The sequence below is a fragment of the Streptomyces orinoci genome, assembly GCF_003121295.1.
GTDB classification, from domain to species: domain Bacteria; phylum Actinomycetota; class Actinomycetes; order Streptomycetales; family Streptomycetaceae; genus Streptomyces; species Streptomyces orinoci.
In genome coordinates, this window is sequence record NZ_PHNC01000031.1 from 899269 (window position 1) to 1349797 (window position 450529).

Here is a 450529-nt window from a genome sequence, read left to right on the forward strand (position 1 = left end):
ATCCTGCTCGACCCGACGCCCTCGGTCGCGGCCGCCCAGCGCCGTAAGCCCGATGAGCTGGCCTCCATTGTGCAGGACCTCACCACGCTGCTGGAGAACGTCACCCAGCAGCTGGAGCGGGGCCGCTACCCCGACAAGGCCCATGGCGCCAAGATCGCGGGCATGCTGCGCGCGGTGGCCGACCAGCTGGACGTCTGAGCGAAGGCCCGGCAAGAAGCGGGGCCCAGCTCAGGGAAGCCCAGGTCAAGGGAAGCCCAGGCTCAGGGGAACCTGAGCGCGTCCGGGCCGAGGGGCGGCACCAGCCCCTCGGCCGCGGCGCGGGTCAGCAGCCCGCGTACCGCCGCGTAGCCGGCCTCGCCCAGGCCCGCGGTGAACTCGGTGACATACAGCCCGATGTGCTGGTCGGCGACGGCCGGGTCCAGCTCCTGGGCGTGCCGGAGCACATACGGACGGCTGGCCTCCGGGTCGTCCCAGGCCATCCGCACCGAGGCACGGGCCGCCTCGGCCAGCCGGTGCAGCATCGGCGCGCCCAGCGAGCGCTTGGCGATGATCGCGCCCAGCGGGATGGGCAGCCCGGTGGTCTTCTCCCAGTGGTCGCCCATATCGGCCAGCTTGTGCAGGCCATAGTCCCGGTAGGTGAAGCGGGCCTCGTGGATGACCAGTCCGGCGTCCACCTTGCCGTCCCGTACCGCCGGCATGATCTCGTGGAACGGCAGCACCACCACCTGCCCGACCCCGCCCGGCACCTCGGCCGCCGCCCACAGCCGGAACAGCAGATAGGCGGTGGACCGCTCACTGGGCACCGCCACCGTCTTCCCGGCCAGTGCCGCCGCCTCGCCCGGTTCCCGGGTCAGCACCAGCGGCCCGCAGCCCCGGCCCAGCGCGCCGCCGCTGGGCAGCAGCGCATACTCGTCCAGCACCCAGGGCAGCACTGCGTAGGACACCTTGAGGACGTCCAGCTCGCCGCGCTCGGCCATGCCGTTGGTGATGTCGATGTCCGCGAGGGTGACATCCAGTTCCGGCGCCCCGGGCACCCGGCCATGCGCCCAGGCGTCGAAGACAAAGGTGTCATTGGGGCAGGGCGAGTAGGCGATCCGGATGCGCTCGCTCATGCGCTTGGCTCCTCTTCCTTGGCTTCCTCGCCGGAGGTGCCCGCTTCGGCGAACGCGGCCCCCTCGGCTTCTTCCGGGGACGCGGCTTCCCCGCCGGACCCGGCTTCCCCGGCTTCCGTCGCAGGCCCGGCTTCCCCGCCGGACGCGGCCCCCTCCGCTCCCGTCGCAGACATGGCCCCCTCGCCGGAGGCGCCCGCTTCGGCCGGTGCCGGCCACCGGGCCGCTCGCAGCGCTGCCGGGATGGTGCCGAAGGCGCCGGTCAGGGCGGCCAGGGCCGCGCCGATGCGCCAGGACGAACGGTCCCGCGGGCCGATGGCATTGGAGACCGCCCGCAGCTCCAGCACCGGCACCCCGTGCGCGGCGGCCGCCTCGGCGACCCCGAAGCCCTCCATGGCCTCGGCCAGCGCCGCGGGGTGACGGGCCGCCAGCTCGGCGGCGCGTTCGGCGGTGCCGGTGACCGTGGAGACCGTCAGTACGTCCCCGCGCAGCGCCCCGGTGGCCGCCGAGACCGCCGTCAGCAGCGGTTCCGGTGCCCGGTGCGCGTCCACCCCGAAACCCAGGGCGGTGACCGGCAGAAAGCCCTCGGCGGTCTGGGCGCCCAGGTCGGCGGCGACCAGCCGGTCGGCGAGCACCAGGGCGCCCAGCGGCGCCCGGGGCGCGAAGCCGCCGCCGATGCCCGCCGAGATCACCAGCCGGTAGGGCGTGCCGCCCAGCGCGGCGGCGGTCAGCGCGGTGGCGGTGGCTCCGGCCGCGGCGGCCGGGCCCACGCCCGCGGCCAGCACGTCGAGGACCACCCCGGCCGGACGCACCCGGTGCAGCTCGGCGCCGCCGGGCAGCGTCACCGGCCGGTACTCCGGTGCGGCGGCCGTGACCGCGTCCCGCTCGGCGGTGACGGCGGTGACGACCAGGACCCGCATCGTCAGGAGTTGTCCTCGATGGTGAAGTTCCAGAAGCCGTAGACCTTGCTGCCGTCGGCCTGGACCACGCTCAGCACCACCTTGTTGCCCTTGGCGCCCTGCAGCAGGCGGGCCGCGGGAACATTGCGGAAGGTCTTGGTGCCGGGGGTCACCACGCCCTGGCCGTTGGCGACGACCGTCCAGCCCTGGTCGGCGATCTTCTTGTCCACGCCGATGCGGATGGTGTCGTCCACCGACGCCTTGACGGTCTTGCCCTCCTCCTTCAGGCAGGAGGGAATGTCCTTCTTGTCGAGGGCATTGCCGTCGTCATAGCAGGCGGCTTCGCTGGTGACCGTGGTCGATCCGACGGTCAGCGTCGCCAGCGGAGTCGGCTTGTCGCAGGCGGAGAGGGCGACGAGCCCAAAGGTCACGGCCCCGACGGCGGCAGCGGCGCGACGGCGGCGGCCCCGGAAAAACGCAGCGGTCATGGGGGGCAGGCTATCTGGCCTGTCCAGTCACGCTACGCGCGGGTGCGGTGAGCCGCGCCGGGCGGCCGTCAGCAGGCCCCGGACGGCAGTAGCCACCCCCAGCGTCAGGAAGGCCGCCGCCACCGACATGCCCAGCACTCCGTTGAGCGGCAGCAGGATCCCGATGCCGCCGCCGACCACCCAGGCCATCTGCAGCGCCGTCTCCGATCGGGCGAAGGCGGAGGTACGGACCTCCTCCGGAACATCCCGCTGGATCAGCGAGTCCAGCGACTGCTTGCCCAGCGCCTGGGAGATACCGGCCACCGCCGCCACCAGCACCACAAAGAACCAGCCGTAGAGCACGGCGGTGGCGATGGTGGTGCCCAGGGTGACGATCAGCACCAGGGCGATGGTCTTCTCCGGCCCGCGCGAGCGCAGCAGCGCCCCTATGGCGGTGCCCAGCGCATTGCCGCCGCCCGCGGCCACCGCCGCCAGACCCAGCGAGAGGGCGGGGCTCAGCCCGTCCAGCGGATGCACCCGCAGCAGGAAGGCCAGGAAGAAGGTGAGGAAACCGGACAGCATCCGCAGCGCCGCGTTGGCCTGCAGCGCGTGCAGCACCGAGGGGCCGACATTGCGCAGCCCGGGCTTGCGGATCCGCTTGCCGCCGCGCGGCCGGTGCTCATGGGAGGTCATCCGGGCCCGGGTCTCACCCTTGGCCGAGTCCACCTTGTGCGGCAGCGACAGCGACAGATAGGTGCCGAAGGCGAACACCAGACAGGCCCCGTACAGCGGAAAGGGCGGCCCCAGCTGGTGCAGCAGCCCGCCCAGCGGGGCGGCCAGGCCGGTGGCCAGCAGACCGCCGAGGGTCACCCGGGAGTTCGCCTTCACCAGGGAGATCCGCGGGGGCAGCAGGCGGGGTACGACCGCCGAGCGCACCACCCCGTACGCCTTGGACGCCACCAGTACGCCCAGGGCGGCCGGATACAGCTCCAGGCCGCCGGTGGCCACCGCGCCGGACATGGTCAGCGCCAGCACCACCCGGGTCAGCATCGCCGAGGCCATGGCGGCCCGGCGGCCGTGCGGCACCCGGTCCAGCAGCGGGCCGATCACCGGGGCGAGCAGGGTGAACGGGGCCATGGTGACGGCCAGATAGAGCGCCACCCGGCCGCGCGCCTGGTCCGTGGGGACGGAGAAGAACACGGTGGAGGCCAGCGCGATGGTGATCAGCATGTCGCCGGCCGAGTTCACCGCGTGCAGCTCGATCAGCTTGGCCAGGCCCGACTCGCCCGCGCCATGGGCGTGGGTGGCCTTGCGGATGCCTCTGGCGGTGGCTGTCACGGGAATACGGACCACCCGGCCGACACTCCGACCGGTACGGCGGAGCGGGCCGCCACTGGCTGACCGGACTGACCAGGCTGACCGGAAGGCTCCCACCACGCCATACTGCCCCAACTCCGGGCGCGCACGGCACTCACGGCGCGTTCCCCCGGTCCCGGCGGGGGCGCAGGGGAGCGCCCGGAGGGTGCTTGACGAAACCCGGGTATGCCCCGGGTGGCCACCCGAGGTAGCGTGCCTCACGCGCCACCGGCGATCGTTCTTGGCCGCGCCCAGAGTCTCCATCCCGCAGAATGGACATGACCAGGTGCGCTCGGGGCCGATCGGGCGTGGACGTCGACGCGGTCCTGAGGTCCGCTCCGTCCGCCGACCCGGCCGCTCGGCTGGCGCACTCGTGAGACGGCGTGGAAGAGAGAATCGATTCTTGTGAGTGCTGCGATGCGAAGCCGTACCCCGGACCGCCTGTGCGCCGAGGCGGTTGAGATGGCCCGCGCGGCGGCCCTGGAGGCCGCGCTGCCCGGGCAGGTCGGTGAGCACGTCGGGGTGGTCGCCGACGGGGACCGGGTCGTCACGCACTACTTCGCCTGCCTCGACCCCGGTTACCGGGGCTGGCGCTGGGCCGTCACCGTCGCCCGCGCCGCCCGCGCCAAGGTGGTCACCCTGGACGAGACGGTTCTGCTGCCCGGCCCGGACGCGCTGCTGGCACCCGAGTGGGTGCCCTGGAGCGAGCGGCTGCGCCCCGGCGACATGGGCCCCGGCGACCTGCTGCCCACCAATGCGGACGATCTCCGGCTGGAGCCGGGCTGGACCGGCGAGGAGCAGCCGCCGCCCAACTCCGCGGTCTCCGAGGAGATGGCCGAGCTGGCCGAGGCCGAGGACGCGGATGTCTCGGCCGGCCCCCCGTCCGCCCAGCCGACCGCTCCGGCGCGCGGCTCCATCGCCTCGGTCGCCGAGGAACTGGGCATGCGCCGGGCGCGGGTGCTCTCCCGGTACGGGCTGCACACCGCGGCCGACCGCTGGGACGAGTCCCACGGCCCCAAGACTGCCATGGCCCAGGCGGCGCCCGCCTCCTGTGTCAGCTGTGGCTTCCTGATCCCCATCGGGGGCTCGCTCGGCCAGGCCTTCGGCATCTGCGGCAATGAGTTCGGCCCCGCCGACGGCCATGTGGTGTCCCTCTCCTACGGCTGCGGCGGCCACTCCGAGGCCGCGGTCATGCCCAAGCCGCCGCGGCCGGCTCCGCCGGTGATCGACGAGACGGTCGTGGACGTCCTCCCCTCCGAGGAACCCACCGAAGACGCCGACCTCGGCCACGCATAACGGCTTCGCCGGTTACCGGTACGCCCCATACGGGTCCACCGCGTGGGGCGCGAGCACCACCATGCCCCGCCGGGCCCCCTCAGGGGCGCGGGGAACTGCGCGACCGGCCACCCGCGGCCCGCGCCCGACCTGCGTCGTTCATGGGCAGGCGCCCTGCTCCTCGCCGGGAACCTCTCAGGGGCGCGGGGAACTGCGCGAGCAACCACCCGCGGCCTGCGGCCGACCTGCGTCGTTCATGGGCAGGCGCCCTGCTCCTCGCCGGGAACCACTCAGGGGCGCGGGGAACTGCGCGAGCAACCGCCCCCGGCCCGCGGCCGACCAGCGGCGCTCACCGGCAGGCGCCCTGCTCCTCGCCGGGATCCCTTCAGGGGCGCGGGGAACTGCGCGAGCAACCACCCGCGGCCCGCGGCCGACCAGCGGCGCTCACCGGCAGGCGCCCTGCCACCGCCGGGAACCGAAGAGCCGCATGGGGCACCCCCACCCGTAAACCCCCACCGCCAACCCGCGATACCTTCGGCACCGCACGCCGCCGACCGAAGAAGAGCGGCAGCAAGCAGAGGGAGACGACAACGTGAGCGGCAACCCGGCAGCCCAGGAAGACCCCTTCCGCACCGCCCGCCTCCGGCGCGGCGTCCTGGACGCCTGGGCCGCCTCACCCGCCCGCTTCCGCGAGGACGCCAACGCCGAGGAGGACCTCGCCCTCGGCGGCTACCGCGACCGCCTCGTGGTCGAGCTCGCCCAGAACGCCGCCGATGCGGCCGCCCGCGCCGCCGTCCCCGGCCGGCTCCGGCTGACCCTGCATCCGGCCACCCCGGACGGCCCCGCCGTACTCACCGCGGCCAACACCGGCGCCCCGCTGGACGCCGTCGGCGTGGAGTCGCTGTCCACTCTGCGAGCCTCGGCCAAGCGCGACGAGGACGACCAGGAAGCCGAGGGCGAAGGCGAACCCAAGCCCACAACCGTCGGCCGCTTCGGCGTAGGCTTCTCCGCCGTCCTGGCCGTCAGCGACGCCCCCGCCGTACTCAGCCGCACCGGCGGCGTCCGCTGGTCCCTCACCGAGGCCCGCGCCCTGGCCGAGGAAGCGGCCCGTCAAACGCCCGAGCTGGCCGAGGAGATCCACCGCCGCACCGGCCATGTCCCCCTGCTCCGGCTCCCGTTGCCCGCCGAGGGCATTGGCCCCGAGAGCATCGGCCCCGAGGGCATCGCCCCCACATACACCACCCCCGAGGGCTACGACACCGTGGTCGTCCTCCCCCTGCGCGACGGCGCCGCCGAGGACCTGGCCACCCGCCTGCTCACCGACATCGATGACGCCCTGCTGCTGGCGCTCCCCGGCCTGACCGAGGTCGTCATCGAGACCCCCGGCGCCGCCCCCCGCACCCTGACCCGCCGTCAGGAAAACGGCTGCGTCGTGATCGAGGACCGCGGCGTACCCACCCGCTGGCGAGTGCGCCGCGCCGGCGGCCGCCTGGACCCGGCGCTCCTCGCCGACCGCCCCGTGGAGGAGCGGCTGCGCCCCTCCTGGTCGCTGGCCTGGGCCGTCCCGGTGGGCGAGGACGGCGCACCGGTACGCCCCCGCACCGCACCCGTACTGCACGCTCCCACCCCCACCGATGAGCCGCTGGGCCTGCCCGCCCTGCTGATCGCCGGGTTCCCGCTGGAGCCCACCCGCCGCCACACCGCCCCCGGCCCGCTCACCGACTTCCTCACCGAGCGCGCCGCCGAGACCTACGCCGAACTGGTCGCCGAATGGCGCCCGTTGACCACCGCCACCATCGACCTGGTGCCCTCCCCGCTGGCGCAGAGCCCGCTGGACGCCGAGCTGCGCCGCCAGGTGCTGCGGCGGCTGCCCCGGGCGGCGTTCCTGCCCCCGGCGGCCCCCGTCCCGGACGAGGAACCCTTCGCCCTGCGCCCGGTGGAGGCCGAGCTGGTGGAGGGCGCGGGCGCCGAGACCGTGGCGGTACTCGGCGAGGTCTTCCACAGCCTGCTGCCGGCCGGCCTGGAGCGCCGCCCGGAGCTGAGGGCACTGGGCGTGGCCCGGGTACCGCTGGGCGAGGCCATCGACCGGCTGGCCGGGGTGGAGCGGGCCCCCTCCTGGTGGTGGCGGCTCTATGACAGCCTGGCCGGAGTGGACCAGGACCGCCTCACCGGCCTGCCGGTCCCGCTGGCCGAGGGCCGTACCGCCATCGGCCCCCGCCAGGTGCTGCTGCCGCCCGCCGATACGGCCGAGGCGGCCCGGCTGTCCCGGCTGGGCCTGAAGGTGGTCCACCCGGACGCCGCCCACCCGCTGCTGGAGAAGCTGGGCGCCACCCCCGCCGCCCCGCGCGCCATCCTCACCACCCCCCAGGTGCGGGCCGCGGTCGCCGGCTCCCTGGACGAGGGCGAGATCTGGGACGAGGACGCGCTCACCACCGACGAACTCATCGAGACCGTACTGACCCTGGTACGCGACGCCGCCCTCGCCCCCGGCGACGAACCCTGGCTGGCCGCCCTCGCCTTGCCCGACGAGGACGGCGAGCTCGCCCCGGCCGGCGAGCTGGTGCTGCCCGGCAGCCCCTTCGAGAGCGTCATCCGCCCCGGCGAACTGGCCGCCTGTGACGCGGAGTTGGCCGAACGCTGGGGTGAGCAGCCGCTCACCGCGGTCGGTGTGCTGGCCGACTTCGCGCTGGTACGCGCCACCGATGTGGTGCTGGACCCGGACGAACTGGAGCCCGCCGACGGCGACTTCCCCGCACCGGACGACGCGGGCCTGCTGGACGCGGTGGACGTCTGGTGCGAGGACGTCCTGGACCAGCTGCCCGACACGCCCGTACCGCCGGTGGCCACCGAGATCATCGCGGTGCGCGATCTGGACCTGGTCGATGACGACGCCTGGCCGCGGGCGCTCGCCCTGCTCTCCCGGCCCCCGCTGCGGGACGCCCTGACCACCCCGGTGCGGGTACTGCTGCCGGACGGCACCACCGAGTCCGTGCGCCCGTACACCGCCTGGTGGCTGCGCGGCCACCCGGTCCTGGACGGCCGCCGCCCCGCCGGGCTGCGCGCCGCGGGTGGCGATCCGCTGCTGGCGGGGCTGTACGAGCCGGTGGACGCGGCCGGTTTCGCCGACGAACAGGTGCTGCGGGCGCTGGGCGTACGCACCTCGGCGGCTGCCCTGCTGGACGAGCCGGGCGGCGCTGCCGAGCTCCTGTCCCGCCTCGCCGACCCCGCCCGTACCGTCGGCGCCGCCCAGCTCCACGCCCTCTACGGCCTGCTGGCCGGTCTGGACCCGGAGGAGGTCACCCTCCCGGATGAACTGCGGGCGGTGGTGGACGGCGAGGTCCGGGTGGCGGACGCGGCCGAGGCGCTGGTCGCGGACGCCCCGGACCTGCTGCCGCTGGCGTCCGGCCGCCCCCTGCTGCCGGTACGCCCCGAGCGGGCCGCCGCGCTGGCGGAACTGCTCCAGGTGAGGCGCCTGAGCGAGGCGGTCCCCGGTGAGGTGGCCCCCGGCGAGTACGAGGAGCGCCATGTCCCGGCCGAGCTGCGGGTGCTGCTGCCCGGCGCCCCCGAAACCTACCTGGAGCACGAGGAACTCCTCGTGGACGGCATGGAACTGGACTGGCGCCTGACCCCGGACGGCGTCCTGCACGCCGCCACCCTGGAGGGCCTGGCGGCCGGCCTGGCCTGGTCCTGCCACGCCTGGTCCCGCCGCTTCGAGGCGGCGGCCCTCCTGGAGGACCCCTCCCGCACCCCCGAATTGGCCCAATCCCGCTGGTTCGACTAACCAACCCGCCCCGCCAGGGGCGCGGGGAACCGCGCCCCTGCCCCGCACGGCCTGCGGCCGACCGGCGGGGGCGCCCCCTCAGGGGCGCGGGGAACTGCGCGACCAGCCACGGACAACCCGCACCCGAAGGAGAACCCCGCCTACCCTGGAAGGGCACCCACCCCCAAAAAACCAGGAGGCACCGGAAATGACCAGAAAGGTCGCCGACTGCCGCCGCTTCCCCAGCGAAACCAACTGCACCCTCACCATCGCCGGCGAGGAGGAGGAAGTCGTCCAGGCGGCCACCGAGCACGCCGTCTCGGTGCACAAGCACACCGACTCCCCGGAACTGCGCGAGCAGATCCGCAACACCCTGGAACTGGAGAAGACCAGCGACACCGCCTGAGCGGAGCGGAAAGCTCAAGCGGGGAACCGCCGCCCCACCCACCCCCAGACAAACTCCAGCAGAGCCGCGGCCACCACCGCGATCCCCACCGCGGCCCAAGGCAGCGTCGTACCCACCAGCTTCAGCGCGAAGAACTGCTGCAACCACGGCACTCCCAGCACCACCAAAAACCCGGCCCCCATGGCCAGCACCAGCGCCACCCGCCACCAGGTATAGGGCCGGGCGATGATCGCCAGCACCCAGAGGGAGATCAGGAACAGGGTCAGCGTGGCCGCGCTGGTCTCCGCCGCCAGCGCCCCCTCCTGCCCCGCGTAGTGGCTCCGTGCCAGCAGATACGCGGCGAAGGTGGCACCCCCCGCGATCACCCCGGCCGGCACCGCATAGCGCATCACCCGCCGGACGAAGTGCGGCCGGGCCCGCTCCTTGTTGGGCGCCAGCGCCAGGAAGAAGGCCGGCACCCCGATGGTCAGCGTGGACAGCAGCGTCAGATGCCGGGGCAGAAAGGGATAGGGCACCCGGGTGCACACCACCAGCACCGCCAGCAGCACCGAGTAGACCGTCTTGGTCAGAAACAGCGTCGCCACCCGGGTGATGTTGCCGATCACCCGCCGCCCCTCGGCCACCACCGACGGCAGCACCGCGAAGCTGTTGTCCAGCAGCACGATCTGGGCCACCGCCCGGGTCGCCTCGGAGCCGGCCCCCATGGCCACCCCGATGTCCGCGTCCTTCAGCGCCAGTACGTCATTGACTCCGTCCCCCGTCATGGCCACGGTGTGGCCCCGCGACTGCAAGGCGCCCACCATCTCCCGCTTCTGCTGCGGGGTTACCCGTCCGAAGACCGTCCCCCGGTCCAGCGCCTCGCCCATCTCCTCCCGTACCGCCGGGAGTCGGCGCGCATCCACGGTGGACCGCGCACCGGACAGGCCCAGTCTGGCCGCCACCGCCCCCACCGACACCGCGTTGTCCCCGGAGATGACCTTCGCGGCGACCTCCTGCTCCGCGAAGTAGCGCAGGGTGTCCGCCGCGTCCGGGCGCAGCCGCTGCTCCAGCACCACCAGCGCGGTGGGCCGTACCTCCTCGGCCACCCGGGGATCGTCCAGCTCCCGCTCGGTCCGGGCCAGCAACAGCACCCGCAGGCCACGGGCGTTGAGCTCCTCGGTCTGGCCCAGCGCCGGATCGTCCGCCGGCAGCAGCACATCGGGCGCGCCCAGCAGCCAGGTGCTGGGTTCGCCGTCCGGCCCGCGCAGCGCGGCCCCGCTGAACTTACGGGCCGAGGAGAAGGGCAGCGCCCGGGTGCACCGCCAGCCGCCCTGCCCATTGGGGTAGGCGTCGATGATGGCCTGGAGACTGGCGTTGGGCCGGGGATCGGCATCACCCAGCGCGCCCAGCACCTGGCGTACCTGGCGCTCCTCGGCCCGGACCAGCAGCCGCAGTTCGCTGACATCCATGCCGCCCTCGGTGAGGGTGCCGGTCTTGTCCAGGCAGACCACATCCACCCGGGCCAGCCCCTCGATCGCGGGCAACTCCTGTACCAGGCACTGCTTCCGGCCCAGCCGGATCACACCGATGGCGAAGGCCACCGAGGTGAGCAGCACCAGCCCCTCCGGCACCATGGGCACAATGCCCCCCACCATCCGGCGCACCGCCTCCCGCCAGTCGTGCCGCTGCACCACCAGCTGGCTGATGACCAGGCCGATGGCCGCGGGCAGCATCAGCCAGGTGACGTATTTGAGGATCTGGCTGATTCCGGTGCGCAGTTCGGAGTGGACCAGGGTGAACCGGGAGGCTTCCTCGGCCAGTTGGGCGGCGTAGGCCGCGCGCCCCACCTTGCCGGCGGTGTACGCGCCACCGCCCGCGACCACGAAGGACCCGGACATCACCCGGTCGCCGGGCTTCTTCAGCACCGGGTCGGCCTCGCCGGTGAGCAGGGACTCGTCGATCTCCAGCCCCTCGGACTCGGCGACCTCGCCGTCCACCACGCATTTGTCGCCGGGGCCCAGTTCGATCAGATCGTCCAGCACGATCTCGCCGGTGTGCACGGTCACGGCCTGCCCGTCCCGGCGCACGGTGGGCCTGGCCTCACCGATCACGGCCAGGGAGTCCAGGGTCTTCTTGGCCCGCAGCTCCTGGATGATGCCGATGGCGGTGTTGGCGACGATCACAAAGCCGAAGAGGCCGTCCTGGAGGGGCCCGACGATCAGGATGATCAGGAAGAGGACGCCGATGATGGCGTTGAACCGGGTGAAGACATTGGCCCGGACGATCTCCGCCAGCGAGCGCGAGGACCGTACGGGTACGTCATTGACCTCGCCCCTGGCCACCCGTTCGGCGACCTCGCGGGCGGTCAGCCCGCGGAGTGCGGGCGGCGCCGGACCACTCATGCCTCCGACGGTACGGGCGGTCAGCCCGCTTCACCTGCCGAAGGGGTGCTCCCGGCCGCCTGCCGGGCCGCCTGGTGCCGCTTGAGGGCGGCGTCCCGCTTGCGTACGTACCAGACGCCGATCAGGCCGAGCCCGCCGCCGGCCAGGCAGGTCCACAGCCACCACAGATGGCCGTGGTCGTCCAGCCAGCCGTAGAACGGCAGCTGGACCAGGAAGAGGACGAACCACAGCAGGGTGCCGCCGGTGATGGTGGCGACCACATTGCCTTCCAGGGGCTCAGGCGCCTCATGGGTGGGGGTCCACTTCGTCATGGCGGCCAGCCTAGTCCGTCCAGCCGGGCCGATCTTGAGCGGATCCCTGGCCCCATAGGGGTCTACGCGCGGAGATAGCAATTCGGCGCTTGTTTATTCATACTGAACCGGACCGGTTCTGACCGTTGTCTTTTGTTCGATACTCCAAAAGGTCTCCGTATGTCCTCCTCGGCCTCCGCCGCCGTCGAAGCCCAGCAACCGCCCCAGGAGCCCTCCGGCGGCCTGCTCGACCGGTACTTCCGGATCACCGAGCGGGGCTCCTCCATCGCCCGGGAGGTACGCGGGGGTCTGGCCACCTTCTTTGCGATGGCCTACATCATCGTGCTGAACCCGATCATCCTCGGGTCCGGTCACGACAAGTTCGGTCACCAGCTGAACAACGCCCAACTGGTCACCGCCACCGCCCTGATGGCCGGACTGAGCACCGTACTGATGGGCGCCATCGGCAATATCCCCATCGCCTGCGCGGCGGGCCTGGGCATCAACGCCGTGGTCTCGCTCCAGCTGGCCCCCAAGATGAGCTGGCCGGACGCCATGGGCATGGTGGTGCTCGCCGGCCTCGCCCTGATGATCCTGGTGGCCTCCGGCCTCCGCCAGCGGGTGATGGACGCCATCCCCAACGGCCTGCGCCGGGCCATCGCCATCGGCATCGGCATGTTCATCTCGCTGATCGGCCTGGTGGACTCCGGCTTCGTCAGCCGCAACCCGGACGCCGCGCACACCACCGTCCCGATGTCCCTGGGCCAGGGCGGCCAGCTGCACGGCTGGCCGGTGCTGGTCTTCGCCTTCGGGCTGGCGCTGACCTTCATCCTGCTGGTCCGCAAGACCTCCGGCGCCATCCTCATCGGCATCGTGGTGACCACCTTCCTGGCCATCCTGATCAATGAGATGGCGGTCATCCCCGACCTGAGCTGGGGCCTGAGCATCCCGCGCATCCCGGACAAGATCGTCGCCGCTCCCGACTTCGGCCTGATCGGAGACGTCAACCTCTTCGGCGGCTTCCATGAGGTCGGCTATCTCACCGGCTGCCTGTTTGTCTTCACCGTGCTGCTGTCCGGCTTCTTCGACGCGATGGGCACCATCATCGGCGTCGGCGAGGAGGCCGGGCTGACCAACGCCAATGGCCAGCTGCCCAATATGGGCAAGATCCTGATGATGGACGGGGTGGCCGTGGCGGCCGGCGGTCTGGGCTCGGCCTCCGCCAATACCTGCTTTGTGGAGTCCACCGCGGGCGTGGGCGAGGGCGCCCGCACCGGCCTGGCCAACATGATGACCGGTGGCCTCTTCCTGCTCGCCCTGATCTTCACCCCGCTGGCCACCGTGGTCCCCTCCCAGGCGGCCACCCCGGCGCTGCTGGTGGTGGGCTTCCTGATCATGGCGTCCAATGTCCGGGAGATCGACTGGAGCGACTTCACCATCGCCATCCCGGCGTTCCTGACCATCGTCACCATGCCGTTCACCTACTCGATCACCAATGGCATCGGCATCGGTGTACTGGCCTTCATCCTGCTGCGCATCGCCGACCGCCGGATCCGGGAGATCCCCTGGCTGCTGAATGTGGTCGGAGCCTGCTTCCTGGTCTACTTCATGCTCGACCCGATCGAGCAGCTGCTGGGCGCCAAGTAGGCGCCGCCACCCTTCGGACGGAATCCGTGCCGCCCCTGAGCCACCGGCGGCACCGGACGGACGGCAGGCAAACGGCCCCGTCGCTCCCTGTGTGGGGAGCGGCGGGGCCCGCTTCTGTGCGCCCCCGATATCGACTTTCCTTAGGCGAAGTAATGAGTTAATCTAATAAACATGCCGGACCTTTCCCGTGCCGCCGAAGACGCCGCCGCCGTGAACGCCCTGCGCTCGGGTGTGATGCGACTGTCCCGACGGCTCAAGCACCAGCGGGTGGACGAGTCGCTCAGCCCCGCCGAGATGTCGGTACTGGGCACCCTGGCCCGCTGTGGCTCCGCCACCCCGGGTGAACTGGCCCGTAAGGAGCATGTCCAGCCGCCGTCGATGACCCGCATCGTGGCGCTGCTGGAGACCAAGGGACTGGTCAGGCTGGAGCCGCACCCGGAGGACCGCCGCCAGAAGGTGGTGACCCAGACCGAGCGGGCCGAGGTCATGCTGGAAGAGAGCCGGCGCAAGCGCAATGCCTGGCTCGCCGAGCTGGCCGGAGGACTTGACGAGGACGAGTGGGCGACCCTGCGGGCCGCCGCACCCGTACTGGAGAAACTCGCGCACCTGTAACCGCAGTTGCCGCAGAAGGAGGCGAACCCACCTTGAGTTCGGGACCCGGAGCAGACTCCGCACCCGCACCGAACCACCCCAACGACGACGCACCCACCACCTCCCTGCCCCAACAGGCCGCCAAGGGAGGCATGTTCAGCTCGCTGCGAGTCCGCAACTACCGGCTCTTCTTCCTGGGCCAGGTCGTCTCCAACACGGGCACCTGGATGCAGCGCATCGCCCAGGACTGGCTGGTACTCCGCCTCACCGGCTCCTCCGCGGCCGTCGGTATCACCACGGCCCTGCAGTTCCTGCCCATGCTGCTGTTCGGGCTCTACGGCGGAGTGATCGCCGACCGCTGGCCCAAGCGGCGGCTGCTGCTGATCACCCAGACGGCCAGCGGCCTCACCGGCCTCGGCCTGGCGGTGCTCACCCTCTCCGGGCATGTCCAGGTCTGGCACGTCTATCTGACCGCCTTCGCGCTCGGTGTGGTCACCGTGGTGGACAACCCGGCCCGCCAGGTGTTCGTCTCCGAGATGGTCGGCCCCGCGGAGCTGCGCAACGCCGTCAGCCTCAACTCGGCCAACTTCCAGTCGGCCCGGCTGATCGGTCCCGCCGTCGCCGGTGTCCTGATCACCGCCGTCGGCAGCGGCGCGGCCTTCCTCCTCAACGGCCTGTCCTATCTGGCCCCCATCGCCGGCCTGTTGCTGATGCGCACCGGCGAACTGCACAAGCCCTCGGAGCGGACCCCGCGCGGCAAGGGCCAGTTGCGCGAGGGCCTGCGCCATGTCCGGGAGAAGCCGGACCTGATCTGGCCCATCGCGCTGGTCGGCTTCATCGGGATGTTCGGCTTCAACTTCCCCATCTGGCTCACGGCTTTCGTCAATGACGTCTTCCACGCCGGTGCCGGTACCTACGGCCTGCTCAACACCCTGATGGCCGCCGGTTCCCTGGCCGGCGCCCTGCTCGCCGCCCGCCGGGGCAGCTCGCGCCGCCGCCTGCTCTACGGGGCCGCGCTGCTCTTCGGCCTGCTGGAGATCACCGCCGCGCTGGCTCCCTCCTTCTGGGTGTTCGCGCTACTGCTCATCCCCATGGGCATCTGCGGCCTGACCATCAATGTCACCGCCAACTCCGGTGTCCAGCTGGCCGCGGACCCCGCCCTGCGCGGCCGGGTGATCAGCCTGTTCATGATGGTCTTCATGGGCGGCACCCCGGTGGGCGCCCCGCTGGTGGGCTGGGTAACCGACACCTACGGCGCCCGCATCGGCTTCCTCTCCGGCGGCCTGATCTCCGCCCTGGCGGCCATGGGCATCGGCCTGGCCCTGGCCCGCCATGTGGGCGTGCGCCCCAAGCTGGACCTGCGCCGCGGGCATGAGCACCTGGTGTTCGTCCCCCGCGACCGCACCGACCAACCGGAACCGGCGGTCGCCCCGGCGGCCTGACCCCCGCATCCACCGGGCCCGCCGGCACCTTCGGCGGGCCCTCGCCGTGGTCGGCCGTGCCACTCAGAGTCGGATTTCCGTGCGGAATGAGGGCTTCAAGTGAAGGGAAACCCGCCACACTTCGCCGTTCAACCAATGAACGGCCCGCCTCCGGCAGGTGATTGACTACGCCCCATGACGCAAGCGCGAGCTGAAGCCGGCACCGACGCCGACCGCATACCGCGGTCGGTCCCCGCCAGGGAGCCCCGCGCCGCACCGCCCCTCGACCCCGAACTCCGCGCCGCGCTCGCCGCGTTGGGGAACGGCCCCCGCAAGCCCCTCACCCCCGAGAACCTGGCGGACTTGCAGCGGCAGGACGCCGCCGCCCGGCCCCGGCCGTCCGTCCGGGAGCTCCAAGCCGGTGGGCGCTACGAGGTGACGGAACTGCGCACCCCGGACGTCACCCTGGTCAGCGCACGTCCCGCCGGGATCGCCGAGCCCCTGCCCCTGCTCTACTACATGCACGGCGGCGGAATGATCAGCGGCAACGCCTGGGCCGTACTGCCGCGGCTGCTGCGCGAATGGGCGGAACCGCTGAAGCTGGCCGTCATCTCCGTCGAGTACCGGCTGGCGCCGCAGGTGCGCTACCCGGAACCGCTGGAGGACTGCTACACCGGGCTCCGCTGGGCGGCCGCCCACGCGGAGGAACTGCGCATCGACCCGCACCGCGTCATCATCGGCGGCAAAAGCGCCGGCGGCGGACTCGCCGCGGCCCTCGCCCTGCTCACCCGCGACCGGGGCGGGCCCGCCCCGATCGGGCAACTGCTCATCTGCCCCATGCTCGACGACCGCGACAACACCCCCTCCACCCTCCAGATGGACGGCACCGACACCTTGGACCGGACGTCCAACGCCACCGCCTGGCAAGCCGTGTTGGGCGCCCGGTACGGGACCGCGGACGTGCCGCCCTACGCGGCCCCCGCCCGGGCCACCGATCTCACCCGGCTGCCCCCGGCCTATGTCGAGGCCGGCTCGGCCGAAATCCTCCGGGACGAGGGCGTGGCCTACGCCCAGGCCCTCTGGCAGGCCGGCGGCCAGGCCGAACTGCATGTCTGGCCCGGCGCCTGCCATGGCTTCGACACCTTCGCCCCCGGGGCCGCGCTCAGCCGGGACGCCCGTGAGGCCCGTACCCGCTGGCTGCGGCGCCTGCTCGGCCGGCCGGAGGGGAGTGGTGAGGTGGGTGCCTAGGCGGGCGGGGACGCGGCAGCCCGACGCCCTGGCGGCGGGTGTGCCCATGGCGTGGGCGAGCAGGCGGCGCCCACTCGGCGGGACACTGGCCCCATGCGCCTCTTTGTCGCAGTGATCCCGCCCTCGGCGGCGCTGGCCGAACTCGCCCGTGCCGCCGACCCGTTGCGCGGCCTGCCGCATGCGGACCGGCTGCGCTGGACGGACTCCGCCACCTGGCACTTCACCCTGGCCTTCCTCGGCGAGGTGGATGAGGAGCTCCTCCCCGAGCTGGCGGAACGGCTGGCACGGGCGGCGCACCGGCACCCGCCGCACCCGATCCGGCTGGCCGGTGGCGGGCGGTTCGGGGACCGGACGCTATGGGCGGGGGCCGAGGGGGAGCTGGAGACGCTGCGCGGGCTGGCCCGCTCGGCGGGGGCGGCGGCCCGCCGGGCCGGGGTGGCGGTGGACGAGTCCCGCCCCTTCCACGCCCACCTCACCCTCGCCAGGTCATCCGGCAGGACCCGGGTGAACCTGCGGCCCTTCGCCGAGGCCCTGGCCGCCTTCGGCGGTACGCCCTGGACCGTACGGCGCCTGGAGCTGGTGCGCAGCCATCCGCCCCGCTCCGGGCAGCCGGGCGAGCGCCCCCGCTATGAGACCGTCCGGGCCTGGGAGCTGGGACCCTGACCCGGGCGGTTACGCTCAAGGGGTGGACCCCAAGACCAGGAACCGGATCATGACCGGGGCGCTCGCCCTGATGCTCGTCGTTGTCGCCGTGGTGACGGCGGTCAGGTAGCCGCCCCGACGGCGGTCAGGTGACCGCCCTGACGGCGGCCGGATGACCGTCCCGACGGCCGCCGGATGAGCGTCCCGACCGCCGCCGGAGTGGCCGTCGCCCCCGCCCTCACCAGGCGAATGCCTCCGGTGTCTCGCCGGGCCCGGGGAACAGCTCCTCCAGCGAGGTCAGCAGCTGCTCCGGCAGCCGCAGCCCGACCGCCCGTACCGCCGACTGGAGCTGGGCGGTGGTGCGGGGGCCGACGATCGGCCCGGTCACCCCGGGGCGGGTGAGCAGCCAGGCCAGCGCCAGCTCACCGGGCTCCAGTCCGTATTTGTCCGCCAAGTCCTCATATGCCTGGATCTGGTCGCGGTTCTGGGCCTTGGCCAGCGCATCCGCCGACCGTCCGCCGCCCTCGTCCGACCGCCGGATGGCCCCGCCCAGCAGCCCGCCGGCCAGCGGCGAGTAGGGGAGCACCCCCAGACCGTAGGCCCGCGCCGCCGGGATGACCTCCATCTCGGCCCGCCGCTCCACCAGGTTGTACAGGCACTGCTCGCTCACCAGGCCGTAGGAGCCCAGCCGCCGCGCCGTCTCATTGGCCTGGGCCAGCTGCCAGCCGGCGTGGTTGGAGGCGCCCACGTAGAGCACCTTGCCCTGCCGCACCAGGACGTCCATGGCCTGCCAGATCTCCTCCCAGGGCGTCCGGCGGTCCACATGGTGGAACTGGTAGAGGTCGATGTGATCGGTGCCCAGGCGGCGCAGGCTGTCCTCCACGGACCGCCGGAGGTTCAGCGCGGACAGCCGGGCCGCGTTGGGCCACCAGCCGTCGTCCGGCGCCATCGAGCCATACCCCTTGGTGGCGATGACGACCTTCTCGCGGCGCCCGCCGCCCTTGCCGAACCAGCTGCCGATGATCCGCTCGGAACGGCCCTTGTTCTCGCCCCAGCCATAGACATTGGCGGTGTCGAAGAGATTGACGCCCGCATCCAGCGCGGCGTCCATGATCGCGTGACTCTCGGTCTCGTCCGTGCTCGGACCGAAGTTCATGGTGCCGAGGACGATCCGGCTGACCTTCAGTCCCGTACGGCCGAGTTGCGTGTACTCCATGGCCCCGTAGCCAACTGCGGCCGGCGTGATCGACTCAAGGGTGACCCTTTCGAGGGCGCGGCGTACGGGCGTGGGTCAGTCGCGGAGGAAGTCCTCGGTACTGAGGATGAGCTGGGCCGGGGTGTCCGAGAGATCGACCGGCAGCCCGAAGGCGACCGTCGTCTCGACGCGGTATTCGCCGTCCCTGGGCTGGGTGTGGAGGTGGCACCGCCTGGTGTACGGGTCGGCGATCAGGTAGGCGGGTACTCCGGCCATGGCGTAGATGGCCTTCTTCGGGCCGTAGTCGTTGGTGGCGGTCTCCTCGGCGATCACCTCGGCGATGAAATCGACGTCCTCCGCGCGGTAGCGCCCTCGTTCCGTCTTCACGGCCTTATCGCCGACCTTGACGACATCGGGACAGAGCCCGTTCAGATGGCCGGGACATTCGATGCGCACATCGGAGAGCAGGACGACGTCCCTGCCGAATCTGTCTTCCAGTGCGCAGAGGATCTGGAAGATGCACTGCCAGTGCTCGTCTCGTTGCTGGCACACAAAGATGTTCCCGCCGATGATCTCGACCCGGTAACCCTCCGGTACCGAGAGGGAGTTGAACAGATCATCGAGGGCGAGCTCATCGCCGGCATCGGCCGTCCCCGTGGCATCGGTCCGCGTGGCGGTCACCGTGGCGCTCCTCCCCGCTGCTCCACGGTCACGGGGCAGCCGCGCAGTACAACGATACGCACGGCACCGGGGGCACGTCGGGTCAATGCCCGTACGGCCCGCCCACCCCCCACCCCTGCCACATCGCGTCGGCGAACGCCCGGGCCAGCCGGTGTTCGCCGCGGGCGCTGGGGTGTGTGCCGTCGTAGGTGTCCATGGCCAGGTCCCAGTCCTCGGGGGCGGAGGCCAGCAGCAGTGGCGAGCCCGGCGTGTCCAGGTCGGCGACCGTCTTCGCCAGCAGTTCGTTGAAGCGGGCGCACTCCGCGCCGAACTCCGGCTCGTCACGGGCCCGTACGTTGTGGATCACGGGCAGCAGCACCGCCCGCACGGCGGGGTTCGCCTCCCGGGCCTCGGCGAAGAAGCGGCGGACATTGGCGGCGGTCTGCTCCGCGTTGGTGTAGAAGCCGAGGTCTATCAGGCCCAGGGAGACCAGCAGGGTGTCGGGGCGGTAGGTCCGCATCGCCTCCCCGATCAGGGGCGCCTGGTGGTACCAGCCGCGCCCCCATCCGGCCAGATGCGCCTGGGCCTTTTCCGGGAAGGCCGCTCCATAGTCCAGTGCGGTCGCGGCGTCCGTGGCCGGGTCATAGAGCTCGCGGTACGGGCCGACGATGCGGAACGGTCCGTCATGGGTGGCGCAGAGGTGCTGCCACATGCGGTAGCGCCAGGTGAGGTCACCGGCGCTGCCGATGGTCATGGAGTCGCCGACGAACATCAGGTGCATGGGCTGCATTCAAGCAGCCGCCCGACCCCGGCGGCCCGGCGCCCGGACCGCCGCCGGCCAGGCCGCCCGGCGGACCCGTCCGCGCGGTGGTCCACCAGTTGGAAAGCCCTGGTCGCAGGGGGCGACGCCGGGCGCGTCAAGAATGCGTTGGGGTACCCGGCCGGTCCCCTGGGGACCGTCCAACGTCGTGGCATGATCACGCCACCCGGCAGCAATCGCTGTCCGGCACAAGGTCGTTGAGTCCAGAAAGCGGCGTATCGGTATGTCCAAGAAGCGGGTAACCCGGGTCCTCGTCACGGCGGTCGCCGCCCCGGCCCTGGTGATGGGGGTCTCCACCACGGCGCATGCCGACGGCGATGTGACCTGGCGGAACGCGGCCACCCAGGGCTGTCTGCGGGCGTACACGCCCAACTACGACTACCACACGGTGGACACCAGCGCGGGCGCCAAGGTGCACTGCTGGTCCGACAACCACCAGACCACCAACTGGCATGACTCGCAAAGCGGCCTGCAGGACCCCAACGGCGCCTGGACCGAGCGCGAGAGCGGCAATGACGAGTGCCTGACCAGCTACTGGCCGGGCTCCAACGGCCTGGGCGCGGTCTATATCGAGAACTGCTCCAGCCCGGCCAACTACTACGAGCAGTGGTACGAGAAGTGGACCGGCGACGGCTTCAACCTGGTCAACCGGGAGACCGGCCTGTGCCTGGACAGCAACGCCCAGGGCGACGTCTACACCATGAAGTGCAACGGCGGCCGCTACCAGCTCTGGAAGTGAGCCATGGCAGTTGGGCCCGGGGCAACGCGCCCCGGGCCCAACTGCGCGTTCACAGCCGCTCGATGATGTAGTCCACACAGGCCGTCAGGGCCTCGACATCCGCTGGGTCGATGGCCGGGAACATCGCCACCCGCAGCTGGTTGCGGCCCAGCTTGCGGTAGGGCTCGGTGTCCACGACGCCATTGGCGCGCAGCGTGGCGGCGATGGCCGAGGCGTCGATCCCCGGGTCGAAGTCGATGGTGCCGATCACGGCCGACCGCTGGGCGGGGTCGGTGACAAAGGGGGTGGCGTACTTGGACGCCTCGGCCCAGCCGTAGAGCGCCCGGGCCGAGGTGGCCGTGCGGCGCACCGCCCAGTCCAGCCCGCCCTGGCCGTTCAGCCACTTCAGCTGCTCGTTGAGCAGGAACAGGGTGGACAGCGCCGGGGTGTTGTAGGTCTGGTTCTTCAGGGAGTTGTCGATCGCGGTGGGCAGCGAGAAGAACTCCGGGATGTGCCGGCCGGAGGCGTGCACCCGCTCGGCCCGCTCCAGGGCCGCCGGGGAGAACAGGCCGATCCACAGGCCGCCTTCGGAGGCGAAGGACTTCTGCGGGGCGAAGTAGTAGACATCCGTCTCCGCCACATCCACCGGCAGACCGCCCGCCCCGGAGGTGGCGTCCACCAGCACCAGCGCCCCGTCGTCCGCGCCCGGCACCCGCCGGATGGGCATGGCCACACCGGTGGAGGTCTCGTTGTGGGTGAGGGCGTAGACATCCACCCCCGCCTCGGCGCGCGGCTCGGGGTGGGTGCCCGGCTCGGCGGAGACGATGGACGGCTCCTCCAGCCAGGGCGCCTGCCGGGCCGCCTTGGCGAACTTCGAGGAGAACTCGCCGAAGGTCAGATGCTGTGAGCGGGACTCGATCAGGCCATGGGTGGCGATGTCCCAGAAGGCGGTGGAGCCGCCGTTGCCCAGCACCACCTGATAGCCCTCGGGGAGCGAGAACAGCTCGCGGATGCCTTCCCGTACCTCTCCCACCAGGTTCTTCACCGGGGACTGGCGGTGGGAGGTGCCGAGCAGAGAGATACCGGTGGCCGCCAGGGCGGCGAGCGCCTCCGGACGCACCTTGGACGGGCCCGCGCCGAAGCGACCGTCGGCGGGCTTGATGTCAGCGGGGATCTGGATATCAGCCACGGCCGAAGCGTAGACGCTGGCGCTGTCCTTGTAAGGCCGGTCCGCTGGTTGAGACGGACCGTTCCGCCATTGCCGGGTGCGCCCCATAGGGGCGCGGGGCTGCCGCACTTTGCGGCTCCGCCGCGTGGGCGCGACCAGCCACGGGCGGCCCGCAGCCGAGAACGAAACCGTATGCCGCGCGCCCCTATGGCGCCCCTGATGGGGTACCCGGTCCGGTAGGGCCGCCCATGGACGGGGCACGCTCCGGTCATGGCCGATCATGACGAACTGGCGGGAGCCCTGCGGGCGGCGGTCCGCGGCGAGGTGGACTTCTCCGCCACCGCCCGCGCGCTGACCACCATGGACGCCTCCAACTACCGCCGGATCCCCAGGGGAGTGGTGGCACCCAGGGACGCCGAGGACGTGGCCGCCGCACTGGCCGTCTGCCGGGAACACCGGGTGCCGGTGGTGCCCCGCGGCGGCGGCACCTCCACCGCCGGGCAGGCCACGGGGGAGGGGGTGGTGCTGGACTTCACCCGCCATATGAACCGGATCAAGTCCCTTGATCCGGCCACCCGCACCGCAGTGGTGGAACCCGGGACAGTCCTGGACGAACTCCGCGCCGCCGCGGCCGCCCATGGGCTGACCTTCGGGCCGGACCCCTCCACCCATGCCCGCTGCACCCTGGGCGGAATGATCGGCAACAACGCCTGTGGCGCCCACTCGGTGGCCTGGGGCACCACCGCCGACAACCTCCGCGAACTGCGGGTGCTCACCTACCGCGGAGAGCCCGCCCGGCTCGCCCGGGGCACGGACGGGCTGCCGGCCCGGCTGGCGGCGGGCATCGAAACCCTGGTCGCCGAGGAACTCGCCCTGCTGCGCACCGGATTCCGCCCCCTGCCCCGCCGGATCTCCGGGTACGCGCTGGACGCCCTGCTGCCCGAGCGGCGCACCGATGTGGCCCGGGCCTTCACCGGCAGCGAGGGCACCCTGGGTGTGCTGACCGAGGCCACCGTGCGCCTGGTGCGCCCGCCCGCCGCCCGGGCCCTGGCCGTCCTGGGCTACCCGGACGAGAGCACCGCCGCCGACGCCGCCCATCTGCTGCTGCCCCACGGCCCGTTGACCGTGGAGGGCATGGCCGCCGACCTGGTACCGGCCGGGCATGGGCTGCCGGACGGCGCCGCCTGGCTGTTCGTCGAGACGGGCGGGGAGAGCGCCGCGGAAGCCCGGGCCAAGGCCGGGGAACTGTGCCGGGCGAGCGAGGCGGTCGGCCGGGCTGTGATCACCGACCCCCGCCGGCAGCGGGCGTACTGGCGGATCCGGGAGGACGCGGCCGGCACCGCCACCCGGCTGCCGGACGGGGGCGAGGCATGGCCCGGCTGGGAGGACTGCGCGGTACCGCCCGCCCGACTGGGCGCCTATCTCAGGGAGTTCCGCGCCCTGCTGCGCCAGCATGGCCTACGGGGGGCGCCCTATGGCCACTTCGGTGAGGGATGTGTCCATATCCGTATCGACTTCGACCTGTTGAGTGCGGAAGGAGTGCGCCGCTACCGCGCCTTCTCCGCCCAACTGGCCGAACTGGTGGTGGCGCACGAGGGCTCGCTGTCCGGCGAGCACGGCGACGGACAGGCGCGCGCCGAGCTGCTGCCCAGAATGTACGGGACGGAGGCGGTACGGGCCTTCGAACGCTTCAAGGACCTCTGGGACCCCGACGGCGGGCTCAACCCCGGCATGCTGGTCCGCCCTTACCGGCTTGATGAGAACCTGCGCTTCTCCGCGCTGCCCCGCCGTCCCGTCCCGGTGGAGTTCTCCTACCCCGGGGACGGCGGCGACTTCTCGGCGGCGGTGCGCCGCTGTGTAGGGGTGGCCAAGTGCCGTGAGAAATCGCCGGGTTCGGACGGTCCGGGAACGCGAGTGATGTGCCCGTCCTACCGGGTCACCGGGGAGGAACGTCACTCCACCCGGGGACGGGCCCGGCTGCTGCACGAGATGCTGGCGGGCGAGGTGATCGGCGACGGCTGGCGCTCGGCGGAGGTCCACCAGGCGCTGGACCTCTGTCTGTCCTGCAAGGGGTGCCGCAGTGACTGTCCGGTGGGGGTGGACATGGCCACCTACAAGGCGGAGTTCCTGCACCACCACTACGCGGGGCGGCTGCGGCCCGCCGCCCACTACAGCATGGGCTGGCTGCCGCTGTGGCTCCGCGCGGCCGGGCGGGCCGCACCGCTGGCCAACTGGGCTGTCGGCAAACGTCCGTTGGCGTCCCTGCTCGCCAGAGCGGGGGGCCTCGCCCCCGAGCGGGAAATTCCGCGGCTGGCGGAGCAGACGTTCCGGGAGTGGTTCGCCGGGCGCGGAGCCCCGGCGGTGGCCGAGGTGCTGCTGTGGCCCGACACCTTCACCAACCACTTCACACCCGGCGTCGGCCGGGCGGCGGTACGGGTACTGGAAGCGGCCGGGCGCCCGCCGGTGCTGCCACCGGGGCCGGTCTGCTGCGGGCTGACCTGGGTGTCCACCGGCCAACTCGGCATGGCCCGGCGGGTGATGCGGCGCACCCTGGACCGGCTGGAGCCGGTGCTGGGCGGGCTCCCGGTGGTCGTTCTGGAGCCCAGCTGCGCCGCGGCGCTCCGTACCGACCTGCCGGAGCTGCTGCCGGACGATCCGCGGGCGCGGCGCCTGGCCGACTCCGTGCTGACCTTCGCCCAGGCGCTGGACGGCTGGACGCCGCCGGTGCTCGGCCGGCCGGTGGCCGGGCAGACCCACTGCCATCAGCATGCCGTCCTGGGCGACGCGGCCGAGCGCCGGCTACGTGCGGCGGCCGGGCTCAACGGAGAGCTGACCGGGGGCTGTTGCGGACTCGCGGGCAACTTCGGCTTCGAGCGCGGACATTACGGGGTGTCGGTGGCCTGTGCGGAGGAATCGTTGCTGCCGGCGGTTCGGGCGGCGCCGCGCGATGCGATTGTTCTGGCGGACGGGTTCTCTTGCCGTACGCAGCTTTGGCAGCTGCTGCGGGTACGCGCCCTCCACCTCGCCGAGGCCCTGGCGGGGCCCCATTAGGGACGCGGGGCTGCGACTGTATGCGGCTCCGCCGCGTGGGCGCGAGCAATTGGAGGCGGCCCGCAGCCGAAGACGAACCGGGGGTGCCCCGTCGCTTTCAAGGTGCGGGCCGCCGCTGGCTGGTCGCGCAGTTCCCCGCGCCCCTAACGGGGCGGGGCAGGCCGGAAGGAAGAGTGCGGCCCGCCCTGGGGAGCCGCTAGCGCCCCACCATCTCCTGGTAGCCGGGAATCTCGCGAGGATCCCGGGGACCCGGCCCCACATACCGGGCCGAAGGCCGGACCAACCGCCCCGTCCGCTTCTGCTCCAAAATGTGCGCACTCCACCCCGCAGTGCGAGCACAAGTGAACATGGAGGTGAACATATGCGCCGGCACCTCCGCGAAGTCCAGCACGATCGCCGCCCAGAACTCCACATTTGTGGCCAGCACCCGGTCCGGGCGCCGGTTGTGCAGCTCCTCCAGCGCCGCCTTCTCCAGCGCCTCCGCCACCTCGTAGCGCGGCGCGCCCAGTTCCCGGGCCGTCCGCCGCAGCACCCTGGCCCGCGGGTCCTCGGCACGGTAGACGCGGTGGCCGAAGCCCATCAGGCGCTCGCCCCGGTCCAGCGCCTGCTTGACGTAGGTGGTGGCGTCACCCGTGCGCTCGATCTCCTCGATCATGCCCAGCACCCGGGACGGCGCCCCGCCGTGCAGCGGCCCGGACATGGCACCCACCGCGCCGGAGAGCGCGGCCGCCACATCCGCGCCGGTGGAGGCGATCACCCGGGCGGTGAAGGTGGAGGCGTTCATGCCGTGCTCGGCGGCGGAGGTCCAGTACGCGTCCACGGCCTTGACATGGCGGGGGTCGGGCTCGCCCCGCCAGCGCTTCATAAAGCGCTCGACAATGGTCTCCGCCTTGTCGATCTCCCGCTGGGGCACCATCGGCAGGCCCTGGCCGCGCGCCGACTGGGCCACGTACGACAGCGCCATCACCGCGGCCCGCGCCAGGTTGTCCCGGGCGGTGGCCTCGTCGATGTCCAGCAGCGGCTTCAGACCCCAGACCGGCGCCAGCATGGCCAGGGCCGACTGGACATCCACCCGGATGTCACCCGAGTGCACCGGGATGGGGAAGGGCTCGGCCGGCGGCAGGCCGGGGTTGAAGGAGCCATCGACCAGCAGGCCCCAGACATTGCCGAAGGAGACCTGGCCCACCAAGTCCTCGATGTCAACGCCTCGGTAGCGGAGCGAACCGCCTTCCTTGTCTGGTTCGGCGATCTCCGTCTCGAACGCGACGACTCCTTCGAGTCCGGGTACGAAGTCGGACATCAGGCGGCTCCTCGTGATGTGTTCGACATGCGAATGCCGACCTGCCGGTGTCCCCGGCCGGTGGTCGGCGGATGTCTGCGTGTCTGCTGTTGCTGCGGCTGCTTGTGGCGGGCCGAACCGGCTACGCGGCTGTGGATCAGGCTCGCGGTCCGTATCGGTCTACCCGGTCATGCCCCGTCCGGGCGCACTTCACCCCGGCCCTTCACCCATCCTCAGTCAGGATGCCGGGCCGAGCCGGAAACCAGGGTCCTCGGCGTGGGCGGTCATCGCGCCCGCCCGGAGATTTTCCCGGGTGGGCGGGACCAGGGGGAAGGGTGATGTCCGGCACACCGGCCGTTTCGCCGCGGGGAGGGTTGAACGGCCCCGGCGGCGGGCAGGATGTTCCGGCCCTCCGCCCCCGTTGGTTCTGTTCGGACGGCCGCCATGTGCTGCAAGATGTGGCCGTGTCGTACGCCGAGGAGTTGGACCCCGCCGCGATGCGGGCGCATTACCGGTCCACGGGCCTGCATGAGGCCGAGCTGGCCGCCGATCCCTTTGAGCAGTTCGCCCGCTGGTTCGCCCAGGCGGTGGCGAGCGGGCTGCATGAGCCCAATGCGATGGTGGTCGCCACCGCGGACCCGGACGGACGGCCCGGCGCACGGATGGTGCTGCTCAAGGGATATGACGAGCGGGGCTTTGTCTTCTTCACCAACTACGGCTCCCGCAAGGGAGTTGAGATCACCCGCAACCCCTCGGTGGCGCTGGTCTTCCCCTGGCATCCGATTGCCCGTCAGATCGTGATCGAGGGACGGGCCGGACGGGTGGAGCCGGAGGAGACCGCCGCGTACTTCCACTCCCGGCCGCACGGCTCCCAGATCGGCGCCTGGGCCAGCGCCCAGTCCACGGTGGCCGCCTCCCGGGAGGAGATCGAGGAGTCCTACCGCCGCCTGGCCGCTCTGCACCCGGAGGGCTCCGAGGTCCCGGTGCCACCGGAATGGGGCGGCTTCCGGGTGGAGCCGGACCGAGTCGAGTTCTGGCAGGGCCGCGAAAACCGCCTCCACGACCGCCTCCGCTATGTACGCCGGCCCCATGGCTGGCACGTAGAACGCCTCTACCCATAAGGGTGCGCCCCGTCAGGGGCGCGGGGAACTGCGCGAACAGCCACCCACGGCCCGCGGCCGAACGCAGAACGATCCGTGGGCCTGGCCCGCCGCACACAGTGCGAACGGTGCCGAGCGGACGACTCGGCGGCCCACGGATCGGGTGACTGCTGGGGCGGTGACACTTTCGTGCTCCGCACGGGGCCGGCACAGCCGACCCTGCTGCGCTTTGCGCGACAACGGGCTGCGCTAGCCCGCAGTCACCTCACGCGTCCGGACTGAAATCATTGGCCGAACCACCTCCCTTCTCGTGTGCTCCACACCCTAGGAAGCGATCCCCGAGGGAACAACCGAATTTCCCGGGGCACCGATTTCACCGAAGCCGGTGTGGTTTCCGGCCGGGTCGAGTTGAATGACCCGTCGTGCAGCAGATGCAGGCGCGTCCCGCTGGGGGTATCTCGTGACCGCTCCACACCAGTCCGGCCCGGCCCGTCCTTCCACCGCCGACGCAGCCGAGAACAACCTCGCAGCCGAGAACAGCCACGCAGCGGAGAACAACGACGCGGCCGAGAACGAGGACCACGACCTGCTCGCCGCCCTGCTGGACGGCATGGACGCCGCACTGTGCGCCTTCGACGCGGAAGGCACCATCACCCACTGGAACCGCGAGGCCGAGCGGATACTGGGCTGGAGCGCCAGGGAGGCGGTCGGGCGCCGGGGCCTGGCCGGCTGGGCGGTGCGCGAGGCGGACGCCGAGGAGGTCACCGGCCGGCTGCTCGGTGCCATGCGGGCACCGGGCCGCCAGGTGGACGAGTTCGCGCTGCTGACCAAGGACGGCGGACGGGTCCTGGTCCGGGTGCAGACCTCCGCCGTCCCCGGCGCCGACGGCCACCCGGCCGGGGTCTACTGCGCGTTCAGCGAGGTGCACACCCAGATCGACCTGGAACGCTCGGTGGCGCTGAGCGAGGCGCTGTTCGGCGACGCCCCCTGGGGCGTGGTGCTGATCGACGCCGACCTGCGCCCCGCGCTGGCCAACACCACCGCCGCACGGGCACTGCGCACCACCCGTACCGCGCTGCTGGGACGGCCACTGGGCGATCTGCTGGAGCATGGCGCCGAGGACCTCGAAGGCGTGCTCCAGCATGTGCTGGCCGCCGGGGCGCCCCCGGCACCCGCCGAGCTGTGGGTGACGGTCCGCGGCGACTCCGGCAATGGCAACTCCGAGGCGCGCGGCGCCGGTTCGGGCGGCGAGCGCCGCTGCTGGCGCAGTGGCTTTATGCGGCTGTCCACCCCGCTGGTGGAGGAGCCGGTGCCGCTGGGAGTGGCCTGGCTGTTCCTCGACGTCACCAAGACCCGGCTGGCCGAGCAGGAGAGCGCCCGGCTGCGCTTCCGGGGCAGTCAGCTGCACCGTGCGGGCCGGGCGGTGGCCGAGTGCGAGGACCCGATGGAGGCGGCCGCGCTCTATCTGGACTTCGCTCTGGCCGGCTTCGCCGACCATGCGCTGATCGACCTGCTGCCGCAACCGGAGGCCGAGCCCACCCTGCCGGTGCGGCTGCTGCGGGCCGCGTCCGCACCCGCCGGGGCCGGGCCGTCACCGGCCGGCACGGCGCTGCCGGTGCCCTACGAGGAAGGGCACCCGGCGCTCCAGGCGGTGGAGCGCTGTGGCTCGGTCCGCGCGGTCACCGACCGCAGCCGGGACTGGGCGACGGTGCACCGCTGGCCGTCCGGCACCCAGCACGCGCTGGCCACCGCGCTGCGCAGCCGGGGGCGGACGGTCGGCGTGGTGACCTTTCTGCGCGGCCCGTCCCGACGGGCCTTCGACCGCTCGGACGCCACCTATGCGGAGGACATCGCCACCCGCGTCGCGGCCTCCATCGACCTGGCGACCCTGACGGCACACTGACCGCCCGCCGCCACCCCCGGCATCCCGGCATCCCGGCATCCCGGCATCCCGGCGGCCCGGCGTGCCGGTCGCCCCGCGCGAGCGCCGAGAGCCCCCACCCCGCTCAGCGCCGGAAGAAGATCCGGTCCCCGTACTCGCCCAGCACCCGGCCGTTCCACTCGTGGCCGCCGTCCACATTTCCGGAGCGCAGCATGGGTGGGTCGATGCCGCGGGCGGCCAGTTCGCCGGCCGCGGTGGCCACCACGGCCTGCATCAGGGCGCAGGTGACCACCGTGGAGGCGGGGGCGAAGGGGGCGGCGATGCCCTCCGCGGTGAGCTCCGCGTCGCCTACCGCGATCTTGCTGTCGATCACCAGGTCACAGTGGTCCTTGAGGAAAGTCCCCGAGGAATGGCGGGACTTGGTCTCCTCGGCGTAGGCGAGCGAGGTGACGCCGATGACCTTCAGCCCCAGGGCGCGGGCGTTGATGGCCATCTCCACCGGCAGCGAGTTCCGCCCGGACAGCGAGATGACGATCAGTACGTCGCCGGGGCGCGCCGGACTGGTGTCCAGCACCGCCCCGGCCAGCCCGTCCACCCGCTCCAGGGCGCTGCCCAGGGTGGCCGGGACCACGTCCACCCCGACCGTCCCGGGAACCGCCAGCAGATTCATCAGGGCCAGCCCGCCGGCCCGGTAGACCACGTCCTGGGCGGCGATCGAGGAGTGGCCGGCGCCGAAGACGAACAGCCGCCCGCCCTCCGCCACCGTGTCGGCGAGCATGGCGCCGGCGGCGGCGATATGTTCCGCCTCCTCGTCGCGGGCCCGCCGCAGCAGATCGACCGCGGCGTCGAAGAACCGCCCGGCCAGTTCGTTGGCGCTCATCGCAGGGGGCTCCCTCGCGGTCGATGGGGTCGATGGGTCTGGGGTGCCGGTCTCTGGTGGCGCCGATCACGGTGCGTTGTCCACCTGCGCCGTGTCAATACGGCGGCAGGGCCGTAGCGGCCACTCTTGTCGGTGCCATGCGTCAGAATTGGGGCAGGGCCAGCGCACGACTTATCGAGGGGCACGGCATGTCCGGACTGATCGACACCACGGAGATGTATCTCCGCACCATCCTTGAGCTGGAAGAAGAGGGTGTGGTCCCGATGCGCGCCCGCATCGCCGAGCGGCTCGACCAGAGCGGCCCGACGGTGAGCCAGACGGTGGCCCGCATGGAGCGCGACGGCCTGGTCACGGTGGCCGGGGACCGTCATCTGGAGCTGACCGAGGAGGGCCGGCGGCTGGCCACCCGGGTGATGCGCAAGCACCGGCTGGCCGAGTGCCTGCTGGTCGATGTGATCGGCCTGGAGTGGGAGCAGGTGCACGCCGAGGCCTGCCGCTGGGAGCATGTGATGAGCGAGGCGGTGGAGCGGCGGGTGCTGGAGCTGCTGCGCCACCCCACCGAGTCGCCCTATGGCAACCCCATCCCGGGCCTGGAGGAGCTGGGCGAGAAGCCGGAGCCCGACCCCTATGACGGCATGGTCAGCCTGAACGACCTGGAGCCCGGCAGCGAGGGCAAGACGGTGGTGGTGCGCCGCATCGGCGAGCCCATCCAGACCGACGCCCAGCTGATGTACTCGCTGCGCCGGGCCGGGGTGCAGCCGGGGGCCGTGGTCAGTGTGACGGAGTCGCCCGGTGGGGTGATGGTGGGCAGCAGTGGCGAGGCCGCCGAGCTGGCCTCCGATATCGCCTCGCATGTGTTTGTAGCCAAGCGCTGACCGGCGCTTTCACGGGATTCTCCGGTGCCATGAGGGGCCGGGCGGCCGGCTGCCGCCCGGCCCCTCCGGCTGTCCGGGGACGTCCCCGGCGAGGTGTGTGGTGTGGTCAACTGCCCTTGGCGTGGCCGGAGTCGGCGGAAAGGGCGCGCGCTTGGGCAGAGAGTGTCACGCTGGCGTCGTGGCATATGCGTGCGCGCCGCCGACCAGGGAGGGGCTCCGTGACAAGGGCTGACAAGAGCCCCGGTGCCCTGCCGGGCACCGGGGCTCCGCCTCCCCGTTTTCCCCCCACGGCGACCCGGGGCCCCGAGCTCCCAGGGTGCGCCTCGCGGACCTCTTTCCCCGAGCGGTCCGCGCCCAGGTCGATTACTCCCCTGGGCGCCGACCGCCAATCCTTGACCCCGGTCACTCGAACGAGGGGTGTTGCGCGCAACGGCCGACTCATTCGAAAGGGGGTTCCATAAGGTGGAGCTGTCCGGGGGTGAAGTGGGGGTGTCAGGAGTCATGGCGCGGCGAATCGAAGTCAGCGGAAGCGGTGGAGTCCGGCTGGCCGCCTGGGAGTTCACCGGCCGGGGCGGCCCGGTCGGCGGCAGTGTGCGGGCGGGGTCCGGCGGCGCGGGCGGGGTGCTGCTGTTGCACGGTCTGATGGGCCGGGCGGCGCACTGGGCGGAGACCGCCGGCTGGCTCTCCGCCCGTCACCGCACGGTGGCCCTGGACCAGCGCGGGCACGGCCGCAGTGACAAGCCGGTGGCCGGCCCCTATGCCAGTGAGGCTTATGTGGCCGACGCCCAGGCGGCCATCGAGCAGCTGGGGCTGGCCCCCGCGATCCTGGTCGGCCATGCCATGGGAGCCCTGACCGCCTGGCAGCTCGCCGCCCGGCGGCCGGATCTGGTGCGGGCGCTGGTGATCAGCGATATGCGGGCCTCCGCGCTGGGCGCCGCGACCCAGCGCCGCTGGGGGGAGTGGCTGCGGTCCTGGCCGGTGCCCTTCGCCACCCTGGCCGAGGTGCGCAAATGGTTCGGCCAGGACGATCCCATGCTGGAGCGCCCGGCTCCGGCGCGGGGCGATTTCTATGCCGAGGTGATGGCCGAGCGGGCGGATGGCTGGCGGCCGCTGTTCTTCCGCCGGCAGATCCTGCTCGCCCGGGAGTCCTACGCCCATGATGCGCACTGGGAGGACCTGGCCCGGGTGGAGTGCCCGGCACTGGTGGTGCGCGGGCTGGACGGGGAGCTGGGCCGGGCCGAGGCCCAGGAGATGGTGCGGGTGCTGCCCCGGGGGCGCTATGCGGAGGTGCCCGATGCCGGGCACTTCATCCACTACGACCAGCCGGCCGCCTGGCGGCGGGTGGCCGAGCCCTTTGTGGAGGCGGCCGCGGGAGCCCGTAAATAAATTCAACGCCCGTTGACATAACTGCCCGGGAGGTGTGCACTGGCAGTAGGGCGAGCGTGCTCGCCGGAGCGCTGGGAATCCCCGGAGGTTTGGTGTCATGACCACCGATCTGACCACTGGCCTGACCGCCGACACGGCCCTTGACGCGGATGTCGTCGTCATCGGAGCCGGCCCCACCGGGCTTCTGCTGGCCGGGGATCTGGCCGCGGCCGGGGTGTCCACTCTGCTGCTGGAGCGGCGCGGGGAGGAGTCCAACCTCACCCGGGCCTTCGCCGTCCACGCCCGCACCCTGGAGGTGCTGGACGCGCGGGGCCTGGCCGAGGAACTGCTGGCCACCGGCACCTTCCTCAATGAGCTGCGGATCCTCGGCGCCACCCGGCTGGACGTCGGCAGCCTGCCCACCCGCTTCCCGGGGGTGCTGATCACCCCGCAGTACGAGACCGAGCGGGTGCTGCAGCGGCGTGCCGAGCGGGCCGGGCTGGAGATCCGCCGGGGCACCCGCTGCACGGGGGTGCGCCAGGACGCGGAGGGCGTCCAGGTGTCCGTCGAGGGTCCGGACGGGGCCGGCCACACCCTGCGCGCCCGTTACGCGGTCGGCACCGACGGGGTGCACAGTGCCGTCCGGCAGGCCCTGGGCATCCCCTTCCCCGGCCACTCCATACTCAGCTCGGTGCTGCTGGCCGATGCCCGGCTGGCCACCGATCCCGGGGTGGCGCCCACCATCAAGGCGGGCCGCGAGGGCTTTGCCCTTATCGCGCCCTTCGGTGACGGGTGGTACCGCGTCATCGGCTGGCGCGCCGGCAGCGAACTGCCCAGCGATGCCCCGGCCGACTATGAGGACCTGCGCGACCTGGTGCGCTCGCTGTTCGGCACCGACTTCGGGATGGGCGAGCCCCGTTGGACCTCGCGCTTCCACAGTGACGAGCGGCAGGCGCCGCGGTATCGCGAGGGCCGGGTCTTCCTGGCCGGGGACGCCGCGCATGTCCACTCACCGGCCGGCGGTATGGGCATGAACACCGGCATCCAGGACGCCGCCAATCTGAGCTGGAAGCTGGCCGCGGTGCTGCAAGGGCGGGCCGGGGAAGGGTTGTTGGACAGCTACCAGACGGAGCGGCATCCGGTGGGGCGGCAGGTGCTGCGGGTGAGCGGTGCGATCATCCGGGCCGCGCTGGTCACCGCACCGCCGCTGCGGGTCGCGCGGGCGGTGGCGGGTGGTGCGCTGGGTCTGCTGCCGGGGGTCACCCGGCGGGCGGCGCTGACCATCAGCGGCCTGGACATCGCCTATCCCGCGCCGCCGGGCTCCCATCCGCTGACCGGGCGCCGGGCGCCCGATCTGCCGCTCGCGGAGCGGGAGTCGGGGCCGGTGCGGCTGTATGAGGCGCTGCGGGCGGGGGAGTATGTGCGGGTGCTGCCGCGGGGATCGTCGGCGGTTGGGGGTGACCCCGACGACGGCGTCGTCACGGTTACCCGGGCCGACGCGGTCGGTACGACGCTTCTGGTGCGGCCGGATGGGTATGTGGAGAGCGCTTCGGAGTGAGGGTGCGGCTTGTGGGCGGTTGCTCGCGCAGTTCCCCGCGCCCCTGAGCGGCTACCGGTTCGTTTCCGGGTGCGGGCCGTCCATGGCCGGTCGCGCAGTTCCCCGCGCCCCTGTGGGGCGCCCAACAGGGGCGGGGGGCCTCATGCCTTGGCGACTGCGGCGAGGACTTCCGGGAGGCGGCGGGCCAGGCGGGGGGCCGCGATGCGGAGGCCCGTCCAGGCCGCCAGCAGGCCGTAGCCGAAGCCCAGCGGCAGCAGCAGCGGCAGCCAGCCGTGGTGGCCCGAGGTGTGCAGCCACACGGTCAGCAGCACCAGCGGCACACACTGCGCCGAAGCCGCCAGCAGGCCGCCGAGCAGGCCCAGCCAGGCGATGGACGTCTGGCCGGGGCCGACGTTCTTGAAGGCGTTGCCCTGCGGCACCGCGTACGGCAGCAAGGCCGAGGTCACCGCCCCGGTGGCGAACATCGCGCCCAGCAAGGCCAGTCCAAGACCCAGCACCTCCGGCAAGGTGTCCCAGTGCCCGGTGAACGCGGTCAGCGCGGTCACCAGCAGCACCAGATAGGGCACCGCCGGCAGGGCGAAGGCCAGGGCGCGGCCGCGCAGTTCGAGGTAGGCGTCCCGGGGGCCGTTGATGGTCTGCATCACCAGCCAGAATGCCGAGCCGTCCGTCCCGAACAGGTTGTACATCTGTCCGCCGACCATGGCGACGGCCATAAACGCCCAGTAGGAGTTGCCGTTGTGCCGGGCCACATTGAGGAAGGGCACCAGGGCGCCGATGACCAGCTGACTGGTCCAGGTCATCCTGGTCTTGGGATCGCGCAGCACATAGCGCAGGCTGCGCAGCATCACCGCTCCCGTACGTCCCTGCGGCAACAGCCGTGCCAGTCCGGTGCTCACCCGCTTCCGCTCGGGCTCGGCGGCGGCCAGGGTGGAGGAGTCCGGCGACGTCAGCACCTTGGTCAGGCCGCGCTGCCACCACCACAGCAGCAGCGCCAGCACCGCGGCGGACAGGGCGAGTTGGGCCGCGGCAAGGCCGTATGAGCCCTGGCCGGTGGACCGTACCGCGTCCATCGCGGAGCCCGGCGGCACCCAGCGCAGCACCTTGGCAAAGGGTTCGAGCCTGGCCATTCCACCGGCGTTACTGAGCTTCTGCAGACCGTAGTTGGCCACCTGGATACCGACCGCGATCACCAGCCCGCTCAGCAGGGCCAGATCCCGGCCCTTGCGGCTGGACAGCAGCCGGACATTGGCGGTGGCCACCGCCCTGGCCAGGGCCACACAGGTCAGCAGGGTGAGCGCCACGGCCGGTACGCCCACCGCGAAGGCCGCGCCGCCATGGGCGGTGGCGATCACCGAACCGACCGCCAGCACCAGGGTGAACGCGGGCCCGATGCCGACCAGTGAGGCGGCCAGCAGGGACACGGTGAGCGGTCCGGGCCGCAGCGGCAGCATGGCCAGCCGGGTGGGGTCCATGGTCTCGTCCCCGCTGGGGAAGAACAGCGGGACGAATGCCCAGCCCACCGCGAGCACCACCGCCAGCAGCACGGTCAGCGCCGCCACATGGGGATGGCCGCGCAGCACGATCAGCCCCAGCAACTGCAGTGCCGCGTAAAGGGCGGTGAACACAATGGAGGTGATCCAGACGGCCTTGCGCTTGCTGGACTGCCGCAGGCCGTTGCGCAGCAGCGAAAGCTTCAGCCGGATGAAGACCGGGGTCAGGGAGGCGCCGGAAGCCTTGGTGGCGGAGGCGTTGGCGGTGGTGCTCATCGGACCCCGCCGCCCAGCCAGTCGAGGTTCTCGCCGGCCGCCTGCCCCTGGGCGCCCACCAGTTCCAGGAAGGCATCCTGCAAGGTGGCCGCCTCGCCGCGGACTTCCTCCAGCGTGCCCTGCGCCCGGATACGGCCGCCGGCCAGCACCGCCACCCAGGAGCACAGCGACTCCACCAGCTCCATCACATGGCTGGAGAAGACCACGGTGGCGCCGGAGGCGGTGTACTGCTGGAGCACCTTGCGGATGGACTGGGCCGAGACCGGGTCCACGCCCTCGAAGGGCTCGTCCAGGAAGAGGACTTCGGGGTTGTGCAGCAGCGCGGCCGCCAGCCCGATCTTCTTGCGCATTCCGGTGGAGTAGTCCACCACCAGCTTGTGCTGGGCGCCGGCCAGGCCCAGTACGTCCAGCAGCTGGGTGGCCCGGCGGTCCACCTGCTCACCGGGCAGCCCCCGCAGCTGCCCGGTGTAGGTGAGCAGTTCGCGCCCGGAGAGGCGCTCGAACAGGCGCAGCCCCTCGGGCAGTACCCCGATCCGGGACTTCACCGCGGCCGGGTCCCGCCAGACATCATGCCCGGCGATCTCCACCCGGCCGGAGTCGGGCCGCAGCAGCCCGGTGACCATGGAGAGCGTGGTGGTCTTGCCCGCGCCATTGGGGCCGACCAGCCCGATGAACCGGCCCGACGGTATCTCCAGATCGATTCCGGCGACCGCGACCTGCTCGCCGAACCGCTTCCACAGCCCCTCGATCCGCACGGCGGCGGATGTGCCGTCCCGTCCCACTGCCATCCCTCACTTCTGTGTTGCCCGGGGACGGCGACCCGCCCCCGTACAGCCAGACTAGGGCCGGGCGGGGGCGGGGACAGGTGACAAACGTCAGGGGTTGCGGGCGCCGGCCGGATCGCCGCCGCAGGCGTAGGCGAGGGCGCTCACCAGCTCCTCGGCGTCCGGCAGCCAGCGGTTGGCGGCGGTGGGCTGACGGGCCCACTGCACCGCGCCCCGGTTGCCCACCCGGCTGGGCGGGGCGACCACATAGTCCCCCTCGCCCCGGGCCACCAGGTCCAGCGAGGAGGGGCGCCAGCCGAGCTTGCGGACGGCGTCGGCCACCTTCAGGGCGCCGCCCGGGAGGACGAAGAACTGCATCCGGCGGAACGGGGTGCTGCTGATCGGCCCCAGTTCGATGCCCATCCGCTCCATCCGGGCCAGCGCCAGACAGCCGGCCGACTCCGAGACGTCCAGCGCGTCAAAGGTGCGGCCGGTGGGCAACAGCACCGAGGCAGACGGGTTCTTGGCCCACATCCGGCGGGCGCCGGCCGGGCTGCCGGTGGCCTGGGTGGCCCAGTCGGGGCGGGCGGGGTGAACTCCTGGCGCGGGGCAGTCGAGTTCGCCGCACGAGCAGCGTTCGCGGCCGTTGTCGGCCTCCAGCCAGGTACCGGCGACGACGTCCCAGTGCCGTTCGTCCGTGTACCGGACGGCGGCGTCGAGCACGCGCTCGCCGCGTTGTTGGGGGATGCGCGGCGCTCCTACTCCGATGGTCTCTTCCACGCTCATCACAACTCCCCCTGTCACCAGGGGTTACGGCTCAGGCTCGGGCTTATGACGCGCCCGGCGACACAGCACGTGGGGCGCACGGGTGCATGTACGGGGGCGCAGAGGCGGCTTCGCCCCTGTGCAGGGGTAGCCACCTTCGCGGCAGAAGCGGGCACAGCTCAGCGAGACATCAGCGAGATACCGGTAAGTCCCGTAAGTCCCGCATTCTCCGGACATCAGGGGGGAAAAGATCACAGAAGGCAGCGTTCCGGCTGTCCCAGCTTCTCGCTCCGTAGTTGGCAGTCTCAGGGGGTTACAGATGGCCGCACGGCCACTCGTGGCGCGGCAGCCGAATGAACGGCTGCAGGCGCTCATCCAGGAAGCCGGCTGTTCCAATGCCGGGTTGGCGCGCCGGGTCAATATGTGCGGCGCCGAGCACGGTCTCGATCTGCGCTATGACAAGACCTCCGTGGCCCGTTGGCTGCGGGGCCAGCAGCCGCGCGGACGGGCGCCGGCCGTGATCGCCGAGGCACTCGGCCGCAAGCTGGGGCGCAGCGTCACCATCGACGAGATCGGCATGGCCAATGGCAAGAACCTCGCCTCCGGCGTGGGCCTGCAGTTCTCCCCCACCGTGATGGGGGCCATCGAGCAGGTCTGCGAACTGTGGCGCAGTGACGTCGGCCGCCGGGACTTCCTCAGCGGCACCTCGGTGGCGGCCTCCGCGCTGGTGGAGCCCAGCCGGGACTGGCTGATCACCGGCGCGGACGCCCAAGTGGCGCGGAGCGCGGGCGCGCGGGTCGGGCCGTCGGATGTGGAGGCGGTGAAGTCCACCACCGCGGCGCTGGTGGAACTGGACCACCGCTATGGCAGCGGACATGTCCGCCCGGTGGTGGTGCACTACCTCAACAGCGTGGTCTCCGGGCTGCTGGCGGGCTCCTACCGGGAGGCGGTGGGCCGTGAACTCTTCGCCGCCGTCGCCAGGTTGACGGAGCTGGCCGGTTATATGGCCGTGGACACCGGGCAGCCGGGGCTGGCCCAGCGCTACTACATCCAGGCGCTGCGGCTGGCACAGGCGGCGGGCGACCGCGGCTACGGCGGTTATGTCCTGGCCGCCAGCATGAGCCACCTGGCCGCCTCGCTGGGCAACCCCCGGGAGATCGCCCAGCTGGCCAAGGCGGCACAGGAGGGGGCCCGGGGGCAGGTGCCGCCCCGGGTGGAGTCGATGTTCTACGCGGCCGAGGCGCGCGGCCATGCGCTGCTCGGGGACGCCCGCTCCTGCCAGACGGTGGCCGCCAAGGCCGTCACCAAACTCGAACAGGCCGAAGGGGAAGGGGAGTCGGGGGACGATCCGGTGTGGATCCGCCACTTCGACCGGGCTTATCTGGCCGACGAACTGGCGCACTGCCACCGGGATCTGGGCCAGCCGGAACCGGCGCGCCGGCACGCGGAGGAGGCACTGGCGGCCCATCCGCCGGGCCGGGTCCGCCGCCGGGCGATCGGAATGCTGCTGCTGGCCACGGCGCAGGTGCAGCAGCGCGAGGTGGAGGCCGCGTGCGCCACCGGCAGCCGGGCCGTGGAACTGCTGGGCACGCTGCGGTCCAACCGCGGCGCGGAGTATCTGGACGACTTCCGGCAACGCCTGGAGCCGTACCGGGACGAGCCGATGGTCCGGGAGTTCGGAGCACGGATGGAGTTGCAGGCGGCGTAGGGGGTGCGGCTGGGGGTGCGCGTGGTCGGTTCCGGGGCCGGTGCGGTGCTGCTTGGGCTTACGCGGCCGGTTGCGGGCGTCAGCGGGGTACGGCCGGGTGTGGGTGCCGGTCGCGGGGCCAGTGCGGTGTGGCTGGGGTGCGTGGCCGGTTGCGGGCGCCAGCGGGGTACGGGGCCGGGCATGCGTGGCCGGTCGTGGGGGCCAGCGGGTAGCGTGAGCCGCCGGTCGTAGTCCCGTACAGCAGCCTGAGGAGTCCCGGTGACGCAGAGCGGACAGGGGAATGAGTCGCGGCTCCCGGGTGAGCCCTGGGGGTCGCGGGCCCCGTTGCCGCCGGAGGTCCCGGCCGCATCCGCGCCGGGTGCGCCGGCACCACCGGCGGTGCCGCCCGCCCGTCCTCCCATACCGGGCGCCCCGGGGGCGACTTCCGGTGCGCCGGGCGCTTGGGTGCCGCCCGGGGGTGTGGGGGCGGGGGGTCCTTCCGCGCCGGGTGCGCCTGGTGCGGCGCCGGGCTGGGCCCCGCCCACGTCGGGCGGGGAGCCCGTTGCGACCCAATACCTGCCACCGGTGCCGAGCGCCCCGCCCGCCGGGGCGGCCTCCGGCGTGGATGCGGGTGCGGCGACGCAGTACTTGCCGCCGGTGCCGGGCGGTGGGCCCGGAGCTCAGGGTGCCGGGGGGCGGCATGCCGGTGCGGCGGCCCCTGGCGTGGATGCGGCTGCGGCCACGCAGTACTTGCCGCCGGTGCCGGGCGGTGGGCCCGGAGCTCAGGGTGCCGGGGGGCGGCATGCCGGTGCGGCGGCCCCTGGCGTGGATGCGGGTGCGGCGACGCAGTACCTTCCGCCGGTGCCCGGCGGGCAGTCGGTGATGTCCGCTCAGGGCGTGGATGCGAACGCCGCCGCCGCGACGCAGTACCTGCCGCCCGTGCCGGGCGGCGGGGCGAGGGCCGAGGACGCGACGCAGATGCTGCCCCCGCAGGGCGGGGGAGCGGCTGCCTCGTATGCGCCGCCCGTGGAGTTCGACGGACTGTTCCGCGCTGCGGAGCCCACCCAGCAGCTGCCGCCCGTGCCCCCGGGCGTGGGGCCCGTGCGCTCCGCGCCGGGGGAGCCCGCGCCGCGGCCCCGGCAGCGGAAGATGGTGCTGATCGGCGCCGGGGTGGCGGCCTGCGCCGCCGCGGGGCTGGGCGTGGGGGCGCTGCTCAGCGGTGGCGGGGGAGGCGGCAAGGCGGCCGCCGACACCCCGCAGAGCGTGGCCAGTACCGAGCCCGGCAGCAGCCCCTCCGCCACCGCCGGCAAGCCCGCCGATCCGGCACAGGCCCAGGCCCAGGCGCTGGACGCGCTGCTCAAGGACAGCGGCAACAGCCGGGATTCGGTCATCAAGGCCGTTGACGCGACCAGGAGTTGCAAGGATCTGGGCAAGTCCGCCGGAGATCTGCGCACCGCCGCCGGGCAGCGCAATGACCTGGTGAGCCGGCTGCAGAAGACGGCCATCGACAAGCTGCCCAACAACGATCAGCTGGCCGCCCAGCTGACCAAGGCGTGGCAGTCCTCCGCCGCCGCCGACAACAGCTATGCCTCCTGGGCCGACCACGCAGGCGGCAAGCACGGCTGTGTCAAGGGCCACGCCCGTCCCACCAAGGACGCGGCGGCCGGCGACCGGGCCAGCGGTGAGGCCACCGCCGCCAAGAAGAAGGCAGCGGACCTGTGGAATCCCATCGCCAAGAAGTACGGGCTGCCGCAGCGCCAGTGGACGCAGCTCTGACCCGGCCGTCAACGGAACGTACGATCGATTCCGTGCAAGGTTCGGAGAAGTCTTCCCGCCGCGGCCGCCGCTCGACCACCATGGACGGCATGCCGCTCAATGACATGCCATGGTGGCGCTGGCGAGCGAACGTGCGCTCCGCGCTGCACATGCTCTCGGACCCGGACTTCCAGCGGGAGTGCTGGCTCACCGGGCGCGAGGGCTATGGGGACGTGACCGACGCCGTTTACCGGCTGGTCGAGGACACCTGGCTGGACAACTGGTCGGCCGAGAAGTACGTCGGCACCGTCTTCCGGGACTCCGGCGAGGCGGCCCTGGTGGATGTGGCCGTGCTCCGGGTCCTGAAGATCATGCACCAGGTGGGGGCGGACGCCCCGGTCTCCGCCTTCCTGGAACACCACGGCTGGCCCGAGGCGGTACGTGCCGCCCGCGAGGCGCATCTGCGGCTGGCGGCGGGCGACGGGGACGACCCGGATGTGCCGCCGCGCTCGCTGCCGGTGCTCGCCATGCTCACCCAGGTCTGAGGCACAGGCTCGCCCAGGTCTGAGGCACACGCTCGCCCGGGTCCGAGGCACACGCTCACCCCGGGCCGAGGCACACGCTCACCCCGGGCCGAGGCCCGCCCGGTCCGGGACGGGGCGCGGATATGCGACGCTATTGGGCTATGAACGCCTCGCAGCCCGCCCCGGCCGACCAGTACGTCCTCACCCTCTCCTGCCCGGACAAGCAGGGCATCGTGCACGCGGTGTCCAGCTACCTGTTCATGACCGGCTGCAACATCGAGGACAGCCAGCAGTTCGGCGACCATGACACCGGGCTGTTCTTTATGCGGGTGCACTTCGGCGCCGAGGCCCCGGTGACGCTGGAGAAGCTGCGGGCCAGCTTCGCGGCCGTCGGGGACTCCTTCCAGATGGACTGGCAGATCCACCGGGCCGACGAGAAGATGCGGATCGTCCTGATGGTGTCCAAGTTCGGGCACTGCCTCAACGACCTGCTGTTCCGCGCCCGGATCGGCGCCCTGCCGGTGGAGATCGCGGCCGTGGTCTCCAACCACACCGACTTCGCCGAGCTGGTCGCCTCCTATGGCATCCCCTTCCACCACATCCCGGTGACCAAGGAGAACAAGCCGGAAGCCGAGGCCCGGCTGCTGGAGCTGGTCCGCGCGGAGAACGTGGAACTGGTGGTGCTGGCCCGCTATATGCAGGTGCTCTCCGACAACCTCTGCAAGGAGCTGTCCGGCCGGATCATCAACATCCACCACTCCTTCCTGCCGAGCTTCAAGGGCGCCAAGCCCTACCACCAGGCGCACGCCCGGGGCGTCAAGCTGATCGGTGCCACCGCGCACTATGTGACCGCCGACCTCGACGAGGGCCCGATCATCGAGCAGGAGGTCGAGCGGGTCGGTCACCAGGTGACCCCGGAGCAGCTGGTGGCGGTGGGCCGGGACGTGGAGTGCCAGGCGCTCGCCCGTGCCGTGAAGTGGCACAGCGAGCACCGGGTGCTCCTCAACGGCGGCCGCACCGTCGTTTTCGCCTGACCCTCGGGGCCCTTGGGGTCATTGGGGACCTTGAGACCCGTAGGGCCCTTACAGCCGGGACAGTGAGGCGGCCGCGAAGAGCACATCGCGGATCGCCTCCTGGTCACCGTCCTGCCCGGCGGCCGCTTCCTGTGGCGGTATCCGGCCGGCGGCCAGTCGGCAGAACTCCACGCTCTCCAGGGCCACATGGGCCACCTCCGCCTCGCGGGCACCGGTGGCCATGGGCGAGTCCAGGGCGATATACCAGTGGCCGCCGCCCCTGCCCTCGATCTCCAGGTGCAGTGAACGGCCCGGGGAGGCGGCCGAGCGCAGCGCATGCGGCGGCGGTGCCAGCCCGGCCCGGCGGCGCCGGTCGATCGCCCGGGGCAGCAGCCGGACGGCCAGATCGATCAGATGGTTGAGGTGGGACGGGGCCGGCGGCCCGTAGGGGTAGTCCACCGCCCCGGCGATGTCCTCGGCGTGCACCCAGCACTCAAAGGCCCGGTCCAGGAAGGCATCGCTCAGCGGCAGACTGAACCTGCCGTAATCGACGGGCAGTTGGGCGACGCGGTCGTCGGCGAAGGAGGCCGTACGGACCAGGGCCCGCCCCTGCTCGCGCCACTCCCGGCGCACCTCGGCGGCCGGGCGGCCGCCCTCGTCCGGGGCCTCGGCACGGGCGGTGGCGGCCGGATCGCGGGAGAGCGGGACGGACAGGCCCAGCGCCTCGGCGACCAGGCCGTCCACCGCGGTGAGATGACCGATGACGGTGGCCACGGTGGCGTCCCGGGTGGCCGGGCGCCGGCCGTCGAACCAGGCCAGCCGCACCGGAGCCTGCCAGTCCGCGGTGTCGATGTCCCTCAGCAGGGCGTCCAGCCGGGCGGTCTCCGCCTCGTATGGCACCGCCCAGGCGGGCACCGGGACCTTGGCCGGGCGGCGGGCCAGACAGTGCGCCAGCACCCGGGGGCGCAGCGCCGGATTGAGGTCCAGGCTGTCCTCGGGGTGCAGCAGCGCCACCGCGTCCCGCAGCCGCAGGGCCTCGTCCGCGCAGTCGGCACAGTCCGTCAGATGCGCCTCCACCGCGGCGGTCTCCTCGGCCGAGCAGGCGGCCAGGGCCCAGGCGCCCAGCAGGGACTTCAGCAGCTTGTGGGAGACCGGCCAGGACAGGCCGTCCTCGGCGGCGGGCCGGGGACCGGGGATGGCCGGGCTCATCGCCGGCTCCCGGCGTGGGCACCCGGCGGCGCCATGGCCCGGGCGGACCGGCGCGGCCCCTGGTGCGCGGTGGAGAGCAGTTGCAGTCCCAGCCGGAGCCGGCGGCGTGTCTCGTCCTCGGTGACGCCCAGGCTCGCGGCGGCCCGGGCGCAGTCCAGCCGGTGGAAGTAGGCCAGGTCCAGGGCCTCGCGCAGCGGGGCGGGCATGGAGCTGACGATGTAGTCGGCGCGGGCCGCGGCGGAGGCGGCACGGACCCTCTCCTCGAGCTCCCGAGACCCGGTCCGGCCCTCGCTCTCGTCATGGCTCTCCCCCTCGCTCGCGGCCAGGCGGAGCCGGGTGACCGCCTGCCGGTGGGTGAGCGAGGCAAGCCAGGAGCGTAAGGGGCCGTCCTTGGGGTCGTACTCCTCCGGGTGCTCCCAGAGGTGGCCGAAGACATCGCGGGTGACCCGGTCCGCGCCGTCCTCGTCGCCCAGCACCCGGTGGGCCAGGCCGTGCACCAGGGAGGCGAAGCGGTCGTAGAGCTCACCGAGGGCGGCGGCCTCGCCGTGCGCCAGCCGCTGCTGCATCCTGCGGTCCCAGCGCGGTGGTGCCTCGTTCGCCATCGTCATGTCGCCCCCTCGAAAGCCGTGCCGTGCCCGTGCGGTGCTGTGCGGTGCCATGCCGTGCCGTGCGTGCTCAGTCAGGTATCTCGCATGGATGTACGTCGTACTGATGCCCAAATGCACGTGAGCCCACTGTCACATGCTCATCGAATGTAGTGGGCCGGTCCGATGACGATCGCTCCTTCGGGGTGAAAACCGGCAACCACTGTCCGCTTCGCGGCGCCTGCTGCTAAGGCTATGTTCGATTTATTACGGTCTGGTCGATCACGGCGGATCGGACCTGGCCGAATGTGCCGATGTGTTATGCGCGTGTGACCGTATCCAGGGGAATCCTGGGGAAGGACCGCTTCAAGGCTGGGCATAGGCTCAGCGGCGGCCGGTCCATGTCAGTCGGCGATCTGATGCACACCACTTGGGTGTGCCGGGCGGCCTTACCGCGGAAGGGCTCATTCCGAAGACCCGGAGAACGACGAGTGAAAGGGCTCGGGCGCGTGGCATTGAAGGTGTCGGAGCACGAGCAGGGGAACTGGGCCGTGCTCCAGGTCTGCGGCGAGATGGATCTGGTGACCGCCCCCGCGGTGCGCCAGCATGTCCATGAGGCGGTGGCCGAGGGGCGGCGGAGCCTGGTGCTGGACCTGGCCGAAGTGCGGTTCTGCGACTCCAGCGGGGTGGGGGTGCTGATTGCCGCGCGGCGGCTGCTGCGGTCCTGCCAGGGGAGGCTGCGGCTGATCCTGCCCGCCCAGGGGGCGGTGGAGGGATCGCATGTCAACCGGGTGCTGGCGGCGCTGGGGGTGCGCCGGCTGTTCGAGGTCTACCCCGACTTGGCCAGCGCGACGGAGGAGGGCGCGGATCCCCTGTCCGCATAGCGGGGTGGGCACCCCGTCAGGGGCGCGGGGAACTGCGCGAGCAACCGAGGACGGCCCGCGGCCGGAGGCGGAACGCGCCCCGGCGCGGTGGGAAGCCGGAACCGGGTTTCCCTCTCCGCCCGCTATCGGGCAGAGTGCTGTTTATGCAGCTCAACGCCACGTTCCGGTTCCCTTGCGCCCTCGCCGTAACCGCTTGCGCCGTGCTGGTGACGGGTTGTGGAGGGAAAGCCGAGTCCGCCCGTCCCTCCGGCACCGGCAAGGTGACCGTCTCCTATGAGGAGCCCCGGGACGACGGCGCCGATGAGCGGCCCTTCCTGCGCAGGCACCGGCTGCCCGAACGGGTGGCGGACGACCTCAACCGCACCGTGCGCCTCCCCGAGCCCGTACAGATAGTCGGCCGCACCTGTAAAGGCGGCGACGACTACCCCGAATACGACGACGACCGGGGCCGTATCGTCCTCTGCTACGACTATGTGGACGAGATACGCGGCCAGTTCAAGGACGCCCGGGACAAAGACCCCGACGGGCGAACCGCCGGAGTGGTCACCGAGTCGCTCTACCACGAGGCCGCGCACGCCCTGGTGGACAAGCTCCAACTGCCCTTCACCGGACGGGAGGAGGACGTCGCCGACCAGTTCGCGGCCTACCGGATGATCCCGCACGGCGCCCAGGGCCGGGACGGCCTGCTGGCCGCCGCCGACAACTACGCCGCCTCCGCCGCGGGCGACGAGGACGGGGAGGAGTTCGATCCCTCCGACGAACACGCCCCGGACGCGGTACGCGCCGCCAACTACCGCTGCTATCTCTACGGTTCGCGCCCCAAGGAGGCCGACCGGCTGATCGACGGCACCCTGCTCACCGATGAACGGGCGCGCGGCTGCGGTGCGGAGTACCGGGCCCTGCGGCGCGGCTGGGACAAGCTGCTGGCCCCGTACGCGCGTTGAGGGGCAGCGCCGGTCAGCACGGCCCCAGGGTGGTGGTGCCGGGTGCCGCCCGGTGCCCCAGCCCGGTGCGGTAGGCGCCCAGCGCCGCCTCGATACGGCCGCCCCGCCGCAGCAGATCGCCCAGCAACCGGCAGAGATCGGCCAGATCGCCCGCCGCGCCGGTGCGCTCCAGCAGGGACAGCGCCGCGCAGTAGTGCTCCTCGGCCGCCTCGGTGTCGCCCCGCTCCTCCGCCATGATGCCCAGCAGCCGGTGCGCCCCGCCCGCATGCACCGCGCCCCGCTCATCGCCCAGCGCCGAGGGCGCCAGCAACGGGCGCAGCAGCTCCACCGCCTCGGCCGTCTTGCCGCGCCGCCGCAGCACATCCGCCAGTTCCACCTCCACCTGGCCGGTGAACAGCGCGGCCCGCTTGGCGGCCAGGATCTCGCGGGCGGTGCGCAACTCCCGTTCCGCGGTGGCCAGATTGCCCTCCTGGGCATGTACATAGCCGCGCATCCAGTGGCAGTGCGCCAGTTCGGTGCGGATGCTCAGCTGTTCATAGAGCTCCTGGGCCTTGGCCAGCGAGCGGTCGGCCTCGGCGATCCGGCCCTCGGCCACCAGCGTCCGGGCCACCGCCCGGTGGGTGCCGGCCACCAGGGCGGGCTCGTCCACCTCCGGGGCCAGCGCCAGCGCCAGCTGAGCGGCGTGCGCGGCCCTGGCGTACGCCCCCATGTCCATATAGGGGCCGATGGCCGCGGTGTGCAGCGCCAGCAGCACTCCCGGGTCGTGCGGCCCGGAGGCGGACAGTTCCTCGATGGCGGTCTGCAGCAGATGGCAGGCGTAGCGCAGCTCGCCCGCCAGCAGATGGGCGGTGGCCCGGCCGCGCAGGGCCGGCACCCGGTGTGCCAAGGGCTGTTCGGCGAGCAGGAGTTCGGCACCGGCGAAGTGGTCGCGGGCGGCGGCCAGTTCGCCGGTCTCCAGGGCGCAGTCGCCCAGCCCCTGCAGGGCGGCGGCCTGTTCGGCCACCAGATGGTGTTCGGCCGCTTCCCGGTGCAGATCGCGGAAGGCGGCCGCCGCGTCCTCGGCGGCGCCGGTGGTCAGGATCCGCCGGGCCAGGGCCAGGCGCGGTGCGAAGTCGGCCGGCCCGCGTGCCGGTATGTCATGGGTGCTGCTGTTCTCGGCCACGTCCACCCCTGGGTTGATGACGTCGCAGTCAAGCGGTGGGTTGCGCCCGCATGGGGTCATCTATGCCCAGACCAGGCGCATTTCGCTCCTGCCGCGCTCCCGCTCGCGCCGAGGTGGCTAACGGACCAGTTCGCGCTCCAGGGGCGTACGGAACCGGGGCGTGATGCGTACCGTACCGAGCCAGGAGGCCAGCCGTCGCGTTTCGGCTTCAATGGCGGCGGTGGCCTCGCGCCCCACATCCGCCAGCAGGCGCCACACCACTTCACCGTCGGCCCGCTGGGCCCAGCCGCCCACGATGCGGCCGTTCCACCAGACGGTGGGGCCGATATTGCCCGCGCGGTCGAAGAGGGCGGGCACATCCTCGGGGGAGAGGTACCAGTCACGGTTCCGCCAGCCCATGGCGGTCGGGTCCAGGGCGGGCAGCAGGGCCGCCCAGGGCTCCGGCTCGGTGACGTCCGCCAGATCCTCCGGCAGGACATAGCCGGTCCCGGCATCCGTCAACCCGGCCTGGACGGCGCCGAGATCGGCCAGGGCCCGGCGCGTGTCGCGGACCGTCCAGCCGGTCCACCACTTGAGGTCGGCCTCGGTCGCCGGGCCGAAGGCGGCCAGCCAGCGGCGGGCCAGCTCCGCCTTGGCCTCGCGCTCGGGGAGCTCCGGCAGCGGGGGGACCAGCGCCCAGGGGTAACTGCTGCTGGTCCAGGAGCCGCGGGGCCGGGCGCGGCGCAGCCGCCCGTCGGAGGCCAGCAGGCGTACGACCCGGCTGCCCACGCTCTGCCGGGACTGGTACGGCTTGCCGCGGGCCGTGACGATCTGCTCGCCCAACGCGGGGACCAGCCGGGTCAGTTCGGCGGTGGTGGCCTCGCCGCGGGCCGCTAGGACGGCCAGCACCTCGCGCTCCACGGTGGCGAGGCGTTGCTCGTCCCACTCCTCGCGGTGTTCGCTGTGCTCGCGCAGGAACTTCAGGAGTGTGCGGCGCTCCCGGGCGGCGATGGCGCGTCCGGTGGAGGACTCGACATACGGCGCGAGATCGAGGGTCACCGCGAACAGGGTGCGCCGCATGGAGAGCAGCTTCACCAGGGTTACGTCCTGGTAGAGGGCGCGCTCCACTTCCTGGGGCGAGGGGGTGGTGAGCCGGGCGCAGGCGGAGAGGTAGACGGTGGCGGCGTCGGTCGCGTGCAGCCCCACCAGGGCGTTGGCCACGGCTTCGACGGTGGCCGTACGGTGCGCCGGGGCCAGGAGATGACGTCGCCCCAGGCGGGCGCGGCGCTGGGCGTCGCTGATGCGGGCTGTGCTCATGGGGGTGACGGTAGGGGGCACTTAGGTCGGTCCCTGTCCTACATCGGCCGCGGCCGGTGCTCATGCGGTTCCCCGCGCCCCTGGGGGTTCCGGTTGTGGGCAGTCGTTCCGCAGGGCGATGGGGGCACCCCCGGCCGGAGGCTGGGGGAGGGTGGGCACAACCGGCCACCGGGGTGCACCCGGCGACGATGCGGCGTCTGCCGGCGGCCCTTGTTGTCCGGCCGCGGGCCGTGGGTGGTTGCTCGCGCAGTTCCCCGCGCCCCTGGAGGGGCGCGCCCCGGCGACGGGACGGCGTTTGCCGACAGCCCTTGCCGGTCGGCCGCGGGCCGTGGGTGGTTGCTCGTGCAGTTCCCCGCGCCCCTGGAGGGGGCGTACCCGGCGGGGGACGGGCGCCCCTGGTGGGGCGCCCGTGCGGCAAGATGGGCGCATGGGGAGCTTCGCCGCGGAGGGCGGCGCACAGGACGGCCCGGTCGCCGGACGCTACCGGCTCGGCCGCCGCATCGGACGGGGCGGCATGGGCACCGTCTGGCAGGCCACCGATGAACTCCTCGGCCGCGAGGTGGCGGTGAAGGAACTCCACACCGAGGACCGGGACCTCACCCTCCGCGAGGCCCGTACCGTGGCCCTGGTCAAGCACCCCAATGTGATGGTGCTGCATGACATCGTGGAGCAGGACGGCCGCCCCTGGATCGTCATGGAGCTGATCGACGGCCGTTCGCTCTCCGACCTGCTGGCGGCCCGGGGCCCGGTCGGCCCCCGGGAGGCGGCCCGTATCGGGGTGGCTCTGCTGGGCGCGCTGCGCGCCGCGCACGCCCGGGGCGTACTGCACCGGGACATCAAGCCCGCCAATGTCCTGATCGAATCCGGCACCGGCCGGGTGGTGCTCACCGACTTCGGCATTGCCCGGGTTCCGGGCGCCACCACACTCACCGGCACCGGGGCCTTTGTCGGGTCGCCGGAGTACACCGCGCCGGAGCGGATGTCCGGCGGCCAGGCCGGGCCGGAGTCCGACCTGTGGTCGCTGGGTGTGCTGCTGTGCGCCGCGCTCAGCGGGGAGTCCCCGTTCCACCGCGACTCCCTGGGCGGCATCCTGCACGCGGTGGTCTATGACGAGATCCGCCCGCCGGACTCGGCCGGTCCGCTGCTGCCGGTGGTACGCGGCCTGCTGGAGCGGGACCCGGCCCGCCGGATGGGCGCCGACGAGGCCGAGCGGCTGCTGAACGGCTATCTGGAGACCGGCCGTACGCCCGCCGCCTCGGTGCACTACACCCCGACCCAGCGCAGTGTGCCCACGCCCGTACCACCGGCCGCAACCGCGACGCCGCCCCCACCGCCCGGCAAACGTCCCTCCCGGGCCCGTACCGCGCTGCTGGCCGGGCTGGCCCTGATCGTCCTGGCCGGCGCGGGGGCGGCGGTGGCCGTCACCCTGCTGGAGCGGGAGGGCGGCGGCGCGGACGCCAAGTCCGCGCCGAGGAACGGGAGTTCGGCTGGGGCGACCGTATCCGCGAGCCAGTCCCCGCCGCAGGCCCCGGCCACCGCCACGGTGAACGCCCCGCCCGGCTTCCACGCCGTCCAGGACCCGGCCGGGTTCGCGCTGGCCGTGCCCGACGGCTGCACCCGCTCCTTTGAACCGCCCCGGGTCTTCTACTACTCGCCCGGCAAGGAGTTCCGGATCGGCATCCTCATCCAGGACCCGCAGGAGGGCGGCCCGGCCGGTGCCATGCGCAACTCCGCCACCCAGGCGCCGGACCGCTACCCCGGCTACCGCGACGGCAAGGTGGCCCGGAGCCGGCACCGCGGCGGTGACGCGGCCACCTGGGAGTTCACCTGGGACGGCTTCGAGAAGTCCGAGGGCCCCCGGCACACCTACGACCTCAGCTGGAACGAGGCGGACAAGATGTATGACATCTGGGTCTCCGGCCCCGAGGCCAAGTCGGCCGAGGCACAGCGCTACTTCCGGACCGCGCTGGACACCTTCGCCAGAATCCGGCCGTCCTCGGGCCGGTGAAGGGCAAAGGCCCGCCGGCCAAGAAGCTACCGGCGGGTACCCAAAACCGGGGGAGCACACTTACGCTCGCCCTCATGACTGCAGCGCACACGCGGCACCACCCCACCGGCGGCGGCAACCCGGTGGCCCCTCCGGCCGGACGTACGGCGGCCGATGTGGTCACCCCCGAGCTACTGGCGCGGCTGACCCGCGCCGTGACCGGCTCCGGCAGCACCGTGAGCCATGCGCCCTTCACCGGCAAGGTCCTGGCCGAACTGCCGGAGTCCACCCCGGAGGAGGTGGCCGGGGCCTTCACCCGCGCCCGTGCGGCGCAGCACCGCTGGGCCGCGGTGCCGGTACGTACCCGGGCCGCGGTTCTCCTCCGCTTCCACGACCTGCTGCTGCGGCGCCAGTCCGAGGTGCTGGACCTGATCCAGCTGGAGACCGGAAAGACCCGGCTGCACGCCCATGAGGAGGTACAGGCGGTGGCGATGGCCGCCCGCCACTACGGCCTGGCCGCCCCGGCCTACTTGCGGTCGCGCCGCCACACCGGCGTCCTCCCGCTGCTCACCAGGGTCACCGAACTGCGCCTGCCGCGCGGCGTGGTGGGACAGATCGCCCCCTGGAACTACCCGCTGGAACTCTCGGTGGGCGATGCCCTGCCCGCCTTCGCGGCCGGCAACGCGGTGGTGATGAAGCCGGACACGGAGACCGCCCTCAGCGCGCTGTGGGCCCGCGAACTCCTGGTGGAGGCAGGGCTCCCGGCAGATCTCTGGCAGGTGGTGCTGGGCGAGGGACCGGTGGTGGGGCCGGCCGTGGTCGCCCACGCCGACTATGTCACCTTCACCGGCTCCACCCGCACCGGCCGCGAGGTGGCCCAGGGCGCCGCCGCCCGGCTGGTGGGCTGCTCCCTCGAACTCGGCGGCAAGAACGCCATGTTGGTGCTGGACGACGCCGATGTGGACAAGGCGGCGGCCGGTGCGGTGCGCGCCTGCTTCTCCTCGGCCGGGCAGCTGTGCATCTCGGTGGAGCGGCTGTTCGTCCACTCCGCCGTCGCCGGACGGTTCCTGGAGCGGTTCACCGCCCGTACCAGGGCGATGCGGCTGGGCGTCTCGCTGGCCTATGGCGCCGACATGGGCTCACTGGCCTCGGAACGCCAACTCGACGCCGTGGTACGGCATGTGGAGGACGCGGTGGCCAAGGGCGCCACGGTCCTCACCGGCGGCCGCCCCCGACCGGACATCGGGCCGCTGTTCTATGAGCCGACCGTGCTGGACGGAGTCGGACCGGAGATGGCCGTCTACGCCGAGGAGACCTTCGGCCCGGTGGTGTCCGTCTACCGTTTCGACGACGAGGACGAGGCCGTGGAGCGCGCCAATGCCACCCCCTACGGCCTCAACTCCAGCGTCTGGACCCGTGACGCACGCCGCGGCCGGGCGGTGGCGGCCCGGCTGCGCACCGGCACCGTCAATGTCAACGAGGGCTATGCGGCGGCCTATGGCAGCGTCGGGGCGCCCATGGGCGGCATGGGCGACTCCGGCCTGGGCCGCCGCCATGGGTCCGAGGGCATCCTCAAGTTCACCGAGGCGCAGACCGTCGCCGAGCAGCGGGTGCTGCCGCTGGGCCCGGCCTTCGGCCTGGACGACCAGGCGTACGCCAAGCTGCTCACCGGCGGGCTGCGGGCGCTGAAGACCCTGCGGCTACGGTGAGGAGGGCACGGCGTGGAGCGGGTGGACGAGCTGGTGGGCGATCAGCCGGAAGAGCAGGCGGACGATCAGCCGGACCATGACCCGGACCATGACTACGACGTGATCGTGGTCGGTTCCGGTTTCGGCGGCGCGGTGGCCGCCCTGCGGCTGACCGAGAAGGGCTACCGGGTGGGGGTGCTGGAGGCGGGCCGCCGCTTCACCCCCGAGACCCTGCCCAGGAACTCCTGGGACCTGCGCAACTACCTCTGGGCGCCGAGGCTCGGCCTCTACGGCATCCAGCGCGTCCATCTGCTGGGCAAGGTGATGGTGCTGGCCGGGGCGGGCGTGGGCGGCGGCTCGCTCAACTACGCAAACACTCTCTATGTCCCGCCTGCGGCCTTCTTCGAGGATCCCCAGTGGGCCGGAATCACCGACTGGCAGCGCGAGTTGGCCCCGTACTACGCACAGGCCCGGCGGATGCTGGGCGTCCGGGCCAACCCCCACACCACCCCCTCCGATGTCCATCTCAAGGCGGCCGCCGAGCGGATGGGCATCGGGCACACCTTCCACACCGCGCCGGTGGGCGTCTTCTTCGGGGACGGGCAGGACGCCGACGGCACCGTACGGGCCCGGCCCGGCGAGGCGGCGGCCGACCCCTACTTCGGCGGCGCGGGGCCCGCCCGCCGCGCCTGCACCGAGTGCGGGGAGTGCATGACCGGCTGCCGGCACGGCGCCAAGAACACCCTCACCGAGAACTACCTCCACCTCGCCGAACGGGCCGGGGCGGTGATCCACCCGATGACCACGGTCATCGCGGTCGGCGAACACCCCGACGGCGGCCACCGGGTGGCCACCGTGCCCACCGACCGGCGGCGGGCCCGGCCGAAGGTGCTGCGCGCCGGACAGGTGGTGATCGCGGCCGGCACCTATGGCACCCAGACCCTGCTGCACACCATGCGGGACACCGGTACGCTGCCCCGCCTCTCCGCCCGGCTGGGCGAACTGACCCGTACCAACTCCGAGGCGCTGTGCGGCGCCCAGACCGACGACCGCCGCTACCGCCGGGCCCATGGCGAGCGGAAGGCCGACTTCACCCGGGGCGTGGCCATCACCTCCTCGGTGCACCCCAACCCCGACACCCATATCGAGCCGGTGCGTTACGGCAAGGGGTCCAACGCCATGGGCCTGCTGTCCGTCCTCCAGGTGCCGGTGGGCACCCCGGGCCGCCGGGCGGCGGCCTTCGCCGGACGCTGCGTACGCCACCCGCTGCTGCTGCTCCGCTCGCTGTCCAACCGCCGCTGGTCCGAACGCACCATCATCGTCCTGGTGATGCAGTCCCTGGACAACTCGCTGACCACCTACCGGCGCCGGAAGGGGCCGGGCAAGGGGCTGCTCACCGCCCGGCAGGGCCATGGCGCCCCCAACCCCGACCAGATCCCGGAGGCGGCCGAGGCGGCCGGCCAACTGGCCAAGGAGATCAACGGTTTCGCGGGCAGCAATGTCGGCGAACTGACCGGCACCCCGCTCACCGCCCACTTCCTGGGCGGCTGCCCGATCGGCGCGGACCGGGACAGCGGGGTGATCGACCCCTACCACCGGCTCTACGGCCATCCGGGGATCTCGGTGGTGGACGGGGCGGCGGTCTCCGCCAATCTGGGCGTCAACCCCTCGCTGACCATCACCGCCCAGGCGGAACGGGCGATGGCCCTCTGGCCCAACAAGGGCGACCCCGACCCCCGCCCGCCCCAGGGCGAGGACTACCGGCCGCTGGCCGCGGTACCCCCACGCCACCCCGCGGTCCCCGAAACCGCCTTCGCCGCCCTCCGGTTGCCTCTCCTGCCGGTACCGGAGGTGCCCCGAAGGGATGCCCCGTAGGGGCGGCGCTTCGGGGGCGCGGGGCGGCGGCTCCGTCGTGCCGCCGCTGTGTGGGCGCGACCGGCCGGGTGCGGGCCCGTACCCGGAGCGCGACGGAGCCTAGCGGTGCCCGCCCTCCGCCGTGCGCCGCCGCCGCGAAAACACCACCGCTCCAGCCCCAACAAGCACCGCCGCCCCACTAAGCGCCCCCAGCACCGGCATCGCCGAGGACGACCCGGTATGCGCCAGCTCCCCATTGGCGGGCAGCTTCGCCAACTCCCCCTGCGGCGCGGTCCTGTTGACCTCGTGCGCCGGCCTCACAGCGGGCTTCGCGGCCGGCTTCGCGTCCCCCCGCTCACTGCCCGCGGCCAGCACCTCGAACGGGTAGGACGCCCCCGGCGAGTACCCGCACCCATGCTCCGCGGTGCGGTAGTAGCCGATCTGGAAGGCCGCCCCCGACCCGGCGGGCGCCTTGGCATCCACCGCCAGCCGCAGCCGGGCGTCGGCATGACCCCCGGGCCGCAGCTCGCGTACCTCGGCGAAGTAACCGGCGCGGTAGCGGATGTCCTGCCACCGGCGGGCCTTGGGGTCGTACCACTGCAACCGCAGATGCCCGCTGGTCTCGGTGGCACCCCGGTAGGAGAAGACCTCCACATAGGCGGCCACCGACGGCAGTTGGGCGGTGGAGGTGTTGCTCACCCGGTAGGTGAACTCATGCCAGCCGGAGCCCGCCACCAACTGCCCCGGCAGCCCGTGCAGTTCGGTCCGGGCCAGCGGGGAGCCCACCGCGCAGCTGCCCGGAGTGGCCGCCGGACTGGACGAGGCCGTGCTGCTGGTCGTCGGGGGCGGCGCCGGTGCGGTGACGGTGGAGGAAGCCGTGGAGGTGGACTGGGACGTGTCCTGGGACGTGGACGCACTGGTCGGCGCCGTAGCCGTCCGAGTGGCCGTCGCATCAGGCGACTTGGGGTCCCCGGGAGCCGCCGCCTCCGGACCCGTGGTGGCCATGGCGCTCGGCGCCGTGGTCACCGACGGCGGCCCCGCCGCGAGCGCGGACGGCGCGGTCAGCAGCACGGCGGGGCCGGCGGCGGCAGTGGCGGCCACCGCCACCAGAGCACGGCGAAGCTTCATGGAGCCCTCTCCCGGGATGGTGCGGTTAGCACGTACATGACCAGTCGCCCGGGCGAAGGGTTGTACGGGCCCGCACCGACCCCGGGTGTGATTGATCTCACCCACCTGTGGGCCGGGGAAAGCGAAGGGCCCCGGGCCGTCTACGCGGGGGCGTGCGGACGGCCACGGGGCCCTTGAGTGCCGGCACCGAGGTTCAGGGCGGTTCGGTGCCGCGGAGCGGCGCCGGGGGGAGCGCCGCCGGCTGGGGAAGTGGTCGGACCAATGGCGGTGCTGTGAAAGGGACTTGGTGTTCCCTTTGCATCGTGGGGTATGGACCTGGCCGGGCGCAACCGTTCGGGCGGATACGGTCGGTTCCAGGCGTCCCCGGAACCGACCGCCCCTTGGGTGGCGACCGGGCTGCTGTCCCCTGCCGACCGGCCACCGTCACCGGAGCGAGGTCCCACGACACGCCCTTGGGGCGCGTCTCACACTCCGGTGGTTCCGCCCCGTCGATATCGGGCGCCCAGCTGAACAGGGGCGGAGGCCACGCGTGGAACTCTGGGATTTCCCCATGCCCCGGCGACGCCGGGTTCGGGGGGAGAGCCGCTCCTGGCTGGTGCGGCAACCCGTCCAACGAAGGCCGTCCCAAGCCGGTCACGCACCGTAGGAGTGATGGGCCGGGCGCCCGGTTACCCCCTATCCGGACCCCTCAGACCCGCCCCCGGCACAGCTCCAGCAGGGTCATCGCCAGCGCGGTACCACTGCGGCCCAGCTGCTCGCTGTAGTGGTTGAGCACCTCCATCTCCCGGGAGAAGCTGATCCGCCGCCCGCCGGAACCGATGCGCTCGCGCTGGATCGCCGAGGAGACGGCCATCCGCTCCTGGATCAGCCCGATGATGCGGCCGTCCAGCTCGTCGATCCGCTCCCGGGCGTCCCTGATCATGCCGGCCGCCTCGGCGGTACGGGCGCCGGTGTCCTTGACCGCTCCGGAGGGCAGCCCGGCAGGCGTTGCCGTGGGGGTTCCCGTGTGGATTTCCGTGTGCATCCGTGTCTCCTGGGGTTTCGGTCCCCGGGAACGGCCCTCGGCCCTCGTGGAGAACGACACAGCGCCCCGGGCCTTGGGCCGGCCCGGGGCGCTGTGTCGAAGTCGCTTGTCAGAGGTTCAAGCAGCACGACCATGGCAGCCGGACGGGCCGGTGCCATAGGTAAAGACGAAGGTCGTGTGCTGACGCATGGGGCTCAGTATGGCCCCATGGGTGGCTGGGGCACCAATCCGGGACGCTCCCCGGGGCCCCGGATTCGGATGGTGAGACAAAAGCAAACCCCCGCGCGCCGGTAGAATCGACAAATAGAGACCCCCATCCCCGATCCGCCGGAAGGCCGCCGAAGTGTCATCAGCGACTCCAGCCGCCGCCCACGACCACACCGCGGAGCCGGTGCTCGTTGTCGACTTCGGTGCGCAGTACGCCCAGCTCATCGCCCGTCGCGTCCGTGAGGCGCGGGTCTACAGCGAGATCGTTCCGTCCACCATGCCGGTGGCCGAGATGCTCGCCAAGAAGCCCAAGGCGATCATCCTCTCCGGCGGTCCCTCCTCGGTCTATGAGGAAGGCGCCCCGCGCCTGGACCGCGCCATCTTCGAGGCCGGGGTCCCGGTCTTCGGCATGTGCTACGGCTTCCAGCTGATGGCCACCGCCCTCGGCGGCACCGTGGACAACACCGGTGCCCGCGAGTACGGCCGTACCCAGCTGCATGTCAGCAAGCCCGGCTCCACCCTCTTCGAGGGCACCCCGGACGAGCAGTCGGTGTGGATGTCGCACGGCGACGCCTGCTCCGCCGCCCCCGAGGGCTTCACCGTCACCGCCTCCACCGACATGGTGCCGGTGGCCGCCTTCGAGAACGACGAGAAGAAGCTCTACGGCGTCCAGTACCACCCCGAGGTGATGCACTCCACCCACGGTCAGCTGGTGCTGGAGCACTTCCTCTACCGGGGCGCGGGCATCGAGCCCACCTGGACCACCGGCAATGTCATCGAGGACCAGATCGAGGCGATCCGCGCCCAGGTCGGCACCAAGCGCGCCATCTGCGGCCTGTCCGGCGGCGTGGACTCCGCGGTCGCCGCGGCACTGGTGCAGAAGGCCATCGGTTCCCAGCTGACCTGCGTCTATGTCGATCACGGCCTGATGCGCAAGGGCGAGACCGAGCAGGTCGAGAAGGACTTCGTGGCCGCCACCGGCGTTCAGCTGAAGGTGGTGGACGCCCAGGAGCAGTTCCTGGTGGCGCTCGCCGGGGTCAGCGACCCCGAGGAGAAGCGGAAGATCATCGGCCGGGAGTTCATCCGGGTCTTCGAGCAGGCCCAGGCCGAGATCATCGCCGAGGGCGACGAGACCGGCGAGCCCGTCGAGTTCCTGGTCCAGGGCACCCTCTACCCGGACGTCGTCGAATCCGGCGGCGGCACCGGCACCGCCAACATCAAGTCCCACCACAATGTGGGCGGCCTGCCGGAGGACCTGGAGTTCAAGCTGGTCGAGCCGCTGCGCCAGCTGTTCAAGGACGAGGTCCGGATGGTCGGCCAGGAGCTGGGCCTGCCCGAGGAGATCGTCCACCGCCAGCCCTTCCCCGGCCCCGGCCTGGGCATCCGCATCGTCGGCGAGGTCACCCGCGAGCGGCTGGACCTGCTGCGCGAGGCCGACGCCATCGCCCGCGAGGAACTGACCGCCGCCGGCCTGGACCGCGAGATCTGGCAGTGCCCCGTGGTGCTGCTGGCCGACGTCCGCTCGGTCGGCGTCCAGGGCGACGGCCGTACCTACGGCCACCCGGTGGTGCTGCGCCCGGTCTCCTCCGAGGACGCCATGACCGCCGACTGGTCGCGGCTGCCGTATGAGGTCCTGGCCCGGATCTCCACCCGCATCACCAATGAGGTGCGCGACGTCAACCGGGTGGTGCTGGATGTGACCAGCAAGCCCCCGGCGACGATCGAGTGGGAGTAACCCTCTGGGTCGCTCCTGACCGCGTTTGACCGATTCCGGCCGCGCCGTCTTCCGTCCCTCCGGACGGGGGCGGCGCGGTCGTCGTTTCAGCGCTCCTCCAGCGCCCGCCGCCAGACCGGGCTGTCCACATAGTGGTTGTCAAAGCGCTCCGAGCTCTCCCTGATCTCCTGGACGCTCGCCTCGCCCCGGTACACCCGCTCCAGCAGCCGGTAGTAGTCGAACCGGTGCAGCCCCGGAGTGAAGACCACCAGCAGCTCACCCTCCTCGCCGGGTGCCGGGGCGAAGGCGTGCGGCACGGTCGGCGGGACGGTCAGGAAGTCGCCCGGGCCCAGGGTGAGCACCTCGTCCCGCACCAGGAACCGCACCTTCCCGCCGAGCACCAGGAACATCTCGGTGGCCTGGGTGTGGAAGTGCGCGGGCGCGCCCGGCGAACCCTTTTTGAGCGTGGCCCGGTTGGCGGTGAGAGCCCCGCCGGTGGCGTCCGCGTCCGCGAGCAAGGTGATCAGGCTGGTGGCCCCATCCTGCAGAACCTCGGCTTCGGCGGCCCGCACCAGGACGGGGTGGTGGGCGGTGGTGTTCACGTTCACGGGGCTCCTTGGAGCTGGGTGCCGGTGGCTGACACCCATGAACCTACGGGTCCGAGAGACCCGCCTCATGGTGCATTTTCCGGCTGCTTTTTGAGGTCAATCCGGCCCATGCGGAAAGCCTGTTGCGCCCCGCGAGGGCGCTGCCCTACCGTGGAGCAACGAGACGAGACGTCTCGTCACCCCAAACTGTCTCGGAGGTGTTCCGCCATGGAGCGTGTGATCGAGCTGGACTCCGGCATCCGGCTGTGGACCGAATCGCGTGGCGACCCGTCCCGCCCCGCCCTCCTGCTGGTCATGGGCGCCGGAGCCTCCGGTCTCACCTGGCCGGAGGCGCTGGTGGACGCCCTGGCCGACCGGTACTTCGTGATCCGCTACGACCACCGGGACACCGGCCGCTCCACCTGGGCGTATGAACAGCGCCCATACCGCCTGGCCGAGCTGGCCGACGATGCCCTGGCGGTGCTGGACGCCCATGGCGTCCGGTGCGCCCATCTGGTCGGGATGTCCATGGGCGGGGTGCTGGTCCAGTTGCTGCTGGCCGACCGTCCGGAGCGGGTCACCCGGGCCACACTGTTCGGCACCTGCGCGCTCAGCGAGGCCCCGCTGGTGGAGCCGGACGGGACCAGGATTCCGGCGGCGGAGCTTCCGGGGCCGGACGCCCGGCTGCTGGAGTTCTGGGCCCGCCCCATGGCGGACCACGGCCCGGAGGCGGAGCTGGAGCGGCGGGTGGAGCACTGGCGACTGCTCAACGGTGACCAACTGCCCTTCCATGCCGAGGAGTTCCGCGCCCTGGAGCGCCGCATCATCCGGCACACCGGCCACCACCGGCCGTCCACCGCCCATGCCCTGGCCGACCAGTCCGGCCTGGTACGTACCGAGGCCCTGGCATGCAACACCGTGCCGGTAACGGTCGTGGAGGCCCCCGCCGACCCGGTCTGGCGCCCGGCCCACGCCCGTCACCTGGGGCAGGTGATCGCGGGGGCGCGAGTGGTGCGGGTGCCAGGGATGGGACATGCGATCAGCCGGGAGTGCGTGGGGGCGCTGACTGCGGCGATCTGCGGGTGAGCGGGATGTGGGCCGTCAATGGCTGGGGGTGTCGGTCGTTCGACGGGGATTTACCACAATCGCCTCAAGCTGAGCGTGCCCTTCCCTATCGACATCGATCTCACGGCGGTCAATAAGCGTCGGCCGTTCTAGGGCGAGTGCCGGGCGAATGGCGGTGCCCGGCCCTGGCCTTGGCACATACCCAGCGGTAGCTTCCGGTCCGTACGTAACTCGTGCGCAATCCGCACGTACTCCGCACGCACGGACCACCCGGAGGAGAGCCGCCGATGCCCGAGCAGCAAGCGCAGGCACAAGCGCAGGCGCAGGAAGCACCCAAGCCCCCCGCCCCCATCCCCACCGAAAAGCTCCGGTTTGCGCTGCCCCCGGAGCACAAGTCCGTCGCGGATGAACGGACTTACCGTAAACAGCGACTGGCGGCCGCCCTGCGGCTCTTCGGCCGGTTCGGCTTTGAAGAGGGGGTCGCGGGCCATATCACCGCCCGGGACCCGGAGTTCACCGACCACTTCTGGGTCAACCCCTTTGGGATGTCCTTCAAACACATCACGGTCAGCGATCTGATACTGGTGAACCACCAGGGCCAGGTCGTCGAGGGCCGCCACCATGTCAACCAGGCTGCGTTCGCGATCCATTCGCAGATACACCGGGCCCGGCCGGAGGTGGTGGCCGCCGCGCACAGCCACTCCACCTACGGCCGGGCGCTGTCCACGCTGGGGGAACTGCTGGAGCCGATCACCCAGGACGTCTGCGCCTTCTACGAGGACCATGCCCTCTTCGACGACTACACGGGTGTGGTGGTGGACGAGGAAGAAGGCCGCCGAATCGCCACCGCCCTCGGCCCGCACAAGGCTGTGATCCTGCGCAACCATGGTCTGCTGACCGTGGGCGACTCGGTGGACGCGGCTGCCTGGTGGTTTATCACCATGGAACGCTCCTGCCAGGTGCAACTGGCTGCCAAGGCAGCCGGAAAGCCGGTGCGGATCAGTCCCGCCAACGCCAAGCACACCCATGACCAGCTGGGCAATGACCTGGCGGCGTGGATCAACTACCAGCCGCTGTACCAGCAGATCATCCGCAGCGAGCCGGAACTGCTCGACTGAGCCGCCCGGCCCCGCGCCGCCCGCGCGATACGCGGGCTGACCCCCGCCCACCGGCGGGGGTCGAAGCCGCCAAGGGGGCCGAATGGCCATGGAATCGCACTCCATCGGCATCCCGCGCCCCCACCCCGGGTCCTGCACCGGATGAGTGACGGCGTTTTCCACAAACCCGCCGCCATCCACAGGGCTCAACGCCAGAGCCCGCCTTTCCGTATGGTCGAAGAACGACGAAGGGCCGGAAGCGGGTGACGAAGGGCGGTGGGCTGCATGGCATTCCTGAGGCGCGGGAACGCACGCGGGGACCTGGGAACGAGCGGCCCCGGCCGCCGGGCCGACCTCTCTGCCTACGCACTGCTCCCGCTGCGGGCCTTCCTCGGGGTGACCTTTGTCTACGCGGGCCTGGACAAGCTGACCGACTCCGCCTTCCTGGCGGCCGGCGGACCAGGTTCCATCGGCGAGTTGATGCATGGGGTACGGGACACCGCCGCCATCCCCGGCCTGGTGGACCTGGCCCTGAAGAGCCCGGTGGGTTTCGGTTACGCCATAGCCCTGGGCGAACTGGCCGTAGGACTGGGCACCTTGCTGGGCTTGTTCGCCCGAGTCGCGGCCCTCGGCGGGGCGTTGATCTCGCTCAGCCTCTGGCTGACCATGAGCTGGTCCGCCACCCCGTACTACTACGGCAACGACCTTGCCTATCTAATGGCTTGGCTGCCCCTGATCATCGCGGGTGCCCCCTTGCTCTCGCTCGACGCCATACGGCAAGGGCCCCGCCAAGGGCTCGGCCGCCGCAGGACCCTGTTCACCTAGCGCACGTCCTCCAGCGGCGCGGGGAACCACCCGACCAGCCGGCCAGCAACATTCCCCACAGCAACTCTCCACCCCCCGGCAGCCAGGGGCGAAGGAAGCGCTCGAGCAGTCAGCGCAGGCGCGCCTGTTCGCCCTCAGCCGGCTCCGCATCACGCGCCCGGTGCCGCCGCACGGCATAGGTGAGCGAGGAGACCAGGCCCGCCACACAGAAGCCGACACCCAGCAAGGGCAGGATCAGATAGGAGGGGAAGTGCCACCACCCGCGGGCCGCCGCGAGATACGCCACGAAGCCACCCAACAAAACGAGACCGACTACGAGTTTGCCGGGTTCGAAGTCATGACGTCGCACGAGTCACCTCCACCTGGCCGACACCCGTCTTGAGCCGCAGCTCCACCGTGCCCCGGGAGGCATGCCCGGCGGGCGGTCGCAGCGTCACATGCTTGTGCTGGGTGAACTGGATGTCGATGTCCTTGGGATCGGTGCCGGGCAACTGGATTGTGCCGATACCGGTCTCCACCCGCACATCCGCCGTGACGTCCTGGGGAAGGACCACCTTGAGCTTCCCGGCCCCGGCCTCCGCCCGGGTGCTGACCGTGGGCGCCGCCGGGCCCCCGGTCTTGGGCCAGGGCAGGCCGGTCAGATCCAGCACGCCTATGCCGCTGCCGATCTGATAGCCGGGCCTTATCTCGGCGGAACTGGTGGGCCGCCAAGTGGTCCTGGCCCAGTGGGCGGTGACCGTCTTGGGCAGTGCGGCGGCACCGGCCAGCAGCGCGGCGGTGAGCACCGCGGCGGTCACCGTGCCGCCGCCGGTGCGCCCATACCGGGAGCTGACCGCGAGGCCCAGGCCGAAGACACCGAGGGCGCAGGCCAGGCCGATCTCCAGGGTGGTGCCCAGCGGCCGTCCATGCCAGACCAGGTTGGTGGCGGCGCAGAAGGCGGCTATGGCCAGCAGGAAGGTCCAGCCGCCGAGTTGCCTTTCCTCGCCGCCGAGTTGGCTTTTGTCCCGGACCCGGGGTGAGCGCGGTGGGGCGGCCACGGGTGTGGTGTCGATGGGCCCGTCGTCCGGGCCCCAGAGATAGCCGGTGCCGGCCCGGCCCGTCCTCGGTATGCCATCCCTGGTGATCGGGTCGCGCCACCAGGAGGGGGCGCCGGGGGGCGGTGGTGCCAGCGTCTCCGGGGGAGCGTCCGGCTGGGTCTTGTGCGCCTTCTGTGCTCCGGGCACGGCCGTCATGGCCGCGCCGCCATCCGCTTCCCGGCGCCGGGAGGACCAGTAGGCCGCGCCTATGAGAGCGAAGGAGAGCATGAGCGAGAAGGACATCGCCCCGCTGTTGTTGATCATGGAGAGGAAGAGTCCACAGCCGACCAGCGCGCAGAGCACCGCGGTCAGTGCCGGGCCCTCCACCCGGCCGGACAGCAGCCGCCGGACCTCGTTCTCCTCCTCGCCTTCCAGCGGGATGAGCAGCCAGGCGAAGCCATACACGATCAGCCCGACGCCGCCGGTGACCGCCAGGACGCCCAGCACCACCCGAAAGATCACCGGATCCACGTCCACAAAGCGGCCCAGGCCACCGCACACGCCGGAGATCACCTTCTGGTCCCGGCTGCGCCGCAGCGGCGGCCGGGCGTCGCCCTGGTCGCCGGGGGGCGCCTCCGTGGGCTGCGCGTTCCGCGCGTCTTCGGTGGGGTGTGCGTCGGTCATAGGCACATGGTGTCAACCGGAACACCGGCGCGGCATCAGTGGTGACCCTGGCCGCTCCCTGAGATTGTCCCTGAGACCGCCCCCGCTAGGGTGGATGATCGAACATGTAGCTGAAAACCGGAGGGGTGCGGTGACTGAGTCTGTGTCCGGACAGCTGCTCGCCGGCCGTTACCGCCTCCTGGACCGGATCGGGCGCGGCGGCATGGGCACCGTCTGGCGCGCCGAGGACACCCTGCTGGCCCGTCAGGTGGCGGTAAAGCGCCTGCACGTCCCGCCCGGCCTGTCCGAGGAGGAGCTGGCCACCCTCTATGAGCGGACCCGCCGGGAGGCCAGCAGCGCGGCCCGGATCAGCCACCCCAATGTGGTGGTGGTGCACGACGTGGTCGAGGACGAGGGGCTGCCGTGCATCGTGATGGAGTATGTGCCCTCGCGCACCCTCGGTGACCTGCTGAAGTCCCGCACTCTCAGCCCCGAGGAGACGGCCCGGATCGGCCGCGGCATGATCGCCGCGCTGCGTGCGGCGCACGCCGCCGGGGTGCTGCACCGGGACGTCAAGCCGGGCAACGTCCTGCTCGGTGAGGACGGCCGGGTGGTGCTCACCGACTTCGGCATCGCCTACTCCGCGGGCAACTCCACCCTGACCAAAACCGGTGAGATGGTCGGCTCCATCGACTACATCGCCCCGGAACGGGTCAGGGGTGCCAAGCCCAGCCCGGCCGCCGACCTGTGGGCGCTGGGCGCCACGCTCTACCGGGCGCTGGAGGGCCGTACTCCGTTCCAGCGGGACACCCCGGTGGAGACGGCGTACGCCATAGCCGTGGACCCGGTGCAACCACCGGTCAACGCCGGGCCGTTGACCCGGCTGGTGGAGACGCTGCTGGCCAAGGACCCGGCGCTGCGGCCCCCGGCCGAGCTGGTGGAACAGATCCTCCGCGAGCCGGCGGCCGAGCCGCCGACGGTGCGGATGGCGAATTCGGCAACACAGGCGCCTCCGGCGACCGGCACTTCTGCCGTGACCGGCACCTCTGTCATCACCGGACCCTCCGCCGTCATCGGAACATCTCCCGTGACCGGGACATCCGCGCCGTCCCGGACCGCGCCGACCGCTCAGCTGTCTCCGGCGGCTGAGACCTCGCCGGTGGGCCGGACATTGCCGCCGGCCCAGGCGGCGCAGCCGGAGGCCGGGGCGGCGGCCGCCGCCTCCGCCGGCTCCCAACCGGCCGGGCCGAAGCCCGGCCGTGGCCGTGGCCGCACCGTCCTGTGGGCCTCCGCGGCGGTGGCCGGAGTGGCGCTGCTGGCATCGGCCGCCTATGTGCTGACCCCAGGCGACGGGCAGGGCAACGGCGCGGGGCCGGCAGCGAGCGCCCCGCCCGCAACCCGGTCCACCCCTTCGTCCGCTGCGCCGTCCTCGCCGCCCCCGGTGCCGCAGGGCTACCGGCTGGTGACGGAGCAGGGGATGGGCGTCGCCTTCCCGGTGCCCGAGGGCTGGACCCGCAAGCCGGTCAAGGCGGGGGTCAGATATGTGGACCCCACCGGCCTGGTCGCCGTCGAGGTCGATGTGCTGGACCTGGCCGGCCCGGACCACGTCCAGCACTGGAAGGACGTGGAGGAGCAGGCCAAGGCCGACCCGGACATGCAGCAGTACAAACGGGAGCGGCTGCAGCCGACGCTCTACCGCGGCCAGCCCGCCGCCGTCTGGGAGTTCAGCTGGCAGGGCCGGGCGCGCCGGTTCCGGGCCATTGACCTGGGCTTCGGGCGCGAGGGCGGCAACGAGTACGCGATCTATCTGTCGGCTCCGGACGCCCGCTGGGACCGCTACCGCCCGGCCTTCGACGCGGTGCGCGACGGCCTGCGCATCAACAGCCATTAGGGGTACGGGCCATGCCGGAACCCCGGGTCCGATCAGGGACGACCCCGATACCGCGGCGGCCCCCGCCATGTGACGATCGAGGCATGACCGGCGCAATGACGACGCAGCCCCGGGCAGGCGCCGCCTACGCGCCGCCCGCCACCACCGACCCGGCCCCCGTGCGCAAGCTCTACCGCAGCGCCGAGGGCCGGATGCTCGGTGGTGTGGCGCGCGGCCTCGCCGGGCACCTGGGGGTGCCCGTGTCCTGGGTGCGCCTGGTCTTCCTGGCGCTGTTGATGGCCCAGGGGATCGGCGCCCTGCTCTACGCGGTGTTCTGGTTCGTCGTCCCGCTGGGGGTCGGCGGGGTGGAGGTCCGCCCGGAGGAGGAGGTCACCGAGGACGGCCGCCGGCTCTTCGCCCGCAAGCCCGACCGGGGGCAGCTCTTCGCCCTGCTGGCGCTGATCGTGGGCGCCGCCATCCTGCTGGACCGGCTGCATCTGGGCAGGGCCAATGTCTATGTCTGGCCGCTGGTGCTGATAGGAGCGGGCGTCGCCCTGGTCTGGCGGCAGGCGGACAACGCCCGCCGGGCGCACTGGATGGAGGTCAGCCGCCGCAAGCGGGTGCTGCCGCTGGCCCGCGGCGCGGCGGGAGTGCTCCTGGTGGGGGCGGGCGTCACCGGCATAGTCGTGCTGCAGAGCTCGGCCCAGCACCTGGGCACCGTGCTCCAGGCCTCGCTGGCCGTGCTGGTCGGCATAGCCCTGCTGGCCGGGCCCTCGGTGGTGCGGATGACCCAGGACCTCTCCGCCGAGCGGACCATGCGCATCCGGGCCCAGGAGCGTGCCGAAGTAGCCGCCCACGTCCATGACTCCGTGCTGCACACCCTCACCCTGATCCAGCGCAATGCCGAGGACTCCCGGGAGGTGGCCCGGCTGGCCCGGGCCCAGGAGCGGGAGCTCCGCGCCTGGCTGTACAACCCCGAGGGCCGGGGCAAGGACGAGGCCGAGGAGCCGCAGACCCTGGCCGAGGCGGTCAGGGCGGCCGCCGCCGAGGTGGAGGATCACCATGGCGTCCCCATCGAGGTGGTGGTGGTCGGTGACTGCCCGCTGGACGAGAAGCTCGGCGCCCAGCAGCAGGCCGCCCGGGAGGCCATGGTCAACGCCGCCAAATACGGTGGCGGCGGGGGAGCCGTCCAGGTCTATGCCGAGGTCGAGGGCCGGACGGTCTTTATCTCCGTCCGTGACCGGGGGCCCGGCTTCGATGTGGACGCCGTTCCCGAGGACCGGATGGGCGTCCGCGAGTCGATCATCGGCAGAATGCAGCGCAACGGAGGCACGGCCCGGCTGCGGTCCGCGCCGGACGGGGGAACCGAAGTGGAGCTGGAGATGGAGAGGGCGGAGCAGGCGTGATGACGAATGGGCCTGAGGCAGCACCGGTGGAGCGCCGGGTACGGGTCGTGCTGGTGGACGACCACCGGATGTTCCGTACCGGGGTGCAGGCCGAGATAGGGGCCACCGACCGCACCGGTGTCGAGGTCGTCGGGGAGGCGGCCGACGTCGATCAGGCGGTCACCGTCATCACCGCCACCCGGCCCGAGGTGGTGCTGCTGGATGTCCACCTGCCCGGCGGCGGCGGAGTGGAGGTGCTGCGCCGCTGCGCGGCGCTCTCCGCGGCCGCCGAGTCGCCGGTCCGCTTCCTGGCGCTGTCCGTCTCCGACGCCGCCGAGGATGTCATCGGCGTGATCCGGGGCGGGGCCCGCGGCTATGTCACCAAGACCATCACCGGCACCGATCTGGTGGATGCGATCTTCCGGGTCAAGGACGGCGACGCCGTCTTCTCGCCCCGGCTGGCCGGCTTTGTCCTGGACGCCTTCGCCTCCACCGATGCCCCGCCGGTGGACGAGGATCTCGACCGCCTCACCCAGCGGGAGCGCGAGGTGCTGCGGCTGATCGCCCGGGGCTATGCCTACAAGGAGATCGCCAAGCAGCTCTTTATCTCCGTGAAGACCGTGGAGTCCCATGTCTCGGCGGTGCTGCGCAAGCTCCAGCTGTCCAACCGTCATGAGCTGACCCGCTGGGCCACCGCCCGCCGTCTGATCTGACCGGAGACGATCTTGACAGGCGATGGCTGATCGGTAGCCGCCCAAGGGAACCTCCCTGATCCTTTTGCCGTCTAGCTAGGCGAAAGTGCGGCTCTCGATCAGCAGGGCCACGGCCCGCCCTGGGCCGAGATCCGGAAACGCGAGTCCGAACGAGAGCCCATGAGTCTGACCGGGACGCCTTTTTTCCTGACCACGATCGTGCTCACCGTGGTGGCCCTGGTGCTGCCGCTGGCACTGTGGAGCAGAGTCGGCGGCCCCCCGCTCCTCAGACACCTCGTCCGCTTCCTGATGCTGATATTCGCTCAGGCCACGGCGATAGCCATGGTCTTTGTCGTGGTCAACAACGCCAATGGCCTCTACGACAACTGGGACGACCTGCTCGGCACCGGCAACCATGTCAATGCCGCCGCCAACCTGGGCAAGGACGGCACCGGCGGCAAGTCCCTGAAGGACCTGCCGAAGGTGAAGCAGAAGTTCAAGCCGGCCTCCGACTCGCGGATGGGCGCGGGCGTGCTGCAGACCCAGCTCAAGGGCCAGGTCTCCGGCGTCGAGGGCGAGGTCTACGTCTGGCTGCCCCCGCAGTACAACGACCCCGGGTTCCAGCACAAGAACTTCCCGGTGGTGGAGGTCCTGCCGGGCTTCCCCGGCTCCGCCAAGGCATGGTTCGGCAGCCTCAACGTCAACACCCAGGTCAAGCCCATGATGGAGCGGGGCGAGGTGGCGCCGTTCATCATCGTCGCGCCCCGTACCAATCTGCTGTCCAATGGCGCCGACACCGGCTGCGCCAACACCCCGGGCACGGTCAACGCCGACACCTGGCTGAGCTTTGACGTCCGCAAGATGGTGATGGACAACTTCCGGGTCGCCGGCAAGCCCGACGGCTGGGCCGTCGCCGGCTACTCGGCCGGTGCCCACTGCGCCGCCAAACTGGCCATCGCCCACCCCGACCGCTACCGGGCCGGCGTCAGCCTCTCCGGCTACAACGACCCCATCGGCGAGCCCCTCTCGCTGACCTCCAAGTCCCCGCAGCTGCGCGATGAGAACAACCCGCTGAAGATGCTGGGGCGCGCCAAGACCCCGCCGAAGATCTCGCTGTTCATTTCCGGCCAGGAGAACGACGGCTATCTGGCCGGCATGGCCATCAAGAAGGTGTCCAAGCCCCCGACGATGGTGCATGTGGAGAAGATCCCCGACGGCGCCGGCGGCCACCGCACCTCGGTGTGGAAGGAACAGGTCCCCGAGGTCTTCCGCTGGCTGACCCAGCAGGTCGCCTACTAGCGGCCCGCCGGGCAGCAGCCGGTCAGAACGGCCGGGAGGCGCCCGCGAAGGGCATCGAGTCCACCGGGGCGATCCGCACCGGGGCGCCCGGGTGCGGGGCGTGGATCATCTGGCCATTGCCCACATAGAGCCCCACATGGCTCACCCCCGAGTAGAAGAACACCAGGTCACCCGGGGCAAGCTGGCTGCGGGAAATCCGCTGCCCGGCGTTGATCTGGGTGTAGGTGGTACGCGGCAGCGACACCCCGGCCGCCTGCCAGGCCGCCTGGGTCAGCCCCGAGCAGTCGAAGGCCGAGGGCCCGGTGGCCCCCCATACATAGGGCTTGCCCAGCGCCGAGTAGGCGAAGGCCACCGCCTGCGCGGCCCGTGCCGAGGGGGCCTGCACCGGGATGCGCGGCGCCGAGCGGCTGGCCCGTACCTCTGCGGTGGCCGGCCCCCCGGCCGCGTCATCGCCCTCCACCGCGGCCCGGTCCCCGGCCGGCAGCCGGGACAGCAGCTCCTTGGCCGCCGCCAGCTTGGCCTCGATCTCGCGCTTGCGGGCGGTCAGCCCCTGCTGCTCCCGCCGCAGCTCGGCCAGTTTGGCCTCGGCCCCGGCCCGCACCTGGTTCACCTCCCGCAGCTCCTGACGCACCCGGGAGAGGGCCGTCGCCTGTTCGCCGCCCGCCCGGTCGGCCATGGACGCCTGGTCCAGGAACCGCTGCGGTGAGGAGGCGAACAGCAGCCGCACCGTGGCGGGGATCCCGCCGCTGCGGTACTGGGCCGCGGCGTAGGAGCCCAGGGCATCACGCGCCTGGTTGAGCCGCTCGGTCTTGCGGGCCGCCTCGTCCTGCAGCCGGTCCAGCGCGGCCCGGGCCCGGTCGGCCCGGTCCTTGAGCCCGTCGTACTGCTCGGTCGCCACCTCGGCCTGCCGGTAGGAGCGGGAGATCTCCGCCTTCAGCCGGTCCGGGCTCTGCTGGGGCGCGGCCTGGCCGCTGCCCTCGAAAGCGGTGGCGGTGGCGGCACCCGCCAGCGCGATGGTCGCCGCGGTACGGACGGTACCGCCGACGAACGGGTGCTGCTTGGGCTTTCGGTGCGACGCCACGGTGGCCGTCACTTCCTTCCGGTCCGGCAAGGGCTGACCGGCGGCGGCCCGTACGAGGGGGAGAGAGCGGGCCACCGCCGTCTGGGGCAGGACGCTAAACCGCGGGCAGGCGCGGTAACGCACATGACCGTTACTGGCCGAAATCGGTGGGGACTCGACTGGTGCTGGCCGGACATTTCGGATGCATGCGGAGTGAACTGGTCCGTGCTTGACCGAGCTGTTGATCTCGCCGCCCCTCGGACCGGGGGAGTGGTATGGGCGGGTTAGGGTCGATGGCCATGGACGTACTGATTCACGCCGTGGTCGGCCTGCACATCATCGGCATCGCGGCCCTGCTCGGCGGCTTCCTGACCCAGATGAAGGCGCTGGGACAGGGTGAGGGACGTATGGTTCCGGCCATGCTGCACGGCGCGCTGACCATGCTGGTCACCGGGGTCGCGCTGGTCGGCCTCAACCAGGCGCAGGGCGCCACCGTCAACACCGTCAAGATCGGCCTGAAGCTGGCGCTGCTGGTGGTGATCCTCGGCCTGGTCTACATCAAGCGGGACGAGGAGAAGGTGGCCTCCGCCGCCCTGGGCACCGTGGGCGCCCTCACCGCCACCAACATCTTCATCGCCGTGCTGTGGACCTGAGCACGCTCTGGCCGAACCCGGACCGACTGTCGGTGGGGCCGCCTAGACTCGGACAACGATGAGCAGCCTCTTTGACGACAGCTTCCTGGCGGACCTGGCCCCTTCCGAGGAGGAGCCCCCGCCGCCCTCGGAGGACGCGCACACCGAGCCGGTGCCGCACGACCTCTTCGAGGGCGCCTTCGACATGCCCGTTCCCCGGGAGGCGTACTACCGCGACGGCGCCCCGCGCCCCGTGGTGGACCCGGCCGCGCTGCTGGACGGGATGAACGAACAGCAGCGCGCCGCCGTCATGCACTCCGGCTCCCCGCTGCTCATCGTGGCCGGTGCCGGATCCGGCAAGACCCGGGTGCTCACCCACCGCATCGCCCACCTGCTGGCCACCCGGGGCGTGCACCCCGGCCAGATCCTGGCGATCACCTTCACCAACAAGGCCGCCGGGGAGATGAAGGAGCGCGTCGAGCAGCTCGTCGGCCCCCGGGCCAACGCGATGTGGGTGATGACCTTCCACAGCGCCTGTGTGCGGATCCTGCGCCGGGAGAGCAAGAAGCTGGGCTTCACCTCGTCCTTCTCGATCTACGACGCGGCCGACTCCAAGCGCCTGATGGCCCTGGTCTGCCGCGACCTGGACCTGGACCCCAAGAAGTTCCCGCCCAAGTCCTTCAGCGCCAAGATCTCCAACCTCAAGAACGAGCTGATAGACGAGGAGACCTTCGCCGCCCAGGCCGCCGACGGCTTCGAGAAGACCCTCGCCGAGGCCTATGCCATGTACCAGTCGAGGCTGCGCGAGGCCAACGCGCTGGACTTCGACGACATCATCATGACCACCGTCCATCTGCTGCAGGCATTCCCGGACGTGGCCGAGCACTACCGGCGCCGCTTCCGGCATGTCCTGGTGGACGAGTACCAGGACACCAACCACGCCCAGTACACCCTGGTCCGCGAGCTGGTGGGCACCGGCGAGGAGGCTGCCGAGCTGTGTGTGGTCGGTGACGCCGACCAGTCCATCTACGCCTTCCGCGGCGCCACCATCCGCAACATCCTCCAGTTCGAGGAGGACTACCCCAGCGCCACCACCATCCTGCTGGAGCAGAACTACCGCTCCACCCAGACCATCCTCAGCGCCGCCAACGCCGTCATCGAGCGCAACGAGAACCGCCGCCCCAAGAACCTGTGGACCGAGGCCGGGGCCGGCGCGTCCATCACCGGATACGTCGCCGACACCGAGCATGACGAGGCCCAGTTCGTCGCCGACGAGATCGACCGCCTCACCGACGCCGGTGACGCCAAGGCCGGGGATGTGGCGGTCTTCTACCGGACCAACGCCCAGTCCCGGGTCTTTGAAGAGATCTTCATCAGGGTCGGACTGCCCTACAAGGTCGTCGGCGGAGTGCGCTTCTACGAGCGCAAGGAGGTCCGGGACGTCCTGGCCTATCTGAGGGTGCTGGCCAACCCCGAGGACACCGTCCCGCTGCGCCGCATCCTCAATGTGCCCAAGCGCGGCATCGGCGAGCGCGCCGAAGCCATGATCGATGCGCTCTCGCTGCGCGAGAAGATCAGCTTCGCCCAGGCGCTGCGGCGGGTGGACGACGCCTATGGCATGGCCCCCCGCTCGGCCAACGCGGTCAAGCGTTTCAACGTGCTGATGGATGAGCTGCGCACCATCGTGGAGTCCGGCGCCGGTCCGGCCACCGTGCTGGAGGCGGTGCTGGAGCGCACCGGCTACCTCGCCGAACTCCAGGCCTCCACCGACCCGCAGGACGAGACCCGCATCGAGAACCTCCAGGAACTCGCCGCCGTGGCCCTGGAGTTCGAGCAGGAGCGCGGCGAGGAGGAGGGCGCGGGCACCCTGGCGGAGTTCCTGGAGAAGGTGGCCCTGGTCGCCGACTCCGACCAGATCCCGGACGATGACACGGAGGGCACTGGCGTCATCACCCTGATGACGCTGCACACCGCCAAGGGCCTGGAATTCCCGGTGGTCTTCCTGACCGGGATGGAGGACGGCGTCTTCCCGCATATGCGCGCCCTCGGCCAGACCAAGGAGCTGGAGGAGGAGCGGCGGCTGGCCTATGTGGGCATCACCCGGGCCCGGGAGCGGCTGTATCTCACCCGTTCCAGCATGCGCAGCGCCTGGGGCCAGCCCGCCTACAACCCGCCCTCGCGGTTCCTGGAGGAGATCCCCGACCGGTATGTGGAGTGGCGCCGCACCGGCTCCTCCACCCCCTCGGCCTCGGTGTCCGGCCTGGCCTCCGGTTCGTCCGCCTCGCGCGGCGGTACGTCCTCGCGCGGCCTCGGCGGGAGGTCCGGGCCAAGCGGCTTCGCCACCCGGCGGGCGCAGGACCGTCCGGTGGTCTCGCTGGCCATCGGCGACCGGGTCACCCATGACTCCTTCGGTCTGGGCACAGTGGTCGCCGTCAAGGGCAGCGGGGACAACGCCGAGGCCACCATTGACTTCGGCCAGGACAAGCCCAAGCGGCTGCTGCTGCGGTACGCGCCGGTCGAGAAGCTCTGATCCCGGGCGGGTACGGGAGTCTGCGCGCGGTCAGGTCGGGTCGAGGCCGTGGCCGCGCAGCCATGGCAGCGGGTCCACCGCCGATCCATTGGGCCGTACCTCGAAGTGCAGGTGCGGCCCGGTGGAGTTGCCGGAGTTGCCGGAGTAGGCGATGACGTCACCGGCCTTGACCTGCCCCGACCGCATCCGGGTGCTGCTGAGGTGGCAGTACCAGGTCTCGGTTCCGTCGGGGGCGGTCACTATGGCCATGTTTCCGTAGGCCACGTTGTACTGGGTGCGCACCGTGCCGTCGGTGGCGGCCATCACGGGGGTGCCATAGCTGACCGGGAAGTCGATGCCGGTGTGCACCGACATCCAGTTGACGCCGGCCTGGCCGAAGTAGGCGCTCAGGCCGTGCTGGGTGACCGGCAGGACGAACTTGGGCCGCTCGGCCTCCTTGCGGGCCGCCTCCTCCGCCCTGCGTTTACGTTCCTGCTCCTGCCGCGCCTTGAGGTCCAGGCGCTCCTGGGTGCGGCTGGCGCGGGTGGCGAAGTCGTCGGCGCCCTGGCTGAGCCCGGCGAGCTGGGTGTCCAGCTTGCTGTTGGCCGCGGAGAACTTCACCGGGGTGTCGGTGGCGGAGGCCTGGGTCTGTTTGGCGTCCGGCCCTCCGGTGGAGGCGACGGAGGCGGCCGCGATGCCGGCCACTCCCATTACGGCGACCGAGGGCACCGCCACGGTGAGCAGGGCCTTGCGGCGCGGCCGGTAACCGGCCTTGGCCTGGGCGCCCTTGCGGCGGCTGCGGCCGTGCGGCGGCTGTCCGGAGGGCGCGGCGGCCTGCCCGGTCACTTCCGGGGGGACGACCATCGCGGCCATGGTCTCGCAGTCGGCCATGGCCAGTGCTTCGGCCGGTGCCTCGGCCGGTGCCGGGGCCCAGGGCGCCGGGTCGGGCTGCGGCTCGGCCAGCGCGGTGACCAGCGTCGGGTCGTGCCGGGGTGCGGGGTCCGGTTCGTCCACGGTGGCGTAGGCGCTGGTGTCCCAGGTCTGGGTCTGCCCGGTGGCGCCGCCCCAGGTTTCGTCCGGCTGATGTCCCCAGCCGGCGCTCTCCCACTGGCCGCTGTCCTGCGGGTGCCCGGGGTAGCCGGTGGACTGCCAGTCCTGGAAGGTCTGCCGGCCATGGCCGCCGGTATCCCACTGGCCGGTGCCGTTCCACTGGCCGGAGGCGTCCGGGGAACTCCACTGCCACTGGCCGGAGTCCGCGGTCGCGGGCCACTGGTCCGGCTGCCGGCCGGAGTCCAGAGCGCTGAAGTCCCAGACCTGGGTGTGGCCGCTGCTGCCCCAGCCGCTGGTGGTGTCCCACTGCCCGGAGTCGCCGTATCCGGCGGGGGCGTAGGCGGTGGTCTGCTGCTCGTACGAGGCGTACTGCCCGTAGGGGCTCTGCCCGTAACCGGCATCGGGAGCGGGAACGGTCGGGCCGGGGCCCGCCGATGGGTGACGGTCGTTCACCACCACTTCCATTTCGCCTTGGGAGCAGGAGAAGTAGCGGCGACTGTACCCGGCGGTATGCGACGGCCACAATCTTCCGCACGTTTTGCAGTGCCGCCGCCTGGGCAATTGGCAGCCTTTCGGTGGACCCGGCCCAGGGGACTCGCTTTGACGTTCGAAAAAGGTTCGAAATTTATCGGGCGTGACGGATGGGATCGGCGGTTCGGAAAAGGTCTTTCGGGATCAGGCGACCGACACCGCCGCCGAGCTGTCCCCGAGTTCCTCCTCCGTGGTCAGGGCCTGTCGGATGCTCGCCACCACCGCCCAGTGCACCGGCAGCGCCAGATGCCCCACGCCGCTCACCCGTACGTTTCGCGACAGCAGGTCCGGGTGATCGAGGCGGGCGGATTCCGCCGGCACCATCACTTGGTCGAGTTCACTCCAGAAGCTGATGAAACGCGTGCCACAGCCGGGAGCCGGTCCGGCGAGTTCGGCTATCACCTCGGATTCCGGGCGCAGTTGTCTCACCAGCGGGTGCGCGGACATCAGCGGGGCCACCCGGGTGCCGCCATGCGGCGTGGCCAGAGTGACCAGGGTGCGGATACGGGCGTCCCCGCCCAGCCGCTGTATGTAGTAGCGGGCCACCAGACCGCCCAGGCTGTGCCCTATGACGTCGATGCGCGGGCTGCCCGTCCGGGCACACAGCTCCTCCACCCGGCGGCCGAAGAGCTCGGCGGCGGTCCGCAGATCGCGGGTGAGCGGCGAGTAGTTGAGGCATTCCACCAGGGGCCAGCCATGCCGCCGCAGCGAGCGCCGCAGCAGCACGAACACCGAACGGTTGTCGATGAACCCGTGCAGCAGCAGGACCGGAGGCCGGTCGCCGGGCCCGGCGGCGGGGGGCGGCACCGGCGGTGGCGGACGGCGCTCCTGGCGCACCCCCGTGGGATACAGCAGCAAGTGCGCCGTGAGGATCAGTAACTCCAGCACGGTGGAGCGGACCAGCGCCGGTGAGGGGCGCATGGTGGTGGAAACAGCGGGCAAGGCGCCCATGGCCGACCTCCCGAACGGCACACAGAGCGGGGCTCTGTCCCCCCGTGTGCCCTCATGGGCAGCTGTGCGCGGCCGTCGTACCACCGTGCCGTGCGGCTGTCGGCACGGTGGTACGAGGGCCTCGTCGCGGCTCCCCTGGCGCCCGCCCCGTGGTCCGGCGGTTCCGGGGCCGGCCCGGCTGCCTGAGGGCGCCGATGGGACGGCGGCCCGGGCGAGGCGCGGGGAAACGGGAGCGGTGCGTAGCGAACGTGGTGTCCCACGTGTGATTTCCCCCTCGGTATCCTCCGCGAAACGGCGGGTTGCGGGATGCTGGAGGCAACGTTCGTTAACGTCCCCGGCCCGCCGGGCGCGAGGAGGCTCGCGGCCGGTTGACGGCAGGCGCACATGGAGGCAGTGATGGGAGTGACCGGTCCGATCCGCGTGGTGGTGGCCAAGCCGGGGCTCGATGGACACGACCGCGGGGCGAAGGTCATCGCGCGTGCGCTGCGGGACGCCGGGATGGAGGTCATCTACACCGGCCTGCACCAGACGCCCGAGCAGATCGTGGACACCGCCATCCAGGAGGACGCCGACGCCATCGGCCTGTCCATCCTCTCCGGAGCGCACAACACCCTTTTCGCCAGGGTGATAGAGCTCCTCAAGGAGCGGGACGCGGAGGACATCAAGGTCTTCGGCGGCGGCATCATCCCCGAGGACGACATCGCCCCGCTCAAGCGACTGGGCGTGGCCGAGATCTTCACCCCCGGCGCCACCACGGCGTCCATCGTGGAGTGGGTCAACGCCAATATCCGCCAGGCCGCCGGGGCTTGACCACTCCATGAGCGCGGGCGGGCGCCCGGTGCCGGTCATGGCTCCAGCTCCGCCCGCATGACGGCCCGCAACCGCAGGGTGTCCACCAGTCGTTGGAACGCCTCGGTCCAGTAGTCGAAGGCGCCGGGCGAACTCCCGGTGTGCTCCGGCTGGTCCGGGGCGCCGACCAGGGCCTGCAGGCGGTCGGCCTGGTCCGGGTCCAGACAGCGCTCGGCCAGGCCCATCACCCCGCTGAAGCTCCAGGGATAACCGCCGGACTCCCGGGCGATGTCCAGGGCGTCGATCACGGCCCGGCCCAGTGGTCCGGCCCAGGGGACCTCGCACACGCCGATCATGCGGAAGGCGTCGGGCAGCCCATGGGTGGCGATGAACTGGGCCACCCACTCCGCCCGTTCGCCGCGCGGCAGCGCGGTCAGCAGCTTCGCCGGATCCCGCCAGGAGGACTCCCCGGGGCCGGGCGGCGCGGTGGCCGGGCCCAGCAGGGCCCTCGACCACTCGGTGTCCCGCTGCTGAACGGCGGCCCGGCACCAGGCCGCATGCAGCTCCTGCCGCCAGCCGTCGGCCACCGGCAGCGCCACCGCCCCGGCCGCACCGCTCACCCCGAGATGGGCGGGCCAGACGGACAGCGGGGCCGCCTCCACGATCTGCCCCAGCCACCAGGAGCGTTCCCCGCGCCCGGACGGCGGGTTGACCACCACCCCGTCCCGCTGCATGGCGGCATCGCACTCATGAGGTGCCTCCACCACGATCAACGGGCCCGCACCGCGCAGCCGGTCCCGGCTGACACAGGCACGGGCCCGCCGCGCCATCCGGGCCGCCAGGGCCGACTCCGGCAGGAGGGTCAGCAGCCGGGCCGCCAGCGCCCGTACATTGCGACTGCGGTCGGCCAGGGCGGCCTCCAGAAACGGCTCGTCGGCGGGGCGCAGCCCGTCATGGAACGAGTCCAGGAACATCAGCCGGTCCTCGGCGCGCTCGCTCGCCCAGGTGCCGGCCAGCAACTCCCGGGCGGCATCGGGGTTCTGGCGCCGGAGCGTGGCCAGGACGGCCGAGCGCTCCGCGAACAGCCCCTCCCGCCAGACGCGTTGCCGGTCGGCCGGGCCGCTGCCGGCCGGTTCGGCCGGGCGGGCGCGCAGGGCGAACTTCCACTGGGGGTTGAGTCGGGCCAGCCAGCGGGCCCGTTCACCGCCCAGCCGGAGCACCTCCTGGCGCAGATCGCTGCGGGCGCGGGCGGCGTCCAGCAGCTCCGGCAGCAGGGCGTCCGGCGCCCGGTAGCCGCGCAGATTGGCGGCGGCCAGCCACTGCGGCAGCAGTTCCACCAGGTCCGGCGCGCTGCCGCGCCGGCCGGTGGCGGGCCCCGCCCGGTCGGCCAGCAGCAGGGCCAGCCGCCGCCGGGCGGCCTCCGGCAGACAGGGGCGCGGATCCTCCGGAGCGGGCTCCGGCCGGGCCCGGGCGGCGGCCGGGAGCGCACCGGCCCGCCGCCGCACGGCGTGCAGGGCGGCCTCGTCCAGCAGGGCCAGCGCGGGGGCCTGACCGGGGCGCCCGGCGGGTGCGGCGCGCCGGTCGGTGCCCAGCAGGGCGGTGCTGAGCAGTTCGTCCCAGGTGGTGGTGTGCATGGGAATGCCTCCGCTTCGGTGGTGGGCGCGCGTCGGGCGGCGGACCGTGCACCGGGGACGTCGGTCCGAGGGGCGTGGGTTTGCAGGGCTGCCGGGGCATGGGGCCGTGGCGTGGGCGGAGCTGTGCCATGAGCCTCCGGTTCGTGGCACGCCTCGTTCACGGCGCTACTGGGGGGCTGCCTCGGCCCGTGCGGTCACAGCGGTACCGGCTCCGGGCCCCAGGTGGCCAGCGGGGTGAAGCCACGGTGGCCGTACTCGCCGAAGACCGTCACCGGCCGCCCGCCGGATATCGCCGCCAACCGCCACAGCCCGGCGCGCTCGGCGCACCGCGGGTCCACGGGCAGTGCCGAATCGCCCTGGGCGTCCGCCAGTTGCCAGCCCTGCGCCGGGTCCGGTATCGGGGTCACCGCTGCCAGCACCACCGGCCAGGACTCCAGCCAGGGATCCCCGCGGAGCGCCTCGCCATAGGCGCTGAGCGCGGCCGTGATGTCGCCGCCCGGCGGAGGCTGGGCACAGGGTGCCGGCGGCCCATGGCGGGCACCCAGGGTGGCGCGCAGCGGACTGGCCGAAGGGTGGAAGGCCAGCTCGGCGTCGAAGGCGGTGCCCACCGGCAGTGACAGCTCGGGGGCCCGTCCGCCCGCCCCGTAGGACAGCAGCAGGGCCATCCGGCCGGAGTCCCGGCCGTACAGCCAGATCCGGCGGGTCACCAACCGGCCGTCGTCGGCGTCGCGTTGGGCCAGGATCGCCCAGTGGTCGCGGACCGTGCTGCCCGAGGCGGAGAGGGTGGCGCCGTCCACCGGAATGCCGACCCTGGAGCGCACGGTGGCGGCAAGTGGCTCCGGCAGCCGGTCCAGCCGTAGAAAACCCTGGTTGAGGGTGTGCAGCAGGGCGCACTCGGCCAGCAGCCGTTCGGCCGCGTCGGCACCCGATCCGGCGATCGAGCCCAATTCCCGGGCGCGCGCCGCGAGTCCGGGGGCCTGGGCGTCGATCATCCGGGCGGCCGTCTCCTCCCACTGAACGGCGGACCACGCCCCGTCCGCCGCCAGACCGCCGCCCACCAGATCCGCCAGCCGCTCCTCCAACTCCCGGGCGCCATCGGCGATCCGCCGCATCCGGCGCTCCGCCCGGCGGCGGGCAGTCTCCCCGGCACCGGGGGCCGGCCCACCGGCGTGATCACCGGACTCGCCACCGGCCTCGTCCCGGCGCCGGGCCAGCCAGTCACCGGCCCAGTCCGGCGGTCCGGCGGCCGCGTCCGGTACCGAATCCCGGTCCGTGGACCACAGCAGCAACAGCCCCAGCGCATGCTTGCACGGAGACTTCCGGCTGGGACAACCGCAGTGGAATCCGGGGCCGTTGAGATCGACAACCGTCCGGTACGGAGTGCTGCCGCTGCCCGCGCAGTGGCCCCACACCGCGTCCCCCCATGCGCCCAGGCCCGACCACGGTCCCGGCGTGGCGAGCCGGCCGGCCGCCGCGCGTGATGCCTCGTCAGATGCCAGCGCGAGCACCTGGTCCGATGTCCAGCGTTCCCCCTGCCCAGTCATGTCACCGAAGTTAAGGCACCCCACTGACAATCGCCCTGACCTGCGGCTTCGTTGGCGCAAGGCCCATTGTCAGTGGTGTGGTGCAGGGTTGGAGACACATCCCGGAGCGCACGCACACCGAGGGGGAACCGTGACCGTGCCCGGCATCTCCGCCGAACCGCCCGAGGCCCTGCGGCCGCACGCCGAAGACGCCTTCGCCGAGGAGCTCAAGGCGCTCGCGGCCGCCGACGACCGCCCGCGGCCCGCCCGTTGGCGACTGTCGCCCTGGGCGGTGGCCACCTATCTGCTCGGCGGCGTGCTTCCCGACGGCAGCGTGATCACCCCCAAGTATGTGGGGCCGCGCCGCATCATCGAGGTGGCCGTCACCACGCTGGCCACCGACCGGGCGCTGCTGCTGCTCGGTGTCCCCGGCACCGCCAAGACCTGGGTGTCCGAGCATCTCGCCGCGGCCGTCAGCGGGGACTCCACGCTGCTGGTGCAGGGCACCGCGGGCACCGCCGAAGAGGCCGTCCGCTACGGCTGGAACTACGCCCGGCTGCTGGCCCACGGCCCCAGCCGGGAGGCGCTGGTGCCCAGCCCGGTGATGCGGGCCATGGCCGAGGGCATGACCGCCCGGGTCGAGGAACTCACCCGCATCCCCGCCGACGTCCAGGACAGCCTGATCACCGTGCTCTCCGAGAAGACCCTGCCGATTCCCGAACTCGGCGAGGAGGTCCAGGCGGTGCGCGGCTTCAATCTGATCGCCACCGCCAATGACCGCGACCGCGGTGTCAACGAGCTGTCCAGCGCCCTGCGCCGCAGATTCAACACGGTCGTCCTGCCGCTGCCGGGCACCCCGGAGCAGGAGGTCGAGATCGTCGCCCGCCGGGTGGACCAGATCGGCCGCTCGCTGGAACTGCCCCCCGCACCCGACGCAGTGGCCGAGATCCGGCGCGTGGTCACCGTCTTCCGTGAACTGCGCGAGGGGGTCACCGCCGATGGACGCACCAAGCTCAAGTCGCCCTCGGGCACGCTCTCCACGGCCGAGGCGATCTCCGTGATCACCGGTGGGCTGGCGCTGGCCGCGCACTTCGGCGATGGAGTGCTGCGTGCGGGCGATGTGGCGGCCGGAATCCTGGGCGCGGTGGTGCGCGATCCGGCGGCCGACCGGACGGTCTGGCAGGAGTATCTGGAGACCGTGGTCCGGGAGCGGGACGGCTGGCAGGACTTCTACCGCGCCTGCCGTGAGGTGTCCCGATGACCGTCGCCCTGCTGGGAGTACGCCACCACGGCCCGGGTTCGGCCCGGGCGGTGCGTGCCGCGCTCGACCAGTGCGCGCCCCGGGCCGTGCTGATCGAGGGCCCGCCGGAGGCGGATGCCATCGCGCACCTCGCGGCGGAGGAGGAGATGCGGCCGCCGGTGGCGCTCTTCGCCCATGCCGTGGACGACCCCGGCCATGCCGTCTGGTGGCCCTTCGCCGACTTCTCACCGGAATGGGTGGCCCTCCGCTGGGCACTGGCACATGGCGTCCCGGTCCGTTTTATCGACCTGCCGGCCGCGGTGACCCTGGGCCGGAACGAAGCGCTCCAACGGGCCGCCGCGGCCGACCCGTTGGGCCGCCTCGCCGAGGCGGCCGGATACGACGATCCCGAGCGCTGGTGGGAGGACGTCATCGAGCACCCGCCCGCCGCGGCTTCACCCGCCGACGCCCTCGCCCCCTTCCAGGCCGTGGCCGAGGCCATGGCAGTGCTGCGGGCCGATGAAGCCGGGGCGGAGCCGGGAGGCGGCACGGGCCATGGACGCGGTGCCTCGCATGGCATGGCGGCGGTGAGCGAGATGGCCTGGCACGGCCCGGATCGCCGGGTGAGCGGGACCATGACCACCGGCCGCGGGCCGGAGGGTCCGGCATCGGGGGGCGGTGGCGCCGATGAGCCGGTTCGCCCCGCGCCCGGCGGCATCGGTGCCGGCCGCGACGCGGGCCGCCCGGCGAGCGCAACGAGCGCAAGCGGCAAGTGCAACCTCCCGGCATCCGGAGGCCCGGCATCCGGAGCCGCCGGTCACGACACCATCCGCGAAGCCCATATGCGGCTCAAACTCCGCCAAGCCCAGCGCGAGTTCGGTGACCGGATCGCCGTGGTCTGCGGGGCCTGGCACGTTCCGGCGCTCTCCGTCCGGCGGACGGTCGCCGCCGACCGGCAGCTGCTCAAGGGGCCGGCCAAGGTCAAGACGGCCATCAGCTGGGTGCCCTGGACACACCGGCGGCTGTCCCGGCACAGCGGTTACGGGGCCGGAATCACCTCCCCCGGCTGGTACCGCCACCTCTTCCACGCCCCGGACCGGCCACTGGAACGGTGGATGACCACCGTCGCCCGGCTGCTGCGCGACGAAGGGCACCCGGTCTCCTCCGCGCATGTCATCGAGGCGGTCCGGCTGGCCGGCACCCTCGCCGCGCTGCGCGAGCGCCCACGGCCGGGGCTGGCCGAGACTCTCGACGCGGTATGCGCGGTGATGTGCGAGGGCTCGGAGGTGCCCCTGGCACTGGTCCGGGACCGGCTGGTCATCGGTGACACTCTCGGCGAGGTCCCCGAATCCGCACCCGCCGCACCCCTGCGCCGCGATCTGACCCGGCTGCAGCGCAGCCTGCGCCTCAAACCCGAAGCCGACCGCAGAGAGGCGGAGTTCGACCTCCGCAAGGACACCGACGCCGCCCGCAGCAGGCTGCTGCACCGACTGCGGCTGCTCGGCGTGGACTGGGGCACCCCAGTGCCCTCGCGCGGCGGGCTGGGCACCTTCCGGGAGAGCTGGCGGCTGTGCTGGCATCCGGAGCTGTCGGTGCGGGTGGCCGAGGCCGGCGTCTGGGGCACCACCGTGGAGACGGCGGCCACCGCCAAAGCCGCCACCGCGGCCGGCCGGGCGGTCTCCCTCGCCGAGATCACCACCCTGGCCGAACAGTGCCTGCTCGCCCAACTCCCCGACGCCCTGCCCACGGTGATGCGCGCCCTGGCCGACCGGGCCGCGCTGGACAGCGAGGTGGCACACCTGGCCCAGGCCCTGCCCGCCCTGGTGCGCTCGGTGCGCTATGGAGACGTCCGGCGCACCGACACCGGCGCCCTCGCCGAGGTGGCGGCGGGCATCGCCGAGCGGGTCTTCATCGGGCTGCCCGCCGCCTGCGCGGGCCTGGACCGGGACGCGGCCCAGGAGATGAGAGGCCACCTGGACGCCGTGCACCGCGCCACGGCACTGCTCGACCGGCCGGGCATGCGCCGGCGCTGGACGGATGTGCTGAGCGCCCTCGCCGAACGCGAGGGCCTGCCCGGGGAGATACGCGGCAGGGCATGCCGACTCCTCTTCGATGAAGGGGAGTTGGATGAGGAACGGGCGGCCCGGCTGATGGGCCTGGCGCTGTCGCCGGGCCGGGCACCGGCCGAAGCGGCCGCCTGGATCGAGGGGTTCGCCGGCGGCGGAGGCTCCGGCGGCATGCTGCTGGTGCACGACAAGCGCCTGCTGACGCTGATCGACACCTGGCTGACCGGAGTGACCGCCGAGGCATTCACCGATGTGCTGCCCCTGCTGCGCCGCACCTTCTCCGCCCATGAGCCGGGCGTACGGCGCACCCTGGGCCGGCTGGTCCGCAGTGGCCGGGCGGCCGCCGCCGACCCCAACGACCGCAATCCGGACGCCGGTTTGGACCCGGACCGGGCGGCCGCCGTCCTTCCCGTCATGCGCCTGCTGCTCGGGCTGGACACCCCGCAGCGCGCCGGCCAACCGGCGATACAAGGAACGGAGGCGTCATGACCAGCGGCAGCACCCCCCTTACTGATCCCGGAGCCGAGCGGCTGCGCCGCTGGCGGCTGGTCCTGGGCGCGGAGCAGGGAGCGGACGGCACCGGCTGCGCGCTCAGCGGCCATGACGCCGCCATGGACCGGACCCTGGAGGCGCTCTACGGTTCCCGCCCCGAGCGCAGCGAGGGCCGCTCGGCGGGCCTGGGCGGCTCGGCGCCCCAGGCCGCCCGCTGGCTGGGGGACATCCGCGCGTACTTCCCGACGTCCGTCGTTCAGGTGATGCAGCGCGACGCAATAGAGCGGCTCGGGCTGGCCGCACTGCTGCTGGAGCCGGAGCTGCTGGAGGCGGTCGAGCCCGATGTGCATCTGGTGGGCACCCTGCTGTCGCTGGGCAAGGCCATGCCCGAGGAGGCCCGGGAGGCCGCCCGGGTGGTGATCCGCAAGGTGGTCCAGGAGCTGGAGCGCCGCCTGGCCGGCCGTACCCGCGCCACCCTCGACGGCGCACTCGACCGGGCCGCCCGCCTCAGCCGCCCCCGGCACCGGGACATCGACTGGAACCGCACCATCCGCGCCAACCTCCACCACTATCTGCCGGAACACCGCACCGTGGTGCCCGAACGGCTGATCGGCTACGGCCGCGCCGCCCGGTCGGTGCGCAAGGAGGTGATCCTCTGCGTTGACCAGTCCGGCTCCATGGCCGCCTCGGTCGTCCATGCCTCCGTCTTCGGCGCGGTCCTGGCATCCATGCGTTCGCTGAGCACCCGCCTGGTGGTCTTCGACACCGCGGTGGCGGACCTCACCGAGCAGCTGGCCGACCCGGTGGAGGTGCTGTTCGGCATCCAGCTGGGCGGCGGCACGGACATCAACCGGGCGCTGGCCTACTGCCAGGCCCGGATCACCCGGCCCACCGAGACCGTGCTGGTGCTGATCAGCGATCTCTACGAGGGCGGGATACGGGAGGAGATGATCAAACGGGTGGCCGCCATGCGGGCGGCGGGGGTGCGCTGTGTGACCCTTCTCGCCCTGTCCGACGAAGGAGCGCCCGCCTACGACCGGGAGAACGCGGCGGCGCTCGCCGCGGCCGGCGCCCCCGCCTTCGCCTGCACCCCGGACCGTTTTCCGGAGGTGATGGCGGCCGCGCTGGAGGGCCGTCCGCTGCCCGTGGGCGAGCCCATACCCCCGGACGGCGCAGGTCAGCCGGGCTCCGTACGGGCTAAGTGAGCACGGTGCCTGTGAGCGTAATCACGGCCGGAGTGTGACCTGCGATTTAGGGTCGCCCGGTTCACGGGGATAACCTGCGAGACGGACATGCCGCGTCAACGGTGAACGTGTGCCGCCCTCGTTACAGATCGCGTCGTCACGCTGCCCGGCGGCACGCCCGCGCAGACAACGAACCGCGATATCCATGGAAAAGGGACGGACGCGCGTGGACCTGTTCGAGTACCAGGCGAGGGACCTCTTCGCCAAGCACGGTGTACCGGTGCTGGCCGGTGAAGTCATCGACACGCCTGAGGCGGCGCGCGAGGTGACCGAGCGTCTGGGCGGCAAGGCCGTCGTCAAGGCGCAGGTCAAGGTCGGCGGCCGTGGCAAGGCCGGCGGCGTGAAGCTGGCCGGCTCCCCGGACGAGGCGGTGGAGAAGGCCGGCCAGATCCTTGGCATGGACATCAAGGGCCACACGGTCCACAAGGTGATGCTGGCCCAGACCGCGGACATCAAGGAGGAGTACTACGTCTCCTACCTGCTGGACCGCACCAACCGCACCTTCCTGGCCATGGCCTCCGTCGAGGGCGGCATGGACATCGAGGAGGTCGCGGCCACCAAGCCCGAGGCCCTCGCCAAGGTGCCGGTGGACGCCAACGAGGGCGTGACCGAGGCCAAGGCCCGCGAGATCATCGAGGCCGCCAAGTTCCCGGCCGAGATCGCCGACGGCATGGTCGAGGTCCTGCAGAGCCTGTGGGTCACCTTCATCAAGGAGGACGCCCTCCTCGTCGAGGTCAACCCGCTGATCAAGAGCGGTGAGGGCAAGCTCATCGCGATCGACGGCAAGGTCTCCCTGGACGACAACGCCGACTTCCGCCAGCCCGAGCACGCGGCGCTGGAGGACAAGGCCGCGGCCAACCCGCTGGAGGCCGCCGCCAAGGCCAAGGGCCTGAACTACGTCAAGCTCGACGGTCAGGTCGGCATCATCGGCAACGGCGCGGGCCTGGTGATGAGCACCCTCGACGTGGTCGCCTACGCCGGTGAGAAGCACGCGGGCGTCAAGCCGGCCAACTTCCTCGACATCGGTGGCGGCGCCTCCGCCGAGGTCATGGCCAACGGCCTTGAGATCATCCTCGGCGACCCGGACGTCAAGTCCGTCTTCGTCAACGTCTTCGGTGGCATCACCGCCTGTGACGAGGTCGCCAAGGGCATCGTCCAGGCCCTGGAGCTGCTGAAGGACAAGGGCGAAGAGGTCACCAAGCCGCTGGTCGTGCGCCTCGACGGCAACAACGCGGAGCTGGGTCGCAAGATCCTGTCCGACGCCAACCACCCGCTTGTGCAGCGCGTGGACACCATGGACGGCGCGGCCGACAAGGCCGCCGAGCTGGCTGCGGCCGCGGCTAAGTAAGGGACGAGGACTCCACAACCATGGCTATCTTCCTCACCAAGGACAGCAAGGTCATCGTCCAGGGGATGACCGGTGCCACGGGCATGAAGCACACCCGGCTGATGCTGGGTGACGGCACCAACATCGTCGGCGGCGTCAACCCGCGCAAGGCCGGCACCGAGGTCGACTTCGACGGCACCGCCGTCCCCGTCTTCGGCTCGGTCGCCGAGGCGATGGAGAAGACCGGCGCCGACGTCACCGTGGTCTTCGTGCCGCCGGCCTTCGCCAAGGCCGCCGTCATCGAGGCGATCGACGCGGGCATCGGCCTGGCCGTCGTGATCACCGAGGGCATCGCGGTCCACGACTCGGCCGCCTTCTGGGCGTACGCCCAGTCCAAGGGCAACAAGACCCGCATCATCGGCCCCAACTGCCCCGGTCTGATCACCCCGGGCCAGTCCAACGCCGGCATCATCCCGGGCGACATCACCAAGCCCGGCCGCATCGGTCTGGTGTCGAAGTCCGGCACGCTGACCTACCAGATGATGTACGAGCTCCGTGACATCGGCTTCTCCTCGGCCGTGGGCATCGGTGGCGACCCGGTCATCGGCACCACCCACATCGACGCCCTGGCCGCCTTCGAGGCCGACCCGGAGACCGAGCTGATCGTGATGATCGGCGAGATCGGCGGCGACGCCGAGGAGCGGGCCGCGGACTTCATCAAGGCCAATGTCACCAAGCCGGTCGTCGGCTACGTGGCCGGTTTCACCGCGCCCGAGGGCAAGACCATGGGTCACGCCGGTGCGATCGTGTCCGGTTCCTCCGGCACCGCGCAGGCCAAGAAGGAGGCCCTGGAGGCGGCGGGTGTCAAGGTCGGCAAGACGCCGTCCGAGACCGCTCGCCTCGCCCGTGAGCTGCTGGGCGCCTGAGCCAGGCAGCCTCAACGGTCCCAAGGACATGGGCCCGCACTCCGCCCGGAGTGCGGGCCCATGCCCGTATCGGCTGTATGCCGTATGAGCCGCTGAACACGACACGACGGTCATTTGCCGCTACCCGCCCGAAAGGCGCGTTGTTGGCAGCATGGCCCTCGTGACCCAATTTGCCCAGGGTGACCATGCGTTCCCGATGCCCCCACGGTCGGCCGCCCGCGGCCCCTCCGCGGCGGGCACGGCCTTTTTCGGTGGAGCCCTCGCCGCCGGCCTGGGGCTGGGCGCCTTCGCCACGATGGTGCTGGCCCTGTGGATCGTCTCCCCGTACCCGGACAGCGGACCGAACGGGGCGCTGCATATCGCCACCGACATCTGGCTGCTGGCACACGGTGCCGAGCTGGTGCGCAGCGAGACCCCTTCCGGGGTGCCCGCGCCGATGGGGCTGACACCCCTGCTCTTCACGGTGCTGCCGTGCCTGCTGCTCTATCGCGCGGCCCGTCAGACGCCACTGATCACCCGGGCGACGGAGGAGGCCCCGGAGGCCGGGGAGACCGGAGAGACCGGAGAGACCGCGGAGGACGGCAGGACTCCGCACCAGGCCAAGGGCGAAGCCGGGTTCGCGGCCGGGGACTCGGCCGATGGGGCGGCTGGGGACGCGGCCGCGGAAGCGGCCCGGGCCGCAGCGGAGGAGGAGGCTCAGCTGGTCGCCCTCGGCCTGGAGGTCCTGGCCCTGACCGAGGACCCGCCCGTACCGCCGCTGCCGCCGCGCACCGCGTTCACTGCCCTGCTGGGCGGCTATCTGCTGGTGGGCATGGCGGCCGTGCTCTACGCCTCCTCCGGGCCGGTGTCCGTGGAGCCGCTGAGCGCACTGCTGTATCTGCCGCTGTCGGCCGCCGCGGCCTGTGGGGCCGGGGTGTGGGTGGCCGCCGGCTGCCCGGGCCGCCCGGTGCCGTCCGCCCTGCGCTGGATTCCCGCCCGGATGCGCGCCTGGTTCACCCGCCGCCGGCTGGTGGCAGTGGCCTGGGCCGGAGCCGCCGGCACGGCGGTGCTGCTGGCCGGCGGCGCCCTGCTGCTGACCATCTCGCTGGGCGTGCACGCGGGAGCCGCGCAGGAGACCGTCACCCAGCTGGCCGCCGGCTGGTCGGGGCGAGCGGCGGTGATCCTGCTGAGCGTGGCCCTGCTGCCCAACGCGGTGATCTGGGCCGCCGCCTACGCTCTGGGGCCCGGCTTCACGGTGGGGGCGGGCAGCGCGGTGGCGCCGCTGGCCCTGCCCTGGCTGGGCACGGCCGACCGGCCGGTGCTGCCCCGCTTCCCACTGCTGACGGCGCTGCCGGCCGAGGGCGCGGCGGGCCCGCTGATGCTGGCGGGCGGTGCGGCGCTGGCGGTCGGGGTGGGCGCGGCCATCGCCTGCGCCGCGGTGCCGCGGCGCCCGGCGGAGGCGGGATGGCGCGAGGTTGCCGCGATTGCCTTCCTCGCCGCCCTCTTCTGCGCCGCGCTGGCCACGCTGCTCGCCTACGCCTCGGGCGGCCCGCTGGGCCGGGGCACCCTGGCGGGCTTCGGCCCGCACTGGCAGTACATGGGCGCGGCGGTCCTGGCCTGGTCCCTCATGGGGGTGCCGGGCGCGCTGATCGTACGGTGGCGCCGCCGGGCCGTTCCGCGCGTGCAGGAGCCCGAGCCTGCGCAGGAGCATGAGCGCTCGGCACCGGAACCGGCGCCCGAGTCCGAGCTCGAGCCGGAGCCGCAGGTGGAGCTGGAGCCCGAGCGCAAGAAGAGGGGACGGGGCGGCTGGTGGCGCCGTGCCGGGATCCTCCTCGGTCTGGACCTGGCCGCCGAGATGCCCAAGCGGGCCGTACGCGCCTCCTGGTGGCACCAGCTGGCCGGCTGGCTGGGCTTCGCCACCGGCGCCACCAAGGCTTTTGGGGCCGACGAGGCCGCCGGGGCTGCTGAGACCGCCGAGTTCCACGAGTCCGCCAAGTCCGCTGAGGGTGCCGAGGTCGCCGAGGGCGGCGAGGCTGCTGCGGATGGCGGGCGCGCCGCGGACTCCGAGGCCGCCGTAGCGGACATCGGGACTGCCGAGGGGGTCACCACCGCCGGGGACACCTGGGCCGCTGGTGGCGCCAAGGCGGTCCAAGGCTCTGGTACGGCCAACGCCACTGAGATCATTGGGGACTTCGGGGTCGCGGAGGATACGGGCGCCCTCCAGGGAGCCGGGGACGACGCGAGTGCTGGGGCCATCCAGGGCATCGAAACCGTTGCGGGCTACGGGATGACCGAGGGGACGGGGGTGAATGCCGGGGCCGACGAGCGCATCGAAACCGCTGAGGGACCCAGGCTCCCCGAGGGTTCCGGTACGTCCGAGGATTTGAGAGCCGCCAACGAGGCCAGAGCCACTGGGCAGTCCGGGGCCGCCGACCGCAGCACGCCTGCGGATGCTTTTGGGACCGCTGGGGGCTACGAGCCCGGCGAGGGTGCCGGGGCTGCCGAGGGTGTCACGACCGCCGACGGCGTCGGAACCGTCAACGATGCCGCAGCCGCGCAGGACTTCGGGATCGCCGGGGATGCCGGGATCGCCGGGAGCGGCGGGGCCACTGGGGACTTTGGGGCTGCGCAGAGCCTTGGAGTCGCCGAGGCTGCGAGCACTGCTGAGGGACCCGGGACAGCCGAGGGCATGGGGGTCACGGAGCGCACGGAGATCACCGAGGGCGTCAGGGCTGCGGACGGTATGGGACCGGCCGAAGACCTCAGGGCTGCCTGGGAATATGGAACCGCCGCCAGGGGAGAGTGGGCCACCCGGGACTTGAGGGCTGCCGAGGGTGCCGAGGGCGGAGGGACCGCCGGTGACTTTGAGGCTTCTGACGGTGACAGGGCCGCTCGGGACTTCGGTTTGGACGAGGGTATCGGTGCTGTCGAGGGCGTCACGATCGCCGACGGCGCGGCAGCCGTCAAGGATGCCGGGACCGTCCAGGACTTCGGGACCGCCAGGAGCGGCCGGGCCGCCGAGGATTTCCGAGCCACCCAGTCCGCTGCGGTCGGCGAGGGCGTCGCCAGTGGCCCGGACTTCGGGTCCGTCGGGGACGTCGTGGGCGCCGAAGTCCCCGTGTCAGACGGGGGAGTTGGGATCGTCGAGGATTGTGGGCGCGCCGGGAGCCCGGAGGGTGTCAGGGCTGTGGATGATGTCGGGATCACCGGGGGCGGCGATTTCACCGAGGGCGCCGGGGGTGCCGGGGGCGTCGAGGCCACTGGGGAATTCGGGGCCCCCAACGCGGCCCGTACTGCGGCGAGTTCGGCGTCCGCCGAGGGCGTCAACGCCACCGGGGGCTTTGCCGCCGACCCGGTCTTCCGGATCACGGAGAGCGCCGGGACGGGCAGGGATGCCGGAACCGGCAGGGATGCGGGGATCGCCGGGGGCCCCGGGGCCAGTGAAGGCATCAGGACCGAAGACACCCTGGCCGTCGGTGGCTTCGGCGCCCCGGAGGGTGTGAGAAGGGCCGGGGGTGCTGGGGCCGGCGGTGGCATGGGGGCTGGTGAAGAGGTTTTGGTCGCGGGGGACTTCGGGATTCCGGAGGGTGTGAGAACGGCTGGGAACGCCGATGCGGCTGCGGATCTCGGTGCCATCCGGGGTCTCGGAGCCGCCGGAGCCGCCGGAGGCCCTCGGGACATGGAAGAGATCAGGTCACCCGGGGATGTGCGGAATGGCGGGGACATGAGGGACCCCGGAGGCATGAGCGCTCCCGGTGACGTCAGGACCACCGTGGGTGGCAGAGCCGCCCGGGCCGACGGGATCGCTCACCCGCCCTTCGTCGGTGCGGAGCGGGACGAGGCGCCGCAGCCGCTCTTCGGGGGCGCGTCCTCGGACGAGCCGGATCCCGAACCGGTACTGGGGCGAGAGCCGGAGCCGGGGCGGGAAGCGGAGCCGCGGCGGCATCGCGAGCCGCAGGATCCGGAGCCCGGGACCCCGCAAGCAGAGCCCGTCCACCCCCAGGAGCTGCTTGAACCGGAGACCTTGCCCGTGCAGCCGGTGGGCGGCGTGGTGCTGGGGGCCGACGCGCAGGCCGCGCCGCCGCGGCGGCGCAGGCGGCGCTGGTGGCAGCAGCCCAGGGCGGCGGGCAAGGCGCGGCACGCGGCCCGTAAGGCGTCCGGGAGGGCGGGGCGCCGGGCCCGGCACGCGGCCGCCGCCCCGGGCACCGCGGAGCAGGCCGAGCACCAGCACCCCGAGTGGCATGACTCCGGCGCCCGCCAGACCCGCTGGGCAGCCCTCAAGGACTCGGCCGGCGGGCTGATGGCCGACTTCGAGCCGAGTGAGCCGGACAATCCCCCCGAAGAAGGGTGAGGGGGCTCAGTCCTCGGCGTTCAGCAGCGGGCGCAGCTGCTTGGGCAGATGTGTCTGGCAGGACTGCCGGGAAGCCTGGGTCAGGGCGTCGTCCACACAGGTGTAGTAGTCGCGGTAGACCAGCTGGAAGCCATAGGTGGACAGCACGATGGCCAGCGCCAGGCCGCCCATCACCAGTCCGCTGACCGCCGCCGTCACCTGCGGCCGGACCCCGCCCGGCTGCGGGGCCGGGGCGCCCTTCTCCCGGGGCCTGCCCTTGGCGCGCAGCGAGCTGATGGCCCAGTACACGGAGAGCGCACCCAGCAGCAGTGCCACCTCCTCCAGGCTGAACAGGGCGAAGAAGAAGCCCCACAGTCCGGAGAGCAGAGCATAGCGCGCCCGCCGCTGGGCCGGGTCGCTGGGGTCCCAGCGCGGGCCGCCGGGGCCGCCCGAGGGGTTCTGCTCGCCGCCCGGCGGGCCGCCGAAGCCGCCGCCCTGCCGGCCCGGCTGGCGGCTGCTCCACTGGCTGCCCCAGGCCGGCGGCTGGTCCGGCCGGCCGCCCTCCTCAGGCCCGGGTCCAGAACCGGAACCGGAACCGGAGCCAGAACCGGAACCGGAGCCGGAACCAGAACCGGAACCCGCCCCCGGACCGCCCTCCGGCCGGCGCGGCTGCCACGGCCGGTCGGCCTGGCCCTGCGGCGGCGGCGCGAAGGGGTTGTCTTCTTCGCGCAGGGCTTCCTCGCGCAGGGCGCCGCCCTGGTACGGCGAGCGGGCGTCGGTCACGCGTCGGTCCGGCATGTGGAGTGCGTCTTCCCCTGATCGTCTGTGTCGCGTAGTCGCGGGTGCGGGTACGGATCATGCGTCGCGGGTCCGCGAGCCGCGTACCGCGTACTGCACCTCGAGCGTACGGCGACGCGCCCGGTTCGCCGGAGCCGTGCACGGAGCCGTGCGCACGGCTGTGATGCGCTGTGATGCATTGCCGCAGACGCTACCTGCCGCGGACGCCCCCGTCCCGCAGAGCCCCTGGCGGGTGCCGGTATCGTTGCCAGCGGTCGGCGGCTTCGTAAGGTCCCCCGTATCCGGGGGGCCTTCAGCCTTGTACGACCATACAAAACCGCAGCCGCACCGCCCGCGAGAAAGGGCCCCACCGTGGCCTCGCCGCCCCCCGCCCCCGCCCGACTGGTCGTGCTGGTCTCCGGCTCGGGTACGAACCTGCAGGCCCTGCTGGACGCCATGGCCGCCGATCCGGAGGGCTTCGGCGCCCGGGTGGTCGCGGTGGGCGCCGACCGCGCGGGCATCGCCGGCCTGGAGCGCGCCGAACGCGCCGGACTGCCCACCTTTGTCTGCCGGGTCCAGGACCACCCCACCCGCGAGGCCTGGGACGCGGCACTCGCCGAGGCGACCGCGGCATACGAGCCCGACCTGGTGGTCTCGGCCGGCTTTATGAAGATCGTGGGCAAGGAGTTCCTGGCCCGCTTCGGCGGACGCGTCATCAATACGCACCCCGCCCTGCTCCCCAGCTTCCCCGGCGCCCACGCGGTGCGCGACGCGCTCGCCTATGGCGTGAAGGTGACCGGGTGCACCGTCCACTTCGTGGACGACGGCGTCGATACCGGCCCGATCGCCGCCCAGGGCGTGGTCGAGATCCGGGACGAGGACGACGAAGCCGCTCTGCATGAGCGGATCAAGGAAGTCGAGCGACGGCTGCTCGTCGAGGTCGTGGGGCGTCTGGCCCGTCACGGCTACCGCATAGAGGGACGAAAGGTAACGATCCTGTGACCGCCGAAGCCATGAAGCGGCCCATCCGCCGGGCGTTGATCAGCGTCTATGACAAGACGGGCCTGGAGGAGCTGGCCCGTGGCCTGCACCAGGCGGGCGTGGAGCTCGTCTCGACCGGTTCGACGGCCGGGCGGATCGCGGCCGCCGGCGTCCCGGTCACCAAGGTCGAGGAGCTGACCGGCTTCCCCGAGTGCCTGGACGGCCGGGTGAAGACCCTGCACCCGAAGGTGCACGCCGGGATCCTGGCCGACCAGCGGCTGGACGCCCACCGGGCCCAGCTGGACGAACTGGGCGTGGCGCCCTTTGAGTTGGTGGTCGTCAATCTCTACCCGTTCCGGGAGACGGTGGCCTCGGGGGCCGCGCCCGACGAGTGTGTGGAGCAGATCGACATCGGCGGTCCGTCCATGGTCCGTGCCGCCGCCAAGAACCACCCCTCGGTGGCCGTGGTGGTCAACCCGGCCCGGTATACGGAGGTGTTGAAGGCGGTCGCCGACGGCGGCTTCGACCTGGCCCGCCGCAAGCGGCTGGCCGCCGAGGCGTTCCGGCACACCGCGGAGTACGACATCGCGGTGGCCAACTGGTTCGCAGCCTCCTACGCGGCCGATGAGAGCCCCTGGCCGGAGTTCATGGGCGTCGGCTACACCCGCAAGCAGGTGCTGCGGTACGGCGAGAACCCGCACCAGCCCGCCGCCCTCTACACCGACGGCACTGGCCAAGGGCTGGCCCATGCCGAGCAGTTGCACGGCAAGGAGATGTCGTACAACAACTTTGTGGACACCGAGGCGGCCCGCCGGGCGGCCTACGACCACCAGCAGCCCTGTGTCGCCATCATCAAGCACGCCAACCCCTGTGGAATCGCGGTCGGTTCGGATGTGGCCGAGGCCCACCGCAAGGCGCACGCCTGTGACTCGCTGTCCGCCTTCGGCGGTGTGATCGCGGTCAACCGGCCGGTGTCGGTGGCGATGGCCGAGCAGGTCGCCGAGATCTTCACCGAGGTCATCGTGGCCCCCGGCTACGAGGACGGCGCGGTGGAGGTGCTGGCCCGCAAGAAGAACATCCGGGTGCTGCGCTGCCCCGAGGCGCCCGCCGCGCACGGCGAGGCCCGCGCCATCGAGGGCGGGGCGCTCATCCAGGCCAAGGACCGTCTCCAGGCCGAGGGCGACGACCCGGCCAACTGGACGCTGGCCACCGGCGAACCGCTGGCCGCCGGGGAACTGGCCGAGCTGGCCTTCGCCTGGCGCGCCTGCCGCGCGGTGAAGTCCAACGCCATCCTGCTGGCCAAGGACGGTGCCACGGTCGGCGTCGGCATGGGCCAGGTCAACCGGGTGGACTCGGCGAAGCTGGCCGTCCAGCGCGCGGGCGAGGAGCGGGCGCGCGGCTCCTACGCCGCCTCCGACGCCTTCTTCCCCTTCCCGGACGGACTGGAGGTGCTGACCGCCGCGGGCGTCAAGGCCGTGGTGCAGCCGGGCGGTTCGGTGCGTGACGCGGAGGTGGTGGAGGCCGCCAAGGCGGCGGGCGTGACCATGTACCTTACCGGCACCCGGCACTTCTTCCACTGAGCTCCGCCGAGAGCCACTGCGAGCCACCGGGATTCCGCAAGATGACGAACGCCGCGGGCCGCGCCCCCGTCACCGAGGGCGCGGCCCGCGGCCGCCGCTCACTGCACGCGTATGGACAGCGTCCCGCACATCTTGTCGGCGAAGGTCTGGTTCTTGGCGTCCCACAGCGGCCAGAGGTAGCCGAGGTAGAGGAACCCATCGACGGCGTGGGCGAGGTAGCGCACAAAGGTCGGGCCGAAGCCGAGCGGCTGTCCGTCCCGTTCCCGGACCACGGCTATGCCCAGCGCCTTCTTGCCCAGCGTCTGCCCGGTCCGGCCCTGGCGGTAGCACATCCACAGGCCGAGGCCGAGCCAGGCCAGGAAGGCCACCAGCATCAGCCCGAAGCCCAGGACCTCCTGCCCCCGGTGCGGCCGGCAGAACCCCTGCTCGTACCCGTAGGAGTCGATGGGGCAGTCCTGCTGGCTCTTTCCGATCATCACCGCGCCGACGATGACGACGATCATCGGTATGACACTGCAGATCAGCGAGTCCAGCAGCACCGCCCCCACCCGGGACCACCAGCCGGCCAGCACCGGCTGCTGGTAGCCGTACGGGCTCTGCGGGTAGCCGGGATAGCCCGGGTACCCGGGGTACCCGCCGGGCGCGGGGTAGCCGTAGGCCGCCGGGGGCTGCTGCGGGGGCCCCGGATAGGGCTGCTGCGGCGGATAGGGCGGATACGAACCGGGCGGGTTCGGGTGGGTCACCTGGGTTCCTTCGACGATGGTCAGCAGGGTCAATGGGGACGTGCCGGGCCGCCCGGGGCTCCGCCCGCTACCGCGGGCCAAGGGCCGGCCATCGGGCCCGGCCCGCCACGACGGCGGCCCCGGCGCAGATCATCGTGGCACACCACCATTTCCGTTACGACTTCCGTTACGACCTTGATTGGTAGCAGCGGCCCCCGATCCTGGAGGATGACCCCATGACCGCCCAGATTCTCGATGGCAAGGCCACCGCGGCCGCGATCAAGTCCGAACTCACCCAGCGCGTCCAGGCGCTGAAGGCCAAGGGCATCACGCCCGGACTCGGCACCCTGCTGGTGGGCGACGACCCCGGCAGCACCTGGTACGTCAACGGCAAGCACCGGGACTGCGCCGAGGTCGGCATCAACTCGATCCGCCGCGAACTGCCCGCGACCGCCACCCAGGAGGAGATCGAGGCGGTCGTCCGGGAGCTCAATGACAACCCCGAGTGCACCGGCTATATCGTCCAACTCCCGCTGCCCAAGGGCATCGACACCAACCGGGTGCTGGAGCTGATGGACCCGGCCAAGGACGCCGACGGCCTGCACCCCATGAGCCTGGGCCGCCTGGTGCTCAATGAGACCGGCCCGCTGCCCTGCACCCCGGCCGGGATCATCGAACTGCTGCGCCGCCATGGTGTGGAGATCAACGGCGCCCATGTGGTGGTGGTCGGCCGGGGCATCACCGTGGGCCGCTCCATCGGGCTGCTGCTCACCCGCCGTTCGGAGAACGCCACGGTCACCCTCTGCCACACCGGCACCCGTGACCTCTCCGCCCATCTGCGCCAGGCCGACATCATCGTGGCCGCCGCCGGGGTGGGCCACCTGATCAAGCCCGAGGACGTCAAGCCCGGCGCGGCCGTGCTGGACGTCGGCGTCAGCCGGGACGGCGAGGGCAAGATCATGGGCGATGTGGACCCCGAGGTTGCCGCGGTGGCCGGCTGGCTGTCCCCCAACCCCGGTGGCGTCGGCCCCATGACCCGCGCCCAGCTGCTGGCCAATGTGGTCGAGGCCGCCGAGCGCGCCGCGGGAATGAGCGATGCCGGCTGAGCAGGGGAAGCGGCCGCTCCGCAAGTCACGTCGCTTCCCCCAGTTCACCCGGGACACCGCCCGTCCCGAGGGCGGCGGCCGGGCCGCCCCCGGCGGCGCTCCCGCCCCCGCCCGCCAATGGCCCCTCCTCTCGGTCCTGGGCCTGACCGGCCTGGGGCTGCTCCTGGTCGCCCTGGACGGTTTCAGGGTGGGCACCCTGCTGATCGGGGTGGCCATGATCGGCGGAGCGGTGCTGCGCTGGATGCTGCCCTCCGTCGGCATGCTGGCCGTACGCTCCCGCTTCACCGACATGGTCATCTACGGCGGCCTGGGGCTGGCCATCGTGCTGCTGGCCCTGATGGCCCAGCCGCACGCCTGGCTGAAGATCCCCTTCCTGGACGACGTGCTCCACTTCACCGTCTAGCCCTGCTCGGTGCCGGGTTTCCTTTGTCCTTGCGGCCCGTCCGGCAAAGGAAACCCGACATCGAACGGGCCCGGGCCCGGCCTGCTCCTGGCCTGAATTGGGCTGTGTGGTCCGCCGGTTGGAGAATGCTCGTCCGGGCCTCGTCATGATGTGCGGCAGGAGGCCACTGGGCTGTGGGGACATCGCATGCGTATGGGGTGGAACATGCGCCGTTGGAAGGGACTGCCCGCTTCACCGGACGAGCGGGTACGGCAACCGGCCGTGCGGCGGCGAGGGTTGCGCGGCACTGTCGGGCGGGGCACCTGGGCGGGCCGCCTGGAAGGTGCCGCGCCGGGGAGCACCGAGCGCCCCGTACCAGGGGAGTGCACCCTACTGGCCGGTGAGTTACGGGAGTTGCGGGAACGCTCCGGGCTGAGCCTGGCCGCGCTGGCCGGACGCACCCCCTACAGCAAGTCCTGCTGGGAGCGCTATCTCAACGGCAAGAAGCTGCCGCCCCGGCAGGCGGTGGACGCGCTGTGCGCGGTGACCGGCGAACCCCCCGGTCGGCTGCTGGCGATCCGGGAACTGGCCGAGCAGGCATGGAGCGTACGGGCCGCCCCGCCGCCGCCCGCCCCGGAACCGGATGGGCGCCACCGGGTCCGCCGGGCCTTTGTGCTCACCGGCACCGCGGTCGCCGCCGCGGCCCTGATCGTCACCCTGCTGCTCACCGCCGGGCGGCACGCCTCCAGCCCGGTGGAGACCGGCAGCCTGGCCGCGGGCTCCTACCCCCAGTCCTATGCGCCCGGCTGCCATGGCCAGGAGTGCGAGGGCGCGGACCCGGCGCGGATGGGCTGTGGTGCGCAGGGGCTGGTGGACACCCTGCTCAGCCACCAGGCGACCGGCGGCCGCCGGATCGAGATCCGCTATGCCGCCCGGTGCGGGGCGGTATGGGTGCGGGCCATCAGGCTTCGCCTGGGCGACCGGGTACAGCTGAGCCTGCCCGGCGCCCTCACCAAGGAGATCAGGGCGGCCGGCCGGCGGGACGCCGAGATCTACCGCTCCACCGCCATGACGGCGACCGACCGGCCCCGCGAGGTCCGGGTCTGTCTGCGGCCCGCCGAGGGCGCTCCGGAATGCTTCGCTCCGGAATAAGCCCGCCCCGTGTTCGGCGGCCGGTCCTCCACCCCCGTGGGAGAACCGGCCGTCGAACACGGTTTTCAGGATCATGAGCCGTCAATTCCGGATCAAGGTTCAGCCGCTCTCTGTGGCACATGGGTGACCATCCCGCGGCAATCCGCTCGATTGGTCTCAGGACCGTCGCCGTCTCGTACCAAAGTTCGTACCAAGGGGCTCATGGCCAGGGGCTCATGGCCGGAGGCTCGTACGGGGCGGGGGAGTGCACTCATCAAGGTGATCAATCCCAAACACCACCGTGCGCCGCCCGGTTGGGAACTGCCATGCTGAGTTGTGGCATCCCCTGGGTAGCAGGCTTCGAGACTTCGCGGGGGCGCTGCGGGCGGCACCGGGGAACAGCAGGTGGTACGCACCGGGACAAGGGGAGGGCAATGCCTCGTTGGAGGGCGCTACCGGACGATCTCGACCCTCAAGTGCGCGAATTCACCGAGCAGTTGCGCAGACTGGTGGAGCGCAGCGGCCTGGGCATCAGTGCGGTGGCGGACCGCACCGGGTACAGCAAGACCTCCTGGGAGCGCTATCTGGGGGGCAGACTGCTGCCGCCGCGCGGTGCGGTGGAGGCGCTGGCCGAGGTGACCGACACCAACGCCGCCCATCTGGGCACCCTCTGGGAGCTGGCCGAACGGGCCTGGAGCCGGGCCGAGCTACGGCATGACGTGACCATGGAGGCGGGCCGGGTCGCCGAGGCCAAGGCCGCGCTGGCCGCCGACGCCCCGGCGGAGGAACCGGCTCCGGTGCCCCAACCACGCCCTGAGCAGCGCAAGTTGGGGGCTCCGGCGGGTGCTGGGGTGGATGTGCGGGATGGTGGTGGGGTGGATGTGCGGGACAAGGCCATCCCGCTCAACGCCGAGCGCCGCCCGGCCGGGGCGCGCCGCCGTCCCGCCCTGCTGGCCGTGATCGGGGTGGTCGGCGCCGTACTGGTGGTGGTCGCCGCGGTGCTGCTGATCGGTGGCGGGAACGACGACCCCAAGCCCTCCGCCCCGCCCGCCGCGGCGCCCGGCACCACCCAGCCCGCCTCCGGACTGCCCGTCCGGGCCCGGTGCGACGGCGCCGCCTGCAATGGCAAGGACCCCGAGTCCATGGGCTGTGGCGGGCAGTATGCCGACACGGCCGGTTCGGCCACGGTGGGCACCTCCTATCTGGAGATCCGCTACAGCAAGTCCTGCGGTGCCGCCTGGGCCCGGATCACCCAGGGTGCTCCTGGCGACACCCTCAAGGTCACCGCCGCCTCCGTCACCGGGCACGGCCGGATACAGCGCGGCACCGACGGGCACACCACCATGGTCGCGGTGTCCGGGCCCGGCGAGGCCAGGGCCTGCGCGGTGCTCAGGTCCGGCCGTACCGGCTGCACCACCCCGCACACCGGTTCCACCGCACCACTGGCCTCCCCCCTGTCCTCCCCGCTGACCGGCGGCTGAGCGGGCCCGTGCGGGCGGGTGTTCCGGCGTCGTGAGGCGTCCCACACCGGGTCGGCGGTATGAGCTGTGCCCCGTCGGATAGCCTGACGCCGGATCTCACGCACACGGGATCCGCACCCATGGGCAGGGACACCCACCCCAGTTCGCAGCAGGAGATCGCCATGACCCGCACTCCCGTCAATGTCACCGTTACCGGCGCGGCCGGTCAGATCGGCTACGCGCTGCTCTTCCGCATCGCCTCCGGTCACCTCCTCGGCGCCGACGTGCCGGTCAAGCTGCGACTGCTGGAGATCCCCCAGGGTCTGAAGGCCGCCGAGGGCACGGCCATGGAGCTGGACGACTGCGCCTTCCCGCTGCTGCGCGGCATCGAGATCACCGATGACCCCAATGTGGCCTTCGACGGTGCCAATGTCGCCCTGCTGGTCGGCGCCCGCCCCCGCACCAAGGGCATGGAGCGCGGTGACCTGCTGGAGGCCAATGGCGGCATCTTCAAGCCGCAGGGCAAGGCCATCAACGACCATGCCGCGGACGACATCAAGGTCCTGGTGGTCGGCAACCCGGCCAACACCAACGCCCTGATCGCCCAGGCCGCGGCCCCGGACGTGCCGGCCGAGCGCTTCACCGCGATGACCCGCCTGGACCACAACCGCGCCATCTCCCAGCTGGCCAAGAAGACCGGTGTGGCCGTCTCCGAGATCCGCAAGCTGACGATCTGGGGCAACCACTCCGCCACCCAGTACCCGGACATCTTCCACGCCGAGGTGGCCGGCAAGAACGCGGCCGAGGTCGTCAACGACGAGCAGTGGCTGGCCGACACCTTCATTCCCACCGTCGCCAAGCGTGGTGCCGCCATCATCGAGGCCCGTGGCGCCTCCTCGGCCGCCTCCGCCGCGAACGCCGCCATCGACCACGTCCACACCTGGGTCAATGGCACCGCCGAGGGCGACTGGACCTCCATGGGCATCCCGTCGGACGGCTCCTACGGCGTCCCGGAGGGCCTGATCTCCTCGTTCCCGGTCGTCTGCAAGAACGGCACGTATGAGATCGTCCAGGGCCTGGAGATCAACGACTTCTCCCGTGCGCGGATCGACGCCTCCGTCAAGGAGCTGGAGGAGGAGCGGGCCGCGGTCCGTGAGCTCGGCCTGATCTGAGTCCCCTGAACTCCCAGGGCGGCCCCCGCGTGGGGCCGCCCTTTCCTTATGCCTGGCGTTATGCCCGGCTCCCGATCATCGGGCAGGCAGGCGTGCGGAGTTGGCGCCGGGGCTACCCGTAACTTGTAGCGGCCCGGGGCGACTTTGCCCGGCATCGCACCGGACAAGGCGCGAACCCGAAGGAACGGGACCCGGGCGCGTACTGAATCAAACGATGCCCTCGGCCGGGTTGGGGATCGTCAGCAAAGGTGCACCGTTCAGCGTGGTGCTCACCACCCCATCGGACAGCACCGTGACCGCCCCGCCGAGGAGGCTGGTATCGATATCCGCCTCGGCCGGCGCGGCCAGCGCCGCACTGCCCAGGCACAGCAGCAGCGTTGCGGCGGCCGTGGTCAGGAAACGGCGAGCGGGGGTCATTCGGACTCCTCGGAAATCGGCGGGGCGGGACGGCGAGAGGCATACCTGCCGCGGTGCCGCCGCATGCGCCGTACGCGCCCGTGCGCCACTGGGAGCGCCCGCGCGCCCGGAGCCGGAAGGTCCACAGCAAGCAGAGGCGCTTTGCTTCAAGTGCACTTGAGGGCTTTAGCGTGTGCGGCATGACGGTGATCGACGGCAACCCCGTGCAGGCCCCGCCCGTGGACGCCTGTGTGGCCGCCGGGGCGGACTATCCGCGCCCGGACGGGCAGGACAGCTACACCATCGGTGAGGTCGCGGAGTTCACCGGGCTGAGCGCGCCCACTCTGCGCTGGTACGAGCAGATCGGGCTCATGCCGCAGGTGGAGCGGTCACACAACGGCCAGCGCCGCTTTGGCAACCGGGACCTGGACTGGCTCAACTTTGTACGCCGGCTGCGGCTGACCGGGATGCCGGTCGCCGATATGGTCCGTTTCGCGGAGCTTGTCCGTCAGGGTGAGGTCACCTATGACGAACGGCGGGAAATCCTGGAGCGGACCCGCACCGAAGTCCTCACTCGTGTATTGGAGTTGCAGGACACGCTCGCCGTGCTGGAATCCAAAATCAACTTTTACGCGGCCGCCCACCGGGCGCCGGAAGGGGCCTGAGGCCATCATGAGCAATGTCATTGAGCCGGTCGAGCGGATGGCGAAGGTTGAACTGGGCGGTGGCGGGCCACTGGTGGGTGTTCAGGGCTTCGGTGCCATGGGCATCAGTGCCGCGTACGGAGCCACGGACGAGACGGCCGCCCGGGACACCCTGGAGGCCGCTGTGGAGGCGGGGGTCACCCTTATTGACACCGCCGATATGTATGGGGACGGGGCCAATGAGGAGTTTCTGGCGCCGTTTGTCGCCGCGCACCGGGAAGAGATCACCCTGGCGACGAAGTTCGGCTTCGACTACCGCACCCAGGGGCCGGGTTACCGGGCCATTCGCAATGAGCCCGCGTATATCAGGGCGGCGGTTGAGGCGAGTCTGCGCCGTTTGAAGGTTGAGGTCATCGACCTCTACTACATGCACCGCCGTGACCCGGCCGTGCCGCTCGCGGAGTCGGTGGGTGCCATGGCCGAACTGGTGCGGGAGGGCAAGGTCAAGTACCTCGGCCTGAGCGAGGTCACCGGTGCCGAGCTGCGTGAGGCGTATGCGGTGCACCCGATTGCCGCCGTGCAGTCGGAGTGGTCGGTCTTCAGCCGGGACGTCGAGCGCAGCGCGGTGGGCGCGGCCGCCGAACTCGGGGTCGCCTTCGTGCCCTACTCACCGCTCGGCCGGGGCTTTCTGACCGGTGCCTTCACCGATGCGAGCACCGACCTTGCCGCCGATGACTTCCGGCGGGTGTTCCCGCGCTTCAGCGGGGACAACGCCCGGGCGAACGCCGCCCTGCTGGCGCCCCTGCGCGAGATCGCGGCCGCCCGGGGCGCCACCATGGCGCAGATCGCCCTCGCCTGGCTGCAGCACCGTGCCCAGGTCCACGGCCTGACCGTGGTGCCGATTCCAGGAACCCGCAAGCGCGCCCGTCTGCTGGAGAACACCGCCGCCACCCGGATCGCGCTCACCGCCCAGGAGCTGGCGCTCCTGGAGCCGATCGCCGGGCGGGTGGCGGGAGAGCGTTACTCGGATATGTCCCTCACCTCCGTGGGCCGGGAGGCGTAGTCAGGCAGCCATCCGTACCGCCCGCCCGCTGACCCGTATCCGGGCGTCGTCCGGGTCGATGCGGACGGTGAGGTCGCTGGGCCGTCCCAGGTCCTCGCCCTGGCGGATGGTGAGGGTGGTCGCCGTCCGGATCAGGCCCAGGGTGCGCAGATATCCGCCGAAGGCGGCCGCGGCCGCGCCGGTGGCCGGGTCTTCCACGACTCCTCCTATGGGGAAGGGGTCCCGGGCGTGGAAGCGGTGCTCGGACTCGCGCCAGACCAGATGCACCGTGGTCCAGCCGGCCGCCCGCATCACGGCGCCCAGTGCGTCGAAGTCGTAGTGCAGATCGGCCAGTCGGGCGCGGGAGGCGGCGGCCAGTACCAGGTGGTCATTGCCGGCGAAGGCGATATGGGGCGGCAGGGCCGGGTCGAGGTCGGCCCGGTCCCAGTGCAGGGCGTCCAGGGCCGTCACCACCTCGTCGGGCGAGGCGGGGCGGGAGTGGGCGGGGACGCTGGTGAGGGTGGCGTGTACGGCGCCGTGGTCGTCGGTGGCCGTATCGACACGGATGTCGCCGGCCCGGGTGCCGAAGAGCAGCTCGCCGGGGCCGATGCGCTCGGCGAGGGCGACGGCGGTGGCGATGGTGGCATGGCCGCAGAAGTCCACTTCGGCGAGCGGGCTGAAGTAGCGGATGGTGAAGCGGCGTTGGGCGGTGTCGGCGGTGGTGAGGAAGGCGGTTTCGGAGTAACCGGTCTCGGCGGCGATGGCAAGCATGCGCTGTTCGTCCAGCGCTTGGGCGTCCAGGACGACACCGGCGGGGTTGCCGCCGGTGGGGGTGGTGGTGAAGGCGGCGTAGTGCAGGACTTCGGGGGTGCGAGCTTCGGGGGTGGGGTTCATGGGGGACAGCTTGCCGGGGCGGCGTTATCGTGACCAACGATGGTTGGTGATGGGGGCGATCGAGGATCTCGATAGGGTGCGGCGGCATGGACACCCGAGTGCTGCATACCTTCACCGCCCTTGCCCGAACCGGCAGTTTCACGGCCACCGCCGCCGAGCTGCATCTCGCGCAGTCCACGGTGACGGTGCAGATACGCGCCCTGGAGAAGGAGTTGGGGGCGCGGCTCTTCGACCGGATGCCCAGGGGCGCACTGCTCACCGAGGCGGGGCGGCGGCTGCTGGCGCACGCGGAGGATGTACTCGCGGCGGAGTCACGGCTGTTGGCGGCGGCGCGGGAGGACGGGCCGGTGGCGGGGCGGGTGGTGGTGGGGGCGGGGGAGACCTTGTGCTCGGCTCATCTGCCCTTTGTCATCGCCGCTTTGCGGAGTACGCACCCGGAGGTGGAGGTGCACCTGGAGCCCTGCGGTACGGCGGAGGCCGTGGAGGGGCTGCGGTCGGGGCGGCTGGACCTGGCGCTGCTGCTGGAGGAGCGGCCGGACTTCGCGGAGGTCCGGGTGCGGCGGGTGGGGGCCGAGCCGCTGGTGCTGTTGTGCGCCCCGGATCACCGGCTGGCCGGTGCGGGGCGGGTGGTGGACTGGGCGGAGCTGGCGCGGGAGAGCTTCTTCCTGCATGAGCAGGGCTGTTCCTATAGCGACCGGCTCGCCCGGGAGCTGCTCGCGGTGCCGGGTGCGCGGCCCCGGCTGACCCGGTTCGGCAGCATCGAGGCGGCTCGCGCTTGTGTGGCGGCGGGGCTGGGGCTGACCGTGCTGCCCCGGGCCAATGTGCGGGATGCGCTGCGGGAAGGGCGGTTGGCGGTGGTGGACGGGCCCGCGCTGGGCGAGGTGTCCGTCCACCTGGCCCACCACCGGCGACGGTTCCTCTCCCGGGCCGCGGGGGCGGTGGCGGGCGAGGTGGGGCGCCGCTTTGCGGAGTAGGTGGGGTGGGGTTGGGGGTGCGGGCCGGGTGTGGCTGGTCGCGCCCGCGCGGCGGAGCCGCATATGCGGCGGCCCCGCGCCCCTGATGGGCGCCCCCCGACCGCACCCCCTCAGCCCTTGGGCTGGGTGAAGCGGAGGCGGTTGCCGAAGGGGTCGCGGAGGCCGCAGTCCATGCCGTAGGGGCGCTCGGTGGGCTCCTCGGTGAACTCCACGCCCTGTTCCAGCAGGGTCTGGTAGGTCTTGCGGCAGTCGTCCGTGTGCAGGATGAGCCAGCCGCCCATGGCACCCTTGGTGACCAACTCGCGGACCTGCTCGGCCGTTTCCTCGGACATCGCCGGGGGGCCCGGCTTCTCCAGCAGGATCTGGCGCTCGGGGTGGCCGGGGACGCAGACGGTCAGCCAGCGCATAAAGCCCAGCTGGACGTCGGCGGCGACCTCCAGGCCGAGCTTGCCGACATAGAAGTCAAGGGCCTCGTCCTGGTCGAGGACGTAAATCTGGGACTGGGTGATGTTGGTGAACATGGTGGCAACGCTAGTGGCCGGGCGGCGCGGAAACTTATCCAAAACTGCTCGGTCAGTCGCTGGGCCGGGTCCAGGCCATGGTGAAGCAGGTGGGGACGGGCAGGCCCGCGGTCTCCTTGCGGTACGCCCTCGGTGACCGGCCGGTGATCGCGCTGAAGGTGCGGCTGAAGGTTCCCGGGCTGCCGAAGCCGACCTCGAAGCAGATGTCGGTGATGCTGTGGTCGGTCTCCCGCAGCAGGAACATCGCCCGCTCCACCCGGCGGCGTTGCAGATAGCGGTGCGGTGTCTCACCGAAGGTGGCCCGGAAGGTACGGGTGAAGTGCGCCTCGGAGACATGGGCGATCCGGGCCAGCGCCGGGATGTCCAGGGGCTGCGCATAGGCCCGGTCCATGGCGTCCCGGGCCCGCAGCATCAGGCGGTTGGTCACTTCGACGGCGCGGCTCACCACGCCATCTCATCATGGCCCCCGGCCCGGTGGGTCAGTGGCCGGTGGCCGCCCAGACGCCGGACGCGGCCGCATCGCGGGCGAAGTCCGCGAAGTCGCGCGGCGCACGGCCCAGTACGCGCCGCACTCCGTCCACAACCTGTGCGTTACGGCCGTCGGTGATCAGGGCGAGCAGGTCGGCGAATTCCGGCGGGAGCTGATTGTCGGCGAGGAAGGCGCGGAAGGACTCCTCGGGAATGGGGAGATAGCGGATGTCGCGGCCGGTGGCCCTGGAGAGTTCGGCGGTCACCTCGTGGAAGCCGAGCAGGCGCGGGCCGGAGAGTTCGTAGGTCTCGCCGATATGGCGGTCGTCGGTGAGTGCGGCCACCGCCACCTCGGCGATGTCCCCGGTGTCCACAAAGGCTTCGACGGCGTCGCCGGTGGGCAGGGCCAGTTCCCCGGCGCGGATGGCGTCCAGGAAGAAGCCCTCGCTGAAGTTCTGGTTGAACCAGCCGGCCCGCAGCACGGTCCAGTCGGCGCCGGAGTCCTGGAGGGCGCGTTCGCTCGCCTGCGCGCCCTCCTCGCCGCGGCCGGAGAGCAGCACCAGGCGCCGGGCACCCGAGGCGACGGCGGTCTCGGCGAAGGCGCCGATGGTTTCCCGGGCGCCCGGAAAGCCCAGGTCGGGCTGGTAGCTGACATAGACGGCGCGAACGCCGTCCAGCGCGGCCGGCCAGGTGGCCGGGGACTGCCAGTCGAAGGCGGGGGTCGCGGAGCGGGAGCCGATGCGGACGGCCAGGCCGCGGGCGGCCAGCTGCCGGGCCACCTTGCGGCCGGTCTTGCCGGTCCCGCCGAGGACGAGGATGGGCTGTTCGGTCATGGTCTCAGCGAATCGCGGAGTGGGTGGGGCGGCCCATGGTCCTCGCGCTCTCGCGCATATGCGGGCGTCTCGGCGGCGCGATTGCCGTAACCACCCCGTGACAGCGAGCGAGTTAAGTGATTCAGGTCACGTTTCGCGAAGAAAAGGGCATACGTTCCGCGCTTCTGGTTAGGCGCCGCCCGTTGTCGAGCGCCCGTTCGTCGATAACGGCAGAGCACACCACCGGAGGACAGAGGAATGACACGCCACGTCGAGACGATCCATATCGACGGTGTCTGGCGCGCCGCCGCGGCCGGTACGCGGCGGGAGGTGCTGGACCCCGCCGATGGCACGACCCTCGCCGTGGTCTCCGAAGGCGGTGCCGAGGACGCCGACGCGGCGATCGCCGCCGCCCGGCGCGCCTTTGACCAGGGGCCCTGGCCGCACACCCCGGTCGCCGAACGGGCCGCCCTGCTGCGGCGGGTGGCCGAGCTGCTCCAGCGCGACCGTGAGGAGATCGCGCTCACCGAGAGCCGGGACACCGGAAAGACCCTGGAAGAAGGGCGGGTTGACGTCGATGACGTCACCAATGCCTTCCGCTACTTCGCCGACCTGGTGGTCAATGAGGGCGGCGGCCGGGTGGTGGACGCCGGCAGTGACCAGGTGCACAGCGTCGTGGTGCATGAGCCGGTCGGCGTATGCGCCCTGATCACCCCATGGAACTATCCGCTGCTCCAGGCCAGTTGGAAGATCGCCCCGGCGCTGGCCGCGGGCAACACCTTTGTGATCAAGCCCAGCGAGATCACCCCGCTGTCCACCGCCCATCTGATCCGGCTGCTGGCCGAGGCCGGGCTCCCGGCCGGGGTGGCCAATATCGTCACCGGCCCCGGTGACCCGGTGGGCGCCCGGTTCGCCGAGCACCCCCAGGTGGATCTGGTCTCCTTCACCGGCGGACTGGCCAGCGGCACCAGGGTGATGCAGGCCGCCGCCCCCTCGGTGAAGAAGGTGGCCCTGGAACTGGGCGGCAAAAACCCCAATGTGGTCTTCGCCGATGCCTGCGCCACCGACGAGGACTTCGACACCGCCGTGGACCAGGCCCTCAACGCCGCGTTCATCCACAGCGGCCAGGTCTGCTCGGCCGGTTCCCGGCTGATCGTCGAGCAGTCGGTGCGTGAGCGCTTTGTCGCCGAACTCGCCCGCCGCGCCCAGAAGATCCGCCTGGGCCGGGGCACCGAGAAGGGCGTGGAGTGCGGCCCCCTGGTCTCCGCCGAGCAGCTGGCCAAGGTGGAGGGATATGTGGCTTCCGCCCTGCGGGAGGGCGCCGTACTGCGCTGCGGCGGCTCCCGGCCGGAACCGGCCGAAGAGCGGCCCGCCACCGGCTACTTCTATGAGCCCACCGTGCTGGACCGCTGCAACCGCGGGATGAAGGTGGTCCGGGAGGAGACCTTCGGCCCCATCCTCACCGTGGAGACCTTCCGCACCGAGGAGGAGGCGGTCGCCCTCGCCAATGACACCGAGTACGGGCTGGCGGGCGCCGTCTGGACCAAGGACGCGGGCCGTGCCCGCCGGGTCGCCGGGCGGCTGCGCCACGGCACCGTATGGATCAACGACTACCACCCCTACCTGCCCCAGGCGGAGTGGGGCGGCTTCGGCAAGTCCGGCATCGGACGCGAGCTGGGCCCCTCCGGTCTTGCCGAGTACCGGGAGGCCAAGCACATCTACCAGAACCTGGCGCCCCGTCCGGTGCGCTGGTTCGCCGGCTAGCGAACGCCCCCGGCCGGCCAACTCACGTCCGATCGTCCGATCCAGCACAGGAGAACCACCCATGTCCCCCGCAGTGGAAAAGATCGAGGCCGACTATGTCGTGGTCGGCGGCGGCACCGCAGGCTCGGTGATCGCCTCCCGGCTCACCGAGGACCCCGGAACCAGCGTCGTGGTCATCGAGGGCGGCCCCTCCGACATCGACCGCCCCGAGGTGCTGACGCTGCGCCGCTGGCTCGGCCTGCTCGGCGGTGAACTGGACTACGACTACCCCACCACCCCCCAGCCGCGCGGCAATTCGCATATCCGGCACAGCCGGGCCAGAGTGCTCGGCGGCTGCTCCTCGCACAACACCCTGATCTCCTTCAAGCCGCTGCCCGGCGACTGGAACGAGTGGGCCGAGGCCGGTGCCGAGGGCTGGGACGCCGAGTCCATGGACCCCTACTTCGGCCGGCTGCGCAACAACATCGTCCCGGTGGACGAGAAGGACCGCAACGCCATCGCCCGCGACTTTGTGGAGGCCGCCCAGCGGGCCGCCGATGTGCCCCGGGTGGAGGGCTTCAACAAGAAGCCCTTCCATGAGGGCGTCGGCTTCTTCGACCTGGCCTACCACCCGGAGAACAACAAGCGCTCCTCCGCCTCCGTCGCCTACCTCCACCCGCATATCGAGGCCGGCGACCGCCCCAACCTCCGCATCCTGCTGGAGACTTGGGTGCACAAGCTGGAGCTGGACGGCAACCGGGCCACCGGCGTCCGCGCCCGTGCCCAGGACGGCACCGAGCTGCTGGTCCGGGCCCGGCGCGAAGTGGTGCTCTGCGCGGGCGCGGTGGACACCCCCCGGCTGCTGCTGCACTCCGGCATCGGCCCCAAGGGCGATCTGACCGCCCTGGGCATCGAGGCCGTCCATGATCTGCCGGGCGTGGGCGAGAATCTGCTGGACCACCCGGAGTCGGTGATCGTCTGGGAGACCGAGGGCCCCATCCCGGAGAACTCGGCGATGGACTCCGACGCGGGCCTGTTCGTCCGCCGGGACCCGGCCTCCAACGGGCCGGATCTGATGTTCCACTTCTACCAGATCCCCTTCACCGACAACCCCGAGCGGCTGGGCTATCGGAAGCCCGAGCACGGGGTGTCGATGACCCCCAACATCCCCAAGCCGCGCAGCCGCGGCCGGCTCTACCTCACCAGCGCCGACCCCGCCGTCAAGCCCGCCCTGGACTTCCGCTACTTCACGGACGAGGCGGACTATGACGCCCGTACCCTGGTGGACGGCATCCGCCTGGCCCGGAAGATAGCCGCCACCGAGCCGCTGGCCGGCTGGCTCAAGCGCGAGGTGTGCCCGGGACCGGAGATCACCGGCGACGAGGAGCTCAGCGAGTACGCGCGCAAGGTCGCGCACACCGTCTACCACCCGGCGGGCACCTGCCGGATGGGCGCCGAGGACGATGAACTGGCCGTGGTGGACCCGCAGTTGCGGATACGCGGCCTGGAGGGTGTGCGGATAGCCGACGCCTCGGTCTTCCCGACCATGCCCGCGGTCAACCCGATGATCGGGGTGCTGATGGTGGGGGAGAAGTGCGCCGAACTGCTTGTCCGGCGCCCCGATGGGAAGGGGGACGCCAAGTGACCGCTTCCGGTAGTAGCACCGGCCGGCCCGTCTTCTCCGTACGCGACCTCTGGAAGGTCTTCGGCCCCAAGGCCGGACGCGTCCCCGGCAGCGAACTGGCCGACCTGGAACCCGAGGAACTGCGCAGCCGCACCGGCTGCACCGTCGCCGTCCGCGATATCTCCTTCGATGTCCGGCCCGGCGAGGTCTTTGTGGTGATGGGCCTGTCCGGCTCCGGCAAGTCCACCCTGGTGCGCTGCCTCACCCGGCTGATAGAGCCCACCAGCGGCACCATCGCCATCGATGGCGAGGACGTCTGCGCCATGGACAAGAACGCGCTGCGCGAGCTGCGCAGACACCGCGCCGCCATGGTCTTCCAGCACTTCGGCCTGCTGCCGCACCGCACCGTGCTGGACAATGTCGCCTACGGCCTGGAGATCCAGGGCATGGCCAAGGCCCAACGCCGCGCCAAGGCCGCCGAGATGGTGGACAAGGTGGGCCTGGGCGGGCTGGAACTGCGCCGCCCCACCCAGCTCTCCGGCGGCCAGCAGCAGCGCGTCGGCCTGGCCCGCGCCCTGGCCGCCGACCCCGAAGTGCTGCTGTTCGACGAGCCCTTCAGCGCCCTGGACCCGCTGATCCGCCGGGATATGCAGGACGAGGTGGTCCGGCTGCACCGGGACGAGGGCCGCACCATGGTCTTCATCACCCATGACCTCTCCGAGGCGCTGCGCGTCGGCGACCGGATCGCGCTGCTGCGCGGCGGCCGCCTGGTGCAGTGCGGCACCCCGGAGGAGATCGTCGGCTCCCCGGCCGACGACTATGTCCGCGACTTCGTCCGCGATGTACCGCGCGAGCAAGTGATCACCGTGCGCCGGGCCATGCGGCCGGCCGCCCGGGGCGAGGCGGACAGCGGCCCCGCGCTCGGCCCCGGCACCACCGTCGCCGACGCCATCGAGCTGGTCGCCCGGGACGGCGGCCCGGCCCGGGTGGTGGAGCGCGGCCGGTGTGTGGGCATGGTGGACTCCGAGTGCCTGCTGCGGGTGGTCGCCGGGCTGGACGGCCGGGAACGGATCGAGAAAGCCGCGGCATGAGCATCACCGGTACCACCACTTCCCCCGTGGCCGTCCTGCCGGCCGCCGCCGCCCGGCTGCTGCGCCGGCCCGCCGCCCGCAAGGTGCTGGCCGTGCTGCTGGCCGGGGCGCTGCTGGCTCCCGTCGCCAACTCCCTGTGGGGCAGCGGCAGTTGGCCGCACCAGCTGACCGTCTCGCTGACCGGTCCGCTGGGCCGGGCCAATGACTGGATCGTGGACAACCGCGACAGCCACTGGGTCTTCCTGTACTTCTTCGGCTATATCAGCGAGGCCATCATCGGCTCGGTCCGGGCCGTCTATCTGGTGCTGCTGGCCCTGGGCTGGGCCGGGGTCACCGCGGCGGCCGGACTGATCGCCTGGCGGGCCGCCGGGATGAAGGCCGCCGTCACGGCGCTGGTCTCCTTCTCGGTGTGCGGCCTGCTGGGCATGTGGGTGCCCACCATGCGCACCCTGGCCCTGATGATCGTCGCGGTGGCCGCGTCCATTGTGGTGGGCGCGCTGCTGGGACTGGCCGCCGGGCTCTCGGAGCGGGTGTTCCGCCTGCTGCGGCCGGTCCTGGACACCATGCAGGCACTGCCCGCCTTCGCCTATCTGCTGCCCGTGGTGCTGGTCTTCGGCATCGGTGTGGCCCCCGCGGTGCTGGCCACCGTGGTCTATGCCGCCCCGCCGATGGCGCGGCTCACCGCGCTGGGCCTGCGCTCCACGGACCGGGGCGTGCTGGAGGCGGTGGAGTCCCTGGGCGCCACCGGCACCCAGCGGCTGCTCACCGCCCGGCTCCCGCTGGCCCGCCGGCAGCTGCTGCTGGGCGTCAACCAGACCATCATGATGGCGCTGTCCATGGCCGTGATCGCCTCGGTGATCGGCGCGGACGGCCTGGGCGACCGCGTCTACCAGGCCCTGTCCACGGTGGATGTGGGCGCGGCCCTCGCCGCGGGCATCCCGATCGTGCTGCTGGCGGTCGTGCTGGACCGGATCACCGGTGGCGGCACCGGCCCCGGCCCGCGCCCCGCCCCGGGCCGCGCCCGGATCGCGGCCGGCTGGGCGCTGGCCGCCGCCGTGGTCGTCGGCTGTGCGCTGACCCGTACCCGGACCTGGCCCGACGGCTGGACCGTCACCATCGCGGCCCCGGTCAACCGGGCCAAGGACTGGATGGTGGACCACCTCTACAGCGGCATCCCCGGCATCGGCGGCACCGCCGACTGGGCCGCCCACTACACCGGCTGGGTCCTGGACCCGCTCCGGGACGGCCTCCAGGCCCTTCCCTGGTGGGCCGCCCTCCTCCTGGCCGCCCTCCTCGCCTGGCCCATCGGCACCTGGCGCACCACCCTCACCGCCGTGCTCTCCCTCGCCGCCATCGGCGTACTGGGCCGCTGGGACGCCGCCATGGACACCCTCTCCCAGGTGCTGGCCGCCGTGGCCGTCACCCTGCTGATCGGCTTTGCGGTGGCCGTCGCCGTCGCCCGCAGCACCCGGGTGGAACGGCTGCTGCGCCCGGTACTGGACGTCTTCCAGACCATGCCGCAGTTTGTCTACCTCATCCCGGTGGTCGCCCTGTTCGGCGTGGGCCGGGCCCCGGCCGCCGCCGCGGCCGTGGTCTATGCGCTGCCCGCCGTGATCCGCATCGCGGGCCAGGGGCTGCGCCGGGCCGACCCCTCGGCCATGGAGTCGTCCCGCTCGCTCGGCGCCACCAGCGGGCAGCAACTGCTGCACGTCCAGTTCCCGCTGGCCCGCGCGGAGTTGCTGCTGGCCGTCAACCAGGCCGTGGTGCTGGTGCTGTCCGTGGTCATCATCGGCGGCCTGGTCGGCGGCGGGGCCCTCGGCTACGACGTGGTCTTCGGCCTGGCCCAGGGCGACCTGGCCACCGGCCTGGTGGCCGGGGTGTCCATCGCCTGTCTGGGACTGATGCTGGACCGGGTCACCCAGCCGACGAAGGGAGCGCGCGATGCGTCCTCGTAAGACCCTGATCGCCGCCGCCGCGCTCGGCCTGCTGGCCGTCACCGGCTGCGGTGCCGCCGATATGACCAAGCAGGGCTCGCCCTACGCCAATGCCGCGGGCATCAAGAGCGTCACCCTCTCCGTGCAGTCCTGGGTGGGCGCCCGGGCCAACGCCGCGGTGGCGCAATACCTGTTGGAGCATGAACTCGGCTACCGGGTGGACACCGTGCAGGTGGACGAGGTGCCCGCCTGGGACGCGCTCAGCCAGGGCCGGGTGGACGCCATTCTGGAGGACTGGGGCCACCCCGACCAGGAAAAGCGCTATGTGACCGACAAGAAGACGGTGGTGGACGGCGGACAGCTGGGCGTCACCGGCCATATCGGCTGGTGGGTGCCCAAGTACTTCGCCGACGCCCACCCCGATGTCACCGACTGGAAGAACCTGAACAAATACGCCGGCCAACTGCACACCCCGGAAAGCGGCGGCAAGGGCCAGCTGCTGGACGGTTCGCCGTCCTATGTCACCCATGACAAGGCGCTGGTGAACAACCTCAAGCTGAACTACCAGGTGGTGTTCGCCGGTTCCGAGGCGGCCCAGATCACCCAGATCAAGCAGTTCGCCAAGGAGAAGCGGCCGTTCCTGACCTACTGGTACGAGCCGCAGTGGCTGTTCAACGAAGTGCCCATGGTGGAGGTGAAGTTGCCGCCCTACAACGCGGACTGCGACGCCAAGGGAACCAAGGACCCCTCCTCGGTGGACTGCGCCTATCCCACCACCCCCCTGAAGAAGTTCTTCAACGCCGGCTTCACCCGCAACGGCGGGGCGGCCGCCCGGTTCCTGAAGAAATTCCACTGGACCAAACAGGACCAGAACGAGGTCGCCCAGCTGATGGCCGAGGACAAGCTGTCCGCGGAGGAGGCGGCCAAGCGATGGGTTCACACACATCCGGAGGTGTGGAAAGCATGGTTGTGACGGCAACAGGTCGTCAGGACGCGAGTGATCCCTATGAAACCGTCGGGACCGCCGTGGTGCACGACATCTTCACCGAGACCGCGGCCCGGCTGGCCGGCCAGTACCTGGCCCTGGCCGACGCCACCCCCGACGAGACCGAGAGCGGCCGCCTGCGCGAGCGTGCCATGCGCCTGCTCACCCTCAAGCGCACGGTCCCGGCGGACGACCGGGCCCAGCTGATCGCCTATATCCGGCTGTGGCGGGGCGAGTTGGAGTCGCTCAAGGGGATGGCCCGGTAGCCGCGGACCGGCCCTGGCGTCAGGCTTCGCGCAGCTCCCGGGCGCTGTCGGCCAGGGCCGTCATGGACTTGTGGTGCTGGCCTCCGCCGAAGGTGACCCGGGTGGCGCCCAGTTGACCCAGTTCCCGGGGCGAGGGGCCGGTGGGCAGGGCGAGGGCGTTCACCGGGAGGGTGACCTCCGCCGCGAACCCGGCCAGCTGCTCCGCCGGGGCCAGGATCGGGTAGAGGCAGTCGGCACCGGCCTCGGTGTAGCGGCGGGCCCGGTCCAGGGCCTGGCCGGGGTCGGCCACCCCGTGCAGAAAGGTGTCCACCCGGGCGTTGATGAACAGCGCCTCGCCCGCCTCGGCCCGTACCGCCGCCAGGTAATCGGCCTGCTCCGCCGGGTCCTTGAGCCGCCCGGTGCGGTGGTCGCTGTCCTCCAGGTTGCAGCCCACGGCGCCGGTCTCCAGCAGCCGCTCCACCAGCTCCTTCGGCGGCAGGCCGTAGCCCGACTCCACATCCGCGGTGACCGGGACCGGTACGGCCCGGACGATACGGGCGATGGCGGCGAACATCTCGGCGGCCGGTGCCTCGCCGTCCTCGTACCCCAGCGCCGCCGAGACCCCCGCGCTCGGCGTGGCCAGGGCCGGGAAACCGGCCTCGGCGAAGACCCTGGCACTGGCCGCGTCCCAGGGGCCGGGCAGCACCAGCGGATCACCAGTGGCCCGGCCGTGATGCAGGGCGCGCAGCGTGGCGGCGGTCATCGCTGGTGTCCCGGGGGAGTGCGGAAGGCGACATTGAAGCGGTTCCAGAAGTTGATGACGCCGATCAGCGAGACCAGATGGGAGAGCTGGGTGGGGTCGAAGTGCTCGGCGGCGCGGGCATAGACCTCGTCGGGGACAAAGCCGTCGGTGAGCACGGTGACCGCCTCGGTGAGGGCGAGCGCGGCCCGCTCCGCCTCGGTGTAGATGCCGGTGGCCTCCTCCCAGGCGGCCAGCAGATGGATGCGCTCCTCGCGCTCGCCGCCCGCCAGCGCGTCCTTGATGTGCATATCGATGCAGTAGGCACAGTGGTTGAGCTGCGAGGCGCGGATCAGGATGAGTTCGACCAGGGCGGGGTCAAGGCCCTTCTTGGCGGCGCCGGTTGCGGCGTACATCGCCTGGTAGACCTCGGCGGGCAGCTTGCCCTGACGGGGCGACGACATGACGGACTTCTCACTTTCTCGGGTTCTGGGATTCCCCGGCGGGGTCAGTGCTTGACCGGGGCCGCCCGGTAGGTACCGGGGGTCATCCGGGTGGTGACGCCGATCCGGTTCCAGGCGTTGATGGCGACGATCACGCCGAGGACATGGGCGAGTTCGGTCTCCTCGAAGTGCTCGGCGGCGCGGGCCCAGACCTCGTCGGGGACAAAGCCGTCGGTGAGCACGGTGACCGCCTCGGTGAGGGCGAGCGCGGCCCGCTCCCGGTCGGTGTAATAACCGGCCGCCTCCTCCCAGGCGTTGAGCAGATGGACGCGCTCCGGCCGCTCACCGCCTGCCAGGGCGTCCTTGGTGTGCATATCGATGCAGAAGGCACAGCGATTGAGCTGCGAGGCACGAATCTTGATCAGCTCGACCAGGGTGGGATCCAGGTCCTTCTTGGCCGCGGCCTCGACGCCGGCCAGCGCCCGGTGGACCTCGGGGGCGAGCCGTGCGAAGTGCATCCGCGGGCCGTGTGCGTTCGTCATGGCACCGACGCTACGCCGCATCAGGCCCATCGGTATGGTCCATTCCCATGACGGATTCCTGGGCCACTTCGGCGGCGGTGGCGGGCGTTGACCTGCATCTGGACCTGACCGGTCCGGGCGGGGTGCGGGCTGCGCTGATCCGTGCCCTGCGGGAGGCGGTGCGCTCCGGGCGGCTGGCGGCCGGCACCCGGCTGCCCTCCTCCCGCTCGCTCGCCGCCGACCTGGGGCTGGCCCGTAACACCGTCGCCGACGCCTATGGCGACCTGGTCGCCGAGGGATGGCTGACCGCCCGGCAGGGCTCCGGCACCCGGGTCGCGCCCCGTCCGGCACCCCGCCCGGCGGGCCGGCGGCCCCGTCCGGCGCCGGCCGCCGCCGGGCCCGCATACGATCTGCGGCCCGGCTCCCCGGATGTGTCCGCCTTCCCCCGCGCCGCCTGGCTGGCCGCCGCCCGCCGGGCCCTGGGCGCCGCCCCCCACTCGGCCTTCGGCTATGGCAACGGGCAGGGGCGCCCCGAGCTGCGGGCCGCGCTCGCCGACTATCTGGCGCGGGCCCGCGGGGTACGGGCCGACCCGGAACGGATCGTGCTCTGCGGCGGCTTTATGCAGGGCCTGGCCCTGCTGGGCCGGGTGCTGCGGGCGCGCGGCATACGGGAGATCGGGATGGAGCGGTACGGGCTGTGGATGCACCACCGCACCCTGGAGCGGGAGGGGCTGGCGCCATACCCGCTGCCCCTGGACCAACACGGCGCGGTGGTCGGGGAGTTGGACGGCCGCCCGGGGCTGCGGGCGGTGCTGCTCAGCCCGGCCCACCAGTTCCCCACCGGGGTTCCGCTGCACCCCGGCCGACGGTCGGCGGTGGTGGAGTGGGCGTCCCGGACCGACGGGCTGATCCTGGAGGACGACTACGACGGGGAGTTCCGCTACGACCGGCAGCCGGTCGGCGCGCTCCAGGGGCTGGCGCCGGAGCAGGTCGTCTACTGCGGCACGGCCAGCAAGTCGCTGGCGCCCGCGCTGCGCATGGGCTGGCTGGTGCTGCCGGAACACCTGGTGGAGGAGGTGCTGGAGCTCAAGTGGACGGGGGAGTGGGGCGGCAGCGCGCTGGACCAGCTGACCCTGGCGGAGTTCCTCACCTCGGGGGCGTACGACCGGCATGTGCGCTCGATGCGGCTGCGCTACCGCAGGCGGCGGGACCAGCTGGTGGCGGCGCTGGCCGAGCGGGCGCCGCATATCGGGGTCACCGGGATCGCGGCCGGGCTCCATGTGGTGCTCCGGCTGCCACCGGGCACGGAGCAGGCCACCCTGCAGGCGGCGGCCTGGGAGGGGCTGGCGGTGGACGGGCTGGGGCGGTTCCGGTACGGCGGGGAGGGTGAGGGGGCTTTCGACGGGCTGATCGTGGCCTATGGGACGCCGCCGGAGCATGCGTTCTCGGGGGCGGTGGAGGCGTTGCTCCGTGCCTTGCCGGGCTCCGCCGGGGGGTGAGGGACGGCGGCCGACGGCCCGGCACAACGGTTGTCCTAGGCGTCCGTACTGTCCCAACAAGCCCTGTTCTGTGCTGAGATGGGTTCGCGAGAAGTTGATCAATGGGTGTTATTCTCGGCCGCCTTGGCGTGAAACATCCGCCATGCGATCGGGGGCGGCGGTGCGGGGGTATTCCATGCCGTCCGAATCCCCTCATACGGAGGGAATCTGCGTGAAGCAGAAGTTGGTCAAGACGCTTATGGCTGCCGTGGCAGTCCCGGTGCTGATGGCGGTGGCTTCGGCACCGGCCCAGGCGAACGGCTGGGTGACGTGGAAGAACGTCAAGACGGGTAACTACCTTCTTTACGACGGCAATGGCAACGTCAAGGGCGGCTGGGCCACGCCGGGGACGACCGACTGGCAGTACAACTGGTACGACTTCCAGAACAGTGACGGCAGCTACAACGAGGCCCCCGGCGGCGGCAACTGCCTGACGGGCTACTACCGCCAGGTGTACACCGAAAGCTGCAACGCCCGTCCCGACCAGACGAACTGGTGGCAGCGCTGGTACGAGATCTCGACCTCCTCGGGCTGGAAGCTGAAGAACCGTCAGACCGGTTACATCCTGGACGACGAGGGCCACGGCGGCATCTACGCCAACGTCAACGACGTCAACTCGTCCGAGAACCAGCGCTGGCGCTGATCCCGGGCAGCCGCGGGCGGCAGTCCCGCGGCCAATTGACCGGAAGGGCTTGTCGAATCGATTCGGCAGGCCCTGCCTCAGTCGCTCCGGCTCTCACTTGCCGCCCGCGAGGATCTTCCTGGCCGCTGCCGTATTCCGCTGCTGCCGCTGCCGCATCTCGTCCAGGTGCTGGGCCTGCTTCCGGCTGATCTGCTGCTGATAGGCGGCGTTGACCAGCGCGATGGTCTGCAAGTAACCCGTCTGACGCTTGCACTTGATGTCAGTGACGGCGACCTCGATCTCGGCGGGGGAGGGTGGCGGCAGGCTCGCTCCCTTCGGCGTGGGCAGGCCCCGGCCCAGAAGCGTCCGGTCGTGCCCGGGGGCCAGCGGATTCGGGTAGAGGAACCCGGAATCCTTCATGCAGGCACTCCACTTGGCTGTCACGGACCGGACCCGGCTGTCGCCCTGAGCGGCGGTGAGGGCCTCCGACCGGTACTGCTGGAGCAGCGTGAACATCGTTTCCGGACTCTTGCCGAGCAGCTTCTCGCGTGCTTCTCCCTCGCAGCCGAGCTTGCCCTTGCGGGGGTCGTCGAAGAACGCCTGGGCCACCGCCGGCGGAATATCGCCGTCGGCCTGCTGCCCGGCCCCGGGACTCGCCGATGGGGCGGGGGACGGAGCGGTGGCCGGGGACGGCTCCCGGTAGCCGGAGACCTTTACGGTTTTCAGGTCCATGACGCCGAAAATCACATAGGGAGCCGGCTGCTCAGGGCCTTTGTCCAGCTTCAGCGAGGCGGGCAGTTCCAGCCCCTTGGCGCGCATGCACTGCTGACCGAGCACCGTCTGGGCCTGGGCGAGCAGCGCCTCGTCCGCCGCCGAGTCATATGCGTCCAGCGGGAAGGTCATGGAACCGTCGGGCCGGATGGCGGCGCTGCCGCCCTTGAAGTCGAGCGGCTTGGACGGGTCTTCGTCAGCGCCCTTGGCCAGTGGCGGAATTGACGGTTCCGGTCCGGAGATGTCGGGCAGGGCGGCCGCCTTGCCGGGTTGTGAGCCTCCCGCGCTCCCGGAGCCGCCGCAACCCGCGATCGAAGTGACGGCCACCAGGACGGTGCTGGCCAGCCACAGTGGCTTGAATTGATTTATCGATCTCATTTGGACCGAGTGTGACAGAGGGCTGTCCACACCGGGCAATCGGACGCCGTCCAGGGGTACTTAGCCCGCATCCGCACCGGAGGCGCCCGGCGCTTCCCCGAAGCGGGCCAGGGCCAGTGCCCCCAGCACCGCCAAGGTGAAGCCCGCGATGGCCAGTGGGGCCAGGCCCTCGCGGGTGCGGTCGCCCAGCCAGGCGACGCCCACCAGCGCCGGGCCCACCGTCTCCCCGATCACCATCCCCGCCGTGGCGGCCGTCACCGAGCCGCGCTGCAAGGCGGAGGTGAGCAGCAGAAACGCCGCCCCGCCGCCCAACAGCAGGGCGTAGACAGCCGGGTTGGCCAGCAACTCGGCAGGAGAGAAGCCGTCGATCAGCCGGACCGCGACCTCCACCACACCGAAGCCCAGCCCCGCCCCCAGTCCCAGCACCGCCGCCCGGGCCCGCCCCGGCAGCCGGCCGCCCAGCGCGCCGATGCCCAGCACCGCGGCGGCCACCGCCAGCACCCCCAGGCGCAGGGCCTGGGAGCCGGTGCGGTGGCCCTCCGCGCCCGAGGCCAGGCCCAGCATGGCCAGGCCGCCGCAGACCACGGCCACCGCCGCCCACTCCACCCCGCGCAGCCGTACCTTGAGCACCTCGGCCGCCACCACCGCCGTCACCGCCAGGCTGGCGGCCAGCGCCGCGCCCACCGCGTAGATCGGCAGGGTGCGCAGGGCCACCAGCTCCAGCAGGAAGCCCAGGCCGTCCAGGGCCAGTCCGGCCAGATAGCGCCACTGGCGGGCCGCCCGTACCAGCAGCACCGGGTCCACCCCGGAGCCGCTGCCGGGGGCGGCGGCCCGGGCGGCCACGGCCTGGAGGACGGAGGCGGTGCCGAAGCAGACCGCGGAGCCGAGAGCGCAGAGCATGCCGAGGATCACGGCGCCGACTCTAGGCCCGGCGGCGTCCTCAGCGGAACGCGTGCACCAGGTGGCCGCTGGGCACCGGCTCGTCCGGCCAGCGGCCCAGACCCCGGCCCACCTCGGCGAAGTCGTCCCGCTCCAGCCGCCAGCCGCGTGCGGAGAACAGCGGCTCCGGGTCGTCGGTGCCGTAGTGCCAGGCGGCGCCCCGCTCGGCCATTGCGTCGAGCATGGGGCGGGAGGCCGGATCCCGCAGCAGTTCCCCGCTCACAAAGTCGGTCAGCAGATGGCTGCCGGGCGCGGACAGCGCGGTGACCCGGTCGAACAGCCGCAGTACATCGGCCTCATGGAGGTACTGGGTGAGCCCCTCGACCAGCCAGCAGGTGGGCTCCCCGGGCCGGAAACCGGCCGCGGTGAGGGCGGTGGGCCAGTCGGCGGCCAGGTCCACGGGGACGGCGACCCGGCGGCAGCGGGGCGCGGGCGCGTCCGCCAGCCGTTTCTCCTTGAGGGCGAGCAGCTCCGGCCGGTCGGCCTCGAAGACCGTGCTGCCGTCCGGGAAGGGCAGCCGGTAGGCGCGGGTGTCCATGCCCGCGGCCAGCAGGGCCAGTTGACGGGGGCCGCCCTCGGCGGTGGTGACGGCGGTGAGCAGATCGTCGAAGTAGCGGGTGCGCACCGCGATCGCGGGCACATCACCGAACTCCTCGATGAGCTCCCGCCCGGCGTCCCCGGCCAGCACGGCGGCCAGCGGATCGTCGAAGAGCCGGTCGGGGCGGGTGGATTCGCGGCCGCGCAGGGCGGCGGTGAGCAGGGCGGTGTCGGCCACGGGGTCGAGTCCGGGCATATCGGTGTTCCTTTCGTGCGGTGAGACCGAGGCCGCCAGGCTGCCCCAACTCCGGCCCTCGCGGCGGCAATCAGCGGCCCGGTGCGTAAAAGCGACACCCGGATACCGTTGTCCGGTGGAATCAGTCGCCCTGGACGCCCTGGACAGACAGTTGATACATGCCCTGCAGCTGGACGGCCGGGCCTCCTTCAGCCGGATCGCCGCCGTGCTGGACACCTCCGACCGCACGGTGGCCCGCCGCTATCAACGGCTGCGCGCCGCGGGCGCGTTGCGTGTGGTGGGGGTGCCGGACGCGCGCCGGCTGGGCATGCTGGAGTGGTTCGTCCGCATCCAGTGCGCCCCCCAGGCGGCGATCCCGGTGGCCGACGCGCTGGTGCGGCGGGCGGACACCTCCTGGGTGGGGCTGTCCTCCGGCGGCACCGAGATCACCTGTGTGATCCAGGCCCGGGAGGGCTCGATCGGCGGCAGCCTGCTGCTGCCCAAGCTGCCCCGTACCTCGCTGCTGACCTCGGTGACCGCCCAGTGCGGGCTGCGCCCGGTGGCCGGGGAGAAGGGCTGGTCCGGCCGTACCTCGGCCTTGTCGCCGGAACAGCGGGCGGCGCTGGCCCGGCCGGTGGACCCGTCCCGCGCCGTCCGGCTGACCGAGGCGGACGAGCGGCTGTTCGGGGTGCTGGCCACGGACGGCCGGGCCGCGGTGCCCGAGCTGGCCGCCGCCACCGGCTGGTCGCAGTCCTCGGTCCGGCGCCGGCTGGAGGAGCTGCGGCGGGCGGGGGCGCTCCGCCTGGATGTGGAGATCGACCCGGTGCTCTACGGCCGGGGCTTCGGGGCGATGCTCTGGCTCACCGTGCTGCCCGCCGAGCTGGACCGGGTGACCGGCGCGCTGGCCACCCACTCCGAAGTGGCCTACGCGGCCGTCACCACCGGCCGGAGCAATGTGGTGGCCGTGCTCGCCTGCCGGGACGCCGACGCCCTCTATGACTACCTGGCCATCAAGGTGGGCGCCCTGCCCGGTGTGCTGGGCGCCGAGACGGTCCCGGTCACCCGGCACATCAAGCGGGCGGGCACCGTGTCGGCGCCCGCCCGGTAGGGCCGGTCCGGCTCAGGAGGAGGCCAGCACCGCCCGCAGCTGGCTCAGCCCCCAGTCCAGGTCCTCCTTGCTGATCACCAGCGGGGGAGCGATCCGGATGGTGGAGCCATGGGTGTCCTTGACCAGGACGCCGCGCTCCATCAGCCGCTCGGAGATCTCCCGGCCGGTGCCCAGGCCGGGGTCGATGTCCACCCCGGCCCACAGCCCCCGGCCGCGTACCGCCCGCACCGCGCCCGCGGTGGCCAGCAGGCCCAGTTCCCGGTGCAGATGCTCGCCCAGTTCGGCGGCGCGCTCCTGGAACTCGCCGGAGCGCAGGATGGCGATCACCTCCAGGGCCACCGCGCAGGCCAGTGGGTTGCCGCCGAAGGTGGAGCCGTGCTCGCCGGGGCGGAAGACGCCCAGCACCTCGCGGGAGGCGACCACCGCGGAGACCGGCACCACGCCGCCGCCCAGCGCCTTGCCCAGGACATAGACATCCGGCACCACGTCCTCGTGCTCACAGGCGAAGGTCCTGCCGGTGCGGCCCAGGCCGGACTGGATCTCATCGGCGATGAACAGCACATTCCGCTCGGCGGTCAGCCGCCGTACCCCCGCCAGATAGCCGGGCGGCGGCACCAGCACCCCGGCCTCGCCCTGGATCGGCTCCAGCAGCACGGCCACCGTGTGCTCGTCGATCGCCGCCTCCAGGGCGGCCAGGTCGCCATAGGGAACGATCTCGAAGCCGGGGGTGTAGGGGCCGTAGTCGGCGCGCGCCTCCGGGTCCGTGGAGAAGCTGACGATGGTGGTGGTGCGGCCGTGGAAGTTGTTGTCGGCGACGATGATCTTCGCCTTGCCGTCCGGTACGCCCTTGACCCGGTAGCCCCATTTGCGCGCGGTCTTCACCGCCGTTTCCACCGCCTCCGCGCCGGTGTTCATCGGCAGCACCATCTCCTTGCCGCAGAGCGCGGCCAGTTCACTGCAGAACCGGGCGAAGCGGTCGTGATGGAAGGCGCGCGAGGTGAGCGTGACCCGGTCCAGCTGGGCCTTGGCGGCGTTGATCAAACGGGAGTTGCCATGGCCGAAGTTGAGCGCCGAGTACCCGGCGAGCATGTCGAGGTAGCGGCGCCCCTCGACATCGGTCATCCACGCCCCCTGAGCGCTGGCCACCACCACCGGCAGCGGATGGTAGTTGTGGGCACTGTGAGCCTCGGCGGCGGCGATGCTGCGTTCCGTGGATGCGGGTGGCGTAGCGGTCAACGTGCTCTCCGTTCAAGGTCGGCGCATGCTGTCTGACGCCTTTCTAACACCGGGAACCGGCCATGTGACCGGGCCGTCGGCAAGGAAGAGCCGCCGCACCTGAGAGAATGAGGGCATGGCTCTTGATCGTCCGCGCGCGCTCTCCGGTATCCAGCCCACGGCCGGCTCGTTCCACCTCGGCAACTACCTCGGTGCCGTCCGGCAGTATGTGGCGCTGCAGGAGAGCCATGACGCGTTCTACATGGTCGTGGACCTGCATGCGATCACCGTGCCGCAGGACCCGGCCGAGCTGCGGGCCAACACCCGCGTCGCCGCGGCCCAGCTGCTGGCCGCCGGCCTGGACCCGGACCGCTGCACCCTGTTCGTCCAGAGCCATGTGCCCGAGCATGCGCAGCTTGCCTGGGTGATGAACTGCCTCACCGGCTTCGGCGAGGCCTCCCGGATGACCCAGTTCAAGGACAAGGCGGCCCGGCAGGGCGCCGACCGCACCACGGTCGGCCTGTTCACCTATCCCATCCTCCAGGTCGCCGACATCCTGCTGTACCAGGCGAACGCGGTTCCGGTGGGTGAGGACCAGCGTCAGCATGTGGAACTCACCCGGGACCTGGCCGAGCGCTTCAACGCCCGCTTCGGTGACACCTTCGTCCTGCCCGCCGCGCATATCGTCCGCGAGACCGCCAAGATCTACGACCTCCAGGACCCCACGGCCAAGATGAGCAAGTCGGCCGCCTCGCCCAAGGGCCTGATCAATCTGCTGGACGAGCCCAAGGTCTCGGCCAAGAAGATCAAGAGCGCGGTCACCGACACCGACACCGTGATCCGCTTCGACCGCGAGCAGAAGCCGGGTGTCAGCAACCTGCTGACCATTTACTCCACCCTCACCGGCACCACAATCGCCGAACTGGAGCGGAACTACGAGGGCAAGGGCTACGGTGCGCTCAAGACCGACCTCGCCGAGGTCATGGTGGAGTGGGTGACCCCCTTCCGCACCCGCACCCAGGAGTACCTGGATGACCCGGAGACCCTGGACTCGATCCTGGCCAAGGGTGCCGAGAAGGCCCGCGCCGTGGCGGCCGAGACCCTGGCCCAGGCGTACGAGAAGGTGGGCTTCCTGCCCGCCAAGCACTGACGCCACGGCACTGACGCACGGACGCGCGCCGGGACGGCCGGGGACATCTGGCAGCGGCCCGGCGCAGCCGCCACACTGACCACGGGGACACAGGCGCACAGGAGGGAGAACTCGATGGGGACCGTGACGCTCGGCGTTTCGATCGCCGTCCCGGAGCCCTACGGAAGCTTCCTCCAGAAGCGCCGCGAGGGCTTCGGCGACCCGCATGCGCACGGCATCCCCACGCATATCACCCTGCTGCCGCCCACCGAGGTGGACGCCGCCGCGCTGCCGGAGGTGGAGGCGCACCTGGCCGAGGTGGCCGCGCTCGGCCGGCCCTTCCCGATGCGGCTGTCCGGCACCGGCACCTTCCGCCCGCTGTCCCCGGTGGTCTTTGTCAAGGTGGCCGAGGGCTCGGCGGACTGCGCCTGGCTGCAGAAGCGGGTACGGGACGCGGCCGGCCCGCTGGCCAGGGAGCTCCAGTTCCCGTACCACCCGCATGTCACCGTGGCCCATGGCATCTCCGAGGAGGCCATGGACCGCGCCTATGCCGAGCTGGCGGACTACGAGGCGGCCTGGACCATTGAGGGCTTCGCGCTCTATGAGCAGGGAGAGGACGGTATCTGGCGCCTCGAGCGCGACTTTCCCTTTGGGGCCGGGGTGAGCCCGGCGGCGCCGGTGGTACCCCGCCAGGCCGGAGCCTTCCCGCAGGCCCGCCGGGTGTGAACTGCCCCGGGGCAACCGGGGTAAGCGTCGGATCATGGACTGGCTCACTGGCCTCCCGCTGATCGGACCCCCGCTGGCCCGCCTGATGCGCACCCACGCCTGGCGCTCCTACGAGACCCTGATGCGGGTCAAATGGAACCGGCTGGCCGCCACCATCACCTTCACCAGCTTCCTCGCCCTGTTCCCGCTGCTCACCGTGGGTGCGGCCATTGGTGCGGCGCTGCTCAGCGCGGACCGGGTGCGCTCGCTGGAGGGCGATATCGCCAAACAGGTCCCGGGCCTGTCCAGCAGCCTGGACCTGGGCTCCTTTGTGGACAACGCGGGCACGGTGGGGGTGGTGGCCGGGGCGCTGCTGCTGTTCACCGGCGTGGGCTGGGTGAGCTCCCTGCGGGAGTGCCTGCGCGCCGTCTGGGAGCTGGAGGAGGACCCCGGCAACCCGGTGCTGCTCAAGCTCAAGGACGCGGCCGTGCTGGTGGGCCTGGGCTGTGTGCTGCTGCTGTCCCTGGCCTGCTCGGCCTTCGCCTCGGCCGGGGTGACCTGGGCCGCCCACCGGGCCGGGCTGCCCGGTCCCGTACTGTCCGTGGCCGGCGTCCTGGTGGCCGTGCTGGCCGACTTCCTGGTGATGCTCTATGTGCTCTCCCGGCTGCCCGGGGTGCTGCCGCCCCGGCGCCGCCTGCTGGTCGGGGCGCTGATCGGGGCGGTCGGCCTGGAGGTGCTCAAGCTGGTGCTCAGCGGCTATCTGGGCCATGTGGCCGCCAAGAGCATGTACGGCGCGTTCGGCACACCGGTCGCCCTGCTGCTGTGGATCAACTTCATGGCCCGGCTGACCCTTTACTGCGCGGCCTGGACGGCGACCAAAAGCGCACGGTCACCCGCGCCCCGTTAGGGGCGCGGGGCAGCGAATAGCTGCGGCTCCGCCGCGTGGGCGCGACAAGCCACCCACGACCCGGTGGACTCACGACCGCCGCAGCGGCCACTTCCGGTGCACCACATACGCCGCCGCACCCAGCGCGATCAGCGAACCCGCACCGACCCCGACGGCTGTCCACAGCCCGCCCCCGCCGCTCCCGGAGCCGGAGGCAGACGCCTGGGCCGCGTCCTGGCCCTTGCCGCCGTCCGCTCCCTTGTGCGCGTCGTTCAGCGGCGGCACCAGCAGGCCCACCGGCTTGACATGCCCGGCCGCCTCAAAGCCCCAGTCGAAGAGCCGGGCGGTCTCCTTGTAGACCTCATTCGGCTCCTTGGTCTCCGGGTTCATCACGGTGACCAGCAGCTTCTTGCCGTCGTGCTGGGCCACGCCGGTGAAGGTGTTGCCCGCGTTGGTGGTGGAGCCGTTCTTCACCCCGGCGATGCCCTTGTAGACCGGCACCCCATTGCCGGTCAGCAGCCGGTTGGTGTTCTGGATGCCGAAGGTCTCCCGCTTCTTGCCCTTCTTCTCCTCGCCCGGGAACTGGGCGGTGGCCGTGGAGCAGTATTCGCGGAAGTCCGCCTTCTGCAGGCCGGAGCGGGCGAAGAGGGTCAGGTCATAGGCGCTGGAGACCTGGCCGTCGGCGTCATAGCCGTCCGGGGTGACCACATGGGTGTCATTGGCCTGGAGCTGTTCGGCGTGTGCCTGCATGTCCTTCACGGTCTGCGCCACCCCTCCGTTCATGGCGGCCAGCACATGCACCGCGTCATTGCCCGAGCGGAGGAAGACCCCCAGCCACAGGTCCCGCACCGAGTAGGTGGAGTCCTCCTTGATGCCCACCTGGCTGCTGCCCTCGCCCATGCCCTCCAGGTCGGAGGAGGCCACCTTGTGCTCCTGGGTCTTGGGGAACTTGGGCAGCACCGTATCGGCGAAGAGCATCTTCAGGGTGGAGGCCGGAGGCAGCTTCCAGTGCGCGTTCTTGGCCGCCAGCACCTCGCCGGACTCCGCGTCCGCCACCAGCCAGGAGTCCCCGCTGAGCTCCTTGGGCAGCTCCGGCGCCCCGGGCAGCAGCTGCACCTGGGGGCCCGGCTTGCCCAGCAACTCGCCGCCCACCGTGGACATCTGGGCGGGCGGCTGCTTCGCCGGACGCCCCTTGCCGTCGGCCGGGGCATGCGGGTCATGGGTGGCCCTGGGATGCGGCGTCGCCAGGGCGGGGGCGGCCGTGGCCAGCGGAAGCAGCAGCAGGGCTGCGGCGGCCGCCAGCGCGGCGGTCCGCCGGACGGGAAGTGATGTGGGGTTCGGCACGCTGGTGAACGTACCTTCCCTTGCCTGCCCGGGCGTCCTGTCCGTGGCAGGTGAGTGAGCCGAGGACCCGATAGGACCAGTCGCCGGGACGGATCGCATACTGAAACCCATGGTGAATTCTTCCGGGGAGCCCGCCCCCCGAACCCCCGCTGTCCTCTCGCGCCCCGTGTCCTGGTTCCTGCTCGCCTTCGGGGTGTGGAGCTGGTTCATCTGGATCACTTTCGCAAAGAATCTCTGGAAGGACGGCAGTGGGCTGGCCTTCGACCACGCCGGCAACCCGACCGCCTACTTCTGGGTCCACCTGGCGCTCGCGATCACCTCGTTTCTTCTGGGGACGGCCGTCGGCCTCATCGGGTTGCGCGGTGTGCGGGCGTTGCGGCGTACCTCATAGCGCCTGACCGGCGCGCTGAGAGCGGTTCCCCGCCGGAGCCCCGTTGATGACTCCCCGCCAGAGAAGCCGATCACTTGGCCGATTCCCAGGACGTACGCCCGTTCGTGTGTTTACGGTGAGGCGCATCGATGGGCGGAGGGGGCACGGCGATGCAAGGGGTCGGGAAAAGGGGCCGGCTGAGAGCCGGTATGGCGGGCGCGGCCCTGATGGGGCTGCTGGCGGCGGGTACCGGGGGGTGCTCGCTGGTCTCGTCGGACGACAAGAGCGACAAGCCGGTGACGGTCGGCACCACCGACTCGATCACCAGCCTGGATCCCGCGGGCGCCTATGACGCCGGATCCTGGGCCCTGTTCAGCAACGTCTACCAGTCATTGATGACCTATGTCCCGGGCGGGACCACTCCGGTCCCGGACGCCGCCGAGGACTGCCGCTTCACCGACTCCGGCCTGCGGGTCTACAGCTGCCGGCTGCGCTCCGGCCTGACCTTCGGCAATGGCGATCCGCTGACCGCCAAGGATGTGAAGTTCTCCTTCGACCGGGTCAAGCGCATCAACTGGCGCACCGGGCCCGCCCCGATGCTGTCCACCCTGGAGTCGGTGCAGACCCAGGGCGAGGACCGGGTGGTCTTCCATCTGCGCACCCCGGACGCCACCTTCCCGTTCAAGGTGGCCTCCAACGCCGGTGCCATCGTGGACGGTTCGCGCTATCCGGCGGACCGCTTGCGCACCGGCGGCGAAGCGGACGGTTCCGGTCCGTACACCCTCAAGCGCTATCGGACCGGCTCGCTGGCCGAGTTGAAGCCCAATGGCAAGTACCACGGTGCGATCAAGAACGTCGGCGGGCCGGTGACCGTCAAGTACTTCACGGACTCGGCCAAGTTGAGCGATGCCTGGCGGCAGGGTGAGGTGGATGTGGCCTACCGGGACCTGCCGCCCGCCGAGATCGCCAAGCTGGCCCAGTCCACCGGGGACCAGCATGTGACGGAGAGCGCGGCTCCGCACATCCGGAACCTGGTCTTCAATCTCCGTAAGAACTCCCCCTTCGCCGAGGGGGCGGTACGGCAGGCCGTCGCCTCGGTGATCGACCGCTCGGCGCTGGCCAGGGACGTCCACCACCGCACCGTGGAGCCGCTCTACTCGGTGATCCCGCAGGGCGTCACCGGCCACACCACCGCCTTCTACGACCGCTATCCGCAGCCCGATCCGGACCGGGCCCGCCGGCTGCTGAAGGAGGCCGGGGTGAACACCCCGGTCCACTTCGTCCTGGCCTACTCCCAGGGCGGGGCCGCCAACCGGGACGAAGTGACCATGCTCAAAAAGCAGTTGGAGGCCACCGGGCTGTTCACGGTGGACGCCCGCTACGCCGACTGGAACGACTTCCAGGACGGCCTGGCCAAGGGCGGCTTCGACTCCTACCTGGTGAGCTGGCTGGGCGACTATCCGGACCCCGACACCTTCACCAGCCTGGTGAGCAGCGACAGCGCCATGCACTCCGGCTATGCCAGCCCCAAGGTGGACCGCCTGATCCGCGCGGCCCAGCAGAACCAGCACCGGGAGCAGAGCGCGGAGGAGTTCCGTACCATCCAGAAGATCATTGCCGAGGATGTACCGCTGCTGCCCCTGTGGCAGAAGAAGCAGTATGTGGTCACCAAGCAGTCGATCTCCGGCGGTCAGTATCTGACGGATGGTACGGGGCTATGGCGGCTGTGGCGCCTGGGGCGGATCTAGCGGGCGGTGGTACGGGAATAGGTGCTGACCACCGCCCCATTGGGGAAGGAACGCACCGACTTCAGGGTGAAGTCGGTGATCTGGAACCCGGCGCCGAACATCGGCATCCCGGAGCCCAGCACCACCGGATAGGTCTTGATCACCAACTCGTCTATCTCCTCGCGGAGTTCACCGGCCAGGCGGGAGCCGCCGCAGAGGTAGATGCCCAGGCCCTCCTCCCGCTTCAGCTCGCGCACCCGCTCGGCCGGCCCGCTGGAGATGATCTCCACCGCCGGGTCGGGGGACTCGGTGAGGGTGCGGGAGGCCACATACTGCCGCAGATGGGCATATGGACTGGTGATGCCCTCCTTCAGGGCCACCTCATAGCTGCGCCGGCCCTGGATGACGGTGTCAAAGCGCCGGTTGGGCAGCCCGTCCAGGCCGAGCGCCCGCCGGCCGTGACTGGCCAGGGTCTCCGGGTAGTCCGAGGCCAGCCACCGGAAGAACTCCTCGTCCGCATGACGGAGAAAGAACTGTGCGTCCCCATCCGGGGCCCCGATGAAGCCGTCGATGGAGGCGGCCATGAAGTAGGTGAGCTTGCGCAAAACGGTCCTCTCGCCGGGCGTGCGCGGCCTGACTGACTCGACCACTACGTATATAGTGCTTCAGGTGTAGTGGTTGCGCAAGACCCATCCCCAATTCAGCGAGGCGGAGTGAACATGGTCAGAAACCCGGAGCGCCGGACGGCACTGGTGGACGCCGCCATCGAGGTACTGGCGCGGGAGGGGGCGCGCGGGCTTACCTTCCGCGCGGTGGATGCGCAGGCCGGTGTCCCGGCCGGTACGGCCTCCAACTACTTCGCCAGCCGGGATGAGTTGTTCACCCAGGCGGGCCGCCGGATCAATGTCCGGATGACCCCCGACCCGGACCTGGTGGCCCAGGCCATGCGGCCCGAACCCTCGCGTGAACTGGTCACCGAGCTGATGCGCTGGCTGGTGCGCCGGATGACCGAGGAGCGCACCGGCTATCTGGCCTTCCTGGAGCTCCGCCTGGAGGCCACCCGCCGCCCCGCGCTCCAGGCCGAACTCAACCGCGCGGTACGCACGGAGTTCGAAGCGAGCGTGGACTTCCATCTGAGCTCGGGACTGCCCGGGGACGCGGACACCGTCAAGGTGCTCTATCTGGCGATGACGGGGCTGCTGTTGGAGCACTTCACGGTGCCGGAGGTTTTGTCCGGGACGGAGCTGGACGATTTGGTGGCGACCCTGGTCGAGCGGATCGTGCCCCGTTAGGGGCGCGGGGAACTGCGCGACCAGCCAGCCACGGTCCGCACTGGACAATGGCGCGTCTGCCGACGGATGTCGATTTTCAGGGTGCGGGCCGCCTTGGGCCGGTCGCGCAGTTCCCCGCGCCCCTGAGGAGGCGCCCCCTAAAGCCCCTTCCTCGCAAGGAAGTCGAGGACCAGCTTCCGCCACTCCTCAGGACGTTCCACCATCGGCAAGTGCCCCGTGGCCAGCTCCGCGTACTCCGCCCCCGGGATCCGGGACGCCAGGAAACGGGAGTTGTCCGGGGACACCAGGTTGTCCCGAGTTGCGGCAACGACCAGCGTGGGCACCGAAATCCCCGCCAGATCCCCCCTTGTGTCCGAGCGGAGAATCGCCCCGGCCTGCTCAAACGCCCCGGACGGAACATCGGCGGCCATCCCCGCGATGAGCTTGTCCAACTCTTCGGCGGGGAGCGCGTTCACATACTCCTCGCTGAACGCGCTGAGCAGATTGAACCGGGCGAAGTCGGTCAGATCGCCCTGGCTCAGCAGGCCGCGCCAGATGCCCAGCGCGGTGGTCACCCGGTTGTCCGGCGCGGCCAGCCCGGCCGCCAGCACCAGGCCGCGTACCCGCTCCGGGTAGCGGGCGGCGGTCTTCACCGCCACCAGGGTGCCAAGCGAGAAGCCGATCACCGTAAAGGTGTCCAGCCCGGCCTCGTCCGCCGCGGCCACGATGGAGTCGGCGAGGTCCTCCGCGGTGAAACCGTCCGCGGCGCGCGGGGTGGCGCCCGAGCCGGGGTAGTCCGGCCCGACCACCGTGTGGTGCTCGGCCAACGCCGGGATCAGCGAACCGTAGTTGGCCTCGATGCCGCCGCCCCCGCCATGGGCCAGCAGAATGCCGGGACCGGAGCCGTCAACGATGTGCGAAAGGGGAATCCGTGTCATGCCCCGCAGGTTGGCATCTGACATCAGTGTGAAGGTCAAGGTGAAGGTTTCGACCCGCCCGGAAAGGATCGCTTGATGCGCATCGGTGAACTGTCCCGGCGGACGGGAGTCAGCGCCCGTCTGCTGCGCTACTACGAGGAACAGGGCCTGCTGACCGCCGAGCGTGACTCCAATGGCTACCGCCGTTACTGCGCCCAGGCACCCGAAAGGGTGACCAGGATCCGGGAACTCCTGGCCGCCGGCCTGACCACCGAGGTCATCCGGGACCTGCTGCCCTGTGTCCAGGGCGGCCCCGGGCTTATCGGCTGCAGCCGTTCGGAGGGCATCCTCCAGCGGCAACTCGACCGGCTGGAGACGGAGATGGAGCAGATCCGGCGCCGCCGGGACGCCCTGCTGAAGGTGCGCGAGGTCTCCGAGGCACGGCGCCGCGCGGACCAGGAGCTGGCGAGGATGGCGCTACGGGCGTCATAGCCCGTGCCGCGCCAGGAAGTCCAGGGTCAGCTTCTGCCACTCGTCGGGCCGCTCCATCATCACCACATGTCCCGCCTCGATCTCGGTGTACTCGGCCCCCGGGATCCGGGCCGCCAGAAAGAGGGAGTTCTCCGGGGACACCAGGTTGTCCAGGGTGGCGCCGATGACCAGGGTGGGCACCGAGATCCCGGGCAGGTCGCCGGTGACATCGGCCTCGGCCACCGCGCCGGACTGCTCCGGCGCTCCGGCCGGGATGGCCCGCGCTATCAGCCCATAGAAGGTCTTCAGCTGGGACCGAGGCACCGAGTTGAAGAACTGCCGGCTGAAATAGGTCATGGCGACAAAGCGGGCGTAGGCCTTGCGGTCGCCCTCGGCCAGCAGTTTCCGGGAGAGGTCCAGGGAGGCCAGTACCCGGTTGTCCGGACCGGGCAGTCCGGCGGTGAGCACCAGGCCGCGCACCCGGTCCGGATGCCGGGCGGCGGCCCGGATGGCGACCAGGGTGCCCATGGAGTAGCCGAGCACAGTGAAGCGCTCCACACCGGCGGCGGTCGCCGATCCGACGATGGCGTCCGCCAGCCCGTCAATGGTCAGCGGCTCCTCGGAGCGCGGAGTCGCCCCGGAACCGGGGTAGTTGGGGGCGACCACGGTATGGCACCGGGCGAGCGTGGGAAGCAGGGCCAGGAAGTTGCTCTCGATGCTGGCCCCGGCGCCATGCGCCAGCAGCAGCCCGGGGCCGGAGCCGGTGACGGTGGTGGACAGAGGGATCCGTGTCATATCCGCAGATTCCCATGCGCGGGTCGGGCGCGGCTGGTGGCTGAGTGGTACCTCACACCTTCAACTCGGGCCCCGTCGGCCCGGTGAGCGCGGCCCGTCCCGCCCCGAGCGAATTTCCGGGAACTCGTGTTCCTCGCCATGAAAGGGATTCGTATGGTGAATTACCCGCGCCGGTCGGGGGAGTGCACGGAATGTGCGCGCGCCCTTGACGCGACTCCCCGGAACCGCGACGCTCATGCAACCTGAGGCAACCAGGTAACCCGGCAACCCCGCCAAACTTCGGCAGAGGAGTCGTTCCATGGCGCTACGGTTCTTCGGCAAGGACCCCCTCACCAATGGCGATGACTGCCCGACAGTCTGGGTGGATGAGACCAATGCCGATCTGGTGTTCCAGGGCTGGAAAGCGGACCACCGGACCGAGGCCGAGTGCCTGGCGGACGGCCATATCCCCGACAGCGAGGCGGTGATCCGCATTCCCGCCCGAATGGTTGAGCTGGTCAGGAGGGCCTGTGATGCCGCAGAAGAGCGTTCCCGGCTTCACTGAACTGATAACCGGCTGCCAGGGCACGGCCGTTCACCTGGAAATGCGTGACAACTACGCGGTCTCCGCCGAGGCGGAGGACTTCCGGGAATGGCGCAGAAACGGGCGCATCGGCCCCGGCTCCCTCAGCCGCCGCCGGCCATGGCTGGACCTGGTACGCGAGACCGTCGGCCGGGGCGTGGTGATGCGCCGAGCCCGCATAGTCTCCGAGCCGGTCACCGAGTACATACGCTACGAGCACGCCGGAACTCATCTGAATGTGGCGGCCGGTGAACAGGTCCGCTGGCTGCCGCGCCGGCTCACCAACGATCTCGTCCTCCCGGGAAACGACTTGTGGCTCTTTGACAACCGCCTGATCCGCTTCGGTCATTTCACCGGCGACGGTGCCTCCGCGGGGCATGAACTCTGCGACGACCCCGTGGTGGTCAAACAGTGCGCCACCGCCTTCGAGGCGATATGGGCGCGCGCCACGCCACACGAGATATTCACGGTCTGATCGCACCACCGGGAATGTCAGCCATGCCCAGCTACCAGTCCTCGGCTGTTCAGACCGCCCGTCGGGCGGTGGCGGACCGGCTCCGGGAGGTCCGGCTCGATGCCGGGCTCACCGGGCAGGAACTCGCCGTCCGCTGCGGCTGGAACAAGTCGAAGTCCTCGCGTATCGAGAACGCCCGTACCCCGCCGTCCGATTCGGACATCCACAAGTGGTGCGCCGCCTGCGATGCCTCGCCCCAGGCCGCGGATATCATCGCCGCCTCCCGCTCGGCGGAGTCGATGTACATCGAGTGGCGCCGTCTCCAGCGCACCGGGCTGCGCCGCCTCCAGGAGAGCCGCCGGCCGCTCTATGAGCGCACCAGGAATTTCCGGGGCTATGGCTCACATGTCATCCCCGGCCTGTTCCAGACCTTCGCCTATGCCCGCGCCCTGCTGATCTCGATCGGCCGTTTCCATGGCACTTCGGACGACGCCGAACAGGCGGCCGAAGCGCGCGTCGCCCGCTCCCGGCTGCTTTCCGAAGGCGGGCGCCGGTACGCGGTCCTGGTCGAGGAATCCGTGCTGCGATACCAGATCGGTGACTCGGTGGTGATGGCCGGGCAGCTGGGGCATCTGCTGTCGGTGATGTCACTGCCCTCGGTTTCCCTGGGCGTCATTCCCTTCGGCGCGGCCGAGCGGAGTATGTGGACGCTGGAGGCGTTCAGCATCTTCGACGAACAAAGGGTCCATGTCGAACTGCTCACCGCACAGATTACGGTCACCGCTCCCGGCGAAATAGCGCTCTACGCAAAGGCGTTCGCCGAACTGAGGGAACTGGCGGTGTACGGACCCGAAGCACGAACCCTCATCGTGGCCGCGATCGACGCACTGAGCTGAACCGGCATGCAACTCGGTAGAACTTCCTTGAGTAGCGGAGCGGTTGATTCCTAGCGTCGTCATATGGAGCGTTTCCGGGGGATTGGCGAAGCCCGGCAGGACATGGGGCTCGCCGCGCTGCGGCGCTCGGCCGCCGGCCTGGCGGCAGAGCTGCGGGACGCGCTGTCGGCTCATGGGCTCACGGTGCAGGTGATCGCCGAGCCGCCGATGTCGGGCCGGGCATATGTGTCGATCCTGGAACCGCTGATGGAGGAGGAGGTACGGGTCATCGCTGATGCGCTGCGGGAGTACCGGGGAAGTGGGCGTAACAGCCTCAGTGTTGGCGTCGCCGAGGCGAATGCGCGCAGTCGCCGCTATCTGGACTTCGCGGAACAGGCGGAACAGGGCGGCTGCGCGGAGTGCCGCCGCCTGAAGGAGCGCTTCTCGGCGGCGGTGCGCGGGGATGACGCGGAGGCGGCGGAGGGGTGGCGACTGATGCTGGGGAGGCACTTGCGGGAGCAGCACTGAGTTCTGCGCACACCTGCGCTTCCGGTGCGCCCGGGCCCTTCCGGGTGCGCCCGGTTGGCGTGGGCCGGGTTTCCGCACGGGGGGTGCGGGTTGGGCGGCGGTTTCCCGCCCAGTTGGGGCGCGTCATTTCCCGTGCGGGTTCGCTGTGGCTGGTCGCGCAGTTCCCCGCGCCCCTGGAGGGGCTGGCCGGAGAGCATCGGCAGGCCCCTATGGGGCCAGGCGGTTGTCGGCCAGGGCGCGGAGGAAGGCGCTCCAGGAAGCGCGGGGCGGGTTGAGCGTTTGCCCGCTCGGGCGCTTGCTGTCTCTTATCGGGACGGAGTCGGGTCGAGTGTCCGATACTTCGAGGCATTCCTCTGCGTTGGGATCGCTGTGAGTTGATTTGCGCCAGACGGCGCTGGTCAGGGCTTGCATGCGCTCAGTTCCTCTACGACCTGTTCAAGGAAGGGGATCGACTCCTGCGGTGCAAGCGCGGCGGCCTGGAGGAGGCCGTACTTATGGCAATGCCGGACCACAGATGCCTTGTCGGTGACGAGTTTCCCGAAGCTTCCACCTTCCAGGTAGACCACATCTGGGCCATGTTCAAAGGACATCAATGTCATGGATCCGCCCATCGCAGGGTGGCCCCCGGCCGCGAATGGGAGGATCTGCACTTCAATGTTGGGGGCTTTCGCGGCCTCGATGAGGCGCTCCAACTGCTCGCGCATCACCATTGGTGTACCGACTGCGCGTCGTACAACGGCCTCGTCGAGCACAACCCACAGGAGTGGCGGGTCCGGCCGGGTGAGGATGGTCTGGCGATTCATCCGGTAGGTCACCTGTTGTTCGATCTCGTCGGCGGTACACCATGGCTGTCCGACGAGGAACAACTCTCGGGCATAAGCCTCGGTTTGCAGTAGGCCGGGGATGCAGTGGGCCAAGTACTGGCGCATAACGGTGGACTTGGCCTGGTAGTCCCTCAGCCTCTCGGTGGGGAAGGGCTTCCGCCAATTGTTGACGGGCCCTTTCTCTACGTGCTCCCAGAGGTCATGCAGGTCACCGTCCGCGTCAAGCGCCTCGTCCAGCAGCTTGGAGACGTCCTCGGTCGGCACCTCGTTGCCCAGCTCGTACTGGGCGATCCGGCTGTGGGTCGTATGAACCCTGGAAGCGAGCTGCCGCTGAGTCCAGCCCACTCGCAGGCGCAGCTTCCGCAGCTTCACCCCGTACAAGCACGCCAGTGAGGCGCTCGGATCGAGCTTCACCGGTGCAGGCACCTTTGCCGCCCCCCATTTTCGCGTAGCGCAGCCGCAAACCCCTACCCCTGGTGAGCCTAGCCACACCCCCCGATGCTGGGTGCTGAAACGGGAGCGATCCAACCACCCGAGGTACCCACCCATGCCCCAGACCCAACCACCCCCCGACACCCACCAGTTGCGCCGAACCGCCGCCCGGCTGGCCGTCGAACTCCACGACGCCCTGCGAGCCCACGGCTTCGCCGTGCAAGTGGCGCCGGAGCCGCCCATGGACGGCCACGCCTACATCTCCCTCCTCGACCCCCTCCGCGAGGACGAGGCCAGGGTGCTCACCGACGCGCTGCGCGCCTACCGGGCCAGCCGCCGGGAAACGCTGAGCATCGGCGTGGCCCAGGCCAACGCCCGCAGCCGCAAGGGCGGTCTGGCATGAATGACCGGCCACCGCCCCCCTGCCCGGAGTGCCGGCGCATCAAGGCGCACTACTACGCCGCCGACAGGGCCGGCGACCGCCCCGCGGCCGAGGCATGGACCACGGCCATGGGCCGCCATCTGCGCCAGGCGCACTGACGCTTGGGCGCTCCGGGGCGGCAAACCCTTGTGAAGCCGGCCGCAGGGCAAAGGTTTCCCGCCCCGGAACGCCCCGTCACTCAGCCAGCGTATGCGCGACCAGCGCGTTGGCGTGGCCATGGCCCAGGCCGTGCTCCGACTTCAGCCAGCTGACCAGCTCCATGTGCTTGGTGAGCGGGGAGGAGCGGATGAGATCCTTCCACTCCGCTATCGGACGGCCGTACTTGCGCTCGATGGAGGGGAAGTAGCTGGCGGGACCCTTAACGGTTTCAGTCATGCGGGCAGTGTGTCACCACCCACTGACAACGCCGCCGGCCAGACGATCTCGTAGTAGCGCACCCGCTCGTCCTCGCCGGTCAGCCGCATGCCGGCCGCCGCCATCACTCGCTGGGAGGCGATGTTGTCCAGGTCGGCGTCGCCCTTGACGCGGGCGATGCCGTGCTGCCGGGCCAGGCGCAGGAGTTCGCGCAGCGCCTCGGTGGCGTACCCCTGGCCCCGGGCGCCGGGCACCAGGCCATAGCCGATGGTGACGGAGCGGTCGGGGCACGGCGGGCCGTGGAAACCCAGACCGCCGATCACCTGTCCGTCCGCCCGGCGGCGGATCTCATAGCCGCCGAAGGGCTGCGGATTCCCGGTAACCGCACAGTGGTTGAGGAAGTCGGTGGCCGCTTTCACGTCCCCGTCGCTGGGATAACCGGGCGCCCAGCGGTCGCCGGGAGCCGGGGTGCGCGTCACGACTCGTCTGGCCTCTTCGACGGTCATGGGGTGAAGTAGCAGCCGTTCGGTTATGAGGTCGCTCATATCAGCGATCACTAGCACGGGAGACGGGGTTTGGCCATGGGATTGCGGGTCCTTGACGACACCGAGGTACGGGCCCGGCTGGACGCCCGTACCGCGACGGAGGCGGTACGGCGGGCGTTGCTGGCGCACCATGCGGGCACCCTGGCCGCGCCCGCGCGGGTACGGGCCCCGCTGGGCGGCGGTGACCTGGTGGTCACCGCCGGACGGCTGCGCGAGCAGGGGCTGTTCGGGTTCCGGGCGTACGACACCCTGGTGGATGCCGAGCAGTTGGTGGCTGTCTGGGACGAGACGGGCCAACTGCGGCTGGTGGTGCACGGGGAGGAGCTGGGGCCGCGCCGTACCGGGGCGATCGGGGCGGTGGCGCTGGATGCGATGGCCCGGCCGGGGGCGCTGCGGCTGGGCTTGGTGGGGGCCGGAGTCCAGGCGTGGACGCAGTTGTGGGCGGTGAGCGCGGTGCGTGCGGTGACGGAGGTGGCGGTGTGGTCCCGCCGGAGGGAGCGGGCCGAGGGGTTCGCCCGGCGGGCGGGAGAGCAACTCGGGGTAACCGTAAGGGTGGTGGAGCGGGCCGAGCAGGCCGTGCGGGAGCGGGATGCGGTGATCGTTGCCACCAAGAGCACGACTCCGGTGGTGGCGAGCGAGTGGCTGGCGCCGGGGACGCACTTGTCCACGGTTGGCCCCAAGGGGCCGGAGGCGCATGAGGTGCCGGTGGAGTTGGTGGAGCGGGCGGAGGTTCTGGTCACCGACTCCCTGGCACAGGCGGCCGGTTCACTGTTCCCGGCGGGGCGGCTGGTGGAGTTGGGCGCGGTACTGGCGGGGGCGGCGCCTGGGCGTACCCATGCCGACCAGATCAGCGTGTTCTGCTCGGTTGGGCTGGCCGGGACGGAAGTGGCCGTGGCGGCGGCGCTGGTGGGGTAGGAGCGGGTGTTGTCCGGGCGCGGGTCGTGTCTGGCTGGCCGGGCCCGCGCGGCGGAGCGGTATATGTGGCGGCCCCGCGCAACTGACAGGGCCGTCGGGACGGGGCTGCGATTTCGGGTGCGGGTCGTGTGTGGCTGGTCGCGCAGTTCCCCGCGCCCCTGATGGGCGCCCGGCGCGAGCCGTATATGTGGCGGCCCCCGCCCTGATGGGCCCCTACTCGGTGCCCCCCGCTGCACCCCGGACATCCTGCTGGTGCGGGGTGATCACGCGGACGTTGAAGGTGGGTTCGGGTGCCGGGCGGTCCGCGCCGGCGGCGATTGCGGTGGCGGCCGGGGTGAGCAGCGCGGCGGCCAGCGCCGCGGTGGCGGCGGCACGAAGAGCGGTGCGGCGGCGGTCGTTTCGCATGCGAAGGCTCCTGGACGTACTCGGTCGGCTCCCGGTACACGGTAGACGCCGCGTTTGCCCGAGTGGTTCATTCCGTGTCACGAGCGTGTGACAAGGGCCGCGTTTAGTGTTCGTCAAGCATTCGGCTGCGTGGGGCGGGCAGGCTGAGGCCCGTTATCCGGAATCGGGCAATCTCCCTGGAAGGGAAGCCAGTTATGCGTATCGCTCGTATCGCCGTGGCCGCCGCCGTGACCATGGGCGTCGCCACCATGGCCGTGGCCCCCGCCTCCGCCGCCGTCGCCACGGCGCACAGCCCCCGCACGGCGGCCGTGGCGGCGAATCCCAAGACCATCAAGGCCGCCGAGTACAACCAGGCGCGGAGCATCCTGGCCAACGCCGGAAGCCAGACGGCGGCCAAGTCGCACCCGGTGCACGGGAAGAACGATGTGCCGGTCGGCTATGGCACCAGCCTGCTGGCCGCGGCGCGGGACGAGTTCCGGGCGCAGGACAAGAATCTGCCGGCCAAGGACAAGAAGTCCGATATGTCGATCGCGCACTACAACGCGATTCACAGCGCGGCCTCGACGATGCACATCGACCGCTGGTGACATTGACATAAGACAGCGGGCCCCGCCCCCGGGAAAACCGGGGGCGGGGCCCAGCTCACTGCCGTACGGCGGGGATCAGAAGCGCCGGGTGATCAGCGCCCGCTTGACCTCCTGGATCGCCTTGGTGACCTCGATGCCACGCGGGCAGGCGTCCGTGCAGTTGAAGGTGGTGCGGCAGCGCCAGACACCGTCCTTGTCGTTGAGGATCTCCAGCCGCTGCTCACCCGCCTCATCACGCGAGTCGAAGATGAAGCGGTGCGCGTTGACGATCGCCGCCGGGCCGAAGTACTGGCCGTCGTTCCAGAACACCGGGCACGAGGAGGTGCACGCGGCGCACAGGATGCACTTGGTGGTGTCGTCGAAGCGCTCGCGGTCCTCGGCGGACTGCAGGCGCTCGCGCGTCGGCTCGTTGCCCTTGGTGATCAGGAAGGGCATCACATCCCGGTAGGCCTGGAAGAACGGCTCCATGTCCACCACCAGGTCCTTGAGGACCGTGAGCCCCTTGATGGGCTCGATGGTGATCGGCTTCTCCGGGTTGATGTCCTTGATCAGGGTCTTGCAGGCAAGGCGGTTACGGCCGTTGATGCGCATGGCGTCGGAGCCGCAGATGCCGTGGGCGCAGGACCGGCGGAAGGTCAGCGAACCGTCCAGGTCCCACTTGATCTTGTGCAGGCCGTCGAGCACGCGCTCCTTGGGGTCGATCTCGACCTGGAAGTCCTGCCAGGTGGCCTCCGCGGAAACCTCCGGGTTGAACCGGCGGACCCGGAAGGTGACCGTGATGTAGGGGGAGGCCTTGCTCGCCGCCTCCACCTTGTCCTCGATCGCGGTGCTCATCAGTACTTACGCTCCATGGGCTGGTAGCGGGTCTGCACGACCGGCTTGTAGTCGAGGCGGACGGACTCCTTGCCGTCCGCATCGACCTCGCGGTACGCCATGGTGTGGCGCATAAAGTTGACGTCGTCGCGGTTGGGGTAGTCCTCGCGGTAGTGACCACCGCGCGACTCCTTGCGCGCCAGCGCGGAGACGGCCATCACCTCGGCCAGTTCGAGCAGGTTGCCCAGCTCGATGGCCTCCAGCAGGTCGGTGTTGAAGCGCTTGCCCTTGTCCTGGATGGACACGTTCTTGTAGCGCTCGCGCAGTTCGGCGATCTTCTCGACGGCCGTCTTGATGGTCTGCTCGGTGCGGAAGACCATGACATTGGCGTCCATGGTCTCCTGCAGCTCCCGGCGCAGCTCCGAAACCCGCTCGGTGCCGGTGGAGTTGCGCAGCCGCTCGACCTGCTCCATGACGAACTCGGCCGGGTTCTCCGGCAGTTCGACGAACTCGGCCTGCTGCGAGTAGTCCGCGGCGGCGATGCCCGCGCGGCGGCCGAAGACATTGATGTCCAGCAGCGAGTTGGTGCCCAGGCGGTTGGCGCCGTGGACGGAGACACAGGCCACCTCGCCCGCGGCGTAGAGGCCGGGGACGACGGTGTCGTTGTCGGCCAGCACCTCGCCCTGGACATTGGTGGGGATGCCGCCCATGGCGTAGTGCGCGGTGGGCTGGATCGGGATCGGGTCCGTGTAGGGCTCGATACCGAGGTAGGTGCGCGCGAACTCGGTGATGTCCGGCAGCTTGGCGTCCAGCTGCTCCGGCGGCAGGTGGGTGAGGTCCAGGTAGACGTGGTCGCCCTCGGGACCACAGCCGCGGCCCTCACGGATCTCGGTGTAGATGGAGCGCGAGACCACGTCACGGGAGGCGAGGTCCTTCATGACCGGCGCGTACTTCTCCATGAAGCGCTCGCCGTCCTTGTTGCGCAGGATGCCGCCCTCACCGCGGGCGCCCTCGGTGAGCAGGATGCCCATGCGCCAGATGCCCGTCGGGTGGAACTGGAAGAACTCCATGTCCTCCAGCGGCAGGCCGCGCCGGTAGCAGGCCGCCTGGCCGTCACCGGTGAGGGTGTGCGCGTTGGAGGTCACCTTGAAGAACTTGCCGGTGCCGCCGGAGGCGTAGATGACCGCCTTGGCCTGGAAGATGTGGATCTCGCCGGTGGCCAGCTCATAGGCGACCACACCGGCGGACTTCTTGACGCCGTCCACCTCGGTGATCAGCTGGTCGAGGACGTAGAACTCGTTGAAGAACTCCACACCCTCCTTGACGCAGTTCTGGTACAGCGTCTGCAGGATCATGTGGCCGGTGCGGTCCGCGGCGTAGCAGGACCGGCGGACCGGGGCCTCGCCGTGGTTGCGCGAGTGGCCGCCGAAGCGGCGCTGGTCGATGGTGCCGTCCTTGGTGCGGTTGAACGGCAGGCCCATCTTCTCGAGGTCCAGGACCGCGTCGATGGCCTCCTTCGCCAGGATCTCGGCGGCGTCCTGGTCAACCAGGTAGTCACCGCCCTTGACCGTGTCGAAGGTGTGCCACTCCCAGTTGTCCTCCTCGACATTGGCCAGGGCGGCGGCCATGCCGCCCTGTGCCGCGCCGGTGTGGGAGCGGGTCGGGTAGAGCTTGGTGAGCACCGCCGTGCGGCTGCGCTTGGTCGCCTCGATGGCCGCGCGCATGCCGGCGCCGCCGGCGCCGACGATGACGGTGTCGTACTTGTGGATCTTCATGTCGCGTCAGCCCCGGGCCTTAGGAAATGTTCGGGTCGAAGGTGAAGATGACCAGAGAGCCCAGCAGGACGGTGAACACCGTGGCCGTGTAGAGCAGCATCTTCAGCCAGAAGCGGGTGTTGGCGCGCTCGGCGTAGTCGTTGATGACCGTGCGCAGGCCGTTGGCGCCGTGCAGCATGGCCAGCCAGAGCATGATCAGGTCCCACGCCTGCCAGAACGGCGAGGCCCAGCGGCCGGCCACAAAAGCGAAGCCGATCTTGCTGACACCGCCGTCCAGCACCAGCTGGATCAGCAGGTGGCCCAGGACCAGGACGACCAGCACGATGCCGGACAGCCGCATGAACAGCCAGCCGTACATCTCGAAGTTGGTCCGGGTGGACTTGGGGGTCTTCTTGGTGCGCTTGCGCGGCGCCTCGATGACCGGGGCCGGGTTGTCGGCGTCGTACATTTCGACGTCCGCGGCTGCGGGGGTGGCTTCAGTGGACATGTCTCGCGTCAGCTCCCGAACAGCGTGCGCAGCGTGTGCTGGAGCACGGGGTAGAAGGCGCCGGCCATCAGCACGACCCAGATGCCGACAACGGACCACAGCATCTGCTTCTGGTAGCGCGGGCCCTTGGACCAGAAGTCCACGGCGATGACGCGCAGGCCGTTGAGCGCGTGGAAGAGGATGGCGGCGACGAGGCCGTACTCCATCACATTGACGACAGGTGTCTTGTACGTCGCCACGACCTTGTCGTACGCGTCCGGGGAGACGCGGACGAGGGCGGTGTCGAGGACGTGCACGAACAGGAAGAAGAAAATGAGGACGCCGGTGACTCGGTGAGCCACCCAGGACCACATGCCTTCCCGGCCGCGGTACAGCGTTCCAGCCGGCACGGAAAACCCTCCGGGAGCGGGATTTGGGGCCTGCCGGCTTCTCTGTCGGTCGGGCCCGGCCGGGTACGGTCCACCGGCCCTGGCCATCGTAGCGACGCCTTGTCGGTTCGGTCGCGCGGGGTGTGGCAGCTGTGATCAAACTGGCATGTACGGGTCGCTGCGGGGCGGGCGGATGGTCCGGCGGGTGCCAGGTCACATTCATCCCCATGGGTTAGGCGGAGGGCGGGCGTTGGAGGTAACGCCCTGAGAATGGCAATACCTTGCCCTGAAATGGGAGGTTTTGTCCGATGGGATTCACCCGCACTTCGGCCATTCGGGGAACCGTGGCCGCCGCCGCCCTGCTCACCACTCTCACCCTGATGGGCTGCCCCCGGGAGCAGACCGGTCACCGCGGCCAGGCCGACGGGCGCTCCGCCTCGGCCGTGGCGCCGGCCACCTCCGGGGCTGCCTCGTCCTCCTCCGCGTCCTCCTCGGCGGCCGATCCGGTGCCGGCCGGGCCGCCGCGTGTGGTCCCCTCGGTACGGTCCTTCACCGCGCACCCCGGGCCGGGCTGGCGGCCCGCGCGTACCGCCAGGGTGGTGGCCGACCCGGCCGGGCCGCTGGCCGCCGAGGCCCGTACCCTCGCCGCCGACCTGTCACTGGCCGCGGCCGTGCCCCCGGCCCGGCCCGGTGACCTGGAGCTGCTGCACCGTCAGGGGCAGCCGGCCGAGGGGTACGAGCTGGCGGTGCGCGGCGGGCGGGCGGTGATCACCGCCTCCGACCCGGCGGGCGCCTTCTACGGCGGCCGCACCGTGATCCAGGCGGTGCGCGGCGCGGGCGGGGTGCCGGAGGGGGTGCTGCGGGACGCGCCGGACCGGCCGCAGCGCGGGCTCAACCTGGACATCGCCCGCAAGCACTTCAGTGCCGAGTGGATCGAGGGGCGGCTGCGAGAGATGGCCGACCTCAAGCTCAACCAGCTGGCCCTGCACTTCTCGGACGACCAGGGCTTCCGTATCGAGAGCGAGAGCCACCCGGAGATCGTCTCGCCGCAGCATCTGACCAAGGCGGAGGTGCGGCGGATCGTTTCACTGGCCGGTGTGCTGCATATCACCGTGGTGCCGGAGATTGACTCGCCGGGGCATCTGGGGGCGGTCATCAACGCCCACCCGGATCTCCAGCTCAAGGACGCGCAGGGGGTGGCGTTCCGGGGCGCGGTGGACATCAGCCGGCCGGCGGCGGCGCGCATCGTGGACGATCTGACGCGGGAGTTCGCGCCGCTGTTCCCCGGTCCTTGGTGGCACCTGGGAGGTGACGAGTACCGGGCGCTGACCGTCAGCGACCCGCAGGCGTCCTTCCCCGGCCTGGCCGCGGCGGCCAGAGCGCGGTACGGGCCGCAGGCCCGGGTGCAGGACCTGGCCACCGGCTGGCTCTCGGACCGGGCGGCGGTGGCCCGTTCCCTGGGCAAGCGGCCCAAGGCCTGGAACGACGGCTTCTTCCGGGACGGGGTGGCGCCGCCCGACAAGGGCATCGAGGTCGAGTACTGGACCGGCAAGGAGCTGGGGGCGCGGGATCCGGCGGAGTACCTGGAGGAGGGGCGGACCGTGGTCAACCTCAATGACGAGTACCTCTATTACGTGCTGGGGGAGCCCAATGACTTCCGGTATCCGACCGGGGAGCGGATTTATCGGGAGTGGGGGGTGACGGTGTTGCGGGGGGATAGGGCGGTGTCCCTTCCCCCCGGTTCCGGGGCCGGATCTGCGTCCGGGTCCGCTTCGGGGGCTGCGGCCACCGGGCCGGACCGGGTGCCGGGCGGGCGGCTGGCGGTGTGGTGCGACCGGCCGGACGCGCAGACGCCGGAGCAGGTCGCGGCGGGGATCCGGTTGCCGCTTGCGGCTGTCGCCCAGCGGCTCTGGGACCCCCGGCCGCCGGAACTGGGGTGGGCGGAGTTCTCGGCGCTGGCGGGGCGGGTGGTGCGGCGGAGTTAGGGCGGGCGTGTTGTGTTCCGGGTGCGGGTTTGGCCCCCGCGCCCTTGGGGGGTTCCGGTTGTGGGCAGTCGTTCCGCAGGGCGGAACGGGTGGGCACAACCGGCCACCGGGGTGCACCCGGCGACGATGCGGCGTCTGCCGATGACCGTTGCCGTTCGGCCGCAGGCTGTGGGAGGGCTGGTCGCGCAGTTCCCCGCGCCCCTGGAAGGGGCGCGCACCCGGTGACGATGCGGCGTCTGCCGATGACCGTTGCCGTTCGGCCGCAGGCTGTGGGAGGGCTGGTCGCGCAGTTCCCCGCGCCCCTGGAAGGGGCGCGCACCCGGTGACGATGCGGCGTCTGCCGATGACCGTTGCCGGTCGGCCGCAGGCTGTGGGTGGCTGGTCGCGCAGTTCCCCGCGCCCCTGGAAGGGGCGCGCACCCGGTGACGATGCGGCGTCTGCCGGCGACCGTCGCCGTTCGGCCGCAGGCCGTGCGTGGCTGGGCGCGCAGTTCCCCGCGCCCCTGCGGGGGAGCCGGAATGCGCAGGTCAGGGGTGCGGGGGCACCGGAAAGGGGGGACAGCCGCTAGCCTCACCGCTGGAAACCCGTCCCGTGAACGAGGGCCCGATGAAGATCGAATTCCTGCTGCACAACGCGTACGGAATCGGCGGCACCATCCGCTCGACCGTCAACCTCGCCTCCGCCCTCGCCGACCGGCACGATGTGCGCATCGTCAGCGTCAACCGCCCCGTGGACCGGCCGGAGCTGGACATCGACCCGCGGGTCACCCTGACCCCGCTGGTGGACATGCGCGAGGGCACCGAGGGTGACGAGTACCACACCCCGCTGAACCAGAAGCCCAGCGCCCTCTTCCGGGACGAGCGGATCGACAACGGGCGGATGGCCGCCACCGCGCTCACCGACGAGCGGGTCGCCGCCCACCTCGCCGCCACCGACGCCGATGTGGTCATCGCCACCCGGCCCAAGCTCATCGGCTACCTCAGCGCCTATGGCAGCGACCGCTATCTGCGCCTGGGGCAGGAGCACCTCACCCATGAGGCCCATGTGACGGAGCTGCACCGGGTGATGGATCCGGCGATCGCCGCCCTGGACGCCTTCACCACCGTCTCCGAGGCCGACGCCGGGCACTACCGGCAGGCGCTGCCGGACGCGCGGGCGCGGATCCTGTCCATCCCCAACGCCGTCCCGGCGCCCGCCGCGGAGCCCTCGGACGGGACATCGAAGACCATCGTCTCGGCCGGCCGCCTGGTCGGGGTCAAGCGCTACGACCGGCTGATCGCCGCCTTCGCCAAGGTCGCCGCCGAGCGCCCGGAGTGGAGTCTGCGCATCTACGGCCGCGGTCCGGCCAAGGCCAAGCTGCGCAAGCAGATCGAGGAGCTCGGCCTCTATGAGCGGATCACCCTGATGGGCGCCCGCTCGCCGATCGAGACCGAGTGGTCCAAGGGCGCGGTCGCCGCCGTCGCCTCGGACGCCGAGTCCTTCGGCATGACCATCGTGGAGGCCATGCACGCCGGTCTGCCGGTGATCGCCACCGACTGCCCGCACGGCCCCCGCGAGATCATCACCGATGGCACCGACGGCATCCTGGTGCCGCTGGACGGCGGGGACGCCGTGGACGCCTACGCCCAGGCCCTGCTGAAGCTCACCGGCGACGCGGAACTGCGCTCCCGGCTGGGCGCGGCCGCCCGTACCGCCGCCCGGCGCTATGAGCCGGAGGCCATCGCCCGCCGCTATGAGCAGCTCTTCGAGGAGCTGCGCCCCGGCTGCACCACCGCCAAGCCCGCCAAGGGCGGCCTGCTGCGCGGCCTCTTCGGCGGACGGCGGCCGCAGAGCGCCGCCCCCGCCCCGCGCAAGGCCGCCGCCGTGGAACACCCCGAGGCCCGCTGTGCCGTGGCGGCCGACGGCTCGCTGCTGGTACGGCTGCGCGCCGCCCAGCTCACCGCCGAGGACACCCATCTGCTGCTGCGCCACCGGGGCAGCAAGGGCAAGGAGGCGGTCCGGGTGCCGCTGCCCGCCCAGCGGGGGGACACCTGGGTGGAGGCCCGGCTGGACCGGGGCGCGCACACCCTCGCCGAGGGGCGCTGGGACTGCTATGCCGAGCGCGCCGGGGACAAGACCCGCCGCCGGCTGACCGCCGGCCTGGTGGAACAGAAGGCCCTGCTGGGGCTGGCGCTGCCGGCCGGTGCGGTCACCGCCTGGGTGCCGTACGAGACCAGCGACGGCTATCTGGCGGTGCGCACCTGGCAGCGTGACCGGCACGCCGAGGCCGCCGAGGTGCGGGTCGGCGAGGACGGGGTGACGCTCACCGTCACCGCCCATGGCACCACCCTGGGCACCGGCGCCGAGCTGATCGCCCGGCTGCGCGGCGCCGACGGCGCGGTGGCCGACGTCCGGGCGCCGCTGGCGGACGGCACCGGCACCCTGCCGTACCAGCCGATGAGCACCCGGCGCGGCGAGGAGCAGGACCTGTGGGACCTGTACATCCGGCCGGCCGCCGGGGCGGCGCTGGTCCGGGTGGGCCGGCTGGGCGGCGACTTCGCCGACCGCAAGGGCATCGACACCTTCCCGGCCGCCACCCGGGGCGAGGTCCGGCTGCGGCCGTACTTCACCGTCACCAACGACCTGACCGTCTCGGTCAAGGACAGCGCCGGGGAGGACTGACCGGCGGGCGGCGAGGTGTGAGACGGATGACGGCCGGGACCGCCACCCCCCACAGGAGAGGCCACGGCCGCCATCCGCTGCGGACCCTGGCGGGGCACGCACTACGTACAGCGCCGGGCGGTCCGGATCCGTCACACCGGGCCGCCCGGCCGGGACCCGTCTGGACGCGGCGGGGGCCGGGCACGTAACGTGCGGGTCCGCACCAGGCTCTCCGGGGGTTAACCAGACGATGAATCCGTGCGGCAACTGCCGCGCCGCCGCCGTCGGTCCGGACGGGCGCTGTGCGGCGTGCGGCGCCCAGCAGCGACCGGCGGCCGCCGCGCCGCTCATGCCCACGGCTCCGCCCCCGGCGCCGCCCGTGGCCCCGGTACCCCCGATGTCTCCCATGCCCGCGTACCCGGCGGCCGGGCCGCACCCGGACACCGCCGCGCCATGGGGCGCCCCGCCACCGGACGGAATACCGCCCGACGGGATGCCGCTGCCCGGCGTGGACCAGCGCCGTGGCGTACGCACCGCGCTGGACGTTCTGCTGATCGTCAGCGTGCTGGGGCTGCTGCTGATGGCCGTGGCCCGCTTCCAGCAGTACGCCGTCATCGGGGAGATCCTGGACCAGGCCCCAAGGGTCGGCGACGCCACCGCGCGGCACGCCAAGAACGCGGACGACCTCTTCCGGACCACCAACCTCCTTTACCTGGTGGTCGCTGTGGCCACCGTGGTGCTCTGGGTCATCTGGTTCCGGCGTGCCCGGCTCAACGCCGAGATATTCGCGCCCGGTTCGCACCGGTTCGGCAGTGGCTGGGCGGTGGGTTCCTGGTTCACCCCGGTGGTCAACCTCTGGTTCCCCAAGCAGATGGCCAATGACATCTACCGGGCCAGCGCCCCCGGCGGGCCGCAGAGCGCCCCCAAGGGACTGCTCAACTCCTGGTGGACCGTGTTCCTTTGCGCCTCGGTGAGCAGCACCGTACTGAGCATGTTCTACAGCGCGCTGGACGCCCGGATGCGCTACGCCCACGACCACTATGTGCCGGAGGACTGGGAGCACGATCTGCGGCTGATGAGGGTCTTCAGCCTGCTGGACGCCTTCGCCCTGCTGCTCTACGCGGCCGCCGGGGTGCTGGCGCTGCTGGTGGTACGGCAGTTGACCGCCCTCCAGGAGCGGCGCGCCCAACTCCCCCCGTCCCTCCCGCCCTACGGCGCAGCCCCCTACGGCGCCCCGTACGGCAGTCCCTACGGCATGCCCTACGGGCCGGGCGGGGGCCCCGGCCCGCAGGGCCCCAACCCCTATGCCCATGGCCCCGGTTACTGAGTCAAGAGCTCCGCAAGTGGCACAAGACATGGACGCGCACGGGGATGACGCCGAGCTGACCGCCGCGATACAGGCGGCCCAGAACGGCGAGGAGACGGCCTTCCGTACCGTCTACCGGTCGGTGCACCCCCGCCTGCTCGGCTATGTGCGCACCCTGGTCGGCGACGGTGAGGCGGAGGACGTGGCCTCCGAAGCCTGGCTGCAGATAGCCCGGGACCTCCAGCGGTTCACCGGGGACGCGGACCGGTTCCGCGGCTGGGCGGCCCGGATCGCCCGCAACCGGGCGCTGGACCACATCCGGATGCGCGGCCGCCGCCCCGCCATCGGCGCCGACGACAGCGAACTGGCCACCCGCCCGGCCGACTCGGACACCGCCGATGCGGCCCTGGAGTCCCTGGGCACCGGACGGACCATGGCCCTGATCGCCCGGCTGCCCCAGGAACAGGCGGAGGCCGTGGTGCTGCGGGTGGTGGTCGGACTGGACGCGGGCAGCGCCGCCGAGGTGCTGGGCAAGCGGCCGGGCGCGGTACGCACCGCCGCCCACCGCGGCCTGCGCAGGCTGGCGGAGATGATGACCAAGGGAACCGGGAGGGCTGCCGCGGTGAGCACCGACACCATTCCGGTTCAGCGCGACGCCCGGGACCGGGCCACCCCCACCGGTGTGACGCGTTCGCCCGCGCGGACGCAGAAGGACATGTGATGGCGGACGACAATTCCACCTCGGTGGAGCGCGGCTGGCCGGACGAGGACAGTGCCGAACGGCTGCTCGCCGGTCAGCCCCTGGCACCCTGCCCCGCCTGTGATGGTGCCGACCGCGGCGGTGCGGCTTATGACGGTTCCGCCCTTGACGGTTCCGCCCGTGTCCGGTGCGGGTGCGTGGCCGGGGCCCTGGAGGCGGCCCTGACCGCGCTGCGCTCCCCGGCGCCCCTCCCCGACGGGCCGCTGCCCGGCGAGGAGGCCGCCCTGGCCGCCTTCCGCGCGGCACGTTCCGGACAGGCGGTATGCGAACTGCCGGAAACGGAACGGGCGATGAGCCAATCGCCGGCCGGCGAGCCGTCGGTGCCCGGACGTCCCGTAGGGGAACGCCCGGCCGGTCAGGGGCGGGCCGCCGAGGTCGCGCCCCTGGCGCCGGGCCGGCGGCCCCGGCTGCGCCGTCCGGCCCGGGTGGCCATGGTGGTGGCGGTGGCCGGATGCGCCCTCAGCGGGGTGGCGGTGGCCGCCGGAGTGGTCGATCTGCCCGCCGCCCTGGGCGGTTCCCGGCACAAGTCCCCGGCGGGCGTGGCCGTGGAGGAGCCCGACCAGACCTCGGCCGCCCCGGCCCCCCAGGAGTCCGGCGCCCACCCCGGGGGCACCCCCCACGGGACCGCGCGCCCGGACCGTCCGTCCCCCGGCCGGAACCGGCCGTCCACCGGCTCGTCCGGCACCCCCGGCGACCGGTCCGCCGGGCCGTCCGCCGGCCCCTCGGCGACCCCGCCCCGCCAGGACGGCCAGGACCAGCCCGCCCCGGACTCCCAGCCCACCCGGATCCCGCACGACTGGCTGGTCCGGGTGTGCCGGGACTACCTGGTGCCGGGCAATCTGCTGGGCAGGAACGACCCGGCCCTGCGCGCCCTGGAGCGCACCGCGGGCGGCACCGACCGGGTGCGCGGCTACTGCCAGGACCTGCTGCGTGGCGAGCCCTCCGGCGACCAGGGCTCGCAGGGCCAGAACTCCCAGGGGCAGGACTCCCAGGGGCAGAGCTCCCAGGGCCAGGACAACTCCGTCCTGCCCCGGGCCGGAGGCCTGCTGGGGCTGCCCGCGCAACAGGGTGTGACACATTCCGGCGGGTTGACGCTGTAGTACATGAGGCCGACTGGTCATCGGCCGAGCGAGAGCCGCCGCTCCCCCCTGCGGGCGGCTCCGCCCCACGGCGCGGGCAGGAACGACTCCCCCCCTCCTGCCCGCGCCGTCTGCTTTCCCGCCCGGCGGCCCATGGCCTGCGCGTCCCCTGACAGCCCACGGCGGCCGTCGCTACAGTCCGGTGGCCTGGACTGCGGCAGACGGGAGGCGCGAACCCATGACGCACAACCCTGATACGCCCCGGACCACCGAGTCCGGGTTCCCGGTCAAGCCCGTCTACGGGCCCGGGGACCTGGCTTGCTGGGACCCCGAGGAGCGGCTGGGCGAACCCGGCGGCTATCCCTTCACCCGCGGCGTCTACCCCACCATGTACACCGGCCGCCCCTGGACCATGCGCCAGTACGCGGGCTTCGGCACCGCCGCCGAGTCCAACGCCCGCTACCGGCAGCTGATCGCCCATGGCTCGCACGGGCTGTCGGTCGCCTTCGACCTGCCCACCCAGATGGGATACGACTCCGACGCCCCCCTGGCCCGGGGCGAGGTGGGCAAGGTGGGGGTGGCCATCGACTCCCTGGACGATATGCGGGTGCTCTTCCGGGACATCCCCCTGGACCGGGTGTCCACCTCGATGACCATCAACGCCCCCGCCGCCCTGTTGCTGCTGCTCTACCAGCTGGTCGGCGAGGAACAGGGCGTCAGCGCCCGGCAGTTGACCGGCACCATCCAGAACGATGTGCTCAAGGAGTACATCGCCAGGGGCACTTATATCTTCCCGCCCGGCCCCACCCTGCGGCTGACCGCCGATATCTTCCGCTACTGCCGCAGCGAGATCCCCCGCTGGAACACCATCTCCATCTCCGGCTACCACATGGCCGAGGCCGGGGCTTCGCCCGCCCAGGAGATCGCCTTCACCCTCTCCAATGGCATCGCCTATGTCCGCACCGCCCTGGCGGCCGGCATGGCGGTGGACGAACTGGCCCCCCGGCTCTCCTTCTTCTTCGTCTCCCGCACCACGCTCCTGGAAGAGGTCGCCAAGTTCCGTGCCGCGCGCCGCATCTGGGCCCGGGTGATGCGCGAGGAGTTCGGCGCCAAGGACCCCAAGTCACAGATGCTGCGCTTCCACACCCAGACCGCGGGCGTCCAGCTCACCGCCCAGCAGCCCGAGGTCAACCTGGTACGGGTGACGGTGCAGGCGCTGGCCGCGGTGCTGGGCGGCACCCAGTCGCTGCACACCAACTCCTATGACGAGGCCATCGCCCTGCCCACCGACAAGGCCGCCCGGCTGGCCCTGCGCACCCAGCAGGTGCTGGCCCAGGAGACCGATGTCACCGCCATCGTGGACCCCTTCGCCGGCTCCTATGCGGTGGAGTCGCTCACCGACGCCATGGAGGCCTCGGCGGTGGAGCTGATGAACCGGGTCGAGGACCTCGGCGGTGCGGTCGCGGCGATCGAACACGGCTTCCAGAAGGGCGAGATCGAGCGCAACGCGTACCGCATCGCCCAGGAAACGGACAGCGGAGAACGGGTGGTGGTGGGCGTCAACCGCTACCGGCTGGACGAGGAGGAGCCCTATCAGCCGCTGCGGGTGGACCCCGCCATCGAGGCCCGCCAGCAGCAGCGGCTGGCCGAACTGCGCGACCGGCGCGACGGCCGGGCGGTGCGCTCCGCGCTGGACGCCCTGCGCGAGGCGGCCTCCGGCACGGCGAATGTACTGCCCCCGATGAAGGAGGCCCTGCGCGCCCGGGCCACGGTGGGCGAGGTATGCGGCGCGCTCCGCGAGGTGTGGGGCTCCTATGAACCCACCGAGACCCTTTGAACCCACCGGGACCCTCTGACTTCCACCGAGAACCTTGGACTTCCGCCACCCCGTGACGGCGGTCTGCCCCGTTTGCGAAAATAACCGGATGTCGTCTTCGCCGCGCCGCGCCTGCCCCGTCTGCTCCCGGGAGATCGCCGTCGTCGGCGGCCGCTACGCCCGTCATGATCCGCCCGGCCGCCGCTCCGCCTTCTCCTATGAGCTGGTCTCCTGCCCCGGCTCCCGGCGCTCCGCGCCACTGCTGGCGACGGCCCCCCGGCTGTTCGACCCCGAGGAGCCGCCGATGGAAGGCCAGGGCCAGCTGTTCTGACCCCCTGTCCCCGCCCTCCCCGCTACCTCTTGCAGATCAGATCGTGGCCCGGACGCCGGCCCTCGGTCAGGAAGGCGGTGACCGCCGCGTCCCCACAGGCATTGCCATTGGCCAGATAGGCGCCGTGCCCGCCGGAGTCCACGCTCACCAGCCGGGCCCGCTTGCCGAACGCCTCCCGCATCCGCAGCGCATAGCGGTAAGGGGTCGCCGGATCACGGAGGTTCTGGACCATCAGCACATTGGCGGGGCCATGGCCATCGATGCGCACCGGCCGGTCCGCAGGCGCGTTCTTCCAGAAGGCACAGGGCGTGATGTTCGCCGGCATCCCATTGGTCAGCGGATACCGGACGCGGTCGGTGGCCACGGCCCGCGCGTAACCGGCGACCTCGCCCGGCCAGCGGGCGTCATTGCAGATGGTCGCCACCATCACGGCCGCCTCCTGGTCGGAGGCGGCGGGCGACGGCAGCGGCCTGCCCGCCTGCGCGGCCCGGATGGCATCCCCCAGGGCCTGGAAGGAGCCGTCCGAATACAGGCTCATCTGGAGCGTGTTGCGCAACTCATTGCCCTGGCCGCCGGGTTGCCGGTCCAGCCGCGCGGCCAGTGCCAGGAACATCGGCCGGACATCCTGCGGCCGCTTGGCCAGACCATGCGCGGCGGCCCACTTGGCGAAGTCGGGGAACCGGTCCTCCGCACCCTTGGCCATATGGGCCAGCCAGCCGCGCGCCACCAGGGCGGGGTCGGGGTCGTCATTGCTGTCCAGCACCCAGCGGTCGGTGTGCTGCGGATACTGCTGGGCGTACCAGGCCCCTACATAAGTCCCGTAGGAGCGGCCCCAGGCGGAGAGCTTGCGTTCGCCGAGCGCCTGCCGCAGTTGGTCGATGTCCCTTACCTCGTTGGCCGTGGACAGCGAGCGGAGCAGCGGGCCGCCGTTGCGGTCACAGGCCGCGGCGATGCGGCGGGAGCGGGCGACGTTCTCGCCGATGTCGCCGCCCGGCCCCGGCCAGCCGCGCAGCTTGGCCAGTTTCCGGTCGTCCGGGTCGAGTTGGCAGCTCGTCGGGGTGCTGCCGCCGACGCCGCGCGGGTCGAAGGCGACGATGTCATAAGCGCCCTTGGTCGCCGCCCGTACTCGCTCGCCCTCGGCGGCCAGCATCTGCTTCCCCGCGCCGCCGGGCCCTCCGGCGATCAGCAGCAGGGTGCCGCGCCGGGCTTCGGGGTGGTCGCTGCGCAGCCGGTAGACGGCGAGGCGGGTGTGCGGGCCGTCCGGTTCGCGGTAGTCGAGCGGTACGGACAGCTCCGCGCACTCCCGGCCCGGCGCGTCCGCGCACGTCTGCCAGCCAAGGGTGCCGTGCGGCTGCGCTTGCGCCGGCGCCGGAGCGGCGATGGCGGTCCCCGCCAGGACGGCGGAGCCGAGCGCCATGAGCAGGGCGCGTCTGCGCCGGGTGTTCCTGCGGTGCGGGTTGCCGAATGTCATGGGGTACAGGGTTGTTGATGTGCCGGGCGTGGTCCCATCCGGGCAGCTGGTGGGTGCGGATGGGGCTAACCCCCGGGCCCGGGGAGGGCCGCGCCTGCGGCGCGGTTTCCGCCGACCCGCCCGCCCGTTACCCGGCAAGTGGCTCCTGACGGTGCCGCGCTACTTCCATGGAATGGTGAGCCAAGGGCTCTGCGGATCGCTCATCAGCAGCCGGTGCGCTTCCAGTACGCCCTGGTACCAGTTGCCGAACTCCTCGTCGTCGAAGTGCAGACAGCGGCCGAGGATGTAGCCCGCGGAGAAGTCCGCCCAGGAGTGGTACTCGGTCTTGCTGACCGTTCCGGTCCGGACCACCGCCGACTCCGCCTCGGCCAGGTCGCAGAACCGGGCCCCCAGGCCCCAGCGGGCCATCTTGGAAGCCCGCCCGTAGTCCCAGGAGAGCACGGAGCGGACCTGTTTGCCCTCCGGCAGCAGGCCGTCGGCGCGGAAGCGGGACTCATAGCGTGCGATGCGTCCGATGAGCCGCTGAACCCGGCCCACTTCGGCGTCGATGTCCTTGCAGCGGGCGAATGTCCCGCCCTCCGCGGCATTGTGGCGGATCACGCGCCCGGTGGCCTCCCGCCAGTGCGCGAGTTCCACCGGGCCGCCGTACTCGCGAGCGAGCGCCCGGCGCACCCTCAGCACAAACTCCCAGGTACCGCCGCCCGAGTAATCGGCCCGCAGCAGCTTCTCCTGAGTGGAGAGCCATTCCTCACGGGTGGTGATTCCCCACCATTCCCGCAGGCGCTCCCGTTCCGAGGTGAAGCCGCAGCCGTGCCAGGCCATGTTGTTCCACAGCGAACCGTTCTGCACGCACAACAGCGCGCCGCAGGCCAGGCCGTGGGCGACCGGGCCGTCCACGGGCGCACCCACCCGCAGGGTGTTGAGGGTCATCCGGCGGTGCGTCGGCGTTCCCTGGAAGCGCTGCTGCCATACGGCCCGGTGGCCCGGGGAGGCGGGAAAGAACGCCTCGCACGGTGTACCGGGGTTGACCGCCAGCCAGGGAACCGTCGGATCGGGCCAGCGCTCGGCGACTTCGCTCAGCCGCCGACTGTAGTAGACCGGGTCGGCGGTGGGGGCGGGCAGCATGCCCGGGGTGTGGAAGACATAGCCGTGCCCCCTCACCTGGGGCAGCGGATAGGACCTCCAGCTGGGCCGGTCCGGAGCGGTCTCGGCGTTGCCCCGGGAGACCGCGAAATAGAGGTGGGTCCCGGCCAGAAGACGGAGGTAACCGTCCCAGTCCCCCCGCCACTTCGCCTCGTACAGCCCCCGCTCCACCTCGGTCGGCGCCTGCCAGGCGGGCGGGACGGCCGGTGGGGCCGGCGGTGCCGGCGGGGCGGCGATCGGCTCGGGCCGCTTCCAGATTGCCATGAGCGTGCACTGTACAGACAGCTGTCCAGCGGCAAGAGTCGGAGGGTATGCGACGGGGCGCCGGAGGAGGATCGCATGACAGGACTGACGGCCCAGGAAGCCGGCGGGGTGGCCCGCCTGGTGGCGGAGCTGGCCGAAGGCCGGGTCACCGCCCAGGAGTTGACCGAGCGTTCGCTGCGGCGCATCGAGGCCACCCAGGGCACCCTCAACGCCTTCCGCCGGATACGCGCCGAGGCCGCCCTGCGGGAGGCCGCGGAGGCCGACCGGCGGCTGGCGGCGGGGGAGCGGGCGCCGCTGCTGGGCGTGCCGGTGGCGGTGAAGGACGACATGGACGTGGCCGGCGAGCCCACCGGGTTCGGGTGCCCGGGGGAGTTCCCGCCCAAGCGGGCGGACAGTGAGGCGGTGCGCCGGCTGCGGGCCGCCGGAGCGGTGATCGTCGGCAAGACCAACACCCCCGAGGTGGGCCAGTGGCCGGTCACCGAGGGGCCCGCCTTCGGCGTCACCCGCAATCCCTGGAACCCGGCCCACTCGCCGGGCGGTTCCTCCGGCGGCGCCGCCGCGGCCGTGGCGGCGGGCCTGGTGCCGCTGGCGCTGGGATCGGACGGCGCCGGATCGGTGCGCATCCCCGCCGCCTGGACCCATCTGGTGGGGATCAAGCCACAGCGGGGGCGGATCTCCTGCTGGCCGGAGGCGGAGACCTTCCGCGGCATCGTCTGCTACGGCCCGCTGGCCCGTACCGTCGAGGACGCGGCGCTGCTGCTGGAGGCGGTCAGCGGAGCGCACCCCCGGGACCGGCACCGCCCGCCCGCCATCAGGGCGTTGGCCGCCGCACGCCGGGAACCCAGGCGGCTGCGTATCGCCCTGTCCTTCCGCCCCGCCTTCGCCGCCGTACGGCACCGGCTGGACCCGGGGGTGCGGGCGGCCGTGGAGCGCACCGCGGAGCGGCTGGCGGCGCTGGGCCATGAGGTGGTGGCGGAGGATCCGCGCTATGGACAGATCGGACTGGCCTTCCTGCCGCGGTCGATGACCGGCATCCGGGCCTGGTCCCGGCGGGTCCCCGACCGGTCCGCACTGGACGCCCGCACCCGGGGCAATGCCCTGGCCGGACTGGTGCTGGGCGGCGGGGTGCTGGCCGCCGCGCGGGCCGCCGAGGGGCCGCTGCGGCAGCGGGTGGGCGAGCTGTTCGGCCGGTTCGATGTGGTGCTGACGCCGACCACGGCGGTGCCCCCGCTGCGCACCGGGGCGCTGGAGGGGCTGTCCGGGCGGGCCACCAACTCCCTGATGAGCGCGGCCTGTCCCTATGCCTGGCCATGGAATGTGCTGGGCTGGCCGGCCATGAGCGTACCCGCCGGGTTCATCGACGGACTCCCGGTGGGCGCCCAGCTGCTCGGCCCGGCCGCCAGTGAGCCGCTGCTGATCTCACTGGCCGCCCAACTGGAGGCGGACCAGCGCTGGTTCGAGCGGTGGCCGCCCAACCGGCCGGAGTGACACGGCGGTTACGGCGCCAGGATGTCCAGCTCCGCCATCGCCCCGGTGGCGATCCGGCGGGTCAGCTCCTCGGCGCGGGCCGCGTCGTGTTCGCGTACCGCCTCGGCGACCCGGACATGCAGGGTGACGGCGGCGGGGTCCGGGTCGGCGAACATCACCTGGTGCCGGGTGCGCCCGGTGAGCACCGCCTCCACCACATCGCCGAGCCGGGCGAACATCTCATTGCCGGAGGCGCGCAGCACGGTGCGGTGGAAGGCGACGTCATGGCCCAGGTACGCCTCCAGCTGTCCGCCCCGCGAGGTGGCCACCATCCCCAGGGCGTGCTCGGTGAGTTCGGCGCACTGCGCGGGGGTGGCCTGCCGGGCGGCCAGCCCGGCCGCCACCGGTTCCACGGCCAGCCGCAGCACGGTCAGCGAACGCAGCTGGCGGGGACGGTCGCTGCCGGCCAGCCGCCAGCGGATGACCCGGGGGTCGTAGACGTTCCACTCCTCGGCGGGCAGCACGGTCACCCCGACCCGGCGGCGGGAGGCCACCAGGTGCATGGACTCCAGGACGCGTATCACCTCGCGGATCACGGTGCGGGACACCTCGAAGCGCTGCTCCAGCTCCTCGGTGCGCAGCACGCTCCCCGGGGGGTGCTCACCACTGGTGATCGCGGGTCCGAGGGATTCCAGCACGCGGGCGTGCGGCCCCTGCCCCTGGTTTTCCATGGCCTCAGCCTAAGGGGCGGCGGCCACGGCAATTAAGTATGACGTTTAAGTCACAGGGGCTTGAATAAGTCGTACCCAATGGGTTTCAGTGGGTCGGCGGGTCCGGCGTCGAGGGCGACGCCGGTGTCAGACAGCGAGGTATCCGATGAGCAGCCGTCCGGTCGTGGTGGTCATGGGCGTCGCCGGTACGGGCAAGACCACGGTCGGCCCGCTGGTGGCCGAGGCGCTGGGCGTGCCCTATGCCGAGGGCGACGACTTCCACCCCCCGGCCAATATCGCCAAGATGACGGCCGGCATCCCGCTGGACGACGCCGACCGGGCCCCCTGGCTGGACGCGGTGGGCGCCTGGGCACGCGGCCGTGGCGGCCGGGGTGGTGTGGTCAGCTGCTCCGCGCTCAAGCGCGCCTACCGCGACCGGCTGCGCGCCGCCGCCCCCGGCATTGTCTTTCTCCACCTCACCGGGGAACGGCAGTTGATCGCCGGCCGGATGGCGGCCCGGACCGGCCACTTTATGACCACCCGCCTGCTGGACTCCCAATTCGCCACCCTGGAACCGCTCCAGGCCGATGAAGCGGGCGTCGTCGTGGACATCACCCCCGAGGCCGCCGTCATCGCCGAACGGGCAGCCGCCGCCCTGCGCCGGCTGTAGGCCGCACCCCCCAACTCCCTTACCTAGGAAGCCCCGTGAGCACTCTCAGCGTCGAGATGCTGGCCGCGGCCCCCGCCGGACCGATCACTTCGGCAGGTCACGCACAGCTGGGCATCGCCGTACTCGTCGGCATAGCCGTCATCGTCCTTCTCATCACCCGCCTCAAACTGCATGCCTTCCTCTCCCTCACCATTGGCTCCCTGGTGCTCGGCGCGGTCGCCGGGGCGCCGCTGGACAAGGTGATCACCAGCTTCGGCAATGGCCTGGGTGCCACGGTGGCCGGAGTGGGGGTCCTGATAGCCCTTGGCTCCATCCTGGGCAAGCTGCTGGCCGACTCCGGCGGTGCCGACCAGATCGTGGACACCATCCTGGCCCGGACGGGCGGCCGTTCGATGCCCTGGGCCATGGTGCTGATCGCCGGGGTGATCGGGCTGCCGCTGTTCTTCGAGGTCGGGATCGTGCTGCTGATCCCGGTGGTGCTGCTGGTCGCCAAGCGCGGCGGCCACTCCCTGATGCGCATCGGCATCCCGGCCCTGGCCGGGCTGTCGGTGATGCACGGCCTGGTGCCGCCGCACCCCGGCCCGCTGGCGGCCATCGACGCCATCGGCGCCAACCTGGGGGTCACCCTGGCGCTGGGCGTGCTGGTCGCGGTGCCCACCGCCGTGATCGCCGGACCGCTGTTCTCCAGACTCGCCGCCCGCTGGGTGGATGTGCCCCCGCCCGAGCGGCTCACCCCCCAGCGCCCCTCCGAGGAACTCCGCCGGCGCCCCGGTTTTGGCGCCACGGTGGGCACGGTGCTGCTGCCGGTGGTGCTGATGCTGGTCAAGGCGCTGGTGGATGTGGTGGTGGACGACCCCCGGGACCGCCTCCAGCGGATCGCCGATGTCATCGGCTCCCCGCTGATCGCCCTGCTGGCCGCGGTGCTGCTGGCCATGTTCACCCTGGGCCGGGCGGCCGGCTTCGGCCGGGAACGGCTGACCGCCACGGTGGAGCGGGCCCTGATACCCATCGCCGGGATCCTGCTGATCGTCGGCGCGGGCGGCGGCTTCAAACAGACCCTGATCGACGTCGGCGTCGGCCGGATGATCCTGGACCTCTCCAAGGGCTGGTCCGTCTCCGCCCTGCTGCTGGCCTGGCTGATCGCGGTGGCCATCCGCCTGGCCACCGGCTCCGCCACGGTGGCCACCATCTCCGCCGCCGGCCTGGCCGCCCCCCTGGCGGCGGGCATGAGCACCACCCACACCGCCCTCCTGGTCCTCTCCGTGGGCGCCGGTTCGCTGTTCTTCAGCCATGTCAATGACGCGGGCTTCTGGATGGTGAAGGAGTACTTCGGCATGGATGTGGGGCAGACACTCAAGACCTGGTCACTGATGGAGACCGTGATCTCGGTGGTGGGCCTGGGCTTTGTGCTACTGCTCTCCCTGGTGCTGTAGCTGAGGCTGTAGCCGGTGCTGTAGCGGGGCCTGTAGCGGGGCCGCCCCATACCTCCCGGCGAGGTAGGCATCCACCTCCCCAAGGTCCTCCGTGGCCAGCCCCACATAGCCGTCCGGGCGTATCAGGAACAGGCCCGTCCCATAAGCCCGTTGCGCATGCCCGCCCCCGTCGTGGACATCGGCGTCGGCCCCTCCGATCCGTACCACCCGCACTTCGGTGGCGGATTTCCTTGGCGCATCGCCCTCGCCGGCCAAAGGAAATCCGACTCCGAGCGCGAGCAGGGTGAAGTGGGTGCCGCGGAAGAGGTCGAAGAGGCTGACCATGGTGCCGTCGGGGGACTTCAGGGGGGCGTCGGGGGCGCGGTCGCCTGCGCGCAGGGCGGTGGGCGGCAGGGCGGTGCGGGTCTCGTGGGTGAGCGGGCTGTCGGGGTAGCCGAGGTGCAACTGGTGGGTTTCGGTGCCCCGTTGCTCGGTCATCTTGCGGCCGGGGGCATCCCCCTGGTGCAGCCGGGTGCTCAGGCCCAGTACGTTGGCGGCCACCGGCAGCCGCTCGGCCTGGTAGGAGTCCAGGAGGGCGTCCGGGGCACCGTGCCGCAGTACCCGGTGCAGCTTCCAGCCGAGGTTGTAGGCGTCCTGGATACCGGTGTTGAGGCCCTGGGCGCCGGCGGGGGAGTGGATATGGGCGGCGTCCCCGGCCAGGAAGACCCGGCCGGTACGGAATTGCTCGGCCATGGCCGTCCTGGCCCGGAAGACCGAGGCCCAGTGGACGGTTCCGGCGTGCAGCCCGGTCCAGGAGTCCACCAGCCGCCGTACGGCCCCCGGATCCGTGTCGGGCTCGGCGCCGCCCAGGTCGGCGAAGAGCTGGAAGGCCGTGCCGGGCAGGGGGCACAGGGCCAGGGTGCCCTGCTCGAGGTGCCAGAGATGCCAGTTGTCCCGGTCCAGGCCGGTCACCTCCAGGTCGGCCACCATCATGGGGTTGGGGTCCACGGTGGAGCCGGTGAACGGAGTGCCGAGGGCGGTGCGTACGGTGCTGCGTCCGCCGTCGGCGGCGACCAGATATGCGGCGTGCGCCGTCTCCTCCGTGCCGGCGGCGGTGCGCAGCTGGGCCGTCACGCCCTGGGGGGTCTGGGTGAAGGTGGTGAGCCGGGTGCCGAACTCCACCTGGCCGCCGAGCTGTTGCAGGCGCCGGTGGAGTATTTCCTGGGTGCGCCACTGGGGCAGCAGCCAGGGCTCGGCATGGGGGACGTCGGGGGTGGGGCCGGGGCGGGTGATCATGTCCCACTGCCTGGCCTTGCGGCCGTTCTCCCAGGCGGCCATGGTCGGCAGGCGCATGCCCGCCTCATAGATCTCCTCGACGATCCCCAGGTCGTCGAAGAGCTCCAGGGTGCGGGGCTGGAGGCCCTTGCCCCGGGAGCCGGGGAACAGCCGGTCGCCGGCCTCCAGCAGCCGGAACTCCACGCCCCTGCGGGCCAGTTCGCAGCCCAGCATCAGGCCGGTGGGGCCGGCTCCCACGATCAGGACTTCGGATGCGGACATAAGGATTCCCCCTCCTTAACGGCGTTCAATTTAATGCCGTTAAGGAGGGTGTCCTGAACACCGTTAAACTGTCAAGGTGGGAAACCGACTGGACCGTGATCAGGTGGTGCGCACCGCGCTGGGGGTGCTCAACGAGGAGGGCCTGGAGGGGCTGACCCTGCGCCGCATCGCCAAGGAGCTCAATGTGCAGGCGCCGGCGCTGTACTGGCACTTCAAGCACAAGCGGGACCTGCTGGACGCGATGGCGACCGAGATGATGCGCGGGATGTTCGAGGGAGTCGCCGCCGCCGAAGCGGCGGACTGGCGCGAGGCGCTGGTGGAGACCCAGCGGGCGTTCCGCCGCAGTCTGCTGAGCTACCGCGACGGCGGGAAGGTGTTCAGCGGGACGCGGTTCACCGATACCAGTTATGCGCCGCCCATGGAGGCGCATCTGCGGCGGCTGGTCGATGGGGGGCTGCGGCCGCGGGCGGCATTCCGGGCGGCGTTCACGGCCAACTGCTACACGGTCGGGTATGTGATCGAGGAGCAGGCGATGGGGCCTGATCCGGGGCGGGGCGAGAGTGGCGGTCAGGGGTACGACCTTGAGGCCCGCGCCCGGCGGCTGGCGGACTATCCGCTGACCGCCGAGGCGGGGTTCGAGCTGTTCGGGGATCCCGAGGCGGGGTTCGAGGCGGGGTTGCGGGCGGTTGTCGCGGGCATCGAGGTCACGTTGGCGGCGCCCCTGACGGGGCGCCCCTAACCGTCAAGTGACCTACGCAGCAAGGGTGTCAGGCGCCGCTCCACGCATACATGGATCACCCAGGCCAGGGTCAGCATCAAGGCGAGGGTGAGCGCGAGGGTTCCATAGGCGGGGATGCCCAGGCGGCGGTGGAGGAGAGCGATCACCACCCAGCCCAGGTGTTCGTGGACCAGGTAGAAGGGGTAGGTCAGCGCGCCCGCCAGGGGCAGCCAACTCCAGTTCGCCCAGCGGGCCTTGCCCAGGGCGATGGCGGCGACCATCGCATAACCGGCGGCCAGCACCGCGATGATGGCGTACTGCGAGCGGTAGGAGAAGTAGTGCGGGCCCGGCGGATGCCATAGGCCCGCCACCGCATAGTGCTGCCCCACCAGAAAACTCATCAGCACAATGCCCCAGGACAGCGCGGAGTGCCCGAAGCGGTGCAGCAGATACAGGCCGATGCCGCCGATGAAGAAGGCGGAGTACTCCGGCATCACCACCACCCGCAGCAGCTCGATATGCGAGGCGGTGGTGATCACCGAGGCCAGGGTCCACACCGAGCAGAACATCACCACCCGCTGCCGGGTCGCCCCCGGCACCACCACGAACAGGGCGAACAGCACATAGAACCGCAGCTCCGCCCAGAGCGTCCAGCACACTCCCAGCACCCGCTGGGCGCCGGCCGGCTGTTGGAGCATGGTCAGGTTGACCAGGGTGTCGCTGGCCGAGACGGTCTTGTAGCCGGCCCAGGGCAGTGCGAAGACCACCGTCACCAGCGCGATGGCCACCCAGTAGGCGGGATAGAGCCGGGCGGCGCGGGAGGCGAAGAAGGACCGCAGGGAGCGGCCCCAGCCGCTCATGCAGATGACAAAGCCGCTGATGACGAAGAAGATCTCCACCCCCAGGCAGCCATAGGCGAAGGCCGGGGAGAGGTGCGGGAACTGGTGGCGGGGCGAGCCGCCCCAGGCGCGGCCGACCTCGCCGCCGCGTCCTCCGTAGTGGTAGAGCGCCACCATCAGGGCGGCGATCAGCCGCAGTCCGTCCAGGGCGTACAGCCGCCCGCCCGAGGAGCCGCGGCTGCGGACGGGCTCGGGGGCGGGGGCCGGCCGGGGAAGAGTGGGGGCCGTCAACGGGTCACCGGTGCTTTCCGGGTGAGCCGCCGGCGCAGGGCGCGTGCCCGGCGGGCCATCCGGCGCACGGCGGGGTTACGGGGCAGAAAGGCGAGCTGGGAGGGCAGGGCGCCGGGCAGCCCCAGCGCGGTGAGGCGGCGGCGCTTGAAGTAGCGCCGGGTACGGGCGTCCAGGTGCCCGGCGAGATAGCGCTCGGCGGCCGGGCGGAGGCCGGGGTGGAGCTGGGGCTGCATGGCATAACCCACGGCCTGGAACAGGGAGTTGAGCTCCTCGGAGGAGGTGGCGGGTGGCGGGGCGGGGTCGGCCAGGTCGGGGAGCAGGGCGTCCACCAGGGTCACCGGGACCCGGTTGCTGTTCTGGTACGGGGTGAGCCGCTCCAGCAGGAGCCCGGTGCCGGTACGGGCGGTGGGCAGGGCGTAGAGGCTTTGGGCGGTGATCAGGGCGGTGGAGAAACAGCCGGTCACCAGCGCCGGGCGCAGCCGCTGGAACACTACCTCGGCCAGCGCGGAGGTGTGCAGCACGGTGAGCTCCGCGCCCAGCCGCCGCGCCTCCTGCTCCAGCCGGCCCGACCAGTGGGCGGGGGCGGTGGGGTGCGGTTTGAACACCACCCGGCGGTGGCCCCGCGCCACGGCCCCGCGCAGCATCCGCAGATGCAGTTCTTCCTCCTCCCCGGGGGTGAGGATCTCCAGGGCGGCGAGGTACTGGCCGAGCAGGAGCGCCGACTCCTCGGGGGCGGGGGGCAGTTCGGTGGCGTCGGAGAGTTCGGCCAGCACCTTGGTGAAGACCTCGCCGGGGATGATCTCGGCGGGCACTCCGAACTCGGTGAGCAGCAGCGGCCGCAGCCCGGGCACCAGGTCCAGGTGGAGCAGCCGGTGGATCCGGGTGCCGATCAGCGGGTCCAGCTTGTTGCGGGTGGGGCCATAGCTCATCAGACCGTCGGCATAGACCTCCAGGGGCGCGTCCGGGAACAACTGGGCAATGGCCTGGGCGGGGTTGACCTGGATGGATTCCACGATCAGTGCCACCCGGTCGTCGCCCAGGCCCCACAGCAGCCGCAAATGGCGTTCCCACAGCGGGACATCGTCGGGGCGCGGGGCCCAGCCGCCGGGGTGGAAGGGGCTGATGGTCTCGTTCCAGGACAGCACCCCGTCGAAGCGGGTGCGCAGCCGCTCGAAGCCGGGGGCCCGGTCGGGGCCGGGGGTGGTCTCGGGTACGGCCGCGTTATTGGCGATCAGCAGCAGCCGCCGTCCGGCGGGGGCGAACAGTCCGGCGTCCAGGGCGGCGGCCAGGGTGGCCGCACCATAGAGGGTGGAGGCCAGGAAGATCTGGGTGGTGGGTGCCGGGCGCGGGGTCATCGGGCCGCCTCCGCCGGGACCGGGCGGCGGCGCAGCCGGCGCAGCCGGGCCGCGCGGTCGTCGTCCATGGAATTCAGGGCGTCCCTCAGCAATTCCGGGGGCAGTCGTTTTATGGCGGCCGCGCTCATCGAACGCAGGGTGCGGGCCACGGCCGGTTCGAACCGTTCGATGCCGCCCAGGTGATGGGAAATAATGGCGCAATAGGTCCGCACGGCTTTGGGCAGGAGTTCCCGGGCCTCGGGGTCCTGTGCGGTCTCCTCGATTACCTGGTCGAATGCGCGAATGAAATCGAGTTGGCGTACATCGCCGATCTGGGTGAGCGAGGAGGCCACTCCGCGCCGGTAGAAGACCCCGGGCAATCCGGCCACCGCGAATGAACGGGCCCGCCGGTGCAGCCGCCAGATCCAGGGCCGGTCCTCGGCGGTGCGCAGTCCGTCGGGGAAATGCAGCAGCCCTTGGTCGAGCAGCCGCCGGTGGTAGATCCCGGCCCAGGCGTAGGGGTAGTCCACGGAGGTGGAGCGGTGGGCGGGCAGTATGGCGCCGCGCGGGTCCAGCGGGGTCCAGCGCCGGCCCTGGGGCACCCGGTGCACGGTGCGGGTGCGGCCGGTGCACTGGATGTGGTCGGTGCGCAGGAAATCGACGTCCAAGTCCTCGATCGCGGCGAGGAGTTGGGGGTAGTAGCCGGGGGCCAGCCAGTCGTCGCCGTCCAGGAAGGCCAGATACTCGCCGCGGGCCGCGTCCAGGCCGGTGTTGCGGGCGGTGGCCAGTCCGCCGTTCTTCCGGTGCCGTATCAGCACCGCACCCGGCAGTTCCCCTTCCGCGCGCCGCAGGATCTCCGGCGTGTCATCGGTCGAACAATCGTCGACGAGAATGAATTCGAAGTCCTCGCGGGTGTTCGCCTGCAGGCTCCTCAGGGTGTCCGGTGCATAGGTCTGCACATTGAAGAACGGCACGATGACGGAGAGCTTGACCACTCGGGTGAGGTTAGGCGGCCGCCCGGCATTCGTTCTGACCGCCGCTGTAAGTGAAGGTGAACGAAGCGCGGCGGAATGATGAACCCGCCCTGCGCGTCAACCACTTCGCCGATCGTCGATGTGCTGTTTACCGGCTGTTGCGCTCGCGTTGGCCACCCAAACGGAATCAATTCCTATGGTCATGGATGTGCCATCACGTACCGAATCCCCGCCGGTGGTCGCGGTGCTCGCCGACTCCGATACGCGGTGGAAATGGGGAGCGCTGACCGCGCGCCGGCTGGTGCCCGGGGCCCGGCTGGACGGATATCTGCTGCGCGGCCGGGCCACCCCGACCGTCCGCCAGCTGTCCGAAGTGGGCGTGGCCGCCGAGGAGTTGCGCGAGGTGACCGGGGCGGAGTTTGTCCGCTCGGTGGATCCGGACCGGCACCGGGTGGTGGTGCTGGCCTGTGTGGGCGGCGCGGTGCAGGCGATGCTGCACGGTCTGGCGTGGCAGTGGTCAACCAGCGTGGCCCGTCCGGTGGTTGTCACCGGCTATGTGGGCGTGGTCTATGAAAAGCTGGCGGACGGACTGCTGTTGCGCCATGGGGCCGATGTGGTGCTGGCCAACTCCCGTGCCGACGCCGAGCGGTTCCGGGAGGTCTACGCCGGAGTGGGCGCCCCGGCGGGCAGCGTAACCGAATGCGCCCTGCCCTTCCTGGACGGCGCGCCCCGCGCGGGGGAGCGCAACGGCCCGTTCACCGTGGTGTTCGCCACCCAGCCCTCGGTGCCGGAGAAACGTGCCGACCGGCGCTATCTGCTGGAACGCGCGGTACGGCACGCCCGGCTGCACCCGGAACGGGAGGTGCTGGTCAAACTGCGCAGCAGGCCCGGTGAGCACACCACCCACCTGGAGGAGATCCCCTACCAGCGGCTGGCCGCCCGGCTGCCCGGTGAAGCGCCCGCCAACTTCCGTCTGGTGTACGGGCATATGGGCGAAGTGCTGGACCGTACCGATCTGCTGGTCACGGTGAGCTCCACGGCCGCGCTGGAGGCGCTGCACCGCTCGGTGCCCACCGCCGTCCTCACCGACCTGGGCATCCGGGAGGAGCTGGGCAACCACCACTTCCTGGGCTCGGGCTGCCTGACCTCCTGGGACCGGCTGGACGCCGGGCAGCTGCCCAAGGCGGAACCGGCCTGGGCCGCCCGCCAGGGCGTGGCGGGCGCCCGGCCCTATGAGCGGGCCTTCGACGCCGCGCGGGAGCGGGTCGAGGAGCTGATGGGGCAGCCCCAACTGCCGCCACTGGCGCCGTACTACACCCAGGAGACCGCACCCGGATACCTCCCGGGCATCCTGGCCCGCCATGGCTTCGCCCCGGACGGGCGGCCGCTGCCGGGCCGTGCGCCCCGGCCGCACGCCGAGAGCGCACTGCGCCGGGCCGCGCGGGAGGCGCTGCGGGAGGCGGCCAGGGGCGCCTACCGGCAGGGAGTGCAGCGGGTGGCCCCCGTCATCCGGCGGCTGGGGGAGCTGTGACCGCCCCGCCGCCATCCGTCCAACACGCCGGAGAAACCGGCCACTTCGAGGAGAGCGCCATGCCCGCCGTGCTGGCTGTCATCCCCGCCCGGGGCGGCTCCAAGGGCGTACCCGGCAAAAACCTCGCCCCGGTCGGCGGGGCCCCGCTGATCACCCGCGCGGTGCGGGAGTGCCGGGCCGCCCGGCTGGTCACCGAGGTGGTGGTGTCCACCGATGACGACGCGGTGGCCGAGGCGGCCCGTACCGCCGGGGCGCTGGTGGTACGGCGGCCTGCCCCCCTGGCGGGGGACACCGCCAGCAGCGAGGCGGCGGTGCTGCACGCCATGGATGCCTACCAGGGCATGCGCGGCGGCCCACTGGACGTGGTGCTGCTGGTCCAGTGCACCAGCCCCTTCCTCACCGCCGCGGATGTGGACGCGGTGGCCGCCGCCGTGACCGAGCGCGGCGCGGACAGCGCGCTGACCGTGGCGCCCTTCCATGGCTTCCTGTGGCGGGACGGCGCGTCGGCGGGGGACGGTGACGACGGCGCCCCCTCCGTACCCGGCGACCAGCCGCCGTACGGCGTCCGCGCCCGGGGCGTCAATCACGACAGCGCTCACCGCCCCCGCCGCCAGGACCGCCCGGAAGACCTGCTGGAGACCGGCGCCGCCTATGCCATGCGGGCGGACGGCTTCCGGGCCGCCGGGCACCGCTTCTTCGGCCGTACCGAGCTGGTGCGCACCGACCCGGCCCGGGTGCTGGAGATCGACGACCCGCACGACCTGGCCCGCGCCCGGGCGCTGGCCCCGCTGCTGGACACCCGGCGCCATCTGCCCACCAGGGACCAAGTGGACGCCGTGGTCCTGGACTTCGACGGCACCCAGACCGACGACCGGGTGCTGATCGACGCCGAGGGCCGGGAACTGGTGGCCGTCCACCGGGGCGACGGACTGGGCGTGGCCGCCCTGCGCCGGGCGGGGCTGGCGGTGCTGATCCTGTCCACCGAGACCAATGCGGTGGTCGCCGCCCGCGCCCGCAAGCTGAAGGTGCCGGTGGTGCATGGCACCGACCGCAAGGACCTGGCGCTCAAGCAGTGGTGCGAGGAGCGGGGCATCGACGCCCAGCGGGTGCTCTACCTCGGCAATGACGTCAATGACCTCCCTTGTCTGGACCTGGTGGGCTGGCCGGTGGCGGTGGCCGACGCCCGGGAGCCGGTGCGCCGGGCCGCCCGCCTGGTCACCCAGGCGCCCGGCGGCAGCGGAGCGGTACGCGAGATCGCCGGCTGGCTGCTGGGCCCGTCCCTGTGAGACCCCGACCCGAACCCCGCACCCCGGCTCCCGCACCGCAGCCCCCACACCCCACAACACCCCGGCAACCCCGGCCCCAATCAGCGAAGGAAGCCCAGATGCTCTCTGCACTCCCCGCCCGGCGCACCCGTCAGCTCGGTGACCGGCCGGTGGGCCCCGGCCTGCCGGTCTACATCACCGGTGAAATCGGCATCAACCACAATGGCGACCTGGACACCGCCCTGGCGCTCATCGACGCGGCGGTGGACGCCGGGTGCGATGCGGTGAAGTTCCAGAAGCGGACCCCCGAGGTCTGCACCCCGAGGGACCAATGGGGCCTGGAGCGGGAGACGCCCTGGGGGCGGATGACGTATATCGAGTACCGCCACCGGGTGGAGTTCGGCGAGGAGGAGTACCGCAGGATCGATACGCACTGCCGGGAGCGCGGCATCGCCTGGTTCGCCTCGCCCTGGGATGTGGAATCGGTGGCGTTCCTGGAGAAGTTCGAGGTGCCCGCGCACAAGGTGGCTTCCGCCTCGCTCACCGACGACGAGCTGCTGCGGGCGCTGCGGGCCACCGGCCGCACCATCGTGCTCTCCACCGGGATGTCCACCCCGCAGCAGATCCGGCACGCGGTGGAGGTGCTCGGCAGCGAGAACATCCTGCTGTGCCACGCCACTTCCACCTATCCGGCCAGGGCCGCCGAGCTCAATCTGCGGGTGATCAACACCCTCCAGGCCGAGTACCCCAATGTCCCCATCGGTTACTCCGGCCATGAGACGGGCCTGCAGACCACGCTGGCCGCGGTGGCGCTGGGCGCCTGCTTTGTGGAGCGGCACATCACCCTGGACCGCGCCATGTGGGGCTCCGACCAGGCCGCCTCCGTCGAACCGGGCGGTCTGCAACGGCTGGTGCGCGATATCCGGGTGGTGGAGGAGTCGCTGGGCGACGGGATCAAGCGGGTCTACGACAGCGAACTGGCCCCGATGCGCAAACTGCGCCGGGTGGCCGGGGTGGTGGCCGGTGAACTCGAACCCGCCGCGGTGTGACGGGCGAGACGGCGGTGACCGACACCCTGGCCTTTGTGGAGAGTCCGGTCCAGCTCCTCAACGTCCTTGAATGGGCGCACTCCGGGGCGCTGGCCCGGCCGCCGGGCCAGGGGACGCCGCTGTGCGGCCAGGTGCCCCGGCAGAAGGACGGACGGGAGCCGGAGGCCGGCGGACTGCTGGTGGTGGTGCTCGCCCCGCATGACCCGATGACCCGCGGCCAGCTGCGGCGGATGGCCGAACTGGCCCGGGAACAGGGGCACCGGCTGCGCTGGGAGGAGGCCCGCGGCGGGCCCGGCGCCCCGGTGCACACGGTGGGCACCCTGGCCGGACCGCTGCGCGCGGCCCGGCGGGTGGTGATCGGCGATCCCTTCTCCCGTTATGTTCAACTGCTGTTGACCATCACCCGGGCCCGGGAGCTGGTGGTGGTGGACGATGGCACCGCCACCATGGAGTTCGTCTCCCAACTGGCGCGCGGGGAACGGCTGATGCGCTGGCATCGCACCGGCGGCCTGGGGGCGCGGGACATAGTCTTCGCGCCGGTTTCTGCTTCCGCGCGCCGGATGCTCACCCCAAGTGGCCGTAGAGACATCCGTCTGTTCACCTCGATGCCGGTCCAGGCGCCGCCCGGAATCACCGTGGAAACCAATGACTTCGCCTGGACCAGGTCCGTCTTCGGCCCGCCCCGGCTGACCGGCGGCACCGATCTGGTGGGCACCTCGCTGGTGGAGACCGGTGTGGTGGACGGCGAACGCTATCTGGCGGCGGTGGCCGCCCTGGCCGACGGGCATGGCGCCACCCGGTACTTCGCACACCGCCGGGAGCGCACCGACAAGCTGCACGAGATAGCGTCCCGGATCGGTCTGGAGGTGGTACGGCCCGAACTGCCCCTGGAAATCGTGGCCCGGCGCGGCCCCATCGGCCGTACCGTGCTGAGCTTTCCGTCCACCGTGGTGCACACCCTGCCGCTGGCCCTGGCCGGCACCCCGGTCACCGTGGCGGTCTGCGGCATCGACCCCTCCTGGCTCACCGCTCACGCCTCGCCCCGCGCCGGGGACTTCCTCTCCGGCGTCACCACCAGCGCGGGGCGCGCGGTGCGCCGGCTGCCATATCTCCCCGCTCCGGCGCGCGGTTTGTGAGTGTGTCTCGCAAAGGTACGCCCGTAAATACGGGTCATACCCCCCGGACGGCCCATCCATGCGGCTGAACTTTTCGTGATCGGGAGGCAGTTGCCCCTCGCGTGGCTCTACTCTTCGCAGGGTGAACCATTTGATGCCCTGTGATACCGCGCCCGGCGCATCCGCCGGCCGACCCGGAAGCGACCGCACCGACGAGCTCACCGGACTGCTCCCGGCGGCCCTGGAGACGGAACTGATCGCGTTCCGGCGGGACTTGCATATGCACCCGGAGTTGGGGAACCGTGAGTTCCGTACCACCGCGGCGATCAGGGCGAGACTGGAGAAGGCGGGCCTGCGCCCGCGGGTGCTGAACTCCGGCACCGGGCTGATCTGTGACATCGGGCGGGCCCGGGCGAGCGCCACCCGCCGCCCGGTGCTGGCGTTCCGGGCGGACATCGACGCACTGCCCATCCCCGACACCAAGACCGTTCCCTACCGCTCCACCATTCCCAGGATGGCGCATGCCTGCGGCCATGACGTCCATACCACCGTGGTGCTGGGCACCGGGCTGGTGCTGGCCGCGCTCGCCGAGGAGGGCCGGCTGCCGCACCCGGTGCGGCTGATCTTCCAGCCCGCCGAGGAGGTGCTGCCCGGCGGCGCCCTGGGCGCCATCGACAGCGGGGCGCTGGAGGGCGTGGCCCGGATCGTGGCGGTGCACTGCGATCCCAAGGTGGAGGTGGGCCGGCTGGGGCTGCGCACCGGGGCGATCACCTCCGCCTGCGACAAGATCGAGGTGCTGCTGGACGGCCCCGGCGGGCACACCGCGCGCCCGCATCTGAGCACCGACCTGGTGACCGCCGCGGCCCGGGTGGCGCTGGATGTCCCGGCGCTGCTGGCCCGGCGGGTGGACACTCGCTCCGGGCTGGCCGTCACCTGGGGGCGGCTGGAGACCGGGCACGCGGCCAATGTCATCCCCCAGCACGCCGAACTCGCGGGCACCGTACGGTGCCTGGACCTGGCCGCCTGGCGGGACGCCCCTGACCTGGTGCACGCCGCGGTGGACGAGGTGGCCACCCTGCACCGCGCCAAGTCGCAGATCAACTACCTGCGCGGGGTACCGCCGGTGGTCAACCACCCGGAGATCGCCGGGCTGCTGGAGCGCGCCATGACCGCCCGGCGGGGCGCCCAGTCGGTGGAGGACACCGAGCAGAGCCTGGGCGGTGAGGACTTCTCCTGGTATCTGGAGCATGTCCCGGGGGCGATGGCCCGGCTGGGAGTGCGGCCGGTGGGCGACACCACCCGCCGGGATCTGCACTCCGGGGATTTCGATGTGGACGAAGGAGCGATCAAGGTCGGAGTGGAGCTGTTCACCGCGGCTGCGCTGCTGGATTGTCCGTAAATGTAGGTTTCTACAAAGCAAGGGCCGCTTGCGACGATCCGATAACGGCTTTGAAGCTCCCCTTTTCATCCCATCTACGCGCGTTACGATTCCCCGCGAACCAGCGCCAATGGAGGCGCTTCGAGTGAAGGGGCCCTCGTGCGCCGGGTATCCACGATCACCGCTGCGGCAGTTTCCACCGCCGCCCTCGCATTCTCTCTCACCGCCTGTGGTTCGTCCTCGACCGAGTCGAGCGGCGGCAAGGACAAGGGTGTTGGCCTTGCCTATGACGTCGGCGGCCGGGACGACCACTCCTTCAATGAGTCCGCCGCCCGCGGTATGGACAAGGCCAAGAAGGACCTGGGTGTCGGCGGCCGGGACATGACCGCCAAGAACGGCGAGACCGAGGCGGAGCGCGAACAGCGCCTGACCTCCCTCGCCGACGCCGGTTACAACCCCGTCATCGGCGTTGGATTTAACTACCAAAAGTCCATTGAGGCCGTGGCCAAGCAGTACCCGAAGACCACCTTCGCGGTGATCGACTCGGTGGCCGCCGGCTCCAATGTGGACAGCGTCACCTTCGGTGAGAACGAGGGCTCCTACCTGGCCGGCGTCGCCGCCGCGCTGAAGTCCAAGAACCACAAGGTCGGCTTCATCGGCGGTGTCAACAACGCGCTGATCCAGAAGTTCCAGGCGGGCTTCGAGCAGGGCGTCAAGGACACCGACTCCAAGGCCCAGATCACTTCGCAGTACCTGTACCCGAACAACGACAAGGGCTTCAACGACCCGGCGGCCGCCAAGGACAAGGCCAACGGCATGCTCGACTCGGGCGTTGACGTGATCTACACGGCGGCGGGCCTGTCCGGCAACGGCTCCATCGAGGCCGTCGCCGCCCGTAAGGACTGCTGGGCCATCGGCGTGGACTCCGACCAGTACCAGCAGGCCGGCCTGGAGAAGTACAAGGACCACATCCTCACCTCGGTGGTGAAGAACGTGGACGTGGCGGTCTACGACGTGATCAAGAGCGTCAAGGACGGCAAGCCGCTGTCCGGCCCGCACCAGTACCTGCTCAAGGACAACGGTGTTTCGCTGGCCACCTCGGGCGGCTTCATCGACGACATCAAGGACAAGCTCGACGCCGCGAAGAAGAAGATCGTGGACGGCGAGGTCAAGGTCCGGATCGCCCCGCAGCAGAGCTGATCCGCCGCTGAACCGAGTACGGGCCCGGCGGGAAGACTTCCGCCGGGCCCGTACGCAAGTGCCAATGCTACGCGCGTAGCGTCGAGTTGAGCCAGATAGCGTCAACCAGCCCAGCCGGAACGACCGGCCCGCCGCCCGGCGGACCGGCTCCACCCACCGCTCCCTTCCCCGAGGAGAGTGCGCCATCAAAGCGTCCACCAGTACCGCTCCCGCCGTCGAACTCGCCGGCATCACCAAGCGGTTCCCCGGCGTCGTGGCCAACCACGACATCCACCTCACGGTCCGCAAAGGCACCGTCCACGCCCTCTGTGGCGAGAACGGCGCCGGCAAGTCGACCCTGATGAAGATCCTTTACGGGATGCAGAAGCCCGATGAAGGAACGATCAAGCTCGACGGCGAGCAGGTCAGCCTGCACTCGCCCGCCGACGCCATCGCCCGCGGCATCGGCATGGTGCACCAGCACTTCATGCTCGCCGACAACCTCACCGTCCTGGAGAACGTCGTCCTCGGTGCCGAGAAGCTCTACGGCATCGGCAACAAGGCCCGCGCCAAGATCAAGGAGATCTCGGACGCCTACGGCCTGGGCGTGCGCCCGGACGTCCTGGTGGAGGACCTCGGCGTCGCCGACCGCCAGCGGGTGGAGATCCTCAAGGTCCTCTACCGGGGCGCCCGTACGCTGATCCTGGACGAGCCGACCGCGGTGCTGGTGCCGCAGGAGGTCGATGCGCTCTTCGACAACCTGCGCGAGCTGAAGTCCGAGGGCCTGACCGTCATCTTCATCTCCCACAAGCTGGGCGAGGTGCTCTCGGTCGCCGATGACATCACCGTCATCCGGCGCGGCACCACGGTGGGCACCGCGGTGCCCAGCGAGACCACCCCCAAGCAGCTGGCCGAGCTGATGGTCGGCGAGGAACTGCCCTCGCCGGAGACCCGCGAGTCCACCGTCACCGATGTGCCCATGCTCACCGTCGAGGGGCTGCGGCTGTCGGCCACCGACTCCGACGGCGCGGTGCGCACCGTGCTGGACGGCATCGAGTTCACCATCCACAAGGGCGAGGTGCTGGGCCTGGCCGGTGTGGAGGGCAACGGCCAGGCGGAACTGGTCGAGGCGATCATGGGCATGCGCGACCCGGACGCCGGCACCATCACCCTGGACGGCGCCGAGATCACCCACCTCGCCACCCGCAAGCGGCGCGAGGGCGGCATCGGCTACATCCCCGAGGACCGCCACCGGCACGGCCTGCTGCTGGAGGCCCCGCTGTGGGAGAACCGCATCCTGGGCCATGTCACCGAGGCGCCCAACTCCAAGGGCGGGCTGCTGGACAACAAGGCCGCCCGGGCCGACACCGAGCGCATTGTGCGTGAGTACGACGTGCGCACCCCCGGCATCGAGGTCACCGCGGCCTCGCTGTCCGGCGGCAACCAGCAGAAGCTGATCGTCGGCCGGGAGATGAGCCACCACCCCAAGCTGCTGATCGCCGCGCACCCCACCCGGGGCGTGGACGTCGGCGCCCAGGCGCAGATCTGGGACCAGATCCGCGAGGCCCGGCGCGAGGGCCTGGCGGTGCTGCTGATCTCCGCCGACCTGGACGAGCTGATCGGGCTCTCCGACACCCTGCGGGTGATGTTCCGCGGCCGCCTGGTCGCCGACGCGGACCCCGCCACCATCACCCCGGAGGAGTTGGGCTCGGCCATGACCGGCGCAGCCAGCGGCCACCTCGAACACCACGAGGAAGGGACCCCGCCCGGCGCGGACGAGGGCGAAGGGAAGAACTCGCCGGAAAGCGAGCCGGAGAGCTCGCCGAAGGCCGAGAAGGACCAGAAGAACTCGCCCAGGAACTCGCCGAAGAACTCGCCCAAGCGCGAGAAGAAGAGCTCCAAGAACCAGAAGAACAGCGGCAAGCGGGAAGGCGGTGACGAGAAGTGAAGAAGATCGACAAGAACAAGCTGATCCTCGGCCTCGCCGCACCCGTGCTGGCGATCGTCGCCGCCTTCATCATCACGTCGGCCATCATCGGGGCCACCGGCAAGGACCCGTTCCACGCCTACCAGGTGATGGTGGACTTCGGCTCCAAGGCCGACAGCCAGGTGTGGATCATCAACAAGGCCACGCCGTACTACCTCTCCGCGCTGGCGGTCGCCGTCGGCTTCCGGATGAACCTGTTCAACATCGGTGTGGACGGCCAGTACCGGATCGCGGCCTTCTTCGCCGCGGTGGTCGGCGGCTACTTCACGCTGGGCCCGGTGGCCATCCCGGTGATGATCATCGTGGCCATGGTGGTCGGCGCCATCTGGGCGGGCATCGCCGGTCTGCTGAAGACCACCCGCGGCGTCAGCGAAGTGATCAGCACCATCATGCTGAACTCCATCGGCGCCTCGCTGATCGGCTACTTCCTCCAGGACGGCCGGCTGGCGAAGAAGGAGGGCAACCTGATCCACACGCCCTACCTGCCCGGCTCCGCGCACTTCTTCGAGTTCCCCACCCAGACCAAGCCGATCTACGGCTTTGTGGTGATCGCGGTCATCGCGGGCGTGGCCTACTGGTTCCTGCTGGGCCGTACCCGCTTCGGCTTCGACCTGCGCACCGTGGGCCAGTCCGAGTCCGCCGCGCAGGCCAGCGGCGTCAGCGTCAAGCGCATGGTGATCACCTCGATGCTGATCTCCGGCGCCATGGCCGGCCTGGTCGGTATGCCCACCCTGCTCGGTGTCTCGTACAACTACGGCACCGACTTCCCCACCGGCATCGGCTTCACCGGCATCGCCATCGCGCTGCTGGGCCGTAACCACCCCATCGGCATGGCGCTGGGCGCCCTGCTCTGGGGATTCCTGGACCGTACCGGCACCCAGCTCGAGTTCGAGGGCTACGCCCAGGAGATCGTCGGCGTGATCCAGGGTGTGATCATCCTGTGCGTCGTCATCGCCTATGAGCTGGTGCGCCGCTATGGCCTGAAGATCCAGCAGCGCAAGGTCGGCGAGGAGCTCGCCGCCCAGGCGAGCAAGAGCGACAAGGCGGAGGCAGCCGCGTGAGTACGACCGTCACCTCCTCACTGGCCGACCGCCTGCGCGGGGCCAACAAGCCCGAAGGCCGCCGGCGGCTCTCCTACCCCGTCGTGATGCTGATACTGGCCGGCGGACTGATCCTGCTGGCCGCCCTGCGCGCCCTCACCGGCGCCAATGACCTGACCTCCTCCGGTCAGTACGGCTCCGCGCTGGCCGCCGCGGTGCCCATCGGACTGGCCGGTCTGGGCGGCCTGTGGGCCGAGCGCTCCGGCGTGGTCAACATCGGCCTCGAGGGCATGATGATGCTCGGCTCCTTCGGCGCCGGGTGGATGGGCTGGCAGCACGGCCCCTGGGTGGCCGCCCTGGCCGGTGTCATCGGCGGCGCGCTGGGCGGTCTGCTGCACGCCGTCGCCACCGTCACCTTCGGGGTGGACCACATCATCTCCGGTGTGGCCATGAACATCCTGGCCCTGGGTGTCACCCAGTACGCGGCCAAGACGCTCTTCGGCGGCCAGGGCAGCGCGGCCCTGGCCGCGGGCGGCAACGACAAGCAGTCGCCGCCGATGGCCGACATGTCCAACTTCTCCATCCCGGGCCTGGACGACTGGCTGCAGTCCCTGGAGAAGCACCACTGGTTCCTGGTCTCCGACGCTGCGGGCATCCTGCGGGGCTTCACCTCCCAGGTGTCCTGGCTGACGATCGTGGCCGCCGCGCTGTTCGTGGTCACCTTCTTTGTGCTCTGGCGCACCTCCTTCGGTCTGCGCCTGCGCTCCTGCGGTGAGAGCCCGGTGGCGGCCGAGTCCCTGGGTGTGAACGTCTACACCTACAAGTACGCGGCCGTGGTGGTCTCCGGCGCGCTGGCCGGTCTGGGCGGCGCCTTCCTGGCCATCGGCACGCATATGTACTCCGACGGCCAGACCGGCGGCCGCGGCTACATCGGTCTCGCCACCATGATCTCCGGCAACTGGCGGCCGGGCGGGGTGGCCATGAGCGCCGGGCTGTTCGGCTTTATGGACAGCCTCCAGCTGCGCTCCGGCGGCCCCACCGTGCACGCCCTGCTGCTGCTGGTCGCGGTGCTGCTGCTGGGCCTGGCCCTGTGGCGGTTCCGCGGTGGCAAGCTCAAGCCGGCCGTGGTCAGCGCGGTGATCGCGGCGCTGCTGATCGTCTGGTACGCGGCCAGCAAGTCCGTCCCGCTGGAGCTGGTGGAGTCCACGCCGTACCTGGTCACCCTGCTGGTGCTGGCCCTGTTCTCGCAACGGCTGCGGATGCCCAAGGCGGACGGCAAGCCCTACCGGAAGGGCCAGGGCAAGTGACTGTCTCCTTCGACTGGGAGAACCTGCGCGCGCAGGCCCGGGACGCCATGTCCCGGGCCTACGCCCCGTACTCCGGCTTCCCCGTCGGGGCCGCGGCCGTCGTGGACGACGGCCGGGTGGTCACCGGCTGCAATGTGGAGAACGCGGCCTATGGCGTCGCCCTGTGCGCCGAATGCGGCCTGATCTCCGCCCTGTTCTCCTCCGGCGGCGGCCGGCTCACCGCCTTCACCTGCTGCGACCGGCACGGCAACATCCTGATGCCGTGCGGCCGCTGCCGTCAGCTGCTCTGGGAGCACGGCGGGCCGGAGCTGGCGGTCGATACGGCCTCCGGCATCCGTCCGCTGGCGGAGCTGCTGCCGGATGCGTTTGGGCCCGCTGACCTGAATCGTTGAAGATGTCCTTAAGCGCCGGAGGGGCCGAGGCTCGGCCCCTCCGGGTCACTTTCCGACCCCGGGAAGCTCTGAGGACGCACGAACTTAAGGAAAATGTGCTGATGGACGCCATTTCCGTCATCCGCGCCAAGCGCGACCGCGGCCGTCTGACCGATGAGCAGATCGACTGGGTGATCGACGCCTACACCAAGGGCATCGTCGCCGACGAGCAGATGTCCGCCCTCGCCATGGCGATCCTGCTCAACGGCATGGACCGCGCGGAGATCGCCCGCTGGACGGCGGCGATGATCAAGTCCGGCGAGCGGATGGACTTCTCGTCCCTGCCCGTGCCGACCGCGGACAAGCACTCCACCGGTGGCGTCGGCGACAAGATCACCCTGCCGCTGGCACCGCTGGTCGCCGCCTGCGGCGCGGCCGTGCCGCAGCTGTCCGGCCGCGGCCTGGGCCACACCGGCGGCACCCTGGACAAGCTGGAGTCCATCCCCGGCTGGCGGGCGCTGCTGTCCAACGACGAGATGATGGACGTCCTGCGCAACGTGGGCTCCGTCATCTGCGCCGCTGGCGACGGTCTGGCCCCCGCCGACAAGAAGCTCTACGCGCTGCGCGACGTGACCGGCACCGTCGAGGCCATCCCGCTGATCGCCTCCTCCATCATGTCCAAGAAGATCGCCGAGGGCACCGGTTCGCTGGTGCTGGACGTCAAGGTCGGCTCCGGCGCGTTTATGAAGAACATCGAGGACGCGCGTGAGCTCGCCTCGACGATGGTCGGCCTGGGCACCGACCACGGCGTCAAGACCGTCGCCCTGCTCACCGACATGTCCACCCCGCTGGGCCTGACCGCGGGCAACGCCCTTGAGGTCCGTGAGTCGGTGGAGGTGCTGGCCGGCGGCGGCCCGGCCGATGTGGTCGAGCTGACCATCGCCCTGGCCCGGGAGATGCTGACCGCGGCCGGCCTGCCGGACGCCGACCCGGCCAAGGCCCTGGCGGACGGCTCCGCCATGGACCACTGGCGCCGCATGATCCTCGCCCAGGGCGGCGACCCCGACGCGGCCCTGCCGGTCGCCCGCGAACAGCACGTCGTCACCGCCTCCGCCTCCGGCGTCCTCACCAAGCTGGACGCCTATGCGGTGGGTGTCTCCGCCTGGCGCCTGGGCGCGGGCCGGGCGCGCAAGGAGGACCCGGTGCAGGCGGGCGCGGGCATCGAGATGCACGCCAAGCCGGGCGACTCCGTGGTGGCCGGCCAGCCGCTGCTGACCCTGCACACCGACACCCCGGAGAAGTTCGACTACGCGCTGGCCGCGCTGGAGGGCGGCGTGGAGATCTCCGCCGAGGGCACGGACTTCAAGCCGAACCCGATTGTGCTGGACCGGATCGCGTAGCGTTCCGGGCACGCACGGGGCCGGTCGGTTTCCGACTGGCCCCGTTGGCGTTTGCGGCGGGGTGCGGGTTGTCGCGCCCCTTATGGGGCGCTGCCCTCTTCTCCCACTGGCGTGAACGCCGGTTCCAGCGACCGCAGAAGGCCGATGAGGTCGTCCAGGCCGAGCCCGCAGTGGGCGGCGCGGTGTGCGGCCATCAGCAGCAGATGCGCGGTGATCTGCTGGTTCCATTCGCCATGGATCCACTCATGGACCTTCTCCACACCCGCGTCATTGAGCAACACACCATGTTTCCGGGCCACTTCGCCCGCCACCTCGGCGATGGCATGGAAGACGGTCGGCGCCTCGCGGGTGCCGGTGATGCCCGGGTAGTGGTCCCAGGTCCGGAACGAGAACTCGAAGCCGTCGGGCGGGTCGGCCGCCAGAGAGGCGAAGTAACTCGGCTCGCGCTTGGGCCACTTGTCGTGGATCAGCTCCACGGTGTATTCGGTCATGCGCTGATGGTGACAGGGAGGTCTGACAACGGGCCCTCAATGGGGTGAGTGGGGGGTGGTTGAGCGGCGGTCTCTCATTCCTCGTGCCAGATTCGGCGTTATGACCCGACAGGTTCGACTCACCGCCGCCATCACACATGAGGACCAGTGGTACGTGGCACGCTGCCTTGAAGTTGACGTGGCCAGTCAAGGGACCACCATCGAAGAAGCCCTGGCCAACCTCCGCGAAGCGCTGGAGCTCTACTTCGAAGACGAACCGGTACCTGCCGTCCATGACGTCATCACGGCGCCGGTCCAGGTTCAGGTCGCGTGAGCCCGGCACTGCCCAGGGGCTCTCCGGGGTGCAAGTCGCCAAGGCCCTGATCGTGACGGGTCCAAGCACATTTCCACTCGAGGCAGCCACGCCAAGTACCGCAAAGGCGAGCGGACGGTAATCGTCCCTCTGCACCCGGAACTGGCTCCCGGCATCCTGCGGGCCATTCTGCGTCAGGCCGAGTGGGACGTTGACACCCTTCTCGGCAACCTGTGACGGTGAAGGGGCCACCGCGCCACGGTGAGTGGCGTGATGGCCTCGGCGTGGCCGCAAGTAGCCTTCGAGCATGGGAGGTTGACTCCCGGCGGCCTCGGTACTCAGTCTCGTCCTCACCCCGGCGGGAGTGGTGAGCCGCCCGCTTGGGATGGGCGGCCTCTGAGGACATGGTCATGTGGCACGGGCTTTCATAGCTTGACGTGCCACCCGCCCCGGGCGAGGATCGTCCGCCCCTCGGCGTTGACCAGTACCCGGGCGCCGCGCACGGGTAGTTCGCCGTTGCTGAGCCAGTAGGCGCGTACCTCGTCGAGGATGTTCCACAGGCGCCGGGGTCCCCCCTGGTGGACGGTCGGCCGGCCGGCGCCGGTCGCTGTGGCGCGGGCCCATGATCCGTCGGGGTGCGCCATGATCGCGGTCCGCTGCTCGCCGTCCTGGCGGTAGCGGTGGACGATGCCGGGAGCGGTGACGCTGAGCATGGAGTCGAGGTCCCACGCCTGTTCAACGTCCACGACCGGGTACGGTCCCGTGGTGACGTCTTCGCCCTCTTGCTGCTCTGCGGTGTGGAGGAGGGCATTGAGACCGGGCGGATAGTCGTCACCGTGCCGGACCGGCATGAACCCTGCCCGGTCCCACTGCACTCGGCCCGTGGCGCCACCATCCGGGTTCTTCTCGGCGGTGACGAGGAGGGAGGTGCCGGCGATGGTTGTCACCAGCCGCCCACCAGGGCACAGGGCGTCGAGCCAGCTTGGCGGGATGGTGCGGACGGAGACCATGGACACGATGCGATCGACGGACCCCGCTTTGAGGGGCAGGGGCCCGGTCGCATCGACGGTCATGACGTGAGGTTGTAGGCCGGTGGCGTCGAGGCGGTCTCGTGCGGCCGCTACAAGGTAGGGGTCTACGTCCACGCTGGTCACCTGCTCGGGGTGGGCCAAGTAGCGGGCGGCGAGGGCGGTCCCGTAACCGGAGCCGGTGCCGATGTACAGCAGAGAGTCGGCGGGGTCGAGGCAGGCGTGCCGGTGCATGTTGATGACGAGGCTCGGCAGGGTGGCCGAGGATGTCGGCCGGCCCGTGGGGTGCTCGTCGGGTTTGGCGTGGTCGGCGTGCAGGGGGCCGACGCGGGTTACCAGGGACTTGTCGGCGTAGGTGGCCGGCAGCCATTCCTCGTCGTTCTGCGGGACGTGCAGGGCGTAGCCGTCGCCGTCCCGCTCCCACCATCGCGGGATGAAGATGTGCCGGGGTGTTGTGGCGACGAGGGGGTGCCATCGTGAGGAGCGGTGCGCGACGGCCTCGGCGAGCGCTTCGGCGTGGTGCTGCCAGTTCACGCGGTGGCCTCCAGAGTGGTTGGGACGGGGGGCGACGTTTCAAGTGGTGCCTAAAAGGCCGGGGTTGGGCCGAACTCCTCCTCGTATGCGGGGTCGCATGCTTCCGTGGAGGCCGGGTCGCAGTCGTTGGAGTCGTCCGGCGTGCACGCGGCGCGCGGCATGGGAATGGTCGTGGTGATCTCCGCCCATCGAGGGCTGTTGAGGATGTCGGCAAGGCACTGCTGCCGGACGTTACCGGCGTTGATGAACCGCGACAGGATGCAGCCGGATACGTTTCCGTCCGGATCGACGGATACGCGGTGGCGGAAGCAGTGCCCGCACAGGTCCCCGGTGGTGGGTCCGCCGGCGGTGGGGTCGGCGGCGCGCCCGATGGGGCGGGCCTTGTCGATATTGATCACGCGTACGCCGAGGGCGCGCAGTTCGGCCTCGGCTTCCTTGACGCGCTGTCCTTCGTGTACTTCGACGATGCCGACGCGGAGGGCGATACTGCGGTCGAGGGCGGCGATGATGTTGGCGCGGGTGCGGGCATGGCTGCCTTTGGCCTTGGTGATCTTCTCGTGGTCCTCGGCCTGGTCGGAGTAGTACGAGGTGGCGAGGCGAACGCCGGGGCGGGAGAGTGCGGCCCAGAGGGCGGGGCGGATGTGGGTGAGGTTGCTGTAGACCTCGACGGTCAGGCCGGCGTCGATGGCTTGGGCGATGTAGTGCGGGAGATGGGGCGAGAGGGTCGGTTCACCGCCGATCAGTTGGACGGTGGGGATGCCGAGGGCTGCCGTGTCGGCGATGACCTGCTGCCAGTCTTCACGGGTCATGGCGCCGGGGCCGGCCTTGGGTCCCGAACTGGTGCAGCAGTGAGCGCAGTTGAGCTGGCAGGTCCCGGTGATCTCCAGCTCCATGGAGCGGACGCCTACGGGGGCGGTGATCGGTTTGCCGGTCTCAGGGATGACGACGGTCATGCGTACTCCTCCTGCTTCCGGTGGTGCGCCTGGTGTGGCTGGGACCCGTCCCGCCCGCCATGTGCCTTCCTGTCATCGGTAGTTGGGGCGAGGGCTGTGCCCGTACGCTCGTGATGAGCGGGTCGGCCCGGGGTGTCTCAGACTCCGGGGCGGCTCGCTCGCCAGTGCAGATGGGGCCTTCGGCGGATGCTGGTGGTGCCCCACCAGACGGTCCCGGCTCGGGTGCCGGCCGCGAGGTGTTCGGCCATCTCGTCGTGGGTGTTTCCGGCGGCGGTGGGCTCGGCGGAGATGATCAGGCGGACGGGGCCGCCCTCGGCGATGTGCCGCTGCCACTCCTGGCGGGTGCCGGGGATGCAGAGCCGCCACCGCTCTCCGTAGTCGAGGGAGACGACACCTTGGTGCAGATGCAGTCTTGGGCCGACGTAGGGCGGTTCCGCGTAGGCGGGCGCGAGGCCGAGACAAGAGGCCAGGGCGCGCATGCCGGCGTCGATCCAGTCGAGCGTTTCGCCGGGTCGGCGCGGCGGGGTGTGGGTCATCAGGAGTTGGCCAATGGGCCCGTCGTCGCCGTAGTACATGCCGTATGAGTGCGTGATCTCTGCCAGGAAGGCGAGGCCCGGCGTGGTCTCGATGGCGGTCACTGCTTCTCCACTTCGGCCCACACGTACTTTCCCAAGGGCCTGGTGCCGGTGCCCCAGTTGGCGAGGGCTTCAACGATGTGGAGGCCGCGGCCCCGGCCGCGTTCGTCGCTGTCCGGTTTCAGCCGGGGGCGCCGGCGTGCGGTGTCGTGGACCTCGATGCGGGTCCGTTGGTCGTCGGAGTCGAGGACGACGAGCAGGGAGTCGCCGGGCTCCGTTCCGTATCTGACGGCGTTGGTCACCAGCTCAGAGACGACGAGGACGACGGCGAACTCGTGCTCGGGGTCGGCGATTGCGGCGGCGTTCTCGACGAACTCGCGGGCGTGGGCACGGGCGGCGGCGGGCGCCTCGGCGGTGCCGGCGAGGATGAGCTGCGTCGGGGGCACCGTCGGGGGTTGGCAGCAAGGCGTTTCGTTCCGTCTCGGGACTAACGTCACCATAGGTATCCCCTCGTAGACACACGCTGACCAGCGCGCGAAATTCGTCGCGCCGGGCGAGACAAGTTGAGGTGTCTCACCGTTGTTCAGCGGGACGAGCGAACCGTTGTTGATGGCATGGGCGCCAGCGTCTATGCGCACCGCGCATACGGGTATGCGCCCTGCGGGTATGGGGGCTCGTATATCCGTTCTTTGTTACTTACCGTGAGAGGGACAGGCACGGGTGAACTGGTCCGACAGCGCCTTACAGGCTGCGTCCGCACAAGGCGACTACGGCCGTGTGATCCAACTCGTCCGCGCTTCTGTGCGCATGACGCAAGGGCAACTCGGCCACGCCTGCGGCTTGTCTCAGTCAGCGATCTCCCGGCTGGAGAAGCGCGGCACAGGTGAGTACAATATGACGGCCCTTGCTCGGGCTGCGCACCATCTCGGCATCCCGCCCCGACTCGTTGGCCTTGCCGACACGGGCGCCGTGCCGGGTCAGCGCAGAGATGGAAACGATGACGTGAAACGCCGGAACTTCCTGGCGGACGTCGCTGTTGTGGCAGCGGCGCCAGCGATCAACGCAGTAACGCCCCCGCGCCCCGAATGGGACGGCGGGCAAGCCGCTGTGCTTCGTCTCGCCACAACCGCGTATCGGCGGATGGACGCCACCGTTTCAGCGCGGCACTTGGCGGACACCGTCGCAGGGCACTTGCGCCTCGTTCAGACGGTGGCCACTCAGGCCGCCGATCAAGCCGCGCGGAACCGCCTTGCCGCAGTCGGCAGCGAGGCCGCCAGCCTCGCAGGTTGGCTGAGCTGGGATATGGCCGATCAAGGCTCGGCGCGTACCTGGTATGGCGCTGCGATCAAGGCAGCGCGGCGCGCCGGTGATCCACTGCTGATCGCCTACCAGCAGGGCAGCCTCGCTCAGTTCGAGGTCGAGTACGGCAACTGCGCACAGGGAATCAGGTTGATCCGCTCGGCTCGGAGGCAACTGGGATCCTCCTGCCCACCGATCGCTGCCGCGTGGCTGTCCTCGCTGGAGGCTGTCGCGCATGCCACGGCCGGCGACGAGCGAGCCGCCGACCGAGCTCTTGCCACCAGCGCCGCCGAAGTCCACCAGGTGTCAGGAACGCAGGCACCTCCATGGCCTTGGGTGTTCACGTTCGACGAGCGCAAGGTCGCAGCCGCCCGCGTGACGTGCGGTGCCCGACTGGCGCGACCCAGATGGGTGCTTGCCTCCGTCGGGGACGCCGCATCCGCTCTGTCATCCAGCCACGAGAAGCAGAGGGCCCTACTGCAACTTGACGTGGCCAACGGCCACATGGCGGCAGGCAATTTGGACACCGCCTTCGCCTTGGCGACCCAAGCGCTCGACACCGGGCTAAAGCTACGCTCGGGGCGTGTGGCTGAGCGTGCTCGCGCCTTTCGGCGAGGTTACTCGTCCACCACACCACCATCGATAGTCCGTGACTTCGACAGCCGCCTGAACGACGCCTACCTGTAAGCGAGGGGCATACATGAGGATCGGCATTACCGGGCATCGAGGACTCTCCGAGGCAGTGGAGAAGGATGTCCGGCAAGCACTTCACGAGGTGATCGAGGCGTATCCGCCGGGCGGACTTACCGGGGTGAGCTGTATCGCTGACGGGCCCGACGCGTGGTTCGCCGAGGAAGTGCTTCGGTGCGGAGGCCGTATTGAGGTAGTAGTGCCGGCGGCCGAGTACCGCGAGGGCCTGCCCGCCTGGCACCACGAGTCCTATGACGGCCTGCTGCGGCGCGCATCAGACATCCACCACACGGGACTGACCCGGTCCGACGCTCAAGCGCACATGACCGGCAGCGAGCTACTCGTAGGGCTCGTGGACGAGCTCATTGCCGTATGGGATGGGCAGCCCGCACGCGGGTACGGCGGTACCGCCGACGTTGTGGCCTACGCCAACCGTACAGGGGTTGCAGTTCGGATTCTGTGGCCGGAGAACGCCACCCGAAGCTGATCCGAAGCCGCTGAACGACAAAAGCGCCCCTGCTCCGGCCGGAAGCCGGAAGACGACTACCGCGGCGCCAAACTCGGCGCCGTCCGGTCCCTGTCACCCCGCCGCCAGACGTACAGCGCGCGATCTTCGCCTACCTCCGGCACTTCGGGCTCGTCTTCGGCGCATTCGACTTCGCCCTCGCCCCCGCCGGCCAATGGACGTTCATCGAATGCAACCCCTCCGGGCAATGGGCATGGATGGAACCCCCCACGGGCCTACCCATGACCGCGGCCCTCGCTGATCTCCTGGAACGAGGCACCCATGACCACCGAACCTGATCTCAGCTCCACCGCAGCCAAGCTGCGGCACCAGCTCACGGCCCAGCTTGCCGCCGACGGCCGGCTGCGCAGTCCGGCATGGCGCGCCGCCGTCGAGACCGTCCCCCGCCACGAGTTCGTACTCTGCTTCTATCGCGAGACGGACGACCCCGGGCTGACGACGTGGACCCCCGTCACGGCCGACCTCGTCGGTGTCGAGGAATGGCTGCGGCAGGCGTACGCCGATGACACCCTCATCACGCAGTTCGACGGCCAAGAGATCGACTGGACCGACCCGAAGCCCATCAGAGGCGCGCACCCGACGTCGTCCTCGACCCTGCCGACTCTCGTCGTGCACATGCTGGAAGAACTCCGGCTGCACGACGGAATGACCGTGATGGAGATCGGCACCGGCACCGGCTACTCGGCCGCTCTCATGTGCCACCGCCTCGGCCCCGACCGGGTCACTTCCATCGAGACCGACCCCGATGTCGCCGCCCGCGCCCGCGACGCACTCAACCGCTGCGGCTACGCCCCGCGCCTCGTGGTCGGTGACGGACTCGTCGGCCACCCCGAGGGCGCCCATTATGACCGGACGATCGCCACCTGCGGCGTGCGCCACATCCCCCACACGTGGGTGCAGCAGACCCGTCCCGGCGGGCTCATTCTCGCCACCCTCCGCGGCTGGATGCGCTCGCTCGGCCTGGTCCGCCTCACCGTGGACCGCGAGGGCCGCGCCGAGGGCCGGTTCATCGACGGCGACCCGAGTTTTATGATCGCCCGACAGCAGGACGCGCCCAAGAGCCTCGGGATGATCCCCGCACCGGACGACGGTGCCTCGCGCAGCACCCCCTACGGGCCCGACATGCTCACCGCGGCAGGCAGCGGCTTCGTGGCACAGCTCGCCATGCCCAGCGCCCGCTTCTTCTCCATGCCGGCCGACGACGGCACGCCGTGCACGTACGTGCTCGACGGCCGGAACGAGTCCTTCGCTGTCCTCACACCCAAGAGCGACGACGAATGGAACGTCCGCCAGGGCGGCCCGGCTGCCCTCTGGGACCTGCTGGAAAACGCGCTCCACACCTGGCGCGCGGCCGGCTCCCCAAAACCGACGGAGTTCGGCGTCACTGTTGCGGCGGAGAGTCAGTGGGTGTGGCTCGGTACACCGGACGGCCCGAGCTGGCGCCTGCCGACTCCGGCACAGAGCACGGACGGCTCCGCGTAGCCAGACCGGACCAGAACCGGACCAGGAACCAAACGGCCGAGCCCCGTCCCGCTTGGCCCGGCTGTCCACGGGCTCCGCGAGCACGACCGGGCCCGCGTCCAACTCCCCGGCACAGCTGGCGGGTTCGGGGCCGGTCCGCTCATTCGCCGCAGCCTGGCCGACGGCGAGCCGGTCTGCCAGCGGGTGCCCGCACCCGCGGGCGCCCCGCTCGCGGAGCTGGTGCGGACGAGGGACGGCCGATGGGCCGGGCAAGCAGGAGCGTTCCGGAAGCGGTCACCGCGCAAGGGGCCGATTGAGCACGATGTCGCCCGCCATGGCGCGGACCTCCGCATGGGTGTGGCCGGGGTGCTCGGCGGCGAGGAAGTGACTGCCGATGGCGAGACTGAAGGCGAGCAGGCTGCGGGCCTCGATCTCGTCGGGGTCGTCGCAGAAGGTGCCGATCATCTCGCGCAGCAGGGCCATTCGTTCGTTGTCCACCCGGCGCAGACGCGCGGCGGCAACCTCGTCGCGCCGGGCCCAGTCGCGGATTGCGAGATCGAGCGGCAGCAAACGGTCGGCGGACAAGGTCAGTTGGCCGGCCAGCCGGATCTTCTCCCGTGGGTCGCCGTCGAGGTGCCCGACCCGTTCGAGGACCTCGTCGATGCTCTCGCGCTCCCAGGTGTCCAGCATCGCTTCCAGCAACGCGTTGCGGTCGGCGAAGTATCCGTAGAAGCCGCCCTTGGTGACCCCGAGCGCCTTGGCGAGGGCCTCGACCCGGACGGCGTCCACGCCTCCGGAGGCAAGTGCCCGGAGTCCCTCCTCGATCCAGGCCTCACGCGGTGTGCGCTTGGCGCCCATGATGTGTCTCCTCTCACGCCCCGCACCCTCTATACGGCACCGTATGGGCGGGCTAGCCTCGCTGTTGTACGCCACCGTATAACTGGTTCGGCAGGGAGATCCCATGGCCGTCGGCTTAGTTGCCTTTCACTGCGCCCAGCACGAGTACGCCGAGGGGGTGAGGCGATGAGGCTTCCGAACGCCACGCACACTTCGCGACCGTGGCGGATTCATGAACTCGCCCCCGATTTCCGGGTGGAGGACGTGTGGTCCTTCCGCACCCCCGGCGCCGGGCCGGATGACTTCCCCGTGATGCTCGCCGCGCTGGCGGCGGCCGGCGGGGCCGGCACCCAACCGCCCCTGGTCCGGCTGTTGTTCGCGGTGCGCTGGAAGCTCGGTGCGCTGTTCGGCTGGGACGCCCCCGAGACCGGGCTCGACAGCCGGGTCCGCTCGCTGTGCGACCGCCTGCCGGATGACCTGCGCGGGCCGGCGACCGGGACGACGACGCCGGACACCCCCTTCACCACCGTGTACGAGCTGCCGGCCGAGGCCGCCAAGGAGCTGGCGAACAGGACCGTCCACACCATCTGCCACCTCGGGTGGGTGCCGGCCGGCAACGGTGAGTACGAACTGCGGATGGCGGCCCTGGTCAAACCCAACGGCCTCTTCGGACGGCTCTATATGGCCGGCATCAAGCCGTTCCGCCACCTGATCGTCTACCCGGCGCTGACCCGCCAGTGGGAACGCGCCTGGCGCGACCGTGAGCGTCTGTGCGCCCGGCCGCAGCAGCCCTAAGCGTGGGCGGCTGCCCGCCCCGCGCGCCGCTCACGGAGCGCCTGCCGGGTCGCGTACAGGGTGATGGACGCGGCGGCGACCATGGCCGTCAGGCCCAGTACGACCGTGCCGGACCAGCCCCCCGCCCGGAAGGCCAGCGCGCCCGCCATGCCGCCCACCGAACTGCCCGTGTAGTACGCGGTCTGGTACAGCGCCGAAGCCTGGGCGCGCCCCGTCTGGGCCGTGCGGCTCACCGAGGACGAGGCCACCGCGTGGCCCGCGAAGAAGCCGGCCGTGATCAGCACCAGGCCGAGGAGGACGGAGAGCAGCGAGTCCGCCAGGGAGAGCAGCAGGCCGAAGGCCGTGGTGCCCATTGCGAGGTAGAGCGCCCCGCGCCGTCCCAGCCGGCCGACCAGCTTTCCGGCCGTGGCCGAGGAGGCGGTGCCCACCAGGTAGACCAGGAAGATGGAACCGACCACACCCTGGGGGAGGTTGAAGGGCTGTCCGGCCAGGCGGTAGCCGATCACCGTGTAGACCGCGCCGAAGACGGTCATAAACAGGGCGCCGATGGCGTAGAGCCGCAGCAGCAGGCCGTCCGACAGATGGCCGCGCAGGGTACGCCCCAGCTCGCGCGGCGCCAGTGAACCCGGGGTGAAATGACGGGCCTTGGGGATCAGCACCCGGAAGGCCACGGCGCACCCCACCGCCAGCGCGCCCACCGCCGCGAGCCCCGCGCGCCAGCCCCACGCCTGGGCCACCCAGCCGGCCAGAATCCGCCCCGACATGCCGCCGATGGCGTTTCCGGCGACAAACAGCCCGACCGCGCCCACCAGGGCCCTGGGCCGTACCTCCTCGGCGAGGTAGGCCATCGCCGAGGCCGGCACCCCGGCCAGCGCCGCGCCCTGCACCGCGCGCAGCGCGACCAGCCAGCCCAGGCCCGGGGCGAACGGGACCAGCAGCCCCACCAGTCCCGCCACACAGAGGGCCGCCGTCATCACCGCGCGCCGGCCGTAGCGCTCGGAGAGCGCGCTGAGCGGGACCACGGCGAGGGCGAGTCCGCCGGTGGCGGCGGAGACGGTCCAGGACGCCTGGTCGGGAGCCACGCCCAGGCCGCTGGAGATCGCGGGCAGCAGGGCCTGGGTGGAGTAGAGGAGCGCAAAGGTGGCGACTCCGGCGGCGAAGAGCGCGAAGCTCATCCGGCGGAAGCGCGGATCGCCGGGCGCCAGGCGGGAGTTGGGATCAGGGGACGGCGAGCTGGAGGCATCCGCGCGCACGCTGGCGGCGGATGCCCCGGTATCGGCAGGAGGCATGGCCAAACCGTATGCACGCTGCATTTGATGCGTCCAATGCACAAAGTGTCCATAATCCATCCCGTGGCGCATCAGCACAGCTCAGGAGGGTCCTTGTCACCGTTGGGCAACGAAGAAGACATCCCGGTTACATACGACATCCTTGCGGGGACGCCCGAAATCGCCCCGGGCTCCTGGGCGGCCACCCTCACTCCCAGGCTGGCCCAGTTTGTCGCCGCCGCCCGGCACGAGCATGTCACCCGGGCCGCGCAGCAACTGGCCATGCCGCAGTCCACGTTGAGCCGGTCGATGGCGCGGCTGGAGCAGGACCTGGGGGTGACGCTCTTCGCCCGCCGGGGCCGTACGGTCTCGCTCACCGCGGCGGGACGGGCGTTTCTGTCCTCGGTGGAACGGGCCCTCGCCGAGGTGGACCGGGCGGCGGAGTCGGTACGGGCGGACGCGGACCCGGCGGGCGGCAAGGTGGCCTTCGGCTTTCTGCACACCCTCGGCTCGGAGACGGTACCGGAACTCATCCGCGCCTTCCGGGTCGATCACCCCAGGGTGCGCTTCCAGTTGGTGCAGAACTATGGCGAGGCGATGCTGGAGCGGCTGCGCGCGGGGGAGTTGGACCTGTGCCTGACCTCGCCGGTGCCGGACGCGCCGGATCTGGTGGCGCGGCGGCTGGACGAGCAGAAGCTGCGGCTGGTGGTGCCGGAGGATCACCGGCTGGCGGCGCGCAAGCGGGTGCGGCTGGCGGAGGCCGCGTCGGAATGGTTTGTCACCCTGGAGCCGGGTTACGGACTGCGGCGGATCACCGACGCGGTGTGCGCGGCGGCCGGGTTCACGCCGAAGGTGGCCTTCGAGGGGGAGGAGGCGGAGACGCTGCGGGGGCTGGTGGCGGCGGGGCTGGGGGTCGCCCTGCTGCCGCCGCCCGCCGTGCCGCGCCCCGGAGTTGTGGAGTTGACGGTCACCGCGCCGCGGGCGGTGCGGGAGATCGGGGTCGCCTGGCGGGAGGGGCATCCGGATACGGCTCCGGTGGCGGCGTTCAAGCGGTTTCTGCTGGCGCGGCGGGGGCAGTTGCTGCGGGGGGCGGGGGAGTGAGCGCGGGTTCGTTTCCGCCTGCGGCGGGCTCACCCCGCCCGCGCGCCACCCGTGACCGTTGTCAGCCGAGTTGAGCTCTCCATCAGTGGCCGGTCGCCGTCGGCGGCTGCGGACGGGCGGATCAGTACCCCAGCGACGAACCGAACCCCGCGGCGAGCGGCATCCGCAAGCCCAGCGGCGGCGGTGCCGCCAGCGCGTCGGCCACCGGACGGGCGTAGGGATGCCCAAAGAGCGAACCCCGGACGAAGTCCACGGCCAGCGCCAGCACTTCACCGCGATGCTGGCGCAACGCATGCCCGTCCGAGTGCACTTCGAACCGGCACACCTGCCGGTTCACCTTCTTCGCCCGCTCCGCCAGCCGGTAGGACAGATCCGGATCCGTACGCTCGTCATTGGTGCCGTGCACCAGCAGCACCCGCCGCCCCGCCAGCTGCCGCACCGGATCCGGGTCCAGCACCGCCTCCGGCTCCGGCAGCCAAGGCGCCAGGGCCAGCACCGCGGCCACCGCCGGATGGCCCGCGGCCCGCAGCGCCGCCCGGCCGCCCAGGCCCGTACCGGCCAGGCACACCGGTACATCGCCATAGCGCCGCAGCACCTCGTCCAGCGCCCAGGCGGTGTCGCCCACCGGGTGCGCGGAGGTCCCGTTCCAGCCCCGGCAGCGGTAGCGCAGCACATGGACGGCCAGGCCGTCCGCCGCGCAGGCCCGGGCCAGCCGGCGGGCCAGCGGCCGCTGGGCGGCCAGCGAACGGGCCGTGGGGCGGCGGGTGCCGGCCTCCCGGCCCTCGGGCAGGAGCAGGGCCACCCCATGCACCCGGGCGGCGGCCCCCAGCGGCTTGCCCAGGCGGGGAGCCCGCTGCGGAACCGGCGGCGCGAACGCTTGCTGAGCCATGGCAGACAACGATGGCAGAAGGAGGCCCGGAGTCCACCCAGGCGATGGGTCACCGTTCCGTATCGTTCGGTGATATCTACGCGCGTAGGGCTTAGAGTGCCGAAATGACGAGCGAGAGCATCACTCAACCCACCCCCGAACAGATCCGCCGCGCCCCCAAGGTGCTGCTCCACGACCACCTCGACGGCGGCCTGCGCCCCGCCACCATTGTCGAGCTGGCCGACCGGGTCGGCTACGACAAGCTCCCCGAGACCGACCCCGACCGGCTGGGCGTCTGGTTCCGGGAGGCCGCGGACTCCGGCTCGCTGGAGCGCTACCTGGAGACCTTCTCCCACACCTGCGCCGTCATGCAGACCCGCGAGGCCCTGGTGCGGGTGGCCGCCGAGTGCGCCGAGGACCTCGCCGAGGACGGCGTGGTCTACGCCGAGGTGCGCTACGCCCCCGAGCAGCACCTGGAGGCCGGGCTCACCCTGGAAGAGGTCGTGGAGGCGGTGAACGAGGGCTTCCGCGAGGGCGAGCGCCGGGCCCACGCCAATGGCCACCGCATCCGGGTCGGCGCCCTGCTCACCGCGATGCGGCACGCCGCCCGCGCCCTGGAGATCGCCGAACTGGCCAACCGCTACCGGGACTCGGGCGTGGTCGGCTTCGACATCGCCGGCGCCGAGGCGGGCTTCCCTCCCACCCGCCACCTGGACGCCTTCGAATACCTCAAGCGCGAGAACAACCACTTCACCATTCACGCCGGTGAGGCATTCGGCCTGCCCTCCATCTGGCAGGCCCTCCAGTGGTGCGGCGCCGACCGGCTCGGCCACGGCGTGCGCATCAGCGACGACATCGAGATCGCCGAGGACGGCACCGTCCGGCTCGGCCGGCTGGCCTCCTATGTGCGCGACAAGCGCATTCCGCTGGAGATGTGCCCGACCTCCAATCTCCAGACGGGCGCGGCGAGTTCCTATGAGGAGCACCCGATCGGGCTGCTGCGCAAGCTGCATTTCCGGCTCACCGTGAACACCGATAATCGGCTGATGAGCGGCACCAGCATGAGCCGTGAATTCGAGCACCTGGTCAAGGCGTTCGGCTACACGCTGGACGACATGCAGTGGTTCACCGTCAACGCGATGAAGTCCGCCTTCATCCCATTCGATGAACGTCTGGCGATGATCAATGACGTGATCAAGCCGGGTTATGCGGAGTTGAAGTCCCAGTGGCTTTTCCGGCAGACGGCCACCGCACCGGTGGCGGGCAACGGCGCGGAGCAGGAACGGAACTGACCGCCGCATCGCGGCGAATACCGTGAAGACGGCCGGGACTCAAGAGAGTCCCGGCCGTGTCGTTGGCCCCGGCCCGTCGTTCTGGTGACTAGGTTGCAAAGCCGCGTGTAATGCCCGGACATTCCCCCCGTCACTGAGGACAGATTCCAAATGAAGCAGGGAACCATCAAGTCTTTCGGTATCGCCGCTCTCGGGGCCGTCATCGCCACCGGCGCGGCCGGCACCGCCTCGGCAGCGGGCCCGTTCGAGACGGCGGCCACCACGGCCCAGTCCGTGACGCGGTCCCTCCCCATCGAGGACGTCGCCCCCATGGTGCCGGGCGGCCCGGTGCTCTCCGCTGCCAACCGCGTCGTCGGCTCCTCGGCCTTCACCCAGGCGACCAAGGCCCTGGACAAGGCCACCACCAGCCAGGGACGTCATGTCCGCCGGGTCAGCAGCACCCGCCATGGTGTCCAGCAGACGCCCGCCGCGGAGACGGCCACCGAGGCCGCCCCGGCCGACGCTCCGGCCGCCGCCCCGGCCAAGAAGGCCGCCCCCAAGGACAGCAAGGGCAACGGCGGGCTGCTCAGCGCCCTGGGCAAGCTGCCGGTCGGCCTGCCCAAGAACGGCCTGTCCATGCCGATCGGCACCGGCGGGGGCCACTGACCTCACGCCGCCGAAGCCGTTAAACGCCGGACGGGCTCACCTCGGCCCGTCCGGCGTTTGACGTCCTCCGCAGCGTGCGCTCCCCGCGGACCTCGCCGGGCGCCTCACCGGCGGCGGGCAGCCCGCGGCGCAGCCGGCCGCGCACCGCCGGGACCACCGCCAGATACGCCAGCGTCACACCGGTCACATTCAGCAACAGCGCGTCCAGGTCCAGCACCTGGCCCACCACCCCGCTGCGCACCGCCTGCAATACCAGCGAGAGCATGGCGCTGGTGAAGACCGTACGGGCCAGCGAGCCCAGCGGGGAGACCTCGATCCGGCCGCCCGCCCACGGCAGCAGCACCCCCAGCGGCGCAAAGGGCAGCAGCCCCGCGCAGATGGCCCGCGCCGCCTGCCAGGGGCCCAGCGCCAGGTCGGCACGGAGCGTGGCGAAGGGCTCCATATGCGCGGCGGTCACCCAGGGTGCGGTGAGCGGACGCAGGGCCAGCCAGCCCACTGCGATCAGATGCGCCGCGAGGAGTACGCAGCCCACGACGCGGTAGCGGTATCGGAGGGCGGGCGTACCGCCATAACCATGACGCTGCACGCACCACAGGACGCGGCGCGCGGGGCGCGCGGTTCCGGCCGCGGGTACGCAGCGTCAGCGCCGGTGCAGGAGCCGGTCCCGGGACCGGCTCAGGGTGCCGGGGTGCCCCCGCCCTGCAGGGTCTCCGGATGGGCCCGGGTCTCCTCGGTGCACGGATAGCCACGGGGCGGCTCCGCGCCCGGACCGCCCAGCACCACCACCCGCTTGCCGCCGGTGGCGGCCGTCCCGGCGAAGGTGCACACCACCTGGGCCAGCGCCAGCGGCGAGAGCTCATCGGGCGGGGTGCTCAGCCGCAGGGCGTCGGCCGGATCACCCTGGCGCGGGCCGGTCACCGTCAGCCGCTGCGGCACATCGGTGGAGAACCCGGCCTCGTCCTCGGCGGGCGTGGGCTGCCGGCGCAGCTCGTCCAGCAACGCCTGGGCCAGCCCCGGCGCGTCCTGGCGGCCGGCCGTGGCCACCGCCCGGGTCACCGGCAACAGCTGGGAGGTGCACACCAGTTGGACCGGCATGCTCACCGTGCCGGCCGGCGGGGTGGCCGGTGCCTGGGGGTGTACCTGGCAGGTGGCGCGGGAGGGTGCGCCGCCCGCGTCCACCGGTACCGCGGTGCCCCGGATCCCGCACCCGGCCAGGGCGCACAGCGCCAGAGCCAGCAGCGCGCCACGCGCGGTGCGTCTCATCGTGCGCCCCCTTCCGGGGAGCCGGGCCCGGAGCCCGTCCCGCCGGGGTGCCCGGCATCGCCCTCCGGCCGGGCCGGCTCGCTGTCCCTGGGCAGGGTCAGGGTGAACACCGCACCGCCCTCTGGGGAGTTGGCCGCGGTGATCTCGCCACCATGGATATGGGCGTTCTCCAGCGCGATGGACAGCCCCAGCCCACTGCCCTCCGAACGCGGCCGGGAGGCACTGGCCTTGTAGAACCGGTCGAAGACATGCGGCAGGACATCCTCGGGAATGCCGGGGCCATGGTCGCGCACCTCGATCACCAGCAGCTCACCTTCGCCGTCGCGGGCCCGGGTGCGCACCGAGACCCGCACCGGGGAGCCGCCGTGCTTGAGCGCGTTGCCGATCAGATTGGCCAGGATGACATCCAGGCGGCGCGGGTCCAGGCGGGCCATGATGCCGCGCTCGGCGTCCAGTTCCACCGCGTCCAGCCAGGCGCGGGCGTCGATGCAGGCGGTCACCTGGTCGGCCACGTCCACATCGTCCAGCACCAGGCGGGCGGTGCCCGCGTCAAAGCGGGTGACCTCCATCAGGTTCTCCACCAGGTCGTTCAGCCGCCGGGTCTCGCTGCACACCAGCTGGACCGCGGGCGCGATCATCGGGTCCAGGGAATCGGCCTCGTCCTCCAGCACCTCGGTCACCGCGGTGATCGCGGTCAGCGGGGTGCGCAGCTCATGCGACATATCGGCGACAAAGCGGCGGCTGGCCGCCTCCCGGGCGCTGAGCTCCTCCACCCGCTTCTGCAGCGACTCGGCGGTCCGGTTGAACGTCCGGGAAAGATCGGCGAGTTCATCGGTGCCCGACACCTGAAGCCGGGTGTCCAGCTTGCCCTCGCCCAGCCGGCGCGCCGCCTCGCCCAGGCGCTGCACCGGCCGCAGCACGGTGGAGGCGGCCGCCTGGGCCAGCAGCGCCGAACCGATCAGGGCCAGGCCGGTGGCGATCCCCAGCGACCAGGCCAGGGAGTTGAGGTCGGCCCGCTCATTGTCCAGGGACTTGAGCAGATAGCCGGTGGGGCCGCCGCCGATCACCCTGGCGCCGCCCACCAGATAGGGCTTGCCGTCCAGGGTGATCCGCTGCCAGTACAGGTGGTACGGGTAGGGATTGGAATCGTCCACCCGGCGCTGCCGGTTGACCGCGGTGACCAGGGTCTGCGGCACCACCTTCAAGGTGAACAGATCACGGTCGGAGGGCGCCGCGCAGTCACCGCCGCCCTTGACCTTGCCGATCAGCAGCACCTCGTACTTCTGCGAGGTGGCCGCCATCCGGTCGGCGGCCTCCTGGAGTTCGGGGCAGGTCGGCGTCACGGGCAGCGAACCGGTGTTGTCCTGGAGGGACTTGCGGAAGTCGTCCAGGGCCGCGTTCTGGGTACGGGTGAGCACCGCGTCCCGGTTGAGCCAGTAGGCGATCGCCGAGGCCGAGACCGCGGCGGCCAGCGCCACCAGCGCGAAGACCAGCATCAGCCGTAGCCGCAGACTGATCCACCGCATGCTCAGCCGCATGACGTTCCTGGGCGCCCAGCCCCGTGCCCGACCGGGCTCTGCCATGGGTATCCGTACCAATCGCTCGCTACTGCGGGGTGTCCAGGCGGTAGCCGACCCCGCGGACCGTGCGGATCAGGGTAGGGGAGGACGGCACGTCCTCGACCTTCGCCCGCAGCCGCTGGACACAGGCGTCCACCAGGCGGGAGTCGCCGAGGTAGTCGTGCTCCCAGACCAGGCGCAGCAGCTGCTGGCGGGAGAGCGCCTGGCCGGGCCGCCGGCTGAGCTCCAGCAGCAGCCGCAGCTCGGTCGGGGTGAGCTGGAGGTCCTCCCCGTTCTTGGTGACCGTCATCGCGGAGCGGTCGATCACCAGGGAGCCGAAGGTCGCCGAGTCATTGGACTCCCGCTCGCCGCGGCGCAGCACGGCCCGGATCCGGGCGTCCAGCACCCGGCCCTGCACCGGCTTGACCACATAGTCGTCGGCCCCCGACTCCAGGCCCACCACCACATCGATGTCATCGCTGCGGGCGGTCAGCAGGATGATCGGCAGCTGGTCGGTGCGACGGATGCGGCGGCACACCTCGAAGCCGTCGATGCCCGGCAGCATCACATCCAGCACGATCAGATCCGGCCGCTGCTCACGCAGCATCTTCAGGCCGTCCTCACCCGTCGCCGCGGTCACCACACGGTGGCCCTGACGGGACAGGGAGAACTCGAGGGCCGTGCGGATGGCGTCGTCATCCTCGATCAGCAACAGGAAAGGCACGGTGGTCATTCTGGCCTACGACAGGCCGGTAGTTCGACTCGCCCGGCTCCGCCGGGTTCGTCACGGCCCCTGTTGCAGTGCTGTGACAGTCGGCGGACAGCGTGATGAAACTGGCCCGGCAGGCTTGGGTTCACCGGGCAGCACGAAGGTCCGGCACCACCGGACCTACTGGCTTCCATGACGGGGGGCGCGAGATGAACACGCTGCACAGCATCACCACTGGCGCGGTGCGCACGCGCCTGCACGACACCGGCCGCGGCGCACGGGGCAACGGCCGGGGCCGGGCACCGTATCTGGCCGCGATCGACGCGGAGGTCTATGCGCTTCCGGCCCCCGCCGCCGAGAAGTCCACGGAGCGCGACGACGCCCGCCGGGAAGCTCCTCTTTCCGCCTCACAGCGCGAGGCGGAGTTCACGGCGTATGTCCAGGAGCGGCGCGCCGCCCTCTACGCCACCGCCTACCACCTCACCGGCGACCGCTACGAGGCCGAGGACCTGCTGCAGAGCGCGCTGTTCTCCACCTACCGGGCGTGGGACCGGATCACCGACAAGGCGGCCGTCGGCGGCTATCTGCGCCGCACCATGACCAATCTGCACATCAGCGCCTGGCGCCGGCGCAAGCTCAACGAGTACCCGACCGAGGAACTGCCGGAGCAGCCGGGCGAGCAGGACGCGATGCGCGGCACCGAACTGCGCGCGGTGCTCTGGCAGGCGCTGGCCCGGCTGCCCGAACTGCAGCGCACCATGCTGGTGCTGCGCTACTACGAGGGCCGTACCGACCCGGAGATCGCGGAGATCCTGGACATCAGCGTGGGCACGGTCAAGAGCAGCATCTGGCGCTCGCTGCGCCGGCTGCGGGAGGACGAGGCCATCGGTTCCGGCCGGGGCGTCGAGGAGTCCTTCGGCGAGCTGGTGGCCTGAACGTCCCCCGGGGAACCGGGGGATACGGGGGAGCAGGGGGGAACGGGGGAGGAAAACGGGGGAACAGAGGGGGGAAAGGGAGCGGGCGGACAGCCGGGGGGTCTGTCCGCCCGCTCTCGTCATATCCGGGCTTCTGCCGTCATGTCCGGGCTTTCCCGGTCATGTTTGGTTTCTGCCGTTATGCCCGGGCTTCCTCGGGGTGTGGTGACCGTACGGCCGCCCGGCAGCGCCGCCCGGCCGCGGCGGCCGCGGCGATCCGGCCCATCGCCGCCTGCCCGTCGCAGGGGTGCGCCCCCAGCGCCACCTGGCGGGCCACAATGGCCCGTTCACCGCGCATCAGGCGCAGCCCGCGGCGCAGCAGATAGACCACCGGCTTGCGGCCCTCGCGCACATCGCGCAGAAAGCGGCGGCGGAAGGTGGTCGCCGGGCGGCCGCGCAGGCACAGCGCGTCGGCCAGCAGGTCCAGTTCCCGGCAGCGCTCGATGACATCGGCGGCGAAGATGCCCTCCGCGATGAACAGCCGGGTACGGCCGATGTCCAGGGTGCTGCGCCCGGTGATGGAGCTGGAGCCGATGTCATAGCGGGGCACCTCGGTGCGCGAGGTGCGGCACAGCTCCTCGATGGCCCGTACCGCCGCCGCGGCGTCCCAGGACAGCGGGGAGTCCCAGTCGGCGCCGCCGCCGTCCGGGAGTTGGGGCAGCGTGGGGTCGGTGCCCTCCTTGTAGAAGTCGTCCAGGTTGAGAACCGGAAGGCCGGTGCGGGCCGCCAGCGAGGACTTGCCGGAACCGGAGGGACCGGTCAGCAGGATCACCCGGGCAGGCGCGGCCGAGGAGGGCAGGAGGGAAGTCACGGAACACCAGTGTGACGCATTGACCCGCATGAGGGATCCCTCCGGGTCTGGGTGTGCGCGAGGTGTCACGGCTCAACTACGCTGCGTCGCTGAACGCTTCATCCCTTATCGGGAAATCCCCGGAACTCACCCTCGGCAGGTTGTCATGGCTCGTCATGCTCGCTCCCGTCGTTCCTCCCTGCGGCTGCCACGCTCCGTGGTACGCGCCGGACTGACCGCCTCCGCCGGGGCGACCCTGGTCGCCGCGGCCGCCGCCCAGGCCAGTGCCGCCGGGCCCGCGCACGCCTCGTTCGGGCGGACGGATGTGATGGCGGCGGTGGACGGGATGCACACCGCGCTCCAGAAGTCGGTGGCCGGACTCTCGCCCGTGATCAAGACCCTGCCGGTCAACCCGCTGGCGAAGACGCCGGTCGATCCGCTGAACAACCAGGCCCGCACCCAGGTCGCGGACTTCAAACCGGTGAGCACCTCGGCGGTCACCGGGCCGCTGTCGGTGGAGGGCGGCAAGGTGCAGAATCTGCCGGTGGCGGGCGGGGCGCTGGGCAAGCTGCTGCCGTAACGCGTCCGCGGTTCTCCGGCGATGGGTCACGGCCGGTCCGGCACCGCCGGACCGCACCGTGGTGGCCGGCCGCCGTGGTGACGGGCAGGGACCCGGGGGCTTCGCCCCCGGGTCCGAGCGGCCGGGCTCAGTACGACGAACCGCCGGCGCCCAGCGAACCCGTGGGGTGCCAGACGGTCTTGGTCTCCAGGAAGGCCGTCAGCCGGTCGGTGCCCGGCTCGGCGGAGAAGTCCACCGAGCGCGGACGGAAGACCCGCTTGAGGTTGTCCGCGGCGCCGATCTCCAGCTCCCGTGCCAACTCCGCGTCCGCACCGGCCAGATCGACCGCGTTGACGTCCTGGTGCGCGGCCAGCGGAACCGCCAGCTCCGCGGTCCGGCCGGAGAGCAGGTTGACCACACCGCCCGGCAGGTCCGAGGTGGCCAGCACCTCGCCCAGCGACAGCGCGGGCAGCGGGGCCCGCTCGGAGGCGATCACCACGGCGGTGTTACCGGTGGCGATCACCGGGGCGATCACCGAGACCAGGCCCAGGAAGGACGACTCCTGCGGGGCCAGCACGGCCACCACACCGGTGGGTTCGGGCGAGGAGACATTGAAGAACGGCCCCGCGACGGGGTTGGCGCCCCCGACGATCTGGGCGACCTTGTCGGTCCAGCCCGCGTACCAGACCCAGCGGTCGATGGCCGCGTCCACCTGCGCCGCCGCCTTGGCCTTGGACAGGCCCTCGGCGTCGGCCACCTCGGCGGTGAACTGATCCCGGCGCCCCTCCAGCATCTCCGCGACGCGGTAGAGGATCTGGCCCCGGTTGTAGGCCGTCGCACCCGACCAGGCGCCGAACGCCTTGCGCGCGGCGACCACCGCGTCCCGGGCGTCCTTGCGGGACGAAAGCGGGGCGTTGGCCAGCCAGTTGCCCTTTGAGTCCGTCACCTCGTACACCCGCCCGCTCTCGGACCGGGGGAACTTGCCCCCGACGAACAGCTTGTAGGTCTTGAGAACGCTCAAGCGATCAACAGTACTCATTTGCGCTCGCCCTCCGGGCTCGACGGGGCGAGGTACGCCTCCAGACCGTGGCGGCCGCCCTCGCGGCCGAAGCCCGACTCCTTGTAGCCGCCGAACGGCGAGGTCGGGTCGAACTTGTTGAACGTATTGGCCCAGACGACCCCGGCGCGCAGCTTGTCGGCCACGGCCAGCATCCGGGAGCCCTTCTCGGTCCAGATGCCCGCAGACAGGCCGTACTGCGAGTTATTGGCCTTGGCCACGGCCTCGGCCGGGGTACGGAAGGTCAGCACGGACAGCACCGGGCCGAAGATCTCCTCGCGGGCGATCCGGTGCGCCTGGGTGACGCCGGTGAACAGCGTGGGGGCGAACCAGTAGCCATGGGACGGGAGTTCACAGGCCGGGGCCCAGCGCTCGGCACCCTCGGCCTCGCCGCTGTCGGCCAGCGCGGTGATCCGGGCCAGCTGCTCGGCGGAGTTGATGGCACCGATGTCGGTGTTCTTGTCCAGCGGGTCGCCCACGCGCAGGGTGGACATCCGGCGCTTGAGGGCGTCCAGCAGCTCGTCCTGGATGGACTCCTGGACCAGCAGCCGGGAGCCCGCGCAGCAGACCTGGCCCTGGTTGAAGAAGATGCCGTTGACGATGCCCTCGACGGCCTGGTCGATGGGGGCATCGTCGAAGACGATATTGGCGCCCTTGCCGCCCAGCTCCAGGGTGAGCTTCTTGTCCGTACCGGCCACGGTACGGGCGATCTGCTTGCCGACGGCGGTGGAGCCGGTGAAGGCCACCTTGTCGATGCCCTCATGGGCGACCAGCGCGGCACCCGTGGAGCCGTCGCCGGTAAGGATGTTGACGACACCCTTGGGCAGGCCCGCCTGGCGGCAGATGTCCGCGAAGAACAGGGCGGACAGGGGGGTGGTCTCGGCGGGCTTGAGCACCACCGTGTTGCCCGCGGCCAGCGCCGGGGCGATCTTCCAGGCCAGCATCAGCAGCGGGAAGTTCCACGGGATGACCTGGCCCGCGACACCCAGCGGGCGGGGGTTGGGGCCGAAGCCGGCGTAGGAGAGCTTGTCGGCCCAGCCCGCGTAGTAGAAGAAGTGCGCGGCGACCAGGGGGAGATCGGCGTCGCGGGTCTCCCGGATCGGCTTGCCGTTGTCCAGGGTCTCCAGGACGGCCAGTTCGCGGGAACGCTCCTGGATGATGCGGGCGATACGGAAGAGGTACTTGGCGCGCTCGGAGCCGGGCAGCGTGGACCACTTCTCAAATGCCTTGCGGGCGGCCTTGACCGCAGCGTCCACATCCTCGGCGCTCGCCTGCGCCACCTCGGAGAGGACCTCCTCGGAGCTGGGCGAAACCGACTTGAAGACCTTGCCGTCGGAGGCTTCGCGGAACTCGCCGTCGATGAACAGCCCATAGGAGGAGGCGATTTCGACGACCGAGCGGGACTCGGGGGCCGGTGCGTATTCGAAGGCCATGGTCAGTCCACCGTCACATAGTCGGGACCGGAGTAGCGCCCGGTGCTCAGCTTCTGGCGCTGCATCAGCAGGTCGTTGAGGAGGCTGGAGGCGCCGAAGCGGAACCAGTGGTTATCCAGCCAGTCCTCGCCCACGGTCTCATTGACCAGCACCAGGAACTTGATGGCGTCCTTGGTGGTGCGGATGCCGCCGGCCGGCTTCACTCCGACCTGGACACCGGTGAGTTCGCGGAAGTCGCGGACCGCCTCCAGCATCAGCAGGGTGTTGGCCGGGGTGGCGTTCACCGCGACCTTGCCGGTGGAGGTCTTGATGAAGTCCGCGCCGGCCAGCATGCCGATCCAGGAGGCGCGGCGGATGTTGTCGTACGTGGACAGCTCGCCGGTCTCGAAGATGACCTTGAGGCGGGCGTTGCCGCAGACCTCCTTGACGGCCTTGATCTCCTCGAAGACCTCGAGGTAGCGGCCGGACAGGAAGGCGCCCCGGTCGATCACCATGTCGATCTCATGGGCGCCCGCGGCCACCGCGTCCTTGGTGTCGGCCAGCTTGACCGGCAGCGCGGCGCGGCCCGCGGGGAAGGCGGTGGCGACGGAGGCGACCTTGACGTCGGAGCCCTGCACGGCTTCGACGGCGGTGGCCACCATGTCGGGGTAGACACAGACCGCGGCGGTGCGGGGGGTGCCGCGGTCGGTCGGGTCCGGGTTGAGGGCCTTGCCGCACAGGGCCCGGACCTTGCCCGGGGTGTCCGCACCCTCCAGGGTGGTGAGGTCGATCATCGAGATGGCCAGATCGATGGCGTATGCCTTGGCCGTGGTCTTGATCGAACGGGTACCGAGCGTGGCTGCGCGGGCTTCGAGCCCGACCGGATCGACCCCCGGCAGTCCGTGCAGGAAGCGGCGCAGCGTGCCCTCGGAGGCGGTCACGTCCGCCATCGAGGCCAGTCGCTCCGCGGCGTCATTGCCGGAGGAGGGGACTTCCGTACGAGGGTGAATAGTCACCGGATGAGCATATCTACGCGCGTAGCAACTGTCATCAGGCGGAAAGCGGTTGTGACCGTTCCGTTTTGCTGGCGAACACCGGTGAGAGCTCTTGGCCTTGGGTGTTGCCGTACCGCAACCTCCGACCGGGGAACGGTCCGGCAGAATCGGGCGCATGACCACTCCCGAGGCACCGCAGTATGCCGACCGCTGCTACCGCTCCTCCGCCGGGATCGGCAGCGGGGTGCTGCTGCTGGCCCTGACCGCATGGCTGGGCGGTGACGCGCTGGTGCGCGGTACGGGCCGGACGCCGTGGCTGGCGCTGGCCGGGATGCTGCTGGTGGTGCCGGTGGTGATCGCGTTCACCCTGCGGCCCGCGGTGTGGGCCGGCGAGGACCGGCTGCTGGTGCGCAACCCCTTCCGCACCATCACTCTGCCCTGGGCCTCGGTGGACACGGTACGGGCCGGGTACTCCAGCGAGGTGCTGGCCGGGGGGCGGAAGTACCAGCTGTGGGCGATCCCGGTGTCGCTGCGGCAGCGCAAGCGGGCCGCGCGGCGGGTGACGCGGGATGTGGCGCAGGGGACGCCGGGGGCTGCCGCCGCGCCGGAGCCGGTGCGGGCCGCGGCGGACCAGGCCATCGCGGACCTCCGCGACCTGGCCGAACGCTGCGCGGGGCGGGAGTCGGCGCAGGGTGCGCCTGTTGTGCGCTGGGCCTATGAGTTGCTTGCCCCCGCTGGGGCGGGGGCGGTTTTGCTGGCGGTGCTGCTCGCGTTCGCGTAGCCGGGCACGGCTGAGGGTGCGCCCTCGGGGCGCTGGTATCGCTTCGGGGTGCGCCCTGAGGGGCGCGGGGAACTGCGCGACCAGGCGACGACGGCCCGCACGGGCACGGGAGCTCGGGCCGGCTGAGCCGTGGAGTCGGCTCCGCCGGGGCGGGGCGCCGTTGACCGCCGGGTCACATTCCGGGTGCGGGCCGTATGTGGCCGGTCGCGCAGTTCCCCGCGCCCCTGGGTGGGGTGCCCCATTAGGGGCGCGGGGAACTGCGCGAGCAATTGGGGGCGGCCCGCAGTCGAAATGAGTCCTGGCCCGGCTGGGCGCGCCGTTGGGCGCTGGGTCGCGTTGCGGCTGCGGGCCGTCTGTGGCTGGTCGCGCAGTTCCCCGCGCCCCTTACAGGGCGCCCCCGGCGAATCGTGCGGCCTCGCCGGGGTGAGCCCTGGTGCTGAGGGGCGGCCCCTCAGATGCCCGCGGCGCGGGAAAGGTCGGCCTTGATCGCCGAGAGCACCTCGGCCGCATGGGCACGCGCATCCCCCAGCCCGCTCGCCGAGGCGACCGGAACCACAACCTCCAGGTAGCACTTGAGCTTGGGCTCGGTACCGCTGGGCCGGACGATCACCCGGGCCCGGGAGACCGTACCCGCCTCATCCCCGGCCAGCTGGTAGCGCAGCCCGTCCGTCGGCGGCAGCGCCTCCGTGCCCTTGGCCAGGTCCTCCGCCGAGGAGACCCGCAGCCCGGCCAGCACCGCCGGCGGCTGCGAGCGCAGCCGCCGCATGGCGTCGGCGATCAGCGAGAGGTCCTGCACCCGCACCGACAGCTGGTCGGTGGCGTGCAGCCCATGCTCCACGGCCAGATCGTCCAGCAGGTCGGTCAGCGTACGGCCGGACTCCTTCAGCTCGGCCGTCAGCTCGGCGACCAGCAGGGCGGCGGTGATGCCGTCCTTGTCGCGGACGCCCTCCGGGTCCACGCAGTAGCCCAGCGCCTCCTCGTAGGCGTAGCGCAGCCCGTCCACCCGGGCCAGCCACTTGAAGCCGGTGAGGGTCTCGGTGTACGGCGTGCCGGTGGAGGCGGCCGCGATCCGGGACAGCAGCGAGGAGGAGACGATGGTGGTGGCGAAGGTGCCACCGGCCTTCTTGTGCACCAGGTGGGTGGCGAGCAGCGCGCCCACCTCGTCACCGCGCAGCATCCGCCAGCCCTCGGCGGTGTCCGGGGCGGGCACGGCGACCGCGCAGCGGTCCGCGTCCGGGTCGTTGGCGATGATGATGTCCACCGCCTCGCCGCGGGCGACGGCGTCCCGGGCCGTGGCGAAGGCCAGGTCCATCGCGCCCGGCTCCTCCGGGTTGGGGAAGGCGACGGTGGGGAAGTCCGGGTCCGGGTCGGCCTGCTGGGCGACCACCAGGGGCGCCGGGAAGCCGGCCCGTTCGAAGGCGGCGGTCAGCACGGTGCGGCCGACGCCGTGCATCGGCGTGTAGACCACCCGGGCGTCACGGGCGGAGCCATTGGTGAGGACGGCGTCGGTGCGCTCCAGGTAGGCCCCGACCACGGACTCGCGCAGGGTCTCCCAGCCGGTGTCCGGCCGGGGCACATCAGCGAGGCTGCCGATGGCCGCGATCTCGGCGGCGATGTCCGCGTCGGCGGGCGGCACGATCTGGGAGCCGTCGCCCAGGTAGACCTTGTAGCCGTTGTCCCGCGGCGGGTTGTGGCTGGCGGTGACCTCGACGCCGGCCACTGCGCCCAGGTGGCGGATGGCGAAGGCGAGCACCGGGGTGGGCAGCGGGCGGGGCAGCAGCGCGGCCTTCAGGCCGGCGCCCACCATCACTGCCGCGGTGTCCCGGGCGAAGTCGGCGCTCTTGTGGCGGGCGTCATAGCCGATGACCACCGTGCCACCGGCGTGGCCCTGCTTCTTGAGATAGGCGGCCAGCCCGGCCGCGGCCCGGATGACCACGGCGCGGTTCATCCGCATGGGGCCCGCGCCCAGCTCACCGCGCAGACCGGCGGTGCCGAACTGCAGGGTCCCGGCGAAACGGTTGGCCAGCTCGGACAGGTCGCCGGCCTCGATGAGCGCGGCGAGCTCGGCACGGGTCTCGGCGTCGGGGTCCTCGGCGAGCCAGGTCCGGGCCCGGTCGATGAGCTCTCGCTCCTGCTCCACGGTTCTCCTCCGGAGGTGGATATGAAGATGCGGGATCGTTGGGACGGGTGAAGGGGGCGGGGTTCGCACCCCGCCCCCTTCTACCCATCGGCGGCAGCCACCTGCCGTCAGAGCTTCGGCAGCACCTGCGCCAGCAGCGCACCCATGCGGGCGGCGGAGTCGCGGCCGGCCTGGAGCACCTCTTCGTGGTTGAGCGGCTCACCGGTCATGCCCGCGGCCAGGTTGGTGACCAGGGAGATGCCCAGCACCTCGGCGCCCGCCTCGCGGGCCGCGATGGCCTCCAGCGTGGTGGACATGCCGACCAGGTCGGCGCCCAGGGTGCGGGCCATCCGGACCTCGGCCGGGGTCTCGTAGTGCGGGCCGGGGAACTGCGCGTAGACGCCCTCCTCCAGGGAGGGGTCCACCTCCTTGCACAGGGTGCGCAGCCGCTGCGAGTACAGGTCGGTGAGATCGACGAAGTTGGCGCCGACGATCGGGGAGGTGGCGGTGAGGTTGAGGTGGTCGCTGATCAGCACCGGCTGGCCGGGGCGCATCCCGTCGCGCAGACCACCGCAGCCGTTGGTCAGCACCACGGTCTTGCAGCCGGCGGCGACCGAGGTACGCACCCCGTGCACCACGGCGGCCACGCCGCGGCCCTCGTAGTAGTGCGTACGGCCGAGGAAGACCAGCGCGCGCTTGTCGTTGACCTTGTACGAGCGGATGGTGCCCGCGTGGCCCGCGACCGCGGCCTTGGTGAAGCCCGGCAGCTCGGTGACCGGGAACTCGGCCTCGGGGGCGCCGAGCGCTTCGGTGGCGGGGACCCAGCCCGAGCCCATGACCAGGGCGACGTCGTGGGTCTCGGCGCCGGTCAGCTCGCGCAGGCGGGCGGCGGCCTGGTCGGCGGCGGCGTACGGGTCGGCCTGGATGTCCGGAGTAACTGATGCGTTCACGCGGACGAGGGTAACCGGTCATCGCCTACGCGCGTAGATGTCCCAGGTCACGGTCCAGCGACGGTCACCTCACGGATGGCGCCGAAGGGCCCGGACCAAAGTCCCCCGGTCAGCAGGGCCGCTTGCGCAGTTCCATCACATAGTCGTGCGGCGCTCCGGCCGACTCGGCGGCGTCGGCGATCTCACCCAGATAGCGGGCCGAGGGCAGCCCGCCCTCATAGCCGTTGAGCACATAGATCCAGGCCGGCTCCTCGCCGTCCAGGGTGTCCACCCGGACCTTCAGCCGCCGGTAGATGTCCAGGCCGACGCCCTCCCAGCGGTCCATGGACTCCTCGTCCATCGGGGCGATGTCGTACAGCGCCACAAAGACCTGGGCGCCGGGCTCCTCCACCACGGTGGCCAGCGCGCCCTCCCAGCCCATCTGCTCCCCGCCGAAGGTCAGCCGCCAGCCGTTGAGCCATCCGGTGCCGCGCAGCGGGGAGTGGGGGGCGCGGCGGGACATCAGCCGGGCGTCGAGGTTGCCGGCGTAGGCGGCGTAGAGCGACATGGTTCTGAGGGTACGGGAGTGAGGCGGGACCGCATTTGGGATGGCAGGCTCATGGGGAGGGCCCCGGAGGGAGTCGCTTTGATGGGTGCGGGACAATGGAGTACGTGACTCGGATCGTGATCATCGGTGGCGGACCCGGCGGCTATGAAGCGGCGCTCGTCGCCGCTCAGCTCGGCGCGGAGGTGACCGTCGTCGATTGCGACGGTCTGGGCGGGGCGTCGGTGCTCACCGACTGCGTGCCCTCGAAGACTCTTATCGCCACCGCCGAGGTGAAGACCAACTTCGACTCCTCGTATGAAGAGCTGGGGATCACGGTTGACGACGGCGAGGACGGCACCGTGGTCGGCGTGGACCTGGGCAAGGTCAACCGCCGGGTGAAGCGGCTGGCGCTGGCCCAGTCGCACGACATCACCGCCTCGGTGACCCGGGCCGGCGGCCGGGTGCTGCGCGGCCGGGGCCGGCTGGAGCCGCAGCAGTCCGCCGACGGCTCCCGCCGGGTGGTGGTACGGGCCGCGGACGGCACCGAGGAGACCCTGGTGGCGGACGCGGTGCTGATCGCCACCGGCGCCCACCCCCGGGAGATCCCGGACGCGCTGCCGGACGGCGAGCGCATCCTCAACTGGACCCAGGTCTACGACCTGGAGGAGCTCCCCCGGGAACTGATCGTGGTGGGCTCCGGTGTCACCGGCGCCGAGTTCGCCGGCGCGTACCAGGCGCTGGGCTCCGAGGTGACCCTGGTCTCCTCCCGGGACCGGGTGCTGCCGGGCGAGGACCCGGACGCGGCCGCGGTGCTGGAGGATGTCTTCCGCCGCCGCGGGATGAATGTGATGGCCCGTTCGCGGGCCCAGTCGGCCAAGCGGGTGGGCGACCGGGTGGAGGTCACCCTCGCCGATGGGCGGGTCATCTCCGGTACGCACTGTCTGATGGCCGTCGGCTCCATCCCCAACACGGCCGGGATCGGCCTGGAGGAGTCCGGCGTCCGGCTGACCGAGTCGGGTCATATCTGGACCGACAAGGTCTCGCGCACCAGTGCGCCGGGCGTGTACGCGGCCGGTGACTGCACCGGAGTGCTCGCACTGGCGTCCGTCGCCGCCATGCAGGGCCGAATTGCCATGTACCACTTCCTGGGTGATGCGGTGACCCCGCTCAATCTCAAGGCGGTATCCGCGAACGTGTTTACGGATCCGGAGATTGCCACGGTCGGTTATTCGCAGGCGGACGTGGACAACGGCCTGATTGACGCCCGGGTGGTCAAGCTCCCGCTGCTGCGCAATCCGCGGGCCAAGATGCAGGGCATTCGCGATGGATTCGTGAAGATGTTCTGCCGCCCCGGCACCGGCATCGTGGTGGGCGGCGTGGTGGTGGCACCGCGGGCCAGCGAGCTGATTCATCCCATCTCGATCGCGGTTGACAACAATCTGACAGTGGAACAGATCGCGAACGCGTTCACCGTGTACCCGTCCCTGTCCGGCTCGATCGCCGAAGTGGCACGGCAGTTGCACACCAGGAAGACCCAGCGGGAGTCCTGAGTTGCCAGGGAGCCGGATGAGGCGATCAACTTCCCGGCTCCCTATATCACTTACCGGCCTGCCCGGCGGGTGGCTTCCGTTAATTGCCGCAACCTGCTGAAAGCCGATGGTCGTTGGCGTTACTGTCGGTTTCGTGTTCGCTGCAGAACGTCGTCAATTGATCCTCGAAATGGTGCGGGCCAACGGGGCGGTATCGCTCCGGGAGCTCGCCCGCGTTGTCCAGACCTCCGAAGTGACCGTGCGGCGTGACGTACGGGCACTGGAAGCCGAAGGGCTGCTGGACCGCCGGCACGGTGGCGCGGTGCTCCCCGGCGGTTTCACCCGGGAGTCGGGCTTCCCGCAGAAATCCCATCTAGCCACCGCCGAGAAGACGGCCATCGCCGATCTCGCGGCGAGCTTCGTCGAAGAGGGCGAGGCCGTCGTGGTCGGCGCCGGCACCACCACCCAGGAGCTGGCCCGCCGCCTGGCGCGGGTGCCGGGCCTGACCGTGGTCACCAACTCCCTGCTCGTTGCCCAGGCCTTGGCGCACGCCAACCGGGTCGAGGTCGTGATGACCGGCGGCACGCTGCGGGGTTCCAACTATGCGCTGGTCGGCAGCGGGGCGGAGCAGTCGCTTCAGGGGCTGCGGGTGTCCCGGGCCTTCCTCTCCGGCAGCGGTCTGACCGCCGAACGGGGCCTGTCCACCTCCAATATGCTCTCCGCCAGCGTGGACCGGGCGCTGGTGCAGGCGGCGGCGGAAGTGGTGGTGCTGGCCGACCACACCAAGCTGGGCACCGACACCATGTTCCAGACGGTGCCCACCGATGTCATCACCAGACTGGTGACCGATGAGCCCCCCGCTCATGACGACCGCGCGGCGACGGAACTCCAGGCTCTCGCCGACCAGGGGGTGCACATTTCGGTGACCGGCTCCGGTCCGGGTGCCCCCGGTGCCTCCGGCGACGGCCGCCGCCGCGATATGCCTCCGCTGCCGGGGCAGCGGCGGACCCATCCGCTGGCCGCTGACGGCCGGCATGGTCCGCAGTACCCCGGCGGGCCGGGGCAGGGGGGTGCGCCTGGGGCGCAGCTGCGCGGTGCGCTTCCGGTGGGTGAGCAGGCGTCGGTACGGGTCGCCGATTTGGCCCCGCGGCGGAGATAAGGGTGCCCCCGTAAGGGGCGCGGGGAACTGCGCGAGCAAGCATTGGCCGCCCGCAGCCGATGACGAAACCCCGGGCCGGGGTTTCACTGTCGGGTGCGGGCCGCCATCGGCTGGTCGCGCAGTTCCCCGCGCCCCTTACGGGGCGCCCAGAAGGACCGTTACCCCTGGATGCCGCGCAGCGTCAGCTTCAGCAGGCGGTCGGCCAACTCCGGGTCCTCCGGGGACTGTTCGACCGCCAGCGAGATCGCATTGGTCAGCTGCATCAGATCGGCGATGTCCACATCGGGCCGCACCACACCCGCCTGCTGCGCCCGGGCCAGCAGCGTGCTGCCCGCCGCCCGCATGGGCGTGCTGCACCGGGACAGCGCGCTGGCCTCGTCGCTCTGTGCGGCCATCAGCGCCCTGGACAGCCCCCGGTAGGTGCTGGCGTGCGTCACGATGGCCCGTAGCCAGTCCACCAGCGCCCGGCAGGGCTCGGGTGCCGCCAGCAGCTCGCGGGAGCGGGCCAGCAGCTTGTCCACCTCGTCCTGGAAGACGGCGCTCATCAGCGCCGTGCGGTTGGGGAAGTGCCGGTACAGCGTTCCGATGCCGACCTCGGCCCGGCGGGCGATGTCCTCCAGGGAGGCATCGGTGCCATGCGCGGTGAAGGCCGTACGCGCCTCGCTGAGCAGCCGTTCGTAGTTGCGGCGTGCGTCCGCGCGCATGGGCCTTGGTGACGTCCGCGCCGTATCGGTCGTCATGTCCGTCCGTCCTCCCGCTCGCTCCCCCGCGAACCCAAGGATGCCATCAACGCGACGGGGCCCCTGGCCGTTACCGGACAGGGACCCCGCGGGACGAGCGCCGGGCGCGGATCAGTCCTTGATCTCGCAGATGACGGCGCCGGACGAGACCGAGCCGCCGACCTCGGCGGTGATGCCCTTCACGGTGCCCGCGCGGTGGGCGTTGATGGGCTGCTCCATCTTCATGGCCTCCAGGACCACGATCAGGTCGCCCGCGGCCACCTGCTGGCCCTCCTCCACGGCCACCTTGACGATGGTGCCCTGCATCGGGGAGGTCAGCGAGTCACCGGAGGCCGCGGCCCCGGCCTTCTTGGCGGCGCGGCGCTTGGGCTTGGCGCCACCGGCGGCCGCGGTACGGGCGATGGTCATGCCCAGCGAGGAGGGCAGCGAGACCTCCAGGCGCTTGCCGCCGACCTCCACCACCACCGTCTCCCGGCCGGGCAGTTCCTCGTCCTCCTCGGCCGCGGCGCCGGTGAAGGGCTGGATGGTGTTGTTGAACTCGGTTTCGATCCAGCGGGTGTGGATCCGGAAGGGCTCGGCGGTGAAGTCGGGGTCGGCGACCACGGCGCGGTGGAAGGGGATGGCGGTGGCCATGCCCTCGACCTCGAACTCGGCCAGGGCGCGGGCGGCGCGCTGCAGGGCCTGTTCCCGGGTGGCGCCGGTGACGATCAGCTTGGCCAGCAGGGAGTCCCAGGCCGGGCCGATGACCGAGCCGGACTCCACACCGGCGTCCAGGCGCACGCCCGGGCCGGTGGGCGGGCTGAACTTGGTGACGGTGCCGGGGGCGGGCAGGAAGTTGCGGCCCGGGTCCTCGCCGTTGATGCGGAACTCAAAGGAGTGACCGCGCGCCGGCGGGTCGTCGTAGCCGAGCTCCTCGCCGTCGGCGATGCGGAACATCTCCCGCACCAGGTCGATGCCGGTGACCTCCTCGGTGACCGGGTGCTCCACCTGAAGACGGGTGTTGACCTCCAGGAAGGAGATGGTGCCGTCCTGGCCGACCAGGAACTCCACGGTGCCCGCGCCGACATAGCCGGCCTCCTTGAGGATGGCCTTGGAGGCGCGGTACAGCTCGGCGTTCTGCTCCGCGGACAAAAACGGGGCCGGGGCCTCCTCCACCAGCTTCTGGTGGCGGCGCTGCAGGGAGCAGTCACGGGTGGAGACCACGACCACATTGCCGTGCTGGTCCGCCAGGCACTGGGTTTCCACATGCCGGGGACGGTCCAGGTAGCGCTCCACAAAGCACTCGCCGCGGCCGAAGGCGGCCACCGCCTCGCGCACCGCGGAGTCATACAGCTCCGGGACCTCTTCCATGGTGCGGGCGACCTTCAGGCCACGCCCGCCGCCGCCGAAGGCGGCCTTGATGGCGATCGGCAGCCCGTGCTGCTCGGCGAAGGCCACGACCTCCTCGGCACCGGACACCGGGTCGGGGGTACCCGCCACCAGCGGCGCGCCCGCGCGCTGGGCGATATGACGGGCCGCCACCTTGTCGCCGAGGTCGCGGATGGCCTGCGGCGGGGGGCCGATCCAGATCAGCCCGGCGTCCAGCACGGCCTGGGCGAACTCGGCGTTCTCGGACAGGAAGCCATAGCCGGGGTGGACAGCGTCGGCCCCCGACTCGGCCGCCGCGGCGAGCACCTTGGAGATATCGAGGTAGCTGGTCGCGGGGGTGTCACCGCCCAGCGCGTACGCCTCGTCTGCCACCCGGACATGCAATGCGTCACGGTCCGGGTCGGCGTAGACCGCCACACTGCCGATCCCGGCATCCCGGCACGCACGAGCGACGCGGACAGCGATTTCGCCACGGTTGGCGATGAGCACCTTGCGCACGATGGCTCCCTCCTTGAAACAAGGTGAGTTTAGGTACTGGCGACACCTTGTGCCGACCCGACTTCCGGGGTGACCTTGCCCACACGCTGCGTTAACCGGGGTCCGAGGGACGTCCCCCGGATGGATGAGTTCCCCGATCTCCCACGGTACGCCGGGTTTCCTGGTGTCCGGCTGGAGCGCCGATGTGGTCCGGATCTCGGGCGGCTCGCGTGAGTGGTGATGACATGGATTTGTGGGGTCCCTACGAATGGGTGACGCAAAGTTTGCGTCTGGTCCGGAGCCCGGACATCTCCCGAGGAAGGGTTACCCGCCAGTAGTGGAGGTCATCCCCCGGGTAACGGCGGACCGGGCGGCGCCCTGGAGTCCGTCCGCCGTCAACTTCCCGGCCGTCGCCGCCACTTGGCGCAGGGCCGCCAGTACCTCGCCGCGCCGCCGGGCCAGCTCGGCGGCGGGCAGGGCCACCGAGACCGCGGTGGCCGGGGTGCCGGCGGCGGGCACCGGCACCGCCAGACAGGCCACCCCGGCCGCGCACTCCTCGATCTCCATGGCCATTCCCTCCCGCCGCACCCGGCGCAGCTGGGCCTCCAGGCGTTCCGGCGAGGTGATGGTGCGCGGGGTGATGGCGGGCAGTCCGGCGGCGGCCAGATAGCGGTGCCGGGCGGCCCGGGGCAGCGCGGCCAGCAGCACCTTGCCATGGGCGGTGGCGTGCGCGGCCTCGTCCCGGCCGGGGGCGAAGCCGCCGGTGGCGGCGGGTCCGCTGCCGGTGGCGGCCAGGACCGCCACCGTGCCGTCCCGGTAGCCGCTGAGGTAGGCGTCCGTACCCACCGCCCGGCGCAGCTCCAGCAGCAGCTCCTGGACCTCGCCGCCGATGCGCATCTGCCGCTGGAAGGCGTGGTGCAGGGCGGGCACCCGGTAGCCCAGCACATAGCCGGCCGGGGTACGGGCCAGATGGCCGCGGGCGGTCAGGGCGCCCAGCAGCTCATAGGCGGTGGACAGCCCGCAGCCCAGCCGCCGGGCCAGGACCTTGGCGGGCACCGGCCCATCGGCCTCGGCGAGGACGTCCAGTACGTCCAGGGCCCGGTCCACGGACTGCGGCATAACGGGGTTCCCTCCCGGTTCGTACGCTTGCCTTTGCTGTCCCAAGAGTGTGCGAATTCCCGGGATTTATGGGGGAGTTAGGGGTTGGGGCGGGCTGTGGCGGAGTGACCGATATGCCATGACATCGTTGAAGATGTCATGATCAAGCGCATTGCTGTGGCCGCCGCTCTGGCCTCCGCCGCACTCTCCGTGACCTCCGCCGCCACCGCCTCCGCGGCACCCCTGCCGCTGCCCTCGGGCTCGGGGCAGGCGGCGGCCCCGGCCCCCGCTCCGGGCCACGCCCCGGCGGCGCAGTCCGCCCCGGCGGCTTCCGCGGGGCACAACAGTGCGCCGCCCCCCGGGATGCCCGCCAAGGGTCCCGCCACAAGCCTCTACCCGGGGGCCGTGGAGGAGCTGGGCAAGCTGCAGCAGCTCGATGAGCTCAAGCAGCTGAACCAGGTGAAGAAGGTCGGTCAGGTGACGCAGGTGACGAAGGCGCTGCCGCTTTAGGCGGGGTTTTCGGGTGCGGGATCCGGGTGGCTGGTCGCGCAGTTCCCCGCGCCCCTGATGGGGCCCGCCCTAGACCCAGAGGTCGGTGATGGCCACGTCCAGGCCCGCCAGCAGCTCGCGCAGCAGCGGCAGGGACAGGCCGATCACATTTCCCGGATCGCCCTCGATGCCCTTGATGAAGGGCGCCGAACGGCCGTCCAGGGTGAACGCTCCGGCGACATACAGCGGTTCGCCGGAGGCCACATAGGCGGCGATCTCGGCGTCGGTCGGCTCACCGAAGTGGACCGTTGTCGAGGCGGTGGCCGAGCCGCGGCGGCCGGTCTCGGTGTCGATCACACAGTGACCGGTCCGCAGCACCCCCGAGCGGCCGCGCATGGACTTCCAGCGCGCGGTCGCGTCCTCGGCGTCGGCGGGCTTGCCCAGCGCCCGGCCGTCCAGCTCCAGCACCGAGTCACAGCCGACCACCAGCGCCCCCGCCGACCGCGGCAGCGCCGCCACCGCGGCGGCCTTGGCCTCGGCCAGCACCAGCGCCAGCTCGCCGGGGGAGGGCGCGGTGAGCGCGTCCTCGTCCACCCCGCTCACTATCACCTCGGGCGCGAGCCCGGCCTGGCGCAGCAGGCCGAGCCGGGCGGGGGACTGGGAGGCGAGGACGAGACGGCGCTTGGCATTCATGACGGCCAGCCTACGGAACCCGCTACTTCTTCAGCACCGCCCGCATGACCTGCTTGGCGATCGGCCCGGCCAGCCCGCCGCCGGAGACGTGCGCACGGTCCACCCCCGAGCCCTCCGGGTCGATGAACACCGCGACCGCCACCGGGGAGCCGTCGTCCTGCTTGGCGTAGGAGACGAACCAGGCGTAGGGGATCTTCTCCAGGTTGGCGCCGTGCTGGGCGGTGCCGGTCTTGCCGCCCACCGTCACCCCGTCGATCAGCGCCGCCTTGCCGGTGCCCTCCTTGGCGGTGAACTCCATCATCCGCTGCACCTTGCGGGCGGTGTCCGGGGAGACGGCCTGGGACATCCGCTCGGGCTTGAACTCCTGCACCGTGGACAGGTCCGGTCCGCGCAGCTTGTCCACCAGGTGCGGCTTCATCAGCTTGCCGTCGTTGGCCAGGGCGGCGGTCATCATGGCCACCTGGAAGGGGGTGGCCGCCAGGCTGCCCTGGCCGATGCCGGTGAGGGCGGTCTGCGGCCGGTTGAGGTCCTTGGGGTAGACGCTCCCGGTGACCCGCACCGGCATGTCCACCTGCTGGTTGAAGCCGAACTTCTCGGCCGTCTCGCGCATCTTGTCCTTGCCCAGCTCGGCGGCGATCTTGGCGAAGACGTTGTTGCAGCTGTACTGCATGGCCACCTTGAGCGAGGCGTTGCGGCAGGGCGCGCTCTCGTTCTCGTTCTTCATCGGCGTCACCGTGTCCGGCAGGTTCCACGGGTACGGGGAGTCGGTGGGGGCGTCGATATCGGTGTAGAGCCCGTGGTCCAGGGCGGCCGCCGCGGTGAGGATCTTGAAGGTGGAGCCGGCCGGGTAGAGCTCCTTGATCGCTTTGTTGGACAGCGGCTTTCCGTCCTTGTCCGCCTCCAGCCGCTGCCAGGTCCGCTGGTCCTGCCTGCCCTCCCCGGCGATCGCCGAGGGGTCGTAGGAGGGGGTGGAGGCCAGCGCCAGGATCCGGCCGGTGGACGGCTCGATGGCCACCACCGCGCCCTTGTACTTCCCCAGCCCCTTGACCGCGGCCTGCTGGGCATTGGGGTCGATGGTGGTGACCACATCGCCGCCGCGCGGCTTGCGGCCGGTGAACAGGTCGGTGGTGCGCTGGAGGAAGAGGCGGTCGTCGGTGCCGCTGAGGAACTTGTCGTAGACGTACTCCAGCTGGTTGCTGCCGAAGGTCTGCGAGGAGAAGCCGGTGACGGGGGCGTAGCGGGCGCCGTCGGTGTAGCTGCGCTTGTACTTCAGGTCGCCGCCGGTGGTCGGTACGGAGCCGGTGACCGGTTCGCCGCCCACGATGATGTTGCCGCGCGGGTGGGCGTAGGCGTTGATCCGGACCCGTCTGTTCTTCTCATGGCCGGCCAGCTCGTCGGCCCGGCCGAACTGGAGCCAGGTGGCCTGGGCGAGCAGGGCGAGGACCAGGGTTCCGGCGAATATGGCGATATGGCGGACGGGCTTGTTCATGGCGTGACAGACTCCCCTGTTCGCGTCATTTCATGAGTGATGATGCGAATTGGGAATCACTTGGTTGCACTTTTGCCGAACCTGTGCGTTTTGGGTGCGCCGGTAGGGGCGCGGGGAACTGCGCGGGCAGGCATCGGCGGCCCGCAGCCGACGACGAAGCCCCGGCCTGGGGTTTCACTGTCGGATGCGGGCCGCCATCGGCTGTTCGCGCAGTTCCCCGCGCCCCTGACGGGGCGGGCTACGCGGGCCAGTAGGAGGTGCGCCAGGCGCGCGGGCCGGGCCGCGGCACCCGCTTGGTGCCGGTCAGCCGCGCCGGGTCGGCCCACTCCGCGCGTACCTCGGAACCCGGCGCGGCGGCGGCGCGGGCCGCCGCGCGGGCCTGGACCACCGCCAGTGCGGCGGCCAGCTCCTCGGGGGTCGGGTTGCCCCGTACGACCTTGATCACGTCAGCGTCCCTTCCGACGGCTTCGAGGGCTTCGACGGCTCGGCGGCTCGGCGGCCGATCCGTCAGAGCGGAATGTTCCCGTGCTTCTTCGGCGGCAAAGACTCCCGCTTCTCGCGCAGCGCCCGCAGCCCCCGCACAATGTGCCGCCGGGTGTCGGACGGCATGATCACCGCGTCCACATAGCCCCGGTCCGCCGCCGCGTACGGGTTCAGCAGCGCGTCCTCGTAGTCGGTGATCAGCCGGGCGCGCAACTCCTCGCGCTCCTCGTCCGATTCGACTGCCGCCAGGGAACGCCGGTGCAGGATGTTGACCGCCCCCTGGGCGCCCATCACCGCGATCTGGGCCGTGGGCCAGGCCAGGTTGAGGTCCGCGCCCAGGTGCTTGGAGCCCATCACGTCATACGCCCCGCCGAACGCCTTCCGCGTGATCACCGTGATCAGCGGCACGGTGGCCTCCGCATAGGCGTAGATCAGCTTGGCGCCGCGCCGGATGATGCCGCCGTACTCCTGGTCGGTGCCGGGCAGGAAGCCGGGAACGTCCACAAAGGTGAGCACCGGGATGTTGAAGGCATCACAGGTACGGACGAAACGGGCGGCCTTCTCCGAGGCGTTGATGTCCAGGCAACCGGCGAACTGCATCGGCTGGTTGGCCACCACACCCACCGGCCGGCCCTCCACCCGGCCGAAGCCGGTGATGATGTTCGGCGCGAACAGGGCCTGGGTCTCCAGGAATTCACCGTCGTCCAGCACATGCTCGATGGCGGTGTGCATGTCGTAGGGCTGGTTCGCGGAGTCCGGGATCAGTACGTCCAGCTCCCGGTCGGCCTCCGTCACCTCCAGCTCCGCCTCCTCCGGGAAGGCCGGCGGCTCGGAGAGGTTGTTGGACGGCAGATAGGACAGCAGCGCCTTGACGTAGTCGATGGCGTCCTTCTCGTCCGCCGCCATGTGATGGGCCACGCCCGAGGTGGTGTTGTGGGTACGCGCCCCGCCCAGTTCCTCGAAGCCCACATCCTCACCGGTGACCGTCTTGATCACATCCGGTCCGGTGATGAACATATGCGAGGTCTGATCCACCATCACCGTAAAGTCGGTGATCGCCGGGGAGTAGACCGCACCGCCCGCGCACGGGCCCACGATCAGCGAGATCTGCGGGATCACCCCGGAGCCGTGCACATTGCGGCGGAAGATCTCGGCGAACAGGCCCAGGGCGACCACGCCCTCCTGAATCCGGGCCCCGCCACCGTCGTTGATGCCGATCACCGGGCAGCCGGTCTTCAGCGCGAAGTCCATCACCTTGACGATCTTCTCGCCGTAGACCTCGCCCAGGGACCCGCCGAAGATGGTGAAGTCCTGCGAGTAGACACAGACCGTACGGCCGTCCACGGTGCCGTAACCGGTCACCACCCCGTCCCCGTAAGGGCGGTTGTGCTCGATGCCGAAGTTGGTGGAGCGGTGCCGCGCGAACTCGTCCAGTTCCACGAAGGAACCCTCGTCCAGCAGCAGCTCGATCCGCTCGCGCGCCGTCAACTTCCCCTTGGCGTGCTGCTTTTCCACCGCCCGGGCGGAACCGGCGTGGGTGGCCTCCTCGATCCGGCGCTGAAGATCCGCGAGCTTGCCCGCGGTGGTGTGGATATCGGTTCCGTCCGGGTTTCGCTCAGGCATCGGGCTGCGGCTCCTGCTCGTTCCTGGGGACGACATGGGAAGGCGATCTGGGAAAACGATCTGGGGCAACGGTGGCTACCGGTCCGTAGCGTATCGGCGCCACTGCGTTCCGGCAGTGCGTCGTTGGCCACATCCGCACCACTCCTAAGGTGGTCCCATGACGCCCCCCGACAGCTCCGCAAGCCGCTGGTCCGACCTGGACCGGCCACCCCTCGACGCCCCGGCGCTGCGCCGCGCGCTGCTGCGCCCCGGCGGGCTGTGGACCTCCCTGGAGGTGGTGGCCAACACCGGCTCCACCAACACCGATCTGGCCGCCGCCCGGGGCGAGGAGGGCGCGGTGCTGATCGCCGAGGAGCAGTCGGCCGGACGCGGCCGGCTGGACCGCAGCTGGACCGCTCCCGCCCGTTCCGGCCTGTTCTTCTCCGTCCGCCTCACCCCCGGCCCCGCCGTGCCCGCCGAACGCTGGGGCTGGTTGCCGCTGCTCGCCGGGGTGGCCACCGCCACCGCGCTGTCCCGCACCGCCGGCGTGGACACCGCCCTGAAGTGGCCCAATGACCTGCTGGTGCACATCGGCGGCGAGGAACGCAAGGCGGGCGGCATCCTCGCCGAACTCAGCGGCGACTCGGCGATCGTGGGCATCGGCCTCAATGTCTCGCTGCGCGCCGGTGAACTGCCCGTACCCACCGCCGGTTCACTGGCCCTGGCCGGGGCCCGGACGCTGGACCGCGACATCCTGCTGCGGTCCGTGCTCCGCTCGCTGGCCGAGTGGTACCAGCAGTGGCGGGCGGTGGGCGGCGACCCTGCCGCCTGCCGGCTCCAGGAGGCCTACGCGGCCGGCTGCGCCACCCTGGGCCGCCGGGTACGGGCCGAACTGCCCGGCGGGGACGAACTCACCGGCGAGGCGGTGGCCCTGGACGGGGACGGCCGGCTGGTGCTGGCCACCGACGAGGGGGCGCGGCGGCCGGTGGGCGCGGGCGACATCGTCCACCTGCGCCCGGCGGCAGAACCGCCGGGGCAGTCCGCGTCGCCGGAGCCGTCGGGGGAGTGAGCGGAGCCGTCCGCGTCGCCGGAGCCCTCCGCGTCGCCGGAGCCGTCCGGGGAGTGAGCGGAGCCGTCTGGAGAGTGAGCTAGGGCACACCTGCCGTATCGTTGTCCGCGGAAACTTCGCTAGCGGCGATCGGCAGGGCAGTGCGCACGGATCGGACAGGGGGCGGGCGGTGACCGCCGACGACGGAGGCGCCTCCCGCGCCGTTGGGGCCGAGGGGGTCGGCAGCGCCGGGGACCGGGATGTGACCGCGTCCCTGGGCGCGGACTACGGGGACGAGGCCGCCGAGGAGGGCGCCGACCCGCTGGCGCTGCGGCTGGAGGCGCTGATCCTGGGCGCCGAGCGGCGCTACACCCCCTTCCAGGCAGCCCGCGCGGCCGGGGTGTCCATGGATCTGGCCGCCCGCTTCTGGCGGGCCATGGGCTTCGCCGACATCGGCCAGGCCAAGGCGCTCACCGAGGCGGACGTGCTGGCGCTGCGGCGGCTGGCCGGCCTGGTGGAGGCGGGGCTGCTGAGCGAGCCGATGGCGGTGCAGGTGGCCCGGTCCACCGGCCAGACCACCGCCCGGCTGGCCGACTGGCAGATCGACTCCTTTCTGGAGGGCCTGACCGAGCCTCAGGAGCCGGGCATGACCCGGACCGAGATCACCTATCCGCTGGTCGAGCTGCTGCTGCCGGAGCTGGAGGAGTTCCTCATCTATGTCTGGCGGCGCCAGCTGGCCGCCGCCACCGGACGGGTGGTCCAGGCCCAGGACGACGCCGAGATGGTGGACCGGCGCCTGGCGGTGGGCTTCGCCGACCTGGTCGGCTTCACCCGGCTCACCCGGCGGCTGGAGGAGGAGGAACTCGGCGAGCTGGTCGAGGCCTTCGAGACCACCGCCGCGGACCTGGTGGCCGCGCACGGCGGCCGGCTCATCAAGACGCTGGGCGACGAGGTGCTGTTCTCCGCGGACGACGCGGGCACCGCGGCGGAGATCGGGCTGCGGCTGATCGAGACGCTCAGCCATGACGAGACCATGCCCGAGCTGCGGGTGGGCATCGCCTTCGGCACCGTCACCACCCGGATGGGAGATGTCTTCGGCACCACCGTCAATCTGGCCAGCCGGCTGACCTCGATAGCGCCCAAGGACGCGGTGCTGGTGGACGGGGCCTTCGCCGAGGAGCTGGCCCGCTCCGGGGACGCGCCCAAGTCGGAGGCCCAGGCGGCGGAGGAGGGGGCGCACCAGCCGCCCTACCGGTTTGCGCTCCAGCCGATGTGGCAGCGGCCGGTGCGGGGGCTGGGCGTGGTCGAGCCCTGGCTGCTCACCCGGCGGGAGGGCGGGGAGTAGGGCGGTCGCGTTCCCGGCCCCAGGAGTGCCCCTTGGGGGCTTACGCCCCCGACATGAACGAGGCATGATCACCCGCACCGACAACGCCGTGGGAAAGGGTGTGCACCGTCATGAGTGAACAGCGCTTCGGTGACCAGGTCGCCGTCCGCCGGCATGAGCACGTCGCCGAGCTCGTCCTGGACCGGCCCAAGGCCATGAACGCCGTCTCCACCGAGATGGCCCGCAATATCACCGAGGCCACCGCCGCCATCGCCCGGGACCCCGGGGTCCGCGCGGTGGTGCTCACCTCCACCCACCCCCGCGCCTTCTGTGTGGGGGCCGACCTCAAGGAGCGCAACTCCTTCACCGAGGCCGACCTGGCCCGCCAGCGCCCGTATGCCCGCGCCGCCTACGCCGGGGTGCTGGAACTGCCCGTCCCGGCCATCGCCGCGGTGCATGGCTTCGCCCTGGGCGGCGGGTTCGAACTCGCGCTGTCCTGCGATCTGATCGTGGCGGACCGTACGGCCGTGGTCGGCCTGCCCGAGGTCTCGGTGGGGGTGATCCCCGGCGGCGGCGGCACCCAGCTGCTGCCGCGCCGGGTGGGCGCCGCCCGCGCCGCCGAGCTGATCTTCACCGCCCGGCGGGTGGAGGCGGCCGAGGCCCGGGAGCTGGGGCTGGTGGATGTCCTGGTGCCGGAGGGCGAGGACGGTACGGAGGCACTGGCGCTGGCCCGGCGGATCGCCGCCAACTCCCCTGTGGGGCTGCGCGCCGCCAAGCGCGCCCTGCGCCTGGGCCACGGCCTGGACCTGCGCACCGGCCTGGATGTGGAGGACGCCGCCTGGCGCACGGTGGCCTTCTCCGGCGACCGCGCGGAGGGCGTGGCCGCCTTCAACGAAAAGCGCACGCCCGACTGGCCGGGGGAGTGACGGCGGGCCCGGGCCCGGACCGCCGGGGAGCTCGGCACCTCGTACGGCGGAACGAGCAGGACGTTCTTAGGCTGGAGTGCGGGAGCTGCGCTCAGTGACGGGATGTGAGGCTCGGGTGTCGGACGACCAGCGGCGTGACGATCGCCTGTGCGCGGTGGTGGGGGTGACCCAGGCGATGGCCGCCGCCCCGACGGCACTGGACGGCGTGGTGGCGGCGGCCGAGGGGGCGCTGCACGCGCTGGACGGCAGCTTTGCGTCGATCTCGGTCTGGGAGCGCGAGCACGGGCGGCTGCGGGTGCTGGTCAATGTCGGCGAACTCGCCGACGGTGAGGAGCGGTTCCCGGCCCGGGAGTGCTACCCGGTGCATGACTTCCCCGAGGTCGCCGAGTTCCCGCACGAGAAGTGGGCGGGCGCCCGGCCGCACGCCTGGGTGGAGACCGCCCGGGAGGCGGGCACCGGGCACCGGGCGGCCGCGCTGCGGCGGCGCGGCCGGGGCAGCTGTGTGATAGCGCCCATCGTGCTGCACGGCCGGGCCTGGGGCGAGCTGTATGTGGCCCGCCCGGCCGACGGGCCGGTCTTCGGTCGCACCGACGCGGACTTCGCCACCGTGCTGGCCGCCGTCACCGCCGCCGGGATAGCGCAGACCGAACGGCTGGAGGAGGTGCGCAGGCTGGCCTACACCGACCCGCTCACCGGCCTGGCCAACCGGCGGGCGGTGGACGCCCGGCTGGACGAGGCGGTGGAGCGGCACCTGGCGGACGGCACCGTGGTCGGGCTGGTGGTGTGCGACCTCAACGGGCTCAAGCGGGTCAACGACACCCTGGGGCACGCGGTGGGCGACCGGCTGCTGGAACGCTTCGGCTCGGTGCTCTCGCTGTGCGGGGCGCGGCTGCCGGGGACGCTGGCCGCGCGGCTGGGCGGGGACGAGTTCTGCCTGGTGAGCGTGGGGCCCTCGGCGGACGAACTGGTGCGGGTGGCGGAGGAACTCTGCCACCGGGCCGGGGAGTTGGAGCTGGGCGAGGGCGTGGCCTGCGGGGTGGCGTCCACCGGGGATCCCATTGGGCCGGTGGGCACCGCCCGGCGGCTGTTCCGCCTGGCCGACGCGGCGCAGTACCGCGCCAAGGCGGCCGGTTCCCGCAAGCCGGTGGTCGCCGGGCGCGAGGGCGGCCGTGCGGACCCGGTCGTCCGCCTCGCCGACCGCCCCCCGGCCCCACCCCGCGCGGAACGCCGCCGCTTCCGGGGGCGGCGCTAGCACGGGGGCCGCAGCGGGCATGAGGGGCGAACCCCGCGTTGTTGAAATGGGCACCCGGCCAGGTGGTGACAGACGCCAATTCAGTATCTAGGGTGCCTGAATATGGATATGCAGGTAATCGTCGGCCCCACCGGCACGACCGCCGAAGACGTCCTCGCCGTAGCCCGCGACAACGCCCGCGTCGTGGTGTCCCAGGACGCCCTGGACGCGGTCGCCGCCGCCCGCCGCACCATCGACGAACTGGCCGCCAAGCCCGACCCGGTCTACGGCGTCTCCACCGGCTTCGGCGCCCTCGCCGTCCGGCACATCAGCCCCGACCTGCGCACCCAGCTCCAGCGCAACATCGTCCGCTCGCATGCGGCCGGCATGGGTCCCCGGGTGGAGCGCGAGGTGGTCCGGGCGCTGATGTTCCTGCGCCTGAAGACCCTGGCCTCCGGCCACACCGGAGTCCGCCCGCTGGTCGTGGAGACCATGGCCGCCCTGCTGAACGCCGGCATCACCCCGGTCGTCCACGAGTACGGCTCCCTCGGCTGCTCCGGCGACCTCGCCCCGCTCTCCCACTGCGCCCTGACCCTGATGGGCGAGGGCGAGGCCGAAGGCCCCGACGGCACCGTGCGCCCCGCCGCCGAACTGCTCGCCGAACACGGCATCGAGCCGGTGGAACTCCGCGAGAAGGAGGGGCTCGCCCTCCTCAACGGCACCGACGGCATGCTCGGCATGCTGGTGATGGCCTGCGCCGACCTGGCCCGTCTGATCACCTCCGCGGACATCACCGCCGCCCTCTCCCTGGAGGCCCTGCTGGGCTCCGAGAAGGTGCTCGCCCCCGAGCTGCACGCCATCCGCCCGCACCCCGGCCAGGGCGCCAGCGCCGCCAATATGCTGCGGGTACTGGCCGGTTCCGGGCTGACGGGACACCACCAGGACGACGCCCCGCGCGTCCAGGACGCCTACTCCATCCGCTGCGCCCCGCAGGTGGCGGGTGCCGGCCGGGACACCCTGGCGCACGCCCGCCTGGTCGCCGACCGGGAACTGGCCTCGGCCGTGGACAACCCGGTGGTGCTGCCGGACGGCCGGGTGGAGTCCAATGGCAACTTCCATGGCGCCCCCGTCGCCTACGTCCTGGACTTCCTGGCCATCGCCGCCGCCGACCTGGCCTCCATCGCCGAGCGGCGCACCGACCGGCTGCTGGACAAGAACCGCTCGCACGGCCTGCCCGCCTTCCTGGCCGGTGACCCGGGCGTGGACTCCGGCCTGATGATCGCGCAGTACACCCAGGCCGCCCTGGTCAGCGAGATGAAGCGGCTGGCCGTCCCGGCCTCGGTGGACTCCATCCCGTCCTCGGCGATGCAGGAGGACCATGTCTCCATGGGCTGGTCGGCGGCGCGCAAGCTGCGTACCGCGCTGTCCGCGCTGACCAGGGTCATCGCGGTGGAGCTGGTCGCCGCCACGCGGGCGGTGGAACTGCGCACGGACCGTACGCCCGCGCCCGCCACGGCGGCGGTGCTGGCGGCGGTCCGCGCGGCGGGCGTCCAGGGGCCGGGCGAGGACCGCTTCCTCGCCCCCGACTTGGCGGCCGCCGAGGAGTTCGTCCGCACCGGCCGCCTGATCGCCGCCACGGAACCCATCACCGGCCCCCTCAACTGACTCCGGCCCGCCAGGCGCGCCCCGCCAGGGGCGCGGGGCTCCATTCGATGTGCGGCTCCGCCGCGTGGGCGTGACCAGCCACAACGAGCCCGCAGCCGAACGACGCTAGCGCGCGGCCGTACGCGACCTGCGGACCGCGCCGGTCACCAGCACCCCGCCCGTCGCGACAAACGCAACCCCGCCCACCAGATAGGGCGTGGTGTCCACACTGCCCGTGTCCGCCAGGTTCAACTTCGCGCCGTCGGCCGCCGTCTGCCGAGCCGTCGGCGCGACGTGCGGCCGGGCCGCCGGACGCGAACCCGGCGCCGAACCCGGAGCGGAAACCGAACCCGGAGCAGCGGACGGACGCGAACCCGGCACCGTATGCCCACCCGGCACCGCATGTGCACTGGGCACCAGCCACACCCCGCACAGCACCAGGGCCGCCGCAGCGGCGGTGAGCAGCGGACGGCGTGCGGTCACAGGACGAATCCCCTTCGCGGCGGCGGAGATTGAGGCCGTGACCACTCAGCGGTCCCGGCCGTCACGATGGTAATGACACACCCGCACCCCTGGGAAGCCGCGGACGGCAACCGCCCTCTCACCCACCCCCGCCGACCACCCCGGCTTGGGCCTGAAGACCCCAAGGGGCTTTACTGGGTGGTCTTCCCCACACTTTCGACAGGGGTGGAACGGGCGAATCGACCCACGCGTTCATTAAGCAATAACCGGGACGCATGGGCCCGACGGCTCGGTTCGGGGATTCGGGGTCCAGAGGCAATGGAGAAGCGTGTGATGACGGACGGCAAGCGCCGCAAGGGCCTGGTGGCCGCGGCCGCCGTGCTCGGTGGAGTGCTCACCCTCGCCGCCTGCAACGGCGGCGGCGACAAGAGCGACGGCAAGGACAAGTCGCAGAGCAGTGTGGACGCCGCTGCCGCCAAGGACGCCTCCCAGGCGCAGATCAAGATCGAGCCCAAGAGCGGTACCAACAACGCCGGTATCACGGCCGACGCCACTCAGGTGACCGTCAGTGACGGCGAGCTGACGTCCGTCAAGATGACGACGGACAAGGGCACCCCGGTCGAGGGTTCGATCTCGGCGGACAAGAAGTCCTGGAAGCCCAAGGCCAACCTGGAGCGCTCCGCCAAGTACAAGATCGCCGCCGAGGCGCAGGACGCCAAGGGCCGCAAGGCCTTCGCCAACTCCTCCTTCTCCACCGTCTCGCCGGACAACAGCTTTATCGGCTCCTTCACGCCGGAGGACGGTTCGACCGTCGGCGTGGGTATGCCGGTGTCCATCAACTTCGACAAGCCGATCAAGGACCGCAAGGCCGTCCAGTCGCATCTGACGGTCACCTCCAGCAGCGGCCAGCAGGTGGTCGGCCACTGGTTTGACGACCAGCGCCTGGACTTCCGTCCCAAGGACTACTGGAAGGCCAACTCCGAGGTCACCATGAAGATGGACCTAGACGGCGTGGAGGGCGCGCCGGGCATCAAGGGCGTCCAGAAGAAGACCGTCAACTTCAAGATCGGCTACTCCCAGGTCTCCACGGTGGACGCCAAGACCCACCAGATGACGGTGGTGCGTGACGGCAAGACCCTCAGGACCATCCCGATCTCGGCCGGCAGCCCCGAACACCCCACCTACAACGGCCAGATGGTGATCTCGGAGAAGTTCACCGAGACCCGGATGGACGGCACCACGGTCGGCTTCACCAAGTCGGACGGCAAGGGCGAGTACGACATCCCGGATGTCCCGCACGCCATGCGGCTGTCGAGCTCCGGCACCTTTATCCACGGCAACTACTGGGGCAGCGGCGTCTTCGGCAACGAGAACACCAGCCACGGCTGTGTGGGTCTGCAGGATGTGCGCGGCGCCGGTGACCCCGATATGCCGGCCGCCTGGTTCTTCAAGAACTCCCAGATCGGTGACGTGGTCATCGTGAAGAACTCCGACGACAAGACCATCGCCCCGGACAACGGCCTCAACGGCTGGAACATGGACTGGAGCGCGTGGGTCAAGGGCAGCGCGACCGGCTCCTGACCGGATGGACCGGATGACCGGATATACCGGGTAGAACCGACCCCTTCGCCGGGCGGCGGCCTCGACGGCCGCCGCCCGGTGGCGCTTCAGCCCCGCGCCTCCCGCCGCATGGGCCACAACCGGGGGCCACCGCCCGGCAGTTGCAGCTCCTTCTCCACCACAAAGCCGAAGTGCGCATAGAAGGGCAGATTGGACTCCGCCGAGGACTCCAGATAGGCGGGCAGCCCGGCCGCGTCCGCCTTGGCCAGCCCCGAGCGCAGCAGCGCGGCCCCATGGCCCTGCCCCTGGGCGGCCGGGTCGGTGCCCAGGGTGCCCAGATACCAGTGCGGCTCGGCCGGAGCGTGCTCGCCGATCAGGGCGACCAACTCATGCAGCCGCGGCGCCCGTTCACCCAGCAGCTGCCTGGCCCACTCCTCCGGCGGGGGATCGGTCGAATGCGCGCCCGGTGGCGCCCACAGGGCAGCGGCGAAGTCGGTGAACTCGCAGTGTCCGTACGGCCCGTAGAGCCACTCGGCCTGCAAGCCGAAGAACTCACCGAGGGCGGTGGGGCGGGTGGCGTCGTCCGGGAAGAGCCAGCGCATCACCGGGTCGTCATCGAAGGCCCGCGCCAGAATAGTGCGGATATGGGCGGTGTTGCCGGTGTCCACCGGTTGAGGTAAAGGCATGCGGCCAGCGTAGGTGCTGCGCCGGCTGGGGGGTGTTCGGCTGCGGGTGGTTGGGGGCTGGTCGCGCCCACGCGGCGGAGCCGCACATCGGTAATGCCCCGCGCCCCTGGATGCCCCCAGTGATGGGGCGTCTGCCGACTGCTCCTGCCGTTCGACTGCGGGTTGTGGGTGGTTGCTCGCGCAGTTCCCCGCGCCCCTGGGGGGCGCGGGAGAATGGGGGCGTACGCCGAGGAGAGAAGGACCGTGACCCAGCCCAGTGACGCCGCCGTACGGGACGCCGTACGTGCCCTGCGTACCGTCGCCCCGGACGCCGATGCCCTGGAGGACGCGGTCTATGCCGCCGCCTCCACCCTGGCCGCCACCCCCGGCGGCTGGCCGGACACCGCTTCAGCACTGTCCCGGGCCTTTGACGCCGCGCTGCGTCACGCCTGGGAGGGCGGCTGGCAGCCCGCCGATGTGGACCGGCTGGCCCGCCGCCGGCTGGACGCCGTGGCGGCCGAGCTGTGCAGGGCGGCCATCCGCGCCGAGGCCCGTCACTACACCGCCGCCACCCTGCCCCCGCGCTGGGCCGCCCAGCTGCGCGAACTCGGCGGCGGGCCGGTGGAAGCGGACCTGGACGCCCTGGCCCGGCGGCGGCGCCTGACCCGCTTCGAGACCGCGGCCCATGCCCTGACCGCCCTGCATCTGATCGACACCCTGCCGCGCATCGGCGCCATTGGACCGCTGCCCGGCGCGCCGGTGGCACCCGCCCGTCCGGCCTCGGTGCCGCCCAAGACGCTGTCCCGGATCAGGGCCCTGCTGGCCAAGGCCGAGTCCACCGACTACGCCGAGGAGGCCGAGGCGCTGTCCGCCAAGGCGCAAGAGCTGATGGCCCGTCACTGCCTGGACGAGGCCCTGCTGGCCGCCACCGCCGAGGGGCCGTCGCCGGGCGGTCCCGCCGCCTGCCGCATCGGTGTCGAGGGTCCCTATGAAGGGGCCAAGGCCCTGCTGCTGGACGCGGTGGCCACCGCCAACCACTGCCAGTCCGTCTGGTCCGGCGAGCATGGCTTCGCCACCCTGGTCGGCTTTGAATCCGACCTGGAACTCAGCGAGTTGATGTACACCTCACTGCTGGTCCAGGCCACCGCCGCGATGCGGGGTGCCGCTGACGCTCTCCCCCGAGCTCTCGGCTCCGCTCGAGCAGGGGGGACCCCCATCTCGCGCGGCCGCTCCCGCCGTACCCGCGACTTCCGGGAGTCCTTCCTGATCGCCTACGCCGGACGGATCGGCGACCGGCTGGCCGCCGCCGTCCGCGAGGTCACCGAGCGGGAGTCCCGCGCCGAGGCACTGCCGGTGCTGGCCGCCCGCGAGGTGGCGGTCGGCGAGGCCACCGGCCGGCTCTTCCCCAGAACCACCGCCCACCGCCTCAAGGGCCGGGACCCGGAGGGCTGGGCCAGCGGCGTCCGCGCCGCGGACCGGGCCCGGCTGCGCTGAACCCGGTGCGGGGCGGCGCGGATCCCGGTGCGGGCCTGCTGTGTTGGCCCCGGTGCCGGGTGGCGCTGCCGCCGGTGAGGGGCTGCGCTGAATCCGGTGCGCGGCGGGGCCGAACCCAGCGTCCGGCGGCGCTGAACCGGCGTTCGGCCGCACACCAACCGCCTCACTGTCCCGCGCCGGTGAACCGCTGCTCAGGAACGAGGGGTGTCCCGGCGGCTGGCCGCCAGATAGCCGATCAGCGCGAGGATGGGCAGCAGCAGCGCCAGGGTGACCGGGCCCGTACCCCAGCCCAGGCCGCCATGGGCGGCGGGGGCGCCCATCCAGTCGGCGAACGAGGCGCCCAGCGGGCGGGTGAGGATATACGCGGCCCAGAAGGCGGCCACCTCGTTCAGCCGGCCCAGGCCGCCGGCCAGCGCCGGCACCGCGATGGCGGCGGCGAACAGCAGACCGGAGGACAGATAGCCCAGCCGCAGGGTGCCCGCCGTGAGGTCACCGACGGCGGTGCCCAGGGCGAAGGTGGCCAGCACCGTCGCCCAGTAGTAGACCTCCCGGCGGCGGGTGCGAATGCTGTGGATGGACAGGCTCCGCTCGGAGGCGTTCCAGGCGAACAGCACGGCGGCCAGGATGGCGGAGAAGGCCACCGTGGAGACCGCGTACGGAATACCGGCCACCACATGGAAGACATCGGCGGCCATGGTGCCGAACACACTCACCATGACGATCGCCGACCAGTAGATCCAGGGCCGGTAGCGCTCCGCCCGGAACTGCAGGGTCAACAGGACCAGGAATCCGCCCAGTCCAAGGGCTCCGGCGGGGACGGGGCCCAGTACCCGGCCCAGATAATCCGAGGCGGTCTCGCCCATCCCGGTGGTGAGGATCTTCACGACCCAGAACAAGGCGGTGACTTCGGGCACTTTGCTCAGACCCGATACCGGCACCCGCCGGTGCGCGCTGCGCCGGCCCGGCGCGTCCCGCACCTCCACGGTGACCGTCCCGTCACCCGATATCCCCATGCCCGCTCCGTTCTTCCGGCGCATGACCCTGCGCCGCGACCGCCAATGACTACAGCACTGTAGACAGTGGCTTGTAGGCAGAAGATCAAGGGAACCTGGCCCACGGGCCCGGCCGGGCCCGCCCTCAGAGTCCGAGCACGCTCCCGTCCGCGGCCAGCGCCCGGAAGTGCGCCGCCGGATCGTCCACCAGTCGCCGCTCCTTGAGGTCCAACAGACCGCCCACGCTGTCCACTTGGGCCGCCAGCACCCCGTCCGCCCGGACAATCCGCTGCTCCACCCGGATCGTCTTGCCCTCCCCCCACAGGAACGCACAGCTCACCGTCACCTCGTCCCCCGCCCGCAGCTCCCGGTGAAAGCGCAGCGTGGTCTCCAGGTTCACCGGCCCCACCCCCCGCTCCAGCAAGGCGCTCTGCCGGATCCCGGCGGCCTGAAGCGCGGACCAGCGGGCGTGCTCGGCGTACTGCATATAGACGCTGGTGTTGAGGTGGCCCTGGGCGTCGGTCTCATAGCCGCGAACGGTGAGGGATACGGTGAAGGGAGTCGTCATGCGCTGATCAACGCCGGGGTCCGGGTGGGGAGTTCCCCCGGGGGCCTCCGGCGCCGGAGTGAGGATCACCAGAGTCCCCTCGCTGCCCGGCCGTACCGCGTGCACCGTCCCCGCCGGAATGGTGTAGATCTCGCCCGTCTCCAAGGTCACCGGCCGTCCCTGGACGGAGAGTTCCAGCCGTCCCTCCAGTACCAGCAGTGCCTCCGGTGCGGGATGGCTCTCCTCGGGGAGCGGGTGCTCGCTCATCCGCCCGACTTTGAGCTGGGTGTTGGATATCTGGGTCACGGGTACCGAGCGCCACGCCTCCGCCAGGGCGTGGGCGGTTTCCGTCAGGTTGGCCAGTGTCATGGCATGCCGCTCTCCGGTGACGGTGGCCGTCACCTGGTGGGGGATGGGATTGGGTGCGGTTGACGCTAGCCGGAGCGGAGGCGAGGTTGGCCGACCGATTGGCAAAGTCTGTTCGGGTCAGACCACTGTTCCAGAGTTGCGGGCTCTGTCGCCGAGTTCGCACCAGAACAGCTTGCCGCTGGCCCCCCGGCGGCCGGTGCCGATGGACCAGCTGCCCCAGTCGTCGGCGTAGCTCCGGACGATTCGCAGGCCGCGCCCGCAGGTGGCCAGGGGCTCCGGCGCGGTGGCGGGAGCGGAATGGTCGGGCGGTGCGTCGAAAGGCGGTGGAACCTTTGGGTTGGTGTCCCAGACCCCGATGCGCAGTCGGCAGTCCGCCAGTTCGCGCACCTGGACCTCAGTGGGGCCGTGTGAATAGCGATACGCATTGGCGACGAGCTCGCCGAGCAACAGTTCGGCGACGTCGGCCAGTTCGATCCAGGCGTGACTGCTGAGCACACCGCGCAGCGCGAGGCGGGCGATGCGAGCGGAACGGGGGTCATGCGGGAGAGTGAGCGTGTAGGACCAGGGGGTGTCCGGCGATACGGTTCCCATAGCGGGCTCCTTGGGGGCGGACGCGAGGCGTTGCGCTGCTCCGTCCCAGGAGGTGGTTGAGTGGCTTGGCTCACACCGTAGGCCCGCTGTTGGCCTATATTCCACTTGGTTGCGGGAAGAAGGGCCAACTCGCCTCTTGTGGGTGACGGTCGAGAAGTGAGGAGGCGCCGGTGGCCCCGGCCAACTGCCCAACTCTGCGTCAGCGACGGCTCGGTGCGGAGCTGCGCAAGCTCCGCGAGAAGGCGGGCCTCTCCACCACGGCGGCGGCCGCGCGGCTGGGCGTCAACCAGTCGCGGATCAGCAATATCGAAGCCGGCCGCTATGCGGTGGGGGCGGACCGGGTTCGGGCCATGGCCCGCAATTACACCTGCTCCGACCAGACGCTCATCGAGGCGCTGGCCGGACTGACGGGCGGCCGGACGCGCGGATGGTGGGAGGAGTACCGGGAGATACTCGGGGCGGGCCTGCTGGATCTGGCCGAGTTGGAGCATCACGCGCGAGCGCTGAGGATTTCCGGGGTCGTCCACCTCCCGGGGTTGTTGCAGACTGCCGATCACGCTCGCGCGGTCATCAGTGAGACGGTTCCGGCGCTGGAGCCGTACGAGATCGAGCACCGGATGTCCTTCCGTATCAAACGTCAGGCCGTTCTGCATGGGGACCGGCCCACTGCGCTGACGGTCGTGATGCATGAGGTGGCGTTGCGAATCGGGGTCGGTGGTGCTGCCGTTGCGCGCAAGCAGCTTCGGTACCTGATGGACATGAGCGAGCGTGAGAACATCACCATCCTTGTCATTCCGCTCGGCAGCGGGGCGCTTCCGAGTTCCGGTCAGCCCGTCGTCTATGCCCACGGCCCGGTCCCTCAACTCGATACTGTGGAACTGGACACCGATCACGGCTGTGAGTTTCTCGATGCCGAAGCTCAGTTGGTCCGCTATCGGACTGTGCTGGACCGTATGGAGTCGATTGCCCTGGATCCCCGTGCATCGCTTGAACTCATTCGCCGCGTAGCCAAGGAAACCTGAGAGGAGGGACGCGATGACCACCTGCGATTGGCAGAAATCCTCGTACAGTGCCGCAGGGGCGAACTGCGTGAACATTGCCGCGACTTCAGACGGTCTGTTGCTGCGCGAGAGCGACGACCCGAGCGCGGTGCTCGATCTGACGGGCGGCCAACTGCGCGCACTGATAAGAGCGATACGCAGGGGCACCGTCGGCTGACGCCCTCATGCGCGCCATCCGCCCGCACCCTACAGAGCGCCCCCGAACCTCACCCCCGCGGGCGCGCCCTTATGTGCATCCGCTCCCCCTGCCGTCCGAACAGGCTCAGCACCTCCACCGGTCCGGCGCCCGTGGAGCCGAACCAGTGCGGCAGCCGGGTGTCGAACTCGGCGACCTCGCCGGGGCCGAGGGTCAGATCGTGCTCGGCCAGCACCAGGCGCAGCCGCCCGGAGAGGACATAAAGCCACTCATAGCCCTCATGAGTGCAGGGATCCGGCCTGGACCGGGCGGCAGGGAGCACCATCTTGTAGGTCTGCAGCGGACCGGGCCGGGTGGTGAGCGGCAGGACGGTATTGCCGTTGACGGTCCGGGGCTTGAGGCGCACCCGGGGGTCACCGACCTCGGGGGCGCCGACCAGTTCGTCCAGCGGCACCTGGTGCGCCTGGGAGATGGGCAGCAGCAGCTCCAGGCTGGGGCGGCGCTGGCCGGACTCCAGCCGGGAGAGGGTGCTCTTGGAGATTCCGGTGGCCTCCGAGAGGGCCGCCAGCGTCACCCCGCGCCGGGTGCGCAGCCGCTTCAGGCGGGGGCCGACCTCATTGAGCGTCCGGCTGACGGCGGCGGCTCGTTCCTGATCGGCACCCTCTTGGCCGTCACGTTCCTGGCCGTCACGTTCCTGGTCGTCCATACGGCCATGGAAACGCCGCGTCCCGGAAATGGCAACAACGATTGCCGCAAGCGGACGGCTGCCCGCACCCTGCGGGCGGAGGTGTCCAAGATGAACGAGTACGCGTATGAGCATGAGTACGACGTGGTGGTGGCCGGCGCTGGGGCGGCGGGGCTGAACGCAGCGCTGGTGCTGGGGCGTTGCCGCCGCCGGGTGGCGGTGGTGGACGCCGGGCAGCCGCGCAACGCCCCGGCCGGGCAGCTGCACGGCTTCCTCTCCCGGGACGGGATGCCCCCGGCCGCCCTGCTGGCGGTCGGGCGGGAGGAAGTCGCCCGGTACGGCGTGGAGTTGATCCAAGGCCGGGTGGATCACGCGGAAGCCGCCGGGCGCGGATTCGCCGTACGCCTGGCGGGCGGGGCCGTGCTCGGCGCCCGCCGGCTGCTGGTGGCCACCGGGCTGCGGGACGGCCTGCCCCCGATACCCGGCGTCGGCGAACGCTGGGGCCAGGACGTCCTGCACTGCCCCTACTGCCATGCCTACGAGGTACGCGACCGGCCGCTGGGCGTGCTGGGCACCCACCCCGGGGCGGTGCACCAGGCCCTGCTGCTGCGGCAGTGGTCGGACGATGTGGTCCTCTTCCGGCACACCCTGCCGCTGGCCGGGCGGGACGGCGCCCGGCTGGCGGCGCGCGGGGTGCGGATCGCCGAGGGCGCGGTCAAACGCCTGGTGGTGGACGGTGCCCGGCTGCGCGGCGTGGAACTGGCCGATGGGCGGATGGTGCCGCGCGAGGCGGTGTTCGTACGGCCGGAGTTCACCCCGCAGGACGGCCCGCTGACCGCCCTGGGCTGCGCCCGCGACGCCGACGGCTGGGTGATCACGGACGGCGCGGGGCGGACGAGTGTGGCGGGGGTGTGGGTGGCGGGCAATGTCGCCGACCCCCGGGCCCAGGTGGTCACCGCGGCGGGGATGGGGTCGGCGGCGGCGATCGATCTCCACCAGGACTTGGTGGGGGAGGAGTTGGCCCTCTTGGCCCGCTAGGTCTGTTCGGGCGCGGGCCGTTGGCGGCGGCTCGCGCCCACGCGGCGGAGCTGCGTATCGAACGCCGCGTACCGAATGCGGCATATCGAATAGCGCCCCGCGCCCCGGAGAACGCCGAGCCGCCCACCGGGCGGCACCCGAGGGCGAGCCGGGCGGCACCCGAGAACGAACCGGGCCGCACCCGAGGACGAAGCGGCGTCTGCCGCAACCCCCGCCCCCCGGCCCCGGGTTGCGATGGCCGGCTGCGGGTCGGTCGGATGGGGCGCGCCCGGTTAGTCCACGGTGAGGACGACCTTCCCGGTCACCCGGCCCGTGTCACCCAGCGCATGCGCCTTGGCCGCCTCGGCCAGCGGGAACGCCGCCTCGATGACGGGCTTGAGCCGACCCTCGCTGACCAGGTCGGCGATGGCCCGCATGCCCTCCTGGTCGGCCTCCACGATCATCGGGCGGGACCGCACGCCCCGGGCGGCGGCCCGTTCCGCCAGGCCCTCCGGCATGGCGAGGACGGCGATGGAGACCAACTGGCCGCCGGGCTTGAGCACTTCCAGCGAACGGTCGGCGGTCTCGCCGCCCAGGGCGTCCAGCACCACATCCACCGGCTCGATCTCGGTGAAGTCCTGGCTGCGGTAGTCGATCAGCTCATCGGCGCCGAGCTCGCGCAGCACCGCATGCTTGGGCGCGCTGGCCGTACCGATCACATACGCCCCGAGCGCCTTGGCGATCTGCACCGCGAAATGGCCCACCCCGCCCGCCGCGGCATGGATCAGCACTCGCTGGCCGGGCCGCACACCGGCCGTGTCCACCAGCGCCTGCCAGGCGGTCAGCGCGGCCAGCGGCATTGCCCCCGCCTGGATGTGGTCCACATTCTCCGGCTTGCGCACCAGCGCACGGGCCGGGGCCACCACATACTCCGCGAAGGAGCCATGGCCGTGCGGGTAGGGCAGCATGCCGAAGACCTCGTCACCGGGCTGGTGCAGGGCGACCCCGATGCCCGTGCTCTCCACCACGCCGGAGACGTCCCAGCCCAGCACCCGCGGGAGGTGGTCGATAAAGCCGCCGAAGGTGCGGTGCTTCCAGTCGGTGGGGTTCAGGCCGGCCGCGCGGACCCGTACCAGCACCTCGGTGGGGCCGGGCACCGGCCGGTCGATCTCCACCTCCCGGAGCACCTCCGGGCCACCGTAGCTGTCCTGGCTGATTGCCTTCATCGTCGTCATGCCCACCAGCATTCCCGCAGCCGACCTGCGCTGACAGTGGCCCGGAGGTCATGATGTGAAAGAATCGGGCCATGCATCGGGTAGTGGTTCTCGCCGTGGACGGTGTCATCCCCTTTGAGCTCAGCCTGGCCTCCCGGCTCTTCGGGGCGGCCACCGACGCCGAGGAGCGGCCGCTGTACGAGGTCGTCACCTGCTCCGTGGACGGCGGGCCGGTACGTACCGCCGCCGACTTCTCCATCGCCGTGCCGTACGACGCCTCCGCGCTGGCCGGCGCGGACACCGTGGTGCTCCCGGCCGCCGAGGAGTTTCTCGCCATCACCGGCCGGGAGACGCTGCCCCGCCCCCTGGCCCGGGCACTGGACCGGATCCGCCCCGAGGCCAGGATCGTCGGGATCTGTGTGGCCACCTTCCCGCTGGCGGCCGCGGGCCTGCTGGACGGCAAGCCCGCCGCCACCCACTGGGCCCATGCCTCCCTCTTCCAGCGGCTCTACCCCCAGGTCGAGCTGAACCCCGAGGTGCTGTTCACCGACGGGGGCCGGGTGCTGACCTCGGCCGGCGCCGCCTCCGGCATCGACCTGCTGCTGCACCTGGTGCGGCTGGACCACGGCAGCCGGGTCGCCAACCAGGTGGCCCGCCGCTGTGTGGTCCCGCCACAGCGCGAGGGCGGCCAGGCGCAGTATGTGGAGAGCCCGGTGCCGCCGAGCACCGACAACGGCACCTCCGCCACCCGCGCCTGGGCACTGGAACGACTGGAGCAGCCCCTTCAGCTGGCCGACCTGGCCCGGCACGCGGGCATGAGCCGGCGCACCTTCACCCGCCGCTTCCGGGCCGAGGTGGGGCTGAGCCCTGGCGCGTGGCTGACCGCCCAACGGGTCGAACTGGCCCGTCAGTTGCTGGAGAGCACCGATCTGCCGGTCTCCCGGATCGCCGAACGTTCCGGCTTCGGGACCGATGCCACCCTGCGGCAGCGCCTGCATGCCGCGATCGGCGTCTCGCCGGGGGCGTACCGGCGTACGTTCCGTGCTTCCGGGGCGTAAAACCCTTCAGCCGAAGAGGGGCAGCCGCAAGGATTCCCGCCCCAGAAGGGCGCGTTCCGCGGCGGACGGCTCGGCCCGCCCCGTACCGACCAGGACATAGCGGACGTCCTCCCACTCCTCGCCGGTCGTACGTCCCAGCAGGCCGTCCAGGGTGTCGCGGACCGCGCGGAGGGAGGAGGGGGCGGGGCCCGGGCCGGGGTGGTGAGCGATGAGGTCCAGATGATGGACGGCCGCCTCAACGGCCAGGGTGGTCACCAGGTCATCAGCAGTGATCACATGCCCCTGGGTGCCCAGGAGTTCATCGCCGTCCAGGCGCTCCGCCTGGACCAGTACGGCACATGCCGTCTCCCGGTACAGCTCCGCCAGCGGGCGGATGTCCGACCAGACGCAGGCCATGATCCTGGTGTTGCGGCGATTGCGGGCCGCCTCCTCCGTACCCGGCCGCCAGTTGCCCCAGTACGACACCGCGTCCACGTCCGGCGGGCCCTCGGCCGGAGTGCCGAAGGCGACCAGGGCGCGCTGGGCGTCGCCCAGCAGATGGAACACCAGATCCCGGGCCGTCCAGCCCGCACAGCCGGTGGGCCGCCAGCCGGACTCGTCGTCCAGGGAACCGGTGAGGGCAAGCAGATCGGTGTAGGCGGTGCGGAGCAGGGCGAGCGCCTTGGTGTCCGTCATCCCGGCAGTATGGCCGCGCACTGGCGAACTCGGCGCCGCTGCCGCACCGTTGGATCATGCTTCGCACGACAACGGAACGCCAACGGCTGGAGTCCATCCAGCGCCATACCGACTCCTGCACCACCGCCGTGCTGGAGGGTCTGTCCCCGCAGCCCTCCTGGAACTGCCTGGAACTGGGCGCGGGCGCCGGTTCCATCGCCTACTGGCTCGCCCAACGCTGCCCGCGGGGCCGGGTGGTGGCCGCCGACCTCGACACCCGGCTGCTGGACCCGGACCGGGCCCCCAACCTGGTGGTGGAACAGACGGACCTCACCAAGCCGGACTACGCGCCCGGCCACTTCGACCTCATCCACGCCCGCTATCTCTTCTGCCACCTCCCGGCACGGGACGAACTTCTGGCCCGCGCGGCGGACTGGCTGGCCCCCGGCGGCTGGCTGGTCATCGAGGACCCGTACCAACTCCCGGCGGAGACTTCCCCCTTCCCGCCGGTGCGCCGCCTGATGGCCGCCTACGCCCGGCTGTACGACGCCCGGGGCGCCGACCTCACCTGGGCCCGGAGTCTGCCGGCGCTGCTGGCCCGCAATGGGCTGACGGAGGTGGACTACTCCGCCAACCCGGCCCGCATGGGCGCCGGCCCACAGGACCGCTGGGCCCCACTGATCCGCCAGGCGGCACCGGAGCTGCTGGCGCGGGGACTGGTCACCCAGGACGAACTCGACGCGTTCGAGGGGCTGCTGGCCGATCCGTCCTTCATCGACATTCCGCAGGTCACCATTGCGGCGTGGGGGCGACGGGCGGGGTAGCGCTCACGGTGGCCGTGGGCGGTATCCGTCGCAGATGCCCAGCGCCGCATGGGCCTCGTCCAGGATGCGGCCGATCCCCGAGGCGGCCTGACGGGCCTGGGCGGCATCGCCCGTCGCGGCCACCTCCTCCAACTCCCGCAGGCGCGCCGCAGCGTCGGGCTGACGCTGGATGTGGACATAGACCGACCACTGAGCGACGAAGCGCCGCAGAGGAGAGATGTCGGAGCCCTGCCGGGACTGGTCGGCGGCTTGATCGAGTTCTCGGGTGAAGGCCGGCAGAGCCGCTGGAGCGATCTGCCCGATGGCTTGCCGGAGTTCTGTCACTGTGGCGGGCGGCTGCGGGGTTGCTTCTCCCATGGACGGATCCTGACCCGGCGCCCGGCACCGGACGTTGACGGTCCGGCCGGAGCAGCGGGCTCGGCACTCCGCCTACGCCACCCCGATGGGGCAAGCCACCCCCGCGCCCCTCAGAGGCCAAATGTTCCGCGGCTGCTGGCCTTTGGACGCGGCACAGCACAGCCTGCTGTCCTTCACCGCGTTCCCTCATAACTCGAAGTCACCGCCAACTCACCGCATAACCTCAGCAAGAGATCTCCGGAGCTTCGGACTTGCTCGTCCAGGGCCGGCAGCGGCGTCGGTAGTAGGCGTAAGTCAGAGCAAGAACCATGGGCCCCCACAAGCCGAACAGTCCGCTGACCGTCACAGCCAACGCCCGCCACCAGCCGTTGTCGTACGGGGGATCAGTAAGGCCGGCGATACCGAACGTAGTGAACGTCCAATCTACGAGCAGCCCGGTAAGAACCAGCCCGGCAAGCGTCGCAGGCACGATCACTACGAAAGGAGCAAGACGCCTGCCGCCCAACACAGGGACCCAGTCAGGCAGAACCTCTCCCCACCACCGGACCAGTCCGAAACAGAGACATGGCCCGCGCAGCCCGTACCGGCTCCCCAGTCGTGCGCGATCTCCAGCGCACGCCGGGCACGCCAAAGACGGTACCCAGCAGCCGGGTTACAAGGCGAGGGCCGGCCGCTGAGATGTCCGGGCGCCGTCAGCAGTCAGCCGTCTGTGGGCACAACCCCGGTCAGCCAAAAGCGCGGCCCGGATCGCCGGAACGCTCCCCTTGTCATCGCCATGGTCCTCCAGGAGCGAGGGCGCTCCCTGGAGATCCTCCAGGTGGACGCGCAAGGCGTCAGCCAGATCCATGAGCATCTTGACGTTGTTCACGGGGATGCGGCCGGACTCCACGCGGTACACCCAGTCCTCGGTCCGGTGCAGCAGCTCGCCCAACTGCCGTTGGCTCAGCCTGCGTCGCCCGCGGTAGAACTGCACCCGTTTGCCGAACGCCTGGTGATCGGTCATGCCCCGCATCGTCTGCCTCCCCTGGCTGGTTACGCCGCTACGAGGACCACACGCCGCGCGCCAATGACAGGGAATCGACTGAGTAGGCTCATCCCATGCCGTAGATCGAGCACGAAAAGCGCATGGCCCGCCCCCTCCTGATCCCCCGCCTGGCACGGCGGGTCAGGCAGGCCGTCAGCGCTCGCAAGGAGGGACAACCGCGGTACCTCGAACACGGCGAACCGCCGGTTGCCCCGTAACTGGCCTTTCGGCACTGGGGCGTTCAGCCGCCCATCTTCGCCACGCCGATCGGGCAAGCGACCCCCGTCCCCCCGATCCCGCAGTACCCGGCCGGGTTCTTCGCCAAGTACTGCTGGTGGTAGCCCTCCGCGTAATAGAACGGCCCCGCCGGGGCGATCTCCGTGGTGATGTCGCCGTAGCCGGAGGTGCGCAGGACGGGCTGGTAGGAGTCGCGGGAGGCGAGGGCGGCGGCCTGTTGGGCGGGGGAGTGGGTGTAGATCGCAGAGCGGTACTGGGTGCCGTGGTCGTTGCCCTGGCGGAAGCCCTGGGTGGGGTCGTGGGACTCCCAGAAGGTGCGCAGCAGGACCTGGTAGGAGACCTTGGCGGGGTCGAAGACCACCCGGACCACCTCGGTGTGGCCGGTCAGGCCGCTGCAGACCTCTTCGTAGGTGGGGTGGGGGGTGTGGCCGCCCTGGTAGCCCACGGCGGTGGTCCAGACGCCGGGGAGCTGCCAGAAGATGCGCTCGGCGCCCCAGAAGCAGCCGAGGCCGAAGTCGGCGACGGCCAGGCCGTCGGGGTACGGGCCGGTCAGCGGGTTGCCCAGCACCGTGTGCCGCTCGGGGACGGCGAAGGCCGGTTCCGGGCGGCCGGGGAGGGCTTCGGCGGGGGTGGGAAGGGCCGGGTGGGGGCGGTAGGTCATGGGGCGCTCCTCGGGACGGGTGGCGGGTTCAACGGGTGGGGCGGGGAGGGAAATTCCCCGGGAGCGGGGGCTGGGGGCGGGGCTCGCCCGTCGGACGCGGCGTAACCGGACGTGCGGGGCAAGGCTGCGCGAATCGCGCAGCCGGCCCGTACGCACCGGGCAGCGCGCCCGCTAGGCCCGCGCCCGTTCCCACCCCGCCACCGCCTGGGCGCGGCACAGGACATAGGCGGTGACCGGCTCCGGGCCGCAGGTCCAGGGGAGGGCGCCGACATGGCCGTCCACCGCGCGGAACTGCTCCAGCGCCTCGCCGTAGCGCCCGGCCTGTACCAGGAACCAGGCCAGCAGGTGGCGGACCTGGGGCAGCTCGGGGTGGTCGGCGGGGGCGTGGTTGGCGGCGAACTGGGCGGCCTCGATGGCCTCGCTGATCACCACGCTCTGGAAGAGCGTCCGCACCAGGTTGGTGTCCGGAAGGTGGTCGAAGACCGCGAACAGCGGGAGCGCGGGCAGCAGGCTGCCCGGGGCGGCGCCGGCGGCGGCCCGCCGGGCGAAGGACTCGGCCTGTTCCTGGGAGCCGTGCCACCCCGCGCTCCAGTAGCGCAGCGCCACCAGGTGGGCGCCCATGTGCTGGGGCGCGCGGGCCAGCACCGTCTCCCACAGGGACTGGAACTCCGCCTCGTTCGCCCCCAGCCCGCGGGCGATGCCCAGCTCCACGATGTAGGGGACCGGGTCGCCGGGGGCCAGCAGGGCCGCCTCGGCGCAGACCGCCCGGGCCTCCTCCAGGATCATCCGGTAGTCCTGGGAGGAGGGATCGTGCAGGGCGCGGTTGAGCAGGAACTGGGCCTGGACCGCGGCGCCGCCGGCGTCCTTGGGCGCCACCACCCGCCAGTGGCGCAGCCACATGCCTCCGGTGCCGGGGGACTCCATCAGCTCCCGGGCCGCCGCCCCGGCCAGGGTGAGCACCCGGTGCCAGCGCAGCTCGGTGCCGGCGGGGGTGCGGGAGAGCAGCTCGGCGGCCGGCTTCCAGTCCTGGGTGCGGCGGGCCTCGGCGACGGCGGCCAGCAGCTCCGGATCGGGGCCGGGCAGCCGCTCGTCCAGCCGCTCGGCCGGCAGGAAGCCATGCGCTCCGGCCGGATCGACGGCCGCGCCGGCGCCCCGCAGCGCGTCCTGCCCGGCACGCCGGCGGCGCATCGCGGGCGTGACCACAAACCCGCAGATGATCACGATCGCGAGCAGGATGACCAGAAACTCCATGAGCTGTCCTGAGGGAGAACGAGGGGCGGGCGTCGATAGGACGAGGGCGGACGTCAGTAGGACGAGGGGGCGCGGGCAATCGTTCCTGGCGAGCGCGGGGCAGCGCGGGCGGCGGACGGGCCGTGGCCCGATCGTTCATGTCCCGGTAACAAGTGAACAGCCTCCTTCCGGGAAACCGGGACTACCCTCGGGACAATGAGCGACCAGCACTCCTTCGAAACCCTCGCCATCCACGCCGGGCAGGAACCGGACCCGCTGACCGGGGCCGTCGTTCCGCCCATCTACCAGGTGTCCACCTATAAGCAGGACGGCGTCGGCGGCCTGCGCGGCGGCTATGAGTACAGCCGCAGCGCCAACCCCACCCGTACCGCCCTGGAGGAGAACCTGGCCGCCCTGGAGGGCGGGCGCCGTGGTCTGGCCTTCGCCTCCGGCCTGGCGGCCGAGGACACCCTGCTGCGCACCCTGCTGACGCCGGGCGACCATGTGGTCATCCCCGACGACGCCTATGGCGGCACCTTCCGCCTGTTCGCCAAGGTGATCTCGCGCTGGGGCGTGGAGTGGTCGGTCGCCGACACCTCCGACCCGGCGGCCGTACGGGCCGCGCTGCGGCCCCGTACCAAGGCGGTCTGGGTGGAGACCCCCTCCAACCCGCTGCTGGGCATCACCGATATCGCCGCCGTGGCCGAGGTGGCGCACCAGGCGGGCGCCCGCCTGGTGGTGGACAACACCTTCGCCAGCCCCTACCTCCAGCAGCCGCTGTCGCTGGGCGCCGATGTGGTGGTGCACTCCACCACCAAGTACATGGGCGGGCACTCCGATGTGGTGGGCGGCGCCCTGATCACCGCGGACGCCGCGCTGGCCGAGGAGCTGGTCTACCACCAGAACGCCATGGGCGCGGTGGCCGGACCGTTCGACGCCTGGCTGACCCTGCGCGGCATCAAGACGCTGGCCGTGCGCATGGACCGGCACTGCGCCAACGCCGAGCGGGTGGCCGAGCTGCTGGTGGCCCACCCCAAGGTGACCGAGGTGTACTACCCGGGCCTGGAGAGCCACCCGCTGCACGAGGTCGCGGCCAAGCAGATGCGTGCCTTCGGCGGCATGGTCTCCTTCCGGGTGGCCGGCGGCGAGGAGGCGGCGGTGGAGGTCTGCAACCGCGCCGAGCTGTTCACCCTGGGTGAGTCGCTGGGCGGCGTGGAGTCGCTGATCGAGCACCCGGGCCGGATGACGCACGCCTCCACGGCCGGGTCCCCGCTGGAGGTCCCGGCGGACCTGGTGCGGCTGTCGGTGGGCATCGAGTCGGCGGACGACCTGCTGGCCGACCTCAAGCAGGCGCTGGGCTGAGAAGGTCAACGGGGTCTGAAGGGCCCGTCGGCAGGCGTTGGGCTGAGCGGGTCAACGGGGCCTGAAGGGCCCACCGGCAGGCGTTGACCCAAGAAGGCCAACGGGGGCCGAAGGGCCTCATCGGTCCCAGACCAGCGGTGGCGTCTGTGCCGGGGACGCCACCCAGGGCCGCACCAGCGCGGCCCAGACACAGAACGCGCAGACCGCCAGCGCCAGCAGCACCCAGCCGGCCGTACGCAGCCGCCGGCGCCGGCGCAGGATCCGGCGGCCGCGCCCGGCCGCCCTGGCGGTCAGGCCGGGCGGCAGGGCCGGACGCGAGGCGCCCAGCATCCGGCGCACCTCGTCCTGTTTACGGTCGTAGGAGCTCATGACACCGCCGCCGGAGGCCGGCTGCGCACGGCGGCCACCGCCCGGGCGCACAGGGCCCGTACCCGCTCCACCGGCAGGCCCAGGGCGGCCGCGGTCTGCTCCTCGGCGATCCCCTCATGCAACCGCAGTACCAGAACCAGCCGTTCCTGGGGGCTCAGCCGCCCCAGGATTCCGCCGGGGCGGCGGCGGTAACGCCGCGCGGAGCGGGCGAAGCGGAGGGCGAGCTCGGTGCGGGCGCGTTCATAGGGGTCCTCGCCGCGCAGCCGGTCCCAGCGGGCGTAGGTATCGGCCAGGGCCTCGGTGAGCAGCCGCTCGGCCGCGGCCGGATCCCCGGTCAGCAGCAGGGCAGTGTGCAGCAGCCGCCCGCCCGCGCCCCCGGCGAAGGCTTCGAACTCCCGGGCCCGGCGGCGCTCCCGGTCCGTCCGCCGCTGCTTCATCCCTCAAGGACAAAGCCGGTGGCCCGGCAGGGTCAAGAGGCGGGCGGTACCTGCGGCCCGGAGCCGTGCACCTCGGAGAGCGCGGAGTTGAAGCGGGTGAGCAGCGTGGTGAACACGGCCCGCTCCTCCTCGTCCCAGCCCTTGGTGCACAGGGCCATCAGCTCCCGGCGGGAGGCGCGCACCTCCTCCAGGCGGGCCTTGCCGCGCGGGGACAGCTGGAGCACCACCGCGCGTCCGTCCTCGGGGTGCGAGGTGCGCTTGACCAGGCCGGTGTCCACCAGCGGCGCCACCTGGCGGGTGACGGTGGACGAGTCGATGCCCATCCCCGCGGCGAGCGCCTTGACGCCCATCGGGCCTTCCATGTCGAGGCGGTTGAGCAGCAGGTAGGCGGCGCGGTCCATGGAGTTGGCGACGCGGCCGACACCGCCGAGGCGGGTCTGCTCGGCGCGGCGGGCGAAGACGGCGACCTGGTGCTGGAGCGTGTCGAGGACACCGGGTGCGACCTCTGCCGTCATGTCCGGAGGCGTGGGCATGGCTGGGGACTCACTTCATACGCGGCTGGAAAAGCTCGGGATTGGGGGACAGAGTACGCGGCCCGGGGCGCCCCCGGGTCCTCGCTCGGTAAACCCTCGGTATGCGGTGCATATGAGGTGCACACTGCCCCCGCGGGCCGCGCGGACTGCGAGACTGGGCACATGGCCGCACGCGTTGGCGACAAGGACGCCTCCGGCATCCCGGAGGACGATGTTCCGGTGACTCTCGAGGCGGTGCGCGGCGCCCAGAAGACGCTCTCCGGCGTCACCCGCACCACCGCCCTGGAGGGCAGCCGCCACCTGTCCCACCTGGTCGGCTCGCCGGTCCACCTCAAGTGCGAGAACCTGCAGCGCACCGGCTCCTTCAAGGTACGCGGCGCCTATGTGCGCATCGCCCACCTCTCGGCGGATGAGCGGGCCGCGGGCGTGGTCGCCGCCAGCGCGGGCAACCACGCCCAGGGAGTGGCGCTGGCCGCCTCGTTGCTGGGGGTGCGTTCCACCGTCTTCATGCCCCAGGGGGCGCCATTGCCCAAGATCGCCGCCACTCATGACTATGGAGCCGAGGTGCGGTTGCACGGGCAGGTGGTGGACGAGTCGCTGCGCGCCGCGCGGGAGTACGCCCGGCGCACCGGGGCGGTGTTCATCCACCCCTTCGACCACCCGGACATCGTGGCCGGACAGGGCACGGTGGGCCTGGAGATCCTGGAGCAGTGCCCGGAGGTACGCACCGTGGTGGTGGGCCTCGGCGGCGGCGGGCTGGCGGCCGGGATCGCGGTGGCGGTGAAGTCGCTGCGGCCGGATGTCCGGATCGTGGGCGTCCAGGCGGCGGGCGCCGCCTCCTACCCGCCCTCGCTGCGGGCCGGGCACCCGGTTGCGCTGGCCGCCCCGGTGACCATGGCGGACGGCATCCGGGTGGGACGGCCCGGCGAGGTGCCCTTCGCCATTGTGCGGCAGCTGGTGGACGAGGTGCGCACGGTCTCCGAGGACCAGCTCGCCGGTGCGCTGCTGCTCTGCCTGGAACGGGCCAAGCTGGTGGTGGAGCCCGCCGGGGCCAGCCCGGTGGCGGCGCTGCTGGCCGCGCCCGGCCGCTTCGAGGGGCCGGTGGTGGCGGTGCTCTCCGGCGGCAATGTGGATCCGCTGCTGATGCAGCGGGTACTGCGGCACGGCATGGCCGCGGCCGGCCGCTATCTCTCGCTGCGGCTGCGGCTGACCGACCGGCCGGGGGCGCTGGCGGCCCTGCTGGACGTACTGTCCGGCTCCGACGCCAATGTGATCGACATCAGCCATGTGCGCACCGATCCACGGCTGGCGCTGTCCGAGGCGGAGGTCGAACTGCACTTGGAAACCAAGGGACATGAGCACTGCGCGGCCCTGCGCGCGACCCTCCGCGAGGCGGGTTACCCGGTCCTTTCCTGAGAGAGCGTGCCCCGCCAGGGCCAGGGGCGCGGGGAACTGCGCGACCAGCCCAAGACGGCCGGCACCCGGAAAGCACAAAGCCCCCGGAGCGGCGCTCTCCGGGGGGCTCTGCTCAGCCGGCTGCGGCGACAGCTCAGCCGGCGTACGGCTTGGCGTCCAGAATGCGGACCTTGGCCTTGCGGCCGTTCGGCAGCTCGTACTCCGCGTCCTCACCGGTCTTCTTGCCGTTGACGCCGGTGCCGAGCGGCGACTGCGGGGAGTAGGTCTCGATGTCCGAGCTCGCGTACTCCCGGGAGGCGAGCAGGAAGGTGAGCGTGTCGTCCGGGTCGCCGTCGAAGGCGATGGTGACGACCATGCCGGGGGCCACCACGCCGGACTCGGCGGGGGCCTCGCCGACCTTCGCGTGCTCCAGCAGCTGCGTCAGCTGGCGCACACGGAGCTCCTGCTTGCCCTGCTCCTCCTTGGCCGCGTGGTACCCGCCGTTCTCGCGCAGGTCACCTTCTTCGCGAGCCGCCGCGATCTTGGCCGCGATCTCGGTGCGAGCGGGACCAGACAGGTAGTCCAGCTCGGCCTTGAGCTGGTCGTACGCCTCCTGAGTCAGCCAGGTGACGTTGTCGCTGGTCTGGGTCACAGGTGCTCCTCGTCGGTGCTGGGGGAAAAACTTGGGGTCACGGATACAAATGAACGCCCTACTCAGAAGGGTGCACCTCCATCGGCGGGCGAAACCACGAGCCTAACAATTGCGTCCGGAATGGGGGAAGAAGTCGCCGGGACCAACCCCGCAAGTTTTACGTCAACGCAGGTCAGAGCGTTGATCAAGAGTTGCTTGCGGTGCGGCAGCCCTCAAGATCGGTGGCCGCGGCCCAGGCCGTGGTACGCAGCGTGACCAACTGGGTGAAGTGGCTCCGGCCGCGCTCCAGGGGGACGTCCTTGCGGGCCACCTCATTGCCGTCCGAGCCCAGTGAGCGCAGGGTGCACACGCCCTCGGTGCTCTTGTCCTTGCGGATCTCCAGGACCGCCTGGACGCTGCTGTCGGAGACCGTCCTGGAGCGGATCAGCTGGCCGGTGACCTCCGGCGCAGTGAGATAGTGCACACCCGCCCAGCCCACACCGCCCGCCAGAGCGGTGCCCAGGACGATGGCCGCGATCTTCAGCTTGCGGTCGGCGCGCTGGTCCGCCGTACGGCCGTAGCGGCCCTCGGGCAGCGTCGGCGACTCCGCAGCCATGATCGTTCCTCCTCCGGGCCGATTTGTGAACGCGGAATGAATCGGGTCCCGCTTCGGTCACTATAGGAGGCGTCTGAAGAGACCAGTGACTGAGGATCGAGCCTTGACTGAGCAGCTGCGAATGATGGCCGTTCACGCCCACCCCGACGATGAGTCGAGCAAGGGCGCGGCCACGATGGCCAAGTACGTGTCCGAGGGGGTGGACGTGCTGGTCGCCACCTGCACGGGAGGGGAGCGCGGCTCCATCCTCAACCCCAAGCTCCAGGGTGACCCCTATATCGAGGAGCACATCCACGAGGTCCGGGCCAAGGAGATGGCCGAGGCCCGGGACATCCTGGGCGTCAAGCAGGAGTGGCTGGGCTTTGTGGACTCAGGGCTGCCCGAGGGCGACCCGCTGCCCCCGCTGCCCGAGGGCTGCTTCGCGCTGCAGGACGTCGAGGAGGCGGCCGGGCGGCTGGTGAAGCTGATCCGCGAGTTCCGCCCGCATGTGGTCACCACCTATGACGAGAACGGCGGCTACCCGCACCCCGACCACATCATGACCCACAAGATCTCCATGGTGGCCTTCGAGGCCGCCGGGGATCCCTCGCGCTACCCCGAGGCCGACGAGCCCTGGCAGCCGCTGAAGCTCTACTACAACCAGGGCTTCAACCGGCCGCGCACCCAGGCGCTGCACGAGGCGCTGCTGGCCCGCGGCCTGGAGTCCCCCTACGGCGAATGGCTGGAGCGCTGGGAGAAGATGGGCCGCGAGCGCACCCTGACCACCTTTGTCCCCTGCGGTGACTACTTCGAGATCCGCGACAAGGCGCTGATCGCGCACGCCACCCAGATCGACCCCGACGGCGGCTGGTTCCGGGTGCCGCTGGACCTCCAGCGCGAGGTCTGGCCCACCGAGGAGTACGAACTGGCCAAGTCTTTGGTGGGCACCTCCCTCCCCGAGGACGACCTCTTCGCGGGCATCCGCAACAATTGACCCCATGATGAGCGCGACTGCCACCCTCGCCGCCGGCCACCTGATGCCGCTCGCCAAGGACCTCGACCAGAACAAGGTCACCCCCGGCGTGCTCGGCTTCATTGTGTTCGCCGTGATCGGCGGGGCGGTCTGGCTGCTGATGAAGTCCATGAACAAGCACATGCAGCGGGTGAACTTCGAGGAAGCGGCGGAGGCGGCGGAGCCGGCTCCCCAGGAGACCGGCTCCGCCGCCAACAGCGGCAAGAACTGAGGCGACCCGCCTCAGCGCGGGAGCGCCGCCAGCACATCCCGCGCCCGGCGGCCCGGCACCATGCCGAGCCGCCATGCCTGCCAGCCCTCCTCCGGGTCCGCGCCGCGCTCCAGGATCAGCGAGTACGCCTCCGCGCACTGCTCCAGCGCCGGATCGGCCGCCCAGTCGGCCGCCGCCAGCTCCCGGCGCAGCGCCGCCAGCTCCTCCCCGGCCACCGCCGCGCCCACCACCGAACCGCCCGGCGAGGCGAACGGCAGCAGGGTGCAGCGCAGAAAACGCGCCCAGCTCTCCCCGCGCCGGTCACTCACCTCGGCGAACAGCCCGGACGCCGTGGCCAGCAGCTCCAGCGCCTGGTCCGCCTTGCCGTTGCCCGCGTCGATCACCGCCAGCTCCACACACGACCAGCCCTCGCCATGGGCCACCCCCACCCGCTGGAAGTCCAGCCGGGCGTCCTGGAGCAGCTGCCGGGCGAAGCCGCTGTTGCGCAGGCTTCCGGTCTGCGCCGCGCGCTGGTCCCGGGTGACCCGCGCCGAGTGGTGCCGGGCACAGGCCAGCCCGTAGACATCGCGCATCCGGCTGAACATATTGCGCGCCCGCTCCAACTCCCTCAGCGCGGCGGCCAGATCACCCTGGTCCTCCAGCGCCTGCCCCAGGTAGTACAGCGACCACGCCTCGCCCCGGGCGTCCTCCTGCTCCCGGTGCCGGGCCGCCGCCGTACGCAGCCCGTCCGCCGCCGCCGACGCCTCCCCGGTCAGCAGCCGCACCCGGGCCAGCATGGTCAGCGCCCAGGCCGCGCCACGGGCGTCCTGGGTACGGCCGTACAGCTCCAGCGCCTCGTTCAGCTCCTCCTCGGCCGGACCCGCCTGGCCCATCCGCAGCCGTACCTGCCCCAGCTGGAAATGCGCCCAGGCGTGGCCGTGCACGCTCTCGCTCTCCAGATGCAGCTCCAGCGCCACCGTCAGCAGCTCCAGCGCCTCCGCCAGCCGGCCGCGGTCGCGCTCCACCGCCGCCAGGGCGTGCATCGTCCACGCCCGGTCGCCGCCCAGCTCCGGAGCCGACTGCAACTCCAGTGCCTCACGCAGCTTCTGCGCCGCCTCCGGCAACTGCCCCTGGTGGTGCAGGGTGATGCCCAGATCCCGCAGCGCCCGCGCGGCCCCCGGCGTGTTCTGCGCGCTGAAGTAGAGATCCACCACCGAGGACAGCGTGGTACGGGACTTGTCCAGCTCACCCAACTGCCGTGCCGCCACACCGGTCCGCCACTGCACCGAGCGCATCAGCAGCCCCTTGTCGGTGTCCTGCGTCAACTCGCTGAGCTCGCCCAGCCGGTAGAGATCACCCCGCAGCAGGCAGTAGTCGCACAACGCCCCCAGCAGATGCAGCACCGCCGACTGGTCCACCCCCTCGGCATTGCGCAACGCCGCCGTGATGAAGCTCGATTCATCGTCCAGCCAGCGCAACGCCGCATCCAGCGAAGGGAATCCATGGGCGCCGCCCGCCCCCCTGGCGAACATATCGGCCCGGGTGGAGGTCTTGCCGTCCACCATGCGGATCACCGTATCGGCCAGCTCCGCATAGCTGCGGATCAGCCGCTCATGGGCGGCGCCCCGCTCCCCGGCCTCCTCCTCGTCCTGCAGCCGCGCACCGGCGAAGTCCCGTACGAGATCGTGCATCCGGTACCGCCCCGCGTGCACCGGCTCCAGCAGCCCGGCCCGCGCCAGCGCCGTCAGCTGCCGGGCCGCCTCCTTCTCCCCGGTGCCCAGCAGCGCCGCCGCCGCGGCCCCGCCCAGCGAGGCCCGTCCGGCCAGCGCCAGCCGCCGCAGCAGCCGCCGCGCCTCCTCGCCCTGGTCGATATAGCGCAGCCACAGGGCCCGTTGCACCGGATCCGGCTGCCCCGCCGCCCGCAGCTCACCGGCCAGCCCCCGGGCGCTGCGCGCCCCCAGCGAGGAACCCGCCACCCGCAGCGCCAGCGGCAGCCCGCCGCACAACTCCGTCACCGCGGCCACCGACTGCTCGTCATACGGCCCCGGATCCGGCTCCTCGGCCACCGCCCGCAACAGCTCCTCCGCACCCGCCGGGTCCAGCGGGCCCACCTCCAACTGGTGCACCCAGCCCGCCAGATCGGCCGGCAGCGTCAGCGGAGCCCGCGAGGTGACCAGCACCAGGGACTCCGAACGGTCCGGGACCAGCGCCCGCACCTGCTCCGCGTCCGAGGCGTCGTCCAGCACAATGACCACCGGCAGCCCGGTCAGATGCTGGTGGTAGACCTCCGAGAGCCGCTTGAGGTGCTGGTCCCGCGAGGAGCGCTCCCGGAACAGCAGCTGATCACGCGGCGCGCCCAGCCGGTTGAGCAGATGCAGCAGCGCGTCCCGGGTGGACAGCGGCGGCTCGCCCCGGCTCTCGCCGCGCAGATCCACCAGACAGGCGGCCCGGAACTGGTCGCGCAGCGCATGCGCCGCGCGCAGCGCCAGCGCCGAGCGCCCCACCCCCGGCGGGCCGTGCAGCACCACCACCACCGGACGGGTCTCGGTGCTGGCACGCGCCTGCTGCACCCACTGGGCGATCCGCGCCAGCTCCACCCGGCGGCCCGGGAACGGGCCCCGCTCATCCGGCAGTTCCTCGAAGGAACGGGCCAGCACACTGCGCTGCCGGGCGGCCGCGCTGCGGTCCCCGCCACGCAGCTGCACCCCCCGGGACGTACCCTCGCCATTCGGCCCGGCGCCGGTGCTCTTCTTCACCCGGGTGGCACCCTGCAGCATCCGCTGCCGGTCCAGAAACGGCCGCACCCCCCGCACCTCCACCGCCGTGAGCCACTCCAGACGCAGCTGCTCCGAACCGCCCGGCCGGCCGCGCAGCCCCGCCCGCCGCCGGCCCGCCGACATCGAGCCCGCCGTCAGCCTCAGCACCGCCGCCAGCGAACCGGCCGCCACCGCCGCCGCCCCCGCCGCCACGGCTGTGCCCCCCGAGGTACCCGCACCCAGATCCACCCCCAGCGCCGCGGCCGCCGCCACCACCGCGGCCAGCACCGGAGTGCCCAGCGCCGCCCCGGACAGCCCCGCCCCCACCGGCCGCGCCGCGGCCGCCTCCTCGTCCAGCGCGCGCAGATAGGCCGCGTACTCCCCGGCCGCCGGCGCCGCCAGCGTGTCGAGCTCCTCCCGCGCCCGGCGCAGCAGCGCGGCGGTATCCGTACGGCCGCCGCTGCGCCGCTCCTCCTCCTCGACCGCCCGCCTCAACAGGCTTTCCACATCCGCACGATGGCCCTGCCGCAATGCGGGCAGCGAGCTCTGCATGCCGTTCCCCCTAGACCAGCTGACGCCACGGACATACCAGTGTTCCGTGCCGGAGGCTTTTGCGGCAGCCCTGTGGGTAACTCATCCCGGCGCCCGGTTGCGCAAGGACGGGCACCATGCGGGACCGAGGGCGCCAACCCCCGTGTGCCCGGCCGGTGTTCACCGGCGTTGCCGGCGGTTGCGCACCAGACGGACGACATAGACGGGGGCGCCGATGACGGCGGCGATGATGAGGGCCCAGAACACGAAGTAGGCGGGGCCGGGGTGGGAGCTGGTGGTATTGGCGGCGGCCAGGACGGTGGCGAGCGGCTGGTGGTGCATCTTCTGCTCCTGGGGTGTCGGTGGGGCGGGGGGTCAGACGGCGCGCAGGCCGGGGCCGGGCTGCTGGGTCCGCTCCGGGGCGATGTCATGCATCAGGGCGATATAGCCGTCCTCGACGGTGGCACTGGCACTCTCCGCGTCCGGTGCCGGGGCGCCGGAACCGATCACCCGGTAGGTGGTGCCGGTGATGCCCGGGACGACATTGACCGTGGGCAGCGCCGGCGCCGGGGCGGTGGCCGGCCGGGTGACGTGCCACACCATGCCCTCGGCACGGGTGGCGAGGTCGCCGATGGCGCCCTGGAAGGCGATGTGCCCGCGCTCGATCACCACCACATTCGGGCAGGTCTGCACGATGTCATCGACGATATGGGTGGAGAGCAGCACCGTCCGGTCGCCGGCCAGCCTGGCGAGCAGGCTGCGGAACCGCAGCCGCTCCTCGGGGTCCAGTCCCACGGTCGGTTCGTCCACGATCAGCAGCCGGGGGTCGTTCAGGATGGCCTGGGCGATGCCCACGCGGCGCTTCATGCCGCCCGAGTAGCCCTTCACCTTCCGGTTGGCGACATCGCTGAGCGAGACCAGTTCGAGGACCTCCTGGACGCGGGCGCGGCGGGCGCGCCGGTCGGTGATGCCCTTGAGCAGCGCCATGTAGTCGAGGAACTGGGCGGCCGACAAGTCCGGGTACAGGCCGAGCTCTTGGGGGAGGTAGCCGATGGTGGCCTTCACCTCTCGGCGCCGGCTGCGCGACAGGAGCTCGGTGCCGTCCACCGCGACGGTGCCCGAGGCCGGCAGCAGCACCCCGGTCAGGACCCGCATAAAGGTGGTCTTGCCGGCTCCGTTGGGGCCGAGCAGACCGACCATGCCGACGGGCAGGCGCAGGCTGATGCCGTCGAGGGCGCGGACCTCGCCGCGCCGGAAGGTGACGGTCAGATCGTTGATGGTCACATTGGGCGCGGTCATGACGGGCTCCTCCTGGTGAGCACGAGCTGGGTAATCACAAGGGCGGCGAGCGCCATGAGCAGCAGGAAGGCGATGCTGAGGACGGCCTCGCCGCCGGTCGGGGTGATCCCCCGCTGCCTGGCGTCGAACAGGAAGCCGTGGAACCAGACACCGGACGGGTACTCGCCGTTGGCTTCGAAGGGCGTGCCGGCAGGGGTGGGGATCCCGAAGCGCGGGCCGACCATGTTGCCCCAGAACCAGTAGCCGAACAGACCGATCCGGTACAGCACGGGCCCGGTCAGGTACGGGACGGTGACCGAGCCGGCCACCACGAAGACCAGCCCGGGCAGGAGGATGACGGCGAACGCCGCGAGGCCGACCGGGATCACCCCGGCCCCGTGCTGGGCGGTCAGGTAGCCGAGCAGGCCCGCCCAGGCGACGGCGACCGGTGTGATGGTCGCTGCGCCGGCGCCGATGGCCTTGCCCCACAGGCGCGGGCCGACGCCGGTGGGCGTCGAGGTCAGGAGGTCGTTCAGCTCCAGCCGGGCCTCCCGCCGGACGCGGTCGGCGAGGACGGCGCCGACACCGATCGGGCACAGCATGATGAAGTTGCCCGCCCAGTCCGCGACCAGCGTGTCGTGGTCCGTGATGCTGCCGAGGTCCACCGGCAAGGGCGCTGCGCAGCGCAGCCCGATCAGCCCGAGCACGACCACCCAGACCGCCGGGCGGCGCACCTGCATCAGGTACTCGTAGCGGGCGGCCGCGACGGTCTTGGCCCACCAGCCGCCATGAGCCGTTGTCGGCGCGGCGGTTCGCCGAAGGACGGCGGTCATACGGCATCGCTCCCCACGAATCGTTCGGGACGCCCCAGCAGCAGGCCGGCCGCGATCACGGCGACGACGCCGACGGCGGGCAGGGCGATTCGGTTGACGGTCCACTGGTGCGCCGGGACCTTGGCGGCGACGCCCATGAACAAGTACTGCGCCCGCAGCACCGTGTTGTCCCGGATGGCGGGCCCCATCAGGTCCTGGGCCAGCCACAGGCCCCCGATCAGGCCGCTTGCTGCGGCCGGGCTGCGCAGGGCGATCGCGGTGAGCATCGCCAGCGCGACCAGCCAGAGCATCGGCGGGGCCCACACCAGGACGTAACCGCCCGTGCCCTGCCCCATGGGCCATGCGTTCAAGGCGCGGAACACCACGGCGTCCAACAGCGTGACCAGGGCCGCCGGCACCACCACCAGACCGGCACGCAGGAACAGCACCCGGCGGTAGACCGTGGTGGTCATCACCAGCTCGGCGCCGGAATCACGCCCCACGACCGAGCAGGCCGCCACGGCGGTGCCAAGCGGGGCGACGCCCGCCAGGACCGCGCCGGCGGCGAGGTCGAGGTGCTCCGCGCCGGCCCCGGTGGCATGCATGCCGATCACCAGGATCGCGCCGCCCAGCGTTGCCGCCAGTGCCGTCACCGGCGGGGCGATGCCGATGACCCGCAGCTCCAGACGGAGGCGGGCCCAGATGGACCGGTTCACGTCCACCTGCCGGCTTGTGCGGGCCCCGTGTCGCCACGGGGTGTGTCAAGGTCTCGATGCATGCCGTCAAGCCTGGTGATGCCGACGGGAGTTCGTACCGGCCAAAAGTACTGACCGGGTTGATCGGAGCGGTCCTTTTGGCCGGTACGGCGGCCCCCGACCGGTTCCGTAGCCTGAGCCCCGTGATGGTGATGGAACGGCCGGCCGCACTTGCCGCCGGACGAAGCAACCTTCTGCTGGGACTCGGCTTCGCGGCGGTGCTGGCAGCGACGGCCTACTGGCACGCCGCCCACACGGGCGGCCGGGGCTGGCTGCCCGACTGCGGCATCGGTGCCGTGGTGTGCGCCGCGGCGCTGCTCCGGGAGCGCGACCGGCCGGCCGCCGTGGCCGTCGGCCTGTCCGTCACCGCTGCCGGCGTCCTCGCCGCCGGCATGGGGTACCTGCCCAGTCAGCCCGGCCTTGCCGCGTCCCTGGCGCTGACGGTCCTCGCCGGCTCCGCGGTCCGGGGACTGCCGCCCTGGCAGGCGGCTGTGGTCGCCGCGGCCGGGCTCGCGGTCACGGCAACCGGCCGGCTCGTGACCACCTCACATGCCATCGGCACATTCCATATGGGCGTCCAGGGCTGGCTGGCCGGTCTCGGCGCGGGGCTCGTCCTGCGCCTCCTGGAGCATCGCCGCCGGACCGCCGTCGAGGCCGTCCGGCGAGACGAACGCCTGGCCCTGGCACGGGAGTTGCACGATGTCGTCGCCCACCATGTCTCCGGCATCGTGATGCACACCCATGCCGCCCAGATCATGCTCCGCAAGCAGCCCGACGCCCTCGGTGCCGCCCTGGCGGACATCGAACGCTCGGGCACCGACGCCATGGACGCCATGCGACGGGTGGTCGCCCTGCTCCGCGACGCGGAGGACGGCGCCGCCGTCACCGCGGGAACGGAGCAACTCATCGACCTGGTCCGCCGCTTCGAAGAACACGGACCGGCCGTCGATCTCCGGCTGCCCACCGGGACGCCGGACTGGCCACCCGTGGTCACCGCCACCGTGTACCGGATCGTCCAGGAGTCCCTGACCAATATCGCCCGCCATGCCCGCGGCTCCCGTGCGGCCACCGTCACCATCGCCCAGGACAGTACGGACATCACGGTCGAGATCGGCAACGATGCCCCGCCGCACCCCCCGGTCCGCACCTCCCCGCGTGGCGGCTACGGCCTGGTCGGCATGCGCGAACGCGTCGAGGCACTGGGCGGTACGCTCAGCGCCGGTCCGCGGCCCGGCACCGGCTGGTCGGTGCGGGCCACCCTGCCCCTGCAAGCCGGAGACCGCCGATGAGCATCAGCGTGCTGGTCGCCGACGACCAGGCCATGATCCGCACCAGCCTGCGCCTCATCCTGGAGGACGAACCCGACATCACCGTCGTCGCGGAAGCATGCGACGGCGCCGAGGCCATCGCCCTCGCCCGCCAACTGCGGCCCGACGTCTGCCTTATCGACATCCGCATGCCCCGCCTCGACGGCATCGACGTCACCCGCGCACTCGCCGGCCCGGGCGTCACCGACCCGCTCCGGGTCGTCATCGTCACCACCTTCGGACTCGACGACTATGTCCACGGCGCCCTCCAGGCCGGAGCCCTTGGATTCGTCCTCAAAGACGGCGACCCCACCCTGTTCACCGCCGCCGTGCGGGCCGCCAACGCCGGGGACGCCCTGATCGCCCCGTCGATCACCCGGCGCCTGCTCCGCAACCTCGCCCCCGTCAGAACCTCCCCGGCGCGCCGGCCCGACCCCCCGCTCACCGACCGGGAAACCGACGTCATCCGCGCCGTCGCCCGGGGCCGCACCAACCAGGAGATCGCCGCCGCCCTCTTCATCTCCGTCAGCACCGTGAAGGGCCACCTCGCCGCGATCCAGAACAAACTCCGAGCCCGCAACCGCAGCGAGATCACCGCCTGGGCCTGGGAATCCCACCTCATGCCGGGCAGCGCGGACCAACGGAACGGCAACCGATAGCGAGTGGGCTCCGCCATCGGGGCCGGGGTGCTGTGAGAGTCTGGACCGTATGAACCGGTTGGCTGGTGTGACCTCGCCTTATCTGCTTCAGCACGCTGACAACCCGGTGGACTGGTGGCCTTGGACGCCGGAGGCTTTCGAGGAAGCACGGCGCCGCGATGTGCCCATTCTGCTATCGGTCGGTTACGCGGCGTGCCACTGGTGCCATGTGATGGCGCACGAAAGCTTCGAGGACGAGGCCATGGCCGCCTACCTCAACGAGCACTTTGTCGCCGTGAAGGTGGACCGCGAGGAGCGGCCGGACATCGACGCCGTCTATATGGAGGCCGTCCAGGCCGCCACCGGCCAGGGCGGCTGGCCGATGACCGTCTTCCTCACCCCCAAGGCGGAGCCCTTCTACTTCGGCACCTACTTCCCGCCCGAGCCCCGGCACGGCATGCCCGGCTTCCGGCAGGTCCTGGAGGGCGTGGCAGCCGCCTGGCGGGACCGCCGCGATGAGGTGGGCGAGGTCGCGCAGCGCATTGTGCGCGACCTGGCCGGGCGCTCCCTGCGGATGACGGACGCCCGTCCGCCCTCCGCCGAGGAACTGCACCCGGCCCTGCTGGAACTCACCCGGGACTTCGACGCGGTGCACGGCGGCTTCGGCGGAGCGCCCAAGTTCCCGCCGTCCATGGTGCTGGAGTTTCTGCTGCGCCACCATGTGCGCACCGGGTCGGAAGCGGCCCTGGAGATGGCGCAGGCCACCTGTGAGGCCATGGCCAGGGGCGGCATCTACGACCAGCTGGGCGGCGGCTTCGCCCGCTACTCGGTGGACGCCCGGTGGACCGTTCCGCACTTCGAGAAGATGCTCTACGACAACGCCCTGCTGTGCCGCGTCTACGCCCATCTGTGGCGGGCCACCGGCTCGGTGATGGCCCGGCGGGTGGCGCTGGAGACGGCCGATTTCCTGGTCCGCGAACTGCGCACCGCCCAGGGCGGCTTCGCCTCGGCGCTGGACGCCGACAGCGACGACGGCAGCGGACACCACACCGAGGGCGCCTACTACGTATGGACACCGGACCAGTTGCGCCAGGCGCTGGGCGAGGCGGACGCCCAGGATGCCGCCGACTGGTTCGGGGTCACCGAGGAGGGCACCTTCGAGGGCGGCGCCTCGGTGCTGCAACTGCCCGACACCGAACGGCTGATGGACGCCACCAAGCTGGCCTCGGTACGCGACCGGCTGCTCCGGGCCCGCGATATGCGGCCCCGCCCCGGCCGGGACGACAAGGTGGTGGCCGCCTGGAACGGCCTGGCCATCGCGGCCCTGGCGGAGACCGGCGCCTACTTCGACCGCCCCGATCTGGTGCAGGCCGCGGTGGACGCCGCCGACCTGCTGGTGCGCGTCCATATGGACTTCCATGGGCGGCTGTTGCGCACCTCCCTGGACGGCACCGCCGGCGGCCACGCCGGGGTGCTGGAGGACTACGCGGATGTGGCCGAGGGCTTCCTGGCGCTCTCCCAGGTCACCGGCGAGGGCGTCTGGGTGGACTTCGCCGGGCTGCTGCTGAACACCGTCCTCACCCACTTCACCGATGCGGACGGGGCGTTGTACGACACCGCCGACGACGCCGAGACCCTTATCCGCCGCCCCCAGGACCCCACCGACAGCGCCACCCCCTCGGGCTGGACCGCGGCCGCCGGAGCGCTGCTGACCTACGCCGCCCTGACCGGCAGCGACCCGCACCGCGAGGCGGCCGAACAGGCGCTGGGCCTGGTACGCCAACTGGCCGGGAGGGCCCCGCGGTTCATCGGCTGGGGGCTGGCCGTGGCGGAGGCGCTGCTGGACGGGCCGCGCGAGGTGGCGGTGGTGGGCCCGCCCGAGGACCCGGCCACCCGGGAACTGCACCGCACCGCGCTGCTGTCCACCGCGCCGGGGCTGGTGGTGGCGGTGGGCGAACCGGGCCCGGCGGAGGACGCCGAGGTGCCGCTGCTGGCCGGACGCCCGCTGCTGGACGGCCGTCCGGCGGCGTATGTCTGCCGCCGCTTCACCTGCGCGGCGCCCACCTCCGACACCAAGGCCCTGGCCGCCCAACTCGGCCGCTGATGAACCCGCTTGAACTTGACGCGCCTGTCAAGTTCTAGCGTCTGGGGTGTCTTTGCGTGTCCGTCCGTACCACCGCAGGAGGCTTCCCATGAGCAGCTCTCTTCCCGCGACGCATCGCGAGGTCCATCTGACCGCCCGTCCCCAAGGGCCGCTGACCACCGAGGTGTTCGAGATTGCCGAGGTCCCGGTGCCCCGGCCCGGACCGGGACAACTGCTGGTCCGCAACCGCACCATGAGCGTGGCCGCCGTGATGCGCACCCTGATGGACGAGGGCAACGGCCTGCCCATGCCCTCCTATGAACTGGGGCAGCCGATGTGGGGCGAGGCGGTGGGCGAGGTGGTCGCCGCCAATGACGCGGCCGGCTTCGCCCCCGGCGACCTGGTGTCCACCCACGCCGGCTGGCGGGAGTACGCGGCGGTGGACGCGGCCCAGGCCACCCGCCTGGACCCCGGGGTGCTGCCGGACCCCGCGGCCCACCTCTCCCAGGGGCCGACCGCCTATATGGGCGTGGTGCGCGGCATCGAAGTACGGCCCGGGGACACGGTGTTCATCAGCGGCGCGGCCGGCGGCGTGGGCTCACTGGCCGGACAGATCGCCAAACGGCGCGGGGCCGACCGGGTGATCGGCAGCACCGGCTCCCAGGCCAAGGCCGAGGTGCTGCTGAAGGAGCTGGGCTATGACGCGGTGGTGCTGCGCGGCGCCGGCTCCTTTGCGGAGCAGCTGCGCGCGGCGGCACCCGACGGCATCGACGCCGTCTTCGACAATGTCGGCGGCGAGCAGCTTCAGGCCGCGCTGACGGTGGCCAACCGCCGGGCCAGGGTGGCCCTGATCGGCGCCCTGGCCTCACAGCTGGGCGTCTCCGAGACCCGGCTGGACACCCTCTCACTGGTCTCCCGCGGTATCTCGCTCAAGGCCATGGCGCTCTTCGACCACCTCGACCTCATCCCGGAGTGGAACGAGTTCTTCGGCCGGGGGCTGCGCGAGGGCACGCTGAGCTTCCCGCGCACCCGCCTCACAGGAATCTCCCAAGCCCCCCGTGCATTGTGCGAGTTGACCGAGGGGCGGCACATCGGCGCGGTCCTGGTGGATCTGTGACCCACGGAGGACGGGGTGCGCATCGGCGAGACGGCGGCGCTGGTGGGCGTCTCACCCAGGACCCTGCGCTACTACGAGCAGGAGGGGCTGATCCAGGCCCGGCGCACGCCCTCCGGGCACCGGGTCTACGGGCCGCGGGAGGTGCGGCGGATCAGGACGGTGTGCGCCCTGCTGGCCACCGGGCTGACCATCGGCGACCTCCGGGCCTTCGGTGACCTGCTGGACCGGGACCCGGACTGCCCGCTGCGCAACCCGGCGACCGGGGCGGTGGTGCGGCGCCGCATCGACGACCTGGACGCCCGTATCGAGCGCCTCACCGAGCTGCGGGAGCGGCTCGCCCGGTCCCTGGGCGAGCCGCCGAGGGTGCCGGGGCCGGTGAAGCCCTTCGCGCTGCCGCTACGGGAAAGGGCGTCCTGAGCGGCCGCCTCTTCAACGGGCCAGGCCACTCGGGACGCCGGCCGCTCAAAGTGCCAGATCGCCCAAAGCGCCAGGCCACCCAAAGTGCCAGGTGCTCAGGACGCGCTCAGAGCGCCAGGCCGGATTCCAGGACGTCCAGGGCCTGGCCGATCAGGGCCAGCGGGTCCTCGGTCTGGCCGCGGTCCACCCAGACCATCAGTGCCTCCTGCATCGCGGTGAGCACCGCCGCGACAAAGACCCGCACCCGCAGGTCGTCGGCGCCGCACCCGGTCCGCTCCGCGATGAGGTCGCGCAGGATCCGGCTGGACTCGCCCATGCCCTCACTGGAGCGGGCGCGCAGCGCGGGCACATCGCGGATCAGCCGCATCCGCATCCGCATCTCGGGGCTGTTGCTGCTGATCACCTGCTCCAGGCCGCCCAGCACCACCTCGCGGACGGCGGTCAGCGGGGCTTCACCGGCCGGGCGGGCCCGCAGCATGGACTGCAGCAGCGGGTCGTACTCGTCGGTGAGCACGATGTCTTCCTTGGTGGGGAAGTAGCGGAAGACGGTGCTGGGGGAGACATCGGCGGCCTCGGCGATCTGATCGACCGGTGTCGCGTCGTACCCCTGCTTCTCGAACAGGCGGTAGGCCGCGTCGCGGATCGCCTGCCGGGTCTGGATCTTCTTCCGTTCGCGCAGGCCCGGCCGGGGGCCGGGGTGCGCGCCGGGGGAGGGAGGTGCTGAGGCCATGAGCGAATTCTCAGGCATGCGCCGATTCGGTGACCACCTCGCGGTCATCCGTGCCGCCTTCCGGCCGGGGGTTGGGCAGGAAGGCCGCGACCAGGGCCAGGGCCGCCAGGGCGGTGATGCCGCAGATGACCAGGGCGAGGTCCATACCGTGCAGATAGGCCAGGTCGGCGGAGTGGGCCAGCGCCCGGTCGCCCAGCTTCGCGGCCACCGCGTGCGCCCCGATGACGGAGTCCTGGGCGGCCGAGGCGGCCGGGTGGGGGAGCCGGCCGGTGTCCAGGTGGGCGGTGTAGCTGCCGGCGATCACGCTGCCCAGGATGGCCAGCCCGATGGCGCCCGCCACCTGGCGGAGCGTCATCAGCAGGCCGGAGCCACTGCCCGCCCGGTCGCGGGGCAGGGCGCTCAGCCCGCCGGTCATGGCCGGCACCACGGCCATGCCGAAGCCCAGGCCGACCAGGGCGAGCCAGACGGCGGTGAAGCCATAGCCGTCATGGACCGAGGTGGTGCCGCCGGTGAACGCGGCCGCCGCCATGATGCCCAGCCCGGCGCAGATCACCGGGCGGGGGCCCCACCGGGTGAGCAGCGGACCAATGGCCCGGGAGGCCACCAGCATGCCCAGCGGCATGGGCATCATCCGCACTCCGGTGCCCAGGGCGTCATTGCCGAGGACGGTCTGCAGATAGGCGGGCAGCACAAACATCAGGCCGGTGAGGGTGAACATCACCAGGGAGGCGGCCACGGTGTTCCACAGAAAGCCGCGGTGCCGCAGCAGGGAGAGGTCCAGCATCGGCCTGGCCTGCCGGCTCTCCCACAGCACCAGGGCGGTGATCAGTACCACCGAGGCGGCCAGCATGCCCAGCACCACCGGTGAACTCCAGCCGCGGGCGGGGCCCTCGTTGACGCCGTAGACCAGGCTGCCCAGCCCGGTGACGGTGAGCACGGTGGTGAGGGCATCGACCCTGGGGGCAGAGGGGTCGGAGGTCTCCGGGAGCAGGGTGAGGCAGGCGACCATGGCGATGGCGATCAGCGGGACGTTGATCAGGAAGATCGAACCCCACCAGTAGTGGTTGAGCAGCAGGCCGCCCAGGATGGGGCCGAGCGGCAGGCCCAGCGCGGAGGCGGCGGAGACCAGCCCCATGGCCTTGGCCCGCTCCCCGGGGGCGAACAGGGTCGGCACCACGGACATGGTGAGCGGGAAGATCAGCCCGGCGCCCACGCCCATCACCGAGCGGGCGGCGATCACGGTGGCGGAGTCATCGGCCAGGGTGCCCAGCAGCGAGCCGGCCAGGAACACGGCCAGGCCCGTCACCAGCATCCGGCGGCGGCCGAAGCGGTCGCCGAGGAAGCCGGCCGGGAGCATCAGGGCGGCCAGGACGACCAGATAGGAGTCGCCTATCAGCTGCAAGGTGCTGCTGTCGGCGTGGAGTTCGCCGGCCATGGTGGGCAGGGCGACATTGAGGATGGTGCCGTCGAAACCGAGGGTGAGCATGCAGGCGACGATCGCGCCCAGTGCCCACCAGCGGCGGGGGTCGGGGCTGGGAGTGGTCACGGTCCCTCCGGTGGCAGGAGTCGGTGTCTTGTGACAGTAACTCGCAAAAGATTAAAGCTGTCAAACGACTTTGCCTGTCGCTGACGTTCTTGATGCCGTCCTGACTGTCAGTGGCGTGTGTAACGCTCTGTACGGGGCAGGCGACCGGTCAGTGAGACACAGGAGGGGGATCGGTGATGGGTGCAGCCGTGCTGAACGTGTCGGCCGTGCTGGTCGCGGCGCTGTGCGTGGGGGGATATCTGCTGGCCGGAGAGGCCGCCGTGCTGGCCGTGGTGCTGGCCGCGATCGGTGTCCTGGCATGGAAAGTGGCCGCGACCTCACGGCCACGGCCACTGCGGGGCGGGTCCCGGGCGCATCGGGCGCCCAGACCCTCTGTGTCGTCCTCAGTGGTGCGAATACGCCACCAGGGAGATGCCGACGTAGTGCACCGCAAAGGCGGCCAGCGTCAGCGAGTGGAAGACCTCATGGAAACCGAACCAGCGGGGTGAGGGATTGGGGCGCTTGATCCCGTAGATCACGCCGCCCGCGCTGTAGAGCAGACCGCCGACGATCACCAGGACCAGGACGGCGATGCCTCCCTTGCGCAGGAAGTCGGGGAGGAAGAACACCGCCGCCCAGCCCATGGCCACATAGCAGGGGATGTAGAGCCAGCGTGGCGCACCGAGCCAGAACACCCGGAAGGCGATGCCGGCCACCGCCGCGGCCCACACCGCCCACAGCAGCAACTGCCCGCGCCCGCCCGGGACCAGGAGCATGGTCAGCGGGGTATAGGTGCCGGCGATGATCAGGAAGATATTGGCGTGGTCGAGCCGGCGGAGCACCGCCGTGGTGCGCGGGCTCCAGTTGCCCCGGTGGTAGAGCGCGCTGACCCCGAACAGCAGACAGGCGCTCAGTACATAGACAGCACAGGCGATCCGGGCTCGGGTGCTGTCGGCCAGGGCGGTCAGAAAGACGCCGGATACCAGCACGGCCGGGAACATCCCGGCGTGCAACCAGCCGCGCAGCCGCGGCTTGAGCGGCGGTGCCTCATTCGCGGCACCGGCGGGAGTCGGGAGAGCGACGGGCGCTGCGTCGGGCGCGGAAGTCATGGGCTCATGCTAACTACGCCACCGTAGGTTACGGCGCGGTCTCACGTGGCGATGGTCACGGGGGTGCCCTCTGGACAGAAGCCCAAGGGAGTCGGATGATCAAATGAGTGCGGGCGGCACCGGATGAGCGGAAACGGGAAGCGTCTGGGTCGCAGCCCCCAAGGGGCGAATGTGCAGAAGCGGACTCCCGCCGTCGTTGAACGGCGGCGAAGAGCCGTTCCACCCTCAATAAGTGACGCCGGGACGGACATTGGCGCCCGGCGGGACGGAGCGATCGTGGCGCGCGCAATTGCGGCTCCCACCACCCTCACCAACCACCAGGGGCTGATCTCCTGGGTCGAAGAGATCGCCGCCCTCACTCAGCCGGACCGGGTCGTCTGGTGCGACGGCTCCGAGGCGGAGTACGAGCGCCTCTGCGAAGAACTGGTCGCCAAGGGCACCTTCAGAAAGCTCGACCCGGTCAAGCGCCCCAACTCCTACTACGCCGCCTCCGACCCCAGCGATGTGGCACGTGTGGAGGACCGCACCTTCATCTGCTCCGAGCGGGAGGAGGACGCCGGGCCGACCAACCACTGGAAGGCGCCGGCCGAGATGCGCGAGATCTTCGCGGGCGAGAACGGCATTTTCCGTGGCGCCATGCGGGGCCGCACCATGTATGTGGTGCCGTTCTGCATGGGGCCGCTGGGCTCGCCGCTGTCCGCGATGGGCGTGGAGATCACCGACTCCGCCTATGTCGCCGTCTCCATGCGCACCATGACCCGCATGGGCGCGGCCGTCCTCCAGGAGCTCGGCGAGAACGGCGACTTCGTCAAGGCCGTCCACACCCTCGGCGCCCCCCTGGAGCCCGGCCAGGCCGACGTCCCCTGGCCCTGCAACTCCACCAAGTACATCTCGCACTTCCCCGAGGGCCGGGAGATCTGGTCCTACGGCTCCGGCTACGGCGGCAACGCCCTGCTGGGCAAGAAGTGCTACGCCCTGCGCATCGCCTCGGTGATGGCCCGCGACGAGGGCTGGCTCGCCGAGCACATGCTGATCCTCAAGCTCACCCCGCCCCAGGGCGAGCCCAAGTACGTGGCCGCCGCCTTCCCCTCCGCCTGCGGCAAGACCAACCTGGCCATGCTGGAGCCCACCATCTCCGGCTGGACGGTGGAGACCATCGGCGACGACATCGCCTGGATGCGCTTCGGCGAGGACGGCCGCCTCTACGCCATCAACCCCGAGGCGGGCTTCTTCGGCGTCGCCCCCGGCACCGGTGAGCACACCAACGCCAATGCGATGAAGACCCTTTGGGGCAACGCGGTCTTCACCAATGTCGCCCTCACCGACGACGGCGATGTGTGGTGGGAGGGCATGACCGAGGAGCAGCCCGCCCATCTCACGGACTGGAAGGGCAACGACTGGACGCCGGCCGGCACTTCGCCCGCCGCGCACCCCAACGCCCGCTTCACCGTGCCCGCTTCACAGTGCCCGATCATCGCGCCCGAGTGGGAGGACCCCAAGGGCGTGCCCATCTCCGCCATCCTCTTCGGTGGCCGCCGTGCCTCCGCCGTGCCGCTGGTCACCGAGTCCTTCAGCTGGCAGCACGGCGTCTTCATCGGCGCCAACGTCGCCTCCGAGAAGACCGCCGCCGCCGAGGGCAAGGTGGGCGAGCTGCGCCGGGACCCCTTCGCCATGCTGCCGTTCTGCGGCTACAACATGGGCGACTACATGGGCCACTGGATCAGGATCGGCCAGGGCCGGGACCAGTCCAAGCTGCCCAAGATCTACTACGTCAACTGGTTCCGCAAGGATGCGGACGGCCGGTTCGTCTGGCCCGGCTTCGGCGAGAACAGCCGGGTGCTGAAGTGGATCGTGGAGCGCCTGGAGGGCAAGGCGGAGGGCGTCGAGACGCCCATCGGTGTGCTGCCGACGCGCGACTCGCTCGACCTGGACGGCCTGGACATCCCCGAGGCCGACCTGGAGCTGCTGCTCACGGTGGACCGGGAGGTCTGGCGCGAGGAGGCGGCGCTGGTGCCGGAGCACCTCAACACCTTCGGGGACCACACCCCGAAGGAGCTGTGGGACGAGTACCGGGCGCTGGTGCAGCGCCTGGGGTGATCCCCCCTGCGGGCCGGTGGGCGGGCACGCGCCCGCGGTGCGAACTCCGCCCACCCGCCCGCCGATTGCCCTCCGGACAGCGGGCGGGTGGGAAGCTGCACGCCGAAGGCGCGTGCCCGCCCGCCGGCCCGCTCACGGCGCGCCCGGATGTGCTGTCCCGGGAGATCGGTGCCGCCTCAGCGCCGGGTGGCGGCGCGTCGGCGGACGGTGTCCGGGAGGGTCCTGCTGCGTCAGGCGGCGAGCCGGCTGCAGGCGGACCGGGCGCGGGTCACCAACTGCTCTTGGTCACGCCGGGCAGCTCGCCCGCGTGGGCCATCTCGCGCACCCGGATGCGGGACAGGCCAAAGGCCCGCAGATGGCCACGGGGGCGCCCGTCCACGGCATCGCGGTTGCGCAGGCGGGTGGCGCTGGCGTCGCGGGGCTGCCGGCTCAGTTCCCGCTGGGCGGCGGCGCGTTCCTCGTCCGAAGACCCGGGAAACGAGATGACCGCCTTCAGCGCGGCGCGGCGCGCGGCGTAGCGGGCCACGACGAGGCGCCGCTGCTCATTCTTCGCGATCTTGCTCTTCTTCGCCATCAGACCTTCTCTCCCCGGGCGCGGATACGGGCCACTGCGGCCTCGATGCCGATCGTGTCCACGGTCTTGATGCCCTTGGCCGAGAGCGTGAGCCGGACATGACGGCCTTCGCTCGGCAGCCAGTAGCGCTTGCGCTGGATGTTGGGGTCGAAGCGGCGCTTGCTGCGCCGGTGCGAGTGGGAGATGTGATGGCCGAAGCCGGGCTGCCGGCCCGTGAGTTGGCAGTGGGCGGACATGGGGTTCCTCCTCCATTGGCGGCAATGGCAGCACACTAACGCTTAATGAAAATGAAAACCAATCTCCTGTATGGTGCTGTTCATGGCCAAGCACCGCCGTAACTTCCATGAGGAGCGCCGAGAGCCATGAAGCCCGGAATCCACCCCGCCTACCACCCGGTCGTCTTCCGTGACCGGGCCGCCGACTTCGCCTTCCTGACCCGCTCGACCGCCACCAGCGACAAGACCGTCGAGTGGGAGGACGGCAACACCTACCCGGTCATCGACGTCGAGATCTCCTCGGCGAGCCACCCCTTCTACACCGGCACCCAGCGCATCGTGGACACCGCGGGGCGGGTCGAGCGCTTCGAGCGGCGCTACGGGCGCTCACGGAGCAAGCGGTGAGCGGGGACCGGACGCCGCTGCCGGTCGCGATCGTCGCCGGATTGCATGCCGGCGCCCGCCGGGCCGCCGTCGAGGAGATCCTGCGCACGGTCCCCGGCTCGGTCGCCCTGCACCACGACCTGACGTCCGCCGTCCACAGCGCGGTGCACCGCACCGTACGTGATGCCGGCGGCCTGCTGGACAGCGGTGACGCACCCCTGGTGAACGACTGTGCGTGCTGCGCGCTGCGCGAGGACCTGGTCCCCGAACTGCTGCGGCTCGCCGGGGAGAACAGGTACCGGCTTGCCGTCGTGGAACTGTGGGACTCCGTCGAACCCCAGGCCATGGCCGGAGTCATCGCCGACGCGGGTGCACCGCTCGCGCTGACCGGGGTCGCCACCGTGACCGACCCGGCCCTTGTCCTGCCGTACCTGTCCAACGGCGATGACCTGGCCGACGCCGGGCTCGCCGCCGCCCCGACCGACCAGCGCACGGTCGCCGACACCTTCGCCCGGCAACTGGAGTACCCCACGGTCATCGCCCTCGGTGCGGACGGTTCGCACCCGCAGGACGTCGAGCCCGCCGACGACTCCGACCACGCGCTGCTCGCCCAGCTCACGCCGGGCGCCCGCAGGGTACGCGTGGACAGCGGTGCCCTGGGCGCGGTCCTGCTGGCGGGCTTCGATGTGGCGGCGGCCGCCGCCCGTGTGCACCCCGCGTGCGCGCTGCTGCCCCAGGAGGCCGACGAGCATGAGGTGAGCACCTTCGTCTGGCGGCGCGAACGGCCCTTCCACCCGCAGCGCCTCTATGCGGCGCTGGAGGACCTGACCTGCGCCGCCGCCCGCAGCCGTGGACGGTTCTGGCTGGCGGACCGCCCCGACACCCTTCTGTCGTGGGATGCCGCGGGCGGCGCGCTCTGCGTGGAGTCGGCCGGCCCCTGGCTGGCCGCCCTGCCCGACGCCGCCTGGGAGATGGTGCCCGCCGAACGCCGCCTCGCCGCCTCCCTGGACTGGCACCCCGAACACGGCGACCGCTGCCAGTACCTGACCTTCACCTCACCCGGCCTGGACCGCGACGGCCTGTCGGCCCTGCTCGACTCCTGCCTGCTCACCGATGACGAGTACGCGGCGGGCAGGGAGCGCTGGCAGCAACTCTCGCACGCCTTCGACGACTTGCTCGACCCCGTGACCTGAAGGAAAGGACCGATCTCACCATGCCCCGACCCACCAGCAAGCGGCGGCAGACCGTCAAGCGCCGGCGCGTGAACCCGCTGGACGCCGCCGGCATCACCTATGTCGATTACAAGGACACCGATCTGCTGCGGAAGTTCATCTCCGACCGCGGAAAGATCCGCAGCCGTCGGGTGACCCAGGTGACGCGTCAGCAGCAGCGGCGGATAGCGCAGGCCATCAAGAACGCACGCGAGATGGCGCTCCTGCCCTATAGCTCCCGGTAGCCGGAGCGACCGCCCGGCGTCCTGGGACACCACACCTAAACCGCCAGCCCCAGTGCCGCCGCGTGCGCGGCCAGCCGTCGCGCGGCCAGGGCTGCGCCCGCCTGGTCGCCGCGCTGGGTGGCGACCACCAGGGCCTGGCCGGCCAGCATATGGGCGCGCTGGTGCAGCCTGGCCGGGTCGCCCGCCCGCGACGGAGCCGCCCGCAGCGGCGCGTTGCCGCCCCGCAGCCGGGCCACCGCCGCCGCCAACTCACCTGCCGCCGCGTCCAGTTCCGGCGAAGCCGCCAGTGCCCGCAGCTCGTCCGTCACGGTCAGCAGCGCCGTGAGATGCCCGGCCAGCCGGATGTCCAGTTCCTCGGCGCGGGAGCGGTGCAGACCCCGCATGGCGCCACACTGTGCGGCCACCGCGTGCAGCGATGGCGTGCGGATCGGCTCGTACATGGATGGCCTCCTACTGCTCAGGAGGCCATCTTAACTTGGACAATGTCTAAACCTGCACATAATCTTCGAGGAAGGTGCCGATCCGGGTCACGGCATCCGCCAGATCCTTGGCATTGGGCAGGGTGACCAGCCGGAAGTGATCCGGCTCCGGCCAGTTGAAGCCCGTCCCATGGACCACCATGATCTTCTCGGCCCGGAGCAGGTCCAGCACCAACTGCCGGTCGTCCTTGATCGGATACACCTTGGGGTCCAGCCGCGGGAAGGCGTACAGCGCTCCCTTGGGCTTCACACAGGTCACCCCGGGGATCTGCGTCAGCAGCTCATAGGCCACATCGCGCTGCTCCAGCAGCCGGCCGCCCGGCAGCACCAGCTCATTGATCGACTGCTTGCCGCCCAGCGCGGTGGCCACCGCGTGCTGCGCCGGCATATTGGCGCACAGCCGCATATTGGCCAGCACCGTCAAGCCCTCGATATAGCTGTCGGCATGGGCCTTGGGCCCGCAGACGGCCAGCCAGCCGCTGCGGTAACCCGCCACCCGGTAGGCCTTGGACAGGCCATTGAAGGTCAGGGTCAGCAGATCCGGGGCGATGGCGGCGGTCGGGGTATGGGTCACCCCGTCATAGAGGATCTTGTCGTAGATCTCATCGGAACAGACGATCAGGTTGTGCCGCCGGGCGATCTCGGTCAGCCCGCGCACCATCTCCTCGTCATACACCGCACCCGTGGGGTTGTTGGGATTGATGATGACGAGCGCCTTGGTCCGGTCGGTGACCTTGGACTCGATGTCCGCCAGGTCCGGCATCCAGTCCGCCTGCTCGTCACAGCGGTAGTGCACGGCCCGGCCGCCCGCCAGTGCCACCGAGGCGGTCCACAGCGGATAGTCCGGTGCCGGGACCAGCACCTCGTCGCCATCGTCGAGCAGCGCCTGCATCGACATCTGGATCAGCTCCGAGACGCCGTTGCCGAGGTAGACGTCCTCCACCGAGAGCTCGATGCCCTTGGTCTCGTAGTGCTGCACCACCGCCCGCCGGGCGGCGAGCAGGCCCTTGGCGTCCCCATAGCCATGCGCGGAGCCGACATTGCGCAGCATGTCCTCGAGGATTTCCGGCGGGCACTCGAAACCGAAGGCTGCCGGGTTGCCGGTGTTCAGCTTGAGGATGCGGTGTCCCGCCGCCTCCAGCCGCATGGCCTCCTCCAGCACCGGGCCACGGATCTCGTAGCAGACGTTGGCGAGCTTCGTTGACTGGATCACCTGCATGACGGCCACCATACGGGGGCCGGCATCGGCATGCTCGCCCATTGACGGCCGTCCGACGGCCGCGATCCGGGGCAGGTCAGCGCACCGGCGTCCGCCGCACACTGCGGCCCGCCAGCACGCTTGTCCGACGGCCGTCTTCCATCACAAAGCGTCCGTCGATCAGCACGTAAGGAATGCCGGTAGGAAGCCGCTTCGGATCTTGGAATGTTGCGCCGGCGGCCACCGTCGCCGGATCGAAGAGCACCAGGTCCGCCCGCCATCCCTCGCGGATCACCCCCCGGTCGGGCAGCCTGAGCCGGGCGGCGGGACGGGACGTGAGATGCGCCACGCACTCCTCCAGCGACAGCACCCCCAGCTCACGGACGTAGCGGCCGAGGTAGTGCGGAAAGGTGCCATACGCCCGGGGGTGCGGCTTGGCGCCCTCCAGGATGCCGTCGCTGCCACCGGTGTGTGTGCGGTGCCGCATGATCATGCGGACGTTCTCCTCATGCCCCACATGCTGAAGGACGGCCGTCGCCAGCCGGTCCTCGATGAGCAGATGGCGTACGCACTCCCAGGGGCGCCGGCCGCGCTCGCGGGCCATGGCGCCGACGGTCCGGCCCACCCAGCCGGACAGGGCCGGGGCGCGCACCCCGGAGACCTCCACGGTGTCCCAGTCCACCGGCACCCCATGGCAGCCGTCCGCCCCCGACACCTCCAGTGCGTGCCGGATCCGTTCCGCCGTTCCCGGATCGCGCAGCCGCGCCAGCAGCGCCTGTGGCCCGCCCTCGGCGGCCCAACTCGGCAGCAGCGCGGCCAGGGTGGTGCTGCCGGGGGTGTAGGGATAGCTGTCCAGGGTTACGTCCACACCGGCCGCCAGGGCCCGGTCCAGCAACTCCAGCAGTTCCGGGGCGCGGCCCCGGTTCTCCGGGAAGTTCAGCGTGGCATGGGCGAGATGGAGCGCACAGCCCGACTCGCGCGCCAGCGCCAGCATCTCGCGGTACGCGCGGAGGGCGCCCGCGCCGTAGGAGCGGTGGTGCGGGCAGTAGTAGCCGCCGTAGTGCGCCACCACCCGGCACAGTTCGGCGAGTTCGGTGTCATCGGCGTACATGCCGGGCGGATAGGTGAGGCCGGAGGACATGCCGACCGCGCCCTCGCCCAGCCCCTGCGCCAAGAGCTCGCGCATGGTGGTGAGTTCGGCGGGGGTGGGCGGACGGTTGTCCCATCCGGTGACCAGCATGCGGAGGGTGCCTTGGGGGACGAGGTAGGCGGCGTTGACCGCGATGCCGCGGTCCAGGAAGTTGAGATATTCGCCTACGGTGCGCCAGTTGAAGTCGCTGGGGGCGCCGACGCCGTTCCAGCCGGCGATCTGGGTGCGTATGTCGCTGAGGGTGCGGTCGTTGACCGGTGCGTAGGACAGGCCGTCCTGGCCCAGGACTTCCAGGGTCACGCCCTGGGCGACCTTGGCCAGATGCTCCGGGTCGCGGAGCAGGGCGAGGTCGCTGTGTGCGTGCATATCGACAAAGCCGGGGGCCGCGGCCAGGCCATGGGCGTCGAGGGTGCGCCGCCCGGAGGGACGGGGGGTTCCCTCGCGGGCGATCCGGGCGATCCTGCCGTCGGAGAGGGCGAGGTCGGCGCGGTAGGAGGGCGCGCCGGTGCCGTCGATGAGCTGGACGTCGCGGAGCACGGTGTCCATGGGGCTCCCCGGTGAGCGGGTTCGCTTTGCGGGTTGTGGGTGGCTGGTCGCGCCCACGCGGCGGAGCCGCATATGTAGCTGCCCCGCGCCCCTGATGGGGCACCCGCGCCCCCGGAGGGCACCCGGAGGCGCTGGCCCCGCGCCTAGAAGAAAGTGCGGATGAATTCCGTGACCACGCCCTCCTCCGTCACCACCGGAATCAGCTGCCACTTCTCAAACGCCGTGCAGGGATGGGAGATTCCCAGTCCGACCCAGTCCCCGACCTCCGGCTCCGTCGCGTTCTCGGCCACCTGGACGAAGGCGTGCTGGTCGGCCAGGGCCGAGACGGTCAGGCCATGGGCCGGGCGCAGGGAGCCGTCCCGGGCGGAGCGGATGACCTGGACCGTGGGCAGGCCCAGGTCGTAGGGCGCGTCCCGCTTGCCCGCGTTGAGGAAGGCCAGGCCGGGCTCCGGGCGGGAGACCACCTGGGTCCACAGGCGGAACGCCGGGCGCAGCTCGCCCTGTTCCGGGTGGCGGTTAAAGGGGGTCTTGTTGCGGTACTGGCCGTCGTCGTGGGTCACATACGCCCCGGAGCGCAGCAGCTTCAGCACCGGAGCCGACAACTCGGGCAGTTCGCCGAAGACTTCGGCGACCGTGTCGAACCAGGCGCTGCCGCCCGCGCTCACCACGATCTCGTCCAGCCCCTGGAAACGGCCTTCGCGGTCGAAGGAGACGGCGAGCGAGACCAGCCGGTGCAGCCAGTGACGCACCGACTCCTGGTCCGCGCCCGGGATTTCGGCCTCGTAACCGGCCACCCCCACCAGCCGCAGGGTGGACACGTCGCGTACCGCGTCCGCGACCACCGCGCACTGCGCCTCGGTGCGGACACCGGTGCGTCCGCCCTCCGCGCCCAGTTCCACCACCACGTCCAGCGGGCGGCCCGCTCCCGCGTCGCGCAGCGCGGCGTCCATCAGCTCCACGCCGCGTACCGAGTCCACATAGGTGATGATCCGCAGCTCCGGGTCGGCGGCCAGTTCCCCGGCCAGCCAGCGCAGTGCCGCGGCGTCCACCACCTCATTGGCCAGGAAGATCCGCCGGATGCCGAAGGCGCGGTAGATGCGCGCCTGGGCGGGCGTGGCCGCGGTGATGCCCCACGCGCCGTGGGCCAGCTGGCGCTCGAAGAGCTGGGGCGCCATGGAGGTCTTGCCGTGCGGGGCGAAGGCCAGGTCCCGTTCGGTGGTCCAGCGTTCCAGCTGGGCCAGGTTGTGCGCCAGGGCCTCGGCGGAGAGCGTCAGTACGGGGGTGCCGAAGCCGCCGGTGAACAGTGACCGCCGCTCGGCCGCCAGCGCGCCGACGGTCAGGCCCTCCGCGTCCGGCGGCAGCCCCTTGAACCGGTTGCCGACCGGTTCCAGGGCGAGGCGGGCGACGGGGTGGTCGGCGGCGACGGTCATTTACCCTCCGGAGCGGTTCCATTGCATGATCTGCAACATTTGTGCGCAAAGCGCTCCGGGCTGTCTAACACCTGGCCGGGCGCCGGGTCAATGGTGGATTGACGCTGTGGCCAGGCGGTCTTCCATGGCGGCCGCGCCTGGCCGGCCGGTCGCCCGCCAGGTGCCGGACGGGGGTGCGGCTGGGCGTATCCGGCCAACTTGCGGACGGGCCAAGCCGGTTCATTGCGCCCAGTCCCAGGGGCCACAACAATGTACACGTCAAAACGGCTGCTCTTCCGTCCGGAGAGGACACACCCCCCATGAAGAGACCGCTCGTCGGCGTGCTCACCACCCTGCTGCTCGGCGGGGCCACCATCGCCGGTACCGCACCCGCCACGGCCGCCCCCCAGCCCCGGCACAAGGCCATCGACTTCGCCGGCACCGTCGCGCTCAGCAACTGTTCCGGCTCGCTGATCAGAATGCCCGACTCCGCGGACAATGACCCGGCACTGGTGATGACCAACGGCCACTGCCTGGAGACCGGCATGCCCGCCCCCGGCGAGGTCATCACCGACCAGCCGTCCACCCGCAGCTTCACCCTGCTGAACTCCAGTGGAGGCCGCGCCGGGACGCTGCGGGCCACCAAGGTGGCGTACTCCACCATGACCGACACCGACGTCACCCTCTACCAACTGGGCACCAGCTACGCCCAGATCAAGCAGCGCTATGGCATCAACGCGCTCACCCTGTCCGGGGACCACCCCACGGCCGGTACCGCGATCAAGGTGGTCTCCGGCTTCTGGAAGAAGATCTACTCCTGCAATGCCGACGGGTTCGTCTACCAGCTGCACGAGGGCGACTGGGTCTGGAAGGACTCGCTGCGCTACACCTCGACCTGCGATGTGGTCGGCGGCACCTCCGGGTCCCCGGTGGAGGACGCCGCCACCGGCAAGGTGATCGCCATCAACAACACCGGCAATGAGAACGGGGAGCAGTGCACCGAGAACAACCCCTGCGAGGTTGACGAGAACGGCAATGTCACGGTGCGGCAGGGGACCAACTACGCGGAGGAGACCTTTGAGATCACCCGGTGTGTGGCGCCGGGGAACCGGATCGATCTGAGCCTGCCGGATTGCACCCTGCCGAAACCGGCGGGCTCGGACGGCTGAGCGTGCCGCGTGCGCGTGCGTGCCGGGCTCTCCGGGTGGGGGACCGGCACGTCGCGTTTCCGGGTGCGGATTGTGGATGGTTGCTCGCGCAGTTCCCCGCGCCCCTGAGGGGCGCTCCCTACGGCAGCCCGTGGACGTGCGGCCCCACCGCCGAGGACCACCCGTTGCCCGCCGCCGCGTCCCAGTTGGTGGACCAGGTCATCGCGCCACGGATCCCCGGATAGGTGTGCGGCGGCTTGAAGGAGCCGCAGCCCGTACCGCCGGCCAGGCAGTCCAGGGCCCGGTTGACCACCGAGGGGTCCACATAGCCGCTGCCCGCCGCCCGGGACGAGGCCGGGACCCCGAGACCCACCTGGGAGGGGGACAGACCGCCTTCCAGCTGGACGCAGGCCAGCGCGGTGAGGAAGTCCACCGTGCCCTGGGCGTAGACATTGCCGTCGCAGCCGTTCATCGAACCACTGTTGTAGAACTGGGTGTTGACCACGGTCAGGATGTCCTTGATGTTGAGCGCGGTCCGGAAGTAGCCCGCCGAGGGCGACTGCATATCGATGGTCTGCGGCGCCATGGTGATCACCAGTCCGCTGCCGGCCTTGGCCGACAGTGAGCGCAGCGCCTGGGTCATATAGGTGGGGTTGAGGCCGTTCTCCAGGTCGATGTCCACCCCGTTGAAGCCATAGCGCTGCATCAGTGCGTAGACGCTGCTCGCGAAGTTCTCCGCCGAGGAGGCGTCGTTGACGCTCACCGAGCCCTTCTCGCCGCCCACCGAGAGGACCACCGACTTGCCCGCCGCCCGCTTGGCCGCGATGTCCGCCTTGAACCGGTCCTCGCCGTAGTGCAGTGCGGGGTCGAGGGTGAAGTCCACCGCGCCCGGTGTGCTGGTGGCGTCGGCGAAGGCGACGGCGATGATGTCATAGGCGTCGGGCACATCGGTGAGCTTCTGCACCGTGGCGCCGTTGTCGAAGTTCTGCCAGTAGCCGGTGAGCGCGTGCCTGGGCAGCGAGGGGCCGCCCCCGCCGGTGCCGGTGGTGGCCGTGACCGCGGCCGAAAGCGCCGACTCGCCCGCCGAGTTGGCGGCGGTCACCTGGAACCGGTACGCGGTGCCCGGGGCGAGGCCGGTGACGGTGGCCGAAGTCCCGTTGACCGACTGCACCTTGGCGCCGTCGCGGTAGACGGTGTAACCGGTCGCGCCGGGGACCGGGTTCCAGGAGAGGGCCACGGAGGAGGGGGTCACCGCCCCCACCGTCAGCCCGTCCGGCGCGGCCGGCACCTGGCCGCCGGGCGGGTTGGGGCCGCCGCCGGGGCCGGTCAGAGCCAGATCGTCGGCGAAATAGGCGGGCTGTCCGTACCAGCCGTGCAGATAGACGGTGACCGAGGTGGTGTCGGCACCGGTGGTGAAGGTGGTGTTCAGCTGCTGCCAGTCACCGGCGTTGGGCGTCCAGGTGGAGACGTCCGTGGTGCCGGTTCCGCCGGCGCCCAGGTAGACATAGGAGCCGCGCACCCAGGCGCTCAGCTGGTACTGGGAGTTGGGCTTGACGGCCACGGTCTGGGTGCACCGGGCGTCGTCCTGGCCGCCGGGAGTCGCCTTCAGGGCGCTCTGGCCGCCGTGTACGGGTGAACTCACGGTACTTCCGCTGTCGCCCGAACAGGTCCAATTGGCCAGCCCGTTCTCAAAGCCCGGATTGGCCAGCAGATTGCCGTCGGCCGCCCGCGCGGGGCCGCTGCCGAGGGCGCCGATGCCGCCGGCCGTGAGCAGTAGTGCCGTCAGTGTGCTGCCCAGGCGACGTCTGAGGCCCAGGGGACGTGGGGGATGCATCACTTACCTCCGGTGGAAGGGGAGTTGGTGGGGGGTCTCCCGTGGCGGTGAGAGTGGTCCAGACCAATTCATCTGTCAAGGGTTGCGGCAGGCTCCGTTGCCGGGGTACGGCCGCTGGGCAGGATGGGCGCACGGCCGATCCGGGGCCGTAGAGCCAATGTGACGGGAGTGATTCCACGGTGCCGATGGTGCGGTCAAAGGGCGTGATTCCCATGGTCCTTGTGGCGCTGGCGGTGGTCTGGCAATGCGTGCTGGTGGGGTACACCTACGCCCTCGCCGGGCATGCCGCGGACCGGGGGGCCAGGGCCCAGGCCACCGGGCGCGACTGCCGCGCCGCGGTACGGGCCGACCTGCCGGACGGCTGGCCCGCCCGTCCCTGGTGCGAACGGGACGGGGCGAGCTACAAGACAGTGGTGGTGCTCAAGGTGCCCCTGATGCTGCCGGGACATATCAACTGGCCCTGGCCGGTGCGCAGTTCGTATACCGTGACCCGCGACGACTGAAGGACGGTGCCGCCGGTCCTACTTCCTTGGCATATGCGGACAGTGGTGCCGGAGGGACTGTTCTCAGCCGCCGTATTGGTGGCTAAAGTGCTCAGGCGCGGGGGGTCTGCCGGCAGTCGTCCGCGACTGCCTCAGCCGCCCGTGGCCGGAGTGAAACGGGGAAGCCGACGTGCCGATTGCGATAGCCGTCACCAGCCCGGACCTGGTTCTCCCGCCGGGTGACGGGCCGACCCCCGCCGCCGCCGTGCTCCAGGGGCCCGACGACCAGCCACTGGACACCGCGGTCACCCAGACGGCCATCCTGCTCGACCAGTGCGGCTATCTGGTGGTCCTCTACCCGGACGCGCTGCCCGCCCCCTATGTCCGCCGGCTGCACACCGTACGCACGGTGCTGGAGAGCGAGCGGATCGCCCTGCTGCCCATCGCCCTGCCCCCGCTGGCCGTCGCCGTACTGGCCCGGCAGTTACGGCAGTTGTCGGTCTCCGACCTCAGCCCCGGGGTGCTCGCCTGCGCCGCCCGGCTGCTGGCCCACTACATCTACGCCGGAGCCCAACTGGCCAGCGTCGCCCGGCTGGACCGGGTACCGGTCTCCCTCGCCCCCCATCTGCGCTCCCTGCTGCCGGGCGCCGCCTTCGGCGTCCTGGTCAGCCCGGCCCCCTGCCTGATCCGCCTGGGCAAGGCCCGCCCGCCCGGCGGCCCCGCCTTCCCCACCCGGCTCACCGTGGCCCGTACCAAACCCCCTGCCAAGTCCCGTAGCAGCGGCGGCGACTGGGTGCTGGACACCCTGGCACCCCACTGGCGGGTGGAGGGAGTACAGGAGGTGTGCCCGCTGCCCGAGGACTCCGGGCGCTGGTGGGGCACCCGGCGGGCGGTGGAGTTCGCCGCCGCCATCCCCGACCCGTCCATCCTCTACCACCTGGTCGCCTCCGTCCGCAGAGAACGCTGCCGCTGGTGCGGCCTGGAACTCATCGGCGACCGCTGCGGATTCTGCGCTGCCCCCCATCTCCCGCCGGAGCACCAGCTGCCGCCCGCCGCCGCCCACCCGTTGACGAGGTAGTCGAACCAGCCATGAACTCACGCCAGCGCCGTGGTGTCATCCTGCTGCTTGTATCGGCCGTCTGCGCCATCGGCGCCTTCTCCGGCGTCCTCGCCGTGATCGACGACGCGGACTCCAAGGTGGGCCCCGAGATCACCGCCTATGAACTCAGCACCGACGTCCCCGCCTACCAGCCGCTGACCCAGGGCCAGTTCAAAAAGGTCTCCCTCCCCAGACGCTGGCTGCCGAAGACCGCGGTGACCGACCTGGCGGAGGTCAGCGGCAAGGTCGCGGTCAGCCGGCTGCGCCAGGGATCCCTGCTGCAGAGCGACATGGTGGCCGACCGCCCGGCCCTCCGGCCGGGACAGCAGGAGATCGCCATCATGATCGATGCCGCCACCGGAGTCGCCGGGAAGATCACCCCGGGCTCGTCCGTCAACATCTACGCCACCTTCCCCGCCGAAAGCGGCGGCCAGCCCCGGGCCCGCCTCATCGTCAGCGGCGCCAAGGTCATCGACGTCGGCAAGCTCACCGCCCTCCAGCCCAAACAGGGCGAGGCCGCAACCGCCAGGGAAGCGGTGCCCATCACCTTCGCCCTGGACACCCTGGACGCCCAACGCGTCGCCTACGCCGAGTCCTTCGCCACCCATGTCCGCCTGGCCCTGATCGCGCCCGGCGACCAGAGCCCGGCCCCGCCCGGCCAGCGCGACTACACCTTGAACGGCGACAAGTGAGGTGAGGGATGGCCACCAGAATCCTGCCCGCCGTCGGTGACCCGGAGACGGCCCGCTCGGTGACCGCGCTCCTCGGCCAGCTCCCGGACACCGAACCCGCCCAGCCGCTCGCCGACTCCACCACCCTGCTGGACACCCTGGCCCGGCTGGCCGCCGACTCGGTCACCGACCTGCCCGAGATCGTCCTGGTCCATGAACGCATCGGCCCGGTGCCCGCCCTGGAACTCGTCCGCGAGGTGGCCCTGCGCTTCCCCGCCACCGCCGTCATCCTGATGACCGCGGACACCAGCCCCGCGCTGTTCTCCGCCGCCATGGACGCCGGCGCCCGCGGCCTGGTCGGACTCCCGCTCTCCTACGACGAACTGGCCGCCCGCATCCGGGCCACCACCGACTGGGCCCGCGGGGTACGCCGCCATCTCGGCGCCGACGCCGAGCTCCCCGGCGGCCCCGGCGGCACCGTGGTCACCGTCACCGGCGCCAAGGGCGGCGTCGGCAGCACCGTCATCGCCGTACACGCCGCGCTGGCCGCCCGGGCCACCGGCCGCCCCGTCGCCCTGGTCGATCTGGACCTCCAGAGCGGGGACATCGCCTCCTATCTGGACGTCCAGTTCCGCCGCTCCGTCGCCGACCTGGCCGAGATCCACGACATCTCCCCCCGGGTCCTCCAGGACGTCCTCTTCAACCATGAGACCGGCCTGGGCCTGCTGCTCGCCCCCGCCGAAGGCGAACGGGGCGAGGAAGTGGGCGAACGCACCGCCCGCCAGATCATCACCGCACTGCGCGCCCGCCACCAGGTGGTGGTGATCGACTGCGGCACCCAGCTGACCGGCGCGGGCGCCGCCGCCATCGAACTGGCCGATGTGGCCGCCCTGGTGCTCACCCCCGATGTGGTCGCGGTACGCGCCGCCAAACGCATGGTGCGGATGTGGGAACGGCTGAAGGTCCGCAAACCCGAGGACACCGTGGCGGTGCTCAACCGGGCGGTGCGCGGCGCGGAGATCCAGCCACCGCTGATCGAGCGCATCACCGGCACCCGGGTGGCCCGTACCACCGTCCCGGCCCGCTTCAAGGACCTCCAGCCGGTGATCGACTCCGGCCGGCTGCACGACCTGGACGCCCGCGGCCCCGTCCGCCAGGCCATCTGGGGACTGGCCGGAGAACTCGGCCTGGTGACCGGCACCGCCACACCGGTCCCCGCCGGGCGCCGCCACCGGGGGAGGAGGAGTGGATGACAGCGGACGACCGGGGCCAGACCTCGGTGGAGTTCCTCGGCCTCCTGCCGCTGATCCTGCTGGTGCTGGCCATCCTCTGGGAATGCGTCCTGGCCGGCTACACCTACACCCTGGCCGGCGACGCGGCCGACCGGGGCGCCCGGCAGGGCGCGGCGGCCGAACCCGACGGCGACCAAGCGGCGTGCCGGCAGGCCGCGCTGGCCAAGCTGGGCGACGCGTGGCGGGCCGGAGCCCAGCCCCCGGACTGCCACCCGGACGGCCCGGACCTCTACCGCGCCAGAGTCACCCTGAAGGTCCCGGTGCTCTTCCCCGCCCTCGGGCAATTCCCGCTCACGGTCAGCGGGGAGGCATCGGCGGCCCGGGAGCCTGCGCCATGACCGGGCGGCGCATCCGGTTCCGGCGCGCCGCGGCCGTGGTGGCGGTTCTTGGCCGACGGCTGGGGCGCCCCATCAGGGGCGCGGGGCGGCTATTAGATATGCGGCTCCGCCGCGTGGGCGCGACCAGCCACATACGGCCCGCACATGACACGTGCCCGAGGGGCTGGGGCCGCTCACCGGAGGAACGGCACCGGGCGGTGGCACGCTCCAAGAGCCGTCGGACACCGCCTGGCCGCATCGGCCCCCGGCGGGCCCTGGCCGCGATCGGGCGCCGGATCCGTTCCCGGCGCGCCGCCGCCCTGATCCGGCACCGCGTCCGGTGCCAACAAGGCCAGACCACCGTGGAGTTCATCGGCATGCTGCCGGTGCTGCTGCTCATCGGGCTGGCCGCCATCCAGCTGGGCCTGGTGGCCTATGCCGCCGAACAGGCCGGCACCGGCGCCCGCGCCGCGGCCCGTGCCGCCGCCCGAGGGCAGGCGGGCGAGGACGCGGGACGGGCGGCCATGAGCGACTGGATGGCCCGGCGGGCCCGCATCGGGGTCGGGCGGAACGCCGACGAGGTCACCGCCACCGCCACCGTCACCATCCCCTCCGTCATCGGCATCGACCTGGGCGCCACCCTCTCCCGGTCGGTCACCATGCCCGACGAGAAACGGCCGGTGCTGCCATGAGCCTGCGCGCCCGCCTGAACACCCCCGAGACCGGCCGGGGAGCCCACGAGGAGAACCACCTGGTCGCCGCCTACCGGGCCAAACTGCTGGAGGAGATCGACCTCGCCGAGATGTCCCCGCTGGCCGCCACCGAGCGCCGGGTCCGCCTGGAGCGCGTGCTGGGGCACATCATCAGCCGCGAGGGCCCGGTCCTCTCCACCCATGAACGCTCCCAGCTCATCCGGCGGGTGGTGGACGAGGCCCTGGGACTGGGCATCCTGGAACCGCTGCTGGAGGACGCCTCCATCACCGAGATCATGGTCAACGGCCCGGACCAGGTCTTTGTGGAACGCGCCGGCCGGGTGGAACGGCTGCCGCTGCGCTTCGCCTCCGAGGAGCAGCTGATGCAGACCATCGAGCGGATCGTCTCCACCGTCAACCGGCGGGTGGACGAGTCCAACCCCATGGTGGACGCCCGGCTGCCCTCCGGGGAACGCGTCAATGTCATCATCCCGCCGCTCGCCCTCTCCGGCCCCACCCTCACCATCCGCCGCTTCCCCCGCGCCTACACCCTCAGCGAACTGATCAGCCTGGGCTCGCTGGACGAACAGATGCTGCTCCTGCTCTCCGCCCTGGTACGGGCCAAGTTCAACATCATCGTCTCCGGGGCCACCGGCGCCGGAAAGACCACCCTGCTCAACGCCCTCTCCGGCCTGATCCCCGAAGGCGAACGCATCATCACCATCGAGGACTCCGCCGAACTGCGCCTGCAACAGCAGCATGTGATCACCCTGGAGGCCCGCCCGCCCAATATCGAGGGCAAGGGCCAGATCACCATCCGCGACCTGGTGCGCAACTCCCTTCGTATGCGCCCCGACCGCATCGTGGTCGGCGAGGTGCGCGGCGGCGAGACCCTGGACATGCTCCAGGCCATGTCCACCGGCCACGACGGCTCGCTGGCCACCGTGCACGCCAACAGCGCCGAGGACGCCCTGATGCGGCTCCAGACCCTGGCCTCCATGTCCGAAGTGGACATCCCCTTCCCGGCGTTGAAGGACCAGATCAACAGCGCCGTGGACGTCATCGTCCAACTCGCCCGCAGCGCCGATGGATCCCGCCGGATCAGCGAGATCGCCATCCTGCACTCCCGCGGCCGCGAGGACTACAAGATCGCCACCGTCTGCCGCTTCCAGCCCTGGCCGCTGGGCTCCGACGGCGTGGTGCGCGGCGAGTTCGGCTACTACCCGCTGCCCCCGCGCGTCGCCGAACGCCTCCACCTCAAGAACGAACCCGTCCCCCCGGCCTTCGGCGTGGCCGCCACCGAGGAGCAACTCACCAGCCGCCAGGCCCGGTAGGGCCAACCCGCCAACCCGCCAACCCGCCAACCCGCCGGCCCGACCGTCCGACCGCCCGACCCGAGAGGAGCCCCCCACCCGCCATGACCGACACCGCCCTGCTGACGGTCGGCGCCACCGCGCTGTGCTGCCTGTGCGCCATCGCCGGTACGCACCTCTACGCCGCCGGCCGGGCCCAGCGCGCCGCCCTGGCCGCCCGGCTCGCCGACCCCGGCGGCACCCCCGGCCCCCGGCACCGCAGACCCTTCACCGGCCTGGACCGCAGACTGCGCCGCACCACCGCCGGCAAACGCATCGAACACCGCCTGGCCGCCACCGGACTCGACCTGACCCCCGGCGAGTTCCTCATCGGCATGCTCACCGCCGCCACCGCGCTCTGGCTGGCCGCCGCCCTGCTGCTGGCCCCCTTCTTCGGCCCGCTGGCCGCCCTCGCCGGCGTATGGGGCGCCTTCGCCTACCTCAACTGGCAACGCCAGAAACGCAATGAGCGCTTTATGAACCAACTCCCCGAACTCTCCCGGGTGGTGGCCAACGCCACCCAGGCCGGACTGGCCCTGCGCACCGCCCTGGCCATGGCCGCCGAGGAACTGGAGGACCCGGCCGGCGAGGAACTCTCCCGCGTCGCCGACCGGCTGGCCATCGGCCACACCCTGGACGACGCCCTGGACGAACTCGCCAAACGCCTGCCCTCCCGCGAGCTGGCCGTCCTGGTCACCACCTTGGTCCTCGCCAACAAGGCGGGCGGCACCCTGGTCAGCTCCCTGCGCAACCTCACCGTCACCCTGGAGGAACGCAAGGAGACCCGGCGCGAGGTCCGCACCCAGCTGGTACAGGTCACCGCCACCGCCTACCTGGTGCCCGCCATGGGCCTGGGCGCCCTGCTGCTGATGGACCGCATCTGGCCCGGCGCCCTGGACAAGATCACCGGCTCGGTGGTGGGCCAGACCGCCGTGCTCGTCTCCCTCGGCCTCTATGTCCTGGGCTTCTTCCTCATCCGCCGCCTGGGCAAGATCGACGTCTGAGGAGACCGCCATGGCACTCCTGCTCGCCCTCCTCCTGGCCCTGGCCACCGGCGGCGCCTGCTACGGGGCATACCTCTGCCGCTCCGAAGCCCGTCTCCCGCCCGACCTGGCCATCGCCCTGGAAGTAGGCGCCACCCGCACCGGCGCCGCCGGCTCACTGATCGACCGGCTCGGCATGCGCTACGCACCCCTGGTACTACGCCTGATGGGCCCCGCCCGGGTCAGCCGGGTACGCCGCCGCATCGACCGGGCGGGCAACCCCGGCGGCCTCACCCTGGACCGCTACGCCGCCCGCCGCTTCGTCTACGGCGTCACCGGCACGGTGGGCGCCCTGGTGATGCTCGCCGCCGGACAGTGGATCCTGGCCCCCCTGATGCTGGCCTTCGCCGCCTTCTGGGTCGAGGTCGGCATCTGGACCGCCGTCCGCGCCCGCCGCAACGCCATCGAACGCACCCTGCCCGACTTCCTGGACGTCCTGGCCGTGGTCGTCTCCGCCGGACTGGGCTTCCGCCAGGCCCTGGACCGCACCGCCGAGAAATACGCCGGCCCCTGGGCCGACGAACTGCGCATCACCCTGCGCCAGATGGACATGGGCGTCAGCCGCCGCCAGGCCTTTGACGACCTGCGCCGCCGCAATGACTCCGAACAGGTCGCCATGTTCGTCACCGCCCTCCAGCAGGGCGAGGAACTGGGCACACCCATCGTGGAAACCCTGATCGCCATCGCCAACGACATGCGGCGCACCGACGCCCAGAACGCCCGCCGCAAGGCCGCCAGGGCGGTGCCCAAGGCCACCACCATCGTCACCATGATCATGGTCCCGGCCACCCTGATCCTCATCGGAGCCACCATGTTCCTGGGCTCCGGACTGCTCGACTGAGACCGCCTGATGGAGACCGCTCGACCGCTACCGCTCGACCGCTACCGCTCGACCGCTACCGCTCGACCGCGACCACTCGACCGAGACCGCTCAATTCGCTACCGCTCACTGACCGGGAGGGCCCAGCTTGACGGAGGCCGGGGCGCTGCCCGCGCTCAGAATCCAGCTCAGCGCCCTGCAGGCGCTGTGCCGCCAAGTCTTCGGCTTCCGGCTGGCGATGATCGCCCTGGCCGCCCCCTTCGCCCTGCGGGCCGTCCCCCGGGGCTGGCCCACCGCCCTGATCGCCGGCGCCGTACTGTGCACCGTCACCGGCTCCTGCGTACTGATAAGGGACTGGGAACGCTTCGGCCCGCTGCTGCTGCGCCACCCCGCCCTGCTGGGCCTGGACACCCTCGCCGGGGCGCTGCTGCTGTTCGCCGCCGGACCCGAAAGCCCGCTGGCCTACGCCACCATGTGCACCCCGCTGCTCGCCGGGCTGGTCTACGGCTGGCGGGGCGCCGCCTTCTTCGCCGGGCTCACCCTCCTCAATGTGGCGCTCGCCTACCTCGGCGGCCACCATGGCCGGATCACCCTGGCCGGAGCCACCCTGCTGCCCGGCGTCTGTGTGCTGGCCGCGGCGGTCGGAGTCACCCTGCGCGGCCTGGTGCTGCGCTTCGGCGCGGCCAGCGAGGCCCTGCTGCAAACCCGCTCCCGGCTGGCGGTCAACGAGGCCGTGACGGCCGAACGAGCCCGGCTGGCCCGGGAGATGCACGACTCGGTGGCCAAGACCCTGCACGGCCTGGCCCTGGCCGCCGAGGGCCTGGCCCGCAGCACCGACCGGCTGGACCGGCAGCAGACCCGCGCCCAGGCCGAACTGGTGGCCCGTTCCGCCCGCCGCGCCGCCGCCGAGTCCCGCCGCCTGCTGGCCGGACTGCGCCAGGAATCCGGCATGGACGACGGCCCCCCGCTCGCCGACCGACTCGCCGGCTGCCTGGCCGACTTCACCCGCCGCACCGGCCTGCCCGTCACCTGCCACACCCCGCCGCCCGCCGCCCCGCCCGTACCCCGCCCCATCGCCGCCCATCTGCTGGCCATCGTGGCCGAGGCCCTGGAAAACGCCCACCGGCACGCCCTGGCCTCCCAGGTGGAGGTCACCCTCCAGGCCACCGAAGGACGGCTGCGCCTGACCGTCCACGACGACGGCCGCGGCCTGCCGCCCGGCCTCACCCTGGACGGCCTGCGGCGCACCCGGCACTTCGGCCTGCTGGGCATGGTGGAACGGGCCGCCCATATCGGTGCCCGCATTTGCATAGGCAAGGGCCGGACCGGTCAAGGGACCGCTCAACGGACCGCTCAAGGCGCCGGGGTACTCGGACAGGGCACCGGCCAAGGCACCGAGGTACGGCTGGAGTTGCCGCTGGCCGCCCTCGATCCGGCGGCACCGGCCGAACCCCCCGCTTCCGTCGCCCCCGACGACAACAGGAGGCCGCACCATGCCGCACCCCAACCCGCCCCCGCACCCAATGGCCGCGGATCCGGGCGGGCTTGAGAACCGCCCGCTCCGCGTCCTGGTGGTGGATGACAACCCCGTGGTCCGGGCCGGGCTGAGTGCCCTGCTGTCCGGCGGCGCCGGGCTGACCGTGGTGGCCGAGGCCGCCGACGGCCACCAGGCCGTACTGGCCGCCCGCCGCCACCGGCCCGATGTCACTTTGCTGGACGTACGGATGCCCCGGGCCGACGGCCTGTCCGTACTCCCGGCCCTGGCCGAGCTCACCGCCGTGCTGATGCTGACCTACAGCGAGGAGACCGAGACCGTGCACCGGGCGCTGCGGCTGGGCGCCGGGGGCTATCTGGTGCACGGGGAGTTCACCGCCGAGGAACTGATCACCGCCGTCCGCGATCTCCGGGCGGGCCGGGCCCACTTCACCGCCACTCCCGCCACCGCCTTGCTCGCGCATATGCGCGCATCCCTCAGCCCTTTGCGTAAGCAACTTGATCTGGCACAGTGCCAGTTGAGCCGAAGGGAGGTGGAGGTGATGGACCTCATCGCGTCCGGCATGACCAATACGCAGATCGCCGCCGCCTGCTTCATCAGCGAGAAGACGGTCAAGAACCACATCAACCGCATCTTCACCAAGCTGGGGGCGGACCACCGCAGCCAGGCCATCGCCCTATGGCTGGGCACCGCCCGGCGAGAGGTACGGCGGTGAACACGAGCCGAAGCGGAGGCGTCTCCCGCTGCCGGATCCGGCCCCCGCTTTGGGCCCTGGGGCCCAAGCCCGTGGCGCGCCCGGCCGCGTACCGTCGCCAAGTCAGCGGCGGGGCAGGCCCCATGCGACCGGGAGGGGACGGACGTGAACGACAGACTGCTCAGGGCGGCGGTCGGCACCCGGGTAAGGATGGCGTCCTGGCGGGACACCTGTGTCCGGCGGATGTTCCGGGAGGGCAGCACCCGGGGACAGACCGCGGCCGAATACATCGGCATGATCGTGGTAGTGGTCGCCATCATGGCGGCCGTCGCCGGCTTCACCGACATCGGCACCACCATCAAAAACAAAATCATCGCGGCCATCAACAAGATCGCCACCTGATGCCCGCCGCGGCCGCCCGGGGCGACCGCGAGGCAGGACAGGCCCTCCCCGTCTACCTCACCGTGGTGGCGGGCCTGCTCTTCCTCGCGTTCGCCTTTTTCGTGGTCGCCCAGGTGGCCGTGGCCCGCAACGGCGCCCAGTCGGCCGCCGACGCCGCCGCCCTGGCGGCCGCCCGCGACGCCCGCGACCAGCTGCGCACCCAGCTGGTCAACCAGCTGTCCACGCCCACCGGTTGGCCCGCCCTGATCCAGGGCACCGGCTATGTGGACCCCGGCGCCTGCCAGGCAGCCCGCAGCTTCGCCACCCGCAACCACTCCGACGCCCTGGCCGGAGACGAGGGCTGCCACCCAATCGCCGGGCCACGCATTGGATTTGGCGTCAAGGTGCGCTCACAGAAGGGCGTCAGCAGCGATCTGCTGCCGGTCAAGGACCAGCACACCGAAGCCAAGGCCACGGCCGTCGTCCAGCCCCGATGCGCCCTGCTGCCACCCCTTCCGGCCGCCGACGGTCATCTCCACCTCACCTGCTCCGGCGGCCGCACCTGGAACATCGACCCCCGCGCCCCCGTCATCCCCGCGAGCCTCCCCACCGCCGACGACCTGTACGCCGTACGCCTCACCGGCTGACCATGGCTCGCCCCGGCGCATAGCCCCAACCCTCCACCCATCCACCGAACCCGAAACCGACACCCAAGCCGCCGACGCGGCGCCCGAGAAATGAGCAACCGAGTAGAGGACGAGCGGTAATGAGACTCTGGCAGAGCCCCTGGCGGCATCACCTCGCGACGGCCGTCTCCACGGCCGCGGTGCTCGCCCTGACCGTGTCCGCCTGCGGCAGCGACGACAGCCACAAAAAGGCGGACGGCCCCGCCACCGGCCATAGCGCCCCCAAGTCCCAGACGGTACGGGCCGACAACGACAAACCGGTCACCAGCATCAAGGGACCCCAGGGCATAGTCCTCGACATCACCTCCGCCACCCGGGACGCCGGCGGCTTTGTCACCGTCAATGGCAACCTCAGAAACACCGGCAGCGAGGACTTCACCGAAACCCAGGCCTGGACCGGCCCCGAACTCGCCGTGATCCGCGGCGTCGGCGGCAGCTCCCTGGGCGGCGCCACCCTGGTGGACGAGAAGGAGAAGAAGCGCTACTACACCCTGCGGGACACCGAGAACCGCCCGCTGGCCAGCGCCGGACTCGCCATCGTCAATGCCAAGTCCGAGCAGCAGGTCTATATGCAGTTCCCCGCCCCGCCCAAGTCCACCACCCAGGTGGACATCCAGATCCCCACCTTCCAGTCGGCCGTCCTCAAGCTGACGGACGGGTGATCGTCTTGCCGCCCCTCCCCAGCCGCCTGCTGTCCTCTCTGTCCTCTGTCTCCTCTCTGTCCTTCCTCGCCCTCTTCGCGGCGCTCGCGGCCCCGTCCACCACCACCGCCTGGGCGGACGATGTGCCCTCGGCCCCATCCGTCTTCCAGGGCCATATCGACCCCCACGCCCCGGGGTTGAAGCTCCCGCCCGGCAAGTCGCTGGCCCCGCCCAAGGTCCTCGACCTCAAGACCGTCATCGGTGACGAAGGCGGCAAGGAACGTCGCGAGGACTCCCGCTCCGATGTGAAGTTCCAGCTCCAGGCCGAGGTCCTCTTCCCCAAGGACAGCTCCCGGCTCACCGACGACTCCCGGATCAGAGCCATCGCCGCCGAAATCACCCGCCAACGGGCCCACCAGGTCCAGATCTTCGGCTTCACCGACAACCTCGGCTCCCACCAGCACGGCCTGGAACTCTCCAAGGAACGCGCCGACTCCGTACAGAGGGAACTGGCCAAGTTCCTCGGGCCCGACGTCAGTTACCAGATCCGCGGCTATGCCGAGGACCAGCCGATAGCCGCCAATGACACGGAGGAGGGCCGCGCCAAAAACCGCCGCGTGGAGGTGACCTTCCCCCGCGCGGATTAGCGTCGTCCCGTCACGGGCGCGGGGCGGTCACACGATGCGGCACCGCCGCGTGGCGCGATCGGCCACCGGCGGCCCCACCCGAGACACGACGCACCGCTCCCGCACCGCCCGCACCCGGCCAAATCCCGCGCATACGCCTGCGCCCCCGCACCCCCCAAGTGCAGGATGGGACCAGTGAGGGAGACGGCGATGCCCAGGAGGACCATGTGTGGCGCGGCGGCAACCGGACGCATACGGCCGGCCTGACCGCCGCCGTGGCCGCCACGGCAGTCACCGCCCTGCTGATCGCCCCGGCCACCCCGGCCGCGGCCACCACGGCCGACCCCGCCACCACCACGGACACCGCCACCACCCCCCTGCCCGAATACCGCACCGCCCCCGGCGCCACCACCATCAGCGGTGCCCTCTCCGCCGGTGACGGCCCCCTGCTCAAACCCGGCGCTCACACCGACGCCCTCAGCCCCGGCGAGCGCAAGTTCTACACCGCCCGCCTCGACGCCACCTCCGACGCCTACCTCTCCGTCGTGCTCGCCCCCGCCCCCGGAACCACCCTCAAACCCGAGCGGATCCGGCTGTCACTCAACGCACCCGACGGCCGTGAATGCGACGCCGCCCAGGCCGCGTTCGCCGACGGCGACAGCGCTCACCCGCTGGCCCTCTACACCGTCCGCCGCCTCACCGCGGGCGCGGGCGCCTGCCGCCAGTCCGGCACCTACCGCGTCATCCTCGCCCGTACCGCGGACACCGCCGACCCCAAGGCCCCCGTCTTCCCCATTGAGCTGAAGTACATGGCCGAACCGGGCCTCAAGCCCGGCACCCGCTCCGACTCCCTCACCGCCCCGCCCACCTGGACCACCCAGCCCCCCACCACCCCCACCGATCCCCCCAGCCACCCCACCACCGGCGGCACCGGCTTCAATGACGCACCCCCGCTCGCCGACGGCACCTGGCACGACCGGCTCCAGCCCGGGGAAACCCGCTTCTACCGCATCCCCCTCAACTGGGGACAGCAGCTCTCCGCCACCGCCGAACTCCCCCAAACCCTCGCCCCTGCCGGCTTCTACGTCGCCAACGGCGTACGCCTCGCCCTCAACAACCCGGCCCGCGGCCCCGTAACGGAGTCCACCCAGGCATACCAGGGCAAGCCGCAAACCCTCACCCTGAACACCGCCCCCGTCGCCTACGCCAACCGGCTGCGCGACCCGGCCGACCCGGCCGCCGCCATGCGCGTCGCCGGCTGGTACTACCTCCAAGTCGGCCTGCACCACCGCCTGGACGAGGTCGCCACCGGGCCCGTACCCGTCACCCTGCGCATCACCATCACCGGCCGCCCCAAGCCCGCCCCCGCCTACACCGGCGACCCCATCACGGCCGGCTTCGACACCCGCGCCAACCCCAACGCCGCCCCACCCGGCACCGGCTCCCGCCCCCGACTGATCCTCGGCTACACCGGCATCGGCACCGGCACCGCCCTACTCCTCTGGCTGGGCACCTGGCGCCTCCTCGCCCGCCGCAGACACCTCACCTGACCACGTACGGCCACCGGCACCGCGCCCCCTCACAACAGGTGGTCCGCCTTCCCGGCCTTGATCTCCAGAATGAGGGCCCGCAGCGCCTCCCGGCTGTCGGTGAGACAGCGGTCCTCGGCCCCGGCTACGGCTATATAGGCGTTGCCGGTTGTGTCGGTGCCTATGCGGAAGCAGGCTTCCCCCTCGCCGCAGTAGGGCTCTTCCCAGGTGATGTCTCGCACAGCTGCCTCTTCAGAGTCGGTGGGCGATGTCCTGAGGGAGCCCGCGCCCCCGTCAGGCCGGGTGCTGCACCCACCCTCACAACAGGTGGTCCGCCTTGCCGGCCTTGATGTCGAGGATGAGGGCACGCAGCGCCTCCCGGCTGTCGGTGAGGTAGCGGTCCTCGGCCCCGGCTACGGCTATGTAGGCGTTGCCCGTTGTGTCGGTGCCTATGCGGAAGCAGGAGTTGCCTTCACCGCAGTAGGGGGCTTCCCAGTTGATGTCTCTCACAGCTGCCCTTTCACAGTCGGTGGGCGATGTCCCGGATGAAATCACGCGAATCCCTTGGATTCAGCGACAGCTTCTCCATCCAGTCCAAGTGCGCCCGGTACTTCGCCAGTTGTGCTGCTCCGTGCAGGAACTCCGGGCCGTGTGAGCTGTCCAGCTGCACGGTGTCCAGTTGCGGTGCCCCGGCTTCGGCGTAGAAGATCGCCTGCCCGGCGCCGGGAAAGGCACCTGCCTCCACGGGGAGGGCAAGCACCGTGATGTTGGGCCGTTCCGCCATCGACAGAACATGTTCAAGCTGCGCCCGTGCCACCTTCCGTCCGCCGAACCGCATACGCAGAGCGGCCTCATGAATGATGGCGACCAGCTCGGGCGCCGGGTCCGTCATCAGTATGCGCTGGCGCTCCATACGCAGTGCCATCCGCAACTCGGTGTCCTGCGAGGGCAGTCGGGGAAGCACGACCTCGAAGAGCGAGCGAGCGTGGTCCCGGGTCTGAAGCAGGCCGGGGATGTGCACTGACTGGGAGACCCGCATTCGGACGGAATTCGCCTCCAGTTCGGCGATATCCAGAAGGCCCGCGGGCAACCGGCCCCGGTACTTCTCCCACCAGCCCCGGGCCTGCGGCCGAGCCATATCGACGAGAGCGTTCGCATACCGGTCGTCCGAACAGTCGCAGTTGCAGACCCAGGTCCGTACCCGCTCCGGACTGATGGGGCGCAGCCCTGACTCAAAGTTGGAGATCTTGCCGCGGTCTACGCCCAGCAGCCCCGCGATGTGCTCCGGGCTGACACCGGCGGCGGTCCGTACCTTGCGCAGTTCTGCGCCGAGGCGGCGCTGCCGCTCGGTGGTCCATGTCCTCTGCGCCATCTGAGCCCCATTCCCGTGCCGTTGGGGGCAGTCTGCCGTGTTCGCTGGCGTTGATCCACGGCAGCTCGGGTCTCCCCGAGGGCGGGGTAAATCTACCCCTGATCCGCTACAGTCGGTACCGCACCGCTCACAGACTGCTGGAGCGGCTCCCGCAACGTGCACACCCACGCCTCCACACCGCACCACCCCCAACACCCCACCCCACACCCCCACCCGGAGCTGCCGTATGCCCGTCAGCCTCTGCCCCCTGGCCAACCCCCACGCCCTCCACGCCTACGAGCCCGCCGAACACCCCGCAAGCACCACCCGTACCGCCAACCCCACAGGTCTCGCCTACAGCTTCACCGTCCCGGGGGAACCCCGATCCGCCGCCCTGGCCCGCGCACAAGTCCGCACCGCACTCCGAGCCCACGGGCTCGCCGACGCCGAGGAGGCCGTACTCCAGACCACCGGCGAACTCGTCGCCTGCGCAAGCCTCTTCGAGCCCGGACAGAACCTCTACCTCTCCCTGCACTGGCGCGACCGCGCCATCCGCACCGTCCTATGGGACCCCCACCCCTCCCACGCCCACGACCGTGCTGCCCAAACCCTCTGCACCGCCCGCCGCAAGCGCATCCTGCTCCTGCTCGCCTGTGTGGTACGCGAATGCGGCGGCACCTGGGGCATCGACCGCCCCAGCCCCGGCAACGAGGGCACCAAGGTATGGGCCAACCTCCCCCACACCGGCGCCAAGTCCTACGCCGTACGCCGCTGCTGAGCTCCCCGGAGCTCCTCCAACACCCCCTTGATGGTGCGGATCATCAACCGAGGCCGGTAGAAGACGTCATCCCGGGTGAAGCGCAGACACCGGCGAATCCCGGCGCACCCCGCAAGCTGGTTGAACCGCGCCACGTCCGCCTGGTGGGCACGCCTGCTGCCATGCCAGGTAAACCCTTCGATCTCCAGCGCCAGCCCCTACGCCCGGAACAGGAAGTCCAGCCGCCGCACTTGCCCATTGGCAGTGGTCACCTCGACCTGCGACTCCGGATGCAGCCCGGCATCGTGCATATGCAACCGCGCCAACGACTCGGCGGGCGAGCCGCAGCGAGGGTCGGTCAGCGCCAGCGAACTCCGGGCTCGCCGGACAAGGGTGCGTGAGCCTCCCAGTGCGGCCTCAACCTGGGGGCGCAGCACCAGCCCCTGCAACAGTGCTGAATCCACCGCGACCACCGCCTCATTGCGCGGCAAGGCCCGTAACAGATCGCAGACCGTACGCACCGGCGTGGTCACCCGGACCCCTCCAACGGTGGTTACCTCATGCTCCCCCAGCTCCGCTCGATGAACCGCGGCCCCACCCGGACGCCGCTCCCGGCAGCCCCCGAGCACCGTGAACTCGACGGCATACGGCTCCAACATCTCAATGCCGTGCGCCGCGGCCGCCGTACTGTGGCTCCCCACCAACCCCGCACTCTGCAGCTGATAGGCCCTGGCCCGCATCTGAAGGTCCACCCTCACACCCGGCGCGGCCCAGGCGCCAAAGTGCAACCGCTGCCACCCCCAACGCCGCAGAGCCTGGGCGGCGTTCCTCTGCCCCATGCCCATGGCGACCATCTGTGAGGTCAACAGAACCCCACCCTGCGCCGCGGCCAGAACAGCCAGTGCTTCCCGGTCAACCCCCATGCCCCCACCACACCGCACCCCCCTCCCCGCGTCCACCCCTGTGGATAACCCCACCCCACGCCCTACTGAGTGCTCAGAGGTGGGAAACCTTTGGCGGGGCGCCGGAAAGGGCAAAGGAAATCCGCCTTTGAGAGGTAGGCGGTCAAGGGATGACCAAGACCCGGACCCCCCGGCGCACCCCCCAGCCCGCCATCGTGCCCGCGACGGACTCCAGGACGTGCCGGGCGCGGAGGCGGGGCGCGCCCAGGCGGCCGGGGGGCATGGTGCGGACGGCGAGTACGGTCAAGTCGCGGGAGAGGTAGGCGACATCGATGGGGAAGCGCATACCGAAGGTATGCACGCCGGCGGCCGGGGTGAGCAGGAGGGCGCCCTCAATGGTGTCCCGTCCCAGCAGGCCACGGGTGCGGGCGCGATAGGAGGAGGCGATCTCCAGGGGGAGGGGTGGGAAGTCCCCTGGTCCCACCTGGAGTTGGGCGGGGCCGTCGGGCCAGTGGGGCATGGGTGAACCTTTCTGCGCTGGGCGCGGGCGGGGCGAATCCGCCTTTCGGGTGGCCAAGTTATCCACAGAAGCCCGGACCTCCACAGGGCCCAGCAAAGAATCCCAGATCTCCCTAACCTCGGCTCATGACTTGGTTGTTGGCGGTACTCGCAGGGTTCTACGGCGCCGTTGCCGGGTGGCTGCTGCCGCGCGTGCGGTACCGGCTGGCTGTTGAGGAGGGGCAGTTCGGGTTAGGTGGGGTGGGGGGAGGGGCGGCCGTCACCGGGGCCCTTTGTGCGGGGCTCGCTCTCGCTACGGGCGCGCGGCCCGAGTTGGCGGTGTGGCTGTTGGCGGCGCCGGTGACCGTATTGCTGGCGGAGGTTGACCGTTCTGTGCGGCGGTTACCTGATCTGCTGACGCTGCCGCTTGCGTTGGCGGTCACCGGGCTGCTGGGGGTGGTGGCACTCATACCCGGCGCGGCCGGTTCCTGGCCGGGCGCGTTGCTCGGCGCGGCGGCCCTCGGGGGGTGGTACCTGCTGCTGTTCCTGATCCACCCACGAGGCATGGGGTTCGGCGATGTAAAGCTCGCGCTGGGGCTGGGCGGCGCCCTGGGGTGGTACGGCTGGGCGTGGTTGATCTTCGGCGGCTTCGCGGGGCTACTGGCGGGGGCGGCCTTTGGTCTCTGGCTGCTGCTGGTACGCAGGGCCGGACGGGGCACGACGCTGGCCTTCGGCCCGTTCATGATCGCGGGGGCGTGGTCCGGGGTATTGCTGGGCGCCTGGTCAATGCGGGGGTGAGGCGGCGGGGTGGGGCGGGGGCCGGGGAGGGAGGGGGAGGGGGGAGGGGGCGCCCCCCCGCGTCGTCGGGGCGGCCGAATCACGTGCATGCACCGTGACGAACAATGACGGACTGTGACCCTCACGGGATCGGGCTCGTCAAGGTGGCGATGACTTTATGCAACATTTTCGGAAGCCGGGCGGCCCGGCGGGGCGTTGCAGACCCAGGGGTCGGTTATGGCCCGGGAACCCAGTACTGGCGGGGTTTCCAGGGCGGGCAATTGATCACCAGGACGGCCAAAGCCAAGATCAGTAAGGCCGTTTCGGGTCAGCGTGGCAGCGGTTGTCACCCTTGTGCATGCACAGAGCACGGCCTCCGACCGGTTATGGTGGAAACCCCCCCTCGGGCCGGTCCGTATCCCCCCCACGGACCGGCCCGTTTTCTTTTCGGGGCCCTCACCCTCCGTAACAGCGCGCTCATCCGGTCCCGACCGGTCATCCGAGCGGTCATCGGTACGGGCGATAACGGCCAGGAACCGTTAAGAATCGCCGCGGCGGGCCCAGATGTTGACTCCCTCGGTGCTCACCGCGAAGGAATCGATCTCGGCGAGCTCTTCCTTGGTCAGCGCGGGGGAGTCCAGGGCGGCCACATTGGCCTCCAGCTGGCCGACGCTGGAGGCGCCGGTGAGGGCCGAGGTCATCCGCTCGTCGCGCAGCACCCACTTCAGGGCCAGCTGGGCCAGGCTCTGCCCGCGCCGGGCGGCGATCTCGTTCAGGCCGCGCAGGCGGCGTACCACGTCCTCGGTGAGCAGGCCGGGGTCCAGCGACTTGCCCTGGGCCGCCCGGGAGCCCTCCGGGACGCCCTGGAGGTATTTGTCGGTGAGCAGGCCCTGGGCCAGCGGGGCGAAGGAGATACAGCCCATGCCCTCGTCCTCCAGGGCGTCCAGCAGGCCGTCGTCCTCGGTCCAGCGGTTGATCATGGAGTAGGAGGGCTGGTGGATCAGCGCCGGTACACCCATCTCCCGCAGCAGGCGGGCGGCTTCCCGGGTCTGCTCGGCGTTGTAGGAGGACACCCCCGCGTACAGCGCCTTGCCCTGCTGGACGGCGGACGCCAGGGCGCCCATCGTCTCCTCCAGCGGGGTGTGCGGGTCGAAACGGTGTGAGTAGAAGATATCGACGTACTCGACACCCATTCGGGCCAGCGAGGCGTTCAGTGACGACAGGAGATACTTCCGCGAGCCCCACTCACCGTACGGTCCCGGATGCATCAGGTAGCCGGCCTTGGTGGAGAGCACCAGCTCATCGCGGTAGGGCCGGAAATCCTGGGCGAAGAGTTTGCCGAAGTTGAGCTCGGCGGAACCGGGCGGCGGGCCGTAGTTGTTGGCCAGATCGAAGTGCGTGACGCCCAGGTCGAAGGCCCGGCGCAGAATGGCCCGCTGGGACTCCAGAGTGCGGTCGTCCCCGAAGTTGTGCCACAGTCCAAGGGAGATGGCAGGCAGTTTGAGGCCGCTGCGCCCGGTACGCCGGTACTCCATGGAGTCGTAGCGGGTATCGGCCGCGCGGTAAAGCGAGGGATCGGTCATATGGCCACTGACTATCACGGGCCGGTGACAGCCCGAGTTGGGTCCTCGCGACACGCTGGCAGTAATGTGGCGCCCTCACGGGGCGACCGAACTGGCACTGGCATGGAGGGGCTGGAAAGACGTGAAGTTGCGCGACCTGGTGTACGGGCTCTACGCGCGCCGGGTGGAAGGCCGCCTCGACCACGCCCAGGTGCCCAAGCACATCGGTGTCATCCTCGACGGCAACCGCCGCTGGGCGCGGGCCGACGGGCGGACCACCGAGCAGGGGCACCAGGCCGGCGCCGACAAGATCCATGAGCTGCTGGGCTGGTGTGACGAGACCGATGTCGAGGTCGTCACCCTGTGGATGCTCTCCACCGACAATCTGGACCGCCCGCCCGCGGAACTGAAGCCGCTGCTGGGCATCATCGAGAACACGGTGCGCGGGCTGGCCGCCGACGGCCGCTGGCGGGTGCACCATGTGGGCACGCTCGATCTGCTGCCGCCCGAGACCCAACTGGTGCTCAAGGAGGCCGAACAGGCCACCCTGGGAGTGGACGGGATACTGGTGAATGTCGCCGTCGGTTACGGCGGACGGCAGGAAATCGCCGACGCGGTGCGGTCGCTGATCCTGGAAGCGGCCGACAACGGCACCTCCTTCGAGGAACTGGCCGAGATGGTCGATGTCGACCACATCACCAAGCACCTTTACACGCGCGGCCAGCCGGACCCGGACCTGATCATCCGCACCAGTGGGGAACAGCGGCTGTCGGGTTTCATGCTGTGGCAGAGCGCGCATTCCGAGTACTACTTCTGCGAGGTCTTCTGGCCCGCTTTCCGGAAGGTCGACTTCCTGCGCGCGCTGCGTGATTATGCGGCGCGGCACCGGCGTTACGGTTACTGAGCAGGCATCCTTTCCATACGGTCCGTCACTGCCCAACAGGCGTGAGTGCGCAGGGCATTTGCCCGTCTTGCACGCCGGGCGCCGCCGTCGGCGGACCGGTCGTTCACCTGCGCGTCGCATATGCCGTTGCATGGTCAAGCGGTTGGGCGGGAATATCCCCTCCAGGCCGGCGGTCGATCCCATGACCGTCGCTCTGCAAGCGGACGGCATGGGGCCGTTCGCCCGGGAGGCCCTTTGCACACGGACGACGACCGTGCGGTGGCGGAGCGGACCAGAGGTGCCGCGGCCGGCACGGACGAGAGGGGTCGTCGGATGGCCCCCCAAGGGGCGTGGACCCGGCCCTTTCCCCGCGACGATGTCGCGTCCAGACCTCTCCCCGAGGGGGTTCGTGCACCCTATGGTGACCAGCAAGAAGCGCCGTGAGATCGACCGGCGCACGTATGTCCTCGACACCAGCGTTCTGCTGGCGGACCCGGGGGCCATGGCCCGTTTCGAGGAGCATGAGGTGGTGCTCCCGGTGGTCGTGGTCACGGAGTTGGAGGCCAAGAGGCACCATCCGGAACTGGGGTATTTCGCCCGTAAGGCGCTGCGTTCACTGGACGAGTACCGGGTGCAGTACGGCCGGCTCGACGCCCCGATCCCGATCGGTGAGCTGGGGGGCAGCCTGAGGGTCGAGCTCAACCACTCCGACCCGGGCATACTCCCGGTGGGTTTCCGGGCGGGCGACAACGACTCGCGGATCCTGGCGGTCGCCCGCAACCTCCAGGCCGAGGGCTATGACGTCACCGTGGTCTCCAAGGACCTGCCGTTGCGCATCAAGGCATCCTCGGTGGGGCTGCTGGCCGAGGAGTACCGCGCCGAGTGGGCCATCACCGACTCGGGCTGGACGGGCATGGCGGAGCTGACCGTCGGTGCCGAGCAGGTGGACCAACTCTTCGCCGAGGAACGGGCATATCTCCCCGAGGCGGCCGAACTGCCGGTGCACACCGGGCTGGTGCTGCAGTCCGAGCGGGGCAAGGCGCTGGGTCGGGTCACGGCGGACGGCTCGGTGCGCCTGGTGCGCGGCGACCGGGAGGCGTTCGGCATCCATGGCCGCAGCGCGGAGCAGCGGGTGGCGCTGGATCTGCTGCTGGACCAGGAGGTGGGCATTGTCTCGCTGGGCGGCCGGGCGGGTACGGGCAAGTCGGCGCTGGCGCTGTGCGCCGGGCTGGAGGCGGTGCTGGAGCGACGGCAGCATCGCAAGGTGATGGTGTTCCGTCCGCTGTATGCCGTCGGCGGGCAGGAGTTGGGGTATCTGCCGGGCAGCGAGGCGGAGAAGATGAGCCCCTGGGCCCAGGCGGTCTTCGACACTCTGTCGGCGGTGACCACTGCCGAGGTGATCGAGGAGGTGGTGGGGCGCGGGATGCTGGAGGTGCTGCCGCTGACCCATATCCGGGGCCGTTCGCTGCATGACGCCTTTGTCATCGTCGATGAGGCGCAGTCGCTGGAACGCAATGTACTGCTGACCGTTTTGTCGCGGATCGGCGCCAACTCGCGGGTGGTGCTCACCCATGATGTGGCCCAGCGCGACAACCTGCGGGTCGGGCGCTACGACGGAGTGGTGGCGGTGGTGGAGAAGTTGAAGGGGCATCCCCTCTTCTCGCATGTGACCCTGACGCGTTCGGAGCGGTCGCCCATCGCGGCGCTGGTGACCGAGATGCTGGAGGACGGCCGCATCTAGCGCGGCATCGGGGCCGTACCCGGGCCCCATCTGGGGTCACTCCTGGGGCAGTTGAGGACGGTGCGCGGCAAAGCGAGGAAGCCTAGCCGCGCGCCGTTGTGTTGTGCCGGGCTTTCCGCAAATCCTGTCGCATAAACGGGATGTGACCTTTCCCACGCAACGAAGAATTGCTTCTTGGCGTGTCGTTCGGGCAGAGTCTGGGTCCTGTCAGGCCCCGCATACGGCGGTTGCCCCCCTGGGGGCGTGTGCCACCACCAACTGAACAGCGTCGCCGTATGCCGCCCGGGTACGGGCCAGAGTCTCCAGTGACCGGCCGGTTCCGCAGTGCGGGTCCGTCCAGCGGAGAACAGCGCCAGGGGCACGATTGCGCTCGCGAGGTCACCGATGCGGGCGATGCTGGAAGGAAACCGTGTGAGCCGGATCTCGGTCCGGGGATTCGCCGTGGCATCTGCCACTGCGGTCACCGCCGTTGGCGCCGTCGCAGGTGTCGCCTCGGGTAGTGAGCAGGGTGCGACCAACAAGGTCGAGGCCTCCGCGGCCGACACCACGGTCCTCGCGGACCTCCCCGCGGGTCACAACGCCCAGGTGCAGGCCGCTTCCCTGACGCAGCAGGCGGACACCCAGGCAGAGGTGGCTCAGTCCACGGCCAAGAAGGACGCCGAGGAGGCCGCGCGCAAGCAGGCCGCCAAGGACGCCACGGCCAAGAAGGAAGCCGCGGACGCCGCCAAGAAGAAGGAGGCGGAGGAGAAGGCCGCCAAGGAGCACCAGAGCGACGACAGTGTCGCCAGCCGCTCCGCCAGCCGCTCCAGCCTCGACTTCCCGGTCAAGGGCTCCTACTCGGTCGCCGACGTCCAGGCCATGGCCCGGCAGATAGTCCCCGGCGACCAGTTCCAGTGCTTCAGCAATATCGTGAACAACGAGAGCAGCTGGGACTACACGGCCACCAACGCCTCCTCCGGCGCCTATGGCCTGGTCCAGGCGCTGCCCGGTTCCAAGATGTCCTCGGTCGCCGATGACTGGCGCACCAACCCGGCCACCCAGATCAAGTGGGGCCTGAGCTACATGAACGACCGCTATGGCAGCCCCTGTGGCGCCTGGTCCTTCTGGCAGGCCAACCAGTGGTACTGAGCGGCGATTTGCCGTAGCCGAGCCCCCGGTCTTCGTCGGCCGGGGGCTTTGTCGTATGCCGGTGTGAAACCGATGGGACACCGGGTTTTCGTGGGGTCCGGGTAACGTCGGTGGGGATGACCACGGGGACCGAGCCTGGAATGCGGCTGCGCCGCGTGCGGGGGTAGAGGGAGAAATGTCCAGATTGCCACAATGGCTCGGCGATGTGGGGTCGGGTCTGACGCGGCTTGCCCAGCGGCTGGAGGAGCGCAAGGCGAAGACCGATGCCACGGGGGGGCTCGCGGGGCCCGTTCCCGCCCCCGTGCCGGTTCCGGCCCCGGTTACGACGCCGGCTCCCACGGCCGACGGGGCCGGGGCGGGCACCGTGCCGGGTGTGGGTGTGGGGCCGGACCCGGATGCCGGGTTCGGCTCTGATGCCGAGCGTGGTGCGGGTGCGGGTGCGGGTGCGGGTGCAGGTTCTGGTGCTGGTGTCGTGGCCGGGGCGGATGGCGAGTCCGCTGGCGGTGTTGTGGCCGGGGCGGAGGCGGTGCTCGCCGGGGACCCGGCAGCGGAGCCGGTGACCGCCGGGCCGGTCGTCGCCAAGCCGTCGGCGCTCCGGCCCGATCCGGTGGCCGCCGTTCCCTGGGGCGTGCGGGTGGCCGCCGAGGTGGCCTGGCGGTTCCTGGTGCTGGCCTTCACACTCTGGGTGCTGATGCAGGTGATCAGCGCGGTGCGGCTGGTGGTGATGTCCTTTGTGGCCGGCCTGCTGATCACCGCACTGCTGCAGCCCACCGTCGCCCGGCTGAAGGCCCGGGGCGTGCCCCGCGGGCTGGCCACGGCGCTGACCTTTATCTCCGGCTTTGTGGTGATGGGGCTGGTGGGCTGGTTTGTGGTCTGGCAGGTGATGGAGAACGCCGACGATCTCTCGCAGCAGATCCAGGACGGTCTGGCCAACCTCAAGGAATGGCTGCGCACCAGCCCGTTCCATGTCACCCAGGATCAGATCAACCACATCGCCGACAACCTCAGCAATGCCATCGGCTCCAACACCAGGGAGCTGACCTCGGCGGGGATAGAGGGTGTCCAGGTCATCTTCGAGGTGCTCACCGGCGTCCTGCTGGCGATGTTCTCCACCCTCTTCCTGCTCTATGACGGCCCCAGGATCTGGGGCTGGCTGCTGAAGCTGGTGCCCAGCGCCGCCCGGGAAGGGGTGGCCGGGGCCGGTCCGCGGGCCTGGGCCACGCTGACCGCGTATGTGCGCGGGACGGTGATAGTGGCCATGATCGACGCGGTGTGCATCGGGGTCGGGCTGTACTTCCTCAAGGTGCCGATGGCGGTGCCGCTGGCCGTGTTCATCTTCCTCTTCGCCTTTATCCCGCTGGTCGGCGCGGTGGCGTCCGGGGCGCTGGCGGTGGTGGTGGCCCTGGTCTCGCACGGGGTGTTCACCGCGACCATGGTGCTGATCGTGGTGCTGGCGGTGCAGCAGATCGAGGGCCATGTGCTCCAGCCGTTCATCCTGGGGCGGGCGGTGCGGGTGCATCCGCTGGCGGTGGTGCTGTCGGTCGCGGCGGGGGGGATGGTTGCCGGGATCGGGGGAGCGGTGGTGGCGGTTCCGCTGGTGGCGGTGACGAATACGGTGGTCGGGTATTTGCGGGCCTATGCGAAGGAAGGTTCCGCCTGAGGGGTCGCTGCCGGGGGCGGTGCTGTTGCCGGGTGCGGCTCCGTTCCCGCCTGCGGCTCCGTTCCCGCCTGCGGCGGGCTTCACCCCGCCCACGCGCCACCCGTGGACCTTGTCCGGGTGGGCTGGACTCGCCAGGGGGTGGTCACCCGCCGTCGGCGGCTGACGGCCGACGGGCGCCGACGGGGCTCAGCCCGCGAAGGAAAGCGCCACCCTGACGGGGGAGTAACGGGTGGTGCGTGGGTGGGGGACACCCGCCGAAGGCGGCAACGGCGCCGCACACGCCAAGGGGCCCGCTGACCGGAAAATCGGTCAACGGGCCCCTTCTGAACCAGCGCGGTAGCGTCCGCACTACGCGCCCAGCGCGGCCTCCGCGTCCAGGGTGGCGGCAACCGCCTGCAGGACGGCGGCGATCTTGAACGCCTCCTGGATCGTCTCGCGGCTCACCCCGGCCTTGCGGAGCACCTGCTCATGCGAGTCCAGGCACATGCCACAGCCGTTGATGGCCGAGACGGCCAGCGACCACAGCTCGAAGTCGACCTTCTCCACACCCGGGTTGCCGATGACGTTCATCCGCAGACCGGCACGCAGGGTGCCGTACTCCGGGTCCGACAGCAGGTGCCGGGTGCGGTAGTAGACGTTGTTCATCGCCATGATCGCGGCAGCGGCCTTGGCGGCGGTGTACGCCTCCGGGGAGAGGTTCGCCTTCGCCTCGGGCTCCAGCTCGCGCAGCACAATCGGCGAACGGGACGCGATCGCGCAGGCCAGCACGGTGCCCCAGAGCTGCTGCTGGGGCAGCTCCGAGTTGCCGATCACCGAACCGAGGTTCAGCTTCAGATCCTTGGCGTAGTCCGGTATGGCGGACTTCAGCTCGTCGAGGGCCATGGTGGATCAGCTCGCGAGCAGGGCGGCGGCGTCGAGGGTGTCCTCGCCCTTGTTCCAGTTGCAGGGGCACAGCTCGTCGGTCTGCAGGGCGTCGAGGACCCGCAGGACCTCCTTGGGGTTACGGCCGACGGAGCCGGCGGTCACCATGACGAACTGGATCTCGTTGTTGGGGTCCACGATGAAGACGGCACGCTGGGCGTAGCCGTCCTCGCCCTCGACGCCACAGGCCGCCATCAGCTCGTGCTTGGCGTCGGCCAGCATCGGGAAGGGCAGGTCACGCAGGTCGGCGTGGTCCTTGCGCCAGGCGTGGTGGACGAACTCCGAGTCGCCGGAGACACCGAGGATCTGGGCGTCACGGTCGGCGAACTCGTCGTTCAGCTTGCCGAACGCGGCGATCTCGGTCGGGCAGACGAAGGTGAAGTCCTTCGGCCAGAAGAACACCACGCGCCACTTGCCCTCGTAGGACTTGTGGTCGATCTGCTGGAACTCCTTGCCGGCCTCCAGCGAGACGCAGGCGGTCAGGTCGAACTCGGGGAACTTGTCACCGACAGTGAGCACGCGCTCTCCTTGAGACGAGGTTGTCCCACTCGCGGGACTTCCTGGGGTTGGACGGCTCCCACACTGCCACAGGAGGCATTGATAGCGGAAATAGCTATGCTGAGTGAACTTGATTGGAGTTGGTTATCGATGGTGTCACCCATAGGCTCCGGCCCCCAGCCCGCGTCCGCCGGCCGTGCCCGCCAGCCCAGTCTGGCCCAGCTCAGGGCGTTCGTCGCGGTGGCCGAGCATCTGCACTTCCGGGACGCGGCCGCCTCGATCTCCATGAGCCAGCCCGCGCTCTCCGGCGCGGTGGCCGCCCTGGAGGAGGCGCTCGACGTTCAGCTCTTCGAGCGTACGACGCGGAAGGTGCTGCTCAGCCCGGCGGGTGAGCGGCTGGCCACGCGGGCCCGTACGGTGCTGGAGGCGATGGGGGACTTCCTGGAGGAGGCCGAGGCGGCCCGCGCGCCCTTCACCGGAGTGCTGCGCCTGGGGGTGATCCCCACGGTGGCGCCCTATCTGCTGCCCACCGTGCTGCGCCTGGTCCATGACCGCTACCCGGCCCTGGACCTCCAGGTGTACGAGGAGCAGACCTCCTCGCTGCTGGACGGTCTCACCCATGGCCGGCTGGACCTGCTGCTGCTGGCGGTGCCGCTGGGGGTGCCGGGCGTCACCGAACTCCCGCTGTTCGACGAGGACTTTGTGCTGGTCATGCCCTGCGACCACTGGCTGGCCGGACGGGATGACATCCCGCGCAGCGCGCTGCGCGAGCTGGATCTGCTGCTGCTGGACGAGGGGCACTGTCTGCGCGACCAGACCCTGGACGTCTGCCGGGAGGCCGGACGGGCGCCGGGCACCCCGGAGACCACCAGCGCGGCCGGACTGTCCACCCTGGTGCAACTGGTGGGCGGCGGCATGGGGGTGACGCTGCTGCCGCGTACCGCGGTACGGGTGGAGACCGGCCGTAGCGACCGGCTGGCCACCGGCAGCTTCGCCGACCCGGCGCCCTCCCGGCGGATCGCCCTGGCGATGCGGTCGGGGGCGGCCCGGCAGGGGGAGTTCGAGGAGTTCGCGGAGGCGCTGCGGGGGGCGGTGGGCAAGTTGCCGGTGCGGGTGGTGCGTTGAGCGGCGAGGTCAGCCGCGGCGGCCGGCGCGCTTGAGGATTTCCGCCACGTCCAGGTCGATCTCCGCGCCGATGGAATCGGGGAGTTGGGCCCGCTCGCCCGGCTCATAGGTGCGGTGGTCGCGGTATTCGTTGGCGTATGGGTCGGTCAGGATGTGCAAGCGCTGTTTCTTGCGATCGACGATGACATAGACGGGGATCTTGGCGATCGCGTAGGCGGCGACCTTGGTTCGCAGGTCCTGGAGGTAGTTGGTCGAGGTGACTTCGAGCACCAAGCGGAAGACGGCCGGGTCGTAGAGGTTCTTCTCGATGTGATGGTCGTCGATGTCCGCGTCCACCACGGCAAGATCCGGGACGGCGAACTCATAGGGCCCGTCCGGGAGCCACAGGCCCACACCCTGAAGGACCTCGGTCTCCCCGGTGTGCGCTGCCAGGAAAGCGACGGTGAGGTCGGTCAACGACCTCGCATGGCGGCTGTCGGGCGGTGGTGTCACGACGATCTGTCCCCCCAGGACCTCGACGCGGTGGCCGGGAAGCTGCTCGGCGAGCTTCATGGCCTCCTCAAGCAGGTTCGGCTCGTCGTGATCGCAGGGGTACTCAACAGCTGCGGCGGACATGGTGTGCCTCCTGACGGCCGGTGTCGAGACCATCATGGTAGGGCGCGGCGCCCGCCTGCCGCCCGTGTGCGTACGTTCACTCGTAAGTGGGTTCGGGCCTGCCCGGCCCGCCATGGGGCCCGGTCCGCGGGGGCCGTCGCGGGCCGGGCCCGGGTCGTCATTCCGTCCGCAGCCCGTCCGGCCGCATCATCCGCAGCAGCGGCGGCAGGCTGAGCAGTGTGACCAGGGCGATCACCGCCGTGCCCGCGGCCGTCATGGGGGTGAAGGCCCACCAGTCGGTCACCGGGCGGCCGACCAGGCGGAGCATGGTCCAGCCCAGGGCGAGGCCGCCGGCCACCGCCACCGCCATGCCCAGCGCCACCGGGATAGCGGTCTGCCAGAGCACCGACCAGGCAAGGGTGCGGCGGCGGGTGCCAAAGGCGACCAGTACGGACAACAGGCGCTTCCGCTCCCGCAGTTGCTCCAGGGTGCCGATCAGCAGGCCGGCGCCGATCAGGGCCAGGGTGAGCACGGAGCCGATCAGCAAGGAGCGTTCGATGGCGGCGTAGTTCTTGTCCTTCCGTACGCCGCCCAGCCGCCAGATGCGCATGGTGGGGTCGATATGGGCGCCGGTGTTGCGCACCCGCTCGATGGCGTCGGCGTCCCCCGGCACGGTCTTGACCGCCACCTGCGTCTCCACGTCCGGGATGGCCGCGGTGTTGATGGCGGACGGGGTGACCAGGACGCCGTGGTGGTGTTCACCGGTGGGGTCGGGGCGGGCGGTGACCAGGTGTGCGCCCCTGGGGACGGTCCAGCGGTAGTCGGTCTTCCCGGTCCCGGCCGTGAAGGAGGAGACCGTCAGCTTGTCGCCGGGGCCGAGCTTGCCCCGGGTGCGGGGCTGGTCCGGGGAGTCGGCGACAAAGGAGTCGCCGTCCCGGCAGGAGGTGATGGTGGCCAGTGAGCGCAGGGTGCCGCAGTCGGCGATGACGATCTCGCCGGTGTAGTCGGCGCCCTCCTTGTTGGCGTACTGCCGGACGAAGCTGATCGCTCCCTGGACGCCGGGGGTGGCCCTGAACCGGCTGGTGATCTCCTGGAGCCGGGAAGCGGAGGCCAGCTGGGCGCTGCCCGCCATCTGGGAGTGGGTGGGGTTGCCGGCGTCCTTCTCATAGTCGCCGCGGGCCGCCGCGAACAGCATCTGGACGGCGATCGCGCCGGCCACCGCCACCGCGATGCCGCTCACCGCCCGGGCCGCCGGGCCACTGCTCAACTGGAGCCTGCGGACCGCCAGTTGCCAGGATGGCGAGCCGCCGCGGAACCGGGCGACCACGCTCTCCACCAGCCAGGGGAGCACCGCGGTGACGCCGATCAGCAGCAGCACCGCGCCCCCGCCCACCTGATAGGTGCTGACCGGGTCGCCGGCGTCGCCGGTCGCCTTGCCGAAGGCCGGCACCAGCAGGGCCAGGCCGGCGGCGGGGAACAGCAGGCGCCACCACAGCCGGCGCCGGGGCGGGCGGGCGCTCCTGATCACGCCCAGCGGCTCGATGGCGATGCCGCGCAGCGCGAACAGGGCGACCAGCACGGCACAGGCCGGCACCGCCAGCGCGATCAGGGCCACCAGCGGGAGGCCGGGACGGAGGTCGCCGGGGAAGACGCTGGCGTCCTGGATGGTGACCTGTGAGGCCAGTTCCCGCAGTCCCAGGAAGAGGGCGCTGCCCACGGCCAGTCCCAGCACCGAGGCGGCCAGTGCCTCACCGGCCGCCATCCGGCGGATCATGGACCGGTCACAGCCCATCAGCCGTAGCGCGGCCAGCCTGCGGTCCCGGCGTTCGCCGCCGAAGCGCACCGAGGTGGCGATGAACACCGCCACCGGCATCAGCAGCACCACGCCGACCATGATGGCCAGCACCATCAGCTCCGGAGTGAGCGGATCCCCGGGCTGTACTTCGCCGAAGTGGTCGGTGCGGGTGGCGGACCGGTCGTCGAGCCGGTCGCTTCCGGCGTAGAAATACAGCTCATTGGGACCGATCAGGCCCTGGTCGCCGATGGTGCCGATGACGCGGTCGGGGTAGCGCTCGCGTAGCAGCCTGCCCTCGGCGGAGTCCATCAGCCGGGCCATCGCGGGCGAGACCACCATCTCGCCGGGGCCGGGGAGGCTCTTCAGGCCGGGCGGTACGGGCGCCTGGGGGCCGTCCGGCCGCAGCAGCGCGCCATGCACCGGCTTGTCCCGGTACTCGTCGAAGACATGCCGCAGCAGCAGGGTCCGGCTGCCCGGGGCGGGTGTGGCGGACGGGGCGGACGGGGTCTCACCGGCCGCACGGGCGGCCTCCCGCTGGTGCCGGGCGTCCAGCATGTGCGGCACCGAGGCGGCGCCCATCAGCAGGGCCACGCCCAGGCCCACGCCCAGTGCGGTGAAGACGGCGCGCAGCCGGCTCTCGCGGCCACCGGTGACGGCGAAGCGGGCGCCCAGGAGGAGGTCGCGCAGCCAGGCGGCGGGGCCGGAGGGGCCGGTGGGGTGGGTGGTGTCCCGGTCGCCGCTCATACCGCACCGGCCATGTCGCGGGCCTTGCCGTCGCGGACCACGACCTCGCGGTCGGAGTAGGCAGCGACCCGGGCCTCATGGGTGACCAGCACCACGGCGGCGCGGGTGTCCCGGGCCGCGTCGGTCAGCAGCTGCATCACCCGCTCGCCATTGAGCGAGTCCAGGGCGCCGGTGGGCTCATCGGCGAAGATCACTCGCGGGGTGGTGACCAGCGCCCGGGCCACGGCCACCCGCTGGCCCTGGCCGCCGGAGACCTCGCCGGGCCGCTTGCCGCGTATGTCGGCGACCTCCAGCCGTTCCAGCCACTCCAGCGCCCGGCGCTCGGCCTCCTTGCGCTTGAGCCCGGCCAGCCGCAGCGGCAGGGCAGCGTTCTCCACGCAGGTCAGCTCGGGCACCAGCTGGCCGAACTGGAAGACAAAGCCGAACTCGCCGCGGCGCAGCGCGCTGCGTTCGGCGTCGGGCATCTCCGACAGCGGGCGGCCGTCGTAGGTGACGGTGCCGGAGTCGGGGCGGATGATGCCGGCCAGGCACTGCAGCAGCGTGGACTTGCCGGAACCGGAGGGTCCCATCACCGCGACGACCTCGCCGGCGTGGATGGAGAAGTCGGCGCCGTCCAGAGCGGGAGTGGGCCCGTAGGACTTGTGCAGGCCGGTGGCGGTCAGCAGGGAGCCGGCGGGTATCACCGCGTCACCTCCTTGGCCAGTGCGCCCAGCCGGGCGGCGGTCAGCTCCAGCCAGCGCAGGTCGGCTTCCAGGTGGAACAGGGCGTGATCGCAGATCAGCTGATCGGCCAGGTCGCCGGTGCGCTTGCGCTGGGTGAGTTCGCGCATCAGCCGCAGGTGCTCGGAGCGCTGGACGTCCAGCAGGGTGCCCGCGTCCCGGCCGGTCATCAGGGCGAGGACGACCTTGGTGTAGAGGGTGGACTGGAGGTAGGGCTCGGGCTTCTCGGGCTGGGCCAGCCAGTGGCCGACATCGGTGACCCCGGCATCGGTGATGGCGTAGCGCTTGCGGTCGGGGCCGCCGCCCTGCTCTATGCCGTCCACTTCGACCAGGCCGTTCTTCAGCAGCCGGGACATGGTCGAGTAGACCTGGCCGTAGTGCAGGGGGCGGTCGTGGCCGAAGCGCTCGTCAAAGGCCCGCTTGAGGTCGTAGCCGTGGCGCGGGCCGGATTCGAGGAGGGCGAGCAGGGTGTGTCCGATTGACATGCGGGCGACTATACATGGGGGGTATACGCGGGGTGTATAGCTGGGTATGGCTTCCCCCGCCGCCGCCCGGGGTGGGGGTGGTTTGGCTTTGGGTGGCGGCCGTGCGGCGTGCGGGGTTTTGTTTTGGGTGCGGGTTGTTTTGGGCTGGTCGCGCAGTTCCCCGCGCCCCGAAGGGGCGCCTGCGGCGCGTCGAAGGGCGGGGCGGGGCGAGTGGTTCGGGTGCGGGCTGCTTGTGGCTGCTCGCGCAGTTCCCCGCGCCCCTGATGGGGCGCCGTTACTCGGCCCGCGGTGGGCGGCCCCGGCCGCGCATGGTGCGTACCCCGCTGGGCAGCCGCCCGGCCTCGGCCAGCGCCTTGCGCAGCAGGAACTCGATCTGGGCGTTGGTGCTGCGCAGTTCCTCGCCCGCCCAGCGGGCCAGCGCGTCATGCACCAGTGGGTCCAGCCGCAGCAGCACCTGCTTGCGCTGCCGCGGCCGGTTGTCTCCGGGGAGGTCGTCGGTCACTGGTACAGGGTGCCGGTGTTGAGGACGGGCTGGGCGGCCCGGTCGCCGCACAGCACCACCATCAGGTTGCTGATCATGGCCGCCTTGCGCTCCTCGTCCAGTTCCACGATGCCCTGCTCGCTGATCCGGGCCAGGGCCTGCTCGACCATGCCCACCGCGCCCTCGACGATCAGCTGCCGGGCGGCCACCACGGCGCCCGCCTGCTGCCGCTGGAGCATGGCCGAGGCGATCTCCGGGGCGTAGGCGAGGTGGGTGAAGCGGCACTCGACGATCCGTACTCCGGCGGCCCGGACCCGTACGGCCAGCTCGGCGGCCAGCTTCTCGGTGATCTCCTCGGCGTTCCCGCGCAGCGAGAGGCTGCCGTCCTCGTGCCCGTCATAGGGGTACTCGATGGCGATATGCCGCACCGCCGTCTCGGTCTGGATGCCGACGAACTGCTCGAAGTCGTCCACCTCGAACAGCGCCTGTGCGGTGTCCGCGACCTGCCAGACCACCACCGCGGCCAGCTCGATGGGGTTGCCGTAGGCGTCGTTGACCTTCAGTACGGGCGTCTCATGGTTGCGCACCCGGGTGGAGATCCGGCGCCGGCTGGTGAAGGGGTTGACCCAGCGCAGGCCCTCGGTGCGGATGGTGCCGCGGTAGCGGCCGAAGAGCTGGACCACCCGGGCCTCGCCGGGGGCGATGGTGTTCAGCCCGCGCATGGCTATGAAGGAGGCGATGATCAGCACCACACCGCAGATGACCACCGCGGCGGCGGGACCGTGATGTCCGGCACTGCCGAGCGCCGCGCCGCCGACGATGGTGCCGATCCCCAGCAGCAGTCCGACCAGGCCCAGCAACAGGGCCAGTCCGCCGCCGATGTCCTTGGCCGGGATCTCCCGGGTTTCGGGCCTGACCGCCTGCTCAGCGGTTGTTTCGGACATGACGGGTCCCCCCTTGGCGATGTCTAGCAAAGTGATAGCACATTATCGCCCTGTACGGTTTCCCGCATCGCGCCGTACCCGGGCCCGCCCCCCGGGGTGCTGTATGTCACGTTTGGCAAACGCTTGATCGATGGGCCTTTCGTGACTGTTGCGGTGTTAGCTTCGTGAGCTGGTTCGGGGGCGGACAGACTGGAGCTACGGGAGAGATGGGTCGAGCGGAAGCACGACGGGCGCAGAAGGGCCGCGGCGCCCGCAGCGCAAGGGGTAAGAAGCCGAAGAAGACCGGCATACGCCGCTTCTTTACCTGGAAGAAGCTGCTCGCCTACTTCTTCGGCCTGATCCTGCTGGGGATGGGTGCCTTCGCGGCGCTGTACTTCTCTGTTGACGTACCCGCCAGCGGGAACAGCGCGGCGGTGGCACAGAGCAACGTCTACCGGTTGCCCAACGGCAAGGTCCTCGCACGGTCCGGCAAGTTCAACCGCGAGGAGGTGGCCTACGCGAAGATCCCGGCGAACATCAAGGACTCGGTGGTCGCCGCGGAGAACAAGAACTTCTGGACCGACCCCGGCATCGACTTCATGGGCACCAGCCGAGGCATTCTCTACACACTGATGGGCAAGGGCACCCAGGGTGGTTCCACCATCACCCAGCAGTATGTGAAGAACTACTACCTGGACCAGCGGCAGACCGTTCAGCGCAAGGTCAAAGAGCTGATCATTTCGCTGAAGCTGCAGCAGACCAAGTCCAAGGAAGACATCCTCGCCGGGTACCTGAACACCAGCTTCTTCGGCCGCAACTCCTACGGCATCCAGGCGGCCTCGCACGCCTACTTCAACAAGGAGCTCGACAAGCTCAGCATCGAGGAGTCCGCCTACCTCGCCGCACTGCTGCAGTCCCCGAGCTCGTACGACGTGGTGGTGGGCAGCCCGGCCGGCAAGGCGGCGGCCATCGCCCGCTGGAACTATGTGCTGGACAAGCTGGTCGAGATGCACAAGATCCCGGCCGACAAGCGCAAGACCATGCAGTTCCCCAAGGTCATCTACCCCAAGGCCGACCCCGGCCTGGATGGCCAGAAGGGCTACATAGTCGCCATGGCCCGAGACCAGGCCAGCCAGATCCTCAAGGCCCAGGGGCGCGACCTGGCCGCCGGTGGCTACACCATCACGGTCACCATCGACGACAAGAAGCAGAAGGCGCTGGAGAACGCGGTCAAGGCCCAGATGACCGACCAGCTGGAGCCCAAGACCCGCAAGGCCGACCGCAATGTGCAGGCCGGTGCCGTCTCGGTGGACCCCAGAAGCGGGCAGATCGCGGCGATCTACGGCGGCCCGGGAGAGACCGGGCCGACGCCGCACTGGATCAGCAACGCCACCCGCTCCGACTTCCAGCCCGGTTCGACCTTCAAGCCGCTGATCTACACCGCGGCGTTGAAGAACGGGTCCAAGACCCAGACCGGCCAGCCGATCAACGCCAACACCATCTACGACGGCACCAACCAGCGGCCGGTGGTCAACTCCAGCGGTGAGAAGGTCGGTTACGCCCCGGAGAACGAGAACCACATCAACTACGGTCCGGTGACCGTGCAGTCGGCGATGAACCAGTCGATCAACTCGGTCTTCGCGCAGATGGCGCAGGACGTCGGCCTGCATGACGTCAAGACGCTGGCCGGCGACATGGGCATGAACACCAAGGACCCGGACTTCGTGGAGAAGCCCGCCATGGCGCTGGGTTCCATGGGTGCCAGCCCGCTGGAGATGGCCGGGGTCTACGCCACGCTGGACGCTCATGGCAAGAAGGTCTCCCCGACCATCATCAAGTCGATCAACTGGAAGGGCACGGATGTAGACCTGCCCAAGGCGGTCGGCAGCAGCGAGCCCATCGACCGCAACACCGCCGACGGTGTCACCTCCCTCCTCCAGGGCGTGGTCAACGACGAAGAGGGCACCGGTAACGTGGTCAAGAGCGACCGCTACCAGGTGGCCGGTAAGACCGGTACCTCGGAGGAGGACCGCTCGGCCTGGTTCACCGGCTACACCCCGGACCTGGTGACCTCGGTCGGCCTGTTCGGTGAGTCCCCGGAGGGCAAGCACGTCTCGCTCTACGGCGTCGGCAGCGACGATCCCACCAAGCGTGTCAACGGTGGTGGCATGCCCGCCAAGATCTGGGACGCGTACACCTCGGCGGCGCTCGGCGACGACGCCACGCCCAAGTTCGACTTGGAGACCGAGGACGGGCCCGCCACGGCGACGCCCCCGCCGCCCACGGCCACCGCGCCGCCGAGCCACGTGGCGACCACGCCGCCGGCCTCCCACTCGCCGTCGCCGACGCACACCCAGCCGTCGGTGCCGCCGACCAACACCCACACCGCGTCGCCGTCGCACACTCCGCCGTCCCACCGGCCGTTGCCGACGCCGACGGATCCCACGGGAATCATCCAGGGCAATGACAACGGTGGCCCGGGCGGTGATCCGGGCACCAACAGCTTCTCCAGTAGGCAGTAGCGCGGCGCGGCCGCCGTCCCCCACAGCGGGGGACGGCGGCCGTCGTCGTTCTCAGCCTCCGTTGACCTGGGTGGCGATCCGGTCGCCCAGCGCCTTGTCGATATTGCGCCAGTACTGAAGCGCCCGTTCCAGTACCGGACGGCTCACGCCGTTGCGCAGGTGGCCGGAGACGTTGGACGCCAGCCGCTCCCGCGCCGCGTCGTCCAGTACCGAGCGGACCATGGTTCCCGCTTGCCCCCAGTCGTCATCGTCGCGGTGGAGCTTGTACGCCTCGCGGACCATCTCGCCGGAGGCCTCCCAGCCGGCGATTTCGCCGAAGCGGGTGGTGTCGGCGGCCGGGCCGCCATAGGAGTTGGGGGCGTACGGGCGGGCGGTGCGCGGGATGTCGTAGCGCATCGGGCCGTCCTTGGCGTATGAGTTGACCGGCGAGTGCGCCCGGTTGGGCGGCAGCTGGGCGTAGTTGGGGCCGATGCGGTAGCGGTGGCTGTCGGGGTACGAGAAGAGGCGGCCCAGGAGCATCTTGTCGGGGGAGGGGCCGATGCCGGGCACCAGGTTGGAGGGCTCGAAGGCGGACTGCTCGATATGGACGAAGAAGTCCTCCGGGTTGCGGTCCAGGGTCATCCGGCCGACCTTGATCAGCGGGTAGTCGCCATGCGGCCAGACCTTGGTGAGGTCAAAGGGGTTGAAGCGGTAGTCGGCCGCGTCCTCGAAGGGCATCAGCTGGACGTGCAGGGTCCAGGACGGGGCGTTGCCGCCCTTGATGGCCGTGAAGAGGTCCCTGCGGTGCAGGTCGGGGTCCTCACCGGCCAGCTGGTCGGCCTCGGCCTGGGTGAGGAACTCGATGCCCTGGTCGGTCTTGAAGTGGTACTTGACCCAGTGCTTCTCACCGGCGGCGTTGACCCACAGATAGGTGTGTGAGCCATAACCGTTCATATGGCGCCAGGTCCTGGGGATGCCGCGGTCGCCCATCAGCCAGGTGACCATGTGCGCGGACTCCGGGGAGAGGGTCCAGAAGTCCCACTGCATATCGTTGTCGCGCAGGCCGTTGTCCGGGCGGCGCTTCTGGGAGCGGATGAAGTCCTGGAACTTCTGCGGGTCGCGGACGAAGAAGACCGGGGTGTTGTTGCCCACCAGGTCGTAATTGCCCTGTTCGGTGTAGAACTTGACGGCGAAGCCACGGGGGTCGCGCCAGGTGTCGGGGGAGCCCTGTTCACCGGCCACGGTGGAGAAGCGGGCCAGGACCTCGGTGTGCTTGCCCGGCTGGAAGAGGGCGGCCTTGGTGAACTGGCTGACGTCATTGGTCACCTGGAAGCTGCCATAGGCGCCGCCGCCCTTGGCGTGGACCACCCGCTCGGGGACCCGTTCCCGGTTGAACTGGGCCATTTTCTCGATCAGATAGTGGTCCTGGAGCAGGATGGGGCCGGAGTCGCCGATGGTGAGCGAGTGTTCATCGCTTTCCACCGGAATGCCCACATTGTTGGTGGTGTAGCGGTCGTTCTGGGCCGAGCCGGTCATGGGACGCCTCCCGGAACGCGGTGAGAACGCTTGAGAGTGAGGACGTCTGCCGCCCTCCGCTCCGGCCCAGTGAACTCCCGCTGACAGCCCGTCGGCAACACCGCTAATGCGTCGGCGTGGGCAGGCCCAGTTCGAACCACACCACCTTTCCGGTGCTCAGCCGGGTGGCCCCCCAGCGCCGGGCCAGCTTGTTGACCAGGTAGAGGCCGCGGCCGCCCTCGTCCGAGGGGCGGGCCTGGCGCAGCCTGGGCAACTGCGGTACGTCGTCGCCTACTTCGCAGCGCAGGACATCGGTACGCAACAGCCGTAGCGTGATGGGACGTTCGGCATACCGCACCGCATTGGTGATCACCTCGCTGACCAGCAGCTCCACCGCGTCGGTGAGGTCCAGCAGGTCCCAGCGGGCCAGCGCCCGGCGGGCCAGGCGGCGGGCCTGTCCGGCGGTCTGCGGGCGCGGGTCCAGGAACCAGTAGGCGACATCGCTGGGGGCTATGCCCTCGAAGCGGGCGGCCAGCAGTGCGATGTCATCGTCCCGGTCGCCGGGGCCGAGCATGCCCAGCACCTCGTCACAAAGTGGCTCCAGTGGCGGCGGGTTGGGGCTGGTGAGCCGGGCGGTGTCGGTGAGGCGTTCACGGAGTTGCTCTATCCCCGTCCATACATCGCGGATACGGGACTCCACCAGGCCATCGGTGTAGAGGAGCAGGGTTGCGCCGGCCGGGGCGTCCAGTTCCACCGCCTCGAAGTCCACTCCGCCCACGCCGATGGGGGCGCCCGGCGGCACCCGCAGCACCTCGGCCCGGCCGCTGCGGTGCAGCATGATCGGCGGCGGATGACCGGCGTTGGCGACCACGATCCGGTGCGAGACCGGGTCGTAGACCGCGTAGAGGCAGGTGGCCATCCGGTCCGAACCCAGGCGCTGGGCCTGCTCGTCGAGGTGGTGCAGCACCTCGGCGGGTGGCAGGTCCAGCCCGGCCAGGGTCTGCGCGGTGGTGCGCAGCTGGCCCATGATGGCGGCGGAGGTCATGGAGTGGCCCATCACATCGCCGACCACCAGGGCTATGCGGTTGCCGGGCAGCGGGATGGCGTCGTACCAGTCGCCGCCCACCCGGGCCGTCTCGGCGGCCGGGAGGTAGCGGCTGGCCAGCCGGACGCCGGTGGGCTGGGGCAGCGAGTCGGGGAGCATGGTGCGCTGGAGCTCGTCGGCGATATAGACCTCGCGGCCGTAGAGCACCGCCTTGTCCACGCCCAGCGCGGTATGGGTGGCCAGCTGGGCGGCCACCAGCAGGTCGTCGCCCTCGAAGGCGGGCCGGTCCGGGCGGCGGATGAAGACCGCCGCGCCGATCACCCGGCGGCGGCCGCGCAGCGGGGCCAGGATGGTGCGCTGTCTGTCCGGTATGTGCCGTCCGGCGCCGAGCAGTTCGGGAAGGGCCGCCCGCGCGGCGGGGGAGTCACCGAAGACCGGGCGCACCCCGCGCAGCACTTCCGCGAGCGGCCCGCCTATCCGGACCTCGCAGCGTTCGGCGGCCTCCTCGGCCAGTTCCAGGCCCAGCGCGGCGTCCTCGGGCGGCGGGCTGCCTTCCAGCGGGCCGGGGAACCCGGCGGTCTCCAGGCCGCGGGCGTACTCCGGCAGCCGGTCGGTGCGGCGCAGCCGCAGCACCACCGGCCCCACCGGGCGCTCGTCGCCCACCGGCAGCGGGTCGCGCAGATAGACCAGGATGGCGTCGGCGAAGGTGGGCACGGTGGCCCGGCACAGGCCCAGCACGATCTCGTCCAGGTCGATGCCGCGGGCGATCCGGCGGGTGGCGGCGCCGACGAAGCGCAGGCGTTCGCCACCGGGGACGCTGGGCGCTCTTCCCGGGCCGTGCGGCCCATGACCGTCGATGCCGCCGCGGTCCGCGCCGTCTGCGCCGTCTGCGCCATCCGCGCCGTCGGTGCGGTCGGTGCCGTGATGGGCGGGGCCGTGAGCGTCTTCGGCGGAGGGAGCGCCGGCCCCGGAGAGAGCGTTGGCGTCCGAGGGGGCGTTGGTGCCGGAGGGAGTGCCGGTGCCGGAGGGGGCGTCGGCGGCCCCGGACTGGGGCGGGTCCCCGGGGTTGGGCGCGGCCCCCGCGTTGGGTACGGCCTCGGCGCGGGGCGCACCTCCGGCGTTGGGCGCACCTCCGGCGTTGGACGCGCCCCCGGCGCGGGGCGCGCTCTCCGTGGATGCCGTGGCCGTGGAGCGGGACTTCGCCGCCGTCCGGGGCGCGTCCGCGGGGGACTGCCGGGTGCCCGGCGCTGTGGGGCCGGGGCCGTCCTTGGCACCGCGGGTGCCATAGCGGCTGGTGCCGTGCGGGCGCGGGCCCTCGTCCCGTGCGTCGGGCGCGGAGCCGGCCGCGGGCTCGCCCGCGGGGGTCCGGGCGGCGCCCGGAACGTCATCGGGAACCCGGTCGCGCTCGGCGGGGTCCGCGGCGCCGGGTACGGGGGCGTGCCCGGGGCCGTTCACCACCGGCTGAGGGGCGCAGGCGCCCTCCCGGGGGCGCGCGGTCTGGTCGCCGGGACGGGGGTCGGGGCCGGCCGCCCCCAGGGGGTCGGTGCCGGGGGTACGGCGCTGCGCGGGCGTGCCCGGCGTCCGCCGGACACCGGCGGCGGGCCGCCCCCCATGGGCGTTGGGATGCTCCGTCACGCGTGGAATTCCATCCGTCGGGGCTCTGAGGCCCGGTCGCACAGGGCGCGCCGCGTCAGGCGGCGCGTCGCAGGTTGAGGAAGATCTGGATCTCGGGTGGGACGTCGGTGCTCGCCGGTGCGTACGCCGGCGAGCTCTCGCCGAGGATCTCGAAGCCCGCTTGGCGTACGACCTCGCGCAGGTCGTCCCGTAGATAGCCGGATACCCGGATGCTGTGGCCGAGGAACGGGATGGCGTAGTCGTCCACGTCCGCCTCGACCATGGACAGGGCCAACAGTCCGCCGGGGCGCAGCAGTTGGCGCAGCATGCGCAGGGCGTGCGGGATTTCCGCGCGGGGCAGCATCAGCAGGGAGAAGAAGGCGGCGATCCCGTCGAAGGTGCCCAGCCGGCCGTCCCTGAGGTCGGCCAGGTCGGCCAGGTGGAAGGTGGCCTCGGGTACATGGGCGCGGGCCAGTTCCAGCATGCCGGGGGAGAGATCGACGCCGGTCACCCGGTGTCCGGCCGCGGCCAGCTGGCGGGCGGTGGGCAGGCCGGTGCCGCAGCCCACGTCCAGCACCCGGGAGCCGGGGGGGAGCGACTCGGCGAGCCAGGCGCCGGCCGCCAGTTGGCCCTCCTTGTGCGGAAAGGCCTCGTCATAGCGGTCGCCGATGGCGTCGAAGGCCTCGGCCTGGCCGCTGCGGTCCAGTCCCGAGCGGGCGTAGTCGTCGTATTCCCGCAGGTCGTCACCGCTCACGGGTCCGCCCTTTCTGCGACTGCGATTCATGTGATCGAGCGTCACTTGCCGTGCCGGGATGGCGTGTACGTGTCTCGCGGAGGACGATCCTACGGTTGCCCGGTGGGGAGACGGCAAGCGTCCCAGTCCTCCGGGAGCTGGGGCACCGGCCAGGCGGGGTCGGGCCGCCACTGCTCCCAGCCGGAGGTGAAGGGCGCGCCCCAGGCCTCGATGTGCTCGGCCGCGGAGCGTCCGGCCGCCCGTACCCGCTCGGCCTGGGCGGCGGTGAGCAGGCCCACTTGCTGGGCGCGGGCGAACTCGTCCTCGTCCTTCCACTCCCAACTGCGGTCCGGGTGGACGGCGATGTCCAGGAAATGGTCCTCGGAGTCCACGCCGCGCTCCCAGCGGGTGAGGGGTTCCTCAAGGTTTACGTACCAGTTGCGGAACCGCCATTCCAGGTCCCAGAAGAGCCAGATGGACCAGGGCTCGCCGGGGCGGGCCAGCTTGAGCACGCCGGGGCCGAACCAGGAATCGACCGCGGTGGTACGGGGTTTGGTGTACCGGGTGGCCAGGGGTTCGCGGTAGAGCGGGGTGCCGTCGGCGAGCACGGGGCGGACGCAGCGGGTGCCGGGTGCCATCCAGGCGGCCAGCAGTTCGGGGGTGTCCCGCACCACGGTCATGGGCCGGCAGATGTGGATGCGGTCGGTGGCGTTGCCCCGGTAGCGCCAGAGGATCTGGTCGCCCGGGGACCAATGGGGCTGCTGGTGCTGGGTTGTGGGGTCGGCCGCCGTTTCCGCTGTCATGGAGGGATCTTAGGGGGTGGGTGCCGGGGGCCGCCGTGATGCGGTTCTCTTGGGCGGGGGTTGCGTTGGGTGGGGTGCGGGTGTGTTCTCGGGTGCGGGTTTGGTGTGGTTGATCGCGTCCACGCGGCGGAGCCGCATGATGGCGCGGCCCCGCGCCCCTGACGGGCGCCCCCGGTAGGGGCGCCCCCTGACCGAGCGCGCCCCTACGGTCGCGTCATCCGCAGTACGTCCAGCGCCTCGTCCAGTTGCCGCTCGGTGAGCAATCCGCGCTCGATATAGCCCGATTCAACGACCACCTGCCGGATGGTCTTGCGTTCGGCAAGCGACTTCTTGGCCACTTTGGCTGCCTCCTCATAGCCGAGGTAGCGGTTGAGCGGGGTCACCACGGAGGGGGAGGATTCCGCGTACTCCCGGCAGCGCTCGGCGTTGGCGGTGATGCCGTCCACCGTGCGGTCGGCCAGCAGCCGGGAGGCATTGGCCAGCAGCCGGATGGACTCCAGCAGGTTCTTGGCCATCACCGGCAGCATCACATTGAGTTCGAAGTTGCCGGCCGCCCCCGCGGTGGCCACCGTGACGTCATTGCCGGTCACCTGGGCGGCGACCATCAGCACCGCCTCCGGCACCACCGGGTTGACCTTCCCCGGCATGATCGACGAACCGGGCTGCAGATCGGGCAGGTTGATCTCGGCCAGGCCGGTGCGCGGTCCGGAGGACATCCAGCGCAGATCATTGGAGATCTTGGTGAGGCCGACCGCCAGGGTGCGCAGCTGGCCGCTGGTCTCCACCAGGGCGTCCCGGGCGCCCTGGGCCTCGAAGTGGTTGCGGGCCTCGGTCAGCGGCAGCCCGGTGGCGCGGGCCACTTCGGCGATCACGGCGGCGGCGAAACCGGGCGGGGTGTTGATGCCGGTGCCCACCGCCGTTCCGCCGAGCGGCAGTTCGGCCAGCCGGGGCAGGGCGGACTGCAACCGCTCGATGCCATAGCGGACTTGGGCCGCGTAGCCGCCGAACTCCTGGCCGAGGGTGACCGGTGTGGCGTCCATCAGGTGCGTCCGCCCGGACTTGACCACCTCGGCGAACTCCCCGGCCTTGCGTTCGAGGGCGGCGGCCAGATGGTCCAGGGCGGGGATCAGGTCCCCGGTGACCGCCGCGGTGGCGGCGATATGGATCGAGGAGGGGAAGACATCATTGGACGACTGGCTGGCGTTCACATGGTCGTTGGGGTGCACCGGCCGGCCGAGGCGTTCGGTGGCCAGGGTGGCGATGACCTCGTTGGCGTTCATATTGGACGAGGTTCCGGAGCCGGTCTGGAAGACGTCCACCGGGAAGTGGTCGTCCCAGCGCCCCTCGGCGACCTCGGCGGCGGCCGCGGTGATGGCCTCGGCCAGGTCCTGCTCCAGCACCCCCAGCCCCGCGTTGACCTTGGCCGCCGCGGCCTTGATCCGGGCCAGCGCCTCGATATGCGCCCGCTCCAGACGGGCCCCGCTGACCGGGAAGTTCTCCACCGCGCGCTGGGTCTGGGCCCGCCACTTGGCGTGGGCGGGGACCCGCACCTCGCCCATGGAGTCGTGCTCGGTCCGGTACTGCTCGCGCTCGTTCATCGTCATCCGCCTCCTGCCAGGCACAGCGTTTGTCCGGTTCCCCATGTTCCCCAAGGCCACTCTCAGCCAGTAAATACCGCGGGTAACAACTGAAATCGGGGAGGCTTTATGACACGCAGACCCACCCTGCGCTGTTCTCTCGCCGCCGTCGCGGCTTTCGCAGCCGTTTTCGGTGGATTGGCCGCAAACGGCCCCGCCGCCCACGCGGGAACGCACTCGCGGTTACGCGTCACCCCCCTCAGCCCGGAACTGGAGAGGATCCGGGCCGCGGAGTCCGTCAAGCTCTACGGCGACAGTGCGCAGCGTCCGCTCGCCGACCGTAAGACCTCGCTGATCTCGCTGGGTGACAGCGAGATCTCGGGGGAGGGGGTGGGTGTGTACGAGCCGGGCACCCATGGCCCGGACAACTGGTGCGACCGCTCACCGGACGCGGCCATCCACCGCACCGCCATACCGGCCGATGTGACCTACAACGTGGCCTGCTCCGGCGCGTACACCGGCAACATCCGCATCGGCGGCAGCAAGCAGTACCCCGATGAGCTGGTGCAGAGCGACAATCTGGCGATCAAGGCCCGCAACACCCGGGTCAAGCTGGTGCTGCTGGTGGCCGGGGCCAATGACGACCTGCAGTTCGGCCCGGTGATGACCGACTGTGTGACCCGCTTTGTCACCCTTCAGGGGCCCTGTGAGCCCAAGTACGCGCCGGACTGGCAGGCCAGGGTGAACGGGCTGGTGCCCAAGGTCGAGCAGACGGTCAGGGATCTGCGGACGGTGATGACCAATGCGGGCTATGCGAACGGCGATTACAAGCTGGTGGTGATGGGCTACCCCAGCCCCATCGGGCCGGATGTCGAGGACAACCCCGACTTCCCCGGCAAACTCCCGGGCGGGTGCATGGGTTACACCTCGGACGCGGCCTGGGGCCGCAATGCGGCGGTGCCCGCCTTTGAGCGCGGGATGCGCAAGGCGGCGCTGGAGGCCGGGGCGATCTATCTGGACAACTCCCGGCTGTTCCATGGCCATGAGGTGTGCATGGAGAACACCTGGGCGCGCGGGCTGTGGATCGACCTGTCCAACCCCATTCCGCCCAACGCCAATTCGGTGCGCCAGTCCTTCCACCCCAATGAGCGCGGGCATGCCGCCTTCGCGTCCTGTCTGAGCCAGCTGTACGCCTCGGACTACCGCGAGGCGGGGTGTGCGGACCCGGCGGGCAATGGGACGCCCGTACTGCGGAAGGGCGCCTGGGACGACGCCTTCCGGCCGCTGAGGAACGCCGCGACGGGCAGCTGTATGGACGCGTACGGGGCGAGCAGCGCCAATGGCACGGAGGTGGGCGGCTGGGACTGCACGGGCGTCCGTAACCAGGGCTGGTGGTACGACGCACGGGAGCAGTCGCTGCACAGCGAGTTGACGCACGCGCGGTGCCTGGATGTGCCGAATGGGTCCTATGAGGCCGGCGTGGGGCTGGAGTTGTGGAAGTGCCACGGCGGCACCAACCAGCGGTTCACCGTCTCCGGCGGCACCATCCGGCCCGTGGGCGCACCGCAGTTGTGCCTGACGCTGGGAGCGGCGAAGGACGCGGTGCGGCTGCAGAAGTGCGCGGGTACGGCCGCCCAGCGCTTCGCGTAACCGAGCTCACCGGTGGGCGGTTGCCCGCTGCCGTCGGCGGCATCGTCCGGCCGCGGGGCGGGGAACCGGCCACCGTGGCGCCGGGCGGTCGGGCGGGGAGCCGCCCCCCCCGGGGCACCCGCCCGCCGGGCGGGAAACCGCCCGCCATGGGCGCCCGCACCGGCGGCCGGGCGCCCCGCGGCGGTCAGCTGCCCGGTCGCACCGGGATCGAGGTGAACGTCGGTGCCGGAGCCGGGTCGGTGAAGAAGTCGTTGCCCTTGTCGTCCACCACCACAAACGCCGGGAAGTCCTCGACCTCGATCTTCCAGACGGCCTCCATGCCGAGTTCCGCGTACTCGACGACCTCCACCTTCTTGATGCAGTCCTGCGCCAGCCGGGCCGCCGGGCCGCCGATGGAGCCCAGGTAGAAGCCGCCGTGCGCGGCACAGGCGTCGGTGACCTGCTTGCTCCGGTTGCCCTTGGCCAGCATCACCTTGGAGCCGCCCGCCGCCTGGAACTGCTCGACGTAGGAGTCCATCCGGCCGGCCGTGGTCGGGCCGAACGACCCGGACGCGTAGCCCTCCGGCGTCTTGGCGGGACCGGCGTAGTAGACCGGGTGGTCGCGCAGATACTGCGGCATCTCCTCACCCGCGTCCAGCCGCTCCTTGATCTTCGCATGTGCGATGTCCCGCGCGACCACCAGCGGACCGGTCAGCGAAAGCCGGGTCTTCACCGGGTACTTGGTGAGCTCGGCCAGGATCTCGTCCATCGGCCGGTTGAGGTCGATGCGCACCACGTCTTCGTCGCCCAGGTGCTCATCGGTCGTGTCCGGCAGGAACCGGGCCGGGTCGGTCTCCAGCTGCTCCAGGAAGACGCCCTCGGCGGTGATCTTCGCGACGGCCTGGCGGTCGGCGGAGCAGGACACCGCGATGGCCACCGGGCAGGAGGCGCCATGCCGCGGCAGGCGCACCACGCGTACATCGTGGCAGAAGTACTTGCCGCCGAACTGGGCGCCGATGCCGATCTTCTGGGTGAGCTCGAAGACCTTCTCCTCCAGCTCCTTGTCCCGGAAGCCGTGGCCGAGTTCGGAGCCGGACTCCGGCAGTTCGTCCAGGTAATGCGCGGAGGCGTACTTGGCGGTCTTCAGCGCGTACTCGGCGGAGGTGCCGCCGACCACGATCGCCAGGTGGTACGGCGGGCAGGCGGCCGTACCCAGCGAACGGATCTTCTCCTCCAGGAACTTCATCATGGAGCCCTCGTTGAGGACCGCCTTGGTCTCCTGGTAGAGGAAGGACTTGTTGGCCGAGCCGCCGCCCTTGGCCATGAAGAGGAACTTGTAGGCGCCGCCGTCGGTGGCGTAGAGCTCGATCTGGGCCGGCAGGTTGGAGCCGGTGTTCTTCTCGTCCCACATGGTCAGCGGGGCCATCTGCGAGTAGCGCAGATTGAGCTTGGTGTAGGCGTCGAAGATGCCGCGGGAGAGGGCCTGTTCGTCGCCGCCCTCGGTAAGGACGTTCTGGCCGCGCTTGCCCATCACAATGGCGGTGCCGGTGTCCTGGCACATCGGGAGCACGCCGGCGGCCGCGATATTGGCGTTCTTCAGCAGGTCCAGGGCGACGAACTTGTCGTTGGGGCTGGCCTCGGGGTCGTCGATGATCTTCCGCAGCTGGGCCAGGTGGGCCGGGCGCAGATAGTGCTGGATGTCGTGGATCGCCTCTTCCGCGAGCTTGCGCAGCGCCTCCGGCTCGACCTTGAGGAAGGTGCGGCCGTCCGCCTCGAAGGTGGACACGCCCTCGGAGGTGACCAGTCGGTACGGGGTGTTGTCCTCGCCCAGGGGCAGCAGATCCGTATAGGCGAACTCAGACGGGGCAGACATTGCGGCGATTCCTCACTCGGCAGGCAGCTTGGCTGGCGTCCTCGACAGCGCCCTCCAGCGTAGGCCCGTCGCCCGGGACGTCGTCTGTGAGGTAGGGCTCAGTCCCTCGTAGGGGGCTCGGCCCCCGCCGGGCCTATCGCGATCTATCGCGTTTGGTTTACCCTGTGGGACGTGGACGAGTCAGCTCTGGACAAACAGGTGGCCAAGGTGCCGCTGACCAAGACCGCCCCGGCCGGGCCGGCGCTGCGCGCCTCCGACGCGGACCGCGACCGGATAGCGGAGATCCTGCGCGAGGCGCTGGCCGAGGGGCGGCTCACCGCCGAGGAACACGCGGAGCGGGTGGAGGGCGCCTACCGGGCGCGTACGCTCGCCGAGCTGGAACCGCTGGTGCACGACCTGCCCGCGGCGTACCGCCCGGCGGACGCCCCGGCGCCGGAGCGCCCGCCGGCGGACGGAGTGCGCCCGGAGGCGGGGGCGAATCTGATCGCGGTGTTCGGGGGCGCCGGGCGCAAGGGGCGCTGGCAGGTGCCGGCCCGGATCAACGCGGTCGCGATCTTCGGCGGGGTGGAGATCGATCTGACCGAGGCCACCTTCACCCAGCAGCATGTGGTCATCAACGTGGTGGCGCTGTTCGGCGGGGTGGACATCAAGTTCCCCGAGAATGTCTCGGTGCGCTGCACCGGTACGGGCATTTTCGGCGGCTTTGACGTGAGTACCCATGAGGCGCCGGATGCGCAGGCGCCGGTCATCACGGTGACGGGTTGCGCCATTTTCGGCGGGGTCGCCGCAAATCCCAAGCGGGGCAAGCGGGTTCGGAACCTGAACGACTAGCGCGCCCCGGCGCGGTGACGGGCGGTGTTCCGCTCATGGCAACGGTGTGAATAAGCACGCGCACAGCGGGTAAAGCTTGGTGCATCGTCTCTCGTACGGCTGCGGGTGCGAATGGCCGTGCAGGGTGAGACGGGCAAATGGTGACTCAAATCGGCCGAGCAAAGCCGTCGTCAGGAGTAGACCGTGCTGCTACCGCATCAGCCCCTGCAGGAAGCCGCCGTTCCGTCGCCGCGGATCGCTCCGCGGGATCAGGCAGGCCCCTGGCATTCGGAGGCGGTGTGCCGCCGGGATGAAGCCGGGCTCTTCTTCGCACCATCGAAGGAGCCGACGGCCGCGCGACTGTCCCGGGAAGAGGCGGCCAAGCGTGTCTGCGCCCGCTGCCCGGTGATGGTCGAGTGCCGGGAACACGCCCTGCTCCAGCCGGAGCCCTATGGGGTGTGGGGCGGGCTCACCGCCGCCGAGCGCCGGGTGGTGCTGGCCCGTCGGCGGCGACGGGACGCGGAGCTGCAGCGCTCCACCCGGATCGCCGCCGCCGGTTGAGGTGGTGTGCTGTTCAACGGGCCGGGCCCCGCCGCGAGTTGACGGCGGGGCCCGGCCCGTTGAACGGCGTACCTCGTCAGTTGGGGCGCTTTCTTCCTCGGCTGGGGACGTGCTTCGTCAGCCGGGGCGTGCTTCGTCAGCCGGGGCGTGCTTCGTCAGCTGGGGCGCTCGAAGTCGATGGCGCTGTAGGCGCGCAGCTTGGACAGCCGGTGGGTGGAGTCGATCTGCCGGATGGTGCCGGACTTGGAGCGCATCACCAGCGACTGGGTGGTGGCTGTCTCGGCGCGGTAGCGCACTCCGCGCAGCAGGTCGCCATCGGTGATTCCGGTGGCCACGAAGAACACGTTCTCACCCTTGACCAGGTCGTCGGTGCTCAGCACCCGGTCCAGGTCGTGCCCGGCGTCCAGGGCGCGCTGCCGCTCCTCGTCGTCGCGCGGCCAGAGCCGGGACTGGATGGTGCCGCCCAGGCACTTGATGGCGCAGGCCGCGATGATGCCCTCGGGGGTGCCGCCGATGCCCAGCAGCAGATCGACGCCGGTGCCCTCGCGGACGGCCATGATGGCGCCGGCCACATCGCCGTCGGAGATGAACTTGATCCGGGCGCCGGCCTCGCGGATCTCCTTGACGATGCCCTCGTGGCGGGGGCGGTCCAGCACCACCACGGTGACGTCCTCACAGGAGGAACGCTTCGCCTTGGCGATCCGGCGAATGTTCACTCCCACCGGGGCGGTGATGTCCACGAAGTCGGCCGCCTCCGGGCCGGTGACCAGCTTGTCCATGTAGAAGACCGCGGAGGGGTCGAACATGGAGCCGCGCTCGGCCACGGCCATCACCGAGACGGCGTTGGCCATGCCCTTGGCGGTGAGGGTGGTGCCGTCCACCGGGTCAACGGCCACATCGCACTCGGGGCCGGTGCCGTCGCCCACCCGCTCGCCGTTGTAGAGCATCGGGGCGTTGTCCTTCTCGCCCTCGCCGATGACCACCACACCGTTCATCGAGACGGTGCCGATCAGTGCGCGCATGGCCCGTACCGCCGCGCCGTCGGCCCCGTTCTTGTCCCCGCGGCCCACCCAGCGGCCCGAGGCCATGGCGCCGGCCTCGGTGACCCGGACCAGCTCCAGGGCCAGGTTGCGGTCGGGCGCTTCCGGGCTGACCTCCAACTGGGACGGGAGGTGATGATCGGTCATCGGGCGCACCTTTCTGGACGGCTACGGGCCGTGGGGCCCTCCCTGTCCCGGGTGGGCCAGGAGGGTGACGGTGTCCATGACTTTATCCGTTGATTGCGAGAATGAGCAGAGCGCCCTACGCATGAGCGGCGTCAAGGGCGGGCGGGGGCGCGAGGCCGTCCCGCCGTCAAGATCGGCCGGGCCATGGGGGACCATGGTGGGGTGGCAGGCAGGAACGGTAAGAACCAGACGGTCCGGAACATGGTGCTGTCGTTGGCGGTGGTGGTCCCCATGGCCGGGGTCAGCTACCTCTTCATCCCGCACGACAGCCGGGGCATGCAGCCCGCCCGGACCGTCGATTACCGGGTGGAACTGGACACGGCCCGGCGCGCGGCCCCCTATCCCGTGCTGGCGCCCGAGGGGCTCGGCGGCGACTGGCGGGCGACCTCGGTGACCTACCGGGTGGACCAGCGCACGGGCAAGGTATGGCACCTGGGGTTCCTGGACCCGGACACCGAGTATGTGCAGCTGGAGCAGAGCGACGGGCCGGCCGTCTCCTTCATCGACGACTCCACCCAGCACGCGGAGAAGACCGGGCGCACCCAGCGGGTGGGCGGCGCCGTCTGGCAGCGCTATGAGGGGCCCAGGTACAACGCGCTGGTGCGCCAGGAGCGCGGGGTGACCACGGTGGTGGCCGGGACCGCCTCCCAGGAGCGGCTTGCGCAGATGGCCGCCGCGCTCAGGCCCGGCGGGAAGAACCCGGGCTGAGTGCGGCGGCCATCGCTTGGGCCGGTGTCGCGTCAGATGACGGTGGCCGCCTGGTCGAAGGACAGGCGCGGGGCGCGGGGACGGTAGGCGTCCTCGCCCGGCTTGCCGACGTTGATCACCATCAGCGGGGTGTGCTCGTCGTCCAGGAACTCCTTGCGCAGGGCCTCGGCGTCAAAGCCGGTCATCGGGCCGGCCGCCAGACCGGCCGCGCGCAGGCCCAGGATGAGGTAGCCCGCCTGCAGCGCGCCATTGAGCAGGGCGGAGTTCTCGCGGACCGGGCGCTCGGCGAAGAAGACATCCTTGGCCTGCGGGAAGGCCGGGAAGAGCGTCGGCAGTTCCTGGTGGAACTCATTGTCGGTGGCCACGATCAGCGACAGCGGGGCGGTGCGGGTCTTGGCCTGGTTGCCCTCGGCCATGACCGACACCAGACGCTCGCGGGCCTCGGCGGAGCGGACCAGCACCAGGCGCAGCGGCGACTGGTTGAAGGCGGTCGGGGCCAGCTTGATCAGGTCGTAGACGGCCTGGATCTGCTCGTCGGTGACGGGCTCGTCGGTGAAGGTGTTGGCGGTGTGGGCCTCGCGGAAGAGGAGGTCCTGGGCGGCGGGGTCAAGGAAGAGGCTCATGGGCTCCACCATAGGCCAGAATTATGTGAAGCTTCAACTAAATCGGATGAGGCCCACCTCACCCCGCGCCGGACCCCTACCCTGGCGCCATGACCGACACCGAACAGACCACCGACGACCTCGGCGCCCTGGGCTATGAGCAGGCCCGGGACGAGCTGATCGAGGTGGTGCGCCGGCTGGAGACCGGCGGCACCACCCTGGAGGAGTCACTGGCCCTGTGGGAGCGCGGCGAGGCACTGGCCAAGGTCTGCCGGCACTGGCTGGAGGGCGCCCGCGCCCGACTGGACGCGGCGCTGGCGGAGGAACGGGAGTCGGAAGACGGGGACTGAGGAGTCCCCGGGGGCCCGGGTGCTCTTGTCCCGGGTGCTCTCGCTCCACCGCGACGACGAGCCGCCACCCTCCGCCCGGTCCGGCGACCGCGACGGTGACCGGCCGCCCCGGCCGGATGCGGCGACGACGCGGCGCCCGCGCCCATGACATCGCCCGCACCCTAGAGAGCGCCCGCACCCATCAGACGGAGAACCGCCTCAGCGGACCCGCACCGTGAACTCGCCCTCCGCGACCCGGGCGCGCAGGTCCTCCCCCTCCGCCACCTGCGCGGGGGCCCGTACCACCGCCCCGTCCGTACGCTGGAGCACCGCATAGCCGCGCCGCAGGGTGGCCGCCGGGGACAGCGCCACCACCCGGGCCAGGGTGTGCGCCAGCTCGGAGTCGGCCCGGTCCAGCAGGTGGCCCAGGGTGCGCCGGGCCCGCCCGGTGAGCGCGGAGATCTCCTCCTCGCGCTCGTCCACCATCCGCTGCGGACGCTCCACACAGGGCCGGGCCCGTACCGAGGCCAGGCCGCGCTCCTCGCGGTCCACCAGCGCGGTGACACAGCGCCGCGCCCGGTCGCGCAGCTGCCGCACCCGCAGCAGTTCCTCGCCCACGTCCGGCACCACCCGCTTGGCCGCGTCGGTGGGCGTGGAGGCACGCAGATCGGCCACCAGGTCCAGCAGCGGGCTGTCGGGCTCATGGCCGATCGCCGAGACCACCGGGGTGCCGCAGGCGGCCACCGTCCTGATCAGGCGCTCGTCGGAGAAGGGCAGCAGGTCCTCCACGCTGCCGCCGCCCCGGGCCACGATGATCACGTCCACCCCGGCCAGCGCGTCCAGCTCCCGCACCGCCTCGATCACCCGCGGCACCGCCTGCGCCCCCTGCACGGGGACATTGCGCACCTCGAAGCGGACGGCGGGCCAGCGGTGCCGGGCGTTTTCCAGCACATCCCGTTCGGCCGCCGAGGCGCGCCCGCAGACCAGGCCGATCAGCTGGGGAAGGAAGGGCAGCGGCCGCTTGCGCTCGGCGGCGAACAACCCCTCCGCGGCCAGCGACCGCTTCAGCTGCTCCAGCCGGGCCAGCAGCTCGCCCACCCCCACCGGGCGGATCTCGGTGGCCCGCAGCGAGAGTGAGCCCCGGGGCGCGTACCACTCGGGCTTGGCGTGCACCACCACTCGCGCGCCCTCCGAGACGACGTCCGCGACCTGGTCGAAGACGGCGCGGTAGCAGGTGACCGAGAGCGAGATGTCATGCGCCGGGTCGCGCAGCGTCAGGAACACCACCCCGGCTCCCGGGCGGCGCGAGAGCTGGGTGATCTGCCCCTCGACCCATACCGCGCCGAGCCGGTCGATCCAGCCGCCGATCAGCCGGGACACCTGGCCGACGGGGATCGGGGCCTCGGGGGACGTCTGGAGAGCCATGCGGTGAGCGTAGCGGTGGGCCGGGTGACGGTGGCGGCCCGTACGATGGAGCGCATGACCGCCAAGCCTGCCCGCAAGGTTCTGCTCGCCGCCCCCCGTGGCTACTGCGCGGGCGTGGACCGCGCCGTGATCGCCGTCGAGAAGGCCCTGGAGCAGTACGGCGCACCGGTGTATGTGCGCCATGAGATCGTCCACAACAAATATGTGGTCAAGACCCTGGAGAAAAAGGGCGCGATCTTTGTGGACGAGACCGCGGAGGTGCCCGAGGGCAACATCGTGATCTTCTCCGCGCACGGGGTGGCTCCGGTGGTCCACGAGGAGGCCAAGCGCGGCAAGCTGGCCACCATCGACGCCACCTGCCCGCTGGTCACCAAGGTCCACAAGGAGGCCGTCCGCTTCGCCAAGGAGGACTACGACATCCTCCTGATCGGCCATGAGGGCCATGAGGAGGTCATCGGCACCAGCGGCGAGGCGCCCGAGCACATCCAGCTGGTGGACGGTCCGGAGGACGTGGCCAATGTCGAGGTCCGCGACCCCGACAAGGTCGTCTGGCTGTCCCAGACCACCCTCTCCGTGGACGAGACCATGGAGACCGTGGACGCCCTCAAGGGCCGCTTCCCCAACCTCCTCTCGCCGCCCAGCGACGACATCTGCTACGCCACCCAGAACCGCCAGACCGCCGTCAAGCAGATGGGCGCCGAGGCCGACCTGGTGATCGTGGTCGGCTCCAAGAACTCCTCCAACTCGGTCCGGCTGGTCGAGGTCGCCCTCGGCGCCGGCGCCCGGGACGCCCACCTGGTGGACTACGCCGAGGAGATCGACGAGAGCTGGCTGGAGGGCGTGAGCACGGTCGGCGTCACCTCCGGCGCCTCCGTCCCGGAGATCCTGGTGCAGGGTGTGCTGGAGTGGCTGGCCCAGCGCGGCTTCGAGGACGTCGAGGTGGTCACCGCCGCCGAGGAGTCCATCACCTTCTCCCTCCCCAAGGAGCTGCGGCGCGACCTGCGCGCCGAGGCCGCCCAGGCGGCGGGTACGGCCGGGGAGTAACCGGAGCAGCCGGAGCCAGCGAAGCACCGGAGTAACCGCCACCGAGGGGTGCGGGCCGCCCGCGGCCCGTAGCGTGAATCCCATGGACGTATTCGGTGTGGACATCGGCGGCTCGGGCATCAAGGGCGCACCGGTGGACCTGACCCATGGCGAGCTGGCGGGGGAGCGCTTCAAGGTGCTCACCCCCCAGCCCTCGACGCCCGAGGCGGTCGCCGGGCGGGTCAAGGAGGTCGTGGACCACTTCGGCTGGAGCGGCCCGGTGGGCGTCACCTTCCCCGGAGTGGTGGTCCAGGGCACCACACGCACCGCCGCCAATGTGGACCGGCAGTGGATCGGCACCGACGCCGAGGCGCTGCTGGCCGGGCGGCTGGGGGTGCCGGTCACGGTGCTCAATGACGCGGACGCGGCCGGGCTGGCCGAGATCACCTATGGCGCCGGACGGGGCCGCAAGGGCACCGTGATCGTGCTGACCTTCGGCACCGGCATCGGCAGTGCGGTGTTCACCGGCGGCCGGCTGGTGCCCAATACCGAGCTGGGCCACCTGGAGCTGAACGGCCATGACGCGGAGACCCGCGCCTCCAGCCGGGCCAAGGAGGAGGGGGATCTCAGCTGGCCTCGCTGGGCGCGCCGGGTACAGCGCTATCTGGCCCATGTGGAGCGGCTGTTCTCCCCGGAGCTGTTCATCATCGGCGGCGGCGTCAGCCGCAAGGCGGACAAGTTCCTGCCGCTGATCGAGGGGATCAGCGCCGAGGTCGTGCCTGCGCAGCTGGAGAACACCGCGGGGATCGTGGGGGCCGCGATGGCCGCTTCCGCTGCGCGATCCGTGCCAGCTTCCGCTGTCTGATCCAGGCCAGCCGCCGCACCAGCGCCACCAGGGCGGCCAGCAGGGTGCCGCCGTAGAGCCAGCCGGCCTGCAGGGACAGAAAACTCACCAGCCCCATCAGCTGGCCGGCCAGACCGCGGGTCCCGTCGTCCACCGGGACGGCGCCCACCGCGAAGGCGATGGGGACGGCCACCGGGGCGGCCAGCCACTCGGCCGGCCTGATCATCAGCGCACAGGCGGCGCAGGCCAGCAGGAAGCACCCGCCATAGGCGGCGGGCGAGCCGGCCAGCAGGGCCGAGTCCAGTGCTCCGGTCACCAGCATGGCGCCGGTGGTGAGCAGCCCGCCGCCCAGCCCGGTCAGCCGGGCGGCGGACAGCCGCCGCAGCACCCTGGGCAGCCGGGGCGGGGTGCGTCCGCCGCCCATCCGGTAAACCGTTCCTGCGGAGCCCTGGCCCAGGGGGACGGCCGGGCGGGGCACCGGCGAGGGACGGCCGGGCCGGTGCGGGGTGCTGCGCGTACTGGGTCGCTCCACCCGACCAAAGTAGGTTGAGAACCGGGAGAAATCCGGCGTTGGACACGCCGGTCACATCACCTCGGCCATTCGTTCGGTGAGTCATTCGTACGGGGCAGGGTGCCGATGGCGCCCCGTAGACTGGTTGACCGGCCCGACCGCGGGCCGCGGACCCGCCTTACTACAGGAAGTCGTCACGTGTCGCTCACGATCGGAATCGTCGGTCTGCCCAACGTCGGCAAGTCGACGCTGTTCAATGCCCTGACCAAGAACGACGTGCTGGCGGCCAACTACCCGTTCGCCACCATCGAGCCCAACGTCGGCGTGGTGGGCGTCCCCGACCCCCGGCTGGCCCGGCTGGCGGAGATCTTCGGCTCGGCCAAGATCCTCCCCGCCACCGTGGACTTCGTGGACATCGCGGGCATTGTGCGCGGCGCTTCCGAGGGTGAGGGCCTGGGCAACAAGTTCCTCGCCAACATCCGCGAGTCGGATGCCATCTGCCAGGTCATCCGCGCCTTCAAGGACGAGAACGTGGTCCATGTGGACGGCAAGGTCTCGCCCAAGGACGACATCGAGACCATCAACACCGAGCTGATCCTGGCGGACCTGCAGACCATCGAGAAGGTGCTGCCCCGCCTGGTGAAGGAATCCCGCATCCAGAAGGACAAGGCCGCCAAGGTCAAGGCGGTCGAGGAGGCCAAGGCCATCCTGGAGGAGGGCAACACCCTCTTCTCCGCGGGCATCGTCCAGGGCACCGAGAAGCACGAGCCGCTGCACGACCTGCACCTGCTCACCACCAAGCCCTTCCTCTACGTCTTCAACGTGGACGAGGAGGAGCTCACCGACGAGGCCTTCAAGAACGAGCAGCGCGCCCTGGTCGCCCCCGCCGAGGCCATCTTCCTCAACGCCAAGCTGGAGGCCGACCTGGCCGAGCTGGACGACGAGGAGGCCCTGGAGCTGCTCCAGTCCGTCGGCCAGGAGGAGCCCGGCCTGGCCACCCTGGCCCGGGTCGGCTTCGACACCCTGGGCCTGCAGACCTACCTCACCGCCGGTCCCAAGGAGACCCGCGCCTGGACCATCAAGAAGGGCGCCACCGCCCCCGAGGCGGCCGGTGTGATCCACACCGACTTCCAGAAGGGCTTTATCAAGGCCGAGGTCATCTCCTTCGACGACCTGATCGCCACCGGCTCGGTCGCCGAGGCCCGCGCGGCGGGCAAGGCGCGCATGGAGGGCAAGGACTATGTGATGGCGGACGGGGACGTGGTGGAGTTCCGCTTCAACGTCTGACGCTGACCAACGGACAGACCAGAGGGGGCCGGTTCCTTCGGGAACCGGCCCCCTCTGCGAACTTCACCGTGAGTGCGGGGGCAACCCCATGCCGCCGATCGGTTCGCGGGTGCGCACCGTCGCCCCGCTGTCGGCCCGTCAACTCCCCCTTGGAACACGCCGGTTGGGCAGCCGTGCCGACTCCGGCAGCAGCTCGATGGCTGACCAGCCGTCAGGGGAAGGTCACCGCTTGCCGCTCCGCCGTGGGGGTGTCCGACCGGTGCGGCGCGCGTGGCGGATGTGACCGCCGAGACGGCGGATGCCGCCTGAGCGAGGGTGCCGCCGGGGCGCGGCCCGGCTCCCGTCCCAACCCCGCCCACACCCCGTTGAGCTGCAATTCACCACATCTGGTGAATCCATGGCCTTGAGTTGCGGTCGGCAACCGAGGGTTGCCAAGCTGTTGCGGACCGTCAACCTCTGGGAGTGACCGTGGCTTTCGGTGACCAGCCCGCCTACCTCCGTGTCGCCGGCGATCTCCGCCAGAAGATCGTCGCCGGTGAGCTGCCGCCGCACACCCGGCTTCCCTCCCAGGCCCGCATCCGTGAGCAGTACGGGGTCTCCGACACCGTCGCCCTGGAGGCCCGCAAGGTGCTGATGGCCGAGGGCCTGGTCGAGGGCCGTTCCGGCTCCGGCACCTATGTCCGGCCCCGGCCCGAGCGGCGCGCGGTGGTGCGTACTGGCTACCGCTCGGCGGGCGAGTCCTCGCCCTTCCGCCAGGAGCAGGCGGACGTCAAGGTCAAGGGCGCCTGGGAGGCGCGCAGCGAGCAGCGGGTGGCGGACGAGGCCGTCGCCGAGCGGCTGCGCATCGAGGTGGGCGCCCGGGTGATGCGCACCGAGTATCTGTACCGGGTGGCGGGGGAGCCGGCCATGCTCTCCACCTCCTGGGAGCCGCTGGCCCTCACCGGCCGGACGCCGGTGATGCTCCCCGAGGAGGGCCCGCTGGCCGGGCGCGGGGTGGTGGAGCGGATGGCCGCCATCGACCTGGTGGTGGACAACGTCGCCGAGGAGATCAGCGCCCGTCCCGGGCTGGCCCAGGAGACCCTGGCGCTGGGCGGGGTGCCCGGTCACTGGGTGCTGGTGGTCTCCCGGACGTACTTCGCCGGCGGCTGCCCGGTGGAGACGGCGGATGTGGTGATGCTCGCCGAACGGCACCGGATCGCTTATCACCTGCCGGTGAAGTAGCCGTTTCGGCACCGTTCCGGCAGCACGAACTTACCCGCGAGTCAGCTTAAAGGCACTGGAAAATCCCTTCCGTTTACCCCGGCCCATGGGAGGGATGTGTGGCCTGTGCACCAATGTGTCCGCATTTGCTGGTCGGCCACTCTCTGTTGCAAACCTCACATAGCCCGTCCTCAGGGCCTTTTGGCAGGACCAACTTGGCCAAATCGCTCGTACGATGGCGCGGTTTGTGTCCTGCCATGGGGGAGATCAGAGAGCAAAGGAGTACCGGGGCGTTGAGTACCGAACAGGGTTCCCACTCCCATTACCGCCGGACCCTCGGTCCGGTGGCCCTGACGGCCGTCGGCCTCGGGTCGATCATCGGATCCGGCTGGCTCTTCGGTGCCCAGCGGGCCGCCGGTATCGCCGGCCCGGCCGCGATCGTCGCCTGGGTGATCGGCGCCGTCGTCGCGCTGACCATCGCGCTGACCTACAGCGAGCTGGGCGCCATGTTCCCCAAGGCGGGCGGCATGGTGCGTTACGGCCAGTACTCGCACGGCTCGCTGGCCGGTTATCTGGCCGCCTGGGCCAACTGGATCGCCATCGTCTCGGTCATACCCGGCGAGGCGACCGCCTCCGTGCAGTACATGAGCTCCTGGAAGTGGGCCTGGGCCAAGGACCTCTACAACGGCAAGGAGCTCACCGGCAGCGGTGTGGCCCTCGCCAGCGTCCTGCTGGTCTTCTACTTCTTCCTCAACTGGTTCGCGATCACCCTGTTCGCCAAGACCAACAACGCGATCACCGTCTTCAAGGTCGTCGTCCCGGTGCTCACCGCCGGCGCCCTGATGTACGCGCACTTCGACACCCACAACATCCACACCGCCGGCGGCTTCACCCCCAACGGCTGGAGCGCGGTCTTCACGGCCGTCGCCACCTCGGGCATCGTCTGGGCGTACAACGGCTTCCAGTCCCCGCTGAACATGGCCGGTGAGGCCCGCAACCCGGGCAAGTCGCTGCCCAAGGCGGTCATCGGCTCCATCCTGATCGCGCTGGTCATCTACATCGCGCTCCAGGTCGCCTTCCTGATGGCCGTCCCCTCGCACGACCTGTCCGCCGGCTGGAAGGCGCTGACCTTCAAGTCCCCGCTGGCCGACCTGGCCACCGCCTGGGGCCTGAACTGGCTGGCCATGATCCTCTACGCGGACGCCTTCATCTCGCCCTCCGGCACCGGCATGATCTACGCCGCCACCACCTCGCGCATGATCCACGGTGTGCAGGAGAACGGCCACCTGCCCGGCGTCTTCGGCAAGGTGGACAAGAAGACCGGCGTTCCGCGCCCGGCCCTGGTGCTCAACCTGGTGGTCGCCTTCCTCTTCCTGGCCGTCTTCCGTGGCTGGGGCTCGCTGGCCGAGATCGTCTCGGTGGCCACCGTGATCTCCTACATCACCGGCCCGGTGGCCGTGATGTCGCTGCGCCGGATCGCCCCGGACCTCAAGCGCCCGGTCAAGCTGGTCGCCATGCCGGTGATCGCCCCGATCGCCATGGTCTTCGGCTCGCTGGTGCTCTACTGGGCCAAGTGGCCGCTGACCGGCAAGGTCATCCTGCTGATGGCGGCCGGCCTGCCGATCTGGGCCTTCTATGAGCTGCGCAAGCCCTGGGCCGAGCTCAAGCCGCACCTGAAGGCGGGCGCCTGGATGGTCGCCTACCTGTTCGTCATGTCGGCCGTCTCCTATGCGGGCAGCACCAAGTTCAACGGCCATGGCTACCTGGCCGAGGGCTGGGACATGCTGCTGGTGGCCGCGATCGGCCTGGCCTTCTACTACTGGGGTGTCAGCAGCGCCTGGCGCAACCCCACTCTGGTCCAGACCGAGAAGGAGATCCTGGCCGCCCAGGCGGCCGAGGAGGCGGTGGCGGACGCTCCGGTGGAGCCCGCCCAGACCCGCTGATCACCCTCAGGTGGCCGAATGCGCATCTCTTCGTGAAAACCCGTATCCGCTGCGTAAAGGTCGGGCGTACGCTCGGGCATATGCGGACTGCGGTTTCTTCACGAGGCGCTGACGGGTGTGCGCCGGTGCGGTCTGCGCCGGCGCACGCCGCTATGGTCACGACGACGGAAGGGCAGGGGCGATGACCGACAACGGGGCGGCCCTGCCCTGGCTGGTGATCCGCCAGGACGACAACGGCAACCGCTACCGCGTCGGCCGCTATGCCACCAGGACCGAGGCCGAGCGGGTGGCGGACCGCCTGGACGCCAAGGGTCACAAACAGCTCTACATCGTGGAGCGGGTGGGCCGGGCCTGAGTGCCCGGCCGGCACGCCGCGGCTGAGCCACGCGCGCCCCCGCCACCCGGCGGCAGCCGGGATACGCCGACCCCCATACCGGGTATGTGCTGATTATTCTCCCCAATTCGGTCAAGTGTGCCGATGGGATCACGGCAGGTGTGGGAAGTGATCGGCGTGAGCGACAGCACTGGGACTCTGGCCTCGGCCCCCGGATTCGCCGAGTGGACCTTCCCCGCGGAGGCCGGAGCCGTGCGCACCGCCCGTACGCTGGTGCGCGACACCTTGCACGAGTGGGGCATGTCCGCCCTGACCGATGTGACGGTGCTGCTGGTCAGCGAGCTCGTCACCAACTCCCTGCGCCACGCCGGCGCGCCCATCGGAGTGCGGATGTCCGCCCCCCGCGACGGGGCGCTGCTGGTGGAGGTCTCCGACCCGGTTTCCGAACCGCCCCGGGAACGCAGCGCCCATCCCGAGGACGAGGGCGGCCGCGGACTGCAACTGGTGGCACTGGCCTCGCGCCGCTGGGGTACGCGTCGAGGCGAGAGCGGAAAGACCGTGTGGTTCGAACTGGGCTTGCCGGGCCGGGAAGCAGGGGAGGACACATAGCGGGTTGAGACCGTGCTGTGATCGTGAAGTCCGTGTCCCAAGGACTCCCCGTGCTGGATACTCGGCCTTCTGATGCCGGTGCGAGCACTTCAGCCGGAGGGGACGGGCACGTGAGCGAACAGCAGGCGGGTACTGCGGCGGACGGGACCGAGGGCGCGGACGCCACCGTGATGTGGCAGAACAGCCCGCCCGGCTCCCTTTATGACTACATCCGTGTCGCCTCCTTCTCGCTGGACCCCGCCGGCCGGATCGAGCAGTGGAGCGAACGGGCCGCCGAGCTGTTCGGAATAGAGCCCGCCCAGGCCGTGGGCAGAGACCCGCGTGAGGTCTTCGCCGCCGCCCCGTCATCTCAGGGGGCGCCGCGGCGGATCCCCATTTCGGGGGAATTCCCGGAGGGCGACCGGCCGTGGACCGGGCTGGTCCCCTATCAGCGGGACGGGCAGCGGCAGGGCCTGGCCGAGATCTATGTAATGCCCAGTCAGAATGCCCATGGCGAAAGGGCCGCGCTCTGTGTGGCCGTCGATGTAAGGGCGATGCAGGGGATAGAGACCGACATCGCCGCCTCGGAAGCCGTTTTCGGCCAATCTCCGCTGGGCTTCTTCTTCTTCGGTACGGACCTGCGGCTGCTCCGGGTCAATGAGAGCTTTGCCCAGACCTTTGGCCGTCCCGCCGAGTGGCACCGGGGCCGTACCCCGCATGACTTCCTGCCGCGCACGGAGGCCGAGCGGCTGACCGCGGCCCTGCGGCAGGTCCTGGACAGCGGACGGCCGGTGGCCGATCTGCAACTGGTCGGCCCGGTCCCCGGGGAGAGCGAACGCCGCCGCTGGTCGGTCTCCCTCTACCGGCTGCACAGCGGCAGCGGCCGGCCGATCGGGGTGGCCGCCATCGCCACCGATGTCACCGGGCGGCGCCGCGCCGAGCGCGAGGCCGCCGGCGTACGGCGCAACCTGGCGCTGCTCAACGAGGCCGGCGCCCGCATCGGCACCTCGCTGGACCTGGAGACCACCGCCCGCGAGCTACTGGATGTGGCCGTGCCCCAGTTCTGCGACCTGGCCTCGGTCGATCTCTACCAGGGCCTGCTGGTCGGCGACGAGGCCCCGCCGGGGCTGGCCGACGGCAGCGCCGAGCTGCGCCGGGTGGCCTCCGCCAGCGCCGTCTCGGGCGCCCCCCGGGCCACCGACGACAAGCCCATCCAGGTCGGCGAGGTGCACCGCTACCCCTTCCACTCGCCCTGCGCCGGGGCGCTGCGCACCGCCCAGCCGCAGGCCATCCCCGGCCGGGAGAGCACCGAGACCTCCGAGCTGGGCGACTCGGTGCGCTCCACGCTGGCGGTGCCGATGGTGGCCCGGGACACCGTGGTGGGCCTGGTGCAGTTCACCCGCACCAAGGGCAGTGAGCCCTTCGGCGACCGGGACACCGCGCTGGCGGTGGAGCTGGCCTCGAGGGCGGCGGTGTGCATCGACAACGCCCGGCTCTACCGCCGGGAGCACGAGCGGGCGCTGATCCTCCAGCGCAGCCTGCTGCCCCCGGTTTCCCCGGAGGCGGCCGGGCTGGAGATCGCCTGCCGCTATCTGCCCGGGAACGCGGCCACCGAGGTGGGCGGCGACTGGTTCGATGTCATCGAGCTGCCGGGGCACCGTACCGCCCTGGTGGTGGGCGATGTGATGGGCCGCGGACTGCGGGCGGCGGTGGCCATGGGCGAACTGCGCACCGCGGTACGGACCCTGGCCATGCTGGACCTGGAACCGGCCGAGGTGCTCTCCCAGCTGGACGAGATCGCGCACGGCCTGGGGCGCCCCGGCGGCACCCAGTCCGCGCCGCGCGGGGTGCGCGGGAGCGTACGGCCCGCCGACCTCTCCGAGGTGTACCTGGCGACCTGTGTCTACGCGGTCTACGACCCGGTCACCCGGCGCTGTACGGTCGCCAATGCCGGGCATCTGCCGCCGGTGCTGGTCGAACAGGGCAAGCCGGCCCGGCTGTTGGAGGTGCAGCCCGGGATGCCGCTGGGGGTGGGCGGCGAGCTCTTCGAGGAGACGGTGGTGGAGCTGCCGGACGGGGCGCTGCTCGCCCTCTACACCGATGGCCTGGTGGAGTCCCGGGACCACCCGCTGGACGAGGGGCTGCAGGCGTTCCGGGACGCGCTCACCGATCCCGCGCGGCCGCTGGAGGACGTCTGTGACCATGTGCTGGGCGCGCTGGACACCCACCATGGCGAGGACGACATCGCCCTGCTGATGGCCCGGCTGCGCGGGCTGCCGCCGGACCATGTGGGGGACTGGACGCTGCCGCCCGAGCCGCGCTCCGTGGCGCGGGCGCGTGAACTGGCGCGTGAGCAGCTGCCGTTGTGGGGGCTTGAAGCCCTGGTGGATACCGCCGAGTTGCTGGTGAGCGAGCTGGTCACCAATGCGCTGCGGTATGGGGAGGGGGAGATCCGGCTGCGGTTGCTGCTGGACCGTACCTTGGTGTGTGAGGTGTGGGACGGGGGGCTGGTGCAGCCTCGGCGCCGCCGCGCCAATGACACTGATGAGGGTGGACGGGGGTTGCAGTTGGTGGGGTTGCTGAGTGCGGCTTGGGGGTCGCGGCGGATCCCGCACGGCAAGACCGTTTGGTTTGAGCTGGCGTTGCCGGGGGGTGGGGGTGAAGTCCCGGACGCCGTTGAGGCGTTGATGTCGCTCTACTGACGTTCCGGTGGGCGGGCATCGCCTCTGCGGGGCGTAAGTCTCCTGCCCGCAGGGTCCGTTGTGCGGCATACGAAGTTCACGGACCCGCCAGCCGCCCCCGCGTCGCCCCGCCCCCGAAAGTGGCGGGCAGCAGCCCCGCCAGCACGATGCCCCCCAGCAGCGCACCCCCCAGCGCCCGGGTGGGCCGGCGGTCCGCCGTGGCTGCGTCGAACTCGGCGACCTCGAAGTCGGCCAGGGCCCTGGCCTGACGGGCCAGCGCGTCCGCCCGGCGGAGCGCCGGCAGCGCCGCCCCGGGCGAGCGGCCCGGCGAGCGGCCCCGCGCCAGGTGCCGCTCCGCCTCGGCCAGCCGGGTGCGTGCCCGGCTGCCGACCGCCCCCCGGTGTGTGGTGATGAAGTCCCGCGCCCCGGCGACCTCCGCCCGCGCCAGCAGCAGCGCCCGGGCGGCCCGGCCCCGTTCCCGGTGCCCGGCGGCGGCCGGGTCGCCGGCGGCCGCGTCCAGGCCGGCGGCCGCCGCGTCCACCCGGCGCAGCACCGCCAGCGGGTCGTACCGCCCGCCCCGTACCTCCTTGCGCGCCAGGTCCAGTTCGGCCAGGGCGTCCGGCGGTGGATGCCGGGTCTGCTCGCGTGCGGCCGCCGCGTCCACCAGCGCGGAGCGCAAGCCCCGTTCGGCGCCCTGGATTTCGCGTATCCGGCGCAGGGCCGCCGTGGTGAGAGTACGGGCCTGGGACAGCGCGCCCTCCGCGGCCCGCAGGGAGACCGCCGCCCGTGCGGTGTCCTCGCCCAGTGCTCCGTTGAGGGCCCGGCGGGCCTCGGCCAGCGCGGCGGTGGCGAAGGTCAGCCGGTCCCGGGCCTCGCCGGGATAGGTGGCCACCGGGGCCAGGGCGTCCGGGGCGCAGCGCGGGGCGAGGTCGTCCAGGGCCTGCCGGGCGGCGCCCACCCGCGGGGCCAGGGCCTGGGCCGCCTCGTCGGCGGTGCGCAGTACCGCGGCGGCCTGGTTGCGCAGGTCGCGCAGCCGGTCGAAGGCGCTGGACTCGGCGTCCAGGCGGCGGTTGGCGCTGGTGCAGCGGGAGCAGATCTCGTCCAGGGTGTGCCGGCGGAACTCCGGGTCCGGTGCGGGGGTTTCGTCCAGCCGCATGCGCAGCCGGAAGGCGTCGGCCAGCTCCCCCCGGGCGTAGCCGACGGCCTCGGCGAAGGGCTGGGTGGCCCGCTCGCCCAGCTGGGCTATGGCGAAGGCGAGTTCCTCGGCGCTGGTGCGTACCGCGTCATCGGTCTCCACCAGGTTCCGGGCGGCCTCCGCCTCCAGATCGGGCAGCGGGGTGAGCGGCTGGGCCAGCCGGGCCAGGCCGGGGGTGGTGGAGCCGGCGGCGGCCAGGCGTTCCTGTTCCTCGCGCTCCTCGCGGCGCAGCCGGCCGGCCCGCCGGGATCCCAGGTGGAGGCCGAGCGCGCACAGGGCGAGTCCGGCGGCCACCGATGCCCATACCCGCCGGGAGCCGGGGAGCAGGGCGCCGCCGCCGGGGTCGCTGCGGCCGGGGATGATCACCGGGGCGCGTACCGGCTGGCCGGTGAGGAGGGCGGCATAGCCGTCGGCGGCGCCGATGGCCGCCCCGGCCCAGTCGTGCTGGGCCAGGGCGGGGGCGATGGCGATGGCGGCCACCTGGTTGATCTGTTCGGGGCGGATGCCGGAGTCGGGGGCCACCGAGACGGCGAACTGGTGCTGGTAGGTGGCGATGGCCAGCAGGACGTCATGCGGGCCCAGGCCGTTGCGGTCGGCGGTGGCATCGGCCCAGTCATGGCCCAGCCGGCCGGAGAAGTCATGGACATAGGTGACGAACAGCCGCAGCCGATGGGTGGCGTGCAGGCGGTTGAGCGCCGTCTCGACCTGGATGCGCCGATGGCCCAGCGCGCCGACCGTGTCCGTGATCCCCCCTCGGGCGTCCAGGTCGAGGGGGGCGTCGGCGCGGGCGACGGCCGCGGCCGGGAGCAGCAGGGCGAACAGCGCGAGAAGCGCACTGAACAGGCACAGGCCAGGCGCACCCGGCCGGTACCGCCTCAAAAGCCGCGTCACACTTTGGAGCCTATGACCGGATTGTCGAGGCCGCTACCGGGAGCGCGTGTGGTATTACGCCTCGTGTTCACGCCCCCGGCGACGGATCTTGTTCCCCAGCCAGACCAGGGGGTCGTAGGAGCGGTCCACCACTCGTTCCTTGAGGGGGATCAGCGCATTGTCGGTGATCTTGATCTGTTCGGGGCAGACCTCGGTGCAGCACTTGGTGATGTTGCAGTAGCCCAGGCCGTGCTCCGCCCGGGCGGCCGCCTTGCGGTCCACCCCGGTCTCGGCGGCCGCGTCCAGCGGGTGCATATCCAGCTCGGCCACCCGCATCAGAAACCGCGGACCGGCGAAGGCGGGCTTGTTCTCCTCGTGGTCACGCACCACATGGCAGGTGTTCTGGCACAGGAAGCACTCGATGCACTTACGGAACTCCTGGACCCGGTCCACATCCTGCTGCCGCATCCGGTACTCGCCGGGACCCACTCCCGGCGGCGGGACGAAGGAGGCCACCTCCCGCGCCTTGGCGTAGTTGTACGAGACATCGGTCACCAGGTCCCGTACCACCGGGAAGGCCCGCATCGGGGTGACCGTGATGGTCTCGGCCGGGTCGAAGACCGACATCCGGGTCATACACATCAGCCGCGGCCGCCCATTGATCTCCGCGCTGCACGAACCGCACTTGCCCGCCTTGCAGTTCCAGCGGACCGCCAGATCGGGCGCGGCGGTGGCCTGCAGCCGGTGGATGATGTCCAGCACCACCTCACCCTCGTTGACGGTGACGTCGAAGCCGGCCAGACCGCCGCCGTCCGCGTCACCCCGCCACACCTTGAAGTGGGCCTGATAGCTCATCTGGAACCTCCGAGGAGACCCCGCCCTTCAGGGCGGGGAGGAATCGGACACCTGCGGAGCAGGGCAGGGAACGGCCAATCGCCGCCGGAGCGGTGGGCCGCCCGGCGTCCGAAAACCCGCACAGGGGCACAAGCCGGCCTGATAGCCTGCACGTTGTGGCTGATCTCAAGGCCGCCGGGCTGGCGGCATCGGCCTGTGGAGCCGGTGTAGGACCTCAACGGAACACTCCGGGCGGGCAGTCGGCGATGAAGCAGGAAGCCCTACGGCGCGAGCCGTAGGAATCTCCCTCGTTCCCGAGGGGGAGGAAGTCAAGAGGTGAGCTCCTCGTCGGTCAGATACTTGGCCAGCTCTTCCTTCTCGAAGAGCTCCATCAGATCGGTGCGCATCGGCACGGCGTCGATCCGCTCCAGCCGGATCCGGCCCAGCGCCGGGTCCTCCGCGGCGGGTTCGGTGGAGTCCTCGGCCAGCCGGCACACCAGGTTGACCCGGCGCCAGCGCCGGTCCATCGCCGGATGGTCGTCGCGGGTGTGCCCGCCGCGGCTCTCCTCGCGCTCCAGCGCGGCCCGCGCCACACACTCGCTGACCAGCAGCATGTTCCGCAGGTCCAGGGCCAGATGCCAGCCGGGGTTGAACTGCCGGTGGCCCTCCACCCCGGCCCGCCGGGCCCGGACCCGCAGCCCGGCCAGCCGGCGCAGCGCCTCCTCCATCTCGGGCGCCTTGCGGATGATGCCCACCAGATCGTTCATGGCCTGCTGGAGCTCGGTGTGCAGGGTGTACGGGTTCTCCCCGGCGCCCTCCGCGCCGTCGGCGGCCTGCTCGGCGCCGAACGGGCGCAGCGCCTCCGCCTCGGCCGAGGCGATATCGGCCTCGGAGACCGTGGGCCGGTCCCGGTCGGCGAGCCCGGCCGCGTAGCGCGCCGCGTACAGCCCCGCGCGCCGTCCGAAGACCAGCAGATCGGAAAGGGAGTTGCCGCCCAGCCGGTTGGAGCCGTGCAGGCCGCCGGCCACCTCACCGGCCGCGAACAGCCCCGGCACTCCCACCGCGGCCGCGGTGTCCGGTTCCACCTCCACCCCGCCCATCACATAGTGGCAGGTGGGGCCGACCTCCATGGGTTCGGCGGTGATGTCCACATCCGCCAGTTCCTTGAACTGGTGGTGCATGGACGGCAGTTTGCGCTTGATCACCTCGGCCGGCATCCGGCTGGAGACATCCAGGAACACCCCGCCGTGCGGGGAGCCCCGCCCCGCCTTGACCTCGGCGTTGATGGCCCGGGCCACCTCGTCGCGGGGCAGCAGCTCGGGCGGGCGGCGGTTGTGGTCCGGGTCGGTGTACCAGCGGTCCGCCTCGGCCTCGGACTCGGCGTACTTCTCCTTGAAGACATCCGGGATGTAGTCGAACATAAAGCGCTTGCCGTCGCTGTTGCGCAGCACCCCGCCGTCGCCCCGCACCGATTCGGTGACCAGGATGCCCTTGACCGACGGCGGCCAGACCATCCCGGTGGGATGGAACTGGACGAACTCCATATTGATCAGCCGGGCCCCGGCCAGCAGCGCCAGCGCATGCCCGTCCCCGGTGTACTCCCAGGAGTTGGAGGTCACCTTGAAGGACTTGCCGATGCCCCCGGTGGCCAGCACCACGGCCGGCGCCTGGAGGACGAAGAACCGCCCGGACTCGCGCTCATAGCCGAACACCCCGGAGACCCGGCCGTGCTGCCGCAGCACCCGGGTGACCGTGCATTCCTGGAAAACCTTCAACCGGGCCTCGTAGTCGCCCAGTTCGCGCCGGTCCTCCTGCTGCAGCGAGACGATCTTCTGCTGGAGGGTACGGATCAGCTCCAGGCCGGTACGGTCGCCGACGTGCGCCAGCCGCGGATACTCATGGCCGCCGAAGTTCCGCTGGGAGATGCCCCCTTCGGGCGTGCGGTCGAAGACCGCCCCCCAGGTCTCCAGCTCCCAGACCCGCTCCGGGGCCTCGCGGGCCAGCAGTTCGGCCATCCGCCAGTTGTTGAGGAACTTCCCGCCGCGCAGGGTGTCCCGGTAGTGCACCTGCCAGTTGTCATTGGCGTTGACATTGCCCATGGAGGCGGCGATGCCGCCTTCGGCCATCACCGTATGCGCCTTGCCGAACAGCGACTTGCAGATCACCGCGCAGCGCAGTCCCTGCTCCCGCGCCTCGATGGCGGCCCGCAGCCCGGCGCCGCCCGCCCCGACCACCACCACGTCCCAGGGCTGGAGATCCACCCGCGTCATCAGAAAAACCTCGGATCGTCGAAGGCGCCGCTGGCGACCAGGTAGACATAGAAGTCGGCGACCGCCACGCTCACCAGGGACGCCCAGGCGAGCTGCATATGACGGGCATTCAGCCTGCTGACCAGGCCCCACATCCGGTAACGCACCGGGTGCTTGGAGAAGTTGCGCAGCCGGCCGCCGACGATATGCCGGCAGGAGTGGCAGGACAGGGTGTACGCCCAGATCAGCGCGATATTGGCGAGCAGCACCAGGGTGCCCAGGCCCATATGCCCCCAGTGCCCGTCGGCGTCCCGGAAGGCCAGCACCGCGTCATAGCTGAGGATGCCCGCCACGATCACCGCGAAGTAGAAGAAGTAGCGGTGCAGGTTCTGCAGGATCAGCGGGAAGCGGGTCTCCCCGCTGTAGCGGGCGTGCGGCTCGGCCACCGCGCAGGCCGGGGGCGAGGCCCAGAAGCCCCGGTAGTAGGCCTTGCGGTAGTAGTAGCAGGTCAGCCGGAAGCCCAGCGGGAAGATCAGGATCAGCAGGGCGGGGGAGAGGGTCCACCAGGAGCCGATCACATCCCAGTCCGCGCCGCCCTTCATGGGCACACAGTTGTGGGCGATACAGGGCGAGTAGAACGGCGAGACATAGGGCGCGGCGTAGTAGTCGCCATTGGCGAACGCGCGCCAGGTGGAGTAGACGACGAAGGCGAGCAGCCCGGCCGCGGTGCCGGCCGGGGCCAGCCACCAGCGGTCACGCCGCAGATGGCGGTCGCCGATGGCGGCGCGGGAGGGGTGGAGCACACCGCCGGGGGCCGCGGTGCCGGGTCTGGGGTCAGTGCCAGTGGCCAAGGGGGACTCCGGGAGGAGTGGGGTGTGAGGGGGCGGGTCCGGGGCGGGCCCGCTAGGGCGCCCGCCGGTCGCGGCAGCCGAGTCCTTCCTCGTCCGCGTCCCGCCACAGTGAGGCGTCATAAGGGGTGTCGGAAACCTGCACCATCACCGGGCGCGGCGCCTCGGCGGGCACCGTCTCCCGCAGCAGCGCGAAGTTCTCCCGCAGGTGACCGGCGTCGGTGCGCATCCGGCGCAACTCCCGGTCGTCCTGGGGGAGATGGCGCGCCAGCCGGCCGAGCGCGCGGTCGAGATCGTCCAGGCAGCGCTGAACTGCCGTCAAGTCATCGTTAAGGGACATGAATTGCCCTCACTTCCGCGGGTCGGCGGTTGCGGGTGGCGACGATGATGCGACAGAGAGTGTCGCGCGTCACACCCCTTCAGGGGAAGATAGCCGCCGCGATTGCGCCCGCGCGGACGCGTTCACCCGCTTGCACTACCGGGGCCCAAACCTTCGTCCAGCCGGGTGGCGTGCGGGTGTGCGACGCCGTGTCGGGCCGCCTCGCCCCGGGACGTCGCTTTCAGTGTCGGGGGAGAAATGCGATCAGCGGCGTATTGCGCCGACCGAGGCGGAGGTTTCGTCGATGCCCTTCACGATGTCCTTCAGAGTGCCGAGGTCGCCGGGGTCCGTCCGGCCCCGCCGCGCCGCGGCCCTGCTCCTGGCCGCCGCGCTGCTGCCGCTGCCGCTGCTGGCCGGCTGTTCCTCGGACGACGGCCGGGCCGAGGACCCCGGAGCGCCGCCGGACATCGCCGCCGCCCCGCGCGCCAAGGTCGCCGACCGGGGCACCCTCACCTGGGCGGTGGACGCCCTGCCCGCCACCCTCAACACCTTCCAGGCGGACGCCGACCGGGGCACCGCACAGGTGGCCGGGGCGGTGCTGCCCGCCCTGTTCACCCTGGACCGGCAGGGCCGGCCACAGCGCAACCCGGACTATCTGCGCTCCGTCCGGACCACCGAGCAGGACTCCCGGCAGGTGGTGGTCTACCGGCTCAACCCCGGCGCCGTCTGGAGCGACGGCAAGCCCGTCACCGCCGCGGACTTCCAAGGCCAGTGGAAGGCGCTGCGCGGCAAGGACAGCTCCTTCTGGGCCGCGCACAACGCCGGGTACGAGCGCATCGAGCAGGTGGCGCGCGGCGCGGACGACCGGGAGGTACGGGTCACCTTCAACCGGCCCTACGCGGACTGGCCCGCCCTGTTCACCCCCCTCTACCCCAGGTCGGTGACCGGCGACGGCGGCGCCTTCAACGACTCCGCCCGCCACCAACTCGCCCTGTCCGCGGGCCCGTTCAAGTTCCAGGAACGGGACGAGGAACAGGGCACCCTCACCCTGGTCCGCAACCCCCGCTGGTGGGGCGAGCGGGCCAAGCTGGACAAGCTGGTGCTGCGGGCGGTGCCCCGGGACAAACGCGCCGCGGAACTGGCGGCCGGCCGGCTGGACCTGGCCGAGATCACCCCGGCGGTGGCCGCCCGGATCGGCCGCGACAACGCCCCGGCGCGCAAGGAGAACGCGGACGACGCCAACAAGGCCGCCCCCTCGCTGCGCGGCCTGGCCGTACGCCGCTCCCTGGAGCCGGGCTACACCCAGCTCGCCCTCAACGGCGCCTCCGGGCCGCTGGCCGATGAGCGGGTACGGCGGGCGGTGGCCCGCGCGGTGGACCGCAAGGGGATCGCCGAGCTGGTCCTGGGCCCGCTCGGCCTGCCCGCCCGGCCGCTGGGCAGCCATGTGCGAGTGGCAGGCCAGCAGGGCTACCAGGACAACAGCGACGCCCTGGGCAGCTCCGACCCGCACGCCGCCCGCGACCTGCTGGCCGAGGCCGGCTGGAAGGAGGGCCCCGACCCGGCCAACCCGCCACTGCACCGCCCCGGCCAGGCCGGGCCCAATACGGTGCCGCGCAATGCCCACCACCCCGACGACAAGGGGGTACGCGGGCGCCCGGCGCCCAGAGCGGTGCCGGACGAGATCACCGGCGACGGGGCCAGCGGGCCCGAGCTCTACGAGGACCACAAGGACCCCGGCGGCCGGGTGGTGGCCGCCCCTGCCCGCTACAAGGACGGCAAGAAGCTGGTGCTGCGCTTTGTCCTGCCCAAGGGGGCCGACTCCGAGCCGCTGCGCGAGGTGGGCGAGCGGATCGCCCGGGAACTGGACGGCATCGGCATCCGCACCGAGATCACCAAGGTCGAGGACGCGGGCTTCTTCAAGGACCACATCGCCTCCGGCGACTTCGACCTGGCCCTCTACTCCTGGCCGGTCGGCGCCTTCCCGGCCACCGAGGCCCGGCCGATCTTCGCCAAGCCGCGCCCGGCGGCGGACGGATCGCTCCAGGTGGAGCAGAACTACACCCGGGTGGGCACGGACCAGATCGACCACCTCTTCGACCAGGCCTCGGCGGAGCTGGACGGGGACGCGGCGCGGGACCTGGTACAGGCCGCGGATGCGCGGATCTGGGCGGCGGCGGCGTCGGTGCCGCTCTACCAGCGGCCGCAGCTGGTGGCCGTACGGGCCACCGTCGCCAACGCGGGTGCCTTCGGCCTGGCCACCCCCCGCTACCAGGACATCGGCTTCCACCGCTGACCGGGCGCCCCCCGCCGCCGGGCGCGCCCTTCCAGGGGCGCGGGGAACTGCGCGCCCACCCACCCACGGGCCCGCGCCCCTGGAGGGCGAAGGCGAACCCCCAGGTCAGCCGTGCCCTCAAGATCCCCGGAAGCCCAAGCCGCGGCGGCCCCGTACCATGGAGTGAGGCCGTGGCTTGAGCCCGGCAGGGCACGCGTACCAGTCCGTACGCGCCGCCATCCACGAATCCGGGAGAAGCGCCGCAAGTTATGCCCACGCGCCACGACATCCGTAACGTCGCCATCGTCGCCCACGTCGACCACGGCAAGACGACCATCGTCGACGCCATGCTCAAGCAGGCGGGAGCCTTCGCCGCGCACCAGCTCGACTCCGTCGATGACCGGGTGATGGACTCCAACGACCTGGAGCGCGAGAAGGGCATCACCATTCTCGCCAAGAACACGGCGGTGAAGTACCACCCCAAGGACGGTGGTGACCCGATCACCATCAACATCATCGACACCCCCGGCCACGCCGACTTCGGCGGCGAGGTCGAGCGCGGCCTGTCGATGGTGGACGGCGTGGTCCTGCTGGTCGATGCCTCCGAGGGCCCGCTGCCGCAGACCCGCTTCGTCCTGCGCAAGGCGCTGGCCAAGCGGATGCCGGTCATCCTGTGCATCAACAAGACCGACCGCCCCGACTCCCGGATCGACGAGGTCGTCAACGAGACCTATGACCTCTTCCTGGACCTGGACGCGGACGAGGACCAGATCGAGTTCCCGATCGTCTACGCCTGCGGCCGTGACGGCATCGCCTCGATGACCAAGCCGGAGGACGGCACCGTCCCCGCCGACTCCACCAGCCTGGAGCCCTTCTTCTCCACCATCCTGGAGCACATCCCGGCCCCGGTCTACGAGGAGGACGCGCCCCTCCAGGCCCACGTCACCAACCTCGACGCGGACAACTTCCTCGGCCGTATCGCCCTGCTGCGCGTCGAGCAGGGCGAGCTGCGCAAGGGCCAGACCGTGGCCTGGATCAAGCGCGACGGCTCCATCGCCAATGTCCGCATCAGCGAGCTGATGATGACCGAGGCGCTCACCCGCAAGCCGGCCGAGAAGGCGGGCCCGGGTGACATCTGCGCGGTGGCCGGTATCCCGGACATCATGATCGGCGAGACCCTGGCCGACCCGGAGAACCCGGTCGCCCTGCCGCTGATCACGGTGGACGAGCCCGCCATCTCCATGACCATCGGCACCAACACCTCGCCGCTGGTCGGCCGGGGCGGCACCGGCAAGGGCGCGGACGCCAAGACGGCCGTCAAGGACCGCAAGGTCACCGCCCGCCAGGTCAAGGACCGGCTGGACCGTGAGCTGATCGGTAACGTCAGCCTCCGGGTCCTGGAGACCGACCGCCCGGACGCCTGGGAGGTCCAGGGCCGTGGCGAGCTGGCGCTGGCCATCCTGGTGGAGACCATGCGCCGGGAAGGCTACGAGCTGACCGTCGGCAAGCCCCAGGTGGTCACCAAGGACGTGGACGGCAAGGTCTACGAGCCGGTCGAGCGCATGACCATCGACGTGCCCGAGGAGCACATGGGCGCCGTCACCCAGCTGATGGGTGTCCGCAAGGGCCGGATGGACAACATGTCCAACCACGGCTCCGGCTGGGTGCGCATGGAGTTCGTGGTCCCCTCCCGTGGTCTGATCGGTTTCCGTACCGAGTTCCTGACCCAGACCCGCGGTACCGGCATCGCCCACTCCATCCACGAGGGTCACGAGCCCTGGTTCGGCACCCTGACCACCCGTAACAACGGCTCCCTGGTCGCCGACCGGGCCGGTGCGGTCACCGCCTTCGCGATGACCAACCTCCAGGAGCGCGGCGTGCTCTTCGTGGAGCCGGGCACCGAGGTGTACGAGGGCATGATCGTCGGCGAGAACTCCCGCTCCGACGACATGGACGTCAACATCACCAAGGAGAAGAAGCTCACCAATATGCGGTCGTCCACGGCCGATGTGGCCGAGTCGATCGTGCCGCCGCGCAAGCTCTCCCTGGAGCAGTCGCTGGAGTTCTGCCGGGACGACGAGTGCGTGGAGGTGACCCCGGAGGCCGTCCGCATCCGCAAGGTCAACCTGGACGCCCGCGAGCGCGCTCGCGCGGCCTCCCGCGCCAAGCACGGCTGATCTTCCGCCGCAAGGCCCGGAACTACCGCTTCCACAGCGGCGGTTCCGGGCCTTCCGCTTGCCCGCCCAACTCCGCTGACGGTTCGTCAGTTTTCATGACCGAGTGTCCGGATAGCGTGCGCTCCTCGCCGGATTCTGTGTCAACGGCCCTTTGATTCATGCCCATCTGGGCAGCGTTTGTCCGTATATGAGGCGCGCATCTGGGGTTGATGTGACCAAAGCGAGACCCTTTAAGTGTGGTTTACAGCGCGCACGTGCTCAATAGTGGGGCCAATAGCTCGGGTCAATGGGTCAAGCGCTGTGGGGAGCGCCGACTCACGAGCACACTTGAGGTGCCGGTTCCTCTCCGCTGTCAGGGGTGTCAGCGTGGGGCCGGTGCCTCTCTCGTAGTGACAGTGGACTCCTGAGGAGGCGAACCCATGCGCGGTGCCAAGAGCGCCAAGTGGGCTGCGTGCGCGATAGTCGTGGCCATGGCCGCGACCGCTTGTGGCGGCGGCAGCAAGAGCGGCAATGACGACAACGCGGCCGTTGACCCCAACGGCGTGTTCTCGTACTACAACACCGAGCCGCAGAACCCGCTCATTCCGACCAACACCAATGAGGTCGGCGGCCACTACATGCTGACCAACCTCTTCCGGGGTCTGGTCACGTTCGACATCAAGAACAAGCTGATGATGGCGAACGCGCAGAGCGTGGACACCACGGACAACCAGCACTTCGACATCAAGCTGAAGCCGGGCTGGAAGTTCCACAACGGCGAGACGGTGACCGCCTCTTCCTACGTGGACGCCTGGAACTGGGCCGCCAACGTCAAGAACGCGCAGCTCAACTCCTCCTGGTTTGTGGACATCAAGGGTTACGACGATGTCCACCCGGACAAGGGTGACCCCAAGGACGACAAGATGTCGGGCCTGAAGGTCGTCAATGACAACGAGTTCACCGTTGACCTGTCGCACCCGGTTTCCACCTTCAAGGACCGTCTCTTCTACGACGCCTTCTTCCCGCTGCCCAAGGCGTTCTACAAGGACCCCAAGGGCTTTGGTGAGCACCCCATCGGCAACGGCCCTTACAAGATGGAAGGCAGCTGGGAGCACAAGGTCCAGCTGAAGGTCCGTAAGTTCGACGACTACAAGGGCGATGACAAGCCGAAGAACGGCGGCATCGACTTCAAGTTCTACAGCAAGGACGACGCGGCCTACGCGGACCTGCTGTCGGACAAGGTCGACATCATGTACCAGGTGCCCAACTCCGAGGTGGGCAAGTTCAAGGACGACCTGGGCGACCGCTCGGTCAGCCAGCCCTTCGGCGGCAACACCAACGTCGGCTTCCCGCTGTACAACGACGAGTGGAAGAAGCCCGAGAAGGCCAAGGTCCGCCAGGGCCTGTCCATGGCGATCGACCGCGACACCATCGCCAAGACCGCGCTCAAGGGCAGCAAGGAAGCCGCCACCGGCCTGACGCCCCCCGGCATCGAGGGCTACCAGGCGAACGCCTGCGGTGACTTCTGCAAGTTCGACCCGGCCAAGGCCAAGGAGCTCATCAAGCAGGGCGGCGGCGTCCCGGGCAACAAGCTGGTCATCACCTACAACGCCGACGGCGCCAACAAGGAGTGGGTGGACGCGGTCTGCAACGACATCCGGCAGAACGCCGGTGTGGAGTGCGTGACCGACCCCAAGGCCACCTTCCAGGAGTCCCGCCAGCTGATCACGGACAAGAAGCTCAGCAACCCGTTCCGTATGGCGTGGGTGATGGACTTCCCCAACATCTCCAACTTCATCGCCGAGCAGTACCGCACCGGTGCGGGCGCCAACGACATGGGCTTCAGCGACAAGGGCGTTGACGACCTGATCCAGAAGGCGGACGAGTCGAAGAACATCGACGACGCCAACAAGATCTACTACCAGGCCGAGCAGAAGATCCTCCAGGAGCAGATGCCGTCCATCCCGCTCTTCGTCGACCACACCGTCGCCGGCTGGTCGAAGCGCGTGAAGAACGTGAAGTTCGACTACCAGCGCCAGGCGATCTGGACCGACGTCGAGGTCAAGAAGTAACCGGGACGCTGAAGTGACGCAGGCCCAGCGGCCGCCCTCCCACAAGGACTTGGGCGGCCCCTGGGCCCGTCGGCGACAGGAGGAACCATGGGGCGCTTTGTCGCGAGGCGACTGCTCCAGATGATCCCGGTGTTCATCGGGACCACGCTGCTTATTTTCCTGATGGTGTATTCGCTGCCGGGCGATCCCGTCAAGGCACTCTTCGGCTCCAAGGCGGCCGACCCGGCGACGGTGGCCAGACTGCGTCATGAGTACGGGCTGGACAAGCCCCTGCTCCAGCAGTACTGGGACTACATCACCGGTCTTTTCCAGGGGGACTTCGGGCAGAGCTTCACCGGCCGGCCGGTGGCCGACCTGATGGCCGAGGCGTTCCCGGTGACCATCCGGCTGGCGCTCTTCGCCTTCGCCATCGAGGTGGTCTTCGGTATCGGACTCGGTGTGCTCACGGGGCTGCGCCGCGGCAAGTTCCTGGACCAGGCCGTGCTGATCTTCACGCTGATCGTGGTGTCCATCCCGGTCTTTGTGCTCGGCAACATGGCCCAGTTCCTGATCGGTGTGAAGTGGAAACTGGTCACACCGACCGTCCAGGACTCGACGGACCTCAGCCAGCTCATTCTCCCGGCGGTCGTGCTCGCCCTGCTCTCGCTGGCGTATGTCACCCGGCTGACGCGGACCACCGTGGCGGAGAACCTCCGCGCCGACTACATCCGCACCGCCGTCGCCAAGGGCCTGCCCCGGCGCCGGGTCGTCGGGGTGCACCTGATGCGCAACTCGCTCATCCCGGTCGTCACCTTCCTCGGCACCGACCTCGGCATGCTGATGGGCGGTGCCATCATCACCGAGGGCATCTTCAACGTCCCCGGTGTGGGCAACACCCTCTACCACGCCGTCATCACCAGCGAAGGCCCCACCGTGGTCGGCGTGGTGACCGTGCTGGTGCTCGTCTACCTGGTGAGCAGCCTGGTCGTTGACCTGCTCTACGCAGTCCTGGACCCGAGGATCCGCTATGCCTGACAACAAGACCCCCCAGGCGGGCCCGGCCGGCGTCGCGGGCACCGGTCCGAGCACGGCCGCCGGTCTGGCGGACGCCTCCAACGCCAGTGTGGCGAGCGCCGCCGAAGTCATCGCCGAGGCGGGCAAGCCGGAGTCCCGCGAAAAGGCCCGCAGCCTCGGCCAGGACGCCTGGCGCGAGCTGCGCCGCAACTGGATCTTCTGGGTGTCCGGCGTCCTGCTGGTGCTGCTGATCCTGATGGCCGCCTGGCCGTCGCTCTTCACCGATGTGGACCCGCGCCACGCCGACCTGCGCAACCACTACCTCGGTGGGCCGCAGTGGTCGCACTTCTTCCAGGAAGACTGGTTCGGCTACAACGTCCAGGGCCAGAGCGTCTACGCGCGTACCGTCTACGGTGCCCGCGCCTCGATCATCGTCGGTGTCTGTGTGACCATCGCCGTCACTGTTCTCGGCGGCATCATCGGCATGATCGCCGGATACTTCGGCGGCTGGGTTGACACCGTGCTCTCCCGCCTCACCGATGTGTTCTTCGGCATCCCGCTGCTCCTCGGCGGCCTGGTGCTGCTCCAGGCGTTCACCAACCGCACGGTGTGGACGGTGACCTTCGCCCTCACGGCCTTCGGCTGGATGCAGATCGCGCGTGTGATGCGCGGTGCGGTCATCACCCAGAAGCAGGCCGACTTTGTCACCGCGGCCCGGGCACTCGGCGCCGGCACCAACCGGATCCTCTTCCGGCACATCCTGCCGAACGTCCTCGGCCCGGTCATTGTGGTCGCCACCATCGCGCTCGGCGGCTATATCGCCACCGAGGCGACCCTGTCCTACCTGGGCATCGGCCTGAAGGACCCGACCGTCTCCTGGGGTGTGGACATCTCCGCCGCCCAGAAGGACGTCCGGGACGGCCCGCACGCCCTGATGATGCCGGCCAGCTTCCTGAGCCTCACCGTGCTGGCGTTCATCCTGCTCGGCGACGCGGTGCGCGACGCCCTCGACCCCAAGCTGCGCTGAGGGAGGCGTACGTGACCACCACCACCGAGAAAACCGCGAACGTCCCCGAGCAGTCGGGGGAGAAGAACGCGCCGCTGCTCGAAGTCCGCGATCTGCATGTGGAGTTCCACACCCGGGACGGCGTGGCCAAGGCCGTCAATGGCGTCAACTACTCCGTCAGCGCCGGCGAGACGCTCGCCGTGCTGGGTGAGTCCGGCTCCGGCAAGTCCGTGACCGCGCAGGCCATCATGGGCATCCTGGACATGCCTCCGGGGCGGATCCCCAAGGGCGAGATCCTCTTCCGCGGCCAGGACATGCTGAAGATGTCGGCGGACGAGCGCCGGAAGATCCGCGGCGCCAAGATCGCCATGATCTTCCAGGACGCCCTGTCCTCCCTCAACCCGGTGCTCTCCGTGGGCTATCAGCTCGGCGAGATGTTCCGGGTGCACCAGGGGATGTCCAAGAAGGACGCCAAGGCCAAGGCCATTGAGCTGATGGACCGAGTGCGCATCCCGGCCGCCAAGGAGCGGGTGAACGACTATCCGCACCAGTTCTCCGGCGGTATGCGCCAGCGCATCATGATCGCCATGGCGCTGGCCCTGGAGCCGGACCTGATCATCGCGGACGAGCCCACCACCGCCCTGGACGTCACCGTCCAGGCACAGGTGATGGACCTGCTCGCGGAGCTCCAGCGCGAGTTCAACATGGGTCTGATCCTGATCACCCATGACCTGGGTGTGGTGGCGGACGTCGCCGACAAGATCGCGGTGATGTACGCGGGCCGCATTGTGGAGACCGCGCCGGTGCACGAGCTCTACAAGCGCCCGGCCCACCCCTACACCAGGGGCCTGCTGGACTCCATCCCGCGCCTGGACCAGAAGGGCCAGGAGCTCTTCGCCATCAAGGGTCTGCCGCCCAACCTGCTGAACATTCCGGCCGGTTGTGCCTTCAGCCCTCGCTGCCCCAAGGTGCAGGACATCTGCCGTACCGAGGTCCCCGCGCTGCACGATGTGGCCGAGCAGGACGGTACGGCGATGCCGGGCCGGCGGAGCGCGTGCCACTTCTGGAAGGAGACGATCCATGGCTGAGACGGCCGACGTGAAAGAGCCGAACGTCTCCGACGTCAAGGTCAGCGACGCCAGCACCACCGCCGAGGTGGAGGCCGTGCTCGACGCCCCCGTGGAGCGCGGCGAGCCCATCCTCCAGGTCCGCAATCTGGTCAAGCACTTCCCGCTGACCCAGGGCATCCTGCTCAAGAAGCAGGTCGGCGCGGTCAAGGCGGTGGACGGGGTCTCCTTCGACCTCTACCAGGGCGAGACCCTGGGCATCGTCGGCGAGTCCGGCTGTGGCAAGTCCACCGTCGCCAAGCTGCTGATGACCCTGGAGACGGCCACCTCCGGCGAGGTCTTCTACAAGGGCCAGGACATCACCAAGCTGTCCGGGCGCGCCCTGAAGGCCGTCCGCCGCAATATCCAGATGGTCTTCCAGGACCCCTACACCTCGCTCAACCCCCGGATGACGGTGGGCGACATCATCGGCGAGCCCTTTGAGATCCACCCCGAGGTGGCTCCCAAGGGCGACCGCCGCAAGCGGGTCCAGGAACTGCTGGACGTGGTCGGCCTCAACCCGGAGTACATCAACCGCTACCCGCACCAGTTCTCCGGCGGTCAGCGCCAGCGCATCGGCATCGCCCGCGGCCTGGCGCTCAACCCGGAGATCATCATCTGTGACGAGCCGGTCTCCGCGCTGGACGTCTCGGTGCAGGCACAGGTCGTCAACCTGATGGAGCGGCTGCAGGACGAGTTCAACCTCTCCTACATCTTCATCGCCCACGACCTGTCCATCGTCCGGCACATCTCCGACCGGGTCGGGGTGATGTACCTGGGCAAGATGGCGGAGATCGGTACCGACGTACAGATCTACGACCACCCCACCCACCCCTACACCCAGGCACTCCTGTCCGCCGTCCCGGTCCCCGACCCGGAGGCGCGGGAGGGCCGGGAGCGGATCATCCTCACCGGTGACGTCCCCTCCCCGGCGAACCCGCCGTCCGGCTGCCGCTTCCGCACCCGCTGCTGGAAGGCGCAGGACAAGTGCGCCGAGGAGGTGCCGCTGCTGGCGGTGCCGGAGGTGTTCGCGGGCAAGCAGACGCCTGCGGCGCATGAGTCGGCCTGCCACTTCGCGGAGGAGAAGGACGTGGTGCACGCGGCCTAGCCGCGTTCTCTGCCGATCAGGGGCGCCCGGACCATACGGTCCGGGCGCCCCTTTGCCTTGCCGGGACGGTCGGGAGCGCCCCCGGTCCCTCGTACGGGCGGTTTGGCCGCCCCGACCCGCGCGGACAGTCGTTATGAAAGTGCGCAGAGCCGCTGAACCGCTGATATTTGGCTCTACGCGGGACATGGGCAGCAGATGGACAGCTTTGAGGAGGCACTCCATGCGGGGAGGCAGGCGCGCCAGGGCCATGGTGGCTCTGGGCGGCCTTGTGTTCGCCATGGCCGCGGCGGGGTGTGGCGGGGGCGGCGGAGTGCCGGCGGGGTGGGTGCGGGCCTCCTGGGGGGATCCGCAGAATCCGCTGGAGCCGGCCAACACCAATGAGGTGCAGGGGGGCAAGGTGCTGGACATGATCTTCCGGGGGCTGAAGCGCTATGACCCGCGCACCGGAGCGGCCGTGAATATGCTGGCCGAACGGATCGGGACGCGGGACTCGCAGAACTTCACCATCACCGTCAAGAGCGGCTGGACCTTCAGCAATGGGGAGAAGGTCACCGCCAAGTCCTTTGTGGACGCCTGGAATTACGGGGCGCTGCTCGACAACAAGCAGAAGAACGCCTCCTTCTTCGAGTACATCGACGGCTATGAGAAGGTGCATCCGGCCGCGGGGGCGGCCAGTGCCCGGACGCTGGCCGGGCTGGTGGTGAAGGATGAACGGACCTTCACCGTGCGGCTGCGTACCAAGTTCTCCACCTGGCCCGACACTCTGGGCTATACCGCCTATGCCCCGCTGCCCAGGGCCTTCTTCGACGATCACCGGGCCTGGCTGAAGAAGCCGGTGGGCAATGGGCCGTACACCATTGACTCCTATACCCGGGGTTCGGCGATGCGGCTTTCGCGGTGGGACGGTTACCGCGGGCCGGACCGGGCCGCCAACAAGGGAGTGGAGCTGCGGGTCTACACGGACAACAACACCGCCTACACCGACCTCCAGGCGGGCAATCTGGATCTCGTGGACGACATTCCCAGCACCCAGCTGAAGAATGTGACCAAGGACCTGGACGGCCGGTACATCAACCAGCCGGCCGGGATCATCCAGACCCTGGACTTCCCGATGTACCGGGCGGAGTGGAACAGGCCGGGGATGGAGAAGGTCCGCAAGGGCCTTTCCATGGCCATCAACCGGGAGCAGATCACCACCCAGATCTACCGCCGCACCCGTACCCCGGCCACCGACTGGACCTCTCCGGTCCTGGGGGAGAAGGGCGGTTACCGGGCCGGGCTCTGCCAGGACGCCTGCACCTATGACCCCGGGCGGGCCAGGCGGCTGATCGAGGAGGGCGGCGGGCTGCCCGGCGGGCGGGTGACCATCTCCTCCAATGTGGACAACGGTTCACACCGGCTCTGGATGGATGCCGTCTGCAACAGCATCAACAACGCACTGGGCAACGACCGTTCGTGCACCGTCAACCCCATCGGCACCTTCGCGGACTTCCGCAACCAGCTCTCCGACGAGCGGCTGGACGATATGTTCCGCTCCGGCTGGCAGATGGACTATCCGCTGATCCAGAACTTCCTTCAGCCGCTCTACTACACCGATGCCTCCTCCAACTACGGGAAGTTCAGCGATCCGGCCTTCGACCGGCTCATCGACGCGGCCAACTCCCGGACCAGCACCGCCGGGGCCATCGCCGAGTTCCAGGAGGCGGAGACGGTCCTCGCCCGGCAGATGCCCGCCATTCCGCTGTGGTACCAGAACGGCAGTGCCGGGTACTCGGAAAAGCTCTCCGGAGTGATGCTCAATCCCTTCAGCGTCCCGGTCTATGAGCGGATCACGGTCAAATGAGCCGCTATGTGGCCCGCCGGCTGCTCCAGATGATCCCGGTGTTCATCGGGAGCACCTTCCTGATCTTCTTCATGGTCTATGCCCTGGGCGATCCGGTGGCCGCCCTCTTCGGCGACAAGGCCCCCGACCCGGCCACCGCGGCCCGTATCCGCCAGGACCTCTATCTCGACCAGCCGCTGTGGAAGCAGTATCTGCACTACATGGGGCAGGTGTTCGCCGGGAATTTCGGCACCGCCTTTAACGGCCAGCCGGTCACCGAACTGATGGGCAGCGCCTTCCCGGTGACCCTTCGGCTGACCATTGTCGCGATTGTCTTCGAGGTCGTCATCGGCATCGCCCTGGGGGTGCTCAGCGGACTGCGCCGCGGGCGCCCGGTGGACACCACGGTGCTGCTGCTGACCCTGGTGGTGGTCTCGGTGCCCACCTTTGTCAGCGGCTATGTGCTGCAGTATCTGATCGGGGTGAAGTGGCGGCTGGCCTCGCCCTCGGTCTCACCGGAGGCCACCTTCGGGGAACTGCTGCTGCCCGGCGTGGTGTTGGCGCTCACCTCGCTGGCCTATGTCACCCGGCTCACCAGGACCTCGCTGGCCGAGAATGCCCGCGCCGACTATCTGCGCACCGCGCTGGCCAAGGGGCTGCCGCGCCACCGCATTGTGCTGCGGCACCTGCTGCGCAATTCCCTGATCCCGGTGGTGACCTTTATCGGCGCCGATATCGGGGCGCTGATGGGCGGGGCCATCGTCACCGAGCGGATCTTCAATATCCGGGGAGTGGGCTTCCAGCTCTACCAGGGCATCCTGCGGCAGAACTCGCCCACCGTGGTCGGCTTTGTCACCATCCTGGTCATTGTCTTTCTGCTGGCCAATCTGCTGGTCGATCTGCTCTATGCCGTGCTCGACCCGAGGATCCGCTATGCCTGAGCCCGAGCAGCGGGAAGTGATCGGTTCCGGCTCGGGAGGCGCCATGAGCATGGCCTCCGGGGAGGCGGAGTCCCTGAAGGGAGGTCCGCTGCCGGGCAGCGCGGACAGCGGCAAGGCGCGCAGCCTGTGGTCCGACGCCTGGCATGACCTGAGGCGCAACCCGGTCTTTGTGGTCTCCGCCCTGGTGATCGTCTTCCTGGTGCTGATCGCCGTATGGCCCTCGCTGATCGCCTCCGGCAACCCGCTCCAGTGCGACCTGGCCAGGGCACAGGACGGCCCTCGGCCGGGCCATCCTTTTGGCTTCGACGCCCAGGGCTGCGATGTCTACACCCGGACCGTGTACGGGGCACGGGCCTCCATCACCGTAGGGGTGTGCGCCACCACCGGGGCCGCGCTGCTGGGCAGTGTGCTGGGCGGGCTGGCCGGGTACTACGGGGGCTGGTGGGACGGTCTGCTGTCCCGGCTGGCCGATGTCTTCTTCGGCATCCCCATCATCCTGGGCGGACTGGTCTTCCTCTCCGTGGTGACCGGCGCCTCCATCTGGCCGGTGGTGGGCTTTATCGTGCTGCTGGGCTGGCCGCAGATCGCCCGGATCGCCCGGAGCGCGGTGGTCACCGCCAAACAGCACGACTACGTCCAGGCGGCGCGGGCGCTGGGGGCCGGTGACGCCCGGATGCTGCTGCGGCATATCGCCCCCAATGCGGTGGCGCCGGTGATCGTGGTGGCCACCATCGCCCTGGGCACCTATATCGCCCTGGAGGCCACCCTCTCCTTCATCGGCGTGGGGCTGCGGCCGCCCACCGTCTCCTGGGGCATCGACATCTCCAATGCCTCCACACTGATCCGCAACTCCCCGCACATGCTGCTGTGGCCGGCCGGGGCGCTGAGCCTGACGGTGTTGGCGTTCATCATGCTCGGCGACGCGGTGCGCGACGCCCTGGACCCCAAGTTGCGCTGAGAGAAGAGCAGATGGAGAACACCGCACTGCTGGAGGTACGCGATCTGCGGGTGGAGTTCCGCACCCGGGAGGGCGTGGCCAAGGCCGTCAATGGCGTCAGCTGCACCGTGCACGCGGGGCAGACCCTGGCCGTGCTGGGGGAGTCCGGCTCCGGCAAGTCGGTGACCGCGCAGGCGGTGATGGGCATCCTGGACTCGCCGCCCGGCTTTGTCACCGGCGGGCAGGTGCTCTTCCAGGGCCGGGACCTGCTCACCATGGGCGAGGAACAGCGGCGCCGACTGCGCGGCGCCAAGCTCGCCATGATCTTCCAGGACGCGCTTTCCGCGCTCAACCCGGTGATGACGGTGGGTGCCCAGCTGGCCGAGATGTACCAGGTCCACCGGGGGATGTCCGGTAAGGAGGCCCGGGCCCGGGCGGTCCAGCTGATGGACCGGGTGCGCATCCCCGCCGCCAAGGAGCGGGTGAACGACTATCCGCACCAGTTCTCCGGCGGTATGCGCCAGCGCATCATGATCGCCATGGCGCTGGCCCTGGAGCCGGATCTCATCATCGCGGACGAGCCGACGACCGCCCTGGACGTCACCGTCCAGGCCCAAGTCATGGATCTGCTTGCGGAGTTGCGGCGCGAGTTCAATATGGGGCTGATCCTGATCACCCATGATCTGGGTGTGGTGGCGGATGTGGCCGACAGGATCGCGGTGATGTACGCGGGCCGCATTGTGGAGACCGCGCCGGTGCACCAGCTGTACGAGGCGCCCGCCCACCCTTACACCCGGGGGCTGCTGGACTCCATCCCGCGCCTGGACCGCAAGGGCCAACGGCTCCATGCCATCAAGGGGTTGCCGCCCAGCCTCACCGCCATCCCGCCCGGCTGCCCCTTCAACCCCCGCTGCCCCCGGGCCCAGGACATCTGCCGCACCGACCGGCCGCCGCTGTTCCCGGTGGCTGCCGGGCGGACCAGTGCCTGCCACTTCTGGAAGGACACCCTCGATGCGCGCTGACGGCGAGGCGATCGGTGAGGCGATCCTTGAAGTGCGGGATCTGGTCAAGCACTTCCCGCTGACCCGGGGGGTGCTGTTCAAAAAGCAGGTGGGCGCCGTGCGGGCCGTTGACGGGATCTCCTTCGACCTGCGGCGCGGTGAGACGCTGGGCATTGTAGGGGAGTCCGGCTGCGGCAAGTCCACCATCGCCAGACTGCTGGTGAACCTGGAACGGCCCACCGCCGGACGGATCCGCTACCGCGGCCAGGACATCGGCAAGCTGTCCGGGGGCGCGCTGAAGGCCGTCCGCCGCAATATCCAGATGGTGTTCCAGGACCCTTACACCTCGCTCAACCCCCGGATGACGGTGGGCGACATCATCGGGGAACCCTTTGACATCCACCCCGAGGTGGCTCCCAAGGGCGACCGCCGCAGGCGGGTGCGGGAGCTGCTGGACGTGGTCGGCCTCAGCCCCGAACACATCAACCGCTACCCGCATCAGTTCTCCGGCGGTCAGCGCCAACGCATCGGCATTGCAAGGGGGTTGGCGCTGCGGCCGGAGGTGATCGTGGCCGATGAACCGGTCTCGGCGCTGGATGTGTCCGTGCAGGCGCAGGTCGTCAATCTGCTGGAGCGGCTGCAGGAGGAATTCGACCTGGCCTATGTCTTTATCGCCCACGATCTGTCCGTGGTACGGCATATCAGTGACCGGGTGGCGGTGATGTATCTGGGCCGGGTGGTGGAGATGGGTACGGACGCGGAGATCTATGAGCACCCCACGCACCCTTATACACAAGCGTTGTTGTCGGCCGTCCCGGTGCCGGATCCGGCGGCGCGGCAGCGGCGGGAGCGGATTCTGCTGACGGGCGATGTGCCGTCACCGGCAAATCCCCCTTCGGGGTGCCGGTTTCGCACGCGGTGCTGGAAGGCGCGGCCGAAGTGTGCGGAGGTTCAGCCGCTGTTGGAGGTCCCGTCATGGCTGGAGGAGGCGGGCGGGCCCGCGGCGCATCCTTCGGCTTGCCATTTTGCGGAGGAGCGGGGGGTGGTGGCCGGGGCTTGATCGAGTCGGGTCTTGATCGAGTGGGGTGTTGCATCTCCGTGATGTACAGGGCCTGTTACCCCCATCGGGTGGCCCGTACCGTACAGAGGTGGACACGGGTCGGTTGGGCAGCGAATCGGTGCGAGTGCCTCAGGGGCAGCGCGGCAGGTATGTGTTCGCCGGGGTCGGCGCGGTGCTGCTGGCGTTGGTCTGCCTGGGGTGGGCGGTGGACAGTGCGCGCCGCGTGGGGACCGGGGAGTATCTCAAGTTCGCCTTTGACGGCAGCTGGGGGTTCTACGCGCGCTACGGGGGCCAGGGGATGGACACGTACCACCTCTATATGGGGGTGGCGCTCGCTGTCTTCGGTGCTTTGGCGCTGGCCGGGAGGCGGGTGGCCCGGGGCGGGCTGATGGCGCTCTCGTTGTTTATGGCGCTGCAGTCGGTGCGGGCGTTGATCGCCTTCCATGACGAGCGGTACCGGATGCTGTTCGGGCATGGGGGTGACCGGTGGACGTACAACGTCCTGACGGAGGGGGCGAGTGTGGTGGTGGGGGTGCTGATCCTGCTGGTGCTCGCCGTTGTCTCTCCGGGTGGGCGGTACGTTCCGCCGCCTCCTGCTTATGGGCCGGGGTATGCGCCGCCGGTTGATGCGCGGCCGGTTGATATGCGGCCGGCGCCGGGGTATCCGCCGATGCCGCCGCAGCCGCCGGGGAGTTGAGTGCCACTGCCCCTGGGGCGCCCCCGGTGAGGGTTCGGCGTCTGCCGGGGTTTCCTGTGTGTTGGCCGCGGGCCGTCGGTGGCTGGTCGCGCAGTTCCCCGCGCCCCTGAGGGGGTTGCTCCCGGCTTTCGGCTGCGGGCCGTCCGTGGCTGGTCGCGCCCACGTGGCGGAGCCGCATGACGTAACCGCCCCGCGCCCCCTACGGGGCGCCGTCGCCGGAGAGGGCTGGGTCGAGGACTACTTCCGTGTCGCGTTCGACCGTCGGCGGCTCCGGGAAGTGGCAGGCGGAGAGGTGCCCTTCGCGGCTGCCCTCGGCGCGTAGCAGCGGCGGTTCCTGGGTGGCGCACAGGTCGCGGGCCTTCCAGCAGCGGGTGCGGAAGCGGCAGCCGGAGGGCGGGTGGATGGGGGAGGGGACATCGCCGGCCAGGCGGATGCGTTCGCGGACGGGGGCATCGACATCGGTGGCCTCGGGGACCGCGGAGAGCAGGGCGTGGGTGTAGGGGTGGCGGGGGTGGCGGTAGATGTCCTCGCGGTTGCCCAGTTCCACGATCTTGCCGAGATACATCACCGCGACGCGCTGCGAGAAGTGGCGGACCACGGCCAGGTCATGGGCGATGAAGAGGAAGGCGATGTTCAGGTCACGCTGCAAGCGCTGGAGCAGATTGACCACTTGGGCCTGGATGGAGACGTCCAGGGCGGAGACCGGCTCGTCGGCGACGATCACCTTGGGTTCCAGGGCCAGTGCCCGGGCCACCCCGATCCGCTGGCGCTGGCCGCCGGAGAACTCATGCGGGAAGCGGTTGTAGTGCTCGGGGTTGAGGCCCACGGTTTCCAGGAGTTCCCGGACACGGGCCTCGCGGCCGCCCGGCGGGTTGATGCCGTTGATCTCCATGGGGCCGGAGATGATGCGGCCCACGGTCTGCCGGGGGTTGAGCGAGGAGTACGGGTCCTGGAAGATCATCTGGATCTGGGAGCGGATGGGGGCCAGCTGCCGGCGGTCGGCATGGCTGATGTCCTGGCCCTGGTAGAGGATGCGGCCCCCGGTGGGCTCCAGCAGCCGGGTGAGCAGCCGGCCGGTGGTGGACTTCCCGCAGCCCGACTCGCCGACCAGGCCGAAGCTCTCGCCCTCCGCGATGGCCAGGTCGATGCCGTCCACGGCCTGTACCGCGCCGACCGTGCGTTTGACGGGGAAACCGCCCCGGATGGGGAAGTGCTTGGTCAGCCCCTCGGCGACCAGGATGTCGGTCATGGGTGCTCCCTCAGCCCAGTCGGGGCTTGATCTGCTCGGCGAAGATGGTGCGTTGCTGCTCGGGGGTGAGATGGCAGGCCGCGCCGCGCCCCTCGGGCAGCCCCGGGCGTTCGGTGCGGCAGCGGTCGCCGCCCACCGTCTCCGGGTAGCCGCAGCGCGGGTGGAAGGGACAGCCGGGGGGCGGGGCGAGCAGGCTGGGCGGGGCGCCCGGGATGGGGTTCAGCGGCTCGGCGACATCGGAGTTCAGCCGGGGCATGGAGCCCAGCAGCCCCCAGGTGTAGGGGTGTTGGGGCGAGCGCAGCACCTCGCGCACCGGGCCGCGTTCCACCGCCCGGCCCGCGTACATCACCAGCAGATCGTCCACTGTGTTGGCCACCACTCCGAGATCGTGGGTGATCAGGATGATCGCCGAACCGGTCTGCTGCTGGAGCTCCTTGAGCAGATCCAGGATCTGCGCCTGGACGGTGACATCCAGGGCGGTGGTCGGCTCGTCGGCGATCAGCAGCTCGGGGTCGCAGACCAGGGCCATGGCGATCATTGCGCGCTGGCGCATACCGCCGGAGAACTGGTGCGGGTAATCGTCCACCCGTAGCGCCGGGTTGGGGATGCCGACCTTTTCCAGCATCTCGATGGCCCGTAACCGGGCGTCCCGCCGGGAGGCGCCGGTGTGTTTGCGGAAGGGCTCGGCGATCTGGCGGCCCACCGTGTAGTACGGGGAGAGGGCGGTCAGCGAGTCCTGGAAGATCATTGCCATTTTGTGGCCGCGCAGCTTCTCCAGGGTGGATTCCGCGGCTCCGGTCAACTCCTGGCCGTCCAGCAGGATTTCACCGCGTACCTCGGTGCTGCGTGGATCGTGCAGTCCCAGCACGGTGAGGTTGGTGACCGACTTCCCGGAGCCGGATTCGCCGACGATGCCCAGCGTACGGCCGCGTTCCAGGTCGAAGGAGAGTCCGTCCACGGCCTTGACGATGCCGTCCTCGGTGCGGAAGCGCACATGGAGGTCGCGTACGGAGAGAAAGACGTCGGGGGTCACGGCTGTTGGGCTCCTCCGGGCTCGCCCGGCGCGGCGGGCGTTCGATGGCCATGGGGACGGGGCCAAGGGGGACGGGGGGAAAGGCGGCCGGCCCGGTCAGGCCAGCCGTACCCGGGGATCGATAAACGCATAGGCCGCGTCCACCACGATATTGGCGAGGACAATGGCGGTGCAGCCCACCAGCATTACGGCCATCAGGGTCGGCAGATCGGTCTGGTTGACCGAGTCCACCGCCAGCCGCCCCAGGCCGTGCAGGCTAAAGGTGAACTCGGTGATGATGGCGCCGCCGAACAGCGAGCCCAGGTCGATGCCGAAGATGGTGACAATGGGCGCCAGCGCTCCCCGCCAGGCATAGCGGAAGAAGACCGTACGCCCGCTGAGGCCCTTGGCGCGGGCGGTGCGCACATGGTCCTCGGAGAGCTGCTCGATCATCTGGGAGCGGGTCATCCGGCTGTAGTTGGCGATAAAGATGATGGAGAGCACCAGCCAGGGGATGAGCAGCCCGGTGAACCATTTCCAGGGATTGTCGGTGAAGGGGTAATAGGCGGGGTTGTCGGCCCACTTGAGCTTGGTGACCAGCACGGCCAGCGCGATCACGCCCACAAAGTAGATCTGCAGCGAGTTGCCGATCAGCGACAGCGAGCTGAAGAACTTGTCCAGCCAGGTGCCCCGGTAGGCGGCGGCGATCATTCCAATGCCCACACCCACGGTGAGGAAGACCACCGCGCTGCCGATGGTCAGGGAGAGGGTGGTGGGGAAGCGGTCGGTGATGGTGCCCCAGACCGGCTGCTGGTTGGAGAAGGAGTAGCCGAAGCAGGGGGCAGGGCAGTGGCCGACCGAGAGGTCGCGTCCGGCGAAGATGCCCACCATGTAGTGCCAGTACTGGACGGGGACCGGCCAGTCCAGGCCCAGGTTTTTATGGATGACGGCCAGGGCGTCGGGGGTGCAGTTCTTGCCGCAGGACATCCGGGCCGGGTCGGAGGGCAGCGCAAAGAACAGGAAGAAGGTGATGGCGCTGATCAGCAGGATGATGACCAGCGCGCCCAGGGTGCGGCGGAGCAGGAATCTCAGCATGGCGGCGCGGCCTTAGGCGGTAGGCGGGCGGCCGGGACGGACTGCGGTCCCGGCCGCGGGACGTGAGGTGAAGGGGCGGTCTACTGCACAGACACCGTCTACTTCACAAACACCGAGGTGGGGTCGGCATAGCCGTACACCGGGTGGTATTTGACGCCGCCCAGGCCCGAACCCCACAGGGCGAACTGGAGGTTGGCGTAGGTGGGTACGGCCGGGACGTCATCGGTGAGGATTTTGTCGGCCAGCTTCATCCATTCCGGGGCCGCCTTCTTCACATCCGGGATGGCGCTGATCCGGTCGATCTCGGAGTTCACCGAGGAGTCGTTGAGGTGGGCGTAGTTGGAGGCGCCGTCGGAGATGGTCCGGCCGTCGTAGAGCGGTTCGATGACGGTGGAGGCCACCGGCCAGTCCGCGCCCCAGCCGGTGCGGTAGATGTCGAACTTGTTCTTGGCCTCGCCGATGGAGTTCTCCCAGACGTTGGAGTCGATCTCCTTTTTCTGGACCTTGAAGCCGGCCCGCTCCAGGGCCTGGGTGATCACCACCGAGACCTTCTGCTGGACATCGGTGTTGGCATAGGCGTAGACGATCTCCTGGCCCTCCTTGCCGGCCTCCTTCAGCAGGGCCCTGGCCTTCTCCGGGTCGCCATTGGGCTTGGCCTTTTTGCCGAAGGGGTCGCTGGGCTGGTAGCCGTCAACGGAGGGGGAGAGCAGATTGGTGGCCAGCTGCCCGGCGGTGGCCCCGCCGATCTGCTGGATGATCTGGCCGCTGGGCATGGCATAGGCCAGTGCCTTGCGGACCCGGATGTCCTTGAGCCGGTCCATATTGAAGTTGATGACGTCCAGATAGGGCTGGAGCTCGATAAAGCGGCGGGACTTGGTGGAGGAGTCGTTGAGCACCTTTTCCACCATTTCCGGGGCCACCGCGTTGGTCCAGGACATGCCGTTCTTGTCCGCTCCCTGGTCGGCCAGCAGCCGCCGGGTGGAGTCGGTGAACTGGTGGCCGAAGCTGATCTCGAACTTGTCCACGAACTGGTTGCGCAGCGGGTCGGTCCTGGGGTCCCAGTTCTCATTGCGGACAAAGGTGAGGGACTTGCCCACCTTGTAGTCGCCGACCTTGTAAGGCCCGTCCGCGAAGGGCGCGTTGTCGTACTTCTGCTTGGTGTCCTTGTCCGCCTTGATGGCCCCGACATTGGGCATGGCGGTGGCGAACGGGGCGTCCGCGTGCGGCTTCTGGAAGTGGAAGATGACGGTTTTGTCGTCCGGGGTGTCCAGCACCGAGGACGGCAGGTGCTTGCCGTTGTAAGGGCCGTCCGGGAGCGCCTTGCGGTAGCTGGTGCCCTCACCGGAGAGCCACTGCTGGATGTACTGGGGGCCGTCGGTCTCGAAGGAGGCGTAGAGCCGCTCAATGCCCCAGCGGACGTCCTGGGCGGTGATCGGCGAGCCGTCCTGCCACTTCAGCCCGTCCTTGAGGGTGAACTTCCAGGTCTTGCCGCCGTCGGAGGAGGTGCCGGTGTCGGTGGCCAGGTCGCCGACCACCTTGACATGCCCCTTCTCGTCGATCTTGTAGCCGGTGAGTGAGCGGTTGTAGAGCAGCTGGTTGATCAGCATGTCGCCGTAGTAGATCTGCCCCGGGTCCAGGTGGTGGAAGGCGTCACGCTGCAGCACGGTGACCGTGCCGCCCTTCTTGGCGCCGGCCGGCTGGGGGGCCGGGCCGGTGGAGTCGTCCTTGTTGCCCAGCGAGTAGTTGGAGGAGACATTCTTGTCCTCGCCCGGCCCCGCGCTCTGTTTGCCGCCGCCGCCTCCGCCCCCGCCGCTGCTGCACGCGGAGAGCACCAGGGCTCCGGCCGCCAGTGCGACGGCCGTGTACCGGGCCCTTCTCCGGTTGACTGACCTGCTCATGAATTCTGCACCTGCCTGCCTGTGGAAGGGACGGACGGTCAATAAGGCGTGCGGCTTACCGGCCGACTAGCGTTTGGTGCGCGGGTCGAAAGCGTCCCGGACGGAGTCCCCGAGCAGATTGAAGGCGACCACGAAGACGATCATCGCCAGCCCGGGGAAGAAGATGTAAGTGATGTCGCTCTCGTAGTACTTGGCGCCATTGGCGAACATCCGGCCCCAGTCGGGGGTGGGTTCCACAATGCCGACGCCGATGAAGGAGAGCCCGGCCTCGGCGGTCACCAGGGCGGGCAGCATCAGGGTGGTCTGCACCAGAATGGGCGTCCAGAGATTGGGCAGCAGCTCCTTGGTGATGATGCGCCAGGGCGAGGCTCCGGTGACCCGGGCCGCCTCCACGAACTCCCTTTCCCGCAGGCTGAGTACCTGGCCGCGGAGGAGGCGGGCGATGCCCATCCAGCCCAGTACCCACAGCACCAGGATCAGGGTGATGACCCTGAGATAGGTGGGGGTCTCCTTCTCCGGGCTGACGAACATCGAGTAGACGACCGGGGTGAAGGCCACAAAGGACAGCTGCTGGGGAAAGGCCAGCAGCAGGTCGATGAACCGGCCCAGGAAGTAGTCGGTACGGCCGCCCAGATAGCCGGCCGTCACCCCGATCAGCACTCCGGTGACCACACAGAGCAGGGTGGCGATGGCCGCGATCAGCAGCGAGGTGCGGATGCCGTACACCAGCTGGGTCAGCACATCCCGGCCCAGGGTGGGCTCCAGGCCGAACCAGAAGCGGCCGGAGATACCGCCGTTGGGCGCCACCGGATAGCCGAACTGGTTCAACAGGCCGTTGTCGTCGAGGCCATAGGTCTCGGTGGGGTTCTTGCCATAGAGCTTGGAGATCAGCGGTGCGGCGATGGCCACCAGGAAGAAGAAGACGACGATGACGGCGGAGACCACGCCGGCTCGGTCGCGTTTGAAGCGCCGCCACATCAACTGGCCGGGGGAGCGGCCGACCAGGTCGGCCGTGGGCACCACCGGCTCCATATCGGTGGCCACCACGGGGCTCTGGGCAGGACTCGTCATCGGCGCACATCCTCCGCCACGTCGGCTGGTAAACCTCGCGTGTGACTTCGAACACCTTGAGTTGAGCGGACTCTGGCAATGGAGATATGGCGCAGTCAAGGGGGTTGCAGCGGACGATGCGCGGCTCCGCCGCATCTTGAGCGAAGGTTGTGCAGATCGAGGTGGCGGCGTGCTTGACACTCCGTCAAGTACGCCGCCGGTCCGTTCAGTTCAAGGAGTGCTACATGCCCAGGCTCCGCTTGAGGAAGTCCACTTGGAGCAGCAGCAGATTTTCCGCCACCTGTTCCTGCGGGGTCATATGCGTCACCCCGGACAGCGGCAGCACCTCATGCGGGCGGCCCGCGGCCAGCAGCGCGGAGGACAGCCGCAGGGTGTGCGCGGCCACCACATTGTCGTCCGCCAGGCCGTGGATCAGCATCATCGGCCGGTGCGGTGCGGCGGCGTCGGCCAACTCGCCATCGGTTACGAGTGAGTTGCGGCGGTAGACGGCGGGCTGCTGGTCCGGCAGGCCCAGATAGCGCTCGGTGTAGTGGGTGTCATAGAGCAGCCAGTCGGTGACCGGTGCGCCCACCACGGCCGCGTGGAAGACATCCGGGCGGCGCAGCGCCGCCAGCGCGGCCAGATAACCGCCGTAGGACCAGCCGCGGATGGCCACCTTGGTGAGGTCCAGCGGGTACTCCCCGGCCAGTGCCCGCAGCGCCGCCACCTGGTCCTCCAGGGTGGCTCCGGCGAAGTCCCCGGCGATGGCCTTCTCCCAGTCGGGAGAGGTGTGCGGGGTGCCCCGGCCGTCCGCCACGATCACCGCGAAGCCCTGGTCGGCGAACCACTGGGAGGTGAGGTGGGCGTTGTTGGCGGCCACCACCCGGGCGCCGTGCGGGCCCCCGTAGGGGTCCATCAGGACCGGCAGCGGGCCGTCGCCCTCCCGGTGGCCGGCGGGCAGCAGTACGGCGCACGGGATGCGCCGGGCGCCGGCCAGGGTGAGCCGGGGGCGCGCGGTGAGCAGGGGTGTCTCGGCGTAGGAGGCCACCGTGGCGATGCGCTTGCCCTCCCGCAGTACCGCCACCCGGGTGCCGGGGCGGTCGGGGGCGGCGGAGACCAGGACCGTCAGGTCGCCGCCACGGACGGCGTAGTGACGGCCCGGGGTGTCCGAAATCCGGTGCACGCCCTGGGAGTTGACCAGGTGGACATGGACCTCCCCGGTCTCCGGTCGGTCCGCTGCGGGGCCCGCCGAGGCCAGCACCAGCAGATCGTCCTCGCCGATGTCCAGTACCTCCTTCAGGTGCAACTCCGGTCCGGTCAGCGCCCGTTCACCGACCAGCAGCCGGCGGGCGCCGTCGGTGTCGGTGATGCGCACCAGCTCCCCGTCCGGGGTCCGGGCGGGCACCCCGGGGAACAGGTCCAGCCAGACCGGGTCCCGCTCGGTGAGCAGCGCCCGGGTGGCGCCGGTGGCGGTGTCCACCTCCAGATATGCCTGGGAGCGCTGGTCACGGGCCTGCACCAGGAGCAGCGGGCGGCCGCCCTCGGACCAGTGCACCCGGGCCAGGTAGGGGAAGCGCTCCCGGTCCCAGGTGATCTCGGTGCGGGAGCCGTCCAGGCCCAGCAGGGCCAGGGTGACCTCGGCGTTGGCGGTGCCGGCCGCCGGGTAGGCGACCTCGGCGGGGGCGGCGGCGGGGTTGGCCGGGTCGCTGATCCACCAGCGGGCGACCGGGGATTCGTCCACTCGGGCGGCAAGCAGGGCATCACTTTCGGGTGACCACCAAAAGCCGCGCGAACGGTCCATTTCCTCGGCGGCGATGAACTCCGCCAGTCCCCAGGTGACGCCCTCGCCCTCCGGCGCCGCCAGCACCCGGTCGGTGGCGCCGTCCGCCGTCACCACCCGCAGCGCACCCTCGGCGACATAGGCCACATGACGTCCGTCCGGGGCGGGCCGGGGGTCAACCACCGGGCCGGGTACGGGCAGTTGACGGGTGGTGCCGGCGCGCAGCTCGGCCACGAAGAGCCTGCCGGAGAGGGCGAAGGCGGCCAACTCCACGGCCGCGTCCACCGCATAGCCCACGATGCCTGCCGAGCCCTCCCGGCTGCGCTCGCGCCGGACGCGCTCCTCGGCGGACAGCTCCTCCTCCGCCCCGGCCAGCAGGGCGACCGGGTCAGCGGCGGTCAACTCCCGTCCCTCGTAAGGGTCCAGAACCCAGAGCAGATAGGTCCGGTCGGTGCCGGAGCGGGACCGCAGGAAGACAACGCGCTCGCCGTCCGGCGACACGGTGAAGGCGCGCGGGGCGCCCAGCGTAAAGCGCTGGGTACGGGCGTACTGGCGGGGAAACGAGAGCTCTTCGGTCATGGCGGGGAGCCTACGGCCGACGTCCGTCCGGGCGATGGCATGCGTTCGTGCGCCCCGTATTCGCTCCTGTGCACCGAGTCAAGACCGCACGCGGAAAGTTATGATCGCTCACGCACAGTGGGTAAGAAATTCCCGCGGCATGCGCACGCCGGATCTCCGGTGCGCGCTTGCTGCGCTTTGCCGTTTGCGTCGTTTGTCGTTCGTTGGACCACGTACCTGGAGGTGAACCGCTGTGGCACTCTCGATTTCGGCGGTGGTGCTGCTGGCGATCATCGTCTTCCTGCTGGTCCGGAAATCAGGGCTGAAGGCGGGCCACGCCGCGATCTGCATGCTGCTGGGCTTCTATCTGGCCAGCTCCTCGATCGCGCCGACCCTCCACCAGCTGACCACGAACGTGAGCAGCATGATCAGCAACATCAGGTTCTGACCGCCTTGCCCGCCGTCCGGGGCCGGCAGCCGCGGGCGGCCTGCCCGGCGGGCGCGCCCGGCTCGTAGGCTGGTGGCATGACCGACCTTCCAGGCCGCCGGCTGCTCCTGGTGCACGCCCACCCGGACGACGAATCCATCAACAACGGCGCGACCATGGCCAAGTACGCCGCCGAGGGTGCGCTGGTCACGCTGGTGACCTGCACCCGGGGTGAGGAGGGCGAGGTGATCCCGCCCGCCCTGGCGCATCTGGCCGCGGACCGGGACGACACCCTGGGCGCGTTCCGGGCGGGCGAGCTGGCCGCGGCGATGAAGGAGCTGGGGGTCACCGACCACCGCTTCCTGGGGGGCGCGGGGCGCTACCGGGACTCCGGGATGATGGGCGCCCCGCAGAACGACCACCCCGGCTGCTTCTGGCGGGCCGAGGTGGACGAGGCCGCCGCGGCCCTTGTCGAAGTGATCCGCGAGGTGCGGCCGCAGGTGCTGGTGACCTATGACCCCAATGGCGGCTATGGCCACCCGGACCATATCCAGGCGCACCGGGTGGCGATGCGCGCCGTCGAGCTGGCGGCGGAGAAGGCGTTCCGCAAGGACCTGGGCGAGCCGTACGAGATCGCCAAGGTCTACTGGAACTGTGTGCCGCGCTCGGCGGTCGAGGAGGGCTTCGCCCGGCTGCGCGCCGCGGGCAAGGAGCTCTTCCCCGGCATCGCCTCGGTGGATGATGTGCCGGGCGTGGTGCCCGATGAAGAGGTCACCGCGGCCATTCCCACCGCCGCCTATGCCGCGGCCAAGGCGGCCGCGATGCGGGCGCACGCCACTCAGATCGCGGTGGACGGGCCCTTCTTCGCCCTCTCCAATGACCTGGGGCAGCCGCTGTTCGCCGATGAGTACTACCGATTGGTGCGCGGCGAGCCGGGAGTGGCGGAGGGCCGGGAGGCCGATCTCTTCGCCGGGGTGAGCGGAGTGAGCGGACCGAGTGGAGCGGGCGCATGACCGAGCGGCTGAACTTCGGGCGTCTGCTGGGGTATGCGGGACTGCTGGTGCTGGGCGCGCTGGTGGGGTTGGCGGGTTCGCTGGTGCAAGCGGGCTGGTTCCCGGGCGGGTTGCTGCTCGCGCTGCTCGCCGTCGCCGGGGTGACCTATGGCGGGGTGACCGCCACCGGCACCCGGACCGGCGGCGCGGTGGCCGGGGCCGGCTGGCTGCTGGCGGTGGTGCTGGCGCTGGGCAACCGGCCGGAGGGAGACTTCCTGTTTCCGGCCGGACTGACCACTTATGTCTTTCTGTTGGGCGGAATGGTGCTCGCTGTGATGTGCGCCACGCTTGCCGGACTGCCGCAACCGCGCGGCGGTGCGGGCCGACTTGGCAACTGAAGTGGTGATTTCCGCCTGAGGTTTCGCCGGTGCCGGAATACCGGATTCCGGTCACGGTGGCGCGTCCGGCGGGGTCGGCCGGGGGGTGATCCAGCGGTCGCCGGGTGCGCGACCGTGGTGCCCAGTATGGTGGTGCCGCCGTCGAGCCCCCCTGACCTTGGGCATGGGCGACCCCTCAAGCGGTCAGAGGGCGGCGGAGAGTAACCGGGAGAACCTGCTTTGAGCCGTGAATCTGACAGTTCGTCCTCTGGGGCCCAGGGGCGCGGTGGCGCCGCGTACCCGTCGGGAACCCCGCCGTACGGAACCGAAGGACAGACGGCGGGCGCCAAGCCGGAGACGCCGAAGACCGAGACCACGCTGACCACCCGGATCCGGATCAATATCCCGGGTTCGCGGCCCATCCCGCCGGTGGTGATGCGCACCCCGGTCGGTGACGAGGCGTCGGGTGGCGACGCGTCACAGCAGCAGCAAGGCCGGCAGCAGCCGTCGCAGCCGTCCAAGTCGCAGCCGCCGGGGTCGCCGCAGCAGCGGCCGCAGCAGCCGGGCCAGGCGCGGCAGCAGGGCGGGGGCGGGCAGCCGGGTGCGAGCGCCGCGTCGCGCGCCCCGGAGCCGCCGGCCGCGCCCGAGCCGGAGCGCCCGGCGGAGAAGACCGCCACCAGCGACTGGTTCGCGCCCCGTAAACCGGCCGCCGCCACCCCGCCGCCCGCGGCACCCCTGCCGCGCCGCAACCCGCAGGCCGGCATGCCCGGCGGGGGAGCGCCCGGTGGCGGGGCCGTGGCCGGTGGCGCCGCGTCCGGTCCCAGGCAGCATCCGCCGGTGCCGGGTGACCCCTTCGCGGGGGCCCCGGCGCAGGGCGGCGGGGCGCCCTGGCCGGGCGACACCGGCTCCCATGGCGCCGGCGCGCCCTGGCCCGGGGAGACCGCACAGCCGCCGGTGCCGGGTGACCCCTTCGCGGGCGCTCCGGCGCAGGGCGGCGGGGCGCCCTGGCCCTCCGGTCCCGGGACCACCGGCTCGGTGCCGGTACCCGGTGACCCGTTCGCGGCCGCGCCCGGGCAGGGCGGCGGTGCCTCCTGGTCCCCAACACCGGAGACCACCCAGCAGTTCGCCGCACCGGAGACCACCCAGCAGTTCCCGGCGCCGGGTCTGCCCGGCCAGGGCCCCAAGCTGCCCTTCCCGGTCCCCGGCGAGCGGACCGACACCCCGCACCAGGGCTTTCCCGCGGTGCCGCCGCCCGGTCCGGGCGCTCCGGCCCAGGGCGGCCCCGGCGCGGGGGCGCCGCAGGGCGGCAAGAAGCAGGGCCGGAAGAAGGGCGGGCAGCAGCCGGGCGGCAACGCCCAGGCGAACGCCGCCGCGCAGGCGAACGCCGCCGCCGAGACGCAGGTCGCCGGGATGCCGCCGGTGCCCGCGCCGGGCGGACCGGCCGCGCCCGGTGTGCCCGGCGTGCCCGGTGCTTCCGGCGCCAAGAAGCCGGTGGACAGCGGTGCGCCCCGGGTGCCGGTGCCCAAGCCCAAGCCCGTATCGGCCGTGCCCAAGCCGCCGGCCGCGGACGGGGACCAGGCCAAGGTGCCGCCCGCCAAGAGCGCGCCCAAGGCCGCCCCCAAGAAGAAGGGCCGTTCCAAGCTGGTGCTGCTGGGCGGCGGACTGGTGGCCCTGGTGGGCGTCGCCTATGGCGCCGGTCTGCTGATGGACCACGCCGATGTGCCCCAGGGCACCACCGTGCTGGGCGTGGACATCGGCGGCAGCTCCAAGGAGCAGGCGGTGCAGAAGCTGGACGCCCGGCTGGGCGACCGGGCCACCGCGCCGCTGAAGGTGTCCATCGGCGGTAAGCAGGCCCAGCTGAAGCCCTCGGTGGCCGGGCTGTCCATCGACACCCAGGAGACCGTGCGCTCGGTGTCGGGCCGGGACTACAACCCGGTCACCGTGCTGGGCTCGCTGGTCGGCAGCGGCCGCAAGGCCGAGCCCACCGTGATCACCGACGAGGAGAAGATCACCGCGGCGCTGCAGGCGCTGTCCGGCGAGGCGGGCGGGGCCAAGGACGGCACCATCCGGTTCGTACCGGGCAAGGCGGTGCCGGTCTATGGCAAGCCGTACCAGGGCCTGGACATGGACAAGGCGGTCAAGGCGATCTCCGACGGGTATCGCAAGCGCGCCGAGACCGGCCAGGACACCGTGATCGACCTGCCCAGCTCCGGCCAGCAGCCCAAGGTGAGCAATGCCGAGGTGGACCGGATGATGAAGGACTTCGCCGAGCCGGCCATGTCCGGTCTGGTGACCATCCAGACCTCCGACCATCTGCACAGCATCCAGTTCGGCCCGGACCGCTCGCTGCCCAAGATCCTCTCCGTGAAGGAGGTGGGCGGCAAGCTGGAGGAGAGCTACAACCTGGAGGCGCTCAAGTCGCTCTACGGGCAGGCCTTCGCCGGGGTGATGGTGCAGCGGGCCGACGGCAAGACGCCGGTCATGCCGCAGGACGTGGTGGGCGCGCTGCGCAAGGCGCTGCGCGGCAGGACACCTGCCGAGCGGGTGGGCATCATCCAGCTCAACGGGAGCTGACGGCCGTCGCCGGACGAGCCGGCGGCCGTCAACGGGCGCCGGGCATGACAGATGTCATGCCCGGCGCACGACGCCCGACACTGCACAGGCGGCCCGCCGTCCCCCGAAGATGGACGCATGACCACGACAGCTTCCACGTTCACGGGGGACGAGCGGCGTACGGGCGGGGCACCCGTCGTCAGCTTCGCGAACGTCAATAAGAGCTATGGCGCCGTCCAGGCCGTAGCCGACCTCAATATCGAGCTCCATCCCGGCGAGACCGTCGCCCTGCTGGGCCCCAATGGCGCGGGCAAGTCCTCCACGCTGGACCTGCTGCTGGGACTGCGCAACCCGGACTCCGGCACGGTCCGGCTGTTCGGCACCACCCCGCAGCGCGCCATCGAGCAGGGCAAGGTCGGGGCGATGCTGCAGAGCGGCAGCCTGATGGAGGAGGTCCGGGTCCGCGAGATCATCAAGCTGGCCTGTGATCTGCACCCGCGCGCCTACCCGGTGGAGCAGGTGCTGGAGCAGGCGGGCATCACCGAGATCGCCGACCGTCTGGTCAACAAGCTCTCCGGCGGCCAGGAGCAGCGGGTGCGGTTTGCGATGGCGACCGCCGGGGCCAATGAGCTGATCGTGCTGGACGAGCCCACCACCGGGATGGATGTGACGTCCCGTCAGCAGTTCTGGGGCGCCATGCGCCGGCAGGCCGACGAGGGCCGGGCGATCCTCTTTGCCACCCACTATCTGGAGGAGGCGGACGCGATCGCCGACCGGGTGATCGTGCTGCACCGCGGCCGGGTGCTGGCCGACGGCTCCGCCGCCGAGATCAAGGCCCGGGCCGGTGCCCGGAAGATCTCCTTCGATCTGGACGGGGAGCTCCCCGAGGCCGAGCTGCGGCAGCTGCCGGCCCTGGCCGGGCTGTCGATGGCCGGCCGTACTGTGCGGATACAGTCCCACGACCCGGACGCCACCGTGCACGCCGTCTACCGGCTGGGCCTCTACCCCCGCAATCTCGAGGTCGCGGGCCTGGGCCTGGAGCAGGCCTTTATCGCCATCACCGACGCCGCGACCGCCGAGGAGGGCGGGGCCCGATGAACACCCTGATCAAGCTTGAGGTCGCGCGCACCCTGCGCAACAAGAAGTTCATGTTCTTCTCGCTGCTCTACCCGGTGCTGCTCTATCTGATGATCTCGGCCGGGGTGAAGACCGACTCCCCGGTGGGCGACACCAAGCTGAGCTTCGCGCTGCTCTATATGGTCTCCATGGCCTCCTTCGGCGCCATCACCTCGGTCCTGGTGGGCAACAGCGAGCGGATAGCCAAGGAGCGGGAGAAGGGCTGGACGCGCCAGCTGCGGCTGACCGCGCTGCCGGGCCACGGCTATGTGCTGGCGAAGATCGCCTCGGCCGCGGTGGTCACCCTCCCGTCCATCCTGGTGGTCTTCGCCTCCGCCGCCGCGGTCAAGGGCGTCCGGCTGGAGACCTGGCAGTGGCTGGCCCTGACCGGCACCATCTGGGCGGGCAGCTGTGTCTTCGCGGCGCTGGGCGTGGCCATCGGCTACGCGGCCACCGGTGACGCGGTACGGCCCATCGCGATGATCGTCTACTTCGGCCTGTCCATCCTGGGCGGCCTGTGGTTCCCCTCCACCAGGTTCCCCAGCTGGCTGAAGCACATCGCCGAGTACGTCCCCACGCATGCCTACGCCGGTCTCGGCCAGGCCATCGAGCGCGGTGACACCCCGGGCGGCAAGGACCTCGTCATCCTGGTCGGCTACCTGCTGATCTTCGCCGGTGCGGCCGCCTGGCTGTACCGCAGGGACACCCACAAGAGCTGACCGGAACGGGTACGAGTCCATGGTGAACAGCGGGAACGCGGGGCTGTCGGACAGCGGCTATCTGCGGGTGGGCCTGCCGCCGGAGAACCGCCGGCAGGCCGTGGCCAAGGCGTGCTGGGCGATGCTGTATCTGTCGTATCTCGCCATCACCGTCTCCGACCTGACCAGCGGACGGCACTCCGCGCCCGCCACCGTGCTGGGCGGGCTGGGCCTGGCCGCCTATCTGGCCGGCTACGCCTATGTGCTGTTCAGCCGGCGGCCCGTCGGCCGGATCGCCAGCCCCAAACTGGTGGTGCTGGGCGGGCTGTTCGCGCTGAGTGTGCTGCTGACGGTCACCATGGGCGGGGCGTGGCTGCCGCTGATGGTGTACGTGGCGGTCTCCAGTGGGGTGCTGCTGCCGTTCAAGTGGGGCATCCGGGCGGTGGTCGCCATCGCCCTCATCACCGGGGGGCTCGGCCTGCTCTCCGGCCTGGAGCCGCAGGTCAACGGGTGGATCGTGATGTCGCTGCTGCTGAGCGGCGCCGGGATGGCGGCGGTGGCACAGATGGGACGGACCATGCGCGAACTGCGCGAGGCCCGGGCCACGGTGGCCCACCTGGCTGCCAATGAGGAACGGCTGCGGCTGGCCCGGGACCTGCACGATCTGCTGGGCCACTCGCTGTCGCTGATCACCCTCAAGAGCGAGCTGGCCGGGCGGATGCTGCCGGACGCCCCCGAGCGGGCCGCCCAGCAGGTGGCCGACATCGAACGGGTCAGCCGGCAGGCCCTGGTGGACGTACGGGAGGCGGTGAGCGGCTTTCGCCGCCCCACCCTGGGCGGTGAACTCGCCCATGCCCGGACCGCCCTGGCCGCCGCCGGGATCATCGCCGACCTGAGCCGGGCACCGGACCGGCACCCGGACCTGGCGCCGGACGCGGAGGGCGCGCTGGCCTGGGCGCTGCGCGAGGCGGTGACCAATGTGGTGCGGCACAGCGGCGCCCGGCGCTGTGCGGTGGAACTGGCCGAGGAGGCCGATGAGTTGTGCCTGACCGTCACCGATGACGGGCGCGGCCCGGAGCGTCCGCATGGCAACGGCCTTACCGGACTGGCGGAACGGCTGGCGCTGACGGACGGACGGCTGCAGACCGGCCGGGCGGCGCGCGGCGGCTTCCGGCTGCGGGCCTGGGTGCCGCTGAGCCGGCGGGTGCCGGCGGAGCCGGGGGAGGGGGCCGGTGAGGGGGCGTCGGCGGGGGAGGGGGCCGCCGACGCCCGGCCGTGACCGTGCGCCGTACGGTGGCGCCGCGCAGGCCCCCTACCCTGTCTCCGTGACAGCTCAGCCGGTCGGTACCGCCCATCAGCGGACCATTCGCGTCCTCCTCGCCGAGGACCAGTCCATGGTCCGCGAGGCCCTGGCGGCCCTGCTGGGGCTGGAGGGTGACATCGAGGTCGTGGTCCAGGTGGCCCGCGGCGACGAGGTGCTGGACGCGGTCCGGCGCACTCCGGTGGATGTGGCGCTGCTGGACATCGAGATGCCCGGGGCGACCGGTCTGGAGGCGGCCGAACTGCTGCGCGCGGAGCGGCCGGAGCTGAAGGTGGTGATCCTGACGACCTTCGGCCGGCCCGGCTATCTGCGCCGGGCCATGGAGGCCGGGGCGGCGGGCTTCCTGGTCAAGGACGCCCCGGCGGCGCAACTGGCGGACGCGCTGCGGCGGGTGCTGCGGGGGGAACGGGTCATCGATCCCACGCTGGCGGTGGCCGCGCTGACGGAGGGCGCGAATCCGCTGACGGAGCGGGAGCGGGCGGTGTTGTCCGCGGCGGCGGGTGGGGGTACGAATGCGGAGATCGCTGCGGTGCTGCACCTTTCTCATGGCACGGTGCGCAATTACCTCTCCACGGCCATCCAGAAAACCGGCGCCCGCAACCGGGCCGACGCGGCCCGCATCGCCCACGAAAAGGGCTGGCTGTAGCGCGCCCCTCCCGGCGCCGGGTGCGCCCCGTCAGGGGCGCGGGGAACTGCGCGATCAGCCACCCACGGCCTGCGGCCGAACGGCAACGGTCGCCGGCAGACGCCGTCTCGTCGCCGGGTGCGGCCCGGTGGGCAGGACGTGGTGCCCGCGCAAAAATCAGTTGAGCATCGCCCGCGCGGCCAGCGCCTGGTGGCGGACCGTCTCCGCCATTTCCGGCCGCACCGTGGCCAACAGCCGCGCGTACTCCTCCAGTTCCCGCGCCCCCCGCATGAACTCACCGCGCTCCACCAGCAGTTCGGCATGCTCATAGCGCAACCGCGCCGGATGGCTGGGCAGCAGCAGGGACAGCTCCACCGCCCAGAGCTGGACACCGCTCCGCTCGGGACGGGCGGCGGCCCAGGCGCGGATGTTGTTGAGCACCCGCAGCACGATCTCCAGCGGATCCGCGGGGGAGAACGCCGAGGCCGACAGCGGGGTCCCGGTGGTCCCCGCGACCAGCTGCCCCGCCTCCTCCTCGGTCAGCAGCCGCCCGCCGTCGAAGGGATCGGCCAGCGCGTGCTCCCCGTAGGGGTCGCCGAAGCCGACCACGAAGTGGCCGGGCAGCGCCACCCCGTACACCGGCGCCCCGGCCCGCCGGGCCACCTCCAGCCACACCACCGACAGCAGAATCGGCAGTCCCCGCCGCCGCCTGAGCACCTGGTCCAGCAGCGAGGACTCCAGCCGCCGGTACTCCGCCGGGGTGCCATGGAAGCCACAGTCCACCCCCAGCAGCTTCGCCAGCGCCGCCGCCCAGCGGGTGGGCTCGGCCCAGCGGCCCAGCGCGGGCAGCAGTCCGGCCAGCCGGTCCAGTTCCATCTGGACCGCGTCGAAACCGGACTCGTCCAGCTCCGGCTCCGCCTCCGCGGCGATCAGCAGGCACAGCAGGGCCAGGTCCGGCCGCTCGTCCCGGGCGGCCTCGGCGAAACGCTTGCGGTTGGTGCTGTCAGTCATCCCCGCCGTCATCCCCGCTGTCCGTCATCCCCGCCGTCCGTGCCCGTGGTCTCCGGCGTCCGGTAGTGGTAGGCGGACAGCGTCCGGAAGCCGAGCCGGTCGTACAGCGCGGCCGCGCCGTCGTTGCCCGTCTCCACCTGGAGGTACGCGGCCGAGGCGCCCTCCTGGAGCGCCTGCCGGGCCAGCCGCGCCATTACCAGTGTGCCCAGTCCCTGCCGCCGGGCGTCACCGGCAACGTGCAGGGCGGCGAACCCCGCCCAGCGTCCGTCGGTCACACAGCGGGCTATCGCGGCCGGGCCCTGATCGCCCGGCACGGTGGCGAACCACACCGAGGGCCCGCCGGTGAGCACCGCCCGGGCGGCGTCCCCGGCGGCGCCCCGGCCGTAGGCCGCGAGCCAGGCCGCGTCCGGCTCCCGGCTCAGCTCCACCGGCCGCTCTCCGCCCTCCGGCTCCGCGTCGGCGATCGGGGCCAGCGCGGCGGTACGCAGCAGCGCATGCCGCTCCGCCCGCCAGCCGCGCCCGGCCAGCTCCTGGTCCAGGGCCCGGTCGAAGGCCGGATCCCCGGTGCCCACCTGGAAGCGCGGGGGCAGCCCCCGCTCCGCGTACCACTCGGTCACCCGGTCCACCGCCGCCGGCAGCGGCAGTCCGCAATCGCCCAGCGGCAGCACGGAGTTGGCGCGGGCGGTGAAGCCGCCGGCCGCCCGCAGGATCCACTCGCCCAGCCGCCCGGTCTCCACCGGAGGCCAGCCGCGTGTGGCGACGCGCAGCAGCTCCGGTACGCTCGCGGCCGGACCGCGCCGCCGCGGCGGGGTGGGCGGCACCACCTTCCCCGCCACCAGGGCGGCCTCGGCGATCTCCACCGTCTCGCCGTCCCGGCGTGTGACGCACAGCACACCGCCGCTCCAGGAAGTGAGCACCCCCACGGTGTCGGTGAACCGCTCCGGGGATCCGCGGCGGTCGTTCAGTGACCGCACTGACACCCTTTTTCCCACATCAGCCGCATTGATCCGCACTTCGAGCCGTCCGCCCGTGGTGAATTCCACAGCTCTGCCCGCCCCTCTTGTTCGTCAAGTGCCCGGGAACGGAGATACTAGGTGTGGGCATCGACGACGCCGCGCTCCCGCGCGAGATGACCCCTACCGAGGAGGAACGACAGCGTGACCTACGTCATCGCGCAGCCTTGTGTCGACGTGAAGGACAAGGCGTGCATCGAGGAGTGCCCCGTCGACTGCATCTACGAGGGCAACCGGTCCTTGTACATCCACCCGGACGAATGTGTCGACTGCGGTGCCTGTGAGCCGGTCTGCCCGGTAGAGGCGATCTTCTACGAGGACGACACCCCGGACGAGTGGAAGGACTACTACAAGGCGAATGTCGAGTTCTTCGACGAGCTCGGCTCGCCCGGCGGCGCCTCCAAGCTCGGCCTGATCGAGCGGGACCACCCGTTCATCGCGAGCCTGCCGGCGGACATCAACCCGCAGCACTGACCAGCAGCCGCCTCCGGCCCCGTACCGCCCGCGCGTACGGGGCCGCGGCATTGGCCCACCCGGCGCACCACCCTTGGCGCACCCCCCCTCAGCGCACCCCCGCGCGCCCCTAGCGCAAGAGAGCGAGCATCGTGAGCAGCCCCGTCTCCTCCCGCCTCCCCGTCTTTCCCTGGGACCGCCTGGAGCCCTACAAGGCCACCGCCGCCGCGCACCCCGACGGCATCGTGGACCTGTCGGTGGGCACCCCGGTGGACCCGGTGCCCGCGGTGGTCCAGCGGGCGCTGGCCGCGGCCGCCGACAGCCCCGGCTATCCCACGGTGTGGGGCACCCCGGCACTGCGCGAGGCGCTCACCAGCTGGGTGGAGCGCCGGCTGGGAGCCCGCGGGGTGGCCGAGGAGAACGTCCTGCCGGTGGTCGGCTCCAAGGAGCTGGTGGCCTGGCTGCCCACCCAGCTCGGCCTGGGCCCCGGCGACAAGGTGGCCTACCCGCGGCTGGCCTACCCCACCTATGAGGTGGGCGCCCGGCTGGCCGGCGCCGAGCCGGTGGTCTACGACGCCGAGACGTTCTTTGCGGCCGACGCCGCGGGGACCGAGCTCGACCCCAGCGGCCTGAAGCTGCTGTGGCTGAACTCCCCCTCCAACCCCACCGGCCAGGTGCTCTCCGCCGAGCAGCTGCGCCGCGCCGTCGCCTGGGCGCGGGAGCACGGGGTGCTGCTGGTCAGCGACGAGTGCTACCTGGAGCTGGGCTGGGAGGCCGACCCGGTCTCGGTGCTGCACCCGGAGATCTGCGGCGGCTCCTTCGAGGGCATCGTCGCGGTCCACTCGCTCTCCAAGCGCTCCAACCTGGCCGGCTACCGGGCCGCCTTCATCGCCGGTGACGCCGGGGTGCTGGGCGAGCTGCTGCGGATCCGCAAGCACGGCGGAATGATGGTGGCCGCCCCGGTGCAGGCCGCCACGGTGGCCGCGCTGGCCGATGACACCCATGTTGCCGAGCAGCGGGCCCGCTACGCCCACCGCCGGACCGCGCTGCGCGCCGCCTTCGAGGGCGCCGGCTTCCGTATCGAGCACAGCGAGGCCTCGCTCTATCTGTGGGCGACCCGGGACGAGCCCTGCTGGGACACCGTGGCGGAGCTGTCCAAGCGCGGCATCCTGGTGGCTCCGGGGGAGTTCTACGGAGCGGCGGGCGAGCGCTTTGTACGAATCGCCTTCACCGCCACCGATGAGCGGGTGCAGGCGGCGGTCCAGCGGCTGTCGGAGTAGCGGTACGCCCGCGCGCCGGACGCGGACAGGCAAATGGGGGCCCGGGAGATCGTCTCCCGGGCCCCCATCGCGCAGTGATGCGCCGGCGGTCCGCTCAGCCGAGGGAGGGCAGGCCGTGCGGCACCGCGTCGGTGAGGCCCGCGCCACCGGTGGGCAGACCGCCCTTGGTGACGCTCTGGGTGGCGCCGCCGACGGCCGAGCCCGCGGAGCCGGCCAGCTCGCCCGTGGTGTGCTGGGTGGACTTGGCGGTCCTGCCGACGGTGCCCATCGCCTGGCCGGCGGCCGGGCCGGCGGTGTGCACCGCCTTGCCCGCGGCGTCCGTCGTCATGGTGCCGGCCTGCTGGGAGGCGGCCTCCACCTGGTTGCCGAGGTGAGCGCCGTCCACCGCGGTCAGCCCGCCCAGGTCGGGGGCCTGGGCGAGGTCCGCGGCGTTCGCGGCACCGGCCGCGCCGACCAGCGGAGCGGCACCCGCTGCGACGAGCAGAGCCGCTCGGGCGATGCGACGCGTGAGGGGGAGGGACATGTTGCTCCTTCGACGGTTGCGATCCTTTGCTGTCCGGCGAGCGGACGCAGTGACTACGGCCGGAGCCCCGGGAAGGTTGCGGTGCGCCAAGGTAAAGAGTGAGCAATGCGTCGCATTATCGGCTCTGTGAACAATCGGGCAAACCCGGCCCGGTATGGACGGGCGTATTGGGGCGGGAAGCCTTGGTTGTCCAGGGAGTTCACCGCCCTGGTCTCCCGGGTGCCCCGTGGGTCCCGATGGCAACCTGCCGCACCGTCGGATGCCCCGCACGGAGACGGCCTCGCACTACTGAGCGGTGGTGATCCGTACCTCGGTGGAGGTGTCCTCGGTGGTGCCGGCCTTCTGCCAGCCGTCCCTGGAGTGCTTGGCCGTCCACTCCCGGCCGTTGAACACCACGCGCTCGATGCGGAGTTCGGCCGCGTGCGCCACCGCCCAGGAGGCCAGCTCCCAGCCCTGCCGCTGCACCGCGTCCTGCTCCGTGGAGATGGTCCGTACCTGCTGGACGGGCACGGTCACGGTGCCGGAGCTCCCGGCCGGGCCGCCCTTGCCGCCGGTGGTCGGCGGGCCGGAGGGGTCCACCGTCCCGGCGAACTCCCGGCGCAGCTTGGTCCGTACCGCGGCCGGATCGCCCGGCTTGCCGTCGCTGGGGCTGGTGGAGCAGCTGAAGGCGGCGCCGGCGCGGCCGGTCAGCGCCGCCGCCAGCCGGGTGGCGTCCGTCTCGTGCTTGGCGTACGCCTGCGGGAAACCGCTGTGCTGCACCCGCTGCGCGGCCACCGTCAACGGCAGCCGGGACCAGCCCGGCACCTGCTTGAGCTGGTCGTAGAACGCCCCGGCCGAATACACCGGGTCGGTGATCTGCGCGGCCGTGCCCCAGCCCTGGGTGGGCCGCTGCTGGAACAGCCCCAGCGAATCCCGGTCGCCATGATGGATGTTGCGCAGCCCCGACTCCTGCATGGCGGTGGCCAGCGCAATGGTCACCGCCCGCTCCGGCAGCCCGCGGGTGGTGCCCACCGCCGTGATGGTGGCGGCGTTGACGGCCTGTTCCGGGTCGAGCGAGTACGTCCCGCCGTCGGCCGTGGCGGTGCAGCGGGGGGCACCCGGGCCACCCGTCAGAAAGTGCGCCACCAGGTAGCCGATCAGGGCCAGCAACACGGCACAGGCGGCCGCGACACGCAGCAGCCGGCCGCGACGGGCGACGGGAATCCGGGACATGCGGCCCACGTTACTTGACGCACGGGGAGGGAGTCCGAGCCGGGCGGGCCCGTCGCGCCGGGGGTTAGAGTCACCTGTCATGGAGCATGCCGCACTGGACCTGTCCCTGGACGCCGCCGCCCTGACCGCCCGCCTGGTGGACTTCCCGTCGGAGAGCGGGAACGAGGGGCCGCTGGCCGACGCCATCGAGCAAGCGCTGCGCGGCCTGGGGCACCTGACGGTGCACCGGCACGGCAACAACATCGTCGCCCGCACCGAACTCGGCCGCGCCGAGCGGGTGGTGCTCGCCGGGCACATCGACACCGTGCCCATCGCCGGCAACGTGCCCTCCCGGCTGGACGACAAGGGAATTCTCTGGGGCTGCGGCACCACCGATATGAAGTCCGGCGTCGCGGTGCAGCTGTGCATCGCCGCCACCGTGCCCGAGCCCAACCGCGACCTCACCTTCGTCTTCTACGACAACGAGGAGGTCGCCGCCGACCTCAACGGCCTGGGCAAGGTGGCCGAGGCCCATCCCGAGTGGCTGCGGGCCGACTTCGCGGTGCTGCTGGAGGGCTCCGTCGGCGAGGTCGAGGGCGGCTGCCAGGGCACCCTGCGGGTGCTGCTGCGCACCAAGGGCGAACGGGCCCACTCCGCCCGCTCCTGGATGGGCTCCAACGCCATCCACGCCGTCGGCCCCATCCTGGCCCGGCTGGCCGCCTATGAACCCCGCCGGCCGGTGATCGACGGGCTGGAGTACCACGAGGGCCTCAACGCGGTGCGCATCGAGGGCGGAGTGGCCAACAACGTCATCCCCGACGAGTGCACCGTGACGGTGAACTTCCGCTACGCGCCGGACCGTACGCCCCAGCAGGCGCTGGAGCACGTCCGTGAGGTCTTCGACGGCTGCGGCGTCACCGAGCTGGTGGTGGACGACCACTCCGGCGGCGCGCTGCCCGGACTCTCCCACCCGGCCGCGCGGGCCTTTATGGAGGCCGTGGGCGGCAGCGCCCGGCCCAAGTTCGGCTGGACCGACGTCGCCCGGTTCAGCGCGCTGGGCGTGCCCGCGGTCAACTACGGCCCCGGCGACCCGGTCTATGCGCACAAGCGGGACGAGCATGTGGTGGTGGAGCGCATCCACCACTGCGAACGGCGGCTGCGGGCCTGGCTCACCACCTGATCACCGGCCCTCCGGTGGCCTAGGCTGAACCGCACGATCCTTTCCCGCCGGCGAGCGGGCGGGGCCAGGCGGAGGGAGTACACCGATGGTCAACTCCGAGGGGGCGCGCATCCGGCGGGAGCAGCGCCGTGGGCCGGTGCTGCGCCGGCACGGGCAGATGCAGCAGGGCACCACCGACCAGCATCTGCTGGACACCAGAGGGACCGCGGACTGGGTGCACGAGGACCCCTTCCGGGTGCTGCGCATCCAGTCCGAGTTTGTCGAGGGCTTCGGCGCGCTGGCCGAACTGCCCCCGGCGATCAGCGTGTTCGGCTCCGCCCGCACCCGGCGGGGCAGCGCCGAGTACGAGGCGGGGGTGGCCATTGGACGGGGCCTGGTGGAGGCCGGTTTCGCGGTGATCACCGGCGGCGGGCCGGGGGCGATGGAGGCCGCCAACAAGGGGGCCATGGAGGCCGGCGGGGTCTCCGTCGGCCTGGGCATCGAGCTGCCCTTCGAGCAGGGCATCAACCCCTATGTGAACCTGGGGGTGGACTTCCGCTACTTCTTCGTCCGCAAGACCATGTTCGTCAAGTACGCCAGCGGCTTTGTGGTGCTGCCCGGCGGACTGGGCACGCTGGACGAGCTGTTCGAGGCGCTGACCCTGGTCCAGACGAAGAAGGTGACCCGCTTCCCCATCGTCCTCTTCGGCTCGGAGTACTGGGGCGGGCTGGTGGACTGGCTGCGGAACACCCTGGTGGCCCAGGGCAAGGTGGGGGCCAAGGACTTGCAGCTGTTCCATGTGACGGACGATGTGGAGGAGACGGTCGCGGTGGTCACCAAGGAGGCGGGGGCGTAGGGGGGTTTGGGCCCCTTCGGGCCCCTTCGGGGCCTTTGGGGGCGCGGGGCGTTCGCGTTATGCGGCTCCGCCGCGTGGGCGCGACCAGCCGGCGCCGGCCCGCAGCCAAAACGAAACCCGCCCCGCGGACTACGCCAACCCCCGCCGGGCCACCGCAGGTGCCCGGTGCCCGGCGATGGACGCCACCATCTCCAACACCTGCCGCGTCTCGGCGACTTCGTGCACCCGGTAGACCCGGGCGCCCAGCCAGGCCGAGACCGCCGTGGTGGCCAGCGTCCCCAACAGCCGTTCCTTGACCGGCTTGTCCAGGGTCTCGCCCACAAAGTCCTTGTTGGACAGCGAGACCAGCACCGGCCAGCCGGTCGCGGCCATCTCGCCCAGCCGCCGGGTGGCCTCCAGCGAATGCCGGGTGTTCTTGCCGAAGTCATGGCCCGGGTCGATAAGGATCCCGTCCCGCCGCACCCCCAGCCGCTCGGCCCGCTCGGCCAGCCCCACGGTGACCCGCAGGATGTCCGCCATCACATCCTCGTACTCGGTCCGGTGCGGCCGGGTACGCGGCCGGACGCCGCCCGCGTGGGTGCACACCAGCCCGGCCCCGTACCGCGCCGCCACCTCGGCCAGCTTGGGATCGACGCCGCCCCAGGCGTCGTTGAGCAGGTCCGCGCCCGCCTCGCACACCGCCTCGCCGACCTCGTGCCGCCAGGTGTCCACGCTGATGACCACCTCAGGGTGACGGCGGCGCACCTCGGCCACGAAGGAGACGGTGCGCCGGGCCTCCTCCTCGGCGGTCACCTCCGCGCCGGGCCCGGCCTTCACCCCGCCGATGTCCACAATGGCGGCGCCCTCGGCGATGGCCTGCTCGACCCGGGCCAGCGCGGGCTCGTCCTGGAAGGTGGCGCCCCGGTCGTAGAAGGAGTCCGGTGTCCGGTTGACGATCGCCATGATCACCGGCTCCTGAGCGTCGAACTCGCGTCGTCCCAGCCGCAGCATTTCCCGCACTCCCTCTCGATGGTCCGCAGCGACCTTAACTGTCAGTGCGGCATGGCACGATCGGAGTGAACGGATCGACAGGGGAGATGGCCGTGTTCTGGTTCTTGCTCATCGCGCTGATCGTGGTGGTCGGCGCGGTCACGCTCGCCGTGCTCGGCGGGCGGGGCGGAGTGCTGCCCGAGGCCCCGCCGGACCGGATCGCCTGGCCGCTGCCCCAGGACCGGCCGCTGGCCCGCGCGGATGTGGAGGCGCTCCGGCTGCCGGTGGTGCCGCGCGGCTACCGGATGGCGGACACCGATGACGTCCTGGACCGGCTGGCCGCCGAACTGGCCGAGCGGGACGCGCGGATCGCCGAGCTGGAGGCCGCGCTGGCGGGGGCCCGGGCGGCCGCGGGAGGCCCCCCGCGCGGTCCGGGCGCGGGGGAGGACGCCGCGGCGGAGGCCGGGGCGGGCGAGGAGCGGCCGGAGTCCGGCCGGGACGGGGGCGAGCGGTGATGGCCGGACGTGGAGCGGTTCCGGGGCCGGACGGGCTGGCGCGCTGTCCCTGGGGCCTGGAGGCCGAGTCGATGGCGGACTACCGCGCGTATCACGACACCGAGTGGGGGCGTCCGGTGCGCGGGGACGACGCCCTCTATGAGCGGATATGCCTGGAGGCGTTCCAGTCCGGGCTGTCCTGGCTGACCATCCTGCGCCGCCGGGAGGGCTTCCGGGCGGCCTTCGCCGGGTTCTCCATCGAGAAGGTGGCGGCCTTCACGGAGGAGGACGCGGAGCGGCTGCTGGCCGATCCGGGGATCATCCGCAACCGCGCCAAGATCGCTGCGGCCATCGGCAACGCCAAGGTTGCCGCCGCCTGGGGCCCCGGCGAACTCACCGAGCTGGTCTGGTCGTATGCGCCGGAGGCCCGGCCGGTGCCGCGCACCGCGGCGGATGTCCCGGCGGTGACGCCGGAGTCCACCGCTCTGTCCAAGGAGCTTCGGCGGAGAGGGTTCCGCTTTGTGGGTCCGACCACGGCTTATGCGCTGATGCAGGCGTGCGGGCTGGTCAATGACCACTTGGCGGACTGCCATGTGCGGGCGGCCCATTAGGGGCGCGGGGAACTGCGCGACCAGCCCCAGACGGCCCGCACATGACAAGCGACCGGCGGTATGGGCCGCTCACTGGTGAACGGCACCTGGCAATGGCGCGGACCATGAGCCGTCAGGCACCGCTTGGGCCGCTTTTCGGGTGCGGGTTGTTCTCGGCTGGTCGCGCAGTTCCCCGCGCCCCTAATGGGGCCCGGCAAGTTCCGTGCGCCCCTGACGGGGCCCGGCAGTACCCGCGTCCCAGACGGAGCCCGGCACCGCACCCCTGGCGGGGCGCCCTCCGGTCAGTGGCCCACGAAGCGGGGCTTCTCCTTCTTGAGGAAGGCTTCCACCGCGATGCGGTGGTCCTCGGAGTCGCCGGCGACGGACTGGAGCCGCTCCTCCACGGCCAGGGTCTCGGCCAGTGAGTGGTCCGCGCCATAGGCCACCGCCTCCTTGAGCGCGGCATAGGCGCCGGTCGGCCCCTCGGCCAGCCGGCGGGCCACCGCCAGGGCGTGCCCGGCCAGCTCGGCCGCCGGGACCACCTCATTGGCCAGGCCCAGCCGCCGGGCCTCCTCGGCGCTCACCGAACGCGGGAAGAGCAGCAGGTCCATGGCCCGGCCGTGTCCCACCAGCCGGGGCAGCGTCCAGGAGACGCCCGAGTCGGCGGCGAGCGCCACCCCGGCGAAGGAGGTGTTGAAGGCGGCGGTGTCCGCCACCACCCGGTAGTCCGCCGCGAAGGCGAAGCCCGCTCCGGCACCGGCCGCCACCCCGTTGACCGCGGCCACCACCGGCTTGGGCATGCCCGCGATGGTCATGGTGATGGGGGTGTAGTGCTCCTTGACCGTGTCCATGGTCCCGGCGGCCCCCCGCTCACGGTGCTCGGTGAGGGTGGCGATGTGCTCCTTGAGGTCCTGGCCGACGCAGAAGGCCCGTCCGCTGCCGGTCAGCAGTACGGCCCGTACCGCGGGGTCCTCGGCGGCGCCGCGCAGGGTGTCTCGGAGCGCCACCTTGGTGGCGGTGTCCAGCGCGTTCATGGCCTCGGGGCGGTTGAGGGTGATCGTCGCGAGTCCGTCGGTCACCTCGTAAAGCACGGTGTCGGCCATGATGCGTCCCCTCTTCTGCGGTTCACCGGCGTCGGTCTCGCGGGTCAGCTTGCCCGAGATCATCACCGGGGGATATGTGACCTGCGTCAAAGAATCGGGACCCGCTGGGGGAGGCGGTCCGGCGCCCCGGTGCCGGGCAATCGGCGAATTGAGTGGTTTTGCCGGATCGAGTTGCCGAAGGGATGCCGACCGATGTTGGTCATTGGGTCGCACGATGCGGGATAATGGCCTGGAAGCAATGTGTTCGATGCCGGTGACACCTGGGTTGTCGGCTGCGACGGGCTGGTTTCAGGAAGGGGAACGAGCATGGCGGCCATGAAGCCGCGGACGGGCGATGGCCCGCTCGAGGTGACCAAGGAGGGGCGGGGCATCGTCATGCGGGTTCCGCTCGAGGGCGGCGGTCGTCTCGTCGTCGAGCTGACCCCCGATGAGGCCAAGGCTCTCGGTGAGGCCCTGGAGAAGGTCACCCTCTGACCTTCCCTCAAGGCCACGGTCTTTTCTGCGCTGCCCCGGCAGGCCGCTCACGCGGCCCCGGGGCAGCGGCGTTTCCCGGCCGCCCCGGACTCGCTCAGCCGCGCCGGACCGCGCACAGCAGCCCGTCGCCCACCGGCAGCAGGGAGGGCAGCAGGACCGTGGACTCCCGTACCAGGCGCAGCAGTTCACGCAGGTGCTGCACCTCGGCCGGCGGGGCCGCGGTGTCCACGGTGCGGCCGTCGGCGAAGACGCCCTCGAAGCAGACCAGTCCGCCGGGGCGCAGCAGGCGCAACGATTCCGCTAGATAGTCCAGGTACTCCAGCCGGTCGCCGTCGCAGAACACCAGGTCGTATCCGCCGTCGGCGAGGCGGGGCAGCACCTCCAGCGCCCGGCCGGGGATGAACCGGGCCCGGTTGCCCGCGAAGCCGGCGGCGCGGAACGCCTGCCGGGCGAACTGCTGGCACTCCGGGTCGCTGTCCACGGTGGTCAGCACGCCGTCCGGGCGCATGCCGTGCAGCAGGTGCAGGCCGGAGACGCCGGTGCCGGTGCCGATCTCGGCGACCGCCTTGGCGTCCACCGCCGCGGCGAGCAGGCGCAGCGCGGAGCCGGTGCCGGAGGACACCGAGGGCAGCCCGGCCTCCAGGGCCCGCTCCCGGGCCCAGCGCAGTGCCGCGTCCTCGATGTGCTCGACGCCGTACGCATCGGCGAACGCCCAGCTCATCTGCCGGTTGCCGGTAATGGCCCTCTCCTGTCCCCATGGATCGACGCAACCGTGACTGTATCCGCTGCTCCCGGGAACCCGCAGATGGGACCGCGCGTTAGGAGGGGAGGAACAGCGTGAGCACGCCGAACGGAGAGGGCGTACAAGGGGAGTTGGCGGGTTCGGAGGGCGAGGCCCCGGACCAAGACCAAAAAGCAGGTCAAATTTCCTTATCCGGAGCTAACGGGCGAGGTGGATATGGTAGGGGCTCCACTGGACACCACCAGAGCCGACAGGGGAGGTGCGGCTACGGCCGTCGACCGTCGGGGAGTGCTGAGGCGCTTTCTCAGGTCCGCCGTCGAGCCGAAATCCGTGACCAACACCGCTGACCGCCCAGGCCCGCACGACTCCGCCACCGCGAGCTTCGCCACCGATGCGGATCCGGCGGCGTGGACTCCTCCCACCTGGGAGGAGATTGTCAGCACCCACAGTGCACGGGTCTACCGCCTCGCCTACCGTCTGACCGGCAATCAGCACGATGCCGAGGACCTCACCCAGGAGGTCTTCGTCCGGGTGTTCCGCTCGCTGTCCACCTACACCCCGGGCACCTTCGAGGGGTGGCTGCACCGCATCACCACCAACCTCTTCCTGGATATGGTCCGCCGCCGGCAGCGCATCCGCTTCGACGCGCTGGCCGATGACGCGGCCGAGCGGCTGCCCAGCCGTGAGCCCTCTCCCCAACAGCACTTCAACGACACCCACTTCGACGCCGACGTCCAGCAGGCGCTGGACACCCTGGCGCCGGAGTTCCGCGCCGCGGTGGTCCTCTGTGACATCGAGGGTCTGTCGTACGAGGAGATCGCGGCCACCCTGGGCGTCAAGCTCGGCACGGTGCGCAGCCGTATCCACCGGGGCCGTTCCCATCTGCGCAAGGCGCTCAGGCACCGCTCGCCCGCCGCCCGGGCCGAGCAGCGCTCGGTGGCGGTGGCTCCGGGCGTCGCGCTGAGAGGGGAGGTAGGGATCGCGTGAGCGGTTCAGGCGGTCAGTCCCCCGCCGAGCAGCACCTCGGCGACCGTCTCGCGGCCCTGGTGGACGGGGAGTTGGGGCACGATACCCGGGAGCGGGTGCTGGCGCACCTGGCGACCTGCTGGAAATGCAAAGCGGAAGCCGACGCCCAGCGTCGGCTCAAAAGCGTGTTCGCGGAGGCGGCTCCGCCGCCGCTCTCCGCGGAGTTGCTGGCCCGGCTGCAGGGTCTGCCGGGCATGGGCGGTGCCGATGAGGACGACGAGCCGGGCGGACCGGGCCTCGGCAGCCGGGGAAAAGGCGGTTTCGGCGTCCGGGCCGAGGCCTTCGCCCTGCTTCCGGCTCCGGGGAGAGCCCGCGGCTTCCGGATTCATGAGGTGGGGCGCTCGCGCGGCCGCCGGTTCGCCTTCGCGGCGGCCGGCGCGGTCTCGATAGCGGCCTTCGCCCTGGCCGGGGCCCAGCCGCTGGAGACCGCGGTGGAGGCCCCGCGGGCCCGGGCCGAGGACCCCCAGGTCTCGGCCACCTCCCTGGCCTGGGCCTCGCGCCCCGGCGCCGCCTCGGGCCGCAGAGCCGGGCCCGTCGCCCCGGCGGGCACCGGGACGCGCCGGATGGGCCCGCCGCTCCCGCGCACCCTCCCGGTCATCCCGCCCCCGGCGCTCCCCGCACCGCCGCCCCCGGCGGACCGGATCAACGCCATGCGCTGATGCGCACCCGACAGGCCGGGTGCCCGCTTGTCCGTCCGCCCGGACCTGGTTGAATCGCTGGTGGGCCGCCCGTCCAAGGGGATGCGGCAGCCCCCGGACCAGCTGTGGGGGAGAGGGATGGACCAGGGGAACTCCGACGCCAGGACGCACTGGTGGAGCCGTCCGCGCCGGCCGCTGGATGACGGTTCGGATGGTGCTGCCGATGCTGCCGGTACTGCTGGCACCGCCCCGGAGCGAACCGGCGTCCCGGCCGACGCCCCGGTGCCGGGTGCGGCTGCGGGTGCGGGGGCCCCTGCGGGTCCGGACGGTGCGCCTGTGGATGCGGCGCTTCCTGGCCAGTCGGGCGGTGCCGCTGCGGGGTCGGTAGCTCCTGCGCGTCCGGCGGGTGCGCCTGCGGACGCGGTGCCCCATGCGCGTCCGGCTGTTGCGCCCGAGGGCCCGGCGCCCTCCGGCCGTCCGGCCGGTACGCCCCTGCATGCACCCGACCCCTATGGCACGCCGCCCTACGGCCGTCCCGGCCCCTGGGCCCCGGCTCCCCCGGTCCAGCGCCCCGTTCCGACTCCGCCACACGGCACCACCGGCCCGTTCTCCGGCGCCCCGCTGCCACCGCCGCCGGGCGTCCCGGCTGCGCCCGGAAGCGGTTCCCAGCTGCCTCCGGCGGGGCCCGGTGGCCCGGCCTTCGCCCCGCCGCCGGGCACGGGCGGAGCTGCTCCGGGCTCGGCGAGCGGTACGCCCGCCATGCCGTCCGGCACCCCGGCCCCCGCGCCCGCTGCCCCTGCCCAGCCCCTCGCCGGTCCGGCGGCAGCCTCGACCCCGGCACCCGGAGGACAGGCCGTGCCGCCGGGCACCCCGGCCGCCCCGCTCGGCGGGCCCGCCGTCTCATCGGCGCCCGGCCACCCCGCCGCTGCGGCGGGACAGCCGGGCGCGGCAGCCCTGCCCCAGGGCGTACCCGGCGGCGCCGTAGGGGCTGGCCCGCACCCGCAGGCACCCGGTGCGGTGGATGCGCAAGCGCAGGGCCCCTGGCGCTATGACCCCTGGGCGCGGGCGGGTGAGGGGCCGGGGCCCGAGCCGGGGGGCAAGGCGGCGTTCGGGCCCGGCAAGCTTGTTGTCGGCGCGCTGCTGGTGGCGCTGGTGGCCGGCGGCGTCGGCGGCGGCGTCGGGGCGTACCTGGAGCGGGACGGGCGGATCGGCAAGCATGTGACGCTGCATCAGCCGTCCGCCGAGCCCGGCGACCGGGACCCCGGCAGCGTGGCCGGGATCGCCTCCCGGGTGCTGCCGGGCGTGGTGACCATCCATGTGCGCGGCAGCTCCTCCCAGGGCACCGGCACCGGCTTCGTCCTGGACAAGCAGGGACACATCCTGACCAACAACCACGTGGTGGAGCCCGCCGGTTCGGATGGCGCGATCACCGTGACCTTCAATGGCGGGCAGACCGCCAAGGCCACCGTGGTGGGCCGGGACGGCGGCTACGACCTCGCCGTGATCAAGGTGTCCGGGGTCTCCGGCCTGACCCCGCTCGCTCTGGGCAACTCCGACTCGGTCCGGGTGGGCGACTCGGTGGTCGCCGTGGGCGCCCCCTTCGACCTGGCCGGCACCGTGACCACCGGCATCATCAGCGCCAAGGAGCGCCCGATCACCGCGGGCGGTCACAAGGGCGACGGCAGCGACATCAGCTATGTGGACGCGCTGCAGACCGACGCCCCCATCAACCCCGGCAACTCCGGCGGCCCGCTGGTGGACGCCAGGGGCCGGGTCATCGGCATCAACAGCGCCATCCGCTCGGCCGGTGACTCCGAGGCCGGCGGCCAGGGCGGCAGCATAGGCCTGGGCTTCGCGATACCCGTCAACCAGGCCAGGCGGGTGGCCGAGGAGCTGATCAACACCGGCAAGGCCACCCACCCGGTGATCGGTGTCTCGCTGGACATGGGGTACTCCGGTGACGGGGCCCGGGTGAACGACAAGAGCGGCGCCGTCATCCCCGGCGGCCCGGCCGAGAAGGCGGGCATCAGGCCCCAGGACGTGATCAAGAAGGTGGACGGCACACCGGTGCACAGCGGCCAGGAGCTGATCGTCAGGGTGCGCAGTCACCGCCCTGGTGATCAGCTCACCCTGACCCTGGAGCGCCAGGGCCAGGAGCGCACCGCGCGCCTCACCCTGGGCTCGGCCCACGCCGGCTGAGGCCGCCGGGCGGCACCGTTGGCCCGTTGTTGGCCTGGGCGTCTCCCGTGTGGAGCGCGCGGCCAGGTACCGTGATAGACGGCCTCACCCGTGGCCGCCCACGCATCAAGGAGCTGCAAGGTGCTCGACATAGGACCCATGAAGCTGGTCTTGCTCGTCGTCCTCGCTGTGCTCATCTTCGGGCCGGACAAGCTGCCCCAGATGATCCAGAATGTGTCGCGCACCCTGCGCAAGATCCGCCAGTTCTCCGACAACGCCAAGCAGGACATCCGTTCCGAGCTGGGTCCGGAGTTCAAGGACTTCGAGTTCGAGGACCTCAACCCCAAGACCTTCGTCCGCAAGCATGTCCTGGAGAAGGACGAGTACGGGCTGAAGGAGATCCGTAACGGCTTCGACCTGCGTTCGGACGTGGCCGAGGTCACCGACGCGGTGAACGGCCGGGAGACCCATGAGGCCACCGTTCCCGCGACCGGCGGCCCCGACCTGCTGAAGAAGCCGCAGCGCGTCCAGCCGGGCGAGCGCCCGCCGTTCGACGCCGACGCCACCTAGCGGGCACGGCGGACGCCCCGGGGTTGCGCCCCGGGGCGTCCCTTACGGATCAGCGCGGGCCCCGCATGCCGGGCCCCATTGACGGTGGTGGCTATCCTCCCTTTGTTTGGGGCGATGTAGCCCGCCGTAATGGGCCGGATACGACCACGGGCCAATGAGGAGGCACCGCGCAGATGGAGACCACGAGTCGGGCCGCGACGGCCGCAACGTCCTCGGATGGCTCCGCTCCCCGGGAGGTGCCGCACCATGGACCCGGCACCCGGCGCTCCGTGGACGGCTATCTGATGGCCTCGTTCCCCTGGTACGGCCTGGACGAGGCGTTCACCGGACGGCGCTGGCTGATGCAGGTGGGCACCGCCGCCGACGGCACCATCGAGCATGGCTCGACCGGCCATGGCACCGAGCCCACCCTGCGCACCGACTGGAACGGCCGGCCGGACAAGGCGGCCCGTACCGAGAAGTTCTCCGGCGCCCAGCGCTTCGCCGTGGTGGTGACGGTCGCCAGCCGCCCGGTACGCCGCAGCGCCGATGGCACCGGCGTACTGGAGGCCACCTCGGTGTCCTCGGCCGCCTGGCTGGCCGGAGCGGGCCTGCTGTCCTACACCTGGCCCGCCCATATGGAGCGCGCGCTGCGGCAGAGCTGGCTGGACCAGCAGACGGCGCTGGCCTGGGAGCTGGCCGACCACCTGGACGAGGAGCCCTGGACCACCCTCTCGCTGCCGGTGGACGGGGTGGCCACCGACTTCCGCTACCGCGAGTCCGACTACGGCTGGGTGCTGGCCGGCTCCGCCCAGGGCGGAGCCGTCAACATCGGTGCCTATGGCCGCGGCATGAGCGCGTACGGCATGGGCTTCGCGGTGGTCAAGGACATCACCGACTACGGGCGCTGAGGCGCCGGCCCACTTCGGACCCCACCCGGCAACCCGCCCGGTCAGAACTTGTTGCGCGGCGTGATGCCGAGTGACATCCCCGACAGCCCCCGCTGCCGCCCGCCCAGCTTGCCCGCGATGGCCCGCAGCGCACTGCCCGCCGGGGAGTCCGGGTCGCTGAGCACCACCGGCTTGCCCTCGTCGCCGCCCTGGCGCAGCCGGACGTCGATCGGGATGGAACCCAGCACCGGCACCGTGGCACCGGTGGTCCTGGTCAGCCCGTCGGCCACCAGCCGGCCGCCGCCGGTGCCGAAGACATCCACCATCTCGTCGCAGTGCGGGCAGGGCAGCCCGGACATGTTCTCCACCACGCCCACGATCTTCTGGTGGGTCTGCACCGCGATGGCCCCGGCCCGCTCGGCGACCTCGGCGGCGGCCTGCTGAGGGGTCGTCACCACCAGGATCTCGGCGTTGGGCACCAGCTGGGCCACCGAGATGGCGATGTCACCGGTGCCCGGCGGCAGGTCCAGCAGCAGCACATCCAGGTCGCCCCAGTAGACATCGGCCAGGAACTGCTGGAGCGCCCGGTGCAGCATCGGGCCGCGCCAGACCACCGGGGCGTTGCCCGGGGTGAACATGCCGATGGAGATGACCTTCACGCCATTGGCCGAGGGCGGCATGATCATGTTCTCCACCTGGGTGGGGCGGCCCTCCGCGCCCAGCATCCGGGGCACCGAGTGGCCGTAGATGTCCGCGTCCACCACGCCGACCTTGAGGCCGTCCGCGGCCATCGCCGCCGCCAGGTTGACCGTCACCGAGGACTTGCCGACGCCGCCCTTGCCGGAGGCCACGGCATAGACCCGGGTCAGCGAGCCGGGCTTGGCGAAGGGCACCTCGCGCTCGGCCTGGCCGCCGCGCAGCGCCGCCGCCAGCTCCCGCCGCTGCTCATCGCTCATCACATCCAGCTCGACGGTCACACCGGTGACGCCCTCGACGCGCTCCACCGCCTCCCGGACCCGGGCGGTGATGGTCTCGCGCATGGGGCAGCCGGCCACCGTCAGATAGACCGCCACCGCGACCGTGCCGTCCGCCGCGATCTCCACGGATTTGACCATGCCCAGTTCGGTGATCGGCCGGTGGATCTCGGGGTCGTTCACCGTCGAGAGCGCGGTGCGCACCGCCTCTTCGGCGGGGACGGAAGCCTGGGTTTCGGTAGCCATGCCCTGATGGTACGGCGCACCACCGACACCTCGGAAAGGCCGTCAGCGGTCGCGTTCCTCACTCTCCTGCTGGAATACCCGGCGCTGTTCCATCTCCTTGATCAGTTCCTGGAACTCGGCGCGGATCCAGTCGCGGGTGGCGACCTCGCCAAGTCCCATGCGCAGCGCGGCGATCTCCCGGGTGAGGTACTCGGTGTCGGCGATGCTGCGCTCGTTCTTCTCCCGGTCCTGCTCCAGGTTGACCCGGTCCCGGTCGTCCTGCCGGTTCTGGGCCAGCAGGATCAGCGGGGCGGCGTAGGAGGCCTGGAGGGAGAGCACCAGGGTCAGGAAGATAAAGGGGTACTGGTCGAACCGCAGGCCCATCGGGGCGGAGGTGTTCCACACCACCCAGATCACGATGACCACCGTCATCCAGATGATGAACCGGCCGGTGCCCAGGAAGCGGGCGATCTCCTCCGAGGTGCGGCCAAAGGCCTCCGGGTCGTACTCCGGCAGCCAGCGCCGCCGCTTGACCTGAGGCTGGTCCAGCCGGGCCCGCCGGGCGGCGGGCGGGGTGGTCCGTTCTTTGGGGCGTTCCCGCCCAGGGGTGCGTTCGGCACGGGGGATGAGCCCGAACTCACGGGCGCGGTCAGTGGCCATGGTCCGCCTCCGGCATCTCGCTCATCTCGCTCATGCCCAGCGCACCCTGGTGCAGTTCGGTCTCCCGCCAGTCCTCCGGCAGCAGATGGTCCAGGACGTCGTCCACGGTGACGGCGCCCAGCATGGAGCCGCCGGCGTCCACCACCGGGGCGGCCACCATGTTGTAGGTGGCCAGATAGCTGGTGACGGCGGGCAGCGGGGTGTCCGGCGCCAGCGGCTGCAGATCGGTGTCGGTGATCGAGCCGACCAGGGTGGACGGCGGGTCCCGCAGCAGCCGCTGGAAGTGCACCAGCCCCAGGTATTTGCCGGTGGGCGTCTCATCGGGCGGCCGGCAGACGTACACCTGGGCGGCCAGTGCCGGGGAGAGGTCGGGATTGCGCACCCGGGCCAGCGCGTCCGCGACGGTGGCGTCCGGGCGCAGCACGATCGGCTCGGTGGTCATCAGGCCGCCCGCCGTGTGCCACTCGTAGGACATCAGCCGGCGCACATCCGCCGCCTCGTCCGGCTGCATCAGCGTCAGCAGCCGTTCCTTGTCCGCCTCGGGCAGTTCGGAGAGCAGGTCGGCGGCGTCGTCCGGGTCCATCTCCTCCAGGACGTCGGCGGCCCGCTCCTCCTTGAGCTTGCCGAGGATCTCGATCTGGTCGTCCTCGGGCAGCTCTTCCAGGACGTCCGCCAGCCGGGCGTCGTCCAGCGCGGCGGCCACCTCGGCGCGCCGCTTGGGGGAGAGGTGGTGCAGTACGCCGGCCAGGTCGGCGGGGCGCATCTGCTCAAAGGTGGCCACCAGGTTGGCCGCGCCCTGCCCGTGCTCCTCCAGCGAGAAGCCGGTGACCGCGGACCACTCCACGGTCAGCTGCTCTCCCTTGCGGCGCAGCGGGCCGGTCTTGCCCACCCGGACGAAGACCTTGTCGATCTCCCAGTCGCGCCGGGCCTGGAGCTGGGTGATGGCCACATCCAGAACGGTGGCCTCCTGGCCGGTGTCCACCAGCTTCACCTTGCGGTCCAGCAGTTCGCCCAGCACCAGGGTCTCGCTGGGGCGCTGCTCGAAGCGCCGCATATTGATCACGCCGGTGGTGATCACCTGGCCGGATTCCACACCGGTCACCCGGGTCATCGGCAGGAAGACCACGCGCCGGCTGGCCACCTCCACCACCAGTCCCAGGACGCGCGGCGGCCGGGCGCCGATGCGGAGCATGGCCACTACATCGCGTACCCGGCCAACCCGGTCGCCATTGGGGTCGAAGACCGCCACCCCCGACAGGTGAGATACGAACACCCTGGCGCTCGCCGCCATGCCGCGCACCTCCCTTGGGACTCCTGGGCCATGTTCCGGCCATGTCATATGTTGCGTTCAGGCTAACGTGGCCGGTTGCGCGCTGCCGCAGGGAGGGCCCGTGCGGCCGTTGGCGCGGGTACGCTGCCCTCCTCCGGGGCGGACGGGAGGCAGGAGCACAGGTGCGAACGCGGAACGCGGCCGGGGTGGTGGCCCTGTGCCTGGGGCTGTCCACCCTGCTGACGGCCTGTGGCGGGGGCGAGGACCCCGACGCGGGCACCAATGGCGTGGGCAAGCTGGGCGCCGCGGCGATCCAGGACCGGGCACGGGAGGCGGCCCGGCAGGCGGACGCGGTCCATCTCTCCGGCAATGTGGCCGGCCAGGGCCGCAGCTACCGGCTGGACATGCGGCTGAAGAAGGACGGCGGCACCGGCCGGGTCGCCTCCGACACCGGCTCCTTCGAGCTGCTGCGGATCGGCGACGACCTCTTCCTCAAGGCGGACGCGGCCTTCTGGTCCCGCGGCGACGGGGCCGCGCGGGGCGCCGGCACGGGCGCGGCGAGCAAGCTGGACGGCAAATATGTGAAGGTCCCCACCGGCGACCCCGCCTACCGGCAGCTGCGCGGCTTCACCGACAAGGATGTGCTGCTGGACGGGCTGCTGGGGCTGCACGGCAAGCTCTCCCGCGGTGCCCACGGTTCGGTCGGCGGAGTCCCTTCCATCCGGGTCAACGGCACCGACGCCAAGGGGACGGGCGGCACGCTGGACGTCTCCCTGGCGGGCCGGCCCTATCCGCTGCGGGTACGCCGCGCGGGCGGGGCGGGGCAGGTCGAACTGGGGGACTGGGGCAAGGACTTCGCGCTGTCCGTGCCGCAGAAGAGCGCACTGGTCGATTACGGGAAGCGGATCCCTGCGGGGGGCTGAGCGGAAAACTTTTCCGGGCAATCGGGCGGGCGGGTGGGTGTCCTACGCCCCGAAGGGGCGTGCCCGCCGACCGCCCGGTCGCCGTCAAGCCCGCTTCCGCCGCAGCAGCCGCGGCAACGCCGCCGGAATCGGCCGCCGTGTGGTCACCGGAGTGGCCAGCGGCACCGCGGCCAAGGAGCCGTCCGGCAATGGCGCCGTCGCACCCGTCGGCTCCAGCCGCAGCACCCGGCACTCACGAGCCCACCGCTCCTCGATCCCTTCCGCGTCGGGCGCGTTGAGCCGCTTGCCCTTCAACTCGGCGACCGCGGCGGCCCAGTTCTCGCTCCGCGCGGGCAACTCGGCCACTCGCGCCGCCCATTCCACCAGCCGTCCGCCCCGCTCCTTGCTGCGGACGGTGACCGTCGCGGAGGCGCCGTCCGCCAGCCCGAGGTCGTCCAGCGGCTGCTCCCCGGGCCCGCCCACCACACACGCCGCACCCTCGTGCCAGATGTGCCACAGCGCACGGGCGGGCCCCTGCGGGCCCCGCACCCAGATCAGGCCGGACTTCTTGGTGGCCTCTTCGATCAGGGCCTGTGTCAGCTCCATGCGCTCACTCTATGGCCCCGCGCCGCCACCGCGCGCCGGTGCGCCGGTTACCCTCCGCCATGTTCCGGCCTAGGCTTGTGCTGTGAGCGATGCACCTGCGCAACAGAAGGCGGCCCCGGCCACACACTCCACCACCCTGCCCACCCCGGCCGCCCCGGTCCTCCGCACCGAGTTCCTGCTGCTCGCGGTGGCCGTCACCTCGGTCGCCTTCTCCGCGCCGCTGATCGCGGCCACGGCGGCGCCCCCGCTGGCCATCGCCTTCTGGCGCAACGCCATGGCGGTCGCCGCACTCACCCCGGCCGCCCTGCTGCGCCACCGCACCGAGCTGCGCTCGCTGGGCCGCCGCCCCCTTCTGCTCACCCTCGCCGCGGGCGCCCTGCTGGCCGTCCACTTCGGAACCTGGCTGCCCAGCCTGCGGATGACCACGGTGGCCTCCTCCACCGCCCTGGCCACCACCACCCCGATCTGGACCATCCTGCTGCTGCGCATAGGCGGCAGACGCCAGCCCGCCCTCGCCTGGGCGGGCACCGTGCTCGCCGTCCTGGGCGTCCTCATCCTCACCGGGGTGGACTTCGCCGCCTCCCCGCGCGCCCTGGCCGGTGACGCGCTCGCCCTCGCCGCCGGCATGACGGCGGCCGGGTACGTCCTGCTGGGCGCGGAGGTGCGCCGGACGGTGGGCACCGTGGCGTACACCTACCTCTGCTACGCCACCACCGCCGTGCTGCTGCTGGTCCTCTGCCTGACCACCGGCAGTGCGCTGGGCGGCTACGGCGGCGGCACCTGGCTGCAACTGGCCCTGCTCACCGCCACCGCCCAGCTGCTGGGCCACTCCCTGCTCAACCGGGTGGTCAAGAGCGTCGGCCCCTCGGTGACCTCGACCTCGCTGCTGCTGGAGACACCGGGCGCGGCCCTGATAGCCGCCCTCTGGCTGGGCCAGACCCCGCCCGCCGCGGCCTGCCCGGCCCTGGCGGTGATCCTGGCCGGCCTGGCCCTGGTGATCCTCGCCGGCCGCCGGCGCCAGGGCTGAACCGGCCGCCGGCGCCAGGGCTGAACCAACTGCGGCCCTAGAGCCACCCATTGCGCTTGAAGCCCCGGTGGATGGTCACACAGATCGCCACCGTGACCACCATCACCAGCGGATAGCCGTACGTCCAGTGCAGCTCCGGCATCTCGTCGAAGTTCATGCCGTACACCCCGGCGATCATCGTCGGCACCGCACAGATCGCCGCCCACGACGTGATCTTGCGCATGTCCTCGTTCTGCGCCACCGAGGCCTGCGCCAGATTGGCCTGGAGGATCGAGTTGAGCAGGTCGTCGAAGGACACCACCTGCTCATGCACCCGGGCCAGATGGTCGGCGACATCACGGAAGTACTTCTGTATCGCCGGGTCCACCAGCCGCATCGGCCGCTCACTGAGCAGCCGCATCGGCCGCATCAATGGGGTGACCGCCCGCTTGAACTCCAGCACCTCCCGCTTGAGCTGGTAGATCCGCCCCGCGTCACCGCCCCGTGAACCCCCCTTGCCCGTGGGTGAGAAGACATCGATCTCCACCTCGTCGATGTCGTCCTGCACCGCGTCGGCGACGGCCAGATAGCCGTCCACCACCTGATCCGCGATGGAGTGCAGCACCGCCGACGGGCCCTTGGCCAGCAGCTCCGGGTCGTCCTCCAGCCGCAGCCGCAGGGCGCGCAGCGAACCCTGGCCGCCGTGCCGCACGGTGATGATGAAGTCCTCGCCGAGGAAGCACATCACCTCGCCGGTCTGCACCACCTCACTGGTGGCGGTCAGTTGGGCGTGCTCGACATAGTGAACGGTCTTGAAGACCGTGAACACCGTCTCGTCATAGCGCTCCAGCTTGGGCCGCTGGTGGGCGTGCACCGCGTCCTCCACCGCCAGCGGGTGCAGCCCGAACTCCCTGGCTATACCGGCGAATTCCGGCTCGGTGGGCTCATGCAGCCCTATCCAGGCGAAGCCGCCCTCGGCCCGTACCCGGCGCATTGCCTCCGCCGGACCGCAGTGCGCGCTCACCCGCCGGCCGTCCCGGTAGACCGCGCAGTCCACCACCGCGCTGCCGCTTTCGGGACGGCCATTGCCCGGGTACGGCCGGGGGGCGTCGGCCCGGCGCAGGGCGGGACGGACGGCGGCGCGCAGATCGCGGATCATCGACATGACGGGCTCCATTCACGGGCCGGCCGCCGGCGGGGCGCGGTACCGCGGCATGGCCTTGGACGGCGCGCCCGGTACGGGCGTACATACGTCCACGGAGCCGCACCGGGCACCTCGGCCGGCGGCTGTCCGCGGAAGAACTCCGCGGAGAAAGTGCTGACGGACTTGGGAGCGTTCCCCCGTCAAATACCGCGGGCGCGAAGGGAGTCGGGCCGGTTCAGCGGACGCGGGCCCGGGGCGGGCGGACGGGAGAATCGCCGGTACTGCACGGTCGACTGGGATCCACCGCAGCCCCACCTCCTCCGGCCGGTCCCCCTGGGGACGACAACACTCGCTGACCAGGGGCCAAGGCTAGCAGCCGGGTTGACGGCCCGGTCGGCCCCTTTGCGCGTTCGATACTCCCGCTCTCTATGCTCGGCCCATGTCTGACGTGCTCGCCCTGGTAGAGGCCCGGCTGTGCGCCGCCTTCGGTGAGGTGGACGCCCGCGCCGCGGTGACCTTCCTGGGTACCGACCGCATCGAGGTCCTCCGCTTCACCGGCGGCGCCGACGAGGATGTGGTCCGCTACGCCACCCTCGGTATGTCCGCCCAGCCCATGACCGACCCGGCCCTCCCGTCGCCCGGCCACCACCCCTCATCGAGCCGCTTCGCGGCGCCCCTTTCCGTCACCCTGGCCGACCCGGTACGCGGCCCCCGCGCCGAACTCCTGCTCTCGGTACGCCCCGGCCGCGCGGACACCGACAAGGTGCTCCGCCCGCTGGCGGTACTGGCCGCCTCGCCCCAGGTGGAGGGTGTGGTGGTGGCACCGGGCGCCTCACTGGACACCGGCGAACCGCTGTGGCCCCAGGCCCCGTTCACCTCGGTCCTGGTCGCCGAGCCCGGCGGCCTGGTGGCGGACCTGGAACTCCCCGACCCCATGGAGCCCGTCCGCTTCCTCCCCCTGCTCCCCATGACCCCCAATGAGGCGGCCTTCAAGCGGGTGCAGGGGGCGGCCGCGCTGGAGGAGCGCTGGCTACGCCATGGCACGGACCTCCGCGACCCCCTGCGCCGGGGGGTGCCCCTTTAGGGGCGCGAGGCAGCTGCATCATGCGGCTCCGCCGCGTGGGCGCGACCAGTCACGTACAACCCGCACACACAAAGCACACGCAAACGCGAAGCAGCTCGCACAAACACCAAGCGCCCGCCTGTCCCTCCGGACGAGTGATCGTCCTTGACGCGATGACGTATCGGGGAGGACCGTTGGACCCTATGAGGGGCGAACCCAGTTGCCCGAAGTGCGGTGGCCGGGTCCGAGCGCCCGGTCTCTTCGCCGACTCCTGGCAGTGCGCCGTGCACGGTTCGGTGCACCCTCTGCAGCCGGTCGTCCCGCCGAGCGTGGAAGCGCTGGCCGTGGTGGTCAAGCGGTCCCGGGTCCCGGTGTGGATGCCCTGGCCGCTGCCGGTGGGCTGGCTGTTCACCGGCGTGGTCTGCGCCGGTGACGACCGTGGCGGCGGCCGCGCCACCGCTCTGGCCTGTTCCGGACCCGGCCCGCTCGGCGGCCCCGGCGAACTGCTGCTGATCGCCGAAGAACTGGGCGTGGGGCTGGGCGCCCGCTACGCGGGCATCGACGGGCCGGACCCCGGACCGTATCTGAGCGTGGACGGCCCCCCGCACGCCAAGCTGCTGGCATCCGGCCGCCCCACCCACCTCTGGCATGTCGATGGCGCCCCCGGCGACCGGGCGGTGTTCGCCGGCGAGGCCCGCGGACTGTGGCTGTGGGCCATCGCCTGGCCGGAGACCTCGGCCCTGCTGATGTACGACGAGCTGGTCATCACCGATCTGCGGGACGCCGGCGCCGAGGTCGAGCTCGTACCCTGCGGCGCGCTGTCCCCCCGCATCCTGTCCCCCTGAGGCGCCGGCCGCCCTGCCAAGGCGGCCGGGCGGGCGTGCGGTGCCGGTTATCCTGAACGGACCGTCCATTTGTCCGTGCCGTCACCGTTGGGAGTTCCGCGTCGTGCGCATCGACCTGCACACCCACTCCACGGCCTCGGACGGTACCGACACCCCCGCCGAGCTGGTCCGCAAGGCCGCCGCCGCGGGGCTGGACGTGGTGGCGCTGACCGACCACGACGGTGTGGGCGGCCATGCCGAGGCCATCGCGGCCCTGCCCGCCGGGCTCACCCTGGTCACCGGCGCCGAACTCTCCTGCCGCCTGGGCGGCGTTGGCGTGCATCTGCTCGCCTACCTCTTCGACCCCGCCGAGCCCGTCTTCGCCGCCGAGCGCGAGCTGGTGCGCGACGGCCGGGAGCCGCGGGCCCGGATCATGGTGGCCCGGCTGCGCGAGCTGGGCGTGCCCGTCACCTGGGAGCGCGTGGCCGAGCTGGCCGCGGGCGGTGCGGTGGGCCGTCCCCATGTGGCCGCCGCCATGGTGGAGCTGGGTGTGATCGACAGCGTCTCGGACGCCTTTACCGAGCAGTGGCTGGGCGATGGCGGCCGGGCCTACGCGGAGAAGCACGAGTTCGACCCCTTTGAGGCGATCCGCCTGGTCAAGGCGGCCGGCGGGGTCACCGTGCTGGCGCACCCGCTGGCCGTCAAGCGCGGCCGGTGCCTCTCCGAGACCGAGATAGCCGCCTTCGCCTCGGCCGGCCTGGACGGCGTCGAGGTGGACCACATGGACCATGACGCCGCCACCCGCGCCCGGCTGCGCGGTCTGGCCGCCGAGCTCGGCCTGCTGACCACCGGCTCCAGTGACTACCACGGCAGCCGCAAGAGCTGTGAACTCGGCGAGTTCACCACCGATCCGGAGATCTACGGCGAGATCACCCGCCGGGCGACGGGCGCGTTCCCCGTCCCGGGCGCGGGCGGCCGAACGCTCCGCTGACCACCGGTCGCACCCTTCCCACCTCCTGACCCCCCCGTACCGGGCGCGCTTCAGGGCGCCCGCACGCTCCTCCGCACTCTCGCAAGGCACCACCGTGTTCGACGTCGCCGTCTTCGGCTCGCTCTTCCTCACCCTGTTCGTGATCATGGACCCGCCAGGGATCACGCCGATCTTCCTCGCCCTCACCGCGGGCCGGGCCGCCAAGGTCCAGCGGCGGATGGCCTGGCAGGCCGCCGCCGTGGCCTTCGGCGTGATCGCCGTCTTCGGCATCTGCGGCCAGCAGATCCTGGACTATCTGCACATCACCACCCCCGCGCTGATGATCGCCGGCGGTCTGCTCCTGCTGCTGATCGCCCTGGACCTGCTGACCGGCAAGTCCGAGGAGCCCACCCAGACCAAGGACGTCAATGTCGCCCTGGTACCGCTGGGCATGCCGCTGCTGGCCGGGCCCGGCGCGATCGTCTCGGTGATCCTGGCCGTCCAGCACGCCGACTCCGTCGCCGCCCAGGTCTCGGTGTGGACCGCCATCGCCGCCATGCACATCGTGCTCTGGCTGGTGATGCGCTACTCGCTGCTGATCATCCGCGTGATCAAGGACGGCGGAGTGGTGCTGGTCACCCGGCTCGCGGGCATGATGCTCTCCGCGCTGGCCGTGCAGCAGATCATCAATGGCATCACCCAGGTGATCAGCCACCACCACTGACGCCGCCGCGATGCCGACGCCCCCGTACGGAAGGTCCGTACGGGGGCGTCGGCACATCGGCGGGCGGTGGGGTCACCGCGTTCCGGTGTCGGCCGGGCGGATATAGATGCGTTGGCCCATCGAGGCGGCCTGCTGCACGATCCGGTTGACGGAGGCGGCGTCTACGACAGTGCTGTCAACGGCGGTGCCATCGACGTCGTCGAGGCGCATGATTTCGAAGCGCAAAGCTTCTCCCTTCGTCTGATCCTCCTGAGGAGAACTGAATGAACGTGACGCACGCGACTGCTGTGGCGGCGCGTTACACGGCTGTACAACGAAGGTACTCGCTCAAACATTCCCTACGCTAAGGAAATTTTTAACCCGCCTAATGACCCCGCGCCCCATGACCCCATGTCTGCCGGTCTCCCACCCCGACCGCACCCTTGAACGAAACGACCCCACATGACTGACGCAACCCCGGTAAACCCTTCCCCCCTTGACTCCCCCCTTGACCTGCGTGCCGTGGTCGCCGGCATCGAGCGCACCAATGAACTGCTCACCCGGGTGCTCGCCGAGGTGGCCACCACCCCCTCCACCCACGCGGTCTTCGTGGACGCCGGCTACGCCTACGCCGCCGCGGGCCGCCTGGTGGCCGGCACCGAGGACCGGCGGGCCTTCGAACTGGACGCCGAGGGGCTGATCGAGGCGTTCATCGACAAGGCGCGCACCATCTTCCCGGACAGCCGGCTGCTGCGCGTCTACTGGTACGACGGCGCCCGCCGCCGTATCCACACCCCAGAGCAGCAGAGCATCGCCGAACTGCCGGACGTCAAGGTCAGACTGGGCAACCTCAACGCCAACAACCAGCAGAAGGGCGTGGACTCCCTGATCCGCTCCGACCTGGAGTCGCTGGCCCGCCACCGGGCCATCAGCGACGCGGTGCTCATCGGCGGCGACGAGGACCTGGTCTCCGCCGTGGAGGCCGCCCAGGGCTATGGCGCCCGGGTGCACCTCTGGGGCATCGAGGCGATCGGCGGACGCAACCAGGCCGAGCCGCTGCTGTGGGAGGTGGACAGCCAGCGCACCTTCGACCTGGACTTCTGCAAGCCCTATGTCACCCGCCGCACCGGCTTCGAGTCCCTGGGCGAGGCCCTGGCCCGCGGCCCCGCGCCCAGCCGGGAGGATGTGCGCTTCGTCGGCGCCCGGGTGGCCGCCCAGTGGCTGGGCGCCCGGGGCCATGACTCGCTCTCCGAACTGCTGCCCGGCCACCCCTATCTGCCCGGCACCGTGGACCAGGAACTGCTGGTGGAGGCCGAGTCCCTGCTCGGCCTGTCCCTGCGCGGCCACGCCGACCTGCGCCGGGCCCTGCGCGACGGCTTCTGGGACCACCTGCGGATGCAGTTCTAGCTCCCCCGGCCGCCCCGCCCCATGCCCATGCCTGATCCGGGCGTGCCGGAGTGCGCGCGGGGAAGGCGGATGGAACCCTTGGGGCTATGGGCGGCCGCCGCGGCATGCGCCGGACGGCCCGATTCCCCGCCGGAGCACAGAACAGAAACGAGGCGATCGGCCATGTCGGCTTCCGACCGCGCGGGGCCCGGAACGCCCTGCTGGGTGAGCCTGCTGACCGGTGACCTCGCCGGCGCGCAGCGCTTCTACGGCAAGGTGCTGGGCTGGACCTTCCGGGCCGGCTCGCTGGGTGAGGACTTCCTGGTCGGCCTGCGCGAGGGCAGGCCGGTGGCCGGCATCGGCAATGTGGCCCGCTCCATGGGGGTGCCGGTCTCCTGGACCGCGTACTTCGCGGTGGACGACGCCGACGCGGTGGCCGCCAGGATCCGCGAGCGCGGCGGCACCGTGGCGGTGGGCCCGCTGGCCTTCGGCAGCGGCCGGGCAGTGCTGGCCGCCGACCCCGACGGCGCCGTCTTCGGCTTCTGGGAGGGCCGGGTCCTCCCCGGCTGGACCATCGGCAGCGGCGCCGCCCCCGCCTGGCTGGAACTGCGCACCCGCAATGGCTTCGACGCCGCCCAGTTCTATGGCGCGATCTTCGGCTGGGACAGCCAGGACACCGACCTCGCCTATGAGGACGACGCGGTGATGGTGCGGGTGCACGGCCACACCGTGGCCTGCCTGCGCGGCGGCGGCGTGGAGGCCGCGCCCGACCCCCGCATCCGGCCACGCTGGCATGTCTACTTCTGTGTGGACGACGTGGACCAGGCGGTACGGGCGGCGCTGGAGGCCGGTGGCGGGGTGGCGGAGGAGATCGGCCCGACCACCGAGCACGAGGCCACCCTGCGCGACCCCGAGGGCGGCCTGTTCACCGTCACCACCGATCAGACCCGCTGACCGTCTCCCAGAAGCGGACCATCGCCTCCGCGGTGGCCTCCGGGCACTCGGCCGCGGGGGAGTGCCCCGCGCCCTGGATCACCGTTGTCACCGCGGACAGCTCCTTGCCCATCCCCTCGATCTGGGGCACCGGCCAGGCGTAGTCCACCGCCCCGCACAGCACATGCTTGGCCAGTGGCACCCGCGCCAGCTCGTCCACCCGGTCCGGCTCCGTCATCAACTGCCGTCCGGTACCGATCAGTTGCTCGGGCACCGTGCCCAGCCAGCGGTGGTGCAGAAACTCCCGCAGGGCCGGCGGTGCGGCCGGATCGGCCGCCTCCGCCTCCATCCCCTGCATCCGCGTCCACACCTCCGCCATGCTCATCCCCAGCTCGGTCAGCGCGTGCAACAGCAGCGCGGTACGGGCCCGCTGCGACTCGGCGACGGCCCCGCGGCCGCTGCTCATCAGGGTGAGCGAACGGTACGGAGCCGCGTCGTGAAGCACCGCGGCCCGTCCGATCAGCCCGCCCAGCGAGTGCCCCACCAGGTGCACCCCATCGCCCAGCGCGGCCGCCTGCGCCCGCACATCCAGCGCCAACTCCCGCTGCGCGTACGCCGCTTCATCGCGCGGCCCGCCGCTCTCGTACTGCCCCCGGCCGTCCACCGCCACCGCCCGGTAGCCCGCCCCGGCGAGCGGCGCCAGCACCGCGATGAAGTCCTCCTTGCTGCCGGTGAACCCCGGCACCAGCAGCACGGTGCCACGCGGCGGCCCGGCGGGACGGGCGTCATGCACGGCGAACTCCCCACGCGCGGTGGCCAGTCGGTACGCACGGGCACACGGGGGCAAGGTGAGAAAGGGCGGCCTGCTCATGCCCCGAGGCTAACCGAGGCCAACCTCCACGTCCGATCCCCGCCGGACCCGGCCACCCTGGTCACCGGCGAGGCCGCCGCGCCCCCACCAGGGGCGCGGGGAACTGCGCGCCCGGCCCAAGCCGCCCCGCAGATGAACTTGCACCGCTGCCGCCACGGCGAAAACACCCGTGGCCGGCCACCTCCAAGAGGTAACCGGCCACGGGTTCGCCTGCGGCCCTTACCCCTCCGCGGCTGCGACAGCCTTCTTGGCGGTGCGGGTCCGCTTGGGCGCGGCCTCGGCCCCGTCCACAGCGGCGACCGCCTTCTTCGCCGTCCGCGTGCGCTTCGGCTTCTCCTCGACAGCGGTCTCGACCGCCGCCGCGGCCTTGCGAGTTCGCTTCGGCTTCTCGGCGGCCGCCTCGGCCGCCTCGGCCTCGGCCACCGGGGCGGCGGCCTTCTTGGCGGTGCGGGTCCGCTTGGGCGTGGCCTCGGCCCCGTCCACAGCGGCGACCGCCTTCTTCGCGGTACGCGTCCGCTTGGGCGCGGCCTCGGCGGGCGCCTCGGCGCCGTCCACCGGAGCAGTGGCCTTCTTGGTCGCCCGCGTGCGCTTGGGCTTCTCCTCGGCGACGGTCTCGACCGCTTCCGCGGTCTGAACTGCCGCCGCAGCCTTGCGAGTTCGCTTCGGCTTCTCGGCGACCGCCTCGGCCGCCTCGGCCTCGGCCACCGGGGCGACAGCCTTCTTGGCGGTGCGGGTCCGCTTGGGCGCGGCCTCGGCCCCGTCCACAGCGGCGACCGCCTTCTTCGCGGTACGCGTCCGCTTGGGCGCGGCCTCGGCGGGCGCCTCGGCGCCGTCCACCGGAGCAGTGGCCTTCTTGGTCGCCCGCGTGCGCTTGGGCTTCTCCTCGGCGACGGTCTCGACCGTCTCCGCGGTCTGAACTGCTGCCGCGGCCTTGCGAGTTCGCTTCGGCTTCTCGGCGACCGCCTCGGCCGCCTCGGCCTCGGCCACCGGGGCGACAGCCTTCTTGGCGGTGCGGGTCCGCTTGGGCGCGGCCTCGGCCCCGTCCACAGCGGCGACTGCCTTCTTCGCCGTCCGCGTGCGCTTCGGCTTCTCCTCGGCGACGATCTCGACCGCTTCGGCGGCCTCAACCGCCGCGACCGCCTCAACCGCCGCGACCGCCTTCTTCGCGGTACGCGTCCGCTTGGGCGCGGCCTCGGCGACCGCCTCGGCCTCGGCCACCGGGGCGGCGGCCTTCTTGGCGGTGCGGGTCCGCTTGGGCGCGGCCTCGGCCCCGTCCACGGCCTCAACGGCCGCCGCGGCCTTGCGAGTCCGCTTCGGCTTCTCGGCAGCCGCCTCGACCGCTTCGACCGCCTCAACGTCGGCCACCGGCGCAGCCACAACCGGAGCAGCGGCCTCAACAGCCTCAACGGCCACAGCCGCCCGGCCCCCACGAGTCCGCTTGCGCCGCGCCGCGACAGGAGCCTCGGCCACCTCCACGGCGGCCGGGATCTCGGTCGCGCTGACCGTTTCCTCGACCACAGCGGCCACCGGAGCAACCGGAGCAACCGGAGCCACCGGCGTCACCGGAGAAACCGGCGCCACCGAAGCAACCGAAGCCCCACCGCCCCGCGTACGCCGCCGGCGCCGCGGGCGGGCCGGGGTCTCCGGGGCCGTGCCGGCCCCGGAAGAAGCCTGCGCGGCCTCGGGCGCCGGCACCTGCGCCTGCGCCACTCCGTCCAGCGGCCGCCCAGACCGCGTCCGCCGCCGCTGCCGCGGCGCCCGGCTCCGCGCCGGACGCTCCTCGGCCACCGCCGCAGCCGGACCGGCCGACCTGCGGCCCCGGTCGCCCCGGCCACCGCGGCCGCCGCCACCCGGCTCGCCGAGATCCTCGATCTCCTCGGCCGCCAGCCCGGCCCGGGTGCGCTCCGAGCGCGGCAGGATGCCCTTGGTACCGGCCGGGATGCCCAGCAGCTCGTACAGATGCGGCGAGGTGGAGTACGTCTCCTCCGGCTCGTCGAAGCCCAGCTCCAGCGCCTTGTTGATCAGCTTCCAGCGCGGGACGTCGTCCCAGTCCACCAGCGTCACCGCGGTACCGGACTTGCCCGCCCGGCCGGTGCGGCCGATGCGGTGCAGATAGGTCTTCTCGTCCTCGGGGGACTGGTAGTTGATGACATGGGTGACGTTGTCCACGTCAATGCCGCGCGCCGCGACATCCGTGCAGACCAGCACGTCCACCTTGCCGTTGCGGAACGCCCGCAGCGCCTGCTCGCGCGCTCCCTGGCCCAGGTCGCCGTGGACCGCGCCGGCCGCGAAGCCGCGCTGGGTCAGCTGCTCGGCGATGTCGGCCGCGGTCCGCTTGGTCCGGCAGAAGATCATCGCCAGGCTGCGTCCCTCGGCCTGGAGGATCCGCGCCACCATCTCCGGCTTGTCCATGGAGTGGGCCCGGAAGACATGCTGCGCGATATGCGCGTGCGTCTGGCCGGAGTCATCCGGCTCGGTGGCCCGGATATGCGTCGGCTGCGACATATACCGGCGGGCCAGCGAGATCACCGCACCCGGCATGGTGGCCGAGAACAGCATGGTCTGCCGCTTGGCCGGCAGCATGGTGATGATGCGCTCCACATCCGGCAGGAAGCCGAGGTCGAGCATCTCGTCGGCCTCGTCCAGCACCAGCGCCTTGACCTGGGACAGGCTCAGCTTCTTCTGGCCTGCCAGGTCCAGCAGCCGGCCCGGCGTGCCGACGACCACGTCCACGCCCTTCTTGAGGGCCTCGACCTGGGGCTCATAGGCCCGGCCGCCATAGATCGCCTGAACCCGGACATTGCGCACCTTGCCCGCGGTGAGCAGGTCATTGGTGACCTGCTGGCACAGCTCACGGGTGGGGACGACCACCAGCGCCTGAGGGGCGTCGGTCAGCTGCTCCGGCTTGGCCCGGCCCGCCTCGACGTCCGCGGGGACGACCACGCGCTCCAGCAGCGGCAGTCCGAAGCCCAGCGTCTTTCCGGTGCCGGTCTTGGCCTGGCCGATGACGTCGGAGCCGGCCAGGGCGACCGGGAGCGTCATCTCCTGGATGGGGAAGGGATGCACGATGCCGACGGCTTCGAGTGCTTCGGCGATCTCGGGCAGGATCCCAAGGTCTCGGAAAGTGGTCGGAGTCTGCGAGCTAGTGGAGGTTTTCAGGGGTTTGCCTCTTCTTGTGAGACGCGGCGCGAGGCGGCGAAGGGGGTCATACGGTTCCGTACGTACCGCACGTACCGCGCCGGATTACGGGTCGGCCGGGCTGGCCGGATGGCGCGGGACCACTGCCTTCGCGCGGGCACACGTGCCGCGAGCGGATCCCTCCTGGCGTACGGACGTCTCGTCCGAGGGGCGTGGAGGGCGGTCGGTTTTGTGGAAGCCGATCGGGCCACCGACCGGGCATCCGCTGGCGCTCCGGGGAGTCGCTCCCAGAAGAACCGGCATGGGTGCGGCCTGCCGAATACTCGGCGGGCCATATAGCACTGTACCCCGGAAACCCCGACCCGTGCCCCGACGGAACCTGACTGTTACCGGAGGGCACTGGCTGACCAGGCATTTCGGGACGGGACGGGGCGGGCTATCGTTCGCACCATGGAGACGCCCGACAAGGCCACCGAGCCCGCAGAAGAGCACACCGGAATCGCTGCCCAGGACTGGGCCACGGCCTCCGCCGACCCGCAGTACCGGGCGGCCGTAGTGGATCTGCTCGGCGCCCTCGCCTACGGCGAACTGGCCGCCTTCGAGCGCCTGGCCGAGGACGCCAAGATGGCGCCCCACCTGGACGACAAGGCCGCCCTGGCCAGGATGGCCGCCGCGGAGTTCCAGCACTTCGAGCGGCTGCGCGACCGGCTGTCCGCGATCGATGTGGAGCCGGTGGGCGCCATGGAGCCGTTCGCCGCCGCACTGGACGAGTTCCACCGCCAGACCGCGCCCTCGGACTGGCTGGAGGGCCTGGTCAAGGCGTATGTGGGCGACTCGATCGCCAGTGACTTCTACCGGGAGGTGGCCGTCCGGCTGGACTCCGACACCCGGGCCTTGGTGCTGACCGTGCTGGACGACACCGGCCACACCAGCTTCGCGGTGGAGAAGGTACGGGCCGCCATCGAGGCCGAGCCCCGGGTCGGCGGCCGGCTGGCGCTGTGGGCGCGGCGGCTGATGGGCGAGGCGCTCTCCCAGGCCCAGCGGGTGGTGGCCGACCGGGACGCGCTGTCCACCATGCTGGTCGGCGGGGTGGCCGACGGCTTCGACCTGGCGGAGGTCGGCAAGATGTTCTCCCGGATCACCGAGGCGCACACCAAGCGGATGGCCGCGCTCGGTCTGTCCGCCTGAGCGATCTGCGTGGCAGGGGTGGCCTGACCGGCCTGCTCCGGGCCCTCCCGCTCGCACCACGGTCCCCGAGGGGCCCGCTCACGCCGTGGCTGACCGGCGGGGCGGGCCGTCTCCCAGTGCCTTGGCCCCATGTGACGTGCTCTGCCGCAGCAGCAGCGACAGCAGGGTGACGCCGACCACCAGGGACCCCAGCAGGGTGGCCACGGCATGGCCGGGGCCGAGCACGGAGTGGGTGAGCAGCCCGCCGAACAGCCCGCCGGCCGGACCGGTGGCCAGGGCCAGCGCGCGGGAGCGGAAGCGTCCGAAGCGGGCGGGCAGCCAGCGCAGCGCGCCATAGGAGACGGCAAGGCCGATGAGGACCGACCCGAGCGCTTCCCAGAAAATCATGGTGGGTTCCCTCCCGTGCGTGCCGAGAAGCGGATGCGATTCGGTCGTGGCGGTCCTACCCCGCGACCATATCGGGCAACCCTCGCCGGATCCGGGTGCGACAACGGCGGGGATCCGGTCAATTGGGCACCGGAGCCCCGCCGTTGGCCGCCAGCGGTGACGCTGCTCAGCTCGCTCAGATCTCTCTGATCTCGCTGATCACTCAGATCTCGCTGATCGCTCAGATCGTGGTGAAGCCGACCCTGCGGACGGTGGGCTTGCCGATCTCCACATAGGCCAGCTTCTCGGACGGGACCAGAACGCGGCGTCCGTCTTCGTCCGTCAGGCTGAGCAGCGGTGCCTTGCCGGCGAGGGCCTCCGACACCAGGCGCTCCACCTCTTCGGTGGCCTGCCCGGTCTCCAGAATGATCTCGCGGGGCGTGTGCTGCACGCCGATCTTGACCTCCACGGCTACTGTCCCTCCGATGGTGTGCGGTCCCCCATGGCGTAGCCCCAGGGGAGGGGTGCGCGGCCGACCGCGCCCTACCTGCCACACATTAGCCCGGCGCGGCCGGGTGTCAGTGGTCCGGTCAGTGTTCCGGGCCGCTCTTGGGGAATCCGGCCAGACCACGCCAGGCCAGCGAGGTGATCAGCTGGACCGCGGTGGCGCGCGGCACCGTGCTCTCGCTGGAGAGCCAGTAGCGGGCCACCACCTGGGAGACGCCGCCCAGGCCCACCGCCAGCAGCATGGCCTCCTCCTTGGCCAGCCCGGTGTCCTCGGCGATCACCGCGCTGATCGCCTCGGCGCAGGCCAGCGAGACCCGGTCCACCCGCTCGCGGACGGCGGGCTCATTGGTCAGGTCGGACTCGAAGACCAGACGGAAGGCGCCGCCCTCGTCCTCGACATAGGCGAAGTAGGCGTCCATGGTGGCCGCCACCCGCTGCTTGTTGTCGGTGGTCGAGGCCAGCGCGGTGCGCACCGCCTGCAGGAGGTTGTCGCAGTGCTGGTCCAGCAGCGCCAGGTAGAGGTCCAGCTTGCCCGGGAAGTGCTGGTAGAGCACGGGCTTGCTGACCCCCGCGCGCTCGGCGATGTCGTCCATCGCCGCGGCGTGGTACCCCTGCGCCACAAAGACCTCCTGGGCCGCGCCCAGAAGCTGGTTGCGTCGGGCTCGGCGCGGCAGGCGCGTGCCCCGGGGGCGCGCCTCGGTCTGCTCGATGGCTGTCACGCCGCCTCCCATGATCGTTCCCTGTACGGCGAGCACCGTGACCGCCATCGTACTTTTGGGTAACCGGCCGTCGCCTGGCCGTAGGGGAGAATTTCATCCGGCGGACGCTGTGGGAAGCCCACAAATATCCGACAAATCCCGCAGGTCATCACAGGTCGCCCCCGTTCGCCCTGATCAGCGGCCCTGGTCCGCCCTATCAGCGGGCCCGGTCCGCCCTGATCGGCGGTCCCGGTCCGTACCGCCTCCTCGGTCAGCGGTAGTCGTCCTCGTCCAGTTCCACGACCCTGGCCTGCTCCGCCCGGTCCGCCTCATTGGCGGAGTAGGTGTCCAGAGGGGTCAGCGGCTCATCGCGGTCCGGCGCCAGGTCGGTGTGCTGCTCCGCCGCGTCGGCCTCGGGTGCCTCGACGTCGAACTCCATGGCCTCGCCCTCGTTCTCGATGTCGTCGTCTTCGAAGGTGTCAGGGTTGATCGGATCGACGGGCATGCTGGATGTCCCCTTCCGTCGTGTCCCTTGTGCCCTCCGGGAAGAGCGCCCAATGCTCCTGGCTACGAGCCTAGGAGACCGCGCCCCGCGCCGCCAGGTGATCTGTGATCGCCGCCACAGGCGTTTCCGGCGTGATCGTCTCGTAACATTGCCCGCATGTCCGAGACCGAGTCCCTGGGTGCCCCCGTGGTGCCGATGGTGCCGTCCACGCCCTTCGCGCAGCTCAGCGCGGGGGAGGAGCGGCGCACGGTGTCGCTGCCCGGGGTCACGCTGACGGTCCGGCGCCGGCCGGGCCGGGAGCCCGGACTGCCGCCCGCCCTCTTTGTCCATGGCCTGGGCGGCTCGTCCAGCAACTGGACGCCGCTGATGGCACTGCTGGCCGACGCGCTGGACGGGGAGGCGCTGGACCTGCCGGGCTTCGGCGATGCGCCGCCGCCGGACGACGGTGACCACTCCATCACCGCCTATGCCCGGGTGGTCATCCGCTATCTGGACGCCGCCGGGCGCGGTCCCGTCCACCTGTTCGGCAACTCCATGGGCGGCGCCATCGTCACCCGGGTCGCCGCCGTCCGCCCGGACCTGGTGCGCACCCTCACCCTGGTCTCGCCCGCCCTGCCCGCGCTGCGGCTGCAGCGCACCGCGCTGCCCACCGCACTGATGGCGGTGCCCGGCGCGGTGCCGCTGTACGCCCGGCTGACCAGGGACTGGACGCCCGAGCAGCGCACCGCCGAACTGCTGGCCCTGTGCTACGGCGACCCCTCACGGGCCACCCCGGACCAGTTCGGCGCCGCGGTCGAGGAGTACCGGCGCCGGCTGACGCAGCCCTACTGCTGGGATGTGATGGCCCGTTCGGTACGCGGCCTGCTGGACGCCTACACCCTGGGCGGTCAGCACTCGCTGTGGCGTCAGGCCGAGCGGGTGCTTGCCCCTACTCTGCTGGTGTACGGATCACGCGACCAGCTCGTCTCCGTCCGTACGGCCCGCCGGGCGAGCGCCACCTTCCGCGACTCGCGGCTGGTCGTGCTGGTGGGTGCGGGTCATGTCGCGATGATGGAGGACCCGGACGCGGTGGCCCGCGCCTTCCGGGATCTCCTAGCGGACACCGCCAAGACGTCTGAACGGAGCGCCTCGCCTCGTGGGTAAACACAGCGCACGCGCCCCCCAGGCCGCTTCCGCGCCTCCCGCGGAGCGGCCAGGGACCGTGACCGGGACTGTCAATGGGACTGTCAACGGGACCAGAACTGTCTCCGGGACGGGGACTGTGACCGGGACCGGCTGGGCCGTCATCGGCCCCCAGCGCGTCCAGACCGCGCCGCCCCTCCGGCCCACCGTGCCGGTGACCCCCGCTTCCGCCGCTTCCGCGCGCCGGGAGCCCGCCCCCTCGCACCGGGGCCGTGCCGGCGGCGGGCGCGCCCGCACCGTCACCGGAGTGGCTGCGGCCCTGGTCACGGCCGTGCTGGCCGTGGTGGTGGCCGGCCAGGTGGAGGACGGTACGGACACCAAGGCCCAGGCCAGCACCGCCGACGCGGACGGCCGCTCCGCCCCCCAGAAGGCCTCCCGCTCGGACAGCCGCCCGACCCCGGACGGCGGCGTCAAGGCCCCGGTGAGCTTTGAGCAGAAGATGGCGCTGCGCTACCCGCTGGACGCCAAGGCGAAGGCCTCGGGTGATTTCCAGACCGTCGGCGGCCATGACCAAGCCCCCGGTAAGGGTGAAGTTCTCCGTTACCGCGTTGACGTTGAGAAGGGCCTGCCGCTGGACGGGGCGCTGTTCGCCGAGGCCGTCCACAAGACCCTGAACGACGACCGCAGTTGGGGCCACGGCGGCCGCCGCACCTTTGAGCGTGTGTCCTCCGGTCACGCGGACTTCGCCATCACCCTGGCCAGCCCCGGGACCACGGCGGCCTGGTGCGCCAAGTCCGGCCTGGACACCACGGAGGACAACGTCTCCTGCGACTCGGCCGCCACGGACCGCGTAATGATCAACGCCTATCGCTGGGCGCAGGGTTCACCGACCTTCGGCGACCAGATGCTGGCCTACCGCCAGATGCTGATCAACCACGAGGTGGGCCACCGGCTGGGCCACGACCATGAGACCTGCCCCAAGGCGGGGGCGCTGGCGCCGGTGATGATGCAGCAGACGAAATTCCTCGCCACGGACGGGGTCACCTGCCGCCCCAACCCCTGGCCGTTCCCGGCCTAGTTGCCCCCTCTTCCTGCCCGTCCCGCAACTCGAACCACACCCGCTTCCCCACGAGTTGCAGCTCGTCCCAGATCCAGCTGACCCCGGACGAGTGCGCGATCCCTCGCACGAGCGTCAGCCCACGACCGCTCTCCTCATCGTCCCGGGCCTGCCGGGGCCAGGGGAGACGGCGGACGTTGTCATCGCACACGGCCACGACGATGCCGTTGGTGTTTGCTGTCAACTCAATGCGCAGGGTTTGCACTCCGGCGTGCTGCACCGCGTTGGTCACGGCATCGGATACACAGATACGGGCGTCGTCAGCGAGCGCGGAATGGCCGGAGGCCGCGAGCACTCCGGTGACGAAGTGGCGGGCTACGCATGGAGTTGTCAATGTTGCGGGAGCCCTCAACTCGTATGAGTGGGCCGAGTCGTCGTGGGTGACTTCCGGCGCGCGGAGCACGGCTGGATTCATGGGGTGTCTCCCGATGCGATGGGATGCGGGGTGCGATCGTCCAGTCGCCCGTGACCTGGGCATTGCTCGTCCAACTGGCTGGCGACCAGACGCACTTCGGATGGCCGGGGAACGCTGCCGACTGATGTGCGCAGGACCGTAGGGCACACAAGTGGGACGGTGCAATGGTGGGACGCGAGTCCCACTCGTGAGGGTGGACCCATGGCACAGTGAGCGGCACACTCATGGGCGTCAGCCGAGGGAGAGCCATGCCGCCGAGAAGCCAACCCACCGCGAGGCAGGCGCGGTTGGGCGCCGAGCTGCGCAAACTCCGGGAGAAGGCCGGCCTGACCGGTGCGGAACTGGCCGCCCGCATGGGCGGTGAACGGGCTCAGATCAGCCATGTGGAGTCGGGCCGCTATGGCGTCAGCGCGGAACGGGTGCGGCGCTGGGCCGCGTATTGCTCGGCCACGGACAAGTATCTGGTTGACGCGCTGGCGCAAATGGCGGAGGAGCGTACGAAGGGGTGGTGGGAGGAGTACCGGGGAGTGCTCTCACAGCAGTTCCTCGACATCGCGGAGCTCGAACATCATGCGAAGTACCTCTGGTCGATCGAGCTCCTGCACATCCCGGGCATCTTGCAGACCGAGGACTACGCAAGGGAGTTGATGAGCGGAAGCCTTACCCGGCTACCGGCCCGCGATGTGGCCGCACGAGTCGAGCACCGGCTGCGGCGCCGCGAGATCTTCGACCGGCCGGCGCCCGCGCGTTTCGATGTCTTCATCCATGAGGCTGCCCTCCGCATGCTCTACTGCGAGCGCGTAACCATGCGGGCGCAACTGGACTTCCTCACCGAGGTCGCGGAGTGGCCCAATGTGAGAGTGCGCGTCATCCCCTTTGAAACGCGCCTCACCAGCTCGATCGGGTCGGTGCTGTACGCCGGCGGGCCCGTTCAGCAACTGGACACCGTCCACCTGGACCAGGCGTTCCAGGGCATCTTCCTTGACGCGCAAGCGCAGCTCGCCAAATATCAGGCGCTGCTCCATGCAACGGAGAGGGCTGCCCTCCCACCAGCAGAGTCAAGCAAGTTCATCCAACGCATCGCAGAGGAACTGTGAGCTGTCCCAATGCCCCGAATAACCGCCTGGCAGAAGTCCTCGTTCTCCGGTCCGGATGACGGCCAGCACTGCGTCGAGTTGGCTGGCAGAGGCAAGGTCATACTGATCCGTGAGAGTGACAAGCCAGGAGTAGTTATACGAACGAATTCGCGGATGTTTGGAGCGCTGCTGAAATGCTTAAGCGTCGGAACACTCCTTAAAGAGAGCTAGTTTAATTTCTCCAGGTGCCTGCGAACGTTATTGTGCGTTTGGCTAGGTGGCGTCGTCTGCAGCCGGATTCACGCAAGAGGTTAACGTTGCTGGAGCGTGCGATCGAGCGTGAAGGCGGTTGCATCGCCTTCGTTGCCGCAAATACGAAGAGGAGGCTATTTCGTTCGCGGCACAGGAGTTTGGCTGCGGAGTCGCCGTCAGCGCCGTTCGGCCCATGTCAACTGGAACTCGTTGCCTCTGTCTACTCCCACTCGACGATCCAGTGAGCCTCTTCGAAGTATTGGCTGAGCGAAGCCCTGTCTTCTACCCAAGCATCCCCGCCGTCATGTCGGAAGTCTCGGTCCGCAGCGGTGAGAATCAAGTAACTAGGCGGGTCATCCGGAAGTTCTTGGATTTTTACGTACTTGCCTTGCTCGTCTCCGGAGGAAATACGTCCTACGGCGCCAATTTTAATCATGTCGATTGCCTTTCTGGGGGTCAGTCACTCAGGGGGATGTGATTATTTACAATAGCCTTCTTGTCTCCTGGGTTTTCAAATATTTCCATGTGTACATGAGGTACGTGAGGCCAGTGATTCCCCGCCAAGGAATCCTGGTCCATCCGGAACTGCCGAAGGCCATCGGCGCTCCGGAAAACGCCTCGATTTTTTCCCAACTCTTTGTAACCGGGCCCCAAGAATTCGGCGCCGGCTTGGAGGGCCTCATCAGACGTCATGGGGTGATTACTGACGATGCTGCCCTTTCCGGCGCGGGTCTCGGCAACAGCGGGGTGCTCGTCTTGCTCGCAGCCCATCAGCCCCAGGGGGTCGATCCATGTGTGTGGGTTGTGGACGTATCCCTTCGGGTTTGGCGCCGACGTCAGGCCCAATGGGTCGGCTGTTGTATAGCGGGCCGTTTCTGGCTCGTAAGTCCGGTATAGGTTGTAGTGAGAGGCGGTTTCCGCGTCGAAGTACTGACCTGGGAAACGCAGCGGCGTGTAGGCTGTGCTGTTCGCTGTCCAGGCCGTTGCGCCCCAGAGCGTGGATTGGCTGTGCCAAGCCGAACGGCCGGTCTCGTCAATCAATTCTGTTGGCGTGCCAACGAGGTCGGTGACGATGGCGAAGAAGCGAGAATCGATTTCCCGTTGGGAGACACCGACTGCAGTTATGCGCTCGGTTTGAGCGACTGGGCGCAGATCATTGTGATCCCAGGTGAGTGTCACCTGGTTTGGAAAGGTGTCCAAAATGGTTGTCTGCTCGGCGAGCTGCGGGCCATCCCACGTGAAGTCCACTTGTTCGGCGATCTCGTTGACAGCGGCGAGGCGTTGCTTTGTGATACGCCGACCCAGAGGATCGTAAACGTACCGCCAGTAGGTGCCGTCAGGAGTGACTACTGCAGTCAAATGGTCCTCGGCATCCCACTCGTAGCGCCAGGTGTCGGGCTTGCGGGAAAGGCGTGCTTTCTGGCGGAGGACGATACGGCCCTGGGCGTCGTGCTCGTAACGGAGGTTGCCGGCGCGGGCTATTCGGGTGCCGGTATAGGTGCGGGTGCCTTGGGCCTCCACACTAGGGTGCTCGGTGGGCCAGGAAGCTTCGGTTTGGTTGCCCACTGAGTCGTAGGCGTAACGCTCTGTCCAACCAGGAGCGTTGACGGCAGTGACGCGGCCGATGGCGTCCAGGTCGAAGGTACGGGTGCCGGTGTGGGCATCGGTGATGCCGGTGAGGTAGCCGTCGCGGCGGTAGGTGTAGGCGCGGTCGATGAGAGGGGTGGTTGGCTCGACGCCGCCGGTTAGGGATTGGGAGGCTAGGCGGCCGAGCGGGTCCCAGTTGTGGGTAAGGGTGATGCCGTTGCCGAAGTGGCGGGCTATTTCTCGGCCTGCGGCGTCGTGTTCGAGGTCGAAGGTGTGGCCGGAGGTGGTGAGGGAGGTTCGGCGGCCTGCGGCGTCGTAGGTCCAAGTGCTGGTGGCGCCGCTGGGGGTTGTGCGGCGGATGCGACGGCCGAGGGTGTCGTAAGTGAACGTGATGGTGCGGCCGTTGGTCGTTTCCGACTTAATGCGGCCGAGGCGGTCGCGGTGGTAGATGAGGGTGGCGTCGGGGTTGGCTGCTTTTAGGAGGCGGCCTGCCGGGTCGTAGGTGTAGGTGGTGGAGTGCCCGTTGGGGGCCGATTTGGTGATGACGCGGCCGAGGGTGTCGTGTTCGTAAGTGATCGTCTCGCCGAGGGCGTTGGTGCGTGAGGTGAGTTGTCCTGCGGCGTCGTGGGTGTAGGTGAGGGTACGGCCGTCGAAGTCGGTTTCGGAGGTCAGACGGCCGGCTGGGTCGTAGTCGTAGGTCCAGGTCAAGCCCTGGGGATTGGTGACCTGGCGGAGTTTGAGGTTGGTGTCGTGGGAGAATTCGTGGCGGACGCCGTCGGGGGTTGTCTGGGCAACAAGAAGGTCAAAGTGCGTGTACTCGTAGGTGGTTACGCCGCCGATGGCGTCTACATAACGGACGCAGTTGCCTTCCCCGTCGTAGGCCCAGGTCTCCTCGGAGCCGTCTGCTGAGATGCGGCGGGCGAGCTTGCCCTCGGGGGTCCAGGTCAGGCGGGTGGTTGCGCCGAGGGGGTCGATGATGGTGGTGATGCGGCCGAAGGCGTCGCGACGGTAGGTGGTGGTGTTGCCCAAGGGGTCGCGTATTTCCATGGGCAGACCGGCGTTGTTGCAGGTGATGTGGGTGGTGTTGCCCAGGGCGTCGGTGACCGAGGCCGGGTGGCCGTATTCGTCGTAGGTGTAGTGGGTCTGGGCGCCGGCCGGGTCGGTGAGCGAAGTGCGGTTTCCGGCCGCATCGTAGGTCCGGTGCCAGGTGGCGCCGTCGGGGCCAGTGGTGCTTTCGGGGAGGCCGAGGTCGTTGTGGGTGGCGGCGAGGCGGGAGCCGTCAGGGCGGATGATCTCGGTCAGGTGGCCGTCGGCGTCGTAGCGGTATTCCGTGGTGCGGCCGAGAGGGTCGGTGCGGGAGAGCAGACGGTCGTAGCGGTCCCACTGGGAGAGGGCGGTTGCACCCAAGGGATCAGTTTCGGCGATGAGTTGGCTGCGGTTGTTGAAGGTGTAGGTGCTGGTGTGGCCGAGTGAGTCGGTGAGCTTGGTGGTGCGCAGGCCGGTGTCCAGGTCGGGCTCGGTGTATGCGAAGGAGAAGCGCATATGGCCTTCGGTGCCGGACTGGCTGATGCAGCGGTCCTGGTCGTCGTAGACGAAGGAGTAGCTGCGGTCGTTGCGGTCGGTCCAGGAGGTGATACGGGCGCGTTCGTCGTAGGTGAAGCGCAGAGGTTGACCGGAGGAGTTGTAGACCTCGGTGAGGTTGCCGTCGGTGTAGCCGTAGCGGAGGATCTCGATGTCGTCTCCGCCTTCAAACGCGAGGTACAGGGCGGTGATTCGGCCGGAGTCGGTGGTGGTCAGGAGGCGGTAGCCGCTGTCGTGGGTGATGGCGGTGGGGGTGCCGTCCGCGGTGTATTCGTAGGTGATGCGGTGGCCGGTGCGGTCGGTGATCTGTTCCAGCAGGGCCGTGCCGGGCTGGTATGGGGTGAAGTGGCGTATGTGGCCGGTGTCGGGGTCGGTGATGACGTAGGCGCCATCCAGCGTGATGGTGAGTGGCCAGCGTGGGCCCTTGGCCGGGTAGGTGGGTACGCCGGGGGCGGGGTGGGGGTAGGCGAGCAGGCGGGCGTGCTCGTCGATGTAGATGACGCCTTCGGCGTCGATTTCCAGGCGCTGGTCGATGCTGCTGGCCCAGGAGGGGCCGAACCAACGGCCGCACTGGAAGCCAGACTTGTGGCGCCGGTGGAAGACCAGCGGGAGGGTGCCCGGCAGTGTCACATCGACTTCCGGCAGGAACATCCGTCCTGTGGAGAGATCGACGGGGTCTCCGCCTTTGCACTCCTTGCCCTTTGGCGGATTGCTCTCATGGGGGTTCGCTTTGAGCTCGTCACGTGCGGCGTTCCGCACCGTGCTGTCCGCTGCGTCCTCCGCCCCGCGTTTCGCGGCATTGAGCGCGCCCCGTTCTGCTGCGGCTGCTTCGCCGCCGCCGGTGAGCATCAGGAGGGCGTTGCCCAGGAGGCGGCCGCCTGATTGGGCGGAGTCGGTGTTCCAGCCGTCGCCGAGGATGGCTTTGGGGAGGCGTTCGGGGTGGGAGGCCAGGGAGAGCAGGCCGGCGGTGGTGGTGCTCAGGCCGTCGAGGTACATGGCCGGGTGGGTCATGTTGTAGGGGTCGAGCGGGTTGAGCATGCGGGCCGTTTTGTACAGGTCGGTGACTGAGCGGAACATGCCGCCGCCGAAGTGGAGGAGTTCGACCTTGCCGCCGTCCTTGAGGTCGAGCAGATCGCCCTTGAGCTGGTTCTTCAGGGAAGGCTTGGGCGGGGCGAGCTGGACGGCGGCGTCCACCTTTGACTGGGCTTCGGCGCCGGCGGTGTTGCGTTGTTTGCGGGCCTCGGCCAGCAGGTGCCGGGCCTTTTCCATATCGGCCTCGCCCGGGTCGTGGAAGGGTCCTGGGCGCGGGCCGGGGTCTTGGTGGTTGTCGAGTTTGTGGTTGTAGGCGTGGACTTTGTCGTTGTAGTCCTTGCGGGCCTTTTCGGAGTTGGCCTTGCCCTGTTTGTACAGGCGGATGGCTTCCTTGGCCTGGCCCTGGGCCCAGGTGACGGTGTGGGCGTAGGCCTCCAGTGCGGCGGCTGCCTTGTCGCAGGAGTCGGCGGCCTTGGCCCACTTGCCGGGTTCCGGGGCGAACTTGGCGTCGAAGGCGTCGGCGCCCTCGCCCTTCCATTGGCCGGAGTGGATGCGTTGCAGGCCGGAGTGGACGGAGTTGAAGGAGTGCTGGAAGGAACGCAGGTGTTTGGCGGCGGCGTTGAGTTGTTTGACGTCGCCGTGGACGAGGTCCTTGGGGTCGTCCGTCTCGCCGAGCTGGCGTTCGCCGACGTGGGCGCCGAGTTCGGAGGCGCTTTCCTCGCCCCAGTGCCGCACGGCACGGGCTTTGCCGTGGGCGCCGACGTCATCCAGGAGGTCGGCGGTTTTGTCGGTGGTCCAGTGGATGGCTTCGCCGGTTTCCTTCTTGCCCTCGGTCCAGACGTGTTTGGCTTCATTGCCGATGGCGTGGCCGAGCTTGCCGACGCTCTTGGGGAGAAGGCTCATGGGTTACTTCTCCTCCAGGCTGCGGGCGGTGCGGTAGGCCATGCCAAAGGGGGTGGGGCCGCCGGTCTTGGCGCTGTCCATGAGGTCCTTGCCGGTCTGGGTCCAGGTCTGGCCGGCGTGATGGGCGGCGTCCTCGAAGGACTTGGCGCTGAAGTCCGGGTGCAGGGCGTCGTTGAAGCCGTTGTCGCTCAAGGTCTGCTTCCAGGTCTGGTGCTCGACCTGTTCCTCGCTCAGGTGGGGGTTGCCCATGAGGGCGTTGGCGCCGACCTTGAGGGTGTTGGAGATGTAGTGGTCGGTTTCGTAGTAGGCGCCCGCGGACAACCCCACCTTCTTGGCGAAGTCGTTGGCGTCGCGCATCAGAGCGCGTACGCCCCATTCCCACCGGTCGCAGAAGTGGCTGAAGGAGGAGGCCAGTCCGTCGTGGCCGGTCTCCAGGCCGGAGAGGGAGAGTTCGCCGAAGCCGCGGCCGGTGGAGGCCTCGGCTATACCGCCGACATCCGACAGCTCGCTCATGGAGTTACGGATGCCGTTGGTGATGTCAGCCAGCGCCTGGGCGTTGGCGTCGAGCTTGCCGTTGCCGCCGCCGCTCATGAGGTGCTCTCCTCCATCTCCGCCAGCAGGCGGGCCGCTTGTTCGGGGGTCACGCGCAAGTCGGGGTTGTCCACCGCGCAGTCGTCGGGGACGACGCCCATGACGGGCGGGAAGAGCATGGGGTACGGCCCGGCCAGGTCCAGGGCGACACCGGTGGGGACACCGGTGGCCGGGACGGCGACGTCGAGCAGGCGGGCGCCATGGGCGGTGCGGTATTCGATGTCCGGCGGCTCGGTGCCCTCGGGGGTTTGCGCCAGCACGAAGTGGGCCAGGGCGGATTCGCCGGTGAAAGCGAGGATCCAGCAGATGCCATGCTGGGTGACGGACATCAGATCGCCCGAGTCGCTGTGCACGGGTATCAGCACTTCGGTACGGCGGAATTCACCGAGCAGCGCCCGCGGATTGCCCTGCTGGGCATAAAGCGTTGTTAGTTCGTCAGTCAACGACATCTATAGGTCCCTCCCCATCCGGCAGGTTATCGGGGAGGAGTGACAAGGGGGTTGGAGGGGTGCGCCGGGGCGACCGCGCTGCGTCGGGTTTCCGTGAGGTGGAGGTCGAGGTAGCGGGTGAGGGTCAGGCAGTCCTGGGGGGCGTCGGCCTGGAAGGAGATGCGGCGGAGCAGACTGACCTCGCTGAGCGAGACGCCGGCCCGGGCCAGGACGAAAACCAGGGCCAGGAAGGCGGACCGGGCGTTGCCGTCGTCGAAGGGGTGGAAGAAGCAGACGTCGAGATAGGCGCGGGCAGCGCGGGCGGTCAGGGGGAGGGGGCGTCCGCTGTCCGCTGCGCTCTCGGCCAGGCAGGCGTCGAGGCGGGCGCGGGTGTCCGGGCCGATGCCATAGCGTTCCCGGCCGCCCTTGGCGAAGGCGGGCAGGGTGCGGAACGGCGGTGGGTGTGGGGTGTCCAGGACGTGCTGCTGCCAGCTGCTGAGCAGTTCGAAGTCGAGGGACGCGCCGCGGGCGGCGTCGGCCCGCAGTAGTTCCAGGGCGGTGAGCAGGCCCGCCGCGCGGGCCGGGTCCACGGCGGCGTCCCAGAGGCGGATGTCTTCCGCCGCGCCGTCGCGGGAGGGGACCACGGGTGCGTCTCCGCCGCCGTCCGGGGCCTGATGCCAGGGCGTGGACTCGCGTACGGCCAGCCAGCGCTCCAGGTGGTCGGGGAGAGGGGCGGCGGGAATGTGGCCGTCGTCCGGCCGCAGTGAGCGGGCGAGCCCTTCGGCGACATCGTCCACCAGCACGGTGTCGGGGGCGGACCAGCTCTGGAAGCGCCCACCGATGGCCTGCTCCACCAGATCCGCCGCGACCGCGGGTGCGACGCCCCAGCGGCTGAGGTACCAGGTGAGCACTTGATGGCAGTGCCGATGCCAGCCACTGCCGCCGCCGGTGCGGTCGGTCACCTGGAGGATCAGGTTGCGGGCGGCGCGTTCCCAGAGAATCCGCTCGTTTTCGATGTCGGCCAGGTTCAGGGGGTAGGTCTCGAACCACCCGGTGAGACTCTCCAGCCACTCGCGCCACTCGCACAGCGCCGCGACGACTCGGGCGAGCGTCTCCTCCGGAGTGGTGACCGAGTCGGGCGGGCAACACCAGTTGCCGACCGGTCCGCCGTCGAAGTCCCCCTCGTCGTGCGACCAGCGCCAGCCCAAGGCCCAGCGGCCATAACGTGCCACGAGTGCCTGCGACATGGCGTCGGCCCAGGCCCAGAGTGCGGCCTCTTCCCAACTCCCGTCGCCCACGGGGGCATTGGGGCGGGGTGGCACACGCCGGGCCGGTCCCAGCGAGTGCACCACCTGCGTGGCCGAGGCGCTGTCGAAGGGGTGACGGGCGGGATCCACCTCGTCCCAGCTCAGCTCACCGGGGTTCAGCTCGGATATCACCGGGCAAGGATGCCACCCCGGTCCGGCCTAGATTCAAGTGGATTTTCGCAGGTCAGTGGTGTGTGAGGGCTGTCGTTGACCAGGATAGGAGACATTCGGTCTCGGATCGCGAGACACCTTTGCGATGCCTCGCAAAGTAGTTCAATCTGCTACGCATGTCGCGCCTCGCCCACCCCGCCAGGAACGCCAGCATCGAGCTGGCGCTCATCGGTGTGGCCGCGCACGCCGTCGCCGACATTCACTGTCGCTGAACGCAGCCCTCATTCCCCCGCGCCGCCCCGCCGGGGGCGGTTCGCGTGCAGCCAGGCGTATGGCCCAGTGACGCCCTGATTTCCAACCGCCTTCCCGGGTGTGCGCATCTCCCACGCGTCCCTGAAAGGCCCACCATGCCCCGTCACCGTCACACCCACCGCATCGCCATCGCCGCCTCCCTCGTCGCCCTGATCACCGGCGCCGTCGCCTGCGGCCCCAAGGGGCAAGGCGACACCAAGAACGGCGCCGCCGGTGCGCCCAGGAGCGGTGGCACGCTCACGGTGCTCAACAGACAGCCGCAGAAGGAGTTCGATCCCGCCCGGCTCTATACCTCCGGCGGCGGCAATATCCCCGGCCTGGTCTTCCGTACCCTCACCACCCGCCACCGCGCGGCCGGCGCCGAGGGCACCAAGGTCGTACCGGACCTGGCCACCGACACCGGAAAGGCCAGTGAGGACGCCAAGGTCTGGACGTACACCCTCAAGGACGGGCTGAAGTACGAGGACGGGACGCCCATCACCAGCGCCGACATCAAGTACGGCATTGAGCGGTCGTTCGCCCCCGAACTCTCGGGCGGTGCGCCCTACTTGCGTGACTGGCTGGTCGGCGGGGACACCTACCAGGGGCCGTACAAGGAGAAGAAGGGGCTCGACTCCATCGAGACCCCGGACGCCAGGACCATCGTCTTCCATCTGCGCAAGTCCGAGGGCGACTTCCCCTACCTGGCCACCTCCACCCAGTTCGCACCGGTGCCCAAGGCCAAGGACACCGGGGTCAAGTACGCCGAACACCCGGTGTCCTCCGGCCCCTACAAGGTGGTCCGGAACGAGGGCGACGGCCGGCACCTGGTGCTGGAGCGGAATGACCAGTGGTCGCAGGACAGCGACAAGGAGCGGCACGCCTACCCGGACAAGGTGGATGTGCAGTCGGGGCTGTCCACCGAGGTGATCAACCAGCGGCTGTCCACCGGTTCGGGCGCGGACGCCGCCGCCGTGACCACCGACACCAACCTCGGCCCGGCCGAACTCGCCCAGATCGGCGGCAACAAGGAGCTGGCGGCCCGGGTGGGCACGGGGCACTTCGGTTACACCAACTACCTGGCGTTCAACCCCAAGAGCAAGCCCTTTGACGATCCCAAGGTGCGCCAGGCGGTGGCCTGTGCGATCAACCGCACCAGTGTGGTCAACGCGGCCGGCGGTTCCTCGCTGGCCGAGCCCGCCACCACCTTCCTGCCCAACCAGGCGACCTTCGGCTATACGCCCTACGACCCGTTCCCGGCCGGTGCCACCGGCAACCCGGACAAGGCCAGGGAGCTGCTGAAGGAGGCCGGGCACCCGGACGGGCTGGAGATCACTCTGACGCATTCCACCGCGCAGGACTTCGAGACCAGCCCGGATATTGCCAGCGCCGTGCAGGCATCGCTGGAAAAGGCCGGTTTTAAGGTGAAGTTGGCGGGGCTGGAGAGCAACGCCTACGACGAGAAGGTGCACAGCGTCCAGAACCAGCCCGATCTCTTCCTGGCGCACTGGGGTGCCGACTGGCCGTCCGGCGGTCCGTTCCTGGCGCCCATCTTCGACGGGCGGCAGATCGTCAAGGACGGCGCCAACTTCAACACCGCGCAGCTGGACGACTCCGGCGTCAATGACGAGATCGACGCCATCAACAAGATCACTGACCATGAGGCGGCGGCCAAGCGGTGGGGCGCGCTGGACCAGAAGATCGGCGAACAGGCCCTGGTGGTCCCGCTGTTCCACCCGGTCTACAAGCGTCTGGTGGGCAAGGACGTCAAGAATGTCGTGATCAGCGACTGGACCGGTGTTCTCGATGTGTCGCAGGTCGCGGTCAAGTGACGCAGGAGATTCAGCAGGAGATCCAAGAGAACGACATCAGCGGCGCCCGGCAGGTGCTGCGGCGGCTGCGGGCCCGTAAGTCCGCCCTGGCGGCCGCCATCGTGCTGGGCCTGCTGGTGCTCTTCGCACTGGCGGCGCCGCTGCTGGCCGCATGGGAGGGGCAGGATCCCACCACCTACCACGACGGCCTGGTCAACTCGGCGGCCGGCGGAGTGCCGTTGGGGTCCTTCGGCGGGGTCAGCGCCGAGCACTGGCTGGGCGTGGAACCGGGCACCGGCCGCGATGTCTTTGTCCGGCTCTGCTACGGCGCCCGGGTCTCCCTGGTCGTCGCGCTCGGCGCGACCGTGGTGCAGGTGGTGGTGGGGGTCGCCCTGGGCATCACCGCCGCGCTGGGCAACAGGCTCGCCGACAGTGTCATCGGGCATCTCACCGATGTGCTGGTGGCGCTGCCGTTCCTGGCCTTCGCCGTGGCGCTGACCGCGGTGGTCCCGGCCGATTTCCCGCGTCCGGTGCTGCTGGTGCTGGTCATTGGACTGCTCAATGGTGTCGGCGGGCTGGCCCGGCTGGTACGTGCCCAGACGCTGAGCCTGAAGAAGCTGGACTATGTCTCGGCGGCCCGGCTGGCCGGCGGCTCCTCCTGGCGGATCGCCCGCCGGGAGCTGCTCCCCGCACTGGCCGCGCCCGTGATCACCTATGCCGCCGTGCTGCTGCCCAGCAATATCGTGATGGAGGCGGGCATGTCCTTCCTCGGCGTCGGGGTCAAGCCGCCGACCCCCTCCTGGGGGCAGATGCTTTCCACCGCCACCACCTGGTTCCGCGCCGACCCCATGTATGTGGTGCTGCCGGCACTGCTGTTGTTCGTCACCACCCTCGTCTTCACGGTGCTGGGGGACGCGCTGCGCACCGCGCTGGACCCGCGGGAGGCCTCCCGGCTGCGGGTCGGGCGCGCCGGCCGGGCCGGGCGCCGTAAGGAGAGCGCCATATGACCGGGTATCTGCTGCGCCGGATCGCCGGCGGGCTGGCGGTGCTGCTGGTGCTGTCGGTGATCATCTATGCGGTGTTCTATGTCGCCCCCGGCGACCCCGCCCGGCTGGCCTGCGGGCCGCGCTGCAACCCCGAACAGATCCGCCAGGTAAGGGAGCAACTGGGGCTCAACCAGCCGGTGTATACGCAGTACTGGCACTTCCTCCAGGGCATTGTGGCCGGGCATGACTACTCCACCGGTACCGGGACCATGCACTGCCAGGCGCCCTGCCTGGGGCTGTCGTACCAGAACGACCAGCCGGTCACCGGCCTGATCATCCAGCGGCTGCCGGCCACCGCCTCGCTGGCGGTGGGCGCCATGGTGCTCTGGCTGCTGCTGGGCGTGGGCACCGGAGTGCTCTCCGCGCTCCGCCGGGGCGGCATCACCGAGCGGGTGCTGACCTGGCTGACCCTGGCGGGCACCGCCACCCCGGTATTCATCACCGGGCTCGGTCTGCTGATGCTGTTCTGCGCCTATCTGCAGTGGCTGCCCTTCCCGTCCTATGTCCCGCTGACCGACGATCCCGAGCAGTGGGCCTGGAACATGCTGCTGCCCTGGCTGGCGCTGGCACTGCTGGAGGCGGCCAAGTACGCCCGGCTGACCCGCAGTTCCATGCTGGAGACGCTGGCCGAGGACCATATCCGCACCTTCCGCGCCTATGGCCTGGCCGAGCGGTCGATCGTTGGCGGGCATGCGCTGCGCGGTGCGCTGGCACCGGTGATCGCGCTGTCCGCGGCCGACTTCGGGTCGATCTTCGGCAATGCCATGCTCACCGAGACCATGTTCGGCCTGCCCGGGCTGGGCCAGCTGATGGTGACCTCGACCAAGACCATCGACCTGCCGGTGGTGGTGGGCGTGGTGCTGGTCACCGGCACGGCCGTGGTGGTCGCCAACATCCTGGCGGACGTTCTCTACGCCGTCGCCGACCGAAGGGTGGCCCTGCGATGAGCGCTGCGACGAGCGCCGAGACGAGCGGCGGGACGGGCGCCGAGAAGAGCCGGTCACTGGTGTCCGTATCCGGTCTCACCGTGGACTTCCCGGTGGGCGGGAACGTCGTACGGGCCGTGGACGGCCTGAGTTTCGAGCTGGCCGAGGGCGGTGCGCTGGGGATCGTCGGCGAGTCCGGCTCCGGCAAGAGCACCGCCGCCTACGCCCTGCTGGGGCTGCACCGGGGCACCGGGGCGCGGGTCACCGGCTCGGTGCGGGTGGCCGGGCATGACATCAATGCCCTGGACGAGGCCCAACTGCGAGGCGTGCGCGGCGGGGTGGCGGCCATGGTCTTCCAGGACCCGCTCTCCTCGCTGGACCCCTATCAGGCCATCGGCGACCAGATCGCCGAGGTCTACCGCGTCCATCGGCGCGACGCCTCCCGGCGCGCGGCGCGCGCACGCGCCGTGGAGGTGCTCGACCGGGTGGGCATTCCCGATGCCGCGCGCCGGGCGCGCTCCCGCCCCCATGAGTTCAGCGGCGGCCAGCGCCAGCGTGCCCTGATCGCCATGGCGCTGGCCTGCGAACCCAGGCTGCTGGTGGCCGACGAGCCCACCACGGCGCTGGATGTCACCGTGCAGGCCCAGATCCTGGATCTGCTGCGGGAGCTGCGCCGGGAGACCGGCACCGGGCTGATTCTGGTCACCCATGACCTGGGCGTGGCGGCCGGCAACGTGGACCGGCTGCTGGTGATGAAGGGCGGGAAGGCGGTGGAGCACGGGCCGGTGCGTACGGTGCTGGACGCGCCGCGCGAGCCCTATACCCGCGACCTGCTGGCCGCGGTGCCGCGCATCGAGGTGCGGCGGCCGGCGCGGGCGGCGTCCGGGGACGAGCCGCTGCTCGAAGTCACCGGGCTCAGGCGGGAGTTCGGGCGGGGCAGAAACGCCCTGACTGCCGTGGACGGGGTGTCGCTGACCGTACGGCCCGGCGAGACCGTCGGCCTGGTGGGGGAGTCCGGCAGCGGCAAGACCACCCTGGGCCGGATGCTGGTCCGGCTGCTGGAGCCCACGGGTGGGGAGCTGCGCTACCGGGGGCATGACCTCGGCGGCCTCAGGGAGCGCGAACTGCGGCCGTTCCGCGGTGAGTTGCAGATGGTCTTCCAGGATCCGGTGGCCTCGCTCAACCCCCGGCGCAGCATTGGTGAGTCCATCGCCGACCCGCTGCGGGCGGCGGGGCGGCTGACCGAGGCGGAGATCACCTCCCGGGTGCGGGAGCTGCTGGAGCGGGTGGGGCTGGATCCGCACGCCTATCACCGCTATCCGCATGAGTTCAGCGGCGGGCAGCGGCAGCGGGTGGGTATCGCGCGGGCGCTGGCTCCGCGGCCCAGGCTGATTGTCTGTGATGAGCCGGTGTCCGCCCTGGATGTCACCACCCAGGCGCAAGTTGTGGGGCTGCTGGGGGAGTTGCAGCGTGAGCTGGATCTGGCGCTGGTCTTTGTCGCCCACGATCTGGCCGTGGTGCGGCAGGTCAGTGACCGGCTGGTGGTGATGAAGGGCGGCCGGATCGTGGAGGAGGGGCCCGCCGACACGGTCTATGAGCGGCCGCAACACCCGTACACCCAGGGGCTGCTCGCCGCCGTGCCCCGGCTGGCCCCGTCCGGGGCCGCCGCCCTGGCCGGTCCCGGGGAGTGACCCCCGGAGCCCGGCCGGAAAAGCGGCCCGGCGGGGGCGCCCGGCGCCACCCGGCGAGGAAGGCCGCTTAACGCCCCGGATCAAGGGAAAGTCACGCCCGTTCACCCCTTCCGGTGGCGCGACGGACAACCGTCCGCCGCGCCACCGGGAAGCGCCCCTAGCGTGCTTCCGGCTGCCGTACGTCGTCGGTGTCGGAGGAGATTCGGGGGTGTTGCGCTCGTGCGTGTGGGACTGCTGACCGAGGGTGGTTACCCGTATGCGGCAGGTGAGGGCGGGGAGTGGTGCGACCGGCTGGTGCGCGGACTGCCCCGTCATGAGTTCGAGATCTACGCGCTGAGCCGTACCGCCCGCCAGGAGGACAGCGGCTGGTACGCGCTGCCGGGCAATGTCCGCCGGGTGCGGGCGGCCCCGCTGTGGGGCGGGCCCGGGCCGGGCTGTACCGGGCGGGCCCAGGGCAGCTATGGCCGGCGCGAACGGCAGCGGTTCGCCGAGCACTTCGGCTGCCTGGCCGCCGCGCTGACGGCACCGGAGCCGGAGGCGTACCGTTTCGCCGAGGGGCTCTACGGGCTGGCCGCGCTGGCCCGGGAAGAGGGCGGGCTGGCCGCCGGGCTCCGCTCCGAAGACGCCCTGCGCGTCCTGGAGTCGGCCTGCCATGAGCCGGGCGCGCACCCCGCCGCCCGGGATGCCAGGGTGGCCGATCTGCTGGTGGTCTCCGGGCTGCTGGAGCGTGCCCTGCGGCCGCTGTCCCAGGACTGGTACGGGGCGGCCGACGGCGATCTGGGGCTGGCCCGGGTGGATCTGTGCCATGCCGCCTCGGCCGGTCCGGCCGCCCTGGCGGGACTGCTGGCCAAACGCTTCTTCGGAACCCCGCTGCTGGTCACCGAGTACCGGGTCCATCTGCGCGACTACTACCTGGCCGCGCCGCCCGGCCCCTCGCCCGCGGTACGGGCCCTGCTCGCCGCCTTCCACCGGGCGCTGACCGCCGAGGTCTATGCCCAGGCCGCCCTGATCACCCCAGGAGACGCCCAGGTCAGACGCTGGCAGGAGCGGTGCGGCGCGGACCGGGGCCGGCTGCGCACCGTACCGCCCGGCATGGACGCCGGGCTCTATGAGGCGGTGGGCGAGGGGGCGGCCGGGGAGCTGGACGACGGGCTGACGCTGCTGGCCGTGGGCGGCCCCGCCGAGCCCTGTCTCTGGGAGGCCTTCGCCGCTCTGCGCGAAGCCGAACCGGGGCTGCGGCTGCATCTGGCCGGCCCGGCGGAGGACCCGCCGCGGCTTGCGGGGGTCACCCGGGCCGCGGTCTGCGGGCCGGAGGACTACGCGGCGGGCAGTGTGGTGATCCTGGCCGGGGCCCCGGACGGCTTCCCGGTGCCGCTGGCCGAGGCCATGTTCTGCGGCCGTGCGGTGGTGGCGCCGGACGCCGCGGTGGTACGCGAAGTGGTGGGCGGTACCGGGCTGTTGGTGTCGCCGCGCGACCCGGCCGCGCTCGCCGGCGCCTGTCTGTCCCTGCTGCGCGACCCGGAGCGCCGGGCCCGGCTGGGCGCCGCTGCCCGGGCCCGCGCCCTGGAGCTGTTCACCGTGGAGCAGAACATCGCCGCCTTTGGCGCGCTCTATCTGGAGATCCTCTCCAGATCCCCGGTCCGGCACGACAGCCCGGACCGGTCCGTCCCCTTCGCCGAGGCCGCCCGCCCCCGGGCCACGCTGTCCTGGTCGCCCCGGGCCGCCGCCCCCACCTGGGCAGGCCGCCGGTGAGCCCCTCGGTAACCGCCCGGCCGGACCAGGCCGCCCGCGAGGCCACCGGCATAGCCACCGACCCCGTCCGGACCCTGCTCCACCGCCACCACACGCTGTGCTCGGCTGCCGTCGATCCGCTGGAGATCGCCGCCGCCCTGGAGGCGGACGGCATCACCGACCGGGTGGCCGCCGAGTACCGGCACCGCGATGTGTTCTCCCTGGCCGAGGAGCTGCACGCGCGGGCCGCGGGGGACCAACCGGAGGATGTGGCAAGGCCGTTGGGGGCGGTCACGGCGCCGTCCACGGGCTGTGCGGTACGGCCCGGACGCAGCGGCTGGGGCGCCCGGGGCACCCTGGCCTGGCTCTGGCTGGTGGGCTATGGGCTGGTCGGCGACCGGCTGCTGTGGGCCCTGCTGCACCGGGGGCACCGCCTTGGCCTGCACGCCCTGGGCGGGGCCGCCGCGCCCACCGCCCTGGCGCTGGCCTGTGTGGTGGCCCCCGCCGCCTGGTGCGCCCACTGGTTCACCGCCACCGCCCGTAGGGCGCTGGCCGGCAGCCGGTCGCTGGCCGAGGTCCGGGCCCGGCTGCGGCCGGTGCTGCTGGTGGCGGTCACCGTGTTCACCGGGCTGCTGCTGGGCTTCCTGTGGTCCGCCCGCTCCGCGCTGCCCCCCGGTCGCACGGCCGCGCCGGTCACCGCCTATGGGGCGGTGGCGGCCCTGGGCGCGCTGCTCTTCCTGGCCCGGCTGCTGGCCGGGCACGGGCTGGTCCGTACCGCGGTCACCGCCACCGCCGCCGCCGCCCTGGCCGAGGCGCTGGCGCTGGCGGTGCTGCTGGCCGCCCGGCTGCCCGGCTGCGGGGCGCTGGCCTGGCCGCTGGACGCCCTCACCCGGGCCCTGGGCCCGGCCGCGCTGCCGCTGGCGGCCTGCGCCGTACCGGCCCTGGCCCTGGTGGTCCACGCCTTCCCCGCGCTGACCCGGGCCTCCGCCCACTGGCGCGGGGACCCCGCATCCGCATCCGGCACCGGTGCCGATGTCCCTTCCGGCGCCTGAAGTGCACCGCAACTGCCTTAAGGAGCACAAGAGATGACCGTCCATCCGGTAAGTGGCTGCCCGAGCGGCACCGGGCGAGAGCGAGGGCGTCAGCGATGAGGGTCCTGTTGCTCGGCGCCAATGGCTATCTCGGCCGCTTTGTGGCCGACCGGCTGCTCGCCGACCCCGCCGTCCAGCTCACCGCCCTGGGCCGGGGCGATGACGCGGACGTCCGTTTCGACCTGGCCACCGGCAGTCCCGGGGCGCTGACCCGGTTCCTCAACGCCGTCCACCCCGGGGTGGTGATCAACTGCGCGGGCGCCACCCGGGGCGGGGCCCGCGACCTGGCCCGGCACAACACGGTGGCGGTGGCCACCGTCTGTGAGGCGATGCGGCGCAGCGGCTGCGGGGCCCGGCTGGTGCAGATCGGCTGTTCCTCGGAGTACGGGCCCTCCCAGCCCGGCTCCTCCACCGCCGAGGACGCCATCCCGCGCCCCGGCGGCCCGTACGGGGTGAGCAAGCTGGCCGCCACCGAGCTGGTGCTGGGCAGTGGGCTGGACGCCATTGTGCTGCGGGTGTTCTCCCCGGTCGGGCCGGGCACCCCGGCGGGCTCCCCGCTGGGGCGGCTGGCCGAGGCGATGCGGCGGGCCATGCAGAACGGGGACAGCGAGCTCAAGCTCACCGGCCTGGGTGTGCAGCGGGACTTCGTGGATGTCCGGGATGTGGCCCGGGCGGTGCACGCGGCCTCGCTGTCCGCCGCCCAGGGCGCGGTCAATATCGGCACCGGCCGGGCGGTGCGGCTGCGGGAGGCGGCCTCCCTGCTGGCCCGGGTGGCCGGCTTCGGCGGCGCGCTGCACGAACTGGACGATCCCCATCTGGGCTCGGCCCCCGCCTACCCCTATCCGGATGGCTGCGGCGCCTGGCAGCAGGCGGATGTCCGTACCGCCCGGGACCGGCTGGGCTGGCGGCCGCGGATCAATCTGGAGGAGTCGCTGGCCGACATCTGGATGGAGGCCGCGTGCCGTATCTGACCTCCGGCCGGGGCCGGCCGGCGGCCAGGGCCCACCGGCTCCCGCTGCGGCTGGCGGCCCCCGGCTTCGGCCATCCGCTGCTGGCCCCGGCCGAGTGGTCCCGGCTGGCCAGGCCCGGACTGCCGCTGGACTGGGCGGTGGTGGGCGGGAGTCCGGCCGGTCCCGGCAGCCGGCCGGACGCCTACTGGTCGGCGGTGGTGCTGCCGCTGCGGGCGGCGGGGGTACGGGTGCTGGGCCGCCTGGACTTCGCCTTCGGCGCCCGGCCCTTCGGGGAACTGCTCTCCGACGCCCAGCGGTATCTCAACTGGTACCGGGTGGACGGCTTCGCGGTGGCCCGCTGCCCGATGGACGCCGAGGCGCTGGCGGAGGTCCGGCGGCTGACCGGGGCGCTGCGCACCCTGCTGGTCAACGCCCATCTGGTACTGGTGCACGGCCGCTATCCGGTGCCCGGATACGCCGCGCTGGCCGACCAGTTGGTGACCTTCACCGGGCCCTGGTCCCGCTACCGCCACTCCCGGGAGCCGCAGTGGGCCGCCGAGCATCCGCCGGGGCGGTTCTGCCATCTGGTGCACTCGCTGCCGGGCGACCGGCTGGCGGAGGCCCTGGCCCTGGCCCGCGCCCAGCGGGCGGGCACCGTCTACCTCACCGACCGCACCGACGCGGCCGGGGTGAGCCCCTGGGAACCGGTGCCCGGCTACTGGGACGAGCTCGTCTCGCGACTCGGACCTGGTGTCTCGGAATGAGACGGGGCGTGGCAGTGTTACGCGGAAGAAAGCCGCGTCTATGTTCCCCGCATCCGCGGGAGTGACCCTCCTGGAGTGCCCGTGTCGCTGCCACCGCTGGTCGAGCCGGCTGCCGAGCTCACCGTTGACGAGGTCCGTCGGTATTCCCGCCACCTGATCATCCCGGACGTCGGGATGGACGGGCAGAAGCGCCTGAAGAACGCGAAGGTGCTGTGCGTGGGTGCCGGCGGCCTCGGCTCGCCCGCTCTGATGTATCTGGCCGCGGCCGGTGTCGGCACCCTGGGCATCGTCGAGTTCGACGAGGTGGACGAGTCCAATCTGCAGCGCCAGATCATCCACTCGCAGTCGGACATCGGCCGTTCCAAGGCGGAGTCCGCGCGGGACTCGGTGCTGGGCATCAACCCCCATGTGAACGTCGTTCTCCACCAGGAGCGCCTGGAGGCGGAGAACGTGATGGAGATCTTCGCCCAGTACGACCTGATCGTGGACGGCACCGACAACTTCGCCACCAGGTATCTGGTCAATGACGCGTGTGTGCTGCTGAACAAGCCCTATGTGTGGGGCTCCATCTACCGCTTCGACGGCCAGGCCTCGGTGTTCTGGAGCGAGCACGGCCCCTGCTACCGGTGCCTCTACCCGGAGCCCCCGCCGCCGGGCATGGTGCCCTCCTGCGCCGAGGGCGGGGTGCTGGGTGTGCTCTGTGCCTCGATCGGTTCCATCCAGGTCAATGAGGCCATCAAGCTGCTGGCGGGCATTGGCGAGCCGCTGGTCGGGCGGCTGATGATCTATGACGCCCTGGAGATGACCTACCGCCAGGTCAAGGTGCGCAAGGACCCGGACTGCGCGGTGTGCGGCACCAACCCGACGGTCACCGAGCTGATCGACTACGAGGCGTTCTGCGGGGTGGTGAGCGAGGAGGCGCAGCAGGCGGCGGCGGGTTCCACGATCACTCCCAAGCAGCTGAAGGAGTGGATCGACGAGGGCGAGCCCATTGACATCATCGATGTCCGGGAGCCGAACGAGTTCGAGATCGTGTCAATCCCGGGGGCTCGGCTGGTGCCGAAGAACGAGTTCCTGATGGGGGACGCGCTGCGGGATCTGCCGCAGGACAAGAGGATTGTCCTGCACTGCAAGACGGGGGTGCGATCGGCGGAGGTGCTGGCGGTGCTGAAGTCGGCGGGGTTTGCGGACGCGGTGCATGTGGGTGGGGGAGTTATCGGGTGGGTCAACCAGATTGAGCCGGACAAGCCGGTGTATTGATCGCGCGCGGTTGTGGGCAGTCGTTCCGCAGGGCAACCGCCCACCGGGCGGCACCCGGCGACGATACGGCGTCTGCCGGCGGCCGTTGCCGGTCGGGTGCCGGCCCGCTTGGGCTGGTCGCGCAGTTCCCCGCGCCCCTTACGGGGCGCAGGTGGTGCCCGGCCTGGGTGGGGTGCCGTTCAACAGGTAACTGTTGACCAGAGCCGTCATGCACGGGTTGCCCGAGTTGTACGCACCGTGGCCCTCACCTCGGTAGGTGACCAGGACGCCTACGTCCTTGCCGAGTTGGCGGGCCATCCGGCCCGCGCCCTCATAAGGGGTTGCCGGGTCACCGGTGTTGCCGATGACCAGGATGGGGGCCGCACCCGGCGCGCTCACCTGGGGCGTGCGCCACTTGCCCGGGACCGGCCAGCCGGTGCAGTCCAGGAGGGACCAGGCGGCGGACTCGCCGAAGACCGCCGACGCCGCCCGGAACGCGGGCAGTTGGGCGCGTACCTGGCCGGCGGAGTAGCGCTGCTGGGCATCGACGCAGCTGATGGCCCGGTTCGCGGCCTGCAGATTGCTGTAGTGGCCGTCCGGCTCCCGGCCGGCCAGGGAATCGGAGAGCGAGAGCAGGACGCTGCCGGTGCCCTTGCTCATCGCCTCCCGCAGGCCCAGGCTCAGATAGCGCCAGGTGTCCTTGGAGTACAGCGCGGCCGCGATGCCGTTGACCGCCTCGTCCCGGGTGAGGACGCGGCCCTGCTGCTCGGTGGGCAGCGGGTCCTGGTGCAGCCGGTCCAGCAGGGCGGTGATCTCCGTTTGGCGGGGGCACTGGCCGGGACAGTCCTTGAGGTAGTCGTCCAGGGCGAGCTGGAAGCCCTTGGTCTGGCCCAGGGTGCCCTGGAGCGGGTCCTGGGTGGGGTCCACCACCGCGTCCAGCACCGCCCGGCCGACCCGCCGGGGAAACAAGTGGGCGTAGACGCCGCCGAGTTCGGTGCCGTATGAGATGCCGAAGTAGTGCAGCTTGTCGTCGCCCAGCGCCTGGCGCAGCCGGTCCATGTCGCGGGCCGCGCTGGTGGTGTCCACCTGGCCCAGCAGCCGCCCGGAGTTATGGGCGCAGGCCGCCGCATAGGCGGCGTTCTGCTGCTGGGTGCGGTGCAACTCGGTGTCGTTCTCCGGGGTGTTGTCGGTCTGGGCCGCCTCGTCCAGCGCCTTGTCGTCCAGGCACCGTACGCCCGCGCTCTCCCCGACCCCGCGTGGGTCAAAGCTGACCAGGTCATAGCGGGCGCGCAGGGCGCGGTAGCCGGGGGCGAACTGGGGCAGGGCGGCCACTCCGGAGCCGCCGGGGCCGCCGAAGTTGAAGATCAGGGAGCCGATGCGGTGGGCCCGGTCGGTGGCCTTGGCGCGGATCAGGGCGATGCCGATGGTGTCGCCATGCGGCTTGGTGTAGTCCAGCGGGGCGCGCAGGGTGCCGCACTCCCAGTCCGCGCCGGGCGCCCGGCCGCCGCCCTGGGCGGCGGTGGGGGCGCCACAGGGCTTCCAGCCGATGGCCGGTGGCCGGTCGTCGTCGGTGCGGTCGGGGCTCGCCGGGGTGCTGCCGCCGCAGCCGGCGGCGGTCAGGATGAGGGTGAGGGCGAGCGCGGACAGGCTGCGGGTGGGGCGCATGTCCCGACCCTACGGAAGGGCGGGGGCGCGTGGCAGGGGGCGTTGGGTGCGTGTCAGAGCCCGGGGGACCACGCACGCGGGTCCGGGTCCGGCGGGGGCTGGGACGGCGGGGTGGGGCTGGGCGTGGGGCCGTGCGGCGGGTGGACCATCGGCCCGGACTGCGTCTGCCAGAGTGCCACCAGCGTGGCCAGCAGCGCGGCGACGGCCAGGGCACCGGTGGCCAATTGCCCCCGGTGTCCGTCGCGTGAGGCGCGGTTCGGCATATGCCCCCTCCCAACTGGTCTGGTTCCTATAGGACTATGCGTCCTATGAGCACACCTTGTCGTGTGCTGGAACCGTACCGTTCAGGAGGTAGGCGTCCACCGCGTTCTTGACGCAGGCATTGCCGCTGTCGTAGGCGCCATGGCCCTGCCCCTGGTACGTCATCTCGGTGGCGACCCCCGGGCCCAGCGCCTGGACCATCTTCCGCGCTCCCTCATAAGGGGTCGCCGGGTCACCGGTGTTGCCCACCACCAGGATCGGTGCCGCGCCCTTGGCGCTGACGTCCGGGTTCTGCCACTCGCCCTTGACCGGCCATCCGGTGCACTGGGTGAGCCCCCAGGCCATGAAGTCACCGAAGACCGGGGATACCTTGCGGAACTCCGGTACCAGGGTGGAGATCTGCTGGGCGGAGTAGCGCTGCGCATAGTCGGCGCAGGTGATGGCGGTCAGCGAGGCCTGGAGCGAGCTGTAATGCCCGTCCTGGCTACGGCCGTTCATGGCGTCGCCCAGGGCCAGCAGTACGCGCCCGTCACCGTTCTCCGCGTCCTCCACGCCCTCGGTGAGGTAGTCCCAGAAGTCCTTGGAGTACAGGGACTGGGCTATTCCGCTGGTGGCCAGCGACTGGGTGAGCTGACGGCCGTCGGCACCCGGGATGGGCTGCTTGCCCAGCCGGTCCAGCAGGGCGGTGATCTGTTGCTGGGTGGGGCAGTTGTCATGCTGGTGGGGGCAGTCGGCCAGATAGTTGTCCAGCGCCAGCTGGAAGCCGCGGGTCTGGCCCAGGGCGCCCTGGACGGGATCGGTGGTGGGGTCCACCACCGCGTCGAACAGCGCCCGGCCGACCCGCTGGGGGAACAAGTGGGCGTAGACGCCGCCCAGTTCGGTGCCGTAGGAGACGCCGAAGTAGTGCAGCTTGTCGTCGCCCAGCGCCTGGCGCATCAGGTCCATGTCGCGGGCGGCGTTGGCGGTGCCCACATGGGGCAGCACCTGGTGGGAGTGCTTCCGGCAGCCGTCCGCGTACTTCTCCACCCTGTTCACCAGGGCCTGTTGCTCCTCCGGGCTGGTGGGGGTCGAGCCGGCCGCGTAGTAGGTGTCCAGCTCCTTGTCGTCCAGGCATTTGACGCCCTCGCTGCGGCCGACGCCGCGCGGGTCGAAACTCACCAGGTCATAGCGGGCGCGCAGCGACTTGTAGTCATCGGCGAAGGCGGGCAGCGAGGTCACCCCGGAGCCGCCGGGGCCGCCGAAGTTGAAGATCAGGGAGCCGATGCGGTGGGCCTGGTCGGTGGCCTTGGCGCGGATCAGGGCGATGCCGATGGTGTCGCCGTGCGGCTTGGCGTAGTCCAGCGGGGCCCGCAGGGTGGCGCACTCCCAGTCATTGCCCGGCTTCTTGGCCGGGGCGCCCTCACTGACATCCGGGGCCGGGCAGGCGCCCCAGCTCAGCCGGGGTGCGCCGGATTTGGTACTGGACGAGGCCCTGGGCTCGGCGGCCGTCGGAGCGGGGGCGTCGGAGGTGCAGCCGGGCAGGACGAGCGCGAGTGCCAGCAGACAGCAGGAGCGTATGGATCTCGGCACGGCGCGCTCCCGGGTCTCGACGGCGGGGACACGCTCCATGCTCGGGGCGGGGGTGGCGGGGCGCGCGTGCTGTGCGGCGTACGGGTGATGCGGGTGCCCTTCGGCTTTGGGGGCGGGGACTGCCGCCCGGGCCGGGTGGGTGCTTATTATCTCGACGTCGAGATACTCGTGATCGAGCAATATAACGAGTGGCAGGCGGAAGCCAACTCCCCCTCAGCGAAGGAGAGATATGAACGCCCGCTCCGGACTCCGGAACATCCCACCGACCACCCTCGCCGACATAGTGGGAGGCGGGCAGGTCATGGACATCGGCATCCGGCCGCTGTGGGCCTCGATGCCGCGAATCGCCGGTCCGGCGTTCACCGTGCGATGCCCTCCGGGCGACAACCTCATGGTCCACGCGGCCATCCATCGCGCGGAACCTGGTTCGGTCATCGTGGTGGAATCGGGTGATCTGGACTACGCGCTTGCCGGGGGAAATGTGTGCGCCGTCGCCCAACGCCGGGGGATCGCGGCGTTTGTGGCCGATGGGGTGCTACGGGACCTGGCCGAGGTGCGCGCCATGGGCTTCCCCGTCTTCGCCAGGGGCGTCATCCCCATCCCCGGCACCAAGACCGCCGCCCATCCGCTCAACGTACCGGTGCGCTGCGGCGGGGTGACCGTGCACGCCGGTGACATCGTGGTGGCGGACGAGGAGGGCGTCGTCGTGGTGCCCCACGCCCGCCAGGAGGAGGTACTCCTGGCCGCCCGGGCCAAGTTGGCCAAGGAGGCCGATGAATCCCTTGACGCCTGGGAGGAGGCGCACCGCGCCCGCATCGACCGGATCCTCCGCGAACAGGGCTTCCAGGGCTGACCTCGCCGTCGCCGGGTGACGGGCCCGGGGCAGGGCCTCTGGTCACTGCGCTACCAGCGTGACGTCCACTGGTCACTGCGCTACCAGCGTGACCTCCGCGGCCTTGACGCCGGCCCACACCTTGTCGCCCTCCGCCAGCGCCAGTTCGGCGGCCGCGGCGGGGGTGATCTCGGCGGTGAGCTGCGGGGGGCCGTCGATCAGCACCCGGATCCGGCCGCCCTGGGCGGTGAGTTCGCGGATGGTGCCCGGCCAGATATTGCGGGTGCTGGTGTGTTCCGGGGGAGTGGTGTGCAGGGTCACCGCTTCCGGGGGTATGACGGCCAGGGCGGAGGTGGTGTGCGGCGGGAGCGGGTCGGCGGCGGTGACCTCGGCCCCGTCGGGGAGCAGCAGGGTGCGGGGTGAAGTCGCCTCTCCGGGAAGGGCGTTGCGGCCCAGCATGCGGGCCACCCAGGGGGTACGGGGATGGCGGCTGAGCTCGGCGGGGGTGTCGTACTGGGCGATGCGGCCGTGCTCCAGTACCAGGATGTGGTCGGCCAGCGAGACGGCCTCCACGGGGTCATGGGTGACCAGCAGGCAGACACCGGGGAAGCCGGCCAGGTGGGTACGCAGGGTGTGCCGGACCTGGGCCCGGGTGGTGGGGTCCAGGGCCGCCAGGGGCTCGTCCAGCAGCAGCAGTCGGGGCCCGGCGGCCAGGGCGCGGGCCAGGGCCACTCGTTGGGCCTGGCCGCCGCTGAGCGCTGTTGGCCTGCGATGGGCCAGTTCGCCGATGCCCAGCCGGTCCAGCCATTGCCGGGCCTGGCGGCGCGCCTCGGTCCGGGGGATGCCCTGGGCGCGCAGGGCGTAGGCGGTGTTGCCCAGGGCGGTCAGGTGGGGGAAGAGGGCGCCGTTCTGGGGGACCCAGGCGATATGGCGTTGGTGGGACGGGGTGAGCCCCATCTCAACGTCTCCTATGCGCAGGGTTGTTGCGGTGGCCCGCGGCGTTATGCCGAGCAGTGCTCGCAGCAGGGTGCTCTTTCCGGCGCCGTTGGGGCCGACGATGGCGACGGTGGTGCCGGAGGGGGCGTCGAGGGTGGCGGTGACGGCGCCGGTGACGGTGGCGCGGAGGGGGTACGCCGTTGCCGGGTGCGGCGCCGTTGGGGGGCACGCGCCTGCGGCGCGTGGTGGATCCCACTTGCTGTCAGCAGACTTGGCAGGGGTTTCCGGCGGGAGCTGGGCGCCATTGGCGGCGGGCGGGTTCAGCCAGCGGCCCCGCAGCGAGACCAGTACCCCCGAGGCAATCACCAGCAGCAGCAGGGAAACCGCCGTTGCCCCCGCCGGATCGTCCTGCAACAGCAGATACACCTGGAGCGGCAAGGTCTGGGTGACCCCGGGGAGATTGCCGGCGAAGGTGATGGTGGCACCGAATTCGCCCAGCGCACGAGCCCAGCACAGGGCGGCTCCGGCCACCAGGCCCGGCGCCACCATCGGCACCGTCACGGTGGCGAACACCCGCAAGGGGCCCGCGCCCAGGGAGGCCGCCGCCTCCTCGTAGCGGACGTCCAGTCCGGCCAGTGCCCCCTCCAGGCTGACCACCAGGAAGGGCATGGCGACAAAGGCGGCCGCCACCACCGCTCCCGCCGTGGAGAACGGCAGGGTCACACCGAGGGAGGCCAGCCAGGGGCCCGTCACCCCGCGCCGCCCATAGCCCTGGAGCAGGGCCACCCCGGCCACCGTGGGCGGCAGCACCATGGGGAGCATCACCAGGGAGCGCACAAGTGCCTTGCCCCGAAAGTCGGTTCGGGCCAGCAGCCAGGCCAGGGGGACTCCCAGGCAGAGGCTCAGCAACAGGGCCCAGCCGGATACCGTCAGGGAGAGGGTGAGTGCCGAGCGCACCTCGGCCGAGCCCAGCCGGGCGGGCAGGGTGCGCCAGGGTGTACGCGCCAGTACCCCGCTCAGCGGCAGCAGCAGGAACAGCACCGCCAGCCCGGCGGGCAGGGTCAGAGCAACGGGCTTGCTTTTCACGGCTGTTGGAAACCGGCCGCGCGCAGGAGTGTCCGGGCGTCGGGGGAGGCAAGCCACTTGACGAAATCGGCTGCCGCGTTGGCGTGCCGGGAGGACTTCAGGGTGGCGGCCGGGTAGGAGGCCACCGCGTTCTGGGCGTCCGGGATGTCCACGGTGGTGACCTTGCCCTTGGCCGCCGCCGCGTCTGTGACATAGACGATGCCGGCGTCCGCCTCACCGAGGGAGACCTTGCTCAATACGGCGCGGACACTGGGCTCCTGGGAGACCGGCTGCACGGTGAGGTGCTGCCGGTCCAGCACCTGCTTGCTGTAGCGGCCCACCGGCACCTGTGGTGCGGCCAGTACCACCTTGAGGCTGCTCGCGGTCAGGTCGGAAAGGCCCTTGATGTGCTGGGGGTTGCCCTCGCGGGTTGCGATGACCAGCCGGTTCCTGGCGATCAGGGAGGGCTTGCCGGTGTCCGCCCGCAGGCCGTCCATGGTCTTGGTGTCGGCGGTGACCAGCGCGTCGGCCGGGGCGCCCTGGCGCACCTGGGCGGCCAGTTCCTGGGAACCGGCGAAGGAGAACCTCACCGTGGTGCCGGGGTGTTGCTTCTCATAGGCGGCGCCCGCCTGTTTGAAGACATCGGTGAGGGAGGCGGCCGCCAGCACGGTGAGGGTGGTCCTGCCCTCGCCCTTGTCCGAGGAGGAAGAGGAGGACGAAGAGGACGAGGAGGAGCAGGCGGTCAGTGGCAGCAGCAGGGCGGTGGCCAGCAGGGCGGCGAAGACGGACTTTTGGCGCATAGCGGGCTCCGGATCAGACGCGGTCGATGTGCACATTGGTGGCCTTGACCCGGGCCACCGCCTCCATCCCCACGGCCAGCCCGAGTTCCTCCACCGCCTCGCGGGTGAGCAGCGAGACCAGTCGGTGCGGTCCGGCCTGGATCTCCACCTGGGCGGCGACATCGCCGAGCTTGACGGCGGTGATGATGCCGGGGAAGGCGTTGCGGGCGGAGGTGTAGGGCTCCTGTTCATTGCCGTCCGCCGCCAGGGCCGCCGCGAAGGTCGCCAGATCGGCGCCCTCGATGGTGCGTTTGCCCGACTCGTCCCGTTCAGTTGGTATCCGTCCGGAGTCCGCCCAGCGGCGGACGGTGTCGGGGCTGACGCCGAGCAGCCGGGCCGCCCGGCCGATGGTGTAGGACTGCATATGCGGCACGTTAGGGGCGTGGAGCTCGCATCTGCAAGGCGATCCTAGATCGCTCCCTTGCGGGTGAGATGGGTGAAGGAGATCCAGCCGGGCAGCACCGGCAGCCAGAGCGTCATCAGCCGGAACAACAGCACCGCCGGGGCGGCCTGTTCGGCGGGCAGCCCGGCGAAGGTCAGTGCACCGGTCATGGCGAACTCCACCGCGCCCACCCCGCCCGGGGTCGGGGCCGCCGAGCCCAGGGCGTTGGCGGTCAGGAAGACCACCGCCGTGCTGGCGTAGCTCAGCCCGCCGCCGAAGGCGCGGATCGCGGCGTCCAGGCACATCACATTGGCTCCGGTGAGCAGCAGCATGCCGCCGATGCCGGAGAGCAGCTTCTGGGGGCGCTGGAGGACGTCCAGCATGCGCGGCACCACCCCGGCGAACAGTGAACGCACCCGGGTGGAGACAAACTTGCGCAGCACCGGGATGGCCGCCACCACCAGCACCAGCACCGCCGCGGTGAGCAGGCCGCCGATCACGGTGCGGGAGGGGCCCAGCGAGGAGCTGCGTTCGGTGCCGGTGACATAGCCGAAGGACAGCAGCAGCATGATGTGGCAGGCCAGACCGAAGAGCTGGGAGGCGCCCACACTGGCGACCGCCAGCCCGGGCCGTACGCCCGCCCGTTGCAGAAAGCGGGTGTTGAGGGCGACACCGCCCACCGCGGCGGGGGCGACCACCTTGACGAAGGAGCCCGCCACCTGGGCCAGTACGGTCCGGCCGAGGGTCACCTTCTCCGGGACAAAGCCCAGCAGGGCCATCGCGGCGGCGAGGTAGGTCAGCGCCTGGAAGGCCACCGCCACCGCCACCCAGACCCAGTCGGCCTGGTCCACCAGCTTGCCGAACTGGATATGGGTGAGCTGGGTGAGCAGGAAGTAGGCGGCGAAGGCACCGGCCACAAAGCTGATCAGGGTGCGGGGCCTGACCCGCTCCAGCCGCACCGGCTCTATCGGGGCCTGCGGGCGGATCAGCAGCACCTGCTGGCGGATCCTGACCAGCAGGTCCTCCTCGCGGGCCTCCTCCAGGGCCTCGTCCATGGCCTTCTTCTCGGCCTGGCGCTCGGCCTTCTCGGCCGCCTTGAGGGACTTGCGGTCGGTTTCCGGGGCCCGCGCCGCCTCCTTGGCCTCCTTGGCCGCACGGGCGTTGGCCAGTACCGTCTCGCGTTCCCGCTCGGCGCGCTCCCGGGCCAGCCGGCGCAGCGCGGCCCGGCTGATCCGGGTCAGGGCCAGCGGCTGGAGCAGTGGCAGGCTGTCGGCCACGGCGTCCGGGCCCAGCACGCTCACCGCGGTGTTCACCGCGCGCTCCGGGCCCACCCGCAGCGCCAGGGTGACCAGCAGCTGGGCCACGTCCATCCGCAGCACCAGATCACCGGCCGCGATCTCGCCGCCGCGCAGGTCGGTGAGGACCACATTGCCGGAACGATCCACCAGCAGGGCGTCCCCGTCCAGCCGGCGGTGGGCGATCCGGCGCGACTGAAGGACCTGCACCTGGCGCCAGGCGCTGGCCATCAGCTCGTCGGTGAGCTCCTCGTCCGGGATGGTGTCCAGGGTGCGGCCGGGGATGTGCTCATAGACCAGCATCACCGCGTCCGGGCCCAGCTCGGAGGTGGCGATCAGCTTGGGGGCGTTGGCGCCCGCGGCGATGGCGGCATAGGCCAGCAGCGCCTCCTGCTCCAGGGCCTGGCGCAGCGACTGCAGGCTGCGGCGCTGGGTGATGCCGCGCAGCGCCAGGCGCTGCCAGAGGCGGTAGAAGAAGCCCTGGGCCTGCTGCTCGCGGTCCACCACGGTGACATCCAGCGGCGGGCCGTCCTCCAGGGTGACCAGATAGCGGCGGCCCCGGTCGTTGTGGACATGCTCGGCGGGGTCCTCGGTGCGCAGCGCGGTGACCGGCTTGAAGCCCACCCGGCGCAGCCCGGCCAGCAGATGCTGGCCGGTGGGGCGGACATTGGGGGAGCCGACGGCGTAGAGGGTGCCATAGGCGACGGTCCAGCCGATCAGGACCGTGATCACAATGGAGAAGGGGGTGGTGTAGCCGTTGACCAGGACGGCGAAGGCGTCCAGCAGCAGCACCGCCCACATGGCGATCCGCCAGCGGGGACGGCGGGACATGCCCACCGCCGTCATATAGGCGATCACCGGGGAGAGGTAGCCGTGCACCGGGTCGGTGACGCCGCCGCCCGGGGTGATGCGGATCAGCGCCTGGTGGATGGACTCCGGGGCGGCCTTGGCCACCCAGAGGTCGGTGGCCAGCGAGACGCCGTGCGCCAGCACCGCGGCCAGCACTCCGTCGGCGACCCGCAGCCCGTCCCGTTTGATCAGCCGCTCCACGGCGAAGGCGACCGGGACGATGAAGATCGCCACATTGGCGGTGAGTCCGGCGAGGTTGGCCAGCAGCTGGGGGGCGTGGCCGGCGCTCTCATGGATGTCCTGCGCCAGGCCGGTGGTGGTCTGGTGCGCGAACGCCGCCAGGGCCAGCACCAGGGCGATGCCCAGGATGCCCAGGAAGAGGCGCACCAGGTCGGCGGGGCGGTGGACGCGGGCCGGAAGCAGCGGCTCGTCGCCGGAGACCTTGTCGATGTGGAACTCGCCGTCCTCGTTGTCGCGGGGGTACGAGCCGTGTGCCCCCGTTCCTCCATCGCCGGGCAGCCCTCGGGGAGCGCGGGGCTCCTCCTGGGGAGGCTGCGCGCCCTTTGGTTCGTCCGACCCTTCTTGGTCTTCTCGTTCTCGTATCACCGTCACCGCCCGGAAGATGGTGGCATGGCCCGGCCGGGCGCGGGGGTAGCAGGGTGCACTTCAGGGGCGCGGCCAAAGGATCGTACGCCCTGTAGTGCCGGTGCGCACTCTGGGTGATCTTGTGGAATTCCGGGCTCCGGGTGCGGGCGGGCCGGGTGTCCGGGGGCTGCGGCAGGATGGGCGGAATGGACGCGCTGCCGGAATACGCGGAACGGGTGCTGGCCGTTGCCGAGGAGATCCCGCCGGGCCGGGTGATGACCTATGGCGATGTCGCCGAGTGGCTGGGTGAAGGAGGGCCGCGCCAGGTGGGCCGGGTGATGGCGCTCTACGGGGCGGCGGTGCCCTGGTGGCGGGTGGTCCGGGCGGACGGGGCACTGCTGCCCGGCCATGAGGCGCGCGCCCTGGAGCACTACCGGGTGGAGGGCACGCCCTTGCGCGAGGGTCCCGCCGGGCCCCGGCTGGCCATGGCGCGGGCACGGTGGGACGGGTCGCCGGACGACGGGGGCTCCGGTGCGGGGTAGCGGGCCCGGCGGGCTTGGGACGGCGGCGGGTGCGGGGGTGGTGCGGGTTCCGGGCGCCTTGGCGGCGGTGCGGGTTCCGGTTCGGGTGCCGGGTGCGGGGCCGGTTCGGGTGCCGGGTGCCGCCCCGGTTCCGGTTGCGGCTCCCGCCCCGCCCCGCGCACCGGTTCGGGTGTGAATCCCGCCACCCGCGCGGGCGCGGGCAAGCGGCGACACCCGAAGGGATGAGGCGGAAGTACGGGTGGGGTGACGCCCGGGACGCGCTGCGCCCCGGGCGCCCGGTGGCGTAGCGTCGGGTGTCCCCCCGACCGACTCCCGCATCGACCGCAACACCCCTCCCCGCGACCCCATCAGGACCGGCAATCCATCGTGAGCTCGACCCTTTCCCTCGCTGGTTCCCTCGCTGCGGCCACCGCCCAGGGTGGCTACCGGCTGGTCCGTACCAGGCCGGAGCGGGCGGCCCCTCCTGACCTGGACGCTGCCCAGCGTTCCGTGGTTGAGCACCGGCAGGGGCCGCTGCTGGTGCTGGCCGGGCCGGGCACCGGCAAGACCACCACCCTGGTGGAGGCGGTGGTGGAGCGCGTCCGCCGGGGGACCGACCCGGAGCGGGTGCTGGTGCTGACCTTCAGCCGCAGGGCCGCCGTGGAATTGCGCGACCGGATGGCGGCGCGACTGGGGGGCGCGCAAGGCCCGCAGGCCACCACCTTCCACTCCTATTGCTATGGCCTGCTGCGGGCCCACCGGGACACCGGTCTCTTCGCCGACCCGCTGCGGCTGCTCTCCGGTCCGGAGCAGGACGTCGCCGTCCGTGAACTGCTCGCCGGGCAGGCGGAGTTGGAGCGCGAGGGGCGGGTGCGGGTGCGCTGGCCCGAGGAGCTGCGCGCCTGCCTGACCACCCGGGGCTTCGCCGACGAGGTGCGCGCGGTGCTGGCCCGCAGCCGGGAACTGGGCCTGGACCCCGGGGCGCTGGGCGCCTTCGCCGCCCGCAACGGCCGGACCGACTGGGCGGCGGCCGCCGCCTTCCTGGCCGAGTACCTGGATGTGCTCGATATGCGCGGGGTGATCGACTACGCGGAGCTGGTGCACCGCGCGGTGCTGCTGGCCGAGCGGCCGGAGGTGGCCGCGGAGCTGGCCCGCTCCTATGACGCG

At 71.2% G+C, this 450529-nt stretch carries 419 protein-coding genes and 5 pseudogenes (2 of these 424 running past the window's edge); 236 read left to right on the forward strand and 188 right to left on the reverse strand.

Going from position 1 to position 450529, the window contains the following annotated elements; translation table 11 throughout:
• Positions 1–198 carry the 3' portion of a cold-shock protein gene (locus CV755_RS36805; RefSeq protein WP_109282770.1) on the forward strand. 186 nt of this gene lie to the left of the window's left edge, so only the last 198 of its 384 coding nucleotides appear in the window; the start codon falls outside the window, past its left edge; its stop codon occupies positions 196–198.
• Between the two features lie 62 nt (positions 199–260).
• On the opposite strand, the gene CV755_RS26470 is transcribed toward CV755_RS36805, so the two are convergent.
• From CV755_RS26470 to CV755_RS26485, 4 genes and pseudogenes are all read right to left on the reverse strand, one after another.
• Positions 261–1112 (reverse strand): 1,4-dihydroxy-6-naphtoate synthase, encoded by an 852-nt coding sequence (locus CV755_RS26470; protein WP_193553483.1) that lies wholly within the window; start codon positions 1110–1112, stop codon positions 261–263.
• 221 nt (positions 1113–1333) lie between these two features.
• Positions 1334–2029, reverse strand: a pseudogene (locus CV755_RS26475) (futalosine hydrolase); the annotation flags it as partial.
• Between the two features lie 2 nt (positions 2030–2031).
• A complete protein-coding gene (locus CV755_RS26480; RefSeq protein WP_109282772.1) occupies positions 2032–2496 on the reverse strand; it encodes a DUF2771 domain-containing protein in 465 nt (154 codons plus the stop codon).
• A gap of 27 nt (positions 2497–2523) precedes the next feature.
• Positions 2524–3927, reverse strand: a complete 1404-nt coding sequence (locus CV755_RS26485; protein WP_422070594.1) for an MFS transporter — start codon at positions 3925–3927, stop codon at positions 2524–2526.
• Between the two features lie 321 nt (positions 3928–4248).
• Between CV755_RS26485 and CV755_RS26490 the strand changes: the two genes are divergently transcribed.
• The 3 genes from CV755_RS26490 to CV755_RS26500 all read left to right on the forward strand — a co-directional run bounded on the left by CV755_RS26490 (position 4249) and on the right by CV755_RS26500 (position 9272).
• Positions 4249–5127: a DUF3027 domain-containing protein gene (locus tag CV755_RS26490; protein ID WP_109282773.1), complete on the forward strand. Its 879-nt coding sequence runs from the start codon at positions 4249–4251 to the stop codon at positions 5125–5127.
• A gap of 571 nt (positions 5128–5698) precedes the next feature.
• The gene (locus tag CV755_RS26495; RefSeq protein ID WP_109282774.1) at positions 5699–8887 is read left to right on the forward strand and encodes a sacsin N-terminal ATP-binding-like domain-containing protein; all 3189 of its coding nucleotides are present in this window, start codon (positions 5699–5701) and stop codon (positions 8885–8887) included.
• A gap of 187 nt (positions 8888–9074) precedes the next feature.
• Complete coding sequence (locus tag CV755_RS26500; RefSeq protein WP_109282775.1) at positions 9075–9272, forward strand: DUF1059 domain-containing protein; 198 nt, start codon at positions 9075–9077, stop codon at positions 9270–9272.
• Between the two features lie 14 nt (positions 9273–9286).
• Here the strand turns inward: CV755_RS26500 and CV755_RS26505 are convergent, their stop codons facing one another.
• Together CV755_RS26505 and CV755_RS26510 are read right to left on the reverse strand one after the other, a co-directional pair.
• Positions 9287–11653 carry a cation-translocating P-type ATPase gene (locus tag CV755_RS26505; protein ID WP_109282776.1) on the reverse strand — a complete coding sequence of 789 codons (2367 nt, stop codon included), beginning with the start codon at positions 11651–11653 and terminating at the stop codon, positions 9287–9289.
• Positions 11654–11673: 20 nt separating this feature from the next.
• Positions 11674–11964: a DUF2530 domain-containing protein gene (locus CV755_RS26510; RefSeq protein ID WP_109282777.1), complete on the reverse strand. Its 291-nt coding sequence runs from the start codon at positions 11962–11964 to the stop codon at positions 11674–11676.
• Positions 11965–12123: 159 nt separating this feature from the next.
• Between CV755_RS26510 and CV755_RS26515 the strand changes: the two genes are divergently transcribed.
• The 5 genes from CV755_RS26515 (at position 12124) to thpR (ending at position 17513) form a co-directional block, all read left to right on the forward strand.
• A complete protein-coding gene (locus CV755_RS26515) occupies positions 12124–13590 on the forward strand; it encodes an NCS2 family permease (RefSeq protein ID WP_109282778.1) in 1467 nt (488 codons plus the stop codon).
• A gap of 171 nt (positions 13591–13761) precedes the next feature.
• A complete protein-coding gene (locus tag CV755_RS26520; RefSeq protein ID WP_109282779.1) occupies positions 13762–14202 on the forward strand; it encodes a MarR family winged helix-turn-helix transcriptional regulator in 441 nt (146 codons plus the stop codon).
• Positions 14203–14234: 32 nt separating this feature from the next.
• Complete coding sequence (locus CV755_RS26525; protein WP_109282780.1) at positions 14235–15623, forward strand: MFS transporter; 1389 nt, start codon at positions 14235–14237, stop codon at positions 15621–15623.
• A 174-nt stretch (positions 15624–15797) separates the two neighbouring features.
• Positions 15798–16850: an alpha/beta hydrolase gene (locus CV755_RS26530; RefSeq protein WP_109282781.1), complete on the forward strand. Its 1053-nt coding sequence runs from the start codon at positions 15798–15800 to the stop codon at positions 16848–16850.
• Between the two features lie 93 nt (positions 16851–16943).
• Complete coding sequence (gene thpR, locus CV755_RS26535; RefSeq protein ID WP_109282782.1) at positions 16944–17513, forward strand: RNA 2',3'-cyclic phosphodiesterase; 570 nt, start codon at positions 16944–16946, stop codon at positions 17511–17513.
• A gap of 217 nt (positions 17514–17730) precedes the next feature.
• Here the strand turns inward: thpR and CV755_RS26540 are convergent, their stop codons facing one another.
• From CV755_RS26540 to CV755_RS26550, 3 genes are all read right to left on the reverse strand, one after another.
• Positions 17731–18708, reverse strand: coding sequence for an aldo/keto reductase (locus CV755_RS26540; protein WP_109282783.1), 978 nt, complete (start codon positions 18706–18708; stop codon positions 17731–17733).
• 75 nt (positions 18709–18783) lie between these two features.
• Complete coding sequence (locus tag CV755_RS26545; RefSeq protein ID WP_109282784.1) at positions 18784–19368, reverse strand: Uma2 family endonuclease; 585 nt, start codon at positions 19366–19368, stop codon at positions 18784–18786.
• A gap of 82 nt (positions 19369–19450) precedes the next feature.
• Positions 19451–20119, reverse strand: coding sequence for a GDSL-type esterase/lipase family protein (locus CV755_RS26550; RefSeq protein WP_109283533.1), 669 nt, complete (start codon positions 20117–20119; stop codon positions 19451–19453).
• Between the two features lie 271 nt (positions 20120–20390).
• Between CV755_RS26550 and CV755_RS26555 the strand changes: the two genes are divergently transcribed.
• A complete protein-coding gene (locus tag CV755_RS26555) occupies positions 20391–20906 on the forward strand; it encodes an RICIN domain-containing protein (RefSeq protein ID WP_109282785.1) in 516 nt (171 codons plus the stop codon).
• A gap of 49 nt (positions 20907–20955) precedes the next feature.
• Here the strand turns inward: CV755_RS26555 and serC are convergent, their stop codons facing one another.
• Positions 20956–22074, reverse strand: coding sequence for a phosphoserine transaminase (gene serC, locus CV755_RS26560; protein WP_109282786.1), 1119 nt, complete (start codon positions 22072–22074; stop codon positions 20956–20958).
• Between the two features lie 249 nt (positions 22075–22323).
• Here serC and CV755_RS26565 point away from each other — a divergent pair, with 249 nt between their 5' ends.
• Positions 22324–25104, forward strand: coding sequence for an FAD-binding and (Fe-S)-binding domain-containing protein (locus tag CV755_RS26565; protein WP_109282787.1), 2781 nt, complete (start codon positions 22324–22326; stop codon positions 25102–25104).
• 196 nt (positions 25105–25300) lie between these two features.
• Here the strand turns inward: CV755_RS26565 and CV755_RS26570 are convergent, their stop codons facing one another.
• Positions 25301–26404, reverse strand: a complete 1104-nt coding sequence (locus tag CV755_RS26570; RefSeq protein WP_109282788.1) for a citrate synthase 2 — start codon at positions 26402–26404, stop codon at positions 25301–25303.
• Positions 26405–26880: 476 nt separating this feature from the next.
• Here CV755_RS26570 and pdxH point away from each other — a divergent pair, with 476 nt between their 5' ends.
• Together pdxH and CV755_RS26580 are read left to right on the forward strand one after the other, a co-directional pair.
• Positions 26881–27504 (forward strand): pyridoxamine 5'-phosphate oxidase, encoded by a 624-nt coding sequence (gene pdxH / locus CV755_RS26575; RefSeq protein ID WP_193553508.1) that lies wholly within the window; start codon positions 26881–26883, stop codon positions 27502–27504.
• A 439-nt stretch (positions 27505–27943) separates the two neighbouring features.
• Positions 27944–29386, forward strand: a complete 1443-nt coding sequence (locus tag CV755_RS26580; protein WP_241561400.1) for a PAS domain S-box protein — start codon at positions 27944–27946, stop codon at positions 29384–29386.
• Between the two features lie 103 nt (positions 29387–29489).
• Here the strand turns inward: CV755_RS26580 and CV755_RS26585 are convergent, their stop codons facing one another.
• Positions 29490–30245, reverse strand: a complete 756-nt coding sequence (locus tag CV755_RS26585) for an SIS domain-containing protein (RefSeq protein WP_109282791.1) — start codon at positions 30243–30245, stop codon at positions 29490–29492.
• Positions 30246–30433: 188 nt separating this feature from the next.
• On the opposite strand from CV755_RS26585, the gene CV755_RS26590 reads away from it, so the two are divergent.
• From CV755_RS26590 to CV755_RS26600, 3 genes are all read left to right on the forward strand, one after another.
• Positions 30434–31120, forward strand: coding sequence for an iron-dependent transcriptional repressor DtxR (locus CV755_RS26590; protein ID WP_109282792.1), 687 nt, complete (start codon positions 30434–30436; stop codon positions 31118–31120).
• A 501-nt stretch (positions 31121–31621) separates the two neighbouring features.
• A complete protein-coding gene (locus CV755_RS26595; protein WP_109282793.1) occupies positions 31622–32506 on the forward strand; it encodes an alpha/beta fold hydrolase in 885 nt (294 codons plus the stop codon).
• 97 nt (positions 32507–32603) lie between these two features.
• Complete coding sequence (locus CV755_RS26600) at positions 32604–34043, forward strand: FAD-dependent monooxygenase (protein WP_109282794.1); 1440 nt, start codon at positions 32604–32606, stop codon at positions 34041–34043.
• Positions 34044–34183: 140 nt separating this feature from the next.
• On the opposite strand, the gene CV755_RS26605 is transcribed toward CV755_RS26600, so the two are convergent.
• From CV755_RS26605 to CV755_RS26615, 3 genes are all read right to left on the reverse strand, one after another.
• Complete coding sequence (locus CV755_RS26605) at positions 34184–35809, reverse strand: transporter (RefSeq protein ID WP_109282795.1); 1626 nt, start codon at positions 35807–35809, stop codon at positions 34184–34186.
• Positions 35806–36597 (reverse strand): ABC transporter ATP-binding protein, encoded by a 792-nt coding sequence (locus CV755_RS26610; protein ID WP_109282796.1) that lies wholly within the window; start codon positions 36595–36597, stop codon positions 35806–35808. Before CV755_RS26610 ends, CV755_RS26605 begins: the two co-directional genes overlap by 4 nt.
• 87 nt (positions 36598–36684) lie before the next feature.
• On the reverse strand, positions 36685–37359 hold the full coding sequence (locus CV755_RS26615; RefSeq protein WP_109282797.1) for a bifunctional DNA primase/polymerase: 675 nt from the start codon (positions 37357–37359) through the stop codon (positions 36685–36687).
• A 298-nt stretch (positions 37360–37657) separates the two neighbouring features.
• On the opposite strand from CV755_RS26615, the gene CV755_RS26620 reads away from it, so the two are divergent.
• The 4 genes from CV755_RS26620 (at position 37658) to purU (ending at position 42338) form a co-directional block, all read left to right on the forward strand.
• Positions 37658–39046 (forward strand): NsdA family TPR-like regulatory protein, encoded by a 1389-nt coding sequence (locus CV755_RS26620; protein WP_109282798.1) that lies wholly within the window; start codon positions 37658–37660, stop codon positions 39044–39046.
• A gap of 840 nt (positions 39047–39886) precedes the next feature.
• The gene (locus CV755_RS36375) at positions 39887–40801 is read left to right on the forward strand and encodes a hypothetical protein (RefSeq protein WP_241561401.1); all 915 of its coding nucleotides are present in this window, start codon (positions 39887–39889) and stop codon (positions 40799–40801) included.
• An 89-nt stretch (positions 40802–40890) separates the two neighbouring features.
• The gene (locus CV755_RS26630) at positions 40891–41325 is read left to right on the forward strand and encodes an SCO4402 family protein (RefSeq protein WP_241561476.1); all 435 of its coding nucleotides are present in this window, start codon (positions 40891–40893) and stop codon (positions 41323–41325) included.
• A gap of 140 nt (positions 41326–41465) precedes the next feature.
• Positions 41466–42338 carry a formyltetrahydrofolate deformylase gene (gene purU / locus CV755_RS26635; RefSeq protein ID WP_109282801.1) on the forward strand — a complete coding sequence of 291 codons (873 nt, stop codon included), beginning with the start codon at positions 41466–41468 and terminating at the stop codon, positions 42336–42338.
• A 48-nt stretch (positions 42339–42386) separates the two neighbouring features.
• Here purU and CV755_RS26640 read toward each other — a convergent pair whose 3' ends face one another.
• Positions 42387–43526: a maleylpyruvate isomerase family mycothiol-dependent enzyme gene (locus CV755_RS26640; RefSeq protein ID WP_109282802.1), complete on the reverse strand. Its 1140-nt coding sequence runs from the start codon at positions 43524–43526 to the stop codon at positions 42387–42389.
• Positions 43523–44128, reverse strand: coding sequence for an RNA polymerase sigma factor (locus tag CV755_RS26645; protein ID WP_109282803.1), 606 nt, complete (start codon positions 44126–44128; stop codon positions 43523–43525). Before CV755_RS26645 ends, CV755_RS26640 begins: the two co-directional genes overlap by 4 nt.
• Positions 44129–44619: 491 nt before the next feature.
• On the opposite strand from CV755_RS26645, the gene CV755_RS26650 reads away from it, so the two are divergent.
• Both CV755_RS26650 and CV755_RS26655 read left to right on the forward strand, forming a co-directional pair.
• Entirely contained in the window at positions 44620–44994 is a 375-nt protein-coding gene (locus CV755_RS26650) for an STAS domain-containing protein (RefSeq protein ID WP_241561402.1), read from the forward strand.
• A gap of 143 nt (positions 44995–45137) precedes the next feature.
• The gene (locus tag CV755_RS26655) at positions 45138–45938 is read left to right on the forward strand and encodes a DUF4344 domain-containing metallopeptidase (RefSeq protein ID WP_153068754.1); all 801 of its coding nucleotides are present in this window, start codon (positions 45138–45140) and stop codon (positions 45936–45938) included.
• Between the two features lie 13 nt (positions 45939–45951).
• Here CV755_RS26655 and CV755_RS26660 read toward each other — a convergent pair whose 3' ends face one another.
• Positions 45952–47100 carry a DNA-binding protein gene (locus CV755_RS26660; protein WP_109283535.1) on the reverse strand — a complete coding sequence of 383 codons (1149 nt, stop codon included), beginning with the start codon at positions 47098–47100 and terminating at the stop codon, positions 45952–45954.
• Positions 47101–47217: 117 nt separating this feature from the next.
• Positions 47218–48396, reverse strand: coding sequence for a winged helix DNA-binding domain-containing protein (locus CV755_RS26665; protein WP_109282805.1), 1179 nt, complete (start codon positions 48394–48396; stop codon positions 47218–47220).
• Positions 48397–48823: 427 nt separating this feature from the next.
• Here CV755_RS26665 and CV755_RS26670 point away from each other — a divergent pair, with 427 nt between their 5' ends.
• The 3 genes from CV755_RS26670 (at position 48824) to CV755_RS26680 (ending at position 53946) form a co-directional block, all read left to right on the forward strand.
• A complete protein-coding gene (locus CV755_RS26670; protein WP_109282806.1) occupies positions 48824–50404 on the forward strand; it encodes a serine/threonine-protein kinase in 1581 nt (526 codons plus the stop codon).
• A gap of 74 nt (positions 50405–50478) precedes the next feature.
• The gene (locus tag CV755_RS26675) at positions 50479–52092 is read left to right on the forward strand and encodes a succinic semialdehyde dehydrogenase (RefSeq protein ID WP_109282807.1); all 1614 of its coding nucleotides are present in this window, start codon (positions 50479–50481) and stop codon (positions 52090–52092) included.
• Positions 52093–52125: 33 nt separating this feature from the next.
• Positions 52126–53946 carry a GMC family oxidoreductase gene (locus CV755_RS26680; RefSeq protein ID WP_193553510.1) on the forward strand — a complete coding sequence of 607 codons (1821 nt, stop codon included), beginning with the start codon at positions 52126–52128 and terminating at the stop codon, positions 53944–53946.
• A 99-nt stretch (positions 53947–54045) separates the two neighbouring features.
• Here the strand turns inward: CV755_RS26680 and CV755_RS26685 are convergent, their stop codons facing one another.
• Complete coding sequence (locus tag CV755_RS26685; protein ID WP_153068755.1) at positions 54046–55053, reverse strand: LAETG motif-containing sortase-dependent surface protein; 1008 nt, start codon at positions 55051–55053, stop codon at positions 54046–54048.
• A gap of 688 nt (positions 55054–55741) precedes the next feature.
• Positions 55742–56077 carry a chorismate mutase gene (locus CV755_RS26695; RefSeq protein ID WP_109282810.1) on the reverse strand — a complete coding sequence of 112 codons (336 nt, stop codon included), beginning with the start codon at positions 56075–56077 and terminating at the stop codon, positions 55742–55744.
• Positions 56078–56420: 343 nt separating this feature from the next.
• Here CV755_RS26695 and guaA point away from each other — a divergent pair, with 343 nt between their 5' ends.
• Positions 56421–58019, forward strand: a complete 1599-nt coding sequence (gene guaA / locus CV755_RS26700) for a glutamine-hydrolyzing GMP synthase (RefSeq protein ID WP_109282811.1) — start codon at positions 56421–56423, stop codon at positions 58017–58019.
• A gap of 86 nt (positions 58020–58105) precedes the next feature.
• On the opposite strand, the gene CV755_RS26705 is transcribed toward guaA, so the two are convergent.
• Positions 58106–58645 carry a cupin domain-containing protein gene (locus CV755_RS26705; RefSeq protein ID WP_109282812.1) on the reverse strand — a complete coding sequence of 180 codons (540 nt, stop codon included), beginning with the start codon at positions 58643–58645 and terminating at the stop codon, positions 58106–58108.
• A gap of 168 nt (positions 58646–58813) precedes the next feature.
• Here CV755_RS26705 and CV755_RS26710 point away from each other — a divergent pair, with 168 nt between their 5' ends.
• The 3 genes from CV755_RS26710 to CV755_RS26720 all read left to right on the forward strand — a co-directional run bounded on the left by CV755_RS26710 (position 58814) and on the right by CV755_RS26720 (position 61572).
• The gene (locus tag CV755_RS26710) at positions 58814–59671 is read left to right on the forward strand and encodes an alpha/beta fold hydrolase (RefSeq protein WP_109282813.1); all 858 of its coding nucleotides are present in this window, start codon (positions 58814–58816) and stop codon (positions 59669–59671) included.
• A gap of 266 nt (positions 59672–59937) precedes the next feature.
• Complete coding sequence (locus CV755_RS26715) at positions 59938–60768, forward strand: class II aldolase/adducin family protein (RefSeq protein ID WP_109282814.1); 831 nt, start codon at positions 59938–59940, stop codon at positions 60766–60768.
• 264 nt (positions 60769–61032) lie between these two features.
• Entirely contained in the window at positions 61033–61572 is a 540-nt protein-coding gene (locus tag CV755_RS26720) for a DoxX family protein (RefSeq protein ID WP_109282815.1), read from the forward strand.
• Between the two features lie 109 nt (positions 61573–61681).
• On the opposite strand, the gene CV755_RS26725 is transcribed toward CV755_RS26720, so the two are convergent.
• Positions 61682–61858, reverse strand: a complete 177-nt coding sequence (locus CV755_RS26725; protein WP_241561404.1) for a hypothetical protein — start codon at positions 61856–61858, stop codon at positions 61682–61684.
• A gap of 49 nt (positions 61859–61907) precedes the next feature.
• Complete coding sequence (locus CV755_RS26730) at positions 61908–63272, reverse strand: PspC domain-containing protein (RefSeq protein ID WP_109282817.1); 1365 nt, start codon at positions 63270–63272, stop codon at positions 61908–61910.
• A 94-nt stretch (positions 63273–63366) separates the two neighbouring features.
• On the opposite strand from CV755_RS26730, the gene CV755_RS26735 reads away from it, so the two are divergent.
• From CV755_RS26735 to CV755_RS26750, 4 genes are all read left to right on the forward strand, one after another.
• The gene (locus CV755_RS26735) at positions 63367–65142 is read left to right on the forward strand and encodes a serine/threonine-protein kinase (RefSeq protein WP_109282818.1); all 1776 of its coding nucleotides are present in this window, start codon (positions 63367–63369) and stop codon (positions 65140–65142) included.
• Positions 65143–65237: 95 nt separating this feature from the next.
• Entirely contained in the window at positions 65238–66527 is a 1290-nt protein-coding gene (locus tag CV755_RS26740; RefSeq protein WP_109282819.1) for an ATP-binding protein, read from the forward strand.
• A complete protein-coding gene (locus CV755_RS26745; RefSeq protein ID WP_109282820.1) occupies positions 66527–67219 on the forward strand; it encodes a LuxR C-terminal-related transcriptional regulator in 693 nt (230 codons plus the stop codon). Before CV755_RS26740 ends, CV755_RS26745 begins: the two co-directional genes overlap by 1 nt.
• 159 nt (positions 67220–67378) lie before the next feature.
• Positions 67379–68497 carry an alpha/beta hydrolase gene (locus CV755_RS26750; RefSeq protein WP_109282821.1) on the forward strand — a complete coding sequence of 373 codons (1119 nt, stop codon included), beginning with the start codon at positions 67379–67381 and terminating at the stop codon, positions 68495–68497.
• 22 nt (positions 68498–68519) lie between these two features.
• On the opposite strand, the gene CV755_RS26755 is transcribed toward CV755_RS26750, so the two are convergent.
• A complete protein-coding gene (locus CV755_RS26755) occupies positions 68520–69578 on the reverse strand; it encodes a C40 family peptidase (protein WP_109283537.1) in 1059 nt (352 codons plus the stop codon).
• Between the two features lie 278 nt (positions 69579–69856).
• On the opposite strand from CV755_RS26755, the gene CV755_RS26760 reads away from it, so the two are divergent.
• Entirely contained in the window at positions 69857–70210 is a 354-nt protein-coding gene (locus tag CV755_RS26760) for a hypothetical protein (RefSeq protein WP_109283538.1), read from the forward strand.
• Between the two features lie 58 nt (positions 70211–70268).
• The gene (gene pcrA / locus CV755_RS26765) at positions 70269–72719 is read left to right on the forward strand and encodes a DNA helicase PcrA (protein ID WP_109282822.1); all 2451 of its coding nucleotides are present in this window, start codon (positions 70269–70271) and stop codon (positions 72717–72719) included.
• 30 nt (positions 72720–72749) lie between these two features.
• Here pcrA and CV755_RS26770 read toward each other — a convergent pair whose 3' ends face one another.
• Positions 72750–74201 (reverse strand): M23 family metallopeptidase, encoded by a 1452-nt coding sequence (locus CV755_RS26770; protein WP_241561406.1) that lies wholly within the window; start codon positions 74199–74201, stop codon positions 72750–72752.
• A 222-nt stretch (positions 74202–74423) separates the two neighbouring features.
• Positions 74424–75230, reverse strand: coding sequence for an esterase/lipase family protein (locus tag CV755_RS26775; RefSeq protein ID WP_109282824.1), 807 nt, complete (start codon positions 75228–75230; stop codon positions 74424–74426).
• A gap of 396 nt (positions 75231–75626) precedes the next feature.
• Between CV755_RS26775 and CV755_RS26780 the strand changes: the two genes are divergently transcribed.
• Positions 75627–76040: a coenzyme B12-dependent isobutyryl CoA mutase small subunit gene (locus tag CV755_RS26780; RefSeq protein WP_109282825.1), complete on the forward strand. Its 414-nt coding sequence runs from the start codon at positions 75627–75629 to the stop codon at positions 76038–76040.
• A gap of 35 nt (positions 76041–76075) precedes the next feature.
• Here the strand turns inward: CV755_RS26780 and CV755_RS26785 are convergent, their stop codons facing one another.
• A complete protein-coding gene (locus tag CV755_RS26785) occupies positions 76076–77653 on the reverse strand; it encodes a DUF5691 domain-containing protein (RefSeq protein ID WP_109282826.1) in 1578 nt (525 codons plus the stop codon).
• A 194-nt stretch (positions 77654–77847) separates the two neighbouring features.
• Positions 77848–79197, reverse strand: coding sequence for an SWIM zinc finger family protein (locus CV755_RS26790; protein WP_109282827.1), 1350 nt, complete (start codon positions 79195–79197; stop codon positions 77848–77850).
• 130 nt (positions 79198–79327) lie between these two features.
• Between CV755_RS26790 and CV755_RS26795 the strand changes: the two genes are divergently transcribed.
• The 6 genes from CV755_RS26795 (at position 79328) to CV755_RS35440 (ending at position 90801) form a co-directional block, all read left to right on the forward strand.
• Positions 79328–80437, forward strand: coding sequence for an ATP-binding protein (locus CV755_RS26795; protein ID WP_109282828.1), 1110 nt, complete (start codon positions 79328–79330; stop codon positions 80435–80437).
• The gene (locus CV755_RS26800) at positions 80434–82971 is read left to right on the forward strand and encodes a DUF5682 family protein (RefSeq protein ID WP_109282829.1); all 2538 of its coding nucleotides are present in this window, start codon (positions 80434–80436) and stop codon (positions 82969–82971) included. The genes CV755_RS26795 and CV755_RS26800 overlap by 4 nt, the downstream gene beginning before the upstream one ends.
• Positions 82968–84179, forward strand: a complete 1212-nt coding sequence (locus CV755_RS26805; protein WP_109282830.1) for a VWA domain-containing protein — start codon at positions 82968–82970, stop codon at positions 84177–84179. Before CV755_RS26800 ends, CV755_RS26805 begins: the two co-directional genes overlap by 4 nt.
• 205 nt (positions 84180–84384) lie before the next feature.
• Positions 84385–85566 (forward strand): ADP-forming succinate--CoA ligase subunit beta, encoded by a 1182-nt coding sequence (sucC, locus tag CV755_RS26810; RefSeq protein WP_109282831.1) that lies wholly within the window; start codon positions 84385–84387, stop codon positions 85564–85566.
• A 20-nt stretch (positions 85567–85586) separates the two neighbouring features.
• Positions 85587–86471 (forward strand): succinate--CoA ligase subunit alpha, encoded by an 885-nt coding sequence (sucD, locus tag CV755_RS26815; protein ID WP_109282832.1) that lies wholly within the window; start codon positions 85587–85589, stop codon positions 86469–86471.
• Positions 86472–86631: 160 nt separating this feature from the next.
• Complete coding sequence (locus tag CV755_RS35440; protein ID WP_193553484.1) at positions 86632–90801, forward strand: cell division protein PerM; 4170 nt, start codon at positions 86632–86634, stop codon at positions 90799–90801.
• Between the two features lie 6 nt (positions 90802–90807).
• Here CV755_RS35440 and CV755_RS26825 read toward each other — a convergent pair whose 3' ends face one another.
• Positions 90808–91578 (reverse strand): hypothetical protein, encoded by a 771-nt coding sequence (locus tag CV755_RS26825; protein WP_241561407.1) that lies wholly within the window; start codon positions 91576–91578, stop codon positions 90808–90810.
• Positions 91579–91929: 351 nt separating this feature from the next.
• On the opposite strand from CV755_RS26825, the gene purN reads away from it, so the two are divergent.
• Positions 91930–92559, forward strand: a complete 630-nt coding sequence (purN, locus tag CV755_RS26830) for a phosphoribosylglycinamide formyltransferase (protein WP_109282833.1) — start codon at positions 91930–91932, stop codon at positions 92557–92559.
• Positions 92556–94118 carry a bifunctional phosphoribosylaminoimidazolecarboxamide formyltransferase/IMP cyclohydrolase gene (gene purH / locus CV755_RS26835; protein WP_241561408.1) on the forward strand — a complete coding sequence of 521 codons (1563 nt, stop codon included), beginning with the start codon at positions 92556–92558 and terminating at the stop codon, positions 94116–94118. Before purN ends, purH begins: the two co-directional genes overlap by 4 nt.
• A gap of 98 nt (positions 94119–94216) precedes the next feature.
• Here the strand turns inward: purH and CV755_RS26840 are convergent, their stop codons facing one another.
• Positions 94217–94861: an RDD family protein gene (locus tag CV755_RS26840; protein WP_109283541.1), complete on the reverse strand. Its 645-nt coding sequence runs from the start codon at positions 94859–94861 to the stop codon at positions 94217–94219.
• A gap of 215 nt (positions 94862–95076) precedes the next feature.
• Here CV755_RS26840 and CV755_RS26845 point away from each other — a divergent pair, with 215 nt between their 5' ends.
• The 5 genes from CV755_RS26845 to CV755_RS26865 all read left to right on the forward strand — a co-directional run bounded on the left by CV755_RS26845 (position 95077) and on the right by CV755_RS26865 (position 100091).
• The gene (locus CV755_RS26845) at positions 95077–95946 is read left to right on the forward strand and encodes a bifunctional methylenetetrahydrofolate dehydrogenase/methenyltetrahydrofolate cyclohydrolase (RefSeq protein ID WP_109282834.1); all 870 of its coding nucleotides are present in this window, start codon (positions 95077–95079) and stop codon (positions 95944–95946) included.
• Positions 95936–96349 (forward strand): DUF3017 domain-containing protein, encoded by a 414-nt coding sequence (locus tag CV755_RS26850; protein ID WP_109282835.1) that lies wholly within the window; start codon positions 95936–95938, stop codon positions 96347–96349. The genes CV755_RS26845 and CV755_RS26850 overlap by 11 nt, the downstream gene beginning before the upstream one ends.
• Positions 96350–96553: 204 nt before the next feature.
• Entirely contained in the window at positions 96554–97480 is a 927-nt protein-coding gene (locus CV755_RS26855) for a helix-turn-helix domain-containing protein (RefSeq protein WP_109283542.1), read from the forward strand.
• A 413-nt stretch (positions 97481–97893) separates the two neighbouring features.
• Positions 97894–98940: a helix-turn-helix domain-containing protein gene (locus tag CV755_RS26860; RefSeq protein WP_109282836.1), complete on the forward strand. Its 1047-nt coding sequence runs from the start codon at positions 97894–97896 to the stop codon at positions 98938–98940.
• A 161-nt stretch (positions 98941–99101) separates the two neighbouring features.
• Positions 99102–100091: a malate dehydrogenase gene (locus CV755_RS26865; protein WP_109283543.1), complete on the forward strand. Its 990-nt coding sequence runs from the start codon at positions 99102–99104 to the stop codon at positions 100089–100091.
• Between the two features lie 207 nt (positions 100092–100298).
• Here the strand turns inward: CV755_RS26865 and CV755_RS26870 are convergent, their stop codons facing one another.
• The gene (locus CV755_RS26870; protein ID WP_109282837.1) at positions 100299–100508 is read right to left on the reverse strand and encodes a hypothetical protein; all 210 of its coding nucleotides are present in this window, start codon (positions 100506–100508) and stop codon (positions 100299–100301) included.
• Positions 100509–100687: 179 nt separating this feature from the next.
• On the opposite strand from CV755_RS26870, the gene CV755_RS26875 reads away from it, so the two are divergent.
• Positions 100688–101152 (forward strand): MerR family transcriptional regulator, encoded by a 465-nt coding sequence (locus CV755_RS26875; protein WP_109282838.1) that lies wholly within the window; start codon positions 100688–100690, stop codon positions 101150–101152.
• A gap of 7 nt (positions 101153–101159) precedes the next feature.
• Entirely contained in the window at positions 101160–102194 is a 1035-nt protein-coding gene (locus CV755_RS26880) for an aldo/keto reductase (RefSeq protein WP_109282839.1), read from the forward strand.
• On the opposite strand, the gene CV755_RS26885 is transcribed toward CV755_RS26880, so the two are convergent.
• A complete protein-coding gene (locus CV755_RS26885) occupies positions 102195–103067 on the reverse strand; it encodes a PhzF family phenazine biosynthesis isomerase (RefSeq protein ID WP_109282840.1) in 873 nt (290 codons plus the stop codon). It abuts the gene before it with no gap.
• Between the two features lie 86 nt (positions 103068–103153).
• Here CV755_RS26885 and CV755_RS26890 point away from each other — a divergent pair, with 86 nt between their 5' ends.
• A complete protein-coding gene (locus CV755_RS26890; protein WP_109282841.1) occupies positions 103154–104041 on the forward strand; it encodes a LysR family transcriptional regulator in 888 nt (295 codons plus the stop codon).
• Positions 104042–104151: 110 nt separating this feature from the next.
• On the opposite strand, the gene CV755_RS26895 is transcribed toward CV755_RS26890, so the two are convergent.
• The 3 genes from CV755_RS26895 to CV755_RS26905 are packed head-to-tail and all read right to left on the reverse strand — an operon-like array spanning position 104152 to position 105863.
• Positions 104152–104562 (reverse strand): VOC family protein, encoded by a 411-nt coding sequence (locus CV755_RS26895; RefSeq protein WP_109282842.1) that lies wholly within the window; start codon positions 104560–104562, stop codon positions 104152–104154.
• A gap of 52 nt (positions 104563–104614) precedes the next feature.
• Positions 104615–105007: a helix-turn-helix domain-containing protein gene (locus tag CV755_RS26900; RefSeq protein ID WP_193553511.1), complete on the reverse strand. Its 393-nt coding sequence runs from the start codon at positions 105005–105007 to the stop codon at positions 104615–104617.
• 34 nt (positions 105008–105041) lie between these two features.
• Complete coding sequence (locus CV755_RS26905; RefSeq protein WP_109282843.1) at positions 105042–105863, reverse strand: NAD(P)H-binding protein; 822 nt, start codon at positions 105861–105863, stop codon at positions 105042–105044.
• Between the two features lie 237 nt (positions 105864–106100).
• Between CV755_RS26905 and CV755_RS26910 the strand changes: the two genes are divergently transcribed.
• From CV755_RS26910 to CV755_RS26935, 6 genes are all read left to right on the forward strand, one after another.
• Positions 106101–107606 (forward strand): aldehyde dehydrogenase family protein, encoded by a 1506-nt coding sequence (locus CV755_RS26910; protein WP_109282844.1) that lies wholly within the window; start codon positions 106101–106103, stop codon positions 107604–107606.
• Between the two features lie 61 nt (positions 107607–107667).
• Entirely contained in the window at positions 107668–109230 is a 1563-nt protein-coding gene (locus CV755_RS26915; protein ID WP_109282845.1) for a GMC family oxidoreductase, read from the forward strand.
• Positions 109227–110300 (forward strand): quaternary amine ABC transporter ATP-binding protein, encoded by a 1074-nt coding sequence (locus CV755_RS26920; RefSeq protein ID WP_193553485.1) that lies wholly within the window; start codon positions 109227–109229, stop codon positions 110298–110300. Before CV755_RS26915 ends, CV755_RS26920 begins: the two co-directional genes overlap by 4 nt.
• Entirely contained in the window at positions 110297–112255 is a 1959-nt protein-coding gene (locus CV755_RS26925; RefSeq protein ID WP_109282847.1) for an ABC transporter permease subunit, read from the forward strand. The genes CV755_RS26920 and CV755_RS26925 overlap by 4 nt, the downstream gene beginning before the upstream one ends.
• Entirely contained in the window at positions 112242–113207 is a 966-nt protein-coding gene (locus CV755_RS26930) for an ABC transporter substrate-binding protein (protein WP_109282848.1), read from the forward strand. The genes CV755_RS26925 and CV755_RS26930 overlap by 14 nt, the downstream gene beginning before the upstream one ends.
• Positions 113198–113485 (forward strand): hypothetical protein, encoded by a 288-nt coding sequence (locus tag CV755_RS26935; protein ID WP_153068756.1) that lies wholly within the window; start codon positions 113198–113200, stop codon positions 113483–113485. The genes CV755_RS26930 and CV755_RS26935 overlap by 10 nt, the downstream gene beginning before the upstream one ends.
• A 19-nt stretch (positions 113486–113504) precedes the next feature.
• Here CV755_RS26935 and CV755_RS26940 read toward each other — a convergent pair whose 3' ends face one another.
• From CV755_RS26940 to CV755_RS26950, 3 genes are read right to left on the reverse strand one after another with little or no spacing between them, the layout of a single operon-like run.
• Positions 113505–114227 (reverse strand): isocitrate lyase/PEP mutase family protein, encoded by a 723-nt coding sequence (locus tag CV755_RS26940; protein WP_109282850.1) that lies wholly within the window; start codon positions 114225–114227, stop codon positions 113505–113507.
• Complete coding sequence (locus CV755_RS26945; protein WP_109282851.1) at positions 114224–114667, reverse strand: carboxymuconolactone decarboxylase family protein; 444 nt, start codon at positions 114665–114667, stop codon at positions 114224–114226. Before CV755_RS26945 ends, CV755_RS26940 begins: the two co-directional genes overlap by 4 nt.
• A 44-nt stretch (positions 114668–114711) precedes the next feature.
• Complete coding sequence (locus CV755_RS26950) at positions 114712–115188, reverse strand: carboxymuconolactone decarboxylase family protein (RefSeq protein WP_241561409.1); 477 nt, start codon at positions 115186–115188, stop codon at positions 114712–114714.
• 47 nt (positions 115189–115235) lie between these two features.
• Here CV755_RS26950 and pdxR point away from each other — a divergent pair, with 47 nt between their 5' ends.
• Positions 115236–116666, forward strand: a complete 1431-nt coding sequence (gene pdxR / locus CV755_RS26955; RefSeq protein ID WP_109282853.1) for a MocR-like pyridoxine biosynthesis transcription factor PdxR — start codon at positions 115236–115238, stop codon at positions 116664–116666.
• Positions 116667–116877: 211 nt separating this feature from the next.
• The gene (locus CV755_RS26960; protein WP_109282854.1) at positions 116878–117348 is read left to right on the forward strand and encodes a hypothetical protein; all 471 of its coding nucleotides are present in this window, start codon (positions 116878–116880) and stop codon (positions 117346–117348) included.
• A gap of 93 nt (positions 117349–117441) precedes the next feature.
• Here CV755_RS26960 and CV755_RS26965 read toward each other — a convergent pair whose 3' ends face one another.
• Genes CV755_RS26965 through CV755_RS26975 form a run of 3 tightly spaced genes read right to left on the reverse strand, consistent with a single transcriptional unit; the run spans position 117442 to position 120208 of the window.
• Entirely contained in the window at positions 117442–118476 is a 1035-nt protein-coding gene (locus tag CV755_RS26965) for a hypothetical protein (protein ID WP_109282855.1), read from the reverse strand.
• A gap of 60 nt (positions 118477–118536) precedes the next feature.
• A complete protein-coding gene (locus CV755_RS26970; protein ID WP_109283545.1) occupies positions 118537–119376 on the reverse strand; it encodes a hypothetical protein in 840 nt (279 codons plus the stop codon).
• Between the two features lie 40 nt (positions 119377–119416).
• Positions 119417–120208: an SAM-dependent methyltransferase gene (locus CV755_RS26975; RefSeq protein WP_109282856.1), complete on the reverse strand. Its 792-nt coding sequence runs from the start codon at positions 120206–120208 to the stop codon at positions 119417–119419.
• Positions 120209–120323: 115 nt separating this feature from the next.
• Between CV755_RS26975 and CV755_RS26980 the strand changes: the two genes are divergently transcribed.
• Positions 120324–121295, forward strand: a complete 972-nt coding sequence (locus CV755_RS26980; RefSeq protein WP_109282857.1) for an Lrp/AsnC family transcriptional regulator — start codon at positions 120324–120326, stop codon at positions 121293–121295.
• 12 nt (positions 121296–121307) lie between these two features.
• On the opposite strand, the gene rocD is transcribed toward CV755_RS26980, so the two are convergent.
• Complete coding sequence (gene rocD, locus CV755_RS26985; RefSeq protein WP_109282858.1) at positions 121308–122531, reverse strand: ornithine--oxo-acid transaminase; 1224 nt, start codon at positions 122529–122531, stop codon at positions 121308–121310.
• Between the two features lie 115 nt (positions 122532–122646).
• On the opposite strand from rocD, the gene trpS reads away from it, so the two are divergent.
• The 3 genes from trpS to CV755_RS27000 all read left to right on the forward strand — a co-directional run bounded on the left by trpS (position 122647) and on the right by CV755_RS27000 (position 125251).
• On the forward strand, positions 122647–123660 hold the full coding sequence (gene trpS / locus CV755_RS26990; RefSeq protein ID WP_109282859.1) for a tryptophan--tRNA ligase: 1014 nt from the start codon (positions 122647–122649) through the stop codon (positions 123658–123660).
• A gap of 114 nt (positions 123661–123774) precedes the next feature.
• A complete protein-coding gene (locus CV755_RS26995; RefSeq protein ID WP_109282860.1) occupies positions 123775–124365 on the forward strand; it encodes a 2'-5' RNA ligase family protein in 591 nt (196 codons plus the stop codon).
• A gap of 34 nt (positions 124366–124399) precedes the next feature.
• Positions 124400–125251, forward strand: a complete 852-nt coding sequence (locus tag CV755_RS27000; protein WP_109282861.1) for a YihY/virulence factor BrkB family protein — start codon at positions 124400–124402, stop codon at positions 125249–125251.
• 69 nt (positions 125252–125320) lie between these two features.
• On the opposite strand, the gene CV755_RS27005 is transcribed toward CV755_RS27000, so the two are convergent.
• Positions 125321–126574, reverse strand: a complete 1254-nt coding sequence (locus CV755_RS27005; RefSeq protein WP_241561410.1) for a D-alanyl-D-alanine carboxypeptidase family protein — start codon at positions 126572–126574, stop codon at positions 125321–125323.
• Between the two features lie 109 nt (positions 126575–126683).
• Between CV755_RS27005 and CV755_RS27010 the strand changes: the two genes are divergently transcribed.
• A complete protein-coding gene (locus tag CV755_RS27010; protein ID WP_109282863.1) occupies positions 126684–126965 on the forward strand; it encodes an SCO4848 family membrane protein in 282 nt (93 codons plus the stop codon).
• Between the two features lie 188 nt (positions 126966–127153).
• A complete protein-coding gene (locus tag CV755_RS27015; RefSeq protein WP_109282864.1) occupies positions 127154–128692 on the forward strand; it encodes an ABC transporter substrate-binding protein in 1539 nt (512 codons plus the stop codon).
• Here the strand turns inward: CV755_RS27015 and CV755_RS27020 are convergent.
• Positions 128689–129276, reverse strand: a complete 588-nt coding sequence (locus CV755_RS27020) for a dihydrofolate reductase family protein (RefSeq protein WP_109282865.1) — start codon at positions 129274–129276, stop codon at positions 128689–128691. The genes CV755_RS27015 and CV755_RS27020 overlap by 4 nt on opposite strands.
• Positions 129277–129390: 114 nt before the next feature.
• On the opposite strand from CV755_RS27020, the gene CV755_RS27025 reads away from it, so the two are divergent.
• A complete protein-coding gene (locus CV755_RS27025) occupies positions 129391–129963 on the forward strand; it encodes a TetR/AcrR family transcriptional regulator (protein ID WP_109282866.1) in 573 nt (190 codons plus the stop codon).
• A gap of 137 nt (positions 129964–130100) precedes the next feature.
• Here the strand turns inward: CV755_RS27025 and CV755_RS27030 are convergent, their stop codons facing one another.
• A complete protein-coding gene (locus tag CV755_RS27030) occupies positions 130101–130880 on the reverse strand; it encodes an alpha/beta fold hydrolase (protein ID WP_109283546.1) in 780 nt (259 codons plus the stop codon).
• 75 nt (positions 130881–130955) lie between these two features.
• Between CV755_RS27030 and CV755_RS27035 the strand changes: the two genes are divergently transcribed.
• Complete coding sequence (locus tag CV755_RS27035; RefSeq protein WP_109282867.1) at positions 130956–131351, forward strand: MerR family transcriptional regulator; 396 nt, start codon at positions 130956–130958, stop codon at positions 131349–131351.
• Here the strand turns inward: CV755_RS27035 and CV755_RS27040 are convergent.
• A complete protein-coding gene (locus tag CV755_RS27040) occupies positions 131346–132125 on the reverse strand; it encodes an alpha/beta fold hydrolase (RefSeq protein ID WP_109282868.1) in 780 nt (259 codons plus the stop codon). The two genes, CV755_RS27035 and CV755_RS27040, sit on opposite strands and share 6 nt — an antisense overlap.
• 298 nt (positions 132126–132423) lie before the next feature.
• On the opposite strand from CV755_RS27040, the gene CV755_RS27045 reads away from it, so the two are divergent.
• From CV755_RS27045 to CV755_RS27060, 4 genes are all read left to right on the forward strand, one after another.
• Complete coding sequence (locus tag CV755_RS27045) at positions 132424–132669, forward strand: hypothetical protein (protein ID WP_109282869.1); 246 nt, start codon at positions 132424–132426, stop codon at positions 132667–132669.
• A complete protein-coding gene (locus CV755_RS27050) occupies positions 132638–133162 on the forward strand; it encodes a DUF6879 family protein (RefSeq protein WP_109282870.1) in 525 nt (174 codons plus the stop codon). Before CV755_RS27045 ends, CV755_RS27050 begins: the two co-directional genes overlap by 32 nt.
• A gap of 23 nt (positions 133163–133185) precedes the next feature.
• The gene (locus CV755_RS27055; protein ID WP_109282871.1) at positions 133186–134037 is read left to right on the forward strand and encodes a helix-turn-helix domain-containing protein; all 852 of its coding nucleotides are present in this window, start codon (positions 133186–133188) and stop codon (positions 134035–134037) included.
• Between the two features lie 63 nt (positions 134038–134100).
• Positions 134101–134544, forward strand: coding sequence for a hypothetical protein (locus CV755_RS27060; protein ID WP_109282872.1), 444 nt, complete (start codon positions 134101–134103; stop codon positions 134542–134544).
• A gap of 207 nt (positions 134545–134751) precedes the next feature.
• On the opposite strand, the gene CV755_RS27065 is transcribed toward CV755_RS27060, so the two are convergent.
• Entirely contained in the window at positions 134752–134955 is a 204-nt protein-coding gene (locus CV755_RS27065) for a DUF397 domain-containing protein (protein ID WP_109282873.1), read from the reverse strand.
• Positions 134943–135782: a helix-turn-helix domain-containing protein gene (locus tag CV755_RS27070; protein ID WP_241561411.1), complete on the reverse strand. Its 840-nt coding sequence runs from the start codon at positions 135780–135782 to the stop codon at positions 134943–134945. Before CV755_RS27070 ends, CV755_RS27065 begins: the two co-directional genes overlap by 13 nt.
• A 133-nt stretch (positions 135783–135915) precedes the next feature.
• Here CV755_RS27070 and CV755_RS27075 point away from each other — a divergent pair, with 133 nt between their 5' ends.
• Entirely contained in the window at positions 135916–136203 is a 288-nt protein-coding gene (locus tag CV755_RS27075) for a hypothetical protein (protein ID WP_109282875.1), read from the forward strand.
• On the forward strand, positions 136200–136340 hold the full coding sequence (locus tag CV755_RS34785) for a hypothetical protein (protein ID WP_161968752.1): 141 nt from the start codon (positions 136200–136202) through the stop codon (positions 136338–136340). Before CV755_RS27075 ends, CV755_RS34785 begins: the two co-directional genes overlap by 4 nt.
• 76 nt (positions 136341–136416) lie before the next feature.
• Here CV755_RS34785 and CV755_RS27080 read toward each other — a convergent pair whose 3' ends face one another.
• Positions 136417–136617, reverse strand: coding sequence for a DUF4287 domain-containing protein (locus CV755_RS27080; RefSeq protein ID WP_109282876.1), 201 nt, complete (start codon positions 136615–136617; stop codon positions 136417–136419).
• On the reverse strand, positions 136614–137141 hold the full coding sequence (locus CV755_RS27085) for a GNAT family N-acetyltransferase (protein WP_109282877.1): 528 nt from the start codon (positions 137139–137141) through the stop codon (positions 136614–136616). The genes CV755_RS27080 and CV755_RS27085 overlap by 4 nt, the downstream gene beginning before the upstream one ends.
• A 36-nt stretch (positions 137142–137177) precedes the next feature.
• On the opposite strand from CV755_RS27085, the gene CV755_RS27090 reads away from it, so the two are divergent.
• Positions 137178–138056: an ornithine cyclodeaminase family protein gene (locus CV755_RS27090; protein WP_109282878.1), complete on the forward strand. Its 879-nt coding sequence runs from the start codon at positions 137178–137180 to the stop codon at positions 138054–138056.
• Positions 138057–138269: 213 nt separating this feature from the next.
• Here CV755_RS27090 and CV755_RS27095 read toward each other — a convergent pair whose 3' ends face one another.
• A complete protein-coding gene (locus CV755_RS27095; protein WP_109282879.1) occupies positions 138270–138461 on the reverse strand; it encodes a hypothetical protein in 192 nt (63 codons plus the stop codon).
• A 194-nt stretch (positions 138462–138655) separates the two neighbouring features.
• Here CV755_RS27095 and CV755_RS27100 point away from each other — a divergent pair, with 194 nt between their 5' ends.
• Positions 138656–139048, forward strand: coding sequence for a hypothetical protein (locus CV755_RS27100; RefSeq protein ID WP_206608449.1), 393 nt, complete (start codon positions 138656–138658; stop codon positions 139046–139048).
• Positions 139049–139123: 75 nt separating this feature from the next.
• Here CV755_RS27100 and CV755_RS27105 read toward each other — a convergent pair whose 3' ends face one another.
• From CV755_RS27105 to sdhC, 4 genes are read right to left on the reverse strand one after another with little or no spacing between them, the layout of a single operon-like run.
• Entirely contained in the window at positions 139124–139882 is a 759-nt protein-coding gene (locus CV755_RS27105) for a succinate dehydrogenase iron-sulfur subunit (RefSeq protein ID WP_109282880.1), read from the reverse strand.
• Entirely contained in the window at positions 139882–141636 is a 1755-nt protein-coding gene (sdhA, locus tag CV755_RS27110) for a succinate dehydrogenase flavoprotein subunit (protein WP_109282881.1), read from the reverse strand. The genes CV755_RS27105 and sdhA overlap by 1 nt, the downstream gene beginning before the upstream one ends.
• 19 nt (positions 141637–141655) lie before the next feature.
• A complete protein-coding gene (locus tag CV755_RS27115) occupies positions 141656–142123 on the reverse strand; it encodes a succinate dehydrogenase hydrophobic membrane anchor subunit (RefSeq protein ID WP_109282882.1) in 468 nt (155 codons plus the stop codon).
• A gap of 8 nt (positions 142124–142131) precedes the next feature.
• Entirely contained in the window at positions 142132–142512 is a 381-nt protein-coding gene (sdhC, locus tag CV755_RS27120) for a succinate dehydrogenase, cytochrome b556 subunit (protein WP_109282883.1), read from the reverse strand.
• A gap of 287 nt (positions 142513–142799) precedes the next feature.
• Between sdhC and CV755_RS27125 the strand changes: the two genes are divergently transcribed.
• The 7 genes from CV755_RS27125 (at position 142800) to CV755_RS27155 (ending at position 152408) form a co-directional block, all read left to right on the forward strand.
• A complete protein-coding gene (locus CV755_RS27125; protein WP_241561412.1) occupies positions 142800–144476 on the forward strand; it encodes a beta-N-acetylhexosaminidase in 1677 nt (558 codons plus the stop codon).
• Between the two features lie 606 nt (positions 144477–145082).
• Positions 145083–147137 (forward strand): glycosyltransferase family 4 protein, encoded by a 2055-nt coding sequence (locus tag CV755_RS27130; protein ID WP_109283549.1) that lies wholly within the window; start codon positions 145083–145085, stop codon positions 147135–147137.
• Between the two features lie 385 nt (positions 147138–147522).
• Positions 147523–148443 carry a DUF4328 domain-containing protein gene (locus CV755_RS27135; RefSeq protein ID WP_161968753.1) on the forward strand — a complete coding sequence of 307 codons (921 nt, stop codon included), beginning with the start codon at positions 147523–147525 and terminating at the stop codon, positions 148441–148443.
• Positions 148444–148471: 28 nt separating this feature from the next.
• The gene (locus CV755_RS27140) at positions 148472–149143 is read left to right on the forward strand and encodes an RNA polymerase sigma factor (protein ID WP_109282885.1); all 672 of its coding nucleotides are present in this window, start codon (positions 148472–148474) and stop codon (positions 149141–149143) included.
• Positions 149143–150282, forward strand: a complete 1140-nt coding sequence (locus CV755_RS27145; RefSeq protein WP_109282886.1) for a hypothetical protein — start codon at positions 149143–149145, stop codon at positions 150280–150282. Before CV755_RS27140 ends, CV755_RS27145 begins: the two co-directional genes overlap by 1 nt.
• Before the next feature lie 217 nt (positions 150283–150499).
• Positions 150500–152098 (forward strand): acyl-CoA mutase large subunit family protein, encoded by a 1599-nt coding sequence (locus CV755_RS27150; RefSeq protein WP_109282887.1) that lies wholly within the window; start codon positions 150500–150502, stop codon positions 152096–152098.
• Between the two features lie 88 nt (positions 152099–152186).
• Complete coding sequence (locus CV755_RS27155; RefSeq protein WP_109282888.1) at positions 152187–152408, forward strand: hypothetical protein; 222 nt, start codon at positions 152187–152189, stop codon at positions 152406–152408.
• A 22-nt stretch (positions 152409–152430) separates the two neighbouring features.
• Here the strand turns inward: CV755_RS27155 and CV755_RS27160 are convergent, their stop codons facing one another.
• Together CV755_RS27160 and CV755_RS27165 are read right to left on the reverse strand one after the other, a co-directional pair.
• The gene (locus tag CV755_RS27160) at positions 152431–153879 is read right to left on the reverse strand and encodes an alpha/beta hydrolase (protein WP_109282889.1); all 1449 of its coding nucleotides are present in this window, start codon (positions 153877–153879) and stop codon (positions 152431–152433) included.
• Between the two features lie 159 nt (positions 153880–154038).
• Positions 154039–155286, reverse strand: a complete 1248-nt coding sequence (locus CV755_RS27165; RefSeq protein WP_109282890.1) for a DUF1266 domain-containing protein — start codon at positions 155284–155286, stop codon at positions 154039–154041.
• 75 nt (positions 155287–155361) lie between these two features.
• Here CV755_RS27165 and CV755_RS27170 point away from each other — a divergent pair, with 75 nt between their 5' ends.
• Positions 155362–156774 carry an amidase gene (locus CV755_RS27170; RefSeq protein ID WP_109282891.1) on the forward strand — a complete coding sequence of 471 codons (1413 nt, stop codon included), beginning with the start codon at positions 155362–155364 and terminating at the stop codon, positions 156772–156774.
• A gap of 8 nt (positions 156775–156782) precedes the next feature.
• Here CV755_RS27170 and CV755_RS27175 read toward each other — a convergent pair whose 3' ends face one another.
• Positions 156783–157484 carry a FadR/GntR family transcriptional regulator gene (locus CV755_RS27175; RefSeq protein ID WP_109282892.1) on the reverse strand — a complete coding sequence of 234 codons (702 nt, stop codon included), beginning with the start codon at positions 157482–157484 and terminating at the stop codon, positions 156783–156785.
• 145 nt (positions 157485–157629) lie between these two features.
• On the opposite strand from CV755_RS27175, the gene CV755_RS27180 reads away from it, so the two are divergent.
• A complete protein-coding gene (locus CV755_RS27180; protein ID WP_109282893.1) occupies positions 157630–158133 on the forward strand; it encodes a gluconokinase in 504 nt (167 codons plus the stop codon).
• A gap of 35 nt (positions 158134–158168) precedes the next feature.
• The gene (locus CV755_RS27185; protein ID WP_109282894.1) at positions 158169–159566 is read left to right on the forward strand and encodes a GntT/GntP/DsdX family permease; all 1398 of its coding nucleotides are present in this window, start codon (positions 158169–158171) and stop codon (positions 159564–159566) included.
• Here CV755_RS27185 and CV755_RS27190 read toward each other — a convergent pair.
• On the reverse strand, positions 159543–161102 hold the full coding sequence (locus CV755_RS27190) for an FAD-dependent monooxygenase (RefSeq protein WP_109282895.1): 1560 nt from the start codon (positions 161100–161102) through the stop codon (positions 159543–159545). The genes CV755_RS27185 and CV755_RS27190 overlap by 24 nt on opposite strands.
• A 76-nt stretch (positions 161103–161178) precedes the next feature.
• Here CV755_RS27190 and CV755_RS27195 point away from each other — a divergent pair, with 76 nt between their 5' ends.
• Positions 161179–161841, forward strand: coding sequence for a TetR/AcrR family transcriptional regulator C-terminal domain-containing protein (locus tag CV755_RS27195; protein ID WP_109282896.1), 663 nt, complete (start codon positions 161179–161181; stop codon positions 161839–161841).
• Here CV755_RS27195 and CV755_RS27200 read toward each other — a convergent pair.
• Genes CV755_RS27200 through CV755_RS27210 form a run of 3 tightly spaced genes read right to left on the reverse strand, consistent with a single transcriptional unit; the run spans position 161838 to position 165279 of the window.
• Positions 161838–162950 carry an acyltransferase family protein gene (locus tag CV755_RS27200; protein ID WP_109282897.1) on the reverse strand — a complete coding sequence of 371 codons (1113 nt, stop codon included), beginning with the start codon at positions 162948–162950 and terminating at the stop codon, positions 161838–161840. The genes CV755_RS27195 and CV755_RS27200 overlap by 4 nt on opposite strands.
• Entirely contained in the window at positions 162947–164305 is a 1359-nt protein-coding gene (locus tag CV755_RS27205; RefSeq protein WP_109282898.1) for a polysialyltransferase family glycosyltransferase, read from the reverse strand. The genes CV755_RS27200 and CV755_RS27205 overlap by 4 nt, the downstream gene beginning before the upstream one ends.
• Positions 164302–165279 carry a glycosyltransferase family 2 protein gene (locus CV755_RS27210; RefSeq protein ID WP_109282899.1) on the reverse strand — a complete coding sequence of 326 codons (978 nt, stop codon included), beginning with the start codon at positions 165277–165279 and terminating at the stop codon, positions 164302–164304. The genes CV755_RS27205 and CV755_RS27210 overlap by 4 nt, the downstream gene beginning before the upstream one ends.
• Before the next feature lie 181 nt (positions 165280–165460).
• Here CV755_RS27210 and CV755_RS27215 point away from each other — a divergent pair, with 181 nt between their 5' ends.
• The 11 genes from CV755_RS27215 (at position 165461) to CV755_RS27265 (ending at position 178880) form a co-directional block, all read left to right on the forward strand.
• The gene (locus tag CV755_RS27215) at positions 165461–166789 is read left to right on the forward strand and encodes a DUF6716 putative glycosyltransferase (protein WP_109283550.1); all 1329 of its coding nucleotides are present in this window, start codon (positions 165461–165463) and stop codon (positions 166787–166789) included.
• 59 nt (positions 166790–166848) lie between these two features.
• A complete protein-coding gene (locus CV755_RS27220) occupies positions 166849–168075 on the forward strand; it encodes an acylneuraminate cytidylyltransferase (protein WP_109282900.1) in 1227 nt (408 codons plus the stop codon).
• A gap of 98 nt (positions 168076–168173) precedes the next feature.
• Entirely contained in the window at positions 168174–169103 is a 930-nt protein-coding gene (locus tag CV755_RS27225; RefSeq protein ID WP_109282901.1) for an N-acetylneuraminate synthase family protein, read from the forward strand.
• The gene (locus CV755_RS27230; protein WP_109282902.1) at positions 169100–170239 is read left to right on the forward strand and encodes a hypothetical protein; all 1140 of its coding nucleotides are present in this window, start codon (positions 169100–169102) and stop codon (positions 170237–170239) included. Before CV755_RS27225 ends, CV755_RS27230 begins: the two co-directional genes overlap by 4 nt.
• Positions 170240–170372: 133 nt before the next feature.
• A complete protein-coding gene (locus CV755_RS27235) occupies positions 170373–171617 on the forward strand; it encodes an amidohydrolase (protein ID WP_109282903.1) in 1245 nt (414 codons plus the stop codon).
• A 138-nt stretch (positions 171618–171755) separates the two neighbouring features.
• Entirely contained in the window at positions 171756–172796 is a 1041-nt protein-coding gene (locus tag CV755_RS27240; RefSeq protein ID WP_109282904.1) for a BMP family lipoprotein, read from the forward strand.
• Positions 172797–172980: 184 nt separating this feature from the next.
• Positions 172981–174723, forward strand: a complete 1743-nt coding sequence (locus CV755_RS27245) for an ABC transporter ATP-binding protein (protein ID WP_109282905.1) — start codon at positions 172981–172983, stop codon at positions 174721–174723.
• Positions 174720–175823, forward strand: a complete 1104-nt coding sequence (locus CV755_RS27250) for an ABC transporter permease (protein WP_109282906.1) — start codon at positions 174720–174722, stop codon at positions 175821–175823. Before CV755_RS27245 ends, CV755_RS27250 begins: the two co-directional genes overlap by 4 nt.
• Positions 175820–177109 carry an ABC transporter permease gene (locus tag CV755_RS27255; RefSeq protein ID WP_241561413.1) on the forward strand — a complete coding sequence of 430 codons (1290 nt, stop codon included), beginning with the start codon at positions 175820–175822 and terminating at the stop codon, positions 177107–177109. Before CV755_RS27250 ends, CV755_RS27255 begins: the two co-directional genes overlap by 4 nt.
• Positions 177106–177501, forward strand: a complete 396-nt coding sequence (locus CV755_RS27260) for a cytidine deaminase (protein WP_109282907.1) — start codon at positions 177106–177108, stop codon at positions 177499–177501. The genes CV755_RS27255 and CV755_RS27260 overlap by 4 nt, the downstream gene beginning before the upstream one ends.
• Before the next feature lie 95 nt (positions 177502–177596).
• Positions 177597–178880 carry a thymidine phosphorylase gene (locus tag CV755_RS27265; protein WP_164503322.1) on the forward strand — a complete coding sequence of 428 codons (1284 nt, stop codon included), beginning with the start codon at positions 177597–177599 and terminating at the stop codon, positions 178878–178880.
• A gap of 80 nt (positions 178881–178960) precedes the next feature.
• Here the strand turns inward: CV755_RS27265 and CV755_RS27270 are convergent, their stop codons facing one another.
• Positions 178961–179371 carry a hypothetical protein gene (locus CV755_RS27270; protein WP_109282909.1) on the reverse strand — a complete coding sequence of 137 codons (411 nt, stop codon included), beginning with the start codon at positions 179369–179371 and terminating at the stop codon, positions 178961–178963.
• 100 nt (positions 179372–179471) lie between these two features.
• On the opposite strand from CV755_RS27270, the gene CV755_RS27275 reads away from it, so the two are divergent.
• Complete coding sequence (locus CV755_RS27275; RefSeq protein ID WP_109282910.1) at positions 179472–179684, forward strand: type II toxin-antitoxin system HicB family antitoxin; 213 nt, start codon at positions 179472–179474, stop codon at positions 179682–179684.
• A 69-nt stretch (positions 179685–179753) separates the two neighbouring features.
• Positions 179754–179900 (forward strand): type II toxin-antitoxin system HicA family toxin, encoded by a 147-nt coding sequence (locus tag CV755_RS37260; protein WP_206608457.1) that lies wholly within the window; start codon positions 179754–179756, stop codon positions 179898–179900.
• A 188-nt stretch (positions 179901–180088) separates the two neighbouring features.
• On the opposite strand, the gene CV755_RS27285 is transcribed toward CV755_RS37260, so the two are convergent.
• The 4 genes from CV755_RS27285 to CV755_RS27300 form a co-directional block, all read right to left on the reverse strand.
• Positions 180089–181225 carry a methyltransferase domain-containing protein gene (locus CV755_RS27285; RefSeq protein ID WP_109282911.1) on the reverse strand — a complete coding sequence of 379 codons (1137 nt, stop codon included), beginning with the start codon at positions 181223–181225 and terminating at the stop codon, positions 180089–180091.
• A 50-nt stretch (positions 181226–181275) separates the two neighbouring features.
• Entirely contained in the window at positions 181276–182178 is a 903-nt protein-coding gene (locus CV755_RS27290; RefSeq protein WP_109282912.1) for a radical SAM/SPASM domain-containing protein, read from the reverse strand.
• Between the two features lie 137 nt (positions 182179–182315).
• Positions 182316–182816 carry a hypothetical protein gene (locus CV755_RS27295; RefSeq protein WP_109282913.1) on the reverse strand — a complete coding sequence of 167 codons (501 nt, stop codon included), beginning with the start codon at positions 182814–182816 and terminating at the stop codon, positions 182316–182318.
• Positions 182813–183199 carry an ATP-binding protein gene (locus CV755_RS27300; RefSeq protein WP_241561414.1) on the reverse strand — a complete coding sequence of 129 codons (387 nt, stop codon included), beginning with the start codon at positions 183197–183199 and terminating at the stop codon, positions 182813–182815. The genes CV755_RS27295 and CV755_RS27300 overlap by 4 nt, the downstream gene beginning before the upstream one ends.
• A 274-nt stretch (positions 183200–183473) precedes the next feature.
• On the opposite strand from CV755_RS27300, the gene CV755_RS27305 reads away from it, so the two are divergent.
• The 4 genes and pseudogenes from CV755_RS27305 (at position 183474) to tgmC (ending at position 186750) form a co-directional block, all read left to right on the forward strand.
• Positions 183474–184739, forward strand: coding sequence for a helix-turn-helix domain-containing protein (locus tag CV755_RS27305; protein WP_109282915.1), 1266 nt, complete (start codon positions 183474–183476; stop codon positions 184737–184739).
• A 13-nt stretch (positions 184740–184752) separates the two neighbouring features.
• Positions 184753–185229, forward strand: coding sequence for a hypothetical protein (locus tag CV755_RS27310; RefSeq protein ID WP_109282916.1), 477 nt, complete (start codon positions 184753–184755; stop codon positions 185227–185229).
• Between the two features lie 89 nt (positions 185230–185318).
• A pseudogene (locus CV755_RS36380) lies at positions 185319–185546 on the forward strand (ATP-grasp ribosomal peptide maturase); the annotation flags it as partial.
• A complete protein-coding gene (gene tgmC / locus CV755_RS27320; protein ID WP_109282917.1) occupies positions 185530–186750 on the forward strand; it encodes an ATP-grasp peptide maturase system methyltransferase in 1221 nt (406 codons plus the stop codon). The pseudogene CV755_RS36380 and the gene tgmC, both read left to right, overlap by 17 nt.
• Before the next feature lie 273 nt (positions 186751–187023).
• On the opposite strand, the gene CV755_RS27325 is transcribed toward tgmC, so the two are convergent.
• The gene (locus tag CV755_RS27325) at positions 187024–187587 is read right to left on the reverse strand and encodes a TetR/AcrR family transcriptional regulator (protein ID WP_109282918.1); all 564 of its coding nucleotides are present in this window, start codon (positions 187585–187587) and stop codon (positions 187024–187026) included.
• A 165-nt stretch (positions 187588–187752) separates the two neighbouring features.
• On the opposite strand from CV755_RS27325, the gene CV755_RS27330 reads away from it, so the two are divergent.
• Entirely contained in the window at positions 187753–188361 is a 609-nt protein-coding gene (locus tag CV755_RS27330) for a DUF2867 domain-containing protein (protein WP_109282919.1), read from the forward strand.
• On the opposite strand, the gene CV755_RS27335 is transcribed toward CV755_RS27330, so the two are convergent.
• Positions 188358–189650: an MFS transporter gene (locus CV755_RS27335; RefSeq protein WP_109282920.1), complete on the reverse strand. Its 1293-nt coding sequence runs from the start codon at positions 189648–189650 to the stop codon at positions 188358–188360. The genes CV755_RS27330 and CV755_RS27335 overlap by 4 nt on opposite strands.
• Positions 189651–189713: 63 nt before the next feature.
• Between CV755_RS27335 and CV755_RS27340 the strand changes: the two genes are divergently transcribed.
• Positions 189714–190730: a LysR family transcriptional regulator gene (locus CV755_RS27340; protein WP_109283552.1), complete on the forward strand. Its 1017-nt coding sequence runs from the start codon at positions 189714–189716 to the stop codon at positions 190728–190730.
• Positions 190731–190851: 121 nt separating this feature from the next.
• Here CV755_RS27340 and CV755_RS27345 read toward each other — a convergent pair whose 3' ends face one another.
• Positions 190852–191619 carry an alpha/beta hydrolase gene (locus tag CV755_RS27345; protein WP_109282921.1) on the reverse strand — a complete coding sequence of 256 codons (768 nt, stop codon included), beginning with the start codon at positions 191617–191619 and terminating at the stop codon, positions 190852–190854.
• A 104-nt stretch (positions 191620–191723) separates the two neighbouring features.
• Here CV755_RS27345 and CV755_RS27350 point away from each other — a divergent pair, with 104 nt between their 5' ends.
• Positions 191724–192890 (forward strand): adenosine deaminase, encoded by a 1167-nt coding sequence (locus CV755_RS27350; protein WP_109282922.1) that lies wholly within the window; start codon positions 191724–191726, stop codon positions 192888–192890.
• Positions 192891–193040: 150 nt separating this feature from the next.
• Positions 193041–193535, forward strand: coding sequence for a hypothetical protein (locus CV755_RS34995; RefSeq protein WP_109282923.1), 495 nt, complete (start codon positions 193041–193043; stop codon positions 193533–193535).
• 19 nt (positions 193536–193554) lie between these two features.
• On the opposite strand, the gene CV755_RS27360 is transcribed toward CV755_RS34995, so the two are convergent.
• From CV755_RS27360 to afsQ1, 4 genes are all read right to left on the reverse strand, one after another.
• Positions 193555–194121, reverse strand: a complete 567-nt coding sequence (locus tag CV755_RS27360; RefSeq protein WP_109282924.1) for a VanZ family protein — start codon at positions 194119–194121, stop codon at positions 193555–193557.
• An 89-nt stretch (positions 194122–194210) separates the two neighbouring features.
• Positions 194211–194798 carry a hypothetical protein gene (locus CV755_RS27365; RefSeq protein WP_109282925.1) on the reverse strand — a complete coding sequence of 196 codons (588 nt, stop codon included), beginning with the start codon at positions 194796–194798 and terminating at the stop codon, positions 194211–194213.
• Positions 194795–196381: an ATP-binding protein gene (locus CV755_RS27370; RefSeq protein ID WP_109282926.1), complete on the reverse strand. Its 1587-nt coding sequence runs from the start codon at positions 196379–196381 to the stop codon at positions 194795–194797. The genes CV755_RS27365 and CV755_RS27370 overlap by 4 nt, the downstream gene beginning before the upstream one ends.
• A 22-nt stretch (positions 196382–196403) precedes the next feature.
• Positions 196404–197081, reverse strand: a complete 678-nt coding sequence (gene afsQ1, locus CV755_RS27375) for a two-component system response regulator AfsQ1 (protein ID WP_193553486.1) — start codon at positions 197079–197081, stop codon at positions 196404–196406.
• A gap of 194 nt (positions 197082–197275) precedes the next feature.
• Here afsQ1 and CV755_RS27380 point away from each other — a divergent pair, with 194 nt between their 5' ends.
• Positions 197276–198001, forward strand: a complete 726-nt coding sequence (locus tag CV755_RS27380; protein WP_109282928.1) for a SigE family RNA polymerase sigma factor — start codon at positions 197276–197278, stop codon at positions 197999–198001.
• A 178-nt stretch (positions 198002–198179) separates the two neighbouring features.
• On the opposite strand, the gene CV755_RS27385 is transcribed toward CV755_RS27380, so the two are convergent.
• Positions 198180–198881, reverse strand: a complete 702-nt coding sequence (locus tag CV755_RS27385; RefSeq protein ID WP_109282929.1) for a nucleoside/nucleotide kinase family protein — start codon at positions 198879–198881, stop codon at positions 198180–198182.
• Between the two features lie 115 nt (positions 198882–198996).
• On the opposite strand from CV755_RS27385, the gene CV755_RS27390 reads away from it, so the two are divergent.
• On the forward strand, positions 198997–199410 hold the full coding sequence (locus tag CV755_RS27390; protein ID WP_109282930.1) for a hypothetical protein: 414 nt from the start codon (positions 198997–198999) through the stop codon (positions 199408–199410).
• A gap of 127 nt (positions 199411–199537) precedes the next feature.
• Here the strand turns inward: CV755_RS27390 and CV755_RS27395 are convergent, their stop codons facing one another.
• Genes CV755_RS27395 through deoC form a run of 3 tightly spaced genes read right to left on the reverse strand, consistent with a single transcriptional unit; the run spans position 199538 to position 202808 of the window.
• On the reverse strand, positions 199538–200428 hold the full coding sequence (locus CV755_RS27395; protein WP_109282931.1) for an aldehyde dehydrogenase family protein: 891 nt from the start codon (positions 200426–200428) through the stop codon (positions 199538–199540).
• Entirely contained in the window at positions 200425–201879 is a 1455-nt protein-coding gene (locus tag CV755_RS27400; RefSeq protein WP_109282932.1) for an aldehyde dehydrogenase family protein, read from the reverse strand. Before CV755_RS27400 ends, CV755_RS27395 begins: the two co-directional genes overlap by 4 nt.
• 2 nt (positions 201880–201881) lie before the next feature.
• A complete protein-coding gene (gene deoC, locus CV755_RS27405) occupies positions 201882–202808 on the reverse strand; it encodes a deoxyribose-phosphate aldolase (protein WP_109282933.1) in 927 nt (308 codons plus the stop codon).
• Between the two features lie 220 nt (positions 202809–203028).
• Between deoC and CV755_RS27410 the strand changes: the two genes are divergently transcribed.
• Positions 203029–203634 (forward strand): PH domain-containing protein, encoded by a 606-nt coding sequence (locus tag CV755_RS27410; protein WP_109282934.1) that lies wholly within the window; start codon positions 203029–203031, stop codon positions 203632–203634.
• Between the two features lie 451 nt (positions 203635–204085).
• Here CV755_RS27410 and CV755_RS27415 read toward each other — a convergent pair whose 3' ends face one another.
• The 3 genes from CV755_RS27415 to CV755_RS27425 all read right to left on the reverse strand — a co-directional run bounded on the left by CV755_RS27415 (position 204086) and on the right by CV755_RS27425 (position 207250).
• Positions 204086–205774 carry a phospho-sugar mutase gene (locus CV755_RS27415; protein WP_109282935.1) on the reverse strand — a complete coding sequence of 563 codons (1689 nt, stop codon included), beginning with the start codon at positions 205772–205774 and terminating at the stop codon, positions 204086–204088.
• A gap of 107 nt (positions 205775–205881) precedes the next feature.
• Positions 205882–206703 carry a purine-nucleoside phosphorylase gene (locus CV755_RS27420; RefSeq protein ID WP_109282936.1) on the reverse strand — a complete coding sequence of 274 codons (822 nt, stop codon included), beginning with the start codon at positions 206701–206703 and terminating at the stop codon, positions 205882–205884.
• Between the two features lie 109 nt (positions 206704–206812).
• Positions 206813–207250 (reverse strand): gamma-glutamylcyclotransferase family protein, encoded by a 438-nt coding sequence (locus CV755_RS27425; RefSeq protein ID WP_109282937.1) that lies wholly within the window; start codon positions 207248–207250, stop codon positions 206813–206815.
• 95 nt (positions 207251–207345) lie between these two features.
• On the opposite strand from CV755_RS27425, the gene CV755_RS27430 reads away from it, so the two are divergent.
• Entirely contained in the window at positions 207346–208779 is a 1434-nt protein-coding gene (locus CV755_RS27430; protein WP_109282938.1) for an NAD(P)H-quinone dehydrogenase, read from the forward strand.
• 169 nt (positions 208780–208948) lie between these two features.
• The gene (locus tag CV755_RS27435) at positions 208949–209917 is read left to right on the forward strand and encodes a DeoR/GlpR family DNA-binding transcription regulator (protein ID WP_241561481.1); all 969 of its coding nucleotides are present in this window, start codon (positions 208949–208951) and stop codon (positions 209915–209917) included.
• A gap of 158 nt (positions 209918–210075) precedes the next feature.
• Here the strand turns inward: CV755_RS27435 and CV755_RS27440 are convergent, their stop codons facing one another.
• The 3 genes from CV755_RS27440 to CV755_RS27450 form a co-directional block, all read right to left on the reverse strand.
• Positions 210076–210621, reverse strand: coding sequence for a TetR/AcrR family transcriptional regulator (locus CV755_RS27440; protein ID WP_109282940.1), 546 nt, complete (start codon positions 210619–210621; stop codon positions 210076–210078).
• A 147-nt stretch (positions 210622–210768) separates the two neighbouring features.
• On the reverse strand, positions 210769–212523 hold the full coding sequence (locus CV755_RS27445) for an acetyl/propionyl/methylcrotonyl-CoA carboxylase subunit alpha (protein ID WP_109282941.1): 1755 nt from the start codon (positions 212521–212523) through the stop codon (positions 210769–210771).
• A 303-nt stretch (positions 212524–212826) separates the two neighbouring features.
• On the reverse strand, positions 212827–213621 hold the full coding sequence (locus tag CV755_RS27450) for an IclR family transcriptional regulator (RefSeq protein ID WP_109282942.1): 795 nt from the start codon (positions 213619–213621) through the stop codon (positions 212827–212829).
• Between the two features lie 138 nt (positions 213622–213759).
• Between CV755_RS27450 and CV755_RS27455 the strand changes: the two genes are divergently transcribed.
• Positions 213760–214110: a hypothetical protein gene (locus CV755_RS27455; protein ID WP_109282943.1), complete on the forward strand. Its 351-nt coding sequence runs from the start codon at positions 213760–213762 to the stop codon at positions 214108–214110.
• Positions 214111–214179: 69 nt separating this feature from the next.
• On the opposite strand, the gene CV755_RS27460 is transcribed toward CV755_RS27455, so the two are convergent.
• The 4 genes from CV755_RS27460 to CV755_RS27475 form a co-directional block, all read right to left on the reverse strand.
• Positions 214180–214782, reverse strand: a complete 603-nt coding sequence (locus tag CV755_RS27460) for a Maf family protein (protein WP_109282944.1) — start codon at positions 214780–214782, stop codon at positions 214180–214182.
• 22 nt (positions 214783–214804) lie between these two features.
• Entirely contained in the window at positions 214805–216271 is a 1467-nt protein-coding gene (locus tag CV755_RS27465; RefSeq protein WP_109282945.1) for a peptidoglycan D,D-transpeptidase FtsI family protein, read from the reverse strand.
• A gap of 238 nt (positions 216272–216509) precedes the next feature.
• Positions 216510–216716, reverse strand: coding sequence for an acyl-CoA carboxylase subunit epsilon (locus CV755_RS27470; protein ID WP_109282946.1), 207 nt, complete (start codon positions 216714–216716; stop codon positions 216510–216512).
• A gap of 62 nt (positions 216717–216778) precedes the next feature.
• Positions 216779–218377: an acyl-CoA carboxylase subunit beta gene (locus CV755_RS27475; RefSeq protein WP_109282947.1), complete on the reverse strand. Its 1599-nt coding sequence runs from the start codon at positions 218375–218377 to the stop codon at positions 216779–216781.
• 157 nt (positions 218378–218534) lie between these two features.
• Between CV755_RS27475 and CV755_RS27480 the strand changes: the two genes are divergently transcribed.
• The 5 genes from CV755_RS27480 (at position 218535) to hutH (ending at position 224550) form a co-directional block, all read left to right on the forward strand.
• Positions 218535–219425: a biotin--[acetyl-CoA-carboxylase] ligase gene (locus CV755_RS27480; protein WP_109282948.1), complete on the forward strand. Its 891-nt coding sequence runs from the start codon at positions 218535–218537 to the stop codon at positions 219423–219425.
• 253 nt (positions 219426–219678) lie between these two features.
• Positions 219679–220749 (forward strand): adenylate/guanylate cyclase domain-containing protein, encoded by a 1071-nt coding sequence (locus CV755_RS27485; RefSeq protein WP_422070607.1) that lies wholly within the window; start codon positions 219679–219681, stop codon positions 220747–220749.
• Positions 220750–220859: 110 nt separating this feature from the next.
• Entirely contained in the window at positions 220860–221654 is a 795-nt protein-coding gene (locus tag CV755_RS27490; protein WP_109282949.1) for an enoyl-CoA hydratase/isomerase family protein, read from the forward strand.
• Between the two features lie 175 nt (positions 221655–221829).
• Entirely contained in the window at positions 221830–222906 is a 1077-nt protein-coding gene (locus CV755_RS27495; protein WP_109283554.1) for a GGDEF domain-containing protein, read from the forward strand.
• A gap of 102 nt (positions 222907–223008) precedes the next feature.
• Positions 223009–224550: a histidine ammonia-lyase gene (gene hutH / locus CV755_RS27500; RefSeq protein WP_109282950.1), complete on the forward strand. Its 1542-nt coding sequence runs from the start codon at positions 223009–223011 to the stop codon at positions 224548–224550.
• A 105-nt stretch (positions 224551–224655) separates the two neighbouring features.
• On the opposite strand, the gene CV755_RS27505 is transcribed toward hutH, so the two are convergent.
• On the reverse strand, positions 224656–225012 hold the full coding sequence (locus CV755_RS27505; protein WP_109282951.1) for a hypothetical protein: 357 nt from the start codon (positions 225010–225012) through the stop codon (positions 224656–224658).
• Positions 225013–225309: 297 nt separating this feature from the next.
• Between CV755_RS27505 and CV755_RS27510 the strand changes: the two genes are divergently transcribed.
• On the forward strand, positions 225310–226572 hold the full coding sequence (locus CV755_RS27510) for a L,D-transpeptidase (protein ID WP_109282952.1): 1263 nt from the start codon (positions 225310–225312) through the stop codon (positions 226570–226572).
• Between the two features lie 86 nt (positions 226573–226658).
• Here the strand turns inward: CV755_RS27510 and CV755_RS27515 are convergent, their stop codons facing one another.
• The gene (locus tag CV755_RS27515) at positions 226659–227237 is read right to left on the reverse strand and encodes a GNAT family N-acetyltransferase (protein WP_109282953.1); all 579 of its coding nucleotides are present in this window, start codon (positions 227235–227237) and stop codon (positions 226659–226661) included.
• Positions 227238–227480: 243 nt separating this feature from the next.
• Between CV755_RS27515 and CV755_RS27520 the strand changes: the two genes are divergently transcribed.
• The gene (locus tag CV755_RS27520; RefSeq protein WP_241561415.1) at positions 227481–228710 is read left to right on the forward strand and encodes a DUF2786 domain-containing protein; all 1230 of its coding nucleotides are present in this window, start codon (positions 227481–227483) and stop codon (positions 228708–228710) included.
• Positions 228711–228901: 191 nt separating this feature from the next.
• Here CV755_RS27520 and CV755_RS27525 read toward each other — a convergent pair whose 3' ends face one another.
• The 4 genes and pseudogenes from CV755_RS27525 to CV755_RS27535 form a co-directional block, all read right to left on the reverse strand.
• On the reverse strand, positions 228902–229723 hold the full coding sequence (locus tag CV755_RS27525; RefSeq protein WP_109282955.1) for a COG4705 family protein: 822 nt from the start codon (positions 229721–229723) through the stop codon (positions 228902–228904).
• Positions 229724–229847: 124 nt separating this feature from the next.
• Positions 229848–230270, reverse strand: a complete 423-nt coding sequence (locus tag CV755_RS35600; RefSeq protein WP_206608458.1) for an acyl-CoA thioesterase — start codon at positions 230268–230270, stop codon at positions 229848–229850.
• 72 nt (positions 230271–230342) lie between these two features.
• Positions 230343–230618: pseudogene (locus CV755_RS36970) on the reverse strand (cupin domain-containing protein); the annotation flags it as partial.
• 117 nt (positions 230619–230735) lie between these two features.
• A complete protein-coding gene (locus CV755_RS27535; protein ID WP_109282957.1) occupies positions 230736–231209 on the reverse strand; it encodes an ATP-binding protein in 474 nt (157 codons plus the stop codon).
• Positions 231210–231379: 170 nt separating this feature from the next.
• On the opposite strand from CV755_RS27535, the gene CV755_RS27540 reads away from it, so the two are divergent.
• Entirely contained in the window at positions 231380–232231 is an 852-nt protein-coding gene (locus CV755_RS27540) for a helix-turn-helix domain-containing protein (protein ID WP_109282958.1), read from the forward strand.
• A gap of 13 nt (positions 232232–232244) precedes the next feature.
• Entirely contained in the window at positions 232245–232427 is a 183-nt protein-coding gene (locus CV755_RS27545) for a DUF397 domain-containing protein (protein ID WP_109282959.1), read from the forward strand.
• A 49-nt stretch (positions 232428–232476) separates the two neighbouring features.
• Here CV755_RS27545 and CV755_RS27550 read toward each other — a convergent pair whose 3' ends face one another.
• The gene (locus CV755_RS27550) at positions 232477–233112 is read right to left on the reverse strand and encodes a helix-turn-helix domain-containing protein (protein ID WP_109282960.1); all 636 of its coding nucleotides are present in this window, start codon (positions 233110–233112) and stop codon (positions 232477–232479) included.
• A 90-nt stretch (positions 233113–233202) separates the two neighbouring features.
• Here CV755_RS27550 and CV755_RS27555 point away from each other — a divergent pair, with 90 nt between their 5' ends.
• Positions 233203–234129 carry an NAD(P)/FAD-dependent oxidoreductase gene (locus CV755_RS27555; RefSeq protein WP_109282961.1) on the forward strand — a complete coding sequence of 309 codons (927 nt, stop codon included), beginning with the start codon at positions 233203–233205 and terminating at the stop codon, positions 234127–234129.
• Positions 234130–234401: 272 nt separating this feature from the next.
• On the opposite strand, the gene CV755_RS27560 is transcribed toward CV755_RS27555, so the two are convergent.
• The gene (locus CV755_RS27560) at positions 234402–235334 is read right to left on the reverse strand and encodes an NADP-dependent oxidoreductase (RefSeq protein ID WP_109283555.1); all 933 of its coding nucleotides are present in this window, start codon (positions 235332–235334) and stop codon (positions 234402–234404) included.
• Between the two features lie 80 nt (positions 235335–235414).
• Between CV755_RS27560 and CV755_RS27565 the strand changes: the two genes are divergently transcribed.
• Positions 235415–236380, forward strand: a complete 966-nt coding sequence (locus CV755_RS27565) for a GlxA family transcriptional regulator (protein WP_109282962.1) — start codon at positions 235415–235417, stop codon at positions 236378–236380.
• A gap of 6 nt (positions 236381–236386) precedes the next feature.
• Here the strand turns inward: CV755_RS27565 and CV755_RS27570 are convergent, their stop codons facing one another.
• A complete protein-coding gene (locus CV755_RS27570) occupies positions 236387–237055 on the reverse strand; it encodes a maleylpyruvate isomerase N-terminal domain-containing protein (protein ID WP_109283556.1) in 669 nt (222 codons plus the stop codon).
• 56 nt (positions 237056–237111) lie between these two features.
• On the opposite strand from CV755_RS27570, the gene CV755_RS27575 reads away from it, so the two are divergent.
• Positions 237112–237858 carry a class I SAM-dependent methyltransferase gene (locus CV755_RS27575; RefSeq protein ID WP_109282963.1) on the forward strand — a complete coding sequence of 249 codons (747 nt, stop codon included), beginning with the start codon at positions 237112–237114 and terminating at the stop codon, positions 237856–237858.
• 3 nt (positions 237859–237861) lie between these two features.
• Here the strand turns inward: CV755_RS27575 and CV755_RS27580 are convergent, their stop codons facing one another.
• The 4 genes from CV755_RS27580 to CV755_RS27600 all read right to left on the reverse strand — a co-directional run bounded on the left by CV755_RS27580 (position 237862) and on the right by CV755_RS27600 (position 241388).
• Complete coding sequence (locus tag CV755_RS27580; RefSeq protein WP_109282964.1) at positions 237862–238215, reverse strand: DUF6247 family protein; 354 nt, start codon at positions 238213–238215, stop codon at positions 237862–237864.
• A 652-nt stretch (positions 238216–238867) separates the two neighbouring features.
• On the reverse strand, positions 238868–239218 hold the full coding sequence (locus CV755_RS27585) for a helix-turn-helix domain-containing protein (RefSeq protein ID WP_193553487.1): 351 nt from the start codon (positions 239216–239218) through the stop codon (positions 238868–238870).
• Positions 239219–239480: 262 nt separating this feature from the next.
• Complete coding sequence (gene msrA / locus CV755_RS27595) at positions 239481–240137, reverse strand: peptide-methionine (S)-S-oxide reductase MsrA (RefSeq protein WP_109282966.1); 657 nt, start codon at positions 240135–240137, stop codon at positions 239481–239483.
• Between the two features lie 171 nt (positions 240138–240308).
• Positions 240309–241388: a hypothetical protein gene (locus CV755_RS27600; protein WP_109282967.1), complete on the reverse strand. Its 1080-nt coding sequence runs from the start codon at positions 241386–241388 to the stop codon at positions 240309–240311.
• 195 nt (positions 241389–241583) lie between these two features.
• Between CV755_RS27600 and CV755_RS27605 the strand changes: the two genes are divergently transcribed.
• The gene (locus CV755_RS27605) at positions 241584–242729 is read left to right on the forward strand and encodes a cystathionine gamma-synthase (RefSeq protein ID WP_109282968.1); all 1146 of its coding nucleotides are present in this window, start codon (positions 241584–241586) and stop codon (positions 242727–242729) included.
• 117 nt (positions 242730–242846) lie between these two features.
• On the opposite strand, the gene CV755_RS27610 is transcribed toward CV755_RS27605, so the two are convergent.
• Genes CV755_RS27610 through CV755_RS27620 form a run of 3 tightly spaced genes read right to left on the reverse strand, consistent with a single transcriptional unit; the run spans position 242847 to position 244068 of the window.
• Positions 242847–243098 (reverse strand): hypothetical protein, encoded by a 252-nt coding sequence (locus CV755_RS27610; protein WP_109283557.1) that lies wholly within the window; start codon positions 243096–243098, stop codon positions 242847–242849.
• On the reverse strand, positions 243095–243535 hold the full coding sequence (locus CV755_RS27615; protein ID WP_109282969.1) for a sigma factor-like helix-turn-helix DNA-binding protein: 441 nt from the start codon (positions 243533–243535) through the stop codon (positions 243095–243097). The genes CV755_RS27610 and CV755_RS27615 overlap by 4 nt, the downstream gene beginning before the upstream one ends.
• Before the next feature lie 32 nt (positions 243536–243567).
• Positions 243568–244068 (reverse strand): MarR family winged helix-turn-helix transcriptional regulator, encoded by a 501-nt coding sequence (locus CV755_RS27620; RefSeq protein ID WP_193553488.1) that lies wholly within the window; start codon positions 244066–244068, stop codon positions 243568–243570.
• Between the two features lie 162 nt (positions 244069–244230).
• On the opposite strand from CV755_RS27620, the gene ilvA reads away from it, so the two are divergent.
• Complete coding sequence (ilvA, locus tag CV755_RS27625; RefSeq protein WP_109282971.1) at positions 244231–245484, forward strand: threonine ammonia-lyase; 1254 nt, start codon at positions 244231–244233, stop codon at positions 245482–245484.
• 133 nt (positions 245485–245617) lie between these two features.
• Here the strand turns inward: ilvA and greA are convergent, their stop codons facing one another.
• Positions 245618–246115 (reverse strand): transcription elongation factor GreA, encoded by a 498-nt coding sequence (greA, locus tag CV755_RS27630; RefSeq protein ID WP_109282972.1) that lies wholly within the window; start codon positions 246113–246115, stop codon positions 245618–245620.
• 184 nt (positions 246116–246299) lie between these two features.
• A complete protein-coding gene (locus tag CV755_RS27635; RefSeq protein WP_109282973.1) occupies positions 246300–246710 on the reverse strand; it encodes a DUF4307 domain-containing protein in 411 nt (136 codons plus the stop codon).
• A gap of 103 nt (positions 246711–246813) precedes the next feature.
• On the opposite strand from CV755_RS27635, the gene mca reads away from it, so the two are divergent.
• Together mca and CV755_RS27645 are read left to right on the forward strand one after the other, a co-directional pair.
• Positions 246814–247683 (forward strand): mycothiol conjugate amidase Mca, encoded by an 870-nt coding sequence (gene mca, locus CV755_RS27640; RefSeq protein ID WP_109282974.1) that lies wholly within the window; start codon positions 246814–246816, stop codon positions 247681–247683.
• Between the two features lie 7 nt (positions 247684–247690).
• The gene (locus CV755_RS27645) at positions 247691–247933 is read left to right on the forward strand and encodes an RAMP4 family protein (protein WP_109283558.1); all 243 of its coding nucleotides are present in this window, start codon (positions 247691–247693) and stop codon (positions 247931–247933) included.
• Between the two features lie 11 nt (positions 247934–247944).
• Here the strand turns inward: CV755_RS27645 and CV755_RS27650 are convergent, their stop codons facing one another.
• The 5 genes from CV755_RS27650 to CV755_RS27665 form a co-directional block, all read right to left on the reverse strand.
• The gene (locus tag CV755_RS27650) at positions 247945–251220 is read right to left on the reverse strand and encodes a tetratricopeptide repeat protein (protein ID WP_193553489.1); all 3276 of its coding nucleotides are present in this window, start codon (positions 251218–251220) and stop codon (positions 247945–247947) included.
• A 159-nt stretch (positions 251221–251379) separates the two neighbouring features.
• Positions 251380–251541: a hypothetical protein gene (locus tag CV755_RS34790; protein WP_161968754.1), complete on the reverse strand. Its 162-nt coding sequence runs from the start codon at positions 251539–251541 to the stop codon at positions 251380–251382.
• A gap of 33 nt (positions 251542–251574) precedes the next feature.
• Entirely contained in the window at positions 251575–252498 is a 924-nt protein-coding gene (locus CV755_RS27655) for an ABC transporter ATP-binding protein (protein ID WP_109282975.1), read from the reverse strand.
• Entirely contained in the window at positions 252495–253310 is an 816-nt protein-coding gene (locus CV755_RS27660; protein WP_109282976.1) for a hypothetical protein, read from the reverse strand. The genes CV755_RS27655 and CV755_RS27660 overlap by 4 nt, the downstream gene beginning before the upstream one ends.
• A complete protein-coding gene (locus CV755_RS27665) occupies positions 253307–254011 on the reverse strand; it encodes a hypothetical protein (protein ID WP_153068758.1) in 705 nt (234 codons plus the stop codon). Before CV755_RS27665 ends, CV755_RS27660 begins: the two co-directional genes overlap by 4 nt.
• Positions 254012–254190: 179 nt before the next feature.
• Here CV755_RS27665 and CV755_RS27670 point away from each other — a divergent pair, with 179 nt between their 5' ends.
• The 5 genes from CV755_RS27670 (at position 254191) to CV755_RS27690 (ending at position 259606) form a co-directional block, all read left to right on the forward strand.
• Complete coding sequence (locus CV755_RS27670) at positions 254191–255333, forward strand: sensor histidine kinase (RefSeq protein WP_241561482.1); 1143 nt, start codon at positions 254191–254193, stop codon at positions 255331–255333.
• Positions 255330–256010 (forward strand): response regulator, encoded by a 681-nt coding sequence (locus CV755_RS27675; protein ID WP_109282978.1) that lies wholly within the window; start codon positions 255330–255332, stop codon positions 256008–256010. Before CV755_RS27670 ends, CV755_RS27675 begins: the two co-directional genes overlap by 4 nt.
• A gap of 49 nt (positions 256011–256059) precedes the next feature.
• Positions 256060–258093: a thioredoxin domain-containing protein gene (locus CV755_RS27680; RefSeq protein ID WP_109282979.1), complete on the forward strand. Its 2034-nt coding sequence runs from the start codon at positions 256060–256062 to the stop codon at positions 258091–258093.
• An 88-nt stretch (positions 258094–258181) separates the two neighbouring features.
• On the forward strand, positions 258182–259189 hold the full coding sequence (locus CV755_RS27685; protein WP_109282980.1) for an MDR family NADP-dependent oxidoreductase: 1008 nt from the start codon (positions 258182–258184) through the stop codon (positions 259187–259189).
• 15 nt (positions 259190–259204) lie between these two features.
• Positions 259205–259606, forward strand: a complete 402-nt coding sequence (locus CV755_RS27690) for a MerR family transcriptional regulator (protein ID WP_109282981.1) — start codon at positions 259205–259207, stop codon at positions 259604–259606.
• Positions 259607–259712: 106 nt separating this feature from the next.
• Here CV755_RS27690 and CV755_RS27695 read toward each other — a convergent pair whose 3' ends face one another.
• The 3 genes from CV755_RS27695 to trhA all read right to left on the reverse strand — a co-directional run bounded on the left by CV755_RS27695 (position 259713) and on the right by trhA (position 262970).
• Positions 259713–260336 (reverse strand): TetR/AcrR family transcriptional regulator, encoded by a 624-nt coding sequence (locus CV755_RS27695; RefSeq protein WP_109282982.1) that lies wholly within the window; start codon positions 260334–260336, stop codon positions 259713–259715.
• A 10-nt stretch (positions 260337–260346) separates the two neighbouring features.
• Positions 260347–261882 carry a DHA2 family efflux MFS transporter permease subunit gene (locus CV755_RS27700; protein WP_109282983.1) on the reverse strand — a complete coding sequence of 512 codons (1536 nt, stop codon included), beginning with the start codon at positions 261880–261882 and terminating at the stop codon, positions 260347–260349.
• Positions 261883–262265: 383 nt separating this feature from the next.
• Positions 262266–262970, reverse strand: a complete 705-nt coding sequence (gene trhA, locus CV755_RS27705) for a PAQR family membrane homeostasis protein TrhA (protein ID WP_109282984.1) — start codon at positions 262968–262970, stop codon at positions 262266–262268.
• Positions 262971–263246: 276 nt separating this feature from the next.
• On the opposite strand from trhA, the gene CV755_RS27710 reads away from it, so the two are divergent.
• Complete coding sequence (locus tag CV755_RS27710; protein ID WP_109282985.1) at positions 263247–265067, forward strand: phosphoenolpyruvate carboxykinase (GTP); 1821 nt, start codon at positions 263247–263249, stop codon at positions 265065–265067.
• 268 nt (positions 265068–265335) lie between these two features.
• On the opposite strand, the gene rpsN is transcribed toward CV755_RS27710, so the two are convergent.
• A complete protein-coding gene (gene rpsN, locus CV755_RS27715; protein ID WP_109282986.1) occupies positions 265336–265641 on the reverse strand; it encodes a 30S ribosomal protein S14 in 306 nt (101 codons plus the stop codon).
• Positions 265641–265877, reverse strand: coding sequence for a 50S ribosomal protein L28 (gene rpmB, locus CV755_RS27720; RefSeq protein WP_109282987.1), 237 nt, complete (start codon positions 265875–265877; stop codon positions 265641–265643). The genes rpsN and rpmB overlap by 1 nt, the downstream gene beginning before the upstream one ends.
• A 126-nt stretch (positions 265878–266003) precedes the next feature.
• Here rpmB and CV755_RS27725 point away from each other — a divergent pair, with 126 nt between their 5' ends.
• Genes CV755_RS27725 through rpsR form a run of 3 tightly spaced genes read left to right on the forward strand, consistent with a single transcriptional unit; the run spans position 266004 to position 267696 of the window.
• Positions 266004–266261 carry a type B 50S ribosomal protein L31 gene (locus tag CV755_RS27725; protein ID WP_109282988.1) on the forward strand — a complete coding sequence of 86 codons (258 nt, stop codon included), beginning with the start codon at positions 266004–266006 and terminating at the stop codon, positions 266259–266261.
• Positions 266258–267433 (forward strand): CobW family GTP-binding protein, encoded by a 1176-nt coding sequence (locus tag CV755_RS27730; RefSeq protein WP_109282989.1) that lies wholly within the window; start codon positions 266258–266260, stop codon positions 267431–267433. Before CV755_RS27725 ends, CV755_RS27730 begins: the two co-directional genes overlap by 4 nt.
• Positions 267434–267453: 20 nt before the next feature.
• Positions 267454–267696: a 30S ribosomal protein S18 gene (gene rpsR / locus CV755_RS27735; protein ID WP_109282990.1), complete on the forward strand. Its 243-nt coding sequence runs from the start codon at positions 267454–267456 to the stop codon at positions 267694–267696.
• A 35-nt stretch (positions 267697–267731) separates the two neighbouring features.
• Here rpsR and CV755_RS27740 read toward each other — a convergent pair whose 3' ends face one another.
• The 4 genes from CV755_RS27740 to CV755_RS27755 all read right to left on the reverse strand — a co-directional run bounded on the left by CV755_RS27740 (position 267732) and on the right by CV755_RS27755 (position 272499).
• Positions 267732–268136: an SCO4983 family protein gene (locus tag CV755_RS27740; RefSeq protein WP_109282991.1), complete on the reverse strand. Its 405-nt coding sequence runs from the start codon at positions 268134–268136 to the stop codon at positions 267732–267734.
• 46 nt (positions 268137–268182) lie between these two features.
• Positions 268183–269394: a pyridoxal phosphate-dependent aminotransferase gene (locus tag CV755_RS27745; RefSeq protein ID WP_109283561.1), complete on the reverse strand. Its 1212-nt coding sequence runs from the start codon at positions 269392–269394 to the stop codon at positions 268183–268185.
• Between the two features lie 76 nt (positions 269395–269470).
• Positions 269471–271069 carry an N-acyl-D-amino-acid deacylase family protein gene (locus tag CV755_RS27750; protein ID WP_109282992.1) on the reverse strand — a complete coding sequence of 533 codons (1599 nt, stop codon included), beginning with the start codon at positions 271067–271069 and terminating at the stop codon, positions 269471–269473.
• 143 nt (positions 271070–271212) lie between these two features.
• Positions 271213–272499 carry an amino acid deaminase gene (locus CV755_RS27755; RefSeq protein WP_109282993.1) on the reverse strand — a complete coding sequence of 429 codons (1287 nt, stop codon included), beginning with the start codon at positions 272497–272499 and terminating at the stop codon, positions 271213–271215.
• A gap of 299 nt (positions 272500–272798) precedes the next feature.
• Between CV755_RS27755 and CV755_RS27760 the strand changes: the two genes are divergently transcribed.
• Complete coding sequence (locus CV755_RS27760) at positions 272799–273647, forward strand: trypsin-like serine peptidase (RefSeq protein WP_109282994.1); 849 nt, start codon at positions 272799–272801, stop codon at positions 273645–273647.
• 118 nt (positions 273648–273765) lie between these two features.
• Here CV755_RS27760 and CV755_RS27765 read toward each other — a convergent pair whose 3' ends face one another.
• On the reverse strand, positions 273766–275460 hold the full coding sequence (locus tag CV755_RS27765) for a chitinase (RefSeq protein ID WP_109282995.1): 1695 nt from the start codon (positions 275458–275460) through the stop codon (positions 273766–273768).
• A gap of 212 nt (positions 275461–275672) precedes the next feature.
• Here CV755_RS27765 and CV755_RS27770 point away from each other — a divergent pair, with 212 nt between their 5' ends.
• From CV755_RS27770 to CV755_RS27850, 16 genes are all read left to right on the forward strand, one after another.
• Positions 275673–275963, forward strand: a complete 291-nt coding sequence (locus tag CV755_RS27770) for a pilus assembly protein (protein WP_241561416.1) — start codon at positions 275673–275675, stop codon at positions 275961–275963.
• A 169-nt stretch (positions 275964–276132) separates the two neighbouring features.
• Positions 276133–277020, forward strand: coding sequence for a hypothetical protein (locus tag CV755_RS27775; RefSeq protein WP_109282997.1), 888 nt, complete (start codon positions 276133–276135; stop codon positions 277018–277020).
• Between the two features lie 11 nt (positions 277021–277031).
• A complete protein-coding gene (cpaB, locus tag CV755_RS27780; protein WP_109282998.1) occupies positions 277032–277733 on the forward strand; it encodes a Flp pilus assembly protein CpaB in 702 nt (233 codons plus the stop codon).
• Between the two features lie 8 nt (positions 277734–277741).
• Complete coding sequence (locus CV755_RS27785) at positions 277742–278965, forward strand: CpaE/TadZ family protein (protein ID WP_109282999.1); 1224 nt, start codon at positions 277742–277744, stop codon at positions 278963–278965.
• Positions 278962–279342 (forward strand): TadE/TadG family type IV pilus assembly protein, encoded by a 381-nt coding sequence (locus tag CV755_RS27790; protein ID WP_109283000.1) that lies wholly within the window; start codon positions 278962–278964, stop codon positions 279340–279342. The genes CV755_RS27785 and CV755_RS27790 overlap by 4 nt, the downstream gene beginning before the upstream one ends.
• 197 nt (positions 279343–279539) lie before the next feature.
• Positions 279540–280013, forward strand: coding sequence for a TadE family protein (locus CV755_RS27795; protein ID WP_241561417.1), 474 nt, complete (start codon positions 279540–279542; stop codon positions 280011–280013).
• Positions 280010–281347, forward strand: a complete 1338-nt coding sequence (locus CV755_RS27800; RefSeq protein WP_109283002.1) for a TadA family conjugal transfer-associated ATPase — start codon at positions 280010–280012, stop codon at positions 281345–281347. The genes CV755_RS27795 and CV755_RS27800 overlap by 4 nt, the downstream gene beginning before the upstream one ends.
• Before the next feature lie 83 nt (positions 281348–281430).
• Positions 281431–282369 carry a type II secretion system F family protein gene (locus tag CV755_RS27805; RefSeq protein ID WP_109283003.1) on the forward strand — a complete coding sequence of 313 codons (939 nt, stop codon included), beginning with the start codon at positions 281431–281433 and terminating at the stop codon, positions 282367–282369.
• A gap of 10 nt (positions 282370–282379) precedes the next feature.
• The gene (locus tag CV755_RS27810) at positions 282380–283249 is read left to right on the forward strand and encodes a DUF5936 domain-containing protein (RefSeq protein ID WP_109283004.1); all 870 of its coding nucleotides are present in this window, start codon (positions 282380–282382) and stop codon (positions 283247–283249) included.
• Between the two features lie 127 nt (positions 283250–283376).
• Positions 283377–284777: a sensor histidine kinase gene (locus CV755_RS27815; RefSeq protein WP_241561418.1), complete on the forward strand. Its 1401-nt coding sequence runs from the start codon at positions 283377–283379 to the stop codon at positions 284775–284777.
• Positions 284722–285438 (forward strand): response regulator, encoded by a 717-nt coding sequence (locus tag CV755_RS27820; protein ID WP_109283005.1) that lies wholly within the window; start codon positions 284722–284724, stop codon positions 285436–285438. The genes CV755_RS27815 and CV755_RS27820 overlap by 56 nt, the downstream gene beginning before the upstream one ends.
• 144 nt (positions 285439–285582) lie before the next feature.
• Complete coding sequence (locus CV755_RS27825) at positions 285583–285819, forward strand: hypothetical protein (RefSeq protein WP_241561419.1); 237 nt, start codon at positions 285583–285585, stop codon at positions 285817–285819.
• On the forward strand, positions 285819–286445 hold the full coding sequence (locus CV755_RS27830) for a pilus assembly protein TadG-related protein (protein WP_109283006.1): 627 nt from the start codon (positions 285819–285821) through the stop codon (positions 286443–286445). Before CV755_RS27825 ends, CV755_RS27830 begins: the two co-directional genes overlap by 1 nt.
• Positions 286446–286564: 119 nt before the next feature.
• Positions 286565–287146: a hypothetical protein gene (locus CV755_RS27835; RefSeq protein WP_109283007.1), complete on the forward strand. Its 582-nt coding sequence runs from the start codon at positions 286565–286567 to the stop codon at positions 287144–287146.
• On the forward strand, positions 287143–287772 hold the full coding sequence (locus CV755_RS27840) for an OmpA family protein (protein ID WP_241561420.1): 630 nt from the start codon (positions 287143–287145) through the stop codon (positions 287770–287772). The genes CV755_RS27835 and CV755_RS27840 overlap by 4 nt, the downstream gene beginning before the upstream one ends.
• Before the next feature lie 206 nt (positions 287773–287978).
• The gene (locus CV755_RS27850; RefSeq protein WP_161968755.1) at positions 287979–289301 is read left to right on the forward strand and encodes a hypothetical protein; all 1323 of its coding nucleotides are present in this window, start codon (positions 287979–287981) and stop codon (positions 289299–289301) included.
• 29 nt (positions 289302–289330) lie between these two features.
• Here the strand turns inward: CV755_RS27850 and CV755_RS27855 are convergent, their stop codons facing one another.
• The 3 genes from CV755_RS27855 to CV755_RS27865 all read right to left on the reverse strand — a co-directional run bounded on the left by CV755_RS27855 (position 289331) and on the right by CV755_RS27865 (position 290652).
• Positions 289331–289522 carry a hypothetical protein gene (locus tag CV755_RS27855; RefSeq protein ID WP_109283010.1) on the reverse strand — a complete coding sequence of 64 codons (192 nt, stop codon included), beginning with the start codon at positions 289520–289522 and terminating at the stop codon, positions 289331–289333.
• 76 nt (positions 289523–289598) lie between these two features.
• A complete protein-coding gene (locus CV755_RS27860) occupies positions 289599–289790 on the reverse strand; it encodes a hypothetical protein (protein ID WP_109283011.1) in 192 nt (63 codons plus the stop codon).
• A 10-nt stretch (positions 289791–289800) separates the two neighbouring features.
• Entirely contained in the window at positions 289801–290652 is an 852-nt protein-coding gene (locus CV755_RS27865) for a helix-turn-helix domain-containing protein (protein WP_109283012.1), read from the reverse strand.
• A 226-nt stretch (positions 290653–290878) separates the two neighbouring features.
• Here CV755_RS27865 and CV755_RS27870 point away from each other — a divergent pair, with 226 nt between their 5' ends.
• Positions 290879–291409, forward strand: a complete 531-nt coding sequence (locus tag CV755_RS27870; RefSeq protein ID WP_109283013.1) for a hypothetical protein — start codon at positions 290879–290881, stop codon at positions 291407–291409.
• A 197-nt stretch (positions 291410–291606) separates the two neighbouring features.
• Here the strand turns inward: CV755_RS27870 and CV755_RS36390 are convergent, their stop codons facing one another.
• Together CV755_RS36390 and CV755_RS27880 are read right to left on the reverse strand one after the other, a co-directional pair.
• Positions 291607–291921: a hypothetical protein gene (locus CV755_RS36390; protein WP_241561421.1), complete on the reverse strand. Its 315-nt coding sequence runs from the start codon at positions 291919–291921 to the stop codon at positions 291607–291609.
• Between the two features lie 532 nt (positions 291922–292453).
• A complete protein-coding gene (locus tag CV755_RS27880) occupies positions 292454–292810 on the reverse strand; it encodes a DUF192 domain-containing protein (protein WP_109283014.1) in 357 nt (118 codons plus the stop codon).
• Between the two features lie 125 nt (positions 292811–292935).
• On the opposite strand from CV755_RS27880, the gene CV755_RS27885 reads away from it, so the two are divergent.
• Positions 292936–293586, forward strand: a complete 651-nt coding sequence (locus CV755_RS27885; protein WP_109283015.1) for a prepilin peptidase — start codon at positions 292936–292938, stop codon at positions 293584–293586.
• 518 nt (positions 293587–294104) lie between these two features.
• Here CV755_RS27885 and mgrA read toward each other — a convergent pair.
• Entirely contained in the window at positions 294105–295148 is a 1044-nt protein-coding gene (mgrA, locus tag CV755_RS27890; RefSeq protein WP_109283016.1) for an L-glyceraldehyde 3-phosphate reductase, read from the reverse strand.
• A gap of 121 nt (positions 295149–295269) precedes the next feature.
• On the opposite strand from mgrA, the gene CV755_RS27895 reads away from it, so the two are divergent.
• The 4 genes and pseudogenes from CV755_RS27895 to CV755_RS27910 all read left to right on the forward strand — a co-directional run bounded on the left by CV755_RS27895 (position 295270) and on the right by CV755_RS27910 (position 300702).
• Positions 295270–296031 (forward strand): isoprenyl transferase, encoded by a 762-nt coding sequence (locus CV755_RS27895; protein ID WP_109283017.1) that lies wholly within the window; start codon positions 295270–295272, stop codon positions 296029–296031.
• 397 nt (positions 296032–296428) lie between these two features.
• On the forward strand, positions 296429–297751 hold the full coding sequence (locus tag CV755_RS27900; RefSeq protein WP_109283018.1) for a PhoH family protein: 1323 nt from the start codon (positions 296429–296431) through the stop codon (positions 297749–297751).
• Between the two features lie 411 nt (positions 297752–298162).
• The gene (locus CV755_RS27905; RefSeq protein ID WP_479681641.1) at positions 298163–298879 is read left to right on the forward strand and encodes an aggregation-promoting factor C-terminal-like domain-containing protein; all 717 of its coding nucleotides are present in this window, start codon (positions 298163–298165) and stop codon (positions 298877–298879) included.
• Between the two features lie 175 nt (positions 298880–299054).
• Positions 299055–300702: pseudogene (locus CV755_RS27910) on the forward strand (AI-2E family transporter).
• Positions 300703–300887: 185 nt separating this feature from the next.
• On the opposite strand, the gene CV755_RS27915 reads toward CV755_RS27910, so the two are convergent.
• Positions 300888–301421 carry an alkyl hydroperoxide reductase gene (locus CV755_RS27915; protein ID WP_109283020.1) on the reverse strand — a complete coding sequence of 178 codons (534 nt, stop codon included), beginning with the start codon at positions 301419–301421 and terminating at the stop codon, positions 300888–300890.
• 6 nt (positions 301422–301427) lie between these two features.
• The gene (locus CV755_RS27920) at positions 301428–301979 is read right to left on the reverse strand and encodes a peroxiredoxin (protein ID WP_109283021.1); all 552 of its coding nucleotides are present in this window, start codon (positions 301977–301979) and stop codon (positions 301428–301430) included.
• Between the two features lie 129 nt (positions 301980–302108).
• On the opposite strand from CV755_RS27920, the gene CV755_RS27925 reads away from it, so the two are divergent.
• Positions 302109–303083, forward strand: coding sequence for a hydrogen peroxide-inducible genes activator (locus CV755_RS27925; protein WP_109283022.1), 975 nt, complete (start codon positions 302109–302111; stop codon positions 303081–303083).
• A gap of 9 nt (positions 303084–303092) precedes the next feature.
• Here the strand turns inward: CV755_RS27925 and CV755_RS27930 are convergent, their stop codons facing one another.
• From CV755_RS27930 to CV755_RS27955, 6 genes are all read right to left on the reverse strand, one after another.
• On the reverse strand, positions 303093–303698 hold the full coding sequence (locus CV755_RS27930; protein WP_109283023.1) for a Uma2 family endonuclease: 606 nt from the start codon (positions 303696–303698) through the stop codon (positions 303093–303095).
• A 157-nt stretch (positions 303699–303855) separates the two neighbouring features.
• Positions 303856–306216, reverse strand: a complete 2361-nt coding sequence (locus CV755_RS27935; protein WP_109283024.1) for an FtsX-like permease family protein — start codon at positions 306214–306216, stop codon at positions 303856–303858.
• Positions 306213–306899, reverse strand: coding sequence for an ABC transporter ATP-binding protein (locus CV755_RS27940; protein ID WP_109283025.1), 687 nt, complete (start codon positions 306897–306899; stop codon positions 306213–306215). Before CV755_RS27940 ends, CV755_RS27935 begins: the two co-directional genes overlap by 4 nt.
• Positions 306896–307420 carry a PadR family transcriptional regulator gene (locus tag CV755_RS27945; protein ID WP_109283026.1) on the reverse strand — a complete coding sequence of 175 codons (525 nt, stop codon included), beginning with the start codon at positions 307418–307420 and terminating at the stop codon, positions 306896–306898. The genes CV755_RS27940 and CV755_RS27945 overlap by 4 nt, the downstream gene beginning before the upstream one ends.
• Before the next feature lie 274 nt (positions 307421–307694).
• Positions 307695–307922: a type II toxin-antitoxin system antitoxin gene (locus CV755_RS27950; protein ID WP_109283027.1), complete on the reverse strand. Its 228-nt coding sequence runs from the start codon at positions 307920–307922 to the stop codon at positions 307695–307697.
• The gene (locus CV755_RS27955) at positions 307919–308845 is read right to left on the reverse strand and encodes an SPFH domain-containing protein (RefSeq protein ID WP_109283028.1); all 927 of its coding nucleotides are present in this window, start codon (positions 308843–308845) and stop codon (positions 307919–307921) included. The genes CV755_RS27950 and CV755_RS27955 overlap by 4 nt, the downstream gene beginning before the upstream one ends.
• Positions 308846–309051: 206 nt before the next feature.
• On the opposite strand from CV755_RS27955, the gene CV755_RS27960 reads away from it, so the two are divergent.
• On the forward strand, positions 309052–311346 hold the full coding sequence (locus tag CV755_RS27960) for a transglycosylase domain-containing protein (protein WP_109283029.1): 2295 nt from the start codon (positions 309052–309054) through the stop codon (positions 311344–311346).
• A 51-nt stretch (positions 311347–311397) separates the two neighbouring features.
• Here CV755_RS27960 and CV755_RS27965 read toward each other — a convergent pair whose 3' ends face one another.
• From CV755_RS27965 to CV755_RS27985, 5 genes are all read right to left on the reverse strand, one after another.
• Positions 311398–312861 (reverse strand): catalase, encoded by a 1464-nt coding sequence (locus tag CV755_RS27965; RefSeq protein WP_109283030.1) that lies wholly within the window; start codon positions 312859–312861, stop codon positions 311398–311400.
• A 103-nt stretch (positions 312862–312964) separates the two neighbouring features.
• Positions 312965–315520 (reverse strand): SpoIIE family protein phosphatase, encoded by a 2556-nt coding sequence (locus CV755_RS27970; protein ID WP_109283031.1) that lies wholly within the window; start codon positions 315518–315520, stop codon positions 312965–312967.
• A 55-nt stretch (positions 315521–315575) separates the two neighbouring features.
• Positions 315576–316253 carry a class I SAM-dependent DNA methyltransferase gene (locus CV755_RS27975; RefSeq protein WP_422070595.1) on the reverse strand — a complete coding sequence of 226 codons (678 nt, stop codon included), beginning with the start codon at positions 316251–316253 and terminating at the stop codon, positions 315576–315578.
• Positions 316254–316342: 89 nt separating this feature from the next.
• Positions 316343–317035: a cytidylyl-2-hydroxypropylphosphonate hydrolase gene (gene fomD, locus CV755_RS27980; protein WP_109283033.1), complete on the reverse strand. Its 693-nt coding sequence runs from the start codon at positions 317033–317035 to the stop codon at positions 316343–316345.
• A gap of 203 nt (positions 317036–317238) precedes the next feature.
• Positions 317239–318633, reverse strand: a complete 1395-nt coding sequence (locus CV755_RS27985; RefSeq protein WP_109283034.1) for a class II fumarate hydratase — start codon at positions 318631–318633, stop codon at positions 317239–317241.
• A gap of 108 nt (positions 318634–318741) precedes the next feature.
• On the opposite strand from CV755_RS27985, the gene CV755_RS27990 reads away from it, so the two are divergent.
• Positions 318742–320262, forward strand: coding sequence for a ricin-type beta-trefoil lectin domain protein (locus tag CV755_RS27990; RefSeq protein ID WP_109283035.1), 1521 nt, complete (start codon positions 318742–318744; stop codon positions 320260–320262).
• Between the two features lie 184 nt (positions 320263–320446).
• On the opposite strand, the gene CV755_RS27995 is transcribed toward CV755_RS27990, so the two are convergent.
• On the reverse strand, positions 320447–322114 hold the full coding sequence (locus CV755_RS27995) for a fumarate hydratase (protein WP_109283036.1): 1668 nt from the start codon (positions 322112–322114) through the stop codon (positions 320447–320449).
• A 171-nt stretch (positions 322115–322285) separates the two neighbouring features.
• On the opposite strand from CV755_RS27995, the gene CV755_RS28000 reads away from it, so the two are divergent.
• Both CV755_RS28000 and CV755_RS28005 read left to right on the forward strand, forming a co-directional pair.
• Complete coding sequence (locus CV755_RS28000; RefSeq protein ID WP_422070596.1) at positions 322286–322945, forward strand: DUF1707 SHOCT-like domain-containing protein; 660 nt, start codon at positions 322286–322288, stop codon at positions 322943–322945.
• Positions 322946–323128: 183 nt separating this feature from the next.
• Positions 323129–323485, forward strand: a complete 357-nt coding sequence (locus tag CV755_RS28005) for a WhiB family transcriptional regulator (protein WP_109283037.1) — start codon at positions 323129–323131, stop codon at positions 323483–323485.
• A 155-nt stretch (positions 323486–323640) separates the two neighbouring features.
• On the opposite strand, the gene glpX is transcribed toward CV755_RS28005, so the two are convergent.
• Positions 323641–324672: a class II fructose-bisphosphatase gene (glpX, locus tag CV755_RS28010; RefSeq protein ID WP_109283038.1), complete on the reverse strand. Its 1032-nt coding sequence runs from the start codon at positions 324670–324672 to the stop codon at positions 323641–323643.
• Positions 324673–324873: 201 nt separating this feature from the next.
• Between glpX and CV755_RS28015 the strand changes: the two genes are divergently transcribed.
• The gene (locus CV755_RS28015; protein ID WP_109283567.1) at positions 324874–325419 is read left to right on the forward strand and encodes a DUF4245 domain-containing protein; all 546 of its coding nucleotides are present in this window, start codon (positions 324874–324876) and stop codon (positions 325417–325419) included.
• A gap of 32 nt (positions 325420–325451) precedes the next feature.
• Here the strand turns inward: CV755_RS28015 and CV755_RS28020 are convergent, their stop codons facing one another.
• Positions 325452–326042 (reverse strand): malonic semialdehyde reductase, encoded by a 591-nt coding sequence (locus CV755_RS28020; protein ID WP_109283568.1) that lies wholly within the window; start codon positions 326040–326042, stop codon positions 325452–325454.
• A gap of 89 nt (positions 326043–326131) precedes the next feature.
• On the opposite strand from CV755_RS28020, the gene CV755_RS28025 reads away from it, so the two are divergent.
• Positions 326132–326371 (forward strand): exodeoxyribonuclease VII small subunit, encoded by a 240-nt coding sequence (locus tag CV755_RS28025; RefSeq protein WP_109283039.1) that lies wholly within the window; start codon positions 326132–326134, stop codon positions 326369–326371.
• A gap of 198 nt (positions 326372–326569) precedes the next feature.
• Here the strand turns inward: CV755_RS28025 and xseA are convergent, their stop codons facing one another.
• A complete protein-coding gene (xseA, locus tag CV755_RS28030) occupies positions 326570–327775 on the reverse strand; it encodes an exodeoxyribonuclease VII large subunit (RefSeq protein WP_109283040.1) in 1206 nt (401 codons plus the stop codon).
• A 45-nt stretch (positions 327776–327820) separates the two neighbouring features.
• On the opposite strand from xseA, the gene CV755_RS28035 reads away from it, so the two are divergent.
• Together CV755_RS28035 and ppgK are read left to right on the forward strand one after the other, a co-directional pair.
• A complete protein-coding gene (locus CV755_RS28035) occupies positions 327821–328819 on the forward strand; it encodes a 4-hydroxy-3-methylbut-2-enyl diphosphate reductase (protein WP_422070608.1) in 999 nt (332 codons plus the stop codon).
• Positions 328820–328901: 82 nt separating this feature from the next.
• Positions 328902–329663 (forward strand): polyphosphate--glucose phosphotransferase, encoded by a 762-nt coding sequence (gene ppgK, locus CV755_RS28040; protein ID WP_109283041.1) that lies wholly within the window; start codon positions 328902–328904, stop codon positions 329661–329663.
• Here ppgK and CV755_RS28045 read toward each other — a convergent pair.
• Complete coding sequence (locus tag CV755_RS28045) at positions 329560–330174, reverse strand: DUF6542 domain-containing protein (RefSeq protein ID WP_109283042.1); 615 nt, start codon at positions 330172–330174, stop codon at positions 329560–329562. The genes ppgK and CV755_RS28045 overlap by 104 nt on opposite strands.
• A 177-nt stretch (positions 330175–330351) precedes the next feature.
• Between CV755_RS28045 and ychF the strand changes: the two genes are divergently transcribed.
• From ychF to CV755_RS28075, 6 genes are all read left to right on the forward strand, one after another.
• Positions 330352–331440 carry a redox-regulated ATPase YchF gene (gene ychF / locus CV755_RS28050; protein WP_109283043.1) on the forward strand — a complete coding sequence of 363 codons (1089 nt, stop codon included), beginning with the start codon at positions 330352–330354 and terminating at the stop codon, positions 331438–331440.
• Positions 331441–331908: 468 nt separating this feature from the next.
• Positions 331909–332661, forward strand: a complete 753-nt coding sequence (locus CV755_RS28055) for a GntR family transcriptional regulator (protein WP_109283570.1) — start codon at positions 331909–331911, stop codon at positions 332659–332661.
• Between the two features lie 272 nt (positions 332662–332933).
• Positions 332934–334583 carry an APC family permease gene (locus tag CV755_RS28060; protein WP_241561422.1) on the forward strand — a complete coding sequence of 550 codons (1650 nt, stop codon included), beginning with the start codon at positions 332934–332936 and terminating at the stop codon, positions 334581–334583.
• 181 nt (positions 334584–334764) lie between these two features.
• Positions 334765–334938, forward strand: a complete 174-nt coding sequence (locus tag CV755_RS28065) for an SPOR domain-containing protein (RefSeq protein ID WP_109283045.1) — start codon at positions 334765–334767, stop codon at positions 334936–334938.
• 147 nt (positions 334939–335085) lie between these two features.
• Positions 335086–335526: an ATP-binding protein gene (locus CV755_RS28070; protein ID WP_241561423.1), complete on the forward strand. Its 441-nt coding sequence runs from the start codon at positions 335086–335088 to the stop codon at positions 335524–335526.
• A 170-nt stretch (positions 335527–335696) separates the two neighbouring features.
• Complete coding sequence (locus CV755_RS28075; RefSeq protein ID WP_109283571.1) at positions 335697–338207, forward strand: SpoIIE family protein phosphatase; 2511 nt, start codon at positions 335697–335699, stop codon at positions 338205–338207.
• 76 nt (positions 338208–338283) lie between these two features.
• Here the strand turns inward: CV755_RS28075 and CV755_RS28080 are convergent, their stop codons facing one another.
• From CV755_RS28080 to CV755_RS28105, 5 genes are all read right to left on the reverse strand, one after another.
• Positions 338284–340272, reverse strand: a complete 1989-nt coding sequence (locus tag CV755_RS28080) for a TPM domain-containing protein (RefSeq protein ID WP_109283047.1) — start codon at positions 340270–340272, stop codon at positions 338284–338286.
• 54 nt (positions 340273–340326) lie between these two features.
• Positions 340327–341106 carry a succinate dehydrogenase/fumarate reductase iron-sulfur subunit gene (locus CV755_RS28085; RefSeq protein WP_109283048.1) on the reverse strand — a complete coding sequence of 260 codons (780 nt, stop codon included), beginning with the start codon at positions 341104–341106 and terminating at the stop codon, positions 340327–340329.
• A gap of 308 nt (positions 341107–341414) precedes the next feature.
• Positions 341415–343355: a fumarate reductase/succinate dehydrogenase flavoprotein subunit gene (locus CV755_RS28095; protein ID WP_109283049.1), complete on the reverse strand. Its 1941-nt coding sequence runs from the start codon at positions 343353–343355 to the stop codon at positions 341415–341417.
• The gene (locus tag CV755_RS28100; RefSeq protein WP_109283050.1) at positions 343355–344185 is read right to left on the reverse strand and encodes a hypothetical protein; all 831 of its coding nucleotides are present in this window, start codon (positions 344183–344185) and stop codon (positions 343355–343357) included. Before CV755_RS28100 ends, CV755_RS28095 begins: the two co-directional genes overlap by 1 nt.
• A gap of 52 nt (positions 344186–344237) precedes the next feature.
• Complete coding sequence (locus CV755_RS28105; protein WP_109283051.1) at positions 344238–344522, reverse strand: hypothetical protein; 285 nt, start codon at positions 344520–344522, stop codon at positions 344238–344240.
• 283 nt (positions 344523–344805) lie between these two features.
• On the opposite strand from CV755_RS28105, the gene CV755_RS28110 reads away from it, so the two are divergent.
• From CV755_RS28110 to CV755_RS28170, 13 genes are all read left to right on the forward strand, one after another.
• Positions 344806–346794 (forward strand): ABC transporter family substrate-binding protein, encoded by a 1989-nt coding sequence (locus CV755_RS28110; RefSeq protein ID WP_241561424.1) that lies wholly within the window; start codon positions 344806–344808, stop codon positions 346792–346794.
• A 248-nt stretch (positions 346795–347042) separates the two neighbouring features.
• Positions 347043–348950: a translational GTPase TypA gene (typA, locus tag CV755_RS28115; protein WP_109283052.1), complete on the forward strand. Its 1908-nt coding sequence runs from the start codon at positions 347043–347045 to the stop codon at positions 348948–348950.
• 419 nt (positions 348951–349369) lie between these two features.
• Positions 349370–351001 (forward strand): peptide ABC transporter substrate-binding protein, encoded by a 1632-nt coding sequence (locus CV755_RS28120; RefSeq protein ID WP_109283053.1) that lies wholly within the window; start codon positions 349370–349372, stop codon positions 350999–351001.
• 87 nt (positions 351002–351088) lie between these two features.
• Complete coding sequence (locus CV755_RS28125) at positions 351089–352015, forward strand: ABC transporter permease (protein ID WP_109283054.1); 927 nt, start codon at positions 351089–351091, stop codon at positions 352013–352015.
• The gene (locus CV755_RS28130; protein WP_109283055.1) at positions 352008–353021 is read left to right on the forward strand and encodes an ABC transporter permease; all 1014 of its coding nucleotides are present in this window, start codon (positions 352008–352010) and stop codon (positions 353019–353021) included. Before CV755_RS28125 ends, CV755_RS28130 begins: the two co-directional genes overlap by 8 nt.
• A gap of 11 nt (positions 353022–353032) precedes the next feature.
• The gene (locus CV755_RS28135; RefSeq protein ID WP_109283056.1) at positions 353033–354088 is read left to right on the forward strand and encodes an ABC transporter ATP-binding protein; all 1056 of its coding nucleotides are present in this window, start codon (positions 353033–353035) and stop codon (positions 354086–354088) included.
• Complete coding sequence (locus CV755_RS28140; protein WP_109283057.1) at positions 354081–355214, forward strand: ABC transporter ATP-binding protein; 1134 nt, start codon at positions 354081–354083, stop codon at positions 355212–355214. The genes CV755_RS28135 and CV755_RS28140 overlap by 8 nt, the downstream gene beginning before the upstream one ends.
• 220 nt (positions 355215–355434) lie before the next feature.
• Positions 355435–357057 carry a peptide ABC transporter substrate-binding protein gene (locus CV755_RS28145; protein WP_109283058.1) on the forward strand — a complete coding sequence of 541 codons (1623 nt, stop codon included), beginning with the start codon at positions 355435–355437 and terminating at the stop codon, positions 357055–357057.
• The gene (locus tag CV755_RS28150; RefSeq protein WP_109283059.1) at positions 357054–357977 is read left to right on the forward strand and encodes an ABC transporter permease; all 924 of its coding nucleotides are present in this window, start codon (positions 357054–357056) and stop codon (positions 357975–357977) included. The genes CV755_RS28145 and CV755_RS28150 overlap by 4 nt, the downstream gene beginning before the upstream one ends.
• Positions 357970–358935 (forward strand): ABC transporter permease, encoded by a 966-nt coding sequence (locus CV755_RS28155; RefSeq protein ID WP_109283060.1) that lies wholly within the window; start codon positions 357970–357972, stop codon positions 358933–358935. The genes CV755_RS28150 and CV755_RS28155 overlap by 8 nt, the downstream gene beginning before the upstream one ends.
• 11 nt (positions 358936–358946) lie before the next feature.
• Entirely contained in the window at positions 358947–359936 is a 990-nt protein-coding gene (locus CV755_RS28160) for an ABC transporter ATP-binding protein (protein ID WP_109283061.1), read from the forward strand.
• On the forward strand, positions 359926–360975 hold the full coding sequence (locus CV755_RS28165; protein WP_109283062.1) for an ABC transporter ATP-binding protein: 1050 nt from the start codon (positions 359926–359928) through the stop codon (positions 360973–360975). Before CV755_RS28160 ends, CV755_RS28165 begins: the two co-directional genes overlap by 11 nt.
• An 88-nt stretch (positions 360976–361063) precedes the next feature.
• Positions 361064–361672, forward strand: a complete 609-nt coding sequence (locus tag CV755_RS28170; RefSeq protein WP_153068759.1) for a hypothetical protein — start codon at positions 361064–361066, stop codon at positions 361670–361672.
• 199 nt (positions 361673–361871) lie between these two features.
• Here the strand turns inward: CV755_RS28170 and CV755_RS28175 are convergent, their stop codons facing one another.
• The 6 genes from CV755_RS28175 to CV755_RS28200 all read right to left on the reverse strand — a co-directional run bounded on the left by CV755_RS28175 (position 361872) and on the right by CV755_RS28200 (position 370335).
• Entirely contained in the window at positions 361872–362921 is a 1050-nt protein-coding gene (locus CV755_RS28175) for an ABC transporter ATP-binding protein (RefSeq protein WP_109283064.1), read from the reverse strand.
• A gap of 10 nt (positions 362922–362931) precedes the next feature.
• Positions 362932–363954: an ABC transporter ATP-binding protein gene (locus tag CV755_RS28180; RefSeq protein ID WP_109283065.1), complete on the reverse strand. Its 1023-nt coding sequence runs from the start codon at positions 363952–363954 to the stop codon at positions 362932–362934.
• Between the two features lie 96 nt (positions 363955–364050).
• On the reverse strand, positions 364051–365028 hold the full coding sequence (locus CV755_RS28185) for an ABC transporter permease (RefSeq protein WP_109283066.1): 978 nt from the start codon (positions 365026–365028) through the stop codon (positions 364051–364053).
• Positions 365029–365126: 98 nt separating this feature from the next.
• Complete coding sequence (locus CV755_RS28190; RefSeq protein ID WP_109283067.1) at positions 365127–366926, reverse strand: ABC transporter substrate-binding protein; 1800 nt, start codon at positions 366924–366926, stop codon at positions 365127–365129.
• A gap of 66 nt (positions 366927–366992) precedes the next feature.
• Positions 366993–367997 carry an ABC transporter permease gene (locus CV755_RS28195; protein ID WP_109283068.1) on the reverse strand — a complete coding sequence of 335 codons (1005 nt, stop codon included), beginning with the start codon at positions 367995–367997 and terminating at the stop codon, positions 366993–366995.
• 220 nt (positions 367998–368217) lie between these two features.
• Entirely contained in the window at positions 368218–370335 is a 2118-nt protein-coding gene (locus CV755_RS28200) for a S9 family peptidase (RefSeq protein WP_109283069.1), read from the reverse strand.
• Positions 370336–370567: 232 nt separating this feature from the next.
• On the opposite strand from CV755_RS28200, the gene CV755_RS28205 reads away from it, so the two are divergent.
• From CV755_RS28205 to CV755_RS28240, 8 genes are all read left to right on the forward strand, one after another.
• The gene (locus CV755_RS28205) at positions 370568–370762 is read left to right on the forward strand and encodes a hypothetical protein (protein WP_109283070.1); all 195 of its coding nucleotides are present in this window, start codon (positions 370568–370570) and stop codon (positions 370760–370762) included.
• A gap of 77 nt (positions 370763–370839) precedes the next feature.
• On the forward strand, positions 370840–371754 hold the full coding sequence (mshB, locus tag CV755_RS28210; protein ID WP_109283071.1) for an N-acetyl-1-D-myo-inositol-2-amino-2-deoxy-alpha-D-glucopyranoside deacetylase: 915 nt from the start codon (positions 370840–370842) through the stop codon (positions 371752–371754).
• A complete protein-coding gene (locus tag CV755_RS28215; RefSeq protein WP_109283072.1) occupies positions 371751–372131 on the forward strand; it encodes a DUF6113 family protein in 381 nt (126 codons plus the stop codon). Before mshB ends, CV755_RS28215 begins: the two co-directional genes overlap by 4 nt.
• 219 nt (positions 372132–372350) lie before the next feature.
• A complete protein-coding gene (locus CV755_RS28220; RefSeq protein WP_109283073.1) occupies positions 372351–374684 on the forward strand; it encodes a hypothetical protein in 2334 nt (777 codons plus the stop codon).
• A 117-nt stretch (positions 374685–374801) separates the two neighbouring features.
• Positions 374802–375761: an ABC transporter ATP-binding protein gene (locus CV755_RS28225; protein ID WP_109283074.1), complete on the forward strand. Its 960-nt coding sequence runs from the start codon at positions 374802–374804 to the stop codon at positions 375759–375761.
• Positions 375758–376498: an ABC transporter permease gene (locus CV755_RS28230; protein ID WP_109283075.1), complete on the forward strand. Its 741-nt coding sequence runs from the start codon at positions 375758–375760 to the stop codon at positions 376496–376498. The genes CV755_RS28225 and CV755_RS28230 overlap by 4 nt, the downstream gene beginning before the upstream one ends.
• A gap of 19 nt (positions 376499–376517) precedes the next feature.
• On the forward strand, positions 376518–377756 hold the full coding sequence (locus tag CV755_RS28235) for a sensor histidine kinase (protein ID WP_109283076.1): 1239 nt from the start codon (positions 376518–376520) through the stop codon (positions 377754–377756).
• Between the two features lie 46 nt (positions 377757–377802).
• Positions 377803–378444, forward strand: coding sequence for a response regulator transcription factor (locus tag CV755_RS28240; RefSeq protein ID WP_277751864.1), 642 nt, complete (start codon positions 377803–377805; stop codon positions 378442–378444).
• Between the two features lie 156 nt (positions 378445–378600).
• Here the strand turns inward: CV755_RS28240 and CV755_RS28245 are convergent, their stop codons facing one another.
• Together CV755_RS28245 and CV755_RS28250 are read right to left on the reverse strand one after the other, a co-directional pair.
• Positions 378601–379434, reverse strand: a complete 834-nt coding sequence (locus CV755_RS28245) for a transglutaminase-like and tetratricopeptide repeat-containing protein (protein WP_109283078.1) — start codon at positions 379432–379434, stop codon at positions 378601–378603.
• Between the two features lie 8 nt (positions 379435–379442).
• Positions 379443–380477: a GNAT family N-acetyltransferase gene (locus tag CV755_RS28250; RefSeq protein ID WP_109283079.1), complete on the reverse strand. Its 1035-nt coding sequence runs from the start codon at positions 380475–380477 to the stop codon at positions 379443–379445.
• Between the two features lie 114 nt (positions 380478–380591).
• Here CV755_RS28250 and fdxA point away from each other — a divergent pair, with 114 nt between their 5' ends.
• Together fdxA and dapC are read left to right on the forward strand one after the other, a co-directional pair.
• Positions 380592–380921, forward strand: coding sequence for a ferredoxin (fdxA, locus tag CV755_RS28255; RefSeq protein ID WP_109283080.1), 330 nt, complete (start codon positions 380592–380594; stop codon positions 380919–380921).
• Between the two features lie 128 nt (positions 380922–381049).
• Complete coding sequence (gene dapC, locus CV755_RS28260; RefSeq protein ID WP_109283081.1) at positions 381050–382180, forward strand: succinyldiaminopimelate transaminase; 1131 nt, start codon at positions 381050–381052, stop codon at positions 382178–382180.
• Positions 382181–382274: 94 nt separating this feature from the next.
• On the opposite strand, the gene CV755_RS28265 is transcribed toward dapC, so the two are convergent.
• Together CV755_RS28265 and CV755_RS28270 are read right to left on the reverse strand one after the other, a co-directional pair.
• Positions 382275–382703 carry an ATP-binding protein gene (locus CV755_RS28265; RefSeq protein ID WP_109283082.1) on the reverse strand — a complete coding sequence of 143 codons (429 nt, stop codon included), beginning with the start codon at positions 382701–382703 and terminating at the stop codon, positions 382275–382277.
• Between the two features lie 285 nt (positions 382704–382988).
• The gene (locus CV755_RS28270; protein ID WP_109283083.1) at positions 382989–383915 is read right to left on the reverse strand and encodes a VldE C-terminal domain-containing protein; all 927 of its coding nucleotides are present in this window, start codon (positions 383913–383915) and stop codon (positions 382989–382991) included.
• Between the two features lie 79 nt (positions 383916–383994).
• Here CV755_RS28270 and dapE point away from each other — a divergent pair, with 79 nt between their 5' ends.
• Positions 383995–385074: a succinyl-diaminopimelate desuccinylase gene (dapE, locus tag CV755_RS28275; protein WP_109283084.1), complete on the forward strand. Its 1080-nt coding sequence runs from the start codon at positions 383995–383997 to the stop codon at positions 385072–385074.
• Between the two features lie 85 nt (positions 385075–385159).
• Positions 385160–385909: an LOG family protein gene (locus CV755_RS28280; RefSeq protein WP_109283085.1), complete on the forward strand. Its 750-nt coding sequence runs from the start codon at positions 385160–385162 to the stop codon at positions 385907–385909.
• A 129-nt stretch (positions 385910–386038) separates the two neighbouring features.
• On the opposite strand, the gene folP is transcribed toward CV755_RS28280, so the two are convergent.
• A complete protein-coding gene (folP, locus tag CV755_RS28285; protein WP_109283086.1) occupies positions 386039–386899 on the reverse strand; it encodes a dihydropteroate synthase in 861 nt (286 codons plus the stop codon).
• 86 nt (positions 386900–386985) lie between these two features.
• On the opposite strand from folP, the gene CV755_RS28290 reads away from it, so the two are divergent.
• Positions 386986–387393, forward strand: a complete 408-nt coding sequence (locus tag CV755_RS28290; protein ID WP_422070609.1) for a hypothetical protein — start codon at positions 386986–386988, stop codon at positions 387391–387393.
• Complete coding sequence (locus CV755_RS28295) at positions 387393–387983, forward strand: DNA-3-methyladenine glycosylase I (RefSeq protein ID WP_109283573.1); 591 nt, start codon at positions 387393–387395, stop codon at positions 387981–387983. The genes CV755_RS28290 and CV755_RS28295 overlap by 1 nt, the downstream gene beginning before the upstream one ends.
• A 281-nt stretch (positions 387984–388264) precedes the next feature.
• On the opposite strand, the gene chcB is transcribed toward CV755_RS28295, so the two are convergent.
• Positions 388265–389065: a 2-cyclohexenylcarbonyl CoA isomerase gene (chcB, locus tag CV755_RS28300; RefSeq protein ID WP_109283575.1), complete on the reverse strand. Its 801-nt coding sequence runs from the start codon at positions 389063–389065 to the stop codon at positions 388265–388267.
• Between the two features lie 306 nt (positions 389066–389371).
• Between chcB and CV755_RS28305 the strand changes: the two genes are divergently transcribed.
• Positions 389372–389539, forward strand: coding sequence for a DUF3117 domain-containing protein (locus CV755_RS28305; RefSeq protein ID WP_109283087.1), 168 nt, complete (start codon positions 389372–389374; stop codon positions 389537–389539).
• A gap of 94 nt (positions 389540–389633) precedes the next feature.
• Here the strand turns inward: CV755_RS28305 and CV755_RS28310 are convergent, their stop codons facing one another.
• The gene (locus tag CV755_RS28310; RefSeq protein ID WP_109283088.1) at positions 389634–390260 is read right to left on the reverse strand and encodes an O-methyltransferase; all 627 of its coding nucleotides are present in this window, start codon (positions 390258–390260) and stop codon (positions 389634–389636) included.
• Between the two features lie 237 nt (positions 390261–390497).
• Between CV755_RS28310 and sigE the strand changes: the two genes are divergently transcribed.
• From sigE to CV755_RS28335, 5 genes are all read left to right on the forward strand, one after another.
• Positions 390498–391268 carry an RNA polymerase sigma factor SigE gene (sigE, locus tag CV755_RS28315; protein ID WP_193553513.1) on the forward strand — a complete coding sequence of 257 codons (771 nt, stop codon included), beginning with the start codon at positions 390498–390500 and terminating at the stop codon, positions 391266–391268.
• Positions 391265–391966 (forward strand): zf-HC2 domain-containing protein, encoded by a 702-nt coding sequence (locus tag CV755_RS28320; RefSeq protein WP_109283090.1) that lies wholly within the window; start codon positions 391265–391267, stop codon positions 391964–391966. The genes sigE and CV755_RS28320 overlap by 4 nt, the downstream gene beginning before the upstream one ends.
• Positions 391967–392083: 117 nt before the next feature.
• The gene (locus CV755_RS28325) at positions 392084–394144 is read left to right on the forward strand and encodes a S1C family serine protease (protein ID WP_109283091.1); all 2061 of its coding nucleotides are present in this window, start codon (positions 392084–392086) and stop codon (positions 394142–394144) included.
• 138 nt (positions 394145–394282) lie between these two features.
• Positions 394283–394693, forward strand: coding sequence for a sec-independent translocase (locus CV755_RS28330; RefSeq protein WP_109283092.1), 411 nt, complete (start codon positions 394283–394285; stop codon positions 394691–394693).
• Positions 394694–394866: 173 nt separating this feature from the next.
• Positions 394867–395583, forward strand: coding sequence for a hypothetical protein (locus CV755_RS28335; protein ID WP_109283093.1), 717 nt, complete (start codon positions 394867–394869; stop codon positions 395581–395583).
• Between the two features lie 41 nt (positions 395584–395624).
• Here the strand turns inward: CV755_RS28335 and CV755_RS28340 are convergent, their stop codons facing one another.
• From CV755_RS28340 to CV755_RS28350, 3 genes are read right to left on the reverse strand one after another with little or no spacing between them, the layout of a single operon-like run.
• Complete coding sequence (locus tag CV755_RS28340; protein WP_109283094.1) at positions 395625–396782, reverse strand: Mrp/NBP35 family ATP-binding protein; 1158 nt, start codon at positions 396780–396782, stop codon at positions 395625–395627.
• A 42-nt stretch (positions 396783–396824) separates the two neighbouring features.
• Positions 396825–397421, reverse strand: coding sequence for a DUF1003 domain-containing protein (locus tag CV755_RS28345; protein ID WP_109283095.1), 597 nt, complete (start codon positions 397419–397421; stop codon positions 396825–396827).
• Positions 397411–398712 carry a magnesium transporter MgtE N-terminal domain-containing protein gene (locus tag CV755_RS28350; RefSeq protein ID WP_109283576.1) on the reverse strand — a complete coding sequence of 434 codons (1302 nt, stop codon included), beginning with the start codon at positions 398710–398712 and terminating at the stop codon, positions 397411–397413. Before CV755_RS28350 ends, CV755_RS28345 begins: the two co-directional genes overlap by 11 nt.
• Before the next feature lie 161 nt (positions 398713–398873).
• On the opposite strand from CV755_RS28350, the gene CV755_RS28355 reads away from it, so the two are divergent.
• A complete protein-coding gene (locus CV755_RS28355; protein WP_109283096.1) occupies positions 398874–399614 on the forward strand; it encodes a hypothetical protein in 741 nt (246 codons plus the stop codon).
• Positions 399615–399698: 84 nt separating this feature from the next.
• Here the strand turns inward: CV755_RS28355 and CV755_RS28360 are convergent, their stop codons facing one another.
• Entirely contained in the window at positions 399699–400199 is a 501-nt protein-coding gene (locus CV755_RS28360) for a hypothetical protein (protein WP_109283097.1), read from the reverse strand.
• Between the two features lie 82 nt (positions 400200–400281).
• On the opposite strand from CV755_RS28360, the gene CV755_RS28365 reads away from it, so the two are divergent.
• Positions 400282–401226, forward strand: a complete 945-nt coding sequence (locus tag CV755_RS28365) for a DMT family transporter (protein ID WP_109283098.1) — start codon at positions 400282–400284, stop codon at positions 401224–401226.
• 37 nt (positions 401227–401263) lie between these two features.
• On the opposite strand, the gene CV755_RS28370 is transcribed toward CV755_RS28365, so the two are convergent.
• On the reverse strand, positions 401264–402370 hold the full coding sequence (locus CV755_RS28370) for a magnesium and cobalt transport protein CorA (RefSeq protein ID WP_109283099.1): 1107 nt from the start codon (positions 402368–402370) through the stop codon (positions 401264–401266).
• Positions 402371–402788: 418 nt separating this feature from the next.
• Between CV755_RS28370 and CV755_RS28375 the strand changes: the two genes are divergently transcribed.
• From CV755_RS28375 to CV755_RS28390, 4 genes are all read left to right on the forward strand, one after another.
• Entirely contained in the window at positions 402789–403433 is a 645-nt protein-coding gene (locus CV755_RS28375; RefSeq protein ID WP_109283100.1) for a suppressor of fused domain protein, read from the forward strand.
• Positions 403434–403615: 182 nt separating this feature from the next.
• Entirely contained in the window at positions 403616–404257 is a 642-nt protein-coding gene (locus tag CV755_RS28380; protein ID WP_109283101.1) for a DUF6758 family protein, read from the forward strand.
• Between the two features lie 103 nt (positions 404258–404360).
• Positions 404361–405227: a PHP domain-containing protein gene (locus CV755_RS28385; RefSeq protein ID WP_109283102.1), complete on the forward strand. Its 867-nt coding sequence runs from the start codon at positions 404361–404363 to the stop codon at positions 405225–405227.
• Between the two features lie 94 nt (positions 405228–405321).
• Positions 405322–405930 carry a MarC family protein gene (locus CV755_RS28390; RefSeq protein WP_109283103.1) on the forward strand — a complete coding sequence of 203 codons (609 nt, stop codon included), beginning with the start codon at positions 405322–405324 and terminating at the stop codon, positions 405928–405930.
• 72 nt (positions 405931–406002) lie between these two features.
• On the opposite strand, the gene CV755_RS35240 is transcribed toward CV755_RS28390, so the two are convergent.
• Positions 406003–406155, reverse strand: a complete 153-nt coding sequence (locus CV755_RS35240) for a hypothetical protein (protein ID WP_164503323.1) — start codon at positions 406153–406155, stop codon at positions 406003–406005.
• Between the two features lie 216 nt (positions 406156–406371).
• Here CV755_RS35240 and CV755_RS28395 point away from each other — a divergent pair, with 216 nt between their 5' ends.
• Both CV755_RS28395 and CV755_RS28400 read left to right on the forward strand, forming a co-directional pair.
• Positions 406372–407316, forward strand: a complete 945-nt coding sequence (locus CV755_RS28395; RefSeq protein ID WP_109283104.1) for an NYN domain-containing protein — start codon at positions 406372–406374, stop codon at positions 407314–407316.
• Positions 407317–407478: 162 nt separating this feature from the next.
• Positions 407479–408249 (forward strand): VOC family protein, encoded by a 771-nt coding sequence (locus CV755_RS28400; RefSeq protein ID WP_193553491.1) that lies wholly within the window; start codon positions 407479–407481, stop codon positions 408247–408249.
• Here the strand turns inward: CV755_RS28400 and CV755_RS28405 are convergent.
• Together CV755_RS28405 and CV755_RS28410 are read right to left on the reverse strand one after the other, a co-directional pair.
• Positions 408227–409099, reverse strand: a complete 873-nt coding sequence (locus tag CV755_RS28405; protein ID WP_109283105.1) for an alpha/beta fold hydrolase — start codon at positions 409097–409099, stop codon at positions 408227–408229. The genes CV755_RS28400 and CV755_RS28405 overlap by 23 nt on opposite strands.
• A gap of 219 nt (positions 409100–409318) precedes the next feature.
• The gene (locus tag CV755_RS28410; protein ID WP_109283106.1) at positions 409319–412141 is read right to left on the reverse strand and encodes a DEAD/DEAH box helicase; all 2823 of its coding nucleotides are present in this window, start codon (positions 412139–412141) and stop codon (positions 409319–409321) included.
• A gap of 546 nt (positions 412142–412687) precedes the next feature.
• Here CV755_RS28410 and CV755_RS28420 point away from each other — a divergent pair.
• A complete protein-coding gene (locus tag CV755_RS28420; RefSeq protein WP_109283108.1) occupies positions 412688–413425 on the forward strand; it encodes a ferritin-like fold-containing protein in 738 nt (245 codons plus the stop codon).
• A 78-nt stretch (positions 413426–413503) separates the two neighbouring features.
• Here the strand turns inward: CV755_RS28420 and CV755_RS28425 are convergent, their stop codons facing one another.
• The 4 genes from CV755_RS28425 to CV755_RS28440 form a co-directional block, all read right to left on the reverse strand.
• Complete coding sequence (locus CV755_RS28425) at positions 413504–413812, reverse strand: hypothetical protein (protein WP_193553492.1); 309 nt, start codon at positions 413810–413812, stop codon at positions 413504–413506.
• Between the two features lie 220 nt (positions 413813–414032).
• The gene (locus CV755_RS28430) at positions 414033–414260 is read right to left on the reverse strand and encodes a DUF3107 domain-containing protein (RefSeq protein WP_109283109.1); all 228 of its coding nucleotides are present in this window, start codon (positions 414258–414260) and stop codon (positions 414033–414035) included.
• Positions 414261–414381: 121 nt separating this feature from the next.
• Positions 414382–415017 carry a TetR/AcrR family transcriptional regulator gene (locus CV755_RS28435; protein ID WP_109283579.1) on the reverse strand — a complete coding sequence of 212 codons (636 nt, stop codon included), beginning with the start codon at positions 415015–415017 and terminating at the stop codon, positions 414382–414384.
• A gap of 250 nt (positions 415018–415267) precedes the next feature.
• On the reverse strand, positions 415268–415501 hold the full coding sequence (locus tag CV755_RS28440; RefSeq protein WP_109283110.1) for a hypothetical protein: 234 nt from the start codon (positions 415499–415501) through the stop codon (positions 415268–415270).
• A 156-nt stretch (positions 415502–415657) separates the two neighbouring features.
• Between CV755_RS28440 and CV755_RS28445 the strand changes: the two genes are divergently transcribed.
• Both CV755_RS28445 and CV755_RS28450 read left to right on the forward strand, forming a co-directional pair.
• Positions 415658–416644, forward strand: coding sequence for an alpha/beta fold hydrolase (locus CV755_RS28445; RefSeq protein ID WP_109283111.1), 987 nt, complete (start codon positions 415658–415660; stop codon positions 416642–416644).
• A 211-nt stretch (positions 416645–416855) separates the two neighbouring features.
• A pseudogene (locus CV755_RS28450) lies at positions 416856–417701 on the forward strand (DUF3152 domain-containing protein); the annotation flags it as partial.
• Here CV755_RS28450 and CV755_RS28455 read toward each other — a convergent pair.
• The gene (locus CV755_RS28455; protein ID WP_161968757.1) at positions 417664–418155 is read right to left on the reverse strand and encodes an ATP-binding protein; all 492 of its coding nucleotides are present in this window, start codon (positions 418153–418155) and stop codon (positions 417664–417666) included. The pseudogene CV755_RS28450 and the gene CV755_RS28455 sit on opposite strands and share 38 nt — an antisense overlap.
• A gap of 287 nt (positions 418156–418442) precedes the next feature.
• Here CV755_RS28455 and CV755_RS28460 point away from each other — a divergent pair, with 287 nt between their 5' ends.
• Positions 418443–419252: a helix-turn-helix domain-containing protein gene (locus CV755_RS28460; protein WP_338323705.1), complete on the forward strand. Its 810-nt coding sequence runs from the start codon at positions 418443–418445 to the stop codon at positions 419250–419252.
• 9 nt (positions 419253–419261) lie between these two features.
• Positions 419262–419462, forward strand: coding sequence for a DUF397 domain-containing protein (locus CV755_RS28465; RefSeq protein ID WP_109283115.1), 201 nt, complete (start codon positions 419262–419264; stop codon positions 419460–419462).
• A 477-nt stretch (positions 419463–419939) separates the two neighbouring features.
• Here the strand turns inward: CV755_RS28465 and CV755_RS28475 are convergent, their stop codons facing one another.
• From CV755_RS28475 to CV755_RS28490, 4 genes are read right to left on the reverse strand one after another with little or no spacing between them, the layout of a single operon-like run.
• Complete coding sequence (locus CV755_RS28475) at positions 419940–424586, reverse strand: putative T7SS-secreted protein (protein ID WP_109283117.1); 4647 nt, start codon at positions 424584–424586, stop codon at positions 419940–419942.
• 3 nt (positions 424587–424589) lie between these two features.
• Positions 424590–425177, reverse strand: a complete 588-nt coding sequence (locus CV755_RS28480; protein ID WP_109283118.1) for a hypothetical protein — start codon at positions 425175–425177, stop codon at positions 424590–424592.
• Positions 425174–425626 (reverse strand): SseB family protein, encoded by a 453-nt coding sequence (locus tag CV755_RS28485; RefSeq protein WP_109283119.1) that lies wholly within the window; start codon positions 425624–425626, stop codon positions 425174–425176. Before CV755_RS28485 ends, CV755_RS28480 begins: the two co-directional genes overlap by 4 nt.
• Before the next feature lie 26 nt (positions 425627–425652).
• Positions 425653–427044 (reverse strand): Fic family protein, encoded by a 1392-nt coding sequence (locus CV755_RS28490; RefSeq protein WP_109283120.1) that lies wholly within the window; start codon positions 427042–427044, stop codon positions 425653–425655.
• Positions 427045–427199: 155 nt separating this feature from the next.
• Here CV755_RS28490 and CV755_RS36975 point away from each other — a divergent pair, with 155 nt between their 5' ends.
• The 10 genes from CV755_RS36975 (at position 427200) to moeZ (ending at position 438584) form a co-directional block, all read left to right on the forward strand.
• Complete coding sequence (locus tag CV755_RS36975) at positions 427200–427295, forward strand: Ms4533A family Cys-rich leader peptide (RefSeq protein WP_338323706.1); 96 nt, start codon at positions 427200–427202, stop codon at positions 427293–427295.
• A 135-nt stretch (positions 427296–427430) separates the two neighbouring features.
• The gene (locus CV755_RS28495) at positions 427431–429146 is read left to right on the forward strand and encodes an ABC transporter substrate-binding protein (RefSeq protein WP_109283121.1); all 1716 of its coding nucleotides are present in this window, start codon (positions 427431–427433) and stop codon (positions 429144–429146) included.
• A complete protein-coding gene (locus CV755_RS28500) occupies positions 429143–430132 on the forward strand; it encodes an ABC transporter permease (protein ID WP_241561425.1) in 990 nt (329 codons plus the stop codon). Before CV755_RS28495 ends, CV755_RS28500 begins: the two co-directional genes overlap by 4 nt.
• Complete coding sequence (locus CV755_RS28505; RefSeq protein ID WP_109283122.1) at positions 430129–431118, forward strand: ABC transporter permease; 990 nt, start codon at positions 430129–430131, stop codon at positions 431116–431118. Before CV755_RS28500 ends, CV755_RS28505 begins: the two co-directional genes overlap by 4 nt.
• Entirely contained in the window at positions 431115–432788 is a 1674-nt protein-coding gene (locus tag CV755_RS28510) for an ABC transporter ATP-binding protein (protein WP_109283123.1), read from the forward strand. The genes CV755_RS28505 and CV755_RS28510 overlap by 4 nt, the downstream gene beginning before the upstream one ends.
• A 219-nt stretch (positions 432789–433007) precedes the next feature.
• Positions 433008–434540 carry a DUF3492 domain-containing protein gene (locus tag CV755_RS28515; protein WP_109283124.1) on the forward strand — a complete coding sequence of 511 codons (1533 nt, stop codon included), beginning with the start codon at positions 433008–433010 and terminating at the stop codon, positions 434538–434540.
• Positions 434537–435571: a hypothetical protein gene (locus CV755_RS28520; protein ID WP_109283125.1), complete on the forward strand. Its 1035-nt coding sequence runs from the start codon at positions 434537–434539 to the stop codon at positions 435569–435571. Before CV755_RS28515 ends, CV755_RS28520 begins: the two co-directional genes overlap by 4 nt.
• Positions 435572–435666: 95 nt before the next feature.
• Positions 435667–436581, forward strand: coding sequence for an NAD-dependent epimerase/dehydratase family protein (locus CV755_RS28525; RefSeq protein WP_109283126.1), 915 nt, complete (start codon positions 435667–435669; stop codon positions 436579–436581).
• Positions 436569–437324, forward strand: a complete 756-nt coding sequence (locus tag CV755_RS28530) for a spherulation-specific family 4 protein (protein ID WP_241561426.1) — start codon at positions 436569–436571, stop codon at positions 437322–437324. The genes CV755_RS28525 and CV755_RS28530 overlap by 13 nt, the downstream gene beginning before the upstream one ends.
• Positions 437325–437405: 81 nt before the next feature.
• Complete coding sequence (gene moeZ / locus CV755_RS28535) at positions 437406–438584, forward strand: adenylyltransferase/sulfurtransferase MoeZ (RefSeq protein WP_109283127.1); 1179 nt, start codon at positions 437406–437408, stop codon at positions 438582–438584.
• 138 nt (positions 438585–438722) lie between these two features.
• On the opposite strand, the gene CV755_RS28540 is transcribed toward moeZ, so the two are convergent.
• Genes CV755_RS28540 through CV755_RS28545 form a run of 3 tightly spaced genes read right to left on the reverse strand, consistent with a single transcriptional unit; the run spans position 438723 to position 442097 of the window.
• Positions 438723–440228 carry an alpha/beta hydrolase gene (locus tag CV755_RS28540; RefSeq protein ID WP_109283128.1) on the reverse strand — a complete coding sequence of 502 codons (1506 nt, stop codon included), beginning with the start codon at positions 440226–440228 and terminating at the stop codon, positions 438723–438725.
• 53 nt (positions 440229–440281) lie between these two features.
• A complete protein-coding gene (locus CV755_RS34365) occupies positions 440282–440491 on the reverse strand; it encodes a hypothetical protein (RefSeq protein ID WP_153068760.1) in 210 nt (69 codons plus the stop codon).
• 43 nt (positions 440492–440534) lie between these two features.
• Positions 440535–442097, reverse strand: a complete 1563-nt coding sequence (locus tag CV755_RS28545) for an alpha/beta hydrolase (protein ID WP_109283129.1) — start codon at positions 442095–442097, stop codon at positions 440535–440537.
• A gap of 190 nt (positions 442098–442287) precedes the next feature.
• Between CV755_RS28545 and CV755_RS28550 the strand changes: the two genes are divergently transcribed.
• A complete protein-coding gene (locus CV755_RS28550; RefSeq protein ID WP_109283130.1) occupies positions 442288–442911 on the forward strand; it encodes an RraA family protein in 624 nt (207 codons plus the stop codon).
• A gap of 72 nt (positions 442912–442983) precedes the next feature.
• Here CV755_RS28550 and CV755_RS28555 read toward each other — a convergent pair whose 3' ends face one another.
• The 4 genes from CV755_RS28555 to CV755_RS28570 are packed head-to-tail and all read right to left on the reverse strand — an operon-like array spanning position 442984 to position 448862.
• Positions 442984–444912 (reverse strand): ABC transporter permease, encoded by a 1929-nt coding sequence (locus tag CV755_RS28555; protein WP_109283131.1) that lies wholly within the window; start codon positions 444910–444912, stop codon positions 442984–442986.
• On the reverse strand, positions 444909–445691 hold the full coding sequence (gene modA, locus CV755_RS28560) for a molybdate ABC transporter substrate-binding protein (RefSeq protein WP_109283132.1): 783 nt from the start codon (positions 445689–445691) through the stop codon (positions 444909–444911). Before modA ends, CV755_RS28555 begins: the two co-directional genes overlap by 4 nt.
• Positions 445692–445704: 13 nt before the next feature.
• Positions 445705–446094, reverse strand: coding sequence for a TOBE domain-containing protein (locus tag CV755_RS28565; RefSeq protein WP_109283582.1), 390 nt, complete (start codon positions 446092–446094; stop codon positions 445705–445707).
• Between the two features lie 44 nt (positions 446095–446138).
• The gene (locus CV755_RS28570) at positions 446139–448862 is read right to left on the reverse strand and encodes a lysylphosphatidylglycerol synthase domain-containing protein (RefSeq protein WP_109283133.1); all 2724 of its coding nucleotides are present in this window, start codon (positions 448860–448862) and stop codon (positions 446139–446141) included.
• Between the two features lie 176 nt (positions 448863–449038).
• Here CV755_RS28570 and CV755_RS28575 point away from each other — a divergent pair, with 176 nt between their 5' ends.
• Together CV755_RS28575 and CV755_RS28580 are read left to right on the forward strand one after the other, a co-directional pair.
• Entirely contained in the window at positions 449039–449383 is a 345-nt protein-coding gene (locus tag CV755_RS28575) for an MGMT family protein (protein ID WP_109283584.1), read from the forward strand.
• A 366-nt stretch (positions 449384–449749) separates the two neighbouring features.
• A protein-coding gene (locus CV755_RS28580; RefSeq protein WP_241561428.1) for an ATP-dependent helicase crosses the window boundary here: on the forward strand, positions 449750–450529 show its 5' portion. It continues 2580 nt past the right edge of the window; 780 of the gene's 3360 nt are visible here — the first part of the coding sequence; its start codon is at positions 449750–449752; its stop codon lies off the right edge, out of view.

What these genes read in the sequence shown, in the direction of transcription:
- CV755_RS27370 (WP_109282926.1), bottom strand. Translation starts at nt 196,381, where the DNA reads ATGGCAGAGCCCGGTCGGGCACGGGGCTGGGCGCCCAGGAACGTCATG.
- CV755_RS27755 (WP_109282993.1), bottom strand. Translation starts at nt 272,499, where the DNA reads ATGACCGTCGCCGCCGACCACCCCGTCGCCCGCCTCGCCCTGGAACCG.
- CV755_RS27725 (WP_109282988.1), top strand. Translation starts at nt 266,004, where the DNA reads ATGAAGCCCGGAATCCACCCCGCCTACCACCCGGTCGTCTTCCGTGAC.
- CV755_RS27535 (WP_109282957.1), bottom strand. Translation starts at nt 231,209, where the DNA reads ATGGGAACCGTATCGCCGGACACCCCCTGGTCCTACACGCTCACTCTC.
- CV755_RS27995 (WP_109283036.1), bottom strand. Translation starts at nt 322,114, where the DNA reads ATGTCTGCCCCGTCTGAGTTCGCCTATACGGATCTGCTGCCCCTGGGC.
- CV755_RS27930 (WP_109283023.1), bottom strand. Translation starts at nt 303,698, where the DNA reads ATGTCCGCCGCAGCTGTTGAGTACCCCTGCGATCACGACGAGCCGAAC.
- pcrA (WP_109282822.1), top strand. Translation starts at nt 70,269, where the DNA reads ATGAGCAGCCTCTTTGACGACAGCTTCCTGGCGGACCTGGCCCCTTCC.
- CV755_RS27205 (WP_109282898.1), bottom strand. Translation starts at nt 164,305, where the DNA reads ATGACCCCGCGCCCGGCACCCACCACCCAGATCTTCCTGGCCTCCACC.
- CV755_RS28540 (WP_109283128.1), bottom strand. Translation starts at nt 440,228, where the DNA reads ATGCGCCCCACCCGCAGCCTGTCCGCGCTCGCCCTCACCCTCATCCTG.
- CV755_RS27235 (WP_109282903.1), top strand. Translation starts at nt 170,373, where the DNA reads ATGCCCTGTGATACCGCGCCCGGCGCATCCGCCGGCCGACCCGGAAGC.
- CV755_RS28235 (WP_109283076.1), top strand. Translation starts at nt 376,518, where the DNA reads ATGGTGAACAGCGGGAACGCGGGGCTGTCGGACAGCGGCTATCTGCGG.
- CV755_RS28550 (WP_109283130.1), top strand. Translation starts at nt 442,288, where the DNA reads ATGAACGCCCGCTCCGGACTCCGGAACATCCCACCGACCACCCTCGCC.
- CV755_RS26695 (WP_109282810.1), bottom strand. Translation starts at nt 56,077, where the DNA reads ATGCACACGGAAATCCACACGGGAACCCCCACGGCAACGCCTGCCGGG.
- CV755_RS28375 (WP_109283100.1), top strand. Translation starts at nt 402,789, where the DNA reads ATGTCTGACGTGCTCGCCCTGGTAGAGGCCCGGCTGTGCGCCGCCTTC.
- xseA (WP_109283040.1), bottom strand. Translation starts at nt 327,775, where the DNA reads ATGGCTCTCCAGACGTCCCCCGAGGCCCCGATCCCCGTCGGCCAGGTG.
- CV755_RS27810 (WP_109283004.1), top strand. Translation starts at nt 282,380, where the DNA reads ATGGCACTCCTGCTCGCCCTCCTCCTGGCCCTGGCCACCGGCGGCGCC.
- CV755_RS27465 (WP_109282945.1), bottom strand. Translation starts at nt 216,271, where the DNA reads ATGAACAAGCCCGTCCGCCATATCGCCATATTCGCCGGAACCCTGGTC.
- CV755_RS26470 (WP_193553483.1), bottom strand. Translation starts at nt 1,112, where the DNA reads ATGAGCGAGCGCATCCGGATCGCCTACTCGCCCTGCCCCAATGACACC.
- CV755_RS27125 (WP_241561412.1), top strand. Translation starts at nt 142,800, where the DNA reads ATGGGATTCACCCGCACTTCGGCCATTCGGGGAACCGTGGCCGCCGCC.
- CV755_RS26665 (WP_109282805.1), bottom strand. Translation starts at nt 48,396, where the DNA reads ATGAGCACAGCCCGCATCAGCGACGCCCAGCGCCGCGCCCGCCTGGGG.
- chcB (WP_109283575.1), bottom strand. Translation starts at nt 389,065, where the DNA reads ATGGCCGACACCGTGCTTTACGAGGTGACCGACGGACTCGCGACGATC.
- CV755_RS27025 (WP_109282866.1), top strand. Translation starts at nt 129,391, where the DNA reads ATGGTCAGAAACCCGGAGCGCCGGACGGCACTGGTGGACGCCGCCATC.
- CV755_RS27865 (WP_109283012.1), bottom strand. Translation starts at nt 290,652, where the DNA reads ATGGCGCAGAGGACATGGACCACCGAGCGGCAGCGCCGCCTCGGCGCA.
- CV755_RS27100 (WP_206608449.1), top strand. Translation starts at nt 138,656, where the DNA reads ATGCGTATCGCTCGTATCGCCGTGGCCGCCGCCGTGACCATGGGCGTC.
- CV755_RS26670 (WP_109282806.1), top strand. Translation starts at nt 48,824, where the DNA reads ATGGGGAGCTTCGCCGCGGAGGGCGGCGCACAGGACGGCCCGGTCGCC.
- CV755_RS26865 (WP_109283543.1), top strand. Translation starts at nt 99,102, where the DNA reads ATGACCCGCACTCCCGTCAATGTCACCGTTACCGGCGCGGCCGGTCAG.
- CV755_RS28160 (WP_109283061.1), top strand. Translation starts at nt 358,947, where the DNA reads ATGGAGAACACCGCACTGCTGGAGGTACGCGATCTGCGGGTGGAGTTC.
- CV755_RS34365 (WP_153068760.1), bottom strand. Translation starts at nt 440,491, where the DNA reads ATGCCGAACCGCGCCTCACGCGACGGACACCGGGGGCAATTGGCCACC.
- CV755_RS28325 (WP_109283091.1), top strand. Translation starts at nt 392,084, where the DNA reads ATGGACCAGGGGAACTCCGACGCCAGGACGCACTGGTGGAGCCGTCCG.
- CV755_RS27545 (WP_109282959.1), top strand. Translation starts at nt 232,245, where the DNA reads ATGACCACCTGCGATTGGCAGAAATCCTCGTACAGTGCCGCAGGGGCG.
- CV755_RS26565 (WP_109282787.1), top strand. Translation starts at nt 22,324, where the DNA reads ATGGCCGATCATGACGAACTGGCGGGAGCCCTGCGGGCGGCGGTCCGC.
- CV755_RS27410 (WP_109282934.1), top strand. Translation starts at nt 203,029, where the DNA reads ATGACCACTCCCGAGGCACCGCAGTATGCCGACCGCTGCTACCGCTCC.
- CV755_RS26885 (WP_109282840.1), bottom strand. Translation starts at nt 103,067, where the DNA reads ATGAACCCCACCCCCGAAGCTCGCACCCCCGAAGTCCTGCACTACGCC.
- CV755_RS27565 (WP_109282962.1), top strand. Translation starts at nt 235,415, where the DNA reads ATGCATCGGGTAGTGGTTCTCGCCGTGGACGGTGTCATCCCCTTTGAG.
- trhA (WP_109282984.1), bottom strand. Translation starts at nt 262,970, where the DNA reads ATGACTTCCGCGCCCGACGCAGCGCCCGTCGCTCTCCCGACTCCCGCC.
- CV755_RS27745 (WP_109283561.1), bottom strand. Translation starts at nt 269,394, where the DNA reads ATGCAGGTGATCCAGTCAACGAAGCTCGCCAACGTCTGCTACGAGATC.
- CV755_RS27800 (WP_109283002.1), top strand. Translation starts at nt 280,010, where the DNA reads ATGAGCCTGCGCGCCCGCCTGAACACCCCCGAGACCGGCCGGGGAGCC.
- CV755_RS27765 (WP_109282995.1), bottom strand. Translation starts at nt 275,460, where the DNA reads ATGCATCCCCCACGTCCCCTGGGCCTCAGACGTCGCCTGGGCAGCACA.
- CV755_RS26590 (WP_109282792.1), top strand. Translation starts at nt 30,434, where the DNA reads ATGTCCGGACTGATCGACACCACGGAGATGTATCTCCGCACCATCCTT.
- CV755_RS26910 (WP_109282844.1), top strand. Translation starts at nt 106,101, where the DNA reads ATGACACGCCACGTCGAGACGATCCATATCGACGGTGTCTGGCGCGCC.
- CV755_RS28440 (WP_109283110.1), bottom strand. Translation starts at nt 415,501, where the DNA reads ATGCCCGTCGATCCGATCAACCCTGACACCTTCGAAGACGACGACATC.
- CV755_RS27215 (WP_109283550.1), top strand. Translation starts at nt 165,461, where the DNA reads ATGGATGTGCCATCACGTACCGAATCCCCGCCGGTGGTCGCGGTGCTC.
- CV755_RS28360 (WP_109283097.1), bottom strand. Translation starts at nt 400,199, where the DNA reads ATGGAGCTGACACAGGCCCTGATCGAAGAGGCCACCAAGAAGTCCGGC.
- CV755_RS27985 (WP_109283034.1), bottom strand. Translation starts at nt 318,633, where the DNA reads ATGAACGAGCGCGAGCAGTACCGGACCGAGCACGACTCCATGGGCGAG.
- CV755_RS28265 (WP_109283082.1), bottom strand. Translation starts at nt 382,703, where the DNA reads ATGTCCCTCCCCCTCACGCGTCGCATCGCCCGAGCGGCTCTGCTCGTC.
- purU (WP_109282801.1), top strand. Translation starts at nt 41,466, where the DNA reads ATGAACGCCTCGCAGCCCGCCCCGGCCGACCAGTACGTCCTCACCCTC.
- thpR (WP_109282782.1), top strand. Translation starts at nt 16,944, where the DNA reads ATGCGCCTCTTTGTCGCAGTGATCCCGCCCTCGGCGGCGCTGGCCGAA.
- CV755_RS27990 (WP_109283035.1), top strand. Translation starts at nt 318,742, where the DNA reads ATGACACGCAGACCCACCCTGCGCTGTTCTCTCGCCGCCGTCGCGGCT.
- CV755_RS27390 (WP_109282930.1), top strand. Translation starts at nt 198,997, where the DNA reads ATGGCTCGTCATGCTCGCTCCCGTCGTTCCTCCCTGCGGCTGCCACGC.
- CV755_RS27475 (WP_109282947.1), bottom strand. Translation starts at nt 218,377, where the DNA reads ATGCCTGAGCGAAACCCGGACGGAACCGATATCCACACCACCGCGGGC.
- CV755_RS27675 (WP_109282978.1), top strand. Translation starts at nt 255,330, where the DNA reads ATGAGCATCAGCGTGCTGGTCGCCGACGACCAGGCCATGATCCGCACC.
- CV755_RS26825 (WP_241561407.1), bottom strand. Translation starts at nt 91,578, where the DNA reads ATGCCGGACCGACGCGTGACCGACGCCCGCTCGCCGTACCAGGGCGGC.
- CV755_RS28455 (WP_161968757.1), bottom strand. Translation starts at nt 418,155, where the DNA reads ATGAATCCAGCCGTGCTCCGCGCGCCGGAAGTCACCCACGACGACTCG.
- dapE (WP_109283084.1), top strand. Translation starts at nt 383,995, where the DNA reads ATGGAGCATGCCGCACTGGACCTGTCCCTGGACGCCGCCGCCCTGACC.
- CV755_RS27945 (WP_109283026.1), bottom strand. Translation starts at nt 307,420, where the DNA reads ATGTCAATCGGACACACCCTGCTCGCCCTCCTCGAATCCGGCCCGCGC.
- CV755_RS27570 (WP_109283556.1), bottom strand. Translation starts at nt 237,055, where the DNA reads ATGACGGACACCAAGGCGCTCGCCCTGCTCCGCACCGCCTACACCGAT.
- CV755_RS28125 (WP_109283054.1), top strand. Translation starts at nt 351,089, where the DNA reads ATGGGGCGCTTTGTCGCGAGGCGACTGCTCCAGATGATCCCGGTGTTC.
- CV755_RS27740 (WP_109282991.1), bottom strand. Translation starts at nt 268,136, where the DNA reads ATGTACGAGCCGATCCGCACGCCATCGCTGCACGCGGTGGCCGCACAG.
- CV755_RS26905 (WP_109282843.1), bottom strand. Translation starts at nt 105,863, where the DNA reads ATGACCGAACAGCCCATCCTCGTCCTCGGCGGGACCGGCAAGACCGGC.
- CV755_RS26895 (WP_109282842.1), bottom strand. Translation starts at nt 104,562, where the DNA reads ATGTTCACCAACATCACCCAGTCCCAGATTTACGTCCTCGACCAGGAC.
- CV755_RS26515 (WP_109282778.1), top strand. Translation starts at nt 12,124, where the DNA reads ATGTCCTCCTCGGCCTCCGCCGCCGTCGAAGCCCAGCAACCGCCCCAG.
- CV755_RS27935 (WP_109283024.1), bottom strand. Translation starts at nt 306,216, where the DNA reads ATGAGCGGCGACCGGGACACCACCCACCCCACCGGCCCCTCCGGCCCC.
- CV755_RS28410 (WP_109283106.1), bottom strand. Translation starts at nt 412,141, where the DNA reads ATGACGCTCCCGGTCGCCCTGGCCGGCTCCGACGTCATCGGCCAGGCC.
- CV755_RS26600 (WP_109282794.1), top strand. Translation starts at nt 32,604, where the DNA reads ATGACCACCGATCTGACCACTGGCCTGACCGCCGACACGGCCCTTGAC.
- fomD (WP_109283033.1), bottom strand. Translation starts at nt 317,035, where the DNA reads ATGACAGCGGAAACGGCGGCCGACCCCACAACCCAGCACCAGCAGCCC.
- CV755_RS26940 (WP_109282850.1), bottom strand. Translation starts at nt 114,227, where the DNA reads ATGACCGCCGCCACGCTGCGCGCCCTGCATCACGGCCGGGCCACTGGT.
- CV755_RS27835 (WP_109283007.1), top strand. Translation starts at nt 286,565, where the DNA reads ATGAGACTCTGGCAGAGCCCCTGGCGGCATCACCTCGCGACGGCCGTC.
- CV755_RS28420 (WP_109283108.1), top strand. Translation starts at nt 412,688, where the DNA reads ATGGAGACGCCCGACAAGGCCACCGAGCCCGCAGAAGAGCACACCGGA.
- folP (WP_109283086.1), bottom strand. Translation starts at nt 386,899, where the DNA reads ATGCTGCGGCTGGGACGACGCGAGTTCGACGCTCAGGAGCCGGTGATC.
- CV755_RS27450 (WP_109282942.1), bottom strand. Translation starts at nt 213,621, where the DNA reads ATGCCGCAGTCCGTGGACCGGGCCCTGGACGTACTGGACGTCCTCGCC.
- CV755_RS27290 (WP_109282912.1), bottom strand. Translation starts at nt 182,178, where the DNA reads ATGACCGTCGTCATCCCTGAGACCGGCAAACCGATCACCGCCCCCGTA.
- CV755_RS28200 (WP_109283069.1), bottom strand. Translation starts at nt 370,335, where the DNA reads ATGACCGAAGAGCTCTCGTTTCCCCGCCAGTACGCCCGTACCCAGCGC.
- CV755_RS27150 (WP_109282887.1), top strand. Translation starts at nt 150,500, where the DNA reads ATGACGCACAACCCTGATACGCCCCGGACCACCGAGTCCGGGTTCCCG.
- CV755_RS26685 (WP_153068755.1), bottom strand. Translation starts at nt 55,053, where the DNA reads ATGAAGCTTCGCCGTGCTCTGGTGGCGGTGGCCGCCACTGCCGCCGCC.
- typA (WP_109283052.1), top strand. Translation starts at nt 347,043, where the DNA reads ATGCCCACGCGCCACGACATCCGTAACGTCGCCATCGTCGCCCACGTC.
- CV755_RS27015 (WP_109282864.1), top strand. Translation starts at nt 127,154, where the DNA reads ATGGCGGGCGCGGCCCTGATGGGGCTGCTGGCGGCGGGTACCGGGGGG.
- CV755_RS27425 (WP_109282937.1), bottom strand. Translation starts at nt 207,250, where the DNA reads ATGTCGCTCTACGCCGCCTACGCCGGCAACCTCGACGCCCGGCTGATG.
- CV755_RS34995 (WP_109282923.1), top strand. Translation starts at nt 193,041, where the DNA reads ATGAAGCAGGGAACCATCAAGTCTTTCGGTATCGCCGCTCTCGGGGCC.
- CV755_RS28185 (WP_109283066.1), bottom strand. Translation starts at nt 365,028, where the DNA reads ATGCTGAGATTCCTGCTCCGCCGCACCCTGGGCGCGCTGGTCATCATC.
- CV755_RS26950 (WP_241561409.1), bottom strand. Translation starts at nt 115,188, where the DNA reads ATGACGAACGCACACGGCCCGCGGATGCACTTCGCACGGCTCGCCCCC.
- CV755_RS27385 (WP_109282929.1), bottom strand. Translation starts at nt 198,881, where the DNA reads ATGCGGGTCAATGCGTCACACTGGTGTTCCGTGACTTCCCTCCTGCCC.
- CV755_RS27075 (WP_109282875.1), top strand. Translation starts at nt 135,916, where the DNA reads ATGCCCCAGACCCAACCACCCCCCGACACCCACCAGTTGCGCCGAACC.
- CV755_RS27655 (WP_109282975.1), bottom strand. Translation starts at nt 252,498, where the DNA reads ATGACCGCGCCCAATGTGACCATCAACGATCTGACCGTCACCTTCCGG.
- CV755_RS27620 (WP_193553488.1), bottom strand. Translation starts at nt 244,068, where the DNA reads ATGCCCACGCCTCCGGACATGACGGCAGAGGTCGCACCCGGTGTCCTC.
- CV755_RS28295 (WP_109283573.1), top strand. Translation starts at nt 387,393, where the DNA reads ATGGCCGGACGTGGAGCGGTTCCGGGGCCGGACGGGCTGGCGCGCTGT.
- CV755_RS27915 (WP_109283020.1), bottom strand. Translation starts at nt 301,421, where the DNA reads ATGGCCCTCGACGAGCTGAAGTCCGCCATACCGGACTACGCCAAGGAT.
- CV755_RS26555 (WP_109282785.1), top strand. Translation starts at nt 20,391, where the DNA reads ATGTCCAAGAAGCGGGTAACCCGGGTCCTCGTCACGGCGGTCGCCGCC.
- CV755_RS28095 (WP_109283049.1), bottom strand. Translation starts at nt 343,355, where the DNA reads ATGACGCGGGTGGATCTCCAGCCCTGGGACGTGGTGGTGGTCGGGGCG.
- CV755_RS26930 (WP_109282848.1), top strand. Translation starts at nt 112,242, where the DNA reads ATGCGTCCTCGTAAGACCCTGATCGCCGCCGCCGCGCTCGGCCTGCTG.
- CV755_RS28035 (WP_422070608.1), top strand. Translation starts at nt 327,821, where the DNA reads ATGGAGCGCATGACCGCCAAGCCTGCCCGCAAGGTTCTGCTCGCCGCC.
- CV755_RS27560 (WP_109283555.1), bottom strand. Translation starts at nt 235,334, where the DNA reads ATGAAGGCAATCAGCCAGGACAGCTACGGTGGCCCGGAGGTGCTCCGG.
- CV755_RS27480 (WP_109282948.1), top strand. Translation starts at nt 218,535, where the DNA reads ATGACGCCCCCCGACAGCTCCGCAAGCCGCTGGTCCGACCTGGACCGG.
- CV755_RS27585 (WP_193553487.1), bottom strand. Translation starts at nt 239,218, where the DNA reads ATGACCGATCACCAGGCGTTCGGCAAACGGGTGCAGTTCTACCGCGGG.
- CV755_RS36975 (WP_338323706.1), top strand. Translation starts at nt 427,200, where the DNA reads ATGTCGCGCCTCGCCCACCCCGCCAGGAACGCCAGCATCGAGCTGGCG.
- CV755_RS27925 (WP_109283022.1), top strand. Translation starts at nt 302,109, where the DNA reads ATGGTGTCACCCATAGGCTCCGGCCCCCAGCCCGCGTCCGCCGGCCGT.
- CV755_RS27170 (WP_109282891.1), top strand. Translation starts at nt 155,362, where the DNA reads ATGACAGGACTGACGGCCCAGGAAGCCGGCGGGGTGGCCCGCCTGGTG.
- CV755_RS26995 (WP_109282860.1), top strand. Translation starts at nt 123,775, where the DNA reads ATGGGGACCGTGACGCTCGGCGTTTCGATCGCCGTCCCGGAGCCCTAC.
- CV755_RS26715 (WP_109282814.1), top strand. Translation starts at nt 59,938, where the DNA reads ATGCCCGAGCAGCAAGCGCAGGCACAAGCGCAGGCGCAGGAAGCACCC.
- CV755_RS27610 (WP_109283557.1), bottom strand. Translation starts at nt 243,098, where the DNA reads ATGAGCTCCTACGACCGTAAACAGGACGAGGTGCGCCGGATGCTGGGC.
- trpS (WP_109282859.1), top strand. Translation starts at nt 122,647, where the DNA reads ATGGCTCTTGATCGTCCGCGCGCGCTCTCCGGTATCCAGCCCACGGCC.
- CV755_RS27575 (WP_109282963.1), top strand. Translation starts at nt 237,112, where the DNA reads ATGCTTCGCACGACAACGGAACGCCAACGGCTGGAGTCCATCCAGCGC.
- CV755_RS28510 (WP_109283123.1), top strand. Translation starts at nt 431,115, where the DNA reads ATGAGCGCTGCGACGAGCGCCGAGACGAGCGGCGGGACGGGCGCCGAG.
- CV755_RS28495 (WP_109283121.1), top strand. Translation starts at nt 427,431, where the DNA reads ATGCCCCGTCACCGTCACACCCACCGCATCGCCATCGCCGCCTCCCTC.
- tgmC (WP_109282917.1), top strand. Translation starts at nt 185,530, where the DNA reads ATGACCACCGAACCTGATCTCAGCTCCACCGCAGCCAAGCTGCGGCAC.
- CV755_RS26490 (WP_109282773.1), top strand. Translation starts at nt 4,249, where the DNA reads ATGCGAAGCCGTACCCCGGACCGCCTGTGCGCCGAGGCGGTTGAGATG.
- CV755_RS27330 (WP_109282919.1), top strand. Translation starts at nt 187,753, where the DNA reads ATGAGGCTTCCGAACGCCACGCACACTTCGCGACCGTGGCGGATTCAT.
- CV755_RS27090 (WP_109282878.1), top strand. Translation starts at nt 137,178, where the DNA reads ATGGGATTGCGGGTCCTTGACGACACCGAGGTACGGGCCCGGCTGGAC.
- CV755_RS28225 (WP_109283074.1), top strand. Translation starts at nt 374,802, where the DNA reads ATGACCACGACAGCTTCCACGTTCACGGGGGACGAGCGGCGTACGGGC.
- CV755_RS27095 (WP_109282879.1), bottom strand. Translation starts at nt 138,461, where the DNA reads ATGCGAAACGACCGCCGCCGCACCGCTCTTCGTGCCGCCGCCACCGCG.
- CV755_RS28575 (WP_109283584.1), top strand. Translation starts at nt 449,039, where the DNA reads ATGGGCGGAATGGACGCGCTGCCGGAATACGCGGAACGGGTGCTGGCC.
- CV755_RS28405 (WP_109283105.1), bottom strand. Translation starts at nt 409,099, where the DNA reads ATGAGCAGGCCGCCCTTTCTCACCTTGCCCCCGTGTGCCCGTGCGTAC.
- CV755_RS28345 (WP_109283095.1), bottom strand. Translation starts at nt 397,421, where the DNA reads ATGGCCACTGACCGCGCCCGTGAGTTCGGGCTCATCCCCCGTGCCGAA.
- CV755_RS28330 (WP_109283092.1), top strand. Translation starts at nt 394,283, where the DNA reads ATGAAGCTGGTCTTGCTCGTCGTCCTCGCTGTGCTCATCTTCGGGCCG.
- CV755_RS28425 (WP_193553492.1), bottom strand. Translation starts at nt 413,812, where the DNA reads ATGATTTTCTGGGAAGCGCTCGGGTCGGTCCTCATCGGCCTTGCCGTC.
- CV755_RS28525 (WP_109283126.1), top strand. Translation starts at nt 435,667, where the DNA reads ATGAGGGTCCTGTTGCTCGGCGCCAATGGCTATCTCGGCCGCTTTGTG.
- pdxR (WP_109282853.1), top strand. Translation starts at nt 115,236, where the DNA reads ATGACGGATTCCTGGGCCACTTCGGCGGCGGTGGCGGGCGTTGACCTG.
- CV755_RS28130 (WP_109283055.1), top strand. Translation starts at nt 352,008, where the DNA reads ATGCCTGACAACAAGACCCCCCAGGCGGGCCCGGCCGGCGTCGCGGGC.
- CV755_RS28140 (WP_109283057.1), top strand. Translation starts at nt 354,081, where the DNA reads ATGGCTGAGACGGCCGACGTGAAAGAGCCGAACGTCTCCGACGTCAAG.
- deoC (WP_109282933.1), bottom strand. Translation starts at nt 202,808, where the DNA reads ATGGCGGACGTGACCGCCTCCGAGGGCACGCTGCGCCGCTTCCTGCAC.
- CV755_RS27140 (WP_109282885.1), top strand. Translation starts at nt 148,472, where the DNA reads ATGGACGCGCACGGGGATGACGCCGAGCTGACCGCCGCGATACAGGCG.
- CV755_RS28350 (WP_109283576.1), bottom strand. Translation starts at nt 398,712, where the DNA reads ATGGCGGCGAGCGCCAGGGTGTTCGTATCTCACCTGTCGGGGGTGGCG.
- cpaB (WP_109282998.1), top strand. Translation starts at nt 277,032, where the DNA reads ATGAACTCACGCCAGCGCCGTGGTGTCATCCTGCTGCTTGTATCGGCC.
- sdhA (WP_109282881.1), bottom strand. Translation starts at nt 141,636, where the DNA reads ATGAAGATCCACAAGTACGACACCGTCATCGTCGGCGCCGGCGGCGCC.
- CV755_RS26675 (WP_109282807.1), top strand. Translation starts at nt 50,479, where the DNA reads ATGACTGCAGCGCACACGCGGCACCACCCCACCGGCGGCGGCAACCCG.
- CV755_RS28165 (WP_109283062.1), top strand. Translation starts at nt 359,926, where the DNA reads ATGCGCGCTGACGGCGAGGCGATCGGTGAGGCGATCCTTGAAGTGCGG.
- glpX (WP_109283038.1), bottom strand. Translation starts at nt 324,672, where the DNA reads ATGACCGATCATCACCTCCCGTCCCAGTTGGAGGTCAGCCCGGAAGCG.
- CV755_RS27670 (WP_241561482.1), top strand. Translation starts at nt 254,191, where the DNA reads ATGGTGATGGAACGGCCGGCCGCACTTGCCGCCGGACGAAGCAACCTT.
- CV755_RS27515 (WP_109282953.1), bottom strand. Translation starts at nt 227,237, where the DNA reads ATGCCTTTACCTCAACCGGTGGACACCGGCAACACCGCCCATATCCGC.
- CV755_RS27695 (WP_109282982.1), bottom strand. Translation starts at nt 260,336, where the DNA reads ATGGCCTCAGCACCTCCCTCCCCCGGCGCGCACCCCGGCCCCCGGCCG.
- CV755_RS28145 (WP_109283058.1), top strand. Translation starts at nt 355,435, where the DNA reads ATGCGGGGAGGCAGGCGCGCCAGGGCCATGGTGGCTCTGGGCGGCCTT.
- CV755_RS28400 (WP_193553491.1), top strand. Translation starts at nt 407,479, where the DNA reads ATGTCGGCTTCCGACCGCGCGGGGCCCGGAACGCCCTGCTGGGTGAGC.
- CV755_RS27065 (WP_109282873.1), bottom strand. Translation starts at nt 134,955, where the DNA reads ATGCAAGCCCTGACCAGCGCCGTCTGGCGCAAATCAACTCACAGCGAT.
- CV755_RS27430 (WP_109282938.1), top strand. Translation starts at nt 207,346, where the DNA reads ATGGAGTACGTGACTCGGATCGTGATCATCGGTGGCGGACCCGGCGGC.
- CV755_RS27105 (WP_109282880.1), bottom strand. Translation starts at nt 139,882, where the DNA reads ATGAGCACCGCGATCGAGGACAAGGTGGAGGCGGCGAGCAAGGCCTCC.
- CV755_RS28105 (WP_109283051.1), bottom strand. Translation starts at nt 344,522, where the DNA reads ATGTCCCTTAACGATGACTTGACGGCAGTTCAGCGCTGCCTGGACGAT.
- CV755_RS27580 (WP_109282964.1), bottom strand. Translation starts at nt 238,215, where the DNA reads ATGGGAGAAGCAACCCCGCAGCCGCCCGCCACAGTGACAGAACTCCGG.
- CV755_RS27490 (WP_109282949.1), top strand. Translation starts at nt 220,860, where the DNA reads ATGAGTGAACAGCGCTTCGGTGACCAGGTCGCCGTCCGCCGGCATGAG.
- CV755_RS27030 (WP_109283546.1), bottom strand. Translation starts at nt 130,880, where the DNA reads ATGACACGGATTCCCCTTTCGCACATCGTTGACGGCTCCGGTCCCGGC.
- sigE (WP_193553513.1), top strand. Translation starts at nt 390,498, where the DNA reads ATGGTAGGGGCTCCACTGGACACCACCAGAGCCGACAGGGGAGGTGCG.
- CV755_RS26530 (WP_109282781.1), top strand. Translation starts at nt 15,798, where the DNA reads ATGACGCAAGCGCGAGCTGAAGCCGGCACCGACGCCGACCGCATACCG.
- CV755_RS27225 (WP_109282901.1), top strand. Translation starts at nt 168,174, where the DNA reads ATGCTCTCTGCACTCCCCGCCCGGCGCACCCGTCAGCTCGGTGACCGG.
- CV755_RS26645 (WP_109282803.1), bottom strand. Translation starts at nt 44,128, where the DNA reads ATGGCGAACGAGGCACCACCGCGCTGGGACCGCAGGATGCAGCAGCGG.
- CV755_RS28175 (WP_109283064.1), bottom strand. Translation starts at nt 362,921, where the DNA reads ATGACCGACATCCTGGTCGCCGAGGGGCTGACCAAGCACTTCCCCATC.
- CV755_RS27645 (WP_109283558.1), top strand. Translation starts at nt 247,691, where the DNA reads ATGAGCGCGACTGCCACCCTCGCCGCCGGCCACCTGATGCCGCTCGCC.
- CV755_RS26785 (WP_109282826.1), bottom strand. Translation starts at nt 77,653, where the DNA reads ATGCACACCACCACCTGGGACGAACTGCTCAGCACCGCCCTGCTGGGC.
- CV755_RS26610 (WP_109282796.1), bottom strand. Translation starts at nt 36,597, where the DNA reads ATGGCAGTGGGACGGGACGGCACATCCGCCGCCGTGCGGATCGAGGGG.
- CV755_RS27040 (WP_109282868.1), bottom strand. Translation starts at nt 132,125, where the DNA reads ATGACACGGATCCCTCTGTCCACCACCGTCACCGGCTCCGGCCCCGGG.
- CV755_RS26520 (WP_109282779.1), top strand. Translation starts at nt 13,762, where the DNA reads ATGCCGGACCTTTCCCGTGCCGCCGAAGACGCCGCCGCCGTGAACGCC.
- CV755_RS27455 (WP_109282943.1), top strand. Translation starts at nt 213,760, where the DNA reads ATGATCAAGCGCATTGCTGTGGCCGCCGCTCTGGCCTCCGCCGCACTC.
- CV755_RS27760 (WP_109282994.1), top strand. Translation starts at nt 272,799, where the DNA reads ATGAAGAGACCGCTCGTCGGCGTGCTCACCACCCTGCTGCTCGGCGGG.
- CV755_RS28340 (WP_109283094.1), bottom strand. Translation starts at nt 396,782, where the DNA reads ATGGCTACCGAAACCCAGGCTTCCGTCCCCGCCGAAGAGGCGGTGCGC.
- CV755_RS28305 (WP_109283087.1), top strand. Translation starts at nt 389,372, where the DNA reads ATGGCGGCCATGAAGCCGCGGACGGGCGATGGCCCGCTCGAGGTGACC.
- CV755_RS26740 (WP_109282819.1), top strand. Translation starts at nt 65,238, where the DNA reads ATGACGACGCAGCCCCGGGCAGGCGCCGCCTACGCGCCGCCCGCCACC.
- CV755_RS27955 (WP_109283028.1), bottom strand. Translation starts at nt 308,845, where the DNA reads ATGTCCGAAACAACCGCTGAGCAGGCGGTCAGGCCCGAAACCCGGGAG.
- CV755_RS27785 (WP_109282999.1), top strand. Translation starts at nt 277,742, where the DNA reads ATGGCCACCAGAATCCTGCCCGCCGTCGGTGACCCGGAGACGGCCCGC.
- CV755_RS27350 (WP_109282922.1), top strand. Translation starts at nt 191,724, where the DNA reads ATGACGAGCGAGAGCATCACTCAACCCACCCCCGAACAGATCCGCCGC.
- CV755_RS26745 (WP_109282820.1), top strand. Translation starts at nt 66,527, where the DNA reads ATGACGAATGGGCCTGAGGCAGCACCGGTGGAGCGCCGGGTACGGGTC.
- CV755_RS26870 (WP_109282837.1), bottom strand. Translation starts at nt 100,508, where the DNA reads ATGACCCCCGCTCGCCGTTTCCTGACCACGGCCGCCGCAACGCTGCTG.
- CV755_RS27220 (WP_109282900.1), top strand. Translation starts at nt 166,849, where the DNA reads ATGCCCGCCGTGCTGGCTGTCATCCCCGCCCGGGGCGGCTCCAAGGGC.
- CV755_RS27145 (WP_109282886.1), top strand. Translation starts at nt 149,143, where the DNA reads ATGGCGGACGACAATTCCACCTCGGTGGAGCGCGGCTGGCCGGACGAG.
- CV755_RS28120 (WP_109283053.1), top strand. Translation starts at nt 349,370, where the DNA reads ATGCGCGGTGCCAAGAGCGCCAAGTGGGCTGCGTGCGCGATAGTCGTG.
- CV755_RS27175 (WP_109282892.1), bottom strand. Translation starts at nt 157,484, where the DNA reads ATGGAAAACCAGGGGCAGGGGCCGCACGCCCGCGTGCTGGAATCCCTC.
- CV755_RS28475 (WP_109283117.1), bottom strand. Translation starts at nt 424,586, where the DNA reads ATGAGCCTTCTCCCCAAGAGCGTCGGCAAGCTCGGCCACGCCATCGGC.
- CV755_RS26595 (WP_109282793.1), top strand. Translation starts at nt 31,622, where the DNA reads ATGGCGCGGCGAATCGAAGTCAGCGGAAGCGGTGGAGTCCGGCTGGCC.
- CV755_RS27820 (WP_109283005.1), top strand. Translation starts at nt 284,722, where the DNA reads ATGCCGCACCCCAACCCGCCCCCGCACCCAATGGCCGCGGATCCGGGC.
- CV755_RS27555 (WP_109282961.1), top strand. Translation starts at nt 233,203, where the DNA reads ATGAACGAGTACGCGTATGAGCATGAGTACGACGTGGTGGTGGCCGGC.
- CV755_RS28025 (WP_109283039.1), top strand. Translation starts at nt 326,132, where the DNA reads ATGACCGACACCGAACAGACCACCGACGACCTCGGCGCCCTGGGCTAT.
- CV755_RS26615 (WP_109282797.1), bottom strand. Translation starts at nt 37,359, where the DNA reads ATGAGCGTGGAAGAGACCATCGGAGTAGGAGCGCCGCGCATCCCCCAA.
- CV755_RS28020 (WP_109283568.1), bottom strand. Translation starts at nt 326,042, where the DNA reads ATGAGCCTCTTCCTTGACCCCGCCGCCCAGGACCTCCTCTTCCGCGAG.
- CV755_RS27870 (WP_109283013.1), top strand. Translation starts at nt 290,879, where the DNA reads ATGCCCGTCAGCCTCTGCCCCCTGGCCAACCCCCACGCCCTCCACGCC.
- CV755_RS27615 (WP_109282969.1), bottom strand. Translation starts at nt 243,535, where the DNA reads ATGAAGCAGCGGCGGACGGACCGGGAGCGCCGCCGGGCCCGGGAGTTC.
- CV755_RS27650 (WP_193553489.1), bottom strand. Translation starts at nt 251,220, where the DNA reads ATGCAGAGCTCGCTGCCCGCATTGCGGCAGGGCCATCGTGCGGATGTG.
- CV755_RS27050 (WP_109282870.1), top strand. Translation starts at nt 132,638, where the DNA reads ATGCCGCAGAAGAGCGTTCCCGGCTTCACTGAACTGATAACCGGCTGC.
- CV755_RS28505 (WP_109283122.1), top strand. Translation starts at nt 430,129, where the DNA reads ATGACCGGGTATCTGCTGCGCCGGATCGCCGGCGGGCTGGCGGTGCTG.
- CV755_RS26480 (WP_109282772.1), bottom strand. Translation starts at nt 2,496, where the DNA reads ATGACCGCTGCGTTTTTCCGGGGCCGCCGCCGTCGCGCCGCTGCCGCC.
- CV755_RS26880 (WP_109282839.1), top strand. Translation starts at nt 101,160, where the DNA reads ATGAGCAATGTCATTGAGCCGGTCGAGCGGATGGCGAAGGTTGAACTG.
- CV755_RS28335 (WP_109283093.1), top strand. Translation starts at nt 394,867, where the DNA reads ATGGAGACCACGAGTCGGGCCGCGACGGCCGCAACGTCCTCGGATGGC.
- rpsR (WP_109282990.1), top strand. Translation starts at nt 267,454, where the DNA reads ATGCCCCGACCCACCAGCAAGCGGCGGCAGACCGTCAAGCGCCGGCGC.
- CV755_RS27685 (WP_109282980.1), top strand. Translation starts at nt 258,182, where the DNA reads ATGAGCAGCTCTCTTCCCGCGACGCATCGCGAGGTCCATCTGACCGCC.
- CV755_RS26735 (WP_109282818.1), top strand. Translation starts at nt 63,367, where the DNA reads ATGATCGAACATGTAGCTGAAAACCGGAGGGGTGCGGTGACTGAGTCT.
- CV755_RS27045 (WP_109282869.1), top strand. Translation starts at nt 132,424, where the DNA reads ATGGCGCTACGGTTCTTCGGCAAGGACCCCCTCACCAATGGCGATGAC.
- CV755_RS27365 (WP_109282925.1), bottom strand. Translation starts at nt 194,798, where the DNA reads ATGAGACGCACCGCGCGTGGCGCGCTGCTGGCTCTGGCGCTGTGCGCC.
- CV755_RS26925 (WP_109282847.1), top strand. Translation starts at nt 110,297, where the DNA reads ATGAGCATCACCGGTACCACCACTTCCCCCGTGGCCGTCCTGCCGGCC.
- CV755_RS26975 (WP_109282856.1), bottom strand. Translation starts at nt 120,208, where the DNA reads ATGCCCGGACTCGACCCCGTGGCCGACACCGCCCTGCTCACCGCCGCC.
- CV755_RS27525 (WP_109282955.1), bottom strand. Translation starts at nt 229,723, where the DNA reads ATGGGGATATCGGGTGACGGGACGGTCACCGTGGAGGTGCGGGACGCG.
- ilvA (WP_109282971.1), top strand. Translation starts at nt 244,231, where the DNA reads ATGGCCGCACGCGTTGGCGACAAGGACGCCTCCGGCATCCCGGAGGAC.
- CV755_RS27435 (WP_241561481.1), top strand. Translation starts at nt 208,949, where the DNA reads ATGGTGCGGGCCAACGGGGCGGTATCGCTCCGGGAGCTCGCCCGCGTT.
- CV755_RS26750 (WP_109282821.1), top strand. Translation starts at nt 67,379, where the DNA reads ATGAGTCTGACCGGGACGCCTTTTTTCCTGACCACGATCGTGCTCACC.
- CV755_RS27680 (WP_109282979.1), top strand. Translation starts at nt 256,060, where the DNA reads ATGAACCGGTTGGCTGGTGTGACCTCGCCTTATCTGCTTCAGCACGCT.
- CV755_RS27635 (WP_109282973.1), bottom strand. Translation starts at nt 246,710, where the DNA reads ATGGCTGCGGAGTCGCCGACGCTGCCCGAGGGCCGCTACGGCCGTACG.
- CV755_RS27600 (WP_109282967.1), bottom strand. Translation starts at nt 241,388, where the DNA reads ATGGAGTTTCTGGTCATCCTGCTCGCGATCGTGATCATCTGCGGGTTT.
- CV755_RS27000 (WP_109282861.1), top strand. Translation starts at nt 124,400, where the DNA reads ATGGACTGGCTCACTGGCCTCCCGCTGATCGGACCCCCGCTGGCCCGC.
- CV755_RS28480 (WP_109283118.1), bottom strand. Translation starts at nt 425,177, where the DNA reads ATGAGCGGCGGCGGCAACGGCAAGCTCGACGCCAACGCCCAGGCGCTG.
- CV755_RS27460 (WP_109282944.1), bottom strand. Translation starts at nt 214,782, where the DNA reads ATGAATGCCAAGCGCCGTCTCGTCCTCGCCTCCCAGTCCCCCGCCCGG.
- CV755_RS26965 (WP_109282855.1), bottom strand. Translation starts at nt 118,476, where the DNA reads ATGAGATCGATAAATCAATTCAAGCCACTGTGGCTGGCCAGCACCGTC.
- CV755_RS28485 (WP_109283119.1), bottom strand. Translation starts at nt 425,626, where the DNA reads ATGTCGTTGACTGACGAACTAACAACGCTTTATGCCCAGCAGGGCAAT.
- CV755_RS26760 (WP_109283538.1), top strand. Translation starts at nt 69,857, where the DNA reads ATGGACGTACTGATTCACGCCGTGGTCGGCCTGCACATCATCGGCATC.
- CV755_RS26915 (WP_109282845.1), top strand. Translation starts at nt 107,668, where the DNA reads ATGTCCCCCGCAGTGGAAAAGATCGAGGCCGACTATGTCGTGGTCGGC.
- ppgK (WP_109283041.1), top strand. Translation starts at nt 328,902, where the DNA reads ATGGACGTATTCGGTGTGGACATCGGCGGCTCGGGCATCAAGGGCGCA.
- CV755_RS26945 (WP_109282851.1), bottom strand. Translation starts at nt 114,667, where the DNA reads ATGTCGTCGCCCCGTCAGGGCAAGCTGCCCGCCGAGGTCTACCAGGCG.
- CV755_RS27345 (WP_109282921.1), bottom strand. Translation starts at nt 191,619, where the DNA reads ATGGCTCAGCAAGCGTTCGCGCCGCCGGTTCCGCAGCGGGCTCCCCGC.
- CV755_RS27130 (WP_109283549.1), top strand. Translation starts at nt 145,083, where the DNA reads ATGAAGATCGAATTCCTGCTGCACAACGCGTACGGAATCGGCGGCACC.
- CV755_RS27275 (WP_109282910.1), top strand. Translation starts at nt 179,472, where the DNA reads ATGACCCGACAGGTTCGACTCACCGCCGCCATCACACATGAGGACCAG.
- CV755_RS26970 (WP_109283545.1), bottom strand. Translation starts at nt 119,376, where the DNA reads ATGCTCTGCGCTCTCGGCTCCGCGGTCTGCTTCGGCACCGCCTCCGTC.
- CV755_RS27310 (WP_109282916.1), top strand. Translation starts at nt 184,753, where the DNA reads ATGAGGATCGGCATTACCGGGCATCGAGGACTCTCCGAGGCAGTGGAG.
- CV755_RS27830 (WP_109283006.1), top strand. Translation starts at nt 285,819, where the DNA reads ATGCCCGCCGCGGCCGCCCGGGGCGACCGCGAGGCAGGACAGGCCCTC.
- CV755_RS34790 (WP_161968754.1), bottom strand. Translation starts at nt 251,541, where the DNA reads ATGCACCACCAGCCGCTCGCCACCGTCCTGGCCGCCGCCAATACCACC.
- CV755_RS26620 (WP_109282798.1), top strand. Translation starts at nt 37,658, where the DNA reads ATGGCCGCACGGCCACTCGTGGCGCGGCAGCCGAATGAACGGCTGCAG.
- CV755_RS27495 (WP_109283554.1), top strand. Translation starts at nt 221,830, where the DNA reads ATGGCCGCCGCCCCGACGGCACTGGACGGCGTGGTGGCGGCGGCCGAG.
- CV755_RS27510 (WP_109282952.1), top strand. Translation starts at nt 225,310, where the DNA reads ATGGAGAAGCGTGTGATGACGGACGGCAAGCGCCGCAAGGGCCTGGTG.
- CV755_RS26855 (WP_109283542.1), top strand. Translation starts at nt 96,554, where the DNA reads ATGCGCCGTTGGAAGGGACTGCCCGCTTCACCGGACGAGCGGGTACGG.
- CV755_RS27395 (WP_109282931.1), bottom strand. Translation starts at nt 200,428, where the DNA reads ATGAGTACTGTTGATCGCTTGAGCGTTCTCAAGACCTACAAGCTGTTC.
- CV755_RS27165 (WP_109282890.1), bottom strand. Translation starts at nt 155,286, where the DNA reads ATGGCAATCTGGAAGCGGCCCGAGCCGATCGCCGCCCCGCCGGCACCG.
- CV755_RS28280 (WP_109283085.1), top strand. Translation starts at nt 385,160, where the DNA reads ATGGTCAACTCCGAGGGGGCGCGCATCCGGCGGGAGCAGCGCCGTGGG.
- CV755_RS27805 (WP_109283003.1), top strand. Translation starts at nt 281,431, where the DNA reads ATGACCGACACCGCCCTGCTGACGGTCGGCGCCACCGCGCTGTGCTGC.
- CV755_RS26805 (WP_109282830.1), top strand. Translation starts at nt 82,968, where the DNA reads ATGACCAGCGGCAGCACCCCCCTTACTGATCCCGGAGCCGAGCGGCTG.
- CV755_RS27965 (WP_109283030.1), bottom strand. Translation starts at nt 312,861, where the DNA reads ATGACCGGCTCGGCCCAGAACGACCGCTACACCACCAACAATGTGGGC.
- CV755_RS28445 (WP_109283111.1), top strand. Translation starts at nt 415,658, where the DNA reads ATGTCCGAGACCGAGTCCCTGGGTGCCCCCGTGGTGCCGATGGTGCCG.
- CV755_RS27190 (WP_109282895.1), bottom strand. Translation starts at nt 161,102, where the DNA reads ATGTCCGCATCCGAAGTCCTGATCGTGGGAGCCGGCCCCACCGGCCTG.
- CV755_RS27880 (WP_109283014.1), bottom strand. Translation starts at nt 292,810, where the DNA reads ATGCCCCACTGGCCCGACGGCCCCGCCCAACTCCAGGTGGGACCAGGG.
- CV755_RS27055 (WP_109282871.1), top strand. Translation starts at nt 133,186, where the DNA reads ATGCCCAGCTACCAGTCCTCGGCTGTTCAGACCGCCCGTCGGGCGGTG.
- CV755_RS26850 (WP_109282835.1), top strand. Translation starts at nt 95,936, where the DNA reads ATGCCGGCTGAGCAGGGGAAGCGGCCGCTCCGCAAGTCACGTCGCTTC.
- mgrA (WP_109283016.1), bottom strand. Translation starts at nt 295,148, where the DNA reads ATGACCGATCCCTCGCTTTACCGCGCGGCCGATACCCGCTACGACTCC.
- rpsN (WP_109282986.1), bottom strand. Translation starts at nt 265,641, where the DNA reads ATGGCGAAGAAGAGCAAGATCGCGAAGAATGAGCAGCGGCGCCTCGTC.
- CV755_RS27790 (WP_109283000.1), top strand. Translation starts at nt 278,962, where the DNA reads ATGACAGCGGACGACCGGGGCCAGACCTCGGTGGAGTTCCTCGGCCTC.
- CV755_RS26550 (WP_109283533.1), bottom strand. Translation starts at nt 20,119, where the DNA reads ATGTTCGTCGGCGACTCCATGACCATCGGCAGCGCCGGTGACCTCACC.
- CV755_RS27115 (WP_109282882.1), bottom strand. Translation starts at nt 142,123, where the DNA reads ATGTCCACTGAAGCCACCCCCGCAGCCGCGGACGTCGAAATGTACGAC.
- CV755_RS27960 (WP_109283029.1), top strand. Translation starts at nt 309,052, where the DNA reads ATGGGTCGAGCGGAAGCACGACGGGCGCAGAAGGGCCGCGGCGCCCGC.
- CV755_RS26500 (WP_109282775.1), top strand. Translation starts at nt 9,075, where the DNA reads ATGACCAGAAAGGTCGCCGACTGCCGCCGCTTCCCCAGCGAAACCAAC.
- CV755_RS26605 (WP_109282795.1), bottom strand. Translation starts at nt 35,809, where the DNA reads ATGAGCACCACCGCCAACGCCTCCGCCACCAAGGCTTCCGGCGCCTCC.
- sucD (WP_109282832.1), top strand. Translation starts at nt 85,587, where the DNA reads ATGGCTATCTTCCTCACCAAGGACAGCAAGGTCATCGTCCAGGGGATG.
- CV755_RS28395 (WP_109283104.1), top strand. Translation starts at nt 406,372, where the DNA reads ATGACTGACGCAACCCCGGTAAACCCTTCCCCCCTTGACTCCCCCCTT.
- CV755_RS27400 (WP_109282932.1), bottom strand. Translation starts at nt 201,879, where the DNA reads ATGGCCTTCGAATACGCACCGGCCCCCGAGTCCCGCTCGGTCGTCGAA.
- CV755_RS27380 (WP_109282928.1), top strand. Translation starts at nt 197,276, where the DNA reads ATGAACACGCTGCACAGCATCACCACTGGCGCGGTGCGCACGCGCCTG.
- CV755_RS27440 (WP_109282940.1), bottom strand. Translation starts at nt 210,621, where the DNA reads ATGCGCGCGGACGCACGCCGCAACTACGAACGGCTGCTCAGCGAGGCG.
- CV755_RS28150 (WP_109283059.1), top strand. Translation starts at nt 357,054, where the DNA reads ATGAGCCGCTATGTGGCCCGCCGGCTGCTCCAGATGATCCCGGTGTTC.
- CV755_RS27770 (WP_241561416.1), top strand. Translation starts at nt 275,673, where the DNA reads ATGGTCCTTGTGGCGCTGGCGGTGGTCTGGCAATGCGTGCTGGTGGGG.
- CV755_RS27550 (WP_109282960.1), bottom strand. Translation starts at nt 233,112, where the DNA reads ATGGACGACCAGGAACGTGACGGCCAGGAACGTGACGGCCAAGAGGGT.
- CV755_RS27605 (WP_109282968.1), top strand. Translation starts at nt 241,584, where the DNA reads ATGAGCGACCAGCACTCCTTCGAAACCCTCGCCATCCACGCCGGGCAG.
- CV755_RS26710 (WP_109282813.1), top strand. Translation starts at nt 58,814, where the DNA reads ATGGAGCGTGTGATCGAGCTGGACTCCGGCATCCGGCTGTGGACCGAA.
- CV755_RS27270 (WP_109282909.1), bottom strand. Translation starts at nt 179,371, where the DNA reads ATGACCGAATACACCGTGGAGCTGATCCACGACAAGTGGCCCAAGCGC.
- CV755_RS27135 (WP_161968753.1), top strand. Translation starts at nt 147,523, where the DNA reads ATGCCCGCGTACCCGGCGGCCGGGCCGCACCCGGACACCGCCGCGCCA.
- CV755_RS27660 (WP_109282976.1), bottom strand. Translation starts at nt 253,310, where the DNA reads ATGACCGCCGTCCTTCGGCGAACCGCCGCGCCGACAACGGCTCATGGC.
- CV755_RS35600 (WP_206608458.1), bottom strand. Translation starts at nt 230,270, where the DNA reads ATGACGACTCCCTTCACCGTATCCCTCACCGTTCGCGGCTATGAGACC.
- CV755_RS26935 (WP_153068756.1), top strand. Translation starts at nt 113,198, where the DNA reads ATGGTTGTGACGGCAACAGGTCGTCAGGACGCGAGTGATCCCTATGAA.
- CV755_RS27080 (WP_109282876.1), bottom strand. Translation starts at nt 136,617, where the DNA reads ATGACTGAAACCGTTAAGGGTCCCGCCAGCTACTTCCCCTCCATCGAG.
- CV755_RS28545 (WP_109283129.1), bottom strand. Translation starts at nt 442,097, where the DNA reads ATGGAGCGTGTCCCCGCCGTCGAGACCCGGGAGCGCGCCGTGCCGAGA.
- CV755_RS28380 (WP_109283101.1), top strand. Translation starts at nt 403,616, where the DNA reads ATGAGGGGCGAACCCAGTTGCCCGAAGTGCGGTGGCCGGGTCCGAGCG.
- CV755_RS27900 (WP_109283018.1), top strand. Translation starts at nt 296,429, where the DNA reads ATGGTGACCAGCAAGAAGCGCCGTGAGATCGACCGGCGCACGTATGTC.
- CV755_RS26730 (WP_109282817.1), bottom strand. Translation starts at nt 63,272, where the DNA reads ATGACCGACGCACACCCCACCGAAGACGCGCGGAACGCGCAGCCCACG.
- CV755_RS28310 (WP_109283088.1), bottom strand. Translation starts at nt 390,260, where the DNA reads ATGAGCTGGGCGTTCGCCGATGCGTACGGCGTCGAGCACATCGAGGAC.
- CV755_RS27010 (WP_109282863.1), top strand. Translation starts at nt 126,684, where the DNA reads ATGGTGAATTCTTCCGGGGAGCCCGCCCCCCGAACCCCCGCTGTCCTC.
- CV755_RS28195 (WP_109283068.1), bottom strand. Translation starts at nt 367,997, where the DNA reads ATGACGAGTCCTGCCCAGAGCCCCGTGGTGGCCACCGATATGGAGCCG.
- CV755_RS26510 (WP_109282777.1), bottom strand. Translation starts at nt 11,964, where the DNA reads ATGACGAAGTGGACCCCCACCCATGAGGCGCCTGAGCCCCTGGAAGGC.
- pdxH (WP_193553508.1), top strand. Translation starts at nt 26,881, where the DNA reads ATGCGGGCGCATTACCGGTCCACGGGCCTGCATGAGGCCGAGCTGGCC.
- CV755_RS27155 (WP_109282888.1), top strand. Translation starts at nt 152,187, where the DNA reads ATGTCGTCTTCGCCGCGCCGCGCCTGCCCCGTCTGCTCCCGGGAGATC.
- rpmB (WP_109282987.1), bottom strand. Translation starts at nt 265,877, where the DNA reads ATGTCCGCCCACTGCCAACTCACGGGCCGGCAGCCCGGCTTCGGCCAT.
- CV755_RS28230 (WP_109283075.1), top strand. Translation starts at nt 375,758, where the DNA reads ATGAACACCCTGATCAAGCTTGAGGTCGCGCGCACCCTGCGCAACAAG.
- hutH (WP_109282950.1), top strand. Translation starts at nt 223,009, where the DNA reads ATGGATATGCAGGTAATCGTCGGCCCCACCGGCACGACCGCCGAAGAC.
- CV755_RS26585 (WP_109282791.1), bottom strand. Translation starts at nt 30,245, where the DNA reads ATGAGCGCCAACGAACTGGCCGGGCGGTTCTTCGACGCCGCGGTCGAT.
- CV755_RS27035 (WP_109282867.1), top strand. Translation starts at nt 130,956, where the DNA reads ATGCGCATCGGTGAACTGTCCCGGCGGACGGGAGTCAGCGCCCGTCTG.
- CV755_RS28215 (WP_109283072.1), top strand. Translation starts at nt 371,751, where the DNA reads ATGACCGAGCGGCTGAACTTCGGGCGTCTGCTGGGGTATGCGGGACTG.
- CV755_RS27160 (WP_109282889.1), bottom strand. Translation starts at nt 153,879, where the DNA reads ATGACATTCGGCAACCCGCACCGCAGGAACACCCGGCGCAGACGCGCC.
- CV755_RS26705 (WP_109282812.1), bottom strand. Translation starts at nt 58,645, where the DNA reads ATGGGTGTCAGCCACCGGCACCCAGCTCCAAGGAGCCCCGTGAACGTG.
- CV755_RS28565 (WP_109283582.1), bottom strand. Translation starts at nt 446,094, where the DNA reads ATGCAGTCCTACACCATCGGCCGGGCGGCCCGGCTGCTCGGCGTCAGC.
- CV755_RS28085 (WP_109283048.1), bottom strand. Translation starts at nt 341,106, where the DNA reads ATGAGCTATCAGGCCCACTTCAAGGTGTGGCGGGGTGACGCGGACGGC.
- CV755_RS34785 (WP_161968752.1), top strand. Translation starts at nt 136,200, where the DNA reads ATGAATGACCGGCCACCGCCCCCCTGCCCGGAGTGCCGGCGCATCAAG.
- CV755_RS28110 (WP_241561424.1), top strand. Translation starts at nt 344,806, where the DNA reads ATGCCCTTCACGATGTCCTTCAGAGTGCCGAGGTCGCCGGGGTCCGTC.
- CV755_RS27060 (WP_109282872.1), top strand. Translation starts at nt 134,101, where the DNA reads ATGGAGCGTTTCCGGGGGATTGGCGAAGCCCGGCAGGACATGGGGCTC.
- CV755_RS27325 (WP_109282918.1), bottom strand. Translation starts at nt 187,587, where the DNA reads ATGGGCGCCAAGCGCACACCGCGTGAGGCCTGGATCGAGGAGGGACTC.
- CV755_RS28155 (WP_109283060.1), top strand. Translation starts at nt 357,970, where the DNA reads ATGCCTGAGCCCGAGCAGCGGGAAGTGATCGGTTCCGGCTCGGGAGGC.
- CV755_RS26800 (WP_109282829.1), top strand. Translation starts at nt 80,434, where the DNA reads ATGACCGTCGCCCTGCTGGGAGTACGCCACCACGGCCCGGGTTCGGCC.
- CV755_RS28270 (WP_109283083.1), bottom strand. Translation starts at nt 383,915, where the DNA reads ATGTCCCGGATTCCCGTCGCCCGTCGCGGCCGGCTGCTGCGTGTCGCG.
- CV755_RS28065 (WP_109283045.1), top strand. Translation starts at nt 334,765, where the DNA reads ATGACCGACAACGGGGCGGCCCTGCCCTGGCTGGTGATCCGCCAGGAC.
- CV755_RS26845 (WP_109282834.1), top strand. Translation starts at nt 95,077, where the DNA reads ATGACCGCCCAGATTCTCGATGGCAAGGCCACCGCGGCCGCGATCAAG.
- CV755_RS26640 (WP_109282802.1), bottom strand. Translation starts at nt 43,526, where the DNA reads ATGAGCCCGGCCATCCCCGGTCCCCGGCCCGCCGCCGAGGACGGCCTG.
- CV755_RS26780 (WP_109282825.1), top strand. Translation starts at nt 75,627, where the DNA reads ATGGGAGTGACCGGTCCGATCCGCGTGGTGGTGGCCAAGCCGGGGCTC.
- modA (WP_109283132.1), bottom strand. Translation starts at nt 445,691, where the DNA reads ATGCGCCAAAAGTCCGTCTTCGCCGCCCTGCTGGCCACCGCCCTGCTG.
- CV755_RS28465 (WP_109283115.1), top strand. Translation starts at nt 419,262, where the DNA reads ATGCCCCGAATAACCGCCTGGCAGAAGTCCTCGTTCTCCGGTCCGGAT.
- CV755_RS26570 (WP_109282788.1), bottom strand. Translation starts at nt 26,404, where the DNA reads ATGTCCGACTTCGTACCCGGACTCGAAGGAGTCGTCGCGTTCGAGACG.
- CV755_RS26630 (WP_241561476.1), top strand. Translation starts at nt 40,891, where the DNA reads ATGCCGCTCAATGACATGCCATGGTGGCGCTGGCGAGCGAACGTGCGC.
- CV755_RS26505 (WP_109282776.1), bottom strand. Translation starts at nt 11,653, where the DNA reads ATGAGTGGTCCGGCGCCGCCCGCACTCCGCGGGCTGACCGCCCGCGAG.
- CV755_RS27335 (WP_109282920.1), bottom strand. Translation starts at nt 189,650, where the DNA reads ATGCCTCCTGCCGATACCGGGGCATCCGCCGCCAGCGTGCGCGCGGAT.
- mshB (WP_109283071.1), top strand. Translation starts at nt 370,840, where the DNA reads ATGACCGACCTTCCAGGCCGCCGGCTGCTCCTGGTGCACGCCCACCCG.
- CV755_RS26720 (WP_109282815.1), top strand. Translation starts at nt 61,033, where the DNA reads ATGGCATTCCTGAGGCGCGGGAACGCACGCGGGGACCTGGGAACGAGC.
- CV755_RS27885 (WP_109283015.1), top strand. Translation starts at nt 292,936, where the DNA reads ATGACTTGGTTGTTGGCGGTACTCGCAGGGTTCTACGGCGCCGTTGCC.
- CV755_RS26655 (WP_153068754.1), top strand. Translation starts at nt 45,138, where the DNA reads ATGCAGCTCAACGCCACGTTCCGGTTCCCTTGCGCCCTCGCCGTAACC.
- CV755_RS27180 (WP_109282893.1), top strand. Translation starts at nt 157,630, where the DNA reads ATGAGCAGCCGTCCGGTCGTGGTGGTCATGGGCGTCGCCGGTACGGGC.
- msrA (WP_109282966.1), bottom strand. Translation starts at nt 240,137, where the DNA reads ATGACCTACCGCCCCCACCCGGCCCTTCCCACCCCCGCCGAAGCCCTC.
- CV755_RS26790 (WP_109282827.1), bottom strand. Translation starts at nt 79,197, where the DNA reads ATGACTGGGCAGGGGGAACGCTGGACATCGGACCAGGTGCTCGCGCTG.
- CV755_RS26890 (WP_109282841.1), top strand. Translation starts at nt 103,154, where the DNA reads ATGGACACCCGAGTGCTGCATACCTTCACCGCCCTTGCCCGAACCGGC.
- CV755_RS26775 (WP_109282824.1), bottom strand. Translation starts at nt 75,230, where the DNA reads ATGGGCGCCTTGCCCGCTGTTTCCACCACCATGCGCCCCTCACCGGCG.
- CV755_RS27085 (WP_109282877.1), bottom strand. Translation starts at nt 137,141, where the DNA reads ATGAGCGACCTCATAACCGAACGGCTGCTACTTCACCCCATGACCGTC.
- CV755_RS28245 (WP_109283078.1), bottom strand. Translation starts at nt 379,434, where the DNA reads ATGACTGACAGCACCAACCGCAAGCGTTTCGCCGAGGCCGCCCGGGAC.
- CV755_RS27750 (WP_109282992.1), bottom strand. Translation starts at nt 271,069, where the DNA reads ATGGACACCGTGCTCCGCGACGTCCAGCTCATCGACGGCACCGGCGCG.
- CV755_RS26860 (WP_109282836.1), top strand. Translation starts at nt 97,894, where the DNA reads ATGCCTCGTTGGAGGGCGCTACCGGACGATCTCGACCCTCAAGTGCGC.
- CV755_RS26540 (WP_109282783.1), bottom strand. Translation starts at nt 18,708, where the DNA reads ATGGAGTACACGCAACTCGGCCGTACGGGACTGAAGGTCAGCCGGATC.
- CV755_RS26875 (WP_109282838.1), top strand. Translation starts at nt 100,688, where the DNA reads ATGACGGTGATCGACGGCAACCCCGTGCAGGCCCCGCCCGTGGACGCC.
- CV755_RS28290 (WP_422070609.1), top strand. Translation starts at nt 386,986, where the DNA reads ATGGCCGTGTTCTGGTTCTTGCTCATCGCGCTGATCGTGGTGGTCGGC.
- CV755_RS28190 (WP_109283067.1), bottom strand. Translation starts at nt 366,926, where the DNA reads ATGAGCAGGTCAGTCAACCGGAGAAGGGCCCGGTACACGGCCGTCGCA.
- CV755_RS28370 (WP_109283099.1), bottom strand. Translation starts at nt 402,370, where the DNA reads ATGTCGATGATCCGCGATCTGCGCGCCGCCGTCCGTCCCGCCCTGCGC.
- CV755_RS28075 (WP_109283571.1), top strand. Translation starts at nt 335,697, where the DNA reads ATGTGGCAGAACAGCCCGCCCGGCTCCCTTTATGACTACATCCGTGTC.